The sequence below is a fragment of the Bradyrhizobium symbiodeficiens genome (assembly GCF_002266465.3).
GTDB lineage: Bacteria > Pseudomonadota > Alphaproteobacteria > Rhizobiales > Xanthobacteraceae > Bradyrhizobium > Bradyrhizobium symbiodeficiens.
Genome location: NZ_CP029427.2, coordinates 338,179 through 799,551, shown reverse-complemented (window position 1 = coordinate 799,551; position 461,373 = coordinate 338,179). Strand labels below are relative to the sequence as shown.

397 protein-coding genes, 4 tRNA genes and 10 pseudogenes (2 of these 411 cut by a window edge) are annotated in these 461,373 nt (G+C 63.8%); 202 read left to right on the top strand and 209 right to left on the bottom strand.

Translation table 11 applies throughout. The annotated features are described in order from the left end of the window. The 3 genes from CIT39_RS03665 to CIT39_RS03655 all read right to left on the bottom strand — a co-directional run. Positions 1 to 417, bottom strand: partial view of a PAN domain-containing protein gene (locus tag CIT39_RS03665; RefSeq protein WP_094973346.1) — the 5' portion only. Its footprint begins 162 nt before the window's first position; the window shows 417 of its 579 coding nt (coding positions 1-417); the start codon lies at positions 415 to 417; its stop codon lies off the left edge, out of view. A 111-nt stretch (positions 418 to 528) separates the two neighbouring features. Next, complete coding sequence (locus tag CIT39_RS03660; RefSeq protein WP_094973347.1) at positions 529 to 1,899, bottom strand: glutamate--cysteine ligase; 1,371 nt, start codon at positions 1,897 to 1,899, stop codon at positions 529 to 531. 99 nt (positions 1,900 to 1,998) lie between these two features. Continuing rightward, on the bottom strand, positions 1,999 to 2,496 hold the full coding sequence (locus tag CIT39_RS03655) for a MarR family winged helix-turn-helix transcriptional regulator (RefSeq protein ID WP_018316363.1): 498 nt from the start codon (positions 2,494 to 2,496) through the stop codon (positions 1,999 to 2,001). Between the two features lie 126 nt (positions 2,497 to 2,622). Between CIT39_RS03655 and gstA the strand changes: the two genes are divergently transcribed. Together gstA and CIT39_RS03645 are read left to right on the top strand one after the other, a co-directional pair. Beyond that, complete coding sequence (gstA, locus tag CIT39_RS03650; protein WP_094973348.1) at positions 2,623 to 3,237, top strand: glutathione transferase GstA; 615 nt, start codon at positions 2,623 to 2,625, stop codon at positions 3,235 to 3,237. A 243-nt stretch (positions 3,238 to 3,480) separates the two neighbouring features. Next, complete coding sequence (locus CIT39_RS03645; protein WP_094973349.1) at positions 3,481 to 3,786, top strand: hypothetical protein; 306 nt, start codon at positions 3,481 to 3,483, stop codon at positions 3,784 to 3,786. Between the two features lie 343 nt (positions 3,787 to 4,129). On the opposite strand, the gene CIT39_RS03640 is transcribed toward CIT39_RS03645, so the two are convergent. The 4 genes from CIT39_RS03640 to CIT39_RS03625 all read right to left on the bottom strand — a co-directional run bounded on the left by CIT39_RS03640 (position 4,130) and on the right by CIT39_RS03625 (position 10,043). Next, on the bottom strand, positions 4,130 to 6,343 hold the full coding sequence (locus CIT39_RS03640) for an FAD-dependent oxidoreductase (RefSeq protein WP_094973350.1): 2,214 nt from the start codon (positions 6,341 to 6,343) through the stop codon (positions 4,130 to 4,132). 158 nt (positions 6,344 to 6,501) lie between these two features. Beyond that, a complete protein-coding gene (locus tag CIT39_RS03635) occupies positions 6,502 to 7,710 on the bottom strand; it encodes an acetyl-CoA C-acetyltransferase (RefSeq protein WP_094973351.1) in 1,209 nt (402 codons plus the stop codon). Between the two features lie 55 nt (positions 7,711 to 7,765). Further along, positions 7,766 to 9,556 (bottom strand): acyl-CoA dehydrogenase C-terminal domain-containing protein, encoded by a 1,791-nt coding sequence (locus CIT39_RS03630; protein ID WP_094973352.1) that lies wholly within the window; start codon positions 9,554 to 9,556, stop codon positions 7,766 to 7,768. 103 nt (positions 9,557 to 9,659) lie between these two features. Further along, complete coding sequence (locus CIT39_RS03625; RefSeq protein WP_094973353.1) at positions 9,660 to 10,043, bottom strand: nuclear transport factor 2-like protein; 384 nt, start codon at positions 10,041 to 10,043, stop codon at positions 9,660 to 9,662. A gap of 197 nt (positions 10,044 to 10,240) precedes the next feature. Here CIT39_RS03625 and CIT39_RS03620 point away from each other — a divergent pair, with 197 nt between their 5' ends. The 6 genes and pseudogenes from CIT39_RS03620 to CIT39_RS03595 all read left to right on the top strand — a co-directional run bounded on the left by CIT39_RS03620 (position 10,241) and on the right by CIT39_RS03595 (position 17,634). Then, positions 10,241 to 10,831 (top strand): PadR family transcriptional regulator, encoded by a 591-nt coding sequence (locus tag CIT39_RS03620; RefSeq protein WP_094973523.1) that lies wholly within the window; start codon positions 10,241 to 10,243, stop codon positions 10,829 to 10,831. Between the two features lie 87 nt (positions 10,832 to 10,918). Then, positions 10,919 to 11,393, top strand: a pseudogene (parS, locus tag CIT39_RS03615) (type II RES/Xre toxin-antitoxin system antitoxin). Further along, complete coding sequence (locus CIT39_RS03610) at positions 11,390 to 11,893, top strand: RES family NAD+ phosphorylase (protein WP_094973355.1); 504 nt, start codon at positions 11,390 to 11,392, stop codon at positions 11,891 to 11,893. Before parS ends, CIT39_RS03610 begins: the two are co-directional and overlap by 4 nt. Positions 11,894 to 12,136: 243 nt before the next feature. Next, the gene (locus CIT39_RS03605; RefSeq protein ID WP_162308330.1) at positions 12,137 to 15,607 is read left to right on the top strand and encodes a tetratricopeptide repeat protein; all 3,471 of its coding nucleotides are present in this window, start codon (positions 12,137 to 12,139) and stop codon (positions 15,605 to 15,607) included. A gap of 342 nt (positions 15,608 to 15,949) precedes the next feature. Further along, positions 15,950 to 16,867 carry a sulfite exporter TauE/SafE family protein gene (locus CIT39_RS03600; protein WP_094973357.1) on the top strand — a complete coding sequence of 306 codons (918 nt, stop codon included), beginning with the start codon at positions 15,950 to 15,952 and terminating at the stop codon, positions 16,865 to 16,867. Beyond that, positions 16,867 to 17,634, top strand: a complete 768-nt coding sequence (locus CIT39_RS03595; protein ID WP_162308329.1) for a TIGR02186 family protein — start codon at positions 16,867 to 16,869, stop codon at positions 17,632 to 17,634. Before CIT39_RS03600 ends, CIT39_RS03595 begins: the two co-directional genes overlap by 1 nt. Before the next feature lie 118 nt (positions 17,635 to 17,752). Here the strand turns inward: CIT39_RS03595 and CIT39_RS03590 are convergent, their stop codons facing one another. Next, a complete protein-coding gene (locus tag CIT39_RS03590) occupies positions 17,753 to 18,661 on the bottom strand; it encodes a DMT family transporter (protein ID WP_094973359.1) in 909 nt (302 codons plus the stop codon). Between the two features lie 95 nt (positions 18,662 to 18,756). Here CIT39_RS03590 and CIT39_RS03585 point away from each other — a divergent pair, with 95 nt between their 5' ends. The 3 genes from CIT39_RS03585 (at position 18,757) to CIT39_RS03575 (ending at position 23,271) form a co-directional block, all read left to right on the top strand. Next, the gene (locus tag CIT39_RS03585; protein ID WP_162307341.1) at positions 18,757 to 19,620 is read left to right on the top strand and encodes a LysR family transcriptional regulator; all 864 of its coding nucleotides are present in this window, start codon (positions 18,757 to 18,759) and stop codon (positions 19,618 to 19,620) included. Between the two features lie 223 nt (positions 19,621 to 19,843). Then, positions 19,844 to 22,360 carry a glycogen/starch/alpha-glucan phosphorylase gene (locus CIT39_RS03580; RefSeq protein WP_162308328.1) on the top strand — a complete coding sequence of 839 codons (2,517 nt, stop codon included), beginning with the start codon at positions 19,844 to 19,846 and terminating at the stop codon, positions 22,358 to 22,360. A 95-nt stretch (positions 22,361 to 22,455) separates the two neighbouring features. Further along, entirely contained in the window at positions 22,456 to 23,271 is an 816-nt protein-coding gene (locus CIT39_RS03575) for an acyl-CoA thioesterase (RefSeq protein ID WP_094973360.1), read from the top strand. Between the two features lie 213 nt (positions 23,272 to 23,484). Here CIT39_RS03575 and CIT39_RS03570 read toward each other — a convergent pair whose 3' ends face one another. The 4 genes from CIT39_RS03570 to CIT39_RS03555 form a co-directional block, all read right to left on the bottom strand. Then, entirely contained in the window at positions 23,485 to 25,101 is a 1,617-nt protein-coding gene (locus CIT39_RS03570; RefSeq protein ID WP_094973361.1) for a phosphoenolpyruvate carboxykinase, read from the bottom strand. A 285-nt stretch (positions 25,102 to 25,386) separates the two neighbouring features. Beyond that, complete coding sequence (locus tag CIT39_RS03565; RefSeq protein ID WP_094973362.1) at positions 25,387 to 27,981, bottom strand: CHAT domain-containing tetratricopeptide repeat protein; 2,595 nt, start codon at positions 27,979 to 27,981, stop codon at positions 25,387 to 25,389. Between the two features lie 285 nt (positions 27,982 to 28,266). Further along, positions 28,267 to 29,055, bottom strand: coding sequence for an SDR family oxidoreductase (locus CIT39_RS03560; RefSeq protein WP_094973363.1), 789 nt, complete (start codon positions 29,053 to 29,055; stop codon positions 28,267 to 28,269). Beyond that, positions 29,052 to 29,381, bottom strand: coding sequence for a nuclear transport factor 2 family protein (locus tag CIT39_RS03555; protein WP_094973526.1), 330 nt, complete (start codon positions 29,379 to 29,381; stop codon positions 29,052 to 29,054). The genes CIT39_RS03560 and CIT39_RS03555 overlap by 4 nt, the downstream gene beginning before the upstream one ends. Before the next feature lie 129 nt (positions 29,382 to 29,510). On the opposite strand from CIT39_RS03555, the gene CIT39_RS03550 reads away from it, so the two are divergent. Continuing rightward, positions 29,511 to 30,467 (top strand): LysR family transcriptional regulator, encoded by a 957-nt coding sequence (locus tag CIT39_RS03550; protein ID WP_202975559.1) that lies wholly within the window; start codon positions 29,511 to 29,513, stop codon positions 30,465 to 30,467. Between the two features lie 86 nt (positions 30,468 to 30,553). Here the strand turns inward: CIT39_RS03550 and CIT39_RS03545 are convergent, their stop codons facing one another. Further along, entirely contained in the window at positions 30,554 to 31,291 is a 738-nt protein-coding gene (locus tag CIT39_RS03545; RefSeq protein WP_094973364.1) for a HugZ family pyridoxamine 5'-phosphate oxidase, read from the bottom strand. Positions 31,292 to 31,531: 240 nt separating this feature from the next. Between CIT39_RS03545 and CIT39_RS03540 the strand changes: the two genes are divergently transcribed. The 5 genes and pseudogenes from CIT39_RS03540 to CIT39_RS03520 all read left to right on the top strand — a co-directional run bounded on the left by CIT39_RS03540 (position 31,532) and on the right by CIT39_RS03520 (position 35,519). Continuing rightward, the gene (locus tag CIT39_RS03540; RefSeq protein WP_008542552.1) at positions 31,532 to 32,233 is read left to right on the top strand and encodes a response regulator transcription factor; all 702 of its coding nucleotides are present in this window, start codon (positions 31,532 to 31,534) and stop codon (positions 32,231 to 32,233) included. Between the two features lie 119 nt (positions 32,234 to 32,352). Next, positions 32,353 to 34,149 (top strand): sensor histidine kinase, encoded by a 1,797-nt coding sequence (locus CIT39_RS03535; RefSeq protein ID WP_162308327.1) that lies wholly within the window; start codon positions 32,353 to 32,355, stop codon positions 34,147 to 34,149. Beyond that, positions 34,146 to 34,613, top strand: a pseudogene (locus CIT39_RS03530) (HPr kinase/phosphorylase). Before CIT39_RS03535 ends, CIT39_RS03530 begins: the two are co-directional and overlap by 4 nt. A 190-nt stretch (positions 34,614 to 34,803) precedes the next feature. Further along, positions 34,804 to 35,205 (top strand): PTS sugar transporter subunit IIA, encoded by a 402-nt coding sequence (locus CIT39_RS03525; protein WP_007597752.1) that lies wholly within the window; start codon positions 34,804 to 34,806, stop codon positions 35,203 to 35,205. Beyond that, positions 35,202 to 35,519: an HPr family phosphocarrier protein gene (locus CIT39_RS03520; protein ID WP_094973366.1), complete on the top strand. Its 318-nt coding sequence runs from the start codon at positions 35,202 to 35,204 to the stop codon at positions 35,517 to 35,519. The genes CIT39_RS03525 and CIT39_RS03520 overlap by 4 nt, the downstream gene beginning before the upstream one ends. Before the next feature lie 125 nt (positions 35,520 to 35,644). Here the strand turns inward: CIT39_RS03520 and CIT39_RS03515 are convergent, their stop codons facing one another. Further along, on the bottom strand, positions 35,645 to 37,270 hold the full coding sequence (locus CIT39_RS03515) for a glycosyltransferase family 39 protein (RefSeq protein ID WP_094973367.1): 1,626 nt from the start codon (positions 37,268 to 37,270) through the stop codon (positions 35,645 to 35,647). Positions 37,271 to 37,384: 114 nt separating this feature from the next. Between CIT39_RS03515 and lepA the strand changes: the two genes are divergently transcribed. Then, entirely contained in the window at positions 37,385 to 39,196 is a 1,812-nt protein-coding gene (gene lepA, locus CIT39_RS03510) for a translation elongation factor 4 (protein ID WP_094973368.1), read from the top strand. A 320-nt stretch (positions 39,197 to 39,516) separates the two neighbouring features. On the opposite strand, the gene CIT39_RS03505 is transcribed toward lepA, so the two are convergent. Together CIT39_RS03505 and CIT39_RS03500 are read right to left on the bottom strand one after the other, a co-directional pair. Beyond that, positions 39,517 to 39,930 (bottom strand): SRPBCC family protein, encoded by a 414-nt coding sequence (locus CIT39_RS03505; RefSeq protein ID WP_094973369.1) that lies wholly within the window; start codon positions 39,928 to 39,930, stop codon positions 39,517 to 39,519. A gap of 146 nt (positions 39,931 to 40,076) precedes the next feature. Continuing rightward, positions 40,077 to 41,567, bottom strand: coding sequence for a serine hydrolase domain-containing protein (locus CIT39_RS03500; protein WP_244607512.1), 1,491 nt, complete (start codon positions 41,565 to 41,567; stop codon positions 40,077 to 40,079). Here CIT39_RS03500 and CIT39_RS03495 point away from each other — a divergent pair. Continuing rightward, on the top strand, positions 41,566 to 42,786 hold the full coding sequence (locus CIT39_RS03495) for an MFS transporter (RefSeq protein WP_094973371.1): 1,221 nt from the start codon (positions 41,566 to 41,568) through the stop codon (positions 42,784 to 42,786). The two genes, CIT39_RS03500 and CIT39_RS03495, sit on opposite strands and share 2 nt — an antisense overlap. Before the next feature lie 13 nt (positions 42,787 to 42,799). Here the strand turns inward: CIT39_RS03495 and CIT39_RS03490 are convergent, their stop codons facing one another. After that, positions 42,800 to 43,546, bottom strand: a complete 747-nt coding sequence (locus tag CIT39_RS03490) for a hypothetical protein (RefSeq protein WP_094973372.1) — start codon at positions 43,544 to 43,546, stop codon at positions 42,800 to 42,802. Between the two features lie 198 nt (positions 43,547 to 43,744). Here CIT39_RS03490 and CIT39_RS03485 point away from each other — a divergent pair, with 198 nt between their 5' ends. After that, entirely contained in the window at positions 43,745 to 44,899 is a 1,155-nt protein-coding gene (locus CIT39_RS03485; protein WP_094973373.1) for an acyl-CoA dehydrogenase family protein, read from the top strand. A gap of 298 nt (positions 44,900 to 45,197) precedes the next feature. Then, positions 45,198 to 47,161, top strand: a pseudogene (locus CIT39_RS03480) (methyl-accepting chemotaxis protein). Between the two features lie 202 nt (positions 47,162 to 47,363). Here the strand turns inward: CIT39_RS03480 and CIT39_RS03475 are convergent. Further along, positions 47,364 to 49,533 (bottom strand): annotated as a pseudogene (locus CIT39_RS03475) (EAL domain-containing protein). Between the two features lie 542 nt (positions 49,534 to 50,075). Between CIT39_RS03475 and mepA the strand changes: the two are divergent. From mepA to modC, 4 genes are all read left to right on the top strand, one after another. Next, positions 50,076 to 51,020, top strand: a complete 945-nt coding sequence (gene mepA, locus CIT39_RS03470; RefSeq protein ID WP_094973377.1) for a penicillin-insensitive murein endopeptidase — start codon at positions 50,076 to 50,078, stop codon at positions 51,018 to 51,020. Between the two features lie 275 nt (positions 51,021 to 51,295). Beyond that, positions 51,296 to 52,081, top strand: a complete 786-nt coding sequence (gene modA / locus CIT39_RS03465) for a molybdate ABC transporter substrate-binding protein (protein ID WP_094973378.1) — start codon at positions 51,296 to 51,298, stop codon at positions 52,079 to 52,081. 13 nt (positions 52,082 to 52,094) lie between these two features. After that, positions 52,095 to 52,790, top strand: a complete 696-nt coding sequence (modB, locus tag CIT39_RS03460) for a molybdate ABC transporter permease subunit (protein ID WP_094973379.1) — start codon at positions 52,095 to 52,097, stop codon at positions 52,788 to 52,790. Positions 52,791 to 52,792: 2 nt separating this feature from the next. Further along, on the top strand, positions 52,793 to 53,455 hold the full coding sequence (gene modC / locus CIT39_RS03455; RefSeq protein ID WP_094973380.1) for a molybdenum ABC transporter ATP-binding protein: 663 nt from the start codon (positions 52,793 to 52,795) through the stop codon (positions 53,453 to 53,455). 155 nt (positions 53,456 to 53,610) lie between these two features. On the opposite strand, the pseudogene CIT39_RS03450 reads toward modC, so the two are convergent. Further along, positions 53,611 to 55,405, bottom strand: a pseudogene (locus CIT39_RS03450) (potassium/proton antiporter). Positions 55,406 to 55,866: 461 nt separating this feature from the next. Between CIT39_RS03450 and CIT39_RS03445 the strand changes: the two are divergent. The 3 genes from CIT39_RS03445 (at position 55,867) to radC (ending at position 58,915) form a co-directional block, all read left to right on the top strand. Then, the gene (locus CIT39_RS03445) at positions 55,867 to 57,183 is read left to right on the top strand and encodes a mechanosensitive ion channel family protein (protein WP_094973382.1); all 1,317 of its coding nucleotides are present in this window, start codon (positions 55,867 to 55,869) and stop codon (positions 57,181 to 57,183) included. Between the two features lie 109 nt (positions 57,184 to 57,292). Continuing rightward, a complete protein-coding gene (gene map / locus CIT39_RS03440) occupies positions 57,293 to 58,111 on the top strand; it encodes a type I methionyl aminopeptidase (RefSeq protein WP_094973383.1) in 819 nt (272 codons plus the stop codon). Between the two features lie 90 nt (positions 58,112 to 58,201). Continuing rightward, the gene (gene radC, locus CIT39_RS03435; RefSeq protein ID WP_094973384.1) at positions 58,202 to 58,915 is read left to right on the top strand and encodes a RadC family protein; all 714 of its coding nucleotides are present in this window, start codon (positions 58,202 to 58,204) and stop codon (positions 58,913 to 58,915) included. A 6-nt stretch (positions 58,916 to 58,921) separates the two neighbouring features. Here the strand turns inward: radC and CIT39_RS03430 are convergent, their stop codons facing one another. The 6 genes from CIT39_RS03430 to CIT39_RS03405 all read right to left on the bottom strand — a co-directional run bounded on the left by CIT39_RS03430 (position 58,922) and on the right by CIT39_RS03405 (position 64,164). After that, the gene (locus CIT39_RS03430) at positions 58,922 to 59,674 is read right to left on the bottom strand and encodes a tetratricopeptide repeat protein (RefSeq protein WP_148667272.1); all 753 of its coding nucleotides are present in this window, start codon (positions 59,672 to 59,674) and stop codon (positions 58,922 to 58,924) included. A gap of 115 nt (positions 59,675 to 59,789) precedes the next feature. After that, positions 59,790 to 60,512, bottom strand: a complete 723-nt coding sequence (locus CIT39_RS03425; protein ID WP_094973386.1) for an AprI/Inh family metalloprotease inhibitor — start codon at positions 60,510 to 60,512, stop codon at positions 59,790 to 59,792. Beyond that, entirely contained in the window at positions 60,512 to 61,501 is a 990-nt protein-coding gene (locus CIT39_RS03420; protein ID WP_094973387.1) for a 2-hydroxyacid dehydrogenase, read from the bottom strand. Before CIT39_RS03420 ends, CIT39_RS03425 begins: the two co-directional genes overlap by 1 nt. Next, positions 61,501 to 62,319 (bottom strand): ABC transporter permease, encoded by an 819-nt coding sequence (locus CIT39_RS03415; RefSeq protein WP_094973388.1) that lies wholly within the window; start codon positions 62,317 to 62,319, stop codon positions 61,501 to 61,503. The genes CIT39_RS03420 and CIT39_RS03415 overlap by 1 nt, the downstream gene beginning before the upstream one ends. Next, on the bottom strand, positions 62,316 to 63,131 hold the full coding sequence (locus tag CIT39_RS03410) for an ABC transporter ATP-binding protein (protein WP_094973389.1): 816 nt from the start codon (positions 63,129 to 63,131) through the stop codon (positions 62,316 to 62,318). Before CIT39_RS03410 ends, CIT39_RS03415 begins: the two co-directional genes overlap by 4 nt. Positions 63,132 to 63,141: 10 nt before the next feature. Further along, on the bottom strand, positions 63,142 to 64,164 hold the full coding sequence (locus CIT39_RS03405) for an ABC transporter substrate-binding protein (RefSeq protein WP_094973390.1): 1,023 nt from the start codon (positions 64,162 to 64,164) through the stop codon (positions 63,142 to 63,144). 164 nt (positions 64,165 to 64,328) lie between these two features. Here CIT39_RS03405 and CIT39_RS03400 point away from each other — a divergent pair, with 164 nt between their 5' ends. The 3 genes from CIT39_RS03400 (at position 64,329) to CIT39_RS03390 (ending at position 67,902) form a co-directional block, all read left to right on the top strand. Next, on the top strand, positions 64,329 to 65,135 hold the full coding sequence (locus CIT39_RS03400) for a creatininase family protein (protein ID WP_094973391.1): 807 nt from the start codon (positions 64,329 to 64,331) through the stop codon (positions 65,133 to 65,135). A gap of 139 nt (positions 65,136 to 65,274) precedes the next feature. Then, the gene (locus tag CIT39_RS03395) at positions 65,275 to 65,538 is read left to right on the top strand and encodes a hypothetical protein (protein WP_162308326.1); all 264 of its coding nucleotides are present in this window, start codon (positions 65,275 to 65,277) and stop codon (positions 65,536 to 65,538) included. 336 nt (positions 65,539 to 65,874) lie between these two features. Beyond that, positions 65,875 to 67,902 carry a carbohydrate porin gene (locus CIT39_RS03390; protein ID WP_094973393.1) on the top strand — a complete coding sequence of 676 codons (2,028 nt, stop codon included), beginning with the start codon at positions 65,875 to 65,877 and terminating at the stop codon, positions 67,900 to 67,902. Between the two features lie 240 nt (positions 67,903 to 68,142). Here CIT39_RS03390 and CIT39_RS03385 read toward each other — a convergent pair whose 3' ends face one another. Then, a complete protein-coding gene (locus CIT39_RS03385) occupies positions 68,143 to 70,218 on the bottom strand; it encodes a methyl-accepting chemotaxis protein (RefSeq protein WP_094973394.1) in 2,076 nt (691 codons plus the stop codon). Positions 70,219 to 70,453: 235 nt separating this feature from the next. Here CIT39_RS03385 and CIT39_RS03380 point away from each other — a divergent pair, with 235 nt between their 5' ends. Next, positions 70,454 to 71,749, top strand: coding sequence for a hemolysin family protein (locus CIT39_RS03380; RefSeq protein ID WP_094973395.1), 1,296 nt, complete (start codon positions 70,454 to 70,456; stop codon positions 71,747 to 71,749). A gap of 33 nt (positions 71,750 to 71,782) precedes the next feature. Here the strand turns inward: CIT39_RS03380 and CIT39_RS03375 are convergent, their stop codons facing one another. The 3 genes from CIT39_RS03375 to CIT39_RS03365 all read right to left on the bottom strand — a co-directional run bounded on the left by CIT39_RS03375 (position 71,783) and on the right by CIT39_RS03365 (position 74,863). Beyond that, positions 71,783 to 72,022 carry a PilZ domain-containing protein gene (locus tag CIT39_RS03375; RefSeq protein ID WP_094973396.1) on the bottom strand — a complete coding sequence of 80 codons (240 nt, stop codon included), beginning with the start codon at positions 72,020 to 72,022 and terminating at the stop codon, positions 71,783 to 71,785. 105 nt (positions 72,023 to 72,127) lie between these two features. Continuing rightward, positions 72,128 to 73,840 (bottom strand): FMN-binding glutamate synthase family protein, encoded by a 1,713-nt coding sequence (locus tag CIT39_RS03370; protein ID WP_181955134.1) that lies wholly within the window; start codon positions 73,838 to 73,840, stop codon positions 72,128 to 72,130. A gap of 249 nt (positions 73,841 to 74,089) precedes the next feature. Then, entirely contained in the window at positions 74,090 to 74,863 is a 774-nt protein-coding gene (locus CIT39_RS03365; protein WP_094973397.1) for a ferredoxin--NADP reductase, read from the bottom strand. Between the two features lie 384 nt (positions 74,864 to 75,247). Between CIT39_RS03365 and CIT39_RS03360 the strand changes: the two genes are divergently transcribed. After that, positions 75,248 to 76,051, top strand: coding sequence for an ATP-grasp domain-containing protein (locus tag CIT39_RS03360; protein ID WP_094973398.1), 804 nt, complete (start codon positions 75,248 to 75,250; stop codon positions 76,049 to 76,051). A gap of 72 nt (positions 76,052 to 76,123) precedes the next feature. On the opposite strand, the gene CIT39_RS03355 is transcribed toward CIT39_RS03360, so the two are convergent. Both CIT39_RS03355 and CIT39_RS03350 read right to left on the bottom strand, forming a co-directional pair. Then, positions 76,124 to 77,065 carry an amino acid ABC transporter substrate-binding protein gene (locus CIT39_RS03355; RefSeq protein ID WP_094973399.1) on the bottom strand — a complete coding sequence of 314 codons (942 nt, stop codon included), beginning with the start codon at positions 77,063 to 77,065 and terminating at the stop codon, positions 76,124 to 76,126. 9 nt (positions 77,066 to 77,074) lie between these two features. Then, positions 77,075 to 78,373, bottom strand: coding sequence for a dicarboxylate/amino acid:cation symporter (locus CIT39_RS03350; protein WP_094973400.1), 1,299 nt, complete (start codon positions 78,371 to 78,373; stop codon positions 77,075 to 77,077). A gap of 212 nt (positions 78,374 to 78,585) precedes the next feature. Here CIT39_RS03350 and CIT39_RS03345 point away from each other — a divergent pair, with 212 nt between their 5' ends. From CIT39_RS03345 to CIT39_RS03325, 5 genes are all read left to right on the top strand, one after another. Beyond that, entirely contained in the window at positions 78,586 to 79,587 is a 1,002-nt protein-coding gene (locus CIT39_RS03345; RefSeq protein ID WP_094973401.1) for an NADP-dependent oxidoreductase, read from the top strand. Positions 79,588 to 79,731: 144 nt separating this feature from the next. Continuing rightward, positions 79,732 to 80,586, top strand: coding sequence for a cysteine rich repeat-containing protein (locus tag CIT39_RS03340; protein WP_094973402.1), 855 nt, complete (start codon positions 79,732 to 79,734; stop codon positions 80,584 to 80,586). Between the two features lie 123 nt (positions 80,587 to 80,709). Further along, the gene (locus CIT39_RS03335) at positions 80,710 to 80,925 is read left to right on the top strand and encodes a hypothetical protein (RefSeq protein ID WP_094973403.1); all 216 of its coding nucleotides are present in this window, start codon (positions 80,710 to 80,712) and stop codon (positions 80,923 to 80,925) included. A 191-nt stretch (positions 80,926 to 81,116) separates the two neighbouring features. Beyond that, entirely contained in the window at positions 81,117 to 82,256 is a 1,140-nt protein-coding gene (locus tag CIT39_RS03330; protein WP_162308325.1) for an FAD-dependent monooxygenase, read from the top strand. Then, on the top strand, positions 82,253 to 83,866 hold the full coding sequence (locus CIT39_RS03325; protein ID WP_094973404.1) for a benzoate-CoA ligase family protein: 1,614 nt from the start codon (positions 82,253 to 82,255) through the stop codon (positions 83,864 to 83,866). The genes CIT39_RS03330 and CIT39_RS03325 overlap by 4 nt, the downstream gene beginning before the upstream one ends. Positions 83,867 to 84,051: 185 nt before the next feature. Here CIT39_RS03325 and CIT39_RS03320 read toward each other — a convergent pair whose 3' ends face one another. Together CIT39_RS03320 and maiA are read right to left on the bottom strand one after the other, a co-directional pair. Continuing rightward, complete coding sequence (locus CIT39_RS03320) at positions 84,052 to 84,564, bottom strand: MarR family winged helix-turn-helix transcriptional regulator (protein ID WP_162308324.1); 513 nt, start codon at positions 84,562 to 84,564, stop codon at positions 84,052 to 84,054. After that, on the bottom strand, positions 84,554 to 85,186 hold the full coding sequence (maiA, locus tag CIT39_RS03315) for a maleylacetoacetate isomerase (RefSeq protein WP_094973406.1): 633 nt from the start codon (positions 85,184 to 85,186) through the stop codon (positions 84,554 to 84,556). The genes CIT39_RS03320 and maiA overlap by 11 nt, the downstream gene beginning before the upstream one ends. Before the next feature lie 90 nt (positions 85,187 to 85,276). On the opposite strand from maiA, the gene gtdA reads away from it, so the two are divergent. After that, on the top strand, positions 85,277 to 86,317 hold the full coding sequence (gene gtdA / locus CIT39_RS03310; RefSeq protein ID WP_094973407.1) for a gentisate 1,2-dioxygenase: 1,041 nt from the start codon (positions 85,277 to 85,279) through the stop codon (positions 86,315 to 86,317). A gap of 117 nt (positions 86,318 to 86,434) precedes the next feature. On the opposite strand, the gene CIT39_RS03305 is transcribed toward gtdA, so the two are convergent. From CIT39_RS03305 to CIT39_RS03290, 4 genes are read right to left on the bottom strand one after another with little or no spacing between them, the layout of a single operon-like run. After that, entirely contained in the window at positions 86,435 to 87,256 is an 822-nt protein-coding gene (locus tag CIT39_RS03305; RefSeq protein WP_162308323.1) for an ABC transporter permease, read from the bottom strand. Next, entirely contained in the window at positions 87,249 to 88,022 is a 774-nt protein-coding gene (locus tag CIT39_RS03300) for an ABC transporter ATP-binding protein (RefSeq protein WP_094973409.1), read from the bottom strand. The genes CIT39_RS03305 and CIT39_RS03300 overlap by 8 nt, the downstream gene beginning before the upstream one ends. Positions 88,023 to 88,038: 16 nt before the next feature. Further along, a complete protein-coding gene (locus CIT39_RS03295) occupies positions 88,039 to 89,043 on the bottom strand; it encodes an ABC transporter substrate-binding protein (protein ID WP_094973410.1) in 1,005 nt (334 codons plus the stop codon). 35 nt (positions 89,044 to 89,078) lie between these two features. Beyond that, a complete protein-coding gene (locus tag CIT39_RS03290; RefSeq protein WP_094973411.1) occupies positions 89,079 to 90,443 on the bottom strand; it encodes an FAD-dependent oxidoreductase in 1,365 nt (454 codons plus the stop codon). A gap of 111 nt (positions 90,444 to 90,554) precedes the next feature. Here CIT39_RS03290 and CIT39_RS03285 point away from each other — a divergent pair, with 111 nt between their 5' ends. Continuing rightward, positions 90,555 to 91,439: a LysR family transcriptional regulator gene (locus CIT39_RS03285; RefSeq protein ID WP_094973412.1), complete on the top strand. Its 885-nt coding sequence runs from the start codon at positions 90,555 to 90,557 to the stop codon at positions 91,437 to 91,439. Positions 91,440 to 91,579: 140 nt separating this feature from the next. Next, entirely contained in the window at positions 91,580 to 91,852 is a 273-nt protein-coding gene (locus CIT39_RS03280) for a hypothetical protein (protein WP_094973413.1), read from the top strand. 3 nt (positions 91,853 to 91,855) lie between these two features. On the opposite strand, the gene CIT39_RS03275 is transcribed toward CIT39_RS03280, so the two are convergent. Further along, a complete protein-coding gene (locus CIT39_RS03275) occupies positions 91,856 to 92,659 on the bottom strand; it encodes an enoyl-CoA hydratase-related protein (RefSeq protein ID WP_094973414.1) in 804 nt (267 codons plus the stop codon). Between the two features lie 150 nt (positions 92,660 to 92,809). On the opposite strand from CIT39_RS03275, the gene CIT39_RS03270 reads away from it, so the two are divergent. Then, positions 92,810 to 93,784, top strand: a complete 975-nt coding sequence (locus CIT39_RS03270) for a ketopantoate reductase family protein (RefSeq protein WP_094973415.1) — start codon at positions 92,810 to 92,812, stop codon at positions 93,782 to 93,784. A 4-nt stretch (positions 93,785 to 93,788) separates the two neighbouring features. On the opposite strand, the gene CIT39_RS03265 is transcribed toward CIT39_RS03270, so the two are convergent. The 3 genes from CIT39_RS03265 to CIT39_RS03255 all read right to left on the bottom strand — a co-directional run bounded on the left by CIT39_RS03265 (position 93,789) and on the right by CIT39_RS03255 (position 96,873). After that, positions 93,789 to 94,463 carry an alpha/beta hydrolase family protein gene (locus tag CIT39_RS03265; RefSeq protein WP_162308322.1) on the bottom strand — a complete coding sequence of 225 codons (675 nt, stop codon included), beginning with the start codon at positions 94,461 to 94,463 and terminating at the stop codon, positions 93,789 to 93,791. Between the two features lie 113 nt (positions 94,464 to 94,576). Next, a complete protein-coding gene (locus tag CIT39_RS03260; protein ID WP_094973416.1) occupies positions 94,577 to 96,133 on the bottom strand; it encodes an acyl-CoA synthetase in 1,557 nt (518 codons plus the stop codon). Continuing rightward, positions 96,130 to 96,873, bottom strand: a complete 744-nt coding sequence (locus CIT39_RS03255) for a TetR/AcrR family transcriptional regulator (RefSeq protein WP_094973417.1) — start codon at positions 96,871 to 96,873, stop codon at positions 96,130 to 96,132. Before CIT39_RS03255 ends, CIT39_RS03260 begins: the two co-directional genes overlap by 4 nt. Positions 96,874 to 96,960: 87 nt before the next feature. Between CIT39_RS03255 and CIT39_RS03250 the strand changes: the two genes are divergently transcribed. The 5 genes from CIT39_RS03250 to CIT39_RS03230 are packed head-to-tail and all read left to right on the top strand — an operon-like array spanning position 96,961 to position 101,021. Next, positions 96,961 to 98,142: a lipid-transfer protein gene (locus CIT39_RS03250; protein ID WP_094973418.1), complete on the top strand. Its 1,182-nt coding sequence runs from the start codon at positions 96,961 to 96,963 to the stop codon at positions 98,140 to 98,142. Positions 98,143 to 98,151: 9 nt separating this feature from the next. Then, positions 98,152 to 98,607, top strand: a complete 456-nt coding sequence (locus CIT39_RS03245) for a MaoC family dehydratase N-terminal domain-containing protein (protein WP_094973419.1) — start codon at positions 98,152 to 98,154, stop codon at positions 98,605 to 98,607. After that, positions 98,607 to 99,014: a MaoC family dehydratase gene (locus CIT39_RS03240; protein ID WP_094973420.1), complete on the top strand. Its 408-nt coding sequence runs from the start codon at positions 98,607 to 98,609 to the stop codon at positions 99,012 to 99,014. The genes CIT39_RS03245 and CIT39_RS03240 overlap by 1 nt, the downstream gene beginning before the upstream one ends. A gap of 20 nt (positions 99,015 to 99,034) precedes the next feature. Next, positions 99,035 to 99,862 carry an SDR family NAD(P)-dependent oxidoreductase gene (locus tag CIT39_RS03235; RefSeq protein WP_094973421.1) on the top strand — a complete coding sequence of 276 codons (828 nt, stop codon included), beginning with the start codon at positions 99,035 to 99,037 and terminating at the stop codon, positions 99,860 to 99,862. A gap of 13 nt (positions 99,863 to 99,875) precedes the next feature. Beyond that, a complete protein-coding gene (locus CIT39_RS03230; RefSeq protein WP_094973422.1) occupies positions 99,876 to 101,021 on the top strand; it encodes an acyl-CoA dehydrogenase family protein in 1,146 nt (381 codons plus the stop codon). Position 101,022: 1 nt separating this feature from the next. Here CIT39_RS03230 and CIT39_RS03225 read toward each other — a convergent pair whose 3' ends face one another. After that, positions 101,023 to 102,003, bottom strand: coding sequence for a helix-turn-helix domain-containing protein (locus CIT39_RS03225; protein ID WP_094973423.1), 981 nt, complete (start codon positions 102,001 to 102,003; stop codon positions 101,023 to 101,025). Between the two features lie 160 nt (positions 102,004 to 102,163). Here CIT39_RS03225 and CIT39_RS03220 point away from each other — a divergent pair, with 160 nt between their 5' ends. Further along, on the top strand, positions 102,164 to 102,886 hold the full coding sequence (locus CIT39_RS03220; protein WP_094973424.1) for an alpha/beta hydrolase: 723 nt from the start codon (positions 102,164 to 102,166) through the stop codon (positions 102,884 to 102,886). Positions 102,887 to 102,893: 7 nt separating this feature from the next. Here CIT39_RS03220 and CIT39_RS03215 read toward each other — a convergent pair whose 3' ends face one another. The 10 genes from CIT39_RS03215 to CIT39_RS03170 all read right to left on the bottom strand — a co-directional run bounded on the left by CIT39_RS03215 (position 102,894) and on the right by CIT39_RS03170 (position 112,084). After that, positions 102,894 to 104,033, bottom strand: coding sequence for an amidohydrolase/deacetylase family metallohydrolase (locus CIT39_RS03215; protein ID WP_094973425.1), 1,140 nt, complete (start codon positions 104,031 to 104,033; stop codon positions 102,894 to 102,896). 155 nt (positions 104,034 to 104,188) lie between these two features. Beyond that, positions 104,189 to 104,947: a maleate cis-trans isomerase family protein gene (locus CIT39_RS03210; protein WP_244607647.1), complete on the bottom strand. Its 759-nt coding sequence runs from the start codon at positions 104,945 to 104,947 to the stop codon at positions 104,189 to 104,191. Positions 104,948 to 104,952: 5 nt separating this feature from the next. After that, positions 104,953 to 105,864, bottom strand: coding sequence for an ABC transporter substrate-binding protein (locus CIT39_RS03205; RefSeq protein ID WP_094973532.1), 912 nt, complete (start codon positions 105,862 to 105,864; stop codon positions 104,953 to 104,955). A gap of 12 nt (positions 105,865 to 105,876) precedes the next feature. Next, positions 105,877 to 107,190 (bottom strand): MFS transporter, encoded by a 1,314-nt coding sequence (locus CIT39_RS03200; RefSeq protein ID WP_094973427.1) that lies wholly within the window; start codon positions 107,188 to 107,190, stop codon positions 105,877 to 105,879. A gap of 119 nt (positions 107,191 to 107,309) precedes the next feature. Further along, positions 107,310 to 108,173: a LysR family transcriptional regulator gene (locus CIT39_RS03195; protein WP_162308321.1), complete on the bottom strand. Its 864-nt coding sequence runs from the start codon at positions 108,171 to 108,173 to the stop codon at positions 107,310 to 107,312. A 146-nt stretch (positions 108,174 to 108,319) separates the two neighbouring features. Then, a tRNA-Arg gene (locus CIT39_RS03190) sits at positions 108,320 to 108,396 on the bottom strand. A 100-nt stretch (positions 108,397 to 108,496) separates the two neighbouring features. After that, the gene (locus tag CIT39_RS03185; RefSeq protein WP_094973429.1) at positions 108,497 to 109,453 is read right to left on the bottom strand and encodes a tripartite tricarboxylate transporter substrate-binding protein; all 957 of its coding nucleotides are present in this window, start codon (positions 109,451 to 109,453) and stop codon (positions 108,497 to 108,499) included. A gap of 50 nt (positions 109,454 to 109,503) precedes the next feature. Then, positions 109,504 to 109,875 (bottom strand): cupin domain-containing protein, encoded by a 372-nt coding sequence (locus tag CIT39_RS03180; RefSeq protein WP_094973430.1) that lies wholly within the window; start codon positions 109,873 to 109,875, stop codon positions 109,504 to 109,506. 27 nt (positions 109,876 to 109,902) lie between these two features. Continuing rightward, positions 109,903 to 110,541, bottom strand: coding sequence for an RraA family protein (locus CIT39_RS03175; RefSeq protein WP_094973431.1), 639 nt, complete (start codon positions 110,539 to 110,541; stop codon positions 109,903 to 109,905). Positions 110,542 to 110,566: 25 nt separating this feature from the next. Further along, positions 110,567 to 112,084 (bottom strand): AMP-binding protein, encoded by a 1,518-nt coding sequence (locus CIT39_RS03170; protein ID WP_094973432.1) that lies wholly within the window; start codon positions 112,082 to 112,084, stop codon positions 110,567 to 110,569. A gap of 232 nt (positions 112,085 to 112,316) precedes the next feature. On the opposite strand from CIT39_RS03170, the gene CIT39_RS03165 reads away from it, so the two are divergent. Beyond that, complete coding sequence (locus CIT39_RS03165) at positions 112,317 to 112,937, top strand: hypothetical protein (RefSeq protein ID WP_094973433.1); 621 nt, start codon at positions 112,317 to 112,319, stop codon at positions 112,935 to 112,937. A 103-nt stretch (positions 112,938 to 113,040) separates the two neighbouring features. On the opposite strand, the gene CIT39_RS03160 is transcribed toward CIT39_RS03165, so the two are convergent. Both CIT39_RS03160 and CIT39_RS03155 read right to left on the bottom strand, forming a co-directional pair. Then, the gene (locus tag CIT39_RS03160; RefSeq protein ID WP_094973533.1) at positions 113,041 to 113,256 is read right to left on the bottom strand and encodes a hypothetical protein; all 216 of its coding nucleotides are present in this window, start codon (positions 113,254 to 113,256) and stop codon (positions 113,041 to 113,043) included. Positions 113,257 to 113,273: 17 nt separating this feature from the next. Next, positions 113,274 to 114,281, bottom strand: coding sequence for a 2-dehydropantoate 2-reductase (locus CIT39_RS03155; protein WP_094973534.1), 1,008 nt, complete (start codon positions 114,279 to 114,281; stop codon positions 113,274 to 113,276). Between the two features lie 163 nt (positions 114,282 to 114,444). Here CIT39_RS03155 and CIT39_RS03150 point away from each other — a divergent pair, with 163 nt between their 5' ends. Both CIT39_RS03150 and CIT39_RS03145 read left to right on the top strand, forming a co-directional pair. Then, positions 114,445 to 115,020: a YidB family protein gene (locus CIT39_RS03150; protein ID WP_094973434.1), complete on the top strand. Its 576-nt coding sequence runs from the start codon at positions 114,445 to 114,447 to the stop codon at positions 115,018 to 115,020. Positions 115,021 to 115,062: 42 nt separating this feature from the next. Beyond that, on the top strand, positions 115,063 to 115,335 hold the full coding sequence (locus tag CIT39_RS03145) for a GlsB/YeaQ/YmgE family stress response membrane protein (protein ID WP_244607511.1): 273 nt from the start codon (positions 115,063 to 115,065) through the stop codon (positions 115,333 to 115,335). A 185-nt stretch (positions 115,336 to 115,520) separates the two neighbouring features. Here the strand turns inward: CIT39_RS03145 and CIT39_RS03140 are convergent, their stop codons facing one another. Beyond that, on the bottom strand, positions 115,521 to 116,306 hold the full coding sequence (locus CIT39_RS03140; RefSeq protein ID WP_094973435.1) for an SDR family NAD(P)-dependent oxidoreductase: 786 nt from the start codon (positions 116,304 to 116,306) through the stop codon (positions 115,521 to 115,523). A gap of 258 nt (positions 116,307 to 116,564) precedes the next feature. Here CIT39_RS03140 and CIT39_RS03135 point away from each other — a divergent pair, with 258 nt between their 5' ends. The 3 genes from CIT39_RS03135 to CIT39_RS03125 are packed head-to-tail and all read left to right on the top strand — an operon-like array spanning position 116,565 to position 119,659. Further along, a complete protein-coding gene (locus tag CIT39_RS03135; protein ID WP_094973436.1) occupies positions 116,565 to 117,629 on the top strand; it encodes an acyl-CoA dehydrogenase family protein in 1,065 nt (354 codons plus the stop codon). Positions 117,630 to 117,645: 16 nt separating this feature from the next. Then, positions 117,646 to 118,806, top strand: coding sequence for an acyl-CoA dehydrogenase family protein (locus CIT39_RS03130; RefSeq protein WP_008133127.1), 1,161 nt, complete (start codon positions 117,646 to 117,648; stop codon positions 118,804 to 118,806). Between the two features lie 40 nt (positions 118,807 to 118,846). Next, on the top strand, positions 118,847 to 119,659 hold the full coding sequence (locus CIT39_RS03125; protein WP_094973437.1) for an enoyl-CoA hydratase/isomerase family protein: 813 nt from the start codon (positions 118,847 to 118,849) through the stop codon (positions 119,657 to 119,659). 112 nt (positions 119,660 to 119,771) lie between these two features. Here the strand turns inward: CIT39_RS03125 and CIT39_RS03120 are convergent, their stop codons facing one another. The 3 genes from CIT39_RS03120 to CIT39_RS03110 all read right to left on the bottom strand — a co-directional run bounded on the left by CIT39_RS03120 (position 119,772) and on the right by CIT39_RS03110 (position 122,639). Then, positions 119,772 to 120,518 (bottom strand): VOC family protein, encoded by a 747-nt coding sequence (locus CIT39_RS03120; RefSeq protein ID WP_162308860.1) that lies wholly within the window; start codon positions 120,516 to 120,518, stop codon positions 119,772 to 119,774. 2 nt (positions 120,519 to 120,520) lie between these two features. Next, the gene (locus CIT39_RS03115; protein ID WP_094973439.1) at positions 120,521 to 121,309 is read right to left on the bottom strand and encodes an enoyl-CoA hydratase; all 789 of its coding nucleotides are present in this window, start codon (positions 121,307 to 121,309) and stop codon (positions 120,521 to 120,523) included. 124 nt (positions 121,310 to 121,433) lie between these two features. Next, positions 121,434 to 122,639, bottom strand: a complete 1,206-nt coding sequence (locus CIT39_RS03110) for an ABC transporter substrate-binding protein (RefSeq protein ID WP_094973440.1) — start codon at positions 122,637 to 122,639, stop codon at positions 121,434 to 121,436. Positions 122,640 to 122,965: 326 nt separating this feature from the next. Here CIT39_RS03110 and CIT39_RS03105 point away from each other — a divergent pair, with 326 nt between their 5' ends. Beyond that, the gene (locus CIT39_RS03105; protein WP_414645260.1) at positions 122,966 to 123,715 is read left to right on the top strand and encodes a thermonuclease family protein; all 750 of its coding nucleotides are present in this window, start codon (positions 122,966 to 122,968) and stop codon (positions 123,713 to 123,715) included. A 36-nt stretch (positions 123,716 to 123,751) separates the two neighbouring features. After that, complete coding sequence (locus CIT39_RS03100) at positions 123,752 to 125,242, top strand: M48 family metalloprotease (protein WP_101635023.1); 1,491 nt, start codon at positions 123,752 to 123,754, stop codon at positions 125,240 to 125,242. Between the two features lie 79 nt (positions 125,243 to 125,321). On the opposite strand, the gene CIT39_RS03095 is transcribed toward CIT39_RS03100, so the two are convergent. Continuing rightward, entirely contained in the window at positions 125,322 to 126,650 is a 1,329-nt protein-coding gene (locus CIT39_RS03095; protein WP_094973441.1) for an MFS transporter, read from the bottom strand. Between the two features lie 181 nt (positions 126,651 to 126,831). Between CIT39_RS03095 and cyoA the strand changes: the two genes are divergently transcribed. From cyoA to CIT39_RS03060, 7 genes are read left to right on the top strand one after another with little or no spacing between them, the layout of a single operon-like run. Beyond that, positions 126,832 to 127,992, top strand: a complete 1,161-nt coding sequence (gene cyoA, locus CIT39_RS03090) for a ubiquinol oxidase subunit II (RefSeq protein WP_094973442.1) — start codon at positions 126,832 to 126,834, stop codon at positions 127,990 to 127,992. 12 nt (positions 127,993 to 128,004) lie between these two features. Next, positions 128,005 to 130,002 (top strand): cytochrome o ubiquinol oxidase subunit I, encoded by a 1,998-nt coding sequence (gene cyoB, locus CIT39_RS03085; RefSeq protein WP_094973443.1) that lies wholly within the window; start codon positions 128,005 to 128,007, stop codon positions 130,000 to 130,002. Continuing rightward, on the top strand, positions 130,003 to 130,632 hold the full coding sequence (cyoC, locus tag CIT39_RS03080) for a cytochrome o ubiquinol oxidase subunit III (RefSeq protein ID WP_094973444.1): 630 nt from the start codon (positions 130,003 to 130,005) through the stop codon (positions 130,630 to 130,632). Beyond that, on the top strand, positions 130,629 to 131,009 hold the full coding sequence (cyoD, locus tag CIT39_RS03075) for a cytochrome o ubiquinol oxidase subunit IV (RefSeq protein ID WP_094973445.1): 381 nt from the start codon (positions 130,629 to 130,631) through the stop codon (positions 131,007 to 131,009). Before cyoC ends, cyoD begins: the two co-directional genes overlap by 4 nt. After that, a complete protein-coding gene (locus tag CIT39_RS03070; protein WP_094973446.1) occupies positions 131,006 to 131,854 on the top strand; it encodes an SURF1 family protein in 849 nt (282 codons plus the stop codon). The genes cyoD and CIT39_RS03070 overlap by 4 nt, the downstream gene beginning before the upstream one ends. Continuing rightward, positions 131,826 to 133,229, top strand: coding sequence for an ATP-binding protein (locus CIT39_RS03065; protein ID WP_162308320.1), 1,404 nt, complete (start codon positions 131,826 to 131,828; stop codon positions 133,227 to 133,229). The genes CIT39_RS03070 and CIT39_RS03065 overlap by 29 nt, the downstream gene beginning before the upstream one ends. Then, entirely contained in the window at positions 133,219 to 133,752 is a 534-nt protein-coding gene (locus CIT39_RS03060; RefSeq protein WP_094973447.1) for a response regulator transcription factor, read from the top strand. Before CIT39_RS03065 ends, CIT39_RS03060 begins: the two co-directional genes overlap by 11 nt. 96 nt (positions 133,753 to 133,848) lie before the next feature. Here the strand turns inward: CIT39_RS03060 and CIT39_RS03055 are convergent, their stop codons facing one another. The 5 genes from CIT39_RS03055 to CIT39_RS03035 all read right to left on the bottom strand — a co-directional run bounded on the left by CIT39_RS03055 (position 133,849) and on the right by CIT39_RS03035 (position 140,772). Then, positions 133,849 to 134,667 (bottom strand): CarD family transcriptional regulator, encoded by an 819-nt coding sequence (locus CIT39_RS03055; protein WP_162308319.1) that lies wholly within the window; start codon positions 134,665 to 134,667, stop codon positions 133,849 to 133,851. Positions 134,668 to 135,014: 347 nt separating this feature from the next. Beyond that, a complete protein-coding gene (gene fdxA, locus CIT39_RS03050) occupies positions 135,015 to 135,353 on the bottom strand; it encodes a ferredoxin FdxA (protein WP_094973449.1) in 339 nt (112 codons plus the stop codon). A 132-nt stretch (positions 135,354 to 135,485) separates the two neighbouring features. Continuing rightward, complete coding sequence (locus tag CIT39_RS03045; protein ID WP_244607510.1) at positions 135,486 to 135,710, bottom strand: S4 domain-containing protein; 225 nt, start codon at positions 135,708 to 135,710, stop codon at positions 135,486 to 135,488. A gap of 111 nt (positions 135,711 to 135,821) precedes the next feature. Beyond that, a complete protein-coding gene (locus tag CIT39_RS03040; protein ID WP_094973451.1) occupies positions 135,822 to 139,265 on the bottom strand; it encodes a helicase-related protein in 3,444 nt (1,147 codons plus the stop codon). Positions 139,266 to 139,962: 697 nt separating this feature from the next. Then, complete coding sequence (locus tag CIT39_RS03035; RefSeq protein ID WP_094973538.1) at positions 139,963 to 140,772, bottom strand: DUF3108 domain-containing protein; 810 nt, start codon at positions 140,770 to 140,772, stop codon at positions 139,963 to 139,965. Between the two features lie 546 nt (positions 140,773 to 141,318). Between CIT39_RS03035 and rpmB the strand changes: the two genes are divergently transcribed. Further along, positions 141,319 to 141,630, top strand: coding sequence for a 50S ribosomal protein L28 (rpmB, locus tag CIT39_RS03030; RefSeq protein WP_094973452.1), 312 nt, complete (start codon positions 141,319 to 141,321; stop codon positions 141,628 to 141,630). Positions 141,631 to 141,762: 132 nt separating this feature from the next. On the opposite strand, the gene CIT39_RS03025 is transcribed toward rpmB, so the two are convergent. The 5 genes from CIT39_RS03025 to CIT39_RS03005 all read right to left on the bottom strand — a co-directional run bounded on the left by CIT39_RS03025 (position 141,763) and on the right by CIT39_RS03005 (position 146,683). Next, the gene (locus tag CIT39_RS03025) at positions 141,763 to 143,895 is read right to left on the bottom strand and encodes a DEAD/DEAH box helicase (protein ID WP_094973453.1); all 2,133 of its coding nucleotides are present in this window, start codon (positions 143,893 to 143,895) and stop codon (positions 141,763 to 141,765) included. After that, the gene (locus CIT39_RS03020; protein ID WP_094973454.1) at positions 143,892 to 145,490 is read right to left on the bottom strand and encodes a HamA C-terminal domain-containing protein; all 1,599 of its coding nucleotides are present in this window, start codon (positions 145,488 to 145,490) and stop codon (positions 143,892 to 143,894) included. The genes CIT39_RS03025 and CIT39_RS03020 overlap by 4 nt, the downstream gene beginning before the upstream one ends. 237 nt (positions 145,491 to 145,727) lie before the next feature. Then, a complete protein-coding gene (locus CIT39_RS03015) occupies positions 145,728 to 146,006 on the bottom strand; it encodes a DUF1488 family protein (protein ID WP_094973455.1) in 279 nt (92 codons plus the stop codon). A 106-nt stretch (positions 146,007 to 146,112) separates the two neighbouring features. Then, positions 146,113 to 146,409, bottom strand: a complete 297-nt coding sequence (locus tag CIT39_RS03010) for a hypothetical protein (RefSeq protein WP_094973456.1) — start codon at positions 146,407 to 146,409, stop codon at positions 146,113 to 146,115. Next, positions 146,402 to 146,683, bottom strand: coding sequence for a hypothetical protein (locus CIT39_RS03005; RefSeq protein WP_094973457.1), 282 nt, complete (start codon positions 146,681 to 146,683; stop codon positions 146,402 to 146,404). Before CIT39_RS03005 ends, CIT39_RS03010 begins: the two co-directional genes overlap by 8 nt. A 426-nt stretch (positions 146,684 to 147,109) precedes the next feature. Between CIT39_RS03005 and CIT39_RS03000 the strand changes: the two genes are divergently transcribed. The 3 genes from CIT39_RS03000 to CIT39_RS02990 all read left to right on the top strand — a co-directional run bounded on the left by CIT39_RS03000 (position 147,110) and on the right by CIT39_RS02990 (position 149,454). Further along, the gene (locus CIT39_RS03000) at positions 147,110 to 147,244 is read left to right on the top strand and encodes a hypothetical protein (RefSeq protein ID WP_256471549.1); all 135 of its coding nucleotides are present in this window, start codon (positions 147,110 to 147,112) and stop codon (positions 147,242 to 147,244) included. A gap of 317 nt (positions 147,245 to 147,561) precedes the next feature. Continuing rightward, on the top strand, positions 147,562 to 148,902 hold the full coding sequence (locus CIT39_RS02995) for a DUF2235 domain-containing protein (protein WP_094973458.1): 1,341 nt from the start codon (positions 147,562 to 147,564) through the stop codon (positions 148,900 to 148,902). Between the two features lie 306 nt (positions 148,903 to 149,208). Then, the gene (locus CIT39_RS02990) at positions 149,209 to 149,454 is read left to right on the top strand and encodes a PilZ domain-containing protein (protein ID WP_162308859.1); all 246 of its coding nucleotides are present in this window, start codon (positions 149,209 to 149,211) and stop codon (positions 149,452 to 149,454) included. Positions 149,455 to 149,495: 41 nt separating this feature from the next. Here CIT39_RS02990 and CIT39_RS02985 read toward each other — a convergent pair whose 3' ends face one another. From CIT39_RS02985 to cobS, 5 genes are all read right to left on the bottom strand, one after another. Further along, on the bottom strand, positions 149,496 to 149,903 hold the full coding sequence (locus CIT39_RS02985; RefSeq protein WP_094973540.1) for a hypothetical protein: 408 nt from the start codon (positions 149,901 to 149,903) through the stop codon (positions 149,496 to 149,498). A gap of 143 nt (positions 149,904 to 150,046) precedes the next feature. Beyond that, a complete protein-coding gene (locus CIT39_RS02980) occupies positions 150,047 to 151,159 on the bottom strand; it encodes an NADH:flavin oxidoreductase/NADH oxidase (RefSeq protein WP_094973541.1) in 1,113 nt (370 codons plus the stop codon). A gap of 133 nt (positions 151,160 to 151,292) precedes the next feature. Beyond that, the gene (locus CIT39_RS02975; protein WP_094973542.1) at positions 151,293 to 152,375 is read right to left on the bottom strand and encodes an esterase-like activity of phytase family protein; all 1,083 of its coding nucleotides are present in this window, start codon (positions 152,373 to 152,375) and stop codon (positions 151,293 to 151,295) included. Then, complete coding sequence (gene cobT / locus CIT39_RS02970; protein ID WP_094973543.1) at positions 152,372 to 154,273, bottom strand: cobaltochelatase subunit CobT; 1,902 nt, start codon at positions 154,271 to 154,273, stop codon at positions 152,372 to 152,374. Before cobT ends, CIT39_RS02975 begins: the two co-directional genes overlap by 4 nt. Positions 154,274 to 154,411: 138 nt before the next feature. Next, the gene (gene cobS / locus CIT39_RS02965) at positions 154,412 to 155,410 is read right to left on the bottom strand and encodes a cobaltochelatase subunit CobS (RefSeq protein WP_094973544.1); all 999 of its coding nucleotides are present in this window, start codon (positions 155,408 to 155,410) and stop codon (positions 154,412 to 154,414) included. A 297-nt stretch (positions 155,411 to 155,707) separates the two neighbouring features. On the opposite strand from cobS, the gene CIT39_RS02960 reads away from it, so the two are divergent. Further along, positions 155,708 to 156,397, top strand: a complete 690-nt coding sequence (locus CIT39_RS02960; RefSeq protein WP_094973545.1) for a DedA family protein — start codon at positions 155,708 to 155,710, stop codon at positions 156,395 to 156,397. Positions 156,398 to 156,429: 32 nt separating this feature from the next. On the opposite strand, the gene CIT39_RS02955 is transcribed toward CIT39_RS02960, so the two are convergent. Together CIT39_RS02955 and CIT39_RS02950 are read right to left on the bottom strand one after the other, a co-directional pair. Next, entirely contained in the window at positions 156,430 to 156,801 is a 372-nt protein-coding gene (locus CIT39_RS02955) for a nuclear transport factor 2 family protein (RefSeq protein ID WP_094973546.1), read from the bottom strand. A 132-nt stretch (positions 156,802 to 156,933) separates the two neighbouring features. Next, positions 156,934 to 157,536: an NADPH-dependent F420 reductase gene (locus tag CIT39_RS02950; RefSeq protein ID WP_094973547.1), complete on the bottom strand. Its 603-nt coding sequence runs from the start codon at positions 157,534 to 157,536 to the stop codon at positions 156,934 to 156,936. A gap of 126 nt (positions 157,537 to 157,662) precedes the next feature. Here CIT39_RS02950 and CIT39_RS02945 point away from each other — a divergent pair, with 126 nt between their 5' ends. Next, positions 157,663 to 158,592 (top strand): LysR family transcriptional regulator, encoded by a 930-nt coding sequence (locus CIT39_RS02945; protein WP_094973548.1) that lies wholly within the window; start codon positions 157,663 to 157,665, stop codon positions 158,590 to 158,592. A gap of 25 nt (positions 158,593 to 158,617) precedes the next feature. Here CIT39_RS02945 and CIT39_RS02940 read toward each other — a convergent pair whose 3' ends face one another. Continuing rightward, a complete protein-coding gene (locus CIT39_RS02940) occupies positions 158,618 to 159,844 on the bottom strand; it encodes a citrate synthase family protein (protein WP_094973549.1) in 1,227 nt (408 codons plus the stop codon). 81 nt (positions 159,845 to 159,925) lie between these two features. Between CIT39_RS02940 and CIT39_RS02935 the strand changes: the two genes are divergently transcribed. After that, the gene (locus CIT39_RS02935) at positions 159,926 to 161,020 is read left to right on the top strand and encodes a citrate synthase/methylcitrate synthase (RefSeq protein WP_094973550.1); all 1,095 of its coding nucleotides are present in this window, start codon (positions 159,926 to 159,928) and stop codon (positions 161,018 to 161,020) included. Between the two features lie 436 nt (positions 161,021 to 161,456). Here CIT39_RS02935 and CIT39_RS02930 read toward each other — a convergent pair whose 3' ends face one another. After that, on the bottom strand, positions 161,457 to 162,092 hold the full coding sequence (locus tag CIT39_RS02930) for a J domain-containing protein (protein ID WP_094973551.1): 636 nt from the start codon (positions 162,090 to 162,092) through the stop codon (positions 161,457 to 161,459). A gap of 159 nt (positions 162,093 to 162,251) precedes the next feature. On the opposite strand from CIT39_RS02930, the gene CIT39_RS02925 reads away from it, so the two are divergent. Next, complete coding sequence (locus CIT39_RS02925) at positions 162,252 to 162,521, top strand: BolA family protein (RefSeq protein ID WP_094973552.1); 270 nt, start codon at positions 162,252 to 162,254, stop codon at positions 162,519 to 162,521. Between the two features lie 30 nt (positions 162,522 to 162,551). Here the strand turns inward: CIT39_RS02925 and CIT39_RS02920 are convergent. The 3 genes and pseudogenes from CIT39_RS02920 to CIT39_RS02910 all read right to left on the bottom strand — a co-directional run bounded on the left by CIT39_RS02920 (position 162,552) and on the right by CIT39_RS02910 (position 165,735). Continuing rightward, positions 162,552 to 163,905: pseudogene (locus CIT39_RS02920) on the bottom strand (hemolysin family protein). 67 nt (positions 163,906 to 163,972) lie between these two features. Next, positions 163,973 to 165,115, bottom strand: a complete 1,143-nt coding sequence (aroB, locus tag CIT39_RS02915) for a 3-dehydroquinate synthase (protein WP_094973554.1) — start codon at positions 165,113 to 165,115, stop codon at positions 163,973 to 163,975. Beyond that, entirely contained in the window at positions 165,112 to 165,735 is a 624-nt protein-coding gene (locus CIT39_RS02910; protein WP_162308857.1) for a shikimate kinase, read from the bottom strand. The genes aroB and CIT39_RS02910 overlap by 4 nt, the downstream gene beginning before the upstream one ends. Before the next feature lie 146 nt (positions 165,736 to 165,881). Here CIT39_RS02910 and CIT39_RS02905 point away from each other — a divergent pair, with 146 nt between their 5' ends. From CIT39_RS02905 to CIT39_RS02885, 5 genes are all read left to right on the top strand, one after another. Next, entirely contained in the window at positions 165,882 to 166,028 is a 147-nt protein-coding gene (locus CIT39_RS02905; protein WP_014439243.1) for a hypothetical protein, read from the top strand. 17 nt (positions 166,029 to 166,045) lie between these two features. Continuing rightward, positions 166,046 to 167,005, top strand: a complete 960-nt coding sequence (gene xerD / locus CIT39_RS02900) for a site-specific tyrosine recombinase XerD (protein ID WP_094973556.1) — start codon at positions 166,046 to 166,048, stop codon at positions 167,003 to 167,005. A gap of 273 nt (positions 167,006 to 167,278) precedes the next feature. Then, the gene (locus CIT39_RS02895) at positions 167,279 to 168,241 is read left to right on the top strand and encodes an acetyl-CoA carboxylase carboxyltransferase subunit alpha (protein ID WP_094973557.1); all 963 of its coding nucleotides are present in this window, start codon (positions 167,279 to 167,281) and stop codon (positions 168,239 to 168,241) included. 507 nt (positions 168,242 to 168,748) lie between these two features. Beyond that, positions 168,749 to 170,266, top strand: a complete 1,518-nt coding sequence (locus CIT39_RS02890) for a L,D-transpeptidase family protein (protein WP_162308856.1) — start codon at positions 168,749 to 168,751, stop codon at positions 170,264 to 170,266. A 338-nt stretch (positions 170,267 to 170,604) separates the two neighbouring features. After that, positions 170,605 to 171,702, top strand: coding sequence for a helix-turn-helix transcriptional regulator (locus tag CIT39_RS02885; protein WP_148667357.1), 1,098 nt, complete (start codon positions 170,605 to 170,607; stop codon positions 171,700 to 171,702). A 467-nt stretch (positions 171,703 to 172,169) separates the two neighbouring features. On the opposite strand, the gene CIT39_RS02880 is transcribed toward CIT39_RS02885, so the two are convergent. From CIT39_RS02880 to CIT39_RS02850, 7 genes are all read right to left on the bottom strand, one after another. Continuing rightward, positions 172,170 to 172,865 (bottom strand): branched-chain amino acid ABC transporter ATP-binding protein, encoded by a 696-nt coding sequence (locus CIT39_RS02880; protein WP_094973560.1) that lies wholly within the window; start codon positions 172,863 to 172,865, stop codon positions 172,170 to 172,172. Next, a complete protein-coding gene (locus CIT39_RS02875) occupies positions 172,858 to 173,589 on the bottom strand; it encodes an ABC transporter ATP-binding protein (protein ID WP_094973561.1) in 732 nt (243 codons plus the stop codon). Before CIT39_RS02875 ends, CIT39_RS02880 begins: the two co-directional genes overlap by 8 nt. Beyond that, positions 173,579 to 174,691, bottom strand: a complete 1,113-nt coding sequence (locus CIT39_RS02870) for a branched-chain amino acid ABC transporter permease (RefSeq protein WP_094973562.1) — start codon at positions 174,689 to 174,691, stop codon at positions 173,579 to 173,581. Before CIT39_RS02870 ends, CIT39_RS02875 begins: the two co-directional genes overlap by 11 nt. 6 nt (positions 174,692 to 174,697) lie before the next feature. Then, positions 174,698 to 175,915, bottom strand: coding sequence for a substrate-binding protein (locus tag CIT39_RS02865; RefSeq protein ID WP_094973563.1), 1,218 nt, complete (start codon positions 175,913 to 175,915; stop codon positions 174,698 to 174,700). Positions 175,916 to 175,919: 4 nt separating this feature from the next. Further along, entirely contained in the window at positions 175,920 to 176,777 is an 858-nt protein-coding gene (locus CIT39_RS02860; protein ID WP_094973564.1) for a branched-chain amino acid ABC transporter permease, read from the bottom strand. A 36-nt stretch (positions 176,778 to 176,813) separates the two neighbouring features. Continuing rightward, complete coding sequence (locus CIT39_RS02855) at positions 176,814 to 178,328, bottom strand: amidase (protein ID WP_094973639.1); 1,515 nt, start codon at positions 178,326 to 178,328, stop codon at positions 176,814 to 176,816. Positions 178,329 to 178,472: 144 nt separating this feature from the next. Beyond that, positions 178,473 to 179,657 (bottom strand): substrate-binding domain-containing protein, encoded by a 1,185-nt coding sequence (locus tag CIT39_RS02850; RefSeq protein ID WP_162308855.1) that lies wholly within the window; start codon positions 179,655 to 179,657, stop codon positions 178,473 to 178,475. Between the two features lie 179 nt (positions 179,658 to 179,836). On the opposite strand from CIT39_RS02850, the gene CIT39_RS02845 reads away from it, so the two are divergent. Then, a complete protein-coding gene (locus tag CIT39_RS02845; RefSeq protein ID WP_007599198.1) occupies positions 179,837 to 180,271 on the top strand; it encodes a MarR family winged helix-turn-helix transcriptional regulator in 435 nt (144 codons plus the stop codon). Between the two features lie 56 nt (positions 180,272 to 180,327). On the opposite strand, the gene CIT39_RS33140 is transcribed toward CIT39_RS02845, so the two are convergent. Together CIT39_RS33140 and secA are read right to left on the bottom strand one after the other, a co-directional pair. Continuing rightward, a complete protein-coding gene (locus CIT39_RS33140) occupies positions 180,328 to 180,732 on the bottom strand; it encodes a DUF6006 family protein (protein WP_414645233.1) in 405 nt (134 codons plus the stop codon). A gap of 295 nt (positions 180,733 to 181,027) precedes the next feature. Further along, positions 181,028 to 183,868 (bottom strand): preprotein translocase subunit SecA, encoded by a 2,841-nt coding sequence (gene secA / locus CIT39_RS02840; protein WP_094973566.1) that lies wholly within the window; start codon positions 183,866 to 183,868, stop codon positions 181,028 to 181,030. Between the two features lie 353 nt (positions 183,869 to 184,221). Between secA and CIT39_RS02835 the strand changes: the two genes are divergently transcribed. Further along, entirely contained in the window at positions 184,222 to 185,148 is a 927-nt protein-coding gene (locus CIT39_RS02835; protein ID WP_094973567.1) for a peptidylprolyl isomerase, read from the top strand. Between the two features lie 124 nt (positions 185,149 to 185,272). After that, on the top strand, positions 185,273 to 186,514 hold the full coding sequence (argJ, locus tag CIT39_RS02830; RefSeq protein WP_094973568.1) for a bifunctional glutamate N-acetyltransferase/amino-acid acetyltransferase ArgJ: 1,242 nt from the start codon (positions 185,273 to 185,275) through the stop codon (positions 186,512 to 186,514). 29 nt (positions 186,515 to 186,543) lie between these two features. Here argJ and CIT39_RS02825 read toward each other — a convergent pair whose 3' ends face one another. Next, positions 186,544 to 187,875 carry a TadE/TadG family type IV pilus assembly protein gene (locus tag CIT39_RS02825; RefSeq protein WP_094973569.1) on the bottom strand — a complete coding sequence of 444 codons (1,332 nt, stop codon included), beginning with the start codon at positions 187,873 to 187,875 and terminating at the stop codon, positions 186,544 to 186,546. A 135-nt stretch (positions 187,876 to 188,010) separates the two neighbouring features. Here CIT39_RS02825 and CIT39_RS02820 point away from each other — a divergent pair, with 135 nt between their 5' ends. After that, positions 188,011 to 188,421 (top strand): (deoxy)nucleoside triphosphate pyrophosphohydrolase, encoded by a 411-nt coding sequence (locus tag CIT39_RS02820; protein ID WP_094973570.1) that lies wholly within the window; start codon positions 188,011 to 188,013, stop codon positions 188,419 to 188,421. 115 nt (positions 188,422 to 188,536) lie between these two features. Here CIT39_RS02820 and CIT39_RS02815 read toward each other — a convergent pair whose 3' ends face one another. After that, the gene (locus CIT39_RS02815) at positions 188,537 to 189,385 is read right to left on the bottom strand and encodes a methyltransferase domain-containing protein (protein WP_094973571.1); all 849 of its coding nucleotides are present in this window, start codon (positions 189,383 to 189,385) and stop codon (positions 188,537 to 188,539) included. Positions 189,386 to 189,449: 64 nt separating this feature from the next. Here CIT39_RS02815 and CIT39_RS02810 point away from each other — a divergent pair, with 64 nt between their 5' ends. From CIT39_RS02810 to CIT39_RS02795, 4 genes are read left to right on the top strand one after another with little or no spacing between them, the layout of a single operon-like run. Further along, the gene (locus CIT39_RS02810) at positions 189,450 to 190,259 is read left to right on the top strand and encodes a ComF family protein (RefSeq protein WP_094973572.1); all 810 of its coding nucleotides are present in this window, start codon (positions 189,450 to 189,452) and stop codon (positions 190,257 to 190,259) included. Between the two features lie 35 nt (positions 190,260 to 190,294). Further along, complete coding sequence (gene grxC / locus CIT39_RS02805; RefSeq protein ID WP_094973573.1) at positions 190,295 to 190,570, top strand: glutaredoxin 3; 276 nt, start codon at positions 190,295 to 190,297, stop codon at positions 190,568 to 190,570. Then, positions 190,567 to 191,445, top strand: coding sequence for a carbon-nitrogen hydrolase family protein (locus CIT39_RS02800; protein ID WP_094973574.1), 879 nt, complete (start codon positions 190,567 to 190,569; stop codon positions 191,443 to 191,445). Before grxC ends, CIT39_RS02800 begins: the two co-directional genes overlap by 4 nt. After that, entirely contained in the window at positions 191,442 to 191,924 is a 483-nt protein-coding gene (locus CIT39_RS02795; protein WP_094973575.1) for a DUF1178 family protein, read from the top strand. The genes CIT39_RS02800 and CIT39_RS02795 overlap by 4 nt, the downstream gene beginning before the upstream one ends. Here the strand turns inward: CIT39_RS02795 and CIT39_RS02790 are convergent. From CIT39_RS02790 to CIT39_RS02780, 3 genes are all read right to left on the bottom strand, one after another. Then, positions 191,921 to 192,820 (bottom strand): EamA family transporter, encoded by a 900-nt coding sequence (locus tag CIT39_RS02790; RefSeq protein WP_094973576.1) that lies wholly within the window; start codon positions 192,818 to 192,820, stop codon positions 191,921 to 191,923. The genes CIT39_RS02795 and CIT39_RS02790 overlap by 4 nt on opposite strands. Before the next feature lie 104 nt (positions 192,821 to 192,924). After that, positions 192,925 to 193,704, bottom strand: coding sequence for a bifunctional 2-polyprenyl-6-hydroxyphenol methylase/3-demethylubiquinol 3-O-methyltransferase UbiG (gene ubiG, locus CIT39_RS02785; protein ID WP_162308854.1), 780 nt, complete (start codon positions 193,702 to 193,704; stop codon positions 192,925 to 192,927). 14 nt (positions 193,705 to 193,718) lie between these two features. After that, the gene (locus tag CIT39_RS02780; RefSeq protein ID WP_094973577.1) at positions 193,719 to 194,186 is read right to left on the bottom strand and encodes a PH domain-containing protein; all 468 of its coding nucleotides are present in this window, start codon (positions 194,184 to 194,186) and stop codon (positions 193,719 to 193,721) included. 149 nt (positions 194,187 to 194,335) lie between these two features. Between CIT39_RS02780 and CIT39_RS02775 the strand changes: the two genes are divergently transcribed. From CIT39_RS02775 to prfA, 3 genes are all read left to right on the top strand, one after another. Next, a complete protein-coding gene (locus tag CIT39_RS02775; protein ID WP_094973578.1) occupies positions 194,336 to 195,592 on the top strand; it encodes an aspartate kinase in 1,257 nt (418 codons plus the stop codon). A gap of 374 nt (positions 195,593 to 195,966) precedes the next feature. Continuing rightward, positions 195,967 to 198,234 (top strand): phosphoenolpyruvate--protein phosphotransferase, encoded by a 2,268-nt coding sequence (gene ptsP, locus CIT39_RS02770; protein ID WP_094973579.1) that lies wholly within the window; start codon positions 195,967 to 195,969, stop codon positions 198,232 to 198,234. A 58-nt stretch (positions 198,235 to 198,292) separates the two neighbouring features. Then, a complete protein-coding gene (gene prfA, locus CIT39_RS02765) occupies positions 198,293 to 199,378 on the top strand; it encodes a peptide chain release factor 1 (RefSeq protein ID WP_094973580.1) in 1,086 nt (361 codons plus the stop codon). 21 nt (positions 199,379 to 199,399) lie between these two features. On the opposite strand, the gene CIT39_RS02760 is transcribed toward prfA, so the two are convergent. Then, positions 199,400 to 199,813 carry a MarR family winged helix-turn-helix transcriptional regulator gene (locus tag CIT39_RS02760; protein WP_244607509.1) on the bottom strand — a complete coding sequence of 138 codons (414 nt, stop codon included), beginning with the start codon at positions 199,811 to 199,813 and terminating at the stop codon, positions 199,400 to 199,402. Between the two features lie 184 nt (positions 199,814 to 199,997). Then, entirely contained in the window at positions 199,998 to 200,396 is a 399-nt protein-coding gene (locus CIT39_RS02755; protein WP_244607508.1) for a hypothetical protein, read from the bottom strand. Positions 200,397 to 200,854: 458 nt separating this feature from the next. On the opposite strand from CIT39_RS02755, the gene CIT39_RS02750 reads away from it, so the two are divergent. The 4 genes and pseudogenes from CIT39_RS02750 to CIT39_RS02735 all read left to right on the top strand — a co-directional run bounded on the left by CIT39_RS02750 (position 200,855) and on the right by CIT39_RS02735 (position 205,707). Then, complete coding sequence (locus tag CIT39_RS02750; RefSeq protein WP_094973582.1) at positions 200,855 to 202,186, top strand: substrate-binding protein; 1,332 nt, start codon at positions 200,855 to 200,857, stop codon at positions 202,184 to 202,186. A gap of 99 nt (positions 202,187 to 202,285) precedes the next feature. Then, positions 202,286 to 203,161 (top strand): branched-chain amino acid ABC transporter permease, encoded by an 876-nt coding sequence (locus tag CIT39_RS02745; protein ID WP_094973583.1) that lies wholly within the window; start codon positions 202,286 to 202,288, stop codon positions 203,159 to 203,161. 11 nt (positions 203,162 to 203,172) lie between these two features. Continuing rightward, a pseudogene (locus CIT39_RS02740) lies at positions 203,173 to 205,012 on the top strand (branched-chain amino acid ABC transporter ATP-binding protein/permease). Beyond that, positions 205,009 to 205,707: an ABC transporter ATP-binding protein gene (locus CIT39_RS02735; RefSeq protein WP_094973585.1), complete on the top strand. Its 699-nt coding sequence runs from the start codon at positions 205,009 to 205,011 to the stop codon at positions 205,705 to 205,707. Before CIT39_RS02740 ends, CIT39_RS02735 begins: the two are co-directional and overlap by 4 nt. Positions 205,708 to 205,720: 13 nt before the next feature. On the opposite strand, the pseudogene CIT39_RS02730 reads toward CIT39_RS02735, so the two are convergent. After that, positions 205,721 to 206,138 (bottom strand): annotated as a pseudogene (locus CIT39_RS02730) (HIT domain-containing protein). A gap of 91 nt (positions 206,139 to 206,229) precedes the next feature. On the opposite strand from CIT39_RS02730, the gene prmC reads away from it, so the two are divergent. Together prmC and CIT39_RS02720 are read left to right on the top strand one after the other, a co-directional pair. Continuing rightward, the gene (prmC, locus tag CIT39_RS02725) at positions 206,230 to 207,126 is read left to right on the top strand and encodes a peptide chain release factor N(5)-glutamine methyltransferase (protein ID WP_094973586.1); all 897 of its coding nucleotides are present in this window, start codon (positions 206,230 to 206,232) and stop codon (positions 207,124 to 207,126) included. A 462-nt stretch (positions 207,127 to 207,588) separates the two neighbouring features. Then, entirely contained in the window at positions 207,589 to 208,380 is a 792-nt protein-coding gene (locus CIT39_RS02720) for a DUF4167 domain-containing protein (RefSeq protein WP_094973587.1), read from the top strand. A gap of 77 nt (positions 208,381 to 208,457) precedes the next feature. On the opposite strand, the gene CIT39_RS02715 is transcribed toward CIT39_RS02720, so the two are convergent. Then, positions 208,458 to 209,204, bottom strand: a complete 747-nt coding sequence (locus tag CIT39_RS02715; RefSeq protein WP_094973588.1) for a methyltransferase domain-containing protein — start codon at positions 209,202 to 209,204, stop codon at positions 208,458 to 208,460. A gap of 108 nt (positions 209,205 to 209,312) precedes the next feature. Here CIT39_RS02715 and gloB point away from each other — a divergent pair, with 108 nt between their 5' ends. Then, positions 209,313 to 210,080, top strand: a complete 768-nt coding sequence (gloB, locus tag CIT39_RS02710; RefSeq protein WP_094973589.1) for a hydroxyacylglutathione hydrolase — start codon at positions 209,313 to 209,315, stop codon at positions 210,078 to 210,080. 37 nt (positions 210,081 to 210,117) lie between these two features. Then, positions 210,118 to 210,540, top strand: coding sequence for a cupin domain-containing protein (locus tag CIT39_RS02705; RefSeq protein WP_094973590.1), 423 nt, complete (start codon positions 210,118 to 210,120; stop codon positions 210,538 to 210,540). Positions 210,541 to 210,563: 23 nt separating this feature from the next. Here the strand turns inward: CIT39_RS02705 and yddG are convergent, their stop codons facing one another. The 3 genes from yddG to CIT39_RS02690 form a co-directional block, all read right to left on the bottom strand. Next, on the bottom strand, positions 210,564 to 211,433 hold the full coding sequence (yddG, locus tag CIT39_RS02700; RefSeq protein ID WP_094973591.1) for an aromatic amino acid exporter YddG: 870 nt from the start codon (positions 211,431 to 211,433) through the stop codon (positions 210,564 to 210,566). Positions 211,434 to 211,547: 114 nt separating this feature from the next. Next, a complete protein-coding gene (gene phbB, locus CIT39_RS02695) occupies positions 211,548 to 212,273 on the bottom strand; it encodes an acetoacetyl-CoA reductase (protein ID WP_094973592.1) in 726 nt (241 codons plus the stop codon). A 253-nt stretch (positions 212,274 to 212,526) separates the two neighbouring features. After that, complete coding sequence (locus CIT39_RS02690; RefSeq protein ID WP_094973642.1) at positions 212,527 to 213,705, bottom strand: acetyl-CoA C-acetyltransferase; 1,179 nt, start codon at positions 213,703 to 213,705, stop codon at positions 212,527 to 212,529. 304 nt (positions 213,706 to 214,009) lie between these two features. Here CIT39_RS02690 and phaR point away from each other — a divergent pair, with 304 nt between their 5' ends. Further along, a complete protein-coding gene (gene phaR, locus CIT39_RS02685) occupies positions 214,010 to 214,606 on the top strand; it encodes a polyhydroxyalkanoate synthesis repressor PhaR (RefSeq protein ID WP_094973593.1) in 597 nt (198 codons plus the stop codon). Between the two features lie 41 nt (positions 214,607 to 214,647). Next, entirely contained in the window at positions 214,648 to 215,265 is a 618-nt protein-coding gene (locus tag CIT39_RS02680; protein ID WP_094973594.1) for a class I SAM-dependent methyltransferase, read from the top strand. A gap of 7 nt (positions 215,266 to 215,272) precedes the next feature. Here CIT39_RS02680 and CIT39_RS02675 read toward each other — a convergent pair whose 3' ends face one another. Then, positions 215,273 to 216,160, bottom strand: a complete 888-nt coding sequence (locus CIT39_RS02675; protein WP_094973595.1) for a branched-chain amino acid aminotransferase — start codon at positions 216,158 to 216,160, stop codon at positions 215,273 to 215,275. A 119-nt stretch (positions 216,161 to 216,279) separates the two neighbouring features. On the opposite strand from CIT39_RS02675, the gene CIT39_RS02670 reads away from it, so the two are divergent. Beyond that, a complete protein-coding gene (locus tag CIT39_RS02670; protein WP_094973596.1) occupies positions 216,280 to 217,215 on the top strand; it encodes an alpha/beta hydrolase in 936 nt (311 codons plus the stop codon). A 9-nt stretch (positions 217,216 to 217,224) separates the two neighbouring features. On the opposite strand, the gene CIT39_RS02665 is transcribed toward CIT39_RS02670, so the two are convergent. Further along, complete coding sequence (locus CIT39_RS02665; RefSeq protein WP_094973597.1) at positions 217,225 to 217,473, bottom strand: hypothetical protein; 249 nt, start codon at positions 217,471 to 217,473, stop codon at positions 217,225 to 217,227. Positions 217,474 to 217,690: 217 nt separating this feature from the next. Between CIT39_RS02665 and CIT39_RS02660 the strand changes: the two genes are divergently transcribed. Beyond that, positions 217,691 to 218,563 (top strand): hypothetical protein, encoded by an 873-nt coding sequence (locus CIT39_RS02660; RefSeq protein WP_094973598.1) that lies wholly within the window; start codon positions 217,691 to 217,693, stop codon positions 218,561 to 218,563. Here CIT39_RS02660 and CIT39_RS02655 read toward each other — a convergent pair. From CIT39_RS02655 to CIT39_RS02645, 3 genes are all read right to left on the bottom strand, one after another. Beyond that, positions 218,560 to 219,120: a carboxymuconolactone decarboxylase family protein gene (locus CIT39_RS02655; RefSeq protein WP_094973643.1), complete on the bottom strand. Its 561-nt coding sequence runs from the start codon at positions 219,118 to 219,120 to the stop codon at positions 218,560 to 218,562. The two genes, CIT39_RS02660 and CIT39_RS02655, sit on opposite strands and share 4 nt — an antisense overlap. A gap of 106 nt (positions 219,121 to 219,226) precedes the next feature. After that, positions 219,227 to 220,390 (bottom strand): PLP-dependent cysteine synthase family protein, encoded by a 1,164-nt coding sequence (locus CIT39_RS02650; protein WP_162308955.1) that lies wholly within the window; start codon positions 220,388 to 220,390, stop codon positions 219,227 to 219,229. 66 nt (positions 220,391 to 220,456) lie between these two features. Beyond that, the gene (locus tag CIT39_RS02645) at positions 220,457 to 220,921 is read right to left on the bottom strand and encodes an Lrp/AsnC family transcriptional regulator (protein ID WP_094973644.1); all 465 of its coding nucleotides are present in this window, start codon (positions 220,919 to 220,921) and stop codon (positions 220,457 to 220,459) included. A gap of 158 nt (positions 220,922 to 221,079) precedes the next feature. Between CIT39_RS02645 and CIT39_RS02640 the strand changes: the two genes are divergently transcribed. Further along, on the top strand, positions 221,080 to 222,096 hold the full coding sequence (locus CIT39_RS02640; RefSeq protein WP_094973600.1) for a 1-aminocyclopropane-1-carboxylate deaminase: 1,017 nt from the start codon (positions 221,080 to 221,082) through the stop codon (positions 222,094 to 222,096). Positions 222,097 to 222,238: 142 nt separating this feature from the next. Here the strand turns inward: CIT39_RS02640 and recQ are convergent, their stop codons facing one another. The 6 genes from recQ to CIT39_RS02610 all read right to left on the bottom strand — a co-directional run bounded on the left by recQ (position 222,239) and on the right by CIT39_RS02610 (position 230,640). Further along, the gene (recQ, locus tag CIT39_RS02635) at positions 222,239 to 224,104 is read right to left on the bottom strand and encodes a DNA helicase RecQ (protein ID WP_094973601.1); all 1,866 of its coding nucleotides are present in this window, start codon (positions 224,102 to 224,104) and stop codon (positions 222,239 to 222,241) included. Between the two features lie 170 nt (positions 224,105 to 224,274). Continuing rightward, positions 224,275 to 225,018: a polysaccharide deacetylase family protein gene (locus tag CIT39_RS02630; protein ID WP_094973602.1), complete on the bottom strand. Its 744-nt coding sequence runs from the start codon at positions 225,016 to 225,018 to the stop codon at positions 224,275 to 224,277. A gap of 81 nt (positions 225,019 to 225,099) precedes the next feature. Then, the gene (gene metA, locus CIT39_RS02625; RefSeq protein ID WP_094973603.1) at positions 225,100 to 226,122 is read right to left on the bottom strand and encodes a homoserine O-succinyltransferase MetA; all 1,023 of its coding nucleotides are present in this window, start codon (positions 226,120 to 226,122) and stop codon (positions 225,100 to 225,102) included. Between the two features lie 12 nt (positions 226,123 to 226,134). Then, on the bottom strand, positions 226,135 to 227,436 hold the full coding sequence (locus tag CIT39_RS02620; RefSeq protein ID WP_094973604.1) for an O-acetylhomoserine aminocarboxypropyltransferase/cysteine synthase family protein: 1,302 nt from the start codon (positions 227,434 to 227,436) through the stop codon (positions 226,135 to 226,137). 267 nt (positions 227,437 to 227,703) lie between these two features. Next, on the bottom strand, positions 227,704 to 229,296 hold the full coding sequence (locus CIT39_RS02615) for an amidase family protein (RefSeq protein WP_094973645.1): 1,593 nt from the start codon (positions 229,294 to 229,296) through the stop codon (positions 227,704 to 227,706). Between the two features lie 162 nt (positions 229,297 to 229,458). Next, a complete protein-coding gene (locus CIT39_RS02610; protein WP_094973605.1) occupies positions 229,459 to 230,640 on the bottom strand; it encodes an MFS transporter in 1,182 nt (393 codons plus the stop codon). 98 nt (positions 230,641 to 230,738) lie between these two features. Here CIT39_RS02610 and CIT39_RS02605 point away from each other — a divergent pair, with 98 nt between their 5' ends. Further along, complete coding sequence (locus tag CIT39_RS02605; protein ID WP_094973606.1) at positions 230,739 to 231,692, top strand: LysR family transcriptional regulator; 954 nt, start codon at positions 230,739 to 230,741, stop codon at positions 231,690 to 231,692. Between the two features lie 585 nt (positions 231,693 to 232,277). Here CIT39_RS02605 and CIT39_RS02600 read toward each other — a convergent pair. Continuing rightward, positions 232,278 to 233,147: a hypothetical protein gene (locus CIT39_RS02600; RefSeq protein WP_148667356.1), complete on the bottom strand. Its 870-nt coding sequence runs from the start codon at positions 233,145 to 233,147 to the stop codon at positions 232,278 to 232,280. A gap of 145 nt (positions 233,148 to 233,292) precedes the next feature. Next, positions 233,293 to 233,631 (bottom strand): hypothetical protein, encoded by a 339-nt coding sequence (locus tag CIT39_RS02595; protein ID WP_148667355.1) that lies wholly within the window; start codon positions 233,629 to 233,631, stop codon positions 233,293 to 233,295. 364 nt (positions 233,632 to 233,995) lie between these two features. Between CIT39_RS02595 and CIT39_RS02590 the strand changes: the two genes are divergently transcribed. Continuing rightward, positions 233,996 to 237,427, top strand: a complete 3,432-nt coding sequence (locus CIT39_RS02590; protein WP_094973609.1) for an adenylate/guanylate cyclase domain-containing protein — start codon at positions 233,996 to 233,998, stop codon at positions 237,425 to 237,427. 1,028 nt (positions 237,428 to 238,455) lie between these two features. Beyond that, positions 238,456 to 238,740, top strand: coding sequence for a hypothetical protein (locus CIT39_RS02585; protein WP_148667354.1), 285 nt, complete (start codon positions 238,456 to 238,458; stop codon positions 238,738 to 238,740). Positions 238,741 to 239,919: 1,179 nt separating this feature from the next. Here CIT39_RS02585 and CIT39_RS02580 read toward each other — a convergent pair. Continuing rightward, positions 239,920 to 240,108: a hypothetical protein gene (locus tag CIT39_RS02580; RefSeq protein ID WP_094973610.1), complete on the bottom strand. Its 189-nt coding sequence runs from the start codon at positions 240,106 to 240,108 to the stop codon at positions 239,920 to 239,922. A 67-nt stretch (positions 240,109 to 240,175) separates the two neighbouring features. Beyond that, positions 240,176 to 240,251 (bottom strand) — tRNA-Thr (locus CIT39_RS02575). A 1,559-nt stretch (positions 240,252 to 241,810) separates the two neighbouring features. Between CIT39_RS02575 and CIT39_RS02570 the strand changes: the two genes are divergently transcribed. The 3 genes from CIT39_RS02570 to CIT39_RS02560 all read left to right on the top strand — a co-directional run bounded on the left by CIT39_RS02570 (position 241,811) and on the right by CIT39_RS02560 (position 244,760). After that, positions 241,811 to 242,635 (top strand): DUF6345 domain-containing protein, encoded by an 825-nt coding sequence (locus CIT39_RS02570; protein ID WP_148667353.1) that lies wholly within the window; start codon positions 241,811 to 241,813, stop codon positions 242,633 to 242,635. Between the two features lie 12 nt (positions 242,636 to 242,647). After that, positions 242,648 to 243,751, top strand: coding sequence for a hypothetical protein (locus CIT39_RS02565; protein WP_094973612.1), 1,104 nt, complete (start codon positions 242,648 to 242,650; stop codon positions 243,749 to 243,751). Positions 243,752 to 244,511: 760 nt separating this feature from the next. After that, positions 244,512 to 244,760 carry a hypothetical protein gene (locus CIT39_RS02560; RefSeq protein ID WP_094973614.1) on the top strand — a complete coding sequence of 83 codons (249 nt, stop codon included), beginning with the start codon at positions 244,512 to 244,514 and terminating at the stop codon, positions 244,758 to 244,760. Positions 244,761 to 244,782: 22 nt separating this feature from the next. Here CIT39_RS02560 and CIT39_RS02555 read toward each other — a convergent pair whose 3' ends face one another. Then, positions 244,783 to 245,004, bottom strand: a complete 222-nt coding sequence (locus tag CIT39_RS02555; protein WP_094973615.1) for a hypothetical protein — start codon at positions 245,002 to 245,004, stop codon at positions 244,783 to 244,785. Positions 245,005 to 245,663: 659 nt separating this feature from the next. Here CIT39_RS02555 and CIT39_RS33135 point away from each other — a divergent pair. Next, complete coding sequence (locus CIT39_RS33135) at positions 245,664 to 245,819, top strand: helix-turn-helix domain-containing protein (protein WP_109853928.1); 156 nt, start codon at positions 245,664 to 245,666, stop codon at positions 245,817 to 245,819. A gap of 891 nt (positions 245,820 to 246,710) precedes the next feature. After that, positions 246,711 to 248,210 (top strand): adenylate/guanylate cyclase domain-containing protein, encoded by a 1,500-nt coding sequence (locus tag CIT39_RS02550; RefSeq protein ID WP_094973616.1) that lies wholly within the window; start codon positions 246,711 to 246,713, stop codon positions 248,208 to 248,210. Between the two features lie 672 nt (positions 248,211 to 248,882). Here the strand turns inward: CIT39_RS02550 and CIT39_RS02545 are convergent. Continuing rightward, entirely contained in the window at positions 248,883 to 249,644 is a 762-nt protein-coding gene (locus CIT39_RS02545) for a sterol desaturase family protein (protein WP_094973617.1), read from the bottom strand. 60 nt (positions 249,645 to 249,704) lie between these two features. On the opposite strand from CIT39_RS02545, the gene CIT39_RS02540 reads away from it, so the two are divergent. Further along, positions 249,705 to 249,992, top strand: coding sequence for a hypothetical protein (locus CIT39_RS02540; RefSeq protein WP_244607506.1), 288 nt, complete (start codon positions 249,705 to 249,707; stop codon positions 249,990 to 249,992). Between the two features lie 119 nt (positions 249,993 to 250,111). Here the strand turns inward: CIT39_RS02540 and CIT39_RS02535 are convergent, their stop codons facing one another. Beyond that, positions 250,112 to 253,510 (bottom strand): TM0106 family RecB-like putative nuclease, encoded by a 3,399-nt coding sequence (locus tag CIT39_RS02535; protein WP_094973618.1) that lies wholly within the window; start codon positions 253,508 to 253,510, stop codon positions 250,112 to 250,114. A gap of 352 nt (positions 253,511 to 253,862) precedes the next feature. Between CIT39_RS02535 and CIT39_RS02530 the strand changes: the two genes are divergently transcribed. Then, positions 253,863 to 254,726, top strand: coding sequence for an HNH endonuclease (locus CIT39_RS02530; protein ID WP_244607645.1), 864 nt, complete (start codon positions 253,863 to 253,865; stop codon positions 254,724 to 254,726). 118 nt (positions 254,727 to 254,844) lie between these two features. Here CIT39_RS02530 and CIT39_RS02525 read toward each other — a convergent pair whose 3' ends face one another. The 7 genes from CIT39_RS02525 to CIT39_RS02495 all read right to left on the bottom strand — a co-directional run bounded on the left by CIT39_RS02525 (position 254,845) and on the right by CIT39_RS02495 (position 263,598). Further along, the gene (locus tag CIT39_RS02525) at positions 254,845 to 255,690 is read right to left on the bottom strand and encodes a hypothetical protein (protein ID WP_334273067.1); all 846 of its coding nucleotides are present in this window, start codon (positions 255,688 to 255,690) and stop codon (positions 254,845 to 254,847) included. Positions 255,691 to 255,892: 202 nt separating this feature from the next. Next, a complete protein-coding gene (locus CIT39_RS02520) occupies positions 255,893 to 258,475 on the bottom strand; it encodes a DEAD/DEAH box helicase (RefSeq protein ID WP_094973621.1) in 2,583 nt (860 codons plus the stop codon). Further along, on the bottom strand, positions 258,472 to 259,488 hold the full coding sequence (locus CIT39_RS02515) for an ATP-binding protein (RefSeq protein WP_148667351.1): 1,017 nt from the start codon (positions 259,486 to 259,488) through the stop codon (positions 258,472 to 258,474). Before CIT39_RS02515 ends, CIT39_RS02520 begins: the two co-directional genes overlap by 4 nt. A 297-nt stretch (positions 259,489 to 259,785) precedes the next feature. Further along, complete coding sequence (locus CIT39_RS02510) at positions 259,786 to 260,601, bottom strand: DUF2182 domain-containing protein (protein ID WP_094973623.1); 816 nt, start codon at positions 260,599 to 260,601, stop codon at positions 259,786 to 259,788. After that, positions 260,601 to 261,227 (bottom strand): DUF1326 domain-containing protein, encoded by a 627-nt coding sequence (locus CIT39_RS02505; RefSeq protein ID WP_094973624.1) that lies wholly within the window; start codon positions 261,225 to 261,227, stop codon positions 260,601 to 260,603. The genes CIT39_RS02510 and CIT39_RS02505 overlap by 1 nt, the downstream gene beginning before the upstream one ends. A 736-nt stretch (positions 261,228 to 261,963) precedes the next feature. Then, positions 261,964 to 262,716 (bottom strand): helix-turn-helix domain-containing protein, encoded by a 753-nt coding sequence (locus CIT39_RS02500; RefSeq protein ID WP_094973625.1) that lies wholly within the window; start codon positions 262,714 to 262,716, stop codon positions 261,964 to 261,966. 87 nt (positions 262,717 to 262,803) lie between these two features. Beyond that, entirely contained in the window at positions 262,804 to 263,598 is a 795-nt protein-coding gene (locus CIT39_RS02495; RefSeq protein ID WP_094973626.1) for a hypothetical protein, read from the bottom strand. Positions 263,599 to 264,076: 478 nt separating this feature from the next. Between CIT39_RS02495 and CIT39_RS02490 the strand changes: the two genes are divergently transcribed. From CIT39_RS02490 to CIT39_RS02480, 3 genes are all read left to right on the top strand, one after another. Continuing rightward, a complete protein-coding gene (locus CIT39_RS02490) occupies positions 264,077 to 264,520 on the top strand; it encodes a DUF2924 domain-containing protein (protein WP_094973627.1) in 444 nt (147 codons plus the stop codon). Between the two features lie 134 nt (positions 264,521 to 264,654). Further along, complete coding sequence (locus CIT39_RS02485) at positions 264,655 to 265,896, top strand: recombinase family protein (protein WP_244607505.1); 1,242 nt, start codon at positions 264,655 to 264,657, stop codon at positions 265,894 to 265,896. Between the two features lie 65 nt (positions 265,897 to 265,961). Next, positions 265,962 to 266,354 (top strand): hypothetical protein, encoded by a 393-nt coding sequence (locus tag CIT39_RS02480; RefSeq protein ID WP_244607504.1) that lies wholly within the window; start codon positions 265,962 to 265,964, stop codon positions 266,352 to 266,354. An 83-nt stretch (positions 266,355 to 266,437) separates the two neighbouring features. On the opposite strand, the gene CIT39_RS02475 is transcribed toward CIT39_RS02480, so the two are convergent. The 5 genes from CIT39_RS02475 to CIT39_RS02455 all read right to left on the bottom strand — a co-directional run bounded on the left by CIT39_RS02475 (position 266,438) and on the right by CIT39_RS02455 (position 275,980). Beyond that, positions 266,438 to 269,101 (bottom strand): DEAD/DEAH box helicase, encoded by a 2,664-nt coding sequence (locus CIT39_RS02475; protein ID WP_094973629.1) that lies wholly within the window; start codon positions 269,099 to 269,101, stop codon positions 266,438 to 266,440. Next, the gene (locus CIT39_RS02470) at positions 269,098 to 270,786 is read right to left on the bottom strand and encodes a site-specific DNA-methyltransferase (RefSeq protein ID WP_094973630.1); all 1,689 of its coding nucleotides are present in this window, start codon (positions 270,784 to 270,786) and stop codon (positions 269,098 to 269,100) included. The genes CIT39_RS02475 and CIT39_RS02470 overlap by 4 nt, the downstream gene beginning before the upstream one ends. Further along, positions 270,783 to 272,597 (bottom strand): AIPR family protein, encoded by a 1,815-nt coding sequence (locus tag CIT39_RS02465; protein ID WP_094973631.1) that lies wholly within the window; start codon positions 272,595 to 272,597, stop codon positions 270,783 to 270,785. Before CIT39_RS02465 ends, CIT39_RS02470 begins: the two co-directional genes overlap by 4 nt. A 6-nt stretch (positions 272,598 to 272,603) precedes the next feature. Next, entirely contained in the window at positions 272,604 to 275,468 is a 2,865-nt protein-coding gene (locus tag CIT39_RS02460) for an SNF2-related protein (RefSeq protein ID WP_094973632.1), read from the bottom strand. A gap of 422 nt (positions 275,469 to 275,890) precedes the next feature. After that, a tRNA-Ser gene (locus CIT39_RS02455) sits at positions 275,891 to 275,980 on the bottom strand. Between the two features lie 194 nt (positions 275,981 to 276,174). Between CIT39_RS02455 and CIT39_RS02450 the strand changes: the two genes are divergently transcribed. After that, positions 276,175 to 276,516 carry a hypothetical protein gene (locus CIT39_RS02450; protein WP_094973633.1) on the top strand — a complete coding sequence of 114 codons (342 nt, stop codon included), beginning with the start codon at positions 276,175 to 276,177 and terminating at the stop codon, positions 276,514 to 276,516. A gap of 56 nt (positions 276,517 to 276,572) precedes the next feature. Here the strand turns inward: CIT39_RS02450 and CIT39_RS02445 are convergent, their stop codons facing one another. The 5 genes from CIT39_RS02445 to CIT39_RS02425 form a co-directional block, all read right to left on the bottom strand. Continuing rightward, positions 276,573 to 278,036 carry a trehalose-6-phosphate synthase gene (locus tag CIT39_RS02445; protein ID WP_094973634.1) on the bottom strand — a complete coding sequence of 488 codons (1,464 nt, stop codon included), beginning with the start codon at positions 278,034 to 278,036 and terminating at the stop codon, positions 276,573 to 276,575. A 241-nt stretch (positions 278,037 to 278,277) separates the two neighbouring features. Continuing rightward, a complete protein-coding gene (gene otsB, locus CIT39_RS02440; RefSeq protein ID WP_094973635.1) occupies positions 278,278 to 279,096 on the bottom strand; it encodes a trehalose-phosphatase in 819 nt (272 codons plus the stop codon). A 4-nt stretch (positions 279,097 to 279,100) separates the two neighbouring features. Next, on the bottom strand, positions 279,101 to 280,585 hold the full coding sequence (locus CIT39_RS02435) for an MFS transporter (RefSeq protein WP_162308852.1): 1,485 nt from the start codon (positions 280,583 to 280,585) through the stop codon (positions 279,101 to 279,103). 297 nt (positions 280,586 to 280,882) lie between these two features. After that, positions 280,883 to 282,928 carry a methyl-accepting chemotaxis protein gene (locus tag CIT39_RS02430; RefSeq protein WP_094972682.1) on the bottom strand — a complete coding sequence of 682 codons (2,046 nt, stop codon included), beginning with the start codon at positions 282,926 to 282,928 and terminating at the stop codon, positions 280,883 to 280,885. Between the two features lie 265 nt (positions 282,929 to 283,193). Next, on the bottom strand, positions 283,194 to 285,233 hold the full coding sequence (locus tag CIT39_RS02425; RefSeq protein WP_094973884.1) for a methyl-accepting chemotaxis protein: 2,040 nt from the start codon (positions 285,231 to 285,233) through the stop codon (positions 283,194 to 283,196). 348 nt (positions 285,234 to 285,581) lie between these two features. Here CIT39_RS02425 and CIT39_RS02420 point away from each other — a divergent pair, with 348 nt between their 5' ends. The 4 genes from CIT39_RS02420 to CIT39_RS02405 all read left to right on the top strand — a co-directional run bounded on the left by CIT39_RS02420 (position 285,582) and on the right by CIT39_RS02405 (position 290,630). Further along, the gene (locus CIT39_RS02420; RefSeq protein WP_094897155.1) at positions 285,582 to 286,067 is read left to right on the top strand and encodes a (2Fe-2S)-binding protein; all 486 of its coding nucleotides are present in this window, start codon (positions 285,582 to 285,584) and stop codon (positions 286,065 to 286,067) included. Positions 286,068 to 286,155: 88 nt separating this feature from the next. Then, on the top strand, positions 286,156 to 288,498 hold the full coding sequence (locus CIT39_RS02415; RefSeq protein WP_094973883.1) for a xanthine dehydrogenase family protein molybdopterin-binding subunit: 2,343 nt from the start codon (positions 286,156 to 286,158) through the stop codon (positions 288,496 to 288,498). A 14-nt stretch (positions 288,499 to 288,512) separates the two neighbouring features. After that, positions 288,513 to 289,313 (top strand): FAD binding domain-containing protein, encoded by an 801-nt coding sequence (locus CIT39_RS02410; protein ID WP_094973882.1) that lies wholly within the window; start codon positions 288,513 to 288,515, stop codon positions 289,311 to 289,313. A 210-nt stretch (positions 289,314 to 289,523) separates the two neighbouring features. After that, complete coding sequence (locus CIT39_RS02405) at positions 289,524 to 290,630, top strand: CaiB/BaiF CoA transferase family protein (protein WP_094973881.1); 1,107 nt, start codon at positions 289,524 to 289,526, stop codon at positions 290,628 to 290,630. Between the two features lie 138 nt (positions 290,631 to 290,768). Here CIT39_RS02405 and hppD read toward each other — a convergent pair whose 3' ends face one another. Continuing rightward, the gene (gene hppD / locus CIT39_RS02400) at positions 290,769 to 291,884 is read right to left on the bottom strand and encodes a 4-hydroxyphenylpyruvate dioxygenase (protein ID WP_094973880.1); all 1,116 of its coding nucleotides are present in this window, start codon (positions 291,882 to 291,884) and stop codon (positions 290,769 to 290,771) included. Positions 291,885 to 292,008: 124 nt separating this feature from the next. Between hppD and CIT39_RS02395 the strand changes: the two genes are divergently transcribed. Both CIT39_RS02395 and CIT39_RS02390 read left to right on the top strand, forming a co-directional pair. Then, positions 292,009 to 292,488, top strand: coding sequence for an Lrp/AsnC family transcriptional regulator (locus CIT39_RS02395; RefSeq protein WP_094973879.1), 480 nt, complete (start codon positions 292,009 to 292,011; stop codon positions 292,486 to 292,488). Positions 292,489 to 292,560: 72 nt separating this feature from the next. Beyond that, entirely contained in the window at positions 292,561 to 292,872 is a 312-nt protein-coding gene (locus tag CIT39_RS02390; RefSeq protein WP_094973878.1) for a DUF1272 domain-containing protein, read from the top strand. Between the two features lie 9 nt (positions 292,873 to 292,881). On the opposite strand, the gene fahA is transcribed toward CIT39_RS02390, so the two are convergent. From fahA to CIT39_RS02365, 5 genes are all read right to left on the bottom strand, one after another. Further along, positions 292,882 to 294,153, bottom strand: coding sequence for a fumarylacetoacetase (gene fahA / locus CIT39_RS02385; RefSeq protein WP_094973877.1), 1,272 nt, complete (start codon positions 294,151 to 294,153; stop codon positions 292,882 to 292,884). Between the two features lie 144 nt (positions 294,154 to 294,297). Then, entirely contained in the window at positions 294,298 to 295,644 is a 1,347-nt protein-coding gene (gene hmgA, locus CIT39_RS02380) for a homogentisate 1,2-dioxygenase (RefSeq protein ID WP_162308851.1), read from the bottom strand. A gap of 2 nt (positions 295,645 to 295,646) precedes the next feature. Beyond that, the gene (locus tag CIT39_RS02375; protein WP_094973875.1) at positions 295,647 to 296,603 is read right to left on the bottom strand and encodes an MBL fold metallo-hydrolase; all 957 of its coding nucleotides are present in this window, start codon (positions 296,601 to 296,603) and stop codon (positions 295,647 to 295,649) included. A 24-nt stretch (positions 296,604 to 296,627) separates the two neighbouring features. Continuing rightward, positions 296,628 to 296,852, bottom strand: a complete 225-nt coding sequence (locus CIT39_RS02370) for a DUF2783 domain-containing protein (RefSeq protein WP_094973874.1) — start codon at positions 296,850 to 296,852, stop codon at positions 296,628 to 296,630. Between the two features lie 8 nt (positions 296,853 to 296,860). Continuing rightward, on the bottom strand, positions 296,861 to 298,480 hold the full coding sequence (locus tag CIT39_RS02365; protein ID WP_334273066.1) for an FAD-dependent oxidoreductase: 1,620 nt from the start codon (positions 298,478 to 298,480) through the stop codon (positions 296,861 to 296,863). Between the two features lie 110 nt (positions 298,481 to 298,590). Here CIT39_RS02365 and CIT39_RS02360 point away from each other — a divergent pair, with 110 nt between their 5' ends. Further along, positions 298,591 to 299,133 (top strand): MarR family winged helix-turn-helix transcriptional regulator, encoded by a 543-nt coding sequence (locus tag CIT39_RS02360; protein ID WP_094973872.1) that lies wholly within the window; start codon positions 298,591 to 298,593, stop codon positions 299,131 to 299,133. 138 nt (positions 299,134 to 299,271) lie between these two features. On the opposite strand, the gene CIT39_RS02355 is transcribed toward CIT39_RS02360, so the two are convergent. Beyond that, positions 299,272 to 300,078 (bottom strand): N-acyl homoserine lactonase family protein, encoded by an 807-nt coding sequence (locus tag CIT39_RS02355; RefSeq protein WP_094973871.1) that lies wholly within the window; start codon positions 300,076 to 300,078, stop codon positions 299,272 to 299,274. A 379-nt stretch (positions 300,079 to 300,457) separates the two neighbouring features. On the opposite strand from CIT39_RS02355, the gene CIT39_RS02350 reads away from it, so the two are divergent. The 5 genes from CIT39_RS02350 to CIT39_RS02330 all read left to right on the top strand — a co-directional run bounded on the left by CIT39_RS02350 (position 300,458) and on the right by CIT39_RS02330 (position 307,365). After that, complete coding sequence (locus CIT39_RS02350; protein WP_094973870.1) at positions 300,458 to 301,990, top strand: caspase family protein; 1,533 nt, start codon at positions 300,458 to 300,460, stop codon at positions 301,988 to 301,990. Between the two features lie 148 nt (positions 301,991 to 302,138). Continuing rightward, positions 302,139 to 302,813, top strand: coding sequence for an OmpA family protein (locus CIT39_RS02345; protein WP_094973887.1), 675 nt, complete (start codon positions 302,139 to 302,141; stop codon positions 302,811 to 302,813). Positions 302,814 to 302,971: 158 nt separating this feature from the next. After that, positions 302,972 to 303,901 carry an RND family efflux transporter gene (locus CIT39_RS02340; RefSeq protein WP_094973869.1) on the top strand — a complete coding sequence of 310 codons (930 nt, stop codon included), beginning with the start codon at positions 302,972 to 302,974 and terminating at the stop codon, positions 303,899 to 303,901. Further along, positions 303,901 to 307,050, top strand: coding sequence for an efflux RND transporter permease subunit (locus tag CIT39_RS02335; protein WP_094973868.1), 3,150 nt, complete (start codon positions 303,901 to 303,903; stop codon positions 307,048 to 307,050). Before CIT39_RS02340 ends, CIT39_RS02335 begins: the two co-directional genes overlap by 1 nt. Before the next feature lie 87 nt (positions 307,051 to 307,137). Further along, positions 307,138 to 307,365 carry a DUF433 domain-containing protein gene (locus tag CIT39_RS02330; RefSeq protein WP_244607503.1) on the top strand — a complete coding sequence of 76 codons (228 nt, stop codon included), beginning with the start codon at positions 307,138 to 307,140 and terminating at the stop codon, positions 307,363 to 307,365. A gap of 2 nt (positions 307,366 to 307,367) precedes the next feature. Here the strand turns inward: CIT39_RS02330 and CIT39_RS02325 are convergent, their stop codons facing one another. Then, the gene (locus CIT39_RS02325; RefSeq protein ID WP_094973866.1) at positions 307,368 to 308,042 is read right to left on the bottom strand and encodes a Crp/Fnr family transcriptional regulator; all 675 of its coding nucleotides are present in this window, start codon (positions 308,040 to 308,042) and stop codon (positions 307,368 to 307,370) included. A gap of 234 nt (positions 308,043 to 308,276) precedes the next feature. Between CIT39_RS02325 and CIT39_RS02320 the strand changes: the two genes are divergently transcribed. From CIT39_RS02320 to CIT39_RS02270, 11 genes are all read left to right on the top strand, one after another. Then, entirely contained in the window at positions 308,277 to 310,349 is a 2,073-nt protein-coding gene (locus CIT39_RS02320) for an AsmA family protein (RefSeq protein ID WP_094973865.1), read from the top strand. A 219-nt stretch (positions 310,350 to 310,568) separates the two neighbouring features. Beyond that, positions 310,569 to 313,016: an adenylate/guanylate cyclase domain-containing protein gene (locus CIT39_RS02315; protein WP_094973864.1), complete on the top strand. Its 2,448-nt coding sequence runs from the start codon at positions 310,569 to 310,571 to the stop codon at positions 313,014 to 313,016. A gap of 263 nt (positions 313,017 to 313,279) precedes the next feature. After that, a complete protein-coding gene (locus CIT39_RS02310; RefSeq protein WP_244607502.1) occupies positions 313,280 to 314,107 on the top strand; it encodes a hypothetical protein in 828 nt (275 codons plus the stop codon). Positions 314,108 to 314,233: 126 nt separating this feature from the next. Continuing rightward, entirely contained in the window at positions 314,234 to 314,941 is a 708-nt protein-coding gene (locus CIT39_RS02305) for a GntR family transcriptional regulator (protein ID WP_244607501.1), read from the top strand. A 49-nt stretch (positions 314,942 to 314,990) separates the two neighbouring features. Further along, positions 314,991 to 315,956: an ABC transporter substrate-binding protein gene (locus tag CIT39_RS02300; RefSeq protein ID WP_094973861.1), complete on the top strand. Its 966-nt coding sequence runs from the start codon at positions 314,991 to 314,993 to the stop codon at positions 315,954 to 315,956. Between the two features lie 2 nt (positions 315,957 to 315,958). Further along, complete coding sequence (locus CIT39_RS02295; RefSeq protein WP_094973860.1) at positions 315,959 to 316,714, top strand: ABC transporter permease; 756 nt, start codon at positions 315,959 to 315,961, stop codon at positions 316,712 to 316,714. Beyond that, positions 316,693 to 317,499, top strand: a complete 807-nt coding sequence (locus CIT39_RS02290) for an ABC transporter ATP-binding protein (protein ID WP_244607500.1) — start codon at positions 316,693 to 316,695, stop codon at positions 317,497 to 317,499. Before CIT39_RS02295 ends, CIT39_RS02290 begins: the two co-directional genes overlap by 22 nt. A gap of 4 nt (positions 317,500 to 317,503) precedes the next feature. Then, on the top strand, positions 317,504 to 318,328 hold the full coding sequence (locus CIT39_RS02285) for an ABC transporter permease (protein WP_244607499.1): 825 nt from the start codon (positions 317,504 to 317,506) through the stop codon (positions 318,326 to 318,328). Positions 318,329 to 318,338: 10 nt separating this feature from the next. Further along, entirely contained in the window at positions 318,339 to 318,998 is a 660-nt protein-coding gene (locus CIT39_RS02280; RefSeq protein WP_094973858.1) for a polysaccharide deacetylase family protein, read from the top strand. 2 nt (positions 318,999 to 319,000) lie between these two features. Next, entirely contained in the window at positions 319,001 to 319,870 is an 870-nt protein-coding gene (locus CIT39_RS02275; protein ID WP_094973857.1) for a fumarylacetoacetate hydrolase family protein, read from the top strand. A 36-nt stretch (positions 319,871 to 319,906) separates the two neighbouring features. Beyond that, a complete protein-coding gene (locus CIT39_RS02270; RefSeq protein WP_202975547.1) occupies positions 319,907 to 320,950 on the top strand; it encodes a uroporphyrinogen decarboxylase family protein in 1,044 nt (347 codons plus the stop codon). Positions 320,951 to 320,984: 34 nt separating this feature from the next. Here CIT39_RS02270 and CIT39_RS02265 read toward each other — a convergent pair whose 3' ends face one another. Beyond that, positions 320,985 to 322,265, bottom strand: coding sequence for a Spy/CpxP family protein refolding chaperone (locus CIT39_RS02265; RefSeq protein WP_094973856.1), 1,281 nt, complete (start codon positions 322,263 to 322,265; stop codon positions 320,985 to 320,987). Positions 322,266 to 322,457: 192 nt separating this feature from the next. Continuing rightward, positions 322,458 to 323,516, bottom strand: a complete 1,059-nt coding sequence (locus tag CIT39_RS02260; RefSeq protein ID WP_094973855.1) for a LysM peptidoglycan-binding domain-containing protein — start codon at positions 323,514 to 323,516, stop codon at positions 322,458 to 322,460. A gap of 182 nt (positions 323,517 to 323,698) precedes the next feature. Between CIT39_RS02260 and CIT39_RS02255 the strand changes: the two genes are divergently transcribed. Beyond that, positions 323,699 to 324,391 (top strand): hypothetical protein, encoded by a 693-nt coding sequence (locus CIT39_RS02255; RefSeq protein ID WP_094973854.1) that lies wholly within the window; start codon positions 323,699 to 323,701, stop codon positions 324,389 to 324,391. 240 nt (positions 324,392 to 324,631) lie between these two features. After that, positions 324,632 to 327,295 (top strand): bifunctional diguanylate cyclase/phosphodiesterase, encoded by a 2,664-nt coding sequence (locus CIT39_RS02250; protein ID WP_094973853.1) that lies wholly within the window; start codon positions 324,632 to 324,634, stop codon positions 327,293 to 327,295. Positions 327,296 to 327,346: 51 nt separating this feature from the next. Here CIT39_RS02250 and CIT39_RS02245 read toward each other — a convergent pair whose 3' ends face one another. After that, entirely contained in the window at positions 327,347 to 327,865 is a 519-nt protein-coding gene (locus tag CIT39_RS02245; protein WP_244607498.1) for a helix-turn-helix domain-containing protein, read from the bottom strand. 721 nt (positions 327,866 to 328,586) lie between these two features. Continuing rightward, positions 328,587 to 328,763, bottom strand: a complete 177-nt coding sequence (locus CIT39_RS02240) for a hypothetical protein (RefSeq protein ID WP_155526039.1) — start codon at positions 328,761 to 328,763, stop codon at positions 328,587 to 328,589. Positions 328,764 to 329,054: 291 nt separating this feature from the next. Between CIT39_RS02240 and CIT39_RS02235 the strand changes: the two genes are divergently transcribed. Continuing rightward, positions 329,055 to 330,197, top strand: a complete 1,143-nt coding sequence (locus tag CIT39_RS02235) for a lactonase family protein (protein WP_094973852.1) — start codon at positions 329,055 to 329,057, stop codon at positions 330,195 to 330,197. A gap of 70 nt (positions 330,198 to 330,267) precedes the next feature. Continuing rightward, complete coding sequence (locus CIT39_RS02230; RefSeq protein WP_247771819.1) at positions 330,268 to 330,438, top strand: hypothetical protein; 171 nt, start codon at positions 330,268 to 330,270, stop codon at positions 330,436 to 330,438. 8 nt (positions 330,439 to 330,446) lie between these two features. On the opposite strand, the gene CIT39_RS02225 is transcribed toward CIT39_RS02230, so the two are convergent. Continuing rightward, entirely contained in the window at positions 330,447 to 331,058 is a 612-nt protein-coding gene (locus CIT39_RS02225; RefSeq protein ID WP_094973851.1) for a PAS domain-containing protein, read from the bottom strand. Positions 331,059 to 331,347: 289 nt separating this feature from the next. Between CIT39_RS02225 and CIT39_RS02220 the strand changes: the two genes are divergently transcribed. Then, the gene (locus CIT39_RS02220; protein ID WP_162308850.1) at positions 331,348 to 332,235 is read left to right on the top strand and encodes an efflux RND transporter periplasmic adaptor subunit; all 888 of its coding nucleotides are present in this window, start codon (positions 331,348 to 331,350) and stop codon (positions 332,233 to 332,235) included. Positions 332,236 to 332,398: 163 nt separating this feature from the next. Here the strand turns inward: CIT39_RS02220 and CIT39_RS02215 are convergent, their stop codons facing one another. Further along, on the bottom strand, positions 332,399 to 333,247 hold the full coding sequence (locus CIT39_RS02215) for a caspase family protein (protein WP_094973849.1): 849 nt from the start codon (positions 333,245 to 333,247) through the stop codon (positions 332,399 to 332,401). Positions 333,248 to 333,677: 430 nt separating this feature from the next. Here CIT39_RS02215 and CIT39_RS02210 point away from each other — a divergent pair, with 430 nt between their 5' ends. The 3 genes from CIT39_RS02210 (at position 333,678) to CIT39_RS02200 (ending at position 337,612) form a co-directional block, all read left to right on the top strand. Further along, positions 333,678 to 335,405: a hypothetical protein gene (locus CIT39_RS02210; protein WP_094973848.1), complete on the top strand. Its 1,728-nt coding sequence runs from the start codon at positions 333,678 to 333,680 to the stop codon at positions 335,403 to 335,405. 186 nt (positions 335,406 to 335,591) lie between these two features. After that, positions 335,592 to 336,317 carry a thermonuclease family protein gene (locus CIT39_RS02205; protein ID WP_094973847.1) on the top strand — a complete coding sequence of 242 codons (726 nt, stop codon included), beginning with the start codon at positions 335,592 to 335,594 and terminating at the stop codon, positions 336,315 to 336,317. 107 nt (positions 336,318 to 336,424) lie between these two features. Further along, positions 336,425 to 337,612 (top strand): pyridoxal-phosphate-dependent aminotransferase family protein, encoded by a 1,188-nt coding sequence (locus CIT39_RS02200; RefSeq protein ID WP_094973846.1) that lies wholly within the window; start codon positions 336,425 to 336,427, stop codon positions 337,610 to 337,612. A gap of 160 nt (positions 337,613 to 337,772) precedes the next feature. On the opposite strand, the gene CIT39_RS02195 is transcribed toward CIT39_RS02200, so the two are convergent. Both CIT39_RS02195 and CIT39_RS02190 read right to left on the bottom strand, forming a co-directional pair. Continuing rightward, positions 337,773 to 338,879 carry a hypothetical protein gene (locus CIT39_RS02195; protein WP_094973845.1) on the bottom strand — a complete coding sequence of 369 codons (1,107 nt, stop codon included), beginning with the start codon at positions 338,877 to 338,879 and terminating at the stop codon, positions 337,773 to 337,775. After that, positions 338,879 to 340,315: an MBOAT family O-acyltransferase gene (locus CIT39_RS02190; protein ID WP_094973844.1), complete on the bottom strand. Its 1,437-nt coding sequence runs from the start codon at positions 340,313 to 340,315 to the stop codon at positions 338,879 to 338,881. Before CIT39_RS02190 ends, CIT39_RS02195 begins: the two co-directional genes overlap by 1 nt. A 252-nt stretch (positions 340,316 to 340,567) precedes the next feature. Here CIT39_RS02190 and CIT39_RS02185 point away from each other — a divergent pair, with 252 nt between their 5' ends. Both CIT39_RS02185 and CIT39_RS02180 read left to right on the top strand, forming a co-directional pair. Beyond that, entirely contained in the window at positions 340,568 to 342,667 is a 2,100-nt protein-coding gene (locus CIT39_RS02185; protein WP_094973843.1) for a S9 family peptidase, read from the top strand. Between the two features lie 38 nt (positions 342,668 to 342,705). Further along, on the top strand, positions 342,706 to 343,266 hold the full coding sequence (locus CIT39_RS02180; RefSeq protein ID WP_094973842.1) for a flavin reductase family protein: 561 nt from the start codon (positions 342,706 to 342,708) through the stop codon (positions 343,264 to 343,266). Between the two features lie 20 nt (positions 343,267 to 343,286). Here the strand turns inward: CIT39_RS02180 and CIT39_RS02175 are convergent, their stop codons facing one another. After that, positions 343,287 to 344,006, bottom strand: coding sequence for a ribonuclease activity regulator RraA (locus CIT39_RS02175; protein WP_094973841.1), 720 nt, complete (start codon positions 344,004 to 344,006; stop codon positions 343,287 to 343,289). A 122-nt stretch (positions 344,007 to 344,128) separates the two neighbouring features. Beyond that, positions 344,129 to 345,865 carry an L-arabinonate dehydratase gene (gene araD / locus CIT39_RS02170; protein ID WP_094973840.1) on the bottom strand — a complete coding sequence of 579 codons (1,737 nt, stop codon included), beginning with the start codon at positions 345,863 to 345,865 and terminating at the stop codon, positions 344,129 to 344,131. 256 nt (positions 345,866 to 346,121) lie between these two features. Between araD and CIT39_RS02165 the strand changes: the two genes are divergently transcribed. Further along, positions 346,122 to 346,535 (top strand): response regulator, encoded by a 414-nt coding sequence (locus tag CIT39_RS02165; RefSeq protein WP_094973839.1) that lies wholly within the window; start codon positions 346,122 to 346,124, stop codon positions 346,533 to 346,535. Next, entirely contained in the window at positions 346,513 to 350,106 is a 3,594-nt protein-coding gene (locus tag CIT39_RS02160; protein WP_094973838.1) for a PAS domain S-box protein, read from the top strand. The genes CIT39_RS02165 and CIT39_RS02160 overlap by 23 nt, the downstream gene beginning before the upstream one ends. A gap of 118 nt (positions 350,107 to 350,224) precedes the next feature. On the opposite strand, the gene CIT39_RS02155 is transcribed toward CIT39_RS02160, so the two are convergent. Beyond that, positions 350,225 to 350,860 carry a response regulator transcription factor gene (locus CIT39_RS02155; protein WP_094973837.1) on the bottom strand — a complete coding sequence of 212 codons (636 nt, stop codon included), beginning with the start codon at positions 350,858 to 350,860 and terminating at the stop codon, positions 350,225 to 350,227. 149 nt (positions 350,861 to 351,009) lie between these two features. Between CIT39_RS02155 and CIT39_RS02150 the strand changes: the two genes are divergently transcribed. Next, positions 351,010 to 351,315 (top strand): hypothetical protein, encoded by a 306-nt coding sequence (locus CIT39_RS02150; protein ID WP_094973836.1) that lies wholly within the window; start codon positions 351,010 to 351,012, stop codon positions 351,313 to 351,315. Between the two features lie 56 nt (positions 351,316 to 351,371). Here the strand turns inward: CIT39_RS02150 and CIT39_RS02145 are convergent, their stop codons facing one another. The 7 genes from CIT39_RS02145 to CIT39_RS02115 all read right to left on the bottom strand — a co-directional run bounded on the left by CIT39_RS02145 (position 351,372) and on the right by CIT39_RS02115 (position 357,912). Continuing rightward, entirely contained in the window at positions 351,372 to 351,875 is a 504-nt protein-coding gene (locus tag CIT39_RS02145; RefSeq protein WP_018321616.1) for a response regulator, read from the bottom strand. Between the two features lie 131 nt (positions 351,876 to 352,006). Continuing rightward, positions 352,007 to 352,324, bottom strand: coding sequence for a hypothetical protein (locus tag CIT39_RS02140; RefSeq protein WP_018321617.1), 318 nt, complete (start codon positions 352,322 to 352,324; stop codon positions 352,007 to 352,009). Between the two features lie 2 nt (positions 352,325 to 352,326). Further along, complete coding sequence (locus CIT39_RS02135; protein WP_094973835.1) at positions 352,327 to 353,205, bottom strand: CheR family methyltransferase; 879 nt, start codon at positions 353,203 to 353,205, stop codon at positions 352,327 to 352,329. Between the two features lie 30 nt (positions 353,206 to 353,235). Then, on the bottom strand, positions 353,236 to 353,625 hold the full coding sequence (locus CIT39_RS02130) for a response regulator (protein ID WP_094973834.1): 390 nt from the start codon (positions 353,623 to 353,625) through the stop codon (positions 353,236 to 353,238). A gap of 36 nt (positions 353,626 to 353,661) precedes the next feature. Further along, positions 353,662 to 354,141: a chemotaxis protein CheW gene (locus CIT39_RS02125; protein WP_094973833.1), complete on the bottom strand. Its 480-nt coding sequence runs from the start codon at positions 354,139 to 354,141 to the stop codon at positions 353,662 to 353,664. Between the two features lie 25 nt (positions 354,142 to 354,166). Next, a complete protein-coding gene (locus CIT39_RS02120; RefSeq protein WP_109853923.1) occupies positions 354,167 to 357,004 on the bottom strand; it encodes a hybrid sensor histidine kinase/response regulator in 2,838 nt (945 codons plus the stop codon). Positions 357,005 to 357,429: 425 nt separating this feature from the next. Beyond that, positions 357,430 to 357,912 (bottom strand): response regulator, encoded by a 483-nt coding sequence (locus CIT39_RS02115; protein WP_094972786.1) that lies wholly within the window; start codon positions 357,910 to 357,912, stop codon positions 357,430 to 357,432. 778 nt (positions 357,913 to 358,690) lie between these two features. Between CIT39_RS02115 and CIT39_RS02110 the strand changes: the two genes are divergently transcribed. The 3 genes from CIT39_RS02110 (at position 358,691) to CIT39_RS02100 (ending at position 360,274) form a co-directional block, all read left to right on the top strand. After that, positions 358,691 to 359,389, top strand: a complete 699-nt coding sequence (locus tag CIT39_RS02110; RefSeq protein WP_181955184.1) for a Crp/Fnr family transcriptional regulator — start codon at positions 358,691 to 358,693, stop codon at positions 359,387 to 359,389. A gap of 158 nt (positions 359,390 to 359,547) precedes the next feature. After that, the gene (locus tag CIT39_RS02105; protein ID WP_162308849.1) at positions 359,548 to 359,925 is read left to right on the top strand and encodes an Hpt domain-containing protein; all 378 of its coding nucleotides are present in this window, start codon (positions 359,548 to 359,550) and stop codon (positions 359,923 to 359,925) included. A 100-nt stretch (positions 359,926 to 360,025) separates the two neighbouring features. After that, on the top strand, positions 360,026 to 360,274 hold the full coding sequence (locus CIT39_RS02100) for a hypothetical protein (protein ID WP_094890775.1): 249 nt from the start codon (positions 360,026 to 360,028) through the stop codon (positions 360,272 to 360,274). An 82-nt stretch (positions 360,275 to 360,356) separates the two neighbouring features. Here the strand turns inward: CIT39_RS02100 and CIT39_RS02095 are convergent, their stop codons facing one another. Then, a complete protein-coding gene (locus CIT39_RS02095) occupies positions 360,357 to 360,980 on the bottom strand; it encodes a helix-turn-helix domain-containing protein (RefSeq protein WP_094972784.1) in 624 nt (207 codons plus the stop codon). Positions 360,981 to 361,313: 333 nt separating this feature from the next. Here CIT39_RS02095 and CIT39_RS02090 point away from each other — a divergent pair, with 333 nt between their 5' ends. Beyond that, positions 361,314 to 362,477 (top strand): hypothetical protein, encoded by a 1,164-nt coding sequence (locus CIT39_RS02090; protein ID WP_094972783.1) that lies wholly within the window; start codon positions 361,314 to 361,316, stop codon positions 362,475 to 362,477. A 15-nt stretch (positions 362,478 to 362,492) separates the two neighbouring features. Here CIT39_RS02090 and CIT39_RS02085 read toward each other — a convergent pair whose 3' ends face one another. Then, positions 362,493 to 362,723, bottom strand: a complete 231-nt coding sequence (locus CIT39_RS02085) for a hypothetical protein (RefSeq protein ID WP_148667350.1) — start codon at positions 362,721 to 362,723, stop codon at positions 362,493 to 362,495. Positions 362,724 to 363,063: 340 nt separating this feature from the next. Between CIT39_RS02085 and CIT39_RS02080 the strand changes: the two genes are divergently transcribed. Next, positions 363,064 to 364,278, top strand: coding sequence for an EAL domain-containing response regulator (locus tag CIT39_RS02080; RefSeq protein ID WP_094972782.1), 1,215 nt, complete (start codon positions 363,064 to 363,066; stop codon positions 364,276 to 364,278). 10 nt (positions 364,279 to 364,288) lie between these two features. Here the strand turns inward: CIT39_RS02080 and CIT39_RS02075 are convergent, their stop codons facing one another. From CIT39_RS02075 to CIT39_RS02050, 6 genes are all read right to left on the bottom strand, one after another. Next, positions 364,289 to 365,149: a DMT family transporter gene (locus CIT39_RS02075; RefSeq protein ID WP_094972781.1), complete on the bottom strand. Its 861-nt coding sequence runs from the start codon at positions 365,147 to 365,149 to the stop codon at positions 364,289 to 364,291. A 360-nt stretch (positions 365,150 to 365,509) separates the two neighbouring features. Beyond that, a complete protein-coding gene (locus tag CIT39_RS02070) occupies positions 365,510 to 366,232 on the bottom strand; it encodes a hypothetical protein (protein ID WP_094972780.1) in 723 nt (240 codons plus the stop codon). Between the two features lie 3 nt (positions 366,233 to 366,235). Then, on the bottom strand, positions 366,236 to 368,743 hold the full coding sequence (locus tag CIT39_RS02065) for an N-6 DNA methylase (protein ID WP_094972779.1): 2,508 nt from the start codon (positions 368,741 to 368,743) through the stop codon (positions 366,236 to 366,238). A gap of 8 nt (positions 368,744 to 368,751) precedes the next feature. After that, positions 368,752 to 371,289, bottom strand: coding sequence for a DEAD/DEAH box helicase family protein (locus CIT39_RS02060; protein WP_094972778.1), 2,538 nt, complete (start codon positions 371,287 to 371,289; stop codon positions 368,752 to 368,754). A gap of 207 nt (positions 371,290 to 371,496) precedes the next feature. After that, positions 371,497 to 371,586 (bottom strand) — tRNA-Ser (locus CIT39_RS02055). A gap of 714 nt (positions 371,587 to 372,300) precedes the next feature. Next, a complete protein-coding gene (locus tag CIT39_RS02050) occupies positions 372,301 to 373,440 on the bottom strand; it encodes an ROK family protein (RefSeq protein WP_094972777.1) in 1,140 nt (379 codons plus the stop codon). Between the two features lie 334 nt (positions 373,441 to 373,774). On the opposite strand from CIT39_RS02050, the gene rplU reads away from it, so the two are divergent. The 3 genes from rplU (at position 373,775) to CIT39_RS02035 (ending at position 375,295) form a co-directional block, all read left to right on the top strand. Next, entirely contained in the window at positions 373,775 to 374,161 is a 387-nt protein-coding gene (rplU, locus tag CIT39_RS02045; protein WP_094972776.1) for a 50S ribosomal protein L21, read from the top strand. 115 nt (positions 374,162 to 374,276) lie between these two features. After that, on the top strand, positions 374,277 to 374,546 hold the full coding sequence (rpmA, locus tag CIT39_RS02040) for a 50S ribosomal protein L27 (protein ID WP_008137923.1): 270 nt from the start codon (positions 374,277 to 374,279) through the stop codon (positions 374,544 to 374,546). A gap of 155 nt (positions 374,547 to 374,701) precedes the next feature. Continuing rightward, complete coding sequence (locus CIT39_RS02035) at positions 374,702 to 375,295, top strand: GNAT family N-acetyltransferase (protein ID WP_162308848.1); 594 nt, start codon at positions 374,702 to 374,704, stop codon at positions 375,293 to 375,295. A 203-nt stretch (positions 375,296 to 375,498) separates the two neighbouring features. Here CIT39_RS02035 and CIT39_RS02030 read toward each other — a convergent pair whose 3' ends face one another. After that, positions 375,499 to 376,413 (bottom strand): DMT family transporter, encoded by a 915-nt coding sequence (locus tag CIT39_RS02030; RefSeq protein WP_094972774.1) that lies wholly within the window; start codon positions 376,411 to 376,413, stop codon positions 375,499 to 375,501. Between the two features lie 121 nt (positions 376,414 to 376,534). Between CIT39_RS02030 and CIT39_RS02025 the strand changes: the two genes are divergently transcribed. The 4 genes and pseudogenes from CIT39_RS02025 to CIT39_RS02010 all read left to right on the top strand — a co-directional run. Beyond that, positions 376,535 to 377,017, top strand: a complete 483-nt coding sequence (locus tag CIT39_RS02025) for a MaoC family dehydratase (protein WP_094972796.1) — start codon at positions 376,535 to 376,537, stop codon at positions 377,015 to 377,017. 85 nt (positions 377,018 to 377,102) lie between these two features. After that, positions 377,103 to 378,142 (top strand): annotated as a pseudogene (obgE, locus tag CIT39_RS02020) (GTPase ObgE). Positions 378,143 to 378,358: 216 nt separating this feature from the next. Next, entirely contained in the window at positions 378,359 to 379,993 is a 1,635-nt protein-coding gene (locus CIT39_RS02015; protein WP_094972772.1) for an alkaline phosphatase family protein, read from the top strand. A 153-nt stretch (positions 379,994 to 380,146) separates the two neighbouring features. Continuing rightward, positions 380,147 to 380,441: pseudogene (locus CIT39_RS02010) on the top strand (sulfatase/phosphatase domain-containing protein); the annotation flags it as partial. Positions 380,442 to 380,472: 31 nt separating this feature from the next. Here the strand turns inward: CIT39_RS02010 and CIT39_RS02005 are convergent. After that, a complete protein-coding gene (locus CIT39_RS02005) occupies positions 380,473 to 381,450 on the bottom strand; it encodes an AraC family transcriptional regulator (RefSeq protein WP_094972770.1) in 978 nt (325 codons plus the stop codon). Between the two features lie 156 nt (positions 381,451 to 381,606). Here CIT39_RS02005 and CIT39_RS02000 point away from each other — a divergent pair, with 156 nt between their 5' ends. Then, the gene (locus CIT39_RS02000; protein WP_244607497.1) at positions 381,607 to 382,680 is read left to right on the top strand and encodes a class I SAM-dependent methyltransferase; all 1,074 of its coding nucleotides are present in this window, start codon (positions 381,607 to 381,609) and stop codon (positions 382,678 to 382,680) included. A 270-nt stretch (positions 382,681 to 382,950) separates the two neighbouring features. On the opposite strand, the gene CIT39_RS01995 is transcribed toward CIT39_RS02000, so the two are convergent. Then, positions 382,951 to 383,916, bottom strand: coding sequence for a Bug family tripartite tricarboxylate transporter substrate binding protein (locus CIT39_RS01995; protein WP_162308847.1), 966 nt, complete (start codon positions 383,914 to 383,916; stop codon positions 382,951 to 382,953). A 206-nt stretch (positions 383,917 to 384,122) separates the two neighbouring features. Between CIT39_RS01995 and proB the strand changes: the two genes are divergently transcribed. The 10 genes from proB to CIT39_RS01945 all read left to right on the top strand — a co-directional run bounded on the left by proB (position 384,123) and on the right by CIT39_RS01945 (position 393,863). Then, positions 384,123 to 385,244 (top strand): glutamate 5-kinase, encoded by a 1,122-nt coding sequence (gene proB, locus CIT39_RS01990; protein WP_094972768.1) that lies wholly within the window; start codon positions 384,123 to 384,125, stop codon positions 385,242 to 385,244. Positions 385,245 to 385,458: 214 nt separating this feature from the next. Continuing rightward, positions 385,459 to 386,754: a glutamate-5-semialdehyde dehydrogenase gene (locus CIT39_RS01985; RefSeq protein WP_094972767.1), complete on the top strand. Its 1,296-nt coding sequence runs from the start codon at positions 385,459 to 385,461 to the stop codon at positions 386,752 to 386,754. A gap of 23 nt (positions 386,755 to 386,777) precedes the next feature. Next, on the top strand, positions 386,778 to 387,422 hold the full coding sequence (locus CIT39_RS01980) for a nicotinate-nucleotide adenylyltransferase (protein WP_094972766.1): 645 nt from the start codon (positions 386,778 to 386,780) through the stop codon (positions 387,420 to 387,422). A gap of 236 nt (positions 387,423 to 387,658) precedes the next feature. Beyond that, positions 387,659 to 388,030 (top strand): ribosome silencing factor, encoded by a 372-nt coding sequence (rsfS, locus tag CIT39_RS01975; protein WP_094972765.1) that lies wholly within the window; start codon positions 387,659 to 387,661, stop codon positions 388,028 to 388,030. Positions 388,031 to 388,125: 95 nt separating this feature from the next. Beyond that, entirely contained in the window at positions 388,126 to 388,608 is a 483-nt protein-coding gene (rlmH, locus tag CIT39_RS01970) for a 23S rRNA (pseudouridine(1915)-N(3))-methyltransferase RlmH (protein ID WP_094972764.1), read from the top strand. A 32-nt stretch (positions 388,609 to 388,640) separates the two neighbouring features. Beyond that, positions 388,641 to 389,975, top strand: coding sequence for a murein hydrolase activator EnvC family protein (locus CIT39_RS01965; protein WP_094972794.1), 1,335 nt, complete (start codon positions 388,641 to 388,643; stop codon positions 389,973 to 389,975). Continuing rightward, positions 389,972 to 391,330: a S41 family peptidase gene (locus CIT39_RS01960; protein ID WP_094972763.1), complete on the top strand. Its 1,359-nt coding sequence runs from the start codon at positions 389,972 to 389,974 to the stop codon at positions 391,328 to 391,330. The genes CIT39_RS01965 and CIT39_RS01960 overlap by 4 nt, the downstream gene beginning before the upstream one ends. A gap of 156 nt (positions 391,331 to 391,486) precedes the next feature. After that, positions 391,487 to 392,716 carry a divergent polysaccharide deacetylase family protein gene (locus CIT39_RS01955; RefSeq protein ID WP_094972762.1) on the top strand — a complete coding sequence of 410 codons (1,230 nt, stop codon included), beginning with the start codon at positions 391,487 to 391,489 and terminating at the stop codon, positions 392,714 to 392,716. A gap of 77 nt (positions 392,717 to 392,793) precedes the next feature. Next, positions 392,794 to 393,300 carry an RNA pyrophosphohydrolase gene (locus CIT39_RS01950; protein ID WP_094972761.1) on the top strand — a complete coding sequence of 169 codons (507 nt, stop codon included), beginning with the start codon at positions 392,794 to 392,796 and terminating at the stop codon, positions 393,298 to 393,300. Between the two features lie 62 nt (positions 393,301 to 393,362). Next, on the top strand, positions 393,363 to 393,863 hold the full coding sequence (locus CIT39_RS01945) for an RNA pyrophosphohydrolase (RefSeq protein ID WP_094972760.1): 501 nt from the start codon (positions 393,363 to 393,365) through the stop codon (positions 393,861 to 393,863). 32 nt (positions 393,864 to 393,895) lie between these two features. Here CIT39_RS01945 and CIT39_RS01940 read toward each other — a convergent pair whose 3' ends face one another. The 6 genes from CIT39_RS01940 to CIT39_RS01915 form a co-directional block, all read right to left on the bottom strand. Further along, complete coding sequence (locus CIT39_RS01940; RefSeq protein ID WP_148667349.1) at positions 393,896 to 395,749, bottom strand: caspase family protein; 1,854 nt, start codon at positions 395,747 to 395,749, stop codon at positions 393,896 to 393,898. Between the two features lie 237 nt (positions 395,750 to 395,986). Then, positions 395,987 to 396,394, bottom strand: a complete 408-nt coding sequence (locus CIT39_RS01935) for a F0F1 ATP synthase subunit epsilon (protein ID WP_094972758.1) — start codon at positions 396,392 to 396,394, stop codon at positions 395,987 to 395,989. Positions 396,395 to 396,481: 87 nt separating this feature from the next. Then, positions 396,482 to 397,927, bottom strand: coding sequence for a F0F1 ATP synthase subunit beta (gene atpD / locus CIT39_RS01930; protein WP_094972757.1), 1,446 nt, complete (start codon positions 397,925 to 397,927; stop codon positions 396,482 to 396,484). Positions 397,928 to 397,979: 52 nt separating this feature from the next. Beyond that, the gene (locus CIT39_RS01925) at positions 397,980 to 398,855 is read right to left on the bottom strand and encodes a F0F1 ATP synthase subunit gamma (RefSeq protein ID WP_094972756.1); all 876 of its coding nucleotides are present in this window, start codon (positions 398,853 to 398,855) and stop codon (positions 397,980 to 397,982) included. A 174-nt stretch (positions 398,856 to 399,029) separates the two neighbouring features. Continuing rightward, entirely contained in the window at positions 399,030 to 400,559 is a 1,530-nt protein-coding gene (atpA, locus tag CIT39_RS01920) for a F0F1 ATP synthase subunit alpha (protein ID WP_094972755.1), read from the bottom strand. After that, positions 400,559 to 401,119: a F0F1 ATP synthase subunit delta gene (locus CIT39_RS01915; protein ID WP_094972754.1), complete on the bottom strand. Its 561-nt coding sequence runs from the start codon at positions 401,117 to 401,119 to the stop codon at positions 400,559 to 400,561. Before CIT39_RS01915 ends, atpA begins: the two co-directional genes overlap by 1 nt. 680 nt (positions 401,120 to 401,799) lie before the next feature. On the opposite strand from CIT39_RS01915, the gene CIT39_RS01910 reads away from it, so the two are divergent. After that, positions 401,800 to 402,300 (top strand): septal ring lytic transglycosylase RlpA family protein, encoded by a 501-nt coding sequence (locus CIT39_RS01910; RefSeq protein WP_094972753.1) that lies wholly within the window; start codon positions 401,800 to 401,802, stop codon positions 402,298 to 402,300. Between the two features lie 235 nt (positions 402,301 to 402,535). Here the strand turns inward: CIT39_RS01910 and CIT39_RS01905 are convergent, their stop codons facing one another. Further along, positions 402,536 to 404,746, bottom strand: a complete 2,211-nt coding sequence (locus CIT39_RS01905; protein WP_094972752.1) for a primosomal protein N' — start codon at positions 404,744 to 404,746, stop codon at positions 402,536 to 402,538. 112 nt (positions 404,747 to 404,858) lie between these two features. Between CIT39_RS01905 and CIT39_RS01900 the strand changes: the two genes are divergently transcribed. Next, on the top strand, positions 404,859 to 405,824 hold the full coding sequence (locus CIT39_RS01900) for a tyrosine recombinase XerC (protein WP_094972751.1): 966 nt from the start codon (positions 404,859 to 404,861) through the stop codon (positions 405,822 to 405,824). 100 nt (positions 405,825 to 405,924) lie between these two features. Next, entirely contained in the window at positions 405,925 to 406,515 is a 591-nt protein-coding gene (locus tag CIT39_RS01895; protein ID WP_094972750.1) for a DUF4337 domain-containing protein, read from the top strand. A gap of 116 nt (positions 406,516 to 406,631) precedes the next feature. On the opposite strand, the gene CIT39_RS01890 is transcribed toward CIT39_RS01895, so the two are convergent. The 12 genes from CIT39_RS01890 to CIT39_RS01835 all read right to left on the bottom strand — a co-directional run bounded on the left by CIT39_RS01890 (position 406,632) and on the right by CIT39_RS01835 (position 420,690). Further along, positions 406,632 to 407,162, bottom strand: a complete 531-nt coding sequence (locus CIT39_RS01890) for a hypothetical protein (protein ID WP_094972749.1) — start codon at positions 407,160 to 407,162, stop codon at positions 406,632 to 406,634. 34 nt (positions 407,163 to 407,196) lie between these two features. After that, entirely contained in the window at positions 407,197 to 408,597 is a 1,401-nt protein-coding gene (lpdA, locus tag CIT39_RS01885) for a dihydrolipoyl dehydrogenase (RefSeq protein ID WP_094972748.1), read from the bottom strand. Positions 408,598 to 408,654: 57 nt separating this feature from the next. Continuing rightward, the gene (locus CIT39_RS01880; RefSeq protein ID WP_094972747.1) at positions 408,655 to 409,416 is read right to left on the bottom strand and encodes an SDR family oxidoreductase; all 762 of its coding nucleotides are present in this window, start codon (positions 409,414 to 409,416) and stop codon (positions 408,655 to 408,657) included. A 52-nt stretch (positions 409,417 to 409,468) separates the two neighbouring features. Then, positions 409,469 to 410,710 (bottom strand): 2-oxoglutarate dehydrogenase complex dihydrolipoyllysine-residue succinyltransferase, encoded by a 1,242-nt coding sequence (gene odhB / locus CIT39_RS01875; protein WP_094972746.1) that lies wholly within the window; start codon positions 410,708 to 410,710, stop codon positions 409,469 to 409,471. 177 nt (positions 410,711 to 410,887) lie between these two features. Then, positions 410,888 to 413,869 carry a 2-oxoglutarate dehydrogenase E1 component gene (locus CIT39_RS01870; protein ID WP_094972745.1) on the bottom strand — a complete coding sequence of 994 codons (2,982 nt, stop codon included), beginning with the start codon at positions 413,867 to 413,869 and terminating at the stop codon, positions 410,888 to 410,890. Positions 413,870 to 414,006: 137 nt separating this feature from the next. Further along, positions 414,007 to 414,891 (bottom strand): succinate--CoA ligase subunit alpha, encoded by an 885-nt coding sequence (sucD, locus tag CIT39_RS01865; protein WP_094972744.1) that lies wholly within the window; start codon positions 414,889 to 414,891, stop codon positions 414,007 to 414,009. Between the two features lie 33 nt (positions 414,892 to 414,924). Beyond that, positions 414,925 to 415,404 (bottom strand): DUF1579 family protein, encoded by a 480-nt coding sequence (locus CIT39_RS01860; RefSeq protein ID WP_094972743.1) that lies wholly within the window; start codon positions 415,402 to 415,404, stop codon positions 414,925 to 414,927. 4 nt (positions 415,405 to 415,408) lie between these two features. After that, entirely contained in the window at positions 415,409 to 416,608 is a 1,200-nt protein-coding gene (gene sucC, locus CIT39_RS01855; RefSeq protein WP_094972742.1) for an ADP-forming succinate--CoA ligase subunit beta, read from the bottom strand. Positions 416,609 to 416,811: 203 nt separating this feature from the next. Further along, on the bottom strand, positions 416,812 to 417,780 hold the full coding sequence (gene mdh / locus CIT39_RS01850) for a malate dehydrogenase (protein ID WP_094972741.1): 969 nt from the start codon (positions 417,778 to 417,780) through the stop codon (positions 416,812 to 416,814). A gap of 245 nt (positions 417,781 to 418,025) precedes the next feature. Then, on the bottom strand, positions 418,026 to 419,210 hold the full coding sequence (zapE, locus tag CIT39_RS01845; RefSeq protein WP_094972740.1) for a cell division protein ZapE: 1,185 nt from the start codon (positions 419,208 to 419,210) through the stop codon (positions 418,026 to 418,028). Between the two features lie 124 nt (positions 419,211 to 419,334). Next, positions 419,335 to 419,871 carry an RNA 2',3'-cyclic phosphodiesterase gene (thpR, locus tag CIT39_RS01840; protein WP_094972793.1) on the bottom strand — a complete coding sequence of 179 codons (537 nt, stop codon included), beginning with the start codon at positions 419,869 to 419,871 and terminating at the stop codon, positions 419,335 to 419,337. Positions 419,872 to 420,045: 174 nt separating this feature from the next. Further along, positions 420,046 to 420,690: an arylesterase gene (locus tag CIT39_RS01835; RefSeq protein ID WP_162308845.1), complete on the bottom strand. Its 645-nt coding sequence runs from the start codon at positions 420,688 to 420,690 to the stop codon at positions 420,046 to 420,048. Between the two features lie 55 nt (positions 420,691 to 420,745). On the opposite strand from CIT39_RS01835, the gene CIT39_RS01830 reads away from it, so the two are divergent. The 4 genes from CIT39_RS01830 to CIT39_RS01815 all read left to right on the top strand — a co-directional run bounded on the left by CIT39_RS01830 (position 420,746) and on the right by CIT39_RS01815 (position 425,794). Then, on the top strand, positions 420,746 to 421,465 hold the full coding sequence (locus CIT39_RS01830; protein ID WP_094972738.1) for an ABC transporter ATP-binding protein: 720 nt from the start codon (positions 420,746 to 420,748) through the stop codon (positions 421,463 to 421,465). Continuing rightward, positions 421,462 to 424,032 (top strand): ABC transporter permease, encoded by a 2,571-nt coding sequence (locus tag CIT39_RS01825; protein WP_094972737.1) that lies wholly within the window; start codon positions 421,462 to 421,464, stop codon positions 424,030 to 424,032. The genes CIT39_RS01830 and CIT39_RS01825 overlap by 4 nt, the downstream gene beginning before the upstream one ends. Before the next feature lie 282 nt (positions 424,033 to 424,314). Next, positions 424,315 to 425,106: a Bax inhibitor-1/YccA family protein gene (locus CIT39_RS01820; protein ID WP_094972736.1), complete on the top strand. Its 792-nt coding sequence runs from the start codon at positions 424,315 to 424,317 to the stop codon at positions 425,104 to 425,106. Between the two features lie 157 nt (positions 425,107 to 425,263). Further along, complete coding sequence (locus CIT39_RS01815; protein ID WP_094972735.1) at positions 425,264 to 425,794, top strand: GNAT family N-acetyltransferase; 531 nt, start codon at positions 425,264 to 425,266, stop codon at positions 425,792 to 425,794. A 111-nt stretch (positions 425,795 to 425,905) separates the two neighbouring features. On the opposite strand, the gene CIT39_RS01810 is transcribed toward CIT39_RS01815, so the two are convergent. From CIT39_RS01810 to acnA, 3 genes are all read right to left on the bottom strand, one after another. After that, positions 425,906 to 426,274, bottom strand: a complete 369-nt coding sequence (locus CIT39_RS01810; RefSeq protein ID WP_018318882.1) for a DUF2794 domain-containing protein — start codon at positions 426,272 to 426,274, stop codon at positions 425,906 to 425,908. Positions 426,275 to 426,894: 620 nt separating this feature from the next. Beyond that, complete coding sequence (locus tag CIT39_RS01805; RefSeq protein ID WP_094972734.1) at positions 426,895 to 427,671, bottom strand: DUF1223 domain-containing protein; 777 nt, start codon at positions 427,669 to 427,671, stop codon at positions 426,895 to 426,897. Positions 427,672 to 427,906: 235 nt separating this feature from the next. Then, positions 427,907 to 430,627: an aconitate hydratase AcnA gene (acnA, locus tag CIT39_RS01800; protein WP_094972733.1), complete on the bottom strand. Its 2,721-nt coding sequence runs from the start codon at positions 430,625 to 430,627 to the stop codon at positions 427,907 to 427,909. A gap of 239 nt (positions 430,628 to 430,866) precedes the next feature. On the opposite strand from acnA, the gene ccmA reads away from it, so the two are divergent. The 5 genes from ccmA (at position 430,867) to CIT39_RS01775 (ending at position 434,039) form a co-directional block, all read left to right on the top strand. After that, entirely contained in the window at positions 430,867 to 431,469 is a 603-nt protein-coding gene (gene ccmA, locus CIT39_RS01795) for a heme ABC exporter ATP-binding protein CcmA (RefSeq protein ID WP_094972732.1), read from the top strand. 232 nt (positions 431,470 to 431,701) lie between these two features. Then, complete coding sequence (ccmB, locus tag CIT39_RS01790; RefSeq protein ID WP_094972731.1) at positions 431,702 to 432,370, top strand: heme exporter protein CcmB; 669 nt, start codon at positions 431,702 to 431,704, stop codon at positions 432,368 to 432,370. 105 nt (positions 432,371 to 432,475) lie between these two features. Beyond that, on the top strand, positions 432,476 to 433,267 hold the full coding sequence (locus CIT39_RS01785; protein WP_094972730.1) for a heme ABC transporter permease: 792 nt from the start codon (positions 432,476 to 432,478) through the stop codon (positions 433,265 to 433,267). Beyond that, complete coding sequence (gene ccmD / locus CIT39_RS01780; RefSeq protein ID WP_094972792.1) at positions 433,264 to 433,449, top strand: heme exporter protein CcmD; 186 nt, start codon at positions 433,264 to 433,266, stop codon at positions 433,447 to 433,449. The genes CIT39_RS01785 and ccmD overlap by 4 nt, the downstream gene beginning before the upstream one ends. Next, a complete protein-coding gene (locus CIT39_RS01775; protein WP_094972729.1) occupies positions 433,446 to 434,039 on the top strand; it encodes a DsbE family thiol:disulfide interchange protein in 594 nt (197 codons plus the stop codon). The genes ccmD and CIT39_RS01775 overlap by 4 nt, the downstream gene beginning before the upstream one ends. 89 nt (positions 434,040 to 434,128) lie before the next feature. Here the strand turns inward: CIT39_RS01775 and CIT39_RS01770 are convergent, their stop codons facing one another. Together CIT39_RS01770 and ftsY are read right to left on the bottom strand one after the other, a co-directional pair. Then, positions 434,129 to 434,731 carry a septation protein A gene (locus tag CIT39_RS01770; protein WP_094972728.1) on the bottom strand — a complete coding sequence of 201 codons (603 nt, stop codon included), beginning with the start codon at positions 434,729 to 434,731 and terminating at the stop codon, positions 434,129 to 434,131. 3 nt (positions 434,732 to 434,734) lie between these two features. Then, the gene (gene ftsY, locus CIT39_RS01765) at positions 434,735 to 435,682 is read right to left on the bottom strand and encodes a signal recognition particle-docking protein FtsY (RefSeq protein ID WP_094972727.1); all 948 of its coding nucleotides are present in this window, start codon (positions 435,680 to 435,682) and stop codon (positions 434,735 to 434,737) included. 60 nt (positions 435,683 to 435,742) lie between these two features. On the opposite strand from ftsY, the gene CIT39_RS01760 reads away from it, so the two are divergent. Both CIT39_RS01760 and CIT39_RS01755 read left to right on the top strand, forming a co-directional pair. Continuing rightward, positions 435,743 to 436,444, top strand: a complete 702-nt coding sequence (locus CIT39_RS01760) for an RluA family pseudouridine synthase (RefSeq protein WP_162308844.1) — start codon at positions 435,743 to 435,745, stop codon at positions 436,442 to 436,444. Between the two features lie 114 nt (positions 436,445 to 436,558). Continuing rightward, complete coding sequence (locus CIT39_RS01755) at positions 436,559 to 437,668, top strand: DUF2336 domain-containing protein (protein ID WP_094972726.1); 1,110 nt, start codon at positions 436,559 to 436,561, stop codon at positions 437,666 to 437,668. Between the two features lie 42 nt (positions 437,669 to 437,710). Here the strand turns inward: CIT39_RS01755 and mtaB are convergent, their stop codons facing one another. Both mtaB and dapF read right to left on the bottom strand, forming a co-directional pair. Further along, on the bottom strand, positions 437,711 to 438,964 hold the full coding sequence (gene mtaB / locus CIT39_RS01750; protein WP_094972725.1) for a tRNA (N(6)-L-threonylcarbamoyladenosine(37)-C(2))-methylthiotransferase MtaB: 1,254 nt from the start codon (positions 438,962 to 438,964) through the stop codon (positions 437,711 to 437,713). Continuing rightward, on the bottom strand, positions 438,964 to 439,839 hold the full coding sequence (gene dapF, locus CIT39_RS01745) for a diaminopimelate epimerase (RefSeq protein WP_094972724.1): 876 nt from the start codon (positions 439,837 to 439,839) through the stop codon (positions 438,964 to 438,966). Before dapF ends, mtaB begins: the two co-directional genes overlap by 1 nt. Positions 439,840 to 440,060: 221 nt before the next feature. On the opposite strand from dapF, the gene CIT39_RS01740 reads away from it, so the two are divergent. Beyond that, positions 440,061 to 440,822: a GyrI-like domain-containing protein gene (locus CIT39_RS01740; RefSeq protein ID WP_094972723.1), complete on the top strand. Its 762-nt coding sequence runs from the start codon at positions 440,061 to 440,063 to the stop codon at positions 440,820 to 440,822. A 5-nt stretch (positions 440,823 to 440,827) separates the two neighbouring features. Beyond that, complete coding sequence (locus CIT39_RS01735) at positions 440,828 to 441,541, top strand: SIMPL domain-containing protein (protein ID WP_162308843.1); 714 nt, start codon at positions 440,828 to 440,830, stop codon at positions 441,539 to 441,541. Between the two features lie 80 nt (positions 441,542 to 441,621). On the opposite strand, the gene CIT39_RS01730 is transcribed toward CIT39_RS01735, so the two are convergent. Next, on the bottom strand, positions 441,622 to 442,686 hold the full coding sequence (locus CIT39_RS01730) for an MBL fold metallo-hydrolase (RefSeq protein ID WP_162308842.1): 1,065 nt from the start codon (positions 442,684 to 442,686) through the stop codon (positions 441,622 to 441,624). A 315-nt stretch (positions 442,687 to 443,001) separates the two neighbouring features. Here CIT39_RS01730 and ffh point away from each other — a divergent pair, with 315 nt between their 5' ends. The 7 genes from ffh to CIT39_RS01695 all read left to right on the top strand — a co-directional run bounded on the left by ffh (position 443,002) and on the right by CIT39_RS01695 (position 448,868). Next, complete coding sequence (gene ffh / locus CIT39_RS01725; protein WP_094972721.1) at positions 443,002 to 444,546, top strand: signal recognition particle protein; 1,545 nt, start codon at positions 443,002 to 443,004, stop codon at positions 444,544 to 444,546. Between the two features lie 85 nt (positions 444,547 to 444,631). Next, a complete protein-coding gene (rpsP, locus tag CIT39_RS01720) occupies positions 444,632 to 444,964 on the top strand; it encodes a 30S ribosomal protein S16 (RefSeq protein ID WP_014438992.1) in 333 nt (110 codons plus the stop codon). Positions 444,965 to 444,973: 9 nt separating this feature from the next. Further along, positions 444,974 to 445,549, top strand: coding sequence for a ribosome maturation factor RimM (gene rimM / locus CIT39_RS01715; protein WP_094972720.1), 576 nt, complete (start codon positions 444,974 to 444,976; stop codon positions 445,547 to 445,549). A gap of 33 nt (positions 445,550 to 445,582) precedes the next feature. Then, complete coding sequence (gene trmD, locus CIT39_RS01710) at positions 445,583 to 446,338, top strand: tRNA (guanosine(37)-N1)-methyltransferase TrmD (RefSeq protein ID WP_094972719.1); 756 nt, start codon at positions 445,583 to 445,585, stop codon at positions 446,336 to 446,338. A 110-nt stretch (positions 446,339 to 446,448) separates the two neighbouring features. Continuing rightward, positions 446,449 to 446,829 carry a 50S ribosomal protein L19 gene (gene rplS / locus CIT39_RS01705; RefSeq protein WP_094890672.1) on the top strand — a complete coding sequence of 127 codons (381 nt, stop codon included), beginning with the start codon at positions 446,449 to 446,451 and terminating at the stop codon, positions 446,827 to 446,829. A 327-nt stretch (positions 446,830 to 447,156) separates the two neighbouring features. Then, positions 447,157 to 448,563: a 3-isopropylmalate dehydratase large subunit gene (leuC, locus tag CIT39_RS01700; RefSeq protein ID WP_094972718.1), complete on the top strand. Its 1,407-nt coding sequence runs from the start codon at positions 447,157 to 447,159 to the stop codon at positions 448,561 to 448,563. A gap of 95 nt (positions 448,564 to 448,658) precedes the next feature. After that, the gene (locus CIT39_RS01695) at positions 448,659 to 448,868 is read left to right on the top strand and encodes a hypothetical protein (protein ID WP_094972717.1); all 210 of its coding nucleotides are present in this window, start codon (positions 448,659 to 448,661) and stop codon (positions 448,866 to 448,868) included. 56 nt (positions 448,869 to 448,924) lie between these two features. On the opposite strand, the gene CIT39_RS01690 is transcribed toward CIT39_RS01695, so the two are convergent. From CIT39_RS01690 to CIT39_RS01680, 3 genes are all read right to left on the bottom strand, one after another. Next, complete coding sequence (locus CIT39_RS01690; RefSeq protein WP_094972716.1) at positions 448,925 to 449,494, bottom strand: hypothetical protein; 570 nt, start codon at positions 449,492 to 449,494, stop codon at positions 448,925 to 448,927. A gap of 147 nt (positions 449,495 to 449,641) precedes the next feature. After that, positions 449,642 to 449,896, bottom strand: a complete 255-nt coding sequence (locus CIT39_RS01685) for a hypothetical protein (protein ID WP_094972715.1) — start codon at positions 449,894 to 449,896, stop codon at positions 449,642 to 449,644. A 47-nt stretch (positions 449,897 to 449,943) separates the two neighbouring features. Beyond that, positions 449,944 to 450,222 (bottom strand): hypothetical protein, encoded by a 279-nt coding sequence (locus tag CIT39_RS01680; protein WP_162308953.1) that lies wholly within the window; start codon positions 450,220 to 450,222, stop codon positions 449,944 to 449,946. A 156-nt stretch (positions 450,223 to 450,378) separates the two neighbouring features. Here CIT39_RS01680 and CIT39_RS01675 point away from each other — a divergent pair, with 156 nt between their 5' ends. The 4 genes from CIT39_RS01675 (at position 450,379) to CIT39_RS01660 (ending at position 453,030) form a co-directional block, all read left to right on the top strand. After that, on the top strand, positions 450,379 to 450,777 hold the full coding sequence (locus CIT39_RS01675; RefSeq protein WP_094972713.1) for a metallopeptidase family protein: 399 nt from the start codon (positions 450,379 to 450,381) through the stop codon (positions 450,775 to 450,777). Positions 450,778 to 450,858: 81 nt separating this feature from the next. After that, entirely contained in the window at positions 450,859 to 451,464 is a 606-nt protein-coding gene (gene leuD, locus CIT39_RS01670) for a 3-isopropylmalate dehydratase small subunit (protein WP_094972712.1), read from the top strand. A gap of 77 nt (positions 451,465 to 451,541) precedes the next feature. Beyond that, positions 451,542 to 452,327, top strand: coding sequence for a glycosyltransferase family 32 protein (locus CIT39_RS01665; RefSeq protein ID WP_094972711.1), 786 nt, complete (start codon positions 451,542 to 451,544; stop codon positions 452,325 to 452,327). Between the two features lie 283 nt (positions 452,328 to 452,610). Beyond that, on the top strand, positions 452,611 to 453,030 hold the full coding sequence (locus tag CIT39_RS01660; RefSeq protein ID WP_094972789.1) for a hypothetical protein: 420 nt from the start codon (positions 452,611 to 452,613) through the stop codon (positions 453,028 to 453,030). Positions 453,031 to 453,039: 9 nt separating this feature from the next. Here CIT39_RS01660 and CIT39_RS01655 read toward each other — a convergent pair whose 3' ends face one another. Next, positions 453,040 to 453,813 carry an N-acyl homoserine lactonase family protein gene (locus CIT39_RS01655; protein WP_094972710.1) on the bottom strand — a complete coding sequence of 258 codons (774 nt, stop codon included), beginning with the start codon at positions 453,811 to 453,813 and terminating at the stop codon, positions 453,040 to 453,042. Between the two features lie 11 nt (positions 453,814 to 453,824). Further along, positions 453,825 to 454,718, bottom strand: coding sequence for an AraC family transcriptional regulator (locus CIT39_RS01650; protein WP_094972709.1), 894 nt, complete (start codon positions 454,716 to 454,718; stop codon positions 453,825 to 453,827). A 191-nt stretch (positions 454,719 to 454,909) separates the two neighbouring features. On the opposite strand from CIT39_RS01650, the gene CIT39_RS01645 reads away from it, so the two are divergent. Next, a complete protein-coding gene (locus CIT39_RS01645) occupies positions 454,910 to 455,665 on the top strand; it encodes an SDR family NAD(P)-dependent oxidoreductase (RefSeq protein ID WP_094972708.1) in 756 nt (251 codons plus the stop codon). A 193-nt stretch (positions 455,666 to 455,858) separates the two neighbouring features. On the opposite strand, the gene CIT39_RS01640 is transcribed toward CIT39_RS01645, so the two are convergent. Beyond that, positions 455,859 to 457,535, bottom strand: a complete 1,677-nt coding sequence (locus CIT39_RS01640; RefSeq protein WP_094972707.1) for a methyl-accepting chemotaxis protein — start codon at positions 457,533 to 457,535, stop codon at positions 455,859 to 455,861. Positions 457,536 to 458,027: 492 nt separating this feature from the next. On the opposite strand from CIT39_RS01640, the gene CIT39_RS01635 reads away from it, so the two are divergent. Then, positions 458,028 to 458,999 carry an AraC family transcriptional regulator gene (locus tag CIT39_RS01635; RefSeq protein ID WP_094972706.1) on the top strand — a complete coding sequence of 324 codons (972 nt, stop codon included), beginning with the start codon at positions 458,028 to 458,030 and terminating at the stop codon, positions 458,997 to 458,999. 129 nt (positions 459,000 to 459,128) lie between these two features. Here the strand turns inward: CIT39_RS01635 and CIT39_RS01630 are convergent, their stop codons facing one another. Both CIT39_RS01630 and CIT39_RS01625 read right to left on the bottom strand, forming a co-directional pair. Then, the gene (locus CIT39_RS01630; RefSeq protein WP_162308841.1) at positions 459,129 to 460,796 is read right to left on the bottom strand and encodes a caspase family protein; all 1,668 of its coding nucleotides are present in this window, start codon (positions 460,794 to 460,796) and stop codon (positions 459,129 to 459,131) included. A 158-nt stretch (positions 460,797 to 460,954) separates the two neighbouring features. Next, positions 460,955 to 461,373, bottom strand: the 3' portion of a protein-coding gene (locus CIT39_RS01625; protein WP_094972704.1) for an HpcH/HpaI aldolase/citrate lyase family protein. Its footprint extends 463 nt past the window's final position; 419 of the gene's 882 nt are visible here — the last part of the coding sequence; its start codon lies off the right edge, out of view; it ends in the stop codon at positions 460,955 to 460,957.

Below are 461,373 nucleotides of genomic sequence, written 5' to 3'. Positions count from 1 at the left end.
CTCGCCGTTCTTGAGCTCGAAATTGCGCAGATCGCCACCGGGGCGGTCGATCGACGTCTCCACGCCCTCGACCCGCGGCTCGATCACGCCGGCGCCGCGCACACCCGAGATGCAGCAGCTACCGGGCACGCGCGCCGGCACGGTGTTCTTCAGCCAGCACACCGCCGAGCCGCCTTCGACGTCGGGATAGCTGAAGCTCCACGAGCGGCAGCGGCGGTCGCGCTCGCACAGCAGCGCGCAATCCTCAGGATCGCCCGACGCCACCGGTGTGCTGAAATAGTCGCCGCCGGGCCGGTCGAACGCAGTCTGGGCGCGCGCCGGCACGCTCGCGAAGGCGAGCGAAAGCAGCGTGACGCAAGCCACGGCGCAAGCCATGACCTTTGCCATGGAGGCCCGGGACAGGCGGCCCTTCCCCATCGGAACAGCTTTCGAGTTATTGACGACGCTCGGTTTTTTCGGCCGGTCATTTGATCGCCGCAAACCTGTATGGGCGATGAACGGCGGAAACCCTGGTCGTTGGCCTATGGTCTAGAACGCGTATTCCGCGTAGGCCGGTTCCACCGAGCCTTGCCAGGGCCCGTTGAACTTTTCGAGCATCTCCTCGGCCGGCGTGCGGCCGGAATCGATAATGCGGTCGAGCGGCTCCAGATGCCGCGTCTCGTCGCGGCCGAGCTGGTCGATCCGGCCGCGACGGCGCAGGCCGGCATGGGCCAGGACGAGGCATTCCTTGGCGATCTCGAACAGATAGCGGTCCTTGATCCGCGCCTTGAAGCCGAAGCGCGGCACGTCGTCGCGCAAGGCCTGGCGCTCGGGCGCGGTCCAGTGCTTCACCAGGTCCCAGGCGGCATCGAGCGACACGTCGTCGTAGAGCAGCCCGGCCCAGAATGCCGACAGCGCGGGCAGGCGCCCCCACGGGCCTCCGTCGGAACCGCGCATCTCGAGATAACGCTTGAGGCGCACCTCAGGGAAGATCGTCGAGAGATGGTTGGCCCAGTCCGACAACGTCGGACGCTCGCCGGGAAGATTGTTGTTGCGGCCCTCGAAGAAGGCGCGGAACGAGGAGCCCGATACGTCGATGTAGTCCTCGTCGCGCTTGACGAAGTACATGGGCACGTCGAGCGCATAGTCGACATAGCGCTCGAAGCCCATGCCGTCCTCGAACGCCCACGGCATCATGCCGGCGCGCGCATTGTCGGTGTCGCGCCAGATCTCGGAGCGGAACGAGAGGAAGCCGTTCGGCTTGCCTTCGGTGAACGGCGAATTGGCGAACAAGGCCGTCGCGACCGGTTGCAGCGCGAGCGAGACGCGCAGCTTCTTGACCATGTCGGCTTCGGAGGAGAAGTCGAGATTGGTCTGCACCGTGCAGGTCCGGTACATCATGTCGAGGCCGTACTGGCCGACCTTCGGCATGTAATTGGTCATGATCTTGTAGCGGCCCTTGGGCATCACCGGGATGTCGGCGCGCGACCAGGACGGCGTCATGCCGAGACCGAGGAAGCCGATGCCGAGCGGCGTTGCGATCTCACGCACCTGCGCCAGATGCGCCATCAGCTCGCTCTGGGTCTGGTGCACGTTCTCGACCGGCGCGCCGGAGAGCTCGAACTGTCCGCCGGGCTCGAGCGAGATCGCGCCGCCGCCGGTGACGTCGTAGAGGCCGATGATGTTGCCCTTCTCCATGATCGGCTCCCAGCCGAGCAGGAGCTTCATGCCTTCGAGCAGCGCGCCGATGCCGCGTGGGCCCTCATAGGGTACCGGGCGGTGGCCTTCGAGCGTGAACGGCGTCTTCTCGTGCTCGGTGCCCATTCGCCACTCGGACGGTGGCTTGCAGCCTGCCTCGAACCACGAAACGAGCTCGTCGCGCGATTGCAGCGGCGTCATATCGATCTGGTCTCGCGCCATATCAAACTCTAATCAAAAGGCGCTTCGATCGAACGCGCGCGGGTGGCGGGATGGTCCGCGAACCCATCGGGCGCACGGACGAGTTGGTGTGCCGCGCGATCATCGCGACGGCGAGGTTTCGTTGACGTTGGCGACTGGCGGCAGTTTCATCTCGCCGCATGAGCAGCCCAGGCGGTCGAGCAGACCACTGAGCTTGACGGCATCGGCATCGGACAGTTTCGAACCGACATATTTCTCGATCGCGGCCGAATAGGCGCTCCACATCCGCTTCTGCAACTCGCGGCCGGCTTCCGTGATCTCGACGAACTGACCGCGTTTGTCGATCTTGCATTCGCGCCGCGAAGCGAGGCCCTCGTCGACCAGGCGGTCGATCAGGCGCGAGGTGGAATATTGCGGGATCAGCATCTGCCGTTCGAGTTCCACCGGCCTCAACTCGCCCGACGGCGCCCGCGACAATTCGAGCAGCGCGTCATACCATGCCAGCGGCGGGAAGCCGGCCTTCTTCAGGTCCTGCTCGACGCAATCGAGCACGCGGCTCTGCACCCGCATCAGGCGGATCCAGGCGGAAGTCGCCTCGGTCGATGGTTTGCGTTTCATGGTCCCGCTCAAGCTCGTCGTCCGTCTCTTACCCCATTTGATGCAGCTGCATCAATCTTGACTATTACAAGCAGATGCATGTAGTCGTTCTTTCGGCCGAACCAAGCGCCAAGAGGAGGAAATTCCATGAAGCTGTACTATTCGCCCGGTGCCTGCTCGCTGTCCCCCCACATCGCGCTCCTGGAAGCCGGCTTGCCCTATGAGCTGGTCAAGGTCGATATCCGGGCCAAGAAGCTCGAAAATGGCGAGGATTATCTGAAGCTGAACCCCAAGGGCCAAGTCCCTGCGCTGGGCCTCGACAACGGTGAGATCGTGACCGAAGGCCCGGTGATTGTCCAGATGATCGCCGATCAGGCTGCCGCCAAGGCGCTGGCACCCGCCCATGGCAGTTCCGAGCGCTACAAGCTGCTGGAGTGGCTGAACTTCCTCACCTCCGAGGTGCACAAGAGCTTCGGGCCGATGTTCGCGCCGGCCCTGAACGACGAGGCCAAGGCCTTCTTCAGGGATCGCGTCATGGGCAAGCTCAGATACATCGACAGCCAGCTCGCCGGCCGCGACTACCTCATGGGCAAGCAGTTTACGGTGGCCGACGGCTATCTCTTCACGATGCTGACCTGGGGCGACCGGATGAAGTTCGACCTCTCGTCGATGCCGAACCTTGCTGCCTACAAGGACCGCGTGGCGGCGCGGCCGCAGGTGCAGGAAGCACTGAAAAAAGAAGGCCTCGCGCAGGCGAAGTGAGACCGAACCACACCAGATCAAACGACGAAGAGCCGGATCGATGATCCGGCTCTTTCTCTTCGTGCCCATCGTGCCCACGCATGGAACTCGGGATCGAAAACCCGCGGGCAAATTTTAGGAGCATTGTCAGAGTTAACAATAACCCCGCCTTGTCGCAGGAGGCCGTGCCACACTCCTTGTGAGAACAGTCCGGTTCGCGCAACCTGTCGACGGGCTGCGGGGCTGCAAAGTTGGAATACGAACGTGACGACGGCACTTGTTCTTCTGTTCGCGAGCACGCTCGCGGGATTGGCGACGGGACTGTTCTTCCGGGTCTGGTCGCTACTGCTGGTCTCGCCGGCGATCGCAGTCCTCGCCGCAATCGTCCTCCAGACCTACGACTTCGAATTTTGGACCGGCATTCCAATCGTCATAGGCTGCCTGACGGCGTGCCAGCTGGCCTACCTGGTCAGCGCATTCCAGCGACACAATGGCGTCCTAGCGCAGGACGACAGCGACGGCGCTCCAGGCCACGATCGCCAACATGGCATTGGCGACGAGAACGAGTAACGCCAGACCCGTCCACGAGGGGATTTTTCTGCGCAGGCGCAGGATTCTGGAGCGTAGCCGCCGCCGACCCGGCAGCACAGACGAGTATCCCACCGCGATACCGGCGACGTCATTTTGAAACAACAGGGAGGTCATTCCGGAACACCTTACAATGCCAATCATCGTTCTCTCGATTGGTCAGCAAGAGGGGTGCCAGTGCGGAGCTCCTGTGGTCCCGGCGGGGAGCCGAGGTGGCAGTGGTGTGGCATCGGAACGCGTGGAAGATCTGCCGTCTGCAATAAGGAAAGGCCGGATCGATGATCCGGCCTTCTTGTTCGAATGCGTGAAGTATTCCGAAGCAGGCTCAGGCCGCCGCCTTCTTCGGCGCAAAGCGGCCGTAGAAGGTCTCACCCTTCGCCGCCATCTCTTCCAGCAATTTCGGCGGCGTGAAGCGCGAGCCGTACTTCGCTTCCAGCTTGTGGCAGAGCTCGACGAACTTCTTGGGTCCCATGAAGTCGATATAGGACAGCGTGCCGCCGGTGAACGGCGCGAAGCCGAAGCCGAGGATGGAGCCGACATCGGCCTCGCGCGGATCGGTGATGACGTGGTCCTCGACGGTGCGCGCAGCTTCCACCGCCTGCACCACCAGGAAGCGCTGCTTCAGTTCCTCGATATCGAGCGTGTCGGGGTCGAGCTGCTTCGGCTGCAGCGCCGACAGGCCGGGCCAGAGGCTCTTCTGGCCTTTGCCCTTCTCGGGATAGTCGTAGAAGCCCTTGCTGTTCTTGCGCCCGAGGCGGCCCTGCTTCTCGACCATCTCGACCATCAGCTTCTTCTGATCGGGGTTGATGGCGTTGGGGCCTAGATCGGCTTCGGTGGCCTTCATGATCTTGAGGCCGAGATCGAGCGCGACTTCATCGGAGAGCGAGAGCGGGCCGACCGGCATGCCGGCCATCTTGGCGCAGTTCTCGATCATCGCCGGCGGCACGCCCTCGAGGAACATCTCGTTGCCCTCGGCGACGTAGCGGCCGACGCAGCGGTTGGCGAAGAAGCCCCTGGAGTCGTTGACGACGATCGGCGTCTTGCCGATCTGGCGGACGTAATCGAGCGCGGTCGCAAGTGCGACATCGCCGGTGTTCTTGCCCTTGATGATCTCGACCAGCATCATCTTCTCGACCGGCGAGAAGAAGTGGATGCCGACGAACTTGCCCTGGTCCTTGAAACCCTCGGCCAGCGAGGTGATCGGCAGCGTCGAGGTGTTCGACGCGAAGATCACGTCCGGCTTCATGTGCTCCTGCGCCTTGGCGAAGGTGTCGGCCTTGACCTTGCGGTCCTCGAACACGGCTTCGATGACGAGGTCGACGTCCTTCAGCGCCGCATAGTCCGCGGTCGGCGTGATGCGCGCGAGCAGCGCTTCGGCATCCGCGGGCTTGGCACGGCCCTTCTTGATCTGCTCCTCGATCACCTTTTGCGCATGCGCCTTGCCCTTGTCGGCGCTCTCCTGGTCGCGGTCGATCAGGACGACGTCGAGGCCGGCCCGGGCCGAGACGTAGCCGACGCTCGCACCCATGAAGCCGGCGCCGATCACGGCGATCTTCTTCACCTTGGTGGCGGGCACGTCCTTCGGACGGCGGGCGCCCTTGTTGAGCTCCTGCATCGACAGGAACAGGCTGCGGATCATTGCTGCGGCTTCCTTCGAGCGCAGCACCGAGGTGAAGTAGCGCGACTCCACGCGCAGCGCGGCGTCGATCGGTAGCTGCAGGCCTTCATAGACGCAGCTCATGATGGCACGCGCGGCCGGATAATTGTCGTAGGTTTCGCGGCGATAGATCGCGTTGCCGGCGGGGAACATCATCATGCCGGCCTTGGAGAACACCGGACCGCCGGGCAGCTTGAAGCCCTTCTCGTCCCAAGGCGCGACCGCCTTGCCGCCGCCCTTGATCCAGTCCTTTGCGGCCTTGATGAGATCGGCGGCGGGGACGATGGCGTGAATGAGGTTGAGCTGCTTGGCCTTCTCGACAGTGACGGGGTCGCCCTTGAGCAGGATCGTCATGGCGTCCTGCGGCGGCACCAGGCGCGGCACCCGCTGCGTGCCGCCGGCACCAGGGAACAGGCCGACCTTGACCTCGGGCAGGCCGAGCCGGGTCTTGGGATTCTCCGCGGCGACGCGATAGTGGCAGCACAGCGTGATCTCGAAACCGCCCCCGAGCGCGAGCCCGTTGATCGCGGCCGCCCACGGCTTGCCTGAGGTTTCGATCGAGCGCAGCACCAGCGAGAAGCGCCGGCTCTGGTCGAACAGCATCTGGTTCGCGGCGGTCTCGCCCTGCTCCTTGAAGACCTTGGCGTAGGCCTGGTTCATGCCCTCGAGCATCGACAGGTCGGCGCCGGCGCAAAACGCGTCCTTCGCGGAGGTGATGACGACGCCCTTCACGGCGGCATCCGCCGTGGTCTGCTTGACGATCGCGTCGAGCTCGTTGGTCGAGGTCTCGTCGAGCACGTTCATCGAACGGCCCGGGATGTCCCAGGTAACGAGTGCGATGCCGTCTGCGTCGGTCTCAACCCTGAAATTCTTGTACGACATGTTGGTTGCTCCTCGGTGCCAGCGGCCAGTGTTCGGCGCGGCGGTTGACTTGATATCTCGTAGGGTGGGCAAAGGCGCTCTTGCGCCGTGCCCACCATCATTCGCGAAAGACGGCAGTGGTGGGCACGCTTCGCTTTCCCCCACCCTACGGCAGCTCGTTACACCCGCTCGATGATGGTCGCCGTGCCCATGCCGCCGCCGATGCACAGCGTCACCAGGGCGGTCGACTTGTTGGTGCGCTCGAGCTCGTCGAGCACGGTACCGAGGATCATCGCGCCGGTCGCGCCGAGCGGATGGCCGAGCGCGATGGCGCCGCCATTGACGTTGATCTTGGCGTTGTCGATGTCGAAGGCCTGGATGTAGCGCAGCACGACCGAGGCGAAGGCCTCGTTGAGCTCGAACAGGTCGATGTCCGACTTCTTCATGCCGGAGCGCGCGAACAGTTTTTCGGTGACGTCGACCGGACCGGTCAGCATCATCGCCGGCTCCGAGCCGATGTTGGCGAACGCGCGGATTTTTGCGCGCGGCTTCAGGCCGAATTTGGCACCCGCGTCCTTGCTGCCGAGCAGCACGGCGCCGGCGCCGTCGACGATGCCCGACGAATTGCCGGCATGGTGCACGTAGTTGACCCGCTCGATCTCCGGGTGCGACTGGATCGCGACGCCGTCGAAGCCGCCCATCTGCGCCATCATCGTGAACGCGGGCTGCAGCTGCGCCAGCGACTGCATCGTCGTCGAAGGACGCATGTGCTCGTCCTTGGCGAGGATGGTGAGTCCGTTGATATCCTTCACCGGGACGATCGACTTGTCGAAGCGGCCTTCCTCCCAGGACTTCGCGGCGCGCTGCTGGCTCTGCACCGCATAGGCATCCACATCGTCGCGCGAGAAACCGTATTTGGTGGCGATCAGATCGGCCGAGACGCCCTGCGGCATGAAATAAGCGGGCACCGCCATCGAGGGATCCATCGGCCAGGCGCCGCCGGAGGCGCCGATGCCGACGCGGCTCATGGACTCGGCGCCGCCGCCGATCACGAGTTCGTGCTGGCCGCTCATCACCTGGGCTGCGGCGAAGTTCACGGCATCGAGGCCGGAGGCGCAGAAGCGGCTGATCTGCACGCCGGGCACGGCTTCGCCGAGACCTGCTTTCAGCGCCGCGAAGCGCGCGATGTCGGAGCCGGCTTCACCGACCGGATCGACCACGCCCAGGATGACGTCGTCGACGGAATCCTCGGGCAGATTGTTGCGGTCCTTCAGCGCCTTCAGCGGCACCGTCGCGAGCGCGAGCGCGGTGACTTCGTGCAGCGAACCGTCGGCCTTGCCGCGGCCACGGGGGGTGCGAACGTGGTCGTAGATGAATGCCTCAGGCATGACGCCCTCCTGATGTGATGTTCGATACGATTGGGAGCAGGCAGCGGAAGCAGGCTCAGAACGCTTCCGCCGGCAATTCCATGATGGTGGCGCAGCCGGCCTGGATGCACGCGAGATTGGCGGCGGTCTCCGGCAGCATCCGCTCCATGAAGAAACGGCCGGTGACGAGCTTGGTGGAGAGATAGGGCGTCGCCCCGCTCTCGGCAATCTTGGCATTCGTCACCTTGGCCATCTTGGCCCACATGTAGCCGAGCGCGACGAAGCCGAAGAGATGCAGGTAATCGGTTGCGGCAGCGCCGGCATTGTCGGGCTTCGCCATCGCGTTCTGCATCAGCCAGGTGGTCGCCTGCTGGAGATGGCCGAGCGAGGTCGAGAGCGGGGTGATGAACGGCTTCAGTGCCTCGTCGCCGCCGTTCTCCTTGGCGAAGGCCATGACCTCGCCGAAGAAGGCCATGATAGCGCGGCCGCCGTCGCGCGGCAGCTTGCGGCCGACGAGGTCGAGCGCCTGGATACCGTTGGCGCCTTCATAGATCATGGCGATGCGCGCATCGCGCACGAACTGCTCCATGCCGTGCTCGGCAATGTAGCCGTGGCCGCCATACATTTGCTGCGCCTGCACCGCGTTGGCGAAGCCGTAATCGGTGAGGAAGCCCTTCAGCACCGGCGTCATCAGGCCCATGTGGTCGTCGGCGGCCTGGCGGTCCTTCGGGTCTTCGGAGCGGTGGGCGACGTCGCTCTTCAGCGCGGTCCACATCACGAAGGCGCGCGCGGCCTCGTTGAAGGCGCGGATCGAGAGCAGCGTGCGGCGCACGTCGGGATGCACGATGATCGGGTCGGCCTGCTTGTCGGGCGCCTTCACGCCGGTGAGCGAGCGGCCCTGGATGCGCTCGCGGGCATAGGCGACCGCGTTCTGATAGGCGACCTCGGACTGCGCGAGACCCTGCACGGCGACGCCGAGCCTCGCCTCGTTCATCATCACGAACATGCCCTGCATGCCCTTGTTCTCTTCGCCGATCAGCCAGCCGGTGGCGCTGTCGTAGTTCATCACGCAGGTCGAATTGCCGTGGATGCCCATCTTGTGCTCGATCGAGCCGCAGACGACGCCGTTGCGGGCACCGACTGTGCCATCCGGATTCACAAGGAACTTGGGCACCACGAACAGCGACACGCCCTTGATGCCGGCGGGTGCGCCCTCGATGCGCGCGAGCACGAGGTGGATGATGTTGGGGGCGAGGTCATGCTCGCCGGCGGAGATGAAGATCTTGGTGCCCGTGATCTTGAAGCTGCCGTCGGCCTGCCGCACCGCCTTGGTGCGGAGCATGCCGAGATCGGTGCCGCAATGCGGCTCGGTCAGGTTCATGGTGCCGGTCCATTCGCCGGCGACCATCTTCGGCACGTAGGTCTGCTTCTGCTCGGGCGTGCCATGAACGATCAGCGCCGCGGTCGCGCCCATGGTGAGACCGCCATACATCGAGAACGCCATGTTGGCGGAGATCTGGAATTCGTTGACCGCCTGCGAGAGCGTCACCGGCAGGCCCTGGCCGCCGAACTCGGTCGGCGCCGACAGACCGAGCCAGCCGCCCTCCGCGACCTGCTTGAACGCTTCCTTGAAGCCCTTCGGCGTGGTGACGCTGCCGTCATCGGCGCGCTTGCAGCCTTCGAGATCGCCCACGCGATTGAGCGGCTGCAGCACCTCTTCGGCGAGCTTGGCAGCTTCGCCCAGAATGGCTTCGCGCACGTCGCTCGACGCGTCGGAGAAGCCGGCCAGATTGTCGTAGCGGTCGATCTGGAAGACGTCGTTGAGCAGGAAGTTCACGTCTTCGACGGGGGCTTTGTAGATCGGCATTGCGGTCTCCCGGCATGGGCTTGAAGTGGTGGAATTCTCTGAACGATCCCTGCGGCGCAGCTTCATCCGCGAGCTTAGCGGGTTCTACAACCTCGGGGCAGGGTCATGATTGGGCGGCCAGCTGCTCTGCCATCAGACGGTGCAGCATGTTGATCGCCTTGAGCGGACGCACCATCACCTTGAAATTCGTGATGTGTCCCTCGGCATCGAAGCTGATGATGTCGACGCCATTGATCTCGATACCGTCGATCATGGTCTTGAATTCGAGCACGGCGCCGCGCTCGCTGGTCCACTCACCGACATAGGTGAATCCGGGACCGCCGAGCACCTTCTCGGCGCTGGAGAGGTATTTGAAGGTGATGTCGCGCCCGCGCTGCGGCGAATGCACGACGGGACTTTCGAAGACGGCGTCGGGATGCAGGAGGTCCCAGAGCGCGGCGCGATCATGAGACTTCATGTAGCCGTACCAGGAGTCGAGACCGGTCATTCTCGGGTGCCTCCCTCAAGGCCTTATAAAAAATGCGAAAACAACCCCATGCACAGTAGCGAGCTGATTGATTTCGTTGAGCTTTCACAGGCCGGATTTTGAGGCCGCCCCGCATACTCCATATGCACATTGACGCATATGCGCCAATGCGCATAAAGTCAAGCGAGTTGGTCGAGGTCGAAGAAGGAGGGCCGGTCATGGCACTGGGCGACGCAATCCTCGCATGCCTGACGGAACGCCCGATGACGGGCTACGAACTCGCCAAGACATTCGACTCCTCGATCGGCTTCTTCTGGAAGGCCGACCACCAGCAGATCTACCGGGAACTCTCCAAGCTACGCGACCGCGGCCACATCCAGGGACGCGAGGTCGTGCAAACAGGCAAGCCCAACAAGCTGGTTTATACGCTTACTCCGGAGGGCAGAACAGCGCTGCGGCACTGGGCCGCGCGGCCAAGCACGCCGGCCTCGACCAAGGACGACCTCCTGGTCCGCCTCCATGCGCTCGACAGCATCGACATCGAGCCGCTGCGCACCGATTTGATGGCCCGCCTGGAACACCACCGCGACCGCCACGCCAATTACGAGCGCATCCTGAAGAAGCGCTTCCCGGAGGGAACGGCGGAGGGCCGGCTTGATCTCGGAAACCTGCTCCTGCTCCGCTTGGGCGCCCGGCATGAGCAGATGGTGGCCGACTTCTGCGAAGAGACGCTCGATGCGCTGTCGGCGATGAGCGGCAAGGCCACGGTGGTGCCGCTGGAAGACGGCAAGCGCGAGGGGAAGGGTTGAGTTCGGCCCGCGGCGGCCATCTGCCCGTGCCCTTGAAAGTCTGGGCGCCACCTGTCATCTTACAAACGACAAGTGGCGAGATTGCTTATGAACGAACTTGCTCAATCCCCCGACGTTGCCAGGTTGGCAGCGGTCGCCCGACTTCTTGGAGGGACCTCCACCTTTCGAAAGATGCCCCGGAGTCCGCTGGAGGCTCACGAACTTCTCCTGAATGGTCTTCCGTCCAAGGCGCTGGTGTATCTGGTCGCAAATTTCGCGTTTTCTCCGCTGGGACGATTCGTTCGCGCGAGCGATCGGAATGAGCCATCGAACTTACCAGCGCCATACGGCCGAAGACATTCGGCAGCTCAGCCCCGAGCAGAGCGGCCGCGCATGGAAGCTTGCAGAGATATTGGCGAAGGCGACTTCGATTTTCGGATCAAAGGAGGAGGCCGAGCAGTGGCTGGAGCGTCCGGCCATAGGCCTCGATCAACGCAAACCGATCGACCTGCTGGCGACGCCAGCCGGCGTTGAACTGGTCGAAGACTTTTTGGCACGGCTCGAATACGGCGTTTACGCGTGACACCGCTTCCCGCCGCGCTCGGAGGCTCCGAGCTGGTGGCCTGGCGTCTTGATCAATCCAAATTCTCAGCGACTTGGGACAGTGGCGAAGGCGCCTTTCTCGTCGGCGGTCGCTGGAACAGCAGAGGCGTTCGTGCGGTATATTGCTCGATCGATCCTGCAACAGCGATTCTGGAGGTCGCCGTCCATAAGGGCTTTCGGGCTCTGGACATAGTGCCCCATGTGATCACGTCGGCCACCATTGATCCGGCCGGTGTCTTCGTGGTTGCGCCCGACACGATTCCAAATCCCAATTGGCTGAGACTGGGCCTACCAAGTGCCGGCCAGCAGGCATTCGGGGATGGCTTGCTGGCGACACACAGGTTCGTTGTGATTCCGAGCGTGGTTTCGACGGCGAGCTGGAACCTGATCTTCACCGCGTCCAACGCTGCCGGTTCCTACAGCATGAGATCGCAGGAGCCGTTTGCCCTGGACACCCGCTTGCATCCGCCGGGGCGCTAGGTGCGCTGTCGGCAATGAGGGGGCAAGGTGTCGGCGCGGAGGAGATAGCGCACCTGTCCGGTGGTTTCCCCGCCCAACTTTAAGACACCGGCGACGCGTTCCTTAACCCGTTATTTACCGTAACGGACAAAAGTCGGTTTTCGAGGCAGACGACCCGCGCCAAATCCGATTGTCTTGCAACCGGCACGCGTGGGGAGACTGGAGGCGCCGGGTGGGGCGCCGGAGTCGGAACCGGACAGAGTCATGAATTCGCGCGTATCGTGGAGTGTTGACGGCATCGATCCATCCGTCAGGGAGCGGGCCGAAGCTGCTGCGCGTCGTGCCGGCATGTCACTCAACGATTGGCTGAACTCCACCCTCGGCGAGACTGCTCCCCCGAACTTTCGCGAACCTTACGACCAGCGTCCGCAAGCTCCGCCCGCTCCGAGCCAGGAGAGCCGCGAAGTCGCCGACATCCACCAGCGGCTCGACGCGATCACCCAGCAGATCGAACGGATCTCCAAGCCCGCGCAGCGCAGGGATACTTCACGACAAGATTCGTCGCGGCAGGACCCTTCGCGGCCAGACGTCGCGCGCGAGCAGGGCGTTGCGCGCCAGCTCAACGATGCGATCTCGCGGCTCGATGCACGGCTGTCGCAAATCTCGAGGCCGCAGCAGCCTCAACCGCAGCAACCTCCGGCTCCGCGCCCCGCGCCGGCCGATACGCGCCAGCGCCAGGCCGATGCGGTCGAGCGTGCGGCAGCGCAGGTCTATCGCAACGCCCCGCCCCTGAGCCCCGCTTCGTTCGACGTCGCCGTCGCCGAGATCACCGCGCGACAGAGCGAGCTCGACGGCTTCACGCCGCGGCAAATGCCGCCGCGTGCCGCGCCCTCGATTGCGCCCAATGCAACTCCCTGGGCCGCTCCTTTCGCACCCCCGATGGCGCCGCCCGCGCCTGCCTATGCTCCGCCGCCACCGCAGCCGGGGCCGGATTTTTCCGCACTCGAGCGCCATCTGCTCAAGATCACGAGCCAGATCGAGTCGCTGCAGCGTCCCGACAATACCGAGCAGGCGATCAACGCGTTCCGCAGCGAGCTTGCCGAGATCCGCAATGCCATCACCGAGGCGATGCCGCGGCGCGCGATCGAGTCGATCGAGAACGAGATCCGCTCGCTGCACCGGCGGATCGACGAGACACGTTCCAACGGCACCGACGGCCAGGTGCTGTCGGGCATCGAGCACGCGCTGTCCGACATCAAGCAGGTGCTGCGCACGCTGACGCCGGCGGAGCAGCTCACCGGCTATGACGAGGCGATCCGCAATCTCGGCGCCAAGCTCGACCTGATCCTGCGCGCCAATGACGATCCCTCGACGGTGCATCAGCTCGAAAGCGCGATCGCAGCGCTGCGGGGCATCGTCTCCAACGTCGCCTCCAACGAAGCGCTGGCACGCCTGTCCGAAGACGTGCAGCTGCTGTCGTCCAAGGTCGACCAGGTCACCCGCGCCTCCGGCCAGGGCGACAGCTTTGCGGTGCTGGAGCAGCGCATTGCGGCGCTCACCGCGGCGCTGGAAACGCGCGAGCGGCCGCAAGCCACCGAGAGCACCGAGCACCTGGAATCCGCGATCCGCGCGCTGTCGGACCGTTTCGACCGCATGCAGGTCGGCAACGATTCGGCCTCGACCTTTGCCCATCTCGAACAGCGCGTCTCGTATCTGCTGGAGCGGATCGAAGCCGCCGCCGATCCGCGCAACGGCAATTTGAGCCGCGTCGAGGACGGGCTGCACGACATCCTCAGGCACCTCGAGCGACAGCAGGCGACCTATTCTGCGCTGGCCGAGAGCCGCAGCTCCGCGGCCCCGGACGATTCCGGAATGGTCGATCTGGTCAGGCGCGAGCTGTCGGACATCCGCTTCAGCCAGACCGAGACCAACCGCAGCACCCAGGATTCGCTCGACGCCGTCCACAGCGCGCTCGGCCATGTCGTCGACCGCCTCTCGATGATCGAGGGCGATCTGCGCGCGGTGCGCACCGCGCCGCCGGCCCCTGCGCCGCAGCCGATGCCGATGGCCGCGCCCATGGAGCCCGCGCCGCCGATGGCGCGTGAGCCGCGGCCGCAAGCCCAGCAGCCGAAATACGATCCCAAGCCCGAGCTGCCGAACCCCGCCGCGCAGCAACAGGCCCAAAGCGCATTCGCTCAAGCCGCCTTTTCCGCCGCTCCGCGTGAATTCCATGCCGCTGCCCCCGCCTCGCCGCCGCCGGTGCCATCGGCACCACCGGTGCCGCCGCGCGCGATCAGCGAGATCCTGGAGCCGCACACGGTGCCCGCGCGCGCCGCGCTCGCGCCGGAATTGCCGCCGGATCATCCGCTCGAGCCGGGCACACGGCCGGGTGGGCGCGTTGCCACGCCGTCGGAACGCATCGCCGCCTCCGAAAGCGCGATCAGCGACATTCCCGCTGCTGCGAAAGAGCCGGTATCGTCGTCGAGCTTCATCGCGGCCGCCCGCCGCGCCGCTCAAGCCGCCGCCGCACAGCCGGAAGCGCCGGCGCGCGGTGCCAAGGGTGGTGCCAAGGCCGGCGCCGATCGCGCCAAGGACAAGGACGGCAGCTCGACCATCACCTCGAAGATCCGCTCGCTGCTGGTCGGCGCGAGCGTGGTCGTCATCGTGCTCGGCACCTTCAAGATGGCGATGAACCTGCTCGAGGGCAGCCCGCCGCCGACGCCGCAGGCCATGGACAATACGTTGAGCGAGCCGGCGCCGCAGGCTCCGCCGCCGCCGGTGATCGAGAACAAGCCCGCCACGCCCGAGCAGGTCACGCCATCGATGACCTCGCCGACGCCGATCGGACGGCAATCCCAGAACAACGCCGCGCCGGCTGCTCCTGCCGCCAGCTCAGCTTCGGTTGAGATTCCATCGGCGCCCGCCGCGGCCGTGCCGCCGCCTGCCGCGAGCAGCGACGTCACCGGCGCGCTGTCGGGCACGAGCCGCGCCAAGCTCGGCATGATCCAGGTGCCGCCGAGCGAAAAACTGCCTGACGGCATCGGCGGCCCGCTGCTGCGCACCGCCGCGATGAAGGGCGATGCGACCGCGGCCTACGAAATCGGCCTGCGCTTTGCCGAAGGCAAGGGTGTTGCCACGAATTACGACGAAGCTGCGAAATGGTATGACCGCGCGGCGCAGGCCGGCGTGATCCCCGCGACCTTCCGCCTCGGCACGCTCTACGAGAAGGGCCTCGGCGTGAAGAAGGACGCCGACATCGCCCGCCGCTACTACACCCAGGCTGCCGAGCGCGGCAACGCCAAGGCGATGCACAATCTCGCGGTACTCGACGCCGACGGCGGTGGACGCGGCGCCAACTACAAGAGCGCGGCGCAGTGGTTCCGCAAGGCCGCCGATCGCGGCGTCGCCGACAGCCAGTTCAACCTCGGCATCCTCTATGCCCGGGGCATCGGCGTGGAGCAGAACCTCGCCGAATCCTACAAATGGTTCAGCCTCGCCGCCGCGCTGGGCGACACCGACGCATCCGGCAAGCGCGACGACGTCGCCAAGCGCCTCGACCCGCAATCGCTCGCGGCCGCCAAGCTCGCGATCCAGACCTTCAGCGCCGAGCCGCAGCCCGCCGATGCCGTCAACGTCACGGCGCCCGCCGGCGGCTGGGACAGCGCACCGCAGGCAAGCGCAAAACCGGCACCGAAGGCGGTCGCAGCTAAGCGCTCGGCTTCGGCGGCGCATTAAGCTTTAGATCGAACGAAACGAGCCGCGCGCTCGGTGCACCTCTCCCGCTTGCGGGGGAGGTCGACGCGCGAAGCGCGGCGGGTGGGGATTCTCTCCTCTTGGGTGTCCCAATGCTGAGATACCCTTTCCCCAGCCCTCCCCCCGCAGGCGGGGGAGGGAGCGCACCGCCGGTGTCGCAAAGATCGAGTCTCCTTTTCCTCTCCGCTTAACGCATTCACCACGCCCGAAATTCCGGGTCCCTCCCCGCTCCAAATTCCGCTATTGAGAGGCGCGGCAAACGTCCCGACCGTCCGGCGGGCATTTTGCGCCAGTTGATCAGTCTCGCCGGAGCGTGGTCCTTCGATGCAGCTCTATCTTCCGATCGCCGATCTTCCCGTCAATGTCTTCCTGGTGCTGGCGATGGGCGCCGCGGTCGGCTTCGTCTCGGGCATGTTCGGGATCGGCGGCGGCTTCCTGATGACGCCGCTTCTGATCTTCATCGGCATCACGCCGGCGGTGGCGGTCGCCTCGGTCGCGAGCCATATCGCGGCTTCCTCGTTTTCCGGCGCGCTGTCTTATTGGCGGCGGCGCGCGATCGATCCGGCGCTGGCGGGCGTGTTGCTCTGCGGCGGCATCACCGGCACGGCGCTCGGGGTGTGGACCTTCACGCAGCTGCGCGCGCTCGGCCAGCTCGACCTGATGATCGCACTCTCTTACGTGGTGCTGCTCACCACGGTCGGCAGCCTGATGTTCTCGGAAGGCCTGCGCGCCCTGATGCGAACCCGGCGCGGCGCGCTGCCGCCGCGCCGCACGCACAACTGGATCCACGGCCTGCCGCTGAAGATGCGGTTCAAGCGCTCGAAGATCTATCTGTCGGTCATCCCCGTGGTGGTCGTCGGCATCATGATCGGCTTCATCGGCGCCATCATGGGCATCGGCGGCGGCTTCATTCTGGTGCCGATCATGATCTATCTCTTGCGGGTGCCGACCTCGACCGTGATCGGGACCTCGATGGTGCTGACGCTGGTCACGATGCTGTTCGCGACCATGCTGCATGCGGTGACCAATCACCTCGTCGACGCCGTGCTGGCGCTGATCCTGATGGTCGGCGGCGTCACCGGCGCGCAGTTCGGCGTCCGTGCCGGGCAGAAGATCCGCGGCGAACAGCTGCGGCTGCTGCTCGGCCTTCTGATCCTCTCGGTTGGAATTCGCTTCGCAATCGAGCTGGTGATCCAGCCCGCGGACCTCTTCACCATCCGCGAGGTAGGGGGCAGCAGCTGATGCGCACGCTCTTCGCAGCGCTTCTCATCCTCATGCTCGGCTCGGTGGCGCGGGCCGAGCGGCTGATCGTGTCGGTTTCCAACCACCGCGTCACGGTGACCCCGAACTATTCCGGCGAGGAGCTGGTGCTGTTCGGCTCGGTCGAGAAGGACAGCACGACGCCCGCCGATCGCACGGCCTACGATCTCGTCGTCACCGTGATGGGCCCGCGCGCCGACATGGTGACGCGGCGGAAGGAACGCACCTTCGGCATCTGGATCAACACCGATTATCGCCAATTCCTGCAGGTGCCGAGCTATCTGGCGCTGTTCGCCAACCGCTCCTTCGACGCGATCACCTCGCCCGAGATCGCGCGGCGCCAGCAGATCGGGCTGAACAACGTGCTGCTGACGCAGCGGGTCAGCGGCGACTTTGCCGACGTGGTGCCGAACGACGCATTCCGCTCGGCCTTCATCCGCCTGCGCACCCAGCGCGGGCTCTATCGCGAGGATCCGAGTGCCGTCACGTTCCTGACGCCGACCCTGTTCCGCACCGGCATCCCGCTGCCGGCGGAGGTGCCGATCGGGACCTACGAGGTCGAGATCAGACTGTTTGCGAACGGCGCGTTCATCGGCAAGACCGAGACCGCGTTCGAGATCGTCAAGGTCGGCTTCGAGCAGTTCGTCGCGACGACCGCGCGGCAGAACGGGCTGATCTACGGCCTCGTCACCGCCGCGATGGCGCTGATGACGGGATGGATGGCGTCGATCGTTTTCCGGAAGGATTGAGAGACGCGTACTGCCTTCCCACCGTCATGCCCGGGCTTGTCCCGGGCATCCACGTTCTTGCGCGCGGCGACGAAGACGTGGATGGCCGGGTCAAGCCCGGCCATGACGAACAGAAAACTTACGCCACCGCCTTCGCCGGCCGCGTCACCAGATAGATGCCGAGCGCGACCGGGATGATGCCGAGGAGGTCACGGGCCTCGACGTGCTCGCCAAGGACCAAGTACGCGAACAGCATGCCGAGCGGCGGCATCAGGAAATGGTAGGCGCTGGCGGCGGTGGCGCCGCACACTTTCAGGAGATGGAACCAGAGCCAGTAGGCGAGGATCGAGCCACCGAGCACGAGGAACGCGAAGGCACCGATCAGGCCCGGCGTGACGTCGATTGCGTGGATGTCGGCAAAGGTGAACGCGACCGGCGTCAGTACGATGCCGGCAGCCAAGTTCTGCACGCCATTGCCGATCCACAAGGAGCCTTTCGGCGCCAGCAGCTTGAACAGGATGGTGCCGGCGACGAGCGAGGCGAGCGAAGCCAGCGTGAAGACGATGCCGTGCAGGGAATCCGTGCCGACCGACAGCCGATGCCAGACGATCAGCGTCACGCCGGTGATGCCGAGCAGCAGGCCGCCGGCCTTGCGCCAGGTCATGCCCTCGCCGAGCAGCAGCGCGGCGAGCGCTGCGGTGAAGACCGGATTGGCCGAGACGATCAGGCCGCCGAGGCCGGCGGAGACCGATTGCAGGCCGGTGTAGCCGAGGCCGAGATAGAGCGCGTTGTTGGCAATCCCGAGCACCGCGAAGATCGCGGCGTCGCGCCACGACAACGACCAGCCGCCGCGGATCAGCGTGGCGCCCAGGATCAAGATGCCGGCGAGCGAGAAGCGCGCGGCGAGCAGGATCAGCGGCGGGCAATGGGTGACGCCGATCTTGCCGGCGACGAAGGCGTAGCTCCAGAGCAGGCAGAACAGGCCGATAGCGAGCGGCAACGTGCTGAAGCGGCTGTGGGGAACTGAAATCGAGGGGGCGAGCGACATGGGCATTCTCCTGAGCCTCGATCTAGGGACACCGCTTGTCATTTGGAAATTAAATGATTAACTCATCATCAGTTGATTTTCGAATGGAGGCCGCCATGCTCGATCTCGAGCTGCTGCGCAGCTTCGTCTCGGTGGTCGAGGCCGGCGGCTTCACCCGCGCCGGCGAGCGCGTCCACCGCACGCAGTCCACCGTCAGCCAGCAGATCAAGCGGCTGGAGGACGATATCGGCCAGGTGTTGCTGCATCGCGACGGCAAGAACGTGCGCCCGACCGAGGCCGGCGAGCGGCTGCTGTCTTATGCGCGGCGTCTGCTCTCGCTGGCCGAGGAGGCGCGCGACGTGCTGCGCCAGCCGGATGGCGAAGGCGCGATCCGGCTCGGCATCCCCGAGGATTTCGCGGCGTACCGGCTGACCAAATTACTGGGCGCGTTCTCGCGCTCGCATCCCGGCCTGCGGCTCGACGTGCGCGCCGACCAGAGCAAGCATCTGGCGCGCGATCTCGAACGCGGCGAGCTCGACCTTGCGCTGTTCAAGCGTGCGGCCGGCGAGAAGGGCGCGATCGCGGTGTGGCCGGAGCGCGTGCACTGGGTCACCAGCAAGAGCCATCCGGTCGACGTCCACGCCGCGTCGGTGCCGCTGATCGGCTTCCCGGCCGGCTGCCTCTACCGGGCCGGCGCGATCCACGCGCTGGAAAGCGTCGGCCGCGCCTGGCACATGGCCTATTCCTCGTCGAGCCTGTCAGGCATCCAGGCCGCGGTCGCCGCCGGCATGGGGCTGAGCATCCTGTCGGAGATGTCGATCCAGTCCGACCACCGCGTGCTGACGGCGAAGGACGGTTTTGCGCCGATCAACAAGACCGAGGTCGCGCTGATGGCCTCGCCGGATGCGAGCCCGGCAACGCTGCGGCTTGCGGATCGTCTCGCCGAATTTTGCGATGCGGTGCAGGCCAAGGCAGCGTGAAGCCGCTCAGCAGTTTCACAGACCATTCCTCCACACTGATGGCCGAATTGATCGGCAACCTAGCGCCGAATCCAGGTTTCTCCGTGCTCGCCCGGGTTCCCAAATCGGCCCGTTCCTTGCATAAATTTACGCCAGCGCAGTGCAAGGCCGCATCGGCGACAGTTCCGGTGCAGGGGCAAGACGCGTAAAGTTTAGTGGTGTGTTCGACCAGGAAGTGACGGCTTTGCAAGATCAATCGTTTCAGCCCAGTTTTCCCGCCCCCGGCCAGCCGATCGACGAACTCGCGCTGGCCGAGATCAAGGGCACGATCCTGGCGAAGCTGCGCCTTGCCATCGGCAAGGATGCGGGCATGGCGACCAAGCACGACTGGTACCAGGCCGCGGCACTGGCGCTGCGCGACCGTGTCGTGCATCGCTGGCTCACGGCCGAGAAGCACAGCTACGACGCGGGCCGCAAGCGCGTCTATTATCTCTCGCTCGAATTCCTGATCGGCCGTCTCTTCACCGACGCGCTCAACAACATGGGGCTGCTCAAGATCTTCGAGGTCGCGCTCGGCGATCTCGGCGTCTCGCTGCCGGAGCTGCGCAAATGCGAGCCGGATGCGGCGCTCGGCAATGGCGGCCTCGGGCGGCTTGCCGCCTGCTTCATGGAAAGCATGGCCACGCTGTCGATCCCAGCGATCGGCTATGGCATCCGCTATGATTACGGCCTGTTCCGTCAGATCATCAATCAGGGCTGGCAGCAGGAATATCCGGACGAATGGCTGAGCTTCGGCAATCCCTGGGAATTGCAGCGGCCCGAGGTGATCTACGACATCAATTTCGGCGGCGGCGTCGAGCATGTCGACGAAAAGGGCCGCGACCGCGCGATCTGGCATCCAGCCGAGACGGTGCAGGCGATCGCCTATGACACGCCGATCGTCGGCTGGCGCGGCCAGCACGTCAACGCGCTCCGCCTGTGGTCGGCGCGTTCGCCCGATCCGTTGAAGCTGGATGCCTTCAACAAGGGCGACTATGTCAGCGCCACCGCCGAGCAGTCGCGCGCGGAAGCGATCTGCAAATTCCTCTATCCGAATGACGAGAGCCCGGCGGGCCGCGAGCTGCGCCTGCGCCAGGAATATTTCTTCGTCTCGGCCTCGCTGCAGGATCTGATCAAGCGGCACCTTGCCTCCGACGGCCAGCTGCGCAGCCTGTCGAGCAAGGTCGCAGTGCAGCTCAACGACACCCATCCGAGCCTTGCCGTCACCGAGCTGATGCGCATCCTCGTCGATTTGCACAATTTCCGCTGGGACGAGGCCTGGAAGGTCACGGTCGCCACGCTCTCCTACACCAACCACACGCTGCTGCCCGAGGCGCTGGAGACCTGGCCGGTCGAGCTGTTCGAGCGGCTGCTGCCGCGGCACCTGGAGATCATCTACCGCATCAACGTGCAGCATCTGGCGCTGGCCGAAGCGCGCGCCCCCGGCGACATCGACTTCCGCGCCTCGGTTTCACTGATCGACGAGAAGAGCGGGCGCCGCGTGCGCATGGGCCAGCTCGCCTTCGTCGGCTCCCACCGCATCAACGGCGTCTCGGCAATGCATTCGGACCTGATGCGCGAGACCGTGTTCCACGACCTCAACCATCTCTATCCCGGCCGCATCACCAACAAGACCAACGGCATCACCTTCCGCCGCTGGCTGATGCTGGCGAACCCGAAGCTGACCGATCTGTTGCGCGAGACCTGCGGCGAGGCCGTGCTCGACGATCCCACCCAGCTCAGCCTGATCGAGGCGCGCGCCAGCGACGTCGAATTCCAGAAGAGGTTCCGCAGCGTCAAGCTTCACAACAAGACCGCGCTGGCGCGCCTGATCGGCGAACGGCTCGGCATCAAGGTCGACCCGACCGCGCTGTTCGACGTGCAGATCAAGCGCATCCACGAATACAAGCGCCAGCTTCTCAACATCATCGAGACCGTCGCGCTGTACCAGGCGATCAAGGACGATCCCAACGGCAATTGGGTGCCGCGGGTGAAGATCTTCGCGGGCAAGGCGGCGGCGAGCTATCGCTATGCCAAGCTGATCATCAAGCTGATCAACGACGTCGCGGAGGTCGTCAACAACGATCCCGCGATCGGCGGCAAGCTCAAGGTCGTATTCCTGCCGGACTACAATGTCAGCCTCGCCGAAGTGATCATTCCCGCGGCCGACCTGTCCGAGCAGATCTCGACCGCCGGCATGGAGGCGTCCGGCACCGGCAACATGAAGCTGTCACTGAACGGCGCCCTCACCATCGGCACGCTCGACGGCGCCAATATCGAGATTCGCGACCATGTCGGCGCGGAGAACATCGCGATCTTCGGGATGGAAGCCGGCGACGTGATGATCCGGCGCAAGCAGGGGCTGGACGCCTCCGACCTGATCCGCAACTCGCCGAAACTGCAGCGCGCCATCAACGCGATCGGCGCCGGCGAGTTCTCGCCCGGCGATCCCGGACGTTTCGAGTCGATCGCGCACGCGCTGCGCTATCTCGACCATTACATGGTCAGCGCCGATTTCGATTCCTATTACGAGGCGCAGCGCAGCGTCGATGCACGCTGGCTGGTCTCGCCCGCCTGGACCCGTGCCTCCATCCTCAACGTCGCGCGCATGGCCTGGTTCTCCTCGGACCGCACCATCCGCGAATATGCCGAGGAGATCTGGAACGTGCCGGTGAACCCCACCACGCCGCTGCTGCCCAATCTCCGCGACGCCGCCGGCTAATTTTTCCGCGGCGTGGAAGCGGCTACCCCCGAGGTAATTGCGCAAACCAGCGTCGAGCGTGATATGACGTCCGTCATTGGAAGCCGGATCAGACAATGCACGCCAAGCTTCCCCACCCCTTCGACGACGCCACCCGCGTCACCGCCGGCGACTCCAGCTGGCAGGGGCACACCAGCGACGATTACTGGGCCTTCGTCGGTCCGTTCGGCGGCGTCACCGCCGCGACGATCTTGCGCGCGCTGATCGAGCATCCGCAACGCGCCGGCGATCCGCTCGCGCTCACCGTCAATTATTGCGCGCCGATCGCCAAGGGGCCATTCGATCTCGACGTGCGGCTGGTGAAGGCCAACCGCTCCAGCCAGCACTGGAGCGTCGAGCTCAGCCAGGGCGGCGGCGAGGTCGCGACGCTCGCCACCGCCGTGTTCGCCGAGCGCCGGCCGTCCTGGGAGCACCGGGTGGCGCAATATCCCGATGCAAAGCCGTTCGAGGAGACGCTGCCGTTTCCGAACATCAAGGCGTCCTGGGCCAACCAATACGAATTCCGCTTCGTCGAGGGCGAGATGCGGATCGGCCCGCCGCAGGCCGAGCTCGCCAGCACCTATTCGAAGATCTGGATCAGCGATCGCGAGCCGCGCAAGCTCGACATGCCGTCGCTGATGTCGATGTCGGACGCCTTCTTCGGCCGCATCTTCCACGCGCGGCGCGAGCTGGTGCCGTTCGGCACGGTGTCGCTGACGACGTATTTCCACACCGACAGCGAAGCGCTCGCGACCGAGGACATCACGCGCGTGTTGGCGACGGCGGATTCAAAGATCATGCACAAGAGCTATGCCGATCAGAACGCCGAGCTGTGGTCACCGAACGGCCGGCTGCTCGCGACCACGACGCAGATCGCGTATTTCAAGGCATAGGCTCTTTCTTCCCCTCTCCCCTTGTGGGAGAGGGTGGCTCGCCGCGTAGCGGCGAGACGGGTGAGGGGTTCTCTCCGCGCGTCATTCTCCTTCGAACTTGCGGATAGAACCCCTCATCCGGCGCTTCGCGCCACCTTCTCCCACAAGGGGAGAAGGAAAACAAAAAGGGCGGCCTCACGGCCGCCCTTTTGTATTGAAGACAATGCGGAGAGCTTACTCCGCCGCGAGCTTCACGTCCGGAGCAGCAGCGCGAACCTCTGCGTCGACCTGGGCTTCGAACTTGGCAAAGTTCTTCTGGAACATGCCGACCAGCGCGCGGGCGGTCTTGTCGAATTCGTCCTTGTCCTTCCAGGTGTTGACCGGGTTGAGGATCTCGGACGGCACGCCGGGCAGCGCGGTCGGGACCGCGAAGCCGAAATATTTGTCAGTGCGGAATTCGACGTTGCGAAGCGAGCCGTCGAGCGCGGCGGTCAGCAGCGCGCGCGTCACCTTGATCGGCATGCGCGAGCCCGTGCCGTACTTGCCGCCGGTCCAGCCGGTGTTGACCAGCCAGCAGTCGACGTTGTGCTGGGCGATGAGGTCGCGCAGCATGTTGCCGTAGACGGAGGGATCGAGCGGCAGGAAGGGCGAGCCGAAGCAGGTCGAGAATTCCGGCTGCGGCTCGGAGCCCAAGCCGCGCTCGGTGCCGGCGACCTTGGCCGTGTAGCCGGACAGGAAGTGATACATCGCCTGCGCCGGCGAGAGCTTTGCGATCGGCGGCAGCACGCCGAAGGCGTCGGCGGCGAGCATCACCACGTTCTTCGGCTGCGGCGCGCGGCCGGTGCGCGAGGCGTTCGGGATGAAGTCGAGCGGATAGGCCGAACGCGTGTTCTCGGTCTTGGAGCCGTCGTCGAAATCCACCACGCGGGTATCCTCGTCGAGCACGCAATTCTCGAGCACCGCGCCGAAGCGCGTCGACGCTGCGTAGATCTCGGGCTCGGCTTCCTTCGATAGCTTGATGCACTTGGCGTAGCAGCCACCTTCGAAGTTGAAGACGCCGTTCGGGCCCCAGCCGTGCTCGTCGTCGCCGATCAGCGTGCGGTTGGGATCGGCCGACAGCGTGGTCTTGCCGGTGCCGGAGAGGCCGAAGAAGATCGCCGCGTCGCCCTTGGCGCCGACATTGGCCGAGCAATGCATCGGCATCACGCCGCGCTCGGGCAGATAATAGTTGAGCGTGGTGAAGACCGACTTCTTCATTTCGCCGGCGTAATAGGACCCGCCGATCAGAACGATCTTGCGGGCGAAATCGATCGCGACGACGTTCTCCGACTTGCAGCCGTGGCGCTTGGGATCGGCGCGGAAGCTCGGCATGTCGATGATGGTGAGCTCCGGGACGAAGGTCGACAGCTCGATCGCCTCGGGGCGGATCAGGAGCGTGCGGATGAACAGCGAGTGCCAGGCGAGTTCGGTGAAGACGCGCGTCTTGATCCGGTAGGCCGGGTCGGCGCCGCCGTAGAGATCCTGCGCGAACAGCTTCTTGCCTTCGGCGTGCTTGAGGAAGTCCTGATAGAGCGTCTCGAACTGCTCTGCGGTGATGGACTGGTTGCCGGCCCACCACATCTTCTTGTCGGTGGAGGCGTCACGCACCGTGAACTTGTCCTTCGGGCTGCGCCCGGTGAACTCGCCGGTGTCGGCGCAGAGCGCGCCGTCAGCGGACAGAACCGCCTCACCCGCAGCGAGCGAGTATTGATAGAGTTGCGGCGCACCGAGGTTCCAGTGAACCTGCTTGAGATTCTTTAAGCCGAATTTGTCGGCGCCGAAGGCACCGTTGCGCACGCCCGTCTCTTGCACGAAAAATCCTCCTAGAACCCGCGACATTCAGCGCGACCAAAACTTCGGCACCATCGCGGTCACCGTGATTTATAGGCCAACCGGCCTCGGTTGGACGACCTAATACTGATGAACGCTGGTGTTGCCAAGCCGATCCCGCAGGATTTGGTTTATTCAAGGACCGCGCCAAACGTCGCGCATGTCAGCTTTGAGCACCTGCACCAAAAAATCACGGATGATCGCGCAACCAAACACGAAATTCGGCGTTGATCAGGGTTTTTGCGACGCACAATTCCGGCTGCCGGCTTATCGTACCTCGCCTTCGCCAATCAGCGCGAACGGCCCCCACATCGCGGGATAGGCGTTGCGCGGTGACGAGGTGTCGTCGACAAACGTTAACATCGCGCGGCGCAAGGCTTCGGCACGACCGATTTTCGGGTCGTTCTTGAGCAACTCGAAAGTCGTTGTGGTGAGGCGGGTGGCGGCTTCCGAATCCACGGCCCAATGCGAGACCAGCAGCGCGCGGGCTCCTGCGTAGAAGAACGAGCGCGCCAATCCCGACAGCGCTTCGGCGCCGGGCTTGTCGCCGGCGATGGTGTTGCAGGCCGACAGCACCACCCAATCGGCGTTGAGCTTGAGCTGGGCCACCTCGCTTGCGGTCAGAAGACCGTCGTCGAGCTCCGACGGCCGATCGGGAATCGACAGCGCAAGCGAGGGCTCGCCCAGTCCCTTGACGTCGCCGGCAACGAGGCCATGGGTGGCAAAGTAGATGATGCCGTATTGAGCAAGCGCTGCACGCTTCAGCGTCGTTTCGCTGGCGTCGCGTCCGAGATGGATGTCGGCATCAGCAGCACCGACGTCTCTTGCCACCGCATTCAGCTCGTCGGCGGTGTCAGGCAGTTGCGGCAGCGCCTGCGCAAGCCGCGCGCGATCGACCCCGGCGCCGCGCCAGAAATCGGTATAGGCAATCGTCGCAATGCTGCGCGCCGCGACCCTGCCGCCAGCGGCGCGACGGTCGGCGGGTCCTTCGGCCGCGGGGTTGAAGACGGGATCGCCGAAGCCGGTCATCGGCTTCACGCCGTGATCCCTGCGGGCGAAGGCGCGCAGGGATTTCAGGCTGATCACCGAAGGCAGCACCGAGACGGCCTGACGCCGCAGCAGCCAGGCGGCGTCGCGATAACCTTCGAGCCGGTCCGGGATCGCAGCCTGCGGCCTCTCCGTCACCAGCAGATGAAACGGCAGGGCGGTCAGCGCCGCGGACGGCACGACCAGCAGACTGCGCTTGTTCTTCGTCAAGGCCTCGACCGGGCCGAGCAGCGCGACGTAGAGCTCGTTGGCGAGCGCGAGATCGAACAGCCCCGATTTGCCGGAGGCATCGCGCGCCTTGCCGACATCCAGCCCCCTGCGGAACGCCGACACCTTCCGCGCCATCGCGTCGGCGCCGAGCGGAATCTCCTTCCAGTCGGCGCCGTCGCGCGTGATCGCGATGACGTAGCTCTGCTTGTCGACGACGGAATAGATCACCATCGCCTCGTCGGCCGACAGCAGCGGCTGGATGTCCTTCACCGCCAGCGGCAGCGGATTGGAGAGCGAGGCGTAGTCGGGAAACTCCAGCGCGAGCGTCTTCTGCAGGCCCGCGCGCTCGTTCACAATCGTTGCAATCCGCGCGCGGCTGCGCTGCTCGGCCGCGACGTCGCGCTGCGCCGGCTGCTTCGACACCGCGGTGATGATTGCCTTGTCGAGCGCCTCGGCCTCGGCCGCGAGATCCTGATCCCGGCGCACCAGCTCGGCGAGCCGGTCGCTGCCGGCTGCCAATCGCACCGCGAGCTTGTTCACGGCAGAGGCGGCGGACGATTGCGTGCCGCGCTGGATCGCACCGAGCGCGTCGTCGAGCGCCTTGTCGTTCGCCAGCAGCGTTTGCTGCCGCGCGGCGAACAGAATCGGCAGCATGGTGCGCAGCTGCGCGCGGTTGGTGGCAAGCGTCTTCTGCGCAAACGGCAAGGCCTCGGCGGTGCGGCCCGACACCTGAAGGAAATATGCGAGATTGTTCGTCGAGGTCGCCACATCAGGGTGATCGGGTCCGAGCGCGTGTTCACGGATCGACAGGGCGCGGCGATAGAGCGGCTCGGCCTCGGCATAGCGCTGCTGGTGCTCGTAGAGCCCGGCGAGATTGTTGAGCGAGCGCGCCACGTCGGGATGATCCACCCCCAGCACCTTTTCGCGGATCGCGAGCGAGCGCTTGATCGGCGCTTCGGCATCGGCGTAGCGGTTGAGGTCGCGATCGACCTGGCCGATGTTGTTGAGAACGGTGGCAACCGCGGGATGCTCGGGCCCGGCGGCCTTCTGATAGATCGCGAGCGCACGCTGAAACAGCGGCTCGGCCTCGGCAAAATGCTCCTGCTTCACGTAGAGCGTGGCGAGATTGTTCAGAGCACGACCGACATCGGGATGCTCGCGCGACAGGCTCTTTTCGCTGACGGCCAGCGCGCGCTTGAACAGCGGCTCGGCTTCAGAGAAGCGGCTCTGCCGCTGATAGAGCGCCGCCAGATTGTTCAGGAGCGGCGCGATCTCGACGGTACCCTGACCGGTCCCCTTCTCCATCAACGCAATGGCCCGCTTGTAGAGTGGCTCGGCCTGATCGTCGTGGCCCTGGTCGGCTTTGATCTGCCCGAGATTGTTGAGCGCGGCGGCAAGATCGCGGTTGTTGCTGGTATTCTCGAGCGAGGTCACCATGGCCTGTGCCAGCGGCAGCGCCTCCGAATATTTGCCGGCGCTCCGCAACGCATTGATGCGCGCGCTCTGCGCTGACAGATCGCCCTTCTGAGCAAGGCCAGGCGCGGCAAGCGACGTAGTGATCGCGAGTGCCAGACCCGCGGCCAATGCCAAACGACGACGTGCCATGAATCCTCTCGCTGCGAGCCTCAATATCTTCCGTCTTGGGTCGCAGCGATGGGTCGTGACGTTCAAAACCTGGCGTTCCAGGGGGTACTCATAATCCGGTTGGGGCGCTCTCGGGCCTCCGCACCTCCTCAACAGCGGTACAAAACCGGCATCGCCTGACGTCGCTGATGGGCCAGAAGCGGACAGTCGCTCTGAAGCTGGAGAGCGGAGGTTGAGACAATCAGGCCATGGCATGCGGTTGTCCACGCCAGGCCAGCTCGGCCAAGCGTGAACGTGTCCCTTTGATCAGACAGTCGGTACGGTGCCGCCGTCGACAACGAACTCAGCGCCGTGAATTGAGGCGGCGCGATCCGAGGCCAAGTAGGCGATGACGTCGGCGACTTCATAAGGTTCGGCGCCACGACCAATGGCGATGCCGCCGAGGCCCTTCAGGACGAGCTGGCGCGCGTCCTCAAGCGTGCCGCCGTTAGAGTCCTGAATACGCTTCAGGAAGACATCGGTCCCCTCGGTCATGATCCATCCGGGAGAGACGACGTTGACCCGCACGCCCTTGGGACCGAGTTCCTTGGAGATGGACTTGCTGTAGGTCCGAAGCGCGGCCTTGGCGCTGGCGTAGGCGGTGGTCGCGTCGGGAAGCGGCAGGACCGACTGGATGGAGGTGACGTGCACCACCACGCCCGAGCCCCGTTCGATCATCTGAGGGATCAGCAGGCGGTCGAGGCGAACGGTCGCCAGAAGGTTCAGATTCAGTTCGGAGAGCCAATGGTCGTCCGTCAGGGCGACGAAGCCGCCGCCCGGAGTGGTGGAGCCGCCGAGCACGTGGGCGAGGATGTCGACGCCCCCCAGACGCTCTTGCGCCGCCTTGGCCAGGGCTTCGCCGCCCTCGGCCGTCGTCAGGTCCGCCTGGACGAACTCAACGCCATCGATGGGTTCCAAGGCTCCGCGGGCGGAGGTGATCACCCGGGCGCCGCCAGCCAGGAAGCGGTCGACGGTGGCACGCCCCAAGCCCTTGGTGCCCCCGCTGATGAGCACTCGCTTTCCTGCGAACTCGGTCGGATCGGCTTTGATAGTCATGCCGTGATCTCCAGGGCCTTGATGGCGTCGTCTTCGAGGGTGAAGCGGTATGTGAAGCGGATCGGGCTGCCCTTGAAGTCGCCATGGCCAGGGCCTTCGACGACGACCTGGCCGTCCTCGTGCCGGACGGTGTCCGGCGTGAAAATCGCCTTCGCCCCGACCACCGCTTCTTCAAGCAACGACCTGATTTCGGCGGCCCCCCGAAGAATGGCGCCGTTATCGCGGAGGACGGCCTCGGCGGCGAAGGGTGCCAGCATGCCGTCCACGTCCAGGCGGGCGTTGGCAGCTACATACGCAGCAATCGGGGATGGAAGTTCGAGCGTCATTGTTCTTGTCCTGTTTGCTCCGGTCGCAGCCGCGGCGGCTGCAAGTGTGGTTGCCAGCCGAAGATAGCGGTAGACAGATCGCGCGATAATCAGGACAATTCTGGATGTCTCATCACGAAAGGCGGGACAATCGTGCAAAGTGGCCTGACGGAATTAGACGCAGTTCTCATGGTCGCGCGCCGGGGCAAGTTTCGCACGGCTGCGCTTGAGCTCGGGGTTTCGACGACCGCGCTCAGCAATGCGGTGGGAAAGCTGGAACGCACGCTCGGCGTGCGGCTCTTCAACCGAACGACGCGAAGCGTCTCCTTGACGGAGGCAGGCCAACGGTTCGTCGCGCAGGTCGCTCCTGCCGTGCAGGACATTCATGAGGCGATGGAGGTTGCGCGCTCCCAACAGGCCACCCCTTCAGGCACGTTGCGCATCAACGCCTTTCCGACAGCGGCGCGGGAGATCTTCACTTCGCTCGTCCTACCGTTTCTGCGCGTGCATCCTCAGGTCCACATCGACATCGTCACAGAGGGTCGCCTGGTGGACATTGTCGCGGGCGGCTTCGACCTCGGCGTCCGTAGCTCAGACTTTGTGCCGGCCGACATGATCGCACTCCCATTGGGGGCCGCGCGGCGCAATGTGGTGGTGGGCACACCGAGCTATTTGAAAGCGCACGGGACGCCCCTGATCCCCCAGGATCTCGCTGAGCATTCCTGTCTCCGCGTCCGGCTTCCCGATGGTGCTATCTACCGCTGGCCGTTCGAGAAGGATGGACAATCGGTCCATATCGACGTTGAGGGCCCCATCACCCTCGACGAAGCGAGTCTCGCGCGCACCGCAGTCCTCGCGTCCGTAGGTCTGGTTTTAGCTATGGAGTCCGACGTGCGAGACGACATCGAGGCGGGCCGCCTTGTGCCCGTACTTGAAGATTGGACGCCCATTCTGGCGCCGTTGAGCCTCTACTATCCGAGCCGACGCAACCCGACCGCCGCGTTCAAGGCGTTCGTCGACTTCGCGCGGCTGCAAAGTGGAGCCGGCATTACCCTGACGCCGTCCATAGGTTCGGAAGCGCCGGTAACGGACATTCGACCGCAGTGAGTTCAACGTCGGTAGCAGTAATGCTCGGACCCACCAGAAACTTCCGCTCCGCGCTCAGTGCCACCGCAATTTCAGGAGCACACGCCCTAGTCGTCCACCTTCATGCGCGCTTCGCCGGCGAGACGGACCAGCATCTTGCGCAGCGACGTGCCGTCAGTGACCCGCTCCGGGAAATCCAGCCGCAGCGCGGTCTGGCCGTCCTGCATGTCGAGGCCTTCCGGATCGCAGCCGGTACAGCGCCAGTCACCCGCGGCAGCGCCAAGGAGCTTGGTCGCATAGAGGCCCATGGCGTCGCGATGATCGGCATTCATATGCGCGACAGCCCCCTCCTCCGCCGCCAGCAGATCCTCGGCGCCGGTGAGGTCGGTGAGAAACTGCGCGGGCTCGAGGTCGACGATCCGGCCGAAGCCGGCGACCAGATGGGTTGCCGTCGGGCGGATCCGGAAAAAGAAGAAATCCTTAAACGAAACAAAGCCTTCCGCCGACGGATGCGCATTGAGATACCGCCGCTGGAGCAAATCCTTGTCGGCATCAGCCCGCTCCGCCCGGCCGGACAGCATGATCCGGGCGCCCTCCAGCGGATCGCCCGCCGCCCGCTCGTCCAGCATCAGCGAGACCCTGCTATCGGCCAGGATGTTCCTCGTGTGCACGGCGAGGCCCGAGATCAGCAGGATGGGCGAGCCGTCGGGATGGCTGGCCAGATTGACCAGGGAACAATAAGGGTCGCCGCTGCCGGCCATAAGGGTTGCCAGCGCCCCCTGCCGCGATCGCCTCAGCAGGGATTTGGCGAGCGTTGCGGGGTCGAAATCAGGAGTCGGTTGCATCGGCTTTCTCGGATCAGGTGGTTGCAAGGGAGGCCTTTTTTCGGGTAAACGGGGGCCTGGTTATGGGTCGACATGCGGCGAATCTGCCGTGTTTCGTGGAACTTGGTCACACTTCAGCCCAGCTTGCATTGCTCGGTGACAAGGTTCGAACGCCAATTCGGCACCCATGTATGCGGCGCATCAGTGGATTGCTCGCCGTTTTAAGCCACGACCCAAACGGACAGCAGAAAGCAGAGGCTCATGCCCACAATCGCTTTGGTCGACGACGACCGCAACATTCTCACATCCGTCTCGATCGCGCTGGAAGCCGAAGGCTACCGCATCATGACCTACACCGACGGCGCTTCCGCGCTCGACGGTTTTCGCACCACCCAGCCCGATCTCGCCATCCTCGACATCAAGATGCCGCGCATGGACGGCATGGAGACGCTGCGCCGCCTCAGGCAGAAGTCCGACCTGCCGGTGATCTTCCTGACCTCCAAGGACGAGGAGATCGACGAGCTGTTCGGCCTCAAGATGGGCGCCGACGATTTCATCCGCAAACCGTTCTCGCAGCGCCTCCTGGTCGAGCGCGTCAAGGCGGTGCTGCGCCGCTCGGCGCCGAAGGATCCGACCGTCGCGCCCAAGGAGAACGACGCCAAGGCGCTCGACCGCGGCCTGCTCCGCATGGATCCGGAACGACATACCTGCACCTGGAAGAACGAGCCGGTGACGCTGACCGTCACCGAATTCCTGATCCTGCAGGCGCTGGCGACCCGGCCCGGCGTGGTGAAGAGCCGCAACGCCCTGATGGACGCCGCCTATGACGACCAGGTCTATGTCGACGACCGCACCATCGACAGCCACATCAAGCGGCTGCGCAAGAAGTTCAAGGTGGTCGACAACGAGTTCGAGATGATCGAGACGCTCTACGGCGTCGGCTACCGCTTCAAGGAAGCCTGAGGGCGCGAGGCGCCTTCACGAACGATTGAGAGCATCGCCGGTTCTGATTCCATCACGACCGGGATGGCTCTAGGATGCGGGGACCATTGCCACGAGCTGTCCTAACGCGGGCGTAAGCATTGCTGGACCGAACGCAGCCTGATGAGAACCAGAGCGCCGGGGATATCGCATCCGACGGCGTTTCTGAGCACGTCGTCGAAGACAAGCCGCACGGCTTCCGACCGCTGAACTGGCTCAAGCGCGCCGGGCAATTCTTCTTCGCGCTGTCCTTCTCCAGCCTGACCCGCCGCATCGTCTCGCTCAACCTCGCCGGCCTCGTCGCGCTGGTGGCGAGCATCCTGTATCTGTCGCAATTCCGCGCCGGCCTGATCGACGCGCGGGCGCAGAGCCTTTTGGTGCAGGCCGAGATCATCGCCGGCGCGATCGCGGCCTCCGCCACGGTGCAGACCAACGCCATCACCATCGATCCCGACCGGCTGCTCGACCTCAAGCCGGGCGAGACCTATGGCGGCCCGGACGAATATTCGCCGCTGGACTTCCCGATCAATCCGGAGCGCGTGGCGCCGGTGCTGCGCACGCTGATCTCGCCGACCAAGACGCGCGCCCGCATCTACGATCCGAACGGCAGCCTGCTGCTCGACAGCCGCAACCTCGAAAACGTGCTGCGCCTCGACCTGCCGCCGCCGGCCGAGAAGCCCGGCTTCGTCGAGCGCGGCATGGTCGCGGTGCGCACCTGGCTGAACCGCGGCGACCTGCCGCTCTATCGCGAGCTCGGCCCCGAGAACGGCAACGGCTATGCCGAAGTTAGTGATGCGCTCCAGGGCCAGAAGCGCTCGATGGTGCGGGTCAATGCCCGCGGCGAGGTGATCGTCTCGGTCGCGGTCCCCGTGCTGCGCTCGCGCGCGATCCACGGCGCGCTGATGCTGTCGACCCAGGGCGACGACATCGACCAGATGGTCACTGCCGAACGCCTCGCCATCCTGAAGGTCGGCGGCGTCGCGGCCGCCGTCATGATCATGCTGTCGCTGCTGCTCGCGAGCACGATCGCCGGGCCGGTGCGCCGGCTCGCCGACAGCGCCGAGAGCGTCCGCCGCCGCATCAAGGCCCGCATCGAGATTCCCGATTTCACCCGCCGCCGCGACGAGATCGGCCATCTCTCCGGCGCCCTGCGCGACATGACCAGCGCGCTCTACAGCCGCATCGAGGCGATCGAGATGTTCGCCGCCGACGTCGCCCACGAATTGAAGAACCCGTTGACCTCGCTGCGCTCGGCGGTCGAGACGCTGCCGCTGGCGCGCAACGAGAACAGCCGCGCGCGTCTGCTCGAGGTGATCGAGCACGACGTCAAGCGGCTCGACCGCCTGATCTCCGACATCTCCGATGCCAGCCGCCTCGATGCCGAATTGCAGCGCCAGGATGCGATCCCGGTCGATTTGCGCCGCCTGCTGACGACGCTGGTGTCCGTCGCCAACGAAACCAAGCTCGGCCACGACGTCGCGGTCGAGATCCGCTTCGAGGGCCGCAGCCCGACCGACGCCTTCGCCGTGACCGGCCACGATTCACGGCTCGGGCAAGTGGTCTCCAACCTGCTCTCCAACGCGCAGTCGTTCTCGGAAGCCGGCAGCAAGGTGCGCCTCACCTGCCGCCGCGCGCGCGGCGAGATCGAGATCGTGGTCGACGACGACGGCCCCGGCATTCGCGACGACGCGCTGGAGCGCATCTTCGAGCGCTTCTACACCGATCGTCCGCATCAGGGTTTTGGCCAGAACTCCGGCCTCGGCCTGTCGATCTCCAAGCAGATCGTCGACGCCCATGGCGGGCGCATCTGGGCCGAGAACCGCGCAGGCCCGCCGGATGACGAGGGCGCGCCGACGGTCGCAGGCGCGCGCTTCGTGGTGCGGCTGCCGGCGCTATGAGCGACGGAGCGCCCAGCGTTCACGCCTCCGCAGTCAAGGTCGGAGGTCTGGCGGTGCTGATCCGCGGTCCCTCAGGCTCCGGCAAGTCGCGCCTTGCCTTTGATTTAATCATGGCTGGACGCTCGGGCGTGATCGAAACGGCCGTTCTGGTCGGGGACGACCGTGTCCATCTGGCGACAGTCGGCGATGAAATTAAGGTCCGCCCCGCGCCGGTCTTGGCCGGCCTGATCGAGATCCGGGGACTCGGGATCCGCCGCTGCGACTTTGTGGAGCATGCGACCGTCGGTCTCGTGGTCGATCTGGATGCCGCCGACGCGGAGCGCCTGCCGTCGGTCAAATCCCTGAAAATCAGCATTTCCGGTGTCGAATTACCGCGAATCCCGGTTGGCCGCGACTATCCGCCCCTCCCACTGGTTGTCGCGGCGTTGACCACTACCAAGAGTTAACCTTCGACTAACCCTTGAGGCGATTGTTTGAAGGGAAATGGTAACCATATGAACCCCACTATCGCGACCGATTAGACCGGCGCAGCTCCCCTCATCCATCCGTCTAGATTCAGGGAGATACGCAACATCCCCCCTTGCGCGGGGGCTCTGGATGGTCAAAGTGGCGCGTTCGTGCGGTGCACCAAAAGCGCCCGCGAGGAGTTTTCCGATGATTGGTCTAGTACTTGTGACCCACGGGCGCCTTGCCGACGAGTTCAAGGCAGCGCTTGAACATGTCATGGGCCCACAAAAGCAAATCGAAGCGATCACGATCGGCGCCGAAGATGATTCCGATCTCTGCCGAAGCGACATCATCGAGGCGGTTAACCGCGTCGATTCCGGCGACGGCGTTGCGATCCTCACCGACATGTTCGGCGGCACGCCGTCGAACCTCGCAATATCCTGCATGAGCCGGCCGAAGGTCGAGGTGCTCGCGGGCATCAACCTGCCCATGCTGGTGAAGCTTGCCAAGGTCCGCGAAGAGCGTCCGCTGCCCGACGCGATCGCGATGGCCCAGGAAGCGGGCCGCAAATACGTCACCATCGCCAGCCGCGTGCTCGCCGGCAAATGAGCGAAGAGGCGCCACAAGCGGGGACAGGCGTGCCCGCGGGCGCGATCTCCAAGGACCTCCTGATCATCAACAAGCGCGGCCTGCATGCGCGGGCCTCCGCGAAATTCGTCCAGGCGGTCGAGCGCTTCGATGCGCAGGTCTGGGTGACGCGCGGCGGCGAGACCGTCGGCGGCACCTCGATCATGGGCCTGATGATGCTTGCCGCCGGACCGGGCACCACGATCACCGTGGCCGCCGCCGGTAGCGACGCAGCAGCCGCGCTCGCTGCGATCACCGAGCTCGTTGAAAGCAAGTTCAACGAGGAAGGGATTTAGGTCCCTCGCCAAGCGCTCAGTGCGGTAGGGTGGGCAAAGCGAGGCGTGCCCACGCGTATCACGATTGCCGAAAGATGGTTGGGCACGGCGCTAACGCGCCTTTGCCCACCCTACGCGACCGTCACTCACTTCCCCGGCGGCGCGATGAAGACGTCCCAGCTCATCGCCGGGCCGGGCTTGCCGTGGGTGAAGCGGCGCGTGGTCATGACGATGCGCTCGGCGTTCGGCGCGACCTCCGAAACCCATTTCTCGAACTTGGGCAGACGTTCGTCGGTCGCATCGAACACGCCGATGAAACCGTATCTCCTGGCGTCGTCGAGCGAGGTCAGACCGGACCCCCAGGCCTCGTTCGGCGTGAACGCGGCCGGATGATCCGGGCTGTAGAACACCATCGGCTGGATCGTCTCCATCGTCCCGGCAACGACCGCCCAGCGCGAGGCGAAGCGCGCGTGCCAGGCCTGGGTCAGCTCGCGTGCGAGCTCGGAGCGCGCGCCATAGGTCGCCGTGTTGCCGGCATTGGCCGTCATCTCGCGCGCGGCGATCCAGGGCGAGGCGGCGAGCGTGGCAACGCTGAGCACGAGCCAGATCGCGGCGATGTTGAACAGCGCCGCGCCCTGCACCCGCAGCGCCGGAATCGCGACCAGCGCGAGCGGCACCAGGAAGAACAGCGAGATGCCCCAATCGGTCTTCAGGTAGACGCTGAAGACCAGTGCGCCGAGCGGGGGGCCGAATGCGACGATGATCTGGATCATCCACACGTTCAGCGCCTGCGAGGCATTGACGCCCGGATTGGCGCCGCGCGCCCAGGCGCGCGTGACGATGCGCAAGGGCGCGCGCAGCAGCAATGTGAACCACGGCGGCACCAACGCCATCGCGAGCGCGGCGAGCGCCACCGGCAGCGCCAGCAGTCCGGCATTGTGCAGCATGTAGCCGGTGACGAGCTGATGCACCTGGCCGGTGTCCGCGAGGCTGTAGGTGTCGCCGGCATAGGTCAGCGGCACGAAATGCGCATCCGCCAGCCAGACCACGTGCGGGATCATCGCCACGACCATCGTCGCAATCGCAGCCCACGGCGCCGGCGAACCCAAAAATCGCATCCGCTCCGGATGGAGCAGCGCGGCAAGGCCGATGGCGCCGATCATGGTCAGCACCCAATATTTCGTCATCAGCGCCAGCGCGCCGGCAAGCCCGAGCAGGATTCCGGACTGCCAGCTGCGCTTCTCGAACGCGTTGAGATAAGCGAGCACCAGCAGCGGCAGCGTGACGAGCTGGAGCAGGTCCGGGTTGTACTTGAAGCCCTTGAAATTGAAGATCGGGTAGAGCGCGACCATCACCACGACCAGGAACGCGCGCCGCGCATCCACCACGCGCAAGGCAATCAGCCAGCAGATCACCATGCCGGCGCTGACCATCGCCATCGCCAGCGCATAGGTCGCCCAGTCCGCGGCAGGGAACACCGTGAACCAGAGCCCGGCCACCCAGCCCGACAGCGGCGGATGCTTGCCGTAGCCCCACAGGAATTTCTGGCCCCAGCCATAGGCTTCAGCGACGTCCATGTGAACGTCCTGCGCCGCCTTCAGATTGATCAGGATGAAGGTCCAGAGCACCGCGTGCAGGATGGCGAGCTGGATCACCAGCCACAATCTCGCCTCGGGGCGGACCGCGCAGGCAACCAGCCAGGCCCGGAAGCGGCCAAAGCTCAGGCGGGCCTTCGTGCGCGTTCTGGCGGTCGGTAAAGCAGTGGTCGACATGGGCGCTTGCCTAGCGCGTTTTGGGCACTCGTGGAATCAGCTTGGCGTGAAGAAAGGCCCTGAAATTACAGCAATATGGTTGCCGCACGGGGATGTGAGTGGTATCCCGCGCCCATGACGACCGTCCCCATTTCCAACATCCGCAATTTCTCCATCGTCGCCCATATCGACCATGGCAAATCGACGCTGGCCGACCGCCTGATCCAGATGACCGGCGGCCTCTCCGACCGCGAGATGGCGGGCAAGGAGCAGGTGCTCGATTCCATGGACATCGAGCGTGAGCGCGGCATCACCATCAAGGCGCAGACGGTGCGCCTCGCGTACAAGGCCAAGGACGGCAAGGACTACATCTTCAACCTGATGGACACGCCCGGCCATGTCGACTTCGCCTACGAAGTCTCGCGGTCGCTGGCGGCGTGCGAGGGTTCCCTGCTGGTGGTCGATGCCAGCCAGGGCGTCGAGGCGCAGACGCTCGCCAACGTCTACCAGGCGCTCGACAACAATCACGAGATCGTGCCGGTCCTGAACAAGGTCGACCTTCCCGCCGCCGAGCCCGAGAAGGTCAAGCAGCAGATCGAGGACGTCATCGGCATCGACGCCTCGGACGCGGTGATGATCTCGGCCAAGACCGGCCTCGGCGTCGCCGACGTGCTGGAAGCCATCGTCACCCGCCTGCCGCCGCCGAAGGGCGACCGCGACGCGACGCTGAAGGCGCTGCTGGTCGACAGCTGGTACGACGTCTATCTCGGCGTGGTCGTTCTGATCCGCGTCGTCGACGGCGTCATGAAGAAGGGCAGCCGCGTCCGCATGATGGGCACGGGTGCGGCCTATGACATCGAGCGCGTCGGCTTCTTCACGCCGAAGATGACACAGGTCGATGAGCTCGGCCCCGGCGAGATCGGCTTCATCACCGCCGCCATCAAGGAAGTCGCCGACACCCGCGTCGGCGACACCATCACCGACGACCGGAAGCCCGTGACGGAGATGCTGCCGGGCTTCAAGCCGGCGATCCCCGTGGTGTTCTGCGGCCTGTTTCCGGTCGATGCCGACGACTTCGAGACGCTGCGTGCCGCGATGGGCAAGCTGCGCCTCAACGACGCCAGCTTCTCCTTCGAGATGGAAACCTCCGCCGCGCTCGGCTTCGGCTTCCGCTGCGGCTTCCTCGGCCTGCTGCATCTGGAGATCATCCAGGAGCGGCTGTCGCGCGAGTTCGATCTCAATCTGATCGCGACCGCGCCGAGCGTCATCTACAAGATGAAGCTCAACGACGGCACCGAGATCGAGATCCACAATCCGATCGACATGCCCGACGTGGTCAAGATCGCCGAGATCCAGGAGCCCTGGATCGAGGCCACGATCCTCACCCCCGACGAATATCTCGGCAGCGTGCTGAAGCTGTGCCAGGACCGCCGCGGTTCGCAGAAGGAGCTGACCTATGTCGGCTCGCGCGCGATGGTGAAATACGACCTGCCGCTCAACGAAGTGGTGTTCGATTTCTACGACCGCCTCAAATCGGTTTCCAAGGGCTACGCCTCGTTCGACTATCATCTCACCGACTACAAGCCGGCCGATCTCGTCAAGATGCAGATCCTCGTCAACAACGAGCCGGTCGACGCGCTCTCGATGCTGGTCCACCGCACCCGTGCGGAGGGGCGCGGCCGCGCCATGGTCGAGAAGATGAAGGATTTGATCCCGCCGCACATGTTCCAGATCCCGATCCAGGCGGCGATCGGCGGCAAGGTGATCGCGCGCGAAACCGTCCGCGCGCTGCGCAAGGACGTCACCGCAAAATGCTATGGCGGCGACATCACGCGCAAGCGCAAGCTTCTGGAGAAGCAGAAGGAAGGCAAGAAAAAGATGCGGCAGTTCGGCAAGGTCGACATCCCGCAGGAGGCGTTCATTGCCGCGCTGAAGGTGGATAGCTGAGGCGGGGCTTTCCCGATCGCCAATGGCCGTCATGCCCGGGCACGTCCCGGGCATTTTCTTTTTTGAGGCTTGTCGGAGACGTGGATGGCCGGGTCAAGCCCGGCCATGACGATGGAGCTGGATAGGTCCTGTTCGAACTGCCAGCCACGGCCGAAGCAAAAATTGCGAAAACAACCCCATGCACAGTAGCCGACCCCTTGACGGCATTGGGCTTTTTCGATCGTGCGAAGCCGGTTTGCTCTGTCGGGCAAAACAGGGGGATGATGACATCGTCGCTGCGTCTCTGATGCAGGCCGCGTCGGGCTACCGGCTCGCTGAGATCACGCGCTCTGGTTCGCCTCAACGTATCGCTTGAAATTGTCGAGGATTGCCTGCCAGCCACCCCGCTGCTGCTCCTCCGGGTGCGTCGTTTCGCTATCGAAGACGACGCGGACGACCACGCCGCTCGGGCCGGGCACGAACTCGACCTCGGCCTTGCGATCGCCGAACGCGTATTCGATCCGCTTCCGGTCCATGATCTTCGTGTAGGTGCCAGCGAAGTCGAAACCCATGCTACCGTCCTTGGCTTCCATCCGTGATGAGAAGGCGCCGCCTTCCCGCAGATCGACCGTCGCCCTGGTCGTATGCCAATCGTCGGAGGCTGCGTTCCACTTCACGATGTCTGCGGGCGTCGTGTAAGCCTGCCAGACCTGATCGATCTGGGCTGCGACGCTGGTTTCGACGGTGATCCTCATGGGCATTGCTCCAGTTCAATCTTTTAGCGGTCGAGGCGACGGTCGGGGCCGTCATCGCCCCTGCCGAACGTGTCCACCCAAGGACGATCGAAAGCCGCCGGTGCCGACATGGTCCGTCGAAATTTCTGGCTTGGGGTACCGTCAGATCATTTCCCGAGTTGTTGAAGCACGGCGGACCACAACGCGAGCGGCTCCCTGAGGCTTCCCGGCTCGGACGGCTTTTGGCGAACGGCGGTGTGTACCATGACGAGCCTGGAGGCCGGATCGACCAGGATGACCTGACCGCGGATGCCGAGCAGGGCAAATCTGCGCTGCTCCCCCGGAAGGAGCCAAACCTGATAGCCGTAGCCAAAATAGGGGGTGGCCACGCGCGGCGCGAGATGATCGTCACCCGATCTGACGGTCGTGGCATCGAGCAGCCACTGCCGGGGGATCAATTGACGACCTTCCCAGGCACCATCGTTTGCAAGCAATCGGCCCAACCGCGCATAGTCGCGCAAGGTGGCGTTGAAGCAGCAGAATGCAATCTCCTGCCCGCTGCCGTCGATCGCCCACGACGCATCCGCTTCGGTACCGATGGCGCTCCAGATGCGATCGTGGAGATAGTCGGCGAGCGGCGTGCCGGTCGCCGCGCGCAGCACCAGGCCGAGGATCTCGGTCTCTACGCTGGCGTAGTGCCATTTGGTCCCCGGCGGCGTCGACCGCGTGTTGAATTGCGCGACGACGGATACGGGGTCTTTCGGCTCTCCGACGAACAGCGCGCGTCCAAGCCGCGCTATGTCGTCCTTGCCGTCATAGATTTCAGAGAATTCCACGCCCGACGACATGTTCAACAAGGCGCGGATGGACGTACTGCCATATTCCGTTCCTGCGAGGCCAGACACATAGGTGGAGACGGTTTCGTCGATCGACTTGATCCGCCCCTCGGAGACCGCGATTCCGACCAGCATGGCCACAAGCGTCTTGGCCATGGACTGCGACAGAAAGCGGTCGCGATCGGTCCGCGCATATTGATAGTGCTCGTAGAGGATCGTGTCGTCCTTAGCGATCAACAATCCCGTCACCGGGTTGCGCTTGAGATAGTCCGCGATGCTCAGCCGCTGGTTGTCGAAACTGTAGGCGATCGTCGGCTCCGGCGCGCGCTTGAACGACCAGGGCGTCGCGGCGCGGCCGACCCGGCGAGACGGATAGATGTCGCCGAAATGGCTGTAGGCGCCGACCAGCTTGTCGAGCTCGTTGGTCGCTCCCCGCGTGCCGGTCGGATAGCCGGACGCCTTGCCGTAGAGTTCGGCGTCCGGGCCACTGTCCGAAAACACCGGGCCGGGCTCGCGCGCAGGACTTTGGCCGTCCTCCGCACATGCCGGATCGGCAACGAGCGCGGCGGCGAAGATCACAGGCAACAGAAGCTTTTGGCTGCCGCGCAACCTGCGGAGCGCTCCCCATGTCATCGGGCTTGTCTCCTCACACGTTCTATCTGGCGCGTCTATGAGAGCAATTGTGCAGGCCGTCGGGAAAGACATGGTATCATCAGGGCCATGCAGTGTCAGCATACGCCAGCTGCCTTGCTCTCCGCAGGTGGATAGGTCACCATCCCCCCGCGCACCACCAACAAAACCAACAGCGCCGAGGAAACGCATGAGCAAGCCGTCACGCTTCGACTATGGCTGGGTCGTGGTCGCCGCGGGTGCGCTGATGACCTGTGTCGGGTTCGGCACGATGCTGTCGCTGGCGGTGTTCCTGCAGCCGATCTCGGAATCGATGGGCTGGTCGCGCGCCGGCGTCTCGGCGGCGGCCACGCTGGATTTTCTCTGCATGGGCGTTGCCGCGTTTTTCTGGGGCACGCTGTCGGACCGGTTTGGCACCCGCATCGTGGTCCTCGCGGGAAGCATCTTGCTGGGCCTTGGTCTCGTGGCCGCGAGCCAGGCGGCAAGCTTGTGGCAGTTCCAGCTTTTCTTTGGCACGCTGATCGGAATTGCCGCGGGCAGCTTCTATGCGCCGATGATGGCGCTCGCCAGCGCCTGGATCGAAAAGAACCGCAGCCTTGCGGTGGCGCTGGTCTCGGCCGGCATGGGCGTGTCGCCGGTGACGATCGCGCCGACCGCGAGCTGGCTGATCACGGCCTATGACTGGCGCACCGCGATGCTTGTCATCGGCATCGCCGCATGGGCGCTGCTGATCCCGGCCTGTTTCCTGGTGCGGCCGGCACCGGCCGTGGCGGCCCCGGCAAGCAGCGACGCGGCACCGGAGATCGAACTGACCGCAGCGCAGGCGCTGCGCACCCCGCAGTTCATCGCACTCGCCGCTGCACATTTCGCCTGTTGCGCGGCGCATTCCGGCCCGATCTTCCACATGGTGTCCTATGCCATGGTCTGCGGCATCGCCCCGCTCACGGCGGTGACGGTCTACAGCGTCGCCGGCGTCTCAGGCCTCGGCGGCCGCCTGCTGCTGGGTGCGGCGGCCGACCGCATCGGCGCAAAGCCCGTGCTGGTCGGCGGCCTCCTCGTGCAGGCGATGTGCATCGCGACCTATCTTGCAGTGGCGCAGCTCGGCGAGTTCTACGCGCTGTCGGTGGTGTTCGGCCTCGCCTATGGCGGGGTGATGCCGCTCTATGCGGTGCTGGTCCGCGAATTCTTCGGCGCGCGCATCATGGGCACCGTGTTCGGCGCGGTGTCCGCGTTTGCCAGCCTCGGCATGGCGCTCGGGCCCTGGGCCGGCGGGCTCGTGTTCGACAATTTCCAGCGCTACACATGGCTGCACGCCGGCTCCTTCGCGATCGGGCTCGCTGCCGTCGCGGTGGCACTGAGCTTCCCGACGAAACGCAGGCCGTCGCTCGACCTTGGCCGCGCTGCGGCCTGACGGGGAGCGCGAATCAATTCACCGCTCGCAGCGCGGCCGTGAAGGCGGCGAGATCGGTTCGCGCCGTCTCGTCCGGGGCCCATCTGGGAAGGTCGGCAAGCTGCTCGAGCACGCGGGCCCGGTCCTGCGGCAGCAGGAAGCTCGCCCAGACCTCGCGCGTGTCGCGGATGGCGGCGGCGACCAGGCGGGCGTTGGCGGATTTGCCCGCGCCCTGGATCGCCGCGCAGACAGTGGTCAGGATGAATTCGGCGGTGCTGCGGCGGAAGCCCGTAAATCCCTCCTCGCGGATGCGGGTGCGCTGCTCCGGCGCGAGGCTCGCCATGAACAACTGGCCCGCAACCGCCTCGCGCGCCATGCCGCGGATGACAAAGTTCATCGCCGCCGCGTACTGGTCGCCATAGTCGGTCATGTTGCGCTGGAGCGTGGCGAGATCGGGCTGCGCGCCCGGCTTCGGACCATAGAGCGCGAACAATTTGTAGGTCGCGTTGGCCGCGTCCATCCAGTCCATCAGCCAGCTCATGTCGCTCGCCGTCGCCGGCGGCAGCGCCTGCAGGGCTTCGACATCAAAGACGCGGCCGAGCAGCGCGGTGGTCTCCGGCCGGGTCAGGTCGGGTCGCTCCCCCTTTTTCGCCACGCCTGCGACATAGGCCCGGAACACCCGCGCGGCCTCGCCCGCGGCAGCGGCATCATGGGCGCCGTCCTGCGCCAACGCCGGCGAAGCAAGCGCGAGCAGGACGATGAAGATTCGGACGATCGACATGGGCAACCTCATGCGGCGCGATACGCGGTGCCGTTGGTGGTGACGGAGGTGGTTGGTCGCGCGCCGCGCCGCCGAGGTTCACGGGCGGGCTTTCAAGCGCCGCGCACGGGGGATGATGCCCGCACCTTGAACCACTCCGTCAAATAGACCACCATCCTCACCTCACCGCTCACGACAAAAGAAGGCGAGGACACGCGAATGTCGGAGCTTCCCGGATCTGGTCTCGTCGAACGTGCCCGCGCCATCGCGCCGCTGATCGCGCGCGAAGCGGACGAGATCGAGCGGACGCGGCGGCTGACGCCTTCCGTTGTCGCGGCGCTGATCGAGAACGGACTATATCGTGCGCTGCTGCCGCAGAGCCTCGGCGGTGCGGAAGCCGCGCCTGAAGCCTTCATGCAGATGCTGGAGGAGATCGCCAAGGCCGATGCGTCGACGGCCTGGTGTCTCGGCCAGTGCAGCGTCTGCGCGATGATCGCGGCCTCGCTCGATCGCGATACCGCGCGGGAGATCTTCAACACCGCGCCCGGCATCCTCGCCTGGGGCGCGATCGCGCACGAGGCGCGCGCGGTCGAGGGCGGCTATCGCGTCACGGCGCGCTGGGATTTTGCCTCGGGCTCGCGGCAGGCGAGCTGGCTGGGCGCGCATGTGCGCATCCTCGGGACTAACGGCACGCCGCGCGTGAATGCCGATGGCTCGCCGGAGGTGCGCACGATCCTGTTTCCCGCCGCCAGCGCGACATTGCACGACGTGTGGCAGGCGATCGGGCTCGCCGGCACCGGCACCGATTCCTACGAGGTGAACGACCTCTTCATCCCCGAGCGCTTCACCGCGTTCCGCGACGTGCCGTCCGGCTTGCGCGAGACCGGTCCGCTCTACAGGATCGGCACCGGCTCTGCCTTCAGCCTCGGCTTTGCCGCGGTGTCGCTCGGCGTCGCGCGCGCCACGCTGGATGCGGCCATCGCGCTGGCGCGCGGAAAGCATCCCTCGCTGGCGGCCGGCGCAATGCGCGACAACGGCGCGGTGCGGGGGCTGATCGGCCGCACCGAAGGCGATTTGCGCGCCGCGCGCGCCTATCTCTATGCGACCGCAGCGGCGATGTGGCGCGATTTGTCCGCGACGGGCGAGTTCAGCGCCGCGCACCGCAGCGCGGTACGGCTGGCCGCGACCTGGACCATCCATCAATCGGCGAAGGTGGTCGACACCGCCTATCACATGGCCGGCGCGACCGCGGTGTTCCGCAGCAACCCGTTCGAACGCCGGTTTCGCGACATGCACGCGATCGCCCAGCAGATCCAGGCGCGCGACACGCATTATGAGGATGTGGGGAAGGCGATCCTTGCCGAAACCCTCTAGAGCGTTTTCGAACGAAGTGGACACCGGTTCGCGTGAAGAAAACGGGTCAAAACAAGAATCTAGAGCTTCGGTTCTGATTCAATCAGAACCGAAAACCCTCTAGTCGCCGGCAGGGACGGCTGCGACGCACTGGCTCCGCCGCGACGACCAACCGGCCTTCCATGCGCCCACTGCATCGAGTCATGCAAAAGGATGGGGGCGAAACCGTTGAAACACGGAGGCGATCCCGCCCTAGTTGTTAAGCAATTTCTGGGACCTTTCCACCAAAGCAAGATTTGGAAATGCCTGGGAATTTTCGATGTTCAAACTCAAGTCGATTGCCGCCCGCCTGATTCTCGCGATTGCCCTCACCGTGGCAGTGGCATGCGCCATCGTCTCCGGCTTCTCGATCAGCCAGCAACGGGCGCTGACCCGGATGGCGCTCGATCAGCAGCTCAAGCTGCAATATGAGAGCGTGATCGCGGCGATCGACTATGAGGGGCGCTCGGCACTGGCCGTCTCCGCCGTGATCGCGGCGCTGCCGCCGGTCGGCGATGCCATCGCCAAGGGCGACCGCGACAGCCTGGCCGCACTGCTCGGCGAGGCCAACAAATCGCTGAAGGCGCAGGGTATCCCGCTCATCACCTTCCAGGTTCCGCCTGCGGTGGCGTTCTACCGCGTGCACGCTCCCAAAGTGTTCGGCGATGACGTCTCGGCGCGCCGCGAGACCGTCGTCGAGGCGATGAAGGGCGGCCGGCAGATCGTCGGCGTCGAGCCGGGCCGCGAGGCACTTGGTATCTTCGGCATGACCCCGATCATGCGCGACGGCAAAAGCGTCGCCAACGTCGATATCGGCGCCGCCTTCGGCAAGGAGTTCGTCGACCGTGCCAAGAAGCGCTTTGGCATCGACCTCGCGGTCTACTCGCTCGACGGCAAGAACCTGAACAAGCTGTCTTCGACCTTCGGCAGCACGGTCGTCACCACGATGGACCAATTGAAGAGCGCGATCGACGGTTCGGCGGTCCGGCACGAGGCCGAGCTCGACGGTCATCCGGTCGAGGTCTATGCCGGGCCGATCAAGAACTATGCGGGAGCGCCGGTCGGCGTGATCGAGATCATCAAGGACACGACCGAGTACGAGGCCGCGTTCGCCACGGCCGAGCGCCACCTGATCCTCGGCACGGTTGCCATCCTCGCCGTCGCAATCGTGCTGGCGCTGCTGCTCGGGCGCGGCCTGTCGCGGCCGCTCACCGCGATCACCGCGGTCATGAACCGGCTGTCGAGCGGCGATACCAGCGTCACCATTCCCGGCAGCGAGCGCCCGGACGAACTCGGCACCATGGCCAAGGCGGTGGACGTGTTCCGCCGCAACATGCTCGAATCAGGCACCATGCGCGAGGCGCAGGAGGCCGACAAGGCCAGGGCGGAGATCGAGAAGCAGGCCCTGCAGCGCCAGATGGCCGACCGCTTCGAAGCCGACGTCAAGGGCGTGGTAGCTGCCGTAGCCAAGGCGACCGAGGGCATGCAGAGCGTCGCCGGCGACATCACCACCAGCGTCAACGGCACCTCGCAGCGGGCCTCCGCCGCAGCGACGGCCTCCGAGGAGGCCTCGACCAGCGTGAACGCGGTCGCAGCGGCGACCGAGGAGCTGGCATCGTCGGTCAGCGAGATCGGCCGCCAGGTCACCCATTCCAGCAAGGTCGCGAGCGACGCCGTGGGCAAGGCCGCGGAGACGACCGAGATGGTCACGAGCCTTGCCACCGCCGCCGAGCGCATCGGCGACGTGCTGCGTCTGATCAGCGAAATCGCGAGCCAGACCAATCTGCTTGCGCTCAACGCCACGATCGAGGCGGCGCGCGCGGGCGAAGCCGGCCGCGGCTTTGCCGTGGTCGCCTCCGAGGTGAAGGAGCTGGCGAGCCAGACCGCGAAGGCGACCGACGAGATCGCGAGCCAGGTCACCGCAATCCAGGCCGCCACCGGCAATTGCGTCACCGCGATTTCCGGATCAGCGACACCATCCGGGAGATCAGCGGCATCGCCACCACGATCGCCGCCGCGGTCGAAGAGCAGGGCTCCGCGACGCGCGAGATCGCACGCAGCGTGCAGCAGGCCTCGGCGGGCACCACGGACGTCTCGGCCAATGTCGCCGGCGCCAGCCAGGCCGCGGATCAATCGCGGGCGCTCGCAGGCAATGTGATGGCGGCCTCCGGCGAGCTCGGGCAGCACGCCTCGGCGCTGATGAAGAGCGTGGATACGTTCCTGGCGGGGCTGCGGGCGGCGTAGTGTGAGTTGATTTCAAAGGTTGAGCCGCAAACTCGGTGCACCTCTCCCGCCTGCGGGAGAGGTCGGCGCGAAGCGCCGGGTGAGGGTTCTATCCTCTTGCGGGTTCTCGATTGTGGAGACACCCTCTCCCCAACCCTCTCCCCAACCCTCTCCCGCAAGCGGGAGAGGGAGCGCACCGCTTTTGCGGCCGGCTATCGCAAGCTCACGCAACCAGCGCGGCGTCTTCTTCATCCCCATCAATCCCGCGCTGCGCCGCCAGCAGGCCGATGATCTCGGCGTTGGGCCGGGCCTTGCTGAACAGGAAACCCTGGCCCTCGTCGCAGCCCTCGGCGCGCAGGCAGCTGAGCTCGGCTTCGGTCTCGACACCTTCGGCAGTGATGGTGACGCCTAAGCCTTTGCCGAGGCTGACTATGGAGCGGATGATCGCCTGGGCCTCGCGGTTGGCGCCGAGATCGCGCACGAAGGACTGGTCGATCTTGATCTTGTCGAACGGAAAACTGCGCAGATAGCTGAGGCTGGAATAGCCGGTGCCGAAATCGTCCATCGAGATGCGCACCCCGAGCGCGCGCAAGGCGTGCAGCGTCGCCAGCACCTGCGCGCTCTTCTCCAGCAGCAGCGTCTCGGTGATCTCGAGCTCGAGCCGCCGCGGCGGCAGGCCGGAATGTCTCAAGGCGTCCGTCACGATTGAAAGCAGATTGCCGCTGCGGAACTGAAGCGGCGACAGATTGACGGCAACGCGGACGTCGTCAGGCCAGTTCGCAGCGTCGAGGCACGCCCGCCGCAGCATCAACCCGCCGAGGCGGATTGATCAGGCCGGTGTCCTCGGCGACCGGAATGAACTCGGCCGGCGAGATCATGCCGCGGTCGGCATGGGGCCAGCGCACCAGCGCCTCGAAGCCGGTGATGCGGCCGCTCTGGAGGTCGATCAGCGGCTGGTAATAGGGGCGCAGCACGTCGTTCTGGATCGCGTCGCGCAGCTCGACCTCGATCTTGCGCCGGCTCTGCGCCTTGGCATCGAGCGCGGCCTCGAAGAAGGCGAAGGTGCCGCGCGCGTCCAGCTTGGCGCGCGACAGCGCCATGTCGGCGCTCTTGAGCAGCTTTTCGGAATCATCGCCATCGCCCGGCGCCATCGCGATTCCGATCGAGGCGCCGATCACCACGGAATGGCCGTCGAGCAGATAGGGATCGGCGATCGCCGCAAGCAGACGTTTTGCCAGCATCACCGCGTCCTCGGGACGCGCCAGGCCGCTCTGCACGATCGCGAACTCGTCGGAGTTGAGCCGCGCCAGCGCGTCTTCCTCGCGCAAGGTCGAGCGCAGCCGCTTGGCGACGCCGCGCAGCAGCTTGTCGCCGACCGTATGCCCGAGCGTGTCGTTGACCGACTTGAAACTGTCGAGCCCCAGCATCAGCAGCGCGACCTTGTCGGTGCTGCGCCGCGTGTGCAGCAGCATCTCGTCGACCTGCTGGCGCAGCAGGCTGCGGTTGGGCAGGCCGGTCAGGGTGTCGTGCTGGGCCATGAAGGCGAGCCGCGCCTCGGCGCGCTTGCGTTCGGTGATGTCCATCAGCGCGAGCAGCACCGCCGGCCGCTCGGCATAGGTCAATTCGCGGGAATAGATTGCAAGGTCGATCAGCGCGCCGTCGGCCTTGACATGCTTCCAGGTCCGGCCGGCCTGCTCCTCGCAAGTCGGGTCCGCCACCCAGGGCGGTTCACTCTCGAAGGCCTGCAGGGAGCGGATCGTCAACCGCTCGAACTCGGCGCGGGTGTAGCCGTAGTGCGCGACCGCGGCGTCGTTGACGCCGAGGATGCGCTCGTCGTCCAGCGCGCAGACGATCATGGGAACGGGATTGCCGTCGAACAGCAGGCGGAACGAGGCCTCGCGCTGCTTCAGCTCGGTGATGTCGACGCGCAGGCCGACCACGCCGCCATCGTCGGTCAGTCGCTCGTCGATCAGGATGACGCGGCCGTCCGACAGCTTCTGCTCGTGGCGGGCGCCGGGCTGATAGAGCCTTTGCAGGCGGTCGGCGATCCACTCGTCCTCGTGGCCGATGGCCTCGGGATAGTCGCCGCGGGCAACGCCGATGCGCAGCGTGTCTTCGAGACGCGCGCCCTCCTCGAACAGATCGGCGGTCTTGCTGTAGATCTCGGCGTATTTCTTGTTCCAGAGGACGTAGCGGCCTTCGGCGTCTAGAAACACGATGCCCTGCGGCAGGATGTCGATGGCCTGGCGCAGGCGCTCATGGGATTTGCGCGCGTCCGCGATCGCAGCTTCCGCCTCGGCGCGGCTGCGCAGGACTTCCTCGCGTTCCGAAAGGGCGCGCGGCGCGCGCGCGAAGCGCGGCTTGCGCGGCGATTGGCCAGCCCGGGCAAGCACGCTTTGCTTTCGTTTTCCTGTTTTTCGAAACCCCAAACCCAACTTCACTCGTCCCAGTCGCGCCCAACGGCGCAACTCTTGAGGCAAGTGTCTGAAAAAAAAGTAATCTTGGGTGGCCGCGCCAGCCAAGGCACCGCCTTGCGAGCATCGAGCGCCCGGCGCTGGTGCCTGTTTGCGAGGCGCAAGCGGGCCGTGTGGCGCATCAAACCTGCGGCTTCAGCTCAATCGAAGAGAAAGGTGCTGCAAAAACGCGCGCTCTACATGAACCATTTCCGGGCGCGGGTCCGATTGCATACGGTATGGAAACGAACCCGGCTCCGCGCACGAATTTTGGTCAGTGCAGGATACGGTTATCGCACCGTTAAGAATCCGGCTGGCTCCGCGAAAAAACCACGACTTTGGGACGACCTTGTTGAATACGGGGATCGTCATGCCGGGCGCCTTCGCGCGGGGGCAACGGCCGTCAAGACGCCGTGAGGTCGTCCGCCGCAGCACAGCCCAATTCTTAACCCCGACGCCGTGTTGGGCTATAAGGGCTGCGCATGAGTCTCCGCCACCTCACCCCTCTCCTGCTCGTCATGACGCTCCTGGCCGCCGGCGGCGCGCTGGCCCAGGACAAGGGCAGTGTCAACGCGAAGCCGCTGCCGCCGCTGGCCAATCCCAACGACCCCGATATCGCCGCCAAGGAGCTGTTCGCGCGCAAGCTGCTGCCGTCGAAGGGGGCGGCCCATGTCATCGGTTCCTACACCAGGGGCTGCATCGGCGGTGCCGAGCAGATCCCGGTCAACGGCGACCATTGGCAGGTGATGCGGCTGTCGCGCAATCGCAGCTATGGCCACCCCGAGATGATCGCGCTGATCAAGCGGCTCGCGGCCAGGGCGCACAAGGACGCGGGATGGCCCGGCATCCTGGTCGGCGACATCGCCCAGCCGCGCGGCGGCCCGGCGCTGTCGGGCCATGCCAGCCACCAGATCGGTCTCGACGCCGACATCTGGCTGACGCCGGCGCCGGACCGCCGCCTCTCGCGCGAGGAGCGCGAGGACATGTCGGCGGTGATGATGGTGCGCCAGGACCGGCTCGACGTCGATCCGAAGGTGTTCACCCCGAGCCATGTGCTGGTGCTGCGCGATGCGGCGCGGGAGCCGGCGGTGCAGCGCATCTTCGTCAATGCCGCGATCAAGAAGGCGCTGTGCCGCGAGGCCAAGGGCAACCGCGCCTGGCTGTCGAAGATCCGCCCCTGGTGGGGCCACGACTACCACTTCCACATCCGCATGCGCTGCCCCGCAGGGGCCGGCGAATGCGAGGGCCAGCCGTCACAGGCCGAGGACGAAGGCTGCAAGCCCGCCGATCTCGCCTATTGGTTCTCCGACGCGGTGCTGCACCCCAAGCCGCCGCCGGAGCCGCCGAAACCGAAGCCGCCGATGACGCTGGCGCAGATGCCGGCGGCCTGCAAGGCGGTGCTGCATGCGGCGGACGCGAAGCAGTAGCGTGTGTGGGGACCGCGCTGCCACCCCCCAATGCTGTCGTCCAGGACAAGGGCGCGCCGATCCGGGACGACAGTGGTGATTGGGCCACGCTTTTGGGATGACGACCCAGGTTTGACCTCGGGCGCCAGCCTGCTATCTTCGCGGTTGCGATATCCCTGCCGGCCGTAAGCCGCAGCCGGGCCCCGTGGACAGCGCTTCCACCCGTCGCGACCTGACCCACCAACGCCGGACCTGTGCGTGCATCCTGCGCGCGCGGACTCGCACGGAGCGCTCCCATGTTACGTATTTCAGGACTTTTCGCCGCCTTCGTGATCCTCGCGGGTGCAAGCCTCGCGCCGGCCGCCGCCGAGGACAAGACCATCACCGTGTTCGCCGCGGCCTCGATGAAGAACGCGCTCGACGAGATCGACGCCGCCTACACCGCCAAGACCGGCGTCAAGTTCTCGGTCAGTTATGCCGCGAGCTCGGTGCTGGCCAAACAGATCGAACAGGGCGCGCCGGCCGACGTGTTCGTCTCGGCCGACACGGACTGGATGGACTACGCGATCTCCAGGAAGACCGTCAACGAGCCTTCCAGAGTCAATCTGCTCGGCAACAGCATCGTACTGATCGCGCCGAAGGATTCCAAGATCGACAACGTCACCATCGCGCAAGGTTTCGACCTGGCCAAACTCGCCGGCGACGGCAGGATCGCAACCGGGGACGTCAAGTCGGTGCCGGTGGGCAAATACGCCAAGGCGGCGCTTACGAGCCTCGGGGCATGGCAGGCCGCCGAGCCGAAATTCGCCATGGCCGAGAGCGTGCGTGCGGCGCTGACGCTGGTGGCGCGCGGCGAGGCCAATCTCGGCATCGTCTATTCCACCGACGCCAAGGTCGAGCCCGGGGTCAAGATCGTCGGCACATTCCCGGCGGAGTCGCATCCCGCGATCATCTATCCGGTTGCCGCGACCACAATTGCGAAGGCCGGGACCAGCGACTATCTCGCCTTCCTGCGCTCCTCCGCCGCCAAGACCATTTTGGAGAAATACGGCTTCAAGTTCCTGGTCAGCCCGACAATCTGATATTCACCATTTGATGCCAGACATCTCTCCCGCCGAATGGACCGCGATCCTGCTCTCGCTCAGGGTCGCGATCATCGCAACGCTGGTGGCGACGCCATTCGGTATCGCGCTGGCGTGGCTGCTGGCGCGGCGCGATTTCTGGGGCAAGTCGATGCTCGACGCCATCGTGCATCTGCCGCTGGTGCTGCCGCCGGTCGTCACCGGCTATCTGCTCTTGCTGACGTTCGGCCGCCGCGGCCTCGTCGGCGGCTTCCTCGCCGACCATCTCGGAATCGTGTTCTCGTTTCGCTGGACCGGCGCGGCGCTGGCCTGCGGCGTCATGTCGTTCCCGCTGCTGGTGCGGCCGATGCGGCTGTCGATCGAGGCGATCGACCGCCGGCTCGAGCAGGCCGCCGAGACGCTCGGCGCCGCACCCTGGAAAGTGTTCTTCACGGTGACGCTGCCGCTGGCGCTGCCCGGCGTGCTCGCCGGCATGGTGCTCGGCTTTGCCAAGGCGATCGGCGAGTTCGGCGCGACCATCACCTTCGTCTCCAACATTCCCGGCGAGACCCAGACGATTTCCTCGGCGATCTATTCGCTGATCCAGACGCCCGACGGCGATGCCGCGGCCGGCCGGCTCGTGATCGTCTCGATCGTGCTGGCGCTGGGCACACTGATCGCCGCCGAATGGTTCGCCCGCCGCGCTACGCAGCGCCTGCACGGGAATTGACCATGCTGCGCGTCGACGTCGAGAAGCAACTCGGTGAATTCTCGCTTCAAGCATCCTTCACCGGCGAAGGCCGGGTCATCGGCCTGTTCGGCGCCTCCGGCGCCGGCAAGACGTCGCTGGTCAACATGATCGCGGGGCTGCTGCGGCCCGACCGCGGCACCATCGTGCTCGACGGCGAAACCGTCGACGACACCGCGGCCGGGATCCATGTCCCGGCCTGGCGTCGCCGCATCGGCTACGTGTTCCAGGACGCGCGGCTATTCCCGCATCTCAACGTCGCGCAGAATCTCGACTATGGACGAAAGATGAACCGCCTGGCGTCCGATCCCGCGCAGCACACACGCGTCATCGACCTGCTCGATATCGGCACCCTGCTCGGCCGCCGCCCCGGAAAGCTCTCCGGCGGCGAGCGCCAGCGCGTCGCGCTCGGACGCGCGCTGCTGGCAAAGCCGCGGCTGCTGTTGCTCGACGAGCCGCTCGGCGCGCTCGACGAGGGCCGCAAGCTCGAGATCCTGCCCTACCTGGTGCGGCTGCGCGACGAGGCCAATGTCCCCATGGTCTATGTCAGCCACGACGCCGCCGAGCTGCGCCAGCTGGCGACGCAGATCGTGATGCTGAAACAGGGGCGGGTAACGAGTCTTGGCGGGGTGAAGGTGCTGTCGTGAGGCTGTAGCAAGATGGAACGCAGTGCCTTTCGTGCCCCGGACGCGACACAGCACGCAGTGATGCGACGCAGAGCCGGGGCCCACATCCATCATGGATCCCGGCTGTGCGCAGCAACGCTTACGCGTTGCAACGCGTCCGGGACACGATAGCGTCCCTAAACCCCCGCCACCGACGTCCAGACCTCCGCGAGCTTCTTTCGCAGCGCCTGCACGCGCGTCGGCGTCGGCGGCGTCTCGTCTTCTTCCGGAAGGCGCAGGCCGACGACGTTGACGCGGCCGCCGGAGATGCTGCGCGCGACCAGCACGATCTCGTCCAGCGGCAGCTCGGCGCCCTCTTTCGGGGCGCGGTCGAGATGGACGTCGAAATAGTCGGCGAGCGTCAGCTTGCTCTCATCCTCGCCGACCTTGATGCCGTAGATCTCGGCAAGCTCGGCCAGCGTGTGCTCGCCGGAGACCAAGAAGTCGCCGAGCAGATGCGGATCGGGCGCCGAGCTCGGCTGCATGTCGACGAAGAAGCGGTCGAGCGACTCGGCCTTTTCCGGCGGGGCCAGCAGGTAGATGTAGTCGCCGGGCGCGATCGGGTCGGCCTCCAGCGGCGTCAGGATGTTCTCGTTGCGGATCACCAGCGTCGGCCTGGACCAGGACGGGATCAGGCCGCGGCGGAAATACAGGCTCTTGGGCCGCACCGGATAGCCGACCAGCTGCTGCTCGAGCTGGCCGGGCAGATCCAGCTCGACACGACGCGGGCCACGCTCGGCGCGCGGCAGCGCGACGTGCAGCTTGCGAGCCGCCGGCCCCAGCGTCCAGCCTTGCAGCAACAGCGAGATGATGACGACGACGAAGGCGACGTCGAAATAGAGATAGGCCTTGGACAGGCCGACCAGCATCGGGATCGAGGCCAGGAAGATCGCGACCCGCGCCGCGCAGGCCGGTCCAGGCGATGAAGATCCTTTCACGCCAGTTGAAGCGGAACGGCGCCAGGCACACGAACACCGCGATCGGCCGCGCCACCAGCATCAGCACGAAGGCGATCCCGACCGCCGGCAAGACGCTGGCGCCGAGCCGGCTCGGCGAGACCAGCAGGCCGAGCAGCACGAACATCACGATCTGCGCCAGCCAGGTCGCGGCATCGAGGAAGGTCACCACCGAATTATGTGCGCGGGTCGGTCGATTGCCGATGATGATGCCGGCCAGATAGACCGCGAGAAAGCCGGAGGCGTGCATGATCTGCGAGCCGCCGAAGATCACGAGCGCCGCGGTCGTGACGAACGGCGCGTGCAGTCCCTGCGGCAGCGCGACCTTGTTGAGCGCGAGCACGACCAGACGCCCGCCGATGACGCCGACGACGGCGCCCAGCACCGCCTCCTGGACGAACTCCATCAGCACGTGGCCTGCGGAGCTCGATCCCAGCGAGATGTATTCGACCAGCATCAGGGTCAGGAAGATCGCGAAAGGATCGTTGGTGCCGGATTCCGCCTCCAGCGTCGCACCGACGCGCGGGCGCAGGCGCAGGCCCTGGGTGTGCACCAGCAGGAACACCGCGGCGGCGTCGGTCGAGGCGACCACGGCGCCGACCAGCAACGACTCCGTCCAGTTGAGGTCGAGCGCGTATTTCGCGAACGGCGCCGTGATCAGCGCGGTCAAGAGCACGCCGACGGTCGCGAGCACCACGGACGGCGCGAGCACGGTGCGGATGCTGGCAAAGCGCGTCTTCAGGCCGCCGTCGAACAGGATCAGGGCCAGCGCGACGGAGCCGACCAGATAGGTGGTGCGGACGTCGTCGAACTGGAGCTGGCCGGGGCCGGAATCGCCGGCGAGCATGCCGATCAAAAGGAAGACGAGCAGCAAGGGCGCGCCGAAGCGCAGCGCAAGCAGGCTCGACAGGATACCGGCCATCACGAGGACGGCGCCGAGCAATATGGCGATGCTGACGGAGTCGAGGGAAGCCATGCGGTGTTGCGGGTTACTCCAGGTGGTCGGCGAGTTCGGTCAGGGGGCCACCGGCCGGGCACTCCCTCGCCCCGCCTGCGGGGTCGGGATGAGCATAGCTCACCCTGAGAGGGTAGGGTGAGGGAGAGTTTCCGCGAGGGCGGTGAGAGTAGGACTCGTGGAGAGTCCCCCTCACCCGAAATTCAAGCTGGGCTCGAATTTCGGCCTCTCCCCGCACGCGGGGAGAAGCGAAGTGCGCCGCCCTCGACGGAATGTCCCATCTCAAAAACATGTGCTTATGCATCCATATCGTCGCAGCCGCGGCTCGCCAACCCATTTTCGCTGCTCGCGGCAATCTGCCCGCGTTTTACGGCCTTAACGCCCATCACATGCCGGTGTATCGATGGCCCGGCCGCGGCCTTTGTGGGAATCTGCGGCTCCCTCGAATCAATTTCTCCCCCCCCGGTTTGCCGACGAGACCGATGGACATGGACCTCAAGGACTTCATGGAGTTCGTGCAAACCACGGCGCGCAGCGTCGGGGCGGAAATCTCCTCGCCCTGGTTCTACCTGCAATTCGGTCTCATCCTGGCCGCGGCCGGCATTGCCTATGCCGCGGACACCGCCATCCGCAACCGGGTCGACATGAGTTCGCTGGCGACGCGCTGGCCGCTGCCGCTCCGGCACTTCGCCCGGGTGATGGTCTCCAGCGCCTCGACGGCGATATTCACGCTGCTCGTGATCGTCTCCCGCGTGGTGATGTATCACGCGACCTGGCCGAGCCGCTCCTATCTGCTGATGGTCGCCGCCAAGCTCGGGCTGGCCTGGCTCGCGATCCGGCTCGTGACCTCGGTGCTGCGCAATGCCTTCATCGTCCGCCTGGTGTCGATCACGGCGTGGATCGTCGCCGCGCTGTCCATCCTCGGCCAGCTCGATACGACCGTCGACCTGCTCGATTCCTTCGCGATCGTGCTCGGTGGCCTCAGGCTGACCCCGTTGCTGGTGCTCAAGGCCGGCGCGCTCCTTCTCATTGCGCTGTGGCTGACCAACATCGCGAGCAATTTCGCCGAGAGCCGGATCAACGCAACCACCGATCTGACGCCGTCGGTGCAGGTCCTGCTGGTCAAGATCATCCGCATCGGGCTTCTTGCCATCGCGATCGTCATTGCGCTCGGCGCGGTCGGCATCGATTTGTCGGCGCTCGCGGTGTTCTCCGGCGCGGTCGGCGTCGGCATCGGTATCGGCCTGCAGAAGATCGTCGCCAACTTCATCTCGGGCATCATCCTGCTCGCCGACAAATCGGTGAAGCCCGGCGACCTCGTCACCATCGGCGACAATACCGGCCGCATCAGCGCGATGAAGACGCGTTATATTTCCGTCGCCGCCGGCGATGGCCGTGAGTTCCTGATCCCGAACGAGGATCTGGTGACGCAGAAGGTCGTCAACTGGACCTATACCGACAAGAACACGCTGGTGAAGATCGCCTTCGGCACCAATTACGACGCCGACCCCCGCCTGGTCACCAGGCTCGCCGCCGAGACTGCCGCCGCCCATCCGCGCGCGACCAAGGGCAAGCCGCCGAACGCCATCCTGACCGAGTTCGCCGAAGCCGGGATGAAGTTCTCGCTGACCTTCTGGATTGCGGAGCCCGACGGCATGGACAACGTCAAGAGCGACGTGATGCTGGCGCTGTGGGACGCCTTCAAGCGCGAGGGCATCCGGGTTCCCTACCCCGTCCGCGAAATCCGGGTCCGCGGCGGCGCGCTGCCGGTGGAAACCACCGTAGAAATCCCGAATTAGGGCCCGCTTTCGGGCGCAGGGCTGCCAACCTTGGCTTGCGCGAAAGCCCGCAATCATTAGATTGGGGCCTGAATTCAAGCCTTTCCGCCGACATCGAGACCAGCCCCGCATGAGCTACGTCGAAGCCTCCGATACCTCCCTGCGCAAGACCGGACAGATCAAGCTGCATGGGCCGAGCGCCTTTGCCGGCATGCGCAAGGCCGGCGCGCTGGTGGCGAAGTGCCTCGACGAGCTCACCGACATCGTCGGGCCCGGCGTGCCGACCGAGCGCATCGACCAGTTCGTCCGCGACTTCGCCTTCAGCCATGGCGCCTATCCGGCGACGCTGATGTATCGCGGCTATCGCTACTCGACCTGCACCTCGCTAAACCACGTGGTCTGCCACGGCATGCCCGGCGACCGCCCGCTGAAGGAGGGCGACATCGTCAACATCGACGTCACCTTCATCGTCGACGGCTGGTACGGCGATTCCAGCCGGATGTATGCGGTCGGCCCGATCGCACGCAAGGCCGAGCGGCTGATCGAGGTGACGTATGAGGCGATGATGCGTGGCATCGCGGCGGTGAAGCCCGGCGCCACCACCGGCGACATCGGTCACGCCATCCAGAGCTTCGTCGAACCGCAGGGCATGAGCGTGGTTCGCGATTTCTGCGGCCATGGTTTGGGACGCATGTTCCACGACGAGCCGAACATCATCCATATCGGCCGGCCCGGCGAAGGCGTGCAGCTCAAGCCCGGCATGTTCTTTACCATCGAGCCGATGATCAATCTCGGCAAGCCGCATGTGAAGATCCTCTCCGACGGCTGGACCGCCGTCACCCGCGACCGCTCGCTGTCGGCACAGTTCGAGCACTCGGTCGGCGTCACCGCGACGGGCGTCGAGATCTTCACGCTGTCGGAGCGGCACGGCGAGAAGCAGATCGGGTGATGCTTTTCCGCCGCGGCCCCGCATGAGCCACAGCAGTCGCCGCAATTGACGGTTGCAAAAGCGGAGTTCCCCGGCGATGCTTGGCGCGCGATGCCCGCCAAGCCGGACCACGACAAGAGCAAGCCTGCCGACGAGCCGCATTATCACGGCCATCGCGAGCGGCTGCGCGAGCGCTTCTACAATGCCGGCGCGGATGCGCTCAGCGATTACGAACTCCTGGAGATGGCGTTGTTTCCGGCGCTGCCGCGGCGCGACACCAAGCCGCTCGCGAAAACGCTGATCAAGACCTTCGGCTCGTTCGCCGAGGTCGTGCACGCGCCGGTGGCGCGCTTGCGCGAGGTCGACGGCGTCGGCGAAGCCGCGATCAACCAGCTCAAGCTGATCGCGGCCGCCGCGAGCCGCGTGGCCAAGGGCGAGGTCAACAGCCGCAACGCGCTGTCATCCTGGAACGAGGTGATCGACTATTGCCGCTCCAGCATGGCCTTTGCCGACAAGGAGCAGTTTCGCCTGCTCTTCCTCGACAAGCGCAACCAGTTGATCGCCGACGAGGTGCAGCAGACCGGGACGGTCGACCACACCCCGGTCTATCCGCGCGAAGTGATCAAGCGCGCGCTGGAATTATCGGCGACCGCCTTGATCCTCGTGCACAATCATCCTTCCGGCGATCCCTCGCCCTCGCAGGCCGACATCCAGATGACGAAGGCGATCATCGACATCGCAAAGCCGCTCGGGATCGCCGTGCACGACCACATCATCGTCGGCAAGAGCGGGCATGCGAGCCTGCGCGGGATGCGGCTGATCTAGCACAGATCAGATCGCCGGCTTCCTGGCGGCTTTCAGATGGTCTTCCGCAGCCGTGATGCCGGCGAATGCCTTGAGCGTCAGAGCAGTCGGCTGCGGCTTCCACCCGGAAACAATTTTCTCCGCATTCTCGCGTTCCGATTTGGACAACAGGCCGGCCATCTCGTTCACGTTCTTCGGCGGCGCAATTTGCGAGAGCTTGAAATAGGCATACGACAGAGACAGGTCCCTCGGCGTTCCCTTTCCTGCGGAATAGACCCGGGACAGGCTGAAGAGGGCGGAGGGAAGCCCCTGATCGCCGGCCATCTTCCACCATTTCAGCGCTTCTTCCGGATTGCCCTGCCGGTCGTACAGAAGGGCGACATCGTTCTGGGCACGCGCATAGCCAGCCCTGGCGGACACAAGCTTGTATTTCAAGGCTTGATCCGGGTCGGCGGCGACGACGCCCGCGCCTTGCCCGTCATAATAACAGCCGAGCTTGTAGGCGCCGAGCGGATCGTCGGCCGCAGCCGATTTCTGAAACCACGCGAATGCCTGGCTGCGATCCTGCTGCGTGCCGATGCCGTTATTGTACATCATGCCGACATGGTATTGCGCCTCGGCGTCTCCCTGATGAGCCAAGGTCACCATCGCATTGAAGGTGCCGGCATCATCGGCATGGGCGGGTATCGCGAGAAACAGCAGGCACGAAAAAGCCAGGGCAACGAATTTCATGTCAAAGCCCGATCGAGTTTGAGCCGTCCTGTCTTGGTCACTCGACACGCAAGAAAAGTTCGAAACTGGCAAAAGCTCCGAAATCAGCGAATCCTGGCCTATCCGATTTTGTCCTGTGCGGACTCGACCCAGCGTTGCACGCCCTCGGCGGTATCGGCGCCGCCTACTGACGCAGCATGATCAGGGGATCGGCGGTATCGGGGACACGCCGCCACTGCGCGTTGTCGTCGGCCTCGAACTGCCAGACGTCGCCCGATTTCGACATCAGGATGATCTGGCCGCGCTCCAGCCGCCATTGCGTCGGGTTGAACTGCGCGACGGCCGCGTCGCATTTCGGCTTGAGGAAGACCTGGAAATTGTCGGGGCTCGCTTCCGTGTTGGTCAGCGTCAGCCCGCAGACCGGCTGGCCGTTGCCCCGCACCATGGCCCAATCGCCGATCATCTGGTCCATCGATTTGGCCATCGAGCGCGCGGCGGCGAGATCCTGCAGGATGTAGACGCCCTCGCCCTGGCGCAGGCCTTCGAAGATGCCGGCCTCGACCTCGGTGAAGTCGATCACGGCTTCACCGGTCGCATCCTGCAAGCGAACGATGTCGAGGCCCTTGACGCTCCAGGCCACGATATCCTTGGTGAAGGGCAGCGCGGTCTTGCAGGCCGGCTCGAGTTCGAGCTTGAATCCTTGCGCGACCGGATCGCCCTTGATCGTGACGACGCAGGTCTTGCTGCGTTCGGTGGTCGAGAGCTCCCACTGCCCGAGCATCTCCTTCTTCAGGGTCGTCGCATCCTGCGCATGCGCAATGCCGATCACGGCCAAGGAGGCCGCGGTGGCGCCGATCGCGGCCAAGTGGGCCGCGACGGCGAATACGACGACCCGAAGTGCGATCATCAGCGCCCCTTGAACGGCGTTTCGGCAACCGGTGTCAGCGGCGCCTTGCCTGAGAACCATGATTTGAGGTTGTCGACCACGAGTTGGTCCATGGCGTTGCGCGTCACCACCGAGGCCGAGCCGATATGCGGCAGCAGCACCACGTTCTGCATCGCCTTGAGCTCGTCCGGCACGGTCGGCTCGGCCGCGAACACGTCGAGGCCGGCGGCGAGGATGGTGCCGGACTTCAGCGCCTGCACCAGCGCCGGCTCGTCGACCACGGAGCCGCGCGCGACGTTGATCAGCACGCCGCGCGGGCCGAGCGCCTTCAGCACCTCGGCATTGATCATCTTGTTCGTCGCCGCGCCGCCGGGCACGATTACCATCAGCGTATCCACCGCCTTCGCCATCTCGATCAGATCAGGATAATGCTTGTAGGAGACGTCCTTGGACGGATTGCGCGAGTGGTAGACCACCGGCACCAGCGAGGCGTCGAGCCGGCGCGCGATGGCCTGGCCGATCCGGCCCATGCCGACGATGCCGACCTTGCGGTCGCGCAGCGAGCCGACGCTGAGCGGATAGTTCTGGGTCTGCCAGAGGCCGGAGCGCACGTAGCGGTCGGCCTTGATGAATTCGCGCAAGGTGGAGATCAGCAGGCCCATCGCGACGTCGGCGACCTCCTCGGTCAGCACGTCGGGCGTGTTGGTGACGATGATGTTGTGCTCGGCCGCGTATTTCGCATCGACGTGGTCGTAACCGACGCCGAAGCTCGCCACCATCTCGATCTTGGGCAGCTTCGACAGCGAACCCTTGTCGGCGCGGACGGTGTGATAGGTCACCGCCACGCCGCGGATCTTCTCGCGAATTTCCGGCGTCAACCGTTCGAGGTCGCCATGCGTCTCGGCCTTATGCACGACAAAAGGATCGGAAAATCCGTTCTCGAGGATGGGCCGCACGGGCCCATAGATCAGAAGGTCGATCTTCTCGGACGAAATCGAACCGGCAGCCATCAGTTTTCCTTTCCAAGCGCGCTTTCGTGCCAGCGCCGTAAAACGAGGTGGGAAACTACCGCCAGCACCCCATAGATGACAATCCCGGCCAGCGACAACAAAAGCAGCGCTGCGAACATGCGGGGTATGTTCAATCGATAGCCGGACTCGGCGATCCTGTAGGCAAGCCCGGAGCCGGCGCCGGCCGTTCCGGCCGCGATCTCGGCCACGACCGCGCCGATCAGCGACAGGCCGCCGGCGATGCGCAGGCCGCCGAGGATATAGGGCAACGCCGCGGGCAGCTTGAGAAAGCGCAGCGTCTGCGGCTTTGAGGCGCCATAGAGCTGGAACAGGCCGGCGAGGTTGCGATCGACCGAATTCAGTCCGAGCGTGGTGTTGGACAGCACCGGGAAGAAGGCGACGATGAAGGCACAAGCCACCACCGCGGTCTGCTGCTCCAGATAGATCAGCAGCAGCGGCGCGATCGCGATCACAGGGGTCACCTGGAGGACGATGGCATAGGGGAATAGCGAATATTCCACCCATTTCGACTGGTTGAACAGCAGCGCCAGCGCAATGCCGCCGATGCTGGCCGCGGCAAAACCTTCGAGCGTGGTCAGAAGCGTGGTGGCGAGCGATTGTGACAGCACCGCCCAATCCTTGATCAGCGTCAGGACGATGACGGAGGGCGCCGGCAGCACGTAAGGCGGGATGCCCTTGATGCGGACCAGGAGTTCCCAGGCGAGAATGCCGGCCGCGAACACGATGACGGGAAGCACGAAGCGCATCGCGGCTTGGGCAGATCGCGGTTTCGCGGTGACGGGAGCCTGCGCGTTCATAGCGTCGACTGCCCCGAATAGGATGGCGCCAGCGCGGCCGATACCTTCCGGCAGTAATCGGAATAGGCCGCGGAAGTGCGAAACGCCTCGCCGCGCGGCTCGACCGTCTCGATGCGGATGTCGGCCTGGATGCGGCCGGGCCGCGCCGTCATCACCACCACGCGCTGCGACAGGTAGACGGATTCGAACACCGAATGGGTCACGAAGATCACGGTCTTGCCGAGGCTGCGCCACAGCGCGAGCAGATCGTTGTTGAGGCGGAAGCGCGTGATCTCGTCGAGCGCGGCGAACGGCTCGTCCATCAAAAGGATATCCGGCTCGGTGACCAGCGCGCGCGCCAGCGACACCCGCATCTTCATGCCGCCGGAGAGCTCCCGCGGAAAGGCATCGGCGAAATCGGCAAGGCCGACGCTGGCCAGCGCCACGTCGGCATGCCCGCACGCCTCCGCCTTCGGCACGCCGGCGAGCCTCAGCGGCAGCCGCACATTCTCGCGCACGCTGGTCCAGGGCATCAGGGTCGGCTCCTGAAACACGAAGCCGATCCCGTGACCTGGCTGCACCACGCCCTCGCGATGGGCCACCCGCACGATGCCTGAGGACGGCGCGCTGAGTTCCGCGATCAACCGCAACACCGTCGACTTGCCGCAACCGGACGGGCCCAGCAGCGAGATGAACTCGCCCTTGCGGACAGTGAGGTCGAACGGCCCGAGCGCCATGACGCCGTTGTCATAAATCTTCGTCACGCCGCGCAGGCTGACGGCGAGATGCGTCAGGCCGACGTCGGCCGCGGGCGAGGTTTTGCCTGATGACATCGACCTTGCGCTACGGCTTGTTCGGGCGCAGCTCGACGCCGACGCCCTTGTTGACGAAGCGCAACGTGTAGGATTTGCGGAAGTCGAGATCGGCCTTCACGACGCCGGCCTTGACCATCTTGTTGAAGAAGGAGGCGTAGCGCTCGTCGCTCATCGCGCCGATGCCGTTCTTCAGGGAGTCGCCGGAATCGACGATGCCATGCTCCTTCATCTTGGCGACGGAATAGGCCAGCAGATCGTCGGTCATTTCCGGATTGAGCTGCTTGATCATGGCGTTGCCGGCGGAATTGTCGCGGTAGATGTAGTTGTACCAGCCGATCATGGAGGCATCGACGAAACGCTGGACGAGGTCAGGCTTCTTCCCGACCAATTCGCGGCGCGTCTCGATCAGGGTCGAATAGGTGTTGAAGCCGTAATCGGCGAGCAACAGCACGTTCGGCTTGAAGCCGGCGGCCTTCTCGACCGCGAAGGGCTCGGAGGTGACATAGCCCTGCATCGCGCTCTTGGGGTTGGCGATGAAGGGTTGCGGATTGAAATTATAGGGGCGGACGTTCTTCTCGTTGAAGCCGTATTCGGACTTCAGCCACTGGAAATAGCTGCCCATGCCCTCCTTGGAAACGAACAGCGTCAGCGGTTTGAGATCCTCGATCTTGCCGACCTTGGCATCCGGCTGCGTCAGCATCACCTGCGGATCCTTCTGGAAGATCGCGGCGATGGTCACGACGGGAACGTTGTTGGCAACCGCGTCGAACGACATCAGCGTGTTCGCGGCCATGAAGAAATCGATCTTGCCGGCAATCAGCAGCATCCGGTTGTTCTCGTTGGGGCCGCCGGGGACGATGGTGACGTCGAGGCCGTATTTCTTGTAGGTGCCGTCGGCAACCGCCTGGAAGAAGCCGCCATGCTCGGCCTCGGCGACCCAATTGGTGCCGAAGGTCACTTTGTCCAGCGTCTCGGCATGCGCCTCGACGCTGCAGACGAAAGCCGCCATCAAGCCTGCAATGAGCGCTCGCCGCAGATGGAAGGGGGTCATAATGGCACTCCGTCGATCGCTTCCGGCCAATCGCGTCTGGCTCATGTGAGCGCAACGCGATAAAACCGCATGGCATCAGGGGACGCGAGCCGGCCGGGCCCGCATCCCCTGACACCCCAAATTACGTGACAAATTCGGGCAATGAAACCTCCAAAGAATACTCAATGATGCCATCCCGCGACTGGACCGAAATCCGCTGGGCCGATGTGCCCCCCGCGGACACGTCGCGCTGGATCGCGGTGCTGCCGCTGGCGGCAACCGAGCAGCACGGCCCGCATCTGCCGTTTGAGACCGATGTGCTGATCGCGGACGCCTATCTCGCACGTGTCCGCGAGCTGTTGCCTCGGAGTGTTCCGGCCAGTTTCCTCCCCGTTGAACCGGTCGGCATTTCCACCGAGCATATCGACTATCCGGGCACGCAGACTCTGGCGACTGAAACCGCCCTGAAGCGATGGACCGGGATCGGCGAGGAGGTCGCGCGTCGCGGCGTGAAGAAGCTCGTCATCATCACCAGCCATGGTGGCAACAGCGCGGCCATGATGCTGATCGCGCAGGATCTGCGCGCGCATCAAAAACTGTTCGTGGTGACGACGTCGTGGTCGCGACTGTCAGGCGCCGACAAACTGTTCCCGGCCGACGAAGTGCGCCACGGCATTCATGGCGGCGCGGTGGAGACCTCGATCATGCTGGCGCGTTATCCCGAGCAGGTGCGCAAGGATGCGATCGCGGATTTTCCCGCGAGCAGCGTCGCGCTGGAACGGCAATATCGCTGGCTGTCGACGCAACGGCCCGCGCCGTTTGCCTGGCAGGCGCAGGATCTCAACCCCAACGGCGCCGTCGGCAATGCGACATTGGCCGTGGCGGCGAAGGGCGAGCAGCTCATCGATCAGGGCGCCCATGCTTTTTGCGAGCTCCTCGGCGAAGTCGATAACTTCGACGTGAACAGGCTCGCCAAGGGACCTCTCGGTTAGCCCATATCCTATTGGAATCACTTTCGAAAACTCCTCGCTCCGGGAGCGGATTTGCCGCATTCGAACCGGACGCGGGGAGCCTCCGTCAAACTGGGCACGCGGGCCACAACGGACCGCCTCAACCCGGATGGAGTTTCACATGTCGATCAAGACCAAGATTGCCGCTCTCGCGCTCGCGACCCTCGCCGTCACCGGCAGCATCGTGTCCACCACCTCCTCGGCCGAAGCCAAGCCGCCCGGTTGGGTCTGGGGTGTCGGTGCCGGCATCGCCACCGCCGCCGTCGTCGGCTCCGCGATCGCCGCCAACAACGATCCCTATTACCACGGCTATCACCGCTGCGGCTGGGTCGCCCAGTACAACGCTTTCGGCCAGTACATTGGCCGCGTTCGTACCTGCTACTGATCTGAGTACCTGAGGCCGATCTTACGTGGATCCTGCGTCCGACACGGGCGCCTCATCCACCCCGTGTCGTGCCCCCGACCCCGCCCGGCTGTCCCCCCGGGCGGGGTCATTCCTTTGGGCCGCGGGAATTTGTTGCCGTCCCGTCACACAGAGGTGCGAACCATCCTGTGTCGCAAAGTGCACCAGTTGCTATTGCGAATTAGTCGCAATAAACTCCGCAGCGGGCTTAGGAACTTGGGACGAAATCGCGTCGAATCGGGATCATCTCGATTGATGACGCGAGCCACCAAGACCTGATGACAGGACCACCGCGAATCGGCAGGGATATCGCGGCGGATGGGATACATTCGTGTTTTGGGGGCGTGCGTTTTGACGTTGAGAGGTCACCGTTACCAGTACTTGCGGACGGCCGCGGCGATTGCCTCGGGCGTGCTGGCTTTTCCCGCCGCAGGCCGCGCGGCTGATCTGCCGCTGAAGGCGCCGGCGCTGAAGGCGGTCTATGACTGGACCGGCCTCTATATCGGCGGGCATGTCGGCGTCACCCGCGGCACCTCGTCGGCGACGTTGGCCGATCCCACGCTCGCAACCGACAACAACGTCTTCACCGGCGCGACTGGCGGCGTCCAGGCCGGCTACAATTGGCGTCTCAATTCGGGCCTGCTGCTCGGCGTCGAAGGCGACATCTCGTTTCCGAACTATATGCCTTCCAACCACGTCGTGTCGTCGGCGGCGACCGCGCTGTCGGGCGCGGAGGAACGCTGGGACTATGTCGCGAGCCTGCGCGCGCGGCTCGGTTACGCCACCGGCAACTGGCTGCTCTATGCCACAGGCGGCGCGGCCTTCACGGGCGAGCGCTTTCTGTCGACGCCGACGGGTGGCGCTGAAGAAAGGGTGCTGCACACGCGGTTCGGCTGGACCGCCGGCGGCGGCGTCGAATACGCCTTCGCGCCGCATTGGACCACACGGCTCGAATATCTCTACAGCAGGTTCGAGAACGCCAGCGTCACCTTTCCCTCCGGCGGGCAATATTCGTCGTCGATGGACTTTCACAGCTTGCGGATCGGCCTCAATCGCAAGATCGATTGGCCGGGCGTGCCGACTTACAATCCGAGGTCCGACGTCACGGACACCGAGTCGAGCCGCTGGGAGATCCACGGCCAGTCGACCGTGCTGGGGCAGGGCTACCCCGCGTTCCGCGCGCCCTATACCGGACCGAACAGCCTGCTCCCGTCGCCGGATTTCCAGCAGACCTGGAGCAATTCGCTCTATCTCAACGCGCGGCTTTGGGACGGCGGCGAGGTCTATTTCAATCCCGAGCTGTTGCAGGGTTTCGGCTTCAACAACACGACGGGCGCTGCAGGCTTTCCCAACGGCGAAGCGCAGAAGTCCGGCTTCCCCTATCCGCATTTCAATGCCTCCCGGCTGTTCGTACGCCACACCTTCGGCTTCGGCGGCGAGCAGGAAGAGCTTGCCAGCGGCCAGCTTCAGCTCGCGAGCAAGGTTGACGTCTCGCGCCTGACCTTGCAGGTCGGCAAATTCTCCGTGGTCGACGTGTTCGACGGCAATTCCTATGCGCACGATCCGCGCAAGGATTTCATGAACTGGTCGATCTGGGCGTCCGGCGCCTTCGACTATGCCGCCGACAAGCTCGGCCTCGGTTACGGGGCCACAGCCGAGTTGAACCAGAAGCAATGGGCGATACGCGGCGGCTACTTCCTGATGGACGCCGTATCCAACTCGAGCAATTTCGACATGAATATCGGCCGCCGCGGCGAATATGTCGCAGAGCTTGAGCTGCGCTATTCGCTGTTCGGTCAGCCCGGCAAGCTGCGCACGCTCGGGTTCGTCAACAGTGCGTTCTCCGGCAGCTATCGCGAGACGCTGGACAATCCCGCCTTCGGCGTCGACATCAGCCAGACCCGTCGCGGCCGGATCAAATACGGCTACGCCCTCAACCTCGAACAGGCCATCACCGACGATATCGGCGTGTTCGGCCGCTGGAGCTGGAACAACGGCCGAACCGAGATCATGGCGTTCACCGACATCGATCGCAGTCTGTCCGGCGGCGTCTCCGTCAAGGGAGCGAAATGGGGTCGGCCCGACGACGTCGTCGCCATCGCCGGCGCCATCAACGCGCTGTCGCAGGACCATCGCGACTTCATTGCAGCCGGCGGACTCGGTCCGCTGATCGGCGACGGCCAGCTCAACTACCGCCGCGAGCGCGTGCTGGAGACCTACTACGCCTATGCGCTGAACAAGGCGCTGACCTTCACCGCCGACTACCAGCTCATCGTCAACCCCGCCTACAACGCCGACCGCGGACCGGTGTCGGTGTTTTCGGGGCGTCTGCACGGCGAGTTCTGAGCGGCGGCGCGAGCCGCAAGGCTGCTTGGCGAGAGGATCTGCGCGCCTCGTCCTTCGAGACGACCGCTTCGCGGTCTCCTCAGGATGAGGCTAAGCCACGTCGGTGCTTGTCGAATTGCGACCGCGCACTCCGTCCTCATCCTGAGGAGCGCGCACTTGCGCGCGTCTCGAAGGATGGGCCGCGGGCACGTCCCGCTTCAAATGCGATTGCTTCTCCCGGCGGGGAGAAGCGCTGCAGCTCTACGCCGCCCGGATCGCGTCCAGGAACTTGCCGACCTCGACCTTGAGGCGGCTGCTCTCGCCGGACAGCGACCTGGCCGACGCCAGCACGTTGGAGGAGGCCGATCCGGTCTGGCTCGCGCCGCGCTGCACGTCCACGATGCTGGCGGAGACCTGCTGGGTGCCGCGTGCCGCCTGCTGCACGTTGCGGGAAATCTCCCGCGTCGCTGCGCCCTGCTCCTCGACCGCCGAGGCGATCGCGGACGCAATCTCGGACATCCGGGTGATGGTGTCGCCGATCGCCTTGATGGCGCCGACGGACTCTTCCGTCGCTGTCTGAATCCCCGTGATCTGCTGGCTGATCTCGCCGGTGGCCTTGGCGGTCTGCTCGGCCAGCGCCTTGACCTCGGAGGCGACCACCGCAAAGCCGCGCCCGGCCTCACCGGCGCGCGCGGCCTCGATCGTGGCGTTGAGAGCCAGAAGATTGGTCTGGCCCGCGATCTGGCTGATGAGCTCGACGACGTCGCCGATCCGCCCCGCGGCCTTGGCAAGCTCCCCGACATGGTCGTTGGTCCGCCCGGCCTGTTGCACCGCCTCGCCGGCGATGCGCGCGGAGTCCTGCACCTGCCGGCTGATCTCGTCGACCGACGAGGCCATCTCCTCGGCCGCCGAAGCGACGGTCTGCACGTTGGTGGAGGCCTGTTCGGACGCGGCCGCGACCGTTGCGGTGACCTTCTCCGATTGATCGGCCGTGCTCGTCAGCGTTCCCGCGGACACTTCCAGCTCCGAGGAAGCCGACGACACCGTGTTGATCACGTCGCCGATCATGGCTTCGAACTCGCGCGCGATCTGGTCCATGCGCTGGCTGCGCCGGAGCTTCGCGTCGGCTTCGACCGCGGCCGCCTGGTCGGCAGCCTTCTTGGCGAGCAGCGAATCCTTGAAGTGCTGCAGCGAGCCCGCCACCTGGCCGATCTCGTCCTTGCGGCCCGTCGCGGGGATCTCGACCTCGTGCTGTCCGGCGGCGAGTGTTCCGATCACGTCCGCGATCCGGCCGAGCGGTGCCACCACGCGCCTGCGCAGCATCAGGGTCACGCCACCGAGCGTCCCGAGCAGCGCCAGCACCACCACGCCCGCGAGCGCGAGCATCGCCAGTGCGCCATCGCGCGCGGCCGAGGCACGGTCGGCCGCTTCGGCCAATGCGGCATCGCGCACGCCGTAGAACATCTGGATGGCCGGCACGATGACCTTCGCCAGCTCGTCGGCGTCGACGCCGTACTTGCCGTCACCCCTCGCTGCGGGCATCTCCTTTTCGACGACCAGCGCTGCTTTGCCAAAATAGGACTCCGTCGCCGCCTTCAGCGCGGTGGCAATCCGGGGCGGATTGCCGAGCATCTCCATGCCGGCTTCGATACGCTCGCGGTCGGCTTCCACACGTCCCTGCATGCGATCCATGAGCGAGAATTCGGCCGCCACCAGCGGACGACGTGCCGACAGCGCCGGCGACAGCGTGGCGGCGCGGCTGCCAGCCGAGACGCGCAGATCCTGCGCCGTTCGCGCCAGGCCCAGAAACGCCGCGAGCGAGGAATCGGCATTGACGACCTGCCCTTCGAGCCGGTTCATGATGGGCTCGATCTTGCTGATGACCTCGGCAACAGCGGGCAGGAAGCCCTTGACCACGGCGCTGTCGCGCGCCGCCAGGGGCACGCTCATCGCGCGATCTGCCGCCGTATAAACGTCCTTGAGCCGCCGGGCGGCGCGATCCAGGGTTTCGACCATCGCTGCGCTGTCATCGAGTGCCATGATGGCGCGCCGGGCGGCCTCGAAGGCGGCATCTGCCGCTTTGGCAGCCTTCCCGGCAGCTTCGCTCTGGGCCTGCGTCGCAGCGCCCTCCTGGAAGATGGGAGAGATGTAGGGCGCACGAAGTCCGGCGACGTGCTGGCTGACCGTCAGCATGGCGCCAAAGGCATCGACGGTCCTGATCGCGTCGGAGCGGTTCGTGAAGATGCGCGTCTGAGGTATCAGCACCTCGGCGCCGAGGATGACTGCGAAAACCGTCACCGTCAGCATCGACAGCGCGAAAAGCTTCCCGATCCGCATCTTGCGGTCTCCCGAATAAATTTCTGCAATGTCGAAAACTAGCCGCTGGCCACTAAGAGCGCGTTAAACAACGGCCATCCCGTAGTTCCACGGGGCGCGCACGCCGGCCGGCCCGCGTTCTGTCGCGCTGTTCCCGGGACGCCGATGCGGAAAAATTGCCGGCAATCCCTCGCAAAATACCTATATCAAGGGATGTGCCGTTCATCCGGACACACTCCCTTACCTCGGAATGTCAATGCTCTCGGTCGAACTCGTCGTCGTCGTCGTCCTGATCGTCATCAACGGCCTCTTGTCCATGTCGGAGCTGGCTGTGGTTTCGTCCCGCCCGGCGCGGCTGTCGCTGCTCGCCGCCAAGGGCGTGCGCGGCGCCGAGCGGGCGCTGACGCTGGCCGCCGATCCCGGCAAATTCCTCTCGACGGTGCAGATCGGCATCACGCTGGTCGGCGTGCTCTCCGGCGCGTTCTCCGGCGCGACGCTCGGGCAGCGGCTGACGCAATGGCTGCTCGAGCTCGGCCTGTCGGCGGGCATTGCCGACATCGTCGGCGTCGGCATCGTCGTCACGCTCATCACCTACGCCACCCTGATCGTCGGTGAGCTGGTGCCGAAACAGGTGGCGCTGCGCGACCCCGAAAGCATCGCGGTCTGGGTCGCGCCCGCCATGCACGTGCTTTCGAAGGTCTCGCTGCCGCTGGTCTTTCTGCTCGATCTTTCGGGCAAGCTGATCCTCACCATGCTCGGCCGCGGCGGCAAGTCTGAGGAGAAAGTCTCGGAGGACGAGATCCATCACCTCGTCAACGAGGCCGAGAGCGCAGGCGTGCTCGAACCCGGTGAGAAGGAGATGATCGCCGGCGTGATGCGGCTCGGCGACCGGCCGGTCGGCGCGGTGATGACGCCGCGCACGGAGGTCGACGAGATCGACCTCAACGACGATCCCGCCGCCATCCAGGAGATCATCGCCAAGAGCCCGCATTCGCGCTTTCCCGTCTCCGACGGCGACCGCGACAAGCCGATCGGCGTGCTCCAGGCCAAGGACCTGCTGGTCGCCTATATGAGCGAACGGACGCCGGACCTGCGCGCGCTCGTGCGCGAGGCGCCCGGCATCCCGGCGTCGGCAGACGCGCGCGACGTGGTGACCATCCTGAAGGCCGCGCCGGTTCACGTCGGTTTCGTCTACGACGAATACGGCGGCTTTGAAGGCATGGTCACGGCCGCCGACATCCTCGAATCGATCGTCGGCGCCTTCCATTCGGAGGAGGGACCGCCGGAGCCGGCCTTCGTCAAGCGTGCCGACGATTCGCTTCTGATCGCCGGCTGGATGCCGGTCGACGAATTCGGCGAATTGCTCGGTCTCCAACTGCCGCCGCACCGCTACAACACGGTGGCGGGCCTGGTGCTGCAGCAGTTCAACGCGCTGCCCGACACCGGCGACGCCTTCGACTTCGGCGGCTGGCACATCGAGGTGGTCGATCTCGACGGGCGGCGGATCGACAAGATTTTGGCGAGCCGGTTGAGTGAGGTCGAGACGGGGTAGTTCGAGCGCGCTGATGCGAGCGCCAACTCATCCTCATCCGAACTTCACGCCGATCCGCTTCTCCTTGCGCCAGACCACGGTGCAGGCGAGATGTGTTCCGTCGGCCGGGATGAACAGGGTGAAACGTTCGGGAATTCCGACCGGGCTGGTGACGTCGAGCGCCGCGCCGGTGTCCGAGAAATTGCGGACGGTGCAGTCGATCGCGCCGCCGCCGAACTCGATCGTTCCGGCCTTCAGCACACGATGTCTGGCTTTGTCGCGTCGATCGTCCATAGCGACAATCTACACCCAAAGCTGACACAGACATTAATACACGGTGCATTCGCGATGATTTTGTGCCGCCGCAAAGCGCGGCGGTATCATGCGGTGGACGGCCCCTTACAGGGCCGGCTGGAACGTGTCGGTCTGCGCCATCCGCCAAGCCTCGCGGAAGCGCGGATCTTCGGTGCCTTCGAGCAGTTCACCGGGACGTAGCTCCGGATAAAGCCGCGCGAAGGATTGGACCTGCGTCGTGGACGTCCGCTGGCTGAAGTGAATCGGGCGCAGCTGCTGCGGATGCTCGAGGCCCGCGGCGGCGATCAGTTCGGTCAGCGAATGCAGCGTCGCGTGGTGATAATTGTGCACGCGGTCGATCTTGAGCGGCACGTAAAGCGCACGCGCACGCGTCGGGTCCTGCGTCGCCACCCCGGTCGGGCAGCGGTCGGTGTGGCAGCTCAGCGACTGGATGCAGCCGAGCGAGAACATGAAGCCGCGCGCCGAGTTGCAATAATCGGCACCGATCGCCATGGCGCGCGCCATGTCGAAGGCGGTGGCGATCTTGCCGGAGGCACCGATCCTGATGCGGTCGCGCGCATTGATGCCGATCAGCGCGTTGTGGACGAAATTGACGCCCTCGCGCATCGGCATGCCCAAATGATCCATGAATTCCAGCGGCGCCGCACCGGTGCCGCCTTCGTTGCCGTCGACCACGATGAAATCGGGATAGATGCCGGTCTGGAGCATCGCCTTGCAGATCGCCAGGAATTCCCAGGGATGGCCGATGCACAGCTTGAAGCCGGCCGGCTTGCCGCCGGACAGGCGCCGCATCTCGGCGATGAACTGCATCATGCCAACAGGGGTCGAGAATGCGCGGTGCGAGGCCGGCGAGATACAGTCCTCGCCCATCGCGACGCCGCGGATCTTGGATATCTCCTCGGAGACCTTCGCCGCCGGCAGCACGCCGCCGTGGCCGGGCTTGGCGCCCTGGCTGACCTTGAGCTCGACCATCTTGATCTGGTCGTCGCCCGCGACGCGCGCGAACGCCTCGGGATCGAAGCTGCCGTCGAGATGACGGCAGCCGAAATAGCCGGAGCCGATCTCCCAGATGATGTCGCCGCCCATCTCGCGGTGGTAGGGGCTGACGCCGCCCTCGCCGGTGTCGTGCGCGAAGCCGCCCTTCTTCGCGCCGGCGTTGAGCGCACGCACGGCATTGGGGCTGAGCGCGCCAAAGCTCATCGCGGAAATGTTGAACACCGAGGCCGAATAGGGCTTCTTGCAGTCGGGCCCGCCAATGCTGATGCGGAACTTCTCCTCGGCATGCGTCTTCGGCGAGACGGAGTGATGCATCCACTCATAGCCTTGGCGGTAGACGTCCTCCTGGGTGCCGAACGGACGCTTGTCGAGCTCCATCTTGGCGCGCTGATAGACCACCGCGCGGGTGTCGCGCGAGAACGGCATGCCGTCCTTCTCGCTCTCGAAGAAATATTGCCGCATCTCCGGGCGGATCTCTTCGAGCAGGAAGCGGATATGCGCCGAAATCGGATAGTTGCGCAGCACCGCGTGGCTCTTCTGCAGCAGATCGCGGACGCCGAGCAGCGTCAACGCGCCGAAGATCAGGATCGGAATCAGCAGGATGTCGAAGATCTTGCCGTCGGCGATGCCGATGCCGATCAGGAGCGCGGTGACGACCGCGCAGATCGTCAGCACGATGAAGCGCGGCGAGAATGGCAGAAGCAGGGTTTCCATGATCCCTTCCTCCGCCAGCGGCAGGCGCTTGTGGGATGAGTGTTGGGAGGAGTCCTGCGTCTTGGTGTCGTCGGCCACGATTCCCATCCTCTCGCCAGCATGAGGCGGTACGATACGCCCTCGCCTGTCATACGGATATGACGCGGCCCTTGTTTCAGGCTAGCGAATTCGGCCGAGATAAATCAATCGGCCCGATGGTCGGGTTTTGCAGTGCAGCAGAGACGGTCGCAGACCCAGAATGCCACAGCATCCGAGATGGCGAGATGGCCCCGGCTCTGCAGCGCATCGCCGAAAGGGCGCTGCACTGCGTCCGGGGCACGAGACCGCGGCCGGAGCTTACCGCTCGACGAACGCCTTCTCGATCACGAAATGGCCGGGCTTGTTGCCACTGCCTTCGATGAAGTCGCGGCCTTCGAACATCACCTTCAGCTCTTCCAGCATCCCCGGGCTGCCGCACATCATGATGCGGTCGGTTGCGATGTCGAGCGGCGATTGCCCGATATCGTTGAAGATCTGCTCGGAACTGATGAGGTCGGTGATACGGCCGCGATTCCTGAACGGCTCGCGGGTCACGGTCGGGTAATAGATCAGCTTATCGGCGAGCAGCTCGCCGAACAGCTCGTCTTCGCGCAAGGAGGCGACCAGCTTCTCGCCATAGGCAAGCTCCGAGACCTGGCGGCAGCCGTGCACAAGCACGATGGACTCGAACTGGTCATAGACCTCGGGATCCTTGATCAGGCTCGCGAACGGCGCGAGGCCCGTCCCGGTCGAGAGCAGCATCAGGCGCTTGCCAGGAAGCAGATTGTCGGTAATCAGCGTGCCGGTCGCCTTGCGGCCGACCAGGATGGTGTCGCCTTCCTTGATCTTCTGCAGGCGCGAGGTCAGCGGGCCGTCCTGCACCTTGATCGAGAAGAACTCGAGCTCTTCCTCGTGGTTGGCGCTCGCCATGCTGTAGGCGCGCAGCAGCGGACGGCCGTCGATCTCGAGGCCGATCATCGCGAACTGGCCGTTCTGGAAACGGAAGCCGGAATCGCGCGTGGCGCGGAAGCTGAACAGCGTGTCGGTCCAGTGCTGGACGGAAAGAACCTTCTCTCGGTAAAACGCGCTCATGATTTTCGATATTCCGAATAATTGCGGTTTTAGGGCAAAAGCGTTGCCCGGCCCTGAAACCGGGCGGACACCATTGCCATGGCGGAGGATTTCGCGTGTGTGATCTACGCCATTGAGACCAATAATCAACCTCGTTCCGGATGCAATTGATGCCGGTCAAATCGGCATTTGCGGCGGAATTGTCCGTATTGTTAATGAATATGCTGCCGGGCGCGCGCGGTGGGCAATTTCTTTTCCCTGCGGCGCTCGAATGCAGCACTTAATTTCCATCGCGCTCGCGATAATTTCATTAAGAATAGCTCTGACTTTCACCTCGGTTTGGCGCCGATCCCCGCATTTTTGCGGCTTTTGGCGCCAGGAACGCCTGAAACACGACAGAAGCACATGGCGGCAAGCGGCGAGCGAATTTTCGTCCAGGCGATCAGGCGTTATGGCGCGGAGCATGGCATCGCGGTCGACGTCCGCGCCGATGGCTGGCTGATCGCGATGCGCCGCGGCGATGAGCGGCGCTTCGCCTTCGGCTACGACATTGGCCTCAACAGCTCCATCGCGCATCGCCTCGCCAACGACAAATCGGCGACATCAGAAGCGCTGGCGCTTACGGGCGTGCCCAGCATTCCGCATCATCTCTTTCTCAACCCGAAGCTGGGCGAGAAGGTCGTTGGCGCTGGCTGGCGTCAGGCGATGCTCGAACTGCTTCACGACCATCCGCAAGGCGTGGTGGTCAAGCCGAACGAGGGAACGTCGGGGCGCTCGGTGTTCAAGGTGACGACGGAGACGGAGCTCGACCACGCGGCCGGCGAGGTGTTTTCGATGAGCACAGGGCTCGTGATCTCGCCCTACGTCGCGATCGAGAACGAGGTGCGCGTCGTGCTACTCGATGAGCGGCCCCTCGTCGTCTACAGCAAGCAGCGCGGCACGGATTGGCGACATAATCTCGATGCCGGCGCAAAGCCGGTGTTGCTGGAGGACGGCGAGGTTCGAACGGCCTGCGTCAAGCTCGCGATCGACGCCGCGCGCGCCGTCGGCATCACCTTTGCGTCGATCGACGTGGTGCGCGTGGATGGCGAGTGGCGCGCGCTCGAGATCAATTCCGGCGTGATGATGGAGGCGCTGGGGAAGCTGCATCCCGAGCTGGTGCAGGCGGCGTATGACGCGGCGCTGGACCGGGTGTTTGGAAAAGGCTGAAGCCTAGCGCTCAGTGCAAATCCTTCTCCCCTTGCGAGCCCACAAGGGGAGAAGGTGCAGCGAGCCCACCCTTCAATTATTCGCGCTCGCTGAATCGTCCATCGCCTTGAACGCCTCTTCCAGCTGCAGCGAGATCGGCACGTTCAGACGTTCTCCGGTCGGAAGCCGTGCGGTGAACCATTTGTTGTAGAGCGGGACGAGGTCGCGGTTGGAGCCGAGCTTGCGGAAGGCACGATCGACCACGGCCGCGAGCTGCGGCTCGCCCTTCTTGAACATGATGCCGTAGGGGTCGTAGGACAGATAATCGCCGGTGACGCGAAACTTGTCCTGCGCCTTGTGGCGCGCGATCAGGCCGGAGAGCAGGATGTCGTCGGTTGCGAACCCATCGGCCTTGCCGTCGACGAGCATCTGGTAGGATTGCTCGTGGTCGGGAGAGGTGACGATGGTGAGGCCCAGCGAGAATTTCTTGTCCGCCGCCTGGATCGCCTGCTCATTGGTGGTGCCCCTGGTCACCACGACGGTCTTGCCCTTCAGATCGGTCAGCGACTGAACGCTGGATGCTTTCGGCACCATCAGCTTGGTGCCGGCGACGAACATCAGCGGCGAGAACGCGACGCGCTTGCCGCGCTCCGCGTTCGCGGTGGTCGAGCCGCATTCCAGGTCGATCTTGTTCGCCAGCACGGCGTCGATGCGGTCGTCCGAGGTGACCTTGACGTAATCGATTTTCAGATTGGGATCGTCGACCTCGACGCCGATCTCCTCGACGATCGCCTCGCAGAGCTCGAGGCTGTAGCCGATCGGACGGCCCGACTGGTCGACGAAGGAGAACGGCGGCGAGCTCTCGCGATAGCCGAGCCGCACGGTATGCGCTTTCTTGACGGCCGCCAGCGTCGGGCTGAGCCCTTCGCCGCCGGTCTGCGCGAATGCCGAGGTCGCGAACAAGGAGGTCGCGAGCAACGATGCCGCAAGTAGCAAGCCGCCTGAGGTCAGTGACCTCGCCGATATCTGGCCCATGGTTCGCTCCTACCCATGGCCGGCCATCGCGGGCACTTCGCCGGGAATCATGTCATCAGGCACGGCATCATCAGGTCCCATCGCATGCTCGGGCCCGAGCTCGCCTTCCCATTTCGCCACGACCGAGGTCGCCAGCGTGTTGCCGATCACGTTGGTGGCGCTGCGGCCCATGTCGAGGAAGGTGTCGATGCCCATGATCATCAAGAGGCCCGCCTCGGGAATGTTGAATTGCGACAGCGTCGAGGCGATCACGACTAGGGAGGCGCGCGGCACGCCGGCGACGCCCTTCGAGGTGATCATCAGGGTCGCCAGCATCGCAAGCTGGGTGCCGAGCGGCATGTCGATGTGGTAGCTTTGGGCGATGAAGACTGCCGCGAACGTGCAATACATCATCGTGCCGTCGAGGTTGAAGGAATAACCCAGCGGCAGCACGAAGCTCGAGATCCGCGACGAGGCACCGAATCGATTGAGCGCCTCCAGCGTCTTCGGATACGCGGCTTCCGAGCTTGCGGTCGAGAACGCGATCATCAGCGGCTCGCGGACCAGCTTCAGAAGATGGCTGTAGCGCGGCCCGATCACGATGAAGCCGACGATGACCAGGATGGCCCACAGGATCATCAGCGAGAGATAGAAGCCGCCCATGAAGACGATGAGCTTCCAGAGCACGGCGAGGCCGTTCTTGGCCACCGTCGCGGTGATGGCGGCCCACACCGCGAGCGGCGCGAACAGCATCACGTAGCTCGTCACCTTCAGCATGATGTGGCCGATGTCGTCGATCATCGCCAGGATCGGCTTGGAGCGCTCGGGCATCGAGCCCATCGCCACCGAGAAGAACACCGCGAAGATCACGATCTGCAGGATCTCGTTCTGCGCCATCGCATCCGCGATCGAGGTAGGGATCAGATGGGTGAGGAATTTCTCGATCGAGAAGGCCGAGACCGGCAGGCCGGTCGATTGGCCCGCCGCAGGCAGCGTGCCGGGGAAATTCGCGCCGGGCTGCAGCAGATTGACCATGATGAGGCCCAGCAGCAGCGAGATGAAGGAGGCGCTGATGAACCAGCCCATGGTCTTGGCGAAGATGCGGCCGAGCTTGGAGCCCGAGCCCATATGGGCGATTCCGCCGACCAGGGTCGCGAACACCAGCGGCGCGATGATCATCTTGATCAGGCGCAGGAACATCATGGCGATCAGGTTGATGGCAGACGCCCACTCGCCGCGGGTATCCGGCAGGAAGTTGTAGATCGCCGCCCCCATGACGATGCCGAGCACCATCGCCGCCAGAATGTATTGCGTAAACCTGTTCGACATCGTTTACCCCTGCGTACACCGGCGCTTCATGATGTCGCAGTTATCACGACGACGCAACACGCTTTGCGTGTGACCGCGTTGGCCGGATGTTCCCGTTGTGAAATGGAACGCCGGGCTCTAGCCTTCATGCAGCGCACAACGCATGCGGCCTGCACGTTTTGTTTGCGGCGGCTGCTTCAATAATCGTCAAGACATTCAAAGAGGGAAACGCCATGAGCGGCAACGTCAATCGCCAGATTTTGCTGGTCGAAAAACCCAGCGGCAAGCTCGGCCCCGAACATTTCAAGATGGTGGAGAGCACAGTGCCGGAGCCGAAGGACGGCGAAGTCCTGCTCCGCGTGCGATACATTTCGCTCGACGCCGCCAACCGCGCCTGGATGCACGGCGCCACCTATCGCTCCGCCGTCGAAGCGAACAGCGTGATGGCCGGCGGGGCCATTGCCGAGGTCGTCAGCTCGAAGGCCGACGGGCTTGCGGCGGGCGACATCGTGTTCGGCGACACCGGCTGGCAGGAGTTTGCCACGGTGCCGGCAAAGCATCTCACCAAGATGCCGAAGCTCGAGCCGATGACGCATCTGCTCAGCGTGTTCGGCATCGCCGGCCTCACCGCCTATTTCGGCCTGCTGGAGATCGGCAACCCCCGGGAGGGCGAGACCGTCGTGGTCTCCGCGGCCGCGGGCTCGGTCGGATCGATCGTCGGGCAGATCGCCAAGATTAGGGGATGCCGCGTGATCGGCATCGCCGGCGGCGCCGACAAGTGCAACTGGCTGACCTCCGAGCTCGGCTTCGATGCCGCCGTCGACTACAAGGACGGCGCGGTCTTCAAGGCGCTGCGCGCGGCGGCGCCGAAAGGCATCGACGTCTATTTCGATAATGTCGGCGGCGACATTCTCGAAGCCTGCCTGCCGCAGATGAACAATTACGGCCGCATCGCCTGCTGCGGCGCGATCTCGCAATATGACGGCGTGCCTGCCGCTCACGGACCGCGCGGCGTGCCGGGCCTGATCGTGGTGAAGCGGCTCGTCATGCAGGGCTTCATCGTGATGGACTACATGAAGGAGAGCCAGCGCGCGCTCGCCGAGCTGCAGGGCTGGGTCAAATCCGGCAGACTGAAGGTACAGGAAGACATCATCGACGGCCTTGAGAACACGCCGAAGGCGCTGATCGGATTGCTTGCGGGCGAGAACCGCGGCAAACGGATGGTCAGGCTCTGACGACGTATTTACGTCGCAATCGCGCCCGCAATATCGACTTGCGGCAGAAGCAGAAGCGGCCAAAGATGCCGCTTCACGCGCCACGATTTTTTGCATCATTTTTGATAAGCTTCGGCGTTACCGACAGGGCAGGAATTCATTCAAATGTTCAACACGTTGAAACATGCGTCAACGCGCACGGCGGTGCTGGCGGCAACGCTCTTCGCAACTGCAACAGGCACGTTCGCACAAGCGCCGACCGACGCCCAGAAGAGCGCTATCCGCTCCGCATGCCGCTCGGACTTCATGGCCCATTGCGCGAGCGTGACGCCCGGCGGCGTGGAAGCATATCAATGCCTGAAGAAGAACATGTCGAGCCTGTCGGGCGGATGCCAGACCGCGGTTAGCGCGGTCGAGCCTGCTGCGCCTCCAAAGACAGAGGCCGCTCCGGCGGCGCCGAAGACCGAGGCTGCGCCCAAGGAAGCGACACCCAAAGCCGAGGCGGCGCCTGCCGCACCGAAGGCTGACTCCGCCCCCGCAGCAAAGCCCGCCGCCGCGCCGGCGCCGAAGGCGGCTGCGGCGAAGCAACCGAGCAGCGCGGAGATCGCAGCGGTCAAGAGTGCGTGCCGCACCGATTATCCCAAGGTGTGCGCCAGCGTGCCGCCGGGCGGCGCGGCGGCGCTCGAATGCCTGGAGAAGAACAAGGCCAGGGTGTCACCGGCCTGCGAGAAGGCCGTCAGCGCCGCAGCCGGCGGTAGCGCGGCGGCAACGGCAGTACCCGCGGGCGCGGCGCCTGCGGCGGCAGCTGCACCGGCGGCCGCGCCAACCGTGATCGTCCTGCGCCCGCTACTGCCGCGCGAGGAGCTGTTCATCGCCCGCTCCGCCTGCGGCGCCGATATCCGCACGGTCTGCGCCGGCGTGGCGCCAGGCGGCGGCCGCATCATACAGTGCCTTTCCAACAGGGCGGCATCGCTGTCGCCGGCCTGCAGGGACGTGCTCGCGCCCTTCGCGGCGAGATAAGGCAGCGCACGCGCCAAGGCGCGCAACAATGACGAACGGCGTGCGCATGAATTTCCGCACGCCTGCAACGACAAATCCTTTGCAGATATCCGATTTCATCGACGACAAGACCGGGAGGACAACATGCGTTCATTGCTGCTGGTTGCTTCTGCACTCTTCGCCTTCGCCGCAACCATGACGTTCGAGGCCACCGACGCCAATGCGGTGGTGTGCGCTCGCGGGGTCTATCGCGCCGGCTGTGCCGGACCGAACGCGGCCGTCGTGGTCCGCAAGCCGGTTCCGGTGGTCCGCTGCACCAGGGTCCTGGTGAACGGGGTCTACGTAAAGCGCTGCGTCTGACGGTACGATGGCCAACCCGGCGCGGTTTGGCTATGCTTCGGACCTGACGGTTTCGGGACACGCGCAAAAAGTGTGTCCAAAGATGCGCCCGGCGCGCCTGCGCTCGGCCGATAATTCCGCTGGCGCGGGCCGCTGGAGCACATTAGTCTACCCCTAGATAGTAAGTATACTGTCAATTAGGGAGGCAGAATTTGCGGATCGCCGTGATTGGCGGGGGGCCCGGTGGGCTCTACTTCGCCTATCTCTGGAAGAAGCGTCATCCCGAGGATCAGGTCGACCTGTTCGAACAGAACCCGGCCGACGCGACCTGGGGCTTTGGCGTCGTGTTCTCCGACCAGGCGCTGGAATTCCTGCGCGCCGACGACCCCGAGACGGTCGACGCGATCGCGCCGCACATGGAGAGCTGGGAGAACATCACGCTGAACCTCGGCGGCGACAGCGTCGCCATCGACGGGGTCGGCTTCTCCTCGATCGGGCGGCTCGAGCTGCTGCGGTTCCTGCAGCAGCACGCGATCGACGTCGGCGTCACGCCGCGCTTCGATACGCAGATTCAGGCCGTCGACCAGCTCAACGGATATGATCTGATCGTTGCCGCGGACGGGCTGAACTCGCTGGTCCGCCGCACCTTCGAAGGTGATTTCGGCACCTCGCTGTCCTACTCCTCCAACAAGTTCGTCTGGTACGGCACCTCGAAGCGGTTCGACACGCTGTCGCAGACCTTCGTGAAGACCGATCGCGGCGCCTTCAACGCCCATCACTACCGCTACTCGCCGGCCATGAGCACCTTCCTGGTCGAATGCGACCACGCGACCTGGCAGGCCTATGGTTTCGCCTACAAGGACGTCGAGCAGTCCAAGGGCGTCTGCGAAGAGGTGTTCGCGGACACGCTCGGCGGCCATTGCCTCGTCTCCAACAAATCGGTCTGGCGCAACTTCCCCTGGGTCTGGAACGAGCATTGGTCGTTCAAGAACATGGTGCTGATCGGCGATGCCCTGCATTCCGCGCATTTCTCGATCGGCTCGGGCACGCGGCTCGCGATCGAAGATGCCATCGCGCTGGTCAAGGCGCTGGAATCGGATGCGCATCTTGCGACCGCACTGCATCGCTACCAGGCCGCGCGCAAGCCCGTGGTGCAGAAGCTCGTCAACGCCGCGCGCACCAGCGCCTTCTGGTACGAGCAATTTGCCCAGCACATGCAGCAGGGCCTGATGGACTTCGCCTATAGCTACATCACCCGCTCCGGCCGCATCGACGATGCACGCCTGCGCCACATGTCGCCAGCCTTCATGGCGCGTTACGAGGCCGCCAGGAACGGCGGGGACGAGGCATGAGCAACGAGATTTTCGACCAGGTGCCCGCCGACAGCGAGGGCGCGCGCGAGATCGGCTTTGCCGTTCCGGAACTTTACAACGCCAGCCGCGTGCTGTTCGACAATCTCGCCAAGGGCCGTGGCGAAAGGGTCGCGCTCATTGGTGCGGCAGGCGCGCGGACCTATGCCGAGCTCTGCGACGAGGCTTGCCGCTGGGGCAACGGCTTTGCATCGCTCGGCCTGCAACGCGGCGACCGCGTGCTGCTGTTTCTCGACGACACGCCGGCCTACCCGGCCGCGTTCTTCGGCGCGGTGCGGGCCGGCTTCGTGCCGCTCCTGATCAACACACTGACGCCGCCGGACCTATTGCAATTCTACCTCGCCGATTCCGGAGCCAGTGTTGCGGTGGCGGAGGCCGAGTTCTGTGGCCACTTCAATGCAGAGGCTTGCAAGGACACGCGCCTGCGCACGCTGATCGTCGTCAACGGCAAGGCGGGCAATCACGCCGCGCCGAGCGCGCTTGCGGCGGCGGACTGGCTCGAGCAATTCCCGGCCGATCTGGAGGAAGCGGACACCCATCGCAACGAGATGGCGTTCTGGATGTACTCGTCCGGCTCGACCGGCCGGCCCAAGGGCATCGTGCATCTCCAGCACGACATGGCCTATAGCGAGCTCGCCTTTGCGCAGAACGTGCTGAAGCTGACGCCCGATGACATCTGCTTCTCGGTGCCGAAGATCTTCTTCGCCTATGGCTTCGGCAACTCCGTCACCTTCCCTTTCTCTGCGGGCGCCGCAACGCTGCTGCTGCCGGGCCAGCCGAAGCCCGCGTCGATCTTTGCAGCGATCGAACAGTACAAGCCGACGGTCTTCTTCGGCCTGCCGACGCTCTACACGTCCCTCACCAAGGCCGAAGGCGCGGACAAGACCAATTTCTCGTCGCTGCGCATGTCGCTTTCGGCGGCGGAGGTGCTGTCGGCGGAGGTCTTCAACGGCTGGAAGGCGATCACGGGCCTGGAGATCATCGAGGGCCTCGGCTCGACCGAGGTGCTGCACATCTATCTCTCCAACCGCCCCGAGCAGAAGAAGCTCGGCGCCGCCGGCCTGCGCGTGCCCGGCTATGAGGTGGCGCTGCGCGACAAAGATGGACGCGACGTCGGCGACAACGAGGAAGGCATCTTGTGGGTGCGCGGCGATTCCAACACGCCGCTCTACTGGAACAGGCCGGACAAATCCGCAGAGACGATTCGGCAGGGCGGCTGGATCTACACCGGCGACCGCTTCATCCGCGATGCCGATGGCTTCCACTTCTTCCGCGGCCGCGCCGACGATCTCATCAAGATTTCCGGACAGTGGGTCTACCCGCTGGAAGTCGAGCTGTGCCTCGCTGATCATCCCGACATCCGCGAATGCGCGGTGTTCGCCGCCGAGCTGCCGGACCGGCGCATGACGCTGAAGGCGGTGGTGGTGATGAACAATCGCACCGCCGACCGGAGTGAAGCGACGCGGCGGCTGCAGGATTACGTCAAGGGCAAGCTGCTTCCTTACAAATATCCGCGCGAGGTGATCTTCACCGACGAGCTGCCGAAGACGGGCACGGGGAAGATCGACCGGCAGGCGTTGCTGCGGATGTGAGGGCGGCCGCGGCGAGTAGCGCAGCTCACGCCGCCACACAACCGCGGTCCTCGCCCGCGAAGGCGGGCGATCCAGTACTCCGAGACAGTTGTGATTGAACTGATAGGCCGCAGCGTACTGGATTCCCCGCCTCCGCGGGGAATGACACCTCTATTCTTGCAACAGCGGCGCCTTCCTCACTTCCCTCACCCCGCCTTCCCCAGATGCTCCAGCGCGTCCTCCGCCCGCAGCGGCACGCGCGACGCCTCGTTGTTGAGATCGACGAGTTGCACCATAAGCCCCATCAGCGTCTTGCGATCGGCCGGCTTGAGCGGCTCCAGCATGCGCGCCTGGGCGCGTTCGACCGCGGGGATGATCTCGCGCAGAATCGCGGCGCCCGATCTGGTCAGATGGAGCAGCTTGATCCGCTTGTCCTCGGGGGCCGGCTTGCGTTCGACATAGTCCTTAGCCTGGAGACGTTCGATCACGCTGCCGAGCGTGGAGCGGTCGAAGGCGATCACCGCCGACAGCCGCGTGGCATCGATGCCGGGATGGGTGTGGATCGCGATCAGCGCCGCATATTGCACCGGGGTCAGATCGAACGCCTTGCACTCCTCCATGAAGATCGAGACAGCGATCTGCTGCATGCGCCGGAACAGATAGCCCGGCGCGGCATAGACCGCATCGATCGTGATGGGAGGAGAAGCCTTACTCGGCATCGGGCTGCTTCTCCGGTGCGGCATTAGCAAACGCGGCGAGCGCCTTTGCGGCAGCTTCCGCCGCGAGCAGGCGAGGATAGGCCGAGACATCGACGCCGAAACGGCGGGCATTGGCGAGCTGCGGCACCAGGCAGAGATCGGCGAGCGTCGGCGCATCGCCGAAGCAGAACGGCCCGGGCTCGTCCCGGATCAGCGTCTCGCAGGCCGACAGTCCCTCGCGGTTGACCCACGCCGCCCAGTCCTGGACCTTCTCTTCAGCCAGCCCGAGCTCGCGCAGCCGCGCCAGCACTTTCAGGTTCTGCACCGGATGGGTGTCGCAGGCGATCGCCAGCGCAAACGCCCTCACCTTGGCGCGGCGCAGCGGATCCTTCGGCAGCAGCGGCGGATTGGGATGGGTCTCGTCGAGCCATTCGATGATCGCGACCGATTGCGTCAGCACCGCGCCGCCATCGTTCTCCAGCGTCGGGACCAGCCCTTGCGGATTGATCGCGAGATAAGCGGGCGCGCATTGCTCGCCCTTGCGCAAATGGTGCGGCAGGTGCTCGGCCCCGAGGCCCTTCAGGTTCAGCGCGATCCGCACCCGATAGGCGGCGCTGGAGCGGAAATAGCCGTGCAGCTTCATCGAAACCTCCCTTACGTTCTTGTTCGTCGCATTGACGCTACCTAGACCGTCAGTATACTGTCAATCAACAAAACGAACGGGAGCGCCGCCATGGAAGCCGTGACCAAGACGCCGGAACGCGAGGCCTTCTACAAGAAGATCGATGGCGAAAACCTCACCGCGCTGTGGACGGTGATGAGCGATCTGATCACGCCGGAGCCGAAGAGCGCCTGCCGGCCGCACCTCTGGAAATTTGACGTCATCCGCGACTACATGACGGAGGCCGGTAAACTGATCACCGCCAAGGAAGCCGAGCGGCGCGTGCTGGTGCTGGAGAATCCCGGTCTGCGCGGCCAGTCCAAGATCACGACCTCGCTCTATGCCGGCGTGCAGATGGTGGTGCCCGGCGACGTCGCGCCGGCACACCGGCACAGCCAGTCCGCGCTGCGCTTCGTGCTCGAAGGCAAGGGTGCCCATACCGCGGTTGATGGCGAGCGCACCGCGATGGAGCCGGGCGACTTCATCATCACGCCGTCGATGACCTGGCACGATCATTCAAACGAGACCGATCAGCCGATGTTCTGGCTCGACGGCCTGGATATTCCCCTGGTGCAGTTCTTCGATTGCTCCTTTGCGGAAGGCTCGAAGGAAGATCAGCAGAAGATCACGAAGCCCGCCGGCGACAGCTTTGCGCGCTACGGCCACAATCTGCTGCCGGTCGACGTCAAGCGCAACTCGAAGACCTCGCCGATCTTCAGCTATCCCTATGCCTACACCCGCGAAGCCCTGGAGAAGGCGCGCACGAGCCAGGAGTGGGACGCCTGCCACGGGCTGAAGCTGAAGTTCAGCAACCCCGAGACCGGCGATTTCGCGATGCCGACCATCGGCACCTTCATCCAGCTGCTGCCCAAGGGTTTCAAGACCGCGCGCTATCGGTCAACTGACGCGACCGTGTTCTGCCCGATCGAGGGCAAGGGCCGCAGCCGCATCGGCGATGCGGTCTTCGAATGGGGTCCCCGCGATCTGTTCGTGGTGCCGAGCTGGCACTGGGTCACGCACGAGGCGGATGAGGACGCCGTGCTGTTCAGCTTCTCGGATCGGCCCGTGCAGCAGAAGCTGGATTTGTTCAGGGAAGATCGCGGCAATGCGTGAGGGTTTCGTAGGGGTGGATTAGTTAGCCGAAGGCGTAATCCACCGCTCTGCTTTCTGCGGAGTTAGAAGTGGTGGGTTACGCTTCGCTAACCCACCCTACGGGGCCAGTGATTGCCGCTACCGCCAGTGCAGCAACCGCGTCTCCAGCAGATTGATCACTTTCCCCACCGCCAGCCCGAACACCGACAGGATCACTACGCCCGCGAGCAGTTGATCCGTCTGCATCAGATTGCCGGCCTGCAACACGAAGGCGCCGATGCCGTACTGCGCGCCGATCATCTCGGCGCTGACGACGAGCAGCAGCGCCACCGAGGCGGTGATGCGGAAGCCGGCGAGGATCGCGGGCAGCGCGCCGGGCCAGATCACCTTGCGCACGATGGTGGCGAAGGGAACGTTGAAGCTCTGCGCCATGCGGATCAAATTGCGCGGCACGGCGTCGACGCCGCTATAGACCGAGATCGCGGTCGAGAAGAACACCCCCAGCGCGATGGTCGCGATCTTCGGCTCTTCGCCGATGCCGAGCCAGAGGATCAGGAGCGGCAGCAGCGCGATCTTCGGAATCGGGAACAGCGCCGAGATGAAGGTGATGCCGACGCTGCGCGCCAGTCGGGAGAGGCCGATGGCAAAGCCGACCACCACGCCGGCCGCGGTGCCGAGCAGCCAGCCGACGCCGATGCGCAGCAGCGACGCCGAGAGATGCTGCCAGAGCGCGCCGGAGACCGCGAGCTGATAGATCGCGCGCACGATTGCAGCGGGCGTCGGCAGAAATAGCGCATTGACGAGGCCGGTGCTGCCCGCCGCCTGCCAGATCGCGATGACCAGAGCGAGCGCGATCCAGCCGCCGAAACGGCTGCTGGCGGGAACAAAGCCGGCGCCGCGAAACCGCACGCGCCGCGTCGCTCCGTCCTTCGCAATGTCAGTCGCCGCGCGATCAAGCATGCTGGACCTCGCGCTCTGCATCAATGGCCTCGTTGCGGATCAGCGACCAGATCTGGTTCTGCAGCGCCAGCAATTTTTCGCGCGCCGCAGCTTCGCCGCGCTCGCTGCGCGTCATCGGCACGGTCACGACCTCGCGAATGCGCCCCGGCCGCCGCGACAGCACCACAATGCGGTCGGCCAGCCGCGCCGCCTCTTCGAGATTATGGGTGACATAGACCGCGCCCATGCCGCCGTCGGCGAGCAGGCGGACGAAATCCTCCACCAAGAGCTCGCGGGTCTGCGAATCCAGCGCCGACAGCGGCTCGTCCATCAGCAGAATGGCGGGCTTCACCGCGAGCGCGCGCGAGATGCCGACGCGCTGGCGCATGCCGCCGGAGAGTTGCTTGGGATAGGTGTTGCGGAAATCGGTCAGGCCCGTGCGACGCAACGCATCGTCGACAAGCGCGCGGCGCTGTGGGGCCGAGAGCTGAGTGTGCAGCAACGGGAATTCGACGTTGTCCTCGACGCTCGCCCAGGGCAGCAGCGCGAAATCCTGGAACACGAAGGTGAGCGGATTGAGGCTGCCCGCCGGCGGTGCGCCGCGCAGCTCCGGCGCGCCCGATGTCGGTTGCAGCAGGCCACCGAGGATCGACAGCAGCGTGCTCTTTCCGCAACCGGAGGGCCCGACAATCGCCACCACCTCGCCAGCGCCGACCGTGAAGGAGACGTCGTCGAGCACGGCGAGATCGCCGAAGCGATGAGTGATGCGGTTGGCGATCAGGTCCATAAGTTGCGTCCCGCTTTCAATCCGCCTTCACATAGTCCTTGGCGATGATCGCGTTCGCGTCAAAGCCCTTGTCGACGAAGCCCTGCTCCTGCAGCCATTTGATCTGGTTGTCGACGTTCTTCACGTCGAGCTTGCCGTCGGGATCGATATAGGCGCAATTGCCGACCACCTGCTCGACCGGGAGGTTGGTGTACTTTGCGATGATCTCCAGCAGCGGCTTTGTCTGGTCGTTGATCGGCGCAACACCGCCCTTCATCGCGGCGAGGATGACGTCGTGATATTCGCGGTCCGCCTTCGCCAAGGCGCCAAGCAGCTTCGTCACCAGCGCCTTGTTGGTCAGCATCTTCGGCGAGGCGAACACCGCACCCAGTTGCCACGGCGTTTCGTCGCCGACCCAGCCCAGGAATTTCGCTCCGCCTTCGTCCGTGAGCTTTCGCGCCGTCGAGATCGGCAGCAGCGCCGCATCGACGGTCTCGCCCTTCAGCGCGGCGGCGGCATTGGACAACGATTGCAGCGGCACGATCTTCACGTCCGCGAGCTTGAAGCCGTATTTGTCGGCGAGCAGGCCGAGCGAATAGTGGAAGGAGGAGCCGACCTGCGTCATCGCCACGCGTTTGCCCGCGAGGTCCTTCGGCGTCTTCAATCCAGCCGCGTAGGCGTTGTTGCTGGCGAAATAGCCGATCAGGGGATAGCCGGCCTTCTCGCGGCTCATGCCGCCGATCACCTTCAGCACGCCCTTGCCGGCGAGATTGTAGAGACCGGCGGTGAAGGCGGTGATGCCGAAATCGACGTCGCCCGACGTGGTGGCGACCGCGATCGGCTGTGCCGCGTCGAAGAATTTCAGCTCGACCTCGAGGCCGGCCTCGCGAAAATAGCCCTTGTCCTGCGCGATGAAGACCGGCGCGGAAGAGGACAGACGGAGCACGCCGATCCTGGCCTTCAGCGCATCCTCGGCATGGACTGTACCCATCGCCATGATCGCCAAAAGACTGGCTGCCGCGAGCCGCGCAATTCCGATCATCCTGCTTCCTCCGCCGCCGTTTATCTTGCAGTCCGTTACAGGCCCTCGGGCACCGGCTGGTCCCGTCCGATGAAGGCGCCCTGTTGTTTCAATGTTTCCTGCAACTTTTCAATGGGGATGTCGCGTGGAATCCGGTTTCCGGAGAGTGCCAATGCAGCGGCGGAACCGGCCGCCTCGCCCATCGCAAAACAGGCCCCCGAGACCCGCGCCGCGGACTGGCCCTCGTGGGTCATCGAGGCGCAACGGCCGGCGACCAGCAGATTGTCGACACCTTCGGGCACCAGCATCCGATACGGCAGCTCGTTGTAGCCGCGGGACTCCGGGATCGGTGGAAAAGTGAAGACGACGTCGCCGGGAACGTGAGCCTCGATCGGCCAGCCATTGACGCCAATCGAGTCCTCGAAGGAGGCGCAGCCGAGCACGTCCTCGCCGCTGAGCTGATAGCCGCCCTTGATACGCCGGGTCTCGCGGATGCCGAGTTGTGGCGGCAGGTCGACGATGTAGGACTTTTCGAAGCCGGGCACGGTGCGCAGGAATTCGAACGCGGCGAGCGCCTGTTTGCGGCCCTCGATCTCGCCGCGGGTGAGATCGTCGGGCTCGACGCCGTTGATGGCGTGGCCATCCTCGCGCGCCACTTGCGTGAAGTTCACACGCCACTCGATGCCGGATTTCTGCGGCCGTACGATGGCGCTCTTGCGCGGGAATGTGTGGGTGCCGGCGGCAAGCGCCTTTTCCATCAAATGCGGAATGGTGCGCCAGGCAGCGCCCGCCTTGTCAGGATCGATGCCGTTGAGACGGAGCATCATCGAGGGATACATCGGATGGCCGTGCGCATCGCCGATGTCGAATGGCGCACCGGCCCAGACGGCGAGGTCGCCGTCGCCGGAGCAATCGATGAAGATCTCTGATCGCACCGCCCGCCGTCCGGCCTTGGTCTCGACCATCAGCGCGTCGATGCGGCTGTTGTCGCCCATCACCACGCCGGCGCCGAGCGCGTGGAAGAGGATGTGCACCTTGTGGCTCGCCAGCAGTTGGTCCGCCGCGATCTTGTAGGCCGCGGTGTCATAGGCCTGGGCAAAGACCTTGCCGAGGATCAGATGCGGCGTGTTCAGGCCATTGAGCCGATCGATCCGCGCCAGCAGCTCGGACGCCATGCCCTGCACGAGGCGATGGGCCTGGCCGTAGACATTGCCATGCAGGCCGCAAAAATTGGTGACACCGGCAGCGGTGCCCATGCCGCCGAGGAACCCGTAGCGCTCGATCAGAAGCGTCTTTCGCTCTGCGCGCGCGGCTGAGGCCGCGGCGACGATGCCGGCCGGGCCGCCGCCGAGCACGACGACTTCATATTCGCCATAGAGCGGTACCTGTCGTGCCGGTTCTTCGATCATCGTGGCCCGCATGGCGCGTTCCTTCCCAAAATCTCTTGCTTGGGTTCGACTATGAATTAACGCAAGAGACGGTACAATCCACCAAAATACGCGATCAGTTTTCGCGAATCGAGAAAGGTCGAGATGGATATTCTCGTGAACCTCCAGGCCTTCCTTGCCACCGCGGATGCGGCCGGCTTCTCCGCCGCTGCGCGAAAGCTCAACGTTTCGACTTCGGTCGTCGCCAAGCGCGTCACACAGCTGGAGACGCGCATCGGCACACCGCTGTTTCATCGCTCGACCCGGCAGTTGCGGCTGACCGAGGCCGGACAGCGCTATGTGCATCGCGCACGAGGCGTGGTGACCGATGCCACCGACCTGCTCTCGCGCATGGGCGAGAAGGGCCACGATCTCGTCGATCACCTACGCATCAAGGCGCCGACCTCGCTGACCGTGGCTCGGCTCGCGGACGCTTTCAGCGCGTTCCAGACCCAGAACCCGAAGCTGAAGCTCGACATCGTGCTGATCGATCGCCCGGTCGATCCCGTCACCGAAGGATTCGACATCGCGATCGGCGCCTTTCCGCATTCGTTCGGCGGCGTGATCGACGAGCCGCTCTGCGCGCTGAAGCGGCTGCTCTGCGCCTCGCCCGCTTATTTGAAGAGGCACGGCACGCCAAAGCACCCGCGCGACCTCGTCGAGCATCGCTGCCTCAGCTTTCTGCCGACCGGCCCGGAATGGATCTTCGACGGACCGCGGGGCCGCATCAGCATCCAGGTCAGCCCGCTGCTCTCCTCCAACGAGGGCCATGTGCTGGCGAGCAGCGCCATCGCCGGCAACGGCATCGCACTGCTGTCGCATTATCTCGTGGCCGACGCCTTGCGCGACGGCACGCTCAAGCCGGTGCTGCGCGACTTTCCGATTCCGGAATTGTGGGTGAAGGCCGCGATCCCCGAGCGGCGGCGCAACGCCGCCGCGGTGCAGGCGCTGCTCACCCTGCTGAAAGCGTCACTCGCGCCGTCGCTGTAGGCCCGGTGGCGGTAGCCCGCATGAGCGAAGCGACATGCGGGACTTCTCGCGGCATTCCCGGATATCGGTTCGATCATCCGGACTACACGCCGTCAAGTTGGCAGTTGCCCTCGGTCAACGGACCTGAGAGAAGGACCGCCATGAATTCGACAGTCCTGAAATTCGCCCTGCCCGCCCTGGTCGCCGTCGCGATCTCAACCTCTTCCGCCGCAGCCGTGGAGCAAAGCTGCCGCTTCATCCAGGCCAAGCCCGAGCGCGAAGCCTGCTACAAGCGGCAGGAGGACGAGCTCGCCGCGAAGCGCAAGCCCGTTGCACCTGCCAATGACGGCCAATCACGCGACACGCTGCGCCAGATGCGACAGGATGACGATGCCGTCTATCGCAGCATCAACAACATCTGCCGCGGCTGCTGACGTTCAGCCTTTCCCGCCGCCCCAATTCCCCGCCCGCTTCTCCGCAAACGAGGCCAGCCCTTCCGCAGCTTCCGCGCTCTGGCGCTTGAGCGAATGCAGGTGGACGAGCCGCGCATACGCCGCATCGTCCACCGCCATGCCGCCGAACGAGCTCTCCAGCGCCAGCTTCTTGGTCTCGGCCATCGCCTCCGGCCCGTTGGCGAGCAGCTGCTCGACCACCTTGGCACCGGCGACTTCGAGATCGGCGAGCGGCACCACCTCGTGGACCAGACCGATGCGGCGGGCGTCCTCGGCACCGAAGCGCTCGCCGGTCAGTGCGTAGCGGCGGACCTGGCGCACGCCGATGGCATCGCAAAGCTGCGGGATGATGATCGCCGCCGTCAGGCCCCAGCGCACCTCGGTGATCGAGAACAGGGCATTGTCCGCGGCGATCACGACGTCGCAGCCTGCGATCACGCCGGTGCCGCCGCCGAAGCAGCCGCCCTGCACCAGCGCGACCGTCGGAATCGGCAGTGTGTTGAGCCGTTGCACGGCCTCGAAGGTCGCGCGCGAGGCCGCCTCGTTGGCCTCGGCCGATTGCGGCCGCACGCCGTTGATCCATTTGAGGTCGGCGCCGGCCTGGAAATGCTTGCCGTTTCCCCTGAGCACGACGACGCGCAAGTTGGGCTTCTTGCCGAGATCGTCCATCGCCGCGAGCACGCCCGCGATCAGCGCACCGTCATAGGCGTTGTTGACCTCCGGCCGGTTCAACGTGACGGTCGCAACCCCTCGCTCGTCAAGGGTCCACAGCACGGGGCTGGCAGTCATCGGCGATCCCTCCGGTCATTGTTTGCCCTGCACTATGGCCGAGGCAACGCATCCCGATCCATATCTTTCCAGCGTGGGGCGGTCGCGCCCATCGCATGGCGGCTTGTGTCATGGTGGCGCCGGGCGACAGTTTGGGACCAGGGAATCATCATGCGCATCTGCATTTTCGGCGCGGGCGCCGTCGGCAGCCACATCGCGGTCCGGCTGGCGCGCGCCGGTCATGATGTTTCATGCGTGATGCGGGGGGCGCATCTGGAGGCGGTCCGGGCCAATGGCCTCAAACTGCGCGTCGGCGATTCCGAGGTCTCCGCCAAGGTGAACGCCTCGGGCGATCCGGCCCAGCTCGGTCCGCAGGACGTCGTGATCTCCACGCTGAAGGCGACCGCGCTGACGGGACTGGTCGCCAGCCTCAAGCCGCTGCTTCAGGACGACACCGCCATCGTCTTTGCCCAGAACGGTATTCCCTGGTGGTACGGGATCGGCCTGCCGCCGCGGCACCCGACACCGCCGGACATGTCCTTCCTCGACCCCGGCGGACGCTTGCGCGCCTGCATCCCGAAAGAGCGGATCATCGGCGGCGTCGTCTTCTCCTCCAACGAGGTGACCGCGCCCGGCGTGGTGCAGAATCTCACCCCGGACCGCAACCGCCTGCTGATCGGGGAATGCGACGATCGCAATTGCAAACGGATCACCAAGCTGCGCAACGTCTTCAACGACGCGCGACTGGAATCGCCGCCGGTCGCCGAGATCCGCGAGGCGATCTGGTCGAAGCTGTTGATCAACATGTCGCTGTCGGTGCTGTGCCTGCTCACCGGCCAGACCGCGCGCGGCGTGCGCGACGACCCTGCCTTTGCAGACGTCATTCCGCGCATGTTGAACGAGGCCAACGACATCGCGCAGCACTTCATCCCCGAGGTCAAGCGCGTGACGCGCAGCGGCCCCGCCCCCAACCACAAACCCTCGCTGCTGCAGGATTACGAGCTTGGCCGCACCATGGAGATCGACGTGCTGGTGAAGGCGCCCGCCGCCTTCGCGCGCACCGCGGGCCTGTCGACACCGACGCTCGACCTGATCGCGGCGCTCGCGATTCAGAAGGCGCGAGACAAGGGGCTCTATTCCGCCTGAGCCGTCAGGCGAGATCGTCGATCCAGGCCGCGAGCGTGTCGAGCACCTCTGTGAGCGCCTCTTCGTTGCTGCGGCCGGACTTTTTCAGCACCGCGAAGGAGTGATCGCCGCCTTCGATCTCGTGCAGCGTCGCCTTCGCGCCGAGCTTCTGGACGACCGGCTTGAGGTAGCCGAGGTCGGCAAGCCCGTCGCGCGTGCCTTGCAGGAACAGCATAGGGATTGCGATGCTGGCGAGATGCTCGGCTCGCTCGGATGACGGCTTCTTGTCGGCATGCAGGGGAAAGCCCAGGAAGGCGAGCCCCCTCACATCGGGCAGCGGCTCCTTCGATTGCGCCTGCGAGGTCATGCGCCCGCCGAACGATTTTCCGCCGGCGACGAGCTTCAACCCGGGACAAAGCCGCGCCGCCTCCGCGACCGCCGCGCGGACGGCGGCGTGCGCGACGGCCGGCCGGTCGGGGCGCCCCTGCTTCTTCTCCATATAGGGGAAATTGAAACGGAGCGTCGCGATGCCGCGCTCGGCAAGGCCCACCGCGACTTTCTCCATGAACGCATGCCGCATATCGGCGCCGGCGCCATGCGCAAGAACGTAACAAGCGCGCGCATTCGCCGGCAGCTGCAGCAGTGCCGAGACCGGGTCTGCAGCTTCGATATCGAGTTTCAGCTCACGCGTCTCGATCAAGACCCGATGTCCCCGATGAATCCCGTCATTGGTAGCTGCGCGACCGCGATCTGGAAACACGAAACTTCGGGCGCCTGCCCCGAGGCCTGCACGCCGGACCGCGGACGGAAGAGTCAGCTCACCCGCCGGTCCCGGCCCTCCCAGAACGGCCTGCGCAGCTCGCGCTTCAGCACCTTGCCGGCGCCGGACAGCGGCAGCGGCGTCTCGGTGATATCGATGCTGCGCGGACATTTGTAGCCCGCGATCAACGTCTTCGTGAACTCGATCAGCTCGCCGGCCGAGACCTCGCTGCCACTGCGCCGCACCACCACGGCATGGACCTGCTCGCCCCATTGTTCATTGGGAATCCCGATGACGGCGCATTGCAGCACGGACGAATGCTGTGCCAGCGCGTTTTCGACCTCGACCGAGTAGACATTCTCGCCGCCCGAGATGATCATGTCCTTGACGCGGTCGACGACGTAGATGAACCCGTCCTCGTCCATGTAGCCGCCATCGCCGGTGTGCATCCAGCCATCGACGACGGCGCGCGCGGTCTCTTCCGGCCGTTCCCAATAGCCCATCATCACGGTGTCGCCGCGCACCACGATCTCGCCGACGCTTCCTGCCGGCGCCGGCTGATCGTTCTCGTCGACGATCCGGACCTCACATCCCAGCGTGGCACGGCCTGCGCCGCGGTGACGGCCCTTCCTGCGCCCTTCGCCGACGTGCTCGTCGGGGTGCAGCAGCGTCGCGATCGGCGACAATTCGGTCATGCCATAGGCCTGCGTGAAGCGCACATGCGGCAGTGCGCGCGCGGCGCGGTCGAGCACGGCCTCGCTGATCGGCGACGCCCCATAGATGATATGCTCCAGCGACGACAGGTCGTAGTTTGCGATCGCGGGGTGATCGACCAGCATCTGGATCATCGTCGGCACCAGCAGCACGTCGGTGACGCGCTCGTTCTGCATCGCAGCCATCACGCCTTCGGGCGTGAAGCCCTGAACGATCACGTTGGAGCCGCCGGAGAGCAGCAGGGAATACATCGCCGCCCCGTTGGCGAGGTGAAACATCGGCGCCGCGTGCAGATAGGTCGCACTCCCGGGAAACAATCCCTCACCGAGGGCATTGAGCGCGTTGGCCATCAGATTCCGGTGGCTGAGCATCACGCCCTTGGAACGCCCGGTGGTGCCGCCGGTGTAGAAGATGCCGGCGAGATCGTCGCCCTTGCGCATGGCGTCGGCAACCGGCGCGCTGCCTGCGACCACGTCCTCGTAGCTCTCCATCCCCGCCGGCACCTCGCCGTCGTCGGCATAGATCAGCTTCAGCCCCGGAATGGCGCCGGCGAGCTGCGCGCCGATTTGCGCGAAGGCCTTGTCCACCACCAGAACGGAAGCGCGGCAGTCGCGCAGCGCATCTTCGTTTTCCAGCGCGCTCCAGCGGATGTTGAGCGGCACGATCACGCCGCCGGCCCAGCCAGTCGCCAGATAGAGCTCGAGATAGCGGTCGGAGTTGAAGGACAGCATGGCGATGCGCTCGCCGTCCCTGATGCCGCGCGTGCGCAGCCCGCCGGCCAGCCTGGCGACGCGTTCACCGACGTCACCCCAGTTGCGACGCCGCTGGCCGTAGACGGTGGCGAGCCCGTTCGGATTGATCTGCAGCGCGCGCCGCAGGCCGTGCGTGATGTTCATCGCGTTCCTCCTCCTGTACGCTTCTTCCCTGTCGTCTTGTTTCCTGGGTTGCGCCGTTGCGGCGCCCCGGGCGTCTTCTTTATCGTGTGTTGCGGGCCGGCAGCCGCCAGGCCTTCGGTCAGCCGAGCCGTGAACTCGTCGGCGATCGCGGTCGGCGACAATCCGCCGTCCCGGCGATACCAGTGGCCGATCCAGTTGAGCGAGCCCGCGATCGCGAACGCCGCAAGCTTGGGATCGCAAGGATTGATCGACCCGTCGGCCATGCCTGCGGCGATATAGTCCCGGAACGTGGCGTCGATCCGCTTCTTGGCGGCGCGGGCGACAGCGGCGTTCCGCTCGGTCAGGTCGCGCAGGTCGAAGCGCACCAGGCTGGCACCGAAATCGGTCGCCATCAGCGCGGCATAGGCGTGCACCAGCTTGCGCAGCCTGGCGAGGCCCGAGCCGCTGCCGGCATTGATCTCGGTGATGACGCTGTCGACGAGCTCGGCGCCCATCGACCAGCATTCGAACAGGATCTCGTCCTTACCCCGGAAGTAATTGTACAGCGCGGGCTTGGTGATGTTCAGCCGCTCGGCGACCTCGTTCAACGTGACGCGATGATAGCCCTGCTCCAGGAACAGCTGCACGGCGGCGCGCAGCACCGCCTCGCGCTTCTCGTCCCGGGCGCGGCGCCGGCTCTCGAACGGCAGCCAGGGGGAGGATGGCGGGGATGACGGCGGAGTGGGCGGCGCTGAATCCATGCTCGACTGCGTTGACTCCGGAGGATATCGGCCGGTATATTACCCGCAGGTAAGAAGAAGTCCAACGGGTAAATTATCGGAGGAACGATGTCTGACGTCATCGTGGCAGGGGTCGGCATGATCCCGTTCGCCAAGCCGGGCGCCAGCGCGCCCTATCACGCGATGGGGACCGAGGCGACCAGGCTCGCGCTCGCCGACGCCGGCCTCGGTTACGACAAGGTCGAGCAGGCCTATGTCGGCTACGTCTACGGCGATTCCACGTGCGGGCAGCGCGCGCTCTACCATGTCGGGATGACCGGCATCCCCATCGTCAACGTCAACAACAATTGCTCGACCGGCTCGACCGCGCTGTTCATGGCCCGGCAGATGATCGCAAGCGGCGCGCTGGATTGCGTGCTGGCGGTCGGCTTCGAGCAGATGAAGCCCGGCGCGCTCGGCAGCGTCTACACCGACCGGCCGAGCGCGTTCGAGGAATTCGACGCGGCCGCGGACGAGCTGATCGACGCACCCGGCATTCCGCTGGCGCTGCGCTATTTCGGCGGCGCCGGGCTCAGCCACATGAAGAAGTACGGCACACCATTGGACGCCTTCGCCAAGGTGCGTGCCAAGGCGAGCCGCCACGCCAAGAACAATCCGCTCGCACTCTTCCGCAAGGAGGTCACGGCGGACGACGTCATGAACGACAAGGTGATCTGGCCCGGCGTGATGACGCGCCTGATGGCGTGCCCGCCGACCTGCGGCGGCGCCGCCGCGGTGCTGGTGTCCGAACGGTTTGCGGACCGGCATGGCATCGGCAAAGAGGTGCGGATCGCGGCGCAGGCCATGACCACCGACACGCCGTCGACCTTCAAGGCCGGCGACATGATGCAACTAGTCGGCTACGACATGGCAAAGGAGGCGGCCAGCCGGGTCTATGAAAGCGCCGGCGTCGGGCCCGGCGATCTCGACGTGGTCGAGCTGCACGACTGCTTCGCCCACAACGAGCTGATCACCTACGAGGCGCTCGGCCTCTGCGGCGAGGGCGAAGCCGGCAAGTTCATCAATGATGGCGACAACACCTATGGCGGCCGGATCGTGACCAATCCGTCCGGCGGATTGCTCTCGAAGGGGCATCCGCTCGGCGCCACCGGGCTTGCGCAGTGCTATGAGCTGACGCGGCAGTTGCGCGGCACGGCAGGCCCCACGCAGGTCGAGGGCGCGAAGGTCGCGCTCCAGCACAATCTGGGCCTCGGCGGCGCCTGCGTCGTCACCCTCTACAAGCGGCACTGATATCCCGCCATGGTCGATCAGTCCGCCGTAGGACGCTGCTTCACGCCCGTCACCGCGCGTGTGGAGCCGGGCCGTCTTCGCTACTTCCTCAACACGCTGGGTGAACAGAACCCGGTCTATCGCCACGCAGATGCCGCGCGCGCATCCGGATTCGCCGGCACGCCGGTGCCGCCGACCTATCTGTTCTGCCTGGAGATGATGGACCTCGACGATCCCTTTGAAATGTTCACCGCGCTCGACATCGATCTCGCCCGTGTGCTGCACGGCGAGCAGAGCTTCGTCTATCACGCGCCGGTTCTGGTCGGCGACACCCTGACGTTTCGTCCGAGCGTGACCAGCGTTACGGACAAGAAAGGCGGCGCGATGACGCTGATCGGCATCCGGTGCGAGGTGACCAACCAGCACGGCGTGCATGTCGCCGATACCGCGCGCACCATCGTCGTCCGCAACGAGGTGGCGTCGTGATGGCACCCGGGGACATCAAGACGGGCGACCGCATCGTCCACAAGGTCTTTCCGCCGATCACCCGCCACACGCTCGCGCTGTATTGCGGCGCATCTGGCGATCACAACCCGATCCATGTCGATATCGACTTCGCCAAGGCGGCGGGATTTCCGGACGTGTTCGCCCACGGCATGCTGGTGATGGCCTGCCTTGGCCAAGCGCTCACCGATGCGGTGCCGCCATCGAAGCTCCGCGCCTTTGCGACGCGCTTCGTCGCTATCACCCAACTCGGCGCCAGACTGACATGCGAGGGCACCGTGACCGAGCTCTTCGCCGAAGACGGCGAGCGGCGCGCAAGGCTCGCGCTCACCACCAGGGACGATTGCGGCGAGGTCAAGCTCGACGGCAGCGCCGTCATCGCGCTGTAACAGCAGGAGAACACATCCAAATGGCAAGGCTGCAGGGAAAGGTCGCACTCGTCACCGGCTCGGGCCGCGGCATCGGGCGGTCGATCGCACTCAAGCTTGCGCGCGAAGGCGCCAGGATCGTCGTCAACGACCTCGATGCCGGGCCCGGCGACGCCGTGGTCGGGGAGATCAAGGCGCTCGGCGGCGATGCCGTCGCCGTCAACGGCAGCGTCGCGGAAACGGGCTTCGCCGACCGCTTTGTCGGCGCCGCGCTGGACAAGTTCGGTGGGCTCGACATCATCGTCAACAATGCCGGCTACACTTGGGACTCCACCATCCAGAAGATGACGGACGAGCAGTTCCAGGCCATGCTCGACGTCCATCTCGTCGCGCCGTTCCGGCTCCTGCGCGCGGCGGCCGAGCCGATCCGCGTCTTCGCCAGGAAGGAAGCCGAGGAGGGCCGCGAGGTGTTCCGCAAGGTCGTGAACATCTCCTCGATCGCCGGCCTCTACGGCAATGCCGGACAGGCGAGCTATTCCTCGGCCAAGGCCTCCCTGATCGGATTGACCCGAACCATGTGCAAGGAGTGGGGCCGCTACAAGGTCAACGTCAATTGCGTCGCCTTCGGCCTGATCAACACCCGCCTGACCGAGCCGATCGAGGCGCAGCAGAAGACCATCGACGTCGCCGGCCGCGACATCAAGGTCGGCGTCCAGCCGCACATGCTGGAAGCGATGTCGCGGATGATTCCGCTCGGCCGCGGCGGGACGCCGGAAGAGGCGGCCGACGCCGTCTATCTGTTCTGTAGCCCGGAATCCAACTATATCAGCGGCCAGGTGGTCGTCGCCGGTGGCGGCCTGATTGTCTGAAAGCGAGGCGCCGATGCATTACCGATCATCGTGGATGACCGAAGAGCTGGACACGTTCCGCGACCAGTTCCGGAAATACCTCGCCAAGGATTTGGCGCCGCACGCCGAGAAATGGCGCGAGCAGAAAATGGTCGACCGCTTCGCCTGGCGCGGCCTCGGCGAGATGGGCGCGCTGCTGGCGAGCGTGCCGGAAGAGTATGGCGGCCTGGGTGCCAGCTTCGCCTATGACGCCGCGGTGCTGGACGACCTCGAAAGCACGGTGCCGGAGCTGACCACCGGCGTCTCCGTGCACAGCGCCATCGTCGCCCATTACATCCTCAATTACGGCTCGGAGGAGCAAAAGAAGCGCTGGTTGCCGAAGATGGCCTCAGGCGAGATGGTCGGCGCCATCGCCATGACCGAGCCCGGCACCGGCTCGGACCTGCAGGCGGTCAAGACCACAGCTAAAAAGCAGGGCAATTCCTACGTCATCAATGGCCAGAAGACCTTCATCACCAACGGCCAGGCCGCCGATCTCGTCATCGTGGTCGCGCGCACCGGCGACGTCGGCGCCAAGGGCATTTCGCTGATCGTGGTCGAGACCGCGGGCGCCGATGGCTACAAGCGCGGGCGCAACCTCGACAAGATCGGACTGCATGCCTCCGACACGTCGGAGCTGTTCTTCGACAACGTCACGGTTCCGCCCGAGAACCTGCTCGGCAAGGAGGAAGGCCAGGGCTTCGTCCAGCTGATGCAGCAATTGCCGCAGGAGCGCCTTGCGCTCGCGGTTGGCGCCGTCGCCGCGATGGAGCGCGCGATAAAACTCACCACCGACTACACCAAGGAGCGGAAAGCCTTCGGCAAGCCGCTGATGGATTTCCAGAACACCGCCTTCAAGCTCGCCGAACGCAAGACCGAAGCGATGATCGCGCGCGTCTTCGTCGACTGGTGCATCGAGCGCCTGGTCGCAGGCGACCTCGACACCGTCACCGCGTCGATGGCGAAATACTGGTGCTCGGAGAAGCAGGTCCAGACCGCAGACGAATGCCTCCAGCTGTTCGGCGGCTACGGCTACATGCAGGAATACCCGATCTCGCGCATCTTCATCGATTCCCGCATCCAGAAGATCTACGGCGGCACCAACGAGATCATGAAGCTGCTGATCGCGAGGTCGCTGTAGATCAACGCGCACGCCAGTCGCGCGGCCGGCAGCCGAAACGCTGCTTGAAGCGCCGGGTGAAGTGCGAGAGGTCCGAGAAGCCCCAATCGAAGGCGATGGCGCCGATCGCACGGGCCGCCATCTCGGGATCCCCGAGATCCCTGGCCGCTCCGTCGAGCCGATGGTCGATGACATAATCGGTGAAGCTGGAGCCCGATCGTGCCAGCAGCTTGTGCACGTACCGCTCGCTGATGCCGACGGCCTCGGCGACATCGGCGACCGCAAGGCCGGGCTCGCGGAGCCGCCGGTGAATGGCGCGCTTCAGCGCCAGGGTGGTTGCGTCGGCAAGACTCTCGGACGCCGCAGCGCCTGCCCGACTCCGCCGCGACAGGCTCACGGCGACCAGTTCGATCAGCGCCCGGAACAACCGCACGCCCTCCTGCTCGGTCATGCGCAGCGCGCCGTCGCTGAGCGTGCGCGCCGTCTCCACGATGAGATGGCCGACAAAGGGGTCGTCGGAGACTCGGGACGCGGCGACGTCGAACGACGCCGGCAAGCGTTCGCGCAGAACCTCCGCCGGCACCCAGAACGAGACGACCCGCAATTGCGGACCACGGTCGTGCAGAAGAGCGAACTGCCGATCGCTGTCGAAAATTCCGACCTGTCCTGACGACAGACTGATCTCGCGGCCGTCCTGCCGAATGCGGCAGCGGCCGGCCAGCTTCAGATTGAGATAGAAGCAACTGCGGTCGGACGCCGCGATGTCGGCCGCGGAACGACGCACCACGTGCTCGGGAAAGCTGACGCGATTGATCGCGGCATCGCCGAGCCTGACATTCTCGACACTGGCGCGGAAGCCCGCGGCCGCCATCGGCTCCGGGGTCAATTTCATAAAGGCCTGGCAGACTGCCTCGCGGTAGTAGGCAAATTGCTCGCTTGGCCTGATATCCGCGGTGTCCCAGGCCGATTGGCGTGACGGAACGGCGCGCTCGATCTCCTGCATCGGTTCACTCCGAGACCAATCCGGTTCACTTCCAGCCAAGCGGCAAATAACCAGCCGGTTCACACTTCGCACAACAAGAATTGTCCGCTGCGTGCCTCGCGCGAGCCGCAAGGGGGCCTACGTCTGTCGATCTAACCACACCCTCAGGAGGGGCCACAACATGTCGACCTACGTTCTCGTTCACGGGGCATGGCACACCGGTGCCGAGTTCGAGCCTGTCGCGGCACCGATCCGTGCCGCCGGGCACCAAGTCTACACGCCTACGATCAAGGGCAACCGCCCGGGCGATGCCAAGACGACGGGACTGAAGGAAGCGATTCAGTCGATCGCCGACTATCTTGCCGAAAATAATCTGAAGGACGTCATCCTGCTCGGCCATTCCTATGGCGGCATGATCATTACGGGCGTTGCCGACCTCGCGCCGGAGCGTATCCGCCGCCTGGTCTACTGGAATGCCTTCGTGCCCAACAATGGCGAATGCCTCAACGACATGGTGCCGCCGCACTATATCGGACTGTTCGACACCATCGCGGCCGAACGCGGCGACGGCTCAGTGGTGCTGCCGTTCCCGGTCTGGCGGGAAGCTTTCATCAACGATGCAGATCTGGAAACGGCGCAGCGCGCCTATAACGTCCTCAATCCGCATCCGCTGGCGACCTTTACCGACATCACGCTCAAGACCAATCCGGCCGAGATGCCGCTGGCAAAATCCTACATCAACTGCACCGAAGACACCGCGATGCCGCACGGCTATCCCTGGCATCCGCGGCTGTCGGAAAAGCTCGGCCTCTTTCGGCTGGTCCAGGTGCCCGGAAGCCACGAACTATGCTTCTCCGACCCGGCGCGGTTGGCCAAGGCCATCATGGAAGCGGGACGCGACTGACATACGCTCACTTCGGATGCCACCACCGGCCGCCGATGACGACGCCTTCGGACACGAACTTGCGGTCGCCGATCAAATGCTCGCCGACGACGTCCTCATAATCGAACTGGCCTTGCTTCACCGTAACAAGCGTGGCGTCGCCGACGCTGCCGGGCTTGAGGCTGCCGAGCTCGGGGCGGCGTAGCGCCATCGCCGCGTTCACCGTCGAGGCCGCAATCACGTCGGACAGCTCCATGCCCATGCAGAGGAATTTCGACATGGTCGTGACCTGGTCGAAGGCCGGGCCGTCGATGCAGAGCTGGTGGATGTCCGAGGAAATCGTGTCCGGATAGAAGCCGTTGGCGAGCATGGCGCGCGCGGTCTTGAAGGCGAACGAGCCCTTGCCGTGGCCGATGTCGAACAGCACGCCGCGTTCGCGCGCGTCCAGCACCGCCTTCTTTACCGTGCCTTGCGCAGTCGCCGGCGTGTTGGGAAAGGGACGGAACGCATGGGTGAGCACGTCGCCGGGACGCAGACGGGCCAGCACCTCCTCATAGCTCGGCGGCGGATGGTCGATATGCGCCATCAAGGGCATGCCGACCTCGTTGGCGACCTCGAGCGCGATGTCGAGCGGGACGGCCCCTGAGGTCCCCGACGAGTGCAGGCCGACGCGCACCTTGATGCCGACGATGAGATCGCGATTGGCGTCCGCCACCTTCGCGGCCTCGATCGGATTCATCAGCCGCAACTCCTCGCTTTCGCCGACCATGATCCGGTGCGAGAAACCGAAGATGCCGGCATGCGAGACGTGCAGATAGGCGAGGATGCGAACCTGGCTCGGCTCGATCACATGCTTGCGAAAGCCGGCGAAATTGCCGGGGCCCGCGCTGCCGGTGTCGACCGCCGTGGTGACGCCGGAGAGCCGGCAGAATTCCTCGGCGTCGATCCCGAGCGAAGTGCCGCCCCAATAGACATGGGTGTGGAGATCGATCAGCCCGGGCGTCACGATGAACTGCGAGACGTCGCGCACCTCGGTCCCCGGATCAGCCTTGAGCCCGGTCCCGACCGCGGCAACCTTGCCACCGGCGAAGGCGACGTCGGTTATGGCATCGAGCTTCTGGGATGGGTCGACGACGCGTCCGCCGCGCAGGATCAGGTCGAAAGGCATTCTGGTCTCCGAATGTCGCGATGAGGCAGCCGCCCCTCAATCGGCCGAAGGAAGGACCCCCTTCTAGCAATTTTCACGCCGTCACACCCGGCAAACGGCAGTCTTGTGCGCAAAAATCTCGCTGCGCTGTCCGGCAACAGGAGCCGGCGGCCAGGTCAGGCCTGCAGTACCGGCTGCCTCACGCCAGCGCCCGTCAAAAAGAGACTGCCGTAACTCTCCGGCAACTCGTCGATCCCGTTCGATGCCAGCAAATGCCACACCATACACTGGTTGCTGGTCAACACGGGGACGCCGACGTGCTGCTCGAGGTGAGCGATCATGGAAGCAGATTTGATCGCCGTGCAGCTGATGAGGCAGGCATCCGCACGCGGGCCGACCTTGTCCTTCGCCCATTCGAGAATCTCGTCCGGCGACAGCTTTGCCATATCGCCATTCGTATTGATTCCGAGATGCGCACTGCCATCGACGGCAAAGCCATTCTGCTTGAGAAACGCAATTTCGCGGTCGTGAACTTCCTCGATGTAGGGCGTGAGGAGCGTCACGCGCTTGGCGTCGAGCCGCTTCAAGGCCTCGACGATTGCGTCGGCTGTAGTGAAGCATCGGGTATTCGTCGCGGACAGGATCCGATCGCGAATACCCTCGGCGAGGTCCGGCGCAAAGGTCGACACGGCCGTACAGTGAAAGACGATGACATCGACGCCAGCATCCGCGAGCAGCCTGGAGGCCGGCTCGAGCTGTTCCAGCATCTGCATCAGCTCCGCTTTGGAACTGCCGCGCAGCGGCAATCTCGTCACGAGCGACGAGACTTCGGCCGGGAGCATGGCCCGGATCTCCGGCTCGGCGACCGAATTTCCGGAGGGAACGAGCAAGCCGACGCGAAGCCGGCTACCGTAATCGATGTCCGGCAGCTTCATGATCGTCACGCCGCCGCGACCTCGTGCTGTGCCGCGTGGAGATAGCTCCGGTTGATGTAGTCGGCCGCCGACGACTTGACCCGGTTCGGAACGGCGCGGATCAGCGAGCTGATTTCGATCAAAGCCTGAACCGCGTCGTTGTTCGCGTCACCGTCGCGAGGGAATATCTCGTCCTTGACGTATTCATCCCAAGCGCGCTCGGCGTAGCGCTGGGCGACACCGGTTTCCTGCATCGCGATCGCGGTTGTCCCCTCCCGATTGTCGAAAAACCATCGGTGCGCTCTGACGAAGGCGCGCATGAAGGGCGCCATGATGTCCGGGTTGGCCTTGGCCCAGCGGCCATCGACGTTCAGAGAAGTAAACTGGAAATACGGCACTTCCTGGCGCGGCTCGCAAAGGCTCGGAAAGCCCTGATCGACCGCCATATAGTTCAGCGGAGCGCCTTGCAGGCCCGCATCGATCTCGCCGGACTGCAGCATCTGCCACCGCGCCAGGATGGGACCCACGGCCTGCATCTTGTAGTCGCGCGGGTATTCGAGCCCCCTCGCCGACATCAGCTTCATCACCAGCGACGAGCTGCCTGCCTCGATCGAGGACACGCCGATCGTCCCGCCGCGCAGGCCCTCGAACCCCCTGACGTTCTTTCCGGCCACGAACGAGAAAGGAAGCCGATTGACGTTGCCGCCGATGATCTCGAGAAAGCCGCCGCTCTCGCTGTCGAGGACGACATGCTCGGTGATGCCGTAGCCGAGCTGGGCCCGGCCATCGCGGATGCGATTGGTGACCTCATCGACGCCCTCGTATAGCTCGATGGCGACGTCGAGACCCTCGTCGGCGAACATGCCGCTATGCTTGGCGATCCAGAGCGGCAGGTTGAAGTAGTTGCGCGAGACCGCGGTGAAAGTGATCTTCTTCATCGGCATAACCTCTCAAGCAATCGATGTTGCGCTGGCCCGCTTCACAGGAACCTGGGCATCGTCCGCCAGGGTGATCGGCTTGTGCGCCCCGAAGGTGATCACGACCGCGCCGCCAAGCAGCAGGACGCCCGCGATCAGAAATGCGCCGGAGAAGCCGCCGGTCGCGGCGACGACATAGCCGGTCACGATCGGCGCGGCGGTGCCGAACAGGTTTCCGCCCATGATCAGCAGGCTGGTGGCGACGCCGTTGTAGCGGCCATCGGTCATGAGATCGGCGGTCAGGGCGATGTTCATTGCCATGGCGGTCGCAACGCACGCCAGCGACACGCTGATCAACGTCTCGATCAGCCAGATCGATTCGACGAATGGAGCCGCCAGGATCACGGAAGACAGCAGCAGCATCGCCGCGATCAGCTTCCGCCGGTCGCTGTTGCTGGCGCCCGAGCGCTTCAGCAGCTTGTCGCTGAACCAACCCAGGCCAAGACCGAGCAACGCGGCGACGCCGTACGGGATCGCGGAGAACAGGCTGGATTTCAGGATGTCCATGCCGCGTGACGCGGCCAGATAGCTCGGCAGCCAGGTCATGAACAGATAGAGCGTGTAGCCGGCGCAGCCCTGCGTCAGGGCGAGCGCCCACATCGACGAACTGCCGAGCAGGCCCTTCAAGGCGCCCAGTTGGTTCAGCCTCGCTGCACCGCCCGGAGCGATCGCGCCACGATTGGCAACGATGAAGTCGCGCTCGTCGGCGCTCAGCCACGCCGCCTTTTCCGGCTGCCGGTACAGCAGGTACCAGAGCAGCGCGAGAGCGACACCGGCAGCGCCGGTGAGATAGAAGGATTCACGCCAGCCGAACTCGACGATCAATGAGCCGACCACCACGGAGCCGAAGCAAAGTCCCGCATGCGCGCCGGAATTGAGAAACGCAGCGGCAACGCCGCGCTCACTCTCGGGCGCCCATTCGCGGATGATCTTGCCGCCGGCGGGATAGCTCGCGGACTCGCCCACGCCGAGCACCAGGCGCGACGCGAAGAGCGATGAATAGGTCGTGGCGAGTCCGGTCCAGATTCCGGCCAGCGACCAGATGCCGAGCGTCGCATAGGTGACGGCGCGACCGCCGAACCGGTCGGCGACCAGACCCATGGGGATCAGGCAGATCAGGTAAGTCCAGAGAAAGGCAGAAAAGATGTAACCCATATCGATGGGCGATAAGCCATAACTCTCCGACAGAGGCTTGGCCGCGACCGACAGGTTCACCCGGTCCAGATAATTGATGAACATCAGCACGAACAGGCCGACGTAAACGCAGTAGCGCCGCTTGGAAATCATCGTATCCCTCCCGTTCCATTGCTTTGTTGTGGGGAACGTTGACCGACAATGTCACAGGACGGACTAAGAAATATAATTCATAATGTTCATATCGAACATGAGCTACATTCATTCGCGAGCTAGAACTGCCCGGCAACGAGCCTGCGAAACCAGTTATGGCCGGCGTCGCCGCTGAATCGCGGATGCCATTCCAGATCGATCGCGAAGGTCACGTCATCGAGGGGGAAGGGCCGCGTCGTGACCTGTTCCGCCGGCTGCTCCTGATCCCTGGTCCACCGTGCGGGGATCGCAGCGAGCAGATCGCTGTTGGCAACGATATGGATCGCGTCGCGCCAACTCGGAACGCTGAAGACGACATCCCGGCGAAGTCCGCGAATGCGTAGCGCATCGTCGATGATGTTGGAGCCGATCGTTCCCACCACCTTCACATGGGAAAGCGCCGCATAGGACGCGAGAGTCATCGGCTTGCGGCGCGCGGGGTGCGACTTTCGCATCAGGACGACGAACTTCTCGTCGACGACACGCAGCCGTTCGCGGCGACCGATCACCCCGCCAGAAGCGGCAAGACGCACATGGATTTCGTCGCCGACGATTTCGTCCTCACGGGGATCGCCGGTGAAATGGGTTGCAAGAATGCGGACCCCGGGCGCCTCCTGCCGTAGGATCGGACACAGGCGCCGAAGCAGATGGCTCGAGACATATTCGGACAGACGAAGGGAAAACGTCCGCTCCGCGGTCGCGGGATCAAAGGCCGCAGAACCATCGATGGTCTGCTCCAGTTGTTCCAGTGCGAGCCGCGTCGCGCTCGCAATCTCGAGCGCCCGTCGCGTCGGCTCCACTCCAGTCGGGGAGCGGACGAAGAGTTGGTCGCTGAACGCAGCGCGCAGCCGCCGCAGCGAATGGCTGACAGCCGACTGGGTCAGGCCCAGTCTCTGCGCCGTCCTGGACACGCTCTTCTCGGCGACGAGCGCCTCCAGCGTCACAAGCAGGTTGAGATCGATCTTTCGAGGCCGCATCCGTAAGGACTACGAAATTGGGCTCCAGGACGCCACGATTTCGTGACGCCTGCCGAATACCGTAAGCGCCTTGCGCGGATCTCGGACTTATCTCTCGCAAGAGAAGAGCAGGCTGGCGATCCCGGCATGACTCGAACATGCGACCTACGGTTTAGGAAACCGCCGCTCTATCCGGCTGAGCTACGGGACCGCGGAACCCGCTCGTCGCGGGTTGCCTGAGGTGTACATATCAAAGCGAGGGCCAAACCGGAAGCCCTCGCCGCGATCAATGCAGCCGTCGGCGGGCGGGTCTACGCCCTGATATTATTGTCCTTCACCACCTTGCCCCAAGTGGCGACCTGCTTGTCGAAGAAGGTCTTGAAGGCTGCGCCGTCCTGGAGCAGCAGCGTCATGTGCTGAGTGTCCTTGAGCTGGGCGGCGGTCGCGGGCTCGCTCAGGATTTCCTTGGAGGCCGCCGCGAAGGCTGCGACGACATCGGGCGGCGTGCCTGCGGGCGCGAAGATGCCCCACCAGGCCAGCGTCTCGAAATCCGGAAAGCCCGCCTCGATCGCGGTCTGCGTGCCAGGCAGGGCCGGCAGCCGCTCGCGGCCGAGCTGCAGGATCGGATGCAGCATGTTAGTGCCGAGCTGGGCGGCGACCAGCGCCGCCGATCCCGCGATGAGATCGACATGGCCGCCGAGCACGTCGTTCATCGCCGGCCCGCCGCCGCGATAGGGCACGTGCATGATCTCGACGCCGGCCTTGCTGCCGAGCACGGTCATGGCGAGATGGCCGAGCGTGCCGATGCCGACCGAGGCGTATTTCACCGCGCCCGGCGTCGCCTTGCAGGCCGCGACCACGTCGGCGAAGCTCTTGTAGGGACGGCCGGCGCCGGCGGCGATCACGTAGGGCGCGGTGCCGATCAGGAGCACCGGCATCAGCTCGCGCTCGACGTCGACCGGCGGCTTGTCGAGGATCGACGGGATCACCGCGTGGGAATCGAAGGTGACCAGGAACGAGGTGCCGTCCGCCGGGCTCTTGGCGACCTGCGCCGCGCCGAGCGCGCCGGCCGCGCCCGACTTGTTCTCGACCACGACGATGCGGCCGAGCTTGGTTTGCAGGCTGGCCTGCAACAGCCGCGCCATCGCGTCGGTCGAGCCGCCCGGCGGAAACGGCACCACCAGCGTGATCTTTCCGGCCTGCGCGCTTGCCGGCGTCAATGCGAGAATGGCCGGTGCGGCCAGCAGCGTGCGTCGTGTGATCGTCATGGTCCCCTCCCGTTTTATCTTGCGCTCGGCTTTGTGCCCTTTGGCGCTTGCTAGGTCGTGCCGAAGCCCGATCCTGCTTTCTTGTATTCTGGCCGAGGCGGACTGAAGATGTCCAGCACCCGGGCACCTTCGGGTCCGGCGCGCATGGTGTGCGGCACATTGCCCGGGGTGCGCCAGAAATCGCCCTTCTTCACCGCAATCTCCTCGTCGCCCTGGACGCGGATCGCGGAGCCATCGAGCAGCACGCCCCATTGCTCCTCGGGATGATGGTGCAGCGTGCCTTGCGCATGCGGGGCCAGCGTCACCACCGACAGCATCGCCTGCTCGCCGGAGAAGATGCGCGTGGTCACCCCCGCCGTGAGCTCGCGGAACAGCCCGTCGCTGGGATCGTCGATATTGTGGAATTCTTCCTTCTGACTCACGCCAACCTCCCCTTCGTTCTCGCCTGATCAGGATTTTCCATACGAGCCCTGATAGCGGCCCTCGCGGATCGCCTTCAGCGTCTCCTCCTCGCGCGCGACCTGGGCGCGGACTGCCTCCAGCAGCGCCGCCGCGCCCGCGGCGGGAAACGACACCACGCCATCCTCGTCGCCGACGACGATGTCGCCGGGCGAGATCACGCTGCCGCCGATCGTGACGGGCACGTTGATCTCGCCGGGACCGTTCTTGTAGGGACCGCGGTGGATCACGGCACGGGCGTAGCAGGGAAAATCGTCGGCCGCGAACGCCGCGACATCGCGGATCGCGCCGTCGATGACGTAGCCTTCGGCTTTGCGCCATTGCGCGATGTTCTTCATGATCTCGCCGACCAGCGCGCGCGTTTCGTCGCCGCCGCCGTCGACTACGATGACGTCGCCGGGGCCGACCAGTTCGAGCGCCCGGTGGATGGCGAGATTGTCGCCTGGGCGGGTGCGCACCGTGAAGGCCGTGCCCACCAGCTTGGCCCCGCGGTGATAAGGCTTCAGCCCGACCGCGCCGGGGAGGCGGGCGAGATTGTCTGAAATGACCGAGGTTGGCGCACCGCGAAAGCCCTCGATGATCCCGGCCGGCGGCTTCGGCACGCTGTTCGCTGCAATGGTGATCGTCATGTCCCAGAACCCTTCCGTGTTTCTCTTATTCAGCGTGCGCCCGTGCCTTCGCCGGCCATATCCGGAAGGCGCGCCCCTCCTTCATCCACGCTGCGCGCTCGTCGCGCAACAGGGTGCGGCGGACTTTTCCGGAATCATCGCGCGGCGGCGCGCCGACGAACTCGAAGCTTTCAGGGTGCTTGTAGCGGCTGAGCCTGTCCTTCAGGAACTCCGCCATGCCGTCGGCGATCGCCTGGCCATCGCTGTCCGGCTCCGGCTCGATGATGGCGTGCACGCGCTGGCCGAGCTCCGGATCGGGCAATCCCACCACCACGCAGGAGCGCACGCCCGGGCACTCGGAGACCGCAGCCTCGACCTCGGCCGGATAGATGTTGGCGCCGCCGCGCAGCACCATGTCGGCGAGGCGATCGCCGAGATAGAGATAGCCTTCGGCATCCAGCTGGCCGATATCGCCGAGCGATTCCCAGCCGTCGCTGCGCCGCTTCGGCTCGGCGCCGAGATAGTGATAGGTGGCGTCCCTGCCGTCATTGTTGAGGAAATAGATCTCGCCGGTCTCGCCGGGCGCGACGTCGCTGCCATCCTCGCCGATGATGCGCAGCTTCGCCATGTCGCCGATCTTGCCGACCGAGCCCTTGTGCGTCAGCCAGTCCGTGCCCGAGATGATGCAGGCGCCCTGCCGCTCGGTGCCGCCATAGAGCTCCCAGATCCGCTCCGGGCCGAGCCAGGCGATCCAGTTCTCCTTCAGCCAGGGCGGCATGGGCGCCGCCATGTGAAACACGGTCTGCAGGCTCGACAGATCATAGGCGTTGCGCACCTGCTCCGGCAGCGCCCAGATCCGGTGCATCATGGTCGGCACGAAATTGATCCATTGCACGTGCTCGCGTTCGATCTGCCGCAACGTCTCCTCGGCATCGAACTTGGTAAGACCGGTGAGCTTGCCGCCGGTGAACAGCGCGTAATGCGACACGATGAACGGCGCATTGTGATAGAGCGGCCCCGGGTTGAGCAGCGAAACCCCGAAGGGAATATTCAGCGGCGGCGCGGCGACCGTGTCGGTCACGGCCGGCTGATGATCGAGGATCACTTTCGGCCGGCCGGTCGAGCCGCCGGAGGTCATGGCCTTCCAGTAGCGCGCCACCGGCGGAGCGAGCGCCTCATCCGAAAATCCTTCCGGTACGAAATCCGCCGGCAGACGATTCGGCGCGTTCCAATCGGCCTCGCCGCCGACCACCAGCGCGGGCTTGAGAATGTCGAGCACGGCAGCGGCCTCGCCGCGCGGCAGCCGCCATGACAGCGAGGTCGGCGTCGCCCCACACTTCCACACTGCAAAGGATGTCTCGAAGAACGCATTGCCGTTGGGCAGTCCGATCGCAACGAAATCGCCGGGCCTGACGCCCTTGGCCGCGAACGCCCGCGCCCGCCGGTTGGCACCGCGCTCGAGCTGGTCCCATGTCAGCGTGTCCTGCCCATGGCGGATTGCGATCGTGCCTTGCGGTTTGCGTTCAGCGTACCAGCGCGGCACGTCGGACAGGGGCAGCAACATCAGGCGTTTCCATTTCGTCTTCTTGGCGTCGCCTCGGGAGTGAGGCGCTCGCAAGGCGAAGTGTAGCATCCAGCCGGAGCGACGCTGTGACTCCTGCGCCACGTCAAGCGCAAAATGTCAGCATTGCAGCCATGAAATTCCCAAGTTCCATGGGTGACAAGCCGGCGATAAAGGGGCAAAAATCCGACTCGACTCAGTTTGGGTTGAGTTTTGCAAGGAATGCTCTCGTAGAATGTCTCCCGTAATTGCATGGCCTCGTGCGGCGCTGCTTCCCGTCACCGCAGCAGGATTACTCCTGCTGGCGATGCCGCATGCCCAGGCGCAATGGTGGAAACGCGCGCCGGTCGACTTCGAGGAATGCGCCGACGCCGCCGAGAAGGCCGCGACCAAGGCCGAGAAGACATCCGCGCTCGCCGATTGCAACGCCAAGTTCGCCGGTCGCCGCAAGCCGGGGGGCGGCTACTCCTACTACGATTTCCTGCAGGATCGCACCTTCGACATCGCCGGCCCCAATCCGACGCCGGAGGAGCAGAAAAAGATCGACACAGCCTATACCGCCTATCTCGCCAAAGAGCGCCGCAACAACGAAGCGGCCGAGGCTGCCGCCCGTCAGCAGCGCGAGCAGCAGGAACTGCAGGCGCGGCAGCTCCAGCAGGTCGCGCTACGAACCGAGGTCGCGCGCGTGCCTGTCCCGGTCGAGCGGCCGAAAGTCCAGCAGACCGTCGGCCAACGAAAAGGCGCGCCCTGCGCCAAGAGCTCGTTCTCCTGCGAATGGCCGCGCCTGTCGGAAAGCCTGAACGATCTGAAGAAGCTGTTCAATCCGCCCCCGAGCAAGCCGGCGAAGAAGGGCTGAATTTCTAGCACTCGCTTGTAGGGTGAGCAAAGGCGCGCGCTTCGCGCACCGTGCCCACGACGCTGGCAAGACAGAGAAAGATGGTGGGCACGCTTTCGCTAACTCAATTGCCTTGCTTCTTCTTGCTGCGCTTCGGCTTGACCACCGGCGCCGTCACTGGCTCGGCGACAGTCGGCGAACTCCCCAACTGCGACCGGCTCTCCTGCAATCGCCTATCGTACCCGGGCGAGTTCATCACCGTCGGCGGCCTCGCATAGGCCAGCGTCGAGACGCCGCAGAGCGCGGCGAGCGCGAGCCCAATCCCTAGACAATACCTCATGGCATGCTCCATCGTCCCTAGGCCATGCCGCGGATCTGCTGCGGCGTCAGCCGCGGCGGACCGTTGCCGGCGGCTTCAGCTTCCCTGATCAGCGCAACAATGCGGCGCATCAGCGGCACGTCGACATGGTTTTTTTCGGCGAGCGCGATGACCGCTCCCTGCAGATAGTCGATCTCGGTCCTGCGGCCCTGTTTCAAATCCTGCCCCATCGAGGAGCGCGCCTCGGGATCGATCTTCATGGTCCGCCCCAGGATCGCGTTGAAGATCACGTCGGGCAGCCGCAGCAGCGTCGGCGTCCAGTTCATCGGAATCGGCGTCGCCGAGACCGGCGCGATGCCGGCGGCCTTCAGCGCGGCCAGCCCCTCGGCCATCTGATCGGCGAACAGCCTGCGCCAGTCGCGGTTTGCCAGTTGCGCGGCAAGCGGCAAGTCGGACAATGCGCTGAGCGCGTTGTTGAGATTGATGATCAGCTTGCCCCATTGCACGCCGGTGATGTCACTGCTCGCGCGCACCGTGAGACCGGCCGCCGAGAGCGCCGCGGCCGTGTTCCCCGCATCCTCTCCGACATGGATGTCGCCGGAGGTCGAGCGGTGGAAACGGCCCTCGCCCATCGCGATCACGTTGAACGGCACCATGCCGGCGAGCACGCGGCGGCTGCCGAGGCGCTCGCGCAGCACCGCGACATTGCCGATGCCGTTCTGGAGCGAGACGATGACGGCATCCTCAGGCGCGTGCTGCGCGATCTGATCCGCGACATCGGCGGTGTCGGCGCTCTTCACCGTGACCAGCACGATGCCGGCGCTGTGGAAGATCGCGGGATCCTCCGACAGCGCGAGCTGGCCCGCACCCAGCTTCTTCTCGGAACCGTCGAAGCCGGTGAGCCGCAGGCCGAACCGCTCGATCTCGGTCTTCACCCGCGGCCGCACCAGCAGCGCGACACGGCGGCCCGAGGCGGCCAGTTGGCCTCCGACGAAACAGCCGATGGCGCCCGCGCCGGCCACCACGATCGGTCGATCCGTCATCACCTCGCCTTGCTCCCTGAACGATCCGCCTTCGATAGCAGAGGCAAGGCCGGCAACCAATCGCGTCGCATCCGACTTGTAACGGTCATGAGAGCCCCATATGTTTTCGGCCTTGGGGCAAGTCAGCGGCGAGCGCTCGCCGAACGAGACGCCAAAGGAGAGCACCATGGGTCTACTCGACGTCCTCAACGGCATGCAGAACGGCCCGCGCGGCCCGAGCGCGCCGAGCTCCGAGAAATCCTCCGGTGGCATGTCGCCGATGACCATGGCGCTCATTGCCCTGCTCGGGTGGAAGGCCTTCAAGCATTTGACGGCCGGCCAGCCTAACGCGGCACCTGCCCCGCAGCAGCGCGCTCCGCTGCCGCCTCCAACGCCTGTGAATACAGGCGGGAGTGGCGGTCTTAGCGACCTGCTCAAGGGCGGCCTCGGCGGCTTGCTCGCAGGCGGCGCGGCCGGCTCCGTGCTTAGCGGGGGCCTCGGCGATCTGCTCAACCAGCTCCAACAGGGTGGCCACGGCGAAGCGGCGAATTCCTGGGTCGGCAAGGGCGAGAACAAGGCGATCGCGCCCGACGATCTCGCCAAGGCGCTCGGCGCCGACCAGATCGAGAGCCTGTCCGCCCAGAGCGGCCTGTCGCGCGACGAACTGCTGTCCGGCCTCAGCCAATATCTGCCGCAGGTGGTTGATCACCTGACGCCGGACGGGCGGCTGCCGACCGAGAACGAGCTATCGGGCAGAATTTAATCGAACCTTGATCTACGCGTTCTCGGGAAGGGGAGCACTCTCATGAGCATGGGCGGCCTGTTGTGGATCATCGTGGTCGGCTTCGTCGCCGGCCTTATCGCGCGCTGGCTGGCGCCGGGACCGAACAGCCCGAGCGGCTTCATCCTCACCACCATCCTCGGCATCGCCGGCGCGTTTCTGGCGACCTTCATCGGCCAGGCGATCGGCCATTACAGCCCCGACCAGGGGGCGGGATTCATCATGGCCACCATTGGCGCGGTGGTGGTGCTGTTCATCTGGAACAGGCTGGTGGCGAGGGGCGTGATCAAGGGTTAGCGCGTCAAATCAACGAGAGCGGCACACCGCCTTCTCATCGTCATGCCCGGGCTTGACCCGGGCATCCACGTCTTTCGAACTGCGCGGTGACGTGTGGATGGCCGGGGCATAGGCGGAGCGGAAGCGACGCCGTCCTTCGGACGGCTATGCCCGGCCATGACGCGGAGAGAGCTTGTCGAGCCCCCTCACGTAATCAAATGCATCCCCGCATCCATGCGCACGACTTCGCCGGTCATGTTGCTGGAGGCCGGCATCGCCAGGAAGCAGACCAGCTGCGCGATGTCCTCGGCGGTCGAGGCGACCTTGAGCGGCACCTTCGCCACCACGCTGTCGCGCACCTGCTTGGCGCCGGCCTCGCCGCGACCCTTGGTGAACCAGGGCGTGTCGATATAGCCGGGGCATACCGTGTTGACGCGGATCAGCGGCGCCAGCGCACGCGACAGCGACAGCGTCATGGTGTTGAGCGCGCCCTTGCTCGCGGCGTAGGCGATCGACGAACCGACACCGCTGATGCCGGCGACCGAGGACACGTTGACCACCGCGGAGGGGCGCCCCGCAGCCTTCGCACCGGCCTCGAGCAGGCTGCGCGCGGCGCGCACCATCTGGAACGGGCCGATGGTGTTGACTCCATATAGGCGCTGGAAGTCTTCCGCCGACAACCCGTCGAGGTCGGCGTGAGCAACATGCTTGGTGGTGCCGGCATTGTTGACGAGGATGTCAAGCCGGCCCCAGCCGCTGGCTGCCGCAACGATCTTGCGGCAATCGTCATCCTTCGAAACGTCGCCCTGCGCGACCAGAACTTCCGGAGAGCCCGCCTTGCGGCAAACCTCCGCGGTCGCCTCAGCCTCCTTCTGGCTCGACGAATAGTTGATGACGAGCCGCGCCCCGCTGCGCGCGAGAATTTCCGCGGTTGCCGCGCCAAGGCCGGATGCAGACCCCGTCACGATTGCGCACAGACTATCTTTGGCCATCCGGATTTCCTTCCCCTGGTTCTGATGCAAGCCTTAGGTTGCTGGCCTTGTTTAGCGAGTTTGCCGCGCCCTGCAAATCGAGCAAACTCCGCTAAGCGGAATTAGCCTCCTATTGATCCCAGCCCATGCCGGAGCCGCAGGTTGACCTGCGATCAACGCTTGTCAGGGCCATGGCTTTTTCGGATCATCGGGCGCAAGAAGACCTGCGCGGTTCGCTCACCAAGCGGGACGCGCCAACGGCAAAACACGGGGAACGCTGTGGCGGAGAGTGACAATATCGTCGTCGAGACCGCGGAGAAGATCTTCGCCGATCTCGCCGATCCGCAAACCATCAACAACGACAAGAAGAATGCCTGGCAGGCGCCGCTGTGGCGGGCGCTGAGCGAAGCCGGCCTGCCATTGTCCTGGGTACCCGATGATCTCGGCGGCTCCGGCGCGAGCCTTGCCGACGGCTTTGCCCTGCTGAACGCCGCCGGCCGTTTCGCGGTCGCGGTTCCGCTCGCCGAGACCATGCTGGCCGGCTGGCTGCTGGCGCAGGCGAAGATCGCATCGCCCGAGGGCGAAATGACGGTGCTGCCGGCGTCGCCGAAGGACCGCATCACCCTCGATGCCGACGGTTCGCTCTCCGGCCGCGCCCGCGGCGTACCCTATGCCAAGGCGGCGAAGCATTTTGCGGTGCTGGCGCACGGCAAGGAGGGCGTCTCGATCGCCCTGGTCGATGCCGGCAAGGTCCGGATCGAGTCCGGGCTCAATGTCGGCTACGACCACAGCGACACAGTGACGCTCGACAAGGTCCAGCCCGTCACTCGCAAATCCGCGCCGAAGGCGTTTGACCAGACCACGATGATGCTGATGGGCGGCGTTGCGCGCAGCCTGCAGATCGCGGGCGCGCTGGAGTCCATGCTCGACATCTCCGTGCGCTATTCCAACGAGCGCGTCGCCTTCGAGAAGAAGATCTCCAAGTTTCAGGCGGTGCAGCACAATCTGGCGCGGCTCGCCGGCGAATCCGCCGCGGCCCTTGCGGCCGCGACCTCAGCCGCCGACGCTATCGCCAATGCAACATCGTTCAACGACGAGGTCTATCTCGAAGCGGCCTCGGCAAAAATTCGTTGCGCGGAAGCGGCGGAAAAAGGCGGCGCCATCGCCCATCAGGTGCACGGCGCGATCGGCTTCACCCTCGAGCACATCCTTCACCGCTATTCGTTGCGAGCGCTGGCCTGGCGCGACGATTTCGGTTCGGAAAGCCACTGGGCCGTCGAGCTCGGCAAGCTGGTCGCAAACCGTGGCGCCGACGAATTGTGGCCGCTCGTGGCTTCGCGCTGATCAGGGAGAGAAACACATGACCGCTGCCCTCCGTTTCGACCCGATCCGCCTGCCCGAGAAGTGCGAGCAATTGCGCAAGGAAGTGCGCGCGTTCCTGGCCGAAGAGATCGCCGCCGGCACTTTCGACCCGCACAAGCCCAACCGCGAAGACACCGACGCACCGGAATTTTCCCGCCGCGTCGGCGCCAAGGGCTGGCTGGGGATGACCTGGCCGAAGAAATATGGTGGCCAGGAGCGCTCCTTCCTCGAACGCTACGTGGTGACCGAGGAGATGCGCGTCGCCAACGCGCCGACGCGGCGCTTCTTCGTCGCCGACCGCCAGAGCGGGCCGGTGCTGATCAAATACGCGCCTGAACATATCAAGATGGACATCCTGCCGCGCATTTGCCGCGGCGAGATCTGCTTCGCTATCGGCATGAGCGAGCCGAATTCCGGCTCCGACCTGTTCGCGGCGAAGACGCGTGCGACCAAGACCGACGGCGGCTATCTGATCAACGGCACCAAGATCTGGACCTCGTCGGCGCATATCGCCGACTACATGATCGCGATCTTCCGCACGTCACAGCCGACCAAGGAAAATCGTCGTCACGGCCTGACGCAGTTCCTGGTCAAGATGAAGCAGCCGGGTATCCAGGTGAACCCGATCGGCCAGATCACCGGCCAGTACGAGTTCAACGAAGTCGTCTTCACCGACTTCTTCGTCCCCGACGATCACGTGCTCGGCGAAGTCGATGGCGCCTGGAAGCAGGCAACCAGCGAGCTCGCCTATGAGCGTTCGGGCCCCGAGCGCTTCCTCGAGACTTATTACGTGCTGACCGAGCTGGTCCGCGCGGTCGGCCCCAATCCGGACACGCGCAGCGCCGAAGGCATCGGCCGTCTCGTGGCGCAGCTCCATACCATGCGGCGCATGTCGGTCTCTGTTGCCGGCATGCTGCAGGCCGGCAAGGAGCCGGTGGTGGAAGCGTCGATCGTCAAGGACATCGGCACGGTCTGGGAACAGCAGCTGCCGCATCGCGTGCGGGATCTCGCCGCCTTCGTCGAGGAGACCGCGACCAACCGCGAGACGCTGGAGCGGCAGCTCGACTTCGCCATCAAGACCGCACCGAAACTCACCATCCAGGGCGGCACCACCGAGGTGCTGCGCGGCATCATCGCCCGCGGACTTGGTTTGCGCTAGTCGCGCGGCCTGGCCTGCGCTAATTTAATCGAGGATCACCATGAGCACCTATAAAGACATCGGCGTCGAGAGGGTCGGACATGTCGGCACCATCGAGATCCGCCGCCCGCCGCTGAACTTCTTCGACATTTCGCTGATCAACCAGATCGCGGATGCGCTCGACGAGTTCGACCGCGACATCGAGATCCGCGCCTCGGTCCTGTCGGCGCAAGGCAAGGCTTTCTGCGCCGGCGCAAACTTTGGCGACCCGGCGCGGCAGGCGCAGGAAGCGCGTGAGGCCGAGAAGAAGGGTGACCCCGCCGACAATCTCGGCCCGATCAACCATCTCTACATCCAGGCCGTGCGCATCTTCCGCGCCAAGAAGCCGATCGTCGCCGCCGTGCAGGGCGCAGCCATCGGCGGTGGGCTCGGCCTTGCGGTGTCGGCAGACTTCCGGGTCACCTGTCCCGAAGCGCGCTTCTCCGCCAACTTCACCAAGCTCGGCTTCCATCCCGGCTTCGGCCTGACGACGACGCTGCCGGAGCTGATCGGCAAGAACAACGCCGAGCTGATGTTCTACACCAGCCGCCGCGTCACCGGCGAAGAGGCGTACAAATGGGGTCTCGCCAACGAGCTGGTGCCGCAGGACCAGGTCAAGGCCGCCGCGATGAAGCTCGCCGGCGAGATCGCCGAATGCTCGCCGCTCGGCCTGCTCTCGACCCGCGCCACGATGCGCGCGGGATTGGCCGACCGCGTCATGGCCGCGACCAACCACGAGCTGGGCGAGCAGACCCGGCTGCGCGCGACGGAAGATTTCAAGGAAGGCGTGAAGGCGACGGAAGAACGGCGCACCGCGAACTTCAAGGGGCGATAAGGCCACAATGCCGTAGGGTGGGCAAAGGCGCGCGAGCGCCGTGCCCACCATCGTGCCTCCAGTGAAAAGAGCGTGGGCACGCTACGCTTTGCCCACCCTACTCTTCGCTCACTCAGCTCAGGCGAAACGTTACGCCGCCCAGTGCAAACGCGTTGCCTTCCACCGCAACCCCTCGCGCCTTCGCAGTAGCCAGCACGCGCGCGACGTCGGCTACGCGAAACTCCAGCGCGCTCATGATCTCGCTGGCACCGTTGACGAAGCGGAAGGTCGCATTGGGCAATTTCAGTTCGGTGCCTACAGGCTCGACACCGATGATCTTGCCCCAATGCTTCGCCAGCCCCTGCGGATCCGGGCTCTGCATCTCCACCACCGTCAGCGCCTGCGTCACGTCCTTGCGGATGAATTTCTGCCAGTCCGGCCCGGCCGGCGGGTACGGCCCCAAAATATCGTCGCTGCCTGCGGTGTGGTTGAACTCGATGAAGGCGGCGCGGCAGTCGCGGGGGTGGAGCTGCACGCCGTGATAGGGCGCATGGTCGATCACATTGGCGGTGCGCACGCCAAGCGCGTTGGCGGTGCGCCCGCGCTCGTCGGGATCGTTGCAGCAGAAGATCGCCATATAGCCGCCATGGCCGCCGGTCTTTTCGATGAAGCGGCCGGCCGTGGTACCGTCCTGGAAGGGCGCGACCACCTCCAGCAAGATCGTGTCGACCGGCAGCAGCGCGTTCTCCAGACCGTATTTCGCGACGTTGCCGTCACTATAGCAGACGGCGAGGCCCATGATCTCCGCGATGTCGGAGATGACGGGCGCGAGTTGCGGCGCGACCAGGCAGATCTGCCGCAACCGCAGATAGGGCGCCATGGTCATGCGCCCTTGAAGCTCGGCTTGCGCTTCTCCACGAAGGCCTTGGCGGCCTCCTTATGGTCCTCGGTATCGCTGCAGCGGGTGTGGTGGATCGCCTCGCCGTCGAAGCAATCCTCCAGCGGCAGATGCTCGGCGTTGTTGATGTTGCGCTTGATGAAGCCGAGCGCGATCGACGGGCCCTGCGCCAGCGACAGCGCGAGTTCATGGGCCGCAGTCTCGATCTCCGCGTCGGGCACGACCTTGGTCACCATGCCGATCGCGTGCGCCTCCTTCGCCGTCAGCACCGGCGACATCAGATAGAGCTCGCGCGCCCGCGCGCTGCCCAGCAACTGGGTCAGGAAGTAGGTGCCGCCGTAATCGCCGGAGAAGCCGACCTTGGCGAAAGCGGTGGTGATCTTGCAGGATTCGGAGGCGATGCGCAGATCGCAGGACAGCGCCATCGAAAGACCGGCGCCGGCCGCGGCGCCGTCGAGCTGCGCCACGACGGGTTTCGGCATCTGGTGCAGGATGCGCGAGACCTCCATGCCGCGGCGCAGGTTCGCCATTTTCACCTCGAACGGCAGCGGCGCACGGCCTGCCGCCATCGACTTGACGTCGCCGCCGACACAGAACGAGCCGCCGGCCCCCTTGAACAGCACCGCGCGCACCTCCGGATCGTCGGCCGCCCGCCGCGCCGCCTCGACCAGCCCGGCCACCATCTCGGGGTTGAGCGCGTTCTTCCGCTCCGGGCGATTCATGGTGATGGTGAGCAGCCCGCCTTCGAGCTCTTGCAGAACCATGTCGTTCATGGGGCGTCTCCCTTGTTGTTGTTTTGCTCGGTCATTCCGGGGCGCGCCGCGTAGCGAGAGCTACGGGAGCCCCGGGATGACGACCTGTCGTGAGGCGCGCGCGTCGTCGCAACGACTCACGCCCTCATTTCTTCACGAGCGGACAGCGCGACTGCTCCAGCGGCTGGAACGCTTCGCTGCCGGGCACGGTGGCCAGCAGCTTGTAATCGTCCCACCGTCCCTTGGATTCCGACGGCTTCTTCACCTCGAACAGATACATGTCGTGGATCATGCGGCCGTCCTCGCGGATCTTGCCACCCTTTGCAAAGAAGTCGTTGATCGGCGTTTCCTTCATCACCTTCATCACGGCGGCGGCGTCGGTTGTGCCGGCTGCCTTCACCGCCTTCAGGTAATGCGTGACGGATGAATAGACGCCGGCCTGCGCCGAGGTCGGCACCCGCTTGGTTCGCTCCATGAAGCGCTTCGAGAACGCGCGCGTGTCGTCGTTGAGGTCCCAGTAGAACGCCTCGGCCAGCAGCAGGCCCTGCGCAGTCTCCAGCCCGATGGAGTCGATGTCGGAGACGAAGGCGAGCAGCGGCGAGACCTTCTGGCCGCCCTTGGTGATGCCGAACTCGGCCGCCTGCTTGATGGCGTTGACGGTGTCGCCGCCAGCGTTGGCAAGGCCGATCACCTTGGCCTTGGAGGCCTGGGCCTGAAGCAGGAACGACGAGAAATCCGACGTGTTGAGCGGATGACGCACGCTGCCGAGCACCTTGCCGCCGGTCTTGGTGACGACCGCGCTGGTGTCCTTCTCCAGATCCTGGCCGAAGGCGTAGTCGGCGGTGAGGAAGAACCAGCTGTCGAGGCCGGTTTTCACCGCTGCAAGGCCGGTCACGTTGGCCTGTCCGTAGGTGTCGAACACGTAGTGGATGGTGTAGGGACCGCAGGCTTCGTTGGTGAGACGGATCGAGCCCGGACCGTTGAACATGATGATCTTGTTGCGCGCCTTTGCGATCTCGCCGGCGGCAAGCGCGGTTGCGGAAGCCGCGACGTCGTAGATCATCTCGACGCCCTGGTTGTCGAGCATGTCGCGGGCGATGTTGGCGGAGAGATCGGCCTTGTTCTGATGGTCGGCCGCCAGCACCTGGATCTTGCGCCCCAGCACCTCGCCGCCGAAATCCTCCACCGCCATCTTGGCCGCGGTCTCGCTGCCGGGACCGGTGATGTCGGCATAGAGGCTCGACATGTCGAGGATGCCGCCGATCTTGAGAGGTGGCTTGTCCTGGGCCTGCACGGCGCTCGCACTGAGGGCGAACGCGGCGGCAAAAATGCCCGACAAAATTTGCTTCATGGAAAAAGACCTCCCTTATCGCGCCGTACTCTGATGGCGGCTTGGTTATTGCTCTTGGTATAGTTGATGGCAATTGCTGTTGCCGCAATCATGCCGCATGCGCAAGAGGGCAGCAAGCGCGCGGCGCGATGCGCGCAGGGAATGCCGCGCATGTTTTCCGCAAAGCGGAATGGTGGAATGACGCAAGATGTTTCCGCGTCATTGCCAGCGTGTGAGGCAACAGCGACGCTCCACATTCGAAGGCCCCTTCGTCGTTGGCATCGTTCGAGTTATGATCGAAGCACAACGCAACCTCTCCGGGTCACGTGGCACGACTGCTTCATCTTATCGTGGCAACTCTTCTCCTCGCGAACCACACCGCGCTCGCGACGCCGTGCCAGTTCGAATCGCAAGGCGAGGGCCGCGTCGTCGCGATCGTCGATGCCCGCAGTGTCCGTCTCGATGACGGCCGCGAAATCCGCCTCACCGGCATCGAGCCCACGGCGATGACGAAGCAGGCGCTGGCCTCGCTGCTCGCGAGCCGCGACATCACACTCCGGGGCACCGACGACACACCCGACCGCTACGGCCGGCAGGGCGCGCTGGTCTTCATCGGCGAGAGCGACACCCCGGTGCAGGCCATGCTGCTCGCCCAGGGCGACGCCATGGTCTCCGCCGAGATCAGCGACAAGGACTGCGCGGCTCTCCTGATGGCGTCGGAGGCCGCAGCACGGCGCCAAAAAATTGGCAGCTGGGCTGACCCGTCGGCCATAAAAAACACGGAAAGTCCGGACGATATTTTGGCGGGGATCGGGCGTTTTGTGGTGGTCGAGGGTAAAGTCCTTTCGGTCCGGCAAGCTGGGGCAACGACCTACCTCAACTTCGGACGGAACTGGACACGTGGCTTCGCCGTGACTATTTCAAAGCGCACCCTACCGGCGTTCGAAAGCGCCGGCATCACCCTTAAGTCCTTGGAAAATAAGCGTGTTCGAGTTCGGGGCTGGGTCGAGGGAAGTGTGGGGCCGCGGATCGATGTGCGGTTCGTGGGGCAGGTCGAGTTGCTGGGTGCAAACGAACCGACAGGGGTAAGGCCCTAAAGAGGGGCCAAGCACGGGTTAAACGACGTGAATGGGGTGCTAGAACGGCACGTACGGAACCAGCGCAGCCGCCTGCGGGCGGCGCCGGCCGCGCTATGCCTCGTGCTGGGCACGTCGCTCGCGGGCTGCGGCGACATGGCCCGGTTCCAGACCGCCGCCGTCCCCGCCACCGTCGCGATGCCAAAGCCGAAGCCGGCCGTAGCCCAAACCCCGGCCACCGAGAAGGAGCACGAGCGGATCCTGGCAAGCTATGGCGGCACCTATGACGATCCCAGGCTCGAATCGCTCGTCAGCAAGACCGTCGACCGGTTGGTCGCCGCCTCGGATCGTCCCGACCAGGGCTACAAGGTCACCATCCTCAATTCCGGCGCGGTGAACGCCTTCGCGCTGCCGAACGGCCAACTCTATGTCACGCGCGGACTTCTGGCGCTTGCCAGCGACACCTCGGAATTGTCGTCCGTGCTCAGCCACGAGATGGCGCATGTGCTGTCCAAGCACGCCGCGATGCGCGAGGATCAGGCGCGCCAGGCCGCGATCGTCACCCGTGTCGTTACCGACATGAGCAACGATCCGGATATCACCGCGCTGGCGCTGGCCAAGACCAAGCTCACCATGGCGAGCTTTTCGCGCAAGCAGGAGCTCGAGGCCGACGGCATCGGCGTCGGCATTTCCGCCAAGGCGCATTTCGATCCCTATGGTGCGGCACGCTTCCTCTCCGCGATGGAGCGCAATGCCGAGCTGAAAGCGGGCAAGAACTCGCTCGATCCGCGCGCGCAGGATTTCACCTCGTCGCATCCGGCGACCCCGGAGCGCGTGCAGAACGCGCAGACCATTGCGCGGCAATATACTGCGCCTGAAGGCGCCGAGCGCGACCGCGAGACCTATCTCGCGGCGATCGACAACCTCGTCTACGGCGAAGACCCCAGCGAAGGTTTCGTCCGCGGCCGCCGCTTCCTGCATCCGAAGCTGGGCTTCACCTTTCAGGCGCCGGACAATTTCACGCTCGACAACACCGCCCAGGCCGTGATCGGCGTGCGCGAGGGCGGCGCACAGGCGATGCGTTTCGACGTGGTGCGCGTCCCGGCCGAGCAGTCGCTCGGCGACTACCTCAACTCCGGCTGGATGGAGGGCGTCGAGAAGGCGTCCACCGAAGACATCACCATCAACGGCTTTCCGGCCGCCTCCGCCACCGCCAGGGGCGACCAGTGGCAGTTCAAGGTCTACGCGCTGCGCTTCGGCAGCGACGTCTACCGATTCATCTTCGCGACCCGGCAGAAGTCGACCGAGAGCGAGCGCAACGCGCGCGAGACCGTCAATTCATTCCGCCGCCTGACGCTGGACGAGATCCAGGCCGCCCGTCCGCTGCGCATCAAGGTCATCACCGTGCAGCCCGGCGACACCGTGGAATCGCTCTCCCACCGCATGGCCGGCGTCGATCATCCCGCCGAGCGCTTTCGTGTGCTGAACGGCCTCGAGCGCACCGCGCAGGTGAAGGTGCGCGATCGCGTGAAGATCGTGGCGGATTGACGTGCGCTAAGCGCACGTCATCCCGGGGCGCGCTTAGCGCGAACCCGGGATCTCGCTCCGCAAACTCCGCCGTTTGGATCTAACGCCCCGCGTCCATGTCGCCGGCCTCGCGCTGGCCGCTGAGCCAGAGCGCGAGCAGCGTCCAGAACGCGCCTGACAGCAGATAGGCGCCCGAGGCGATGACGCCGAGATTGGTGGCGAGCAGCAGCGCGACCAGCGGAGCGAAACCGGCGCCGAACAGCCAGGCCATGTCCGACGTCAGCGCGGACGCCGTGTAGCGATAGGTCTGCTTGAAGTTCGAGGCGATCGCGCCCGAGGACTGGCCAAAGGACAGGCCGAGCAGGATGAAGCCGATCACCATGTAGATGGTCTCGCCGAACGCGCCGGCGTCGAGCAGCTGCGGGGCAAAGCCGCTGTAGATCGCGATCGCGATCGCCGATCCCATCAGCAGCGATTTGCGCCCCACCCGGTCGGCGATGATGCCGGAGGCCACGATCGCGCCGACGCCGAACACGGCAGCGACGATCTCGATGATCAGGAAGCGCACCGGGCTTTCGCGGGTGAACAGGAACACCCAGGACAGCGGAAACACCGTGACCATGTGGAACAGCGCGAAGCTCGCGAGCGGCGCGAACGCGCCCAGCATGATGTTCTGACCTTCGCGTGCGACGGTCTCGGAAATGCGGGCGGGCTGCAATTCGCGGGTCTCGAACAACGAGGCATATTCCTCCGTCGTCACCATGCGCAGGCGGGCGAACAGCGCCACCACGTTGATGGCGAACGCGACGAAGAACGGATAGCGCCAGCCCCAGTCGAAGAAATCGTCGGCCGAGAGATTGCCGGCGAAATAGGCGAACAGCGCGCTCGCCACGATCAGCCCGAGCGGGGCCCCGAGCTGCGGCACCATCGCGTACCAGCCGCGCTTGGAAGGCGGCGCATTCAGCGCCAGCAGCGAAGCCATGCCGTCCCAGGCGCCGCCCCAGGCCAGACCCTGCGCGATGCGCGCCAGCGCCAGCAGCCAGATCGCGGCGGCGCCGATCTCGTGATAACCGGGCAGGAACGCGAGCGCGACCGTGGCGGTGCCGAGCAGGAACAGCGCCGAGATCAGCTTAGCGGTCTTGCCGTAGGCACGGTCGACCGTCATGAAAATCACGGTGCCGATCGGCCGGGCCATGAAGGCCAGTGCGAATACCATGAAAGAATAAAAGGTGCCGTTCAGCTCACTCGCGAACGGGAACACCAGCCGCGGGAACACGATCACCGAGGCGATCGCGAAGACGAAGAAGTCGAAGAATTCCGAGGTACGACCGATGATGACGCCGATGGCGATCTCGCCGGGACTGGCCTGGTCGTGGCCGTGCTCGCCCGAGTGGAGATCTGCCATTGCGGGGGTCTGTGCCGTCGCCATGCGTGCGCCCTTAACGTCCTGAAAACCAAAGCCGACCGCCCGGCGGGGCGCCAGGCAATCCGACTTTGTCTGACCCAACATTCCGCACTGCAACATTGGACAAATTGTCCAATGTCCGGATTGCTGCGCCGCAGCTACCCGTTGGCCCCGCAAAAGAAACTCATTCTCAAAGGCTCGGCCCGTGTCTCGTCTCAAGATCCTGGCGCTACTACCTCTGGCTGCCGCGCTCAGCGGCTGCGACTACGTCGTGCTGGCGCCAGCCGGCGATATCGCCGCGCAACAGCGCGACCTCGTCATCATCTCCACCGTCCTGATGCTGCTGATCGTCGTCCCGGTGATGGCGCTGACGGTGCTGTTCGCCTGGCGCTATCGCCAGTCCAACACGGCCGCTCGCTACGAGCCGGAATGGGATCACTCGACCGCGCTCGAGCTGGTGATCTGGTCGGCACCGCTGCTGATCATCGTCTGCCTGGGCGCGCTGACCTGGATGGGCACGCACCTGCTCGACCCCTATCGCACGCTCGGCCGCATCCATGCCGACCGCGCCGTGGACCAGTCCAAGGCTCCGCTCGAGGTCGACGTCGTCGCGCTCGACTGGAAGTGGCTCTTCATCTATCCGGACTACGGCATCGCCACCGTCAACGAGCTCGCCGCTCCGGTCGATCGTCCGATCAACTTCCGCATCACCGCGTCCTCGGTGATGAACTCGTTCTACATCCCCGCGCTCGCCGGCCAGATCTACGCGATGCCGGGCATGGAGACCAAGCTCCACGCGGTGGTGAACCACGCCGGCAGCTACAGGGGCTTCTCGGCCAATTACAGCGGTGCCGGCTTCTCCGGCATGCACTTCAACTTCCAGGGCCTCGACGACAAGGGTTTCGACGCCTGGGTCGCCAGCGCCAAGTCGGCCGGCGGCTCGCTCGGCCGCGCCGAATATCTCCAGCTCGAGAAGCCCAGCCAGAACGAGCCGGTGCGGCGCTGGGGCACCGTCGATGCCGATCTCTATCGCCTGATCCTCAACATGTGCGTCGAGACCGGCAAGATGTGCCAGAGCGAGATGATGGCGATCGACGCCAAGGGCGGCAACGGCCATGAGGGCCTGAACAACACGCTGCCGCTGGCCTACGACAAATACGCCCGCCGCGGCACGGCGCTCGGGCCGGAGCCGAGCTTCGTGGCCGGCACCTGCACGCCCGATGCGCCGCAAGGCAAGACCACGGCGTCGATCACGGCTCCCGTCGACACGGCGCCGCTGCTCGGCGCCGGCCTGAAGCGGCCGGGCTTCACGCCGCTCAAGTCCTCGTCCTTCTTCCTCGGACTGCGTCCGAAGTCAGATTCCTAAAGAGATCCCCGCATGTCTCCTGATCTTCTCAAGCTCATCTTCGGCCGTCTCAGCATCGATTCGCTGCCGCTGCACGAGCCGATCCTCGTCGGCACCTTCGTGGTGGTCGCGCTCGGCGGTGCCGCGTTGCTCGGCGGCATCACCTATTTCCGCCTCTGGGGTTATCTCTGGCGCGAATGGTTCACCAGCGTGGACCACAAGCGCATCGGCGTCATGTACATGATCCTCGGCATCGTGATGCTGCTGCGCGGCTTCGCCGACGCCCTCATGATGCGTGCGCAACAGGCGATGGCGTTCGGCGGTTCCGAGGGCTTCCTCCCCTCCCATCACTACGACCAGGTCTTCACCGCCCACGGCGTGATCATGATCTTCTTCGTGGCGATGCCGCTGGTGACCGGCTTGATGAACTATGTGGTGCCGCTCCAGATCGGCGCGCGCGACGTGTCGTTTCCGTTCCTGAACAATTTCAGCTTCTGGATGACGGTCGGCGGCGCGGTGCTGGTGATGGCCTCGCTGTTCATCGGCGAGTTCGCCCGCACCGGCTGGCTGGCCTATCCGCCGCTGTCCAACATCGGCTACAGTCCTGACGTCGGCGTCGACTATTACATATGGGGTTTGCAGGTCGCCGGCGTCGGAACGACGCTGTCCGGCATCAACCTGATCTGCACCATCGTCAAGCTGCGGTGCCCCGGCATGACCATGATGAAGATGCCGGTGTTCACCTGGACCTCGCTCTGCACCAACGTCCTGATCGTCGCCTCCTTCCCCGTCCTGACCGTCGTGCTCGCGCTGCTCACGCTCGACCGCTACGTCGGCACCAACTTCTTCACGAACGATTTCGGCGGCAGCCCGATGATGTACGTGAACCTGATCTGGATCTGGGGCCATCCCGAGGTCTACATCCTGGTTCTCCCGGCGTTCGGCATCTTCTCTGAGGTGACCTCGACCTTCTCCGGCAAGCGGTTGTTCGGCTACACCTCGATGGTCTACGCCACGGTGGTCATCACCATCCTGTCGTACCTGGTCTGGCTGCACCACTTCTTCACGATGGGCTCGGGCGCCAGCGTCAACTCGTTCTTCGGCATCACCACTATGATCATCTCGATCCCGACGGGCGCGAAGATGTTCAACTGGCTGTTCACGATGTATCGCGGCCGTATCCGCTACGAGCTGCCGATGCTGTGGACGATCGCGTTCATGCTGACCTTCGTGATCGGCGGCATGACCGGCGTGCTGCTGGCGGTGCCGCCGGCCGACTTCGTGCTGCACAACAGCCTGTTCCTGATCGCGCACTTCCACAACGTCATCATCGGCGGCGTGGTGTTCGGCGCGTTCGCCGGCATCAACTACTGGTTCCCGAAGGCGTTCGGCTTCAAGCTCGATCCGTTCTGGGGCAAGATGTCGTTCTGGTTCTGGGTCACCGGCTTCTACCTCGCCTTCATGCCGCTCTATGTGCTCGGCCTGATGGGCGTCACCCGCCGGCTGCGCGTGTTCGACGATCCGAGCCTGCAGATCTGGTTCGTCATCGCCGCGTTCGGCGCTTTCCTCGTCTTCCTCGGCATCCTCTCGATGCTGATGCAGTTCGCGGTCTCCTTCCTCAGGCGCGAGCAGCTCAAGGACGTCACCGGCGATCCCTGGGACGCGCGCACGCTGGAATGGGCGACCTCCTCGCCGCCGCCAGACTACAACTTCGCCTTCACCCCCGTCGTTCACGACAATGACGCTTGGTGGGACATGAAGAAGCGCGGCTACCAGCGTCCGCTGACCGGGTTCAAGCCGATCCACATGCCCAGCAGCACCGGCACCGGCATCATCCTGGCCGGCCTCGCGACCGCGATGGGATTCGGCCTGATCTGGTACATCTGGTGGCTGGCCGCATTGAGCTTCGCAGGGCTGCTCGTCGTCGGCATCGGCCACACCTTCAACTATCACCGCGACTTCGACATTCCGGCTGACGACGTCATCCGGGCCGAGGACGCGCGCACCAAACTGCTCGCCGGAGCCAAGTAAATGACTGTCGCTGTCCATCCCACCCAATCCGGCGAGCCGGTCTTCTACCTCGCCGACGAACATCCGCATCCGGAAGGCTACAGCACCTCGCTCGGCTTCTGGATCTACCTGATGAGCGACTGTCTCATCTTCGCGATCCTGTTCGCCACCTTCGGCGTGCTCGGCGGCAATTACGCCGCCGGCCCCGCGCCGAAGGACCTGTTCGAGCTGCCCCTGGTGGCGGTGAACACCTCGATGCTGCTGCTGTCGTCGATCACGTATGGTTTTGCCATGCTGACGATGCAGCAGAACAAGGTCGCGCAGACGCAAGTCTGGCTGGCCATCACCGGCCTGTTCGGTCTCGCCTTTATCGGCATCGAGCTCTCCGAATTCGCCCACATGATCCATGAGGGCGCCACGCCGCAGCGCAGCGCTTTCCTGTCGGCGTTCTTCACCCTGGTCGGCACCCACGGCCTGCACGTCTCCTGCGGCCTGATCTGGCTGGTGACGCTGATGGTGCAAGTCCAGAAGTTCGGCCTGATCGAGGCCAATCGCCGCCGCTTGATGTGCCTGTCGATGTTCTGGCACTTCCTCGACGTGGTCTGGATCGGCGTCTTCACCTTCGTCTATCTCCTGGGAGTTCTGCGATGAACACCGATACCCACGCCGCCCACGCCGACGATCATCACCACGAAGACGGCCACGCCCACGGCACGTTCTCGACCTACATGCTCGGCTTCGTGCTCTCGGTCGTGCTGACCGCGATTCCGTTCTGGCTGGTGATGAGCGGGGCGCTGCCGAGCAAGCAGATCACTGCGCTGGTCATCATGGCCTTCGCCGTCGTGCAGATCGTCGTGCACATGATCTACTTCCTGCACATGAACACGACGTCGGAGAACGGCTGGAGCATGATGGCGCTGATCTTCACCATCGTCATGGTGGTGATCGCGCTGTCGGGTTCGCTGTGGGTGATGAACCACCTCAACAGCAACATGATGCCGATGCACCAGATGAGTGGAATGAATTGAGCGAATTAGGGACCGTGACAAACATGGCAAGCGGGGCGCGCGGCAAGGCTGCACGTCCCTCCCTGTGGCTCACGGTCCTCTCGCTGACAGCCCTTGTTCTTCTCATCGCGCTCGGAATCTGGCAGATCGAGCGCCGCGCCTGGAAGCTGGCGCTGATCGACCGCGTCGAGCAGCGCGTCCACGCCCCAGCCCAGCCGATCCCCTCGTCCGCTTCATGGCCCGCGGTCAACGCCGCGAATGACGAATACAGGCATGTCAGCCTCAAAGGCCGCTTCCTGCACGACCGCGAGACCCTCGTGCAGGCCGTCACCGAGGAGGGCCCGGGCTTTTGGGTGCTGACACCGCTCCAGCGCGACGACGGCACGCAAGTCCTGATCAACCGCGGCTTCGTGCCATCGGAGCGGCGTGAGGCATCGACGCGCCTGGACGGCAATCCGGACGGCCGGATCGAGATCACCGGCCTGCTCCGCGTCACGGAGCCGAAAGGCGGCTTCCTCCGGAACAACGTGCCTCAGCACAACCGCTGGTATTCGCGCGATGTCGCCGCGATTGCGACGGCCCGCGGCCTCCATGACGTCGCGCCGTTTTTCGTCGATGCCGACGCCGGATCACAATCCGCTGGCGGCCCGATCGGCGGATTGACCGTGGTCCGCTTTCCCAATAACCACCTGATCTACGCGCTGACGTGGTTTGCCCTCGCTTTCATGCTGGCCGGCAGGCTTTTCGTCCAGTTCGGCGGCGGGCTGTTCCGCCGCGAGCGCTTCGTCCACGAATCGGATGGCGGTCCAGATGCCGCCACCCGCAGGACGGGATCAAATGCTGGAACGATCGTCGAGCCGACCTGACGACGGGAAGACGCTTTCCCACACACTTGCGCATGATGGACCGGCCGTCACGCTGCAATCGCAGGCGGACGCGCGCAGCGAGCTGATCGGCGCCGCGCCGACCGACGATGAGACCAACCGCAAAAACATGGCGCTGCTGATCCAGCTGCGCTGGACCGCGGTGATCGGCCAGATCGTGACCATCGGCGGCGTGCATTTTGGGCTCGGCATTCCGCTGCCGCTGGAGCGGATGGGCGCAGTGATCGGCGCGCTGGTGCTGCTCAACGTCTCCAGCCTGGTCTGGGTGCGCCATCGCGCCGCAATCACCAACAACGAGCTGCTGGTCGCCTTGATGCTGGACGTCGCCGCGCTGACCGCGCAGCTCTACCTCTCTGGCGGTGCCACCAATCCCTTCACCTCGCTGTTCCTGCTCCAGGTGACGCTCGGCGCGGTGCTGCTCGACGGCCGCTCGACCTGGTCGCTGGTCGCGCTGACCTGCGCGAGTTTTGTCTGGCTGACACTGGCATATCGCCCGCTGGAGCTGCCGCCCAACCCATTGAGCGAGACTTACACGCTCACGGTCGCCGGCATGCTGCTTGGGTTCGTGCTCAACGCCGTGCTGCTGGTCGTGTTCGTCACCCGCATCAACAGGAATTTGCGCGAGCGCGACGCGCATCTGGCAGCGCTCCGCCAGCATGCGGCCGAGCAGGACCACATCGTCCGCATGGGCCTGCTCGCCTCCGGTGCAGCCCATGAGCTCGGCACGCCGCTGGCCTCGCTCTCCGTCATCCTCAGCGATTGGCGCCGCATGCCGGATCTTGCCGCCGATCAGGAGCTCGCCGAGGACCTCGCGGAGATGGAAACCTCGCTGCAACGCTGCAAGTCGATCGTGACGGGCATCCTGGTCTCGGCGGGCGAAGCGCGCGGCGAAGGCTCGTCGCCGACGACGGTGACGGCGTTCGTCACCGCCCTGGTCGACGAGTGGCGCGACGCACGCTCGGCGCGGACTCTCTACTTCGTCAACACCTTTGGCGAAGACGTTGCGATCGTCTCGGATGTTGCTCTGAAACAGGTGATCTTCAACGTGCTCGACAATGCCTATGAGGTCTCGCGCGACTGGGTCGAGCTCGTGGCGGAGCGCGAGGGCGACAACCTCGTGCTGTCGATCAGCGACCGCGGCCCGGGCTTTGCGCCGGAGATGCTGGCGCAGCTCGGAAAGCCCTATCAATCGAGCAAGGGCCGCGCCGGCGGCGGGCTCGGCCTGTTCCTGGTGGTGAACGTGGTGCGCAAGCTGGGCGGCACCGTGACCGCCGAGAACCACAGGAAGCGCGGCGCCACCGTCCGCCTCACGCTGCCGCTCGCAACGCTCGCGATCGGAGGGAATTTTGACGCCTGACCGTTCGCTCATCGTCGTCGAGGACGACGCGGGTTTTGCACGCACGCTGAAGCGCTCGTTCGAGCGCCGCGGCTACGAGGTCGTGCTGGCGGCCTCGATCGAGGAGGTACGCACCGCTCTGGACGAGCGCTCCTTCGGCCATGCCGTGGTCGACCTCAAGCTCGGCGGCGCTTCGGGCCTTGCCTGCGTCGAGCTCTTGCACACGCATGACCCTGATATGCTGATCGTGGTGCTGACCGGCTTTGCCAGCATCTCGACCGCCGTGGAGGCGATCAAGCTCGGGGCTTGCCACTATCTCGCAAAGCCCTCGAACACGGACGACATCGAAGCCGCCTTCACCAAGGCCGCCGGGAACGCCGAGGTCGCACTCGACGCGCGCCCGACCTCGATCAAGACGCTGGAATGGGAGCGCATCCACCAGACCCTGATCGAGACCGATTTCAACATCTCGGAGGCGGCCCGGCGATTGGGCATGCACCGGCGCACGCTGGCACGGAAGCTCGAGAAGCGGCCGGTGAAGTGAACCGTCCGCAACTCTCACCGCCGTCTACCCCCCAAACAAAAAGCCCGGCCGAACGGCCGGGCTTTTGATCTATTGCGATCGACGCGACGAAAGCGCTTACGCGGCCTCGTCGGCAACGGTGGTGTCGTCGCCATCGGTGTCGTCGGTATCGCCCTCGGCATCCGCCTCGCCTTCGGCGGTTTCGGACTTGGCACCGCGGCGCGGGCTCTTGGCGAGCTGGGCCTCGATCTCCTTGACCGCTTCGGTCTCGGTCGAGTGCTGCACCACCGCGATCTCGCGGGACAGACGATCGAGCGCCGCTTCATAGAGCTGGCGTTCGCTGTAGGACTGCTCCGGCTGCGATTCCGAGCGGAAGAGATCGCGCACGACTTCCGCGATCGCGACGATGTCGCCCGAATTGATCTTGGCTTCGTATTCCTGGGCGCGGCGCGACCACATGGTGCGCTTGACGCGGGCGCGGCCCTTGAGCGTCTCCAGCGCCTTCTTCACCAGCGCCGGCTCGGACAGCTTGCGCATGCCGACGTTGGCGACCTTGGCGGTCGGCACGCGCAGCGTCATCTTGTCCTTGATGAAGTTGATGACGAACAGCTCGAGCTTCGCGCCGGCAATCTCCTGCTCCTCGATGGCCAGGATCTGGCCGACGCCGTGAGCGGGATAGACGACGAATTCATTGGCCTTGAAGCCCTGGCGCTGGGTCACGACCTTCTTTTCCTCGACCTTCGGCGCAGCGGCCGCCGGCTTCACAGCGGGCTTGGCGGCAGCGACGGGAGCCTTGGCAGGAGCAGCAACGGGAGCCTTCGACGCGACGGGCTTCGCAGCAGGAGCCTTGGCAGCAGGGGCCTTGGCAGCGACAGGCTTGGCGGCAGGCTTTGCAACGGTCGCTTTCGCGGCCGGTTTGGCAGTCTTGTTAGGCATTGCGCTTCTTTTGTTCTTCGAGGACTTTGCAGCCGGCGGCGCCTTGGCAGCGGCCCGACCCTTGGATGCGCTACGGCTGGCCGCGGCGACTTTTTTGGCCTCCTTATGGGAAGCCCTCGCTGAAGTACTCTTTTTACGCGTTTTCTGTGACACAGCCTGCGCGCGGAAACTGCCACGCCCCTGTTCGACATTTGGTTTCACGGGAACCCAGCGGGGCCAACGGGGCTGACAGGGTTCGGCTTAATGTGCCCAATATAGCACATTTCCCGCAAAAATCAATGATTTAGGGGTCTTCAGGGCTGGTTTTCAGCGGCAGCGACGCTATTAGGGTTAAGTTTGAGCCCGATTTAGTCGCCGGAGCCGGGGTTCGGGGAAAAATATTTCTCGAACTTGCCTTCCGCGCCGTCGAATTCCTTGGCGTCGGCAGGTGATTCTTTCTTCTGGGTGATGTTCGGCCAGCTCTTGGCGTACTGGGTGTTCACTTCCAGCCACTTTTCGAGGCCCGGTTCCGTGTCCGGCTTGATGGCGTCGGCGGGGCATTCCGGCTCGCACACGCCACAATCGATGCACTCGTCCGGGTGGATGACGAGCATGTTGTCACCCTCATAGAAACAGTCGACCGGGCAGACCTCGACGCAGTCGGTGTACTTGCACTTGATGCAGTTTTCAGTGACGACGTAAGTCATCCAACGCTCCGAAAAGCTCTTTTAAAAGTCGCGGCTTGCGTAGCGCGGATGGCCGGGCGCCGCAAGGTCGGGAAGGCCCGATCATGACGGCTTTGCGCGTTTGATCGACCAAGAAATGAATGCAAAGCGCAATTAATTGCGCATCCCGAGCTCTTCGTAGAGCACGCGCGCCGAGGCGGCATCGCCGCGGCGTTCGCTGAAGCCTGTCACCTTCAACACGCGCACGGTGCGATCGAGCGCGACGGTGATGACGTCGCCGAGCTTGATCGCATGGCCCGGCGCCTTTTCGCGCTCCCCGTTGACGCGGACATGACCGGATCCGATGAGTTCGGCCGCCGAGGTCCGCGCCTTCACCACCCGCGCGTGCCACAGCCATTTGTCGAGGCGCTGCCGCTCGGTCGTGGCTCTATTCCTTCCGACGCGTTTTCTTCACGCGCACCGCTCCGCACTTCGCTTGAAAACGCTATGCTACTCCTTGCGCCCGGAAAGCTGCTCCTTCAGCGCGGCGAGTTTTGCGAAGGGCGAGTTCGGATCGGCGGGACGGTCGCGTTCGCGCGGATTGGCGCTCGAGGCGTAGGGACGCAGCGACGGACCGCCCTGGCGGTCGCGGCCCTTGTCCCGGTCACGGCCGCGGTTGTCGCGGCCCTTGTCGCGATCTCCGCCGAACTTGCCCTTGTCGCGTCCCTTGTTGTCGCGATCCTTGTTGTCGCGATCCTTGCCTTCGAAGCGGCGGTTCTTGTCGTCGCGCCCCTCGGGACGCGGCGCGCCTTCGCCACCCTCGCGCGGCTTGCGGAAGTCTCTGCCACCGTCCCTCCGATGCCCACCACGATGACCCGGCTTCGCGCCGTCGGCGGCTTCGCCGGGCGCGGCGCTCGCTGCGCCGGGTGCAGCGCCAGCTTCAGCGCCGGCCTGCGGACGCTGGTTCTGGTGACGCTGGTGGCGATGGCGCTCGTGGCGCGGCTTGCGGTCGTCGTGACGGCCGCCGGGACGCCAGACCTCGATCAACTCGGGCTCGGCGGGCGTCGCCGCAGCTTCAGGCGCGGCAGCTTCGGGTGACGCGGCAGCTTCGGTTGCGGCCGTCTCGGCCGGAGCGGCTTCGAGGCTGGCCGCCTCGGTGGGCGCAGCGGGCTCTTCCGCCGGCGGTGCGATGCCGGGCGCGTCTTCGGGCGTGACGGGGGCCTCGGGAGAGGCTTCCAGCGCCGGCTCAGCCTCCTGAGCCGGCTCGTCCTGCGGCTCCATGCCGGGCGCGTCTTCGACGGTGACCGGCTCGGCGGCAGCTTCGGTGGAAGCCTCCGCCGGCAGGCCGGCAACGGCCTCGGCCGCAGTCTCTGTCGAGGTCTCGTTCGAGGTTTCCGCGGTGCCTTCAGCCGGGGGCGTCTCGGTCGCGACGGTTTCAGGCACGGATTGCTCGGCCACGGCCGGCTTTGCCGGCAGCGGCGGACGCTTCTCCATGCGATAGCCGAGGGCACGCAGCACCGAGGCGAAATCTTCGCCGGCGGAGCCCGTGAGCGAGGTCATCGCCTGCGTCACCACGAAACTGCGGCCGTCGAAGGCGCCGGCCGGCTTCTCACCGGATGCGTTCTCGCGCCAGGCCAGCGCCGGGCGGATCAGATCGGCCAAGCGCTCCAGGATGTCGACACGCACGGCGCGCTCGCCGGCCTGCTTGTAGCCGAGCACGCGATAGGCATCGCGCGGCAGAGCCTTGTCGACCGGGAACGAGGTGCGTCCCGAGGAGGCCAGATGCTGCGCGCCTGAGAGCGAGGACAGATCGACATTGTCCTGCTTCAGCGCCCACAGCAGCGCGGCCAGCGCACGCCCGGCGGGCTTGAGCAGGCCGGGGAAATAGATGTGATAGGCGCCGAAACGGACGCCGTATTTGCGCAGCACCGCGCGCGAGGGCTGGTCGAGATCCTTCAGCTCGTTGGCGATCTTGGGACGCTCGAGCACGCCGAGGGCCTCGACGAGCTGATAGGCGATGCCGCGGGCGATGCCGGTGACGTCCTCGGCCTTGGACAGCTCGAACATCGGCCCGAGCAGCTTCTCGACATGGGTCTTGAGCCAGAGCTCGAGCCGGGCCTGCACCTTGTCGCGGGGGGCGCCGGTCAGGCGCTCGTCGGAGATGATGCGGATGCGCGGATGCAGCGCGTCCTCTGCGGCAGACAGTCGCGCCACGGCATCGCCGGTCCAGCGGATGATGCCTTCCGAGGTCAGCACGAACTGATCGTCGGGCGCATTGCCGAGCTTTTCGGCGCGCGTGTTGATCTCGCCGGCGAGCACCGCTTGCGCTGCAGCCTGCAAGGCTTTCGCATCGGAGCCGGCTTCCGCCGCATCCGGTGCAAAGGTGAAGCCATCGAGACGGCCGATGACATGGCCTTCGACGATGACTTCGCCGGTCTTGCCGATTTCAGTATTCAAGCTCGTGTTCTCCCGCAGGCGGCGCATCAATACACTGGTCCGGCGATCAACGAAACGCTCAGTCAAGCGTTCATGGAGCGCATCCGATAATTTATTTTCGACCTCGCGGGCAATTCCCTGCCAGCGTTCGGGGTCTTTCAGCCAGTCCGGACGGTTGGCGACGAAGGTCCAGGTGCGGATCTGCGCGATTCGGGCCGACAGCGTGTCGATGTCGCCGTCGACGCGGTCGGCCTGGGTGATCTGGGCCTCGAACCAGGCATCGGGGATGCAGCCCTTCCGCATCAGGAAGCCGTACAGCGTGGTCACCAGCTCGGCATGGGCGGCCGGCGACAATTTTCGATAGTCGGGGACCTGGCAGGCCTCCCACAGCCGCTCCACGGCCTCCTTGCCATGCGCGACATCGCGCACTTCGGCGTCGCGGGCGGCGTGCTCGAGCACGCGCATGTCCTCGGCAACAGGCGCGCGCGTCAGGGCCTCGTGGCCGGGGCCGAGGTTCAGGGAGACCTGGAGAGCGCCGAGCGAGGAGAAATCCAGCCTGGCGTTGCGCCATTGCAGCATCTTCACGGGTTCGAAAGTGTGGTTCTGCAGCGCGTTGACGAGCTCGGGCTCGAACGGCGCGCAGCGGCCGGTGGTACCGAAGGTGCCGTTGCGCGTGGCGCGCCCCGCACGCCCCGCGATCTGCGCGAATTCGGACGGCGTCAGCCGGCGGAACTGGTAGCCGTCGTATTTGCGGTCGGAGGCAAACGCGACGTGGTCGACGTCGAGATTGAGGCCCATGCCGACGGCGTCGGTGGCGACGAGATAATCGACGTCGCCGTTCTGGAACATCGCCACCTGCGCATTGCGCGTGCGGGGCGAGAGCGAGCCCAGCACCACGGCGGCGCCGCCGTGCTGGCGGCGGATCAGCTCGGCGATCGCGTAGACCTCGTCGGCCGAGAACGCGACAATCGCAGTTCGGCGCGGCTGGCGCGTGATCTTGCGGTCGCCGGCGAATTCCAGCTGCGACAGCCTTGGACGCGTGATCATGGAGACGCCCGGCAGCAGCCGCTCGATGATCGGGCGCATGGTCGCAGCGCCCAGCAGCAACGTCTCGTCGCGGCCGCGGCGGTTGAGGATGCGGTCGGTGAAGACGTGGCCGCGCTCGAGATCGCTGGCGATCTGGACCTCGTCGACGGCGAGGAAGGAGACGTCGAGGTCGCGCGGCATCGCCTCGACGGTCGACACCCAATAGCGCGGGCTCTTCGGCTTGATCTTCTCCTCGCCGGTGACGAGCGCGACCGCGTCGCTGCCGACCCGCGCGGCAATCTTGTTGTAGACCTCGCGCGCGAGCAGGCGCAGCGGCAGGCCGATCAGCCCTGAGGGATGCGCCAGCATCCGCTCGATGGCGAGATGGGTCTTGCCGGTGTTGGTCGGCCCGAGCACCGCGGTGACGCCGGCGCCAGGCACGCGATCGGAAAGCGCGCGCTCGGAAGCGAAGGGGGAGGAGGAAAAGGGCATCTGGGGGATTAGGTAGTGCCTGTTAGGGCGAATGTCAGTGCTGTCTGGGGCGGGGCGGCACTCCTCATCCTGAGGAGCGCGTCAGCGCGTCTCGAAGGATGAAGGCGCGGCGGGTGCCATTGAGCAAGCCAGGCCCCTCGCCCTTCGAGACGGCCGCTTCGCGGCCTCCTCAGGGTGAGGGGCACACCAAGCGCGTGGGCACTCGCTCCCCAAATCCCGCGCAACTGTCTCACTTTGCGACGCTTTTCCCGTTGGTCTTAAGCTTCGGAACGACTCTAGAACGAATCGCGGCCGAATCGCTGACTCCCCCTGGAGTCCTGTTCCGTTCACCGCAACATCTCGCGGGAGTCTCTTCAGCTGCGACTAGATGGAGTTTTGGGCCGCCGTACAAGTGACGTTTCGATGGCGCAAACCGTTAAGTTGGGGACGGCGCGGAGTCGAATCAGAATCGGGGAGGAGTCAAATGGATTCCCGGATCGGAGCCGCCGGGGACCATTTTTTGCGAAAACAACCCCATGCACAGTAGGCAAGTGGTTGATTTTGCGAACCATTTATGAGGCCAAAATCTCCGCTCGTCATTCCGGGGCGCGACGCAGTCGCGAACCCGGAATCCATCGAGCAGCAGAGTCTGTCTCACGATGGATTCCGGGCTCGCGCCGAGAGGCGCGCCCCGGAATGACGGCCGAGAGAGCGAACCTTACTGCGTCTTCGCCACGCGCGGCGGCTGGGCGGTGGTGATGAAGCTGGTGGCTTCCAGCATGGCCGGGCCGAGCGGCGTCGGCACTTTCAGCCAGAACGGGACCAGGATGCGCGTGCCCGCCACCGGCGCAAACGCGATCTCGATGTTGCGCTGGGCGGCGAGGTATTTGATCACGGGGCGATCGGGGATGTAGCCCGCGACCGGCACGAAATACAGCGAGCAGACCACCACCGGGCCCTTGTAGCCCTTCTCGGCTTTCACGGTCTCCATGCGCTTGAAATCGAGCTTGAGGTCGTAGCGCATGCGGCCGTCGAACACCGGGGCCGAGCTGTGGCAGGCCTCCGGCGAGACGGGGTCGCCAGTGCCGGGCACGCGCAGGAGCGAGGCCGTCATGGGGTCCCAGACGCCGCGGCGATGCGCGTCGGTGACGACGATACGATCAGGGTCGACCGGCGGCTCCGGCAGGATGGCAAAATCCTTCACATTGCCCTTGTCGAGCGTGATGCGGATCTCTTCGGTCTTCTTCGAGGTGGTGGTGGAGGCCTGGTAGCCGGTCGCAACCAGCGCGCCGTTGACGACGCGCCCCTGGCTCGCGCCGGTGCCGGACCCGCCCGTGAACGATTTCAGCAGCCCCGAGGTGCCGCCGGACGCGGCCGCCGCGAACACGTCGTCGCCGACCTCGATATTCCAGGCGCCCTTGCCGACGGGAATGCCGGCCAGCGAGGCCTCGTATTGCGCCTCGAGCTTGCCCTGCGCCGCCGCCGGCACTGCGCCCCACGCCACCGTCAGGCCGCAAAGCACCGCCAGCCAGCCGGCAAAACCCGGGCGGACTGAGCGCTGTTCGGGCGCAAAAGGTAGCGTTGTGAGCACGAAACAATCCAATCGGAGCGCGACGGTCGTTACTTAAGCCAAAAACCGCGGCAAACAATGTGTCGGAACGTGTCGATCCCGGAACTCCACCGGACTCTTCGGCGGCGAATACGCCCTTTATGTGATGGTAAGGCGCGATAAACACTGCCGTTTTGGTGATTGGGGGGTAGCCGCGGGGGGAGTAACCTCTCCCGCGTGCGGGAGAGGTCGCGCGCAGCGCGGGTGAGGGCTCTTTCCTCTGGGGGGCACCATCCGTAATGATGTCTGCCCCCCAGAGGAGAGAGCCCTCACCCCAACCCTCTCCCGCAGGCGGGAGAGGGAGCGCACCTCCCGCGGCTTCGAAAGACCGCCCAAAACCTTGACGTCCCGGCCCTTCCCCCCTATACGTCCGCCCGCTCCCTGCAAGGACAAAAGAATTCGCCCCCGTGGCGCCCAGAATGGCGGCCGCAAATCGTTGGGGGTTTCAGGATAAGGATTGATGCCATGTCTCGCCGCTGCGAACTGACGGCCAAGGGCCCCCTCGTCGGCCACAAGGTCAGCCACTCCAACATCAAGACCAAGCGCCGCTTCCTGCCGAACCTGGTCAACGTGACCTTCATCAGCGAAGCCCTGGAGCGCAACGTGCGCCTGCGCGTCTCCACCAACGCGCTGAAGAGCGTCGACCACAATGGCGGCCTCGACGCCTACCTGCTCAAGGCCAAGGCCGACGTCCTGTCGCCGCGCGCCCTCGATCTGAAGCGCGCCATCCAGAAGAAGGTCGGCCCGACGCCGGCGCCGGAGAAGAAGGCCAGCTGAGTTCTTCAGAATTGGGCGGGGGCTAGGTTGCGTCGCGTGGCGTAGGCTTAGCCAAGTAAGAGTTTGCGTTGCGGCCGGATCGGAAGATCCGGCCGTTTTTGTTTTGCATGCAACTCTAACACAATCTTCCGTTCAAATCGCGCTCTGAACCGATCCAACAAGTGTGTGCTCGAAAGCCGATAGATTCTCGACCTTACCGAGATCAAGCGCCCTCAGATCGTCCAAGGTTCTGTCGAGATCATACTCGTGTAGGTAAGCAGACAACTTCTTCGCGGTCTGCACCGGAATTCCATATTCCTCTAATGCTGCAATCGCAGGCGGAAGAAATAGATTCTCGGTCGCCTCGGCATAAACGCTGTAATTCGGTCCAGCCATCTCCAGACGACTAGCGACCTCTGAAATAACTCTATCCAGCACCATCAAGTCACGCGGAAATTGAAATGTGATGACGTTGCGAATGACCTTTAGCGCCTCATCGATCCTTTCGGATACAACTTGATGAGCTAACGTTCCGCGTGCGATCTCGGCAAGATAACCAGGAATCCCATCTGCTTGACTGAGCGTACTCAGATGCCAAGCGAGTTGCCTTCCGGAGCTGATACCAAGATCGTTTAAGCGCGGCCCAGACAATTCATCGACTATAATTTCGCAAACGGCTATCAGTTGAAAGTGCTTGGGAAATCCGCTCCAGATTAGAGAAACGTCCCCGGACTTGAATTTTTGATAAACAATGCCCGCAATTCGATTTTGGATATCTGGCAGCACAGAGCCGTTCAGACGAAGCGTGTCAGCCGACAAGAAGCTATTCTTTATTGCATCCTCAACCCTTGATCTCGAGAAATCAGAGAGTTCATCATCATCCAACTGAAGCAGAAGAGTTAGGGGCGTTTCTTCGGATTGCTCTCCAATCGGGTACTCGACAACAACATCGTCATCTATCGGCGGCTTTTCCAACATGTACACTTTGCCGACAAAGTATGTGCCCATTCGCCCAGCGCGACCTTGAATGTTCTTATAAGTGAAAAAGTCCAGCACGTTCTTATTCCGCCGGCGATCATAAACAATTACGTTCTTCGCCGCCGTATTCACCCCCTCGATGAGGGTCGAGGTGCAGACTAGAAACTTAAGTGAACCATCATTGAACATGCGCACCATATGCTGCTGAAGGGCGCGCGGGATGCCCCCGTGGTGAAGACCTATCCCATGTTGTACGGCTGCAACCGCCGCCCACTCTGGATGGTAGTTCTCAGCCATCCAATGCGCAGTAGCTGCGCAAGATTCAGGATTATTTGGTTCAACGCTGCGCATAAGTCGCCGAGCAACTTTTACCGCGCTGCCGGGACCCTGACAGTAAACTAGGGTAGAACCCTCGATCTCCTGCGCCAGTTCCGCCAGCTTGTTTGGGCGGTCATCTCCACGACTGGGCAGATCGAATTGCACCACATCTACCGCTACAGTCGAATAGTCTGACGGAATGAAATGAAATTCGTACTTGTCCAGTCCTTTGATCGATTGGACATTTGGGCCGAGCAGATAAAACTGCGCTCCGGTAGATGCCAATTGATGGAACGCGAGATTAAGTTCTATCGCCCTTTGCTTGTCGTCGTCTCGCCTGAAATCAAGCTTGTAGAACTCGTCTACCACGAAGAAATCTATGTTAGACAAATCAATTCGATGCCGGACCCGTTCTTGAGTCAGCACATACACATTGATCTTGTCCGAACGAGCGACTTGAGTCGGGTGCGTAATTAAGTGACACAGCTCGCGAAACTTAGAAGCCAGTCTCTTTCGAGTTTCGTCGATCAGAGCAAGCGTGGGCAAGACCACAACGACCTTCTTGAACTTGCCAAGAGCCACCATGGCGTCGATCAACAAGCTCTTGCCAACGCTGGTCGATGCGCTCAAGACAACGTTAGAGCCTGATCGCAGCTGGTAATAAATGCGGGCCTGCAAGCTATGAAACACCGCATCTAATCCATCAGGCCGATGCAACTCATAGGCCAGAAAGTCATCATCCTCAACGGACTCAAGCATCGGGGATAAGTAAGGGTAGAGCCCGACGTTACGAACAAGAGACGCCAAAACGCGAGTTTCAAACTCGCCGCAAAGATCTCGTCGAGCGAGTGCACGAATTACGAGATCACGCCCTTGGTCATGCGTCTCTTTGTTGTTTACGTGACCCGCAATCTGGCCCAAGACCTCGAACATCTTTGAAGATGGAAGATCTTCTTGGCCAAGTTGGTCCCTCAGCTGCCTGTAGTTCATGCCAAGCCAATTTCCTTCTCGAATTGACTAACCAGGAGACAGAGATTCTCCACGGGCACGAAAATAACGTGCACCTGAACTTCAACCGTCTGCGCTGGAAGACTTGAAACAAATCTGTCTCCAAACTTCGCGATCTCTGACTTCAACTTCTGCTGATAGTCGTCTGAATGGCCGACTCCGAGTACCGCGCTGTCGTACGCAATCAATACCGGGATACATAGCATCTCAAGTATGCGGTCGATCGGCGCTCCCGGTCCAAAGGCGTCCCAGAGGGACCGTGAGGTCAGGTGCTGCGGTTCTCGCAACTGGATTATTACCTGCCGTTCTTCCTGGAGAACTTCCGTCGCGAGAGACTCGCACAAATCATCCGCGATCCGAGCCAAGAGCTCACGCTCGCCATCACCCTCTAGAAAGTAAGTGCGCCCCAACCAAAGTTGATCACCTTGTTGACGCGAGACAATGTGCGCGTTTCGTGTAATTCGATCTCCCAAACGAGAGCGATGAAATAGCTTACATGCAACAGGCTCGCTACCGAAGTAGTGACGTAAGATGGCATGAAGCAAAGCCTCTCCCAGTAACTCCCGAGAATTCAGCGTCCGTTGCGCCCGGATGGTAGCAAGTCCAGCATCAAGCTTTTGCTTAAGATTTAGTTGGTCGATCTCCGCAAGCTCACTCGCCTTCAATGACAGCTCGGCGAGCCAACTGACCAAGTATTGCGACAGCTGCAGAGAACGCCATACTTTGCGTTCATACTGAGCGTCGTAGCCAAGAGCTTGCCGTTTCTCGAGTGGATATGGAACGTTGTGAACTTCTATGAAGAAGCTGGTGCCGCGTATTCTATACGGCTTTGCGCTCGCAGCAGCCGTCGCTCGGACCTCCGCCAAGCGAGCACTCCACCAATCTACGATCATGGTGCGCGTGACGACCTTCTTAATCTTATTCCGCCGGGTCGCCGCAGCGGCCGCCTCCACTAACAGAAGCAAGTCAGAATAGATTTTCTTCGCTTGCGAGTAGGTCGGGTTCGCTCCAAACTCTTCCGCAATCCTATTTAAGAGCTGCAGATTTTGCGATTCGATATGCTCCAGTCCGGATCGAACATCCCAAAGTGCATTTTGGGCCCAATAGGCCAGATCGTGTCCATTAGATGAAAACGTTTTTGGATACTTCGCCTTCAGCTTCGCGGCCAACACGGAAATCTGTCCCGTGGTCTCTCGTCGCTCAATAGGATCCAGCAGCGCGGCCAGACTAGCATTCACAGATCGCCTCGTAACGATCCTAAAACGAGCGCTAGGTTGATGCCTATCAGCCAGGAGCGACTTTTCTACAAGCGAGGTCGGGTTATCCTTCGTAACGCGCGCTGTTAGCTCAGTGGACGTCCACTTTTTGTCCCGATCTGTAGTTTTGACTTGGATATACTCGACAATCTCAAGATCGTCTTGATGGAGTACCCTTGTAATATCGTCGCTTGTCTCGCATTCGACCTGAACGACCCTTCGATCGTCTAGCATGTCGAGCACGAACGAGGCTGCTACGTGGTCTTGGTACTTAAATCCGATCCGAGCAGCGACGCCACCAGCGTCCGAAATGTCGTCCACGGAATATATATCCTGTACGCGCCAGAGGACTCACGGGACAGAATGATTTGCAATCAATCGTTGAAAGCGATTCTACGCAAGAACTTAACAGTGCAGTTGGAAAAAATACACGCAAGAGCTTAGACTTAGGGCCTATGGGAGATTCCGTACTTTTACGGCGTCGCGCCGCCGATCACGTCGCCCTCGTACTCCCGTCGCAATATCGACTTGCGTCGCACTAACGTTTGGCACCAAGCCCTACCCCCGAAAATCAATGCTCCGCAGCACGATCCCCGGCGGGGTCCCCTCGAACTCCGTGGCCTGATACTTCCGCTCCACGCAGGCTTCGATGCGCTCGCGCAGGCGGGTGAACTGGGCTTCGCGTTCGGCGGGTCTGGCGCGCGGGCCGCGCTCGAGGTCGTCCATGGCGGAGGTCGAGATCGCGCAGGCGAATTCCTTCGGCCCGTCCTGCATCGAGAACTGGACGATGCCGCGGTCCTGGTCGTGGGCGATGAAGCGGCTGGCGGTGAGTGTCATGGGGGACTCCTGTCATACGATGGGTGCGCACCCGCATCCGCCTTCGCCGAAGCTTCGGCGAGACAGGAGCGGGAGAGGTGCAGCGAGACCGCCGCCGGGACCGGCTTCAGTTGTCGCCGCTGAGCTTGGCGAAATCGTCGAACAGGGCGGCGACCAGCGCGCGGTGGCGGGTGTCTTCGGTGGGCAGGCTGGCGGCATAGAGGTTGAGCAAATAGCGCGCCTTCACCGCGGCCTCCGCCCAGGAGGTGGCGGGCGCCGACATCATGCGGTTTTCGAGGTCGGCCTCGCGCTCGCGCAGTTCCCTGACATTGTTCTCGACCTCGGCCAGCGCGCGGCGCAGATCGGTCGCCTTCTGGGCGGCCATGCCGCGATGCTTGTCGAGATCCACCGGGACGTCAGTCATGGGCAACGCTTGCCTCCGAAGCCTGCGCATCGGACGCCTGCGCATCGGCGAGATCGACCGAGCCGATCGACAGCATCTCGGTTGCGCCCTGCACGCCTTCGGACGGCACATTGATCATGGTGGCGATGCGGCGCCAGGAGGCGAAGGACAGGCCCTCGATCATCTCCTCGTCGGTGACGACCTCATAGGCGCCGGCCGGCAATTCGCGCGCAATGCCGCGGATGTGGACCGGATGCTTGAATGTGATGGTTTCGCGCCGCGAGCGAATGGTCATGAAAGCCTCCCTTTCGCTGGTCAGGCCCCAACCGACGCCACTGGGGCGAGCATGCGCCCAATGCACGGCAATAGCCAGCACTATCGTGCGCGCGACGCGTGCATTGTGGCCGCAGCGCGGCCTCGCGTGCGCGACGTTTTAGGCCTCGCTATCGGTTTGGCGCGGGCGTAGGCTCGGCTGCATCAGCGCATGCTTCTGCTTCGCAACGGGTGGGAGCCGAAAGTTACATGCGCCAGGGCCGGTGCCCTGTTCCGTGAGTGCGACCGGCGAACAGGCCGGCGCGAAAATGTCTCGTGCGGCCGACTTCGACGCAAAGGCCTGCAAGGCCGACGAGCCCGCCCTTCGCGCGGGTGCTGCAATCGGACGAATTCGAACCCCCAAGACTCGAACTCAAACACTCGAACCCCCAAAGAGGAGACTGACGTCATGGCCAAGGGACAGCAAAAGGGCAATCGCGAAACCAAGAAGCCGAAGAAGGAAAAAGCCAAGGTGATCGCCGCCGCGCCGAACCGCAAGGACGCCGCCTGGCAGCCGGATTTCGGGCCGGGGAAGAAGAAGTAGGGCGCTTCTTTCGCCATTCTGCGCCTCACGCAGGACGAATTTCGATCGCGCGATCTCGCTTGCGGCCATCCTTCGAGACGCCCGCCTTCGGCGGGCCCTCAGGATGAGGAGCGGAGCGCGTGGCGACAGCATCAACGAGCGACAATGCTGTTCAGCCTCATCCTGAGGAGGCGCGTCAGCGCCGTCTCGAAGGACGAGGCGTGCGCTCCGGCCGCGCAAAGCGTCGTTTGGCGCCGCGAAGGCAGAAGCGCCGTCTCCTCCCCGTCGCGCTTTTCGGCTATGCTCGCCCGGGTAGCATCACCGGGAGGGGTTGACCTGTGGAGCGCGAGCGCAAATCCGAGTCGAAGAATCTCGTCATCTGCTGTGACGGCACCGGCAACGAGATCTCGGAGAACATCTCCAACGTCCTGAAGCTGTATCGCTGCCTGCGCAAGACCGACCGGACACAGCCGCGGCAGATGGTGTTCTACGATCCCGGCGTCGGCACGGTGACGGAGCCGACGACGTGGCACCGCCTGAAAGCCAATATCAATCTGGTGCTGGGGCTCGCCACCGGCTACGGGCTCGATGACAACGTGCTCAGCGCCTATTGCTTCCTGGTCGAGCATTACGCGCCGGGCGACAGGATCTATCTGTTCGGCTTCTCGCGCGGGGCCTACACGGTTCGCGTGCTGGCGGGGCTGATCCACAAGGTCGGGCTGGTCAGGCCGGAGCAGGCCAACCTCGCGGGCTCGGGCCTCGTCGCCTACAAGCAATATTCCGGCACCGGGCGCGGCAACGACGTCGAAGACCTCAGCGATGTCGATTTCGACGAGCAGGGGCCGCTGCCGAAGGACCAGTTCGACCTCGCCGCCCAGTTCGCGCGCATCACCTCGACGCGCTGGCCGACCATCCATTTCATCGGCGTCTGGGACACCGTGGCCAGCGTGATCGTGCCGCGGCGCGACAATCTGTTCTTCCTGTTCAGCCTGGAGGAGCTCGCCTTCACGCGGCGCAATCCGAGCGTCAGGACCTTCCGGCAGGCGATCGCGATCGACGAGCGGCGTCGCATGTTCCGCCTGAACAAATATGAGGAGCCGCAGGAGTTCTGGAGCAACCGCTATGTGCCCGACGAAAAGAAGGTGCCGCAGGACATCCTGCAGGTGTGGTTCGCCGGCGTGCATAGCGACGTCGGCGGCGGCTATCCGGAGGCTAGAAGCGGCGACTCCAAATATCCGCTGATCTGGATGATCGCGGAGGCGGAGAAGGCGGGGCTGAACTTCAACCACGCGACCATCAGGCAGCTCGCCTGGGGCATCCAGCGCAAGAACTCGCCGTTCCAGTATGTCGCGCCTGATTACACCGGGCAGACCGGCGTGCTGCACGATTCCATGACGGCGGGCTGGCGGCTGCTGGAGTTCTTTCCGAAGCGCGCGAAGTTTCGGGAGTGGCCGGAGCGGAAGGTGTTTCTCGGCCTGTACATCCCCGATTGCGAGCCGCGCCTGATCCCCGAAGGCGCCCATGTGCATGAGAGCGTGCTGAAGCGGATCGCGGTGGAGCCGGACTACCGGCCGGTGAATTTGCCGAAGGACTATTTGACGGTGCCGATGCCGGTGGAGCTTGCTCCGCCTCTCCCGCTGGCGGGAGAGGCCGACGCGCTCGCAGGGCGCGGCGGGTGAGGGTTCTCACCACTCGGGGGCGCCCTCCACAATTCTCGACAATCCCGATGCGGAGACAGCCCCCACCCCAGCCCTCCCCCGCAAGCGGGAGAGGGAGCCGACCGCCGATGCGGCCGCATCTTGCACGCCAGATGCGATAGCCCTGCCTGGAGGCGGGAGGGCCCCACCCTGTTACCTTCGCTTTCTGCCCTCGCCGCTACTTTTCATTAAAATTCTCCCGCCCGCTTTAGCCGGATCGCATCGATTCATCCGCATCATTCTGCACAGGATCCGCCGCTACGCCTGCGGAATTGGAGGAGAGTGCCAATGTATCCGCGTAAATATGCCCGCGTGAAGCCTGCAGGGCTGGTGTCGCGCCAGGCCAAGATCATCACCGACCCGCGCGCGCCGGTGATCACCTGCACGCTGATCGACTATTCGCCCGGCGGCGCCTGCGTCGATCTCGGCGGCCAGGTGAAGATTCCCGACAGATTCGAGCTGCTGCACGTCAACACCAAAAAACGCTGCCGCATCGCCTGGAAGCGCGGCACGCGGGTGGGCGTGGTGTTCTAGCGGGACGTCTTGCTTACCTCCCTGGGAGGGAGAACAGAAAGCTACTTCCGCATCCTCGCTTTCGCGCCGCCGACGATCTGCATGGCGACGCCGGCGATCCAGCCGAGCAGGGCAAGCCAGGTCCATGCCAGATGCGGCTCGAGGCGGAGCACGATGACGGCGACGGAGGCGAGCGCGGTGAGCGTGGCGCAGAGCGTGCCGGCGGCGCTGAGGAATTCGGCGGCGTCGATCTCGCTATGCGCCTCGTCGAACGGCAGTTGCGGCGTGTCGATGCCGAGATAGAAGCCGACGAAGCCCAGCACCATCATCAGCAGCAGAAAGCCCTGCGTGGTGAGCGCCGATATCGCCGCTCCCACATAGGCGCCGACGAACAGCCCGCACGCCGCGCCGGCCATCGCAAGCCCGACGCGCTCGAACACATGGGCGGTTTTGCGAACACGAAAACGCATGGCAGGCCTCCGCGAGGAGTTGGGCGGGGGCAAGGTTAGGCCAGTTTTGCGCGAGGTGGAAGCTGAGGAGATTTACGGAGGGGGGGGTGAGTCGGCACCCTCTCCCCGTCTTTACGACGTTCTTGCGGGGAGAGGTCAAGACGCTACCGCGCCCCGAAATTGGTCTTGCCGAACAGCGCCTTCTGCGTCGAGGGCTGCGAGCGCCAATATTGCGGCGGGGCTTCGACCTCGCCGCCGACTTCGGCGGCCGCGTGCCAGCCCCAGCGCGGGTCGTAGAGCATGCCGCGGGCGAGCGCGACCATATCGGCCTTGCCGGATGCGACGATCTCCTCGGCCTGCTTGCCCTCCGTGATCAAGCCGACGGCGATGGTCGGCAATCCGGTCTCGCGCTTGATGGCCTCTGCGAACTGCACCTGATAGCCGGGGCCGAGCGGAATCTTCTGCAGCGGCGAGACGCCGCCGGAGGAGGCATCGATCCAGTCGACGCCGCGCGCCTTCAGCGCTTTTGAAAATTCGATGGTCTGCGCCAGATCCCAGCCGCCCTCGACCCAGTCGGTCGACGACACCCGCATGCCCACGGGCTTGTCGTGCGGAAACACCGCACGCACCGCGTCGTAGATTTCGAGCGGGAAGCGCATGCGGTTTTCGATCGAGCCGCCATATTCGTCGGTGCGCCTGTTGGAGATCGGCGACAGGAACTGATGCAGGAGATAGCCGTGCGCGCCGTGCAGCTCGATCGCGTCGATGCCGATGCGCTCCGCTCGCTTCGCGCTGTCGACGAAGGCCTCGCGGATGCGCTTGAGGCCCGCTGCGTCCAGCGCCAGCGGCGCGGCCTCGCCCTCCTTGTGCGGCAGCGCCGACGGCGCCACCGTCTGCCAGCCGCCCTGCTCCACCGGAATCAGCTGGCCGCCGTCCCAGGGCCGCGCGCTGGAGGCCTTGCGGCCGGCATGCGCAAGCTGCATCGCGATCGCGGTGGTGGAATGCTTGCGCACCGAATTGAGGATCTGCTTCAGCGCGGCCTCGGCGGCATCGCTGTAGAGCCCGAGGCAGCCCGGCGTGATGCGGCCGATCGCCTCGACATGGGTCGCCTCGATGCAGAACATCGCCGCGCCCGACAGGCTGAGATTGTTGATGTGGGTGAAGTGCCAGTCGGTGGCGACGCCGTCGTCGGCCGAATATTGGCACATCGGCGATACCACGACACGGTTCTTCAACGTCAGGCCGCGCAGCTTGATCGGGGAAAACAGGACGCTCATGCGGGGAGTTCCGGTAAGAGGGGCAATGCGAGGAGTGTAGTGAGCGACGCGCGGATTGCCAGCCGTGCGGGGGAATGGCGGCTAGCCCCGGCGTGCATTTCGGCAATCATTCGTCGCGAGACGGCGCCGCCGCCTATTCCACCAGCGTGAATTGCAGCAACAGGGTTCGCTGCAGCATCGAGAAATTGTCGTCGGAGATCAGCGTCAGCACGGTCTCGCCCTCGCTCGTGACGTGGGCATCGATGCCTTCCATGTTGTCGACCTCGTGGCCGAGATCGGCGGCGAACAGCGCGGGGCCGTCGACCAGCGCACCCGGCGCGATCGACTTCAGCGGAATCGAGCGGATGCGGATGTTGACGCCGGTGAACCAGGAGAATTTGCGCTCGAGGATCAGAAGCTCGCCGGAGGGCAGCAGCACGGCATCGCTGATGTCGTATTTCTCGGTGCGCCGCACGCTGAACTGGCCGGGCGTGGGACCGCCGATCAGGAAGGCTGTGAGGTTGCCGTCGGCGTCCAGCCCGCGCTCGGAGAAGGCGATCAGCGTGCCCGCCAACGGCATGTTCCGGTCTTTGCCTTTGGGCACGACGACCAGCGCCTCCAGCCCCTTGTTGAAGGGCAGCTTGCGGATTCCCGCCGGCACCGGCACCACTTCGCCGCGCGCGCGCGTGCCGCCTTTGGAGAAATCATAGCGCAGGATCTGGTTGACGCGCTCGAGCCCGACATAGACGACGTCACCCTCGCGCGCGATCGATTCCGAATCCCACCACAGCCGCTTTTCCGTGATCGGCCGCCCCTCGGCGCCGAGCAGCGGCGCGGCCTCGACGTCGTCGAGCCCGGCCATCTTGCCGCCGGAATAGCGGATGCGACCGGTGAACCAGCCGCCCTGGTCGGAGACCGCGAGGAAGCCCTCGCCCTTGGCGTCCAAGCGGATGCCGGACAAGCCGCCAAAGCCGCGATAGGGCGAGGTCAGCACCAGGCCGCTGCGATAGTCCAGCGAGCCGAAGCGGGTGCGCGTGCGGTCACGCGGCTCGAAATTGGGAATAGCGCGTGCGTTGACCTCGACGCTGACAGGCTCGACGACGGCGTTCTCGACCTGCAGCGCGCGCGGCGGCGGCTCGGCCGCCGCCTGCGCCCGCGCCAGGCGGGAGACTGCGAGAGTGGAAAATCCGGCCGCCGCATAGCCAATAAAGCTGCGGCGGGACGATTGCGTGCTCACGAATGCAATTTGCGTCGCGGGCGGCCGGGTGCTTGCGTCGGCGCGGTGTTGGTCTCGCTGAAGAGCTCCGCGAGCTTCTCGGTGATGGCGCCGCCGAGCTCCTCTGCGTCCACGATCGTCACCGCGCGGCGATAGTAGCGCGTCACGTCATGGCCGATGCCGATCGCGATCAGCTCGACCGGCGAGCGGGTCTCGATCTCCTCGATGATGTGGCGCAGATGCCGCTCGAGATAATTGCCGGGATTGACCGACAGCGTGGAATCGTCGACCGGCGCACCGTCCGAGATCATCATCAGGATCTTGCGCTGCTCGGGCCGGCCCAAGAGGCGCTTGTGCGCCCAATCCAGCGCCTCGCCGTCGATGTTCTCCTTCAGCAGCCCCTCGCGCATCATCAGGCCGAGATTCTTTCGCGCACGGCGCCAGGGGGCGTCGGCGGATTTGTAGATGATGTGGCGGAGGTCGTTGAGACGGCCGGGATTGGCCGGCTTGCCGGCGGCAAGCCACGCCTCGCGCGATTGCCCGCCCTTCCAGGCGCGCGTGGTGAAGCCGAGAATTTCAACCTTGACGCCGCAACGCTCCAGCGTGCGCGCGAGAATGTCGGCACAGGTCGCCGCGACCGTGATCGGGCGCCCGCGCATCGAGCCGGAATTGTCGAGCAGCAGCGTCACGACGGTGTCGCGGAACGTCGCCTCCTTCTCGTGCATGAAGGACAGCGGCTGGTAGGGGTCGATCACCACGCGCGACAGCCGCGCGGGGTCGAGGATGCCCTCTTCGAGGTCGAACTCCCAGGCGCGGTTCTGCTGCGCCATCAGCTTGCGCTGCAGCCGGTTGGCGAGGCGGGCGACGATGCCCTGCAGATGCGCGAGCTGCTTGTCGAGATAGGCGCGCAGCCGCTCCAGCTCGTCGTGGTCGCAGAGGTCTTCGGCGGCGATGACCTCGTCGAACTTGGGCGCGAAGGCATGGTATTCCGGCCCGCGGGGCTCGTTCTTGCCGCTCGAGTTCGGACGCGTCGCCTCGCCCGGCGTCTCGTCGTCGCCGAGCTCGCCGTCGTCGAACGTGTCGGAGGTCGAGGCCTGCGCGCTTTCCATCGCGCTCTCGCTCATCTCTTCCGAACTCGCCTGCGCCTGGTCGGCGCTCATCTCCTGCGCGGCGTCGGAATCGGGCGAGCCTTCGGCGCCGGACTGATCGTTGTCGCCGTCCTGGTTCTCGTCGTTCTCGTCATCGTCTTCGCTGTCGGCGGAGCGCTCGTCGCCGATATCGAGCGCCGTCAGCAGATCGTGCACGGCGTCGCCGAACCGGGTCTGATCCTCGACCAGGGTATCGAGCCGGTCGAGCCGCTTGCCGATCTTGTCTTCGAGAATGGGACGCCAGAGATCGACCATCTTCTTCGCGGCGGTCGGCGGCGCCAGGCCGGTCAGGCGCTCGCGCACCAGCATCGCCAGCGCGTCCGCCAAGGGCGCGTCGGCGCGGTCGGTGATCTCGTCGAACTTGCCGCGATGGAAATGGTCGTCGAGCATCGCGGTGAGGTTCTTGGCAACGCCCGCCATACGGCGCGCGCCGATCGCCTCGACGCGAGCCTGCTCCACCGCCTCGAACACGCCGCGCGCCTGCGGATTGCCGGGCATCAGCTTGCGATGCAGCTTGGCGTCGTGACAGGCGAGCTTGAGCGCGATGGAATCGGCGTGTCCCCGCACGATCGCGGCGTCGCGCTTCGTCATCTTGCGCGCGGGCTCGGGCAGCCGGGCCTTGCCGGGCGCGAGGCCCGGCCGCTCAGCGGCGAAGCTGACATCGAGCTCGGGCGACTTCGCGATCGCCTTCAGGCAGGCCGCAACCGATCGCTTGAACGGCTCGGTCGGGGCTTCCTTGGTGTTACGGAACTTGCTGTTGGAGGTGGTCATTTCACCCTATCCGTCGTCCCGGCGAAAGCCGGGACCCATAACCACCGGCCGTTGTCGGCCAGGAAACCATCGGCGTCGCATCATCGAGAGACCTCGCGGTAATCGCCCCGGCCTCGGCCGGGACGATACCGAGAGAGATCAGGACAGCGCCACATTCACCGAGGATTCCGGCAGTTCGGCGTTGAAGCAGCGCTGGTAGAACTCGGCGACCAGCGGACGCTCGAGCTCGTCGCATTTGTTGAGGAAGGTGACCCGGAACGCAAAGCCGATATCGCTGAAGATGTCGGCGTTCTCCGCCCAGGTGATCACCGTGCGCGGGCTCATCACCGTCGACAGATCGCCATTGGCGAAGGCGTTGCGGGTGAGGTCGGCGAGGCGCACCATCTTGTTGACGATGTCGCGGCCTTCCTGGGTGCGATAGTGCTTGGCCTTCGCCAGCACGATCTCCACTTCCTCGTCGTGGCTGAGATAGTTCAGCGTGGTGACGATCGACCAGCGGTCCATCTGGCCCTGATTGATCTGCTGGGTGCCATGATAGAGGCCCGAGGTGTCGCCGAGGCCGACGGTGTTCGCGGTGGCGAACAGCCGGAACGACGGATGCGGCTTGATCACCTTGTTCTGGTCGAGCAGCGTCAGGCGTCCCGAGACTTCGAGCACGCGCTGGATCACGAACATCACGTCCGGGCGGCCGGCGTCGTATTCGTCGAACACCAGCGCGACGTTGTGCTGGAGTGCCCACGGCAAAATGCCGTCGCGGAATTCAGTGACCTGCTTGCCGTCGCGGACCACGATGGAGTCCTTGCCGACGAGATCGATACGGCTGATGTGGCTGTCGAGGTTGACGCGCACGCAGGGCCAGTTCAGGCGGGCCGCGACCTGCTCGATATGGGTGGATTTGCCGGTGCCGTGATAGCCGGTCACCATCACGCGGCGGTTGCGGGCAAAGCCGGCGAGAATGGCGAGCGTGGTGGCGCGGTCGAAGCGGTAGTCGGAATCGACTTCGGGCACATGAGGATCGACTTCGGAATAGGCGGGGACTTCGAGATCGCTGTCGATCCCGAACACCTGACGCACCGACACCTTCATGTCGGGCAGACCGGAAACTTCCTCAACTTTGGACATGGCGGCGGTCGTCATCAATCCTCCGAGGTCCCGGGCGGTCCCGAAACCGGTTATTCGCACGTTGGCTGCGGCTGGGTGCTGAATATCAACTTATCAGAGACAGCTGGCCGGCAGAAGCCCGCCCTCCAATCAAAGTTCCACTGTCTTTTCATTTAGATAGGCAAGGAACGCAGTTTTTGGAGGGCTGCCTTGCGAATCACGCTCGAATTTCGGGCGGGAGGGCGGCCCTGCCTGCGCGAATGGCACTTTCGCCGGCTCCGCTTACTTATGTAGGGTCCAAGCCCCAGTGCTCCAACCCTCCACAGAGACGACGTGACGTCCTTCCTCGATCCCCTCATCTCGTTCGTCTCGGCCCATCCGTGGCTGGCCTATCTGACCCTGTTCCTGGCGGCCCTGCTCGAAGCGGTCCCGGTGGTGGGATCGGTCATCCCCGGCTCGACCATCATCCTGGCGCTGAGCGCCCTGATCCCGGGCGGCGAGCTGAAGCTGCAATGGGTGTTGCTGGCGGCAGCGGTCGGCGCCGTGCTCGGCGACGGCTCGGCCTACTGGATCGGGCACCGGCAGCAGCGCGAGATCCTCAACACCTGGCCGCTGACCAATTATCCCCGCGTGGTCGCCGAGAGCGAAAGCTTCTTCCACCGCTTCGGCACCTGGGCGGTGTTCTTCGCCCGCTTCGTGCCGCCAATCCGCGCCTTCGTGCCGGTCACGGCCGGCGCGCTGGCGATGCCGCCGGCGAAATTCTACGCCGTGAACATCCCGGCCATCCTGGTCTGGGCGCCGGCCCACGTGCTGCCGGGCGTGCTGGCGGTGTCGGCCCTGCATGAGTATGCCGGGCTGCATCACGATGGGCATGTCGGCAAGCATATCTGGATCCTGACGGTGGTGGCGGTGGCGATCGCGGGCGGCGTTGGCGTGTGGATCTATCGCCGGCGGAATGGCGGCGGTGTCGCGGAAGCGAAGCCGCGGGCCCAGGGCACAAGCTTAGAGAGCGAGGGTCGCTGACCAATTATCCGCGCCGAAGCCGCGGCCTCCTCTCACGGCGCATTCAGTAACACCCAGAGCCGCGAGATCTTGCCGCTTTCGATTTCGGCCACGTCGGTCCCCGTGACCGCGACCGGCCCATGTTCGGGCCCGGCGTGCCAGGCCAAATGCCCCAAGCCGTGATGCCCGACGGCAGCACCATCGGGCACGAACCTGAACGTTGACCCAAACTGCTTCAGAAGATCTCCCGCAACGCGCGATATGTCCTCCCGTCCCCTGACGATATTCGTCGGCTCGTACATGATCGGCTCTTCAACGAAGAGCTCGGCTATAGCTGCTCTGCGCTTGTCATCGTCCCGTTCGTTGAAGACGCGCTCCAGATTCGAGCGAAGCAGGTGGTCGAAATCGATATCATCGGTTTTCATCGTATGGCCTTTCTGATCTTGCCGAAGCGCCCGGCATCACGGCTGAGCCTGTTTGCAGCCTGTTGCTCGAGGGAATGTGCATGATTGGCGATGCGTCACGGATCCGTTCGGCGACCGTCCGCAACGGAGCCATCAACCGAACCTGACCAGGTTCAGCGCGGGCAGCGGACCACCGGGGAACTGGACCAACCTGCCGCCGATGGCGAGCGAACCCAGATCGATGCCGAAGAATCCGAGCCGCTCGATCAACGTGCCGACGGCCGCCTTCGCGCCGGCATCGTCTCCGGAGTAGAACAAGACGCGCCGGCCGCCCTCGCTCGCCGGGTCGGCTGTCAGGAGTTGCGGCAGCAGGTGATTGAATGCCTTCACCACCCGCGCACCGGGAACCAGATCGGCGAAGATTTCCGATGAGGCGCGCCCACCGAGTTCGGCCGGCTTGAACAGCGGCGCCTCGATCGGATTGTTGGCATCGACGACGGTGCGCCCGCCAAATGCCGGCAGACCGGCAAGCGCAGCAGGCAGCTTCGACCAGTTGACCGCGACGAACACGATGTCCTTGGCAGCCGCCTGCTCGCGGGTGCCGGCGGTGACCGGGGCACCGATCTCGGCCACGATCGCTGCGAGGCTCTCCGGGCCGCGGCTGTTGGACAAGGTCACTGCAATGCCCTTGCGCGCGAAGGCCTGAGCAAGGGCGCGGCCGATATTGCCCGCGCCGATGATGCCGATGGTGGACATTCAAATACTCCGAGTTGTTTGAGGATCAGCCGCGCCGATCGATGACCTGACGATGACCTAAACATTCCCCTTTGATTAGGGTGATATCGCTCGTAATATTTTCAACGATTGCTTGTGAAAGAGTTCATGGAAACACTGGCGAACCTGGAATCCTTTATCCGCAGTGCCGAGTGCGGCAGCTTTTCAGAAGCTGGCCGAAGACTCTCGCTGACTCCTGCCGCCGTCAGCCGCAACGTCGCCATGCTGGAGCGCAATCTCGGCGTCCGGCTGTTTCATCGGTCGACACGGAAGCTGACGCTGACTGAGGCCGGCGAGACGTTTCGCTCCGCAATCTCCGACAAGCTCGACGGCCTTCAGGCAGCCATTGCCGGGATATCGACCGGCAGCAAGGAGCCGGCCGGCCTTCTCAAGGTGAGCCTGCCGCCGACATTCGGCGCAGCCCATATCCTTCCTCTGCTTCCCGCCTTCCTGGCCCGCTATCCACGGGTGCGTCCTGAGTGGCACTTCGAGAACCGCCAAGTCGATCTGGTCGGCGAAGGCTACGATGCGGCCATCGGAGGTGGGTTCGAGTTGTCACCGGGTCTTGTGAGCCGAACCCTTGCACCGGCACATATCGTCGCGGTGGCATCTCCAGCCTACATGTCCGGGCGCATACCGCCGACCAGGCCGGATGAGTTGGCGGGGCTCAATGGCATCGTGATGCGCTCACTGCAAACCGGACGCATCCGGCACTGGTCGATGCGCGATGTTTCAGGGCGCGAAATTCAGGCCTCGCTGTCCGAGTCCATCGTGCTCAACGATCCCGCCGCGATGCGCGAGGCGGCGCTGTTGGGCCTCGGAGTTGCCATGCTCGCGACCGCCGACATCCTGCCCGCGCTCGAAGACGGCTCGCTGCTCCGCCTGGTGCCGCGCTGGTATTGTGACGCCGGTGCGATCTCGATCTACCATGCATCGCGCAAATTGGTGCCCGCCAAGACAAGAGCCTTCGTGGATTGGGTTGCGGAGGCATTCAAGAAGAACCGGCTCGCCGAGCGCTCCGCTGGAAGTCTGAGCTGACAAACACCTCCGCGGAGCACGTCTCCTAAGTCCTGGAGTCCGTCACCACCCTCCGCCCCGGCGCCGGCCCGACATACCGCGCCCGCGGCCTGATCAGCTTGCCGAACTGCAATTGCTCGCTGGCATGCGCGATCCAGCCGACGCTGCGGGCCATCGCGAACAGAGCGAGCTCGCTGCCGGCGGGCAGGCGCAGCGCATGCACGAGCACGGCGAGCGCATAGTCGATGTTCACGAATTCGCCGGTTGCCTCCGCGATCCGCTCCGGCACTTCGCGCGTGAACTTTCGCGGCGCGCCGGCGCGCGAGAGCGCGTTCAGCAGCGACTGCGCGCGGGGGTCGCCGCGCTTGTAGACGCCGTGGCCGAAGCCGGCGAAGCGCTCGCCGAGCGCGACGCGCTCACGCACCATCGGGGCGACGTCGCGGTCGACCAGCGTCTTGACGAGCTGCGAGGCCAGCACGCCGGCGCCGCCATGCTTGGGGCCTTTCAGCGCGGCGAGACCGGCGATCACGGCGTCATAGAGATTGAGGCCGGTCGAGGCCGCGCAGCGCGCGGTGAAGGTCGAGGCGTTCAGTTCGTGATCGGCCAGCAGCACGAGCGCGCGACGGATCAGATCAGGGGCGTGCTTGTTGTCGGCGGCCCAGGCCTTTGCGATCTGCTGATGCAGCGGCTCGGATGACGGCTCTGAATTGAGCATGGTGGCGACGAGAAGACGGACGATACGTCCGCCGACCATGGCGCGGCCATCCGGTGCACGCGTAAACGCGCGGGGATCGACGCTCGCGGCCAGCGCGAGCACGGCGATGGCACGGTCGATCGGCGCGGCCCGGCGCGCGGCTTGCCCGATCATGCGCATCTCCTCGGAGAGCGCAGGCTGATTGTCGGAAGCGAACGGATCGACCTCGGAGACGTCCCAGAGCAGCGTCGCGGTGTGCTCCAGCGTGTCGTTCTCGGCGAGATCGACGCAGTTGACGCCGCGATAGATCGCGCCCTCCTCGGTGATGGTCGAGATCTCGGTGTCCATGACGGGCAGGTCGGCGTCGAAGCTGCGCAGGCCGCGCGGCTCGGGCGATGGCACGCGGCGCTCCTTCAGGGCGCGGACGTCCTCGGCACGGTAGCGGTTCTTGCGCGAATCCGGCGTCGGCTCGGAGCGGATCAGGCCGCGGCTGACATAGGCGTAGAGCGTGGCTGGCGAGATCGCGAGCTCGGCCGCGGCCTCGCGGGCGGAGAGGTAGAGCTCCGAAGAATTTTTCATATTGATTTATGTAATCAAGATTGATCAATCTGTCGAGAGGCCCGAATTTTCTTGGTGCAACGCAAAAAGGAGATTTGTGCCATGAACATCCACCTCACCAAGAGCCAGATCGGGCTGGACGGCGTTCCGGCGGCGGAGACCGTGTTGAGCCATGTCGACGGCGAGCGCGGCGAACTGATCATCGCCGGCGAGCAGGTCGGCCGCCTGGCCGCTATCTCGAGTTTTGAGGGCGTCACTGCCCGGCTCTGGAACGGCGCCAGCAAGACCACCCTCACCGAAGCCGAAGTGCGCTCACACTTGGGCGCGGCACGCGAGCGCGCCTTCGCGCGGCTGCCGGACCTGCTGCCGGCGACGCGCGGCATGAGCATCGTCGACGGGTTTCGCGCGGCGGTCGCAGGCCTTCGCGCTGAGAACGGGCTGGAGCACGAGGCGACGATCGTCGGCGCATTTCCCGTGATCGCGGGCGCGCTGGTCCGGCGCGCCGGGGGGCTCGAGCCGGTCGCGCCCGATCCGAATGCGAGTCATGCCGCCGACACCTTGCGGATGCTGCGCGGCGCCACGCCTGAGACGCGCGAGGTCGCCGCGCTCGATGCCTATCTCGTCACCGCCAGCGACCACGGCATGAACGCCTCGACCTTTACCGCGCGTGTGGTGGCCTCGACGCAAGCCGATCTGTTCGCCGCGGTGACGGCGGGCTATTGCGCGCTCACGGGCCCGCTGCATGGCGGCGCGCCGGAGCCGGTGCTGGAAATGCTCGACGCGATCGGCTCGCGCGAGCGCATTCAGCCGTGGGTCGATGCGGCGCTGGCCCGTGGCGAGCGGATGATGGGCTTTGGCCATCGCGTCTATCGCGTGCGCGATCCGCGTGCCGATGTGTTGAAGACCGCGGTCGAGGCGCTGGCCTCCAACGGCACCGATTTGCCCTTTGCCGGCGAGGTCGAGGCCTATATCCGCAGCGCGCTGCGCAAGAAGAATCCGGAGCGGCCGTTGGAGACGAATGTCGAGTTCTTCACCGCGATCCTGCTCGATGCGCTGGCGATTCCACGACAGGCGTTCACGCCGATCTTCGCAGTGGCGCGCGCCGCAGGCTGGACCGCCCATGCGCGCGAGCAGCAGCGGACCGGGCGGTTGATCCGGCCTAGTTCGTCCTATGTCGGCGCGATGCCGGCCGCCTAGTGCGGGAGCACATCGCTGCCGCGCGAAACCGGGCGTCACGCGCATGCGACGGAACGACTCAGCGGCGACCGGGAACAAAAGCGCGCTCGGCGCATTCATGCTCGCCCCAATAAAACTCTTCAGGGGCGAACAAGAAAAGGAATGATAATGAAGAAGCTCACTTGCGCCCTCGCTGCGGGAACGCTGCTCGCTCTCTCGTCACTCGCAGCACCAGCCAATGCGCTGCCGGCTCACCCTATCCCCAGCGCATCGGTTTCCGGGGACGTCGTGAACGCACGCTATCATTACGCTCCGCGAAGAGTCTGTACCGTACGCACCGTCGTCACGCGCGGCTATCATGGACGCCGCATCGTCAAGCGCGTTCGCGTTTGCCGGAGCAGGTGACATTGAAGGTGCCGTCCGCTCACCAGCGGGCGGCATCCGGCGCGGTGAGGCCTTACGCCTCCCGCACCACGGTCTTCAGATAATTATACGCCTTGATGATTTCGATCAGGCGATCCTCGGTGGAGCGGTCGCCGCCATTGGCGTCGGGGTGGTGCTGCTTCACCAGCGCCTTGTACTTGGTCTTGACGTCGGCGAGCGTGGCGCTTGGGCCGAGGCCCATGACATGGAGCGCCTTGCGCTCGGCGTTCATGACCTTGCGCGTCTCGGCCTTGGGCGGAGCGTCCGGACCCTTCCGCCAGCCGGTGCGGCCGTTGAGCTCCTGGAACATACTGAAGGGATCGAAGGCGCCATCGATCTCGGCTTCCGCGCCCTTTTTGACGCCGCCATTGGCGCCCATCTTCCAGGTCGGACGATGGCCGGTCAGCGCGTCCTTCTGGTAGCGCGCGACGGCGTCGGCATTCATGCCGGAGAAGAAATTGTAGTTCTGGTTGTACTCGCGCACATGGTTCAGGCAGAAGTGCCAGTACTCGCGCTGGTTCTCGCGGCCCTTCGGCGCACGATGCGCGCCCTTGTTCTGGCATCCGGCCCATTCGCAACCGACCGCGGTGTCGCGCGGCTTCACTTCCGGCTGCTTGCCCCGCGGCTTGACGCGGATGGAGTCGAAGAACTTTGATGAATCGATCGGCATGGCTGACTTTGACTACGCAATGCAAAAACCTTCAAGTCTTGACATTGCAATTAGCTGACCACGGGTCGCCGAAGTTTCACTTCGGCCGTCTTTGAAGTACGGCCGCCAAAGGCCGCCTGCGCAATTGACGGGGCGCTTGCGCAGGTTTTAATGGCACTCATGGTTATGAAAGACACTATCAGCAACAAGTTGCAGGAAGCTTTCACGCCGGAAAGCCTGCAAGTCGTCGACGAGTCACATTTGCATGAGGGCCATTCCGGCCATCGGCCGGGCGGTGAGACGCACTTCCGCGTCTATATTGTATCCGATGCCTTCAAAGGGAAGAGCCGGGTCGAGCGCCATCGCCTGATAAATTCGGCGCTGGCCGCGGAACTGGCAGGCAGCGTGCACGCGCTGGCGATTCAGGCCAAGGCGCCGGGGGAAGGTTGATCCGCCTACCCTCCTGGGGAGGGCAAGGAGTCAAAACGACGTCCCCGCCCGTCGCGGCTTGGCCCCTTCCAGCTCCGCCTCGCGCGGCACCGGTGAAATACGGAGCGCGGTGATGCGGTTGCGCTCGCGGCGCAGGACGCGGAAGCGGAAGCCGTGGAAGGTGAAGCTCTGGCCGCGGTCGGGGATCGAGCGCGCCTCGTGGATGACGAGGCCGGCGACGGTGGTTGCCTCTTCATCGGGCAGATGCCAGTCCAGGGCGCGGTTGAGGTCGCGGATCGGCACCGAGCCGTCGACCACGACCGAGCCGTCCGGCTGGGCCCGCACGCCGGCAACCACGACGTCGTGCTCGTCGGAGATGTCGCCGACGATCTCCTCGAGGATGTCTTCCAGCGTCACCAGGCCTTCGACCTCACCGTACTCGTCGACGACGAGCGCGAAATGGGTCTTGCGCCGGCGGAACGCCTTGAGCTGCTGGGATATCGGCCGCATTTCCGGTACGAACCAGGGCGGCAGCATGATGGTGGTGACGTCGATGCGCGAGGTATCGCCGTCGGATGCACGGATCGCCCGCAGGAGATCCTTGGCATGCAGAATGCCGATGATGTTCTCCGACTTGTCGCGCCACAGCGGAATGCGGGTGTATTCGGTGGCCAGCACCTCCCGCACCAGCTCCTCGGGCGGCAGATCGGCATTGATCATCACCATGGCGGTGCGGTGAACCATCACATCGGACACCGTCAGTTCGCCAAGACGGAAGACATTGTGAATGTACTCGGCCTCACCGCTCTCGATCTTGCCGTGCACGGCCGATTCCTCGACCAGGCCCTCGATCTCGGAATCCGTCAGGATTTCGTGCTGCGAAAACTCCTGGACCCCGATCAGACGCAGGATCGTGCTCGAGGCCGCGTTGAGGCACCAGCTCAGCGGATAAAACACGAGGTAGGAGACATGCAGCGGATACACGATCCACTGCGACACCGGCATCGGCTCCCTGATCGCAAGCGTCTTCGGTACCTGTTCGCCGATGACGATGTGCAGCGAGGAGAAAACCAAAAAAACCCGCCACGAACGAGGTGAAGTGCAGCGTGGCCTCCGACAATCCGAACGGACGGAGGACCGGGCTCAGCAGGGCGGAAACGGTCGGCTCGCCGATCCAGCCAAGCCCAAGGGAGGCCATGGTGATGCCGAGCTGACAGCAGGCGAGATAGGATTCGATGTTTCCCATCATGGTCTGCAGCAGGCGCGCGCCGAAGCGGTTCTGCTCGACCATGGCCTTGACGCGAAAGCCGCGGCTCTTCACCAGCGCAAATTCCGCTGCCACGTAAAACGCGTTGGCGGCGAGCAACAGGACCGCAAGCAGCAGATTGATCGAGATCGAACTCATGTTTGCCTCGCGGCCGCCTTGACCTTCCGCGCGTCTTCGCGGGCGGCCGATCCAAACGGTCCCGCCATCACTGCGCCAATTTCGACTGCAGAAAATCGCGCACCAGCGTCGGCTCGACATCCTTTGCTATCACGGCGCGCCCGACGGCCTCCAGCAGGATGAAGGTGAGCTTGCCGCGCGTGACCTTCTTGTCCTGCGCCATCAGCGCCATCAGCGCGTCGGCGTCGGCAAGCCCCTCCTGCGCGAAGCCCGCGATATCCTGCAGGCGCGTCGGCAGGCCGGCCTCGATCAGATGCCGTTCGACGCGCGACGCCTCGGCTTCGCCGATCATGCCGAGCCTGGCCGAGAACTGCGCGGCCAGCGTCATGCCGATGGCAACGCCCTCGCCGTGGAACAGACGGTCGGAGAACCCGGTCGCGGCTTCCAGCGCGTGGCCGAAGGTGTGGCCGAGATTGAGCAGCGCGCGCTCGCCGGTCTCGCGCTCGTCGCGCGAGACGACGCCGGCCTTGGCGCGGCAGGAGGTCGCGATCGCATGCTCGCGCGCCGAACCGCCCTTGACGATGTCGGAATGGTTTGTCTCCAGCCAGGTGAAGAACGCCTCATCCCCGAGCACGCCGTATTTGGCGACCTCGGCATAGCCGGCGCGAAACTGCCGCGGCGACAGCGTGTCGAGCACGGCGGTATCGGCAATGACCAGCACCGGCTGGTGGAAGGACCCCAGCAGGTTCTTGCCCTGCGGCGAGTTGATGCCGGTCTTGCCGCCGACGGATGAATCGACCTGCGCCAGCAGCGAGGTCGGCACCTGCACGAAATCGACGCCGCGGCGCAGGATCGCAGCCGCAAAGCCGGCGAGATCGCCGACCACGCCGCCGCCGAGCGCGATGACGAGATCGTTGCGTTCGATCCTGGCGGCGATCAGGGCTTCGCTGACCTTCTCCAGGCCGGCATAGGTCTTGGAGATCTCGCCTTCCTCGACCACGATGCGCGAGGTCGGGATGCCGCTCGCGGCGAGCGAGGCCTCAGCGGGCTCGAGCCAGTGCTTTGCCACGGTGCGATCCGTCACGATCGCCGTGCGCACGCCGGGGCGCAAGGCCGCGACCCGTTCGCCGAGCGAGGCCAGCACGCCGCGGCCGATGACGATGTCATAAGCGCGATTGCCCAGCGCGACCTCGACATTGACGGGATCGGAATGTTTCAACGGCGCAGTCATCTTGACGCACTCACAACGTCGGCAGGTGGTTGGGCGGCTTGGTCACCACAGAGATGCGCGCGCAGCGCCTCGATGGTCTCATCGACGATTTTGTCGTGCGGCACGTCGCGCGAGGCGATGGTGAGGTCGGCGTTGGCGTAGACCGGCTCGCGCTCGGTGAGGAGGCGCGTCACGGTTCCCTCGGGGTCGGCGGTCTGGAGCAGCGGGCGGTCGGCGCGGCGCCGCACACGGCGCATGATGACGTCGTGGTCCGCCTTGAGCCAGACCGACACCGCCTTCGCGGCGATGCGCGCGCGCGTCTCCTCGCGCATGAAGGCGCCGCCGCCGGTCGCCAGCACCACCGGCCCGCCGTCGAGCAGCCGCGCGATCACCCGCGCCTCGCCGTCGCGGAAATACGCCTCGCCGTGGCGCTCGAAGATCTCCGGGATGGTCATCTGGGCCGAGGTCTCGATCTCGGTGTCGGCATCAACGAAGGGCAGCCTGAGCCTGACAGCCAAACGGCGGCCGATGGTGGATTTGCCTACCCCCATCATACCGACGAGCACGATCGAGCGCGCCCCGAGCGCCGACAGGATGTCGGTCTCTAGCGAAGCTGGTATCGGCAAGGCGGCGTCGGACATGAATCTCGCTCGATCTGCCGCCAAAGGCGGCACGCTTTGGCCACCTATACGACCCCCTTGGGGCCCTCGCCAGAGGACTCTTGCCACGAAACGGCGAACATGTTGGATGATTTCATTGGTTAATTTGTCAGCCGGACCCCAGATCGATGCCCAGCCTGTTCCGCTTCCTGACGGTCGTCGCCGTGATCGCAGGCATCGTCTATGGCGTGGTCTTCGCACTGGCCAATTTCGTCAGTCCCAAGTCGCGGGAAATGACGGTGACGATTCCGCCGGACAAGTTTCTCAAGAAATAGGAGCTAGCTTCCAGGGCATGCGCAACCCGCCCTCAGATGCCAAGCTTACCGGCCTGTTCCTCGACATGCTCGCGGCGGAACAGGGCGCCGGGCCCAATACGCTCGACGCTTATCGCCGCGACCTCACCGATTTCTCGGAATTTCTGGGCCGCATCGGGCACAGCTTTGCCGACGCCGAGACGCAGACGCTGCGCGACTACCTCGCCGATCTCGACAGTCGCGGCTTCAAATCCACCAGCGTCGCGCGGCGGCTGTCGGCGATGCGGCATCTCTACCGCTTCCTCCTCAACGAGCGCATCCGAGCCGAGGATCCCGCCGCGATCCTGTCCGGCCCCAAGCGCGGCCGCGGCCTGCCGAAGGTGCTGTCGATCGCCGATGTCGACCGCATGCTGACACGCGCCAAGGAATTGAGCGAGGCGGAGGATGCTTCGCCGTCGAAGCGGCTGCGGTCTTTAAGGCTCTACTGCCTGCTCGAGGTGCTCTACGCCACGGGCCTGCGCGTCTCCGAGCTGGTGGCGCTGCCGCGCTCGGCGGCCAAGCGCGATGCGCGCATGATCGTGGTGCGCGGCAAGGGCAACAAGGAGCGGCTGGTGCCGCTCAACGAGGCCTCGCGGCAGGCGATGGCGGATTATCTCGCCGCGACGGAGGCCGCGAAGACGGAGAAGAAAAAGGACAGCCTCGCCGCTTCCAAGTGGCTGTTCCCCTCGTTCGGCGAGAGCGGGCATCTGACGCGGCAGCATTTTGCCCGCGACCTCAAGGAGCTCGCGGTCGCCTCGGGGCTGCAGGCGCGGCTGGTCTCCCCGCACGTGCTGCGCCACGCCTTTGCCAGCCACCTCCTGCACAATGGTGCAGACTTGCGCATCGTGCAGACCCTGCTCGGCCACACTGATATTTCCACGACGCAAATCTACACCCATGTGGTGGAGGAGCGGCTGAAGAGCCTCGTGCGCGACCTGCACCCGCTGGCGGAGAAGTGAGACTGTAGCCCGGATGAGCGCAGCGACATCCGGGTCCGGTCGTGCCTTACGCGCCATCCCGGATATCGCTGCGCTCATCCGGGCTACAGGCCAAGGGTAACACCCGAAACCGCCTTGACTTCGGCCACATCTCCGCAGAAAGAGCCGGTGCCTCCGCATGATTTGATGGACTGGCTCACGAGCACACAGGTCAACTCATTGAAGAAGCTACAGTTCTTTCCGCCGATCTAAATCCGCTTCGCTCGCCAGCCCCGTCCTCCCTATATTGAGTTGATGCAAGACCAGATGCGCAGCTATCTCGACTTCGAAAAGCCCGTCGCCGAGCTCGATTCCAAGCTCGATGAGCTCAGGGTCATGGCGGCCGCCGGCACCGACATCGCCGACGAGATCGGGCGGATCGAGGACAAGGCGGCGCAGGCGCTGGCCGACCTCTATCAGAACCTGACACCGTGGCAGAAGACGCTGGTCGCGCGGCATCCGCAGCGGCCGCATTTCAACGACTTCATCAAGGGGCTGATCACCGAGTTCACCCCGCTCGCCGGCGACCGCAAGTTCGGCGAGGACGAGGCGCTGGTCGCAGGCTTCGGCCGCTTCCGCGGCGAAGCGATCTGCGTGATGGGCCAGGAAAAGGGCGATTCCACCGAGAGCCGCATCAAGCACAATTTTGGCATGGCGCGGCCGGAAGGTTATCGCAAATGCGTGCGGCTGATGGAGATGGCCGAGCGGTTCGGCCTGCCCGTGCTGTCGCTGGCCGATTCCGCCGGCGCCTATCCCGGCATCGGCGCCGAGGAGCGGGGCCAGGCCGAAGCCATCGCGCGCTCGACCGATGCCTGCATGGCGCTGACCGTGCCGAACGTCGCCATCATCACCGGCGAGGGTATGTCGGGCGGCGCCATCGCCATCACCACCGCCAACAAGGTCTTGATGCTGGAGCACGCGATCTACAGCGTGATCTCGCCGGAAGCGGCGTCCTCGATCCTCTGGCGCGACGGCACCAAGGCCCAGGAAGCCGCCAACAACATGAAGATCACCGCCCAGGACATGCTGCGTTTCGGGGTGATCGACAGCATCCTCAAGGAGCCGGTCGGCGGCGCCCACCGCGACCCCGCCGCCATGATCGCCACCACGGGCGACGCCATCGCCAAGGCCTTCGACGAGCTCCGGGGAATGGACGGAACCGCCATCCGCCAGCAGCGGCGGCAGAAATTCCTCGATATCGGCCGCAAACTGGGTTGATTCGGGCTGGTTTAGCGCCGCAACGGCGGTGCGCTCCCTCCCCCGCCTGCGGGGGAGGGTCGGGGAGAGGGTGTCTCCACTCGCGACACTCCCAATGCCGAGCGAGCCCTCTCCCGGCCTCTCCCGCAAGCGGGAGAGGTGAAGAGCTCCCCCGGTAACCCCGCGTTAACCCTTTTTCTGCCCAAATCAGCGATCTCAGTGAGGGTTCGGCCGCAAGGCCCAAGTTCCGGCCTGATTTAAGTCTCTGTTGACCACACCATTGGGCCAACGGCCTCGTGATCCCCGCTCGGGTTGCGACCACATGACCCAGCGGTTAGAATTTTAATCAATGGCTTCAGGGCATAGCGCTGGGGCGTGAGCTGACAAAGCCCGTCACGACGGGTCCGGTTCGCCGGTCGGATCATGCGCCAAACGAATTGGGGTTAGCGCATCAATGCCCGGCACGCTGTGGGGTACGTCTTGATTTCTCGTTCGCTTGCTCGCGCGCTTTTGGCTTCGGTTGCGCTGATGACCGCCAGCGTGCTGCTGGCCGGCTGCGACACCGACCAGGTCTCGCTCGCGAACAACGCCAAGGCCAACCAGCCGGTGCCGCCGAAGCTACTCGCCGCGATGGTCGAGAAGGACATGGATCTGCAATCGCCGATCCTGGTGCGCCTGTTCAAGCAGGAGGCCGAGCTCGAGGTCTGGAAGCAGACCCGCAACGGCCAGTTCGCGCTGCTCAAGACCTATCCGATCTGCCGCTGGTCGGGCGATCTCGGCCCCAAGGTGCGCGAAGGCGACCGCCAGGCGCCGGAGGGATTCTACTCGATCAACCCGAGCCAGATGAATCCGCAATCGGCCTATTACCTCTCCTTCAACACCGGCTATCCGAACGCCTTCGACAAGGCGCTGGGCCGCACCGGCTCGCAGCTGATGGTGCACGGCGACTGCTCCTCGCGCGGCTGCTACGCGATGACGGACGAGCAGATCGCCGAGATCTATTCGTTGGGGCGCGAGTCCTTCTTCGGCGGCCAGAAGGCGTTCCAGCTGCAGGCCTATCCGTTCAGGATGACGCCGGTAAACATGGCCAGGCACCGCAACAATCCGAACATGCCGTTCTGGAAGATGATCAAGGAAGGCTATGATCATTTCGAGGTGACGCGGCAGGAGCCGAAGGTCGATTTCTGCGAGAAGAAATACGTCTTCGACGCGACCCGCGCGCCCGATGCGAAGCGCGATCCGGTGTTCGACGCCTCGGCAAAGTGCCCGGCCTATGTCATCCCCGAGGACGTCGTCGCCGCCGTGCGCGGCAAGCAAGCCAGGGACGAGGCGGAATACGCCAAGCTGGTCGCCAAGGGCACGCCGGTGGCGCGCATGAACACCGGCATCGACGGCGGCATGAACAAGATCTTTGCCGCAAAAATTCCGGAAGGCTCGACCGGCCTGTCCGAAGGCGCCGAAGGCACGACGCTGCAGATGCTGGCCATGGCCAAGGCGCCGGGCACGATCCCCGGCCACGTCAATCCGCCCAAGCCGAACCTCGACAGCGTGGCGTCCGCGCCTGCGCCGCAGGAAGAGCCGGTCGTCGCCGTCAGCGCGCCCGCAACCAGCACCCGCGTCGCCACGGCCCAGCCTGCCGAGAAGCCCCAGGAAAAGTCCGGCGGCTTCTTCTCGAATCTCGGCCGCAAGATGGGCATGGGCTCGTCCGAGACGACCGCCACCACCCCGCCGCCGCAAGCGACCGCGTCCGTGGCCCCGGCCACGACGACGCCGACCACCGCGGCGTCGCGGCTCAAGGCCGCCGTGACCCGGTTCGTGCCGGGGCATGACAAGTCCAAGGAAGCGGCGAAGGAAGCTGCGAAGCCGGCCGCGACCGTGGCCGCCAAGCCCGCCGAGCCGGCAAAGCCCGACACCCGCCTCGCCCAGACGCGGCCCACGCTGAAGCCGTCGGTGAGCGATGGCGCGAGCGAGGCGACCCAGATCATGGGCGCCGCGCCGGTGGTGTCGTCGAACTCGTTCGAGAGCAGGTTTGGCGCGGTGAAGTAGGCGGGCAAGCGATGCTGCCCCTTCCAAAGTGAGCCAAGCACAACGTGCTCATTTTCCTTCCCTGCGGATGGGCTCACCGCTGGAATAGCCGCATGCGATCCGCCACCCTGTCGGGACGTTTGATCGCGCAAAGCGGAACGCAAGAAATCGCGACTTGAGAACAGCAGGAGAAAAGTTCGTTGTAGAGTACGAACGCATCCGCCTCCGACGACGCCGCCCTGGTGAGGATTGAGAAAACAATTGGTTCCCTACAAGGAACCGGCACGCCTCTCGATGTGCCGGATTGCATCGCGCGGTCACCCAACTATAGTTACGCTGTTGGCTCTTTCGCGCTGCACATGAGTGGATTTGGGCATCTCGATCATCTGATTGACCGCATCTACGAGGCCGGGCTCATACCGTCATTGTGGCCCGATGTCCTCAACGAAATCGCCAACGCTATCGGCGGCAATGGCGGACTGCTTTTCGCGGTACGCGACGGCTATGTCAGCGGGGTCAATTCCGTCAATCACGACCATACCATGCCCCGTTTCTTGCAAGAGGGATGGAGTGAGCGCGACCCGCTGCTGCCGCGCGCCGCCGCTCTCAACTACGCCGGCTTCCTCAATGACGGCGACCTTCTATCGGAGGAGGAGATCGCGACCAATGACGTGTACTGCAATTTCTATCGCAGGCACGGAATCGGCTACAGGGCCGGGACCATCATTTCAATACCGAGCGGGGATTCGATTGCGATCGTCATGCCGCGACACCAGGACAACGGACCGGTCCCGCGCGACGTCGTCGCGTTCCTTGATGGCTTGAGGCCTCATCTGGCTCGGGCGTCCTTGACTGCAAACCGCCTTGGCTTCGAGCGTGCGCGCGCGCAAGCCGATGCATTGCAGGCCATTGGGCTGCCTGGAGCGATATTGCGCGAACGAGGCAAGTTGCTCGCGGCGAACGGCCTGTTCGAAGCGCTGATGCCGTCGCTGTTCCAAGATCGCGCAGAGCGGTTGACCCTGGCCGATGGCACTGCAGACGGATTGTTCTTGGCGGCGCTGGGGACCTCGTTCGGTGGCAACAGCCCGGCCGTCAAGTCTCTCGCCATCGCAGCGGCGATGGATCGCGTACCGATGGTCCTGCATGTCGTGCCGGTGCGCGGATCCGCACGCGATATCTTCACGCAAGCCACCTTCATGCTCATCGTAACGCCCGTCGATCGCGGCGCGGTACCGAGTGCGGAAGTCCTGCAAGGTCTGTTTGACCTGACGCCGGCAGAGGCCCAGGTTGCACGTGGCGTTGCACAGGCGGGATCGATCGATGCACTCGCAGCAAAAATGGGCGTGACGCGGGAGACGGTGCGCACGCAGCTCAAAGCTGTGTTTTCGAAGACCGGCCTTTCCCGTCAGCAGGAGCTCGTCAGCTTGCTCGCTGGCAAGGCATTGCGCGGCGGTTAGACTGTTCCGTCCGCAGACACATCCCTCATTGCCTTTGCGCCCGGCGCCCCAATCGGGCTTTGCCTTGGTCTGTGCAAACCCCTTTCACCCAAATGGGTGAAGACAGGGGTCAGACCTCCGGGTTCAAGTTTGTCGGGTTGGATGCATGGCGAGAAGCGGCAACAATGGTCAGGCCGGAGTTTCCGACATTCGAAGTGACTTTGGTGCCGCGCAGGCGAAAAAGATGGGCTTGGAGCATCTGCAACAGCCAGGGAGCAGTTGTGGCGCAGGGGCGAGAATCAACTCGATCTGCCGCAAAGTACCAAGCCGAACGAGCGCTTTTCATGCTGCTTCTGACCGCGCCCTATCGGTCGCGACTTCCCGTATAGCAAGCAGGCTCCCGGCGCGGTGCTGCGCATCGCCCCACTCGCACCTCAGGATGACGGAACACCCAGGGGCCCAAGACAGATGGTGTCGGCAGCCTTTGCTTACGGCGCCAGATACCGCACCAGCTCCGGATTGTCCCTCACCTCGCCCGCCTGCCCCTGCAGCGCGACGCGACCGCGGTCGAGCACATAGGCGTAATCGGCGACGCGGAGCGCGAGGTCGAGGTGCTGCTCGACGATGATGACGGAGATGCTCTTGGCGAGCTCGATCAGGCGCTCGGTGATCTCCTCGATGACGCCGATCCAGACGCCCTCGGTCGGCTCGTCCAGCAGCAGCAGTTTGGGATCGCCGAGCAGGGCGCGGCCAATCGCGAGCATCTTGCGTTCGCCGCCGGAGAGCGTGCCGGCGGGCTGGTCGAGGCGCTGGCCGAGCTTGGGGAAGATCGTCAGCACGTGGTCGACGGCGTCGGCCTTGCTGCTCGCGAGCGAGCCGACCGCGAGATTGTCGCGCACCGACAGGCGCGCGAACACCGAATGCTCCTGCGGCACATAACCGATGCCGGCGCGGACGCGCTCCTGGGTGGCGCGGCGGCTGATGTCGCGGCCGTCGAAGGCGACCTCGCCCTTCCACGCCGGCAGCTCGCCGACGATGGTCTTCATCAGCGTGGTCTTGCCGGCACCGTTGCGCCCGAGCACGGCGACACCGCCGCGCCAGGGGATGCCGAGGGTGACGTCGAACAGGACCTGGCTGCGGCCATAGCCGGCGTCGAGATGCTTGATGTCCAAAAATTCAGGCACGGCGCAGATAAATCTCCTGGACGGCCTTGTTGGCCTGGATCTCCGACACCGTGCCCGACGCCAGCACCTTGCCCTGGTCGAGCACTGTGAGGCGATCGCAGATGTCGCGGATGAAATCGAGGTCGTGCTCGACGATGACGAGCGAGCAATGCTGCTTGATCGGCTGCAGCAACTCGCCGGTGACGCGGCGCTCCTCGAGGCTCATGCCGCCGGTCGGCTCGTCGAGCAGCAGCAGCTTCGGCTTGCCGGCAAGCGCCATCGCGATCTCCAGCCATTGCTGCTGGCCGTGCGACAGCGCCGCTGCGGGCTCGAAGGCGCGATCAGCGAGGCGGAACTGCGTCAGCATGGTCATGACCTGCTCGTGCAGCGCATCCCGCGTGCGCGAGAACAGGAGGTCGATCAGCGAGGACTGCGCCTGCAATGCGAGCAGGATGTTGTCGTACAGCGTCAGCGACGGCAGCACGGATGTGATCTGGAATTTCAGGCTCATGCCGGCGCGCGCCCGCTCGGTCGGCGTGAACGCGGTGATGTCGGTGTTGACGAACGACACCTTACCTTGCGTCGGCACCTCGGCTCCCGCGATGCACTTCATCAGCGTGCTCTTGCCGGAGCCGTTCGGACCGATCAGGCCGTGGAACTCGTTCTCTCCGACGCTGAGCGCGGCGCCGTCGAGCGCGGTGAGCTTGCCGAAGATCTTCGTGATGCCGGCGGCTTCAAGGAGCATTGCGCTTCTCCTTGACGTTTTCCTTGACGTTTTCCTTGGGTTTCGCACCGAAGCTGCCGACCCGCTCGCGCTCGCCGAGCACGAAGCTGATCAGGCCGAGCGGCCGGAACAGGATGACGAGCAGCAGCAGCACGCCGAGAATGATCGGCCAGACGTCACGGTAATTGTCCGAGAGCCAGAAGCTGACGCCCTCGACGATGACGGCCCCGATGACGGCGCCGATCAGCGTGCCGGAGCCGCCGAACAGCACATAGAGCACGACTTGCGTCGAGACCACGACGCCGACCATGTTGGGCCAGACGAAGCCTTCGTGGAAGGCATAGAGGCTGCCCGCCATCCCCGCAACGGCGCCGCCGATCGCGAAGATGATCGCTTTCAGGTGCTGCGCCTTGTAGCCGAAGAAGGCGATGCGCTGTTCGTTCTCGCGGAGCCCTGCGAGCGCGAGGCCGAATTGCGATCGCACCAGGAAGCGGCAGAGCAGGTAGACCACGACGAGAATGCCGAGCACGAGATAGTAGAACGCCGGCCCTTCGGTGAACTCGTAGCCGCCGAGCGTCATCGGCGCGATCGAGGGGATGCCGTTCTGGCCGCCGAGATAATACCAGCCGCGCGCGAGGCGATCGGCGGCGTAGGAGCCGGTCAGCGTGCCCAGCGACACGAAGATCACGCTGGAGGGATGCCGACCCAGCAGCAGGAAGCCGCCGAGCAGCAGCGCGAAGGTGAGGCCGATGATGGTGCCCGCGGGCAGCACCAGGAAGATGTTGGTGATGTCGAGGTCGCGCGCAAGCAGCGCGACGCCATAACCGGCCGAGCCGAAGAACAGGGCCTGGCCGAAGCTCATGATGCCGGCATAGCCCCAGACCAGATCGAACGACAGCGCAAACAGCGCCAGGATGATCACGCGGGTGGCGAACACCGTGAGATAGTCCTGCAGCAGCAGCGGCGCGAGCAGCGCCGCGACCAGCACGACGCCCTCGACGATCGGCAGGATTTTCCGCGTCGGTTTTTGCTTCGCCGCCCTGCTGCTATCCATGGCGACGTCCGTCTCCCCGCCGATTGCGGCGGGGATCGCCTGTTTCACTGCGCCCATCGACTTCGGCATTCCGCTTTAGCATTCCTTGGGATCGACGAGCCCGTTGCTGCGGCCGACGATCTCGTAATTCCCGGCCTTGGCAACCGCAGTGTACATCTTCATCTTGCAGTGCCGCTTGCCGGGGACCATCTCGGCAGGTCCGCCCGGACCTTCGGCGATCTTGGCATGGTCGAGCGCAGCGGCCACCGAATCGCGGTCGACCTTGCCGGCCTCCTTCACCGCGGCTTCCCACAGCTTGAGGCCGCGATAGGTGCCAGTCGCGGCGCTGCCGGCGGCGAATAGGAAGTTGCCGGGGAAATCCTTCTCGTAGGCCGCCTGGATCTTGGCGTCGAACGGGTTCTCCTTGGTCAACACCTTAAAATAGTCGAGACAGCTGGCGAGGCCCTCGATCTCGGCGGCCTGATTGATGTTGAGCGTGTTCTCGTCATAGTAGACGCAGGCGAGACGGCCGCCGTTCTTGAGGAAGCCTGCTTCATAGAGCTGCTTGAAGAACGGGCCGACGCCCGGCGGAATGACCGTGTTGAAGACGACGTCGACCTTGTTGGAGATGATGCGGTTGACGGTCGAGGAGAAATCGACCTGGTCGAGCGGGTAGTATTCCTCGAATACGACCTCGCCGCCGTTGGCTTCGATGACCTTGCGGGCATAGACGTTGAGCGTGTGCGGCCAGACGTAATTGGCGCTCGGCAGCGCGAACTTCTTGCCGCCGTTCTTGATCAGCCAGGGAATGAATTCGTCGCACTGCTGCGCCGGCGTCGGCCCGGTGCAGAACAGATAGGGCGTGCACTCCTTGCCCTCGTAGAGCTGCGGATAGATGTAGAGCGTCTTGCCCCGCGCCACGATCGGGTCCTTGATCGCGTTGCGCATCGAGGAGGTGATGCCGCCGAGCACCATGTCGACCTTGTCGCGCTGGATCAGTTTTCGCACGTTGCCGACGGCGACCGATTCGTTCGAGGCGGTGTCCTCGATGTAGAGCTCCAGTGGTCGGCCGAGCAGGCCGCCGGCGGCGTTGATCTCCTTGATCACCATTTTCGCGACGTTGGCGTCGGCGTTGCCGGCATAGGCGATCGGGCCGGTGAGGTCGGTGGCGATACCGACCTTGATCGGAGCTTCGGCCGCATTGGCCCAGGGCGCCGGGATCACCCAGCTGCCGACCCCGGTCGCGACCGCGCCGGAGGCAAAGGCAAAATTGGAGAGAAAGCGGCGGCGGGAGAGCTGAGTACGATCGAACATGTGGTTAAACCCCTTTTCCAGCGATGAGGCCCTGCGGGCGGAATTTGATGAAGGCAATGGCGAGAACGAAGACGAGGACGTCGGCGACGACGGGGGCCATGATCCACGGCAGCGCGGCGCTCAGCGTGCCGATGACGCCGGCGCCCGCGACCGGCCCGATGAAGGAGCCGACGCCGCCGACCATCACCGCGACGAACCCCTGGATCAGGAAGCGCAGGCCGAGATCGGCATAGAGGCTGAACACCGGCACGATCAGCGCACCGGCAAGGCCGGCGAGCGCAGAGCCGAATGCGAAGGTGGCGCCGTACATCAGGGGCGTGGAAATGCCCGAGGCCCGCGCCAGCGATGGATTTTCGAGCGTGGCGCGCATGCGCAGGCCAAAGTTGGTGCGCGACAGCAGGAGATAGCAACCGGCCATCACCAGCAGCGTGATGACGATGATGGTGAAGCGCCAGGCCGAGATGTGCATGGCGCCGATGTCGATCGAGCCGCCGATCGGCTCGGGCACGGTGAGATAGAAGCCGCCGATCAGGCCGCGGACGGATTCGCGGATGATCAGGCCGAGCGCATAGGTGCCGAGCATGGCGACGATCGGCGCGGCATAGAATCGCCGGATGATCAGCGCCTCCAGCACGAAACCGAGCGCGCCGACCACGAAGGGCGCCGCGACCATTCCGGCCCAGATCGGCAGGCCCTTGGCGTAGGCGAGATAGGTGATGTAGGCCCCGAGCAGGACGAACTCGCCCTGCGCGAAGTTGAAGATGCCCATCATGCTGGCAATGATCCCGAGCCCCAGCACGATCAGGACGATGATCGCGCCGAAGCTCAGGATCTCGAACGCCGCGACGAACGCGTTAGCCATACCTTGCTGCCCCGTCCCCCTGCATCAATGCCGCGCTCACATCTTCTTCCAGTCGCCGATCTGCTCGAATGCATGCGCGGCGCGATAGATGGTGGATTCCTCGAACATCCGGCCGACCAGCATCAGGCCGACCGGCAGGCCGTCGACCATGCCGCAAGGCAGCGACATCGCCGGATGATGGGTGATGTCGAACGGCGCGGTGTTGGAGATCATCTCCAGCGCGCGGGCGACATAGTCCTCGCGACTGGCTGTCGGCTCCGGCAGCTTGGTCGCCTTCATCGGCGTCGTCGGCAGCAGCAGCAGGTCGTAGTCCTTGAAGGCCTTGTCGTAGGCCGCGGTCAGGCGTCGCGAGATGTTGAGCGCCTTGCCGTAATAGCGCGGACCAAAATTGTTGTTGATGTAGGTGCCGAGCAGCAGGAACAGTTTTGTCGTTTCCGACAGCGAATCCGCCTGGCGCCGCCAGCCGCGATGGAAATCCATCAGCGTGGTGGAATAGAGGTCGGACCGGCTCAGGCCGTAGCCGTCACCATACATCATGGTCTGGGTCATGCCCTCGGTGCCGATCGGGGTCCAGATCGCGGGGCCGGCGAGGTGCATCGGGATCGAAACGGTCTCGACCGTCGCCCCGAGATCCTTGAAGCGCTTGGCGGCCTCGCGGACGCTCTCGTTGACGGCGGCCTCGGCGGTCGCCTGCTCGAAGCCCTCCTTCAAGATGCCGATCTTCATGCCCTTGACGCCCTGGCCGAGCGCCTTGGTGTATTCCTCGACCTTCGGCGCCTTGATGCGGGGATCGTAGCCGTCGTCGCCGGCGAGCACTTCGAGCATCAGCGCGTTGTCGGCGACGGTGGCCGTCATTGGGCCGGTGTGGTCGACGAAGATCTCGATCGGCATGATGCCGGTATACGGCACGAGGCCCCAGGTCGGCTTCATGCCGTAGGTACCGCAGAACGACGACGGCATGCGGATCGAGCCACCCTGGTCGCCGCCCATCGCCATGTCGGCTTCGCCCAGCGCGACGACGACGCCGCTGCCCGAGGACGAGCCGCCGGCCGAATAGCCCATCTTGTAGGGATTATGCACCGCACCGACCGCGCCGGTGTGGCTGCCGCCGGACATGCAGAAGGATTCGCAATGGGTCTTGCCGAGGATTTCCCCACCGGCGTCCAGGATGCGCGTGACGACCGTGGCGTCGAAATCGGGGATGTAGCCCTCGAGCGTCGCCGAGCCGTTCATCATGGGAACGCCGGCGAGCATGATATTGTCTTTCAGCGCAACCGTCTTGCCCTTGAGCTTGCCCGAACTGGCGCCCTTCACCGTCGACTTGCGATACCAGGCGTTGCGCGGATTCTCCTCCGCCGACGGCCGGTAGCCCGGCGTGCGCGGGTATTTCACCTCCGGCACCTCGTCCGGCATCGCCCCCACGAGATTGTAGGCCTCGATCGAACCCTGCATCAGGCCGCGGAACGAGGTAACGTCGTCGTCGGTCAGCGAAAGGCCGCACTGCTTGGCGACATCGAGAAGCTGGGCTGGTGTGGGAAGGACAACTGTCACGGGCGCTCTCCTGAAGTTTCTTGAACGGCGCGCGGCCACGATTTGCGCGACATGCGCATCGGCCGGCCGAAACATTCAAGGCGGAAATATTTTCCTTTTCAAGTATTATTTTGCGAAGGGCGAGAGCGGATTGCCGCGCCGGCGTCAGACCGGCTTGATCAGCTTGAAGTCGAGGCCGTCGGCCTCAGCGAGATACATCTGCATCCGGGCGTGGCCGTTGCGCACCGTAACCGGGCCGCGCGCCCCGCCGTAAACGATGTTGCGACCCGCGGCGAGCATCGGCGCCATCGACAGCGAACCGGCCTTGTTCGCGACGGCTTCGAGGAAGCGCAAGCCTTCATAGCTGGACTGGCCAAGCGAGCCGATCGGCGGCGCGTTCGCGCCGAACATCGCGCGATAGCGGCTTTGGAAATCATCATTGGCGCGCGAGCCGACGCCGGGGAAGTAGCCGGAGGCACAGAACATGTTCTCGCTGTTGTCGGCGCCGATCCCGAGCAGCACGGTCTCGTCCATCGCACCGGCGAGCCGCAGCGCGGTTGCACCGAGGCCGCTTTCGCCAAAGGCGCGGTTGAAGGTGATGCTGTCGGTGCCGATCAGCGAGATCAGGACCACATCCGGTCTCGCGGCGCGGATACGCTCCAGATGAGCTTCGTGGTTATCCTCACCGAGAGGAACGAACTCCTCACCGACGACGCATCCGCCGGTTTCCTTGATGTAGCGCTTCACCGCGCGATGCGACTGCCAGGGCCAGACATAGTCGCTGCCGATCAGGTACCAGCGCTGCGCCTTCTTGACGTCGGCGAGCCAGTGGATCGACGGCCTGCTCTGCCAGCGCGGCGTCTCGCCGATCGCCATCACACCGGGCGTACGCTCGCCGCCTTCATAGACAGGCGTGTAGATGTAGGGGATCCGGTTCGCCGTGGTGATCTTGCGCAGCGCGACGCGGACCGCGCTGGTGTGCATGCCGACGATGAGATCGATCTCATCGTCGACGACAGCCTGCTGGGCGCGGTTCAGAACGGCGTCGAGCGGGCCGCCCGCGTCGTAGATCGACAGCTCGATCTCACGTCCCAGAATGCCGCCACGCTTGTTGATCTCGGCGACCGCGAGCTGCGCGGTGTTGGTCGCGCATGGCCCCCAGATGCCGGGCGGACCGCTGCAGCAGATGAAGCAGCCGACGCGCAGCTTGTTGACGCCGCGCCGTCGAAGGAAAGCGTGATCGCTCGGCGACACCGCACCGTTGGCCGCCGGTGACGACAGATTCCTGAGCAGCATGGACGGCGGCAACGCCGGACCGCCGTGAGCCGGGAAGTTTACCGTCGCGCGCACGCCAACTCCTGTCTGGCAACAGACCTGAAAGCACATTGTTCGGGCGGCCGCGGCCTCCGCCCTTTTGTTAGGCAAACATCCTATTTTGAAAATATTGAATGTTCAACAATTGAAGTGCATATAGATGCAGCATTGATTGCAAGACATTCACTCATTCGGGTCAAGACGAAGTCTTAGCCGTGGCAAAACCAAACACTCCAATCACCGAACACCTCGCTTATCTGCTCGCGCAAGCCAACCGGGAGATCAACCGGCAGCTGGAACTGCGTTTGAGCAAGGAAGGCGTTCCCGTCGAACAATGGCGCATCCTTAAGGTGCTGTCGGACGGTAATGGCCACTCGATGGGCGAGCTTGCGGATGCCGTGCTGCTCAACCATCCGACGCTGACCAAGATGATCGACCGCATGGTCTCCGACACGCTGGTCTATCGCGTGCAGGACCCGAACGACCGCCGCAAGGTGCTGATGTTCATCTCCGACCGCGGCAAGGTGCTGAGCAAGAAGCTCAACTCGCTCGCGGTCGATCAGGAAGAGCACATCCTGGAAAGCTATGGCGACAAGTCGACGAGCGAGCTCAAGCGGCTGCTGGAGAGCTTGATCGACAGCTCGAACTAGGCCTCGTGATTGGAGCGTGGGGGCCTTGCGAAGCCGCCACGCTCATCCGCCATTCATCATCGCCAGCACGAGAGGCGATAGCGTTGGCCGTTCCATGTCGTCCAGCCCGCGGCCTTGTTGCTGACCGGTTTGGCTAAATACCATTTATTGCCGTCGGCATGGTTGAAGTATACGCCGCCCTGCGTTCCGCTGCGTGGATTTGTCAACTTCACCCATCGCGAGCCATTATCCGAGAAGCTGCCTGCCCAGCGTGCTCCCGAGCTGGTGGTGCAAGTGTCGCCGTCGCAGCTTGTCTGACTGTCATCAACGGCGGCCCATTTCATCCGGGCCGGCCGGCCGTCTATGTTGCACGACCATGTTCCGCCCCACCATCCGCCCACTTGGCTCGCAGGGGCGGAATCGCAAGCGTAGAAACTCAGGACAAGAACACACAAGGTGGTTGGCAGCGCGCGTCTGGACATTGTCTGGCTCCCAATTTTCGGCCCCCCTGCAATTCAATCAAAACACGGATTGAGCGCAGGTGAGGTGAACCAGATCACAATGAGCAGTAGCAAAAGATTGAACGATCTACCCGCAGGCGTTCTCCGAGACACGATGCTGCGCTTTGACCATCGGCTTTCCGGGCTTCAGCTGCGTGCGCCTGCCATTCGAGATGCCCCTGAAGATCAGCAGGCACAGATCGGAAGCATTTCAATCCATCGCGAACTCGCAATGCCAATACAGCACCGCGAGTTCGCCGGGTATCGAGATCATCGATCAGGCATACCGCCCGTGGCAGTGCTTGTACTTCTTGCCTGAGCCGCAGGGGCAATCCTCGTTGCGGCCGACCTTGCCCCAACTGGCGGGGTTGTTGGGATCGCGCAGCGCGGCATCGGAGGTCTGGGCTCCGAGCGTGACGCTGGCGAGCGCCATTTCGTCCTCGCCGGTATTGGGGTCGAACTTGTGCGCCTCCATCGGCGGCAGCACGGGCGCTTCCTGCTCCGGCGGGACGATCTCGACCCGCATCAGCTGCGCCGTGACCGCCTCGCGCAGATGCGCACTCATCTCCTGGAAGAGATTGAAGGCTTCGGTCTTGTACTCCTGCAGGGGATCGCGCTGGCCGTAACCGCGCAGGCCGATGACCTGGCGCAGATGGTCGAGCATGATCAGATGCTCGCGCCAGAGATGGTCGAGCGTCTGAAGCAGGATGGTCTTCTCGACGTAACGCATCACGTCGGGGCCCCATTGCGCCACCTTGGCCGCCATGTGCTCGTCGGCGCGGTTCTCGATGCGGGTGAGCAGCTCCTCGTCGGCGATGCCCTCTTCCTTGGCCCATTCGTCGACCGGGAGGTCGAGATCGAGCACGCGCTTCAGCTCTTCCTTCAGGCCGGCGACGTCCCACTGCTCGGCATAGGCATGCTCCGGCACGTGCTTGGCGACGAGATCGTCGATGAAGGCGTGGCGCATGTCGTTGACGGTCTCGGCGACGCTCTCGTCCTTCATCAGGTCGATGCGCTGGTCGAAGATCACCTTGCGCTGGTCGTTCTGGACGTTGTCGAACTTCAGGAGGTTCTTGCGGATGTCGAAGTTGCGCGCCTCGACCTTCTGCTGCGCCTTCTCCAGCGCCTTGTTGATCCAGGGATGGATGATGGCCTCGCCCTCTTGCAGGCCGAGACGCTGCAGCATGCTGTCGAGGCGATCCGAGCCGAAGATGCGCATCAGATCGTCTTCCAGCGACAGGAAGAATTTCGAACGGCCGGGATCGCCCTGACGGCCGGAACGGCCGCGCAGCTGGTTGTCGATACGGCGGGATTCGTGGCGCTCGGAGCCCATGATGTAGAGGCCGCCGGGCTTGGTCACGGTCTTGGCGGGCTTGTTGCCCTTCGCCGGCTCGATCTCGACGGTCTCCTCGGCCTTCAGCACGATGTCGCGGAAGCGCTCGACGTCGGCCTTGATCTGCTCGATCTTCCTGGCCTTCTCGGCCTCGTCCTCGATGCCCGCGGTCTCCTTCGGGACGCGCATCTCGAGCGAGCCGCCGAGCTTGATGTCGGTACCGCGTCCGGCCATGTTGGTCGCGATCGTGATCGCGCCGGGCACGCCGGCCTCCGCGACGATATAGGCTTCCTGCTCGTGGAAGCGCGCATTCAGCACCGCGAACAGTTTCGCCGGCTTGCCGGCGCGGGCGGCAGCGTAGAGCTTGTCGAGCGCGTTCTCCTTGCCGAAATCGATCTGCTTGTAGCCGTTCTGCTTCAGAAACTCGGCCAGCACTTCCGACTTCTCGATCGACGCCGTGCCGACGAGCACCGGCTGTAGCCGCGAATTGGCCCGCTCGATCTCGGCGAGGATGGCCGTGTATTTCTCCTTGTGGGTGCGGTAAACCTCGTCGTCCTCGTCGAGACGGCCGATCGGCACGTTGGTCGGGATCTCCACGACCTCGAGCTTGTAGATGTCGAAGAGCTCGTCGGCTTCCGTCAGCGCCGTGCCCGTCATGCCGGCGAGCTTCTCGTACATCCGGAAATAGTTCTGGAAGGTGATCGAGGCGAGCGTCTGGTTTTCCGGCTGGACCTGCACGTGCTCCTTTGCTTCCAGCGCCTGGTGCAGGCCTTCGGAATAGCGGCGGCCGGCCATCATGCGTCCGGTGAACTCGTCGATGATGATGACCTCGTCGTCGCGCACGATGTAGTCCTTGTCGCGCGTGAACAGCGTGTGCGCGCGAAGCGCCTGGTTGATGTGGTGCACGACGGAGACGTTCTCGACGTCGTAGAGCGACTCGCCCTTGAGCTGGCCGGCATCGCGAAGCAGGGTCTCGATCTTCTCCATGCCGGCTTCGGTCAGCGTCACCGTGCGTTGCTTCTCGTCGACGTCGTAGTCGGTCTTGTCGAGCTTGGGCAGGAAGCCGTCGATGGTGTTGTAGAAATCGGAGCGGTCGTCGAGCGGGCCGGAGATGATCAGCGGCGTGCGCGCCTCGTCGATCAGGATGGAGTCGACCTCGTCGACGATGGCGTAGAAGTGCGGGCGCTGGACCATGTCCTCGAGCCGGTACTTCATGTTGTCGCGCAGATAGTCGAAGCCGTATTCGTTGTTGGTGCCGTAGGTGATGTCGCAGGCATAGGCGGCCTTGCGCTCGGCATCGTCGAGACCGTGGACGATCACGCCGGTGGTCATGCCGAGGAAGCCGTAGATCTGGCCCATCCAGCCGGAGTCGCGGCGGGCGAGGTAGTCGTTGACGGTGACGACGTGGACGCCCTTGCCGGCGAGCGCGTTGAGGTAGACCGCAAGGGTCGCCACCAGCGTCTTGCCTTCGCCGGTCTTCATCTCGGCGATGTCGCCCTCGTGCAGCACCATGCCGCCGATCAGCTGGACGTCGAAATGGCGCTGGCCGAGCGTGCGCTTGGCGGCCTCGCGCACGGTGGCGAAGGCGGGGACCAGCAGGTCATCCAGCGTCTTGCCCTCGGCGAGCTGTTTCTTGAAGTCGGCGGTGCGGGCCTTGAGCGCCTCGTCGGAGAGCTTCGAGACCTCTGCCTCCAGCGCGTTGATCGCGGTGACGCGGGACTGATATCCCTTCACCCGCCGGTCGTTGGCGGAGCCGAAAAACTTGCGGGCGAGCGCGCCGATCATGCCTGGTTCCTGTGTTCGCGATACAACCGCGTTGGGCCTAAGAAGTTGTCACCCGCCTGCCCATCAACTCACCGTGACGCCTCGCGGAGTCAGAGCCCGGACTGCGGGTTCATCCGCCATATGGGTGGGAATTGGACAAGTCTGGGTTCAACGGCCAAAAACGCAGCAAAATAAACGCCATCGCCATGGTCGCGACCGGGCAGAGATATGGCCCGGTCAGGGCCTTGTCAACGGCGGGCACATTGCGGCTAATTCATCATTTTGACAGACTTTTCGCGTTGCCAAGCCCCCCTGAATTGGGCGAGTGTCCGCCCCGCTTCGAGCAGCCCCCTGCTTCAACATAAGGATTTTCCATGACCACCTCGTTCCCGGCAACCACCGGCCAGCGTTTCCGCCATGCGTCCGCCCTGGCTGGCTGCCTCGCTTTGGCGCTGTCCCTGGCGATCGCGGGCCCGCTCCGGGCCGCCGACGATCCGGTGCTGGCGAAGGTCAACGGCGCGGAAATCAAGAAGAGCGACGTTGCCATGGCCGAGGAGGAACTCGGAGCGAGCCTCGCCCAGATGGACCCGGCAACCAAGGACGAGAACGTCCTGTCCTTCCTGATCGACATGAAGATCGTCGGCAAAGCCGCCGAGGACAAGAAGATCGCCGACAGCGAGGAGTTCAAGAAGCGCCTGGCATTCGCCCGCACCCGCCTGCTGATGGACAGCCTGCTGGCTCAGGAAGGCAAGGCCGCCACCACCCCCGACGCCATGAAGAAGGTGTATGAGGAGGCCTCCAAGCAGATCACCGGCGAGCAGGAAGTGCGCGCCCGCCACATCCTGGTCGAGACCGAGGACGAGGCCAAGGCGGTGAAGGCCGAGCTCGACAAGGGCGCCGATTTCGCCGAGCTGGCCAAGAAGAAGTCCAAGGATCCGGGCTCGGCCGACGGCGGCGATCTCGGCTTCTTCACCAAGGAGCAGATGGTGCCGGAATTCTCGGCTGTCGCCTTCGCGCTGGAGCCGGGCAAGATCTCCGACCCCGTCAAGTCGCAGTTCGGCTGGCACGTCATCAAGGTCGAGGAAAAGCGCAACCGCAAGGCGCCTGATTTCGAGCAGGTCAAGGCCCAGATCGAGCAGTACGTCACCCGCAAGGCCCAGGCCGACTACGTCGCCAAGCTGCGGACGGAAGCCAAGGTCGAGCGGCTGGACAAGCCGGCGGCGGACGCCAAGCCAGACGCCAAGCCGGCGGACGCAGCCAAGCCGTCCGACAGCAAGATGGCGCCGCCTGCAAAGAAGTAAGCCCGCGAAGACGTAAGAATTCGCTGTCACTTCACGGACGCCAAGAGTATCTAACGTCGCAATGGCCGGGCCACTTGATGGTCCGGCCATCTGCATATCCAGACCCCACCAAGGCGCCCCCGCGATGTCCTCCTCCGTCTCTCCCCTCGCCCCGAAAAACGTTCCCGATATGCCCGTGATCGCGGGCATTCGTCTTGCGACGGCCGAGGCCGGCATCCGCTACAAGAACCGCACCGACGTGCTGCTGGCGGTGATGGACAAGGGCACCGCGGTTGCCGGCGTCTTCACCAAATCGAAGTGCCCCTCCGCACCGGTGGAATGGTGCCGCGCCAAGCTGAAGGGCGGCAAGGCGCGCGCGCTCGTCGTCAATTCCGGCAACGCCAATGCCTTCACCGGCAAGACCGGCCGCGCCTCCACCGCGCTGACTGCGAAGATCGCGGCTAAGGCGGTCGGATGCAGCGAGGGCGAGATCTTCCTGGCCTCGACCGGCGTGATCGGCGAGCCGCTGGACGCGACCAAGTTCGACGGCGTGCTGGGCCGGTTGGCCGAAACCGCCGAGCCCGGCGATTATCTCAATGCTGCCAAGGCGATCATGACCACCGATACCTTCCCGAAGGTCGCGACCGCGACCGTCAAGCTCGGCAAGGCCAGGGTCACCATCAACGGCATGGCCAAGGGTGCCGGCATGATCGCCCCCGACATGGCGACGATGCTGTCCTTCGTCTTCACCGACGCACCGATCGCGCCCGCGGCCTTGCAGGCGCTGCTCAAGGCCGGCGTCGAAGACACCTTCAACGCGGTGACGATCGATGGCGACACGTCCACGTCGGACACGCTGCTGGCCTTCGCCACCGGCGCTGCCGCCGAGCACGGCGCCCCGAAGATCAGCCGCGCCAGTGATCCGCGCCTGAAAGCGTTCGTCAAAGCCTTCAATCAGGTGCTCGCCAATCTTTCCGAGCAAGTGGCCCGCGACGGCGAAGGCGCGCGCAAGCTGGTCGAGATCACGGTCGAGGGCGCCAAGACCAAGGCCTCGGCGCGCAAGATCGCGATGTCGATCGCCAACTCGCCGCTGGTCAAGACCGCGATCGCCGGCGAAGACGCCAATTGGGGCCGCGTCGTGATGGCAGTCGGCAAGGCCGGCGAGCCGGCCGATCGCGACAGGCTCTCGATCTCCTTCAACGGCATCCGCGTCGCCAGGAGCGGCGCGCGCGATCCTGATTATGACGAGGCGCAGGTGTCGGAAGCGATGAAGGCGCCGGAGATCGCGATCAAGGTCTCGCTCGGCCTCGGCAAGGGCCGCGACCGCGTGCTGACCTGCGACCTCACCAAGGAGTATGTCGCGATCAACGGCGATTACAGGTCGTAGCTCCCCGCTTACGGGGAGAGGTGAGCAACTCACCCCGAGATGCGCGCGTCCGCAACCGCCTTCTTGAACAGCGCGTTCATGGCATCCGCGATGCCCTGGGTCGGGCTGACCTCGAAATAGAACCCGGGTGAGGCGCAGCTCTGCATGTTCTGCGCGACTTGGCTGTTCGGCGATGGGCCGAACGGGCCCTGGTTGAATGGGTCGATCCAGTACATGTACCACTTGTTGGTCGGCAGTTTCAGATACGTGGTGTACAGCACTGCAATCTTGACCCCACGATCTTTCATCGCCTTGCAAAGCGAGGCATTGAGCGGCGACTGACATCGCGAGCTTCCCGAGAGCGGCTTCAGGCAGCCCGCGTTGCTTTCGTCGGCAACGCCATCGGAAACGAAGAATAGATATTTCAGGGGCGAGTTGGACGTGCCGCTTCCGGGATTCGGGATCTCGTTGCTGATCGCCGGAAAGAGCGTACTGAACTGCGTATCCTGGTCCTTGGTATAGCTGTCGTTGTTGCCGTAGACTCCCATCAGGTCAATGTTGCCGGCCGCCGTCTTGGCGCTCGACAGACTCGACGAGAGCGAGAACAACGCGCGCAAGCCGATCGTCTTGGACGAGGCGCCGAAATCGTAGATCGCCATGCGAAACTGATTGGAATAGGTCTGCGTGGCAGCGGCCGTGTCCATCAGCGACTGCGTCGCGCTGCGGAGCACGTCGATCCGGGTCGTCACGCCGAGCGTCTTGGCGAGATTGTAGTAGTTTTTGGAGTCGTTGTAGTCGTGGCAGGCGAAGGCACATTTATCGGACGTGTTGTTGACCATCTTGGTCACGTCGTCCGGCGTCGCCGCGACGCCCATCGACGGCGAATTGTCCAGCAGCAGGTAGAAGTCGATATAGAGCGGCATGCTGGCCGTCGCTTTCGACGTACCTGTCAGCGCCAGTGCGGTCTTGCCGATCAGGCCGAGAAACATGGTGTTGATGGTGGCGTTGAACGCGACGGTCGAGGTGACCGTCGAGCCGGTCTTGACCACGGTCGGCGTGACGCTGTTGAGGGTATAGCCGGTCAGATTGGCGCGATTGGCGTTGAAGATGTTGTTGGCGTCGGTGACGCCGACGGAAATCGAGCCATCCGACGTCATGGTGCCGGCGGCCTTGAAGGCCGGCGACGCCTTGGCGATCGAGCCGACGCTGGCGGCGTCGGCCGCGGCCTGAAGCTTGGCCCGGGTCTGCGTCGCGCGCGAATAGTCGACCGCGCAGCCGACCGCGGTGATCAGTGGGACGCAGCCAAGCGCGAAGATCACCGCGATATTGCCGCGCCGGTCGTGAACGAACCGGCGGATGATGGTGGAAAGCGCAGCGCGCATGGTTCGGGCCCGGAGTGGTTAAGCGTTTCCACTCTAGGAACCCCGGATTAAATATGACTTATGGAACTTGGAAACCCCGGCCGCAACTGGGTTAACTAACCGTTGCGGGTGATCTTCAGCGAGCGACATTCACGTATGGCCGATCTGAAACTGACATTGGTTGTGGCCTGCGCGCTGATCGACGCCGACAAGCGCGTCCTGATCGCGCAGCGCCCCGAGGGCAAGACGCTGGCCGGCCTCTGGGAGTTTCCCGGCGGTAAGTGTGAACCGGGCGAACGGCCGGAGCAGAGCCTGATCCGCGAGTTGCACGAGGAGCTCGGCATCACCGTCGCCGAGCCGTGCCTGGCGCCGCTGACCTTTGCGAGCTACGGCTACGAGACCTTCCACCTGCTGATGCCGCTCTATGTCTGCCGGCGCTGGGAGGGACAAATGGCGCCGCGCGAAGGCCAGACCCTGGCCTGGGTCCGCGCCAACAAGCTGCGCGACTACCCGATGCCGCCCGCGGACATTCCGCTGATCCCGCATTTGATTGATCTGTTGATGTGAGCACGGGCCTCATCCTGAGGAGACCGCGAAGCGGTCGTCTCGAAGGATGGCCACACGGCAAGAGCCGGGCCTGCATGGTTCGAGACGGCGCTTACGCGCCTCCTCACCATGAGGATCACACCTTCCCCGCCTTCTTCACCGCGTCTGCCAGGCTCGCCTTCGCCGATCCCGGCTTCAGCGGCTGTTGCTGGCTCGCATGCGGGGACCAGCCGGAGAGCCAGATGATGTCGAAGGTCGCACGGATCCTGCCGTCGGCATCGGCAAAGCGCTCGGCATAAATCTCCGCCATCCGCAACAGCGTCGCGCGCCGGCTCGGCGTGCGCCGCCGCTCGATCAGCACATTGGCCGCGCCCATGCGGCGGAGATCCTGCATCAGCGCGAACGCGCTGGAATAACGCACCACGACACGGTCGACGTCGGTCACCGGCAGGGCAAATCCCGCCCGCTGCAACAGCGCGCCGATGTCGCGCAAATCGGCGAACGGCGCCACGCGCGGCGAGACGCCGCCCTCGCATTCGGCCTCCGCCGTGGCAAAGGCCTGTCGCAGCTCGGTCAGGCTGTCCCCGCCGAGCATCGCGGCGAGCAGTAAGCCATCGGGCTTCAGCGCGCGCCGAACTTGCGCGAGCACGCCAGGCAAATCGTTGACAAATTGCAGTGCCAGCGCGGAGACGACGAGATCGAGGCTTTCCGGCGCGAAGGGCAGTTTCTCAGCACCGGCCGCATCGAGAGCGATGTGCGCGATAGACGGAAGCCGCGTACGCAGGTCCGCAAGACCTTCGCCGGGCGTCCAGAGATCGGCCGCCGCGTGGAAATCCCGCATCACCGCGGCCAGCCGGTCAGACATGTCCTCGGCGACTCGATCGAGCAGGAAGCCCACGGCACCTTGCGCCTGCGCTCGCCGTTGCCGCGCATGCAGCAAGGCACGATCGAATAAAGCGGGCGGGGTTTGGGGTGTCTGGGCCATGCCGCTGGTTATGCCGATCTCGACGGTTCTGGCAATCCGGCCTGTGCGGCGCTAGCCTTCCCCTATGGAAGCCGAGACCGCCCCCACCCGTTCCATCGCCGCCCCGCTGCGTGCCGCATGGACGGCCGGCCGCCACATCCTGTCGCGCGCGGCACGGCTGGCGCTCGACATCGCGCTGCCGACGCTGTGCGTGTCGTGCCGCGAGCCGGTCGACGGCGAGGGCGTCTGCGCGGCCTGCTGGGCCCGGCTGTCGTTCATCGAGCGGCCCTATTGCCCGCGGCTCGGCATTCCCTTCGTCTATGATCCCGGCCCCGACATGCTGTCGATGGAGGCAATCGCGAGCCCGCCGGCCTACCAGCGCGCCCGCGCGGCCGTCCGTTACGACGACGTCGCGCGTACGCTGGTGCATGCGCTGAAGTACCAGGACCGCACCGATCTGGCGCCCGCGATGGGCCGCTGGATGGCGCGGGCGGGCGGCGAACTGCTTGATGGCGCCGACATGCTGGTGCCGGTGCCCCTGCATTGGCGGCGGGCCTGGCGCCGCCGCTACAACCAGTCCGGAGCGCTGGCGCAGGTCATCGAACGGCAGAGCGGGGTCAAGGCGAGGACTGAGGTGCTGCGCCGGGTGCGCGCCACCGAGCAGCAGATCGGCCTGTCGCGGGCCCAGCGCGCCACCAATGTGCAAGGCGCGTTCCAGGTATCCCCCGACCGTCAGGCGGAAATCCAGGGCCGCCGCATTGTCCTGATCGACGACGTCCTGACCTCGGGGGCGACGCTGGATGCCTGTGCGCGGGCCCTGCTCCGGGCCAAAGCCGCCCAGGTCGACGTGCTGGTCTTCGCCCGGGTTGTCGAGAGCGGCCCTCGTCCCATATAATTCAATGACTTCATGACATGAGAGCGCCGGACGCCATGACTGCTGCTGTCGAGATCTACACCAGGCCGGGCTGCGGTTATTGTTCCGCAGCGAGGTCCCTGCTGACCCGCAAGAAGGCGACTTTTACCGAATTCGACGTCGCCAAGAACCCCTCCTGGCGGGACGAGATGTACGACCGCGCCGGCGAGGGCTCGACCTTTCCGCAGATCTGGATCGGCGGAACCCATATCGGCGGCTGCGACGATCTCTACGCGCTCGATCGCGAGGGCAAGCTCGACGGCATGCTCGAAGGTGTGAAGGCCACGTCATGAGCGAGAACCGCACGTTCACCGCCGCCATGGTGCAGATGCGCACCGGCCTGATGCCCGAGCCGAGCTTGGCCCAAGCGACGAAGCTGATCCGGCAGGCGGCCGCCAACGGCGCCGATTACGTGCAGACGCCCGAAGTCAGCAACATGATGCAGCTGAACCGCAAGGCGCTGTTCGAGCATCTGCAGAGCGAAGAGGACGACACTTCGCTGAAGGCCTACCGGGCGCTCGCGGCGGAACTAAAAATCCATCTCCATGTCGGCTCGCTGGCGCTGCGCTTTTCGCCGGAGAAGGCGGTCAACCGCTCCTTCCTGATCGGGCCCGAGGGCAATGTGCTCGCGAGCTACGACAAGATCCACATGTTCGACATCGAGCTGCCGGACGGCGAGAGCTATCGCGAATCCGCCAATTACCAGCCGGGCGAGACCGCGGTGATCTCCGATCTGCCCTGGGGCCGCGTCGGATTGACGATCTGCTACGATGTGCGCTTCCCGGCGCTTTACCGCGCGCTGGCCGAGAGCGGCGCATACTTCATCACCGTGCCCTCTGCCTTCACCCGCAAGACCGGTGAAGCGCACTGGCACGTGCTGCTGCGTGCGCGCGCGATCGAGACCGGCTGCTTCATCTTCGCCGCGGCTCAGGCCGGCACCCACGAGAACAAGCGCGAGACTTACGGCCATTCGCTGATCATCGATCCCTGGGGCGAGATCCTCGCCGAGGGCGATGTCGAGCCCGGCATCATCATGGCCAGGATCGACCCGGCCAAGGTCGAGACCGCGCGCCGCGCGATCCCCTCGCTCCAGCACGGCCGTCGTTTCGGCGTCGCCGATCCCAAGGCGGGGCCGGATCATTTGCACCTGGTGCGAGGATCGGCATGATCCGCTACGCGCTCCACTGCGACAAGAGCCACGAATTCGAAAGCTGGTTCCAGAGTTCGTCGGCGTATGATTCGCAGGTCAAGCGCAAGCTCGTGACCTGCCCGATCTGCGGCTCGGCCAAGGTCGAGAAGGCGATCATGGCCCCGCGCATCGTCGGCAAGAAGGGCCGCGGCCGTGCAACGCCGCCGCCTGAGCCCGCGGCTGCTCCCGCGCCCGAGGCTGCACCGTCAGGACCGACCTCGCTGTTGATGGCGCAGGAGAAAGAGCTGCGCAGCAAGCTGAAGGAGTTGCGCGATCACATCGTGAAGAACGCCGACAATGTCGGCGAGCGCTTTGCCAACGAAGCCCGCGCGATGCATTACGGCGACAAGGAGCACCGTCCGATCTACGGCGAGGCCTCGCCCGAGGAGGCGAAATCGCTGATCGACGAGGGCATCGAGGTATCGCCGCTGCCGACATTGCCGGAAGACAGGAACTAGGCTCCCACCAGCACCGCCACGCCGATGATGATCAACGCGATGCCTGCAAGCTCGCGTGGCGCGATCGGCTGCTTGAACGAGTAATACGCCACGGCTTGCGCGAACAGCACCTCGATCAGAGCGAGCGTGCGGACATTGGCGGCGGCCGTCAGCGCGAACGCCAGGAACCAGAACTGCGAGGCGAAGGCGCCCATGAAGCCCGCCAGCATCGACGGCTTCCACAAGCCCAAAATCGCCTGCAGCACCTTTGGCGCGCGCCAGAGCAGATAGATGGTCAGGATCAGCGTCTGCACGAACAGGCCAAGCACCAGCGTGAGCGAGGCCGCGGTCACGAAAGAGACGCCGGGAACATTGATAATGGCGCCGCGAAAGCCGACAGCGGACAACGCGAAGGCCGCCGCGGCAACGAGCCCGGTAATGGTCGGCTTCAGCTCCGCAAAACTCTTCTCGCCGCCGGACCTGAGCGCGGTGATGACGACGCCGATTGTCGCGACGACGATCGCCAGCACCTTTAGCCAGGTCAGCTGGTCGCCGAGGAAGACGAAGCCGAAGATCGCGGTCTGGATCGCCTCGGTCTTCAGATACGCCGTCGTCACCACGAAGGAACGGTCGTTCATCGCGAGCAGCATCAGGCCGGTGGCGACGATCTGGCTGAGCGCACCCAGCAGCAGCCACGGCCAGAACACGGAGGGCGGCGGGCCGAGATGATCGCCGGTCGCGATCAGCACCACGCCCAGAAACAATAGCGAGAACGGAAAGCCGAACAGGAAGCGGATATTGGTCGCTCCCCAGGTCCCCAACGGCTTCGTCAGCGACCGCTGCATCGCATTGCGCGCGACCTGGCCCAGCGCGGCGACGACGGTGAAGGGAATCCAGAGGCTGGCGACGGTGAACATGAGGGGGCTATGCAGGGAAGGGACCGCAGCCAACCTGCCGCTAGCGCTCAAGCCCGTCAATCACGCCCACGTCATAGGAGCGATGCTTGAGCCTGCTTGCGCCCTCACACCATCCCTTCCGCCACCACCATGTAGTTCACGTCCATGTCCGACGAGAGCGACCATTTGTCGGCGAAGGGCGAGTAGACCACGCCGGTCTGCTCGGTGATAACGAGGCGGTTGTCGAGCAGGTATTTGGCCAGCTCGTCGGGGGTGACGAACTTGTTCCATTCGTGGGTGCCGCGCGGCAGCCAGCGCAGGACGTATTCGGCGCCGACGATGGCGAGCGCAAAGCTCTTCCAGTTGCGGTTCAGCGTTGAGACCACCATGAGGCCGTTCGGCTTCAGCATCGCGGCGCAGCGCTTCAGGAAGACGCCGACATCGACGACGTGCTCGACCACTTCCATCGCCAGCACGATGTCGAAGCGCTCGCGCGGGTCGATCTCCTCGACCGTGGTGCAGCGGTAGTCGATCGCAAGATGGCCCTTGTCGGCATGCAGCTTCGCCGCGGCGATGTTGCTCTGGGAGGGATCGACGCCGATGACCTGCGCCCCGAGCCGCGACAGCGGCTCGCACAACAGGCCGGCGCCGCAGCCGATGTCGAGCACGCGCAAGCCGCCGAGGCAGTTGAGGCTGCGTAAATTGCGCTCGAACTTGCGGCAGGCGGCATCGCGGATATAGCCGAGCCGCAGCGGGTTGATCCGGTGCAGAGGCGCCATCTTGCCGTTGGGGTCCCACCACTCCGCCGAGAGCTTTGAGAACTTCGCGATCTCGGCGGCGTCGACGGTCGAGCCGGGCTGAGGGCTTGCGGTTGTGGTTGCGGAAGTATCTTGCTGCATGCTCATGGTTACGCGCGGTCCTACCGCGTGGTGATCGAACTACGGAAGGCGAGCGGCGAGGCGATGGTCTTGATCGTCTCGATCCCCTCGCCGACGCCGCGAATCGTCACGTCGCCGTAGTTGAGAATACGTCCAAGGATGGTCTGATCGACGTCGACGCTTTCGACCTTGTCCAGCGCCATCTCGAAGGTGCGGCGCTTGATGAAGCCGGTCTTGTGCACGACCCTGAGATTGGTGACGTCGGTCTCGGTGGTGAAGCGGTGGAACCAGCCCTTCAGGGTCCAATAAAGCGCGGCAAGCGCAACGAGGCCGGAGGCGACCAGACAGAGCAGGACGAGCCAATCGGCGATCGGCTGCCGGGACGCCACGAAGAGCGCGCCGGCCACGATCCAGGCCACGATGGCCGGGAAATAGAAGATCCAGTGCGCATTGGTCGAATACAGCACCCGTTCGCCGGGCTGCAGAATCTCGTCGATGTAACGCGCCATGACCTCGGTTAACCCATTGCCGCACCCGGTCCCGCAGGAACCCGCTTGCCCCCGGCCCCGCCGCTATGTATACGCGCGGTCGGTGTCCACAGGCACCCGTCCGGTGCGGGTCACCATACTGATCCCTTTGAAGGAATGCACGCGTCGTCATGAGCCGCCTCGTGATGAAATTCGGCGGCACATCCGTCGCCAACATCGAACGTATCCGCAACGTCGCACGCCATGTGAAGCGTGAGGTCGACGCCGGCCACGAAGTGGCCGTGGTCGTCTCGGCGATGTCCGGGAAAACCAACGAGCTGGTGGCCTGGTGCACCGAGGCCTCGCCGATGCACGACGCGCGCGAATACGACGCCGTCGTCGCCTCCGGCGAACAGGTGACATCCGGCCTGCTCGCCATTGCGCTCCAGGGCATGGGCATTCAGGCCCGCTCCTGGCAGGGCTGGCAGATCCCGATCAAGACCAGCGACGCCCACGCCTCGGCCCGGATCGAGGACATCGACGGCACCGAGATCATCAAGCGCTTCAGGGAGCGCAAGGAGGTCGCGGTCATCGCCGGCTTCCAGGGCATCGAGCCCAAGACGGGCCGCATCACCACGCTCGGCCGCGGCGGCTCCGACACCTCGGCCGTGGCGATCGCCGCCGCCGTCAAGGCCGACCGCTGCGACATCTACACCGATGTCGACGGCGTCTACACCACCGACCCGCGAATCGTTCCGAAGGCCAAGAGGCTCGACAAGATCGCATTCGAAGACATGCTGGAACTGGCCTCCCAGGGCGCAAAAGTGCTCCAGGTTCGCTCGGTGGAACTCGGCATGGTCCACAACATGCCGATCTTCGTCCGTTCGAGCTTCGACAAGCCCGAGGATATCGACCCGCATGCCAACCAGCCGCCCGGCACGCTGATCTGCAGCGAGGAGGAGATCATGGAAAGCCACGTCGTCACCGGCATCGCCTTTTCGAAGGACGAGGCCCAGATCTCGGTGCGCCAGATCGAGGACAAGCCGGGCGTTGCCGCCTCGATCTTCGGCCCGCTGGCGGATGCCAACATCAACGTCGACATGATCGTGCAGAACGTCTCGGAGGACGGCAAGACAACCGACCTCACCTTCACGGTGCCGGCAGCCGATTATACCCGCGCCAAGGACACGATTACCGCCGCCAAGGCCAAGATCGGTTATGCACGGCTGGATACCGCTACCGACGTCGCAAAAATCTCGGTGATCGGCAGCGGCATGCGCAGCCATGCCGGCGTCGCCGCCCAGGCGTTCTCGGCCCTTGCGGGGCGGAATATCAACATCCGGGCCATTACAACCTCCGAGATCAAGTTCTCGGTTTTGATCGACACCGCCTATACCGAGCTTGCGGTGCGCACCCTGCATACGCTCTACGGTCTCGATCAGGCCTGAAGCGCGACCATCGTCACGCTTCAGGTTGTTGTTTGAGCATGGTCTTTCCGGAAAACCGCTTCGCACCTTTCCGGACCATGGCTGGACTAATTTTCTCTTAGCGGTCGCAGCAAACGCTGAGGTCTCCACACATTCGCGTTTGGCAGGCGTTTTGCTTGGCAAAACAAGCCTCAATTCGCTATACGGCGAACAGGGTGGGCTGCCGCAGACTGTGTCCCAGTTCAGGGCGGCGCTGATTCGGTACAAGCGCTGATCTCAAGTAGATTTTGGGTTTGTGCCTGCGCCGGACGAACAATTTGGTTGTTTTTCTGGATTATTGGGCCAGCCGCCGGCCGATACCGCCGGGCCGGGCAGACGGAGGAGATTGAGGGGACATGCGGAGCGCGTCGGGAGGTCCCCGCGTCTTGTTGAGACGGCTCCGCGAAACCATGGCGGAGCAGGTCTCGGCCCAGGAGCGGCTGGACAAGATCGTGGTGCTGATCGCCGCCAACATGGTGGCCGAGGTGTGCTCGGTCTATGTGCTGCGCGTCGACAACACGCTGGAGCTCTACGCCACCGAAGGCCTCAACCGCGAGGCCGTGCATCACACTGTGCTGAGCGCCCATGAGGGCCTGGTCGGCCTCGTCGCCAGCGAAGCGACGCCGCTCAACCTCAGCGATGCGCAGAGCCACCCGGCCTTCTCGTTCCGCCCCGAGACTGGCGAAGAAATCTACCACTCCTTCCTCGGCGTGCCGATCCTGCGTGCCGGCAACACGCTCGGCGTGCTGGTGGTGCAGAATCGCGCCAAGCGCAATTATGTCGAGGAGGAACTCGAGGCGCTGCAGACCACCGCGATGGTGCTGGCCGAGCTGATCGCCTCCGGCGAGCTGTCCGCGCTGGCGCAGCCAGGCCAGGAGCCGGCCGCGCGCCATTCCGCGCAGAAGGTCGGCGCCATCCTGTCGGAGGGCATTGCGCTCGGCCATGTCGTGCTGCACGAGCCACGTGTCGTCATCAAGGACTACATCGCCGAGGACCTGCCCAAGGAGATCAAGCGGCTCGACACCGCGCTGGCCAAGCTCCGCGCCGATCTCGACCGCATGCTCGAGCGCGGCGACGTCGCCGAGGGCGGCGAGCATCGCGAGGTGCTGGAAGCCTACCGCATGTTCGCCAACGACCAGGGCTGGTCGCACAAGCTGCATGAGGCGGTCGCCACCGGCCTCACCGCGGAAGCCGCGGTCGAGCGCGTGCAGTCCGACACCCGCGCGCGCATGCTGCGCTCCACCGATCCCTATTTGCGCGACCGGCTGCACGATCTCGAAGATCTCGGCTACCGCCTGATGCGTCAGCTGGTCGGTCAGGACCACGCGCCGTCACGCGAGCAGCTGCCCGACAACGCCATCGTCATCGCCCGCGCGATGGGGCCGGCTGCGCTGCTCGACTACGACCGCAAGCGCCTGCGCGGCATCATATTGGAGGAAGGCACCGCCAATTCCCACGTCTCGATCGTGGCGCGCGCACTCGGCATTCCCGCGGTCGGCGAGGTGCCGAACGCGCCTGGTATCGCCGATCCCGGCGACGCCGTCATCGTCGACGGCACCTCCGGCATGATCTATGTGCGCCCGTCGCAGGAGGTCGAGGCGGCCTTCGCCGAGCGTGTGCGCTTCCGCGCCCGCCGCCAGGCGCAATATCTGGCGCTGCGCGACCGGCCCTGCGTCACCAGGGATGGCCAGAAGGTCGAGCTGATGATCAATGCAGGTCTCGCCATCGACCTGCCGCATATCGAGGACACCGGCAGCGCCGGCATCGGCCTGTTCCGCACCGAGCTGCAGTTCATGGTGGGCCAGAGCCTGCCGCGGACCAGCGACCAGCTGGCGCTGTATCGCACCGTGCTGGATGCCGCCGGCACCAAGCCCGTCACCTTCCGCACCCTCGACATCGGCGGCGACAAGGCGCTGCCCTATATGGAAGCGGTGATCGAGGAAAATCCCGCGCTCGGCTGGCGCGCGATCCGGCTTGGGCTCGATCGTCCCGGCCTGTTGCGCGGCCAGATTCGTGCGCTCTTACGCGCCGGCGGCGGCCGCGCGCTGCGCATCATGTTCCCGATGATCTCGGAGGTCGCCGAATTCGATTCGGCGAAGGCGCTGGTCGAGCGCGAACTCACTTACCTGCGCCAGCACGGCCACACGCTGCCTGAGCGAATCGACATCGGCACCATGGTCGAGGTCCCCGCGCTGCTCTATCAGCTCGACGAGCTCCTGAAGAAGGTCGACTTCATCTCGGTCGGCTCCAACGATCTGTTCCAGTTCCTGTTCGCGGTCGACCGCGGCAATGCAAAAGTCTCTGAGCGCTTCGACACATTGTCGGCGCCGATCCTGCGCGCGCTGCGCGACATCGCGCGCAAGTCGCAGGCGGCGAAGAAGTCGCTCTCGCTCTGCGGCGAGATGGCATCCAAGCCGATCGGCGCACTGGCCCTGATTGCGCTCGGCTACCACTCACTGTCGTTGTCGGCTACCGCACTCGGCCCGGTCAAGGCGATGGTCATCGATCTCGATGCCAAGAAGGCCGAAGCCATGCTCGGCCCGCTGCTGGACGCGCCGGCGGGCAGCGTCTCGATCCGGCAGAAACTGACGGAATTTGCCGAAGCCGAAGGCCTGGCGTTGTAGCGGGCCTCGTCGCCGCTCCTTGCCGCCTCGTCGCCTTCCGCCATTTGAGACTGAACCGATGTCGTCACTCCCCGAAGCCAAACTGGATATGCTCCTTGCACATCATGCCTCGCTCGAGGCCGAATCGCTGGGGCAGCTCGCCTCCGAGCGCTATGTGCAGATCACGCGCGAGCTCGCCGAGATCACCCCGCTGATCGACGCCGTGAAGGCCTATCGCGCGGCGGTCAAGGAGCTCGCCGACACCGAGGCGCTGATCGCCGATCCCGCGACCGATGCCGAGATGCGCGCCATGGCGGAAGCCGAGCGCAACGAGCTCACGCCGAAAATCGAGGAGCTGGTCCAGAAGATCCGCGTCGCGCTCTTGCCCAAGGACGCCATGGACGACCGCAACGTGGTGCTGGAAATCCGCGCCGGCACCGGCGGCGACGAGGCCTCGCTGTTTGCCGGCGACCTGTTCCGGATGTACGAGCGTTTCGCTGCCTTGCAGGGCTGGAAGGTCGAGGTGATCTCGGCCAGCGAAGGCACCGTTGGCGGTTACAAGGAAATCATCGCCGAGGTGCAGGGCCGCGGCGCGTTCTCCAAGCTGAAGTTCGAATCCGGCGTGCACCGCGTGCAGCGCGTGCCCGACACCGAGACGCAGGGACGTATTCATACATCTGCCGCGACTGTCGCCGTGATGCCGGAGGTCGAGGAAGTCGACGTCGACATCAAGAACGACGATCTCAGGATCGAGACCATGCGCGCGCAAGGCGCCGGCGGCCAGCACGTCAACAAGACCGAATCGGCGATCCGCATCACCCACATCCCGACCGGCATCGTGGTGATGATGCAGGACTCGCGTTCGCAGCACAAGAATCGCGCCTCCGCCATGAACATCCTGCGCTCGCGCATCTATGACGCCGAGCAGCAGCGCCTCGACGCCGCGCGGTCGGCCGAGCGCAAGGAGAAGGTCGGCTCGGGCGACCGCTCCGAGCGCATCCGCACCTACAATTTTCCGCAAGGGCGCGTCACCGACCACCGCATCAATTTGACGCTCTACAAGCTGCCGCAGGTGATCGCAGGCGAAGCGCTTGGCGAGTTGACCGACGCGCTGACCACGGAGCATCAGGCCGCCCAGCTCGCCGCCCAAGGCGCGGCGGCCTGACCGGCGCGATCGGCCGCGAAGTCAGCTTTCGCTGAAGACCCGGAACGACTTCAACAGACGACTCAAGGCCGGGCTCGCGGCACGGCGAAGCTCTTCGAGGTTCTTCCGCGAGAGCGCCCGAAGCTTCTGCTCGCCCTTCTTGGTGAGCTTGAGGTGCACGCGCCGGGCGTCGTCGGGGTCGGCAAGCCTGCTGACCAGCCCGAGCTTGGCCAGACGGTCGACCAGTTCGACTGCGGAATGATGCCGGATCAGCAGGAAGCGCGCGACGTCGCCGACGCTCGCGGGCCCCGGACGGACAAAGCCCTTGATGCCGAGCAGCGCCTGGTGCTGCGTCGGCGTCAATCCCTCCTTCGCCGCAGCCTTCTCGCTGAAGGCGAGGAAGCTCCGGATCTGATAGCGGAACTGCGCCAGCGCCGCGTAATCGGCATCATGCATCGTGCGGCTATTCGAGCGCGAAGGGGTGACCGTTGCCTTGGATCGCTTGGCTTGCATCCTGGACCGTGTCGAGTCTCCCTACCTCGGGCTTCCAGCTCGAGAAGGCGGGCGACTTAGACAAAAGTAGCAAGACGCCGCCCCGAAACCAACCGGACGAGGCCGTGGATGCACAGCTATCCGGTCGCTATTCGAAGCTCGACAGCAGGATCTTCACCAGGATGACCTGAAAGGCGATCGGAATTCGGACGCTCTTGCGCCTGATCGAGCGCTGCAGCGCTCCGGCGATCTGGGCGCTGGTCAGGCTGCCGGCCGACGCTTTGGCGATCAACTCGCCCCACATCTGCGACAGCGAGCCGCCCGGCGAGAGCACCGGGCCGATGGTCACGCCACAGCCCTGCGCCCAGTCCACGATCTCCCGCATGGTATGAGGACCGCAGTTGCGCGCCGTCGCGAGGCGTTCGGCCGTCAGCGCGCGAAGCAATTTCTGTGAGGGCGACCAAGTCCCTTTCGGCGGCTCTTCGCCGGTGAGTTCGACCGCAAGCTCCTTCAACACGTTCTGGGCGCGCACGCTGAGCTTCTGCATCGGGCCGGGCTCGCGCTTCGAATGAACGCTGCCGACGACGAGCCCGTGTCGGCCGGTGGGCCGATTGCGCGGTTCGGCAGTGCGGGCGGCATCGCCAGGCTGCGGCGCCGCATGCCGATCGCTCCCCTCCGTTGCCTGTCGCTCCGCCGCTTGCGGCCATGCCTGCTGCTTCCGGGCACCCGCCACTGGTGTCTGCCGCGCCATTTTCCTCCGCCGAACCCGCCAGCCTCGTACTCACAAAGACTAATGTATATCGTGATCCGATATGTTTTCACGCGATAATTTTCACCGTTCGACCAAAGGCGAAATTGACAGAAGGTGTTCACAAGCAATGTTTACGTCTGGGAGCCACACGCGGATGTGACGCGCCCGGTGCAGGCAGGCCCCTTTGAGGCCGGTTGCCGCCGGACGGGTCGTGTTTTGCCTGCAAACAAGAACGATATCCGGAGGAAACGATCATGACTGACCATCTCATTCGCCGTGGCCTCTCGCGCCGTGGCCTGCTCCAGACCACGGCGGGCCTCATCGGCGGCTCGGTGCTGCCGGCAATGCCGGCCTTTGCCGAGGACAAGCCGATCGGCTCGTATCCCGCGGGCGTCTCGGGTTCCACCGCCTTCATCGGCATCTCGGTTCCGCGCACCGGCACCTATGCCGTGCAGGGCGAGGACGAGCTCAAGGGCTATCAGCTCGCGATCGAGCACATCAACAGCGGTCACGACCTGATCAAGAAGATCTCGCCGAAGACCAGCAAGGGCGTGCTCGGCAAGGAGCTGAAATTCGGCGTCGCGGATTCCGCGGCCAAGCCGAACGAGGCGGTGCAGGCGCAGCAGCGCTTCATCAGCGAGAACAAGGCGATCATGATCACCGGCGGCACCTCGAGCGCCGTTGCGGTCGCACTCAACAAGCTCGCCCAGCGCGAGAAGGTGATCTTCGTGTGCGGCATCTCCGGCTCGAACGACACGACCGGAAAGGACTGCGTCCGCTACGGCTTCCGCCAGAACTTCTTCGGCCAGACCGCCGCGGCGGCGATCGGCCCCGTGATGGTCAAGGAATTCGGCAAGGGCAAGAAGGCCGCCTATCTCACGCCGGACTACACCTACGGCCACACCGTCACCAAATCGATGCAGGACTTCCTCGCGACCGCCGGCTGGACCACCGTCACCAACCAGGTCGCGCCGCTGGGCGCGCCCGATTATTCCTCCTATCTGCTGAACGTCGCGAATTCCGGCGCCGACGTGCTGATCAACGTCAATTGGGGCCACGACGCGGTGCTGTCGACCCAGCAGGCCAAGCAGTTCGGCGTGCTCGACAAGATGAAGCTGGTCGTCCCCTACCAGGTGCCCTTCATCGCGCGCGAGACCGGCGGGCTGATGCAGGGCGTCTTCGCCGCCACCGACTATTGGTGGACCCTCGAGGACAAGTTCCCGCTCGCCAAGATGTTCAACGAGGCTTTCGAGAAGAAGTACGGCTACAAGCCGGAATGGGGCGCGGAGAACGCCTATGTCAGCTTCGCGCACTGGGCGCGCATGTGCGAGCAGGCCGGCAGCTTCAACCCGCCCGACGTGATCAAGGCCTATGAAAAGGGCGAGACGCTGCCGTCACTGGTCGGCGACGTACATTACCGTCCCGAGGACCATCAGTGCGTCCGTCCCGTGATCATCGTCAAGGGCAAGCAGCAGAAGGACATGAAGAACAAGGAAGACTGGTACGATGTGGTTGAGATCGTCCCGGGCGAAGGCTTGATGCAGAAGCCGGACGCCTTCGGCTGCCATCTCGGCGATTACAGCTGAGCTCGCGCTAACCCCTGTGACGCCGTAGGTCGCCTCCGGCTCCTGCGGCGTCACCCTTTTTTGCGCACCGCCGGAACGCGCCACAACCGTGACCATTGCATGATTAGTTGGCCCAACCTCGTCTCGCAGCTCTTCAACGGGCTCGCGCTCGGCGCGCTGCTCGCGCTGATCAGCTCCGGCCTGACCATCATCTACGGCACGCTCGGCGTGCTCAACCTCGCGCATGGCGCGATGTTCATGATCGGCGGCTATGCCGGCTTCGTCGCCTACCAGTATACGGAATCGTTCATCATCGCCGTGATCGCCGGCTCCCTGTTCGTGATGCTGCTGGGCGTCGCGATGGAACGCGTCATCATTCGCCATTTCTATCATCGGCCGCACGAGGATCAGCTGCTCGTGACGTTCGGGCTCGGCATCTGCTTCGTCGAAATCATCCGGTTGATCTTCTCCAGCCAGTCGCAGCTGGTCCCGCCGCCGGCGATATTCCAGGGCATCACCAATCTCGGCTTCATGTTCTATCCGACCTACCGCCTCGCCGTGGTCGGCATCGTCGCGATCGCGCTCGGGGCGCTGTTCATCATCCTCTACCGGACCCGGCTCGGCATGATCGTGCGGGCCGGCATCGAGGATTCGGTGATGGTGGATTCGCTCGGCATCAACGTCTATCGCGTCTTCATGGTGGTGTTCGGCATCGGCGCGATGGCCGCCGGCTTTGCCGGCATCGTCAACGCGCCGGTGGTGTCGCTGACACCGGGCATCGGTGACGACATCCTGGTCCAGACCTTCGTGGTGGTCGTGATCGGCGGCGTCGGCTCGTTTCCAGGCGCCATCCTCGGCGGCCTGATCGCCGGCGAGATCATCAGCGTCACCTCCATGTTCAACCCCGGCTATGCCTATGTGATGCTGTTTGCGGTCATGACGCTCGTGCTCGTGGTGCGACCGCATGGCCTGCTCGGCGTCCAGGGCCGCGAGTAAGCGATTTTCCCATGTTCAAGCAACGCCCGTTCCTGATCGAGACACTGACGGCCGTCGGCCTGATCGTGGCTCCCTTCGTGCTGCCCCATCTCGGCTTCGCGCCCAACACCGTCAACCGGATCCTGGTCTGGGGCCTGTTCGGGCTCGGCTTCGACATCCTGTTCGGCTTCACCGGACTGTTGTCGTTCGGCCAGTCGGCCTTCTACGGCACCGGCGGCTTCGTCGCGGCCTACCTCCTGACGCGCGCCGGCTTCGGCAACGTGCTGGGTGCGCTGATCATCGGCATGATCGCGGCCGCCGCGACCGGATACCTGGTCGGCCTGATTGCACTGCGCCGGACCGGCATCTATTTCGCCATGATCACCGTGGCGATCGCGCAGGTGTTCTTCTTCGTCGAGTTCAATCCGCTGTCGGACTTCACCGGCGGCGAGAACGGTCTGCCGGGGGTGCCGACGCCGAGCTTCAATCTCGGCTTCACCACGCTCCACTTCACCAATGGCTGGTCGCTCTATCAGTTCATCGCGCTGTGCTACTTCGTCGGCGTCATCATCGCGCTCAGGATCGTGCGCTCGCCGGTCGGCGCTATCTTCAGCGCGATCCGGGACAATCCGCTGCGCGCCACCGCGGTCGGGCACAACATCCACGGCTACAAGCTGACAGCCTTCGTGATCGCCGCCGCTTACGCCGGTTTCGCCGGCGGCCTGCTCGGCGTGCTCCAGGCCTTCATGCCGCCCGATGCCTTCACCTTCGACACCTCCGGCCAACTGGTGATGCAGACCGCCATCGGCGGCCGCGGCACGCTGTTCGGGCCGCTGGTCGGCGCGACCGTCTGGCTGTTCCTGCAGGATTTCCTCCAATCCGCGCTGGGCCTGGGCGCCGCCTGGAAGCTGGTGCTGGGCGTCGTGTTCGTGCTGCTGGTGTGTTTCCTGCGCGGCGGCATCATCGGCGGTCTTGCGGACCTTTATCGCCTCGTCTCCGGCAGGCGTCAGCGGAGCGATACGGAGTCCGAGCCGGACGCTGAGGCGACACTGCAACCTCCGCCGGCGCCGATGCAGGCCAAGGAGGTCGCGCACCCCGTCTATTCCGGGCCGATCCTGAAAGCCACCGGCCTCACCAAGCGCTATGGCGGCCTCGTCGCCAACAGCGACATCGATTTCAGCGTCAATCAGGGCGAGCTGCGCGGCATCATCGGCCCCAACGGCGCCGGCAAATCGACCTTCTTCAAGATGCTGACCTGCGAGATCGCGCCGACCTCGGGCCAGATCGTGTTCGAGGGGCGTGATATCACGGGATTGAAGGTCACCGAGGTTTGCCAGCTCGGGCTCACCAAGAGCTACCAGGTCAACCAGCTCTTCACCGGCCTCACCGTACGCGAGAATCTGACGATCGCCGCGCTCGCCGAGCTGCGCGGCAAGTTCCGGCTCGACCTGTTCCGTAAGCTTTCCAGCGTCAAGGGCCTGGACGAGCAGGTGGAGCATACGCTCGCTTTGGTCAACTTGACCCGCCGCGCGGACACGCCGGTCGCCGAGCTCGCCTATGGCGAGAAGCGCAGGCTCGAGATCGGGCTCGCGCTCGCGACCTCGCCGCGTCTGCTGCTGCTCGACGAGCCGCTCGCGGGCATGAGCCCGCGCGAGCGGGTCGAGACCGTCAAGCTGCTCAAATCGATCGCGCGCGGGGCGCACCATGATCATCATCGACCACGACATGGATTCGCTGTTCGAGCTGGTGGAGCGCGTCACGGTGCTTCAGGAGGGCAAAGTGCTGGTCTCCGGCACACCCGAGGAAATCAAGACCAACGCCGCGGTGCAGGAGGCCTATCTCGGCGGCGTGCATGGGGAGATCGCCGCATGAGCCTGATCGAGGTCAACGGCCTGAACAGCTATTACGGCGATTCCCACATCCTGTTCGACGTCGCCATGCACGTCGAACGTCACGAGGTGGTGGCGCTGCTCGGCCGCAACGGCGCCGGCAAGAGCACGACGCTGAAGAGCCTGATGGGCGTCGTGACGCCGCGCAGCGGCAGCGTGAAGTTCGACGGCATCGACATCGCCGGACGCAGGAGCCACAGGATCGCGCAGGCGGGAATGCAGCTCGTGCACGAGGAGCGCCGCGTCTTCGGCAGCCTGTCGGTGGAGGAGAACATCGTCCTTGCCGGGATCACCGCCCCGAAGCGCTGGCCGCTCGGCCGCATCTACGAGATGTTTCCGCGGCTGAAGGAGCGGCGCAGCAACCGCGGCACCGAGCTCTCCGGCGGCGAGCAGCAGATGCTCGCGATCGCGCGGGCGCTGGTGCGCGATCCCAAGATCGTGCTGCTGGACGAGCCGTTCGAGGGACTTGCGCCCGTCATCGTCCACGATCTCGTCAAGGCCTGCCGCGAGCTGGCGGCGGCCGGCCAGACCATCGTGCTGGTCGAGCAAAATCTGGCCGCGACGCTGGCGCTGGCGAGCCGGATCTACATCATCAACAACGGCCACATCGTTCACGAGGGCCCGGCTCAGGAGCTCAAGGCCCAGCCGGAGCTGCTGCAGCGCTATCTCGGCGTCTAATCAGTCGCCGCAATCAATTGCCAAGCGCCGCGATCATGCGCTTGGCGTGATCGGCGAGCACGGCCATATCTTCCTTGCGCGTCTGCGCCGGCAACAGTTCGACGCCGGCCCTGACGGGCATGACGTGCATGTGCAGGTGAAGCACCACCTGCCCGCTGGCGGGCTCGCTGAAGGATGATCCCCTCCGCGTCAAACGCCTTCATCGCCGCAAGCGCGATTCGCTTGGCCGTCCGGGCGACGGCGGCGAGATCGTCCTCCGCGATATCCAGAATGCCGCGCGCCGGCGCCCGCGGAATCACCAGCGTGTGTCCGGGTGCGCGCGGCATGATGTCGAGGAAGGCCAGGCTGCGGTCGTCCCTGAAAACCTCGAAGCAGGGAATCTCGCCGCGCAGGATCTTTGCGAAGACGTTCTGGTCGTCATAGGCCGTCATGGACCCCCTCCTCGCTTGCGAGGCGCGATCAAACGCGCTCCTTTCCGTTGACGCAAGCAAGCCTGCCGATCTATCCACGATGCCAGGCAGGATGGTTCCATTGACGACAGGCTTCGGTCCCGGACATGACGTCGAGAGTGCGCGGCGCGCGCTCGCGGCACGGCTGCAATCGGCCGGCATCGAGGACGCCGCCCTCGATGCGCGCCTGCTCGTCGGGGCAGCGCTGGAGCTCGATCTGACCGGCATGGTGACGCAGGCATCGCGACGACTCACGCCTGACGAGGCCACGCGGCTCGAACGATACGCGCAGCGCCGGCTCGCGCATGAGCCGGTCGCCCGCATTCTCGGCGCGCGGGAGTTCTGGGGCATGCCGTTGCGGCTGTCCGAGGCGACGCTGGTACCGCGGCCGGACACCGAGACCGTCGTCGAGTTGGCGCTCGAGATGTTTCGTGGGCTGGCGATATCGGGGCGGCGCCCGCTCATCGCAGATATCGGCGTCGGATCGGGCGCCATCCTGCTCGCATTGCTGCGCGAGATTCCCGACGCGTTTGCGGTCGGCACCGATGTCAGCCTGACGGCGCTCGATACGGCGCGCGACAACGCGGTCGCCCTCGGCCTCGCCGGCCGCGCCGGCTTCGTCGCCTGCTCCTATCTGGCGGCGCTGCGCGGCCCGTTTGACCTGATCGTCTCGAACCCGCCCTATATTCCCTCCGCCGAAATCCCGATACTGAGCATCGAGGTACGCGACCACGATCCGCATCTGGCGCTCGACGGCGGCAATGACGGATATGACGCCTATCGCGCCCTGATCCCGCAGGCCGCCGAGCGTCTCGCCCCTGGCGGAGCGCTGATCGTCGAGGCCGGACAGGGGCAGGCCCGGACTATTGAAACCTTGATGGCGGCCGGCGCGTTAACGGTGGACAGGCCACCCAAGGCCGATCTGGCGGGCATTCCGCGGGCCGTTTCAGCCCGAAAAATGCCTCCATAAAAGCCGGATTGGCCTGCAAAAAGCTCTTGGAATATCCCTTGGGAACGACTACCTTCCGATCAACAGATCGGTGCCGGCCCCGTAGACCTACGGGTGAAAGCCGGGCTCTCGGGCGAGAGCTTTACTGATTAACGGTTCCAAGCCGCAGGTCCTGTTGAGCGCGATGGCCATTGGAGCTGCGCCGCTCTCCGACCGCAAAGTGAACGAAAGCCTGATATTGCGCTTGAAGACTTACGCAACACAGCTGGGCTTGTTTCGACAAGCAAAATGAATGGGTTCGCTGGCGTTCAGTGCTGGCGGGTGGGGAACGCGTCCTTGTTGAACGCGACGGTCGACGTACATCGGCAGGGTTCGATCCGCTCTTGCGCGCGGTGCGCGCGAGCGATGTGAACCGCTGTCACCAGGTCACTCCTAGCAATCAGTAACGCGTGCAACGTTTAGGGCTGGAATTAAAGGCAGGACATGAGAAACGGTCAGAACAAGCAGCGGATGCGCAACCGCAATAATAACAATAATAACAACAACAATAACCGGCGCAGCCAGAACCCGATGACCCGGGTCTACGAGTCCAACGGACCCGACATCAAGATCCGCGGCACCGCCTCGCACATCGCCGAAAAGTATCTCCAGCTCGCACGCGACGCGCGCTCCTCCGGCGACCCCGTTGCGGCCGAGAACTACTACCAGCACGCCGAGCATTATTTTCGCCTGATCGCCGCGGCCCAGGAGCAGTTCCGCCAGAACCAGCAGCCGCGCGGTGACGAGCCGATCAGCAGCAATAGCGACGACGGCGACGACGACGGCGAGAATTTCTCGAATTTCGGCCAGGAGCCGGGCTTCGTCCCGCAGCCGCAACAGCAGCAGCCCTTCGCGCGCGACCGCGACGGCCAGCGCGATCACCAGCGTGATCATCAGCAGCGCGAAAACCAGCCCTATCAGCGCGAGAACCAGCAGCCGCGCGAGCACCGCGAGCGCGAGCACCGTCCGCAGCCGCAATATCAGCCCCAGCCTCAGCCGCTGCCGCTGAACCAGCCGCAGCCCGTCGTTGCCGACGCCGGCAGCGTCGATCGCCTGCCCTCTTTCATCACCGGCCCGCAGCCGCAAGTGAATGGTGGCGCGAATGTCCCGGGCGCCTTCGAAGGCGGTGGCGCCGGTGAGCGTTTTCCGCGGCGGCGCCGCCGGCCGCATGGCCCGCGCCCCGAGCGCGAAGCTGCTCCGGCCGCCTCGAGCGACGAAGTGGCCCCCGGCGAGTAGGCTGCAAAGGCGTCGCCAGACGTCCTGAACCAGATTTCCTGAACTGAATCGTCCCGGCCTCGCCGGGACGATTTGTTTCAGCCGCGCGTCGCCGTCGTCGAGGACGGCACCAGCACCGGCTTGGCCAGCGACGGAATCAACCGCGCCCGCTCGCGCTTGGCGGGAATGGCGCGGTAGACCTGCTTGGTGGCCTCGACGATGTGCACGCCGGCGAAGGGCAGCGACAGCGCCGCACCGGCGCGCTCCCACATCTGCGCGGATTTCAGCACCCAGCCGCCGGCATAGGGCGGCATGAAAAGCGCCTCGCCCCAAGCGGTCGGGGTGAACCAGGTCTGGCGCAAAAGGTCGGTGATCTGCGAGCGCGAATACGGTCGGCCGTGACCGAACGGCGTGCTGTCCGTGCGGGTCCACACCCCGCGCCGGTTCGGGATGACCGCGATCACGCGGCCGGATGGTGACAGCACGCGCCACGCCTCGCGCAGCAGCGCGGCCGGATCGTCCGACATCTCCAGCGCATGAACCAGCAGGATGCGGTCGACCGCGGCGTCGGGAAGCGGCAGCGAGAATTCGTCGACCAGCGAGGCCAGCGCCGGCCGCCCCGTCGGCCATTTCAAGACACCCTGGGCCGCCGGCATGAAGGCGAGGCAGCGCTCGGCATCTTCGCGGAACAACCCCAGATAGGGCGTGGGATAGCCGAGGCCGAGAACGCGCTGGCCCTCCGCGCTCGGCCAGCGTTCCCTGATGCCGCGATTGATCATTTGCCGCGCCACGATCCCGAGGCGGCGGGAATAGAACTCGCGGAGGTCGACGACGTCGATGGTCATGACGGCAATGTAACATGCACGAGAGCGCCGCCGCGTGCGGAATATTGCATTGCCTGCGCAACGTTAACGCCATATTTGTCTGGTGGGGCTGAGCCCGATGGAGATGACATGGCCGCCGAAATTCGTACTTTCAGCTGTTTAAACGACAATTTCGGCTATCTGATCCACGATGTGGAAACCAAGGCGACGGCGTCGATCGACGCGCCCGAGGCTGGCCCCATCCTGGCGGCGCTGGAGCGCGAGGGCTGGCAGCTCACCGATATCCTGATCACCCATCATCACGGCGATCATGTCGGCGGGGTCGCCGAACTCAAGCGGAAATACAATTGCCGCGTCGTCGCGCCGCACGACAAGACCACTGAAATCGCCAATGTCGATCTGCGTGTCGCCAATGCCGACGTGGTCAAGATCGGCAATTTGCTGGCGCGCGTTCTGGAGACGCCGGGCCACACGCTCGACCACGTCTCCTACGTGTTCGACACCGAGAAGACGGTGTTCGCTGCCGACACGCTGTTTTCGATCGGCTGCGGCCGCGTGTTCGAGGGCACCTATCCGATGATGTGGGATTCGCTTCTGAAGCTGCGTGCCCTGCCCGACGACTTCAACCTCTATTGCGGCCACGAATACACGGCCTCCAACGTCAAGTTCGCGCTCACCATCGACCCCGACAATGCGGCGCTCCAGGCGCGCGCCGCCGAGGTGACGAGGTTGCGGGCCGAGAACAAGCCCACCATTCCCTCACTGCTTGGTGACGAGAAGCGAGCAAACGTGTTCCTGCGCGCTGATGCGCCCGAGGTCGCAGCCAGGCTACACATGAAGGGCGCGGATGCCGCCGCCGTGTTCGGCGAATTGCGCGAGCGCAAGAACAAGTCCTGAAGCATAAGTCGCGAAGAACAAGTCCTGACGGGGATCGATGTCGACCGCAGCCGAGATCATCGCGCGCCTCGAATTGCGGCCGCATCCCGAAGGCGGCCATTACCGCGAGACGTTCCGCGACCAGGCCACGGACGCCAACGGGCGTTCGCGCTCGACCCTCATTTACTTCCTGCTGGCGCGCGGCGAGTGTTCGCACTGGCATCGCGTCGATGCGGTCGAGACATGGCACTATTACGTCGGCAGCCCCTTGATGCTGCGCATCGCGCATGAAGGGTGTTCGCAGCACGAAGTGCGGCTCGGTACCGACCTCGTCGGCGGCGAGCGGCCGCAGGCCATCGTGCCGGCGGACGCTTGGCAGATGGCGGAGACGACCGGCGATTGGACGTTGGTCGGCTGCACCGTCGCACCCGCCTTTGAGTTCGCGAAATTCGAGCTCGCACCGAAGGGCTGGCAGCCGTAGGTCCACTCGCCCCGGAATGACGATCATCGCTTCCGCAGCACCATGTCCTTCGCCGCAATCAGGCCGCCGCCGGCAATCAGGATGGCGGCAAGGGCGATGTTGGCGCTGGCCTTGGCAAAACCGGCCGCGATGAGGAAGCCGGTCGAGAGCAGCGGCGTCGCGTAGGAGGCGGCGCCGAGCACGCGGATGTCACCGCGCTTCATGCCGATGTCCCAGGCATAGAAGGCGGCACCGACGGGACCGATGCCGAGCGCGATCACAGAGAGCCATTGCAGCGTGGTCTCCGGCCAGACGGTGGTCTCGAGCAGGCCGTGCATCAGCGCGGCAAGCACGGCGGTGGCCAGGCAGAATCCGGCGACCGCATCGGTCGGAACGGCTTTGAGCCGGCGCGACAGCACCGAATAGGCGGCCCAGACGAATGCAGCGATGAAGGCCGCTGCCAATCCCGGCACCTGCCCCGCCGCGAAGCCGGAGGTGTTGCCGGCGAACAGCAGCACCGTGCCGACGAGGCCGAGCATCGCGCCGACGATGTGATGCAAGGCGAGCCGCTCGCCCGGCAGGAAGGACGAGAACAGCACGATCAGCAGCGGCCACAGATAATTCAGCAGGCCGGCTTCGGCCGGCGGTGCAAAGCGCAACGCGAGAAAATACAGCGCGTGGTAGCCGAACAGGCCGCCCACGCCGACCGCCCAGACGACCAGCGGCTGACGCAGGCTCTTCGCCGCCTCGCCGCGGCCGATCCAGGTGAGCAGGCCGACCAGGCCGCCGATCGCGAAGGTCATCGCGGCAAGCTGGAATGCCGGGATCCTTCCGGTCGCCACCGTCATCACGGACAGCAGCGACCACATCAGGATCGCGGTCAATCCGATCAGCGTGGCTGTGCGCGGGGTCATTGACGAAGGCTCTGAGGACAACGATGCCCGGCACGAGGCCGGGCATTTTCGTCTTCACTATCGCCTTGTCGCGCCTGAGGCTACAGGCTTTTGACCTGAGGGCCTGGCGCCATATCAGGCCTGATATTGGCCGCCGTTGATGGTCATCGTCGAGCCCGTGATGAAACCGGCCTCGTCGGCTGCGAGGAACACCACCGCGCGGGCGATCTCCTCGGGCTCGCCGAGCCGGTTGACCGGGATCTGCGGGATCACGTTCTTCTCCAGAACGTCTTTCGGCACCGCCTGCACCATTTCGGTGTTGATGTAGCCGGGGCAGATCGCGTTGACGGTGATGCCGCCCTTGGCGTTCTCGAGCGCGAGCGCCTTGGTGAAGCCGATGTCACCCGCCTTCGCCGCGGAATAATTGACCTGACCGAACTGCCCCTTCTGGCCATTGATCGACGAGATCGAGATGATGCGGCCGAATTTGCGCGAACGCATGCCCTCGATGACCTGGCGCGTCATGTTGAACAGCGAACCGAGATTGGTGTTGATGACCGCGTTCCACTGCTCCAGCGTCATCTTGTGGAAAGCGGTGTCGCGGGTGATGCCCGCATTGTTGACGAGCACCTCGATCGGCCCGAGGTCGGCCTCGACCTTCTTCACGCCCTCGGCGCAGGCATCGAAACTGCTGACGTCCCATTTGTAGACGGCGATGCCGGTCTCGGCCTTGAACTTCTCCGCCGCCGTATCATTGCCGGCATAGCTCGCCGCAACCTTGTATCCCGCCGCCTTCAGTGCCTTGCTGATCGCAGCACCGATGCCCCGCGTACCACCCGTCACCAACGCAACTCGTGCCATGTCGTATTCCTTCCCTTGGACTCTTCGGACGTTTCTGACGTGATTGCTTTTTAGCGTTGGATTATGCGGTTGGTTTGACGGACATCAAGAACAAAACGCCCGGCGTTGAGCCGGGCGTTTGTATTTAATCGAGGCCTGCGCGGTTGCGAAGAATATTTGATTTGCAACCGCTGCCTTTTTAGTCGCGTGCAACGCACTCACTGACGTGTGCAGCGCACGCGCAAACTGCGCGTCAGCTACGTGTCAGCAATCTTCAGTCGCGCGCGATGCACATCGCGATACCCATGCCGCCGCCGATGCACAGCGTGGCGAGGCCTTTCTTCGAATCACGCTTCTGCATTTCGTGCAGCAGCGTCACCAGCACGCGTGCGCCGGACGCGCCGACGGGATGACCGATCGCGATCGCGCCGCCGTTGACGTTGACCTTGGAGGTGTCCCAGCCGAGGTCCTTGTTGACGGCGCAGGCCTGCGCCGCGAAGGCCTCGTTGGCTTCGATCAGGTCGAGATCGCCGACATTCCAGCCGGCTTTCTTCAGCGCGGCACGCGAGGCAGGGATCGGGCCAGAGCCCATGATCTTCGGATCGACGCCGGCCTGTGCCCACGACACGATCCGCGCGAGCGGCTTCTTGCCTTCCTTGGCGGCCTGCTTGGCGGTCATCAGCACCACGGCGGCCGCGCCGTCATTGATGCCGGATGCCGAGCCAGCGGTGACCGTGCCGTCCTTCTCGAAGGCGGGCTTGAGCTTGGCCATGCCATCGAGCGTGGCGCCATGACGCGGATATTCGTCGGCGCTGACGACGATGTCGCCCTTGCGGCTCTTGATGGTGACGGGGACGATCTCGTCGTTGAACTTGCCCGCCTTCTGCGCCGCCTCGGCCTTCTGCTGCGAGGCGACCGCGAACTCGTCCTGCTGGGTGCGGGTAATCTGCCACTGCCGTGCGACGTTCTCGGCGGTGTTGCCCATGTGGTAGCCGTTGAAGGCATCCCACAGGCCGTCCTTGATCATGGTATCGACGAACTCGACCGGGCCCATCTTGACGCCGCCACGCAGATATTGGGCGTGCGGAGCCATGCTCATGGATTCCTGGCCGCCGGCGACCACGATCTCGGAATCGCCGTTGAGCAGCGCCTGGTAACCGAGCGCAACCGTGCGCAGGCCAGAGCCGCAAAGCTGGTTGACGCCCCAGGCCGGGCTCTCCACCGGGATCCCGGCGGCGATCGAAGCCTGACGGGCCGGGTTCTGGCCCTGGGCGGCGGTCAGGATCTGACCCATGATGACTTCCGAGACCCGGCCGGGCTCGATGCCCCCGCGCTCCAGCGCGGCCTTGATGGCGATGGCGCCAAGGTCATGGGCGGGAAGGGTCGCGAACGCTCCGTTGAAGCTTCCGACCGGGGTGCGGGCGGCGCTGACGATGACGACATCGTCTGACATGGGCATCTCCTGGGTTTGAAAGGGGGCAGGCGTGGCTGTGGAAACGGCTCGCCAGTCTCGAATGGCATCCTGTTAACGTCGTTGAGGCATGTCAATCGAACCTTCACCGAATTCATGCCGCAGCGCATTCAAAATAGCGTTCTTGGCGCTTTCGCAAGCAGGATTTTGCTGTGCGATTAACCGTGCCGCACAAAACGGTAGCGTGAGCCCTTTGAAAATGCTTATTTTGTTGCGTTGCGTACTCTTCCCGCCCTGCGGCATAGCCCGCTCGGTTCCCGTTCTCCGCGTTTGCAAGTGAGAGCCCATGGCGAAATCAGACCAACCCACGACCATCAAGAAATACGCGAACCGCCGGCTCTACAACACCGGAACGAGTACCTATGTGACGCTGGAAGACCTCGCCTCGATGGTCAAGGACGGCGAAGATTTCCTGGTCTATGACGCCAAGACCGGCGACGACATCACCCGCTCCGTGCTCGCCCAGATCATCTTCGAGCAGGAGAACAAGGCCGGCCAGAACCTGCTCCCGACCACCTTCCTGCGCCAGCTGATCCGTTTCTACGGCGACAGCATGCAGATGGTGGTTCCGAAATATCTGGAACAGTCGATCGCGACCCTGACCCAGGAGCAAGAGAAGTTCCGCAAGCAGATCGCCAACAGCCTGTCCGGCACTCCTTTTGCTCCCCTGGAAGAACAAGTCCGACGGAACATGGAGCTGTTCCAGCAGACTTTCTCGATGTTCAAGCCGTTCGTTCCCAATGCGGCCCGCCCGGCGACCGCCGCCGAGCCGGAGGCCGATGCGACTGTCGAGACGCCGAAGGACAGCAACATCGACGATCTGCGCCAGCAGATGAAGGACATGCAGGAGCGCCTGGAGCGCATGTCGAAGAAGGAGGAGTAGTTCCTCCTTCGCCGCCGGGCAGCTGAGCCGGAGGACGCGCGATGTGCGACCGAAACGCCCATTGGGAGAACGTGTACGCCACCAAGGGCGAGGCGGAAGTCAGCTGGTTTCAGGACAGCCCGGCGATTTCGCTCGGAATGATCCGCGCGGCCAGGCCCGATCAGCGCGCTGCGATCATCGACATCGGCGGCGGCGCTTCGCGGCTGGTCGACGCTCTCTTGCAGGGCGGATATCGCGATCTCGCCGTGCTGGACCTCTCCGCCAACGCGCTTGACGCCGCCAAGCGCCGTATCGGCCAAGCCGCTTCGACCATCGACTGGATCGTCGCCGACGCCACGACATGGCGGCCGGCGAGGATCTACGATGTATGGCACGATCGCGCGGCGTTTCACTTCCTGACCGATCTCCGCGACAGGGCGGCTTATGTCGAGCGCCTGCAGTCTGCGGTTGCGCCCGGTGGCCACGTCATCATCGCGACGTTTGCGCCCGACGGTCCGGAGAAATGCAGCGGCCTGCCGGTGCAGCGCCATGACAGCGCCAGCCTCGCAGCGGAGCTCGGGCCGGAGTTTGAGCTGGTCGAGACGCAAAGCGAGATACATCATACGCCGTGGAATTCGACACAGGCGTTTCAGTTCAGCCGGTTTCGGCGCAGCAGCTGACTGGCCCTCAAGCCGCCAGCTTCACCGCATGCGCAAAGTCCCAATAGAGCTTGCGCGCTTTGGCGTAGAACGGGCCCGGCTTCAGCTCGCGCTCGTCGATACGGATCACTGGCGCGACTTTCGCAAAATTGCCTGTTGAGAAGATCTCGTCCGCGGCCACGAAATCCGCATAGCGCAACGTCTTCTCGACCACGGTGACGCCGTCGCCGCGAAGCAGGTCGATAACGCGCTGGCGCGTGATGCCGGTGAGGAACGTGCCGTTCGGCACCGGCGTATAGACCACGCCGTCCTTGGCCATGAACACGTTGGAATTGCCGAACTCCGCGACGTTGCCGAGCATGTCGAGCATCAGCGCGTTCTGGAAGCCGCGGGACGCGGCCTCCGCAAGCGCGCGCGAATTGTTCGGATAGAGGCAGGCCGCCTTCGCCTCGACCGGCGCGCATTCGGCCGTGGGCCTGCGGAACGGCGACAGCGTGATCGCGTTGCCGACAGGTTTGGGCATCGGCGCCTCGTAGATGCACAGGCACCAATTGGTGGTCTCGGGGTCGAACAGCACGCCGCCGCCCGAGCCGTTCTGCGCCCAGTACATCGGACGGACGTAGAGCTCGGCATTGGCCGCAAAGCGCGCGATGCCTTCGGTTGCGAGCGTCAGCCAGGTGCCGGTATCGACTACCGGCTTCAGGCCGAAATTGATCGCGGATTGATTGGCGCGGGCAACGTGACGGTCGAGATCTGGCGCGACACCCTCGAACGCGCGTGCACCGTCGAACACCACCGAGCCGAGCCAGGCCGCATGCGTGCGCGGACCCATGATCGGGACATTGCCGTCGTGCCATTTGCCCTCGAAGAAGGTCCAGCTCGGCGAATATTCGATCGGCTTCCTGATTTCGGCCATGACCGGCCTCCCCTTGGCGTGATGCCGCAATATCGCGCCACTATTGGACGCAACATCTAAATGATTCCCTGCGGTCAAGGGGTGGGTTACCCTCGCTGCCGGGGGAGAAAGGAAGCAGCATGTCGCTCGATCCGCTCGCAAAGCGCTTGTTGACCATGATGGCGGCGGCCGCTCCGCAGGCGAGGGGCCGGCCGAGCGTGGAGGCGCGGCGGCAATCGCTGGCGAAGCTGATGCAGTTCGCACGCGTAGATGCCCCGGATGTGACCTCGCGCGACAGCATGCTGCCCGGCCGCGCCGGCGAACTGCCTTATCGGCTCTACACGCCCGCAAATGCCGATGAGCGAGCGCCCGGCTTCGTATTCTTCCATGGCGGCGGGCTGGTCGCAGGCGGTATCGCCACCCATGATCGTATCGCGGCGGCGCTGGCGCATGCCACCGGTTGCCGCCTCGTGTCGGTCGACTACCGGCTCGCGCCGGAGCACAAATTCCCGGCTGCGATCGACGACGCGATCACCGCCACCGAATGGGTCGCGCGCGAGGCCGCATCGCTCGGCATCGACGCGGACCGTCTGGTGGTCGGCGGCGATTCCGCCGGTGCAACGCTCGCAGCCATCGTGTGCCAGGAGGCGGCGCAGACCGCGGGCCTCGCCATCGCCGCGCAATGCCTGATCTGCCCGGTGCTGGATTTCGAGGAAACCTCGCCCTCGCGCGAGGCCTTTGCCGAGGGCCATCTGATCGACCGCGTCACGATCGAGGCCGATCTCTCAGACTATCTGCCCGACGGCATCGACACCGCCGACCCCCGCGTTTCTCCCTTACGGGCAACGCGGCTCACGGGCCTGCCGACCGCGATCATCCACACGGCCGAGTACGACCCGATGCGCGATGAAGGCAATGCCTATGCCCGCAAGCTGCTCGCCGCGGGCGTCGCCGTCGAGCACGTCTGCCACGACGGCATGGTTCATAATTTCCACGCCATGGGCGCGATCCTGCCGCAGGCTCAGCTGGTGCTGTCGCAGATCGGCGAGCAGGTGCGGCGAGCGGTTGCGAGGTAAGTGCGCGAATCAGACGCGCGCATCGATCACGGCCCTGGCTGCCATGACATAGTCAGGCCAATGCGCGTCCGCATAGCGCGCCGCCTGCCGGGCGCAGGTGACATCCGGCGCATGCGCGGCTGCGATCGTGCGTGCAAAGCGTTCTTCGGCCACCGTCACTTCGCCAGGCTCGCGAGACGACACGGCGGCAGCCACCGCCGTCGGAGCGACAGCGAGCCCCGCCAGACCGGTGAGCAGGATGCGGCGTGACGTATTCATGGCTGTCGTCCTTCCAATGTCCGGCCTGCACTCGGGCCGGCGCGTGTGTCAGTGCGATTCCCCGCAGAGTAACCGCGCACGTCCGTGCCGTCCATCGCTTGCGGATAGCGCTTGACCGCGGCAACGATCACGTTCCATCTAGCACACGATCCCGCCACCGCAGCCCTACGCGTCGGATTATCACTTGTCCCAGCACAGCCCATCGCACCATCAGGCTTTGCGCGCTACCGCGATGGGGCTGGCCTGTCTGGCGATTTCGACCGGCACCGCCTTCTCCTCCGAAGCGGATGAGGACGCACCGGCAAAACCAGCGGTTCCAAACATCTACCTCGATCTGCGCACGACCTATGCGACGATTCCGGCGGGCACGCTCGGGCTCGGCTTCGGCAGCACGTCTTTGTCGGCCGCGTTCGAAGCTCTGGCGGTACGAAGAGGCACAACGCTGCCGAACGGCTTGCCTGCCGCGAAATCGATTGCGATCGACCTGCCGCTGACCGTCGACGTCAACGACCGCGTCTCGCTCTACGGCGGCGTGTCGGGCTCGACGACCGACATCGGCGGCGGCTGGTCGACGTTCGACATTACGAGCTGGAACATCGGCTTGCAGGCCGACCTTTATCAGCAGAATGGCGGAAACGTTCCGACCATCACGCTGCAATCGACCCTGACGCAGTCGGTGCCCAACGAGCAGGGCATGACCAATTCGTTCAACAACATCCTGGAATTCGACTACGCGCTCGACGAGGATGAAACGCGGGGCTGGCTCGCGGGCATGCAATATACTTACACCACCATCGCCAGCCCGTTCGCAAGCATCCGGCCGAACACGATCCTCTATGCCGGCGGCTACTACCAATGGCCGAGCAACTGGAAGTTCACGGGACGCCTCGGCGTGCAGTCGTTCGGCGGCGCAGAGCTCGCGGGCCGGACGATCGCGGAGTCATTCACCCAGCCGGTCCTGCGGCTCGACCTCGACCGCATGGACGACAATGACAACCGCCTGTTCGGCATCACCGCGCAAATCGCGTGGATGCCGAAGCCGTCATATCAGGTGACGCTGCGCACGCCGCTCTACGCCGTGCGCAACTAGTCCGGCACCGGCACGTCGAACGTGTTGAGCGTGACCGAGACCATGCAATAGACGCCGACGAGATAGGACAGCTCGGCCGCGCCGTGCTCGCCGAACTCCTTCACCGCAGCCCGATAAGTCAGCTCCGGCAGCACGCCGCCGCTCACCAGTGCCGAGGCCATGTCGTAAGCGACGGCCTCCTGCTTGGTGAGATCGACCGGCCGCTGGCCGGCGACGATGGTCGCAAGCTTTTCGTCGGAGAGGCCACGCTGCTCGGCGACCAGCACGTGGGCATAGAGCTCGTAGCCGGATCGGAAATGCGAGCCGGTGACGAGGATCGCGACCTCGCGCACCGGGGCCGGCAGCAGCGGGTTCGACGCGATCGCCTTGACCAGCTCCCACACCGGCCCGCCGAAGCGCGGCTCGCGGATCCAGGGGTTCCAGGGCCCGAGCAATGCGCCATCGTCGCGCATGTTCACGAAGCCCTTGAAATGATCCTTGATGCCGGCTTGCATGTCCTCATAGAGCGGCTTCTGTTCAGCACTCAGGTCTTTCGGATCGAGAATGGGAAGGCGCACGGTGGAGATCTCCTCGTTGAGAAGACGAGGCTTGCCCGCATGTGCGCGCAAGGCAAGTGAAGTTGCCGTGACATCGCAGTCCCGTCGGGCGTTCCGACAAATTCGACTATGTCGTCCCGGGGATTTGAGCGCTCTGGGGATTTGCGACGTCGTCGACGGCGAGCGTCATCGGCTCACCGGTGGCGAGGAACGACGACAAGGTCGCCTCGAACGGCGCCGGATCGAGGCCGCGCGCCTTCAGCCATTCGGGCTCATAGTAGGTTTGCCGATAGCGCTCGCCGGAATCGCAGATCAGCGTCACCAGCGACCCCGTCGCGTTCGCCTGCCGCATCTCCGAGGCGAGCCGGCACAGCGCCAGGAAATTTGTGCCGGTTGACCCGCCTACCGGGCGGCGCAGCCGGCGCGATAGCACGTTCATCGCCGCGATCGTGGCCGCGTCCGGGATCTTCATCATGCGGTCGACCACGCCAGCCACGAAGGAGGGCTCGCAACGCGGCCGGCCGACGCCCTCGATCAGCGACGGGCGGTCGCAAACATGGGAGCGGTCCTGCGAGCGGAAGCAATCGAAGAAGGCGGAATGCTCGACATCGGCGACACACAGCCGCGTCGGATATTGGCGATAGCGCAAATAGCGTCCGATGGTGGCCGACGTGCCGCCGGTGCCCGCGCCCATTACGATCCAGTCCGGCAGCGGGCGCGGCTCGCCCTGCAATTGCGTGAAGATCGATTCGGCGATGTTGTTGTTGCCGCGCCAATCCGTTGCGCGCTCGGCGAAAGTGAACTGGTCCATGTAGTGACCGTTCAGGCGCGCGGAGAGCGCGGCCGCTTCCGCATAGAGAGCGCGGCCGTCGTCGATCAGGTGGCAATTGCCGCCATAATGCTCGATCGCGGCGATCTTCTCCGCCGAGGTCGTGCGCGGCATCACGGCGTAGAATGGTACGCCGATCATTTGCGCGAAATAGGCTTCCGACACCGCCGTCGACCCGGACGAGGCCTCGACGACAGGTGTGCCTTTACGGATGTGGCCGTTACAGAGCGCATACAGGAACAACGAGCGCGCGAGCCTGTGCTTCAAGCTGCCGGTCGGATGGGTGGACTCATCCTTTAGATAAATGTCGATGCCTGACAGCGCCGGCACGATCAGCCGGATCAGATGCGTGTCGGCGGTACGGCACTGGTCGGCCTCGATCGCCGCCACGGCCTCGTCGACCCAGCCGCGCCGATAGGCCGGCCCGGCCGGATTGGGGTGGCGGAAGGGAAGCGGCTCCATCGGCATGACCAGGCGATTCCTTGAAAAGCGACGTCCATCTAGCATGAGGACGCTTGTGCACCCCGCTCAAAATTCGAGCGGCGCGTTGTCGACGACCTCCTTCATCACGAAGAAGGTGCGGGTCTGGCGCACGCCGGGCAGCGCGATCAGCTGCTCGCCGTGGATGCGGTTGAAATCCTCCATGTCGCCGACGCGGATCTTGAGGAAGTAGTCGAAGTCGCCGGCGACGAGGTGGCAGTCGAGCACGAATTTCAGTTTGGCGATCGCCTGCTCGAAGATCGCAAAGCTCTCCGGGGTCGAGCGGTCGAGCACGACCCCGACCATGACCAGGGTGCCCTTTGCCACCTTCTTCGGCGCGACCATGGCGCGCACAGCCGCGATGAACCCGTCCTCGAACAGGCGCTGGGTGCGGCGATGGCACGTCGCGGGGCTGATCGCGACTGATCCGGCCAGCTCGGCATTGCTGAGCCGACCGTTGTTCTGCAGCAATCTCAATATCTTAAGGTCGATGCGATCAAGCCGGGAGGCCATGAAAGAAACTTCCATGAAAGGATGATAACTCAGAAGAAATATCAGTATTATTCGTTGCGAATGCAAGAAACAGCGCAATATCAGCGCAACATTCGAGAGCACCTTCTTCCGACGCGATGCTAGGCAAATGCCAGCACCAACGCCAATCGGGATGACCCATGAAGCTCGACAAATTTCCGCGCTACCCACTGACCTTCGGCCCGACCCCCATCGAAAAGCTGGAGCGGCTGTCAAAACATCTCGGCGGCAATGTCGAGGTCTATGCCAAGCGCGAGGACTGCAATTCCGGCCTCGCCTATGGCGGCAACAAGCTGCGCAAGCTCGAATACATCATCCCCGATGCGATCGCTTCGAATGCCGACACGCTGGTCTCGATCGGCGGCGTGCAATCGAACCACACCCGCATGATCGCGGCGGTCGCCGCCAAGATCGGCATGAAGTGCCGGCTGGTGCAGGAAGCCTGGGTGCCGCACGAGGACGCCGTCTATGACCGCGTCGGCAACATCATGCTGTCGCGCATCATGGGCGCCGACGTCCGCCTGGTCGATGACGGCTTCGACATCGGCATCCGCAAGAGCTGGGAGCAGGCGATCGACGAAGTGAAGGCCGCGGGCGGCAAGCCCTACCCGATTCCCGCCGGCGCCTCGGTGCACAAGTTCGGCGGCCTCGGCTATGTCGGCTTCGCCGAAGAGGTCCGCAAGCAGGAGGCCGAGCTCGGCTTCAAGTTCGACTACATCATCGTCTGCACCGTGACCGGCTCGACCCATGCCGGCATGCTGGTCGGCTTCGCCGCCGACGGCCGCGCCCGCAAGGTGATCGGCATCGATGCGTCTTTCACGCCGGCGCAGACGAAATCGCAGGTGCTCGAGATCGCGCAGAACACGGCTGAGCTCGTCGAGCTCGGCAAGGATCTCGTCGCTGACGACGTCGTGCTGATCGAGGACTACGCCTATCCCGCCTATGGCGTGCCGTCGGAAGAGACCAAGGAAGCGATCCGCCTCACCGCGCGTCTCGAAGGCATGATCACCGACCCCGTCTACGAGGGCAAGTCGATGCAGGGCCTGATCGATCTCGCGCAGAAAGGCTATTTCGAGAAGGGCGCGAAGATCCTGTACGCCCATCTCGGCGGTGCGCCCGCGCTGAACGGGTATGCATATGCGTTCCGGAACGGCTGAAGCAACGGAGGCGGTGCAATAGCCGCCTTCTCTACCTTCGTAGCCCGGATGGAGCGCAGCGTAATCCGATACCGCGCCGTTGACGCGCGAGAACCCCGGATTGCGCTTCGCTCCATCCGGGCTACGGCGATCTGCGATCGCCCTACCGCGTCCTGACGATCTGCAGCAGCTCGTCGCCGTAATGCTCGAGCTTCTTGTCGCCGATGCCGGGCACGTTGCGGAGCTCGTCGAGGGTCGTGGGCCAGGCCCGGACGATGCCGTCGATGGTGGCATCGTGCAGCACCACATAGGCCGGTACGCTGCGCTCGCGCGCAATGTCTGAACGCCAAGACCGCAGCCGCGCGCGCAGTTCGGGATCGACATCGCCTTGCGGCGCGTTCGCCGCCGGCGCGAGATCGCCGCGGCGGGATTTGCCGCGGCTCGCGCGAAGGCGCGTGCCGGGCGCCTCCTCGCGCAGCCACACTTCGGTTTCGCCGCGCAGCACGCCGCGCGCGGTCTCGGTCAGCTTCAGCGCCCCATAGGCTTCGCTGTCGCTCTGCAAATGCCCCATCGCCACCAATTGACGCAGCACGGTGCGCCACTGCTTCTCGTTGAGCTCGCGGCCAATGCCGAACACGGACAATTTGTCGTGGCCGAACTGCGTGACCTTCTCGGTCAGGCGTCCGATCAGCACGTCGATCAGGTGCATCGCACCGAAACGCTGCCCGGTGCGATAGACGCAGGACAACAGCTTCTGCGCCAGCACCTTGCCGTCGCGCATCTTCGGCGGCGTCAGGCAATTGTCGCAATTGCCGCAGGTCTCGCCCATCGCGATCTCGCCGAAATAGGCGAGCAGCCGCCGGCGCCGACACTGCGCGGTCTCGGCAAGGCCGACCAGCGCATCGAGCTTGCCGATCGAGACCCGCTTGAATTCGTCGGAGGCGCTGGATTCGTCGATCATGCGGCGCTGCTGCACGATGTCGGAGAGGCCGTAGGCCATCCAGGCCGCCGACGGCTTGCCGTCGCGGCCGGCGCGGCCGGTCTCCTGGTAATAGGCCTCGATGCTCTTGGGCAGGTCGAGATGGGCGACGAAGCGCACGTCGGGCTTGTCGATTCCCATGCCGAACGCGACGGTCGCGACGATGACGATGCCGTCCTCGTTGAGAAAGCGATCCTGGTTGCGCGAGCGCACCTGGCTGTCGAGCCCGGCGTGGTAGGGCAGCGCCGCAATGCCGGCCTCGTCGAGCGCGGCGGCGACCTCCTCGACCCGGTTGCGGGACAGGCAATAAACCACGCCGGCATCGCCCGCATGCCGCTCCCGGATGAACTCCTTGAGCTGCGACACCGCGCTGCGCTTGTCGACGATCTCGTAGCGGATGTTCGGCCGGTCGAAGCTGGAGACGAACTGCGGCGAATCCGCGAGCTGAAGCCGCGCCACGATCTCCTTGCGCGTCAACTCGTCGGCGGTTGCCGTCAGCGCGATGCGCGGCACATCGGGGAAGCGCTCGGCGATGATGGAGAGGCCGACATATTCGGGGCGGAAGTCATGGCCCCATTGCGAGACGCAATGCGCCTCGTCGATCGCAAACAGCGCCACCTTCGCCTGCGCCAGCAGCGACAGGCAGCGCGGCGTCACCAGGCGTTCAGGCGCGACATAGAGCAGATCGAGATCGCCTGCGAGCAGGCGCCGCTCGATGTCGGAGGCCTCCTGGAAGCTCAGCGACGAGTTCAACGCGGCGGCGTTGACGCCGGCCTCGAGCAGGCCCGCGACCTGGTCGCGCATCAAGGCGATCAACGGCGACACCACGATGCCGCAGCCTTCGCGTAGCAGTGACGGGAGCTGGTAGCACAGCGACTTGCCGCCGCCGGTCGGCATCAGCACCAGGCAATTGCCGCCGTCGGTGACGTGCCGGATGATCTCGCCCTGCGAACCGCGAAAACCCGGCAGGCCGAACACCGAATGCAGCACCGACAGCGCGTCGCGGCCGTTGGCCGGCGCAGGTCGCGGGACGGTGGAAGGGGCGGACATGAGAGAGCTGGAACCAGAGCCGTGAGATTCGTCACAAGGCCAGTCGCATGGCGCTGCGGCCGTGGCAAGACTGTTTGAGGGGCGGGCGCGACTCTTCCCCTCTCCCCTTGTGGGTGCTCATCCGGCGCTTCGCGCCACCTTCTCCCACAACGGGGGAAGGGAAAAAGAAACTACGCCCCGATCCTGCGCAGCGCCTCTGCGACCGTCACGATCGGCATGTTGCGCTGTCCGGCAGCTTCCAGCGCATGACGCATCAGGTCCGGGGTGCAGCCATAGGGGCTCGGCGCCTTCGCAACGTCATGGCCGTAGAAGATCAGCCATCCGCCGCTCGCGATCGCTTGGTCGAAATAGCGGTCGACGCCCGCCTTGTCGATCTCGCAATCGACCAAGGGCGACGCACGCAGGAACTGGAGATCGATGACGTCGCTGTTGACGCCGGGAAGGATGCCGCGCGCCGAACGGAAGGCCTTGGCGAGCTGCGGCTTGCGCCAGACCGAGGCGATCCCGTAGGGATAGGCGAAATTCTCCAGATTGATCGAGGAATCGATATTGCGGAAATAAGCCCGGTTCCGCTCGATCTCGCGCGCCATCGCGGCCTCGTCGAGATTGGCCGAGCTCTGGTGCGAGAAGGTGTGGCAGGCGATCTCGTGACCGGCGCGGTGAAGCCGCACGATCGCGTCATCCGACAGGCCATGCCAATGGTCGGAGGGCTGATCGATCAGGCTGCCGGCGAGATAGAACGTACCTCGGCCGCCATGATCTTCCAGAAGCGCGGCGCCCTCGCCTGCAGCGCTATCCGGGGCATCGTCGAAGGTGAAGCTCACGATCGGCGCATGCGCGGGCAGCCGATGCGGCGCGGCGCGGAAATGCCGGGCCAGCCGATTGCTCACGCGTCCCTGGAGTGCCGACCACACGACTGCATTTCCCGTGATTGACGTATCTCTGTACTGAAACATTCGCGCGCCGGTTGAGGCAAGCTTAACGCCTGAGTAATCCTAACGCGGAACCAACACCTTGGGCTGACGCGCAAGGACCGGCGCTTCGACCTCCATACTGAGGTATTGCAACCAATTGCGGAAAAGCACCGCCGCCGCGCTGCCGGCGTCGATATCGGCGCGCAAATTCAACCCGGGCAGCTCGTTGGTGAGCGCCGGGTGGCGCTGGTGAACCGCCTTCTTCTCGAAGCGAGCCAGTTTGTCTTCCGTCGCTGCGTCAAAATAGCTCACGGGCAGTCGCGGATAAGTCTCGCGCTCCCGCGCAAGGTAGCGGCCGATGTCGCGAAGATATTCGCGCTGGAGTGACAGCGCGTCGTATTCCGGATGCCCCTGGAAGAACACGAAGCGGCTGGCATACTGGCGAACGAAAACGTCGACGCCTGCGTGGGCCGAGCGTGTCAGCACCTGATAACCGGCCTGCGCCAAGTCCCTCTCCGCGAGTTCGTTCAGGCGCGAATGCGACACTTTCAACGGCGCCGGCGCGGCGAGCGTCAGGGCATCGCTCGTCACGGCGTCGCAATCGAAGATGCCATGGCATTTGGCCGGCAGCCGCCGCCGTGCGATGCCGTCGAGGTGCAGCACCGCCGCATGCGCGGCAAGACACGACCAGATCGTCGAGCGCGTGTTGGCCTTGGCCCAGTCGATGAGGTCGGTGAGGTCGCGCCAGTACGGCTCTTGGTCGAGCTCGGGCGCAACCGGCTCGGCGCCCGTCACGATCAGCCCGTCGAATTTCTGGCGCTTCAGGTCGGAAAGGTCGGAATATTCGCTCTCGACATGCCACTTCGCTTCCGGTGAGCGCTTCACGCTGGGAAGCGAAAAGCAGTGGAGGCGGATGCGGCGCGGACCGGCCGCAGCCTGAAGCAGCTTCAAGAACTGCCGCTCGGTCGCCTTCAGCGCCGGATCCGGCATGTTGTTGACGAGCCCGATCGTGAGCTCGCCGCCGCCATCGCGCGCGAGATCGCGTTCGGCCGGCACCAGCGCCGGGCTCGAGATGACTTGATCCCCGTCGATCAGGATCGTCATGGGCGCCGCCGCCTACTCCGCGGCCTCGAGGCGCGCTGACCGGCAGGCCTTGTCCAGCGCCTGGTCAATGTCCTCGATGATGTCGGAGACGTGCTCGATGCCGATCGACAGCCGGATCGTCTCCGGCAGGACGCCGGCAACGCGCTGCTGCTCTGCCGACATCTGGCGGTGGGTGGTCGAGGCCGGATGGCAGGCCAGCGACTTGGCATCGCCGATATTGACGAGGCGCGTGATCAGCTTCAGCGCGTCATAGAAGGACTTGCCCGCCTCCATCCCGCCCTTGATGCCGAAGGTGAACAGGGAGGAGGCGTTGCCGTCGAGATATTTCTGCACCAGCGGATAATAGGGGCTGTCGGGGAAGCCGGTGTAATTGACCCAGGCGACGCGCGGATCCTTGCGGAGGAATTCGGCGACCTTGCGGGCGTTCTCGACATGACGCTCCATGCGCAGCGCGACGGTCTCGATGCCCTGGAGCAGCAGGAACGCGTTGAACGGCGACAGCACCGAGCCCATGGTGCGCTGATAGACGCTGCGCGCCCGCTCGATATAGGCGGTCTTGCCGAAGCGCTCGGCATAGACGAGGCCGTGATAGGAGGCATCCGGCTTGTTGTAGGCAGGGAAGCGGTCGGCGTATTTCGCCCAGGGGAAGTTTCCGGAATCGACGATGGCGCCGCCGAGCGTGGTGCCGTGACCGCCCAGGAACTTGGTCAGCGAGTGCACGGCGATATCGGCGCCGTAGTCGAACGGCTTGAGCAGAATCGGGGTTGCGACGGTGTTGTCGACGATCAGCGGCACGCCATGCGCATGCGCGATCCTGGCCAGCGCCTCGATGTCGCAGACATTGCCGGCAGGATTTCCGATGGTCTCGGCGAACACCGCGCGGGTGTTCTCGTCGATCAGCTTCTCGACCGCCTCCGGCTTGTCGCTCTCGGCGAAGCGGCCGGTGATGCCCTGGCGCGGCAGGATGTGCGAGAGCAGCGTGTGCGTGGTGCCGTAGAGCTGCGGCATGGAAACGATGTTGCCGCCGTGATCGGCGACGTTGACGAAGGCGAAATGCAGCGCCGCCTGACCGGTCGCGACCGCGAGTGCGCCGACGCCGCCTTCGAGCTCAGCGATACGCTTCTCCAGCACCGCGCTGGTGGGATTGGCGATGCGGCTGTAGCGAAAGCCTTCGGCCTCGAGATTGAAGAGCGCCGCACCGTGATCGGCGCTGTCGAAGGCGTAAGCCGCGGTCTGGTAGATCGGCACGGCGACCGCGTGCGTGGTGGCTTCGGGCTCGTAGCCGGCGTGAATAGCGATCGTCTCGTTGCGCATCGTGCCACCTCCGCGTGGTGCGGGCCGCACTTATTGGCCTAGAATGAGGCATGTGCGTTGTCCGCCGCCCTCCTGTTAGAGGCGGGTGGTAAAGCGGACAATAATTCGCATAGAGATCGAGGAAGTAACCCTAACGCTTGTCGGCGAATTGGCCGGGATTCGGGTTAAAGCGCATTAACGAAGTTCGACCCGCATGGCAGTGACGGCGCCATGCCTTCTCCTTGCGGGGAAAGATGGCGCCGCAATTGCGGCAACGAAGAGCTTGGACTATAGGCTCTCCCACAGCCGATGCGCGAGCACGCCGGCGCGCTTCTCGATCGCGGCCGCCGCATCGAGCGCGAGGTCCTCGCGATAGCGCCCGGCAATGAGCTGCACGCCGATCGGCTTGCCGTCGTGAAGCGCCACCGGCACCACGGCGCCGGGCAGACCCAGCACGTTGATCGCGGAGATGAAGCGGATCTCACCCCAGAAGATCTCGCGCACGCGCTCGGCGCTGACGGTGTCGTCGCGCGGCCCCGGCGTCGGCTTCACCGTGGTCGGCGCCAGCACCACCGGATATTCCTCGAAGAACAGCTGCCAGGCGCGGATGTGGCCGCTGCGCGCCGCGGTCGCCCGCATCCAGGCCTTGAGGTCGAGCACGTTCGCCTTGTCCTTCATGCCGTCCCACGCCTTGTGGAAGTCCTCCGAGGTGACCTTCAGCATGCCCGCTTCCTGCATCACTACGGTCTCGTTGGTGATGATGTCGCACCAGGTCTGCCAGACGCCGTTGATGTCGGGCACCTCGACCTCGCTGACGCGATAGCCGGAGCGTTCGAGATGGTCCGCGGCCTGGCGCAGCGCCGCCCGCACGGATGGGTCGACCTCCATATCCTCGGGGATCTTGGCCAGCGCCACCTTGATCGGCCCCTTCGGCCTCTCGCCGACCAGCGGCGCCGGCACCCACCAGGGATCGCGCGGATCGCGCCGGCTCATCACCTCGAGTGCAAGGCGAACGTCCGCGACGTGGCGGGCGAGCGGCCCCTGCGCCGACATCAGATGCGCCAGCATCGGCCGTTCGGCCGTTGCGCTCGCATTGAACGCGGGGATGCGTCCCTGCGTCGGCTTGATGGTGGCGACGCCGTTGCAATGCGCCGGCCAGCGCAGCGAACCGCCGATGTCGTTGCCATGGGCGATGGTGCCGATGCCGGCGGCGACCGCCGAGCCTGCGCCGCCCGACGAGCCGCCGCAGGTGATGTCGGGATCCCAGGGATTGAGCGTCAGTCCGTGCAGGGGATTGTCCGTAAAGCCGCGAAAGGAGAATTCCGGCGTGTTGGTGAGCCCGATGACGATCGCACCTGATTTCTTCAGGTTGCGCACCACTGGCGCGTCCGACGGCGCGATGAGGTCCTTGTTGGCGGGCACGCCGTTGAAGTTCGGCCGCCCCTCGTAATCGACGTTTTCCTTGATGGTGACAGGGACGCCGTGCAGGAGGCCGAGCTCGCCGCCCTTGGCGCGCTGCTTGTCCGCGGCATGCGCAGCCTTCAATGCCTCTTCCGAGAGATCGACGACGACCGCGTTCAGCTTCGGATTGACGGCGCGCATCCGGTCGAGATGTGCTTCGACGGTCTCGACCGCGGAGATTGCGCCGGAGCGGATCGCAGCCGCGGTCTCGACCGCGGACCATTGCCAGGCCGGTCCCTTGGGACGGCGCGGTGAAGCCGGTTTGCGCGGGATGGCCTTCTTGGCAGAAGCCTTCTTCGCCCCAGACTTCGCAGCAACGCCCTTCGGGGTGGAGGATGTCTTGCTCGATGCTTTCGTCGCCGGCTTCCTGGAAGCAATTGTCTTGCCCGAAACCTTCTTGCCTGAAATCTTCTTGGCCAAAACCTTCTTGGCCGCCGCCTTCTTCGCCACCTGGTATCTCCTAAAATTACGCGGCGCGAGGTTACGGAGGCGGATCGGGCATGTACAGGTGCGTTTCTGCATGGCGCGTTGGCGCGGGCGCCAATGCGAACAATCCTCAGGAATGGTCGCTGCGACTTCGCTTCATTCGGCAGGACACGCCGCGATCGCATCCCGCGCGCGGTCGAGCCGGAGGCTCCACAGCGCCAGCACGAGCCCGACAGCGGTAATACCGGCTGCAACCAGCGGCAGCGCCGGGAGGCCGAGCCCGCGATCGATGGTGGCGCCGCCAACCCAGGCGCCGAGCGCGTTGCCGAGATTGAACGCGGCGATGTTGAGGCTCGAGGCGAGCGTGCGCCCGCTGGGGCCGGCCGCCTCCAGCACGCGAAGCTGGAGTGGAGCGACGGTCGCAAAAGCGGCGATGCCGAGCAGCAGGATCAGCACGATCGCCCCGACTTTGATCGACAGCACGGCGGCGAGGCCAAGGAGCACGATAGCGAGCGCGGCAAGCGTGCCGATCAGCGCGCCGGCGAGGCCGCGGTCGGCCAGCTTGCCGCCAGCGACGTTGCCGATCGCGAGTCCGACGCCGAATACCAGCAGGATCGGCGAGACCGCCGCCTCCGAGAATCCGGTGAAGCGCGTCAGAATCGGCTGGATGTAGGTGAAGACGACGAACAGGCCGGCAAAGCCGAACACGGTCATGGCTAGGCCGAGCAGCACCTGCGGCTGTCGCAGCACCGAGATTTCCTCAGCGAGCGAGATCGGCTTGTCGCCGCTGCCGACATGGCCGGGCACGAACACTGCCACCACCGCGAACGCCATCACGCCGATGACCGTCACCGCCCAGAACGCCGCGCGCCAGCCGAGCATCAGCCCGAACCAGGCCCCGAAGGGCACGCCCAGCAACGTCGCGACCGTGAGGCCGATGAACATGGTGGCGATCGCGGAGGCGCGCTTGTTCTCAGCGACCAGGCTGGTCGCCACCACCGATCCGACACCGAAGAAGGTGCCGTGGGCCAACGAAGTCAGCACCCGCGCCGCCATCAGCAATTCGTAGTTCGGCGCGACCGCGCAGGCCGCATTGCCCACTGTGAAAATCGCCATCAGCGCCAGCAGCACGGTTTTGCGCGGCATCCGCCGTGTGGCGAGCGTCAGCACCGGCGCTCCGACGAACACGCCGAGCGCATAACCGGAGATCAGCAGGCCCGCGATCGGTATCGAGACGTGCATGTCGGCGGCGACCTGGAGCAGGAGCCCCATGATGATGAATTCGGTGGTGCCGATGCCGAAGGCACCGGCGGTGAGAGCGAGGACGGCGGGAGGCATGAGTGGCTCCAATGGATGAGACGAGCCACGCAGATAGCCGTGCCGCGGCGAAACCGATAGGATGTCCGCAATCCAATCATTTGTGACGTGAATTCACCATGGCCCGTTTCGACACCAACCGCTCCGCCGAGATGGAAGTTTTCCTCCGCGTCGTCGATCTCGGCGGGTTCACCCCGGCCGCGCGAAAACTGCGCCTGACGCCGTCGGGCGTGAGCAAGCTGATCTCGCGGCTCGAAGCTCGGCTCGGCTCGCGGCTCGTCAACCGCACCACGCGCAAGCTGACGCTGACCGAAGAAGGCCAGGCGTTCTACCAGCGGGCTGTTCGGATCCTCGCGGAGATGGAGGAAGCCGAACGCGAGGCAGCCTCCGGCGCAGCCCCGCGCGGCCGCCTAACGGTGAACAGCAACATTCCATTCGGCATGCTGCATGTGATGCCGCTGATCCCGCGCTTCCTGAAAGAGCATCCCGACGTCACGCTCGATCTCATGCTCACGGACACCCTGATCGACCTGATGCAGGAACGGGCCGACGTTGCAATCCGTGTCGGCCCATTGCGTGCGTCACGTCTCATCGCACGAAAACTCGGCACCAGCCGCATGGTCGTGGTCGGCGCGCCGGATTATCTCGCCCGCTGCGGCACGCCGAAGACCCCGGCCGATCTCGCCGATCACCGCGGCATCGGCTGGACCTTTCCGCGCGCGATCCGCGGCTGGCCATTCAATCGCGGCGATCACACCGAGGAAGCCGTGCCGCCGCCCGTGGCGCGCGCCAGCGACGGCGAAGTCGCCCGACGCCTCGCACTGGGCGGCGTGGGCCTTGCCCGCCTCGCCCTCTTCCACATCGGCCCCGACATCGAATCCGGCCGTCTCGTGCCAGTGCTACAAAGCAACAATCCGGGCGACCGCGAAGACATCCACGCGGTCTATGTCGGCCATAGCGCGCCCCTGCCCGCGCGCGTGCGCGCGTTCATCGATTTCCTCGCCGAGCATGTGCGTGTGAGTGACCCCACGCTGAAGCGGACGGGGGATGGGAAGTGGAAATTGGTGGGATGAGGCCTATGGCGGAGGGAGAGAAACTAGAAAAAAACTTGCTCAACCGCTGCGTCTCAGGTGCTCTCGATAGGAAAGATAAGTGCGCGTCAGGCTTCTCCGCATTCCGATACCGTGGCTCCGCTGGCCAAGAATGGCGCCGCCAACGGCGCTTTTGCAGCTACGCCCCCTATTTAGGGAATGGCCGAGCGGTAGCGAGGAAGCCAAGCGCGCGGTCTAAGGCCTCGCAAGCCAACCCCCAGGCCTCAGCGCCCTCGGCCCATGAGCGAATGGACGCTCCTGGATGGTCTCTCCTGACTTGGTGCCATTAAGCACGTCCGCGCGATGCACACACCATCAGCTGCTCGAACGCGATACGACCAAGCTCTGCAAATTGCCCGCAGTTGGCCAGTTGGCCTGACCTTGGCTACACGACGCACTGGACGCGGTCGACGCCACCTTTCGAAATCTGAAACGCGATTTCTGCGTGCTTGCTAAAAACAAACAAAAACTTCACAGCTGCAACTACGGCTGGGTATCTTCGAGCCAAAGAGAAGCGCCCGCATTTCATGCTCAGTCATTCAAACAAAGAGAATCTGCACTCTAACTCTACTCAACCTCAGCTCCTTTCGGCAGATGCAGCTTCCGCCCTGCTCTCAACTCAAGCTCTTTCCAAATCTCAGCTTCGGACTTGATGCTCTCAAGACGACGTCTTTCCGCCATGAGTACTGCGGATCGATAAGTCGCTTGAACGACCTGTATTCGATCGGTTGCTGGAAGCTCTGCTACGAATTCTATGGTCTCCTCAACGTGCGAGACTTCGCTTCCTAAGCTGCTGTGACTTCTAAGAAATCGTGTAGCATCAACCCCACAAGGAAGGAGCGACTTCACCGCCTCGATTTCGGCCTTGGGCTTTACGGCGGCAATGCGTTCCGAACAGTACGAAAATCCGATGGTGTCCATGGGATAATCTTGAATGCAATAATCATCAAAAAGTGCGCACAGTGGCTGGACACTGGCCGGCTGGCAGTTTGCCACAATCTGCTTGGCGGGCAGTCCCAAAGCATAAAGATCCTTGAGGGCCAGCCGTTCGTGACCTGCTTCTTCCTGAGCACGAATTTCGAGATAGTGGCCGACCTCTGCTCTTCCAATTTCCTTGAAGCGCTTGGCAGCGCGCAAGAGATTTCGAGGCGTATCTTTCGATGTATAGTATGCGCCTACCAAACTGTATATGTAACGAACTAGACTAGGATCAGGCTTTGCAGGTTGGTCATCCGTCCTTTCGAAGGCGAGCCTGATTGCGCCATCGAGCAATCCGACTGTGCTGTGGAGTGTACCTTTGCAGGTCATGGGTTTGGCGAAGGGAAGAGCAGCCTCCTCCAGTCCACGGGAGGCGTAAAACCAAACCTCTCCCGCATCGCGGGCAATGATAACCGTATTGCCTGCAACTTCTGCCCATTCTGTTTCTAGATGAGTCATGGCGTCCTTCCAAAGGATAGGCGCACCCATCGCCACATGCCGAAAAGACGGGCGTGCGTGATGCGTTCGGCTTTGCTTGTCAGCCAGGAACCATTTACGCTAGCGGATCGAGGTCGCTACGAGCACCTGACCAACCCATCGAGCCTCAAATTCCGCAGCATGTGAAAGCCATCTTAACGCGCGCCGTATCGATCAAATTGCCTTGTATGGCCGACTTGTCAAAATGCTTCTCTGAAGGCGCATCAGGCAGCACAAAGACCTTATGCTTGTCTTTATCGAATTTTTGACTTTTGAAATCAGCCTCAGTCACCACAATCGGATCTTCTACAAAAATACCCGCCTGTTTAAAAACGTTGGCCGTGTCCTTCAGTAGTCGATCCCTGTACTCCGAACTGCTCCAAGCTTGGGCGATTATCTCGGCCAATTTGTCGTTGGGATGATAGACTATGCAGGTTTCAGTGCCGGCACCATCAAGTAGGGGCATAATGGCCTCCATATTGGTCAAGTGAGTGCGACAACTGGGGCAGCTTATGGTTGCTCCGCGTCGAAATCAAGAGCGAGTTAATGTGCTCAAAATTGATATCAGAGACCTTGGCGGCGCAGGGAATGAGTTTCTTGTCGCGGAACTTCAGCAAAGCGCGGTTGCCTAACGCTCAGCTTGCAGTCCCGAGCGAGCTTCATTTCTAGCCATTTCGGCCGCAAAACGAGCGACTAACTGCGCGAGAAAAGTAGGACGGCGCGCCCGCGGGAAGGCCACAACGACCATTTCAACACGTTTCAGCGCTGAAAATGTGTGATAACTTAAGGATGCAAACCCCATCTCCCCTATCAGGATAGGGAGTTCGTCTGTGACGAGAACAACCACAGAATTGACGGAGTGGTTGGCCAAGTGCGGGCTAGGCAGATACGCTGAAACCTTTGTCGAAAACCACGTCGACTACTCCGTTTTGCCTGATCTGACCGAGAATGATCTCATAAACCTTGGAGTTTCTATCGGACATCGCAAGACGCTACTGAGGGCGATCGAAGCACTGACAACAGCGCGCCAGGTTAGCGGAAGCCTAATTGCCCCTAGTCCTCCCACAGAGGCAACTGCTTCCACGCAGCACGGCGTACCGGAACGACAGGACCATGAGACTGAAAGAGAGCATCGCCAGGCTGAACGCCGCCAAATAACGGTGATGTTCTGCGACTTGGTCGGGTCGACACAACTCTCGGAGAAGCTGGACCCTGAGGATCTTCAGGTACTTATTGATGCCTATCGCGAAGCATGCATCACAGCGATCAAGCGCTACCAAGGACATGTGGCCAGATACTTCGGCGATGGTGTGATGGCCTTCTTCGGCTGGCCCTCCGCACACGAACACGACGCTATCCGTGCCGTGCACGCAGGTCTTGAGATCGTTGCTGCAGTCCCGAAGATTTCAGGACAAGTCATTCTGGCTTCTAGGGCCGGCATCAGTTCGGGCCCCGTCGTCGTCGGCGAAATCACGGGCGCTAGCAGCGCGATGTTAACCGATTGGATGGATGCAGTCGGCGAACCGCCAAATATTGCGGCGCGCTTGCAGACACTCGCCGCGCCCAACACCCTAGTCATCTCGGAATCGACAAAACGGCTAGTGTCGGCAGCATTTGAACTTCATGACCTTGAGCTCCAAAGACTCAAAGGCGTAACTAAGCCTCTTCACGTCTACCGAGTTATCGCTCCAACGCACGCGGGAAGTCGTTTTGAAGCTGCACATGTGGGGGCTCTTACTCCACTTATCGGACGTTCGACCGAACTGAACCTGCTCCTTGACAGATGGCAAAAGGCCAAAGAAGGCGACGGGCAGATTGTGTTGCTCTCGGGTATCCCGGGGGTCGGAAAGTCGCGCCTCATCCACGAATTGAAGTCGAACATCCAGCACGAACCGTGCTGTGTTTTACAGTATCAATGCTCACCTTTTCACAGCCAGAGCGCGTTCTATCCAATCATCGAACATATAGAACAGGCAGCCAGCCTGATAACGAACGATTCGGATTCAGATAAACTAGAAAAAATAAAGGAGTACCTGCCGAGTTCGACTGATGACACGATCGAAGCAACTCTTCTGATCGCCAACTTGCTGTCAATTACCAGCGCAAATCAACATGAAGTGGCGACACTCACGCCACAACAGATAAAGAATAGGACCATAAGCAAGCTAGTTGACATAGTCCTCGCGTTTTCCGCTCAACGACCCACGCTATGCATTTTCGAAGATGTGCACTGGATAGATCCGTCCACGCTTGAGTTGCTGGAGCTTACCATAAATCGGATCAATCGCGCCCGCGTCCTGCTTATTGTCTCACACCGGCCCGAGTTCCGGCCGGCATGGTTTACTGATGCGAACGTGACGGTTCACTCCCTCACTCGATTGTCGCGTGCCGAAGTAGCCGGAATGATCAGAGACCTCGTGATGGGCCAGCGCATTCCTCAAGACATTCTCGACCAGATTGTCGAAAAGGCTGATGGCATACCGCTGTTCATCGAAGAACTAACAAACAGCATCGTGAGAACGCTGACAGGAACTGGATCAGAAGACGACCGTCTTAAACAAACCGTACAACCGGTGACAAGTGTACCGGACACGCTCCACGATGCATTGATGGAACGCCTGGATCGTGTCGACCAAGGTCGGAGATTGGCGCAAATCGCTGCCGTGATCGGTCGGGAGTTCTCTTATGATCTTTTATCAGTTGCACTGCAAATCGATGAGAGCGACCTGCGTCGGTCCCTCGCACGTCTCGAGCAGGCTGACATCATCTATCGGGTCGGCGTTTCGCCTTTTATCCGTTTCGCGTTCAAACATGCCTTGCTACGAGATGCAATCTACAACTCCTTGCTTAGGAGTACGAGACGGCAGAGTCATGCGAATATCGCTGCGGTTCTGGTGAACCACTTTTGTGAGCTGGTCGAAAACCGACCAGAAATTCTGGCCTATCACTATTCTGAAGCCGGCAACTACGAGCTCGCTATGCGCTGTTGGTACAAGTCGGGACAGCGCGCACTCGCCCACTCCGCCAACGTCGAAGCGATTTCTCATTTTCGAAAGGCCTTGGAGGCTCTTAGCGGTTTGCCGGATACGACCGAACGTTGCAAGCAAGAAATCGAGATTCAGCTGGCGCTCGGTATCCCGCTCATCGCCGTACGGGGATATCCGGCCGAAGAAACGCTGGAGGCGTTTGCACGGGCCCGGGCTCTGTGCCTGAAGCTTGACGGGCCGCCTGAATATTTTCAGGCCCTATTCGGAATGTGGGGACATTCTTGGATGGGGGGCAAACTTGATGATGCGCTAAATATGGCCAATGAGTTTCTATCGCGAGCGCGGATGTCTGCCGATGCCGTTCCGCTGATGGTGGCGCATCGTGTAATGGGAAGTACGCTTTTGTGTAGGGGAGAATTTCAGTCCTCCAGGCAGCACTTTGAGGAGTCGATTGCGCTCTCAAAGCGCAAAGGCAAGCGATCACTGTACAACCTCTATATGGTGGACCCCCAGGCGGCCTCACTACTCCTCTTGTCTTGGGATTTGTGGTTCCTTGGTTATCGAGATCAGTCCTTATCGCGCGTTCTCGAGGCTCTCCAGCTGGGGCAAGAGCTTGCACACCCCTACACCATCGCATTTGCCCACTACATGACGTCTGCCGTGCACCTCTTTCGCGGAGAACCCGATCAATCCCTTGCGCACGCTGAGAAAAGCCTCGAAATATCAAGTGAACAGAGGTTCTCCCTGTATGCCCTTCTGTCCCAGATTTCGCGAGGTTGCGCACTTGGTCGCCTCGGAAAAGTCGAGGAAGCTAAGATCGATATCGGACTGGGACTCGCCAAAGCTCGTGAACAAGGCGTCGGTTATATGCTCCCAATGATGAATAGCTGGTTGGCCGAAATGCATGCTCGAGGTGGCGAGCACACCGCGGCGCTAGCTATTATCGATCAACTATTGGCAGAGTCGAGCGATGCGAGAGGCAGAGCGTGGGATGCCGAATTGCATCGTCAAAAGGCCGACATACTTTTAGCGCTCGACGCGTCAGACGTTGGCGGCGCCGAGTCGAATTTAAAGCAGGCAATTGAGGTGGCGCGACGTCAAAGCGCAAAATCTTTCGAATTGCGAGCGACTGTTAACCTGGCGGAGCTATGGCGAGCGCAAGGTCGGCTTGAAGAGGCACGGTACCTGATTGAAACTAACCACCAATGGCTCAATGAAGGCTTGAATACCGAGGACGTCAGGCGCGCACACAATATTCTATTTGGTCTCTCTTGAGTTCGTATAGCGGAAGTAAAGCTACGATTCGCGTATGCGTTGTTATGGAATGGCGGGCCGGTCCAGCCAGACCTTGCCCCGAGCCCAGTCGCAGTGGTTGCATACTACAGCAGGAGCCGACAAGCCGCAGCCCCTCAAGAAACATCCGCCTGGCAGAGGTTTTGCGATGCGCCGCGGGAGCACTACGATAAACCTGCTTTCTACGATACAATACAGACTCAAACACTAGTGCTATTGCGAGCAGCAAGAGCGCTGCCATGATCTGGATGCTGTTGCTGTTTAACGGCGGAACGATCCCGAAAAACATCTAGTCAGACAGAATGTCCATCGCATAGCCCAACGGGATAACGCGAGAAAGCCAATACAAAACTCGCTCACTGGCTTGGATCTTCGCGATCATTCCCGACAATAGAACTAGCAGGATCAAATAGCCGGAAGCAATCAGGTATCCGCTGTAGTTGACCAGAACGCTGTCCACCCAGGCGAGTAAACGTGGATGTCCGCACTTTACAGGAAAATTAGGCCGCGCTTTAAGGCGGCGACAACGGCAGTTATTCGGTTCGTAGCGCCAATTTTGTCACTTGCCATGCTTTGGGAGTGCGCATGGGTTCAGGGGAACGGCGGAGCAATCTCACCCCGTAAGCTGACCGAGCTCGACCCGGATGATGTTCGGGCTCGTTGCATCGACGTTACGTTCTTGCCGTCGCTTACCTTCGACAAGGTTGAGGACGAGCTGAAATAGGTCCTCAGAGTGAAACGCAGATTGCTTGGGTTCGAAGGCCCTGCAACTTGCCGAACGCGACTAATGCCGCTGGTCGCGTTCGACCAATGTGATGCCGTGATCTTAGTGCAGAGCGCTCAAAGTTCATCCTGGGCTGTGGAAACATGGGCATCATGAGAAGTCAGAGGAAGAGCTTCACAAGATCTTGCCTTACATTGACCTAGACTATCGCAGTTCAGAAGTGCCGAAGCGCTGGTCGTGGCAGCAGAGGCCATGAATCAAAGCTCCTCGACGCGTCGCCGCAGCAATGCTGATCAAGGCTGTCGCCACCTTACGAGGCCGCAACGTCGAGGAGCATCAGGATTGGCTGGTCGAGCGGAGCCGCGAAGGTAAGGCTTTGGAAGAGCTTCAAGACCATTCCGGCTGGGAACACATTGATGCTTTGCTTTACACCAATCAACAACGCTGCCAGCAATCAACAACGCTGCCAGCCGTTCCAGTTACGAAGACGGCGTCCTCCGGCTCGATCATTGCAGTGCCCGATGTGTTTAGCCAGCAAGGTGGCGGCAATAGTTACCGCGGCCACGATTAGCAGCAGACGAACCAAAGTCATTCTCGCTAATGCTTACCGGCCCAGCGGAGCTGGCGGATCGCTCGGCTTGCCTGTGTTTGCAGGCACGCACATGAAAAGGCCCGGATAGGTCATGTCAGGCTTTGGACCGACTTGAACTCTCTGGATCGCCTCGGTGCAGCTTTTGATGTCTGGAAAATTTCCGACATGGAGCGGATCTGCCGTGACGACGTTCGATGCCCCAATACTAACGAAAATCAACCAGACTACGGGATGAAGCTCCATGTACCTTGTCCTTTTGAACGATCTGATCACCGGGACGCGTCGCGACCATTCAAGGCGACCTCCAAGCCGCTTGCCGATCATCCTCGCCGCAATGCGGCAACGGCGGGCGGCTGCTCGGTAAACTGCCGGTCGCGCTTGGTTTCAAGAAAGCTGCGTCAGCAAAAGGGCCGAAACGTTATCGAAATTTGGCGAAGCTCTTTGTAGGTGCGCTGCACAGCCCTGTTGAATGGGGACCTTTAGCGAGTCGTTGACATTGTGTTGCCAGAGTCGAAGCCCACTCAAGCGGTCTTGACGAGGGTCTATGGCCAAAACAATACAGATCAACATTGCGCTGCGGGGAATGATCATCTACACGGCAGTCAAAGTAGCGTAGATTTGATTTTGAGGCCGGCCCCATCCGGTGACCGCGCGTAGCATGTTCCACAGGAACTACACGAGCGCGCTTACCCAGCCCAGCATTGCTACAACGCATGAAACGACCCACGCGATGCCGGTTGGCGAAAGGCGGAGACCACCTCGCTTTTGATCGCCCGATGCATCCACTTGGCTCAGTTCGTCCTCGCGCCTTCGAGTACTCTCATTTGTCTCGGGTAGGCCCGAAAGGTTCATTGAATGTCCCCAGCATAGCCGGTTGAATGAAGCGGAGGTCCAAAACTCCTCAGACCATTCTCACGGATGACGGCTATATTTTGGAGCAGTCGTCTTGTTAAACCACTTGCGTGGCAATCCTAAATGGTAGCCCCGCGCACGGAGTTGCTCCGCCGTTTTCATTAATGACTTAGCTATATCGTCGATTTCGGCGCCTGATTCAACTAACGACCGAAATTGCTCATCCTCAGATCTTGACCAGCGCATGGACTTTATCTTTTTTCCTAATTGAGAGAAGGCAAACCGTGAAACGCCTCGGTGCTCGCGCTACGGCCAATCGATTGGCAGCGCATGCAGTTGCCGGCGATCAATCTCCTCGCGTAGATCCTCGGCTCGCCGTTTGGCCGTTTCACCCAAGAAGTGGTAGCGACCATTGCTGATGTCGGTGGCTACCTGCTGCCTGATATTCTCATAAAGACGAAGAACGCTGGCATCGCTCAGTTTTTCAAAACTCATACTGACAAACCGTCTCGAACACTCGACGAACTGAATCGACCCGCGCCGGCGTCAAAGGGAAAATAAGTGGTGCCGGTTGAGAGGAATTGAACCTCCGACCTCCGCCATACAGGGACGGCGCTCTACCACTGAGCTAAACCGGCGCTGAAAGATCAGAGGAGCCAGCTATGCTTGCGCGCTGGTCTAATCCGAGCAATCTCTCTTTCAAGACGGCGTTGCCTATTAGCGATGATCGTGAGGCGTTTCTTGATCGCCTCAATGGAATTCCACTGGCAATCACTGTGCGTCTGAGCCGAGTCGCTCATGATGTCCTCGCAATCGGATTAAAAATAGGCCGCAATGCAAATGACGCTTGTCGGGCCGGCCGGTAAAAATCCTGAAATTAATCTAGGCTGCCGGCTCCGTATCTCCACCGTGCGCGAACGAACCGGGAGAAGCAACCTAGCCCTTAGATTAACGTACGTTATGGGGTAGCGTTAGCATGTGCATATTTCGAGCATAGCGCTCGACCTCACTGTGACGCGATCGGAGAGAATACAGCACGTCTGTGAGTTCTCTATGTTCCAGTAATTTTCTGGCTAGCGAGCGAAACTTGCCTGATCATGGTGCGTCTAATGAGAGAGAGGCTAGATTTATGAAGCTGCCCTTTTTCTCGCATCGTCCGAAGTTGTCGGATGACGAACTAAAGAAAACGATGGATGAGCTACGGAGACTGCGCGCTGAAGTCGCCGTGATGGAGCTTGAGTCCGAGCTTCATCGGTCCAATGTGCGAGTGCTGCGGCCCAGAGGGATTGTCGGCCCCCGAATTGATCGGCCCGGAAAATTGTCCGGACAAGATCAGTGAAATCGTTCGCTTCCGGTTTAGTTCCGAGGATACGAAGGCCGCAGCGGGGGAACCGCTGCGGCCTCATTGTCAAAAAACTCCGGGTGAAAAAGATCTAAGTGAAATATGCAGCCAGCCCCGGTGAGCAGCAACCTACAGCAGCTCTGCCGCAGAGCAATGTCATCTAGGCCACACTTGCAAACGTATCTAATTCGGAACCAGTGAGGGAAGGCCCGCCGGGAATGGCTGCGTTGCGGGCCATCCCCAAGCACAGAGCCGCGTATGTCCCCACGGCACCGTCCCGAGAAAATAATATTTTGAAACAACACGAATTGACCTGCTCCGTCGGTGGGAACTGACGGAGAGACATTCCGGCCCTCCCGCCCGACCGAAGAGCGCGTCGCGCCCCAACGACGTAAACAGTGTCTGAGTAGATCTCTCCAACGCGCCGCCGCTCGCCTCGCCTTTCCGCTTATGCGGCTAAATGCGGCGCCGACAGTTGGGTCAGCCGCGGGCATCGCGGGCGCCGATGCTTTGCGTTTTGCGTATCGGTACGTAAGCACTTTTTGCAGGGAGCCAGGTTCGGCAATTCTCGTCCCCACGCGCAGATTGATGACCGGCTTCGGCACGGCGCCGAAGAGGCGCGGCGGGTCTGATATTCCGTCCATCGATACGTAAGACTGGCTTACAGGAATTCGCAATCAAGATTGTCTAGCCATTTACGATTCCTCTACAGTGTGAACTCAGTCACTAGCCTGCTTTTGGACAGAGGATAGGCTTCAGCCTAACCGCCAGGCGATCCCAGTGTCATCGAAGGGATGATCCGACAGATAGACTCCACCATCATTTTTTCGCTTACGGAAGCTCCAGGAGGGTTCGATGCAAACCAGCATTTCGGTTCAGCCGATGCTAAATCGATGTTCTCTAATTGTAATACTGATTTCAATGATTCTTATCCCGGGCTCTACCGCCTCAGCGCGTCCTTTTCACCCCGCGACAGAAGTGGGCGTCCGGTGCCAACAGGAATATCAGAACAATTGGCAGACTGACGTTGGAAACAGCGACGTGTGGCGACGCTGCGGTAATTTCATGAGCCAAATAGGCCAGACGGACAACGTCAGATTCTACTTCAATCTGCATGGCGCCAAACAACCTCTGGAGAAAGCCAATGATGGTTGCGGTCAGAGCTGCGGTGGCGCGGATTCAGTTGACATTCTCTACATGAACACTCATTCGGGCGTTAATAGCTCCACCGCCTTTTGGGCGATGTGGGATCAAGGTAGCAATGCAGTCACCTCGAACATGCGGCTGGGCGATAGCAGTCGACAGCTAATGGTGCTTGCCACCTTTTCCTGCTCGACGCTGCAAACCAGCGATGGAGCAGCCGCTGTCCTTTCTCGCTGGCTCGGCACCTTCGCTGGTGGCTTGGTGATGACAGTCGGCGCGCACAACCTTCTCTACTCCGGCAATGACCAATCCGCCACCGAGTTCGCCAGTCGCATGCAGGATGGAGAGCCCATCTCCCAAGCTTGGCTCGAATCAACTTGGTACGCCGATAATGACAATGCCCCGACCGCGATGGCCACTGGCGCCAACGCTAACGACTGTTGGAACAGGATGAGGGTGTCTCTGCCCACCCTTTTTGGCACCCCCGTGCTTCGCGATTCGCAAATCGGATTTGTTTGCTGGAGCAGCTGGAATTGAGGAGAACAGGCAATGCGCTATCAATTCGCATCGGCGGCCCTTGTGCTCAACATTCTCCTTGCAGTCTCCGGCGCTTCACCGGCAAGCGCTGAGGCCACAGGCCGCGCACAGGAGAATGCTCGGCGCTCCCTCGCCACGGCGCTCGGAGAGCGGACTGTTCCGATTCTTTCAAGGCAAAGTGTTCGGACGCCCGAGAGCGCGCTATCGATACTGACCGAGTCCCTCAAGAAGGTCGACCAGTCCTTTTCCGTCGATCGAGCGAGCAGAGAGCGGCAGCGAGGCCGCCTTCTAGTTTCGACAAACGACTGGAGGCTGACTATCTTTGGCGACGGAAGTGCCGCTGAGTTCGTCAATCTCACCGCGACGAGCAAGGCGCATGAGAACAGGCTTGAGCCGGGCCGCAAGATGTCGACCGAAACTTTACAAGCCATGGGACGCGACTTCATAGCCCGGTACCTGGCGGATACGATCGTGTTGGGGCCTGCGGAGAGACTGGAGGCTGAGCTGGTTTCGGCGCGCATGGAAGGCGGCGTGGCGGCGGACGGCACTTCCTCCTATTCGGCTGTCGTTGCCAACAGAATCGTTTTCACCAGGGAGATCGATGGAATACCGGTGGTCGGGGCGGGCTCAAAGGTAACGATTACGTTTCTCAATGATGGAGGCGTCGAGTCGTTTCGCTATGATTGGCCGCAATATGTCGCCACTAGTAGGATGCAAGCTACCGTCGACGCCTCTGAAATTCTGAACAGGGTGAGCCGAACAATTGGCCTGCGCGCTCAGACCCTGCAGAGAGAAGGTGAACAGTCGACTTTGTCACCTGAACAGTCTAGACGCGGCAAGACCACGCTGCAGCGGCTTGCCTGCGGCTACTATGACGCAGGCATAATGGCTCGTGACCCCGACGCACCGGTCCAAACTGGCTGTTACTATCATCTAGTTGAAACGCGCGGTGAAGGCGAGTTCGTCACCAAAGCGGCGCGATCCGGGGCTGTCCCGGCGGGACAGCGCGTCGAAATCGATCCTCGATGGCCCGAGGTTGCACGGATGCTCGGAGTAGATGGCTCCGCTGCACCAGACGCCACCGAACGTCCCGTACCCCCGCGAGAGCGTCAATAGATCACGCCAAGTCACCAACCACAGGGGGCTTGCACGTCACTCTTTGGCTGGCCCGTGTCGAGTGTGGCTCGTCGTTCTGACATATGTGCCTGTACTAACGACCAAGGCCCCCGACCGAGAGGGTGGCTCCTCCTCCCTTGCTGCGAAGGCACCGCTACGCACAACGAGGACGACTTCGCGACGGCATCAAGCACCACCACGCGCGCGGGCGAAAGTAGTCCCGCGCTAGTGTGACTTGGGTCGCTTCACGACGCTTGACGGCTTCGTTGAGTGGCCGCGCGCGAGGATTGCTTCAACGCTTTGCAGCGTTCGACCGAATTCAAACCGCAAACGTTGCATATGCGCGGCATCTCTCGGCTCCGATAGAAATGAGATTTTCACGAGGAAGCGGTTCAGGATTGCTGTGAGAGGAAGATTGTCGGAGTGCTTCGATCGCAATACCCTGATCTGTTCTCGTATCTCCATAAGATCCAGCGGATCATCGGTCGGTTCATTCGTCACGACGAAGCTCTTACTATCCGCAGTAGAAAACGCGCCGGCGCACCATGTCGAACTCGCACTCGCAAAGCCGGACGCGGACAATGTCAGACGCCAAGCTACGATATTAGATGCCGACGGCAATCAAACTCGGGAGTTAAGCTTGATCCTAACTCTGGAAGTTAATTCTGGAACCCGGCAGGGCATTGCTTGGCACTCCGTTTGCTTAGTCAAGACCAAAGGCCACTTCCCGTGGAGTGGCTGTTTCAGGTTGAGGCAAACGATGCAAGAAGTGTCCCGTTCCGGTATCACCGGGGAACTGCAGCTCAGCGCGCTCATCGCCGATCTGTGGTGGCGCGTTGATCTAATGAACTCCGATATCCTCGAAGAGGAAGCCAAGGCAGGCGTGTTCGACGTGCAGAAGCCAATCTATCCGCTTCTTGCGCTAAATCTTCGCGCCCGGCGCGACAACCTCCTGTCGACCATCTATGCTCTTGAGCGGCGTGCGAAGCTTGGGCAGGTGGCGGCGTAACACCTCACCGAGGGCGGCACTCCTACCGTTGAGGATCGCCAATGTCGAATGCGCCTAGACGATATTCTTCGCCTATCGACTGCTCGTCCGCCATCTGGGTGATCAGCGTGAACGTCGCGTTGGGATAGCGCGTCCATACTTCGATGTCTTCTGACGTGACGGTTAGATAGCCAAAGAAGTACCTGTATCGTCCGGGCTCCGTCACGCGATCGACCTTGTCCCAATTGATCTTGTTGACGCGCATCTCTCTCAATCAACGGAAGCGCGCTCACCGACGGGCGAGCGGGACTCCACATGCCTAGCGCGCTTGATCAGTCACGAGCGCAATCACAAGCTTATTTGCGAATGATTTCCACCGGGTTACTGCTACGCAATCGGCGAGCGAGGTCGCTTAGCTTATGGTTCTCTGTGAATCGGGCGCCGGCTTGAGCTCTTGGTGGCCGCTTCAATCAGCGCTCGTTCCTCTCGGACGGTTAGGACCACTTTTTTGCATCGAGCCCGAAACCGTTTGCAGGTCGGCGACCACCCTGCGGCGATGCGCCAGCAAATCTGTCAGAGCGCAGCTTCGTGCTGCATTATTGTAGTAAGTACGAATGCTAGCAATCTTTCTTAAATGGATGCGAGGCATTCTTAGGTGGCATGGACCACGAGGATGTATCGGCCTGGTTGCTGCCTGCTCTTAGACGAAGTTACGCGCGTCGAGCAGCATGGATGACGCGCGGAAATCGCGCGCCGGAGCCCACCCGGTTGCCGGCGCCGCCACGCATATAGTCGCCCGCGCGATTTCCGGACCCGCCGCGCCGGCCGGCGCTGCCACGCGTTTAAGCATTGGTAGGGCTTCGCGGATGACGAACAGGCGCTCCTTGACGCGTCCATGGTTGTCGGAAGGAAGAGGCGAGACTACTGGCGCTTCTTGACGGGGGCGCCACGGCTGACGAGATCGGAGAAGAGCTGGGCCGCACGCGTCAGGCGGTCTATGCCCGGCTGCAGCGCTTTCAGAAACAGCGGGAGCGAACGAGCAGGACGAGCGGAGAGTTCTTTGCTCAGTTGCCGGAGTGATCGAGTGCGGCTCTTGGCGGAAGCACCATCAGACAACGAGCAAGCTTATGGAGTGGCATAGAGCTTTCTTTGCCACCTCGGTGATGCTCCTCCGCCAATGTTCGTCTCGTATTCTATTCTTCCTCAGCTGCTTGACTCAGACACCGTAAGCGCGACCGATCTGCTTTGTCATCAAGATCGCAGCTGCGGTATAGCGGCCATTTGACCAATAGTGATCGCATATCGTCAAGCAGAGGAGTGCCAAAAGCCCGATCAGTATTCCCTTGCACATAGCGGACTTCCCCGATGAGGAGACTGCTAACCGAGCAGGTGAGATCGAAATGAAAACGGGTCTGGGGACCCGCGGCGGTGCGACTGAAATGAATTCAGCATCGGCGAGAACCTGTAATTTCCGGTTAACTCGTTTCAGACCTACGCATCCCCAGGGCTGCGCTTGCCGTCAGACTGTCGATTAGCTGCAAAGTTGACCCCTCATCGGCGTCCAATTTCTGCAGGCCCAATGATACGCGGTTTTCTTCCGCGCCCTTCAAACGGCTTTGTTGACCAATTGACGAATGTCCCTCCGAGCCAAGCTAATAGGGATCCAGCTGATCTGGCGATCAACGCTGACGGAATGGGTGACCCCGTTTCATAGCGTAGCGCGGACAGCCCGCTCTAGACCCAACTCTAGGACCGCGCTGCACCGCTCACATGGACATGATGGACGAAGACCGGGCACTACTTATTCGATGAAAGTGCCGCATTGCTGGATGATACAGGCCAATAGAGCTGACTTTTCTTATCCGGCTCGGTTCGACTAAAATCAGTTGGACAGACCGCGTCGATTGTCGCGTGGCTAGTCGAATGGCCGACTAACAGCATTGCCGGCATGGAGCGAGGTATCATACTGGAATGCAAGGGTCATCCCCAGTCAACGAAGGCCTCCTGAATCAGCGTCTCTTAGAACTCGGGTCGATAGCGAGCTGGGCCCCTCAGACCCTTTCGGATCTCGAAGGTTTTATTCGCACCTCCGGCGACTATGATCTCTTTCGCGTCAATCCTATCCAATACGCGACTGCCAACCGCCTAAGTGACGCTGAAGGAATCGAGCTGTTCGTCCACGCCGCTAAGGTTGGCCTATTCGAGATGCAGTGGCTGCTCATCTGCGCCTATTGCCCGCAGGTTGCCGGCACTTTTCGTGAGCTAGACCAGGTTCATCCACGTTTCCAATGCGAGTTCTGCAACGCCCTCAATGAGGCGGCGCTTGATGACTACATCCAAGTCACCTTTACCGTCTCGAATTTGGTTCGGGACATCCTATATCGTCATCCGGAGTTGCTGGCCGTCCAAGACTACTATCTCCGTTACAACTTCTCCAAGGACTTCAAGCCCCCGCACGGAATGACACACGAGCAACTCGTTGCGGCACTCTCGCGGGGATTTGCCGATCTCGAGGCAGGTCAGCGGTTGGACTTTGAATTCGACGTAACAGCCGGCCGTTTCGAGGTGCTCGATCTTAGCCACAAGCTTCTTCTGGTTTTCTTCGCGAACGGTGAACCGGCGGAACGCCAAGAAACGCTGGTCCAGCTCGAATCGGGCCGGTTCGTAGTTGCTGATCGCCCCACTCGGCCGAGAAATATGATCCTTGGCGACGGACGCTTTGCGTTTCGACAGACGGCCGATCTTAGCCCAGGCAAACACATCATCCACATTGAGAACCGTACCAACGATCGAGGCCGCTTCTGGTTTCTCCAGTATCCTTCCCAGTTCCAGCCCCATCTGGTCGAGTATGAGCCTTTTCTTTCCGGCAAGCGATTATTGCTCACCCCCTGCTTCGGCGAACTCTATAAGACCCAACTGGTGGATGAGCGCGATAGTCTAGCCGTTTCCGACATCACTTATCTATTCACTGATCTAAAGGATTCGACTCCGCTATATGAAAGCATCGGCGATGTGAACGCCTACTTTCTCGTTCGTCAGCACTTCGACATCTTGAATAAGATCATTAAGAAGCGGTCTGGCACGATCGTGAAGACGATCGGTGATGCAGTCATGGCTGGCTTCGAGCGTCCACAGGATGCCGTTCTTGCATCCGTCGAGATGATCGAAGAGCTGTCGCGATTCAACAAAACCGCTTCGCAGCCGCTCGGCCTCAAGATCGGCGTGCACAGAGGCAGGGCCATAGCCGTAAGACTCAACGATCGGATCGACTATTTCGGACAGGACGTGAATATCGCCGCCCGTGTGCAAGGGCTAGCCGGTGTCGACGAAATATGCCTGACAGAAACGGTGATGGAGGCTCCCGGAGTCATGGACATCGTCAAAGGATACTCGGCATCGCGCGACTACCAAAACTTGAAAGGCATCGGCCAAAAAATGGAAATATACCGGATCAAAATTCCTTCGGCGTAGAGAAAACGGCCGCACGCGTCCCGCCCAGCGCCAGACCGTCTGTCGACTGGCGGCTTAGGCGCTCAATTCGCGCTGGCGCAGTGCTTTCCTGTGTACTCCGGCGGACGACGCCAGCAGGCATCAGCGCGTCCGCGCCCCCAACGTGCGCTCGCTGGCGCGTCGATATCAAGGCGTAATTTCCTTGGTCGCATCGCTCGAAGATGCCCTGCTCTAAGCCTGTATCGCGCTCACACCCGACAGCCGATACCTGAGTGCACACCGCTTGGGCAACTCGCACCAGGGCTACCGTCGAACCAACGGGAGCTGCTGTTTCTCGTGTCGTGGTAACGTGTGAACGGTGAGCGGAGTTTTCAGGCCACGATCTCGAGGTCTTGCTTTTGGTATACCCACGGCAACAATTGGTCGATATCGCGATTGGGATGACCGCTGGCGATCAAGGATCGTCGGTCAGGTCGCCGAGGGGATCGACGTCGTTCAATTTACAAGTTTCGGTCCGTGAGGCGATGGTGCCCAATGCTCGGCATCACCGTCCGATCTCACGCGCCACCGATGTTTGATCCTCGGCTTCCCCGAACCGAAACCTGCGCGTTTGATGCTGTACGGGTAGCGCCCAGCTGTTCGCCAGCCTCGACTAAATAACACATGGTGCCACCACCGCGCGGCGCGGCAGGGTCAAATACCAATGAAAAGTCGGATCGGCGGTACAGATTCCCCAATGCCAAAACGTAAAGGCTTTTGGACCGTGTCGGGGTCAACATAAGTTCCGAACAGGTGATCCCAGATCGGAAATAGTGCGGCTAAATTGCTGTTATAATGGTCCGGATTATCACTGTGATGAATATGATGGTAACGAGGCGTTACGATGAACCATTCAAGCCATCGGTTGCCCCACCATCGGTTGAAGTGCATGAAATCATTCTGCGCAGTGTTCTTTAAGATAATGGCCCAAAAAATCCACCACGGGGAGAACGCGAGAAACGCTCCAGCCGCGATGTATGGTAGATTGACCAACGTCACCTGCGTGACCGAAGCGCGGACGCCGGCTAACCAATACATGTATGTAGGCGCGTGATGCCACTTGTGAGTACGCCAGAAGTGACGTGTGTGCATGAGTCTGTGCACCCAGTAATGCCCAAGATCGCCGATCAGGAGGTAGAGCACCACGCGGATCGCCAGCGGCAATTCCATGACTAAGCGCGGGAGCTCTGGCTCATACGCAATCCAGCGATTTAAAAAATTTGAAATTGGAAAAACGCCGAAACCAATCACGAAAGTAACGAGGATATCTCTCGGTAGCACCTCGCGATAAGACACAACATGAGCTGGGTTGCGTTTCTCCAATAACGTCAACACGACCAGCCTAAACGCAAACAGTGCTAAGGCGACCAGAACTACTTTCGGGAAAAATACACGGACTATGTCCCAAAAAACCATCGCCGCACCTTCAAAGCAATTTTCAAAAATATTTCTAGATGGTAGCCAGCCTTGGTGAGGATGACAACCAAGGAAATTCGCCGGCGTAAGTGCAATTTTCCCGTTAAGAAAAGAAGCTCAGGCTTGCAGTCAGCAGAGTTTATTATCGAGGCCCGCGGACTTACCGCTTCATCAGATGTAACTGACTCTCCGCTTTCCCTCTTCCACCCAATACTAGTTATCTCCGACGCCGACCTGATGCAGTCAGCGGGTATGATGACTCTGCGCAATGCCTTCGAGCTGACTGCCGCAGAATCTCAGCTCGCAGACTTCCTGCAGCAGCCGAAAGGCAATGACCCGTTGATGTAGTGACTTTCATGGCGGGACTCTTCCGATGTGTTCGCATACCCATTGTTATGGAAGAAGTCGGCCGGTGGCCGATCCGGCCCGGCTCGCTAACCTGCCCGGGGGCGGTCGCAAGCTCGCAGCTAAAGCGGACGAGCCAACTCAAGATACCGGCAGAACGCGTTCGCCAATTGCATCTGGCGGGGCGTTCGGCATTCGACCTCGAACAGACGAGGACTGGCCACCAAAACACAGATGCATCTCGCCCGCGAAGTCGCCACGTTCAGCCGGTTGGCGCTGTAGAGAAACTCCATTCCCCGCGGGGCGTCGGCATGAGACGAGGTCGTCATCGAATAAATCACGAGAGGCGCCTCCTGTCCCTGAAACTTGTCGACGGTACCGATACGCGCGCCCGGCAACCGCTCCTGAAGCTCAAAGACCTGCGCGTTGTAGGGGGCGATGATCAGAATGTCTTCTAGCCGAATTGCCGCTTCTGTCCCTGAAGCGTCAACCCAACTCGCGTTGCTACTCAAAATCTCATCAACGAGTCTCTTGATCTCGTCTGCTTCTTCTGGCGACGAATTCTGGTTGCCGACATGCTGGACGGCAAGATGCCGAAGGCCCACCCCGTTCACTCGGCTCGTCGACCTAACCTCCTGCCGCTCCAGTCCCGTACGTGAGCGAAGTCGACCTTCATAAAAGAGCTCCGACGTGAAAGCGCAGATGTCGGGGTGTAAACGCCAGGTTTCTCCGAGAAAGAGTCCGCGGTCAGCCTCGATCGTTGCGTGTTCGCCCAGGACATGGTCAAGCGTGGACGTAGCGACGCCGTCCGGATGGCTGCCCTGTATCGGCTGCTCAAGCTGTCTAGGGTCGCCCAGGAGGACAATGCTCTCGGCCGCCTGCGATACGGCCAAGACGCTCGCCAATGACATTTGCGCGGCTTCGTCAACGAACAGAACATCCAAAATGCCCGTCGCATCCGGCCGGGCCCAAAACCAGCTGGTAGCACCGCCAACCTGGCAACCATTGCTAAGCCCGTCGATGAAGTCCGGGTTGTTCGTCGTTTGTTGAAATCCAGGCACAGAGACCGGCTGATCCTTGACCTTCTGAATGCACTGAATTGGAAGACTTTGCTCGGCAGCGGCCTCCAGGGATTTATCGAGTAAGTGGCGAATGACCTTATGGCTGTTGGCTGTAATGCCGACCGTCCGCCCATCACGCACAAGCGCGCAGATCATGCGCGCACCGGCGTGAGTTTTACCGGCGCCCGGCGGGCCCTGCACTGGCAAAACGCTCTGATCAAGCGAGACAGCGGCACGCATTGCGGTCGCTAGCGGTGGCTCGCCAGGTTGCTCTAACATCTGCCCGGAAAGACGTGGAGCCACTTTGAGCAGCAAGTCGCGAGCAGCCCGATATACACCCGGCCCGACGATCCCGTTGTCTGCGACATACTCGCCAATGCGGAACACCGATTCTGCGAGAACCTGATTGTCAATGAACTTATGAGCGAAGACTGCTTCGGGATGAAAATCTTCTGTGTTTTGGCGCTTCTTGATGTCGATGGTTCTGTCGTCATCCGACATGGCCACGACGCTGCCAAGCTTGTCGCCGCCTACGCTCCTCAAATCGTCGTCGGGGCGAACATCAGTCTCCTGAACCGTGAAGCCGTACCGGTGAATGGGTGCCTTCGCTGTGCCTCCAACGAGACCGAGAAAGGTCAGCCCTCCCAGTCCTGCGCGCTCATATAGGAGATCCTCGGCCGATAAATCGCTCAGCCGGAAATACTCCCACCACACCGCCTTGTTCTCGCGGCCGAAGAAGTCGATCAAGTGAGCAAGCAACCAGCGCGCCTGCTGCTCATCGCTGCGTTCGGCAACATCGTCCGGAACGTCGCCGGTCAACCGCGCTACAAGTCCAGCAACCCGGCGCTTCCAGCCGCTGAGGCCCTCGCTTATCTCGGCAGCCTTCGGCTGCGGCCGATCGATCCTCTCCCCCTGCGCGATCAGCCCGCCCCGTACCCCTTCAAGCCAGTCCCGCAAGGCGCGCGTCGAGGCACAATCGTCGCGGTTGTATCCGACGATGGCCGCCTGATCGCCGGCATCAATTGCATTGGCATCGGCCAGTTCGAGGCAGGCCTGCACCCGTGCCATGGCGCCGCCGACATCAATCAGCGGGACGGCGCGGTCAAACCGGTACAACGGCTCGAGCTTCTTGATCGAATAACTTTCGACGCTGGCTCGAATGCCCTGTCGGACGACGGCGTACAGGTCGACAAACACGCCCGCCCGAAGGAGATTGTCGACCTCGTCCTCTCGCGTAGCGTATCGCCCCATCAATCGTTTCAGCGCGGCCGGCTCATAAGGCGCGTAGTGATAGACGTGCAAGCCGGGATGGGTGGTCAGCCGCTCCGTCACGAAGTCAATGAAACGCTCGAACGCCACCCGTTCTTGCTGCCGTGTCGTCACCCAGTCGCCGACATAAACGTCTGTGCCGTCGTCCTTGGCATAGAGGTAGCCGAACAGGAACTCGAGCCCGCCGCCGTCCACGAATGGATCGCCTTCGAAATCGAAAAAGATGTCGCCGGGGGAAGGCTCGGGCAGCCGGAATAGGCCAAATTCCGGTACCAGCGGCAACGGCTCGTAAAGCACCTCGCCCGCAACACGCCCCTCCACCTGGAGCCTCGCCTGCTCGCGAACCTTCTCGTAGCTTGACGAAGTGCCTCGATCGGGTCGCCACTGCAGCGGGATCGGCAGGGTCGCAAGTGCGGCCATTGTACCCGCACCTTGCCGCACCAGCTCTTCAATCTGAGTCTTGGCTATCCCCGCGACGAGCGACAGGTGATCGTCGGCCCGCCGCTTGGAAGCACAGGGCTCGCGCCATCGGCAGACCTCGCAGTGCTCGATCGGGTCGGGATAGAGTCCATCATGCAGGGGTGACGCCGCAAAGGTCTCCAGGCTTTGCTTGATCCGGCGGTAGAACGCCGCAAAATCAGCCACGCGGTAGGCCTCAGGCAGATACTCCGTGCCGGGCGTCACAACGTGGGCCGCCTCCGGGACCTTCTGCTGTGTGATCGCCAATAGATCCGAGTAGAGGCTCAGCTGCAGAACCGTGTTGCCCTTGGTCTCGCGGGCCAACTTGGTGTCGGTGACCTCGTAGGACCAGGCGCCCAAACCGCTTGGTGCCTCGACCCGCCGCAGCACGTCGGCGCGACCGCTCCAATGCCCATTCCGTAACGCCGCCTGAACAATTGCCGCATCGCCGCGCACCATCGCTTGCCGCGTTTGGTCAACCGAGACATCATCGACGCCGACGCCGGCGATAACTGTGACGGCCCCACCCTCCTTGGCCAGGTAATCGACGAAACTCTGCTCATGAGCCTTGCCGCGCTGCACCAGGGCATCGAGGGTCGGGTCATCGCGGATTTTTGGCTTGGCCAGTTCGCCCCGGGCAACCTTAAGGTCGAGGTGTGTGAGGTATCGACAATTCAGGTGTCCAACGAGGTCGCCAGCGCTGAAGACGATCACCGCACCGTTCTTTTGCATCTATCCCCCCGAGACTGCTGCCGGGACGCAATGGCCACGGCGGAGCAACGATACCGGCCTTCCGACGGGCGCAAAAGGCCTCCGGAAGTACAACACACATAGCGCGAATCGACAGCGTCGAGGTTACGCTCGTTCCCAAGGCGGAAGAGAACGCACCGCATCAATCGGTCAACAAGCTCTACTACAAGCGCCAAGACTCAATCGGAATGATGTGGAGGGCAATGAGAGCCGGGACAGAGCCGCGTGCACCGTGAAGTTTGGCTTGCGAGTAACCTTGGCAGTAGCGGTTGAATCTTGGCATAAGGGGTGTGACTACATAACGCTTTATTCCAAGGATGTTCTCGTGATCGCCATGACTGACCTTGCCGCCCTTAGACCGATAGCGAAACCCCTGGTGATCGACTTGGTCAAGGAGGCAGGCGTCGATGTGAGCGAATGGAGCGACTTCAAGGGCTCCAATCCGGCTATGAATCCAAAGTACTGCTATAATTGGTCCTTTCGTCAGCCCGACAAGGTGGTCGTTGCGCTATTCTTCCACGAAGACCTGACGATTGCCGGAGAGGACATCGTACATGACCAAAATATTCGCCTGCGCGATGGGCGATTTGGCGGCAGGGGGGCTGCACAATGGAAGAAGCGCGCGAATGAGCTCGATGATAATCTGCGGATTGCATATCGTGATGGGCTGCCAGTACGCGCGATCATCTTAGAAGGTGAGAAGCGCGATCATTTGGACGCTGAAGCGGAGTCATCCGCGGTGGAGAAACGGCGTCTTGATCCGGTACCTTGGGCTGTCACTTCATACGACGCGGCAAGTGGCCATTGCATTGTGACCCGTGGTGCTCTGCCGGCTAGATCAACCGATGCGGACGATCCAGAAATTCAAGGTTTCGAGGGCGAGGAGCGCAGGAGGTACATTCTTCACCGCAGACGCGAAGCATCTGTACGCGCAAAAAAGATCCAGGCAGCTCTCTGGGAAAACAAGGGCTTCTTGAAATGTGAGGTACCCCGCTGCGGCTTCGACTTCAAGGCAACTTACGGGGAACTTGGCAAGGAGTTTGCGCATGTCCACCACTTAAAGCCACTGAGCGAAGCTCCTGCTGAAGGACGGCCGATCAAATTGAACGAGCTTGCAATCGTTTGTGCGAACTGCCATGCGATGATCCACCGCGGTGGAGAGTGCAGACCAATGGACGCTCTGATACCAGCCCGTTGAATGCATTAAGCGCAAAGATGGCTGCTCTCGCCAAGGTCCAAGGCGCTTAGCCACTAGCTCCCACTCACGACGAGCGCTCGCCTATCAGCTGTTATGGAAGAAGTCGGCCGGTGACCGATCATTTCCCGCCTTGCGCTTCGGTAAGGCTCAAGATTGTCGCGGCGGCATCTTTAAGGGAGATAATTCGACCTGATGAATCGCCGCTCGCTCGCTTCCACAATTTGTTCGCCGCAGCTCTCAGGACTGCTCGATCCTTAAGGCCGATTGAGTAGGGGAATGCATGCCGCGCCGGTTGAGCGAATGTCAGCCGATCCGTCTCTCCATTTGCGAAACGAACTGGCCACGTGCGTTTTGTGTCGAACGTCTTTAGTATCCCATGTACGTGCCATGCTCGGCGGTACGACTCGAGATCGATTAGGTAGGCGCTTGAAGGAAGCGTTGGCCAATTGAAATAGAAATCTAATCCGCGGAATTGTAAATCAGACATCTTGTATGTGTTCGCGATAGCTTCCTTGTCTTTTTTTACGGTCGCTCTTGCTTTGGCGAGCTGTGTGCTGGTGGGCCGCTCCCTATAAAGAACAAAAAAGATACGCTGCTTGTCGAATTCAAGACTCCCGCCATCCTGCATCGCCTCGATGAGCGACTGCTTCTTATCTGACGACAGCTTTGAATTTTGTTTCCAAATTCGCTTATTTCGCGCCGCGCGCGCGGCTTCGAGATCTTGCTTCTTAATGACCCTCGACTTTCGATATAATTCGTCAAACCACTCCTTGATCGCGAGCAATTCCTTATCGTCAGAAATCAAGGTCCCCGCTTCGATTAGGCCGGCTGAGGCGGCCTCCTCTTCCGGCAACCCATTTGAGGACGCGTTTGCGGAGCTCACTATTGCGGCAGCGTTGGTCCATATTACCTTCGCATGCAGCCGGTCGTTCTGTTTCGCTCGCCGTCCAAACTGCTCGATCAAGTCCGGATCAGACTTTCCGCCCTTCAAGCAGCAGATTAAGGCCACATCCTTTCGCCTCGGATCCAGGCCCATTAAATCCAAGCCGGCAGCCCCCAGTACGAGACGGCGATTTTCAAACTTTTCTTTTGAACCAGCGCTCTGATTGCTCTTGATAGAGTCGCCCCTTCCAAAAACCTCATTGCCCCCCCTTTTGAGTACGTCTCTAGAACACGCCGTCGCTCGACTCAGCGTCCCTGATCTCGCCAGTCTCGGGGTTCCAGTATGCGTAGTGCCAGTTTTGCCCCGTTGCCTGAATTTGATCGTGCGGGATCCAGGCTCCACCCCGGTTTCCATTCTCGTAACTGTACATAAGCATAATCGCGTCTCCCAAGGGCATTAGCTGGGGCGCGATGAGAACGCGGTCTACCAAAACGCCCTGATGAAGTAGAGCAACCTCACTTCCAGGAGCGTAGATCAGGTACTCTCCATCCGCAGCTATCGGAGCACCGGTAATCGAGGGCGCTCCCGGCGCTAGCGACCCAAACCAGCTTCGAAGCCTAGATACCGTATCTGTATCGATGAAAGCGTTTGAGCCAGCGAGCTGGGCACCCTTCTCGAGCATCGCGAGGTAATCTGAAAACTCAGCATAGAGCGGCTCAGTCAACCGGAGACCGCCATATATGCTGTCGTAAATAACAATTGTGTCCGTCGCCCTCCGGGGTGCACCGTCGACATAGAACGCGATGTTGGTATATGCACAGTCGATATCATTGGGCGAGATGCTCTTCTCTCTCAGCAATAGCTGCTTAAGGCCTTCTGCCACGCTCGAGCGCGTATTTGACTGAGGCCCTGTACCCCCAAACCATGGTTCAGATATCTTGATAAGTACGCCAGTCGAGCGAAACTCCCTCTGCTTACGGGTCATACGCGGGTCTTGCGCTCTTAGATCACGATACAGAAAGCTCTTTCCTCCAATAGAAAACCCCTCGACCGACTCGTTCACCTGAACGTTTATCTCTGCGATCCCGCCGGCGGCTCCCGTAAGTAGTCGCCCCGCTACAATTTCGTCAGAGTTGAAGCTAACGTTCACAGTCTTCTTAAGGATCGGACGCGTGGGAGCCATGTTTCGCGCGGTCTCGATGCGAATCGTCCGATCGAAGGAGGATGATCGCCACTCGACAACCTTGGTCGGCCGACGAAGGTGCAGATATAGCGCTCCCGGATATGCCTCGCGAATAGCTTGGTTGAGGGCGATGTCGCCAATCAACTCGCTAAAGTCCTTGCTACCTTCCCTGATTTTGTAGCTGGCTTCTCCGACTTGACGCAGAGGATAGTTGTAGTGAGGCGAGTCAGCACCCAGCTGAGCTATATAGTCAAACTCCCTTGGACGACGCGCACCTGGACGAGCTATCTCGTACACTTTCTCGAAACTCTCAGGCCAGGATACGCCCGGCGGCAAACCCTTCGTATCGTTCCCAAGCGATTCCGATTCATCTATCAGACAACGCGCGTGAGCGAACTGAATGAAGCGATTGCTAAGATAGAGGTGCGATGGCTCTACCGAGCCCTCGTAATATTCCTGAAACGTCGTTCCGTACCGCGCGAACGCGAGTCGCGGAGCTATGACGGCGAAGCAGCCATGGGCGGCCCGCCCCACGCGTCCAAGCCGCTGCCGGAAAGCCTTTTTGGACTGAGGAACGCCGAGGTTGAGCCCAAGCCTAAATTGCGCAACATCGATGCCCAATTCCAGCGCCGAGGTAGAGATGACGCCTCTCAGCTCACCATGTCGCAGAGCGCGCTCAATTTTGGCTCGATCTTCTAGCTCGTAACCGCTGCGATACGGCAATACGTCGTCCTGATTGACGGTTCTTGCGATCCGCTCAACGCCTTGACGAGAGTTGTGAAAGGCTATGAAAGATCCTTCGGGGGTTTGTCCGTCGATCACCCGCGAGATAAGATCAGACAGAAATGACTCCGCTGGTGCGGCAGTGTCGGGGCCTTCAATGTGATATAGCGTACGCCCGAACGTTGGCGCGCCATCGTCTTCTTCACCAATCCCAACAAAAGGCCATCCGGTCAACCTTTCAAGGTGTTCGCATGGATCTGCAATCGTCGCTGTAGCCGCGATAATTTGAAGATGCCTATTTATGCCTGTTTCCTTTGAAGCGCGCCTTCTTGCCGCGAGAAATCGTCTAAGAAGGTACGCAACGTTGCTGCCAAAGACAGATTCATAAACATGCGCCTCATCCAACACGACGTATTTCGTCAAACACAGGAGACTTCTAAATGCCGGCGCCGCCACTTGTCGCATAAACCAAGCTTGCAGTACGTCTGGGGTGGCGACCAACAAGCGCGCCGATTTGACTGCGTCCGCCCGCTCGTCAGGCAGGACTTGGCCGTGCAGTTCAGCGACCGTACCCTCGGGGAGTCCAAGCTCGCGAGCGAGCTTTTTCCAACGCGCCAGCTGATCAGCTAGCAGAGCCTTGAGGGGATAAAGAACAATAGCCTTGCCATCTCCCTCTGTCAGCTCTTTCGCGATCGCGGCCTGGAATACGAGCGACTTTCCCGAAGCCGTGCCTGTTGACACAACTACATTGAGGCCATCGGCGATCGAGCCGAGAGCTAAACTCTGATGACGCCACAGTGCACCGTCAGGTCCACCGAGCTTGGCCAACCACTGCCCGATCGACCCTATACTGAAGTCCGGCGGAATGGGCAGTAGCCGTTCAGAACGAGGGGGAATTTCGATCTTCTCAACGACGCTAAACAATCCGGAAGCGATCACTTCTTCAAATCGCGACTTCATAGAAAATCCGTCTTAGCTGTAGGTCTCAAAACTTGAGAGGCAAGGGAGGGACCAAGCCTATTGGCGCCTCCAACAGCCTTCGCAAGCCTCGCGCCTTCTTGATGAAATTCGGCCAATCGTTTGGTTAGACTTGCGACTCGACCGGCGTCGATCCGCAAGATGACGGTCGTTCCGGGAACTATGCATTGAACGGTAGGGGCCTCTGATCCAACGATCCTCATACCGGCTCGTCCACTTAAGAGCGTGAACTCCCCGCCGAGAGAGCATAATCGTTGGGTCATAAACAGCCCGTAGCCACTATTCGCCCAAACATCGCTCGCCTTGCGACGACGCCAGGCTTTCGATGATATTCCAGGCAACAGAGAAAGCTTCAGGGCATCTAGGTCTGTTTCGGCGCGGAGCCTTGGATTTTCTTTCAAAGACGCAAGTATGCCGCAGCCGGAATCCGAAACTGCCAGCTCCGCACACCTATTTGCCGGCCAATACTGCGCTGAAATCGCGTAAGTTGTTGAGCCGCTGTGCTCGACGACGTTTCGCACGATCTCCCGAATCGAATAGGTCAGCGTTTTAACAACCTCTCCATCTTGCGTCTGGGTCAAGATTTGCGCGAGCTGCTGGGCGTCCTCCTCGATCAATTCCCCTACTTGCAAGAACTTATCCGAGGCGCTTGCCCGCAACTGAGAAACGTCGACCTCGCTAATAGGAACATAGGTGTTGCTACCAGCGGCCTCTGACGGCGCCTGACCGTACTCCATTCCAAAGTATTGGAAAAAGCCAACATGGGCGGCATAACCGAGGTGACGATAATTGATGGCCTGTCGTTTCGCGTCGGGGCGAGCACCGCGAAACTCACGTAGTGCATCGCCAATAACCAGCATCCATCCGGGGGTAGCGAAGGCGACTTTGCCAAAATCGAACTTGTAAATGCTCGCCTGCTCTACTGATCGAAGGTGAGCTCCAAACTCTAATGCCTTGAGGGGATCATTTTGCCACTCAGGAATTTCTATTAACAATTCATCCTCCTACCCCGACCAGAATCTGGAGCAGAAGTTCAGAAAATGGTCAATTACAAAAAAGTTTAGAGGCAGCGCAACGCAACCAGAAGGCGGCGACGTAAGTCATTTGAAATGAGCGGTTTGCCTGCAGTCCATCGTCCTCAACGTCATTCGCAAATGAGATGTTATGGAAGAAGTCGGCCATTGAGCGACGATCCAGCAACTCCCCCTGGATCGCGCTCGATTGGTCCCAGAAGCTAGGGCTCCGGCGGCTTTCGACAAGAACCGACAATCTCTCAGCGATTTTTGCGCCTCTTAACTCGGCTGCAATAGCATCCACACGCCCCCGGCGAAGAATGCGATGCCCGCCATCCGCGCGATCAGCCGGCCTGACGGGATGACCTTCTCAAGCAAAACTAGGATGGCGAGCGCGACAATCCAGAAAAGGTTCATCACGCCAAGAGCGAAGAGGAGGGCCATCAGGGCCCAGCAGCATCCGAGGCAGTAGATGCCGTGGCGAAGGCCCAGAATCAATGAGCCGGTCGCAGTTGCGCGGAAGCCGCCGCGGCTCAGGATGAATCCGAGCGGCGCCTGGCATCGGGACAAGCAAACATCCTTCAGCGGTGTCCATTGATAGAGCCCGGCCAGCATCAGCAGGATGCCGGCGACGATCTTGCTTGCGCTGGCCATCATGGGCGTGAGCAAAGCTGGGCGCTCAAGCGCCCATTGCGCCAAGGTTGCCGCGAGTGAAAAGCCGAACCACGCCAGCAAATAGCCGCTCGTAAACCATGCGGCTGGGGCAAGCGCCCGGCCTTCCGCTGCCTGGCGCCCAATACGTGCATAAACGAGGATTATCGGCGCCGCCGAGGGCGTCATCATGCCGATCATCATCGCGACCCACATGACGAATACATACGCAAATTCGATCGGCTGCCAGGGCGAAGTTGCCGGCATCATCAAGGCCTGACCGGCGGGGATCATGCGGTAGCCGGTCATATCCATTCCGCCCATCGCCATATCGTCGGCGAGCCAGACCAGGTCAGACCAGGCCAGTGCGGTAAGCACCCCGAGCGCCGCGATGATGACGGCGCGGTCGCGCTGCAAAACGGCTTCGAGAGCCGATGTGCTCATCAGGAGGTGCTTGACCAGCTTATCGGCGCGTAATGACCGTTCTTGCCGGAGTTGTCCCAACGCATGCCGTGATCAGTGAATGTGTTTCCAGGCGCGCCCACCGCAAGGGCGAGCTTGTCGGGACTAACCGGATGGCCGACGTTTGCCCACATCTCGCCACTCGGATGTGCCGTCGGCAGCGGATCAACGCTCATGTGCAGGATGCCCGGAATTTCCGCGGAGCGTGTCTTGCCTTTGATGCCATAGGTGATCGGGACCTTCTTCACGCCGATCGTCTTCGCAATCAGTGGCGCGAAATGCGCCATGGGTCCCCCCACCGCTCCGGTGAAAATGGCGCCCAATGCCTCTGTCTGCTTTTCGTTGGCTCGCTCGTCAATGTAGGCGGCGACAGACCAGTTGCCGTCCGCCATCGGGCCGGGGGTATGGACTGCGAGCGCCACGTTCAGGCCGTCCAGCGCAGTGCTCTCATAGCTTCCCTTGTCGATATGAAAGAGCAGCGCGACGTCGCATACGCCTTCGGTCGGCTTCGACGTCAGCGGGGCGGATTTCGATACAAGGCAGGGACAGACCACGGTGCAGTTGCAGTTCTCGAAATAATCTCCGGATAACTGCCAGGTAGGTGCCATTATCGCCTCCTTTGAAAGGATACTGGCTGGGCTATTCGCGGATGAACACAAAATAGGTATTGCAAGCTGACGGATCGTAATCGGCCAGCATTATAGCGGTCGAGAGACCGGCTGTGAAACGTTGAATCGCGACGCAGCAAGCGCGATGAACGCTTTTACTGTGAGCCTTGCACCAGGATCATCCCGCCGCTTTTTGGTCCGAGCGGACTGACCTCCCCCTCCCCAATTTCGCGACAATTTTTCAATCGCGGCGCGCGCCACGTCGATTGGCAGGAAATAAATAGTCAAATTTGGCTGCGCCGACGGCGCCAATTGCAGGCATTCGAATATGGGTCTGCTAAGGGTCTGAACGAAAGGGCTTTTCGCAATTGACATTGCCTCGGTTCGCACACCGCCGAACGGCGCGCTACGAAACTGCGCACCACCACGGAAAAAAATCCCTGAATGAGAGTGGGGCCGGTCCGTGAGCGGGAGGGCTCGCAGGATCTCACCACCCCCCTCCCCCTGCCAAGCCAAGTGGGCTTTTTGCTTTTATTTCTGAACTTTTTGCGCGTGAACCAGGAAGACCGGTCTCCGCAGCATCGCCGGCAGACTTTTGACCACCCCCCACGCTGTCAACCCGACTGTCAACCGTGTCAACCTTGTCAACCTAACTTTTCGGTCCCTTCGGCTAGCGCAGTGGCGCGGTGCGAATTACCCGCGCCGGTCTCATCCACCAGAAGGACCCGTCAAATACTTAGCGGTCGCGTGGGGTACGAACAATAACGACTAGGCGAACCAAGTTTGGATGTTCCGGGCGAAAGCACTCCAAAACCTGCGGCTCGAACTGCTCCACGATCTTTGCCGCGACAAATTTCATATCGGCAGACAATACAATTTCGTCCTTTCGCAGTTCCTCCAATCTCACCGACTGAAACCATGATTTATACCTTGCACTGCCAAGCCTCCGCTCGATCCGCGGCGCAAAGATTTCGATGTAGTTCTGCGTCTCCTCACGCGCAGGCGGGCTGGTCCACCCCTGATAGGCAGCGTTTTGTTGAGGATCGGAAGAGGTTAGTGGAAAGATGTTGGTAGGATAGGTTTGTGAGGTGATCTCGCGGCCAGTTGTGAGGCAAACCTGCCTCACTGACGGGGACATTTCTGGCGCATCAAAGCGGCTCCTGTGTTTCTGACGGTCAGCACTCCACTTCTCTTCGTCGGCTCGAAATCGATGCCAACACGGTTGGTAGGAATTACAATGCCGATTTCCTCGATGTCGTAACGAATTGAAGTAGCCCAACCTGACGATCTTCCTGATCGCTCGATTGACCGTTTTTCGGTCTACCCCGAGGAGCGCAGCTATCGTTTGCTGAGAAGGGTCGCATCGGGCTGTTTTACGATTAAAATGGTCTAGCAATGCGACAGCAACACGTTTCTCGGTCTTGTTCAGTTGATCGCTTAGGCCAATCGCCTTCAGAGCGAGCGTCGTGTCATATTTTTCCGGTAGCATAGCTCGACCAAGTCATATCGCTGCCTACCAGCGATCACCCTGGTCAATCTACAAGAGGTCGGAAACTCGATCAGGCAAACTACTCGGCTAATTCTGCGAGGCTTTTTTGCTCAGCTTAGTTTGACGGATTCGGTTATTTAGGATTTCTCGTTTGTCGGCAGCTTCCATCATAGCGAGAGCCAGCTTTTGCCTTGTTAGCGGATTAGGATCAGGGTCCGACCCTAGCATTTGATAGAGCATCTCTGCAGAGAGATATCTTTCGGAGGCATCGTCTCGCTGTCGGAGCAGGCTCGCAAGAGCCTTCACCCATGAACCAATGCTCGAGTGCCGTTCAGAGCTGCGGCCAGTGGCATACTTGAACACGTGCTTGAGAAAGCCGTGAAATGCCCCGTGCTCCGTGCCTTTAGCCTGCTTGTACTGAAATGTTTCAAACACACTCCAGCCCGAAATGACGAGATTGCGGTCAGGGGTTCCAAGCCCTTCCTTGAACAGGTTCGTGCGCCCTCCCTTATCAATCGGTGCGCTCTGTTCAGCACCACGGCTTTTTCTAAATTCGGCTGCGACAAGTCTTGCGCCCTGACGCAACTCTAGCAAATTCTGTATCCACAAACTCTCGCTGTCGGAGTCGGCAGGATCAGGATAATCCTCATCGTCCTCAACATGGTCGAAATAGCCAGAATATACTGGAAGATCCTGAACGGAGTTATATCTACCATATTCCACTAAGGCTTTCCGAGTGTAGTCGTCAGTACTCTTGATGGCATTCAGTAGCTGATCAGCGCATTCGGCGATGAGGTTCACTCGATCGACTACGTGCTTGGCGCGCGGCGCGTCTCGCTCAAGTAATTTGTTTTGGTTGAATTCGATGGCCAGACGCTGCACTTCATTGCCAGCGCAAGATACGCAGGCGCAATGTTGTCGCTCACCGAACTCGCTTAGCCGGTGCATTGTAGAAATAGGTCGCAGCGATTGCACCGCCTGCTCGAAACTCTCGAAGGGCCCGCCCGGCAGCGCCGCTTCTGCCCGGGGCAATTTGAAGGACCACCGTCTTGGTCTTGAGGAATCCATTGGGCACCAACTAGTGGCCTGCGGGTAAAATACCCTGACTTGGTGAACGGGCTTGATTGCCTGACATCAAGAAAGGTCGAGCTCATCCTGCCGAGACAATGTCTCATCCTCTCTCTGATTCGCCATCGCCGCAGGACGCAATCAACGAGTTGGCCACCATTTTGGCCACCGGCCTTCTGCGTGTTCTCGACCGAAAGTCCAGTCGAAATTTGCCCAATCCCGCAAATTCTCCACTCGACTGTGCCGGGTTGTCTGGGGGTGATGAGGCTCACAGAGCCCAGGAAATTACCCAGTGAAAGACACCGTTTTGACCCAGTTGGCCGCCCTTAAAGGCGCCTCCGCCCCCGTCCTCAAGGCCCGCTGGCGCGAGCTTTTCGATACTGAGCCACCAGCTTATAACCGCCGCTTCCTGGAGAGCCGGCTGGCTTACCGCATTCAGGAATTGGCCTATGGCGGCCTGAGCCGGGAAACCACCGAGCGGCTCAAGGCCATGGCCAAGCAGTACGCCGACCAGAAGCCCGCCGACCGCAAGACCCGGCCGCTTCTGCGGCCGGTCGCCGGGACGAAGCTGATCCGCGAATGGGAGGGCGTCGAGCACTGCGTCACCGTTCGCCACGACGATTTCGAATATCTCGGCCGCCCCTACAAATCCCTGTCCTCGGTCGCCCGCCAGATCACGGGCACTCAGTGGAACGGCTGGGTCTTCTTTGGCTTGAAAAACTCCGTCGGCAAATGACGCCCCGCCCATCACAGAAACGGCGAGCCTCCCTGTTCGCCAACTCCTTCGAGGGAGCAGCCCCAGGCAGCCCAGGCGTCCGTAAAATCCGCTGTGCGGTGTATACCCGCAAGTCCAGCGAAGAAGGCCTCGACATGGACTTCAACTCACTCGATGCGCAGCGCGAGTCGTGTGAGGCTTACATCGTGAGCCAGCGGGCCGAGGGGTGGACGCCGGTTTCCGACCGCTACGATGATGGCGGCTTCTCGGGTGGCACTCTCGAACGGCCTGCCCTGAAACGCCTCCTCGCTGCTGTGCAAGCCGGCAAGATCGACGTCATCGTTGTTTACAAGATCGACCGCCTTTCGCGGTCGATGCTGGACTTCCTCAACCTTGTGGAGCTGTTCGAATGCCACGGGGTGACTTTCGTGTCCGTCACCCAATCCTTCAACACCAAGGATGCCATGGGCCGCATGGCGCTGAACATCCTGGTGACCTTCGCCCAGTTCGAGCGCGAGCTGATCGGGGAGCGCATTCGCGACAAGGTCGCGGCCTCTCGCAAGCGCGGCAAATGGATGGGCGGCTGGACGCCGCTCGGCTATGAAGTCCGCGACCGCAAATTGCTCATTCATGAGGCCGATGCGGAGCGGGTCCGGTCCATTTTTCGGCGCTTCGTACAGCTCAAGTCCGCGACCCTGCTGGCTCGCGAGCTCGTCACGGCCGACCAACGTACGCGATACGGACACCTCCTGGACAAGGGGGTGCTGTACAAGATCCTCCACAACCGGGTCTATCTTGGCGAGGCCGTTCATAAGGGCACCTCATATCCGGGCGAGCACGAAGCGATCGTCGATCGCAAGCTCTGGGATCAGGTTCACGCTATTCTCAAAGAGAGCCCGCGCAAGCGCGCCAACAACAGCCGGGCGCAGACCCCCGCCCTGCTGAGGGGTCTGTTGTTCGGGCCCGATGGCGCGGCGATGTCGCCGACCCACACGCGTAAATCGGGCCGGCTTTATCGCTATTACATCAGCCAGACCGCTATGAAGCAGGGCAGATCAGACTGTCCCGTCAAGCTGGTGCCTGCGGCCGAGTTAGAGCGAATCATCATCGATCAAGTTCGTCTGCTCCTGCAGACCCCAGAAGTGATCGTTCAGACCTGGCGCGCTCTGCGCAAACAATCCGCTGATGTCAGCGAGGCCGAAGTCCGAAGCGCGCTCCTCGGCTTCGACGAGCTCTGGGACGAACTGTTTCCCGCCGAACAGGCCCGCATCGTTCAGCTGCTGGTTGACCGCATCGATATGCATGCCGAGCGGATGGACATAACATTGAAGATCCAGGGCTTGACCTCGCTCTCCTCGGAATTGCAGCCCCAGCCCTTGCCGCAGGCCGCCGAATGAACAGGCCAACCACTCTCACTCTCGGCCCTATCGGTCGACCGAAGCTCAGCCGCGATGGCAGCACAATGGTTGTGAGCATCTCGATTTCATTGCGGCGATCGGGTGGGCGCAAGCGCGTGGTCACGCCTGCAAACGTCGAAGCTTGGGCGCCTGCGGAGCCGCAGGTCGACAACACGCTGATCAAAGCCGTGGTGCGGGCCCATCGCTGGCGCAACATGCTCGAATCCAACCTGTTTGGCTCGGTGCGAGACCTCGCCAAAGCTGAGAAGATCAACGAGTCCTATCTTTGCCGCATACTTCGGCTGACGTTGCTATCGCCGGCCATCACCGAAGCCATCCTGAACGGCCTGCAGCCTGGCGGGCTTGAGCTGGCGCAGCTGTTGAAAGCCATCCCCGCTGACTGGGATGAGCAGCAAGTTCTGATCAGCTCAACGGCCCGGAAAGCCGAAAGCCGCTAACGCTCCCATCCGAACTAGGCGCGGGGCGAGTGCGGATTCGCACATCGAGAATTATGGAACGAAAATAAACCAGCGGTTGGTAGTCAACGGAGCTTAGCCAGACCTTCAAGCGTCATATTTTCCGCAATGGTATCGTGAGGGATTAGGAGGTAAACCCAAGGCTTACCTCCATGGCGACGAGCATGATCTGATGCATGCCTACACCAATTGTTGGCAGCCTCCCGCTTCGACAACACTTCCGGATCGGTCATCTGATTCGACGCCTTTGGCTCGAGCATGAGAATCTCATCTTCTGTTTCGGCCACGAAGTCCGGCTGATACTCCGGATGGTCAGCACCGCTCTTATAGTAGATCTGGAACTGGCCTTTTGCTGGTTTGAACCATTTCCTTGCCTCGCGCTCCAGGATAACGGCAAGTTTTCGTTCAGCGTCGGACTGAAATTTCTGAATCGCGTAAAGACACCGGCTAAATCCGCCGAACAGATATTTGGACATATTACTCTTATCAGCAGGAGAGCATTTGTAGTCCAGGGGCGCTTCCCCCTCAATTGCCGTGTACGCACTTGGACGCAGACCTGTGAAGCCGCGAGTGACGACAACATCGTATTCAACTTCGACGTCTTGCCAGAAATGGCTCTGCATCTGTGCATGAACGAAGCGGGCGATTTCCCTCTGGTGAAGTCGCAGGATCTTGCGAGCGCCGTCTTCCGGATGGGTCGCCAACAAATGCATCACTACCTGAGCAGCAAGTTCGTAAAGCAGATCGGCATGATCATCGTAGGCAACGTCGTCGAAGTCGATCAGACCGCTGACGACGTAATCCTCCAACCGCTGCTCATCGATGTTGCCCACTCCAAGGCCGATCCGATCGACCTGCCCGGTCCGCAAATGTGCGGCCCACAGCGTCTCGTTCGGCACTTCATATTGCATCCGCGACAGATCAAGTGTGAAGCGATGGAAGCCAGATTTCACTTCGCCTTTTGGCGTGACGAGGATGCGTGGAATATCGATCGTCTGCTGAACCACCAGATCGACGGTCTTCGCAACGATGGCAGTGAGATCAGGTTGTTCGGCGATACCATCCAGCTCTAATTGCGCCGGACGATATTGACTTTTGACCTCCCGCAGAATAGCCGCCTGCACCTCCGGGTTTTGCAGATGCACGACACTGGGCAAGCGCGATGGCTCGGTCTCCAACTTGCGGATTACGTCATATGCGATCCGAACGACCTGCTGCTCTTCTTGAGTAAATTCAGTCGAAGCTTCTTGAAAATCGGGCGCCCCTCTAATCGGAACATCGGAGTGCAGGCCGAGCTTAGCGGCGAGCTGAGGTCGCGATTCAACTGTGACGGTCTTCCGGTGCAGTTGCTCTTCGGTGAGAATCACCTGCTGAAGGCGGATAGCTGAATCCGGTTTGCGCGCCTCATCAACGATCTCCTGGAAGCGATCGTGAGCTACGATATTCAGCCGATCGACAGCCGTGACACCGGTCCGCCGGCCATAGGGCAGACGCAAGCCGCGCCCGATCGATTGCTCGATTAGCGTGCGGGCATTGGCGGCGCGCAACGGCACTATCGTATATAGGTTGGTGACGTCCCATCCTTCCTTTAGCATGTTGACGTGTATGACAATTTCGGTCGGCTCGTCGGAACTTTCAACCCTGAGAAGCCTTTCAATCGTCTCCTCCTCCTTTACGCTGGAATCGACCTGTATCACCTTGTCCGCATACCGGCCCTCGAAGAATGCGTTGGACTTAATCAGCGTGATCAGCTCCGCGGCGTGCGTGGTGTCGCGCGCAATCACGAGCATGAAGGGCTTGACGATACGCTCACCAGCCTGACGCGCGTAGGTCTCCAGTTCGACCTTGACGCTTTCATGCAGGCGCACGCCGTCTTCTAATTTGATCTGCTGCAACTGCTCGGGCGACTTGCCGGTCGCGACGAAGTTCTCGCGGGTGACTACAGCCGGCTCCTTGACGAAGCCGTCGGCCATGGCGCGGCCGAGCGGATAATCAAAAATCACATTTAAGAAAGGCGCCGGCCCTCGCGTCGTCTCGACAAAGGGGGTCGCCGTTAGCTCCAGACCTATGACCGGCTTCAGCTCGTTGATGGCGCGAACGCCCGCCGTCGCGCGGTAGCGGTGCGACTCGTCCATGATCAAGACGAGGTCCCTTTGCGCCGCAAGATAGTCGAAATAACTGTCCCCGATCTCTTCCTTAAAGCTGCGGATGCGCGGGCTACGGCCGCCCCTTACCTCGGAGTTAATCTTCGAGATATTGAAGATGTTGATAGTAACCGGGAACAGATTGCCGCCGCTGGCGATCTGCCGCTCGAAATTGTCACCCGTTGTGATGACGGGCGGCGAGATCGCGAATTCAGCAATACCATTTAAGACGTATTTCGGCGTGTTGGGTGTGAAGTCGGCAATGAGCTTGTTGTAGATCGTCAGGTTTGGCGCGAGCACAAAAAAATTGTTCAGGCCGTGCGCCAGGTGTAAATATGCGATGAACGCGCCCATGAGCCGGGTTTTGCCAACGCCGGTCGCCAACGCGAAACACAAGGATGGGAAGTTACGTTCGAAATCCGTCATGCCAGAGAATTCAGCTCGAATCGTCGCAAGCGCCGCCTCCAGATCGGCGCCCTTTCGCGGTGGCACTAGTTCGGTGACGCGATCCAGAACTTCGAGAGATTGCCGCTGCGGCGCGCGGAGACTGAGACGGCCGGCGATGGCGTTGACGTGACGGTTCATTGGTCGTCTCCCGCGGAATCGAATAGGCCCGGCTGGGAAGCGGAGCGGGATAGCGCACTGTCTGCCACTTTCGGTGTCGGTGGCCAAGCTTCTCGGGCTGGCGGCGCTTTGGGCAAATTCTCGACGTTGAGGCTGTAGTCGTCATGGCCCCATTCGCAGCGTTCACGAATGTGGTTCGGGATCTTCTTCACCGTCAAGTTGGGCCAGGCAGACGTGTTGCCCCGGAACGCCGCGCATAGCACAAGCAACGTGCGTTGCTCGCCGACCTCCTCGCTCAAGGCGTCAAGCTGAGCCGGCGAAAGCGTCTGCGTCGTCACAAAGATGAAGTCACGCTCGGTCGACTTGCCTTGCTGCCAATACACGCTGTCGCTCGGCGCATAGGTGAAGCCCTCGATCTTGCACAGCGCCTCGGCCAGCATCTCGGCATTGTAGGCCTTGCTGATGACCTCACGGCCCCACCTGTCCTTTTCGAGAAGCGACGGAGCGAGCTTGAAATAGCGGAAGCCGCCGCCGCCTTGCCACTGGCAATCCTCTGTTACGCCTCCCTTGTCTTCGCCGTCGATGACCTTCTTTAGCCGGGGAATGATGTGCGTGTGGCAGTGCTCGCCCAGCTCCACCATGATCCAGCGGCGCGCCATCTTGTGGGCGACTGCCCCCGTCGTGCCGGAGCCAGCAAAGGAGTCGAGGACAAGGTCGCCCGGGTTGGTCGCAATGTGGATGATCCGTTTGATCAGACGTTCAGGTTTGGGAGTGTCGAACAGTTCGATCTTTGGGAAAAGGTTGATCATCTCCTTCTTCGACTCATCTGTGTTCCCAACTTCCGTATGGGGCCACCAAGTCCACGGCACAGCACCAGGTACCTCAGACAGGTAACGGATCGTGGTAGGTTGGCTGTTTCCGTCTTTTCCAAAATAAATGCGGCCCTCAGCCAGCATCCTGTCGAAAACATCCTTTGAATATCGCCAACAGTTTCCAGCAGGAGGATCAAATGACTTACCCGTTGGACCAACAATTGTATAAAATTGAGACTTGGTTGCGTGGCCAGCCTGCGCCGTAATTGGTATTGTACGCCACGGCCCCTTAGGATCGTTCGTAGGGTTCTTATATACCTTCTTCTGCTCAGCAGTAAGTTCGAGCATGTTGCGATTTCTCTTAAAGAAGTCGGGCGATTTTGCATAAACAACTATGTATTCGTGCACGTCGCCGATCGCTTCACGGTTTTCGCGTGAATAGCGCTTTTGCCAAACGTTCGTCGCAATGTGATTTGCGCGTCCGAAAATTTCGTCCATTACGACGCGTAAATAAGGCATCTCGTAGTCGTCTATTGAAATCCAAAATGACCCTTCTGGAGACAATAATCGCCACAAAATCTGCAGTCTTACGCTAATTAGTGACAACCACGTAGAGTGCTCTAGACCATCATCATAATGCTCGAAGGCGCTTCCCGTGTTGTAGGGAGGATCGATATAAATGCACTTCACCTTGCCGGCGAATTCCTGCTCCAGCGCCTTCAGCGCGAGCAGGTTATCGCCGAAGATCAGCCGGTTGTCGAAAATGTCATCGTCACTCACTCGATGTTTCGCGTGATAGGATTTCTCCGGGTTCTCCAGCAGAATTCGCGGCTCCAATCTCGGCCGGTTCTCTTTGCCTACCCAGGTCAATTCGAGTTTCTGTTTTTTTGTCATACTTGGTCCGTTGCGGCTGTGGCGATCGCCGGCGCAGCGGCGCTGGCAGCTCCCGGTGGGTTCTGAGCGGCATCCAGCTCGGCTAGCCGCAGGAGAACATTTTCGGCAAGCGGCTGCACGTCGGTGAGATTGCGGAAAATGGCCAGAAAGCCACGATCGATCTGCATAGCCTTGGAGGTCGCAAAGATCACCTCAGAAAGCTGATTGGTCTCCTGCGAAATCTCACGCTCCTCCTCGGTTGTGAGGCCAGGAGCAGCTTTCGCGATAAGCCCCGGTAGACGATGTGCGACCAAGCCCATGATGAAATAACGGCCATGCCGGAAAAACATCCGCCGGTCGTAGGCAGTCTCTGCCCGTTCATTCCCGGCTAGAATACGGTCGATGAATTGGTAGATGCGGACGAGCCTGCAAATCCGAACGCCAGATATCGACGCTGGAAAGAGCTGGGAATAGATCGCACCTTCCTGTTCCCATAGGCGACCAATCTCGCGCTTAGCTATAACGACAAAGTCTATTGCGGTCGGTCCCCGATGGCCTCTTCGCTGCCCGTCCGTAACGGCGAATGCAAGACAAGCCAGCGCGAGAGCCGCTTCTTCGAGCGTGAAAGCATCGTCCTGTCGAACACGCGACTCCGCAGACGGCCTATAATGGTAGCGAATGCCAACCGCTGCGAGTTCCTGCCGTAATCGCTCCTGGTTAGGATCGAGCGCTGCGAAATCGACGCCGCGCACCTGATTCTGGTAGTTGCGTGCTCGTGTGACTCGTACGGCGAAATCATCGGCCGGGTCGGGCACTTCAATGACCGTGATGTGGAGCTTTGCGCGCTCAGATATTGCCGCGGCGATCGAGGCCGTCGTGATGGAGCCCGCTGTCTGGGCGCCATTGACGATGGAGAAAGCCGTAAGCCCGAACACACAGCGATCGGGCGAGCCCGGCGCCTGAGTAATGGCCCTCGTGACAGCCGTAATGCCGTTGTTCAGATAAAAAAAGTCCTCCGGCTTTCGCCGTACCGTCTCCTCAATCGCGACATTGACACCAACCGAGCCGAGATAATGCCGAATGTTGCGCTCGAAGAGTGCGGTTCCATGCTCGGTCACCAACGCCGCGAGGTCTTGGCCCTTCACCAGCCCGTAGACCGCTTTCCGCGGCGCGGTCACGCTGGACCACTTCTCAAGGGTGAGACGGACATCGACGGCGGGATTTGCCTGCTCCGCAACCATCCAGTCGTAAGTTTGACTGATGCCGACGACGATGGCGATCATGCAGTCTGAAAGGCTGTTGCACTGAGCGACGAAAGCGTCGATGTCGGCTTTCGCGTGAGCGTCAAGCGTTTCCCCCAGGAATGGCAGCAAGAGGAAAATCTTTACTCCTGGCGTATCAAGCGCTTCCTCGATTTCGTCTAAGTGATTCCTAACAGCTGCATTGAACCCGTCGAAGCGCCGCTCCATGAGAGCTTTCGTGCCATTGATGAACTTGAGTGTCTCTCCCTGATTGGGGCCGGCGCCCTGCGGATTGTCCGGATTGCTCGGCCGTTTGAATTTGGATTGGACGACGAGCAGTCGCTGCCCCGCGCGATCGAAATAAAGCGCGTCAATCCCGCCGTCATCGCCGCCATCGACCAGTGCTGCCGTGGCAGCGGCATCGCTCAATCCACACATCCCGCACAACGCGTAAGCCGCGAGCGAACGTGAACAACGATCGACGTCATGCTGAACCAGGGTCCAATTCTGCGCACGCTCCGGCACTAACGGAAAGAACCGACGCCGGAGCGCAGCTTCGATGTGGGCAATTTTCTCCGCAGCGTTGGGCATCGCTTCTCACACCAACTTCCAGCGGATCGCAAAAAGCGGAACAACGTCGGCTTTCTGTTCCAACTTCGTCTCGATCTCTAAAATGAGGTCTGACCGCTGCTTATCGATTTGATCCTGCGAATCAAAAAGTGCCCGACGCTTCTGATTTCTTAGCGCTTCCAAGGATCTTATTTGCTTCTGTCCCGCTAGCTTTTCTTCCAGCGTTAATGCGGTCGTCGCGGCGCGCCGCGCATCCTTGATTTGCCTGTCAATCTCTTTGATTTCCCGCTCGAGGCCGACTTTGAGGTCATCCGCCCAGCCGTCAAGCTTGTCCGCTTCGGCTTCGAAGAAGCGTGCATTGCGCTCCGAGATCGAACGTTGGATGCCTTGCTGCTGGACCCGAAGAGCGCCATTCAGCCGGTCCATCGTATGGGCTGGGAGGGGCACCTGCGGTCCGACCTGTCCTGCCAGAGTTAACAAGCGTAAAGCGACGTCATTATTCAATAACTCGCCAGCATCTGACAAACCGGACATCAGAAGATGATCTTCGGCTTGATCGAGTGCTTCGATGGAAAGCACGGACGCCGCTAGCCATCCGGACTGACCTTTGTGAGGCTCTAGCGCACTCACCTTCCCGGTATAATTGGTGTAGTCCAAGATCACCTCCGCCGGGGGAAGCTCTCGCGCTTTAGCACGTTCGACGATCGCTTCGCCCAAAGGATGGCTCAGCCGGTAAAGATGTGCCTCTCCCGAACGCCGCGGCAATTCGTAAAGTCCGAGAGGAATTTCCCGGCCATCGAGCCAATCTAGCTTTGACTTTAAGCGGAACGACGAAGCGTTCAGGAATTCCGCGCAGCCGTTCAGCTCGTGCCGAGTGACACGCATGAGCAGCTGCTCAAAGCGGTCGAGGTATGCCTTCGCATCTTCGTCGCGAATCTTAAGTTTCTCGCGAACCTCGTCGTCGAAATTCTCAAGCAACTTCTGTCGAGTTTGGCTCATTGCCTCATTGATTTCGAGACTGAGCTCAAATTGCAGCTGGTCAAAAGCCGTCTTGATCTCTTCCGTTTGCCGACACTGCTGATAGATGGCACTGATGCGCTTCTCGAAGTCTACGCCAGACTCGATCGCACCCAGCACCTCATCGCTCGCTCCGAACACGCCTTCGAACAATTTGAATTTCTCGGACAAAAGCTGGTACACGCGTTGATCGGCTTCGTTCTTGCGATTGAGGAAGTTGACCACGACAACGTCGTGCTTCTGGCCGTAGCGATGGCACCGGCCAATTCGCTGTTCAATCCGCTGTGGATTCCAGGGCAGGTCGTAGTTCACGACGAGCGAGCAGAATTGAAGATTAATGCCCTCTGCGCCCGCTTCGGTCGCGATCATAATATGGCCTTCTTCGCGAAAATAATCGACCAAGGCGGATCGCATATCTGCGGTCTTCGACCCGCTAACGCGATCTGAACCTTGATGACGCTCAATCCATTTGGCGTAAATCTGCTTCGAGCGATCGTCAGTATTCGTGCCGTTAAACAACACGATACCATCGGCATATGGACTGTCGGCTAAGATCCGCAGGAGATAGGCCTGAGTCTTTCGTGACTCGGTGAAGATAATTGCTTTTGGCGCAGCACCGAGCTCCTCGGCCTTAGCAAAGCCCACGTCGAGCGCCTCCAGGAGAGACTTTCCCTTCGCATTGTGTTCGATCGAGGTGGCGAGTCGAGCGAATTCATTTAGGTCGGCGATTTCGGACTCGATCGCCCTTCGATCGGTGTCGGTGAGAGGTTCGAGTTCCTCGTCCTCCGGCCACTCTTCAGCCGTGGTATCAAGGCTCTCGTAATCCCGCGCGAGATCATCTTCGAGCGTCGGTTGAACCTCATGCTTTTTTAGCTTAGCCTGCATCCGCCGCGACATTGAAGATAGCGCGCCAGCAATGGCAAAGGTCGAAGACGCGAGCAGCTTCCGCAAGACAAGTGTCATCAGGGAACGCTGACTGGCCGGCAGGGCTTGGAGATTATCTCGTCGCAGGTACTCAGACACAAGCTCATAAAGCCGATCCTCCCCATCGGTCGGCGTGAACTCTTCAACTAGTGCCAAGCGACGCGTATAGGGGACGTAGGCTGTCACCTGCCGACGCAACGTGCGGTGGCAGAGAGGCTTTAGGCGCTCTTTGAGAACATGAAAGACGCGATCCTGCGTCAGATTGGCAAATTGTTCACGGAAACTCTTGATATCTCCGAATGCATGTTCGTCGATAAAACTGACCAGGCCAAAAAGCTCAAGTAGAGAATTCTGAAGCGGAGTTGCTGTCAGCAGTAACTTCTGCTTCTGCCCAAGCGCATGCTTCAGTGTATTCGCAATGACATTGGACGGCTTGTAGACATTCCGAAGCCTGTGGGCTTCGTCGATTACAACTAAGTCCCACGGCATGGCATGAACATCTGACGCTTTGTTTCGAGCGAACTGAAACGAGCAGATGACAACGGTATCTTTGACATCAAAGGGACGGTAACAACCTGACTTGATTGACTCGTTGTAAGAGCGTGACTCTAGGATCGTAGATGGAAGAAAAAATTTCTCGCTTAGTTCCTGATGCCACTGCTTTCGTAGGTTTGACGGGGTGATGATGAGTACGCAGCGCTTTCCCTCCGCCCAGCGCTGCGAAATGACAAGCCCGGCTTCAATAGTTTTTCCAAGGCCCACTTCGTCGGCCAGAAGCGCGCCTTTCGAGAGGGGCGATGAAAATGCGAAGAGCGCCGCATCGACTTGATGCGGATTGAGATCCACCTGCGCCCCCGCAACCGCGCCAGCTAGTTTGTCAGCACTGTCAGGTGCGCGTCTTCGTGTGATGTCGTAGGCGAAGTATTTTGCTTGATAGTCAGTGATCTGCATTGAGGCGTTTCTTGTCCTCGGATTACTTGCCGCTCGTGGAGGATGGGAACTGCTCAGACCAGCATTGGGCTCAATCGCCATTATGCAGCAATGGTCACAATGCCTAATAGATCCGTTCAGATTGGAGGTATTACTTCTCAACTATGGCGCGAATCGTGTCACGGGAACATATCGCTTCGGCGTTGATCTTGTCGATTGCGCGAGAGAGATTCAAACCGCGAGCCAATAAGCCCACGATTTTTCCAGGAAATGCCGTACTGGACCGATTCTGCTTGTTCTAAGATTCGGAGAAAATTCGGTTCTCCAGACCTAGCCGGCTTTAGGTCGGACGCGTGAGCGGACCTCTCTGTTAGCAAAAAGCAGGAAAAAGGCTGCATTTTTGATCTGTCTTCGGGCCGAAGTACGAGATCATCTCGGTGGGATGGCGGAGAGAGTGGGATTCGAACCCACGGTACGGTTTCCCGCACACACGCTTTCCAAGCGTGCGCCTTAAGCCACTCGGCCATCTCTCCGGAGCGCCCTCTCTTGAAGGGGCGCCGATGATTTTGCAAGGGATCGCAGGGAAATCGGGCGAATTTTCCGTAAGATATTGTATTTACGAGATAATATCTGGCGTTGCGGATGTCCTGACCCGCCTACCGGCTGAACCCTTGACGGGTTTGGCGCGACGATTCACGTGAGAACAGCAAACCCGACTGGGGACGCCATGACCCTCCGCAGCACCATCGCCGCCCTCAGCCTGATTTCGGCCCTCGGCCTCGCCTTCGCCGTGCCGGCCGCCGCCCAGATCTGCAACCGGCAAGGCGTCGACGTGAGCTGCGACGACGGGCGGCGCGGGGTGCTGTCCGGCGATGCTATCCTCTGGCCGGACGGCACGCGCTCGAGTTCGACGCCGCATCAGAGCGTGATCATCGGCAACAAGAGCTCGGTGCATGTCGGGCCCGGCGTGTTCGTCGGCCAGGGCAAGGGCGTGGTGCCGATGGACGATCCCAATGCGCCGAACAAGCGGCAATGCGCGATTCTGGATGGAGTGTCTTATTGCTATTGACGTCATTCCTTCGCCCCTTGCGGGAGAAGGGAAGAACATCGAGCGGCTCTCGAGAGCTAAATCAACCGCACGCCTGAGATCGCCGACTTCAGCCAGCGCAATGCCTGGGGCGGCTGCGCGGCGAGCGGGGCGACCGCAGCCTTCTCGGTCCGGCACTTCTCCAGCTCCTCGACGAAATCGGCCGACCATTGCTGGATGGTGTGGCCGCGCAGCTTCTTCATCATCGCGTCCCAGCGCATCTTGCGCTCGGTGAGCGGCATCGCTGCGGCGACCGCAATCGCGCGCGCCATGCCGTCGATGTCGTGCGGATTGACGAGCAGCGCGGCATCAAGCTCGTTGGCCGCGCCGGCGAACTTCGACAGCACCAGCACGCCGGGGTCGGCCGGATTTTGGGCTGCGACATATTCCTTGGCGACGAGGTTCATGCCGTCATGCAGCGGCGTCACCACGCCGATCTGCGCGGTCCGGTACAGGCCCGCCAGCACGGCCTGGCTGAAGCCCTTGTTCAAATAACGTATCGGCGTCCAGTCGACCTCACCGTGGCGACCGTTGACGTCGCTGACGAGGCGAGCGACGTCTTGCTGCAGATTGCCATAGGCTTCGATGCCGCCGCGCGAGGGGTTGGCGATCTGGAGCAGCGAGATGCTGCGCGAAAACTGCGGCTGCTCGGTCCAGAGCCGATCGAACGCGCTGATGCGGTTGACGAGGCCCTTCGAATAGTCGAGCCGGTCGACACCGATCGCAAGGCGCTCGCCATTGAGGCTGCGCCGCAGCCGCGACACGTCGGGATGCGTGGCTGATTTTGCCGCGTATTGCGCGAACTTCTCCGCATCGATCCCGATCGGGAAGACCTCGCAGCGGGTGCGGCCGTGCTGCGAGATCGCAACGCCGTCCTCGACAGCGAGGCCGAGCTCGCTTGCGACATAGCCGAGAAAATTCTGGCAATCCTCCGCGGTCTGGAAGCCGAGCAGATCGTAGGCCAGCATTGCCGTGACCAGCTCGCGATGATTGGGCACGCCCTGCATCACCGCGGCGACCGGCCACGGCGTATGCAGGAAGAAGCCGATGGGGTCGTCGACGCCGAGATCGCGCAGTTCGGCGCCAAGCGCGAGGAAATGATAATCCTGCACCCAGAACGCGGTTTTGTCCTTTCGGAAGCGCATCAAGGCGCGCGCCATGAAGGCGTTGACCTCGCGATAGCTCACGTAATCGTCGCGCGAGACGCGGATCAGATCGCTGCGCGAATGCAGCGCGGGCCACAGCGCCGAATTGGCAAAGCCTTCGTAATAGCCACCGTAATGCGCCGCCGGCAGATCCAACGTCGCAATCGCGCCCGATCCGAGCGCCTCGATCTCAGCGAACGGTTCCTTCTGATGGCCGTCACGCACGCGGCCCGAAGAACCCACCCAAATCGCGCCCGAATGTTCCACCACCGGCAACAAGGCCGCCGCGAGGCCGCCCGTCATGGGCTCGTTAGGCTTGCCGCGCGCGACGCGATTTGAAACGACGACTAAGTTCACAGGTCGTCCCCTCCTGTTTCATTCCACCCCATTTAACTGCCGTTCATCAATATGGTTCCTGTCATCGTTTCAACCAATTGAAACCAAAATCAGGCACGCGCGTTGGAACGGGTTTCCCTTTTTGGAACCCGGGATTCCACTGCAAAGTCAGCTTATGCCGCCAGGTTACGCAGCACGCATCGCTGCGCGCGACGGCCCCGTTCCCAAAACATCATGTCTGCGGCGTGGCGTTGCCTTTGTTTCACCTTGGATCGAGCAGGCGGGCAAGAAAGGCACGCACGTCGTTCGGTGCGTCGAAATGGCCATTCACGCCCATCGCACGGCGACCGACCGAGAAGGCAAGCCCGTTCATGTCGGGCATGATCGCGAACACGGTTTCGTCGGTGACGTCGTCGCCGATGAAGATCGGACGCCGTCCCTTGAACGGCTCACGCGTCATCAACTCACGCACGCCAGTCGCCTTGGTGAAGCCGGAATGCTTGATCTCGCAGACGAACTTGCCGGGCAGCACCTCGATCGGCGCGTTGGGCAGATCCGCACGGATCACCGAAACCGCTTCGTAGATCGCCTTCTCCGCATGCGGCGCGAGGCGGTAATGCAGAGCGAGCGAATAGCCCTTGTCCTCGAGCAGGATGCCTGGACTGAGCTTGGCGATGGCTGCAAGCCGCCGCTTCAGCTCCTTGTCCAACGGGGGCGCGGGTACGTCTTCGGCATCATCACCCACGGACAACCGCAACTCGGCGCCGTGACCGCCGACGGCGCTGAACACTTCGGGAGCGAAGATCAGATCGATGTCGTTGAGCGAGCGGCCGCTGACCAGCGCCAGCGCCCCGGAGGTGCGCTCGGTCAGCCGGTTCAGCGTGTCCGACAGGCCCGGCGGCACCCACACTTCGCGCGGCGTCGGCATCAGGTCCAACAGCGTGCCGTCGATGTCGAGCAGGATCGCGATCTCGTCGAGATGCGGCACCAGCGCGTGCGGCACCGGCACCGCGTCGGGCGCTTCGTCAACCAGCATGGTGCGGTTCTGGTCCGATGCCATTTCTGCAAGTTCCGATTTCATCAGTCTACTCCATAAAGGCGAGCGGCCGGGCGATTTGTTCGAGCGATTTGCGTTCGGCGGAGACGGCGTAGCGCCACGCCACGATCGCGGCGGCGATCATCAGGGCCGACCCCAGCAGATAGCCGGCGAACACGCTGGTGCGAGAGCCGGTATCGATCAGCACGCCGAACAGCGCGGGGCCGGCCACGCCGCCGATCCCGGTGCCGACCGCATAGAACACCGCGATCGCCAGCGCGCGAACTTCAAGTGGAAAGGTCTCGCTGACGGTGAGATAGGCCGCGCTGGCGGCCGGCGAGGCGAAGAAGAAGATCACCATCCAGGCGATGGTCTGCCCCTGCGCCGTGAGCACGCCGATCGAGAACAGATAGCCCGAAAGCGCCAGCAACAGGCCCGATGCGCCATAGGTGAACATGATCATGACGCGGCGTCCGAGCGTATCGAACAGCCGGCCGAGCAGCAGGGGCCCAAGAAAATTGCCGGCGGCGAAGGGGAGCAGGTACCAGCCGACGTGATCGGCCTTGATGCCGTAAAAGTCGGTCAGCACCAGCGCGAAGGTGAAGAAGATGGCATTGTAGAAGAACGCCTGCGCGCTCATCAGAACGAGGCCGACCACCGCGCGCTGCCGGTATGCCGAGAACAGCGTGTGAACGACCTCGCGGATCGGCGTGTGATCGCGCATCTTCAGCCGCATCTTGGCAAAGCGTCCATCGCTCGCGTCCTGGTCGTGTCCGATCACGGAGCGTTCGATCTCGTCGACGATGGCGTGGGCCTGCTCGGGGCGACCATGAATCATCAGCCAGCGCGGACTTTCCGGAATCCACATTCGCATCAGGAGTACGAAGAGACCGATGACGGCACCGATCAGATAGGCGAGACGCCAGCCGTAATCGGGCGCGATCACGGCGGGATCAAGCAGCACGATGGACGCGACCGCGCCCATGGCGGCGCCGATCCAGAAACTGCCGTTGATGACGAGATCAGTCCAGCCGCGATAGCGCGCCGGCACCAGCTCCTGGATGGTCGAGTTGATCGCGGTGTATTCGCCGCCGATGCCGGCGCCGGTGAGGAAACGAAACAGCGCGTAGCTCGCGACATCCCAAGACAGCGCGGTCGCGGCCGTCGCCGAGAGATAGAGCGCCAGCGTGATGAAGAACAGCTTCTTGCGGCCGATGCGGTCGGTGAGCCAGCCGAAGCCGAGCGCGCCGAGCACCGCGCCGGCGAGATAGGCGGAATTGGCAATACCGAGATCGAAATTCGAGAAGTGCAGCGACGGACTTTGTTTCAGTGCGCCGGAAAGCGCGCCGGCCAGAGTCACCTCGAGCCCGTCGAGGATCCAGGTGATGCCGAGCGCCACCACGACTCGGGTGTGAAAGCCGCTCCAGGGCAATGCGTCGAGCCGCGCGGGAATATCGGTCTCGACGATGCGACCGGTCACGGCTGCCGCAGCCAGAGGAACATCATTCGGCGCTGGGCTTCGCTGCAATTCCATCGGGCCATTGCGTTCGATCAATGGAAACGACCCCGGTTCACATGGTGCGAAACGGGGACGATCCGATCATTGGGGGTGCGGCATTCCGCCTGCCACCTGCGACAACGTCTGCGGCAAGGCCGGGTTCCCCGCGCAAGGGCGCTTGTGGTTGCCCGTTTCGGCTGACGCCGCAGGGAGTTGACGCATGACCGGTGTCGGAAAGATGACACAATCGTGCTGGTCAACGCACGAAGGCGCAAGCGCCCTGCTAAGGCGCGCTTGCTCAAAGACGATACCGAATTGACGGCGCGGCGAGCCTTACGCCGCCCGGATATTTCCCATGAACCGATCGAGCTCGGCGCGCAGGCGGGTGCTTTCGGACGACAGCGTCTTGGCCGAGTGCAGCACTTCCTCCGAGGCCGAGCCGGTCTCGGCGGCGCCGCGGTTGACCTGACCGATATCGGTGGCCGCGGTCTGGGTCCCCTGGGCGACGGTCTGGACGCTGCGCGCGATTTCCTGCGTCGCGGCGCCCTGCTGCTCGACCGCGCTCGCGATCGAGGTCGAGATCGACGAGATCTGGCCGATGGTCGCGCCGATCTCCTTGATCGCGGCGACCGATTCGGCCGTGGCGCCCTGCATGCCCGTGATGTGCGAGGAGATCTCGTCCGTCGCCTTCGCGGTCTGGCTCGCCAGCGACTTCACTTCGCTGGCAACCACCGCGAAGCCGCGGCCGGCTTCACCGGCGCGCGCCGCCTCGATGGTGGCGTTGAGCGCCAGAAGATTGGTCTGCTCGGCAATCGCGGTGATCAGCTTGACCACTTCGCCGATCTGCTGGGCGGCATGCGAGAGCTTGCCGATGCGTCCGTCGGTCTCCTTGGCCTGAACCACGGCAGCCTCCGCAATGCGGCTGGAGTCGCGGACCTGACGGCCGATCTCCTCGACCGAGGCGGACAGCTCTTCCGTCGCGGTGGCGACCGACTGCATGTTGGAGGAGGCCTGCTCGGAGACGCCCGCGACCTGGCTCGACAGGCTCTGGGTGGTCTCGGCGGTGCGGGTCAGCGTGGAGGCCGCCGATTCCAGCTGCACGGCCGAGGCCGAGACGTTGGAGACGATGGCGCCGACCGCGCTCTCGAAATCGTCGGCGAAGCGAATCAATTCGGAGCGGCGGGCAGCGCTCGCCTCCCTGTTCTGGGCTTCGCTGGCGGCGGCATCGCGCTCGGCTTTTGCCACGGCTTGAACCTTGAACTCTTCGACGGCGCCGGCCATCTCGCCGATCTCGTCCTTGCGGCCGAGACCCGGCAGCACCACGTCGAAATTGCCTGAAGCCAGCTCGCGCATCGCCTTGCACATCGCGATCATCGGACGCGAGATGCCGTTGCCGAGCCACAACGCCAGCACGGCCCCGACGGCAAGGCCGCCGAGCGCCAACATCAGCATCAGCTGCTCGGTTTCTCCAATGGTCGCGTTGGCGTTCGCCTCGATGCGCTGCTGGTCGGCGGTCAGGTCCGAACGCAGCTCGGCCGAGAGCTTGAGAATGGTCGCCGCCGTCTTGGTCATCTCGCCGTTCGACTTGGCGATGATCTTCACGTTCTCGGTCAGCTTCGCGAACGAGGTGCGGTACTGCTTCAGCAGAGTGCCGATCTCGGTGACGCGGTCGGTGATCTTCTGGTCGTTGGCATAGATCGAGACCAGCAGGGTCTCCAGGAACTTGATGCGGGCGATCACGCCATCGGCGGTCTTCGGCTCCGGCTTGGCCACGAAGGCACCGACGGAGGTGGAAACCGCCAGATATTGCGAGGTGATGTCCTTGGCCGTGGTCTGGACCGATGCCAGCCCCCCCAGCGCGGCAGTGTCGGCGAGATCGTCGAACTTGAAGCGGATCTTGTTGCCGACGCTGTTGAGCTCATCGGCCGCGATCTTGTTGTTCTCGCGCGTCAGGACGATGATCTCCCCGAACACCTTCGTGAAGCGCTGGAACTCCGCCTCGAGCTTGCCGACCTGCTCACGGCGGGCGGCGCCGGTCGTGGCCGACACCGACTTGGCGATCGCGCTCTTCAGATTGTTTTCGGCGGCCTTGGCTGCGGTCTCGTCATCTGCCGCCCCCGTCAGGGTATAGGCCCGAGCCAGTCCCTGATAGGCAACCAGCTCGCGATCGACCGTCCGCGCGAGGTCGGCTTCCGACACGCTGGCGCGGTAGGAAGCCACAGCGGCCTGGATCCGCTCGAAGCCGAAATAGGCGAAGGCCATGCTGACGGCGAGGATGGCTAGCACCGCCACGAAGCCGAGGATGATTTTTGCGCGAAAGCGCAAGGTTGGCAGCTTCGATTGGTTCGATTTCGACGTCGACTTGGACTTGACCGACATTTCCCCCACCCCATTCCATTCGCGGAAAACCAGGCGCAGCCCGGAAGCAGCCCGCTTCCTGACTCGCCTGCACGGTAATTGGCAAAGGATAAGCTGTGGTAAATTTGTGGCGCCGCAACTCGCGGTTAGGTGACGCGGGAAATTGTTAAGGTGCGCTTTCTCGCGCCGTTACAAATCGACCGTCGCGCCAATCTCCGCGGTCGTCCCGAACAAGCGGAGTGTGGGGCGACAGCGGAGCGCCTAACGCGCAACGAAGCCAGGCAACTTACGCCGCCCGGATATTTCCCATGAACCGATCGAGCTCGGCGCGCAGGCGGGTGCTTTCGGACGACAGCGTCTTGGCCGAGTGCAGCACTTCCTCCGAGGCCGAGCCGGTTTCAGCGGCGCCGCGGTTGACCTGACCGATATCGGTGGCCGCGGTCTGGGTCCCCTGGGCGACGGTCTGGACGCTGCGCGCGATTTCCTGCGTCGCGGCGCCCTGCTGCTCGACCGCGCTCGCGATCGAGGTCGAGATCGAGGAGATCTGGCCGATGGTCGCGCCGATCTCCTTGATCGCGGCGACCGATTCGGCCGTGGCGCCCTGCATGCCCGTGATGTGCGAGGAGATCTCGTCCGTCGCCTTCGCGGTCTGGCTCGCCAGCGACTTCACTTCGCTGGCAACCACCGCGAAGCCGCGGCCGGCTTCACCGGCGCGCGCCGCCTCGATGGTGGCGTTGAGCGCCAGAAGATTGGTCTGCTCGGCAATCGCGGTGATCAGCTTGACCACTTCGCCGATCTGCTGGGCGGCATGCGAGAGCTTGCCGATGCGTCCGTCGGTCTCCTTGGCCTGAACCACGGCAGCCTCCGCAATGCGGCTGGAGTCGCGGACCTGACGGCCGATCTCCTCGACCGAGGCGGACAGCTCTTCCGTCGCGGTGGCGACCGACTGCATGTTGGAGGAGGCCTGCTCGGAGACGCCCGCGACCTGGCTCGACAGGCTCTGGGTGGTCTCGGCGGTGCGGGTCAGCGTGGAGGCCGCCGATTCCAGCTGCACGGCCGAGGCCGAGACGTTGGAGACGATGGCGCCGACCGCGCTCTCGAAATCGTCGGCGAAGCGAATCAATTCGGAGCGGCGGGCAGCGCTCGCCTCCCTGTTCTGGGCTTCGCTGGCGGCGGCATCGCGCTCGGCTTTTGCCACGGCTTGAACCTTGAACTCTTCGACGGCGCCGGCCATCTCGCCGATCTCGTCCTTGCGGCCGAGACCCGGCAGCACCACGTCGAAATTGCCTGAAGCCAGCTCGCGCATCGCCTTGCACATCGCGATCATCGGACGCGAGATGCCGGTGCCGAGCAGGAAGGCGAGGACCACACCAAGCAACGTACCGCCGATGGCGAGCATCAGAACCAGTTGCTCGGTCTTCCCGATGGTCGCTTCCGACTCCCTGTCCAGCCGTTGCTGTTCGGCGACGAGGTCCGCCTTCATGGCGGTCGCTCCTTGCAGGATCGCACCGGCTGAACCGTTCATTTCGGTGACGAGCTGGTCGACCAGCTTGGCGTTGGCAATCAGCTTCTCCAGCGCCTCGCGATAGGCGGTTAGGATGGCCTTGGCGTCCTTCAGGCCGGCGACGATCTTCTCGTCCATGGAATAGATCGCGCCGAGCGAGTTCTCGACGAATTTCAGCCGCGCCAGCGCGCTGGTCGCGATCGCCTGATCGGACGTCAGCACGAAATTGGTGGCGGCAGCGCTCGCGGTCTGGAATTGGGCGTTGACCTGCTTGGTGCCGAACTCGATCGCCTGAGCCTCGGAATCGGAAGCGTTGTTGCCGACGTCGTCGAGCTTGTACTTCAGGAGATTGGCCTGGCGCTGCAACTGGTTCTGCACCAGCAACGTGCTGTCACGCTTGGCCTGGAGGACCTTGCCGAAGGTCGCTGAGAAATTCGCGAACTCCTTGGCGAGCTTGTCGAGCCCTTCCTTTCGCGCCGGGGTCTTGGCGCTCTTGACGGCCTGGTCGATGGCATTTTTCAGGCTGGCCTCGGCATCGAGCGCCGCCTTGGCATCGTCTTCCTTGCCGGTCACGACGAAATATTTGGCGGCCGAACGGTAGCCGAGCAGCTCGCGGTCGATGTTACGGGCGAAATCGGCCTCCGACACGCTGCTGCGGTACGACCCGACTTCGGCCGAGACCCGCTCGAAACCGAAATAGGAGAAGGCCATGCTGCCGGCGGAGATCGCCAGCACGACCGCAAAACCCAGGATGATCTTGGCGCGGAACCTGAGAGTCGGAAATATTGTGCGCTTAGACGGCGACGCGATACGTCCGGTCATTCCCACCCCCAAAAGATCGGTTCTTGCACGTGCAGCACGGTCCGGGAGCAGCCCTCCCCGATCCGGATGCGCAAAACTAGGGCAGAATCAATAAAGGGCGGTAAATTCGGCTGACCCACGCAATTTCGGTCTCATCGGCCAAAGGCCGGTCCATCCCAGGGCGGAAAACGGTTGGCCTCCCAGATTGGCCAGACCGCTGGTTTCGGGCCCGCGCACCATGCAAATCCTCACGCGCCCGGGGCATCAATGACTTTTCCATGACGCAGGCGACCAAAATCCTAGTTGCAAAGTTCCGGGCCGCTGTCTCTAATTAGAAGCAATCAAAATCAATCCCGGGAGGACTACACCGTGTCTACAGTCAAAATGACAGTGAACGGCAAAGCCGTTGCTGTCGACGTCGAGGACCGCACGCTGCTGGTCCAGCTGCTGCGCGATCACCTCAACCTCACGGGGACCCATGTCGGCTGCGACACCAGCCAGTGCGGCGCCTGCGTCGTGCACATGGACGGCCGCGCGGTGAAATCCTGCACCATGCTGGCGGGCCAGGCCGACGGCGCCAGCATCACCACCATCGAAGGCATCGCCAAGGGCGACGAGCTGCACCCGATGCAGGCCGCCTTCCGCGACAATCACGGCCTGCAATGCGGCTATTGCACGCCGGGCATGATCATGTCGGCGATCGACATCGTGCACCGTCACGGCGGCCAGCTCGACGAAGCCACCGTCCGCACCGAGCTCGAAGGCAACATCTGCCGCTGCACCGGCTACCACAACATCGTCAAAGCCGTGCTGGATGCAGCCGGGCGCATGAAGGTCTCGCAGGCAGCCGAGTAAAGCGGCGCGCCTCGAACGAACACAAAATCACCGCTGCCGCTCTCGAAGGAAAGCGCAGCCATAAAATTTCCGGTCGGGAGGACCAGACATGGGTGTTGAAGGCATTGGCGCACGCGTCGTGCGCAAGGAAGACAAGCGTTTCATTACCGGCAAGGGCCGCTACGTCGACGACATCAAGCTGCTGGGCATGACCCATGCCCATTTCGTCCGCAGCCCGCACGCACACGCCAAGGTGAAGGGGATCGATTCCTCCGCCGCGCTGAAGATGCCGGGCGTGGTCGCCGTGCTCACCGGCCAGCAGATCGTCGATGACAAGGTCGGCAACCTCATTTGCGGCTGGGCCATCACCTCCAAGGACGGCAGCCCGATGAAGATGGGCGCATGGCCGGCAATGGCACCGGAGACGGTGCGTTTCGTCGGTCAGGCCGTCGCGGTCGTGATCGCCGAGACCAAGAATCTGGCGCGCGATGCGGCGGAGGCCGTCGTCGTCAGTTACGAGGAACTTCCCGCGGTCGCCGACGTCCACGCCGCGATCAAATCAGGCGCGCCGCAGCTTCATCCCGAGGCTCCCGGCAACCAGGTCTATGACTGGGTGATCGGGGACGAAGGCGCGACTGATGCCGCGTTCTCGAAGGCCGCCAATGTCGTGAAGCTCGACGTCACCAACAACCGCCTCGCGCCGAATGCCATGGAACCGCGCGCGGCGATCGCCGATTACGACGCGGCGGAAGAGCATTTCACGCTCTATACGACCTCGCAGAACCCGCACGTCGCCCGCCTCGTGCTGTCGGCGTTCTACAACATCGCCCCCGAGCACAAGCTGCGGGTGATCGCGCCCGACGTCGGCGGCGGCTTCGGCTCCAAAATCTTCATCTATCCCGAGGAGATGGTGGCGCTGTGGGCTTCGAAGAAGGTCGGCCGTCCCGTGAAATGGACCGGCGATCGCACCGAAGCCTTCCTCACCGACGCGCATGGCCGCGACCACGTGACCCATGCCGAGATGGCGTTCGACGCCCAGAATAAGATTTTGGGCCTGAAGGTGAAGACCTACGCCAATTTCGGCGCCTACATGTCGCTGTTCTCGTCGTCGGTCCCAACTTACCTCTACGCGACGCTGCTGTCGGGCCAATACAACATCCCGGCGATCCATGCCGAGGTGGTCGGCGTCTACACCAATACCACGCCGGTCGACGCCTATCGCGGCGCGGGCCGTCCCGAGGCGAGTTATCTGATCGAGCGGCTGATGGAAACGGCGGCGCGGCAGCTGAAGGTCGATCCGGCCCAGCTACGGCGGAGCAACTTCATCACCCAGTTCCCGCATCAGACGCCCGTCATCATGGCCTACGATATCGGCGACTTTAACGCCTCGCTCGATGCCGCGATGAAGGCGATCGACTATGCCGGCTTCCCCGCCCGCAAGGCCAAGGCAAAAGCCGACGGCAAGCTGCGCGGCATCGGCTTGTCCTGCTACATCGAGGCCTGCGGCATCGCGCCGTCGAAGGCGGTCGGCAGTCTGGGCGCCGGCGTCGGCCTGTGGGAATCGGCCGAGGTACGCGTCAACCCGGTCGGCACCATCGAGATCCTCACGGGCTCGCACAGCCACGGCCAGGGTCACGAGACCACCTTCTGTCAGCTGGTCTCCGAGCGGCTCGGCATTCCCATCAGCCAGGTCTCGATCGTCCACGGCGACACCGACAAGGTGCAGTTCGGCATGGGCACCTACGGCTCCCGCTCGGCCGCCGTCGGCCTCACCGCGATCCTGAAGGCGATGGAGAAGATGGAATCGAAGGCCAAGAAGATTGCAGCGCATGCGCTGGAAGCTTCCGAGGCCGACATCGTCATCGAGAACGGCGAGTTCAAGGTGACAGGCACCGACAAGGCGATTGCGCTGCCGATGGTCGCACTCGCGGCCTATACCGCGCACAATCTGCCTGACGGGATGGAGCCGGGTCTGAAGGAAAGCGCCTTCTACGATCCGACCAACTTCACCTTCCCGGCCGGCACCTATATCTGCGAGCTTGAGGTCGACTCCGGCACCGGCAAGACCTCCTTCGTGAACTTCGTCGCGGCCGACGATTTCGGCCGGCTGATCAACCCGATGATCGTCGAAGGCCAGGTCCATGGCGGCCTCGTTCAAGGCATCGGGCAGGCGCTGCTGGAACATGCGATCTACGACGCCAGCGGCCAGCCGGTCACGGCCTCGTTCATGGACTACGCCATGCCGCGCGCCGACGACGTGCCCTCCTTCAACCTCTCCCACACCACGACGCTGTGTCCGGGCAATCCCCTGGGCATCAAGGGTTGCGGTGAGGCCGGCGCGATCGGCGCCTCTGCGGCCGTGATCAACGCGATCACGGATGCGATCGGGACGAACAATCTGGAAATGCCCGCAACCCCTGACCGGGTGTGGCGCACGATCCACGCGGCTTGAGAGGAGCATCGAAGATGTACCAGACCACTTATCATCGCGCATCCTCTGTCGACGAAGCGGTAAGCCTGTTTGCCAAGGGCAGCGAAGCAAAATTCCTCGCCGGCGGCCAGACGCTGCTGCCTGTGATGAAGCAGCGCCTCGCCAGCCCGTCGGACGTGATTGACCTCGGCAAGATCAAGGAGCTGCAGGGCGTCGAATTGTCCGGCGATACGCTGACCATCAAGGCCGGCACGATCTATTACGACATCATGACGAATGCAGATGTGAAGAAGGCGATTCCCGCAATCGCCCATCTCACCTCGGTGCTCGGCGATCCCGCGGTGCGCTATCGCGGCACGATCGGCGGCTCGATCGCCAACAACGATCCCGCGGCGGACTTCCCCGCCGCGCTGCTCGCACTCGGTGCCACCGTGAAGACCAACAAGCGGTCGATCTCCGCCGAGGACTTCTTCCAGGGCCTGTTCACCACGGCGCTCGAAGATGGCGAGATCATCACCGCCGTGTCGTTCCCGGTGCCGGCGAAAGCGGGCTACGAGAAGATGCGGCATCCGGCCTCGCGCTTTGCGCTGACCGGCGTGTTCGTCGCGCAGACCAAATCGGGCGAGGTTCGGGTGGCCGCTACCGGTGCCTCACAGAGCGGCGTGATGCGGGTACCCGCGATCGAAGCCGCGCTGAAGGCGAACTGGTCGCCGGCGGCGATCGACAGCGTCAGCATTTCGGCGAGCGGATTGCTGGCCGATATCCACGGCACCGCGGAGTACCGCGCCAACCTCGTCAAGGTAATGGCACAGCGCGCGGTCGCGGCTGCCGGCTGACGCTCACGCGCTAGCGTCTCAACGCAAATTTTCCGCGGCGCGCACTTCGGTGCGCGCCGTTTTATTTTGACCGTGCGGCATGAAAACCGCTTGCCTCGCTGGCATGAAGGCGAGAAAAGTTAATCAGACGATTAACTCGCTCCAAAGAAGAACGTCAGCGGCGATTGCCGAACCAGCGGCATCGGCTCCGCGACCCGAGGAAACAACAACGTGCTCGATAAATCAGCCCCCTCCGCATCCGTCCGCGCCTCCGGGCCGCTCTCGGGCTTCCGCATCGTCGAATTCGCCGGCATCGGCCCCGGCCCCTTCGCCTGCATGATGCTGGCCGACATGGGTGCCGACGTCGTCACGCTCGACCGTGTCGGTGCGAAGAAGAGCATGAAGTCGGTGGCGGGGCGCGGCCGCAAGGTGATCGAGCTCGACCTCAAGGATAAGGCGGCGATCGCGCAAGTGCTGGATCTGCTCGCCAGCGCCGATGCGCTGGTCGAAGGCTTCCGCCCCGGCGTGATGGAACGGCTCGGTCTCGGGCCGGACGTCGTGCTCGCGCGCAACCCCAAACTGGTCTATGGCCGCATGACCGGCTGGGGCCAGGAAGGCCCGCTCGCCAATGCGGCCGGCCACGACATCAATTACATTTCCATCACCGGTGCGCTTGCCGCCATCGGCACCAAGGAAGCGCCGGTGCCGCCACTCAACCTCGTCGGTGATTTCGGCGGCGGCGCGCTCTATCTCGTCGTCGGCGTGCTCGCCGCGGTGCTGGAAGCCTCGCGCTCCGGCAAGGGCCAGGTGGTCGATGCCGCGATGTGCGACGGCGCGGCATCGCTGATGTCGTTCTTCTTCGACATGACGACGCTCGGCCGCTGGACCGAAGGGCGCAACCAGAACTTCCTCGACGGCGGCGCGCATTTCTACGGAGTCTATGAATGCGCCTGCGGCCACTTCGTCTCGATCGGGTCGATCGAACCGCAGTTTTACGCGCTGCTGCGCGAGCATGCGGGCCTGACGGACGCCGATTTCGACGCGCAGATGAATCCCAAGGCCTGGCCGGCGCTGAAGGAGAAGCTGAAGGCGGTGTTCAAGAGCAAGACGCGCGAGGACTGGTGCAAGATCATGGAAGGCACCGACATCTGCTTCGCACCGGTGCTGACCATGTCGGAAGCAACCCAGCATCCGCACATGATCGCCCGCAACGTCTTCGTCGAGCGCCACGGCGTGAAACAGCCCGCGCCGGCGCCGCGCTTCTCGCGGACACCATCGGCGGTGCGCGAACCGGAAGGCGCCGAGATCGGCGCTGTAATGGCTGCGTGGAAGCGATAGATCTAGCCGCGGCAAAGATCGCGCAGGGTGGGCAAAGGCGCGAAGCGCCGTGCCCACCATCTATCCTCGATAATAGCGAAATTGGTGGGCACGCTTCCGCTTGCCCACCCTACGGCACTGTGCCCGAGAGCAGCGTCCTTACGCCGCATCCACCTTCAACACGCCGCGCCGGATCTGATCCTCCTCGATCGATTCGAACAGGGCCTTGAAATTGCCCTCGCCGAACCCGTCGTCGCCCTTGCGCTGGATGAACTCGAAGAAGATCGGGCCAATCGCGTTGGCCGAGAAGATCTGCAGCAGCACCTTGGTCTGGCCGCCTTCCACCACGCCTTCGCCGTCGATCAGGATGCCGTTCTTCTGGAGGCGTGCGATGTCCTCGCCATGCCTGGGCAGGCGCGTGTCGACCTTCTCGAAATAGGTCGCGGGCGGCGAGGGCATGAAGGGCAGGCCGGCATCGCGCAGGCCCTCGATGGTGCGGTAGATTTCGCGGCAGCCGCAGGCGATGTGCTGGATGCCCTCACCGCGATAGGTCTTCAGATATTCCTCGATCTGGCCGGCATCGCCGGCGTCCTCGTTGATTGGAATCCGGATCTTGCCGTCGGGGCTGGTCAGCGCGCGCGAGAACAGGCCGGAGGCACGGCCCTCGATGTCGAAGAAGCGGATCTGGCGGAAGTTGAAGATCCTCTCGTAGAAGCCGGTCCAGACATCCATGCGGCCGCGATGGACGTTGTGGGTGAGATGGTCAAGATAGAACAGGCCGGCGCCGGCAGGCCGCGGATCGTGCGCGCCGAGCCATTCGAACTCGGCATCATAGGCAGAGCCCTTGGCGCCATAGCGATCGACGAGATAGAGCAGGCTGCCGCCGATGCCCTTGATCGCGGGCGCGTCGAGCGTCTTCTGCGCCGATGGCACATCGGCAGGTTCGGCGCCGAGCGAAATGGCGCGGTCATAGGCCGCCTTCGCATCGACGACGCGGAACGCCATCGAGGGCGCGCAAGGCCCGTGCGCGGCGACGAACTCGTAACCGTGGGTGCCGGGCTGCTCGTTGACGAGGTAGTTGATGTCGCCCTGACGGTAGACCGTGATCTTCTTCGTCTTGTGGCGCGCGACGGGCGCGTAGCCCATCAGCTTGAACAGCGCATGCAGCTCTTGCGGATCGGGATGCGCATATTCGACGAACTCGAAACCGTCGGTGCCCATCGGATTGTCGGCGCTGACGGTGGCCGGCGGTGCATCGTGCGGAAACGGTCCCATTGGCGGCTCTCCCAGATTGCTGCTGGGGAGGAACTATCCTTCATGGGGCCTGCAATGAGCGTGCAAACGGGGTGGCTCTTGGCTATCGTATGCACGATCCGTGCATGGAATGGACAAATGACGCATGATTTCGGTTGACGCCTTCGACCTCAAGATCCTCCGTGCGCTCCAGGACGATGGTCGCCTCACCAATCAGGAGCTCGCCGACCTCGCGGGACTTTCGGCCTCGCAGTGCTCGCGCCGGCGGATGCGGCTGGAAGAGGAGAAGGTCATCGCGGGCTATCATGCCGACCTCTCCAGCGAGGCGCTCGGCTTCGGCGTGATCGCCTTCATCCAGGTGACGCTTGCGACGCACTCGCCGGATAATTCGAAGCGGTTTCGCGCGCTGGTTGGCCGTATCGACGAGATCCAGGAGGCCTATTCGCTCACCGGTGACGCCGACTACGTGTTGAAGGCGGTGCTGCGCGATCTCAAGGGCCTCTCCAACCTCGTCAACGACGTCCTGATGCCGCACCAGAGCGTGGCCCATGTGCGCTCCTCGATCGTGCTCGACCGGCTGAAGGAGAGCACGCGGCTGCCGCTGAGGGAGATCAAGGCCGGCTGAAATCGAGGGAACTACGTCATTCGCGCTCCACGCAGGATCTGCGATGATCGCAGCCAATCCGGAGATTCAGCCATGGCGCTCCAGCTTCGACCGAACTGCGAATATTGCGACCGCGACCTGCCGCCGAACGCAGTGGAGGCGCGAATCTGCTCCTATGAATGCACCTTCTGCGCGGATTGCGTCGAGACCAAACTGTCCAACGTCTGCCCGAACTGCGGCGGCGGCTTTGCCCCGCGCCCGATCAGGCCCGCGCAGGAATGGCGGCCGGGCGTCTGCGCTGTGAAACAGGCGCCGTCGGACAAACGGGTGCACTTGAAGTACACCCTCGAGGAGGTTGCCGCGCATTGCGCGCGGATACGCGATGTGCCGCCGGAGAGACGGTGATCGAGCCGGTCACTCCGCCGGCAAAATCGTCCCCTCCACCTCCCCAAAACCGACGCGGTAGCCGTCGGCCTGGCACCAGCCGTGCATCACGAGGCTGTCGCCGTCTTCCAGGAACGAGCGCTTGACGCCGCCGGGCAATTCGACCGGCTCGGTGCCGTTCCAGCTGATCTCCAGGAGGCTGCCGCGCTGGTTCTTCTCCGGGCCGGAGATGGTGCCGCTGCCGAGGAGATCGCCAACGTTCATGGCGCAGCCGGAGGAAGCGTGGTGCATCAGCTGCTGCACCGAGGACCAGTACATGTATTTGAAATTGGTGCGGCTGATGCCGGCGGGCGCGTTGGCGCTCGCCGCGCGCAAGGAGACATCGAGCGCGACGTCGTAGTTCTGCGGCTTGTTCTGCCTGAGATAATCGAGCGGCACCGGCTCCTGCTCGGGCCCCTTCAGGCGGAACGGCTCCAGCGCCTCGCGCGTCACCACCCAGGGACTGATCGAGGTCGCGAACGCCTTGGCCAGGAACGGCCCGAGCGGCACATATTCCCATTGCTGGATGTCGCGTGCGCTCCAGTCGTTGAGCAGCACGAAGCCGAAGATCATCTCTTCGGCCTGTTGCTCGGTGAGCATCCCGCCCATCGGCGAGGGCTGGCCAATCACGACGCCCATCTCCAGCTCGAAATCGAGCCGCTTGCACGGGCCGAAGCTCGGCGCGTCCACATTCGGCGGCTTCAGCTGCCCGCGCGGGCGCTTCACCTTGGTGCCCGACACGACGACGGTCGAGGCGCGGCCATTATAGGCGATCGGCATGTGCAGCCAGTTCGGCTGCAGCGCGTTGTCCTTGCCGCGGAACATCACGCCGACATTGGTGGCGTGCTCCTTGGAGGAGTAGAAATCGGTATAGCCGGAGACCGCGAGCGGCAGGTGCAGCCTTGCGTCGCGCATCGGCACCAGCGCGCGGCTGCGCAGCTCCTCGTTGTCGCGCAGCTCCGGATGATCCTGGCGCAACAGCTCACTGATGCGCGCGCGCGTCTTGGCCCAGACTTTCGGCCCCAGCGCCATAAAGGGATTGAGCGAAGCCCCCGAGAATACGCCGAGCGGGCCGACATCGAGCCGGCAATCCTGCTCGAGCTCCCAGAGATCGAGCACGTAGTCGCCGATCGCGACGCCGACCCGCGGCGTCGGATTCGCCGCGGTGGAGAACACGCCGTAGGGCAGGTTCTGGATCGGGAAGTCGGAAGAAGGATCGACGTCGATGAAGGAGCGGAGGGTGGGGTCGTTGGGATGGAGCATGGGTTTCCTGCCGGATGTTTCTTGACGGTTTTTCCGCCATCATTCCGGGGCGCGCGGAGCGCGAGCCCGGAATCCATACTCACGATCGTGGTTATGGATTCCGGGCCTGCGCCTTCGGCGCATCCCGGAATGACGAACAACGAACTACGGCTTGCTCGGATCGAACCGCTTCTCCAGGCCCTTCCAGCAATCCGCGTAATCGTCCTGCAGCGTGGACGCGTTCGCGGCATGGGCGGTGACGCGCTGCGGGTAGCGGGTCTCGAACATAAAGGCCATGGTCCCCGTCAGCTTCACCGGCTTCAATTCGCCGTTGCTGGCGTGCTCGAAGGCGTCGCGGTCGGGGCCATGCGGCAGCATGCAATTGTGCAGGCTCATGCCGCCGGGGACGAAGCCTTGCGGCTTGGCGTCGTAGACGCCGTAGATCAGGCCCATGAACTCGCTCATGATGTTCATGTGATACCAGGGCGGACGGAAGGTGTTGTCGGCGACCATCCAGCGCTCCGGGAAGATCACGAAGTCAATATTCGCGGTGCCCGCGGTCTCTGACGGCGAGGTCAGCACCGTGAAGATCGAGGGATCGGGATGGTCGAAGCCAATCGCGCCTACGGGAGAGAAGGTGCGCAGATCGTATTTGTAGGGCGCGTAATTGCCGTGCCAGGCGACCACGTCGATCGGCGAATGCGGCAAATTAGTCTTGAACAGCGCCCCGCCCCATTTCACGTAGAGCTCGGTCGGCGTGTCCTTGTCCTCATAGAACGCAACCGGCGTGAGGAAGTCGCGCGCGTTGGCCAGGCAATTGGCGCCGATCGGCCCGCGCTCCGGCAGCGTGAACGCGCCGCCGTAATTCTCGCAGAGATAGCCGCGCGCCGGCCCGTTCGGAATCTCGACGCGGAACTTGACGCCGCGCGGGATCACCACGATCTCGCCCGGTTCGGCATCGATGCGGCCGAACTCGGTGACGAGACGCAAGTTTCCCTGCTGCAGCACGAACATCAGCTCGCCATCGGCATTGTAGAAATGCTGGTTCACCATCGATTTGGTGATGAGATAGACATGCGCGGCCATGCCGGCTTGCGTGTTCACATCGCCCGCCGTCGTCATGGTCTGCACGCCCTCGACGAAGGTCACCTCGTCCTTCGGGAGCGGCGTCGGATCCCAGCGCATCTGCGCGATCGGCAAATCGTATTCATGGCACGGCGCCGAGCGCCACAGGCCGGCATCGGCCTTCTCGAAACGTCCCGAGTGTTTCACCGAGGGGCGGATGCGGTAGAGCCAGGAGCGCTCGTTGCTGCCGCGCGGCGCCGTGAAGGGCGAGCCGGACAATTGCTCGGCATAGAGCCCATAGGCGCAGCGCTGCGGCGAGTTGCGCCCGATCGGCAGTGCGCCGGGCAGCGCCTCGGTCTCGAAGCTGTTGCCGAAGCCGGACATGTAGCCCGGCGTCACCTGCGCCGAGCTGCGGATGATCTGATCAGGCGAGGTGTTGATGTTCATGTCTATCCTCCTCCTTGCAGGGCCGCCCACATCTCCTGGTCGCGGTTGTCGGTCCAGATCACGGGATCGTCGATCCCCGATGCTTCGTCATAGGCGCGCGACACGTTGAACGGCAGGCAGTGCTCGTAAATGGCGAAGCTATGGAATTTCGGGTCCATCACCTCGCGCGTCGCGGCCATCGATTCCTTCAGCGTGCGCCCCTTGGCGACCGAGATTTCGGCGGCGCCATAGAGCGAGGTGACGAAGTCGCGCGTCATCGCGATGGCTTCGCGCACGGTGGCCGTGCCCTTGAGCGCATCGCCACGCCCCGGCGCGATCGCCTTGGGATTGAAGTTGCGGATCTCGTTCAGCGTCATCGGCCACTCGCGCAAATGCGCGTCGCCGCAATAGCAGGCCGAGTGATATTCGATGAGGTCGCCGGAAAACATCACTTCCGCATCGGGCACCCAGGCGACGATATCGCCGGAGGTGTGGCCTGCGCCAAGCTGCATCAGCCGCACTTCGCGCTTGCCGAGATAGATCGACATCTCGCCTTCGAAGGTCAGCGTCGGCCAGGTCAGGCCGGGGATGCTCGAAGCGTCCTGGAACAGGCGAGGGAAGCGGCCGTATTCCGAATCCCAATCCTGTTGGCCGCGCTCCTCGATCAGACGATAGGTCTCCTGCGAGGCGACGATGCCTTGAGCCTTGTAGGCGGAAGCGCCGAGCACGCGCACGGCGTGATAATGCGACAGCACGACATATTTGATCGGCTTGTCGGTGACGGTGCGGACGCGCTCGATCACCTTGTTGGCCATCGCGGGCGTCGCCTGCGCGTCGAACACCAGGCAGCCGTCGTCGCCGACGATCACGGCCGTGTTCGGATCGCCCTCGGCGGTGAAGGCGTAGAGATCGGTGCCGATCTCGGAGAAGGTGATCTTCTTCTCGGAGAGATCGCCGGTGGATGCGAAGTTCTTCGCCATCAATTCGTCCTTTGGGTCGCTGGGTTATTGTTGTTGCTGTTGCTGTTGCTGGCCGTCGATCATGCGGCGCTTGGCGAGCCCGATCGCCTCACGCAGCACATCGATGTCGCCGATATGGTTGGCGAGGATCAGCACCAGCGCCGAATCGAAATCGGCGCTCTGCTCCTCGGTGAACCCGCGATGCGCTTCGACGATGGCACGGAAGGCATCATCAGGTCGCGCGAAGTTGGAGCTGGTGGACAGCGGCATGCGAAACCTCAATTGAGACCTTGGGCCTGCGACAACGCCGCCGCGATCGCAGCACGCGTCGGATGGCGGAAACGCGCGGCGACATAGCCATCGGGCCTGAGCAGATAGGCCGTATCAGGCGCGGCGTCGTAGCGCTTTGCGGCAAGACCCGAGGAATCGGCAAGTCCACCCTCGCCGCCGATGCGGATATTCCTGACGCCGTCGGGCACATCGATCGCCGTGCCATTGCTGAACGAGAGCAGGGTGAAGTCCGTTCCACCCTTGCGGAACGCGTCCGTCAGATAGGCCTGCCCGGCGATTGGCGCGTCGAGCATGGAACAGCCGGGCGGCGGTCCGCCGCCCCACACATCCGCATCAGGCGACGACAGCGGCGATTCGTAGCTGCAAGGCACCGACAGCCGCCCACCATTGACCATACGCTTGCCGAACTCGGTCTCCTTGGCCAGCGACAGCACCGCCTTGCGCAGCCGCGCTTCCTGATGCGAGTTCGGCGCCATGAAATCGGTCGAGCGGGTGGATTCGCGGATGTTCTCGTCGGCCGCGAGGCTCCGCTCGGCATGATAGCTCTCGAGCAGGCTTGCGGGCGAAGTGCCGCGCAGCACACGGTCGAGCTTCCACGAAAGGTTTTCCGCGTCCTCCAGGCCGGAATTTGCGCCCCGCGCGCCGAACGGCGAGACCTGATGGGCGGAATCGCCGGCAAAAATCACGCGGCCATGGATGAAGCGATCCATCCGCCGGCACTGGAATTTGTAGAGCGAGATCCACTCGAACTCGAACGCGTCGTGGCCGAGCATGCGCGCGATCCGCGGCCGCACGTTCTCCGGCTTCTTCTCGACGAGGGGATCGGCGTAGCGGTTGAGCTGGAGGTCGATGCGCCAGACGTCGTCGGGCTGCCGGTGCAGCAGCGCCGAGCGTCCCGCATGGAACGGCGGATCGAACCAGAACCAGCGCTCGGTCGGGAATTCCGCGGTCATCTTGACGTCGGCGATCAGGAACTGGTCCTCGAACACCTGCCCCGCGAAGTCGGCGCCGACCATCTGCCGCAGCGAGGAGCGCGCGCCGTCGCAGGCGATCACATATTGCGCATGCAGGCGATAGGCGCCTTCGGGTGTCTCGATCGTCAACGCGACGGAATCGTTGCGGCTCTCCAGCGCCGTCACCTTGTTGCGCCAGCGCAGGTCGATCTCGGGCAGATCCTGGATGCGATCGACCAGATAGGCTTCGGCATAGTATTGCTGGAGGTTGATGAAGGCGGGCCGCTTGTGGCCGTCCTCAGGCAGCAGGTTGAACTGGTAGAGCAGGGACTCCCCGTGGAAGATCCGGCCGACGCTCCACACCACCACGCCCTTGGCGACCATGCGGTCGCCGACGCCGAGCCGGTCCCAATATTCCAGCGAGCGCTTCGAGAAGCAGATCGCGCGCGAACCCTCGCCGATGCGATCGGCGTCGTCCAGCAGTACGACCCGCTGGCCGCGCTGGGCGAGATCGATCGCGAGCGACAGCCCGACCGGGCCGGCGCCGACAACCACGACTGGATGCTCGGCCGGATTCTGACCGGGACGATCCTGATCGGAGTGGCGGCGATAGCCGAATTGGATTTTGGCCTGATGCGTATTGGCCTGCGCCATGCGCTAACCTCAGCTCTGGTCAGGAGAAGGCTGATCTGCTAGATAGTCTCACGTGCAACTATTTTGGACCGGAGCCGGCCGGCCGTCAACTGGAATTCGGAGCGCGCTCCTTGGCGAGGACATCTGGCGATATCGCACTGAAGGCACGCGAGGCCGATGAGGCCTCAACGCGGCCAAAGGCACGGCTCGACCTGTTCAAGTTCGTGCCGTTCCGCCTCAACCGGCTCGCAGCGGAAGTCAGTTCCGCGCTCTCGGTCGAATATCAGGAACGGCATGGTCTCGATATTCCGGCCTGGCGCGTGATCGCCACGCTCGGGTTCCGCAACGATGCCTGCAGCGCGCAATACATCGCGCAATGCACCCGCACGCACAAATCCACCATCAGCCGCGCGGTGACGACGCTGCTCGGCGAGGACATGATCGAGCGGGTCGAGAACGAAGCCGACCGCCGCGAATTCCGCCTGCAACTGACGAAGAAGGGCCGCGCGCTCTATGAAGAGCTGTTCCCGCAATTGCTGCGGCGAGAGGACGAAATCCTCGCCTGCCTCTCCGCGCAGGAGCGCAAGCAGCTCTCGGCTCTGCTCGGCAAGATCGAGGACAGTCTCGATCTGATCCAGACCAGCAAAGAGGCGGACGCCAAGCAGGCGTATTAGCTCGTTCTGTCATTCCGGGGCGCCGCGCCAGCGGCGAACTATGGTGCGCGATTGCGCACCTGAGAATCCATCCCGCCACCGGTTACGATGATCAATGGATTCCGGGCTCGCGCTTCGCGCGCCCCGGAATGACAACTTCTATTTCGCAAACGACCGCGACGGCGGCAGATGCAGCGCCCAGGCGTCGACCTTGTCGCTGGCGCGCGGATAGATCTCCGTCACGATCGGATCGTGGCCGGGGATGAAGCGATCGGGATGGCCGGCGAGGCGCTCGATCGTCTCCCAGCCGACCGCCATGTCGCCGACATTGTAGACGATCGGGAACGGGCTCTTGCGCTGCAGATTGGCGTAGTAATGCGCGGCATCGGATGCGAGCACCACCGGCCCGCGCGCGGTTTCGACCCTGACCACCTGCAGGCCGTCGGAATGGCCGCCGACACGATGCACGGTGACGCCGGGCGCGACCTCGCCGTCGCCGGAATAGAAAGTGACGCGCTCGCCATAGACGTGGCGCACCATCTGCGTGACGTGCTCGACCGAGAACGGATGTCGCAGCAGGCCGTTGCACATGCAGCGTCCCGTCGCATAAGCCATCTCACGCTCCTGGAGGTGGAAGCGCGCATTGTGGAAGCGGTCGAGATTGCCGGCATGATCGTAATGCAGATGCGTCACGATGACGTCGCGAATGCTCGAGGCCGCGACGCCAAAACGCTCCAGCGCATCGACCGGATTGAGTGTCAGCTTGCGCGCCCGCGCGCTCGCCTCCTCGGCATTGAAGCCGGTGTCGACCAGGATGTCGCGGCCGTGCCCTCGGATCAGCCAGACGAAATAGTCGAGATCCTGCGCCGCACTGTCATGCGGATCGGGCTGAAGGAAGTTCATGCTGGGGGTGCGCGGCGACATCGTCGCGTAGCGCAGGGCGTAGATTTCGTAGGCGTTTCCCATGATTCTTGCTTTTGCTTTGCTTTTCTGAGTGGACCTTCCGGGACGACCCTGCGCACCAAGCCATTGTCCGCTGCAAAGGTCAAACGCCTCGCGGCGCGACGGAGCTACGCTCTCAATGTGAGACCAATCACATTTTTATCGCCATGGAGGCCCTAACGTGCCGCCGGTAAGATCGAGCCGGACCACGTCGAGCACAAGCATGACATCCCCTTTATTCCCCTTGCGGCACGCCCGGGCGTTGCGGTCAATCGTCGCGATAACGCCGAATCTCCAAGCGGTTGACGCGATCCGTCCCCGGTTTGATAATGCAGGAAGCGTAAGTTAAGGTCGCCGCGGCGCAAGCTGGTAACGGCGCCTTTTTGGCTGGACCGCGCTGATTATGAAAATTCGCTTCTTTTTTCTTCTGCCCTTGCTCGTCTTGCTCGTTCCGACTGCCCCGTCGCTTGCGGCCGGTGATCGCTTCGCGCTGGTCATCGGCAACGCCAAATATCCGGACGCGGATGCCCCGCTGAAGGAACCGATCAACGATGCCCGTGACGTCGCCGACGAGCTCAAGCGCGATGGCTTTTCGGTCGAGATCGCCGAGAATCTGACCGGCGACGGAATGCGCCGTGCCTTCGACAAGCTCTACGGCAAGATCAAGCCGGGATCCGTGGCGCTGGTGTTCTTCAGCGGCTTCGGCATCCAGTCGGCGCGCCAGAGCTACATGCTGCCGATCGATGCGCAGATCTGGACCGAGTCCGACGTGCGCCGCGACGGTTTCAGCCTCGAGACCGTCCTCGGCGAGCTCAACACCCGCGGCGCCGGCGTCAAGATCGCGCTGATCGACGCCTCCAGGCGCAACCCGTTCGAACGCCGGTTCCGCAGCTTCTCGGCCGGCCTGACCCCGGTGATCGCGCCGAACGGCACGCTGGTGATGTATTCGGCAGCGCTGGCCTCGGTGGTCTCCGACGCCGGCGGCGAACACAGCCTGTTCGTCCAGGAGCTCTTGAAGGAAATCCGGGTCCCCGACCTGATGGCCGAGGAGACGCTGAACCGGACCAAGATGGGCGTCACCCGCGCTTCGCGTGGCGAGCAGGTGCCGTGGATATCCTCTTCATTGGCCGAAGATTTCTCCTTCAGTCCGGGAGGTGGCGGATCACGTCCGGCACCTGGCGCGACGCCTGCGCCTCCCGCCCCGCCGCCGGTCGTCGCCAAGAACCCGCCGCCGGCACCGCCCGCCCCGCCGACACCGCCGCCGCCGTCAAAGCCGGTCGACACCGCCGCGGCGCCTGCGCCACCACCTGCGCCCGCACCGGCTCCTGCGCCGAAGCCGCAGGTCGAGGCTGCTCTGCCCCCGCCGTCACCGCCGGTAATACCGGCTGATCCCGCTCCGGCGCCGAGCATGGACAGCGGTCCGAGCGCGGCCGCGCTGGCTGACGATCCCACAATCAAGAGCCTGACCACCAAGATCGCCGCCAATCCGGACGACGTGAACGCGCTGTACCGGCGCGGCCAGGTCTATGCCAGCAAGGGCGCCTACAGCCTCGCCATCAAGGATTTCGACGACACGCTCCGAATCAACACCAAGGATGTCGAGGCGCTGAACAACCGCTGCTGGACCCGCACCGTGGTCGGCGACCTCCAGGGCGCGCTGAAGGATTGCAACGAGGCGCTGCGGCTGCGGCCGAACTTCGTAGATGCGCTGGATAGCCGGGGCCTCGTCAACCTCAAATCGGGCGCGGTCAAGAATGCCATCGCCGATTTCGATGCGGCCCTGAAGATCAACCCGCGCCTGACCTCCTCGCTCTACGGACGCGGCCTCGCCAAGCAGCGCAACGGCTCCGCCCAGGAAGGCGCGCTCGATATCGCCAATGCCAAGGCGATGGATCCGAACATCGTTCAGGAATTCGCAAGCTACGGAGTGCGCTAGTATTTTTTTGAATTGAGGCAGGCGGAGCCTCGAACCCTTGGTGGCCCCGGGAAGACTAACGAACGGATGCCGCAGGCGGCCTTCCCCGGGGGGCTCATTGCAGGAATTTTGGAACCGCGCGAAGCTGGCTGCGCAGGAGGGACTGGCTATGAAATCGGCTGCAAGAGGACTTATCGCGATCCTGTCCATCATCACCCTTGGCACCGCCCTGTCGCTGCCGCCCTCGTCCGCATTCGCCGGCGATGACGGCAACAGCAAGAACCTCACCGAGGACGACATCGTCCGCGCACTGGCGCCGGCGCCGAAGAAGCCCCTGACCCGCGGCCTGTCGATCGGCGCCCCGCAGGCCGACCTCGCGCCGAACGCGGCGGAGACCAAGCTGATCCAGTCCGTGCGCGGCCGCTCGACGCGTTCGCTGTCGTCGACCGAGCGTGAGGAGATCGCGTCCGTCGCCAAGGACAAGCCGAACATCGATCTCGAGATCACGTTCGACTACAACTCCTCCAATATCAGCGCCAAGTCGCTTGCTTCAGTGCAGGCGCTCGGCCGCGCGCTGACCAGTCCCGACCTGAAGGGCTCCACCTTCGTGGTCGCCGGTCATACCGATGCGGCCGGCGGCGAAGCCTACAACCAGGACCTGTCGGAGCGCCGCGCGGATTCGATCAAGCGCTACCTCGTCGAGAAGTACAGCATCTCCGCGAGCGATCTCGTCACCGTCGGCTACGGCAAGAGCAAGCTGAAGGACCCGAGCCAGCCGATGGCGGAGGCCAACCGCCGCGTCCAGGTCGTCAACATGGAAAACAAGACCACCGCATCGAAGTGAACACGACGTAATCCTTTGAAGTGACAAGTCGTGATGTGGTGTAAAGTCTCGCTTCCAGAGCGCGTCCCGCAGCCTTGCGGGACGCCGCTTTGTTTCAGGGAAACGCTTTCCATGGGCCTCGCGCGGCCGGCCGTGAGCCAGGCCAGGATGATCCGGCGATGAACCTCTCCGAATATCTCAAGCCCGCCGGAACCGTGGTGTTCGTCGTCGCGCTCGGCGTCGGCTATTACCTGTTCGAGCATCGCAAGCGTCCCGAGCCGAAGGAGACGCAGAGCGAGGCGCTGGTCATCGTGACGAAGTCGACCAATGCCTGCTTCTCCGATCTCGTGCGCGTGACCGGCTTCTTCGTGCCGCGCCGCGAGGCCGTGGTCATCGCCGACCAGGAGGGATCCAGGGTCACCGATCTCTTCGTCACCGAGGGCGCCGTCGTCACCGACAACCAGGAGCTGGCGCGCCTGACCGCGCCGCCGCAAATCCCGGGCCAGCCGCAGCGACCCGGTCCGCAAGGCCCGATCTCGCTGAAGGCACCTGCACCGGGCCTCGTCACCGAGATCCGCACCATCGTCGGCGCGCCCGCTTCGCCGCAGGCCGGCCCGATGTTCCGCATCGCCGTCAACAACGAGATCGAGCTCGATGCCCAGGTGCCGGCGGTGCACATGCCAAAGCTCAGCGCCGGCGCCACCGTGCGCATCAGCCGCGACGACGCGCCCGATCTGATCGGCCGGGTCCGGCTGGTTGCGCCCGAGATCGACCGCGCCACGCAGCTCGGCCGCGTCCGCATCAGCGTCACCAACAATCCGTCGCTGAAGATCGGCGTGTTCGCCCGCGCCTCGATCGACGCCAAGCGAAGCTGCGGCGTCTCGATTCCCAAGACAGCCATCGACCATCTCACCATTCAGGTCGTCAAGGACAACACGATCGAGACGCGCAAGGTGCGGGTCGGACTGTCGTCCGACAGTGCCACGGAAATCCTGGAAGGGCTCGAGGTCGGCGAAATCGTCGTAGCCGATGCCGGCTCTTCGCTCCATGACGGCGACCACATCAAAACCATGTTCGCCGATGAACTCGATCGCACGCGGGTACGCTGATGGCACTCAATATCTCGGCATGGTCGATCCGTAATCCGCTGCCGTCGGTCGTCTTCTCGATCATCCTCCTGGTTCTCGGCTGGGTGTCCTTCACCAAGCTCGCCGTGACGCGGCTGCCGTCGGCCGACATTCCCGTGATCTCGGTCGTGGTCTCGCAATTCGGCGCTGCGCCCGCCGAACTCGAATCGCAGGTCACCAAGACGGTCGAAGACGCCGTCTCCGGCGTCGAGGGCGTGCGGCACATCACCTCACAGATCACCGACGGCGTGTCGGTGACCACGATCCAGTTCGCGCTGGAGACCAACACCGACCGCGCCCTCAACGACGTCAAGGACGCGGTGACGCGCGTGCGCTCCAACCTGCCGCAGAACGTCACCGAGCCGCTGATCCAGCGCGTCGACGTCATCGGCCTGCCGATCGTCACCTATGCCGCGATCTCGCCCGGCAAGACGCCGGAGCAGCTCTCCTATTTCGTCGACGACGTGGTCAAGCGCGCCCTGCAAGGCGTCCGCGGCGTTGCCCAGGTCGAGCGCATCGGCGGTGTCGAGCGCGAGATCCTGGTCTCGCTCGATCCCGATCGCCTGCAGGCGATGGGCCTGACTGCCGTCAATGTCAGCCAGAGCCTGCGCGGCACCAATGTCGACGTCGCCGGCGGCCGCGCCGAGATCGGCAAGAACGACCAGGCGATCCGCACGCTCGCCGGCGCCAAGACGCTCAGCGACCTCGCCGGCACCATGATCCCGCTGTTCGGCGGCGGCGAGGTCCGGCTCGACGATCTCGGCACCGTCACCGACACCATCGCCGACCGCCGCACCTTCGCCCGCTTCAACGGCGAGCCCATCGTCGCGCTCGGCATCAAGCGCTCCAAGGGCGCCAGCGACGTGAAGGTGGCCGAGGCCGTGCAGAAGCGCGTCGACGCGCTCAAGGCCGCCTATCCCGACGTCGACCTCAAGGTGATCGACACCTCGGTCGAATACACCAACGGCAATTACCACGCGGCGATCTCGACCCTGTTCGAGGGCGCCATCCTCGCCGTCATCATCGTGCTGCTGTTCCTGCGCGACCTGCGCGCGACCATCATTGCCGCGATCTCGCTGCCCCTGTCGATCTTCCCGGCGTTCTGGGCGATGGACCTGCTCGGCTTCTCGCTCAACCTCGTCAGCTTCCTCGCCATCACGCTGTCGACAGGTATTCTCGTCGACGACGCCATCGTCGAGATCGAGAACATCGTCCGGCACATGAACATGGGCAAATCGCCCTATCGCGCCGCCCTCGAAGCCGCCGACGAGATCGGCCTCGCGGTGATCGCGATCTCGCTGACGATCATCGCGATCTTCGCACCCGCAAGTTTCATGTCGGGCATCGCCGGACAGTTCTTCAAGCAGTTCGGCATCACCGTCTCGGTGCAGGTGTTCTTCTCGCTGCTCGCCGCGCGCTTCGTCACGCCGGTGCTGGCGGCCTACTTCCTCAAACACCATACGCACGAGGAGCCGCCGCCCGGCCGCATATTGCGGTCCTATCACCGGCTCGTGGCCTGGTCGGTGAAGCATTATTTCATCACGGTGCTGATCGGCTTCGGCGTGTTCGCCGCCTCGATCTGGAGCATCACGCTGCTGCCGCAGGGATTCCTGCCGGCGCAGGACAGCGCACGCTCGCTGCTGGCGCTCGAGCTGCCTCCGGGCACTCAGCTCGCCTACACCGAAAAAGTCACCGAGGACATCGTCGCACGCCTGCGCAAGCGGCCCGAGGTGAAGAGCATCTTCGTCGACGGCGGACGTGTCCCGCCGGGCACGCAGGAGGTCCGGCGCGCCGCGCTGATCATCAACTACACGCCCAAGGATGCCCGCGACATCACCCAGCGCGAGCTCGAATTCTCGATCAGCCAGGAATTGGAGAACATCCCCGACATCCGCTTCTGGTTCCTGGACGAGAACGGCCTGCGCGCCATCTCGCTGGTCGTGACAGGTGTCGACGCCAACATCGTCAACAATTTCGCGAGCGAGCTCGCGACGCAGATGAAGCGCATTCCCACCATCTCCAACGTGATCTCGGAAACCACGCTGGAGCGGCCGGAGCTGCGCGTCGAACCGCGCGCCGATCTCGCCGCGCGGCTCGGCGTCTCGACCGAAAGCCTGTCGCAGACCATCCGCGTCGCCACCATCGGCGACGTCGGACCCGCGCTCGCCAAGTTCGACGTCGGCGACCGTCTGGTGCCGATCCGCGTGCAGCTCGAGGATGCCGCGCGCGGCAATCTGAAGACGCTGGAACAGTTGCGCGTGCCGCTCGGCGAGCACGGCGAGAAGGGCGGCGTGCCGCTCTCGGTCATCGCCGACGTCAAGCTCGACCAGGGTCCGACCAGCATCAACCGGTATGATCGCGAGCGGCAGGCGACCGTCGCCGCCGACCTCGTCGGTTCCGCTGCGCTCGGCGACGCCACCAAGAAGATCTACGACCTGCCGGTGATGAAGAGCCGGCCGAAGGGCGTGAAGGTCTCTCCCTCCGGCGACGCCGAAAGCCTCAACGAGCTGTCCGACGGCTTCGCCACCGCGATCACGGCGGGCCTGATGATGGTCTACGCCGTGCTGGTGCTGCTGTTCGGCACCTTCCTGCAGCCGATCACCATCCTGTTCTCGCTACCGCTCTCGATCGGCGGCGCCATCGCGGCCCTGCTCCTCACCGGCAAGCAGCTGACCACGCCGGTGTGGATCGGCATCCTGATGCTGATGGGCATCGTCACCAAGAACGCGATTATGCTGGTGGAATTCGCGATTGAAGCGATTCACGCCGGCAAGCCCCGCGAAGAGGCCATGATCGACGCCGGCATGAAGCGCGCCCGCCCGATCGTGATGACCACCATCGCAATGGCCGCGGGCATGATGCCGAGCGCGCTCGCGGTCGGCGCCGGCGGCGAGTTCCGCTCGCCGATGGCGCTCGCAGTGATCGGCGGCCTGATCTTCTCGACCATCCTGTCACTGGTGTTCGTGCCCGCGATGTTCATGGTGATGGACGATCTCGGCGCCCTGATCTGGCGCTTCGCCAAGCGGCTGATCGTGCACAGCGAGGATGCGGAGGCGGACGCTCATCACGGATCGGCACCGGCGGAAGCAGGGCCAGCGCCGAAGAATATCATCCACCCCGCTGCGGAGTGAGGCTCCGAACGAGCGAGCTTAGAGTCACACGCTGGCGCAAGTCGTTCGTTCGCGCTAGCCTATGCCATGGCTTTTTTGCGTATCACGATGGACCCTGCCGTCTGCGCTGGCAAAGCCTGCATTCGCGGGCTGCGGTTTCCAGTCGCGCGATTGCTCAGCCTGCTGGCGGCCGGCGAGACGCGCGAAGCCATCCTTAATGACTACCCGTATCTCGAGCGCGAAGACTTTGGCGAGGCATTGCGATACGCGGCCTTCCTCGCAGAGGACATAGCCGTCGATCTGCCTCGCCCGTCCAAGCGAAGTGAAATTCGCTAGACTCACTCGTTCCGCGCGATCGCGGTCAGCTTGGTCATGTTTCGCAGCAATATCCGCCCGCGCTGGAGATCGAGGATCGCTTCCTTGCGCCAGGCCTGCAGCTGGCGGTTGACGCTCTCGCGCGCGGCGCCGACGAAGACGCCGAGCTGCTCCTGCGAGATGTGCACCTCGGAACCGAAATCGGCAGCGAGCGCGCAGAGCCGCCGCGCCAGCCGCACCGGCAGCGGCTGCAGCATGGATTCCTCCATACGCTCGCTCTGCCAGCGGATGCGCTGGCACAGCAGCGCGATGATCTTGATCGCCACCTTCGGCTCGCGCTCGAGGAAGGCGAGAAAATCTTCGCGCCGCAGCACGAACAATTCGCTGGCCTCGCCCGCGGTCGCATCCGCGGTGCGATTCTGGCCGTCCAGCACCGCGACTTCACCGAACAGATCGCCCGGTCCCATGAAATTCAGCGTCAGCCGGCTGCCGTCGGACGAGCCGGTCTCGATGCGGACCTGGCCGCGGCGCACGCCGAACAGCGCGTCGCCGGCATCGCCCTTCTGGAACAGCACCTCGCCGTTCCCCAGATGCTGGGTGTGGCAGAGATTGGACAACCGCTGGAGCTCGTCTGTACCGAGATCAGCGAACATGGCGTTCATCTTCAGAATGACCGCAAATTCGGCCTGCTTGCTCATTTCAATGTCCTTGTGAACGTCCTGGTCAGTCTTGTTGGCAATCGCTTGAAACCATCAACATCAGCATCGCGTAAAACCGCGCCGGCGAAGTGTGTCATAAGTCACATAACTTTGCAGCACCTCCTGATTATTTTTACGTGCTTGGAGCCGCTTCCCGTCCGGGGATAAACTCGGGCGCGAAGGATGGTCAGCCGGCGGGATTCGACGCCGATTGTCCGTCAGTGGAAAGTCGATATGAGAGCAGTGAAATTCGCCGGCGCGGCTTTGGCCGCCGTCATCATCGTGATCGCAATCCTGCTGGTGATCGGGATCCCCTCGGGCTTCCTGACCTCGACGATCGCCTCGCGCGTCGAGAGCGCGACCGGCTATCGCCTGTCGATCGACGGCACCACCAGGATCAGCCTGTGGCCGACGCTGAACGTCACGCTGAACGACCTCTCGCTTGCCGACCCCCGGGATCGCAGCGGCATCACGCGCTTGACGGTCGACAGCGTGCAGGCCGACATGTCGCTCTCCAGCGTGTGGTCGGGCCGCCCCGAGATCAAGGAGCTGATCGTTACCCATCCCGTGCTCTACCAGCCGCTGCTGCGTGAGCGCCTGCCGAATACCGGAGGCTCGTCGAAGCCGCTGGCGATCGACGTCGACGGCGCGTCCATCGGCCGCGTCAAGGTCACCGACGGCGAAGTCGCATTCGCGCGCATGCGCGATCGTGTCGAGGGCCGCATCAGCGCCATCAACGCCGACGCGACCATCGGCCGCGACCGCAAGGTCAGCATCACCGGCACCGCGCGTGTCGGCGACCACCCGACCAAGTTCGACATCAAGGCGACCACGCCAGCGCCGCCGGCCGACCGGCCGACGATCCCGGTGGATTTCGCCATCGACATGCCCGACGTGCTGAAGTCTCAGCTCACCGGTCGTGCCGAGATGCGGATGAACGGCGATATCGTGATGATCAACGGCGTGAATGGCCGGCTCGGCGACGGCGCCTTCAACGGCTGGGCTTCGGTCGACATCGCCAGCAAGCCGCTGGTCAAGCTCGACCTCGACTTCCAGCGGCTGGCTGTACCGCTGGCGAAATCGCCGCAGGGCACGGCCGGGCAGCCCTGGAGCGATGCGCCGATCAACGTGGCTGGGCTCAACTATGTCGATGCGCAAGTGAGGATCTCCGCGAACGAAGCCGTGATCGGCGATACCCGCATCGCGCCGCTGGCGCTGGATGCCAAGCTTGCCGGCGGCGTGCTGAAGGCCGGCACCGCCAATCTCGGCGCCTATGGCGGCCAGGTTTCGGGCGAGGTGATCCTGGACGCGACCACTGGCGCGCCGAGCTTTGCCATGCATTCCGACCTCGTCGGCGTGCGCGCATTGCCGCTGCTGCAGGGCCTCGCCGAATTCGACCGCATTGACGGCAAGCTGCAGGCCAAGCTCGCTTTGCGCAGCGCCGGCACCAGCCAGCGCGCGCTGATGGCGAACATGCAGGGCACGGCGTTCGTCAATTTCCAGGACGGCGCCATCCGCGGCATCAACGTCGCGCAGATGATCCGCTCGCTGACATCGGGCACGCTGTCCGGCTGGCAGGACAGCCAGAATGCCGGCCAGGAGCAGAGCACGGATCTGTCGCAGCTCTCGGCCTCCTTCCGCATCGACAAGGGCCAGGCGGTGACGACCGATCTCAATCTGATCGGACCGCTGGTGCGCGTCACCGGCGCCGGCACCATCGCCCTCGACACCAAGATGATGGGTTTTCGCGTCGAGCCGAAGCTGGTGATGACGACCGAAGGTCAGGGCCGCGCCAACGAGCCGGTCGGCTTCGGCATTCCCGTGATGATCCAGGGCCCCTGGTCGCAGCCGAAGATCTACCCCGACATGGCCGGCATGCTGGACAATCCGGATGCCGCCTATGCCAAGCTGCGCGAGATGGGCAAGGGCCTGTTCGGCCCCGACGGCGCCGGGCTCGGCAACATCCTGGGCAGTCTGGGCAATCTCGGCCTCGGCGGCACGACCGCACCCGGCGGCAACGCAGCCGGCAATGCCAATCCGCAAGCGCAGCAGCCGGGGCAGAACAATCTGCTCGGCGGCCCCTTGGGCGAGGCGATCGGCAATTTGCTTCAGCAGGGACTGTCCAATGGCGCGGGAAGCAGCACCGGCGCCGCGCCAGGCAGCGGCCGCAGCCGCAGCCTGCCGGCGACGCCTTCCACACCGGCGCCGCAGGCCTCGCCCGCAGCTCCGGCCCTCGACGACCCGCCGGTCGCGCAGCAGGACAGTCAGCCAATGAACGACGTGCTGCGGCAACTTTTCAACCGGTAATGGGCGGATTCGCAGGCCTGGCTCCAAGGCCATCCGCTTACACCAGCCGCCCCGCTTCCGGCTTCCTCCGAACGGATGAGGCCGCGTCAATCCCTCCCTTCTTACCGGTCACGGCGTCCCACGCGAGTAACCACGCCGGCTGCTCTGCGGCCCTTTGGCCCGAATTGTGATAGAAGGACCCCGCAGCGCCGGCGTCGATGGCGGCGCAAGAGGATCGGGATGGCAGGAGCGAACGACAAGACACGGTTTCTGCGTGAGGGCCTGTTCGCCAAATACGTCGTCTCCCTCGTCGGCCTCGTCGTGTTCGTGCTCGCCGTCAACGGTGCGATGGAGACCTGGATCTCCTACCGCGCCACGAGGACCCAGCTGACCGACGGCCTCGAGGACAAGGCGCAAGCCGCCGCCCGGCGGATCGAGCAGTCGATCTCGGAGCTCGACCGCCAGATCAGCTGGGTGACGCGGGCGAGCCAGGACACGCTCGAAAAGCGCCGCGCCGATTACGCGTCGCTGCTGCACCAGGTCTCGGTCGTCAACCAGCTGTTCCAGCTCAACGGCGAAGGCCGCGAGGTGCTGCGCGTCTCGCGTCAGTCGACCACGACCGGCAGCAACGCCGACCTCTCCCGCGACATGCGCTTCACCGATACGGTCGCCCGCGGCGTCAGCTATGCGCCGGCCTGGTTCGCCGACAAGACGCCGCTGATGTCGATCTCGGTGGCGCATTCCGGCTTCAATGCCGGCGTCACCGTGGCCGAGATCGATCTCAGCTTCCTCTCCGAGTATTTGTCCGACGCGCAAGTCGGCAAGGCCGCCTTTGCCTATGTCGTCGATCCCCGCGGCCGCGTGCTGGCGACGTCGTCGAAGGGGCCCGAGATCGGCAAGGATCTGTCGAAGCTGCCGCAGGTCGCAGCCGCGATCGCGCCCGGCCATGAGGGCGACAGTTCGGGCACCGACTTCAACGGCCAATCGGTGATGAGCGCCGCCAGCACCGTGCCGAAGCTCGGCTGGAGCGTGCTGTTCGAGCAGCCGACCACGCAGGCCCTGATGCCGATCCGCGACCAGCTGGTGCGCATCGCGCTGCTGATCGGCATGGGCCTGATGGTCGCGATCCTTGCCGGCACGCTGCTCGCGCGCCGCATGATCATCCCGATCACGGCGCTGCGCGACGGCGCGCACAGGCTCGGCGAAGGCGATTTCAGCCACCGCATCGACGTGAAGACATCGGACGAGCTGGAAGATCTCGCCAGCCAGTTCAACCGCATGGCCGGCCAGCTCCAGGAGACCTATTCGGACCTGGAGACCAAGGTCGAGGAGCGCACGCGCGATCTGGCGCAGTCGATCAACGAGCTGAAGGTGCTGGAGGAAGTCGGCCGCGCCGTCGCCTCCTCGCTCGATCTCAACGCCGTGCTGCCGACGATCGCCGCGCGCGCGATCGAAATCACCCATGCCGACGCCGTGCTGATCTACGGCTTCGATGCCGAGACGCGCCGCTTCAACCTGGTCGAGGCCGGCGGCATCGACAGATCTGTCGACGCCGCCCACGTCACCATCGACGAAGGCGAGAACATCCTGAGCGATGCCGCGAGATGCGGCGAGCCGATCGCGCTTGCCGACATCGACCACGCCCCCGAGCAGCCGCTGCGCGAGGTCGCGATCGCGGCCGGCTTCCACTCGGTGCTGGTCGTGCCGCTGGTCGACCAGCAGGGCACGCTCGGCGCGCTGGTGGTGCTGCGTCGCGCGAGCGGCGAGTTCGCCGCCAGCATCATCGGCCTGATGCGCACCTTCGCCAACCAGGCGGTGCTGGCGATGCGCAATGCGCGGCTGTTCACCGAGGTCGATCACAAGGGCCGCGAGCTTGCCGCTGCGCACGAGACCGTGCAACAGCAGGCGGCGAAGCTGAAGGAGCAGACCGAGCAGCTCAAGGACTGGAACAAGTCGCTGGAGGAGCGCGTCAAGACCCAGCTCGGCGAGATCGAGCGCATCCGCAAGCTGGAGCGCTTCCTGGCGCCGCAGGTGGCGCAGCTGATCGCATCCTCCGACAGCCCGGAAGGCCTGCTCACCAGCCAGCGCCGCGAGGTGACCGTGGTGTTCTGCGATCTGCGCGGCTTCACCGCGTTCACGGAAGCGACCGAGCCGGAAGAGGCGATGAACGTGCTGCGCGAATATCACGCAGCGCTCGGCAAGCTGATCTTCAAATACGAGGGCACGCTCGACAAATATGCCGGCGACGGCGTGATGATCCTGTTCAACGCGCCGATCCAGTTCGAGGATCACACCCAGCGCGCCGTGAAGATGGCGGTGGAGATGCGCGAGACGATCGGCCCGCTGACCGAACGCTGGCGCAACCGCGGGCACAGCCTCGGCTTCGGCATCGGCATCGCGGTCGGCTATGCCACGCTCGGCCAGGTCGGCTTCGAGCAGCGGCTGGAATATGCCGCGATCGGCAGCGTCACCAACCTCGCCTCGCGACTCTGCGGCGAAGCCAAGCCCAACCAGATCGTGGTCAGCCGCCGCGTCTACGGCATCGTCGAGCAATGGGTCGAAGCGCAGCCGCTCGACGATCTCCAGCTCAAGGGGTTCAATCACCCCGTGCTGGCGATGGAGATCCTGAACTGGCGCGAGGAAGTCGAGAACGTGGTGGATGCGTCGGTGGCGCGACGGCGCGGGTAGTCGCTGGCGAAAAACGCGAAAACAACCCCATGCACAGTAGACGGGGCCTGCAAGATCAACGAGTTACAAAGGGCGATTGGACGCTCGCTTGCACGGCTGTTTGACACGTCGGGCAAAACACCGAGGGAGCGCTTTACCTCGCCTCCCCTCACGAACCCCATCCCCGCTCCCCGCGACTAACCCTCGCCTCAACGGCGAGGCAACCATCCGGATGGAGACCACCCGTGGCGCTTGCCTTGCCTTCGCGTGCTTATGATCTGCAGATGCTGGGGCGTCCCGTCGACCGGGCGCGCGACCAGGGCTGGGTGTATGGGCTGCCGCCGGGCATCACGAGCGCGCAATGGCCGCTCGATCCCGTCACCGGCTTTCCGCTCATGCACGGCTTCACGCTGCTGCTGCCCGAGGATTATCGCGTGCATGGCGAGGACATCGTCGCGTTGTCGTTCTTTGCCACCGCGCCCGATCACAATGACGGCGGCGCGCCCGACGACCCTGAAGTGCGCGAGGCGGTGATGGCGCGCACTCCGCATCCGCGGCTGTCACGCATGACGGACATTCTCGACTACGGATATGCCGCGCTGCTGCTGACGCGTGCCGAATATGACGGTCCGTTCGCGACGCCGCCAGCGCCGCTTGCGCTGGCGACGGCGGAGCGGCCGCGCTGGCTCGATGTCGGCGGCGCCTGCGCCTTCTGCGAGGCGGCGCCGCCTTTTGCCAGGAAGATGCTGGGCGGATCGCCGCGCGCCGATCTCGCTGAGACCCGCGCCATCGCGCTCGCGCCGCGCGCTGATGATCCCAACGCCGGCAAGGGTCCGCAAGACGAGCACGTTCGCAGCAATCCGCCGACCGGCTATCAGCCCTATTACTATTATGCCGGCGGCAAGCCGGGCCGCGACAATTTCCGCCTGCACGATTGGAGCAAGGACCACGCGCCCAACCATCTCGGCGGCACCATGCGGCCGTGCCAGGCGGTGCCGGAGATGAGCCCGTTCTACGTCGAGTTCGAGGAATATTTCGGCGGCTACAATTTCGGCGGCGGCAATGCGCAGCTCGATTTCAATCAGATGAAGTTCGACTGGGCCTGCGGGTGATCGCTTCGAGCGTGCGGCTTGTGCCCGCGCTCAACCAGGAGGCTACAAAAAATCGATTTTCGATTTTCTGTTGACCGATCGGCGCGTGCTTGCGATCATCGCCGGATGGGTCCGCTTCAGTTCGATATGTCCGGGAGCCCGGGCGACGGTCCGCGCAGCCTGACCTCGGCGCTGCATGAGCGGCTGCGCGCCGATATCCTGGCCGCGCGGCTGCTGCCGGCGCAGAAGCTGCATATCGCAGGCATCGCCAAGCAGTTTTCGGTGAGCCTTGCCGCGGTCCGCGAAGCGCTGTCGCGCCTGGTCGCCGACGGCCTGGTGCAGGCTTCGGACCAGCGCGGCTTTCGCGTCAGCCCGGTGTCGCTCGCCGATCTCGCCGACGTGACGCAGACGCGGATCGATATCGAGGGGCTCGCGCTGCGACGCTCGATCGAGCGCGGCGACGATGCCTGGCTCACGTCGGTGAAATCGACCTGGTCGGCCCTGAAGGCCGTCCCCTATCACTATCCCGACGATCCCACGGTGCATTACGAGGAATGGGTGATCCGTCACCGCATTTTCCACCGTGCGCTGGTCAACGCCTGCGGCTCGCCATGGCTGCTCGGCTTCCGCGACGTGCTGCACGAGCAGAGCGAGCGATATCGCCGCCTCTCGATCCGCCGCGAGCCCGGCGTCAAGCCGCGCGACGTCGAGGCCGAGCACGCGGCGATCGTCGCCGCCGTGACGAAGCGCGATGCCGATGCGGCAGTTCGCGCCTTGTCAAAGCATTTCGGCACCACCAAGGAGTTCGTCGAGCTCGCCGCCTCGCGCATCGCGGAGGTGAGCCGCACGATTTGACGATCCGGACAAATCCGGCACGTAAAAAAACAGAAACCGGGAGAAAACAATGAAGATCAATCGACGCCACGCGTTCATGTCGCTGGTTGCCGCCACCATGCTGGCCGGCCCTGCGAACGCCGCCGACACCATCCGCGTCGGCCTGCCCACCAAGACCTACTGGCCGACGACGATCGCCGAGACCGCGGTGCGGCAAAAGCTGTTCGAGAAGGAAGGCATCCAGGCCGAGCTGACGATCTATCGCAGCGGCGCCGAAACCTTCGAGGGCATGGCCGCGGGCGCGGCCGACATCATTCTCGATCCGCCGTCGCTGGTCTCCGCGGGACGCAAGAAAGGCGTGATGTCGCGCATCGTCGCCAACGCCGCGATGGGCAATTTCGGCTGGCAGCTGATGGTGCCGACCAAATCGACGCTCGAGGTCAAGGATCTCAACGGCAAGAAGGTGGCGATCACCGCGGCCGGCTCGGGCTCGGACCTGCTCGCGCTGTGGACCATCCAGGACAAGAAGATCGACTTCACGCGCGTTCCCGTCGGCGGCGGCGGCCTGGTGCCCAACCTGCTCGCCGGCAATGTCGAGGCCGCCGTGGTCTATTCGCCGCTGAGCTTCCAGATCTCGAAATCCGGCGAAGCCAAGTCCATCCTCGACTATTCGACCGCGGTGCCGCCGAACCTCACCGCGGGCTGGATCGTGCTCGACAAGCTCGCGGAGGCGAAGCCCCAGCTGGTGCAGAAGGCCGTGAACGCGCTCTACGGCGCGGTCGCCTTCATGCGCGCCAACCGCGACGTCACCGTCAAGCTGATCGCCGAGCTCTACGAAATGCCGCCGGAGATCGCCGCCCTCGAATACGACAACACCATCATGAAGCTCGAGACCAGCGGCGACATGGGCGCGGCCAATGTGAGCGCCGCCGTGCAGCTGTCGCTCGATCTCGCCAAGCTCGGCGGGCTCAAGGACATCGTGCCGGCCGAGGACGTGATCTCGACCAAGTTCAAGCCCGTCCCGACCAAGCCGTAACGATGCAGGGCTCGCTTGCCATCAACCTCGCTCGGATCGCGATCATCCTCGCGGTCCTGGCGCTGTGGGAGGCGCTGTCGCGCACCGGCATCGTCAATCCCCGCCTGCTGCCGTCGGCGTCCGACACGTTCGCGACGCTCGGCGATCTCTTGCAGCGCGCCGCGGTGCAGAAAGATCTGATGGTCACCGCGACCGAGGTGCTGACGGCGTTCGCGCTGGCCGTGCCGTTCGGCGCGCTGATCGGCTTTTTGGTCGCGGAGAACCGCTACTTCGCCGACGTCGCCAAGCCGCTGCTGTTCTTCGCCTTCAGCATCCCGAAATCGATCTTCCTGCCGATGTTCATCCTGGTGTTCGGCGTCGGCTTCGCCCAGAAGGTCGGCTTCGGCTTCTTCTCGACGATCTTCATCGTGATCATGTCGACCACGACGGCGGTGGAGTCGGTCAAGGTCGAGCATCTCACGGTGGCGCGCTCCTATGGCGCCACGCGGATGCAGACCGCGTTCCGGGTCTATCTGCCGAGCATGCTGCCGGTGCTGCTGGAGGCGTTGCGGATCTCCATGATCTTCAACCTCACCGGCGTGATCCTTGCCGAAATGTACGCCTCGCGCGACGGCATCGGCCACCAGATCGCGACCTGGGGCGAGAATTTCCAGATGAAACAGCTCCTCGCCGGCGTCGTGATGGTCGCCGCGATCGCCATGACCTTCAACGAACTTGTCAGATGGGTGGAAACGCGATGCAGCCATTGGCGAACGTGACCCAATTGAAGCCGGCAGCGCGCGCCGGCGCGATCGAGGTGACGAATGTCGGCCAGGTGTTCAAGACCCGGTCGCAGGACGTTGTCGCGCTGGAGGACGTCTCGCTCGAGGTCAAGCCCGGCCGCTTCGTCGTGCTGGTCGGCCCCAGCGGCTGCGGCAAGTCCACGCTTCTGATGATGATGGCGGGCCTGCGCCAGCAGACCGCGGGCACCATCACCATCAGCGGTGCGCCGATCCTGCAGCCTGACCCTGATAGAGTCGGCGTGGTGTTCCAGGAGGCGAGCCTGTTCCCGTGGCTGACCGCCGAGGACAATGTCGAGTTTCCGCTGGCGTTGCGCGGCGTGCCGAAGGCCGAGCGGCGCGCCAAGGCGCAGGATGCGCTCAAGCTGGTCGGGCTGGACGGTTTCGGCCGGCGCCATCCGCACGAGCTCTCCGGCGGCATGAAGCAGCGCGTCTCGATCGCGCGCGGCCTTGTGCAGGATCCGCCCGTGCTGCTGATGGACGAGCCGTTCGCCGCGCTCGACGAGCAGACCCGCATGACCATGGGCGACGAGCTGCTGCGCATTTGGGCTGCCACCGGCAAGACCGTCGTGTTCGTCACGCACAGCCTGACCGAAGCGGTCTATCTCGCCGACGAGGTGATCGTGATGTCGGCGCGGCCCGGCCGCATCGTCGACCATCTCCAGGTCCAGCTGCCGCGGCCTCGCACCTACGAGATGCTGAGCGGCGATGCGTTCGGGAGCCTGCGCGACCGCATCTGGCGGCATATCCGCAAATCGGCGTGACACGATGATGAGCGCCAGAACCAGAATCAGAATCAGTGCGAAGTCGCTGCGATATCTGATCGTGATCGGGTTGATCGCGTTGTGGGAGCTGCTGCCACGCACCGGACTCATTGCCGAGCTGTTCCTGCCTTCGCTGTCGTCCACGCTGATCGCCGGATGGACCGACGCGGGCGAATACGGCCATGCGCTCGCGGTCACGCTCTACGAGGTCGTGGTCTCCATGGCGTTCGCCTGCGGCGGCGGCATCCTGCTCGGCGCCATCGTCGGCAGCCTGCCGCGGCCGCGCATCCTGATCATGCCGATGGTGTCGAGCCTCTATGCGGTGCCATTGGTGATCCTCTATCCCGTCTTCACCGTGTGGCTCGGCATCGGCTCGGAGTCCAAGATCGCGTTCGCCTCGATCTACGGCTTCCTGCCGACGATGCTCGCAACCGCCGCCGGCATCCAGACCATCGATCCGCAGCTTCTGCTCGCCGCCCGCAGCATGGGCGCCACGCTGAGCCAGCGGCTGGTCCGCGTCATCATCCCGGCAGCGATCCCGACGGTGCTGTCGGGCCTGCGCGTCGGCGGCGCGCTGGTGATCGTCGGCGTGGTGGTCTCGGAGATGCTGATCTCCTCGGCCGGCATCGGCTATCTGATCTCGCGCTACCGCACCATCCTCGACAGCCCGCACGTGTTCGCGGGCGTGCTGCTGGTGCTGTTCCTCGCCATCGGCTTCAACGCCGTGATCCGCTGGATCGAGCGCAAGGCGGCGATCTGGCAGACCGGCACCCGCGCCGGCCAGGCCAACGACGACGCCGCCGTGGGCGCGTTGCAGCCGGCGACGTGAGGCGAGCCACGTGTACGATCTGACCCTGACATTCGACAACGGCCCCGATCCCGACGTGACGCCGCGCGTGCTCGATATTCTGGGCGCACGCGGAATCACGACCACCTTCTTCGTCATCGGCGAGAAGCTGGCCGACCCCGCGCGGCGCGCGCTTGCGGAGCGCGCGCATGGCGAGGGACACTGGATCGGCAACCACACTTTTACGCACAGCATTCCGCTCGGCGAGCAATCCGGGCGCGACACCGCGGAGAACGAGATCGGCCGCACGCAAACTGCGATCGGCGACCTCGCGCATCCCAATCGCTGGTTCCGGCCGTTCGGTGGCGGCGGCAATCTGGACCAGCGGCTGCTCAAGCCGTCAGTGGTCGACTATCTCACCCGCAACAGACACAGCTGCGTGCTCTGGAATTCCATTCCACGCGACTGGGCCGATCCTGACGGCTGGACCGAGCGCGCACTTGATCAGTGCAGCCGGCAACCCTGGACGCTGATGGTGCTGCACGATCTGCCGACCGGCGCGATGGCTCATCTGGAGCGCTTCCTCGACCGCGCCGAAGCGGCCGGCGCCCGCTTCCGCCAGGACTTCCCGCCATCATGCGTTCCAATCCGCAATGGCGAGATCGCGCTTCCCATCAACGACTTTGTTTCCTCCATCGAAGAGAGTGTTTGACCATGAAAGTCGCAAGCTTCACCATCTCAGGCACCGCGAGCTACGGCATCGTCACCGACAAGGGTGTCATCGACGCCGGCAAGCGCCTGAAGGCCACTCCGACACTGAAGGCGCTGCTGACGAAGGGCTCGCTCGACGCGTTGAGGAAGCTTGCCGGCGAGACACCCGACTACGCGCTTGCGGACGTCGCCCTGCTGCCGACAGTGCCCGATCCCGACAAGATCTTCTGCATCGGCGTCAATTACGCCACGCATCTGGCCGAGAGCGGCCATCCGACGCCGGCGCATCCGATGATCTTCACCCGCTTCGCCAACAGTCAGGTCGGCCATGGCCAGCCGATGATCCGGCCGCTGGAATCCGAGCGTTTCGACTACGAAGGCGAGATGGCCGTGATCATCGGCAAGGCCGGCCGCCGCATCTCGCGGGAAGCCGCGCTCGGCCATGTCGCCGGCTATGCCTGCTACAATGACGGCAGCATCCGCGACTGGCAGCGCCACACCTCGCAATTCGCGCCGGGCAAGAATTTTGCCGGCACCGGCGGCTTCGGGCCATGGATGGTCACGACCGACGAATTGACCGACGTCACCAAGCAGACGCTGATCACACGGCTCAACGGCGTCGAGGTGCAGAAGGCGCCGATCTCCGATCTCGTCTTCGACGTACAGGCTTTGATCGCCTATTGCTCGACCTTCACCGAGCTCGTGCCCGGCGACGTGATCGTGACAGGCACGACCGGCGGCGTCGGCGCCTATCGCACGCCGCCACTGTGGATGAAGGGCGGCGACACCGTCGAGATCGAGATCTCCGGCATCGGCATCCTCAGTAATCCCGTCAAGGACGAGGGTTCAGTCGCGGCAACGCGGGCGGCCTGAACTCACGCGTTCAACAACAATAAGAAGGAGAACCCCATGCCCATGCCAACGCACATCCTGCCGACCACCGTGGTCGGCAGCTATCCGCAGCCGGAATGGCTGGTGAATCGCGCCATGCTGTCGAAGGTGGTGCCGCGCACCCGCCTGCACGACATGTGGCGGTTGCCGGCGGAGCATCTGGAGGAAGCTCAGGACGATGCCACCATCGTCGCGATCCGCGACATGGAACGCGCCGGCATCGACATCGTGACCGACGGCGAAATCCGCCGCGAGAGCTATTCCAATCGCTTCGCCACCGCGCTCGAAGGAATCGACGGCGACAATCCCGCGATGATCGTGGCGCGCACCGGCAACACCCAGACGCCGGTGCCGCGCGTCGTCGGCCCCATCAAGCGCAAGGGACCGGTCGAGCTGCACGACATGCAGTTCCTGCGCAAGAACACCGACCGCGCGGCGAAGATCACCCTGCCCGGCCCGTTCACGATGAGCCAGCAGGCCAAAAACGAGTTCTACAAGGACGAGGAAGAGCTCGCGATGGCGCTCGCCGAGGCCGTCAATGCCGAGGCGCTCGATCTGCAAAAGGCCGGCGCCGACGTGATCCAGCTCGACGAGCCCTGGGTGCGCAACAATCCCGAGCTCGCCAAGCGCTATGCGGTCAAGGCGATCAACCGCGCGCTGCAAGGCATCACGGTGCCGACCGTGGTGCATCTCTGCTTCGGCTACGCCGCCGTCGTTCCCGGCTCGAACAAGCCGGCCGGCTATTCTTTCCTGGCCGAGCTCGACGACACCATTGCCGACCAGATCTCGATCGAGGCGGCGCAGCCGAAGCTCGACCTCGGCGTGCTAAAGGATTTGTCATCGAAGAAGATCATGCTCGGAGTGCTCGACCTCGCGGACCCCGCGATCGAGAGCGTCGACACAGTCGCCGAGCGCATCCGCAACGGGCTCAAGCATGTCTCGCCCGATCGCCTGATCGCAGCGCCCGATTGCGGCATGAAATACATGCCGCGCGCGACGGCGTTCGGAAAGCTGAAAGCGATGTGCGATGCGGCCGCGAAGATCAGGCGGGAGATCGGCTGACGGTTTTCAGGTGAGGCGCCGTTGCCGTCGCGCCTCACGCTCCCCGCTTCGGTCCGATCGCCTCGAAGCCGGCCTTCTGCTCGTCACTCAGGTCGGCCTCGAAATCGTCGAGCGCATCAGCGACGCCGTTCACGGCCTGCAGCATCGTCTCCAGCCGCGCTTTCACGGCGGTGAGGCGGGCCTGCGGGGTCTCCGGCGTCTGTGACGGACAGGCGCTGAGCGTTTGCATGGTGCGTAGGGCGGTGTCCTGGAGCACTTCGAAGCGAGCGCGGGCGGTGTCGTCGAGGCGGAGCGTGGTGGCGATGTCGTTCGCCGGCCATTGCTGCTGCACCAGCTGCTCGTATTGACGCTGCAGCTTTTCGTCATAGCGGGGATCGCTGTCGGGGTCGCAGGCGCTCGACGCCTTGGCGTCCTTGCTCACATCCTTGCGCTGCATGGCCGCGAGAGCGACGCGGCGGCCCTTGCCGAGCGCTTCGAACTTTGCCTTCTGATCGTCGTCGAGCAGGTCGGTGAATTTGGCCAGCGGCGGCGCGACCGCGTCGATGGCCTTGATCATGGCCTCGAGCCGCTCGCGCATCAGGCCGAGGCGGTCCGCGGCCGTAGTGGGGACCTGTGCCGGGCAGGCCGCGCGAATGGTGTCGCGCGCGGCATTCCAGGCCGATGCGAGCTCGTCGAGCGCGGTGCGCTGCAGTTCGTTCGGCTGCACCGCCTCTGCGATGCGTTCGACGGGCAGGCCGCCGGTGTCGCTGGCGTCGCAGAGTGTCTCCGCGGTCGGGACGCGCCGGCCGCGCCGGCCTTGCGATGCCGTGTAGGCCGCGAGCTCGGTCGCAGCATAGGGCGCGAAGATCGCGGCATAGATGTCGCCATAGCCGTAGAGCGAGAGGCTGGTCGCATCGCCGAGGACGACGGCATTGGTGAGGTCGTCATGCGCGAACGGCCAGAACACCGGGCCGACCCAGCCATAGTTGCCATCCGGATGACGCCACCAGCCTTGCGTGCGGCGGCCGCCGTGCCAGCCCGCAAGTGCAGCTTGCGCCGTGAGCGCAGCGCGCAGAACGTAAGGATTGGCAGGCTGCCCGCGCTCTGCGCCGCGCGGATCTTGTGACCTCAGCGCGGCGGAGCGGTATCGGCTGCTTCGCACCGCCATGCGGGAATGGCGCAGGCGCGACAGGCCCATCATGTGGCCGACGGCGAAGCGCGCGACGCCGAGCGGGCCGCCGCGCAGTCCGAATTGCGCCTCGGCTCTCGCAGGCAACAGCACCGCCGCGATCAGGACGGTCGCGCCCGCCAGCGCCAGTCCCATGCGTCCCGACATGACCGCTGACCTGACCAATTCGGCCTCCTCCCAGCTGCCCACGCGCGCACTGCGCCGTATCGGGATGACTCGCGAGGGAACCGATCGTTCCGAAAGGACACAGGGCAAAGCGTCGCGGGCGTCTGGAAAGATCGCCGCGGCGAAGCTCTCTCAAACGCGGCCGCCCCCAGTAAGACGGGAAGGAAGACGCCCTCACTCCGCCTTTTGCGGCATCACGAAGGTCTGGCCGGGGTAGATCAGATTGGGATTGTGGATCTTGTCGCGGTTGGCCTTGAAGATCACGGCATAGCGGGCGCCGTCGCCATAGGCGAGCCGGCTGAGTGCCCACAGGCTGTCACCGCGGGAGATCACCCGGCTGCCTGTCTCCGCCGGGGCGGCATTGAGGATTTCCGCGGGCGAGGCGGATGCAACCGTCGTCGCCGCCGGCGCCCGCGCCATCACCCGGGGTTTCGGCGCGCCGACTGGCCTCGGCCGCGCCGCGGGCCTGTCGGAGGCCGAGGCGAGATGCGACGAGGCCGACGGCAGGGACGCCACGACATCCGATTTGTCGTCCGGCTTCTCGGCCTGCTTCGGCTCTTGCCTTGCAACGGGTGCCGGGCGCGCGGGCGGCGGCGCCGCCTCGGCGATGGTGACCGGCATGGTCCGGCCCGACTGCGTGACCGTGCCATCCGGCGCCCTGGCCCGCAGCGTCAATTCATAGGAACCGGCGGGAAGCTGCGGCGGGGTCATCACGAACTGACCCGAGGCGTCGGCAGTCACGGTATCGAGTGGCTTGCCGTCGCGCAGCAGCTCGACCTTGGCACCCGGCACGGCACGGCCCGCAATGACAGCCGCCTCGCCGTGATCGTCGACGCGGGCGACGTCGAAACGGGGGCCGGTGTCCGCGACCGCTGCCGGCGGCTTGGCCGGTGCGAGGTCGGGCAGCGCCGTGACCTGTTTCTGGATCTCGGCCAGCGCACCTGGCTCGGGCTTGGGCTCGGGCGCAGGGACCGCCGCCGGCGCGGATACAGGCGCAGACGGCGTAACGGCGGCCAGCTTCGGCTGGTCCGGCTTCAGGTCAGCCTTGAGGTCAGGCTTGAGGTCAGCCTTGGCCTCAGCCTTGGCCTCGACCTTGGCTTCTGGCTTGGCGGCAACAGCGGTCTTGGTCCCGTCCGACAGCAGGCGTCGCAGCTCGGTCGGACCGATCACCAGAACCGTGCCGGCCATCGCGAGCAGGCAGAAAGCAATGAAGGCCTTGGATGCGGTCATCATCGGAAAAGAACCTTGGGTGGCAAATCAACCGAGGGCGGCAAGGTGCGCCGAATTGGCTGCGGCATCAAGACGGTCGATGGGATGATAGCCCGCCCTGGCGCCTATCAAGGATGAACCGGCACCACGGCGCCGGCGTCAAATCATGCGAGGCCGCATCGCGGCATTCTTTAAGGAATTTTCCTGTGACCGCATTTCGCCGTCCTGACTGGTGGCTGGCGCTTGCCCTGACGCTCGCCGCCGCCCCTGCCCTTGCGGCCTCCGGCCCGCCGTCCGGCTTCGTCCTCTCCGATGATGCCGAGCTCGCCTTCACCTCGCCGGACAAGACCGTCAGGCTCGAGCAATACATGAAGGATAGCGGGGATTTCGACATCAAATGGCAGGCCTGGGCGCGGCACGGCGAGCAGATGACGGAGCTGAAGCCCGAGCAGGGGTATCCCTCGGGCTTCCGCTTCACCAGCGACTCGCAATGGCTGGTGCGGATGCAGAAGACCGGCTCCGGCGAGCAGGATCTGTTTCTCTATCACGTCGAAAACGGCGCCTTCGTCAGCGCGACCAAGAAATCACTCGGCGATCTCGCCTGGGCCTATTTCCACAGCCGTCCCGACACCAGGAAGATGAAGCTCGACTACCACATCTCGGCCAATCTGATGAAAGGCACCGAAACCGCCTATCGCTGGCTCGGCGTCGACTGGCCCGACAACCGCTATTTGCTGATCTCGCTGTCGGGCGAAATGGACAAGCATCCGAAGAACGTCGCCGTGAAGGGGCTGGCCGACTGGAAATGCCGCTATGACCTCAAGACCGGCCAGTTCGATGTCCCCGAGATGTTCGCCAAGGGCAATGCGGAAGCGCAGAACTGGGAGATCAAGCGGTGAAAACTGCACCGCGATCGTCATGCCCGGGCTTGTCCCGGGCATCCACGTTCTTTGTGCCGCGACAAAAGACGTGGATGGCCGGGACGAAGCCCGGCCATGACGCTGCGGAGGCTTTGGTGCCCAACAAAACTCCGCGCCGGAACCAACCCACTGATTCCACTCCGATTCATAGTTCCTTAACCTTCGCTGGTAACGGGGTCTTGTCGGTTTTGCTGCACCTTGCGTCCACGGGAGGGCTGCATGGGCACATCGATCCGATGGACCGCACGCATGCGCGCGTTGCTCCGTCGCTGGCGGGGAGCGCCACTGACATGGCTGATCGCGGGCGGCTTCGTGCTGATGGTCGCAATGGCCATCGGCACCGCGCTGACCGTCGACCGCTTCAGGCAGAACGCGATCGAGAGCGGCCGCGACAGCCTTGAAAGCTCCGTGCGCCTGCTGGCCCGGCATTTCGACCGCGAGTTCGAGGATTTCGCGGTGCTGCAGAAGAGCATCCTCGCCGAACTTGAGAGTCACGGCATCGAATCCGCCGACATATTTCGCAGCGAGATGGGCACGCTGGCGATGCACGAGGTGATGCGTGCAAAAGCCAGCGGCTGGTCCGACGTCGCCGGCGCAAATCTGTTCGATTCCAGCGGCATGCTGATCAACTCGTCGCGCCGCTGGCCGGTCGCCGATATCTCGGTCGCCGACCGTGGCTACTTCAACCGCCTCAGGAACGATCCTGCCGCGCAGGAAGAGGTCGAGGTCGTCCCCGGCCGGCTCGGCAACGGACCGGCGATCGTGTTCGCCCGGCGCGTGTCCGGCCCGCATGGCGAATTTCTCGGGGTGATCTCGCGCGCGATCACGCCCGACCAACTCGAATCCTTTTTCGCCTCGACCGGGCTCGGCGAGGACTCCTCCATCGCGATGCACCACCAGAACGGCCAATTGCTGGCGCGCGTTCCGCGTGTCGATGCGATGATCGGCCAGAACTTTCGCAAGGGCACGCCGGAGCAGATGGCGGTGTTCGAGCGCACCTTCGTCACGATGCAGCTCGCCAGCCCGATGGACGGCAAGGACCGCATCGTCGCCTCGCGCATGTTGACCGGCGAGCCGCTGGTCGTGGTCGCGACCAAGTCGCTCGATGCGACGCTCGCCACATGGCATACGCAGACGAAATTCTTCGTCACCATCGCCGTGCTCTCGATCGGCCTGCTGGTGCTGACGCTGTTCCTGATCTTCCGCCAGGTCACACACCGGCTCTCGCTGGAAAAGCAGCGGCTCGACACCGCGATGAACACGATGACGCAAGGGCTGCTGATGTTCGATCAGGACCAACGACTGATCGTCTGCAATAGCCGCTACATCGAGATGTACGGCCTGTCCCCCGCAGTGGTGAAGTCCGGCGCCGATTTCCGCGACGTGATCCGGCACCGCCATGACACCGGCTCGTTCCACGGCGACGTCGAGGTCTATTGCGACGACATTCTGAGCCATGTCGGACGCACCCAGAGCTCCATCGTCGAGACCGCGGACGGCCGCCTGATCGAGATCAAGAACCAGCCCGGCGCCGCCGGCGGCTGGCTTGCGACCCATGACGACGTCACGGCGCGCATCCGCGCCGACGAGCGCATCGCGCATATGGCGCATTACGACGCGCTGACCGACCTGCCCAACCGCGTGCTGCTACGCGGCCATCTGGAGCGGCGCGTCGCCGAGCTCAGCCAGGGCAAGCCGTTCGCCATCCTCTATATCGACGTCGACGAGTTCAAGGGCGTCAACGACTCGCTGGGACATGAGGTCGGCGACGAATTGCTGCGGCAGGTGGCGAACCGCCTGCGCGCCTGCGTTTCCGGCAACGACCTCGTCGCGCGGCTCGGCGGCGACGAGTTCGCCATCGTCAAGGCCGCGACCTGCGATCCGGCCGAGCTGTCGGCACTGGCGGAAGAAATCCTCAAGGCGTTGCGTACGCCGGTGGATTGCAAGGGCCTGGACATCCCGACCGATGCCAGCATCGGCATCGCGATCGCGCCCGATCACGGCGACAATCTCGACGATTTGCTCAAGCGCGCCGATCTCGCGATGTATGCGGCGAAGTCGGAGGGGCGCCGCACCTACCGCATCTTCACGCCCGAATACGACGCCAAGGCGCGGCTGCGCCGTCAGCTCGAGCTCGATCTGCGCCAGGCGCTGGCTCGCGGCGAGTTCGAGGTGCACTACCAGCCGCTGGTCGATCTCGCGGCCAATGTCGTCACCGGCTGCGAAGCGCTGCTGCGCTGGCGCCATCCCGAGCGCGGCATGGTCTCGCCCGCGGACTTCATTCCCGTCGCCGAAGACACCGGGCTGATCGGCGAGATCGGCGAATGGGTGCTGAAGCAGGCCTGCCATGAAGCCGCCTCCTGGCCCGACCAGATTCACATCGCCGTCAACGTTTCGCCGGTGCAGTTCCGCTCGCGGACGCTGGCGCTCAAGGTCGCCGCCGCGCTCGCGGAGTCGGGACTCGCGCCCGGACGGCTCGAGCTCGAGATCACCGAGACCGTGCTGATCCGCGACGACGAGGAGGCGCTGACGATCCTGCAGCAATTGCGTGAGCTCGGCGTGCGCATCGCGCTCGACGATTTCGGCACCGGCTATTCGTCGCTGAGCTATCTGCACCGCTTCCCGTTCGACAAGATCAAGATCGACCGCAGCTTCATCAGTGACATCGGTCAGTCCGAAGATTCATCGCCGATCGTGCAGGCGGTGGTGCACATGGCCGCCGCGCGCCACATGGCGACGACCGCCGAGGGCGTCGAGACCGAAGCCCAGCGCGAGGTGCTGCGCCAGCTCGGATGCAGCCAGATGCAGGGCTGGCTGTTCAGCCCGGCCGTGCCGGCGGCGAAGCTGAAGCAGTTGCTGGCCGCGCAGGCGGCGGCGGCTTAACGCGGCGACGCTCCCTCGTCGGCCAGGTGTCCAGGCCTTCGCGTGCAGACTCTAGGAGTCGTATCGGCTAAGTTCCTCACGATTCAGCAGCGAGAGCCGCCGTTGTGTCGTCCCAACGAAGCGCAAGAGCCCGGCGTCGCGAAGGATAGAGATCTCGCGCGACACGGTTTCGAGCGTCAGTCCAAGGTAGTCGCCAATGTCACGACGACTCATTGGCAACTCCATCACATCGGGGCGGAACTGGCGCTCGTCCATTTCGAGAAGGAAGGCAGCAACTTTCTCTAGCGCTGTCTTCCGCCTCAGAAGCAACATGTGGCTTTCAGCATCCTGCAAATTCTGGGTGACCAGCCGGATAAGCTTGGTCGTGCCGCCTGCCTGATCAGCCATGCTGCAAAGCAAGGCACGCTGTCTGACAATCCGCACTTTGGTTTCGACGAGAGCTTCTGCGGAAAAGCGGTGGGATTTGCCGTTCTCGAAACCGAACATGTCGCCGGGCAAATGGAACGAGTTGATCTGGCGGCGACCGTCCGAGAGCAGCCGGTAGGTTCGCACCGCTCCGGAGACGATCATAGACGTACTCCGGCTCGTCTCCTTCGCCAAACACCTCGGTACCCCTGCGATACTTGAACTCGCTGGATGAGACGCGGTCTCCTGCCAAAGCCGCCAAATGCCCATCGTTCAAGCGACGCCCTGTTTCGTTAGTCCTGATGAGCATCGCAACGCCACCCGGAAATGTTAACGTAGGGAGACGGCGGCGGCCGGAATTGAGCCAGCGCAAATCGAGCCGAACCTCCCTAGTCGCCCCGGGGGCACGCGCGAAAGAGCTTTGCGGCGCACAAAGAGTAAGCCGCCAGTCTTGGGGAAGTTGACGGCTCAGCTTAGGAAACGGCGCAGCTGGGCTACGCGCTGTCCTCGTGCTCGCTTCCCGAAGCCGGAGGGAAACGCTAACTCACCATACCGATCCTCACCCTCGCTGCCCGCTGCCTGGCTCCGAAAATTTAGGATCGAACCTTTGATGCCCGGCAGCATGACGTAAACCGAGACCTCACTGCGAAGTCGGGACGTTCACACCTACCGCCTGTCGGCCTGCACTTCGACAAACTCGGAATCGGGGTGGCTCACGATGGTGGCGACCATGATGCCGCTGATGATCAGCGACCAGGCGGTGTTCCAATAAATCCAAAACACGAGCCAGCCTCCGTTTCCATCTGTCACGCCTGCGGGGACGGGTAACGACACGGCAATGCCGCCGTTCCCAACACGAGGCGCGGCACGACCGCGCGGCAAGACGCTATTTTGGTTTGGTCGGCGGCGAGGCGCGATCGGTTTGGCCGGTGTGGCGCTTTGCCACGACGTCCTCATCGCGCTCGCCTTCGCGCGGCCGAGGCGGCGGCTCGGGCTGGCCGGCTTGACCGCCATGCTTGCCGCCCATGTCGGGCTTGCCTTCGAGATCGTTTTCACTGGGCATGCCGGTTCAATGCGCTCGCGCACCATTGGTTCACAGCCGCATCGGCTGTTTTCGCCCTGTGTACGGACTCATGGGATCGCCGTCCTTTGCAGTGCGGGATGACTGGCGCGCGCCAGCGCGGCGCAATGCATCTGTCCTCCTGCTCGGCAGCAGTGCGGCAGCCCATCCCGGCGCGACCGATACAATTTCGGCATCGATTGATCCCAATTGGAATTTGGTGCGACGGCGCGCCGCCCGCTAACCTCCTGGGCAAAACGACAAGGCCGCGACCGGCCCGCGAGGAGGAGCCCCATGTTGAGACCGACCCGACGACGCATAGCATCCAAAGCGCCACGCGCTGCGATCGCCACCACCCTCACCTTCCTCGCCCTCGTTTCTGGAGTCCGCGCCGGCATGGCCGAGACCTTCGCCTATGTCGGCAACGCCGACAGCAACGACATCAGCGTGTTCAAGATGGATGACAGCGGCGAGATGATTCCGGTGCAGACCGCCGCCTTCAAGGGCGTCGACAAGCCCGGCTCCTCGACGCCGCTCGCGATCACGCCCGACCACCGCGTGCTGATTGCCGGTGTCCGCTCACAGCCGTATCTCGCGGTGAGCTTTGCGATCGATCCCGGGACGGGTCAGCTCAGCCCCATCGGCAACGGACCGCTCGCCGACAGCATGGCGAACATCGCCGTCGACCGCGGCGGAAAATTCCTGTTCAGCGCCTCCTATGGCGGCAACAAGGTCGCGCTGAATCCGCTTGCCGGAAATGGCGTCGCCGGCGAGCCGAAGCAGGTGATCCCGACCGGGCTGAACGCCCACGCCTTCCTGCCCTCGCCCGACAACCGCTTCGTATTCGCGACCAATCTCGGCTCGGACCAGGTGCTGGCCTTCGCGTTCGATGCCACAGCCGGCACGCTGACGCCGAACGATCCGCCGGCTCACAAGGTGCCGGAAAAATCCGGGCCGCGGCACTTTGTATTCCACCCCAATGGCAAATTCGTCTATCTCGTCCACGAGCTGAACGGCGACGTCGCTGCATTCAGCTATGAAGCCAAGAGCGGCGCCTGGGACGAGATCCAGCGCACCACCGCGCTGCCGGACGGCTTCAATGAGAAAGAGGCTGGCAAGAAGCCTTGGGCCGCCGACATCCACATCACCCCGGACGGCCGCTTCCTGTACGCCTCCGAGCGCACCACCAACACGCTCACCGCCTACAAGGTCGATGCCGCCAGCGGCAAGCTGACCACGATCGGCAGCGTGCCGACCGAGAAGCAGCCGCGCGGCTTCCAGATCGATCCGACGGGGCGCTACCTCGCCGCGGTCGGCGAGCTCTCCGACAGCATGACGGTGTATGCGATCGACCAGGGCAGCGGCGCGCTGGCCAGGCTGAAATCCTACCCCACCGGCAAGAAGCCGAACTGGGTGGAGTTCCTGAAACTGCCGTGACGGGCACCGCCGCCGACCTACGTAAACATCCGTAATTTCGTTGGCCGCACCTTGGCTTCATATCTCGCCGATGGACCGTCAGATCGTCTTCAAATGCCCGCAGACCGGGATGAACGTGCAGCATCGGCTCGGCGAGGAGCCGGCCGACCACACCCATGTGTCGGTGTCCTGTCCGGCCTGCACGCGCCTGCATTTGATCGACCGGGCCACCGGCAAGCTGCTGGGCGAGCGCCGCGGCTGACGAGGCGTTTACGGCCGCGCTGCGACCTGCGCGGTGACGTCCTCGACGTGGTGCAGCAGATAAACCAGATGGCCCGTGGTATCGTGGATCGGCGAGTTGATCGGCTGCCAATGACGCTCGACGAAGGTGCCGGCGGGATCCCGGATGTCGTAGCGCTGGATCGCCATGGCATGCGCCCGCCCGGTTTCGCCGACGATCCTCAAGCTGCTGTAGAGATTGCTGACGCCGTCGGCGAGCGGCTCGTCGGGATTATCAGGGAATATCTCGAACAGCGAGCGGCCGACGATGTCGGCGCGGCCGGTCAAGGTCGCGGCTGCATAAGCATCATTGATGTCGACGATCAGCAGGCCCGGCCCGGGGTCCAGCAGCAGGTAAGGATGCGGTGAGGCATCGAATTTCGGCTGGAATTGTTGTCGGATCGTGTCGGCGTCGCCGTGCTGCCGCCGACGCTGTTCGAGCGGCGTCGTATCGGCCCCTGATGCCGCCGAGTTCAGCAGCGCCAACTGGCGCCTGGCCGACGCCAGCAGCGCGCGCACGGTGCTCTGCACCGTCGGGTCGGCCGTTTCGTTGAGCAACCGCTCGAAATGAACGATGTTCTGCTCGCAAACGAACCGCTGCATCCCACCACGACCAAAAGTTGTGCGACCGCGATGCCGCGTCATCTTGATCCTAGTTCAATACAGGCGGCCCGGGCAGATGAGAAGACCGTGAGCCACGGCACTTTGGGAGTAGTGCCGACCACAGCGCGCCGCCCGGGAAAAGCGAACCTGTTCTCCAATCGCGCGACTAATCAAAGACTTGCTGCGACGGCCAGCGGCGGTGTGGCCTTCCTTTTTGAGGCAACGCTGCCATAGTCCGCCGCCCTGCCATCTGCTATCGATTGGAGGCATAGCCCCCGTGGAATTTCCGATGCGTCATTTGCCCCGCGCCGTTGCTCGAAGCCTGTGTCCCGCAGCCATCGCCGGTATGGTCATCCTCGGTCCCTCTCCGGCCGGAGCCGATGACGACGCGCCCAAGGGGCCGGCGGTCACGGTGCTGAAAGTCGCAAAATCCTGCTTCTCCGACATCGTCGAGGCCACCGGCACGATCATCGCGCGGGCGGAGACGTCGGTGCGGCCCGAACGTCCGGGCTTGAAGGTCACCGACGTGCTGGCGGAAGCCGGCGACACCACCACCGCCGGCCAGGTGCTGGCGCGGCTGGCGCTTCCCGAGGGCGGCACGTTGCAGGTCGCCGCGCCGGTGGCGGGCGTGATCGCGACGTCGACCGCCCAGATCGGCAATTTCGCGTCGGCCAAGGGCGAGGCCCTGTTCACCATCGTGGCGCGCAGCGAATACGATCTCGTCGCTCTGGTGGCGACCACCGATATGCGCAAGCTCGCGGTCAATCAGCCGGCGACCGTGCGGATCGCAGGCGCCGGCGACATCGACGGCAAGGTGCGCCGCATCGGCCCGACCGTCGAGCCGAACATCCAGCAGGGCATGGTCTATATCGGCATCTCCTCGCAGAAGCGGCTGCTGCTGAAGGCGAGCGGGCGTGCGCTGATCAAGACCGGGCAGAGCTGCAACGTCGCGGTGCCGCTGACATCAGTGCAATATTCATCCGCCGGCACCGTGGTGCAGGTGATCCGCCGCAACCGCGTCGAGACCAAGCGTGTCGAGGTCGGCTTGATGTCGGGCGGCAATATCGAGGTCCGCGACGGCCTCAATGAGGGCGATGTCGTCGTCGCCCGCGCCGGTGCGTTGCTGCGCGAAGGCGACCCGGTGCGTCCGGTGATGGCCGCGGAAGCGGCGAAGTAGGCTTCCTCGTGTCCCGGACGCGTGCAGCGTGTAACGCTGCTGCGCTGAGCCGAGACCGTTCTCGTCACACAGCGACAGTCAAAAAAACTGGGCCCCGGCTCAGCGTCGCATCATTGCATGATGCGCCGCGTCCGGGGCACGAGAGATCGTTGATTTGAAAAAACTAGCCGCCGGCTGCGTCGAAATGGACGTCTTCGAGCAGCGAGGAGGAGACTGTCGGGACCTGATCGCCTTCGCTGGCGCGGGAGATGGCGACGCGGGTCTTGTTGAAGACGCTCTCGGCGCTGCCCTTCGCACTGAGGTTGTTCAGGAACTCGCTGACCAGCACGCTGTGCTCGCCCTTGCCGTCGTCGACGACCTTGCCGGGCGAGGCCGAGGTGAGGATCAGCGCGTTGTCGGACGCGCTGATCGGCGCGAGGCCGTGGCTGTAGGAGCGGAAGCGGCGCTCGTATGGGTTACGGCGGGAGGCGTCGACGACGACGAGCTTGGCCTTGGCGCCCTGCTCCTTCATCATGTCGATCACGCTATCGATCGAGACGCCCTGGCGGCGGACGTCGCTTTCCTTCCAGATCACGGCATCGACCGGCAGCATGTAGCTCTCGCGTCCGGCCTGCACGCCGTAGCCGCCGAAGAACAGCATGACGACAGTGTCGCGCTTGATCCGGGACTTCAGGCGGTTGACGGCGCGGACCATGTCGTCCTTGGTCGCGTCCTCCACCATGTCGACGTCGAAGCCGTTCTTGCGCAGCGACGAGGACAGCGCGCGGGCGTCGTTGATCGACTGCGTCAGCGGCGCGCTGGCGTCGGGATAATGTCCATTGCCGATGACCAGCGCGAGGCGCGAGGTCTGGCCGATCGAGCCGGTGATCTGGTCGGTCGAGACGGCCTTGGCAGCATCGATCGCACGCATGTTCAGAGCAGCATGGGCGCCGATCACCAGCGAGGCCGTGCCGATCAGGGCGGCGGCCAACGCGATGGTGCGTCGGGAAAGGTCGAGCTGCTTTACATTCATCTCGGTTCGTTTCCTGTGCCAAAGACCAGCCAAGCGCGCGCACACTGTTTGAGTAGCGCGATAGCGTCTTTAGGTTTGAGGGATTGGCCGGGGATGTGCCCCCGAATTGCGCGCAATTTGCGGCGCCGCACCAAACAAACCTTTAACCGCATATAGGGTGGCGGGCAATAGATTGCCCAAAATTTGAGCTAAGCGATTGAACCCGTTGGTTAATTCCCCGCCGCAAATCGTTCCTTTTTTCGCGTCCCCGTAGCCTTCCGGGGGCTCATCATGCAGCCCTCGTGCCGGCTTTTTCTGTGACTTTCATCACATTTGTATTTCCTGCGAATCCGGGTAGCTTTTTCAACGACTTGCTGGGGGTGGCGCGTGGCTGGAGCGCGCTTGGGGCCCCCGGCCAGAACCCGCCCAAGTGCCCGCGACCAGGTATTTCATGAACTTTCATTATTTTGCCGGCGCCGCCTGCCGGGCGCTGCTGGCGCCGAAGGACGGCCCCTCGCTTTACGATGTGTGCGATCCCGTATTGTCGGGGCCAGCCAGCGGCGATCCGCATCTGGCCAAATTCTACAAGACCGCGCTCGGCAATCCCGCGCTGCGGATGCTGCTGCGGCGGGCCGGACTGCCCGAGCTGCGCGACGAGGCCAGGCTGACGGCGCTGCGCCAGGCGCTGGTGCGCGCCCGCGACGAGGCCGAGCCCGATTGGGCAGCGGTCGGCCAGCCGGTCGCCGACCTCGTCGACAGCATTGCGCTCGACCATCCCAAGCCGCCGCCGGCGATGTTCACGGGCTCGGCGCCGCCGGCGGCGCAGATCGACGGCGTCATCCGCGACTGCGCGCAGCATCTGCTCGGCTCCTACCGCAAGAACGGTTTCCTGCCGACCTATGCCGCCTTCAACCTGATCGGCGATCCGGATTTCCGCGGCCGCGAGCTGATCATGGCGCTCACGGGGCTGAACGCCCGCGGCTACAAGAATTCCTCGCTGCTGTTCAACCTCGCCCGTGTCTTCATCGCGCGCTCGCCCGCGCATGCCGTGGTCAATCCGCCCTGGCGAGGGATCGCCGAGCCGATGTGGGAGCCGGTGCAGATCCGGCACCGCTCGGCCTATTACGATGCGTTCTTCATCGAGGCGCTGCTGAGCTATGGCGAGTCCGGGCTCGCCTCGCCGGCCGACAAGATCGCGGCCGAGCGGGCCATCGCCGACATGGTGGATTTCTGCGTCAACATCAGCCGCGAGGAGGTCGAGGGCATCGACGGCGCGCGCTTCAACGTCGTCACCGCGCTGGCGCCGCCGCCGCATCCGCGCTTTTCGCGCTACTTCGCGCAGATCAAGCAGGACCTCGGCTTCGGCATCTACGTGCCGGATTGCGACACCACTGCCTGCTCGATCTCGGCGGCGACGCAGGCCGGCTGCACCGATCCGATCATCGATCAGCCGCTGCTGGATTTCTACGCCGGCTACCAGGTGCGCGCCGGCGTCAATGAACCGCGCGTGACCGTGCCGCTCAACGAGAATATCGACTACGAGGGCGGCGTCGCGACCTGGATCGACAACCTCCGGGGCGAGCGTCCCTACGGCAACGATCTCGATCCGACGCTCAATCTCGACATTCTCGAAGTGAGCTTCCGCAACCTGGCGCGCTGGAAAATCCTGGAGACGCCGGCGCGGCTCGCCACGGTGCACCGCATCATCGGCTTCCAGAAGCGGCTGGCGGCGAGCGGCGCCTTCGCCAATCCGCGCTCGCACATCTATTACCTGCCGGAGCTCTACAGCGCCTATTTCGGCCGCTGCTATGCGGCCTTCCTGGCGCTGCCGCTGGCGGCGCAGGCCGCGATCGACCCGAACGGCGATTTCGACTTCATCCGCCATCGCGTTCTGTCCTACGTCAAGGGCGAGCTGATGGCCGCCGAGATGAACGTGTTCGACGCGGCGCTGGCGCTGATCGCGCTCGGCCATCTCGGCGCCGACCCGCGCGCTTTTGCACCGGCGCTGAACGTGATCGTCGGCGCCATCGGCGAGGGCGGCCGCCGCGGCCCGTTCCGCGCCTATGAGTGGAACAAGATGAAGACGCCGACGCGGATCTTGGTGGGTGGTCCGGAGGTGACGTCCGCTTTCGTCCTGATGGGGCTGGCATTGGCGAAGCGGGCGATGGCGCGGGGGTGAGGCGCTCTCGTGCCCCGGCTCAGCGGAGCGGCGTTGCACGCCGCACCGCGTCCGGGACACGAACCGAGTGACCGCCGCAATGACGGTAAGTTGAAAGCCTCTCTGTTAGGCATAAGCTGGCCCGACGGCCAAAAGCCGACCACAATTGCGCGATCTATCGAAATTGTCCTGAACACGCGGGCCGGCATGTTGCGAAAAGTCCTGATTGCGCTGTCTCTCCTCGCTCTCCCCTCGCTGGCTGAGGCCGCCGACATCACCGGCACGGCAAAGGTCCGCGCCGGCGATGCCGTCGTGATCGGCAACACGCGGATCCGGCTCGGCGGCATCGACGCGCCCGCGGTCGATCAGCTCTGCCTCAACACCAAGGCCGAACGCTGGACCTGCGGCGTCGCGGCGCGCGACGAGCTCGCCAAACACGCTGACGGCAAGAGCTGGGCCTGCCATGCCCGTTCGATCGACCGGCGCGGCCGCACCGTGGCGCGCTGCGAGGTCGGCGGCGAGGACATCCAGAAATGGCTGGTGCGCAGCGGCTGGGCGCTGGCCTACACCCGCCTCTCCAGGGACTACGAGCTCGACGAGGCGGCTGCGCGCGAGGCAAAAGCCGGAATGTGGCAGGGCGCCTTCATCGCGCCCTGGGACTGGCGCGTCCGCAACAAGAAGACTCACATCCTGGGTGCGACCAAGCCACCCGACGGGGCGCATGCGGTGCTGCTCGCCTCGGCGTCGGGACCGGTGGCGCCCTCCCCGGACTGCACCATCAAGGGCAACGTCAACAGCGCCGGAGAGTGCATATTTCACCAGCCGACCAGCCGCTGGTACACCCAGATCAAGATGAAGATCGCCAAGGGCACCCGCTGGTTCTGCTCGGTCGAAGAGGCGGAAGCCGCCGGCTGCCGCGAGACGAAGCGTTAGCCCACCTCAGACCCGCGTTTTGCGTGCTTTTCTTGCACTGCAGCGCAGCGTAAAGATAAAACTCAGCGATCCACCAGCCTGTTCTCAAGAAACAAGGACCAACAGCAATGACCGTTCGCGCGGGCCGGGAATTTCTGGCCATCCCCGGGCCCACCACGATGCCCGACGAGGTGCTGCGGGCAATGCATCGTCCGGCGATCGACATCTATTCCAAGCAGATGACCGATCTGACCGAGAGCCTGCTCAGCGACATCTCGAAACTGTTTGCGACCAAGGGCAAGTCCTACATCTACATCGCCAACGGTCACGGCGCCTGGGAAGCGGCGCTCAGCAACGTGCTGTCGCGCGGCGACAAGGTGCTGGTGCTGGAGAGCGGGCGCTTTGCGATCGGCTGGGGCAATGCGGCAGCGCTGATGGGCGCCGAGGTCGAGGTGCTCAAGGGCGACTGGCGCCGCGCGGTCCGGCCGAGCGAAGTCGAGGAGCGCCTGCGCCGCGACAAGGAGCACACCATCAAGGCCGTCGTCGTGGTCCAGGTCGACACCGCCTCGGGCGTGCAGAACGACATCGAGGCGATCGGCAAGGCGATCAAGGCAGCCGGCCATCCGGCACTGTACATGGTCGATACCGTTGCCTCGCTCGGCTGCATGACATTCGAAATGGACAAATGGGGCATCGACGTCGCGATGTCCGGCTCGCAAAAGGGCCTGATGACGCCGCCCGGCCTCGGCTTCGTCGCCGCCAATGCGCGTGCGCTCGAGGTGCACAAGAAGGCGAACATGTCGACGCCCTATTGGAGCTGGAGCGAGCGCGAGGGCAGCGAGCACTATCGCAAATATGCCGGCACCGCGCCGGTGCATCTGTTGTTCGCGCTGCGCCAGGCGATCGACCTGCTGCACGAGGAAGGGCTGGAGAACGCCTTCCGCCGCCACAGCCTGCTCGGCGAAGCCACGCGCCGCGCGGTCGGCGCATGGTCGGAGGGCCAGGTGCTCGGCTTCAACGTCGCGGAGGCCAGCGAGCGCTCCAACACCGTGACCACGGTGACCATGAGCAACGGCCACGATCCGGCAATCCTGCAGCGCTATTGCAAGGAGAAGTGCGGCGTCGTGCTCGGCACCGGCATCGGCGACCTCTCGGGCCAGGCCTTCCGCATCGCCCATATGGGTCATATCAACGCACCGATGCTGCTCGGCACGCTCGGGGTGATCGAGATCGGCCTCAACGCGCTGAAGATCCCGCACGGCAAGGGCGGGCTCGAAGCCGCAGTGGCGTATCTCGGTGACGAGGTGGCGGCGTAGGAAAGCGGCGCTCGTGCCCCGGCTCTGCGGAGCGGCACTTCGCGCCGCACCGCGTCCGGGACACGAGACCGGGAGTCGATCGCAGTCTCGTAGCCCGGGTGAGCGAAGCGACACCCGGGACTCTAATGCGAGGCCCCGCATGTCGCTTCGCTCATGCGGGCTACGGCAGCCCCGGCACCCGATATACCTCGACCTGCGCCTTCAGCTCATCCAGCGACCTCAGAGGCGCTTTCGGATCGACGCGATACTCCCCGCTCGCCAGCCATTTCAGCACCATCGCGTCCACCACCGGAGAATGGTGGATGACGTCGCCGTAATTGCCGAGCTCGTGCGTCACCGCCTTGATCGCGCGGAAATCGTGGAGGCGGACGTTGGGAAGCTGCGTCAGGCGGGTCGCGATGACGGCCGTGAGATCGGTGACGATCTTCAGCGTCGCCGGCGAGGCATCGCGCATCGCGACGAATTGCAGGATCGAATAGGGCGGGAAGTAGACGTCGAAGATCACGTCGGGGTGGCGCTCGACCAGGGCGACGGCATCGCGCTCGAAATGCCTGACCATGGCGTCATAGCCGTAGCCTTCGCCGAGAAAGCGGCTGCGTACGGGGCTCGTGATGTAGGCGAAGGCGGCGAGCGCCTTCTTCGCATTGTACTCGCGCGCAATGTCGAAATCCCGCGGCAGCGCGTAGATGTCGTCGACATCAGCCAGCGCGAACTTGACGGGAAGAAACGGCGCCGCGCGGGTCAGCGGCCCCTGTAGCGGCGGGACCGAGCGCAGCAGCGCGAACAGGGACTCTTTCGCCATCGCGGCGCTGAACAGATAGGACGCGATGCCCTTCGCTGTTCCGCGGTAGAGATCGACCGAGAGATAAGGATCGGCCTCGATATCGGCGGCATCGACGAAGATGAAATCGTCCATCTCCCAGATCACGCGCCTTGCGCCGCGCGCGATCGCCTGCTCCAGCACGAAGGCCTGCTGGCGCGAGTTGGAGCCGGTCATCGCCAGCTTGAGCGAGCGAACGCCGAGCGCTCGGTCGATATCGCTCTGGCGGAAATGGATCGCGAGCGAGGTGCCCATGAAGGCGGTGTCGAACGACTGGCTGCGGATCAGCCCGGCATTCTGCACGCGCGTGTCGTCGGAATAGAAGGCGGAGCCCGAGGGGCGGAACAACTGCAGGGGATCGACGAAAAGAGTGAGCCCGGCCGCACCGAGCACGAACGCGATGCTCGCGAGCAGAAGGCGCTTGAGACTGGTGAACGTAGCGCGCATCAGAACCGGAAATAGATGAATTCGCTGTGGCTCTGGATGCCCAGGATTCCGAACGCAAGCACCAGCGATGCACCATAGAGAAACAGCGGCCGCATGCGCCCTGCCCGCAAGTTCTCGCCGACCCTGCGGTTAGCGTGATCGTATCCCAGGATGCCTTGCGTGTTCGGCGCCAGCCAGACCAATGCGGCGTAGACGGCGATCATCACCAGCGCCGCGATCTCTTCTCGGCCGAACACGACATTCGAAGGATCCGCCATGGCGTGGAGAACCCGCAACGCCCACGCAACGCTCTCGGCGCGGAAAAAGACCCAGGCGACGACGACGGCGAGGAACGTCAGCACGGCCCCGCCGATGCGAGCCGGGCGCGCAAGAGCCGAGGGGATGGTCGGCACCACCGCATTGAAGGCGTGATTGACGCAGAGATAGGCCCCGTGCAACGCGCCCCAAACGACAAAAGTCCAGGCCGCGCCGTGCCAGAGCCCGCCGAGCAGCATCGTGATCAGCAGGTTGACGTAGCGCAGCACGCGGCCATGGCGGTTGCCGCCGAGCGGAATGTAGAGATAGTCGCGCAGGAATTGCGACAGCGTCACGTGCCAGCGGCGCCAGAACTCGACGATGCTGGTCGCCTTGTAAGGCGAATTGAAGTTCACCGGCAGGAAGATGCCGAACATCAGCGAGATCCCGATCGCCATGTCGGAATAGCCGGAGAAATCGAAATAGAGCTGGAAGGTGTAGGCGAGTGCACCACACCAGGCCTGGTCGAAGCTCGGCGAGCGCGTCTCGAAGGCGAGCGCGACCAGCGGCTGGATTCCGTCGGCAAGGCAGGTCTTCTTGAACAGGCCGATGGCGAAGATGATGACACCGCACAAGATGAGATGTCCGTCCGGACGCTTGGTCTCCTCCCGCTCGAATTGCGGGATCATGTCCTTGTGGTGGAGGATGGGCCCCGCAATCAGATGCGGAAAATAGGTCACGAACAGCGCGTAATGCGGCAGCGCGTAGGCCGCGACCTGGCCGCGATAGGCGTCCACCAGGAACGCGATCTGCGTGAAAGTGTAGAAGGAGATGCCGACCGGCAGCAGGATGTGGACCGCAAAATGCATACCGAGCAGCGCGTTGACGTTCTCGACGGCGAAGCCGGCATATTTGAAGATGCCGAGCACGAGGAGATCGCCGGCGACGCCGAGCGCGAGCGCCGCCTTGCGTCGTGACGGGCCGAGCTTCGCCACGATCAGGAGATGCCCGATGCCGTAATTGAACGCGATCGACAGCACCAGCAGCGCCACGAACTGCCAGCTGCCGATGGCGTAGAAGGCGAGCGAGGCCAGCGCCAGCCAGATCACTGGGGTGAGATTGCTGCGCCGCCCGAGCCAGAAATATCCGGCCAGCACGACCGGGAGGAACAGCAGGATGAACGGGTAGGAATTGAACAGCATCAGGCTGGACCGGCGGCGGGGATTTTGGTCCGTAAAGCATAGAAGCGGCGCATCAACAACCCGGCGACTTGGCGTAGTCCCGCTGGCAATTCGTGCGCTTGTCGCCATATTATGAACGACCCGCCGTCTTCTACGGCCGTCATTGCCGGGCTTGACCCGGCAATCCATCGTTCCGGGAATCGTCTTTGATGGATGCGCGGGTCAAGCCCTCGCATGACGAGATGGGGTTCGGTGAGACGCAACGAGGATCGAGTGACACAAGCCAAAACCCCTTCCCAGCCCCCCGTCGCCCCGCGCCGGCCGCATTCCTTCACGCGGCATGGGATCACCGTGACCGACGACTATGCCTGGTTGAAGGACGCGAAATGGCAGGAGGTGCTGCGCGATCCCAAAGTGCTGGATCCCGACATCCGCAAGTATCTCGACGAGGAGAACGTCTACACCGAGAGCCTGCTCGGCCATACTGCGCCGCTCCAGAAGACGCTGGTGCGCGAGATGCGCGGGCGGATCAAGGAGGACGATTCCAGCGTGCCGTCGCCGGACGGGCCGTACGCCTACTTCCGCAGATTCCGCGAGGGCGGACAGCACGAGCTTTTCGGCCGCATGCCGCGCGAGGGCGGCGACGGCGAGATCGTGCTCGACGGCGACGCGCTTGCCAAGGACCACAAATATTTCAAGTTCGGCGGCAGCCGCCATTCGCACGATCACAAGCTGCAGGCCTGGAGCGCCGACACCAAGGGCTCCGAATATTTCTCGATCCGCGTGCGCGACTGGGCGAGCGGTAAGGATTTCGACGACCTCGTCGAGGAGACCGACGGCGGCGTGGTCTGGGCCGCGGATTGCAAGAGCTTCTTCTATGTCCGGCTCGACGACAACCATCGGCCGATGCAGGTGTGGCGGCACCGGCTCGGCACCAGGCAGGCCGACGACTCGCTCGTCTTTGAAGAGCAGGATGCCGGCTGGTTCACCCATCTGCACGAGAGCACCAGCGGCCGCTTCTGCGTGATCGCGGGCGGCGATCACGAGACTTCGGAGCAGCGGCTGATCGATCTCGCCAACCCCGAGGCGCCGCCGCGGCTGGTCGCGGCGCGCGAGGAAGGCGTGCAATATTCACTCGCCGATCGCGGCGATCAGCTCTTCATCCTCACCAATGCCGATGATGCCATCGATTTCAAGATCGTCACCGCGCCGCTCTCTTCGCCCGAGCGTAACAACTGGCGCGATCTGATCCCGTATCGTCCCGGCATCTACATCATCGACCTCGATCTCTACGCCGGCCATCTGGTGCGGCTGGAGCGCGCCAATGCGCTGCCGTCGATCGTGATCCGCGATCTCGCCTCGAACGAGGAACATGCCATCGCCTTCGACGAGGCCGCCTATTCGCTGGACGCGATGGGCTCCTACGAATTCGAGACGACGAATCTGCGCTTTGCCTATTCGTCGATGACGACGCCGTCGGAAGTCTACGATTACGACATGGTCAAGCGCACCCGCACCTTGCGCAAGCGCCAGGAAATCCCGTCCGGCCATAACGCGGCCGATTACGTCACCACGCGCATCATGGCCAAGGCGCAGGACGGCGCCGAGGTGCCGGTGTCGATCCTCCATCGCCGCGGGCTCAAGCTGGACGGCTCGGCGCCGCTGCTGCTTTACGGCTACGGCTCCTACGGAATGGCGATGCCGGCCTCGTTCAACGCCAACCGCCTCTCGCTGGTCGATCGCGGCTTCGTCTACGCCATCGCGCATATCCGCGGCGGCGCCGACAAGGGCTGGGGCTGGTATCTCGACGGCAAGCGCGAGAAGAAGACGAATTCGTTCGATGATTTCTCAGCCAGCGCCCGCGCGCTGATCGATGCGAACTACACCAGCGCCAGGCGCATCGTCGGCCATGGCGGCTCGGCCGGCGGCATGCTGATGGGCGCGGTGGCGAACCGCGCCGGCGAGTTGTTCGCCGGCATCGTCGCGGAAGTGCCGTTCGTCGACGTGCTCAACACCATGCTCGACGACACGCTGCCGCTGACGCCGCCGGAATGGCCGGAATGGGGCAACCCGATCGAGAGCGAAAAGGATTTTCGTACCATCCTGTCCTACTCGCCCTACGACAACGTCGCCGCGAAGGACTATCCCGCGATCCTGGCGATGGGCGGCCTGACCGATCCGCGCGTCACCTATTGGGAGCCGGCCAAATGGATCGCGCGCCTGCGTGCCACCATGACAGGCGGCGGCCCGGTCCTGCTCCGCACCAACATGGGCGCCGGCCACGGTGGCGCCTCGGGGCGGTTCGACCGGCTGGATGAAGTCGCGATCGTCTATGCGTTCGCGCTGTGGGCGGCGGGCATGGCGGAGGCCTAGCCCCGCCGGCTTTCCTTCGTAGGTGGGATGGAGCGAGCATGCGACGTTACATCAAGCGGGATTTTCCGACCTCGAACGTCCGCCGCTTGCTCGAGCCGGGCCCCATCGTCCTTGTGAGCTCGGCCCACAAGAACGAGACCAACATCATGACGATGGGCTGGCACATGATGATGGAATTCTCGCCGGCGCTGGTGGCCTGCATTATTTCAAGCGCGAACCACAGTTTCGATCTGATCCGCAGGAGTCGCCAATGCGTGATCAATATCCCGACCGCCGACCTCGCGACGACGGTCGTGAAGATCGGCAACAGCTCCGGGCGCGATATCGAGAAGTTCAGCGAATTCGGCCTGACGTCCAAGCCGGGCACGCATGTCCGGGCGCCGCTGATCGATGAGTGCTACGCCAGTTTCGAATGCCAGCTTGCCGACGCCAGCCAGGTGAAAAAGTACAACATGTTCGTCTTCGAGGTGATCAAGGCGCACGTGGCGACGGCACCGAAGCTGCCGAAGACCATCCACTATCGCGGGGACGGCGAATTCATGATCTCCGGCGCCGAGACAGGCAAATACCGCAAGCTGTTCCGGCCCGGAATGCTGTGACCACTCGCGACCGGCGGCTGCTACCGCCCGTTCTTCTTCCGCCATTCCGCGAAGTCGGTGAGCGTCTGCGGATCGGTGGCGGGGTAGAGACCGAAGATGCCGCGGCCCTTGCCGACTTCCTCGGTGACAAAATCCTCGAACGCAGTCATCTCGATGGTCTCGTTGGCGATCTCATCGGCGAGATGCGCGGGGATCACGATGACGCCGTCGCTGTCGCCGAGAACCACGTCGCCGGGAAACACCGGCGCATCGCCGCAGCCGATGGGAACGTTGATCTCGATGGCTTGATGCAGTGTCAGGTTGGTCGGCGCGCTCGGGCGATGGTGATAGGCGGGAATGCCAAGCCTGGCGATCTCGGCGGAATCGCGAAAGCCGCCGTCGGTGACGACACCTGCGACGCCGCGCTTCATCAATCGCGTCACCAGGATCGCGCCAGCCGACGCCGCGCGCGCGTCCTTGCGGCTGTCCATCACCAGCACCGCGCCCGGCGGGCAGTCCTCGACCGCCTTGCGCTGCGGATGGGCGCGGTCCTTGAAGACGTCGATGGTGTTGAGATCCTCGCGCGCCGGCATGTAGCGCAGCGTGAAGGCTTCGCCGACCATGGTCGGCTGGTCGGCGCCGAGCGGGTGCACATCCTGGATCATCTGGATGCGCAGGCCGCGTTTGAACAGAGCGGTGGCGACGGTCGCGGTGGAGACGGATTTGAGCTTGGTGCGGGTGGCTTCGCTGAGTTTTGTCATCTGATACTCTCTCTTTCGTCATTCCGGGGCATCGCGAAGCGATGAGCCCGGAATCCATAACCACGATCGTGAGTATGGATTCCGGGCTCGCGCCAATTGGCGCGCCCCGGAATGACGGGTGGCTAGTAAATCGACGGCTCGCCGATCGGCGCGCCGAAATCGGTCTCGAGGAAGTCGAAGTCGCAGCCGTCATTGGCCTGCTTGATGTGCTTGGTGAACATCCAGCCATAGCCGCGCTCGAAGCGGCGTTCGGGCTGCTTCCAGGCGGCGCGGCGTTTTTCCAGCTCGGCTTCGCTCACGTCGAGATTGATGGTGCGGGCGGCGACGTCGAGCGTGATGCGGTCGCCGTTCCGCACCAGCGCCAGCGGGCCGCCGATGTAGGATTCCGGCGAGACGTGCAGGATGCAGGCGCCGTAGCTGGTGCCGCTCATGCGAGCGTCCGAGATCCGCACCATGTCGCGCACGCCCTGCTTGACGAGCTTGGTCGGGATCGGCAGCATGCCCCATTCCGGCATGCCCGGGCCACCTTGCGGCCCCGCATTGCGCAGGATGAGGATGTGGTCCTCGGTGACATCAAGGTTGGGATCGTCGACGGCCTTCTTCATCGAGGGATAGTCGTCGAACACCAGCGCAGGCCCGGTGTGCTTGAGGAAGCGCGGCGCGCAGGCTGACGGTTTGATGACGCAGCCGTCGGGCGCGAGATTGCCCTTGAGCACGGCGAGCGCGCCTTCCTTGTAGATGGGATTGTCGATGCCGCGGATCACATCGCCGTTGTGAACTTCGGCACCCTCGATATTCTCACCGATGGTCTTTCCGGTGACCGTGATGCAGTCGAGATGCAGATGCGGCTTGATCTGGCCCATCAGCGCCGGCAGGCCGCCGGCATAGAAAAAGTCCTCCATCAGATACGCATCGCCGCTGGGCCGCACGTTGGCGATCACGGGCACCTTGCGGCTCGCGATCTCGAAATCGTCGAGGCCGATGTCCTGGCCGGCGCGGCGGGCCTGTGCGATCAGATGGATGATGGCGTTGGTCGAGCAGCCCATCGCCATCGCGACCGCGATCGCGTTCTCGAAAGCCTTCCGGGTCTGGATCACCTTCGGCGTCAGATCCTCCCACACCATCTCGACGATGCGGCGGCCGCATTCGGAGGCCATGCGGATGTGGTTGGCATCAGCCGCCGGGATCGAGGAGGCGCCCGGCAGCGTCATGCCGATCGCCTCGGCGATCGCGGTCATGGTCGAGGCCGTGCCCATGGTCATGCAGGTGCCATAGCTGCGGGCAATGCCGGCCTCGATGTCGAGCCAGTCCTTGTCGGAGATTTTTCCGGCGCGGCGCTCGTCCCAGTATTTCCAGCCGTCGGAGCCGGAGCCGAGCGTCTTGCCCTTCCAGTTGCCGCGCAGCATCGGGCCCGCCGGCAGATAGATCGCTGGAATGTTCATCGAGGTCGCGCCCAACAGCAGCGCCGGCGTGGTCTTGTCGCAGCCGCCCATCAGCACCACGCCGTCGACGGGATGGCTGCGCAGCAATTCTTCCGCGTCCATCGCCAGCAAATTGCGATAGAGCATGGTGGTCGGCTTCAACAGCGATTCCGACAGCGACAGCGCCGGCAGCTCGATCGGCAGGCCGCCGGCCATCAGGATGCCGCGCTTGACGTCGTCGACGCGCGACTTGAAATGCATGTGGCAGGGCTGCGCGTCCGACCAGGTGTTGAGGATCGCGATGATCGGGCGGTCCTTCCACTCCTCAGGCGCGTAGCCCATCTGCATGGCGCGGGAGCGATGGCCGAACGAGCGGAGATCGTCGGGCGCGAACCAGCGCGCGCTGCGGAGCTGGTCGGGCGTTTTCTTCTTTGTCATTGCTTTTTCCTCTGCGAATCCGTCCGCTCTTCTCACACGCCGTCCACCCGTCGCAAGTCGCCGGATGTGCCGAACTCAGCCTTCCGCTATGCACGCAAACGTGCATATATTGGGATACGAAGCAACAGCGACCGACCGGCCCCCGTATTCGCGCGAAGTGCTTGCAGGCTGAGCGGAATCCGCGCAACAATTTCATTTTTGATAGTTTGATTTGCGGCCGGCGGGGAGGCCCCATCCGGCCCGGAGGAATTCAGACGTGGCCAACATCCTGATCGTGGATGACGACCCGGCCGTTCAAATCACGATCCGGCTGCTCCTGGAGAGGGCCGGTCATTACGTCACCGTCGCCGGCGATGGCCGCAAGGGGCTTGCGCTGTTCGAGGCCAGCCGGTTCGACCTGCTGTTTCTCGATATCTTCATGCCCGGCATGGACGGGCTGGAGACGATGCGTCACATCCGGGTGCTGGCTCCGGCCATTCCGATCATCGTCATGTCCGGCCGCTCGGTCACGCCGGATGCCTATGCGGAGCCTGACTTCCTGAAGATGGCGACTAAGCTCGGCGCGGCGGCAAGTTTGCAGAAGCCATTCCCACCCGACGCCCTGCTCGCCGCGGTCGATGGCTGCCTGAAAGCAGGCGAGGGGTCCAATGTCAGCTCCGGCCGCCGATGACGGAGGTGCCTCGGCTCCAGGCCAGACCAGCCGCGGTCGTCCGGGAAGCCCTGCGAACATCCGCATGACGCTCGCAACGCGGTTGGCGATTGCGATGATCCTGCTGGTGACGGTCACCGTGGCCGCTGTCGGATGGCTGGGTTTCCGCAACACCACGCAAGCGGTGATTCCGCGCGTCCTGGAACGGGTCGAGGCCCAATCACGCCTGCTCGCGACCGGTCTGGAATCCTATGTTGCCGGCGCTCGCGGCGATCTGGTCGGCTATCGCTCCGCTGCGGCCATCAACGGCCTGATCCGCGCTCACCTCGCCGGCGGTGTTGACCCCGCAGACGGCGTCTCCGAGCAGACCTGGCGCGAGCGCATCGCGACGCGGCTCGCGGCCGAGATCGAGGCCAAGCCCAGCTACGCGCAGTTTCGAATCATCGGCATCGACGACGACCAGCGCGAGCTGGTTCGGGTCGACCGCTCCGGCCCGAACGGGTCGGTGCGGATCGCCCCCAACAGCGAGCTCGAGCGCAAGGGCGACCGAGCCTACTTTCGTGACACGATACGACTGGCACCCGGCGATATCTATGTTTCGGCCGTCGATCTCGCCACGCGTCAGGGAGGGACCACCGAACCGCACGTTCCGACGCTGCGGGTCGCGACGCCGCTGTTCACGCCGGATGGCAAGCCGTTCGGCATCATCATCGCCAATATCGACATGCGCCCGGCCCTGGACCACGTGCGCGGGACGGCAAACTCTGGTGGCGAGATCTACGTCGTGAATGCGCGCGGCGATTATCTCGTTCATCCGGATCGCACGCGAGAATTCGGCTCCTCGCACGGCCGCCCCACCAACTGGCGCGATGATTTTCCGTTCTTCGCAGGCTTGGCCGGCACGTCGGACCTATCCACGCGGCTCATGACCGACGGGGCGGGCCGGCCGAGCGGCGCGGCGATCGCGCCGGCACTGCTGGCCGGCAAGGAATGGACCGCAATCATCGTGACCATTCCGCCGGCCGTGTTCGGCCGGGTGCCGGCCGCCATTCAAAAGACTTCCCTGCTGGTCGGCGTGCTGGCCATCCTCGCTGCGGCATCACTCGCAGTGCTGTTGGCGCGCTCGCTGACCCGCCCGATCGGCCGCCTGACCGCGGCCGTGGAGGCGATCGGCCGCGGACAGCAAGCGGACATCCCCGTCGACGCCGGCGGCGAGACGGGCGTGCTGGCGCGGGCATTCGCCCGGATGGTCGAAGAGACGCGGGCGAAGACAGCCGCTCTCGAGCAGGAGGTCCGGGAGCACCGCCGCACCGAGGCGGCGCGAAGCCATCATGCGGCACGCGAGCACTTGTTCAGCGCCGCCGTCGAATCATCCGACGACGCGATCGTGATGCAGACGCTCGACGCCATCATCACAGGCTGGAATCCGGCCGCCGAGCGGCTCTATGGCTATGCGGCGAGTGAGGCGATCGGGAAATCCACCGCGATCATCGTCCCACCCGACCGCCGCGCGCAAGGCAAGGAAATCCTGCGGCGGATCGCGCGAGGCGAGCCGATCGAACGGTTCGAGACGGTGCGCCTGCGCAAGGACGGCACGCCGATCGAGATCTCACTCAGCCTCTCGCCGATCAGGGGATCGTCGAGCGAGATCGTAGGCGTCTCCGGGACCGCGCACAGCCTCACCGAGGCGCGGCGGGCCGAGCGGCAGGTGCAGCAACAGCTCGAAGAGCGCCGGCAGATCTTCGACACTTCGCAAGACCTGATCATGGTCATGAACTCGCGAGGCAACATCGCGCAGATCAGCCCGAGCAGCGAGGCCATTCTCGGTTATCGGCCGGATGAGATGATCGGCCGCAGCGGCGCCGACTTCATTCACCTGGATCATCTCGAGCACGCCCGCGACGAGATGCGCGCGCTACGCCGCGGCGAGCGCATCAAGCTCGCCGACACGCGCTGCTTCGACCGCAATGGACACGGGGTCTGGCTGTCCTGGCTCGGCAGCTGGTCCGAGCAGGCGCAGCGCTACTTCTTCGTCGGGCGCGACATGACGGAGGCGCGGCTCGCGCAGGAATCGCTGCGCGAGAGCGAGCGGCTCGCCCGCAAGATCGTCGAGACCTCGCTCGACGCCTTCATCCAGACCGACGAGACCAGCAGCATCCTGAACTGGAACTCGCAGGCCGAGCAGCTGTTCGGCTGGCGGCGCGACGAAGTGCTCGGCAAGAGTACGATCGACCTCATCGTGGCCGAGAGCGAACGCGAGAGGGTCAAGGCAGGCCTGAAAGATTTCCTGGAGAACGAGGACGACAGGACACTGAACCGCCGCCGCGAGCTGATGTGCCGTCGCCGCGACGGCAAGGAATTCAGGGCCGAGGTCAGCCTGACCGCGCTGAAGCGCCGCGAGGGCCTGCTGTTCAACGTATTCTACCGCGACCTCACCGACAAGATCGCCGCCGAGGAGCGCATCCGCCATGCCGAGAAGATGGAGGCGGTCGGCCAGCTCACCGGCGGCGTGGCGCACGATTTCAACAACATCCTCACCGTCATCACCGGCACGATCGAGATCCTCGCGGAGGCCGTCGAGAAGGAGCCGCAGCTTGCGGCCATCACGAGGATGATCGACGAGGCCGCCGCGCGCGGCGCCGAGCTGACCCAGCATTTGCTCGCCTTCGCGCGCAAGCAGCCGCTCCAGCCGCGCGAGATCGACATCAACTCGCTGATCGTCGACACCACGAAGCTGTTGCGACCGACGCTGGGCGAGCAGATCCAGATCGAATCGGTGTTCGAGGAGGAGAGTTGCGTCGCGATCGTCGATCCCAACCAGCTCACCACCGCGATCCTCAACCTCGCGCTCAACGCCCGCGACGCCATGCCCGGCGGCGGCAAGCTGATCGTGGAGACCGGCGCCGCCTATCTCGACGAGGTCTATGCCAGCGGCAACGACATCCGCCCCGGCCGTTACGTGCTGATCGCCGTGAGCGACACCGGCAGCGGGATCCCCGCGAACCTGCTGACCCGGGTGTTCGACCCCTTCTTCACCTCGAAGGGACCGGGCAAGGGCACCGGACTCGGGCTGTCGATGGTCTACGGCTTCATCAAGCAGTCGGCGGGCCATATCAAGATCTACAGCGAGGAAGGCCACGGCAGCACGATCAAGATGTACCTGCCGCCCGGCAAGACGCCGACATCCGTCAGCGAGGGCGTGACGCCGGCGACGATCGAGGGCGGACACGAGACGATCCTGGTGGTCGAGGACGACCGGCTGGTGCGCGACTACGTGCTGACGCAGCTGCACTCGCTGGGTTACGTCACCCTGCAGGCCGCGAACGCGGCGGAGGCGCTCGCGATCGTTGCCGCCGGCAAGCCGTTCGACCTGCTGTTCACCGACGTCATCATGCCCGGCAAGATGAACGGACGGCAGCTCGCCGACGAGTTGATGAAGACGCGGCCCGATCTCAGGGTGGTCTACACGTCAGGCTATACCGAGAATGCGATCATCCATCACGGCCGGCTGGATTCCGGCGTGACGCTGCTGGCCAAGCCCTACCGCAAATCGGATCTGGCGCGGATCATCCGCAAGGCGCTGAGCGCTTGAAACTGAGTAGCGCCGTAGCCCGGATGGAGCGAAGCGCAATCCGGGACAGTCTTTCAGCATGCGCGAGCCCCGGATTACGCTGCGCTCCATCCGGGCTACGAAACATCACTGACAGGCCTTACGATGCGCGCTGCGCCGCGGTCATCACGATGCGGATCAGATCGGCGGCGTTGCGCGCACCGAGCTTCTTCATGATGTTGGCGCGGTGATCCTCGATGGTGCGCGGGCTGATGCCGAGGGTGCGGCCAGCTTCCTTGTTGGACGCACCGGAGGCGAACTGCTCGAGCACCTCGCGCTCCCTGCGCGTCAGCGGCTCACGTCCGGGGAAATGCAGCGAGCTGAATTTCGGCGAGGCGTTCTCCGCCTGCCTGCGTGCATAGGCGCCGATCGCCTCGTCGAGCCGGCCGACGATCTCGCTGCCGCGGAACGGCTTCTCGATGAAGTCGAGCGCGCCGCTCTTGATCGCGCCAACCGCCATCGCGATGTCGCCCTGTCCGGAGATCATGAAAATCGGCGCCGGATAGTCCTCGCCCTGGAGCTCCTCCAGAATGTCGAGGCCCGACTTTCCGGGAATGTGCACGTCGAGCAGGATCGCAGCCGGTGTGCGGTTTCGCGCGACGGCGAGCAGCGCTGCGCCGTCGGCAAAACAGATCACCTCATAGCCCGCCGCTTTCAACACCATCGACAGGGTGTCGCGAACGGCAGGGTCGTCGTCGACCACGAAGATTTCACCGCGAGAGCTTTGTTCGGCCATGTGCCACATCCAGTTGGCATGAAGGACTCGCGTCCGCGCCTCCCGTTATGGCGTTCGGCGCGGATTCGGCCCACCCGTATTTGTACGGGACATGGACTTAACGCACAAGTAGCGACGAGGTGCCTTATTGCGGGGGACGGAGAATATCCATGCTAAATTACGCAGGCACACCCCCGCTCGCCGCGATGGCCGACGCCGACAGCCGTCAGTTGATCGCAGCCGAACTTCGCTCGCTGATCGCGCGCATCGACATCAGTGTGCGTCTGATCGACGCGGCGATGAAACCGGAAGAGGTCGAGCCCGTATCCGATAGCGCTATCGCGGGTTCCACCGAAATTTTCGTGCTGGACGACGTCACGCCGCGTTATGCGACGGCGAGCGCCGCCCTCAATGCCTGCCGGGCGGGCCTTGGCCACGCCTTGCAATCGCTATCGGAATCCGGCAACGCGGCATAGAGTGCGATCGGCGCGGCGCAGCAGCCGCGCCCGATCGCATGGCGGCTCCGCAAGTCTCAAGCGCGATGCCGTTCCACGATCGCGTCGGTGGCGACGCCGCCCCACGTGTGAATCGCAGGAAGCCCCATCGCGGTCTTGCCGAGATTGGCAAGGCTGATGCGCAGGGCCGCTAGGTCGAGCGGCTTCGGCAGGCTCTGGAGCTCGATCCCGACGGACCGGGCGAAGCTGCGTGCTGCGCTGCGGCGCTTGCCGTCCATGCCGCTGATGACGATCACGGCGCCACCGAACTTCGCCGCCGCCATCTCGCGCAGCACGTCGATGCCGTCGCCATCCTCCAGCACGAGATCGAGCGTCACGCAGTCGAAGCGCGCGGCGCGTAGCTTCTCGATCGCATCCGCCACGGACGGCGCCACGGTGACTTCGTGGCCGGCCTGCTTGGCGGCGACCGTGATCAGGCTGCGCTGCGTAGCGTCGTCATCGACCACGAGGAGCTGAAGCGCGCGCCGCTCGGCGCCGTCGGGCAGGTTCGAGGAGATGGGGGAAAGAGAACTTCTGGGCATTTCAGTATCCTGAGATTGGGATCGTCAACGGATACACGGTTCGCGCTTAGGCCACGTAAAGCCGCTGTCGCGAATTCATTCGGATGTTTTCAGAAAATATGAAGCAATGGACCGGAAAGGACGTGGGCGGATCACGCCGCTTCGTCACGGCCGCCGGCTGCGCCGCGCTTCTTCCGGTTCTTGCCGCGCAGGAACTGGATGTCCATTTCGGCGCCGTTGACGCGGACCAACTCGCAGCGGCGGTAGGCGAGGCCCGTGGACGACAACAGCAGGAAGAACTCCTTCAGGTTCAGCCCCTGGATCGAGCCTTCCACCGTGAGGATGGCGTCGGTATCGGAGATCGCGTTGAGCTTGCAGTCGCGGCGCCAGGTGCCGTCGATGGCCATGATGCAGACATCGTAGCCGCGACTGAAAGTCACGCGTTCCGTACCCTTGCCATCCTCGGCCATCTCTATCGTCCTGCCATGACCGCCAGTCGCGGCGCCGCGCCGGCGAGTGCCGGCTTGGCGGCTGCGGCACGCGGATCGTTCGGCTTGTAGAGGCCGCGCCGATCCGGAATCGGGCGGAACGTATCGGTCAGGCCGACCACGGTTTCGGCCGCGCCCAGCACCAGGAAGCCGTCGGGCTCGATCTGGCGCGCCAGCCGGTTGAAGATATTGATCTTGGTGTCCTGGTCGAAATAGATCAGCACGTTGCGGCAGAAGATGACGTCGAAGGTGCCGAGCTGCGCGAAATCGTGCAGCAGGTTGAGCTGCCGGTGCTGGATCATCGCCCGCAATTCGGGATTGACCTGCCAGGTCTCGCCCGTCTGCTTGAAATATTTCATCAGCATCTGGATCGGCAGGCCGCGCTGCACCTCGAACTGGCTGTAGATTCCGGCCTTGGCCTTCTCCAGCACCTCCTGCGACAGATCGGTCGCGATGATCTCGATGCGCCAGCCGGTGAGGGCCGCACTCATGTCCTTCAGGCACATCGCCAGCGAATAGGGCTCCTGCCCGGTCGAGCCGGCGGCGCACCAGATCCGGACGCTGCGCTTGGCTGCCCGTGCCTTGATGATCTCCGGCATGATGTGGTCGCGGAAATGATCGAACGGGACCTTGTCGCGAAAAAAGAACGTCTCGTTGGTGGTCATGGCTTCGACCACGTCGGTGATCACCGTGCGCGCGCCGCCTTGCAGCTTCTGCACGAGTTCGCCGATGCCGGAGAGCCCGGCCTTGCGGGCCAGCGGCAGCAGGCGGCTTTCGATCAGATATTGCTTGTCTGCGGACAGGTCGAGACCGGAATTGTCCTTCAAGAACTTACGCAGATACTCATACTCGGTCGGATTCACGGAAGACCTCTTGAAGTTAACGAAGGCGTCTCAGGCGGCGGTTTGTTCGTCCAGCGCGATCAGACCGACTTCCTGGAATTTCGCCAGCACGATGTCCTTGTCGAACGGCTTCATGATGTACTCGTTGGCACCACCGCCCATTGCCTTCGTGATGTGATCGATGCCGGTTTCCGTAGTGCAGAACACGACCATGGGCTCGTCACCGCCGGGCATGCGGCGCAGCGTGCCCAGAAACTGGAAGCCGTCCATGACGGGCATGTTCCAGTCGAGCAGGATGGCCTCCGGCATCGCCTTCTTGCAGTGAACCAGAGCCTCGACGCCATCTTCAGCTTCGATCACCTGAAAGCCCAGCGCCTCGACGATCCGGCGGGCAACTTTTCGGACGATGCTGGAATCGTCAACAACCAAACAAGTCTTCATTTTTCTTCTCCGACTTCGGTGTTCTCTGGTGTCAGTTTACGCAGCCATTTGCACTCTGGTTTCGAGATCGAGGACGCGGTCGATGTCGAGGACGACCATGAGCTGGCCGTCGAGACGGTGGACGCCGCCGGCGAGCTTGGCCATGCGCGGGTCGAGGTTGACGGGATTTTCCTCCATGCCGGCCTCGGGCAGGCGCAGCACTTCGCCGATCTGGTCGATCAGCAGGCCGTAGGATTCGCCGCGCAAATCGACGCCGACCGCCATCGGCACCTTGCCGTCCTCGGGCTGCGGCAGGCCGAGACGGGCGCGCATGTCGACCACGGTGACGATGCGGCCGCGCAGGTTCAGCACGCCCGCGATCTCGCGCGAGGACAGGGGCACGCGGGTGACGCGTTCGGGCATGAACACGTCCTGGACGCGGGAGATCGGCAGGCCGAACAGCTGGCCGCCGATCATCGCGGTGACGTATTCGACCATGGCGCCTTCGGCGGATTGGGTCTTGCTCTTGCTGGTCATGTTGGCTGTCTCCTGATCCTGTCCGTTACGCCGCCGCCCGGCTCAGATCGGAGGCGCCGGCGGCGCTCGCGGTCTGTTCCTTCAGCGCCGCGATCAGACCGGGACGGTCGAACTTGGCGACATAGTCGTGGAAGCCGGCCTGACGGCCGCGCTCGATCGCCGCCGGCGACATCAGCGCCGACAGGCCGATGATCGGCATCGAGCCCAGATTGTTGTCCGAGCGGATGGTCTCGGCGAACTCGAACCCGTTCATGTCGGGCATCTCGATGTCGGTCAGCACCACGTCGAAGGTCTGCGCGCGCAGTGCCGCGAGGCCCTCCTGAGCGGTCGGGGCGGTGCGGACGCGGTAGCCGGCCGCCTTGAGGACGGGCGCCAGCATGTTACGGAAGAACGCGCTATCGTCGACCAGCAGCACCGACTGCGAGTGCAGCGACGGCTTCATCTCCTTGCGGGTGAACCAGTCGGAGAACGCCATCGGCAGGAAGTGGCCGACGTCGATCACCTCGGTGGCCTGGCCCTTGATCACGGCCGAGCCCAGGATGCCGGAAGCGGAGCCGCCGACCTCGATGTTGAGCCGTTCCTCGACGATGTCGATGATCTCGTCGACGACGAGACCCATGGAGCGGCCGTCGTCGGCGAACACCAGGATCGGCTGGGCGCCCTGGCTGGCGATGGTGACGCCCTCCATGGCAATGAGCGGCATCAGCTGCTCGCGATACTGCACCATGTAGCGGCCGTTGGAGAACTCGATCTTGTCGGCCGGGAGCTCTTCCAGGCGCGTGACGAGGCCGAGCGGGACCGCCTTGGGCTGCGACGAGCCGGCGCGGAACACCAGCAGCGAAGTGGTCTGCTCGCCCGAGCCGATGTGATGGGCGCCGTTCTCGTCGCCCATGTCGTGGGCCGAGGAGCCGGCGGCGCCGAGCGCTTTCGCAATGCCGTTGGGGTCGATGATCATGATGACCGCGCCATCGCCCAGGATGGTGTTGCCGGAGAACATGTCGATGTGACGCAGCTTGGTCGACATCGGCTTGACCACGATCTCTTCGGTGTGGAACACGCCGTCGACGACGATGCCGAAGGTCTGGCTGCCGACCTGGGTCACCACGATGAAGCCGTTCTCGGGATCGGAGGCCGCGCCGTCGTCGATCTTGAGGAGCTTCTTGAGGTGGATCAGCGGCAAGAGCTTGTTGCGCAGGCGCAGCACCGCGGTGTCCTTGATGCGCTCGATGCGGTGTTCGCTGTTGGCGCGGGCACGGACCAGCTCGACCACCGAGAGCTGCGGGATCGCGAAGCGATCACCGGCGGCTTCGACGATCAGGGCCGAGACAATCGCCAGCGTCAGCGGGATCTTGATAGTGACGGAGGAGCCCTCGCCGGCCACCGACTTGATGTCGATGGTGCCGCCGATCTGGTCGATATTGGTACGCACCACGTCCATGCCGACGCCGCGGCCGGAGACCGAGGTGATGGCGGCGGCGGTCGAGAAGCCCGGCGCGAAGATGAACTTGTGGATCTGGGCTTCGCTCATCTTCTCGAGCTCGGCCTCGGTGACGAGGCCTGAGGAGATCGCCTTGGCCTTGATCTTGTCGGTGTTGAGGCCGCGGCCGTTGTCGGCGATGCAGATGATGATGTGGCCGCCCTCGTGATAGGCGGACAGGCGGATGGTGCCCTGCTCGCCCTTGCCGGAGGCGAGGCGCTCGGCGGGGGTCTCCAGGCCATGATCGGCGGAGTTGCGCACCATGTGGGTGAGCGGGTCCTTGATCAGATCGAGCACCTGGCGGTCGAGCTCGGTGTCGGCGCCGTGCATCTCCAGTTCGATCTGCTTGCCGAGCTCGCTCGAGAGGTCGCGGACGATGCGGGGCAGCTTCTGCCAGGCATTGCCGATCGGCTGCATGCGCGTCTTCATGACGCCTTCCTGCAGCTCGGCGGTGACGTTGGAGAGGCGCTGCAGCGGCACCTTGAACTCGGTGTCCTCGTTGCGGCGGGAGATCTCCAGCAGCTGGTTGCGGGTCAGCACCAGCTCGGAGACCATGGTCATCAGATGCTCCAGCGTGTCCACGTTGACGCGGATCGACTGGTTGGCGATGCTGGCGCCTTCGCCGCCGGCCTCATCTGCCACCGACTTCTTGGCGACGGCCTTTTCCTTGGAGGCCTTGGCGTCCTTGACGACCGCCCTGGCAACCGGCGCCGGTGCTTCAGCGACAGGCTCGGCCTTGACCTCGGCGACGGGCTCCGCCGCTTCGATCGGGGTCTCGCGGAAGGCGCGCTCGAGCTCGTCGAGCGAGACTTCGCCCGGACGCAGCGGACGCTCCAGGGTCTGGTCGATCAGCGTGCCCGTTGTCATCTCCTTTGCGGGCGCAGGCGCAGCGGCGGGCGCTTCCGGCACCAGCGGCGGGGCCTCGGCCACGGGAGCAGCGGCTGCAGCGGCCGGCATCGGCTGCGCCGAGCCTGACGCGATCGGCTGCGCCGACGCTGACATAGCCGCCATGCCCCGCTCGACCATCGCTTCCAGCTGGTCGATGAGATCGCGGTCGTTGCCCTCGGGCTCGGCTTCGGTCGCCTCGAGACCGGCCAGGATCTCCTTGATCCGGTCGATCGAAGCCAGAATCAACGACACCGCGTCCGCCGTCACCGGCATGCCGTCGCGGAATTTGCTCATCAGGGTCTCGCCGGCATGCGCCAGCGCTTCCAGCCGCGGCAATCCGAGGAAGCCGCAAGTGCCCTTGATGGTGTGGACCAGGCGGAAGATGTTATCCAGGATCTTGGCGTTGTTCGGCTCCTGCTCGAACTTCACCAGCTGATTGTCCACGGTGTCCAGGCTCTCGCTGGTCTCCGTCAAAAACTCCCGCAACAGATCATCCATGAGCTACGCCTTACTGACCTGACCCTGGACCTCGACGCCCGCGCCACCTTTGGCATGGACGGAAGCCCTCCTCTCGATCGTTAGACATCCCCTTTCACAGTCCCGTTAATTTCATCCTCCGTGCTAATACGGATATTGAAGAGAAGTTTGCGGTTCGACGGCATGCGGCAGCGCTTTTCGGCAAAACCAACTCAACGCCGCAGCGGCGGCGACGCGTGAGGTAAACGGGCCGATAACAGCGAGCGAGGCGCGCTGGAAAGTCCCGCTCGCGAAGGACGATAGAGCGGCCTGCGGGACATCGAACCGAGCCGCCCGCAACCGGAGCGCAGTCGCGCCGCTCCGTTCGTGTTGGCGCAGCGACCTGCGTGGTCCCGTACGCGCGGTAAACGAACGGTTACCCCGTGGCCATAGCGGCCCGCGCCGCGCTAACCCAATCGCGCGACCGAGGCGAGGTCGCCGTCGGGACGATGCTCCGCCAGGCAATCGTTGATGGCGGCGAGCAGCGCATGCGGCGTGAACGGCTTGCGCAGACAGCGTGCGGCGCCGAGCTCGAGCGCGATCCGGAGGAAATCGGGTGCAGGCGAATTCAGATCCGCAAAGGCGTAGCCAGACATCGCGATCAGCGGAATGACCGGCGCCCGCTCGTGGAAGATCCGGATCGATTCGAACCCGCGCATGTGCGGCATGAAAATGTCGATGATCATCAGATCGAATTGCTGGTGTTCGAGCGCGCGCAGTCCGGCTTCACCTCTTTCGGCAATCGCTACCCAAAAATCGTTGCGCTGGAGATAGACCTCGATGGCCATGCAGACCATCGGGTCGTCGTCGACGACGAGAATATGGCGCAGACCTTCCGTCCCCGTTTGAGCTTCCCGTTTCGGCGATTCAATAATTGAACCGTGGGGCACGCCTTTCTCCTTTGCTTGCAGTCGAAAGAATGACGATCGCGAACCTCATTGGCGGCGCGGGGAGGATCGACGCGACATCCGCGGCCGCGCGACGCCAGGCTTCATGGCAATATTGGATGACAGTCATTGCTGGTCCAACGGACGAGACTGCACGGGTCGGGCAGCGTCTGGCCGCAGCGCGGATGCAATGCTCCCGGTTCACGAAGAGTCCCCTTGCCGCATTTTCCTGCACAACCCTGCAGGACCGGCGCAATGGCTCATGAGCGAATCAGCGCGCCGTTCTTATTTCCGCCGCAAATGCTGCAGCCGGTCCGCCTCCCAAAGGTTATATGGACAGCACCACAACCTTTATTATATGCTTTTATTTCCGCGCAACTGGATGACGAACGGGCCTCGCACCCGATCGTGCATCGAAAATGCCCGATTGACCTTCGATGATCGCGAGCGGCTGCCCGTCCAACCAGGCGCTGCAAATGCTCGTCGCGGCAGATCTCGATCTGCTGCGTCCGCATCTCGCGACGGTCGAAATGGTCAGATCATCTGTCTTGAGCGAGGCGGGTGCTGCGCTGAATTACGTCTATTTCCCGCATGGCGGATCCGTTTCGATCACGGTGGGCCTGTCCGAGGGACAGATGATCGAGGTTGCGGTGCTCGGGCAACTTGTCCCAATTGCCAATATATCCCGACGCGAACATGATGGACCCTGCGACGGACGCATGACGGGATGTCGTCGATCGCGATTCGGTGGTGCGGGAACGGAGGGCAGCTCTTGGAAACGATGGTGCGCTCGGCCAACGGATTTCTGTCCGCACTGTCGGCAGACGACTATGAATTGATCCGTCCGCACCTGCGAACAGTCGATCTGCCCCATGACGCGGTGCTGGTCGAGACCGGCGAGGTGCTGAAGCGCGCCTATTTTCCCCACCGCGGCGTCATCTCGCTGGTGGTGAAACTCGCCAAGGGCGAGCATGTGCAAGTCGCCATGATCGGTCGCGACAGCCTGCTCGGGACGCTCTCGACGATGGGCGATGCGTGCGCGCTGAACACCGCCGTCGTGCTGGTTCCCGGCGTCGCGTCAGTGATGGATCTCGACCGGCTGCGGATCGCCGCCGACCAGAGCGGCACCCTGCGCACGTTGCTGACGCGTCACGGGCTGGCGGTCTACGTCCAGGTCCAGCAGGCCGCGGGCTGCAATGCCGCGCATCCCGTGGAGTCGCGGCTGTCACGCTGCCTGTTGCACACCCATGACCTCTCCGGCGACACCCGGCTGCTGCTGACCCAGGAGACCATGGCGCAGATGATCGGGGCGCGGCGCAACAGCGTGTCGCTGGTCGCCAACACCCTGCAACAGGCCAATTTCATCCATTACAGCCGCGGACACATCCAGATCACCAACCTCGACGGCCTGCGCCAGACGGCGTGCGAATGCTACGCCACCGTGAAGGCCCAGTACGACCGGCTGCTCGGCGCGCGCTGACCGCCGCGCGCATGGTAAACCGCCGGCTAATGCCGGCCTGCAAACACCTTGTGTCCTGCTACCGGAACGGAAATTCGAATGCCGTAGACACGGGCAGCCCTCGCGCCGGGACTGTGCCGCGCGACAGACGAATGATGCGTGATCGAGGCAGCAGGCCCATGTTTGAAGTCACCGTCGCGCCCGCGCACGAGCCGATCGAGACCGAGCCTGCGCGCGAGCCGCACGCTTACGAAGCGCTGGTGCGCGAGATCGGCGAGGACGGTGCCTGCGAAGTGCGCGATGTGTTCTGGAGCGAGACCTGCGCGCGCCTGCAATTGTTCCGCACGCTCTCGCTGGCGCAGCACCACGCCAGGATCGCGCGCGAAGCGCATTCGCTGAAGAGCGCGGCCGGGACCTTCGGCTATGTCAGGCTCGCGGCGCTGGCGCTGCGACTGGAGCAGTCCGCAGAGAAGCTCGGCGACGGCGGATTCCGCGATCTCCTGGACCTGATGGACGCCGCCTACGCCGCCGCGCGCGCACAGGAGCCGCAGGGCTAGTACGGCCCGCGTGCATCCCCGCCGTACTTCTACGGCTTGGGATTTTCACAGATGGCTAATCATAGGCGGCGATAGTCCCGGAAAACCAGGAGGGTTTTCCATGTTCACCTACGAGACCGCGGACCAGAAAGAAGTTCGCCGCTTCCGCATCGCACAGTTCAACGGCCGGATGGCGACGGTGAAGGCCGGCGAGTCCACGGTGACAGGCTTCGTGCGTTCGGTGCTGGAGCAGGAATCGAGCATGCCGCCTCGCTGGACCATCACGATCATCCCGAACGGGCCGAAGGAAGAGATCAAGCCGCTGCGTCCCGCCTCGCGCGCGCGTCCCTTCGCCGAAGACTATTTCTGAGCGCGATCGGGGTCTCAGGACGTCCCGGGAGATCTCTCGGGGCGTTGTCCGCACCGCCTGCCGGCGATGCAACACACCAGCCTCAGTCGATCGAGTGCAGCAGCGCCGCGCGGACGAGGTCCGCGGTGTTGCGCGCACCGAGCTTGCGCATCGCCTCGGCGCGATGGCTCTCGAACGTGCGCGGACTGATCTGCATCCGAAGCGCGCCCTGCTTGTTCGAGTAGCCTTCGCTGATCAGTCTCAGCACCTCGCGCTCGCGCTTGGTCAGCCGCTTCTGACCCGACAGGCTGACGAGTTCGGCGCTCGGCACGCGCTGGGGCTGCTGTGCGCGGACGGTTTTCGATTCTGCGTCCTCGGCGCTGGACGGGATCGACAAGCCGGCCTTATGAGGACCGGCCAGCTGCTTGACCAGTCCGCAGACGCGCTCGGTTTGTGCCAGGGCATTCTCGACCACCCGCCGCAAATAGGCGCGGTCGCCGGTCACGGGCGCGAGTTGATCGCTGTGATGCTTGATCTCGCCCATGTAGAGCAGCAGGGCAGTCAGGGGGCCGTTGAGCTCGCGGGCGATGGCAGCGGCCATTTCGTCGCCGGCCTTGGCCCGGGCAGCGCTCAGGCGGACGAAATCGGGCTCTTCAGCTGGAGCAGCGCTGCCTTCGTACCATTCCGACGGCCGCGAATCGGTGGCCGTATCATTCTGTGACCCCATGTCACTCGTTTAGCGGAACCCGGGGCGGTCTGTGGTTAACTTTTTGCTCCGTAAGACTACGGTGATTTTGTCGGTTTTGCGCGGAAATGGCGGCGTCGGCACAATTTGTGCTTGCGCCGGGTCGCGTGGAACCATGCAGGGGTTGCGTTTCCCACTGAAGTCTTGAGCAAACGAGCGAAAACCCCTTAACCGCCGCCTTCGCGCGGACGTCGTCCCCCGGTTTTTACGGAATAATTAACGGCGGCTTGCTTCTCTTAGGGAAGTTGAGAGCGCGCAAATGCCTCCACGCATTGGGCCCGCACGCGCGGGAAATGCTGCGAAAGACTGCGTGCCATGGACGAGATCGATCGGCTGTCGGAATTCCTGCAGAGGCTGACGCCGCTGTCGCGCAGCTGTCTGCTCAGTGAACTCGAGCGGCTCGAGTTGTGCGGCATCGACATGCCCGGCTCGTCCGAGATCCAGTCGCGCCTGCGCGCCGAGTTTCGCAAGGACGGATCGACCCAGGCGCGCGCCACCAACCCGTCGCGCTATTTCTTCGCGCCGCTCGAGCTGTTCCTGATCGACGGCGCGCCCGAGCACCCCAACATGGGGCGGATCTCGCGCAACACCCTCACGCCGATCTGGGAATGGATCTGCCGCGACCTGCTGCCGACCATGGCGCGCGACTACATCAAGGCGATCAACGACCAGGTTGCCGCCAACAACCCGAAGGAGGTCCTGAAGGTCGCCTCGACGTTCCAGACCAAGGTCGTCAAGGTCCTGGAGAGCACCTTTGCATCGGCGGAGAGCACCGAATTCGCGCGCGGCAAGCTCGCGCAATACACGGCATCGCGCACCGCATTCGACGACGTCAGGAAGATGCAGCACGTGCTGCGCGCCGGCAATGTGCTGACGAAATTCAACGAAAAGCTGCCTGAGAAGATCGCCAAGTTCGACGACGGCCGGGTTGCCCAGATCACCGCGCAGCTCGACGCCTTCGGGAAGGCGCATGCCGAGGCCCTTCCCTTCGCGCTGACGCTGGTGGCGCGGCGCCTGGCGACGCCCTGGCAATTGACGCGTCTCGCCACCAAGGCGGCCGCGAGCAAGAGCGCCACCGATGTCGCCGCCACACCCTATGCCTGCGTCGTTCACATGGTGCTCGACCGGCTCGACGACAAGCGCCTCGCGCTTCGGATCGCGCTCCGGAACAACCGGGTGCTGGTCGCCCGCGACCTGCTCGCCGATATCTACGACACCGAATATTCCCTCAAGGTGCGCATCGACGGCATCGAGGGTTCCGAATGGGGAATCCGGCTCCAGCAATTGATGGACGCGATCGCGGCGCTGGTGTCCGCCGAGGTGGCCCGCTTCCCGTCCAATGTCGGCCACATCCTCGGCTCTCGCCGGCTGCGCAGCCACGACACGCTCGGCGGCAAGCTGACCTATCTGGCCTGGAAGGGCCGCGACGTGGTGCAGGACGGCGCGGCGGCGTTTCGCAAATTGATCGGGCAGACCTGAGCTCTGCGCCTCAGTTTATTGTTTGAGCATGATCTTTTCGGAGAACCGCCGCACACTTTCCGGATCATGCTCTAATGCGCGCGCGGCAGGCACAGGAAGCGATCGAGAAATCGCCCCGACATCACCACCCTGAACCACCAGACCATCATTCGCCGCATCGTCATTGTCGTAATCCTCGATACAGCCCACCACCGGCTGTGCCGAGCAATAGCGCAGATGCAGCAAACCGTGTGTGATGCGTTTCACACTTTGTGTGATCGCGTTCGACGGCCGCAATCCGGACAAACCAGCGACTGCGATTAATCTTGCGACGGCTTCCCGGGTGCTTCGAAAAGGCACACCGCGTCATCGCTTGCCCGCTTTCGTCCGCGAGCCGGGAGCTCGATGTCACACGACGGAAATTTGCGCAGCGACTGCAATCGTCATGTTTGCCGTTGCGCCGACTTTGGAGAGAGTTTGTCGAAAGCTTAGCTCGAATTGAGGGGTTTAAGGTTACCCAGATAATCCAGTGAAGATCTGAAGCTCTCCTTATTTGAACCCACGCTCGCCGTTTAGAAAACCGTCACGGAACGGGAGTGGTGTAGCGATGAACGATGGGATGATTGAGCTCGTCGGACGAAGGCCTGTGACCTTCGGACGGCGAAAGGTGACGCCGCGCGCCTGCGTGGCCGACAGCAAGCGGCATCTGCGCGCCTTCCTCAGCGAGGTGCTGGAGGATCTCGGCTTCGTCACCAGCGAATGCGCCAGCTCGGACGAGCTGCAGGCGGTGCTCACCACCGAATTGCCGGACCTGATCCTGCTCGGCGTCGCCGCCGACGGCATCGAGCCGGGGCGATTCCTGGAGATCCTGGTGCGCGAGGCGTTCGCCGGCAAGGTTCTCGCCGTCGGCGCGCGCGAGTCGATCATCGTCAAGGCGGTGCGGCAGGTCGGCGAGGAATACGGCCTTGCCATGCTGCCGCCGCTGACCACGCCCTTTGCGGCGGAAACGCTGCGCGAGCGCATCTCCATGCTGCTGCCGGAGGAGCCGGCGCCGAGCCCGGCCGTGCATGTCGGCGAGGCCCTGCATGCCGGCTGGCTCGAGCTCTGGTACCAGCCCAAGATCGACGCGCGCACGCTGGTCCGCAGCGGCGCCGAGGCGCTGGTGCGGATGCGGCATCCGACCTGGGGCGTGGTGCCGCCGGCCTATTTCATTCCCGAGGAGAGCGACCCGCATCTGCGCGCGCTCTCCGAATTCGTGATCGATCGCGCCATGCAGGACTGGCACTATCTTCTGGAGCAGCAAAGCGCTGTCGATCTCTCGATCAATCTGCCCGCGTCCTATCTCAGGGAGCCGCAGGCGGTGCGCGATCTCTGCCGCCGCGTGCCGACGCATCCGGCCTTCGGCGGGCTGACGGTCGAGATCGACAGCGAGGAGGCGATCCGCGATCTCGATCACCTGACCGAGGTCGCGCGCGAGGTCGGCCTGCACAATATCGGCCTGTCGATCGACAATCTCGGCGCCAACTGGCCGGCGCTGATGGAGCTGGACAGGATTCCGTTCGTCAAGCTGAAGGCCGACCGGCAATTCGTCACCGGCAGCGGCAGCGACCGGTTGAAGCGCACGGTGTGCCGTCACATCGTCGAGCTGGCGCAGGGCTTTGGCGCGCGCAGCGTGGCGCAGGGGGTGGAAAGCCGCGCCGATCTCGTCGCCGCCAACGAGCTCGGCTTCGACTTCGTGCAGGGCTTCCTGTTCGGCAAGCCGATGCCGCTGAAGAAGTTCGCCAAGGGCGCGCTGACGAGGACGGTGATGGGGCAGGCGTGAGGCACAAGCCTCAAGCAAACCGTCGCGCGAAGAACACGCAGGCGACCACGAGGCCGGTTGCGACGATCATGCTCCACGCCACGGGCTCGTGCAGCAGCAGGCCGGCGAGCGCGAGACCGAAGAACGGCTGGAGCTGCTGCAGCTGGCCGACGCGCGCGATGCCGCCGAGCGCAAGCCCGCGGTACCAGAAGATGAAGCCGACGAACATGCTGAAGATCGAGACGTAAGCGAGCCCGATCCAGGCGGGTACGCCGATGCCGCTCCAATCAGCCGGCCAGGTGAGCATCGCGAGCGGCACCATCAGCGGCAGCGCGAGCAGCAGCGCCCAGGAGATCACCTGCCAGCCGCCGAGCCGGCGCGACAGCGCGGCGCCTTCGGCATAGCCGAGGCCGCACAGCACGATCGCGGCGACCATCAGGAGATCGCCTGTGAGCGAGGCCGCACCACCGTTCGACAGGGCGAAGCCGGCCACCGTGGCGCTGCCGAGACCGGCGAACAGCCAGAACAGCGGCTTCGGCCGCTCGCCGCCGCGCAGCACGGCGAAGATCGCGGTCGACAGCGGCAACAGGCCGATGAAGACGATCGACCGGGCCGAGGTGATGTGCTGCAGCGCCAGCGCCGTCAGCAGCGGAAAGCCGACCACGACGCCAATCGCGACGATGGCAAGCGAGGCGAGATCGCTGCGCTGCGGCCGCGCCTGCCTGAGCAGGCCGAGCACGGCCAGCCCGATCAGCGCCGCGATGACCGCGCGCGCCGAGGTCAGGAACAGCGCCGAGAAGCCGCCGACCGCAACCCGCGTCGCCGGCAGCGAGCCGCTGAAGATGATGACGCCGAGCAGCCCGTTGCCCCAGCCGGTGGCGGAAGAGTGCATGGTGGTCTCGCTTGGTGGGGGGACGACGCCGCCGGGAGAAAGGCGGTTGCCGTGACGTTACGCTCGCGGGCTTGTGCCATACGATAGCAAAATATGCGAAAACAACCCCATGCACAGTAGAAGGGGGCAGGAAGATCAAGGGGTTACGGGGGCGGCGTCGGGCGGCGCGTCGGGCGAACTTTGGAGAGCGATGCGCGCCGAGTGATGGAGGGTCTGAATCGGCATGCAGCAGGTTCGATGATGCCATGTGTGGTTTGAGACGTCGCAGAAAACAGGGCAGGATGCCACGTGCGATGTGCTGAACCGAGAGCTTTTTTCAGCGGCAATCTGCGGATCTTTGCCAGAGGTACATAGTCTGCCTCAAGCATCACCATAGGCAGCATGAAGCTCGTGATGGAGCACTTCAATGCTTGGGAATTCATCGCGCCCGCGAAGATCACCAAGGTCGCACGTAAGACAAATGCCTACATCCCGTCGGGACATATAATTTGCGTGGATTAGCGCTTCACGTATTTGATCGCTGGCCTCGGAATACTCGCGTTCATCCGGGTCGTGACTCTTCAGCAGAAACTCCCGGTAACATCTTTCTATAACTGGCTTTGAATGCGCCTGAATTTCGCCCACGACACGGAGAATTTCGGTGATCTTGATGTTCACTGCTGCTTCGGTGCTGAAATAGATGTTACCATTTGGATGAGCCGAATTGTTGCGGTCATCCACTAGTTTCGCGTAAGTGCCAATCTTTCCGTTGTCGCACGCGATAAGCTTTAAGAAGCGCAACATCGTACGTTCGGGGACAATGCTGAATGCAAATGGTGAGGTCGCCTCAATCAAGGCCTTCTCATCGCGCCCAAATCCGATGAGTCCCTTCTCGAAATCGCCCGGGTCAGTCTGCTTAATCTGCCAGATGTTGAAATAAACGAAGCTCATGGTGAGCATATGGTAAGCGAGGAAGGCGAACTGATATTTGCCGCTCGCATAGTTCATTTCGAAGGCATCCCAGAGGAACTCAATGTATTCTTGCTCCTTCGGAGTCTTAAACGAGAGCGGTAAATAGTTAGAGAGCTCGGTGGCGTCCTCCATGACTTAAGCTTCCCGTCTCGCTGGCTCTTCCTCGCCCCAGAGGCGAGATAGCGTCGCTAAGGTCTTTTTCTTGAATCTGTCGATCAGTGTTTTGTTAGCGGCCACCAATACCTTTTCGGCTTCGATATCGGCGACAATAGCTTGTTGTACAGCGAGGGGCGGGAGCGGAATTCGTCGCTCTCGGACAAAGGAGAGATTCGCCATGCGAAATTTTCCTTCGCCTAGTCTCAGAAATTCTGGGTAAAGCCGCTGCGCTGCATAAAATAAGTAGGTGGGATCTAATGCCTGCAGAGATTTTGGATACAGTCCCGCAATGTTCTGATTTGTCGTGGATTCAAATTTCAGCAGGCCAGTCTTTCCAATCGTCGCCCCGACCAACGCTATCAATGTAGTGTCTTTAGGGAAGAGTTTTGCGGCCGAATTGTTCATGCCCTTCTCCGTGATGAACTCCTCCGCACTCACAACCTCGCCATCTTTACAAACAGTCGAGCCCACCCACGGAATGGACCCGTGCCAATAAGAGGCCTCCGACCGACTTGGCGTACCTCCTGACTTTATTTCACAAACGTCACCAAGTTCGACCATCGGCCAGTCTGGTTTCACCGGCAACTGGGGACGGTAGTGATCAAGGACAACAAGGGCGCCATCAATTACTTTCTGATGGCCGTCGATCTCTGCCACTATCTCCCTTTGTACGTCCAGCGGAGGAACCGGGATTTTGTACTCTTTGAGCTTTGAATAGTGTCTTTGATAACCATCGCTCTCCAGCGGCCGTGCTCGAAGGACGTGGAAAAGAAAGCGCGGATCGAGCGCTTCTCCTGTTTGAAGAATCTTGATGCCATCTGCGCCCTGCGCGAACGGTGTTTCAACTAGCTTAATTGCACAAGTGTGGTCGCCAAAAATCACTAGTGGTTTGCCCGGATGGACCAAAATCGATTCATCGTCAGTCCATCCCGCGATTGCTTCCTGCGATTGATCTATAATTGGAAATCGTCCGGTAGCTCCAAAAGATGTCTTCTGAACCTTGAATGGTGGAGTGACTGTCTCGACCAGTGAATCTATGGACATCCAAGGAAAAGCCGTCGAGCGCTCAGCGCTCTCCCGATATCGTTCGCCGCTTAGGTTGAAATCACCATTCGCGCGGATCTTTTCTTTTGTCACGATCAAGCCACGGGTCGGGCGGACGTCTGTGGTGGCTTGTTGCGATCGGATCGCGCCAAGGTAGGCCGCGAGCTCGGCTTTGATTTGCGGAAGGTCGCTTCCGCCAACGGCGCGCCGCTGGGCACCGAGGCCAAAGCCATCATTCTCAACTTTGAAAAAGGCGATCGTATCGCTTCGCTGGGCTACGGATTTGTCAAGAATGAGGATGCTGGTTTTCACTCCTGAATAAGGATTGAAACAACCGGCCGGAAGTGAGACGACGGCAACCAGCGAGTTCTCTACAAGTATCCGCCGCAACTCGGTATAGGCGGTCTGGCTCTGGAAAATGATGCCCTCGGGGACGATAATGCCGGCACGCCCATTGGGTGTGAGGTGCTCGGCCATGTAATCCACGAACAGGACCTCGCTGCGTTTGGCCTGAATGGAGAAACGGCGGTGGGGCTTAATTCCGCCTTTGGGGGACATGAAGGGTGGGTTCGCAAGAATAACGTCTGCAAATTCGTTCCAGCGCTCTTCCGATGTGAGGGTATCGTATTCGTATATATGCGGATCGGTGAATCCGTGAAGATACAGGTTCACCAGCGAGAGGCGCACCATATCCGGCGATATGTCGTAGCCCTTGAAGTTTGTCGCCAGCTTGCCGCGCTCGTCCGGCGTGAGCAAGTCGCCCCGGGAGAGAGGGATTCTGGAGGAATCCAGCGCCGCCTTGTCGGTTTCGTCGATCGTGCTCGAACCGACCGCCTCGGTTGAGCTATTCGTTTTCAGGATATGTTTGTAGGCCGAGATCAAAAACCCGGCTGTGCCACAGGCTGGATCAAGGATGCTTTCGTTCTTCTTCGGATCGAGTATCTCAACAATGAAATCAATGATGTGGCGTGGCGTACGGAATTGTCCCGCGTCGCCCTGCGAGCCAAGGACGGAGAGGAGGTATTCGAAAGCATCACCAAGGCGTTCGCTATGGTCGTAAATGAACTCGTCAATAATCTTTAGGAATGCTTTGAGCGTCTCGGGGTCGCGGTAAGGCAGATAGGCATTCTTGAAAATGTCCCGGAAAAGCGGCGGGATGCCGGGATTCTCCAGAATTTTGGTAATGCCCTCAGCATAGAGCCCCAGCATTTCGTGGCCTCCGATGCCAGCTCGCATTAACTGGGCCCAACCGTAGCGAGCAAAATTGCCGGCGAAAAACTTGCGCTTGCCACCCAGCTCCTCGGCTTCAGCGTCCATGTCGTCCATGAACTTGTAGATGAGAGCGATAGTAATCTGTTCGACTTGAGATTTGGGGTCGGGGACCTTGCCCACGAGGATGTCGCGGGCGGTGTCGATGCGCCGTTTAGTGTCGGTGTCGAGCATTGGGATTCCTAGGTGACGAACTGGTTCAAGGAGACATAGTCCTTGACGTATTCGGGGATGAGCTTCCGGTATTTCGCGGGCACGGCCTTAAACTCTCTCGTCGAAAAAATAGGGTTCGTAGCCAAGTCGGTCAGCTGGCCGGACTCAATGATGTAACGAATCTGATCGCTTGCAGCATAGGCCTTGAAATAGTTCTTGATCGCCGGAATGGCCGTGGCTTCGTCAGGCTTATAGTCAGCCACAAACTTCGAGAACTCCTCCTCCAGAAGATCATCCCTGGATTTGAAACGCGGAATAAGACCAAAGATTTTTTCGAGAATCTCGCGAAGTGTAAGGCGCCGATCCACGCCGGCCGCTTTACGTAATTTTTCGAGAGAGTAGTATTCACTCGGCTTATCAAAAATTTCTCTATTCAGATAATCGATAACACGATCCCACTCACCGGCCTCCACACTGGCCGCAACGAAGAAATTCTCACGTACGACATCCTCGAACTTGGCGTAAAACTCCCGATCAATCCTCATGCCACCGTGGCCGATGTCCTCCTCTTTGAGCGTCAGGAGAATGTCATCGTCAAGGTGTTCGTAAATCCCCACGGTAGAGCTGCCGCCTCCAGGTTCTCCGCCTGTTTCGTCGGTCCCGGATATCGCTCTGGGAAGCTTGATAATCTGATCGTAGTCGAACTTTTCTTCGAAATATTCACAGTTGGCGAAGAAGTCGAACAGCTTAAACCCCGCCTTATGCGGCTCCTTCACACTTTCCCTGATCGTCTCGTCGAAAAGCTGCTCCCTGAAGTCGTGCTTGCGAGTCCCCCGCCCCTTGATTTGAATAAAGTCCGTTGGAGAAAAAACCGGACGAAAAAGACCCAAGTTGAGGATATCCGGACAGTCGTAACCGGTGGTCATCATACCGACGGTGATGCAGACGCGAGCTTTGCTGGTCTTATAACTTGGAATGAAATTGGCTGATCCAAGAAGGTTGTTGTTGGCAAAGTTGACGGTGTATTGCTGCGCGTCGCCGACATGCGACGTGACTTGAACGGCGAAGTCCGATTGGTATTTGCCGGGGAATATTCGGTCTGCCATTCCGTTGAGGATCTGCGCCAGCTTCGCTGCATGATTCTGACTCACTGCAAAGATGATCGACTTGCCAATCTCGCCGCTGACGGGATCGCGCAGAGCGTTTTCAAGAAAGGCTCTGCAGAAGAGCTGGTTGGTAGTCACCGAAAAAAAACGCTTCTCAAATTCTCGTTGCTTATATGCTTCCTTCTGGTCCTCTCCCTCCTCGTCCTTGAACTCGACGACAAAACCGCCGTCCGACAGGAGCTGGGTGGTTACCTCGCTGCGCGCATCTACAACAGTTGGATTGACGAGGTAACCATCTTTCACGCCATCAAGTAGGGAGTACCGGAAAGTGGGCTGGCCGTCCTCGCAGCCGAAAGTTCGGTAAGTATCGAGCAGCACACGGCGCTCAAACTCGCGAGGATCCTTGCTCGTGGGCTTGTCTTTGGCGAATTTCTTGAGATAGTCGCGCGGCGTGGCCGTAAGGCCGAGTTTGTAGCCAATGAAGTAATCGAAGACAGCGCGAGCATTACCACCAATGGAGCGGTGCGCTTCGTCGGAGATGACGAGATCAAAGTCGGTAGGTGAAAAAAGTTGGTTGTACTTGTTGTTGAAGAGGAGCGATTGGACCGTGGAGACAACGACCTCGGCATGACGCCAGTCATCGCGGCTCTCTTTGTAAATGACGCTCTTGTAGTCGTTAGCGAGAATCTTCCTGAAAGCCTTTAGCGCTTGGTCTTCGAGCTCGAGCCTGTCTACCAGGAACAGTACACGGCGAGCATTGCCGGTCCGTAGAAAGAGCTTAATGATTGCAGCCGAAGTGAGCGTCTTTCCGGTTCCGGTAGCCATCTCCAAAAGAAAGCGGTCACCGCCCTTCATGACTGTCTGCTGGATAGCAACGATGGCTCGTTGCTGGTACGGCCGAAGAAATCGAAGCCCGTTCAGCTCGATGTAACGAGGCCGCTCTGCTTCGCTCTTCCAGGCGGCCTCGGTAGCATAGTTGGGCCGCTGCGTGAGCACGACATAGTCGTTTCCGACCACTTCCTCGATCAGACGCTTTGGATCGGGCACGCTCTTCTGATAGCCGACAACGGATGCCGGCGTCGGAAAGCTCGTGATGACATAGGGATTTCCGCGTTCGAGATCCCAAAAATAGTGAAGGTTGCCGTTGGATAGTATGACGAAGCGACAATTTTGCGACTTCGCATATTTCCGCGCTTGCTCCTTGCCAACGAGCGGATTTTTGTCTTCGGCCTTCGCTTCCAGAACTATGAACGGAAAGCCCTTCTCATTGAGAAGCAGAAAATCAATGAAGCCTTTGGAGGCTTTCTCGAAATTCTCGCCGAGATCATCGAGCGCATGTTTTGTGAGCGCGACACTGGGTTCAAGTTGGATATTGGCTGGACCGCTTGAGTCGGCAAAAAAGCGCCACTGCGCTGCTTCGAGCAGCTTGTTAATTTTAATGCGGGCGGTAGCCTCTTTCATTGCGATTTCTCGACGGTCGACAGTCGGACAACAACTATCGGACGAGTCGCTACCCAATTGATCGTCTATAGATTTAGGCCAGTAAGGCCAACAGCGATTCGTCGGACCTAGACGAAGGTTCGCCCGTGGAACGACGCGCCCACCGATCCGCCCCTAGAGGGGCATCCCCCTGTTCGAATATGAACTGTTGAAGTTGGAGCGTCTGTATGGCGGAGAGGGAGGGATTCGAACCCCCGATAGGCTTGCACCTATGCCGCATTTCGAGTGCGGTGCATTCAACCACTCTGCCACCTCTCCTGAAGGCGCCATGGAAGGAGCAGGGCCCCTGTGGTTGGGGGCGTTAATAGGCGAGGATGGCGGGCCAGACAAGGCGGGCAAGCGAAAATCCGCTGGGTGTTTCGTCCCCTGCCCGGGATTTCCGTCATGAACGTAGGGAATGCTGCCCCCAGCTGCGGTTTTGGCGCGTTTTTCTTGGGGGGCGCTTGTGGGAGAGGCCGACGTATCCCGGGCCAACCATGGTCCCGCGCGCGGCGGGTGAGGGCTCTCGGCGCGCTGGGATATCCGGCAAAGCGCGACAATCCCAATGTGGAGAGACCCTCTCCCCAACCCTCTCCCGCAAGCGGGCGAGGGGGCGCACCGGCGTTGAGGCGGGCGCCTGAGGCTTATCGCTTGTTCTGAAAAACGGGGTGGGACCGCCAGACGCGGTAAACACTGGCGGTCCCGGTGCCGCTCATTGAAATACTGGCTGGGAAGGGCGGCTTCGCCGGCCAGGTGAGACGACGATTCGACCCTAGCGTGCGGGAGGCGTGCCGCAATGCAATCCGGTCCTTAACCTAACCGGTCAAGGTTACTCGGGGGGTGGTTCGGGGGTGGCGCCGGCGGTGGCGCGGGGTTTCCTGTCGGAGAGGGTCCCGTTGCGGAGGCACCCTCTCCCCGGCCCTCTCCCGCAGGCGGGAGAGGGGGTGGACCTCCGTCGTGGCGGCGATCATCACACTCAGCGAGAAGGAGTGGCTAGTCGCCCTTCTTGCTGTCCTTGTCCTTTTTCTTGCCGGTCTCCGCGGAGTCCTTGTCCTTCCCGTTGCCACCCTCCTTGCGGCGGTTGGTGAAGCGGGCGTTGCCGAGGCCGGTGCCGATGGTGAGCACGCCCCAGCGATCGACGTCCTGCATGAACGGCACTTCGGAGAGGCCCTGAACCACGCCGTCATTGTGCATCAGGATCGCGGTGTCGTGCTCGCCGATCTGCGGGATGCCCTCGATCAGGCTCGCCGGCAGGTTGAACTTGCTGCTCTCCCAATTGCCCGGCAGGTTCTGCGCACCCTTCTCGATCGAGCCGTCGGCGTTGATGACGCCGGGGCAGGCGATGCCGATGAAGGGCGCGAGCTTGTAGCCTTCCTTCTCGGCTTCCGTGATCAGCCCCTTCAGCATCTTGGTGAGCCGCTTCACCGCGCCTTCGCGCGTCGGCTCGTCGTCGGCATGGCGCCACAGCTCGGAGTGCACGACCTTGGCCTTCGAGAGGTCCTTGGCCTTTTTCCAGGCGGTTTCGACCAGGCCGCAGCGGATATTGGTGCCGCCGATGTCGACGGCGAGGATGCTGTCATGGGCCTCGAAAATCCACGACGGCGCCAGATGCAGCGCGCCGATCAGGCCGGCTTCGTCCGGATGATGCCGGATCGGCACCATCTCGATCTTGAGATCCTCGTGCCTGAGGATGATCTCGGTGCGCGCGATCGCGAGCTCGCCAAGCTTGGAGTCGCGAAAGCCGCCGCCGACGACGATACGCTCGGTCTTGGCCCAGGCCTTTGTCTTGAGGAAACGCCGTGTGACATAGGCGAGCTCCTGGGCGAACTCCTCGATCGCGCTGTGGACCAGGGCGGTCGCCTTGATGTCGTCACCGGCCAGGATGGCATCCAGAGTCTTCTTGCTGATGTCCTCCGAGGGCTCGTCGCCGAACGGGTCCTCGCCGGATTTGCGCAGCGGCTTGCGCCAGCGGTCGAGCATGTCCCGGAACGCGCCCCTGCTGGCGCGGTCGCCGAGGAAACCGTCCTCGTCCTTCATCTCGATGTTGAAGCTGTCGATCTCCACCGACGGCAGCCGCTCGGCGCCGTGATGGGCGATGCCCGTCGTCGTCTTGACCAGTTCGTCCGTTGCCATGAGAGCCCTTGCCCGCTTGCCTGTGTTCCGGCCGGGACAACTGCGGGGGAACCGGTTTGTTGCAATGCCGGTCGAGATTCGGCTAAAGGCCGCAAGCGGGGCCAAATCCTTCAAATCCGGGCGCTTTTCGCCGGCTTTTCCTTGACTCTGCGCTGCCGGCGGCTATAAGTCCCACAATCGGCGCGGGGCGTTTCTCGCGCCGCTTGTTTTTGCGTGGTTTTTCAAAGGGATAACTCCCGCCCGCACAAAACTCGCAATAAACCCATAGCGACTGACAAAAAGCCGGCCCCTGACAATCCGTCACGAGGCCGGGATTGAACACGGAGAAAAAACGATGTTCGCAGTCATCAAAACCGGCGGCAAGCAATACCGCGTCGTGCCGGATGATGTTCTCGAAGTAGGCAAGATCGAAGGCGAAGTCGGCTCGATCATCCAGCTGAATGAAGTCCTGGTGGTCGGCGGCGACACGCCGGTGCTGGGCATTCCGACGGTGGCCGGCGCGTCCGTTGCGGTCGAGGTGCTCGACCACAAGCGCGGCCCCAAGATCATCGCGTTCAAGAAGCGCCGCCGCAAGAATTCGCGCCGCAAGCGCGGCTATCGCGACGAGATCACGGTGCTCCGCATCTCCGAGATCCTGACCGACGGCGCCAAGCCCACCAAGGGCCCGCGTCCGAAGCGGGAGAAGGTGGCGAAGGAGCCGGCAGCGGAAGCCGCCGAGTAACGCGAAATCGATCACGCCAATTCACGAATTGATGCGTGAGAAATTTTGAAATGATTCCGTCAAGGAATTGATCTAGACAAGCGCATTATCTTGCGCAGGATTTCGGAGACGAACCATGGCTCACAAAAAAGCAGGCGGTTCATCGCGCAACGGACGCGATTCCAAGGGCAAGCGCCTCGGCATCAAGGCGTTCGGCGGCGAAGTCGTGATTCCCGGCAACATCATCGCACGTCAGCGCGGCACCACCTGGCATCCCGGCCTTAATGTCGGCATGGGCACGGACCACACTCTGTTCGCCAAGATCGAGGGTCGCGTCACGTTCCAGGCCAAAGCCAACGGCCGCACTTTCGTATCGGTGCTCCCGCTCGCAGAGGCGGCTGAATAGACGGCGGATCACATGGGAGTCCGCCGGGTCCTACCGAACCGGCGGAGTCCTTGAGATCACAAGAGATCGAAGGCTCCAAAGGGGAGGCGGGAAACCGGCCTCCCCTTTTCTTTTGACTTGCTCACTTTGACTTAGTGACTTTCACGGAGCCGGACATGTTGCAGGATTTCTCGAGCGCGACCCTGGCCGAGGCGAGACCAAGCGTCGTCGCCACCGAACGGCTGACCTTGCGGCGGCCGACGCTGGCCGACGTCAAGACCATCGCCCGGCTCGCCAACGACCGCCGCGTCGCCGAAAACACCCGCCGCCTGCCGCATCCCTATTCGCAGGACGACGCCGTCGCCTTCATCCGCGCCACCGCCTCGCTCGGTAGCGAGACCGTGTTCCTGATCGAGCACGACTCAGGGCCGGTCGGCATGGTCGGCATCGACTGCTCCACTCCTGGCAATGCCGAGCTCGGCTATTGGCTCGGCGTCGAGCATTGGGGCCGGGGCATTGCCACCGAGGCCGCACGCGGGGCGATCGACTTCTTCTTCGAGGAGTTCGAGGACGAGCACCTCTATGCCGGCGCGCGCGTCACCAACCCGGCCTCGCGCAACGTGCTGGAGAAGTGCGGCTTCCAGTGGAGCGGCGTGCAGCTGCACCGATTTTTGGCGCTGGGCTCCTCGACGCCGGTCGATTGCTTCCGCCTCTCGCGCGGGGTGTGGTCGTCGCTGAAGAGCTGGAGCAGTGCAAGACGGGTGAGGTAGGCGGATGCGCGGCTGCATTCACAACTGTCATCCCGGGGCGCGACGAAGTCGCGAGCTATGATGCGCAATTGCGCATCTGAGGATCCATAATCCCGGAGCGGAGTGTGGGGTAAAGCGCCCACTCCGGGTCGTCGTCCAACTTCTCCCTGTGGGTATGGATCCCGGGCTCGCGCTACGCGCGCCCCGGGATGGCGTGGGTGTTGTCACACCGGCGGATTTACATCCGCACTCGGGCGTCCCAGATCGCGCTCGCGCAAGTAGATGTAGAACCCGGCGCCGATGATGATGGCGGCGCCGACGAGCGTGGCCATTGACGGCACGTCGCCGAACACGACGAAGCCGAAGAGCACGGCCCAGACGATCATCGAATATTGATAGGGCACCACGACGCTGGCCGGCGCCAGCTTCAGCGAACGGTTGACGCAGAACAGCGCCGTCACCGAGATCAGCCCGGCCGTCGCGAAGATCACGAGGCTGCCCGGCGTCGGCGGCACCCAGTTGAAGGCCGACAACACCGCGCCGAGCGAGAAGGTGCCGACGAATTGCGAGGACGCCATCACGATGTCGGGCGTCTTGCGCAGGCTGCGCGTGATCAGCATCAGGGTCGCGAACGACAGACTGCCGCCGAGCGCGATCAGCGCCGGCAGGCTGACGGTCTGCGCCGACGGCCGCAGCGCGATCAGCACGCCGCAGAACCCGATGAGGATCGCAGTCCAGCGCCGCCAGCCGACCTTCTCGCCCAAGAAGATCGCCGACATCGCGGTGACGAAGATGGGTCCGGCGAGATAATAGGTGATGACGTCGGCGAGCGGCAGATAGACGGTGGCGAGGAAGAAGGCGGCGACCTCCAGCGTCGAGAGCACGACGCGAAACAGCTGCAGGCCCGGCCGCTCCAGCTGCAGGAACTGGTGCCGCTGCGTCCAGATCAGCGGCGACAGCAACAGCAGCGCCGCGCAGGCGCGCAGGAACAAGAGCTGCCCCACCGAATAGGTGCCCACCAGGAACTTGCCCATGGCGTCGCCGAACGAGAACATGAAGATCGACAGCACCATCAGCCCGATGCCGGCAAGGCGCGCGGAGCGATCGTCATAGGCGGAGAGGTTCTTGAACAGGGGCATCGAGGCGTTTTAATCGGGTCGACGCACGGGACAAGCCCATCTCCGACGAATTGAACGCATTGTCGCACTGCGCCTCACGCGGTACGGATCAGTTTCCGAACGCGTCCTGATGGTGCAGCGCATGAGCGACTTCGATCCGACCCAGCATCGCATGATCCCGGCGCAACGCTGGTTCGAGGATTTCGTCCTCGGTGAACGTTTCGTGCTGCCGAGCCGGACCCAGACCTCTGCGATATTCGCCGCGTTCCAGACCGCGAGCGGCGACACCCATCCCGTGCACTACGATCTGGAATATTGCCGCAGCCGCGGCATGCCGCATCTGCTCGCCCACGGCTTCCAGACCCTGATCCACACCGCGCCCGGCGCCGGCCTGTTTCCGTTCATGGTCGAGGAGTCCCTGGTCGGCTTTCTCGAACAGTCGAGCCGGTTCCTCAAGCCTGTCTACGCCGACGACACCATCTATCCCGCGCTCGAGGTCACCGAGCTGGTGCCGGGCCGCACCACCGGCGCGGTGACGCTCCGCAGCACCGTGTTCAACCAGCGCAAGGAGCTGGTGCTGGAGGGAATGCAGAAATTCCTGATCCGGCGCCGGCCGGCTGGTTAAGCAAGGGCCGCAATTCGCGGAAATTCGGCCGATTTGCGGGTCTCTCCGGGTTGCCGCGGGAGACCTGCTGGCCTACCTATGGCCCATGAAATTCCTCGACGAAGCAAAGGTCTATATCCGCTCCGGTGACGGCGGGAACGGCTGCGTGGCGTTCCGCCGCGAGAAGTTCATCGAATTCGGCGGTCCCTCCGGCGGCAATGGCGGCCGCGGCGGCAACGTCATCATCGAGGTCGCCGACGGCCTCAATACGCTGATCGACTACCGCTACCAGCAGCATTTCAAGGCCCAGAAGGGCGAGAACGGCTCGGGTTCGGACCGCCACGGCGCCAACGGCAAGAACATCGTGCTGAAGGTGCCTGTTGGCACGCAGATCTTCGACGAGGACCGCGAGACGCTGATCCACGACTTCACCAATGTCGGCGAAAAGTTCGTGCTGGCCGAGGGCGGCAATGGCGGCTTCGGCAACGCGCATTTCAAGACCTCGACCAACCGCGCACCGCGCAACGCCAATCCCGGCCAGGTGGGCGAGGAGCGCTGGATCTGGCTGCGGCTGAAACTCATTGCCGATGCCGGCCTCGTCGGCATGCCCAATGCCGGCAAGTCGACCTTCCTGTCCAAGGTCAGCGCGGCACGGCCGAAGATCGCCGACTATCCCTTCACCACGCTGCATCCGCAGCTCGGCGTCGTGAACGCCGATGGCCGCGAATTCGTGCTGGCCGACATTCCCGGCCTGATCGAAGGCGCCCATGAAGGCACCGGCCTCGGCGACCGCTTCCTCGGCCATGTCGAGCGCTGCCGCGTGCTGCTGCACCTGATCGACGCCACCTGCGAGCATGCCGGCAAGGCCTACAAGACCGTGCGCAAGGAGCTCGACGCCTATGGCGGCCTCTTGACCGACAAGATCGAGATCGTCGCGCTGAACAAGATCGACGCGGTCGAACCGGACGAGCTCAAGAAGCAGAAAGAGCGCCTGAAGCGCGCCGCCAAGAAGACGCCGCTGCTGATGTCCGGCATCACCGGCGACGGCGTCAAGGAGGCACTGCGCGCGCTCGTCGAGGTGATCGGCGAGGCCCCGTGTCGGCCAAGGCCAAGAGCGCGGCCGAAGCGGAGCCGTGGTCGGCGTGAGCAATCACCCTTAGTCCCTCATGGTGAGGAGCGCGGAACGCGCGTCTCGAACCATGAAGGCCCGGCTCTCGCCCGCAGCCATCCTTCGAGACGCCCGCGGCGCGGGCTCCTCAGGATGAGGGGCGGTGGTCTTGACGGGAGCAAATTGAGCACTGGCTTGTCTTCGCCGCTCCGATATCGCAGCATCGCACCATCAAGAAAATGCAGGGATGACGCATGGCGCGCGCGAAGAACGTTCTCTGGATCATGTGCGACCAGCTTCGCTATGATTATCTCGGCTGCACCGGCCATCCCACGCTTAAGACACCGAACATCGACGCCATGGCCAAGCGCGGCGTGCTGTTCAGCAAGGCCTATGTGCAATCGCCGATCTGCGGCCCGTCGCGGATGTCGTTCTACACCGGGCGTTACATGCGCTCGCACGGCTCGCACTGGAACGGCTGGCCGCTGCGCGTCGGCGAGCCCACGCTCGGCGATCACCTGAAGAAGATCGGCGTGCGCAACGTGCTGGTCGGCAAGACCCACATGGCGCCCGACCTCGAAGGCATGAAGGCGCTCGGCATTCCGCCGGAATCCGTCATCGGCGTGCATGTCGCCGAATGCGGCTTCGAACCCTATGAACGCGACGACGGCCTGCATCCGACCGGCCGGCCGCGGCCGAAATACGACGAATATCTGCGCAGCCAGGGATTCGAGGCAACCAATCCCTGGGAGCACTGGGCCAATTCAGGCGCGGCGGAAGATGGCTCGTTGCAGAACGGCTGGCTGCTGGTGCACGCCGACAAGGCCGCGCGGGTGCCGGACGAACATTCCGAGACGCCCTACATGACGCGGCGCGCGATGGACTTCATCAGCGAGGCCGAGACTCTGGGCAAGCCGTGGTGCCTGCATCTGTCCTACATCAAGCCGCACTGGCCCTATATCGCGCCCGAGCCCTACGCCAGCATGTATGCGACCGGTGACATGACCCCGGTGATCCGCTCCGAGCGCGAGCGGCAAAATCCGCATCCGGTGTTCGGGGCGTATATGGATATGCGCTATTCCCGCAACATGGCGCGCGATGATGCCCGCGAGAAGGTGATCCCGACCTATATGGGTCTGATCACCCAGATCGACGACCAGATGGGCGTGCTGATGAAGTTCTTAGGTGAACGCGGCCTGCTGGACACCACCATGATCGTGTTCACCTCCGATCACGGCGATTATCTCGGCGATCACTGGATGGGCGAGAAGGATCTGTTTCACGAGCAGTCGGCAAAAATCCCGCTGATCGTCATCGATCCCTCGCAAGAGGCCGACGCCACGCGCGGCACGCGCAGCGACGCGCTGGTCGAGGCGATCGATCTCGCGCCGACCTTCGTCGACTATTTCGGCGGCAAGGTGCCGGGCCACATCCTCGAGGGTCGCTCGCTGCTGCCGCTGCTACGCGGGCCGACGCCGCCGGACTGGCGTAAGGTCGCGTTCTCCGAATACGACTACGCCATGCAGGACGTGCGGCTGAAGCTGAACCAGCCGATCGAGCGCTGCCGCCTGTTCATGGTGTTCGACGGCCGCTGGAAATACATCCACGCCTCCGGCTTCCGCCCGATGCTGTACGACCTCGAAATCGATCCGGAAGAGTTTCTGGATCGCGGCGACGACCCTGATTGCGCCGGCATCATCGCGCGCCTTCAGGCGGAGCTGTTCGACTGGGCGCTGCATCCGAACGACCACATCACCACGCCGCGCGAGAAGATCGCGGCCTATGCCGACAACCAGCTCCAGGTGAAGGGAGGGATTCTGATCGGCATCTGGGACGAGACGGAGCTTGCTGCGATCAAGGACGGGATAGCCGAGCGCGGCAAACTATAAGACCCTCATGGTGAGGAGGCGCGAAGCGCCGTCTCGAACCATGCAGGCCCTGCTGGCAGACGGGCTTTCATCCTTCGAGACGCTTGCTTCGCAAGCTCCTCAGGATGAGGTTAAAGAGCGAGCGCGCAGCTCTCTCGGTTCGTCATGCCCCGGGGCGACCACTGGATGGGTGAGAAGGATCTGTTTCACGAGCGGTCGGCAAAAAATCCCGCTGATCGTCATCGATCCCTCGCAAGAGGCCGAAGCCACGCGCGGCACGCGCAGGGATGCGCTGGTCGAGGCCATCAATCTCGCGCCGACTTTCGTGGATTATTTCGGCGGCAAGGCGCAGGGCCCCATCCTCGAAGGCCGCTCGCTGCTGCCGCTGTTGCGCGGGCCGACGCCGCCGGACTGGCGCAAGGTGGCGTTCTCCGAATACGACTACGCCATGCAGGACGTGCGGCTGAAACCGGCCTGAGGCGGCCCCACGATCCGGTGCCTCACTCCGTTGCGATCTGCGCCTGCCGCCAAGCCGCCGGGGGCGTTCCAACCGTCCGACGAAAGGCGCGGTTGAAGGCCGCCTCGGAATCGTATCCCACCGCCTCGGCGATCCGCGAGATCGGTTCACGCCCGGACGCCAGCAAGCCCGCGGCAAGTTGCATGCGCCAACGCGTCAGGTACTGCATCGGCGGTTGGCCGATCAAATGGGTAAACCGCTGCGCGAGTGTCGAGCGCGACAGGCCGACCGATTTCGCGAGTTCGTCCAATGTCCAGTCCGCAGCCGGGCTGCCGTGCAGCAGGTTCAACGCCTGGCCAACATGCCGGTCGCCAAGCCCGGCCAGCCAACCGGTCTGTTCAGGATCGAGGCCTTCGACGTGGCAGCGTATCGCTTCGACGAACAGTAATTCGCCGAGCCGGGCAAGCACCCCCTCTCCTCCTGACCGGCGGCCCTCGGTTTCGTTGCGCGCGGCATTGATGAGAAACACCAGGCTGGAACGGTCGCGATACGCTTGGCCCCGCAGATGCAGGACCGGCGGCAACGCCTCCAGCAGCGGATTGAAGGGACGCGCGTCGCAACCGAGAAACCCGCACAGGATGCGCGCGTCGGCGGGGCCGTTGTCGCCGAGGCTGATGCGGTGCGGCAGCTGGTCGGCGGTCGGCTGGCGGTAATAACTCAGGTCGGGGATCGCCTGCATGCCTGGCCCGCTGGAGAGCACGTGCGGCGCGCCTTGCGGAAACGCGATGATGTCGCCGGCGACGAGTTGCACCGGCGGTTCATCGATCAACCCGCCCCAGCAGCAACCATCGAGCACGACATGATACTCGATGACGTGCTGGGCACCGGGCAGGACAGCCGAGGCACAGGCAGACGAGGCCGGCGCCGCGGCCACCCAGGGGGCGCGGACATCGAGATGAAAGAACATCGCACTGCTGAGCCGTACTGCGCGCAACACGTCAGACAGGGCATCCGCGCCCATGATTGGCTGCTCCAATCGCCAGACGCTCGGTCATGCGAGCCGGACGAACGGCAAAAAATAGAGATGAATCAGACGCTCAGTCAAGCCATCCGGCGGTCTGGTCATTTGTCGCAGCCTCGCAAAGACGTAGGTCTTGTCGCGTCAAAGGAGGCAGCAATGAACATCATGGTTAGAGAGTTGAACGAGCAGAAGCTCGGGACATTCGTTACGCGGATCCTGGACGATCTCGGAGCCGCCATGACCGCACCGCTGGTGCGCATCGGCGACGAACTCGGCTTCTATGACGTGCTTGCGCAGTCGGGACCGACCACGCCGCAGGAACTGGCGCACCGCACGGGGACGGTCGAGCGCATGGTACGCGAATGGCTGAGCGCCCATGCCGCCGCCGGCTATCTGGACTATGACGCTGCGAGCGGGCGCTTCTCCATGAACCCCGAGCAGGCCATGGTGTTTGGCAATCCCGATAGCCCGGTCTACATGCTCGGTTCATTCGAGGTCTGTCAGGCGGTGATGGTCGACCAGCCGAAGGTGACCAAAGCGTTCCGCAAGAACGGCGCCGCCGGCTACCACGAGCGGTGCAATTGCCTGTTCAGCGGCATGGCGCGCTTCTTCGGCGTGAGCTACAAGGCGCATCTCGTACAGGAATGGCTTCCCGGGCTGGACGGCGTGGTGGAAAAGCTGGAACGCGGCGCGCATGTCGCGGATATCGGCTGCGGCCACGGCATCTCGACCACGCTGATGGCGACGGCGTTCCCCCGCTCGAAATTCTGGGGGTTCGACAACCACGAAGGCTCGATTGCCTGCGCAAAGGACACGGCAACGCGCGACGGGGTTGGGGCAAGGACGACGTTTGAAGTCGCCACCGCCAAGAATTTTCCGGGCGACAACTTCGACCTGGTCTGTTGTTTCGATGCACTCCACGACCTCGGCGATCCCGTCGGCGCGGCGCGCCGCGTCCTGCAGGCGCTCGCAGCCGACGGCACATTCATGGCCGTGGAGCCTCGCGCAGGCGACGCATTGCAGGACAACCTCAATCCTGTCGGCCGTCTTTACTATGCCGGCTCCACCATGATCTGCACGCCGGTCTCGCTGGCGCAAGAGGTCGGGCTTGCGCTTGGCGGACAGGCGGGGCCGAGACGCCTGGAGGCGGTGCTGCGCGAAGCCGGATTTCGGAGCGTAAGGATCGCCGCCGAAACGCCTTTCAACATCGTCATCGAGGCACGGCGCTGAATTCAGGCGACGCTGTACTTCTTCTGAGTCGGGAGCGGCAGATGCTCAGCTTTTTTGGCAGGGATGTTCTTTTCATGAAGCGGACATTACGGGCAAAACAATTCAGTCAGACGCCCAGTCGAGCTAGCTGGATTCTGGATCGTTGGGTCGCCGCCCTGATCGCCGCGATGGCGCGCGCGATACGGCATGGACGCGCAGATCACCGCCGCGATGCACATCGCCAACAGGGTCGGCGCTGCAACTACGCATCATGTTGCGACGCAGGCGGCGTCAATTCGTGATCTTGTATCCCGTCGCCTTCACGATCGGCTGCCACAGCGCGATGTTCGCGGCGAGCTCCTTCGTCAATCCTTCCGGCGTCGAGCCGACCGGGATCAGCCCGATCGCGGTGAGCTTCTCCTTCACCTCGGGCTTGGCGAGTGCGGCACTCGCGGCGGCTCCCAGCTTGCTGGCAAACTCCGGCGGGCTGCCGGCCGGAAGCCACATGCCGTACCAGGCGTCCGCGACGAGATCGATGCCGCTCTCCTTCAGCGTCGGGACATCGGGCGCGAATGGCGAACGCTCCGCGCTCGATGCCGCGATGATCTTCACGCCCTTGGCGCGATGCTGCGGCAGCGCATCCGCCAACGTGACGATCCCGAACGAGATGTGGCCACCGATGATGTCGTTGAGGATCGGCGCGCTGCCGCGATAGGGCACGCGGGTCAGGGGCATGCCGAGATCCTTCTCGAGCTTGGAGCCCATGAAGTGCGGAATGGTGCCGTTGCTCGGCACGCCGAACGAGGCCTTGTCCGGATGCGCCTTCAGCCACGCCACGAAGCTCTTGAAATCGGCGGCATCGATTCCCGGACCTATCACGACCGCAAACTCGAACCGCGCCAACAGCGACACCGGCATGAAGTCCTTTGCCGTGTCGAAGCTCGGTGTCGTCTCCACCATCGGCAGCAGGTACATCGTGGGCCCCGTCGTCACCAGCACCATGCTGCCGTCGGGGCTGCCGCCCTTCACCGCCTTGATGCCGATCAGACCGTCGCCCCCGGTGCGGTTCTCGACCACCATGGTCCGCTGAAGCACCGGCGCCATCTCCTGCGCCATCAGCCGGCACAGCGTGTCGCCGCCCGCGCCTGCCGCGAACGGGAAGATGATCTTGCTCAGCCCGGCCTGCGCTTGCGCCCCACCTGCCTGCGCCAGCAGCGGCAGGCTAATACACCCGGCCATGAATTTGCGGCGATCCATGCGTTTCCCCTCCGACCCTTTATTGGTTGCCGGCATTAGAACCGGACCGGCGCCCAAGACAAGGCCGACCTTGGTTTGTTTACCATGTCGCCCGCCTTGCGCCGGCCATCGTCCTGCTGCAAAAGCGGGCCTATCGGCGCCGCTCTCTCGCTCCGCCGTTTCCGATGCAGAGCAGACCGTCAAAGCGCGCCAACACACATACCCACATGGCCAGTCCCGAACTCAGTCAATTCCGCCGCATCGTCGTCAAGGTCGGCTCCGCGCTGCTGGTCGATTCCGACAAGGGCGAGGTGCGGGCATCCTGGCTCGCCGCGCTCGCCGACGACATGGCCAAGCTGCACAAGGAGGGGCGCGACGTCCTCGTCGTCTCCTCCGGCTCGATCGCGCTCGGCCGCAGCCGCCTCAAGCTGCCGCGCGGCCCGCTCAAGCTGGAAGAGAGCCAGGCCGCCGCCGCGGTCGGCCAGATCGCGCTGGCGCGGATCTGGTCCGAGGTGCTCGGGGCCCACGGCATCGGCGCCGGCCAGATCCTGGTCACGCCCGGGGATACCGAGGAGCGCCGCCGCTATCTCAATGCGCGCTCCACCATCGGCAAGCTGCTGGAGTGGCGCGCGATCCCGGTGATCAACGAGAACGACACGGTGGCGACCAACGAGATCCGCTACGGCGACAACGACCGTCTCGCCGCGCGCGTCGCCACCATGGCGAGCGCGGACCTGCTGGTGCTGCTGTCCGACATCGACGGGCTCTACGATGCCCCGCCGAAGAACAATCCGAACGCAAAGCTCATTCCGGTGGTCGAGAGCATCTCCTCGGAAATCGAAGCGGTGGCGGGCGACGCCGAATCCGAACTGTCGCGCGGCGGCATGCGCACCAAGGTCGAGGCCGCCAAGATCGCCACCACCGGCGGCACTCATATGCTGATCGCCTCCGGCAAGATCGAGCATCCGCTGCAGGCGATCGCCGATGGCGGCCGGTGCACCTGGTTCCTGACGCCCGCCAACCCCATCACCTCGCGAAAACGCTGGATCGCGGGCACGCTGGAGCCGAAGGGCACCCTGACGATCGACGCCGGAGCCGTGACGGCGCTGCGCGCCGGCGCCAGCCTGCTGCCGGCCGGCGTGATCAAGGTCGAGGGCCAGTTCGCCCGCGGCGATGCCGTGATCGTGCGCGGCCCCGACACCAGCGAGATCGGCCGCGGCCTGATCGCCTACGACGCCGAGGTCGCCGAGCGGATCAAGGGCCGCTCCTCCCCTGATGTGATGACCATCCTGGGTATCAGCGGAAGATCGGAGATGATCCACCGCGACGATCTGGTGGTGGGCGGGTAAGGGCATAGAGCCGTCATTCCGGGATGGTCCGAAGGACCAGACACGGAATCTCGAGATTCCGGGTTCGGTGCTGACACACCGCCCCGGGATGACGTGTGATCAGGCCACTGACCCAACCGGCCCACCGAAGGGAGGTCAGCCATACCCTCCCCGCCCTTCGCAAAAGCGGGATTTCCGTGCTAGGACACTGCCTTAGCAGAAGGTTGAAACTCCAATGGCCGCCCCCCTCAAAGCCGTTGACGGCAACGCCGATCTCCAGGCCCTGATGACCGATCTCGGTACCCGCGCCCGCGCTGCCGCGCGCGTGCTGGCGCTGGCGCCGCCGGAGCAGAAGAACCGGGCGATGGAAGCCATGGAGCGGGCGATCCGCCAAAACGCTGCGGCGATCCTTGCCGCCAATGCCGAGGACGTCGCCGAAGCCCGCGCCTCCGGCAATGCCACCTCCTCTTTCATCGATCGCCTGACGCTGACGCCGGCGCGGGTCGAGAGCATGGCCGAAGGCATCGGCATCGTGCGCAGCATCGCCGATCCCGTCGGCATCGTCACCGAGAGCTGGCAGCGGCCGAACGGCATGACCATCGAGCGCGTGCGTGTGCCGCTCGGCGTCGTCGGCGTGATCTTCGAGAGCCGGCCGAACGTCGCGGCGGATGCCGGCGTGCTGTGCCTGAAGTCCGGCAATGCCGTGATCCTGCGCGGCGGCTCGGACAGTTTTCGCTCCTGCCGCGCGATCCATGAATGCCTTGTGCAGGGCCTGCGCGAAGCCGGTCTGCCTGAAGCTGCGATCACGCTGGTGCCGACGCGCGACCGCGCCGCGGTCGGCATGATGCTGTCAGGCCTCGACGGCGCCGTCGACGTGATCGTGCCCCGCGGCGGAAAGAGCCTCGTCGCGCGCGTCGAGCAGGAAGCGCGCGTGCCTGTGTTCGCGCATCTCGAAGGCGTCAACCACGTCTATGTCGATGCCAGCGCCGACCTCGCCATGGCGAAGTCGATCGTGCTCAACGCGAAGATGCGCCGTACCGGCGTCTGCGGCGCGGCCGAGACGCTGCTGGTCGACCGCGCCGCGGCCGGCAAGAACCTTAAGCCGCTGGTCGAGATGCTGATCGAGGCCGGCTGCGAAGTGCGCGGCGACGAAACGGTGCAAGCAACGGATGCGCGCGTAAAGCCTGCGAGCAAGGACGATTGGGACACCGAATATCTCGACGCGATCATCGCGGCGAAGGTCGTGGACGGCGTCGACGGCGCAATCGCGCACATCCAGAACCATGGGTCGCATCACACCGATGCGATCGTGAGCGCGGATGAGGCTGCCGCGAAGAAATTCCTGAGCGAGGTCGATTCCGCGATCGTGCTGCACAACGCCTCGACACAGTTCGCCGATGGCGGCGAGTTCGGCTTCGGCGCCGAGATCGGGATTGCGACCGGCCGCTTCCACGCCCGTGGCCCTGTCGGCGCCGAGCAGCTGACCAGCTTCAAATATCGCGTTCACGGCACCGGACAGACGCGGCCGTAAGTGATGGCGCGAGGCGCGGGGCATTGAGCAACAATTTCGTCGCGCCACGGTTCTTCGCGCAAGCCATACCGCCCTATACGAAGGGCATGCGCGTCGGCCTGCTCGGCGGCTCGTTCAATCCGCCGCACGAGGCCCATCGCGCGATCAGCCAGTTCGCCCTGAAGCGCCTTCAGCTCGATCGCGTCTGGTGGCTGGTGACCCCCGGCAATCCGTTGAAGGAGAACGGTACGCTGCACGAGCTCGGGGAGCGCATGCAGGCGGCACGCGACGTCGCCGACGACCCGCGGATCGAGGTGAGCTGTCTCGAATCCGTCATTCGCACCCGCTATACTATCGACACGATCAACACCTTGCGCCGCCGTCTCAGTGGCTTGCGCTTTGTCTGGATCATGGGCGCTGACAACCTCGCTCAATTCCATCGTTGGCAGCACTGGCGGCGCATCGCCGACCAGGTGCCCATTGCGGTCATCGATCGCCCGCCGCAGAGTTTCCGTGCTCTCGCCTCGCCCGCCGCCCAGGCGCTGGCGCGCTACCGCGTGCCCGAGAATGAGGCAGCATTGCTGGCAGACCGGCCGGCCCCGGCCTGGATCTTCCTGACCGGATTGAAGCTTAATCTCTCCTCGACCGGCTTACGGAACCCGGACGGGAGCTGGAAAGGTACGAAGTGAGACGGAGTGGCGGCGTCGTGGGGACGTCGGGCTCTCTGGCATATTGAAACCCTTAACCCCACATGATGTAGTGTAACCGGTGAGCGCCGGATTCGGCGTTCGCGATACAGTGAAAGGAATGGTCCCTGGCCACATCTGTATTGTCCAAGTCAGCTTCCACGAAGTCAGCTTCGACGAAGTCTGTTTTACCCAAGGTTGCCAAGCCGGCGCGTAAAACATCGGCCAAAGCTGCGGCCTTGAAGGCGCAACCCGACGCCGACAAGACGCTGAGCCTGATCCTCTCCCGCCTCGAGGACATGAAGGCGGAAGAGACTGTCACCATCGACCTTCGCGGCAAATCGGCGTACTCCGACTACATGATCGTCACCACCGGCCGCGTGAACCGGCATGTTGGCGCGATCGCGGAAAACGTCGCCAAGGGCCTCAAGGAAAACGGCATCAAGAACATCCATGTCGAAGGCTTGCCCAATTGCGACTGGGTGCTGATCGATTCCGGCGACGTGATCGTGCACGTGTTCCGACCCGAGGTCCGCGAGTTCTACAATCTCGAGCGATTGTACACGCAGGGTCCAGGGGCGGCGAAAGCGATCGCGGCGAAGGCGATCTAGGCTCGCTGAGCCGATTTCGAATCGGCTGACGCGCATGCTAGCGTCGTGCGCGCGCCATTTGCGCGCGGCCTTGAAAACACGACCCTGAAGATATCATGCGCGTTGCTGTCATTGCGGTGGGCCGGCTAAAGCAGGGCCCCGAACGGGAACTTGCCGACCGCTATTTCGAGCGGTTCGACGAGGCCGGCCGCAAGCTCGGATTCCGCGAGCTGCTAGTCCACGAAATCCCCGAGAGCCGCGCGCGCGACACCGCGACGCGGATGACCGAAGAGGCCGCCGCGATCTCCGCGCATATCCCGGACAAATCGATCCTGGTGGCGCTGGACGAGCGCGGGCAGAATCTCGACTCCACCGTATTCGCACGGCATCTCGGACGCTGGCGGGACGAAGGTGCCGGACATACTGTCTTCGTAATCGGAGGGGCGGACGGACTTTCGCCCGAATTGCGCCGTAAGGCCAAGCTCGCGATTGCGTTCGGCTCTGCGACCTGGCCGCACCAAATGGTCCGCGTCATGCTTCTGGAACAGCTTTATCGGGCCGCCACCATTCTGGCCGGTCACCCCTATCACCGCGCGTGATGCGCGCCACAACGAGCACCTTTGCCGACACGATGCGAGCGCCGCTCCTCAACCTGCTGCTGATCACAAGCGTCGCCGGCGCAAGCCTCGCGCAAGCCCAGACGGCAGCGCCGGCGCCGCAGACCGCCGCGGTTTCGCCCGACGCCATCAAGCAGCGCGAGCAGGAGCTGGAAGCCGCGCGCGCCAGGCAGAAGAGCGCCGAAGAAGCCCAGGCCAAGCTCAAGGCCGAGATCACCTCGCTCGGCCAGGACCGCACCCAGCTCAATCAGCAGCTGATCGACACCGCCGCCAATGTGCGCAGCGTCGAGACCAAGATCGACGAGACCGAAGCACGGCTGCGCGCGCTCAACGGACGCGAGCAGGCGATGCGCAGCTCGCTCGATTCGCGCCGCGCCGACATCGTCGAGGTGCTGGCGGCGCTGCAGCGGGCCGGACGGCGCACGCCGCCGGCGCTGCTGGTGCGGCCCGAAGATGCGCTGCAATCGCTGCGCACGGCGATGCTGCTCGGCGCCGTAGTACCGGAGTTGCGCGGCCGCGCCGAAAAGATCGCAAGCGAGCTCGGCGAGCTCGTGGCCTTGCGCAAGAATATCGCCACCGAGCGCGACCAGCTCGCCTCCGACCGCGACAAGGTCCGCAACGACCAGACCCGGCTCACCGCCCTCGTCGACGAGCGGCAGCGCCAGCAGGCGGCGCGCGAAAAGGATCTCGACGCCGAGAATTCGCGCGCGATCATGCTTTCGAAGCAGGTCGGCGATCTCCAGGGCCTAATCACCAAGATGGAGCAGGATCTGCAGAGCGCCGCCAGGGCCGCCGAGAAGGCGGCCGAGGCCGCAAGGCAGGCCGAGGCCAAGGCGGCGGCCGCCAGCGCCAGCGCCAAACCCGGCCCGGGCGTGTTCAAGGACCGGTCCCGGACCACCCCCGCGATCGTCTTTGCTTCCGCCAAGGGCCTTCTGCCCCTTCCGGTTAACGGTAACAAGATCAGGGATTTCGGCGGTTCCGACGGGGTCGGCGGGGTCCAGAAGGGCATTTCGCTGGCGACCAAGCCCGGCTCCCAGGTCACAACGCCGTGTGACGGCTGGGTGGTCTATTCAGGTCCGTTCCGCAGCTATGGACAACTCTTGATCCTCAATGCCGGGGGCGGGTATCATGTCCTGATCGCCGGGATGGAGCGCATTTCGGTCAACATCGGACAGTTTGTGCTCACGGGGGAGCCGGTTGCGACGATGGGATCGACCTCTCAGGTCGCCTCCATTCTCGCGACGAACGCGAGTCAACCTGTGCTGTATGTCGAGTTCCGTAAGGACGGCACTCCAATCGATCCAGGCCCATGGTGGGCCGCAAATGAAGGCGAGAAGGTTCGCGGATGATGCGCAAGACTTCAGTAATCCTCCTCAGCGCGGCCACCGGTGCGGCGCTGATGCTGTTCGTGACCCAGCCGCGCGCAGTGTTCATGGGCTCCAGCGCGCGAGCCGCCACCGCGGACACCTATCGCCAGCTCAATCTGTTCGGCGACGTCTTCGAGCGCGTGCGCTCCGACTATGTCGAGAAGCCCGACGACACCAAGCTGATCGAATCCGCCATCAGCGGCATGCTCACCGGCCTCGATCCGCATTCGAGCTACATGGACGCCAAGAGCTTCCGCGACATGCAGGTGCAGACCCGCGGTGAGTTCGGCGGCCTCGGCATCGAGGTGACGATGGAAGACGGCCTGATCAAGGTGGTCTCGCCGATCGACGACACCCCGGCTTCGCGCGCCGGCGTCATGGCCAACGACATCATCACCAATCTCGACGACGAGGCGGTGCAGGGCCTGACCCTGAACCAGGCGGTCGAGAAGATGCGCGGCCCGGTCAACACCAAGATCAAGCTCAAGATCATCCGCAAGGGCCAGGACAATCCGATCGATGTCACCCTGGTGCGCGACAACATCCGCGTCCGCTCGGTGCGCGCGCGCGTCGAGGCCGACGACATCGCCTATATCCGCATCACCACCTTCAACGAGCAGACCACCGAGGGCCTGAAGCGCGAGGTTGCCAACCTCTCGAATCAGATCGGCGACAAGCTGAAGGGCTACGTCATCGACCTCCGCAACAATCCGGGCGGCCTGCTCGAGGAAGCGGTCACCGTTTCCGACTCGTTCCTGGAGAAGGGCGAGATCGTGTCGACGCGCGGCCGCAATGCCGAGGAGACCCAGCGTCGCACCGCGCATTCGGGCGATCTGACCAAGGGCAAACCCATCATCGTGCTGGTCAATGGCGGCTCGGCCTCGGCGTCGGAGATCGTCGCCGGCGCGCTGCAGGACCACAAGCGCGCGACCATCGTCGGCACGCGCTCGTTCGGCAAGGGCTCGGTGCAGACCATCATTCCGCTCGGAAGCGGCAATGGCGCGCTGCGGCTGACCACGGCGCGCTATTACACGCCGTCGGGCAAGTCGATCCAGGCCAAGGGCATCGTGCCCGACATCGAAGTGCTGCAGGACGTGCCGGACGAGCTGAAGTCGCGCACCGACACCAAGGGCGAGGCTTCGCTGCGCGGCCATCTCAAGAACGACGGTGACGAGAAGACCGGCTCGCAGTCCTACGTCCCGCCGGACGCCAAGGACGACAAGGCGCTCAAGCTCGCCGACGACCTGCTCCACGGCATCAAGAACAGCGCCTCCGCCGCACCCACCCCCGGCGGCGACAACAAGGCCGCGACCGACAAGCCCAAGGCGGCGAACTAAGGCTTCAAGCCAATCCTGCCATCACGCGATCTGAGGAAAAGGGCGGCTCCTGGAGCCGCCCTTTTTGCTTGGAACTCCTGGTCCCCCGGCCTATCCCGGCCTGCCGCCGCTTGACCCCGGCGTGGTATCGTCATTGGCAGTGATTCGGGATCGCGCATGACTGAAACGGCCGATGATCTGAGCGCCCCGCTCGGACAGGACAAGCCGCGCCGGAAACGCCGGCTGCGGCTGCCGTTCACGGCCATGCAGGCGCTTGCCGTGCTGCTCGGCCTGTTCCTCCTCACCTTTGCCGGCTTCGCCATCTTCAACAAGGATCCGCTCGGCGGCGAGCCGATGACCCGGATCGCGATCCGCGAGAACGGCGCCAACAAGGCGACCGATGAGAGGCCCGCCGCCGGCCACGGCCAGAATAGCAAGCAAGACAGCAAGCACGACAGCCAGGAGGCGCCGAAGCAGGCCGCGCCCGGCGAGCAGAAGACCGTCACCATGATCGACGGCTCCACCGGCGCCCGCCACGACGTGGTGATCGGCGCCGGCGAGGACGCCGGCGACAAGGCCGGAGCGGCGTCTGCCCCGCCCGTCATGGCCGGGATCAATCCAAAACTGCTGGAGAAGTCACGCTACGGCATGATCCCGGTGGTCGCCGACGGGCTGAAGCCGTTCAACGTCTATGCGGCGGACGCCGATCGCGCCAAGGCCGCCAAGATGCCGGTGGTCGCCATCGTGATCGGCGGCCTTGGCGTCGGCGCCGCCAAGACCACCGATGCGATCATGAAGCTACCGGCGGCGGTGACGCTGGCCTTCACGCCTTATGGCACCGATCCCGGCAAGCTCGCCGAACGGGCCCGCGCTCAGCGCCACGAGATCTTCCTCCAGATCCCGATGGAGCCCTACGACTTCCCCGACAATGATCCGGGACCGCAGACGCTGCTGACCTCGCTCAGCGCCGACCAGAACATGGACCGCCTGTACTGGCATTTTAGCCGGATGCAGGGCTATGCCGGCATCACCAATTTCATGGGCGCCCGCTTCATCGCGACGGAGGCGGCGATGCAGCCGATCATTCGGGAGGCGGCCAAGCGCGGCCTCGGCTTCTTCGACGACGGCTCCTCGCCCCGCAGCATCGCACCCCAGGCCGCGGCCAGCGCGGCGATGCCGTTCGGCAGGGGCGACATCGCGATCGACGTGGTGCCGACGCCGACCGAGATCGACCGCGCTCTGAACAAGCTCGAATCGGCGGCGCGCGAGCGCGGCGCGGCTGTCGGCACAGCTAGCGCCCTTCCCGTCTCGATCGAGCGCATCGGCGCCTGGACCAAAACCTTGGGCGACCGTGGTATCCTTTTGGTGCCATTGACAACCGCGATGCTGAAATCAAAATCCAGCTAAATCAACGGATTGGTACGGCACGGGTCCCCCCGGAACCGGTCAAGCCGCAACCAGCAGCATGCGAGAGGTCTGGCGGAATGGCGCGTTACGAGGATCTGCCCTACCGGACCTGCGTCGGCGTGATGCTGATCAACGCAGAGGGACTGGTGTTCATCGGCCGCCGCGCCGGCGGCATCGAGCACGTCGACGACACCCATGTCTGGCAGATGCCGCAAGGCGGCGTCGATCCCGGCGAGGACACCTGGGACGCCGCCAGGCGCGAGCTCTATGAGGAGACCAGCGTGCGCTCGATCGAGCGGCTCGGCGAGGTCCCGGACTGGCTCACTTACGACATTCCGCGCACGGTCGCCGGGCGCGCCTGGAAGGGCCGCTACCGCGGCCAGCGCCAGAAATGGTACGCGGTACGCTTCACCGGCAAGGACAGCGAGATCAATGTGGAGAAGCCCGGCGGCGGCGGCCACAAGGCCGAATTCGTGAGCTGGCGCTGGGAGCCGATGAAGAACCTGACCGGGCTGATCATTCCCTTCAAGCGCCCGGTCTATGAGCGCGTGGTACAGGAATTTTCCCCGCTGGCCGATCAATAAATCGAATTGTCGTCCCGGCTTCGGTGCTAATGCATCGCCGGACGACGATGAGAGATTGACGCGTGACGAATGAAAAACCCTACCGCCCCAACGTGGGGATCGCCCTCTTCAATGCCGATGGCCGCGTTCTGATCGGTCACCGCTTCAAGGGCGACGGGCCAGAGATCATTTTGCCGGGGCTCGACTGGCAGATGCCGCAGGGCGGCGTCGACGAGGGCGAGGTCTTGCGCGATGCCGCGATGCGCGAGCTATGGGAGGAGACCAGCGTCAAAAGCGCAACCTATCTCGGCGAGACTGACTGGCTCACCTACGAATTCCCGCCTTACGACGGACCGCAGACGCATCGCCTCGCGAAATTCCGCGGCCAGCGCCAGAAATGGTTCGCGCTGCGCTTCACCGGCAAGGATGACGAGATCGACCCGCTGACGCCGCGCAACGGCCAGCCCGCGGAGTTCGACGCCTGGCGCTGGGAACGCCTCGAGCGCGTCGCCGACCTTGTCGTGCCGTTCCGCCGCGAGGTTTACCGAGCGGTCGCGCAGCAGTTCGCGCCTTTGGCAGGATAGGGCGCGTCGCGGGCTGTCGCTGACAGCGCGTCTTACTTGGCGGCGAAGAAGAAGTCCTCCCGTCCCGGCAAGGAGCCATAGGTATAAGGCTCTTGCCGTCCGGCCGTCGCCTCCATCACGTCGTCGCGGACGAGGCGGAAGATCTTGTTGATCTCGACGCCAGGCGTGGCGATACGCTGGACCAGCGCTATCGTGAACGGCGAGTTTTCACCCTCGCCATCCAGTGCGGTCTGCCCGTGCTTGGCCGCAAACACGACCAGCGAAGCGCCCTTCACCTTGACTTCGCCCAGGCCGCGGCCGATGGACCGCGTGCCAATGCTGCCGCCCTCCGTGTCCATCGCGACGGTGTCGCGCGTCCCGGTCTTTTGAATCTTGGCTGCGAAGGGATTGTTCCGGCAAGCGTCCAGGATAATGAGCTTCAGCTTCCTTGCACCGTCGATCGACGCCATGATCTGGTCCACTGGCACCGCTTCGAATTGAACATCCCTGTCGGTCTTGAGTGTTGCATCTACGGGGATGATGTAATTCTGACCGTTCACTTCAATGCCGTGTCCGGAGTAATAGACCATCGCCCAATCTGCTTGATCGGCGTCGGCCGAAAAGGCTCTCAGCCTTGCAATGACTTTCTCTCTCGGTTCATCGATCGTCACCGTAACCACCTCAAAGCCCAGGTTGCGCAGAGAGGAGGCGACTGCCGCGGCATCTCGTCTCGGATTGCGTAATTCGCCGGCCTTTTGATATGCGCCATTGCCGATTACCAACGCGACCCGGCGGCCCTGTTTGCTCGTGGCCTGCGCATTGGCGGGTGCCAGGGGCGTCGTCAGAATGGGAGCGACGATCGCAGGTGTCGGGACCGAGGTTTCCGTGGTCACCTTGGTGGGCGCCGGCAGAATGACGGGTTGCGGCGCACCGGAGTCATAAGCGGCCAGCCGCGCTCGCGCTGTTTCCTTGGCGCGGCCGGAAACGTCGCTCGCGCCAAGCGAGTCGAGTTTCAAAACGGCGTCTTGAAAATCTGCGCGCGCTTTCTGCAGGTCTCCCATTTTCTCGTAGGCCAGGCCTCGGTTCAGTAAGGCCGGAGAATAGTTCGGCTCGCTCGCGAGCGCCGTGTTGTAATCCGCGATCGCGGCATCCAATTCGCCGCGGAACCTGAGCGTGTCTCCACGCGTGACGTGGGCCAGCGCATTCGAAGGTGCGGCCTTGATCGCCGCGTTTGCATCCTGCAATGCCGCATCGAGGTCGCCCCGGAGCCGCCATGCCTCGCTGCGAGAGGCATACGCCTTGTGTACGTTGGGATAAGGGCGAATGGAGATCGCCTTGGTAAGGAACGGGATAGCGTCAGCGTATTGCTGGGTACGGTTGAGGGTGTCACCCAGATTTGCCAGGGTGTTGCTGTCGACCTTGAATGACAGCGATTTACGAAAGTCCTGGATCGCCTTGCCGTACTCGGCCCTGTTGAAATAGACGATGCCCCTCTGCTGATACGTGACCCACCCCGGTGCAAGGGCGACCTTACGGTCGGCATCGGCCAAGGCCCTTGGATCCAGAGGGTCGCATTTCAGATAGACCGATGAGCGATTGGTCAGGAGTTGCAGATAGTTGAAGTCGCGGTTCGGCCACAGATCCAGCGCCTGTGTCAGATCCTCGGCTGCAGCGGCACACCCTTCGTTGGAAGCGGGATAGGCATCAGCACGGAGCGACAGGAGTATGGCCCGCTTGATACGGCTGAGCGCGGGATTTTCCAGTGCATCTGAACACGCGCGCACTTTTTCTTGCCCGCGCGTTTCCCGACAGGCCTTTTCGCCGCGAACAAACTGAGCAGAAGCTTCCGTCGACAACAACGCCAGGAGTGCGGCCAGCAAGAACGCGCGGCATTCCGAAGCTGTCATGTCCTTGCCCAAGATCTATACAGCAGCAATGATGCCTATCTATCTTCGAGGCTCTCTCCTGTAAACCTTCGGCGCCGGGAGCTGCCGCGCCTCTCCCACGTGCGACCACTGCGACCACTGTCGCGACCGCGGTAGAATCGACAGGGCGCAATAAAAATTCAGCGCCCGTCATGGAAATGACGAGCGCTGAACTAAACAGAAGTTTCCGATTCGAGCCCCGAAGCGGTGCCCCGGGGCTTAGTGCATAGCCGTGCTGTTGAGCTGCTGCTGAATGCTCTTGAAGTGGTCGAGCCGCTCGATCGCGTTATCGAGCTCGCCGTCTTCGTGCTCCTTCAGCCCCTCTTCCATCTCCGAGATGGTCGCGGCGAACTGGGCACGGTCGAGTTCGGCCAGCGACGTCGCGACGTCGGCGAGCACGGTCAGGCCCTTTTCGGAGACTTCGGCGAGACCGCCGAGCACGATGATCTTCTCATGCTTGCCGCCGGCGGTGATGGTGAGAATGCCGGGCCGGATCGCAGCCACGACCGGCGCATGTCCTGCCAGCACGCCGAAATCACCCTCGACGCCGGGGATGTCGACCTGATCGACCTCGCCCGAGAATGCGAGCTTTTCCGGAGAGACGAGATCGAAGTGGAAGGTAGCCATGATGTACCTGCGAATGGTGAGTAGCGAATCGCGAGTGGCGGTCGGGAGCAGCGGACTATTCGCTACTCCCCATTCGCCATTCGCTTCTTAGGCCGCTTCGGCCGCCAGCTTCTTGCCCTTCTCGACGGCTTCCTCGATCGTGCCGACCATGTAGAAGGCGGCTTCGGGCAGGTGGTCGTACTTGCCTTCCACCAGGCCCTTGAAGCCCTTGATGGTGTCGGCGAGCTCGACGAACTTGCCCGGCGATCCCGTGAAGATTTCGGCGACGTGGAACGGCTGCGACATGAAGCGCTCGACCTTGCGGGCGCGCGCCACCGTCAGCTTGTCCTCTTCCGAAAGCTCGTCCATGCCGAGAATCGCGATGATGTCCTGAAGCGCCTTGTAGCGCTGCAGCACCTGCTGGACCTGACGGGCCACAGCGTAGTGCTCCTCGCCGACGACCAGCGGAGAGAGCATGCGCGAGGTCGAGTCGAGCGGATCCACCGCCGGATAGATGCCCTTTTCGGCGATCGAGCGCGACAGCGTGGTGGTCGCGTCAAGATGCGCGAACGAGGTCGCGGGCGCCGGGTCGGTCAAGTCGTCGGCCGGAACGTAGATGGCCTGCACCGAGGTGATCGAACCCTTCTGCGTGGTAGTGATGCGCTCCTGCAGCGCGCCCATGTCGGTGGCGAGCGTCGGCTGATAACCCACGGCCGAAGGAATACGACCCAACAGCGCGGACACTTCCGAGCCGGCCTGGGTGAAGCGGAAGATGTTGTCGACGAAGAACAGCACGTCCTGGCCCTTGTCGCGGAAGTCTTCCGCGATGGTGAGACCCGTGAGCGCGACGCGGGCGCGGGCGCCGGGCGGCTCGTTCATCTGGCCGAACACCAGCGCGCACTTCGACTTCACGCTCGGATCCGGATTCTTCGGATCGGCGTTGACCTTGGATTCGATGAACTCGTGATAGAGGTCGTTGCCCTCGCGGGTACGCTCGCCGACGCCGGCGAACACGGAGTAACCACCGTGCGCCTTCGCGACGTTGTTGATCAGCTCCTGAATCAGCACGGTCTTGCCGACGCCGGCGCCGCCGAACAGGCCGATCTTGCCGCCCTTCGCATACGGAGCCAGGAGATCGACGACCTTGATGCCGGTCACCAGAATTTCGGCTTCGGTCGACTGGTCGGTGTAGCTCGGCGCATCCTGATGGATCGGGCGCAGGCCTTCGGACTTGACGGGACCGGCTTCGTCGATCGGCTCGCCGATGACGTTGATGATGCGGCCGAGCGTGCCTTCGCCGACGGGAACGCGGATCGGCTGGCCGGTGTCGGTCACTTCCTGGCCGCGCACCAGACCCTCGGTCACGTCCATCGCGATCGTGCGCACGGTGGACTCACCGAGATGCTGCGCAACTTCCAGCACGAGGCGGATGTTGCCGTTCCTGGTTTCCAGCGAATTCAGAATGGCCGGCAGGTGGCCGCCCTCGAACTTGACGTCGACGACGGCGCCCATGACCTGGGTGACGCGACCGACCTGGTTAGCTGCTGTAGCCATGAAGCTCTCCTTCGAAATTCTGTACTTGAACGACCGTCGTTGAGTTCTTGCGTCAGACCGCCTCGGCGCCGGAGATGATCTCGATCAGCTCTTTGGTGATCTGGGCTTGACGGGTTCGGTTGTAGATCTGGGTTTGCTTGCGGATCATTTCGCCGGCGTTGCGGGTGGCGTTGTCCATCGAGCTCATCTGCGCGCCGTAGAACGAAGCGTTGTTCTCCAGCAGCGCGCGGAAGATCTGCACCGCGATGTTGCGCGGCAGCAGGCCCGAAAGGAGTTCGTCCTCCTCCGGCTCGTATTCGTAGGACGTCACCGGCGTGTTCGCCGCCTTCGCTTCCACGACCAGCGGAATGATCTGCTGCGCGGTCGGGATCTGGGCGATCACCGACTTGAACTGCGCGTAGAACAGCGTGCAGACGTCGAACTCGCCGTTCTCGAAACGGGCCAGCACCTTCCTGGCGATGTCCTCGGCGTTGACGAAACCGAGCTGACGAACGCTGCGCAAATCGAGATGCTCGACAATCTGCTTGTCGAACAGGCGGCGGAGCTGCTCATAGCCCTTGCGGCCGACGCAGAAGAATTTGACTTCCTTGCCCTGCGCCATGAGCGCCTGGGCGCGATCGCGGGCGAGGCGAACGATCGAGGAGTTGAAGGCACCCGACAGGCCGCGTTCGCCGGTGCAGACCAGCAGCAGGTGAACCTGGTCCTTGCCGGTGCCGGCAAGCAGCGCCGGCGCGCCGGGCGAACCGGCGGCAGCGCCGGCGATGTTGGAGATCACCGCGCTCATCTTGTCGGCATAGGGGCGTGCGGCTTCGGCCGCCTGCTGGGCACGGCGCAACCTGGACGCAGCGACCATCTGCATGGCCTTGGTGATCTTTTGCGTCGCCTTGGTGGAGGCGATGCGCACGCGCATGTCTTTAAGTGACGCCATTCTTCGTTCACCCCGGCGATCAGCCTGTGGCTGGACCGCGACCCTATCCTGTCGTCATGCCCGGGCGTGTCCCGGGCATCCACGTCTTCGTCTCCACGCAGCAACACGTGGATGGCCGGGACTTCAATTGCGAAGACGCACTTCGCGCTTTAGCCTGGCCCTGACGCTTCTCGATTACGCGAAGCTCTTCGCAAAACCTTCGACCACCGACTTCAGCTTGGCGGCAGTGTCGTCGGTGAGGTCGCGGGTGTCGCGGATCGAATTGAGGATGTCGGCATTCTTGCCGCGCAGCAGCGACAGCAGACCGTCCTCGAAAGCGCGCACCTTGTTGACCGGCAGCGGATCGAGATAGCCGTTGGTGCCGGCCCAGATGACGCAGACCTGCTCTTCCATCTTCAGCGGCGAGAACTGCGGCTGCTTCAGGAGCTCGGTCAGGCGCGAGCCGCGGTTCAGCAGGCGCTGGGTCGAGGCGTCGAGGTCGGAGCCGAACTGCGCGAACGCCGCCATTTCGCGGTACTGCGCCAGCTCGCCCTTGATCTTGCCGGCGACCTTCTTGGTGGCCTTGGTCTGCGCCGAGGAGCCGACGCGCGACACCGAGAGACCGACGTTCACCGCGGGACGGATGCCCTGGAAGAACAGGTCGGTTTCCAGGAAGATCTGACCGTCGGTGATCGAGATGACGTTGGTCGGAATGTAGGCCGACACGTCGTTGGCCTGGGTTTCGATGACCGGCAGCGCCGTCAGCGAGCCCGAGCCCTGCTCCGCGTTCAGCTTGGCCGCGCGCTCGAGCAGGCGGGAGTGCAGATAGAACACGTCGCCGGGATAGGCTTCGCGGCCCGGCGGGCGGCGCAGCAGCAGCGACATCTGGCGGTAGGCGACGGCCTGCTTGGACAGATCGTCATAGATGATGACGGCGTGCATGCCGTTGTCGCGGAAATACTCGCCCATGGTGCAGCCGGTGAACGGCGCGATGTACTGCATCGGCGCCGGATCCGACGCGGTGGCGGCGACGACGATCGAATATTCGAGCGCGCCCTGCTCTTCCAGCACCTTGACGAACTGGGCGACGGTCGAACGCTTCTGGCCGACTGCGACGTAGACGCAGTACAGCTTGATGTTCTCGTCGGGCTGCGCGTTGAGCGGCTTCTGGTTCAGGATGGTGTCGAGCGCGATCGCGGTCTTGCCGGTCTGACGATCGCCGATGATCAACTCGCGCTGGCCACGGCCGATCGGGATCAGGGCGTCGATCGCCTTGAGGCCGGTCGCCATCGGCTCGTTCACCGACTTGCGCGGAATGATGCCGGGTGCCTTGACGTCGACGCGCATGCGCTTGTCGGCCTGGATCGGGCCCTTGCCGTCGATCGGGTTACCGAGACCGTCGACGACGCGGCCGAGCAGGCCCTTGCCGACCGGCGCGTCCACGATGGCGCGGGTGCGCTTGACGGTCTGGCCTTCCTTGATCTCACGGTCGCCGCCGAAGATCACGACGCCGACATTGTCGGTTTCGAGGTTCAGCGCCATGCCGCGGGTGCCGTTCTCGAACTCGACCATTTCGCCGGCCTGGACGTTGTCCAGACCGTAGACGCGGGCGATACCGTCGCCGACGGACAGCACCTGTCCGACTTCGGAGACTTCAGCTTCCTGGCCGAAATTCTTGATCTGGTCCTTGAGGATCGCGGAAATTTCCGCGGCGCGGATGTCCATCAGCCTGCCTCTTTCATCGCGTGCTTGATCGAATTGAGTTTGGTGCGAAGCGAACTATCGACCATGCGGCTGCCGAGCTTGACGACGAGGCCACCGATGATCGAGGGATCGACATTCACGTTGAGCGCGACGTCCTTGCCGGTCACCGACTTCAGGGCAACCTTGAGGGCGTCGAGATTCTTGTCCGAAAGCGCTTCCGCCACGGTGACGTCGGCTGTCACCTCACCCTTGAACCTGGCGACCAGGGCGCGGTAGGCGCGAATGACGTCGACCACCACGAACAGACGGCGATTGGCGGTCAGGACTTTCAGGAAATTGGCGGAGATGCCGGCGATGCCGGCCTTGGCCAGCACGGCCGAAAGGGCCCTGGACTGGGCCTCGGCCGCGAAAACCGGGCTGCGGACGAGGCGCCTCAGGTCGGCGCTCTCGTTCAGCAGGGCCTCGAATTTCTCGAGATCTGCCTTGACCTCGTCGACCACTTTCTGGTCGCGGGCCAGATCAAACAAGGCCGTTGCATAACGGCCGGACACACCGGAAACGGACGTATCTTCTGCAGCCACAGACGCGCTCTTTTTGCTGTCAAACTCGCAAGGGAAAAACCGTCGCCACAAAGCGGCGCCAAGCGATCCAAGCCCTTGGAATTCAAGCGGGACTTCGATTTCCGGCCGACACGGGACGTGCCGGGTCCGTTAAAATCGCGGCTTTGCTAACATAGCAGGCGCGCAGGTGCAACATGACGCCAAATTAAAGGCACGAGGTTCTGTCGCCAGTTCGTCGCACGCTGGAGGCTCCGGCCACCTGATCCGACGACCGCATTGGGGACTCGAGCAAGAACCTGGTGACGACCTACCGCGTCACGGAATTGTCGCGGGCTCCACCCTGGTCTCCCCCTTTTGGTTCCTGCCCTCAGCGCATAGCGGCCATGAACACGGATCGCTGAGGCGTGACCCCAGTGCCGTCAACTCCACTCGCCGAATACTTACCGAATTCTAAACGCAGCAAGCGAGGACTTCGCTTTACAGTATTGATAAGTAATTAGCAGATTAAATAATCGTTAAAGCCGAAGAATTCAAAACATCAGCTGCAATATCGGTGCCAGTAACAAGATGTTTCGTGATGACACAGAACAGATTTACTGCCCAATTCACGCCGCATTGGGAATCGAAACGCCAACCCGCTCACAAACTGATGGGGGCTCCACTAGCCACACATGTGGCAATACTAGCTTAGGGACCACTAAATGCTGTCTTTGAAGACGCTGGGCTCCGTGACCCGGCCGCGTACGGCGATCGCTTTCGTTGCCGCAACTCTCCTCATCGGTGGCACCGCCACCGAAGCTTCCGCCAAATCCCGGCATCACCGGCATCATCATCACCGCCACCATGCTCAGACCGATACCAACGCGACCTCCGATTGGCGCAACGCCAATGCGTCGATGACGCCGTCACAGGGCTCGGGCCGCAGCTTCTCCGGCATGGCCTCCTTTTACGGCAACGAGTCCGGCAGCCGCACGGCCTCGGGCCAGCGCTTCAACCAGAACGCCCTGACCGCGGCGCACCGCTCGCTGCCGTTCGGCACCAAGCTGCGTGTCACCCATGGCGGCCAGAGTGTCATCGTCACCATCAATGACCGCGGCCCCTTCATTCGCGGCCGCGTGCTCGACCTCTCCACGGGCGCAGCTCGCGCCATCGGCCTCACGAGCCGCGGCGTCGGCCGCGTCACCGCGGAAGTCGTCTCCTGAGGCGCTTCACACGCCCTCACAATACGCGCAGATTTCCATCAGTTTGATGCGCGTCTGAAACAAGCCCGCGGTCTTGGGGGACCGCGGGCTTTTTTGCGTCCTGTCATTCCGGGGCGATGCGCAGCATCGAGCCCGGAATCCATCGGGCGTCAGGGACCGCGGTGAAATGGATTCCGGGCTCGCGACTTCGTCGCGCCCCGGAATGACGACGGAGGGTATGGACGCGGCGGTGGTCTTACAAAAAGCTCTGCGGATCGACGTCGACTTCGAGCTTCTGATTGCCCGTCGGCTTCGGGCAGACCGCGAGCCAGTTGCGCAAATAGTCCGACAGGTCGAAGCCGCGCGCCGATTTCACCAGGATGCGGAAGCGGTAGCGGCCCTTGATCACGGCGAGCGGTGCTTCGGCCGGTCCCAGCACCACGACGCGCTCGTCGCGCGGGGCGAGCGCCACGATACGACGGCCGAGGCCTTCGGCGCTCGGGCGGTCGCCGGCGGAGATGATCAGGCTGGCGAGCCGGCCGAACGGCGGATACAGCGTGCGCTCACGCAGATCGATCTCGCTGTCGTAGAAGGCCTCGCGGTCGCAGGCGATCAGCGCCTTCATCACGGGGTGATCGGGTTGGTGGGTCTGAAGATAGCCGATGCCGCGGCCCTGCTCGCGCCCGGCGCGGCCGATCACCTGGTTGAGCAATTGCCAGGTGCGCTCCGCCGCGCGCGGATCGCCGTTGGAGAGGCCGAGATCCGCATCGATCACGCCGACCAGATTGAGCCGCGGGAAATTGTGGCCCTTGGCCACCAGCTGCGTGCCGATGATGATGTCGACGCGGCCCTCGGCGATCTCGGCAAGCTCGCTGCGCATGGTCTCGATCGAGGTGATGAGATCGCTCGACAGCACCATTGTGCGCGCGTCCGGAAACAGCGCCGCGGCTTCCTCCTGCAAACGCTCGACGCCGGGCCCGACCGCAACCAGCGATTCTTCCGCCGAACAGTTCGGGCAGAGATGCGGACGCGGCATCGAGAAGCCGCAATGATGGCAGACCAGGCGCTGGCGGAAGCGGTGATCGACCAGCCAGGCATCGCAGATGGTGCAGGCGAAGCGGTGGCCGCAGCCGCGGCACAGCGTCAGCGGCGCATAGCCGCGGCGATTGAGAAACAGCAGCGCCTGCTCGTGCTTCTCGATCGCCTTTCTGATTTCGCCGGCAAGCCGCGGCGAGATATAGCGGCCGCGCGCCGGCGGCTCGCGGCGCAGGTCGATGGCCTCGATATGCGGCATGTGCTGGCCGCCGAAGCGCGAGGGCAGCGCGACGCGCTGATAGCGGTTCTTGCGCGCATTGACCTCGGACTCGACCGACGGCGTCGCCGAGGCCAGCACGACCGGGATCCTGGCGATATGCCCGCGCACCACCGCCATGTCGCGGGCATGATAATGCACGCCCTCGTCCTGCTTGTAGGCCTGGTCGTGCTCTTCATCGACGACGATCAGCCCGAGATTGGCGTAGGGCAAAAACAGCGCCGAGCGCGCGCCGACCACGACCGGAGCGGTGCCTGCGGAGATCGCCGCCCAATTGCGGGCGCGGGTGCGCGGGGTCAGCTCGGAATGCCATTCGATCGGCCGCGCGCCAAAACGATGCGCGAAGCGGTCGAGGAACTGGCCGGTGAGCGCGATCTCCGGCATCAGGATCAACGATTGCCCGCCGCGACGGATGGTTTCAGCAACGGCCTCGAAATACACCTCGGTCTTGCCCGAACCGGTGACGCCGTCGAGCAACGCGACGTGAAAGGTACCATTGGCCGCAAGCGCGCGCATCGCGTCCACTCCGGCGCGCTGCAGCGGCGAAAAATCCGGCCGGCCGAAATCGGGATCGGGGCTAGGTGGCGGCGCGGGCGGCGGCATCGGCTCGACCGTGAGCGTGCCTTCGTCGACGAGGCCGTCGATCACGCCTGCAGATACGCCCGCCTCTTTCGCAGCCTCCGACTTGCCGTGCAGCAGCCGGTCCGACAGCACCTCGATCAGTCGCTGGCGTGCAGGGGTCAGCCTCTTCGGGGGATCGCCGACCAGGCGCACGCCGGGACGCACCCGCTCGGGCCCGAGATTCTCGCCCATGCGCAGGCACATGCGCAGCACCATGCCGCGCGGGCTCAGCGTGTAATTGGCGACCCAGTCGACCACCGCCCGCAGCTCGGGCTTGAGCGGCGGAATGTCGAGCTTTTCGCTGACCTCCTTGAGACGGTTATGCAGGCGGGGATCGGGATTGGCGTTCTCTCCCCAGACCACGGCCAGCACCTCGCGCGCGCCGAGCGGCACGCCGACGAGATCGCCCGCTTTAAGCTCCATCCCGCGCGGCACCTTGTAGGAATAGGTCTGGTCGAGCGCGACCGGCACCAGCACGTCGACCATGCCGGTCGCGTGGGTGGGGGCGGTGGTGCTGCGCGGCGTGTGATCCATGAACGGAGAATCGGAACCCGGGGGCTTGAAGGCTAGCGCCCAGGGGCCGCCTTAGCGAACGATAAACGAGTGTGATGCGATATACTGGGTGGAATCATTACGTCCAGTGCGCATGAGCAAAGCCGCCGCCCCACCACTCGAACTCGCCAGCGCCGATCCCTCGATCGCGCAGGAGATGGCGCGCTGGCTGTTGCATCTCGGCGCCGAGCGGCGGTTGTCGCCGAAGACGCTGGAGGCCTATGGCCGCGACTTGCGGCAGTGCCTGGATTTCCTCTGCAGCCATTGGGGCGAGCGCGTGACGCTCGAGCGCTTCGCGGCGCTGGAGGCCACCGACGTCCGTGCCTTCATGGCGATGCGCCGCGCCGACGACATTGCCGGCCGCTCGCTGATGCGCGCGCTGGCCGGCCTGCGCTCCTTCGGCCGCTTCCTCGAGCGCGAAGGCAAGGGCAAGGTCGGCGCACTCTCGGCGATCCGTGCACCGAAGGTGGCCAAGACTTTGCCGAAGCCGCTGCCGATGGCATCGGCCAAGCGCCTTGCCGATGCCGACGAGCGGGCCGGCGAGGATCGCGAGACCTGGATCCTTGCGCGCGATGCCGCGGTGATGGCGCTGTTGTACGGCTCCGGCCTGCGCATCTCCGAGGCGCTCGGCCTGAAGCGCCGCGAGGTGCCGCGTCCCGGCGAGGGCGACGTCTTGATCGTGACCGGCAAAGGCAACAAGACCCGCATGGTGCCGGTGCTGCAGAACGTGCTGAGGCTCGTGCAGGACTACGTCGCGATGTGCCCCTATCCGCTGCCCGCCGAAGGCCCGATCTTCGTCGGCGCGCGCGGCGGCCCCTTGAGCCCGCGTATCATCCAGCTCGCGATGGAGCGACTGCGCGGCGCACTCGGCCTGCCCGACAGCGCGACGCCGCACGCGCTCCGGCATTCCTTCGCTACACATCTGCTGTCACGCGGCGGGGATTTGCGCGCAATCCAGGAATTGCTCGGCCATTCCTCGCTCTCGACCACGCAGATCTACACCGGCATCGATTCCGAGCGCCTGCTGGAAGTCTATGCCAGCGCGCATCCGCGGCGGTGAACGCCACTGATTCCTGACATGAAGCTGTCACAGCGCGCGTGCCTCTTGCGCTGGCCTCGCGGTTCGGTCAATCGTTGCGGAACCGAGGCAGGAGACCCTTATGAGCGCACATGAAAGCATGGAGCATGCCGAGCACGCCGAACACGCGTCCGGCTCGAACAAGAAGATCGCGCTCCTGATCGCCGTGCTGGCGCTGTTCCTGGCGATCTCCGAAACGCTCGGCAAGGGCGCCCAGACCGAATCGATCAGCAAGAACGTCGAGGCCTCCAACCTCTGGGCGTTCTTCCAGGCCAAGAGCATCCGACGAACCGTGGTGCAGACCGCGGCCGACCAGGGCAAGCTCATCCTCGGCGCGGCGAGCGACGAGGCTAACAAGGCGGCGGTGCAGAAGCAGATCGAGGACTGGCAGAAGACCGCGGCGCGCTATCGCTCCGAGCCCGAGACTGGCGAAGGCACCGAACAGCTCGCCGAAAAGGCCAAGCACGCCGAGCACGAACGCGACGAGGCGACCGCGAAGTACCATCATTTCGAGCTGGCGTCGGCCGCCTTCCAGATCGGCATCGTGCTGGCGTCAGCCACCATCATCACGGGCATGATCGCGCTCGCCTATGTCGCCGGTGCTTTGACGCTGGCCGGCATCTTCATGACCGCACTCGGCCTGTGGATGCCGCATATGTTGCATTTGCATTGAGAGGTTGAAGGGCACTTGTAGCCCGGATGAGCGAAGCGGTATCCGGGAAGCCGCGACAAAGAATCCCGGATATCGCTTCGCTCATCCGGGCTACGGCACCGTGATTGCGGAGACGCTCACCGCGCTTCGTGCACGCTCTTGCGAAAACGCTGGATCAGACGCAGCGTGCGGGACGACCAGCCTTCGCCGTTGCCGGCGATCAGCTCGCGGATGCGGCGCTTGATCGGGTCGACCAGCTCGGACGCCTTGGCGCGCAGCTTGAGCACCAGATCGTAGATCCGCTCGAACCAGTGCATCTCCAGGAGCTTGTCGCGCGTCACGTCGAACACGAAGGCGGTGACGCCGACGCCGAGCATTTTCGCGAAGACGATCGTGAAGACCGCGCTGGTCCAGTATTCATGGGTCAGCAGCCACAGGCCGACCAGCTTGAGCGGAAACAGCGGGACGATGGGGACCGCGAACACGATCAGTGTCATGGCCGGCGACAGCGCATCGACGCGCTCCGACAGCCATTGCTTGAATCGGGCGAGCGGGACGATTGCGACAACCCGCGCGACAATGGGCTCGAGATGGTCCCACAGCCAGGCTTCGATCAGGAAGACGATCGCAAGCAGGACCCAGACCGGTTGAAGAAGGCGGCGCAACATGTGTTTCCCGCCCGATTCGGCGCTGGGCGCGCTGCTACATATGGATGGCCCGCTTGCCGACTGCAAGCGCAGCCTCCTTGATGGCCTCGGAGCGGGTCGGATGCGCGTGGCAGGTGCGTGCGAGATCTTCCGCACTGCCGCCAAATTCCATGAGAACGCACGCTTCATGGATCATTTCGCCGGCTTCGCGGCCGATAATGTGCACGCCGAGCACGCGATCGGTCTTCGCATCTGCGAGAATCTTCACGAAGCCGTCGGTGGTCTGGTTGACCTTGGAGCGGCCATTGGCGGTGAACGGAAATTTTCCGACCGTATAGGCCACGCCCGCCTGTTTCAGCTCCTCCTCGGTCTTGCCGACCGAGGATACTTCGGGCGTGGTATACACGACGCCCGGGATCACATCGTAATTCACGTGGCCGGCTTGCCCTGCGATGATCTCGGCGACCGCAACGCCTTCGTCCTCCGCCTTGTGCGCGAGCATCGGGCCTGCGACGACGTCGCCGATGGCATAGACGCCCTTCACGCTGGTGGCGAAATGCGGATCGATCTGCACGCGGCCACGATTGTCCAGCGCGACGCCGGCCTCCTTCAGGCCGAGCGCGTCGGTGTAGGGGACGCGGCCGATGCAGACTAGCACGACGTCGGCTTCGAGCGTCTCGGCGGCGCCCCCGGCGGCGGGCTCGATCGTCGCCTTCAGCGTCTTGCCTGACGTGTCGACGGCGGTGACCTTGGCGCCTAGCTTGAACGCAAAGCCCTGCTTCTCGAGGATGCGCTGGAATTGCTTGGCGATCTCGCCGTCCATGCCGGGCAGGATACGATCGAGGAATTCGACGACGACGACTTCGGCGCCGAGACGATGCCAGACCGAGCCGAGCTCGAGGCCAATCACGCCGGCGCCGACGATCAGGAGCTTGCCGGGGACCTTGTCGAGCGACAGCGCGCCGGTCGAGGACACGATGCGCTTCTCGTCGATCTCGATGCCTTTGAGGCGCGCGATGTCGGACCCGGTGGCGATCACGATGTTCTTGGTCTCGATGATCTGCGACTTGCCGTCGGCGGAGACTTCGACCTTGCCGTTCCCCAGGATCTTGCCGGTGCCCTTGAGCACGTCGACCTTGTTCTTCTTCATCAGGAACTCGACGCCCTTGACGTTGCCGTCGATGCCCTGCTGCTTGAAGTTCATCATCGCGGGCAGGTCGAGCTTCGGCGAGGAAACGCTGACGCCCATCTTGGCGAAGGAGTGTCCCGCTTCCTCGAACATCTCGGACGCATGCAACAGCGCCTTCGAGGGCATGCAGCCGACATTGAGGCAGGTGCCGCCGAGGGTGGCGTTCTTTTCGACCACGGCGACCTTCATGCCGAGCTGGCTGGCGCGCACCGCGCAGACATAACCGCCAGGTCCGGTGCCGATGACGACGAGATCGTAGGGTGCCATGAGAGAAAGTCCCGTGAGTTTAGCGTGATGAGGATGTGTCAGCGTCCGCGCGGCGCGTCAGCGTCCGCCGGACACATCGAGAGTGGCTGCGGTGACGTAAGAGGCCTCGTCCGACATCAGCCAGACGATGGCATTGGCGATTTCATCCGCGGTGCCGACGCGCTTCATCGGCACCATGTGGGCCAGACGATGGTGACGGTCGGGCTCGCCGCCGGAAGCATGAATTTCCGTATCGATCAGGCCGGGGCGGATGCCCGCGACGCGAATGCCTTCGCCTGCGACCTCATAGCCGAGGCCGGTGGTGAAGGAATCGATCGCGCCCTTGGACGCTGCGTAGTCGACATAGGTGTTGGGCGCGCCGAGCTTGGCAGCGACCGACGACAGATTGACGATGACGCCGCCCTTGCCACCGTGCCTGGTGGACATGCGCTTGACGGCCTCGCGCGCGCAGAGGATGGAGCCGGTGACGTTGACTGCCATCACGCGCTGGATGCGCTCGGCCGACATTTCGTCGACGCGCACGCCGCTCGTGCCGACGATACCGCCGTTGTTGACGAGTGCGCCGAGGGTGCCGAACTTGTCGGCTTCCTTGAACAGGTCGACGATGTCGCGCTCCTCGGCGACGTCGCACTTTACCGCGATCGCCTTGCCGTTGCTGGCCTCGATCAGCGCGACGACCTCGTCTGCGGCTCTCTTGTTGCTGGCATAGCCGACCACGACTCGGTAGCCGCGCGCAGCCGCCGCAATCGCAGTCGCCCGCCCGATGCCGCGGCTGCCGCCGGTGATGACAACGACTTTATCCGTCACGCGCGCCTCCATGGTTCGACATGCGCCGTCGCAAAGAGCGACGGCGCTCGCAGAGCATCAGGGATCAGAGATCGAGCACCAGGCGAGCCGGATCTTCCAGGCTCTCCTTGACGCGCACCAGGAAGGTGACGGCTTCCTTGCCGTCGATGACGCGGTGATCGTAGGACAGCGCCAGATACATCATCGGGCGGACCTCGATCTTGCCGCCGACGACCATCGGCCGCTCCTGGATCTTGTGCATACCGAGGATGCCGGACTGCGGCGCGTTCAGGATCGGGGTCGACATCAGCGAGCCGTAGATGCCGCCGTTGGTGATGGTGAAGGTGCCGCCCTGCATTTCGTCGATCTTGAGCTGACCGTCACGGGCGCGGCGGCCGAAATCGGCGATGCCCTTCTCGATGTCGGCGATCGACTTGTTATCGCAGTCGCGCACCACGGGCACGACGAGACCCTTGTCGGTGCCGACGGCGACGCCGATGTGATAGTAGTTCTTGTAGATCAGATCGGTGCCGTCGATTTCGGCGTTGACGGCCGGGATGTCCTTCAGCGCCTGCACGACGGCCTTGGTGAAGAAGCCCATGAAGCCGAGCTTGGAGCCGTGCTTCTTCTCGAACGCGTCCTTGTAGTGAGCACGCAGCGCCATCACGTTGGTCATGTCGACCTCGTTGAAGGTCGTCAGCATGGCCGCGGTGTTCTGCACGTCCTTGAGACGGCGCGCGATGGTCTGGCGCAGGCGGGTCATCTTGACGCGCTCTTCGCGGGCGGCGTCATCGGCCGGCGAGGGTGCGCGCACCTGCACGGCGGCGGCGGGCTGGTTGACCGGGGTCGGCGCCGAGGCCGCACGCTCGATCGCAGCCAGCATGTCGCCCTTGGTGACGCGGCCGTCCTTGCCGGAGCCCGGAACGGTGGAGGCATCGACGCCGGTCTCGGCCGAGAGCTTGCGCACGGAGGGGGCGAGCGGTGCGTCGGCCGGCGGCGCCTTCGCGACCGGAGCCGGTGCGGAAGCAGCAGCGGCGGCAGGAGCGGCAGCGGCGGGCTTGGCGGGCGCAGCAGCGGGCTTGGCAGCGCCGGCGCCATCGGTGATCTGGCCGAGCAGCGCGCCGACCGCGACGGTCGTGCCGTCGGCGGCGACGATCTCGCTCAGCGTGCCCGCCGAGGGCGCCGGGACCTCGATGGTGACCTTGTCGGTCTCGAGCTCCACCAGGGGCTCGTCGACGGCGACGGGGTCGCCGGCCTTCTTGAACCAGCGGCCGATGGTGGCCTCGGTGACGGATTCGCCGAGCGTCGGCACACGAATTTCAGTCATGGTCTTTTCCTTAAGGGATCGCCGGTGCGGTCATGAATTCCGATGTCATCGCTCGCGTAAGGCAAGCCATCCAGCAAGCCGGGCGTTCGTACTCTGCACGGACGTCGCGGCGTACTGGATGCCCCGCTCCAGTGCGTAGTTGCGCACGAGGCGGGGCATGACGCAGTTCGAAAAAATTCAGCTCAGTGCTTCGTCCAGGAACGCCTTCAACTGCGCCTGATGCTTGGACATCAGACCCGTGGCGGTCGCGGCGGAAGCGGCGCGGCCGACATAACGCGGACGCCGGCTCGCGCCGTTCACCTGGTTCAGCACCCATTCCAGATAGGGCTCGATGAAGTGCCAGGCACCCATGTTGCGGGGCTCTTCCTGGCACCACACCACTTCGGCCTTCTTGAAGCGCGACAGCTCGGCCACCAGCGCCTTCAACGGCACCGGATAGAGCTGCTCGACGCGCATCAAGTAGATGTCGTCGATGCCGCGCTTCTCGCGCTCCTCGTAGAGGTCGTAATAGACCTTGCCGGTGCACAGCACGACGCGGCGGATCTTCTCGTCCGGAACGAGCTTGATCGCCTCGCTCGGCAGCATCTGGGCGTCATCATAGAGGATGCGGTGGAACGTCGTTCCCTTCGCGAGCTCCTCGATGCGCGACACCGCCCGCTTGTGACGCAGCAGCGACTTCGGCGTCATCAGGATCAGCGGCTTGCGGATCTCCCGATGGAGCTGCCGGCGCAGCACGTGGAAGTAGTTCGCCGGCGTGGTCGGGTAGACCACCTGCATGTTGTCTTCGGCGCACATCTGCAGGAAACGCTCCAGACGCGCCGAGGAATGCTCCGGTCCCTGGCCCTCATAGCCGTGCGGCAAGAGGCAGACGAGGCCGGACATGCGCAGCCATTTGCGCTCGCCCGAGGAGATGAACTGGTCGAACACGACCTGCGCGCCGTTGGCGAAGTCGCCGAACTGGGCTTCCCAGAGGGTCAGCGTGTTCGGCTCAGCGAGCGAGTAGCCGTATTCGAAGCCGAGCACGGCTTCTTCAGACAGCAGCGAGTTGATGACCTCGTAATGGCCCTGCTCGTTGCCGAGATGGTTGAACGGCGTGTAGCGGCTCTCGTCTTCCTGGTCGATCAGGACCGAGTGACGCTGCGAGAAGGTGCCGCGCTCGGAATCCTGGCCGGACAGGCGGACATGGTGGTTCTCGTTGAGCAGCGTGCAGAACGCCAGCGCCTCGCCGGTCGCCCAGTCGATGCCTGCGTTGCCGTCGATCGCCTTGGCGCGGTTTTCCAGGAAGCGCTGGATGGTGCGGTGGACGCGGAAACCATCCGGCACCTTGGTGATCTTGCGGCCGATGTCCTTCAGCGTGGCGATGTCGACGCCGGTGACACCGCGTCGCGCGTCCTCTTCCTGATCGGCGATCTTGAAGCCCGCCCACTTGCCGTCGAGCCAGTCGGCCTTGTTCGGCTTGTAGCCGGAGCCGGCTTCGAGTTCGGCATCGAGCCGCGCGCGCCAGTCCGCCTTGGCTTTCTCGACCTCGCCCTCGGTCAGCACGCCTTCGCTGATGAGGCGGCGGGCATAGAGTTCGAGCGTGGACGGATGGGCCGCGATCTTCTTGTACATCACCGGCTGGGTGAAAGCCGGCTCGTCGCCTTCGTTGTGGCCATGCCTGCGATAGCAGAACATGTCGATGACGACGGGCTTGTGGAATTTCTGCCGGAACTCGGTCGCGACCTTGGCCGCGAACACGACGGCTTCCGGATCGTCGCCGTTGACGTGGAAGATCGGCGCGTCGATCATCTTCGCCACATCCGACGGATAGGGCGAGGAGCGCGAGTAACGCGGATAGGTGGTGAAGCCGATCTGGTTGTTGACGATGAAGTGCACGGAGCCGCCGGTGCGGTAGCCCTTCAGGTCGGACAGACCGAAGCACTCGGCGACCACGCCCTGGCCGGCGAACGCGGCGTCGCCGTGCATCAAGAGCGGCATCACGGAGATGCGCATGTCCGGGGGATCGCCGTGCTGGTCCTGCTTCGCGCGCACCTTGCCGAGCACGACGGGATCGACGATCTCGAGATGCGAGGGGTTGGCGGTCAGCGACAGATGGATGCGGTTGCCGTCGAACTCGCGGTCCGAGGACGCGCCAAGGTGATATTTGACGTCGCCGGAGCCTTCGACCGCGTCGGGATTGGCCGAGCCGCCCTTGAACTCGTGGAACAGGGCGCGATGCGCCTTTCCCATCACCTGCGTGAGCACGTTGAGGCGGCCGCGATGCGGCATGCCCAGCACGATCTCCTTCACGCCGAGATTGCCGCCGCGCTTGATGATCTGCTCAAGCGCGGGGATCAGCGATTCGGCGCCGTCGAGACCGAAGCGCTTGGTACCGGTGAACTTGGTGTCGCAGAATTTTTCAAAACCCTCGGCCTCGACCAGCTTCATCAGGATGGCGCGGCGGCCTTCGCGGGTGAAGGAGATCTCCTTGTCCGGACCCTCGATGCGCTCCTGGATCCAGGCCTTCTGCGCGGCGTTGCTGATGTGCATGAACTCGACGCCGAGCGTCTGGCAGTAGGTGCGCTCGCAGATCGCGGTGATCTCGCGCAGGCTGCCGTATTCGAGACCGAGCACGTGGTCGAGGAATATCTTGCGGTCGAAATCGGCTTCGCTGAAGCCGTAGGTACGCGGATCGAGCTCTTCGCGGTTGCGGGGAGCTTCGATGCCGAGCGGGTCGAGCTTGGCGTGGAAGTGACCTCGCATGCGGTAGGCGCGGATCAGCATCAGGGCGCGGACGGAATCGCGCGTCGCCTGGAGCAGGTCGGCGGAGGAGAGGCCGGCGCCCTTGTCGCCACCCTTATCGCCTCCCTTGGCCTGCGCCTTGGCGGCAATCTTGGCACCGATTGCCTTCTCGACTTCAGCCCAATTGCCGTCGAGGGCGGAGGTGAGATCGTCCTGCGGGGTCAGCGGCCAGTTGGCGCGCTCCCAGGACGGGCCCGCGGCGTTCTTCCGGACGTCGGCCGGCTGGTCGTTCAGGCTCTTGAAGAACTCCTGCCACTCGGCGTCGACCGAGGACGGGTCCTTCTCGTAGCGGGCGTAGATTTCGTCGATGTAGGTGGCGTTGGTGCCCTGCAAAAAGGAGGACAAGGCAAAGGCTGCGTTCGCGTCCTGGCGAGACATACTGGAGTTCCTGGCGATTTCGGTTCGCGCATAACAAACGGCGCTGGCACCGAGCTCCCCGGCAGAGGCTCGGCGCGACAGGCACCCTTTACCCTATTTGCTGCGAAACTTCGCCCGGAAAAGTACGAAGAAGTGAATTAGCCTTTCAACTTTTCGGCAAGCGTATGGCCGAGGCGGGCGGGCGACGGCGACACTGTAATCCCTGCCGATTTCATCGCGTCGGTCTTGGAACCGGCGTCGCCTTTGCCGCCCGAAATGATCGCGCCGGCATGGCCCATGCGGCGGCCGGGAGGGGCGGTCACGCCGGCGATGAAGCCGACCATCGGCTTCTTGCGGCCGCGCTTGGCCTCGTCCTTGAGGAACTGGGCGGCGTCCTCCTCTGCGGAACCGCCGATCTCGCCGATCATGATGATCGACTCGGTCTTGGGGTCGCCGAGCAGCATCTCGAGCACGTCGATGAACTCGGTGCCCTTGACCGGGTCGCCGCCGATGCCGACCGCGGTGGTCTGGCCGAGGCCTTCCTGGGAGGTCTGGAACACGGCCTCATAGGTCAGCGTGCCCGAGCGGGAGACGATGCCGACCGAGCCGGTCTTGAAGATGTTGGCCGGCATGATGCCGATCTTGCACTCGCCGGCGGTCATGACGCCCGGGCAGTTCGGCCCGATCAGGCGCGACCTGGAGCCGGCCAGCGAACGCTTCACGCGCACCATGTCGATGACCGGAATGCCTTCGGTGATGCAGACGATCAGCGGGATCTCGGCGTCGATGGCTTCGCAGATCGCATCGGCCGCGCCCGGCGGCGGCACGTAGATCACCGACGCATCCGCGCCGGTCTTCTCACGCGCCTCGCGCACGGTGTCGAACACCGGCAGACCCAGATGCGTCGCACCGCCTTTGCCCGGCGAGGTGCCGCCGACCATCTTGGTGCCATAGGCGATCGCGGCCTCCGAATGGAAGGTGCCGTTCTTGCCGGTAAAGCCCTGGCAGATGACCTTGGTGTTCTTGTCGATGAGGATGGACATGAGGTCTGCTTTCGCGAACTAACGAGTGAGAGGTCAGTGGATGCGGCGGTAGACGCCGGTGAGCACGTCGGCCCAGCCTTCCGCGTCCGGCGAGAACTGGATCTTCAACGCATAGGAATTGTCGTCGATGATTTCGTAGACGTGGCGCGCATTGCCGCGGAGCGAGCCGCGCACCAGCGTCAGGGTCTTGCCGACCCACCCGCCGGAGGCGGGCGAGGGCGGCGTGTAGCCGAGCGAATCGTACCAGAACAATTTGTAGGTCCGGTCCTCGCGGTCGTAGGTGAATAGGCCGTGGGTGGCGAAGGCCTGCTTGCCGCCGCGCATCTGCACCGCGTCCTGGATCAAATAGAATCCGTTCAGGTCCATGCGCGCAACGACGCGCGAGGTAGCCGGCCCGCCCTCCGTCCAGCGTGACGGGAAGACCACCTCTTCACCATCCCATTCGCCGGCGAACGCGGCGAGACGCGTGTGCTCGGGGAGCGGAGATGACGCGGCGAGATGGTCCTGGGCCATGGCCTTAGCCTCCCTTGACGGCCTTCACGATCTTCTGCGCGGCGTCGTCGAGATTGTCGGCCGGCACCACGTTCAGGCCGGATTCGCGGATGATCTTCTTGCCGAGCTCGACATTGGTGCCTTCGAGGCGGACCACCAGCGGCACGCTCAGGCCGACTTCGCGAACCGCAGCCGTGACGCCCTCGGCGATCACGTCGCACTTCATGATGCCGCCGAAGATGTTGACCAGGATGCCCTTCACGTTGGGATCGGCGGTGATGATCTTGAAGGCGGCCGCGACCTTTTCCTTGCTGGCGCTGCCGCCGACGTCGAGGAAGTTCGCCGGCGCCATGCCGTAGAGCTTGATGATGTCCATCGTCGCCATGGCGAGACCGGCGCCGTTGACCATGCAACCGATATTGCCGTCGAGGGTGACGTAGTTGAGGTCGTACTTGGACGCCTCGATTTCCTTGGCGTCTTCCTCAGTCAGATCACGCAACGACACCGCGATCTCGGGATGGCGGAACAGGGCGTTGTCATCGAACGACACCTTGGCGTCGAGCACGCGGAGCTCGCCCTCCTTGGTGACGACGAGCGGATTGATCTCCAGCATCGACATGTCCTTGGCGACGAAGGCGGCGTAGAGCTGCGCGGTGAGCTTCTCGGCCTGCTTGGCGAGGTCGCCCGACAGGTTCAGCGCCTTCGCAACGGTGCGGCCGTGATGGCCCATGATGCCGGTGGCGGGATCGACCGAGAAGGTGACGATCTTCTCGGGCGTGTTGTGTGCGACGTCCTCGATGTTGACGCCGCCTTCGGTCGACACCACGAAGGCGACGCGCGAGGTCTCGCGGTCGACCAGGATCGAGAGGTAGAATTCCTTGTCGATGTTCGATCCGTCCTCGATGTAAAGACGGTTGACCTGCTTGCCGGCGGGACCGGTCTGCACGGTCACCAGCGTGGCGCCCAGCATCTGCTTGGCGAATTCGTTGACCTCTTCGACCGACTTGGCAATCCGGACACCGCCCTTGTCCCCCGCGGACGCCTCCTTGAACTTGCCCTTGCCGCGCCCGCCGGCATGGATCTGGCTCTTCACCACCCAGACCGGGCCGGGAAGCTGTCTTGCGGCGGCGTCGGAGTCCGAGGCCTTGAGAACCGCTACACCGCGCGAAATCGGAACGCCGAATTCATGCAGCAGCGCTTTGGCCTGATATTCATGGATATTCATATGGTCGCTCCCTGAACCCGCGGGCGGTGACCGCTTGGGCCCACCTCAGTCTTGTGGCTGGCATACCATATACCACAGGAACTACAACCCGGATTCTCTGACATCGATCTCTGGACTTCCGGACCCAAGGCCCGCCCGACGCGGACCCCGGAAATGAAACCGCCGAAGACCGGTTTTCGATCTTCGGCGGGGATATTTGCGCCTTAGCGGCCGAGAAGATCGGGAGCGATCTTCTTGCAGGCGTCGACCAGGCCCTGCACCGCGCCGACCGACTTGTCGAAGGCCTCGCGGTCCTTGCCGGCGAGCTCGATCTCGACGACGCGCTCGACGCCCTTGGAACCGATCACGACGGGCACGCCGACATACATATCCTTCACGCCGTATTCGCCGTTCAGGTATGCGGCCGAGGGCAGCACGCGCTTCTTGTCACGCAGATAGCTCTCGGCCATCGCGATCGCCGAGGCCGCCGGCGCGTAGAAGGCCGAGCCGGTCTTGAGCAGATTGACGATCTCGGCGCCGCCGTTGCGCGTGCGGTCGACGATCTCGTCGAGGCGCGCCTGCGAGGTCCAGCCCATCTTGACGAGATCGGGCAGCGGGATGCCGGCGACGGTGGAGTACTTCACCAGCGGCACCATGGTGTCGCCATGGCCGCCGAGCACGAAGGCGGTGACGTCCTCGACCGAGACATTGAACTCGTCGGCCAGGAAGTAGCGGAAGCGCGAGGAATCCAGCACGCCGGCCATGCCGACGACTTTCTTGTGCGGCAGGCCCGAGGCCTTCTGCAGCGCCCAGACCATCGCGTCGAGCGGGTTGGTGATGCAGATGACGAAGGCGTCGGGGGCGTACTTCTTGATGCCGGCGCCGACCTGCTCCATGACCTTGAGGTTGATGGAGAGAAGATCGTCGCGGCTCATGCCGGGCTTGCGCGGCACGCCGGCGGTGACGATGCAGACCTTGGCATTGTCGAGCGCTTCGTAGGAATTGGCGCCGGTGTAGTGGGCGTCGAAACCGTCGACCGGCGAGGACTGCGCGATGTCGAGCGCCTTGCCCTGCGGCACGCCTTCGGCGATGTCGAACATCACCACGTCGCCCAGCTCTTTCAGGCCGATGAGATGAGCCAGCGTTCCGCCGATCTGACCGGAGCCAATCAAAGCAATCTTGTCGCGCGCCATGTGAGCCTGTCCTTTAGACACGTAAGGAGGGAAAACTGAAACGGGTGGTTATCCCTTTCGCCTCCCCCGTTCAAGTCGCCGGATGCCCAATTGTCGGGCTTGGCGCGATAGCAGCCATACAAGTCCGTCATCCCGGGGGCGCGAGGCGCGAACCCGGGATCCATACTCCTCTCCCGATGGTCGTTATGGATTCCGGGCCTGCGCCTGTCGGTGCATCCCGGAATGACAGCGCTGGCAAATAGGACTTAAGTCTCGACCAGACCCTTGGTGGAGCCGCTGGCGGTGGAATCCTTGCGGCCGTGAGCCAGCGCCAGATAGGATTCCGAGCTCATCTCGATCAGGCGCGATGCCGTCCGCTTGAACTCCATGGCCTCGGTGCCCTCATGGGAGAGGTAAAGCGAGATCGGGTTGGCGTCGGCAGAGGCCATCAGCTTCACCGCATTGTCATAGAGCGCGTCGATCAGCGTGATGAAGCGCTTGGCCGCATTGCGCTGGGACAGGTCCATCACTGGAATATGGTCGACCAGGATGGTGTGATAGTCGTGCGCCAGCCTGAGGTAGTCGGATGCCCCCAGCGGCTTCTCGCAGAGATCGGCAAACGAGAACCGCGCCACGCCGTGGGCCGAGCACGGCACGTGCAGGATGCGGCCCTTGATCGAAATGTCGCGCGAACGACATTTGGCGCTGCCCGACATCCGCGACCAGGCGCGGTCGAGCGCAGCGTCCGCATCAGCGTCCGCCGGCGTCAGCCACATCGGCACGCCCTGAAGTTTCTCCAGCCGGAAATCGGTGCGCGCATCGAGCCGCGCGACGTCCATGTGGTCGGTGATCTGCTTGATGAAGGGCAGGAACAGCGACCGGTTCAGGCCACCCTTGTAGAGATCGTCGGGCGCGACGTTGGAGGTCGCGACCACGACGGTGCCGAGCTCGAACAATTTGGCGAACAGGCGGCCCAGGATCATCGCATCCGCGATGTCGGTGACGTGGAATTCGTCGAAGCAGAGCAGCCAGCTCTCCTCGAAGATCGCATTCGCGGTCAGCGCGATGACGTCGCCGTCGGCGATCTCGCCGCGCGCGATGCCCTGGCGATAATCGTAGATGCGCTCATGCACGTCCGCCATGAATTCGTGGAAATGCGCCCGCCGCTTGTGCTCGACCGAGGCGTGCTGGAAGAACAGATCCATCAGCATGGTCTTGCCGCGGCCGACCTCGCCATGAATGTAGAGCCCGTGCGGCGCCTCGTCCTTGTCGCTGCTGAACAGGCGGGCGAGCAGGCCCTGCTTGCGCGCGGGCTTGTAGCTTGCGAGCCGCTGGTCGAGCGCGGCATAGGCCGCCGCGACCTCGGCTTGCGCGGCATCCGGTTCGATTGCGCCGGAGGCGATCTGGGCCTGATAGGCTTCGCTGAAGGAGGAACTAGGAGTGGAGAGCATGGCCCTTTACCGCCAGAGACGGACGGAAATTGCAAGCCGGGAATTGGTGCAGGGCGCTATGCGTTCCGTGTCCCGGACGCGGCGCGAAGTGCCGCTGCGCAGCGTCCGGGGCACGAGAGCTACATCACTCACACAGCTCGTAGGCGTCCTCGACCACGTACGGGCCGCCGCCGGTCGATGCACGCGACGAGAACAGCACAAAACGTTCGGCCGTGAATGCCTTGCTGGGGAAGTAGCCGCGCATCGAGAGATAGTCGGCGACGTCGCGATCAGTGGCGTCGTGCAGCCGGGCGAGCGTGACATGCGGGATGAACTTGCGTCCCTCGGGATCGAGACCGATCCGCTGCATCAAGCGTTCGAGCTCGGCCTGCAATTCCATCAGCGGCCTGCTCGGCGCGATGGTCGCGACCACAGCGCGCGGCTTGCGTCCGCCAAAGCTCTGCAAGCCCTGCACCTTCACCTCGAACGGCTTGCGATCGACGCGAAACAGCATCGAGGCGATCTCGTTGGCGGACATGCCGTCGATATCGCCGATGAACCGCAGGGTGACGTGATAATTTTCGGGATCGATCCAGCGGGCGCCGGGAAGGCCACCCCGCAAATGGGAAAGCGTCTGGCTGACTTCAGCCGGGATTTCCAGACCAGTGAACAAACGCGGCATCGTTTCGCACTCCCGATGCTTGGGCATGATCCCCGGGAAGGATCATATCCAAATTTTAGAGCCGGCGACGAATCACCGGTACCCTGATTCCTATCGCGTTTGTGTGACTCTGCGAAGCATCGCGCGCCTCACCCCGGTAAAACCCTGGGAATTAGGGTTAGCGTTGCCTGCTTTTCAACGCCGTTGCTCAGTGATCGTGCCAATGAATGCCTCTACCGTGGGCATGATGTTGCCGACGATGATGTCGACGCCTTCAGCGGTCGGATGAATGCCGTCGGCCTGGTTGAGCTTGGCGTCCGCCGCAACGCCGTCGAGAAAGAACGGATAGAGCGGCACGTCGAATTTTTTCGCGAGGTCCGGATAAATCGAATTGAAGCGCGCGGCATAATCGGCGCCGTAATTCGGCGGCGCCAGCATGCCGCACAGCATCACCGCGATCTTGCGCGCCTTCAGCCGCTGGACGATGGCGGTCAACGCGGCGCGCGTCAAATCGGGATCGACGCCGCGCAGGGCGTCGTTGGCGCCGAGCTCGACGATGACGCCATCGGTTCCGTCGGGGACCGACCAATCGAGCCGGTCGCGGCCGCCCGAGGAGGTATCGCCGGACACGCCAGCATTGGTCATATCGACCTCTATACCCTTGTTCTGTAACGATTTTTTTAGCTTGGCCGGAAATGCGTCCTGGGCCGAAAGGCCGAGGCCCGCGCTCAAGGAATCGCCGAGGACCACGAGCTTCACCGGCTTGGCCGCCGGCTGGGCCTGCAACGACGGCGTTGTCGCGATCGTCATCAAACCGAGCATCAACACGGCTATGTGCATGAACAATCCGTAACGCCTCTCGACCGCGCTAGCGGAGTTGCCATATGACCGGACCATGGACACTCGCATCAATTCCTCTTCGCTCGCCGCTGCCGCGGACACCATCTCCATTTCCAACGTCAATCTCTCATTGGGAACGGGGGCGGCACGCGTTCACATCCTCAAGGATATCAGCTTGCGCGTCGGCCGTAGCGAGGCGATCGGCCTGATCGGCCCGTCAGGCTCGGGCAAATCCACGCTGCTGATGGTGATGGCGGGGCTGGAGCGTCCTGATAGCGGAGAGGTGGTGGTGTCAGGCACGCCTTTCAATGCCCTCGACGAGGACGCGCTCGCCCGCTTCCGCGGCCGCCAGGTCGGTATCGTCTTCCAGTCCTTTCATCTGATCCCGACCATGACGGCGCTGGAGAACGTCGCGGTGCCACTGGAGCTCGCCGGCAATCCCGACGCCGCCAAGCGCGCGGCGCAGGAGCTGCAATCGGTCGGGCTCGGCGACCGCCTGCATCATTATCCGACGCAATTGTCCGGCGGCGAGCAGCAGCGCGTCGCGCTCGCCCGCGCGCTGGCGCCCGATCCGGCCATCCTGGTCGCGGACGAGCCGACCGGCAATCTAGACGAGACGACCGGAAAGCAGATCGTCGATCTCCTGTTCAGCAAGCATGCCGAACGCGGCATGACGCTGGTTCTGGTCACGCACGATTCCTCGCTCGCGCATCGCTGCGACCGCGTGATCCGCCTGCGCTCGGGCCGCATCGACACCCAGTCTGCACCGGCATGAGCATCGCGGCCGAACCTTTCGCGAGGCCAAACGGCATCGCGCTGTCGCTGCGTTACGCACTGCGCGAATTGCGCGGCGGCCTGCGGGGTTTCTATGTCTTCATCGCCTGCATCGCGCTCGGCGTGATGGCCATCGCCGGCGTCGGTTCGGTGTCGGCGAGCCTCTCCGACGGTCTTGCCCGCGAGGGCCGCACGCTGCTCGGCGGCGACGTCTCTTTCGTGCTGTTCCAGCGCGAAGCCAAACCGGAAGAGGTCGCCTTCCTGCGCTCGCGCGGCACGGTCTCGACCGCGGCAACCCTGCGCGGCATGGCGCGCGCGGCCGATGGCCAGCTCGCACTGGTCGAGATGAAGGCGGTCGACGATACCTATCCGATGCTGGGCCAGCTGACGCTGGCACCGGCTCTGCCGATGTCCGACATCCTGGCCGAACGCGACGGCGCATTCGGTGCCGCCGCCGATCCGACGCTGCTGGCGCGGTTGTCGCTGAAGACCGGCGACCGCGTCACCATCGGGTCCGCGACCTTCCAGATCCGCTCGACCGTCGAGGCCGAGCCTGACAAGCTCGCCGGCGGCATCGGCTTCGGCCCACGCTTCCTGATCAGCGAGGCGGGCCTGCGCGCCACCGGCCTGATCCAGCCCGGCAGTCTGGTGCGCTGGGTCTACCGGGTGAAGCTGCCTGAGGCCGCCAACAGCGAGCGCGCCACCGAAGCCTTCATCGCGGACGCGCGGAACGCCGCGCCGCAGGCGGGATGGGAGATCCGCAGCCGCTCCAACGCGTCGCCGCAGCTCGAACGCAACATCAACCGCTTCACGCAGTTCCTGACACTGGTCGGCCTTGCCGCGCTGCTGGTCGGCGGTGTCGGCGTCGCCAATGCCGTGAAGAGCCATATCGACCGCCGGCTCGAAGTGATCGCCGCCCTCAAGGCCGTCGGCGCCACCGGGCGCGACGTGTTCGGCATCTATCTGGCGCAGGTTCTCCTGCTCGCCGCGATCGGCTCGGTGATCGGCCTCGCACTCGGCGCCGCCATGCCGTTCGCCATCGTCGGCCTGTTCGGCAAGCTCTTGCCGCTGCCGGTGGTGCCGGCCGTGCATGCCGACGAGCTCGCGCTGTCCTTCCTCTACGGCCTGCTCACCGCGCTTGCCTTCGGCCTGTGGCCGCTCGGTCGCGTCCACGACGTGCCGGTGGCGGCGCTGTTCCGCGACACCATCAGCTCCGAATGGCACCGGCCACGTTTGGGCTATCTCGTGTTCATGGCCGTCGTGGTGGCGCTGCTGATCGCGGTCGTGATCGGGCTGTCGTTCGACAAGCGCATCGCGGCGGTGTTCGTGGCCTCCTCGGTCGTCGTGTTCGCCCTGCTGCGCGGCATCGCCGCCCTCTTGATGGCGATCGCGCGGCGGCTGCCGCGCTCGCGGCTGCCGATGCTGCGGCTCGCGATTGCCAATATCCACCGGCCGGGCGCGCTGACGCCCTCGGTCGTGCTGTCACTGGGGCTTGGGTTGGCCGTGCTCGTCACCATCACCCAGATCGACGGCAATCTGCGCCGCCAGTTCCTTGCAGCCCTGCCCGATCGCGCGCCGTCGTTCTTCTTCATCGACATTCCGAGCACGCAGGCCGCACCGTTCGACGACTATCTCCACAAGATCGCGCCGGGCGCGACCGTCGAGGACGTCCCGATGCTGCGCGGGCGCATCGTCGGAGCGCGCGGCGTGCGCGCCGAGGAGCTCAAGCCGACCACCGATTCCGAATGGGTGCTGCAGAGCGACCGCGGCCTGACCTATACGGCGGAGCTGCCGAAGGGTTCCAAGGTGGTCGAGGGCGAGTGGTGGCGCGCCGACTATTCCGGGCCGCCGCTGGTCTCGATGGAGAAGAAGATCGCCGACGGGCTCGGCCTCAAGCTCGGCGACGAGATCGTGGTCAACGTGCTCGGCCGCGACATCCCGGCCAGGATCGGCAATCTGCGCACCATCGACTGGCAGGGGATGGGCATCAACTTCGTGCTGGTGTTCTCCCCTAACGCGTTCAAGGGCGCCCCGCATACCCATATCGCAACGCTGACGGAAACGGGCGGAACTGCCGCAGGCGACGGCAAGATCATCAAGCAGGTCGCCGACGCCTATCCGATGGTGACGAGCGTGCGCGTGCGCGAGGTGATGGAGACGGTCGGCTCGGTCGTGACCAATCTGGCGCTGGCGATTCGCGGTGCCAGCGCCGTGACCCTGATCTCGGCGATCCTGGTGCTCGGCGGCGCGCTCGCCGCCGGCCACCGCCACCGGGTCTATGATGCGGTGATCCTGAAGACGCTGGGCGCGACGCGGCTGCGGCTGCTCGGTGCCTATGCGCTCGAATACCTCCTGATCGGGCTCGCGACCGCGGTGTTCGGCGTGATCTCAGGCAGCGTCGCGGCCTGGATGATCGTGACGCGGCTGATGACGCTGAGCTTCGTCTGGCAGGCCGGCAGCGCGGCCGGCGTGGTCGCAGCCGCGCTGGTCGTCACCGTCGGGCTCGGGCTTGCCGGCACGCTGCTGGCATTGAACAAAAAGCCCGCCACGGTGTTGCGGAATTTGTGACAAAATGTAGCGGATGGCCGCACGAGAGCGAAATCGCACGATTCCTGCGATTTACCACGACTGCTCGTCAGGTTCGCGTCAGGATTGCCGCCAAGGGCGACATTCAGCCGCGCGTGGAAGGTTGCAGCGGATGTGTTAGTTTCCCACATATCCAATGGGTTCGGAGTCCCGATTGTTAGCCAGAATTTAGTCGGCAGGCATCGGTATCCGAGATAGAATTTGACGAACCGGGCGGCATGGCGACCCTCATGCCGGACCGGACCAACCAACGGGAATTCGACCATGTCGGACCTAGACCGTAACTACGCTTCTCCTTTCGGCAGGGCCGCCGGGCGTGTTGACGCCGCGACGGTCGATGCCGGCCTGCGCGCCTACATGCTGCGCATCTACAACTACATGAGCATCGGCCTCGCCATCACCGGCCTTGCCGCGCTCGGCGTCTACATGGCTGCCGTGACCGACGTCCCGACCGCGGACGCCGTCCGCGTCGGCAAGCTGTTCCTGACGCCGTTCGGCTACGCGATGTTCGTCAGCCCGCTGAAATGGCTGTTCATGCTGGCGCCGCTCGCCATGGTGTTCGTGATCTCGGCGGGCATCAACCGTCTGGCTCCCTCGACTGCCCAGATCCTGTTCTGGGTGTTCGCGGCGCTGATGGGCATCTCGCTGTCGTCGATCTTCCTGGTGTTCACGCACACCTCGATCGTGCGGGTGTTCTTCATCACCGCGGCCACGTTCGGTGCGCTGAGCCTCTACGGCTACACCACCAAGCGTGACCTCACCGCGATGGGCTCGTTCCTGTTCATGGGCCTGATCGGCATCATCATCGCGAGCCTGGTGAACCTGTTCCTGGCCAGCTCGATGCTGCAGTTCATCGTGTCGGTGGTCGGCGTGCTGGTCTTCTCGGGCCTCACCGCCTGGGATACGCAGCGGCTGAAGAACGACTACATCTACGGCTACGCTTCGGCCGGCGGTGACATCGCAGAGCGCGCGGCCATCACCGGCGCACTGTCGCTGTACCTGAACTTCATCAACCTGTTCACGCTGCTGCTGCAGCTTCTCGGCCAGCGAGAGTAAGCGACGACCAGGACGAACGGACACGAACCCCGGCCGAAAGGCCGGGGTTTTTGTTTTGGGCGAGCGGAAGCGACGCCGTCCTTCGTACGGCTATGCCCGGCCATGACGTATGCGGGAACAGCGTTGCTCATCGCAGCGCCCCTGCTATCTTTGCGGCATGTCCGCACCCGAAATCAGGCCTGCAACCGAGGCCGACCTTCCCGCCATCACCGCCATCTATCAGCAGGCCGTCCGCGAGGGGACCGCGACGTTCGAGCTGGAGCCGCCGGACCTCCCCGAGATGACGCGGCGCTATCGCACGCTGGTCGACGGCGGCTATCCCTATTTCGTCGCCATGCTCGACGGTCGCGTGGCCGGCTATGCCTATGCCGGCGCCTACCGCCCGCGCCCGGCCTACCGCTTCACGGTCGAGAATTCGATCTATCTCGATCCCTCCTTCCACCGCCGCGGCATCGGCTCGTTGCTGCTGGACCGGCTGGTTGCCGAATGCGAGGCGCGCGGCTTCCGTCAGATGATCGCGGTGATCGGAGATTCCGCCAATGCCGGCTCGATCGGCGTCCACACCAAGGGCGGATTCAAGATGATCGGCACGCATCCCAATGTCGGGCTGAAATTCGGCCGCTGGCTGGACACCGTGATGATGCAGCGCGACCTCGGCGAGGGCGCGAAGACGGTGCCGGGGAAGTAGGGCTTGTAGGGTGGGCAAAGCGTAAGCGTGCCCACCATCTCCCCGCGATAGAGAAAGAACGTGGGCACGGCGCTGCGCGCCTTTGCCCACCCTACGGCACCGTTCGTGCGGCTACACCACCGCCAGCTTGCGGTCGATCACCAGGAGCACGCGCTCCAGTTCGTGGCCGCGGCGCAAGATCAGGCCCGTCGCCGAGATCACGCTGTACATGCCCTGCTTGCGCGCCAGCCGCGGGTCCTTCTCGATGCGGTAGATCGGCACTTCCGAGGCACGGCGATAGACCGAGAACACGGCGCGATCCCTGAGGAAGTCGATGGCGTAGTCGCGCCATTCGCCATCGGCGACCATGCGGCCGTAGAGATTGAGAATACGATGCAGCTCGAGCCGATTGAACGTCACCCGGCTCAGTTGCGTGGCCGCAGCAGCGGGGCGCGCCGCCGCGCGCTGCTCGCTCGGATCGGCATCCTCCGACAGACTCATGGAGCGCTTCCTCATCGCACGGCATGACCCCGTCCGCGAAGACCGTCCCCGGAACCCGGATCATGACAGCTCCATGATTGCGCCAACCGGTCAGCGCCGCAAGAGGCTCCTGATTCAACCTGTCGAATCGGGTGCGAATCCGTGCACACGCAATGGTGGAACTCCGTCGCGGCAAACCGTCACGGGATCGTTAGCAGGAATCATAGTCTCGCCGCTTTTCCGCCTAGCGACTGCCGCCCTGCATTGCGAAAAGATTCGTGTGCGTTGACCCGGTCCTTTCGGTTCCGGATTCCTCAGCCCCCAGCCCCCCGGGGTCGAACAGGATCGGGTCTGTACGCACACAAGGAGGGCCAACGCAAGTTGGTCCTTTTTGTTTGTGTCGGGATGTTTCCGGCGGGGCGCAGACCTCCTCTCAAAAATCCGCGTAAAACTTTCTGTCCTCATCCTGAGGAGCGCGCTCCTGCGCGCGTCTCGAAGGATGAAAGGCCACGCTGCATCAGTGCGGGCCTGCATGGTTCTCGCGGCGATGCGCAGCATCGTCCGCCTCGCGCGCAAGGGCGCGCGCCTCACCATAAGGGTTAAGACTGTGTTCGAGTCGGAAGACTCGAAGCGCGTGCGCTTCAGTGCAGCGACGTGTACGCTGCACCCAGCATCGTGCCGGGCTTGTCGCGGCTGCCGTCCTGGACATAGACCACCGCGCCGTCGACGCCGTCGCGCGTGAGGTTCTCGATCGGCACCGTCCAGCTTTCCGAACGGCCGGTCCAGTCGCCGACCTTGAGCAGGTTGCGCACCACGTTGTGATAGGTGACCTGCTGTCCGCGATTCTCGCCGCGGGTGATCGCGATCGGGACCGACTTGGCAATCGAACAGATCCAGACCTCGCCGTGCGAGACGGCCGGCTCGTTGCTCGCGGCCACCGACACGTTGATCTGCTTTCCCTCGAGCGACATCGTCACCGGCACGCTCATGACGCCCGTACCCTTGTCGCTCTTGCCGATCGCGCTCTCGATGCCGGCACGATCGCTGCCGACGACATGGGTGGAGCCGTTGACCACGACTTGCGGCGTGTAGACCTCGCGGTCGCCGCGCATGCGCGAATAGGCACGCTGCCGTGCAGAGAAGCGCGAATCCGCCAGCGTGTCTTTCCAACCGAGATAGTCCCAATAGTCGATCGGCATGCTCAGCGCGATGATCGAGGGGTCTTTGGAGAGATCACCGATGATCTGGTCGGCGGGCGGACAGGACGAGCAGCCCTGCGAGGTAAACAATTCGACAACGGCACGGGGGTCGGCCTCGGCAGGACGGATGACGGCGACGATCGCACAGATGCCGAGAGCTCCCGACCAGAGCACACCGGACCAACGTGAAATCAGATGAGAAGCCGTCATTGCTGTCATGTTGAACGCCGCACGCCATTGCTCGTGGGAAGAGAGATCTTAAAGCCGGATGGTCACCGTAATCTTACGGGGCGCGACACACTCAACCGTCCAGGCGAACCACCCGAAAGGGGGTTTTCCGCCGGGCGGGCCCATCTGGAGCATGCCGCAAACGCTCGAAGGCGGCCTTGTGATAGGCCGCCTTCGTTTAACCTTCTACTCACGTCGCGGTGAGCCACCGTTCACAAGTTCGCGCTCAGGCCGCGAGCTTGCGCAACACGTAGTGCAGGATCCCGCCGTTGCGGTAGTAGTCGAGCTCGTCCAGCGTATCGATGCGGCAAAGCAGCGAAACGCGCTGCAGCGAGCCGTCGCCGGAGACGATTTCCGCGGTCAGCTTCTGGCGCGGCTTGAGGTCGCCCTGCAGGCCACGCAGCGTGACCTTCTCGTCGCCCTTGAGGCCGAGCGACGACCACGAGGTGCCATCCTCGAAGGTGAGCGGCAGCACGCCCATGCCGACCAGGTTGGAGCGATGGATGCGCTCGAAGCTCTGGCAGATCACGGCGCGCACACCGAGCAGGCGGGTGCCCTTGGCCGCCCAGTCGCGCGAGGAGCCGTTGCCGTATTCGGCACCGGCGAACACCACCAGCGGCACCTGCTCCTGCTGGTACTTCATCGCGGCATCGTAGATCGACATCTGCTCGCCGTCGGGCCAGTGCTTGGTCAGACCGCCTTCGGGGATATTTCCATCCGCGCCCTTCAGCATGAAGTTTTTGATACGGATGTTGGCGAAGGTGCCGCGCATCATCACTTCATGGTTGCCGCGGCGCGTGCCGTACTGGTTGAAGTCGGCGGGGCGCACCTGGTGCTCGCTGAGGTATTTTCCGGCGGGCGAGGTGAGCTTGATCGAACCTGCCGGCGAGATGTGGTCGGTGGTGATCTTGTCGCCGAACATGGCGAGGACGCGCGCCTCGACGATGTCGGTGACCGGCTCCGGCTCCTTCTTCATTCCTTCGAAATAGGGCGGGTTCTGCACGTAGGTCGAAGACATGTTCCAGCGATAGGTCTCGCTCTCGACGGTCTTGATCTTGCGCCAGTTGGTGTCGCCCTTGAACACGTCGGCATATTTCTTCTTGAAGATCGCCGCGGTCACGAACTTCTTCATGAAGGCGTTGATCTCCTTGGTCGTCGGCCAGATGTCCTTGAGGTACACCGGCTTGCCGTCCTTGCCTTCGCCGAGCGGCTCGACCGCGAGGTTCTTGGTGACGCTGCCGGCGAGCGCGTGCGCAACGACCAGCGGCGGCGAGGCCAGATAGTTCGCCTGCACGTCCGGCGAGACGCGGCCTTCGAAGTTGCGGTTACCGGAGAGCACGGCGGCTGCGACGATGCCGTTGTCGTTGATCGACTTCGAGATCTCCTCAGGCAGCGGACCGGAATTGCCGATGCAGGTGGTGCAGCCGAAGCCGACCAGGTTGAAGCCGACCTTGTCGAGATCCTTCTGCAGACCGGAATCAGCAAGATAGGCCGCGACCACCTGGCTGCCCGGCGCGAGCGAGGTTTTGACCCACGGCTTCGCCTTGAGGCCCTTCGCGGCTGCATTCCGGGCCAGCAGGCCGGCGCCGATCAGCACGCTCGGATTTGAGGTGTTGGTGCAGGACGTGATCGCGGCAATCACGACGTCGCCATGGCCGAGGTCGAAATTCTTTCCTTCGACGGCAAAACGCTTCGCCGGCTCTTCGCCCTTCTTGTACTCATTGCTGAGCGCAAGCGAGAATCCTTCGGCCACCGACGGCAGCGCGATGCGACCTTCGGGGCGCTTCGGACCGGCCATCGACGGCACGACGTCGCCGAGATCGAGCGTCAGCGTCTCCGTGAACACCGGATCGGCCGACTTGGCGGTGCGGAACAGGCCCTGTGCCTTGGCATAGGCTTGCACCAGCGCGACGCGCGGCGCCGCGCGGCCGGAGGTCTTGAGATAGTCGATCGCGGCAGCGTCGACCGGGAAGAAACCGCAGGTCGCGCCATATTCGGGTGCCATGTTGGCGATGGTCGCCTTGTCGGCGACGGAAAGATGGTCGAGGCCCGGGCCGAAGAACTCGACGAACTTGCCGACCACGCCGAGCTTGCGCAGCATCTGCGTCACTGTCAGCACGAGGTCGGTCGCGGTGACGCCTTCCTTCATCGCGCCCTTCAGCTTGAAGCCGACGACGGTGGGCAGCAGCATCGACAGCGGCTGGCCGAGCATGCAGGCTTCCGCCTCGATGCCGCCGACGCCCCAGCCGAGCACGGCGAGACCGTTGACCATGGTGGTGTGGGAGTCGGTGCCGACCAGCGAGTCGGGATAGGCGACCTCGAAGGTGCCGGTCTTCTTGCCGACCGTCATCTTCTCCTTCTTGGTCCAGACCGTCTGCGAGAGGTATTCGAGATTGACCTGATGGCAGATGCCGGTGCCTGGCGGCACGACGGAGAAGTTCGAGAACGCCTTCTGGCCCCACTTCAGGAACTCGTAGCGCTCCTGGTTCTGCTTGTATTCCTCCGTGACGTTCTTGCCGAAAGCCTTGTTGTCGCCGAAGAAGTTCACGATCACGGAATGGTCGATGACGAGGTCGACCGGCACCAGCGGGTTGATCTTCTCGGCATCGCCGCCGAGCTTCTGCATCGCGTTGCGCATCGCGGCGAGGTCGACCACCGCGGGCACGCCGGTGAAGTCCTGCATCAGCACGCGCGCCGGGCGGAAGGCGATCTCATGCTCCAGCGACTTCTTCCGCAGCCACTTCGAGACCGCGACGATGTCTTCCTTCTTGACCGTGCGGCCATCCTCATTGCGGAGGAGATTTTCGAGCAGGACCTTCATCGAATAGGGAAGTTTCGAAATTCCCTTCAGACCATTCTTCTCGGCCGTGGGCAGGCTGTAATAGACATAGGTCTTGGCGCCGACCTTGAGGGTCTTTTTGCATTTGAAGCTGTCGAGCGAGGTCATGTAGGAATCCCAATTGTTAGCTATACCCGGCAGGGTATCTTAACACCGTCAGCGTATCAGGCTGGGCCGCTTGCAGGGGCAGGTTGAGTTGCTGCATCAAGTAGTTCCGGGCTTATAGAAGCTTTCTAACCGCGCCGCCACAGCCACAATCGTACCGCAGCATTCGCGAGCCAAAAATTCCCATGCGCTACCCCAAGTTTTCCTGAGGCCCGGCTTTGAGCGGGGTGGACCGAGACAAGATGCAGCTTTCCGGACGCGACGTCACCTGCGTGCGCGGCGGCCGCGAGGTGTTTGCCGGGCTCGATTTCGCGGCCGTCGCCGGCGAAGCGGTGGCGGTCGTCGGCCGCAACGGGTCGGGCAAGACCTCGTTGCTGCGGCTGATCGCGGGCCTTCTCGTTCCGGCGGGCGGGACGATCGTACTGGGCGGCGGCGATGCCGAGCTGACGCTGCCGGAGCAGTGCCATTATCTCGGCCATCGCGATGCCCTGAAGCCGGCGCTCAGCGTAGCGGAGAACCTGTCATTCTGGGCCGATTTCCTTGGCGGGGAGCGTTTCGACTTCGCCGAGAGCCTCGCCACGGTAGGGCTCGAGCATACCATCCACCTGCCCGCCGGCTTCCTGTCGGCCGGCCAGCGCCGCCGGCTGTCGCTGGCCCGGCTGCTGACCGTCCGCCGCCCGGTCTGGCTGCTGGACGAGCCGACCAACGCGCTGGACGTGACCGGCCAGGACATGTTCGGCGGCCTGATGCGCGAACACCTCGCGCGCGGCGGCCTGATTGTCGCGGCCACCCATGCGCCGCTGGGGATCGAGACGCGGGAGCTGCGGATCGGGGGTCTGGGGTGATGCGGCCCGACCCTCAGCTTTTCGAGCGGCAAGGTGCCGCGCTCGCACCCGGCACGCAGCGGTCGCCGCGGGCTCCCTCGCCTCTCCCGCTCGCGGGAGAGGTCGGCGCGCAGCGCCGGGTGAGGGTTCTCTCCTCTGGGGGAGTCTTCGTTGTCGAGATACCCTCTCCCCAACCCTCCCCCGCAAGCGGGGGAGGGAGCGCACCGCCCTTGCGGCACAAGGGGAGCCCCCCATGACTGCCCTGTCCGCCCTCATCCGCCGGGACGTCCGGATCGCGCTGCGCGTCGGCGGCGGGGCGCTGATTGGCGTGCTGTTCTTCCTCACCGTCGTCGTCCTGATGCCGTTCGCGGTCGGGCCGGATCTGGCGCTGCTGTCGCGGCTGGGGCCGGCCATCCTCTGGCTCGGCGCGCTGCTGGCGAGCCTGCTGACGCTGGACCGGCTGTTCATGGCCGACCACGAGGACGGCTCGCTCGACCTGATCACGATGAGCCGGACCCCGCTCGAACTCGCCTGCGCCGCCAAGGCACTGGCGCATTGGCTGGCCGCCGGACTGCCGCTGATTGTCGCAACCCCGGTGCTCGGCCTGCTGCTGAACCTCGACATGGTCGCGACCGGTGCGGTGGCACTGACGCTGCTGGCGGGCACTCCGGCGCTGACGTTTACCGGCATGATCGGCGCGGCGCTGGCGGTGACGCTGCACCGCGGCGGGCTGCTGATGGCGGTGCTGGTGCTGCCGCTGTCGATTCCCGTGCTGATTTTCGGCGTTGCGGCCTCGCAAGCCGTGATCGTCGGCCCCATGACCTTCGGTGCGCCGTTCTCGATCCTGTGCGCGCTGTCGCTGGTCAGCCTCGTGATCGGCCCCTTCGCAGCCGCAGCGAGCCTGCGGCATGGACTTGATTGAAATGGGCTCGACTGAGATGCGCGCGACTGACTTGACCCCGATCAACTTTCGCTGCGGGCTTTCGTGCTGATTGCCTGAGCGGCCACCGATGATTATCAGGGTACCATGACACTGATCGACCTCGCCAACCCCACGCGGTTCCTCGCGCTGACAGCGCGGGTCCTGCCGTGGCTTGCGGCCGCCACCGTGCTCCTGCTCGCGATCGGTCTTTATCAAGCCGCGCTGGCGCCCGACGACTACCAGCAGGGCGCGACGGTGAAGATCATGTTCATCCACGTGCCCAATGCGTGGCTGTCGATGTTCGTGTGGGGCGTCATGAGCATTGCTTCGCTGGGCACGCTGGTATGGCGGCATCCGCTCGCCGACGTCGCCGCAAAAGCCGCAGCGCCGATCGGCGCCGCCTTCACCTTCCTCGCGCTGCTCACAGGTTCGCTGTGGGGCCGGCCGATGTGGGGCACCTATTGGGAGTGGGATGCGCGGCTGACCTCGGTGCTGATCCTGTTCCTGATGTATCTGGGCCTGATGGCGCTGTGGCGCGCGGTCGACGATCCCTCGCGCGCGGCGCGCGCCGCCGCCGTGCTGACCCTGGTCGGCGCGATCAACCTTCCCATCATCAAGTTCTCGGTCGATTGGTGGAACACGCTGCACCAGCCGGCCTCGGTGATGCGCATGGGCGGCTCCGCCCTCGACAAGTCGTTCCTGATTCCGCTGCTGGTGATGGCGATCGCCTTCACGCTGCTGTTCGTCACGCTGCATCTGGCGGCGATGCGCAACGAGATCCTGCGCCGCCGCGTCCGCTCCCTGCAGATGATGCAGGCGAGCCGTGTGGCGTTCTCGAGCGAAATAGGCGCCGGCGCGCGCGGACAAAACGTGTCGAACGAAGTTGGGGCCGCCTGATCATGTCGCTCGGTCCCTATGCATCCTTCATCGTGACGTCCTATGCCGCAGCGGCCGTCGTGGTCGTCATCCTGATCGGCTGGATCGTGCTCGACTATCGCAGCCAGACGCAGCGCCTGCGCGAGCTGGAGGAGCGCGGCATCACCCGCCGCTCCGGGCGCAGCGCGATGGACGCGTCATGAGCGAACAATCGACTTCCGCACCGCCGCACCGTCGCACCTTCCTGATGGTGCTGCCGCTGATCGCCTTCATCGGCCTGGCGCTGCTGTTCTGGTTCCGGCTCGGCAGCGGCGATCCCTCGCGGATTCCGTCCGCGCTGATCGGTCGTCCGGCGCCGCAGACGGCGCTGCCGCCGCTGGAGGGATTGCAGATCGAAAACGCGCAGGTGCCGGGCCTCGACCCCGCCGCGTTCAAGGGCAAGGTCAGCCTGGTCAATGTCTGGGCGTCCTGGTGCGTGCCGTGCCACGACGAGGCGCCGCTTTTGACCGAGCTCGCCAAGGACAAGCGCTTCCAGCTGGTCGGCATCAATTACAAGGACGCGTCCGACAATGCGCGCCGCTTCCTCGGGCGCTACGGCAACCCGTTCGGCCGCGTCGGCGTGGATGCCAACGGCCGCGCCTCAATCGAATGGGGCGTCTACGGCGTGCCCGAAACCTTCGTCGTGGGACGCGAGGGCACCATCGTCTACAAGCTGGTCGGCCCGATCACGCCGGACAATCTGCGGACGGTGCTGTTGCCGCAGATGGAGAAGGCGCTGAAGGCGGGGTCTTAACGCCGCTCTGCCCCGGATCTCCACAACGGCACTCTTGGGAAAGTTCTGGGTCCCGGCTCGCGCTACGCACGTCCCGGACACGAACCTGCTCACCCCTTCCGCACATCCCCTGCCTCGGCCTCGCTCGCCTCCAGCGACGCCGGCTCGAGGTGGTAGCGCTTGGTCAGCGGCATCTGGGCGATGGCGAAGATCATCGTGATCGGGGTCACGCCGAACACCTTGAAGTTCACCCAGAAATCCGTGCTCTGGGTGCGCCAGACGATCTCGTTCAGCACCGCCATGCCGGCGAAGAACAGCGCCCAGCGCAGCGTGAGGATGCGCCAGCCCTGCGGGGTCAAATTGAACATCTGGTCGAACATCACGGCAATGAAGGAGCGGCCGAACAACAGGCCGCCGCCGAGGATCGCGGCGAACAGGCCGTAGATGATGGTCGGCTTGAGCTTGATGAAGGTCTCATCATGCAGCACCAGGGTCAGCGTGCCGAACACCAGCACGATCACGCCTGTGACAATCGCCATGATCGGGATGTGACGCGTCACCACGTAGGACGCAACCATCGCCGCGACGATCGCGACCATGAAGGCGCCGGTGGCGGCAAACAGATTGAACTTCGCATTGACGAAGAAGAACACGAGCAGCGGCCCGAGCTCGGTCGCCAGCTTGAACAGCGGATGCGGCTGGGTCTTGTCCATTCTCTAGCTTTCGATTCCGGCGATAGCGCGGGCGAAGTCGCGCGCGGTGAACGGCGCGAGATCGTCGACACCCTCGCCGACGCCGATGAAGTGCACCGGCAGTTTGAATTTCTCCGCGAGCGCGACCAGAATGCCGCCGCGCGCGGTGCCGTCGAGTTTCGTCATCACGAGGCCGGTGACCCCCGCCGTGCGATGGAAGGCCTCGACCTGCGACAGCGCATTCTGGCCGACGGTGGCGTCCAGCACCAGCAGCACGGCGTGCGGCGCAGTGTCATCCACCTTGCGGATCACGCGCACGACCTTTTCGAGCTCGTTCATCAGCTCGGCCTTGTTCTGCAGGCGGCCGGCAGTATCGATCAGCAGGACGTCGATGGCCTGCTCCTTCGCCGCCGTCAGCGCGTTGAAGGCGAGGCTCGCCGAGTCCGAGCCCTGCGCGCCCGCGATGACCGGCGTCTTGGTGCGCTCACCCCAGACCTTGAGCTGCTCGATGGCCGCCGCACGAAACGTATCGCCGGCGGCGAGCATCACCTTGCGGCCCTCGGAGGCGAATTTCTGCGAGAGCTTTCCGATGGTGGTGGTCTTGCCGGAGCCGTTGACGCCGACCACGAGGATGACGAACGGCTTCTTGCCCGCATCGATCACGAGCGGCTTCGCAACCGCCGTCAGCACCTTCTCGACCTCGGTGGCGACGACGTCCTTGACCTCGTCGGCCGAGATCGCCTTGTCGTAGCGGCCGGTGCCGACGGCTTCCGCGATCCGGACCGCGACCGACGTGCCGAGGTCGGCACGCAGCAGCACGTCCTCGATGTCGTCGAGCATGGCGCGGTCGAGCTTGCGCTTGGTGACGAGGTCGGCGACCGCGGTCCCGAGCGAGGACGAGGTGCGCTTCAGCCCGTTGGACAGGCGGCGCCACCAGCTCAGCTTGGGGGTCTCTGGGGTGGTATCGTTCATGGTGGCGGTGTGTTAGCCGTTCCGGCTCCCAAACGAAAGTCTTGACCGAAAGTCCTGCAATTGCTCGATGTTCCCCAATTGACCGCCGACGAGATTTTGGCGCGCGTGCTCCATCGCGACGGGCTGATGCTGATTATCGACAAGCCGGCCGGGCTTCCCGTGCATCGCGGCCCCAAGGGCGGCGCCAATCTGGAGGCCTCGTTCGACGCGCTCTGTTTCGGCCTGCCGCGGCCGCCGGTGTTGGCTCACCGGCTGGACAAGGACACCTCCGGCTGCCTCGTGCTCGGCCGCCACCTCAAGGCAACGGCCTCGCTCGGCCTCCTGTTCAAGCACGGCAAGATCGGCAAGACCTATTGGACCGTGGTCGAGGGTGGCCCCACCGAGAACGAGGGCACCATCGACATGCCGCTCGGCCGGCTCAACGCCGAACGCGGCTGGTGGCAGAAGCCCGATCCCGAGGGACAGAAGGCGATCACCAACTGGAAAGTGATGGGCCGGGGCGACGGCCTCACCTGGCTTGCCATGGAACCGGTGACCGGGCGGACCCATCAATTGCGGGTGCATTCGTCGGCGACCGGCTGGCCGATCTTCGGCGATAACATTTACGGCAACGGCCCCCGTTTCGGCGAGCCGAAGCTGCATCTGCATTCCCGCGAGATCGTGGTGCCGATCTCCCGGAACAAGGAGCCGGTCCGCGTCGTGGCGCCGGCCCCGCCCCACATGCACCAGAAGCTTCGCGCCTGCGGGTGGAATGGGGAATAGCCGCATCCGTATTCGCCCGTGGCCTTGGTTTACGAAACGTTCAGTGCTCGTCGCTAATGATAGCGGTTGCTTAGAACAAGCTTCCGTCAATCTGCTCAGGACGAGCTGCGCGTCATGTCCACGGCCGGGCTATCGATCATCGACGAAGTCGAATCCGCGATTCGGCTCGGCTCGGCGGAAAAGGGGCTGGAAACGGCCCGGCGCGTCACCGACCTGTTCCTGTCCTCCGCCGGCAGTTTTGACGACGAGCAGATCGCGCTGTTCGACGACGTGCTCGAGCGCCTGATCGGCACGATCGAGCTGCGGGCGCTTGCCGACATGGGCGCACGCATTGCGCTCGCCGAGATCAGCGCGCAGCTGGCGCCGATCGCGCAGGCGCCGCCCTCCGTGATCCGCCGCCTCGCCGGCAATGACGAGATCCGCATCGCAGGTCCCGTGCTGCAGGAATCCGCCCGCCTCGACGACGGCGATCTGGTCAAGATTGCAGCATCCAAGGGCGAACCGCATCTGCTCGCGATCGCCGGCCGCTGGTGGCTGAAGGAGATCGTCACCGACGCACTTCTGGCACGCCGCTATCCCAGCGTCAGCCGCCGGCTCGCCGCAAATCCCGGCGCGCGCGTCTCCGGAAACGGATTCGCGGCCATGGTCGGGCAGGCCGAGGCGGATCCTGAACTTGCCGTCAGCGTCGGCGTCCGCGTCGACCTGCCGTCGGAGTTGCGCCGCCGGTTGCTGCGCTCGGCCAGCGATGCCGTGCGCGCCCGCCTGCTGTCGCGCGCACCGCCGCATCTGTTCGAAGAAATCCAGGGCGCGATCGCGGCCGTCACCGTCGGTGTCGATCGCGAGATGTCGGGTGTCCGCGATTTCGAAGGGGCAAAACGCGCGATTGCAATGCTCAAGGCGACCGGCCAGCTCAGCGAAGCGACGCTGCTCGGTTTCGCCACGCAGCGGCGCTATGAAGAGACCGCCGCGGCGCTGGCCGCGCTGTCCGGATCGACCGTCGAGGTGATTCGCCCGCTGATGCAGAGCCTGCGCGACGACGGCTTGTTGGTACCGTGCAAGGCGGCGCAGCTCAGCTGGGAAACCACCACCGCCGTGCTCGAATGCCGTTTTGCGACGGGTGCGATGAAGCCTGCGGACCTTGCAAGAGCGCAGGGGAATTACGCCCGGATGACGGCGGAGAATGCCAGGCGGACGCTGCGGTTCTGGCAGGTCAGGGCGTCGTAGCTTCTTCCCCTCTCTCGCAAGGGGAGAAGGAAGAGCCGCGAGTTATACGATGAGCCGCTCGCCATCACTGCCGTTGATCGTCAGCGAAACGACGCTGCCGACACGCTCGCCCGCGATCGCCACCGGCAGATAATGCTCCGTGCGACCCTGTCCGTCGCTCTCGATCAGCACCTCGCGCGTCGCGCCGATCTCGGCTTGCAGCCGCTTCCGCAGCGCGGCTTCGCCCGCCGTACGCAGCCGCTTCGCACGCTCCTTGATCGCACCGCCTGCCACCTGCGGCATCCGCGCGGCCGGCGTGCCGGGGCGGGGTGAATAGGGGAAGACGTGCAGGAATGTCAGGCCGCATTGCTCGACCAGATCGAGCGAGCGTGAAAACATCTCATCCGTCTCGGTCGGGAAGCCCGCGATGATGTCGGCACCGAAGACGATGTCCGGGCGCAGGCGGCGGACCTGCTCGCAGAACGCGATCGCATCCTGCCGCGAATGCCGCCGTTTCATGCGCTTCAGGATCATGTCGTCGCCGGACTGCAGCGACAGATGCAGATGCGGCATCAGCCGCGCATCATCAGCGATGGCATCGAGCAAATCGGCATCCGCCTCGATCGAATCGATCGAGGAGATGCGCAGACGCCTCAGCTCCGGCACGTGACGCAGGATCTGCTTGGTCAACATGCCGAGCTTCGGCGCGCCCGGCAGGTCAGTGCCGTAGCTGGTGAGGTCGACGCCGGTCAGCACGATCTCGGCATGGCCGCGTTCCGCCAGTGTTCGCACCTGATCGACCACCGCGCCCATCGGCACCGAGCGCGAATTGCCGCGGCCGAACGGGATGATGCAGAAGGTGCAGCGATGGTCGCAGCCGTTCTGCACCTGCACGAACACGCGCGGCAGGCCGCTCGCAAAGCCGTCGATCAGATGCGGCGCCATCTCCTTGACGGCCATGATGTCGCTGACGGCGATCTTCTCGCCGGCGCCGAGATCGAAGGCATTGCGTGTCTCGCGCCACGCGGATGACCGCATCTTGTCGTCATTGCCGACGACGCGGTCGACCTCGCTCATGTCGGCGAACATGCCGCTTTGCGTCTGCGCCGCGCAACCGGTGACGACGATGCGCGCCTCGGGCCGCTCGCGCTTCAATTTTCGGATCGATTGCCGCGCCTGCGCCACCGCCTCGTTGGTGACGGCGCAGCTGTTGATGACGATGGTGTCTTTGAGCCCCGCAGCTTCCGCCTCGCGGCGGATCACCTCGGCCTCGAACGCATTGAGGCGGCAGCCGAAGGTGACGATGTCGATCGCCATCAGGCGGCCGGCGCGAACAGCGCCGGATCGAATCGGCCCTCATATTCGAAGGTCGCCGTGCCCGTCATCAGCACGTGGTCGTCGCGCTCGCGCCATTCGATGCCGAGCTTGCCGCCGGGTAGCGTGATCTCGACTTTGCGTTCGGTGCGCTTCAGCCGCGCGGCGGCAACCGCGGTCGCGCAGGCCGCCGAACCGCAGGCCCTGGTCAGCCCGGCGCCGCGCTCCCAGGTGCGGATCGTGACGTGGTCGCGATCGACGATGTGGGCGAGCGTGATATTGGCGCGCTCCGGGAAGATCGGGTGGTTTTCGAGCAAGGGACCGAAACGCTCGAGATCATAGGCGTTGACGTCCTCGACCCAGAAGATCGCATGCGGATTGCCCATGCTCACCACCGAGGGCGAATGCAGGATCGGATTGTCGATCGGCCCGATCTGCAATTCGATGTAGCGGGTGTCGCGAAACTCCTCGGCCAGCGGAATCTCCTGCCAGCCGAACTTCGGCGCACCCATGTCGACGGTGTAGAGATCCGGAGCCGGGCCCTGCCAGGCATTGAGCAAGCCGGCCGCGGTCTCGAACGTCGCGGCGGTCTGCCCGGTCTTCTCGAAGATGCGCCGCACCACACAGCGCATCCCGTTGCCGCAGGCGCCGGCCTCCGAGCCGTCATTATTGTAGATGCTGATAAAGGCCTCGGTGCCGTCGAACCGCGGCCTCGAGAGCACCATGAGCTGGTCGTAGGCCACGCCGCCATGTGCCGACGCCACCGCGCGGGCGTCGTCCGGCGTCACCCCGCCTGCGGAATCGCGCATGTCGACGACGACGATCTCGTTGCCGATGCCGTTCATCTTGGCAAATGCGTGGTTGGCCAGCGCGCTCATGAAAATTCCCGAATTTCGCCTGCCTTATATGGCGATCCTTGGCGGCTTGGCCAGTGATTTGGGGCGATGGCCAGGTCTTCTGCCATGACGCATCTGTCATGGGACGAATTCGACGCTCGCGTGTTAGAACGGCGCGGTTCGCGCGGATCCGGGACGCGCGGCCGGGTTAAGGCCTTTTGGGGGCGTAAGGCCTTGCCGGGTAAGGTTTTGGGGAGAATAGAATGAACCGTTTTCGTCGTATCGCTCTGGCCGCGCTGATCCCGGCAGCGGCCTTGTCGTTTGGCCTGTCCGCCACGCTGGCGCAAACCCCGAGCCCGGCGCCGGCTGCATCGGCAAGTCCTTCTTCGACAAGTCCTTCTTCGACAAATCCCTCGCCGGCCCCGTCGGCTTCGCCCGCTCCGGCCGCGAGCGTCTCGCCGGCACCTGCGGCAACGCCCTCACCTGCGCCAGCCGCCAGCGCCTCACCGTCACCCAGCCCGGCCGCTCCGGCTGCGGCCGCAACGCCGGCTCCCGTGCAGACCGCCGATCCCTTCGGCCAGGAGACCACGCTCGAGCCCAGGAAGGTCGTGATGGTCAAGGGCACCGCCAATTGGGATTCGGCCTTCGACACGCTGGTCGACGCCTTCAAGGCGCTGAACACGCTGCTGGACAAGCAGGGCATCAAGCACGCCGGCAATTCGATGATCGTCTACACCTCGACCGACGATACCGGCTTCACCTTCCTCGCCGAGATCCCGGTCGATCAGGATCCGCAGAAGCTGCCCAAGGACATGAGCATCGGCAAATCGCCGGAGGGCAAGGCGCTGAAATTCGTCCATCGCGGTTCCTACGACAACATGGATAACACCTATGAGGCGATCACCAATCACCTTGACGACAAGAGGCTGGAAGCCAAGGACACCTTCATCGAGGAATATCTCACCGATCCCCTGAAGACCGCAGAAGACAAGCTCGTGATCAATGTTTTCGTGCCGCTGAAGTGAGACCAATGAAAAAGCCTGCCGTACTCGTTACGTCCCTTGCCGCCGTTTTCGCCGCCACGCTGCTGACAACGCCTGCGCTTGCCGATGATTTTCCATCCGCCATTACGGTGAGCGGCGAAGCCAACATTTCCGCGGCGCCCGATCTCGCGCAGATCGACGCCGGCATCGCCAACGACGCCAAGACGGCGAAGGAAGCCTCCGACGCCAACAACGCCGCGATGGGCAAGGTGCTGCTGGCGCTGAAGGGCGCCGGCATCCCCGAGAAGGATTACCAGACCTCGCGGCTGTCGCTGCAGCCGCAATACGGCCAGAACAAATCCACCGGCGCCTCGCCCGTGGTGGGTTTCCGCGCCTCCAATCGCGTCACGGTAAAAATTCGTGACGTGACCAAGGTCGCCGGCATCATCGACGCGCTGGTCGGTGCCGGCGCGAACGATATCGGCAACATCTCCTTCGAGGTGACGCAGGCATCAAAGCTGCTCGACGATGCCCGTGAGCAGGCGGTCGCCGATGCGCGCCGCAAGGCCGAGATCTACGCCAAGGCCACCGGCGTGACGCTGGGCGCTCCGCTCAGCGTGTCCGAAGGCGGCGCTCCCGTGCCGCTGTTCAAGGCGCGGATGGCGACGCCGCAAATGGCGCCAGCCGCAGTTGCGCCGGGCGAGGAAACGCTGTCGGTGACGGTGAATGTGAGCTGGGCGATCAAGGCGAAAGAGCAATAAGTCCCGTGCCCCGGCTCTGCGCAGCGGCACGCAGTGACGCTGCGCAGAGCCGGGGCACGAGCGGCGTGTGCAGCGAGACCCTAAATCTCCACCACCTGCCCGGGCTTCATCGCCACGAACCGCTCCTGCGAAATCTCCGCCGCGTCGAGCGCTTCCGACAGTGCCTTGGCCGGCGCGTCGATCGCTTCGTCGGTGAGCTGGAACGTGCCGTGATGATGCCCGAGCGCGGCCTCGGCGCCGCAATCGGCCAGCGCCTTCACCGCGTCTTCCGGATTCATGTGCTGGTCGCGCATGAACCAGCGCGGCTCGTAGGCGCCGATGGGAAGGATGGCGAGGCGCAGCTTGCCGTGCCGCTCGGCGACGCGGCGGAAATGCCGGCCGTCGCCGTAGCCGGAATCGCAGACGACGTAGATTTTCCCCGCAGGGGTCTCCAGCACAAAACTCGCCCACAGCGCCTTGTTGCGGTCGAACATGCCGCGCGCCGTCCAGTGCCGCGTCGGCACCAGATGCACGGCGATGCCGCCGCCGAGCTCGATGCGATCATGCCAGTCGAACGCTTCCGCCTTGATCGTGGAATCCCAGCTGCGCATCGTCACGTCGTTGCCGAGCGGGGTGACCACGCGCGGGGCAAAATTCTTGGTGAGCCGCGACAGCGTTGCGATGTCGAGATGATCGTAATGGCCGTGCGAGACCAGCACGACGTCGATCTGCGGCAGTTTCTCGAAGACGATGCCGGGATCATTGTGCCGCTTCGGCCCGGCAAAGCTGACCGGCGAAACCCGCTCCGACCAGACGGGGTCGACCAGGATGTTGAGGCCCCCGGCCTGGATCAGCCAGCTGGCGTGGCCGACGAAGGAGAGCCGCACCTTGTCGCCATCGACGCGGGCGGGCGGGGTGTCGGCATGCGGGCTGGGCGCCCAGTCGGGCCATTTCGCCCGCTGCCGCCTGCCGCCGAGCTGCCAGCGCAGCACCTCGCGGAGCGATTTCGGCGGCGCGCCGTCCGGATCGAAGAAGTTCAGGCCGTCGAAATGGTCGGAGGCGGGGCCGTCATAGGTTTTCATGCGGGACATCCAGAGGGACGGGATACCGGCCAGCGCGCCCGCCCCGGCCAGCAGCCCGAAAACGCGGCGGCGGGTGACCGGCACAGGCTGGCTTCAGGGCTGGCGGGAAAGGTAAGTCATCACCTTCTATATGGGCGGGACCCACGGAAAAAGAACCAGCCGGCAAAAGAGGCCTGTTTTCAGGACCTTACCTTGGCAAAGCCGCCCCGGCGCCCTAACTTTCCTTGACTTTTGGGCGGGAGCGGCGTTTAACCCCGCCACTTTCTCGGAAAGGCTTTCTTTTCGACCCGCCGACTGGCCCTGGAGGCCGGAGGTCAACGCCCGACAGCGCGATGCGCCCTCGGGCGTAAAGGTGTTTGGAAGATCGCCATTCTGGCGAGCAGGAAAAGGACGACTTCATTGTTCGACAATCTGTCGGAACGGCTTGGTGGCATTCTCGATCGTCTGACGGGGCGCGGTGCGCTGACCGAAAAGGACGTCGACGCCGCGATGCGCGAAGTGCGCCGCGCGCTGCTGGAAGCCGACGTCGCGCTCGAAGTGGTCCGCAGCTTCACCGAGCGCGTCCGCGAGCAGGCGATCGGCGCCACCGTCGTCAAGTCGGTGACCCCCGGCCAGATGGTGGTCAAGATCGTCCATGACGAGCTGATCAACACGCTCGGCGCCGAGGGCCAGACCATCGACGTCAATTCCGTGCCGCCGGTGCCGATCATGATGGTCGGCCTGCAAGGCTCGGGCAAGACCACCACCACCGCAAAGCTCGCCCGCCGCCTGGTCCAGCGCGACAAGCGCAAGGTGCTGATGGCCTCGCTCGACGTCTACCGTCCGGCGGCAATGGAGCAGCTGGCCGTGCTCGGCCGCGATCTCGACATTCCGACGCTGCCGATCGTCGCCGGCCAGCAGCCGCCGCAGATCGCCAAGCGCGCGATGGAAGCCGGCAAGCTCGGCGGCTACGACGTCGTGCTGCTCGACACCGCCGGCCGCACCACGCTCGACGAAGACATGATGGCGGAGGCAGCCGCGATCAAAGCGGCTGCGAATCCGCATGAAGTGCTGCTGGTTGCAGACTCGCTCACCGGTCAGGACGCCGTGAACCTCGCGCGCGCCTTCGACGAGCGCGTCGGCCTCACCGGCATCGTGCTGACCCGCGTCGACGGTGACGGCCGCGGCGGTGCTGCGCTGTCGATGCGCGCGGTCACCGGCAAGCCGATCAAGCTGCTCGGCACCGGTGAAAAGACCGACGCACTGGAAGATTTCCATCCCGACCGTATCGCCGGCCGCATCCTCGGCATGGGCGACGTGGTCTCGCTGGTCGAGCGCGCCGCCGCCAATATCGACGCCGAGAAGGCCGCGCGCACCGCCGAGCGCATGCGCAAGGGTCAGTTCGACCTCAACGACATGCGCGAGCAATTGCTGCAGATGGCCAGCATGGGCGGCATCAGCGGGCTGATGGGCATGATGCCCGGCATCTCCAAGATGAAGAACCAGATCGCAGCCGCCGGCATCGACGACAAGATCCTGAAGCGCCAGGTCGCGGTGATCGATTCCATGACGCGCGACGAGCGCCGTCATCCCGATCTGCTCAAGGCCAGCCGCAAGAAACGTATCGCCGCGGGTTCCGGCCAGAGCGTCGAGCAGGTCAACAAGCTGCTGAAGATGCACCGGAACATGGCCGACGTGATGAAGGCGATGGGCTCGGGCAAGCGTGGCCCGCTCGCCGGCATCGCACAGGCGATGGGCTTTGGCGGCGGCATGAAGCCGCCCTCGCCGGAAGAGATGAAGGCGCTGCAGGAAAAGATGCAGAGCGGCGGCGGTGGCCTTCCGAATCTGCCGAAGGATTTGCCGGCCGGGCTACGCCAGGGCCTGCCGAACGTTCCGGGACTCACCGGGCTGAGCGGCAAGCCGATGCTGCCGGGCCTCGGCGGTTTCCCGGGCAAGAAGAAATGAGGAATTCGTCGCACGGGTCGCAAGTGCCCCGCGCGCCGCGAAAATACCAATCAACCGAACAAAGCGTACTTTGAAGGAGAACTAAATGTCCGTCGTCATCCGCCTCGCCCGCGCAGGCACCAAGAAGCGTCCCGTCTATCACGTCGTCGTCGCCGATTCGCGCTTTCCCCGCGATGGCCGCTTCATCGAGCGTCTCGGCTATTTCAACCCGCTGCTGCCGAAGGACAACGAGACCCGACTGAAGCTGGATATGGACAAGGTGAAGGCCTGGCTCGCCAAGGGCGCGCAGCCGTCCGACCGCGTGTCGCGTTTCCTCGATGCCGCCGGCGTCAAGAAGCGCGAAGCGCGCAACAACCCCGAGAAGGCCGTGCCGCGCAAGGAGCGCAAGGCGCAGGCTGAAGCCGCCGCGAAGGGTTAAGGCCAGATCATGTCGGCGCTGGTCTGCGTCGCGCGGATCGGCGCCGCGCATGGTGTGCGCGGTGCGGTCAAATTGTGGACCTTCACCGAAGATCCCTTTGCCGTGAAGCGGTACGGTCCGCTGCTGTCCAAGGACGGCAAGCGCCAGTTCGAGGTCGCAACGGCGCGCGAGGCCAGGGATCATCTGGTCGCGACGTTCAAGGGCGTCACGACCCGCGAGGAGGCCGAGCGCCTCAACGGCATCGAGCTCTACGTCGCGCGCGAAAAACTGCCCGCAACTGACGACGACGAATATTACCACACCGATCTGATCGGGCTCGCCGCCGTCACCACGGACGGCGACGCGCTCGGCCGCGTGCTCGCGATCCATAATTTCGGCGCCGGCGACATCATCGAGATCGCGCCGCCCAAAGGCACGACGCTGCTGCTGCCGTTTACCAACGCGGTGGTGCCGGAGGTCGATCTCAAGGGCGGTCGCGTCGTGATCGCGCTGCCGCAGGAGATCGAGGGCGAGGATCGTGGCGAAGTTCCCTCCGAGAGTCGTCCCCGCCTAGTGCGCAAAGCGCACGGGCGCGGGGATCCATAACCACAGGCCGTGGTTTTGGCTAAGCTGGCTGCAATGACCAATCCCTCACCCTGGCGCGCGACCGTGCTGACGCTGTTTCCGGAGATGTTTCCGGGGCCGCTCGGCGTGAGCCTGGCCGGCCGGGCGCTGGCGTCCGGGCTCTGGGAGATCGAGGCGCGGGACATCAGGGCGTCCGCTACCGACCGCCATCGCAGCGTCGACGACACTCCGGCCGGCGGCGGACCGGGCATGGTGCTGCGGGCGGATGTTCTGGCGGCGGCCATCGATGCCGCCGAGATCGCCCCTGAGCGGCCGCGGCTGCTGATGAGCCCCCGGGGTCGGCCATTGACCCAGGCTCGCGTCACAGAGCTCGCCCAGGGCCCAGGCCCCCTGATCGTCTGCGGCCGGTTCGAGGGGATCGACCAGCGGGTGATCGACGCTCGGGGCCTCGAGGAGGTCTCGATCGGCGATTACGTGCTGTCCGGGGGCGAAATCGCAGCCCTGGCCCTGATCGACGCCTGCGTACGGCTGTTGCCGGGGGTGATGGGCAAGGAAGCCTCTGGAACCGAGGAAAGCTTCTCTGACGGCCTGCTCGAATACCCCCAATACACCCGCCCGCAGCTGTTCGAGGGGGCGGCGATCCCGGAGGTCCTGACCTCGGGCGACCACGCCAAGGTCGCGGCTTGGCGGCGGGTGCAATCCGAGGCGCTGACGGCAGCCCGGCGGCCCGATTTGTGGGCCCGAATCCCGGCAAAGGCCCCGAATCGGACCGGACGCCAAAAAACGCCAAAAAACAAGACAGACGGGTGACAAACGCTCCGGCTTGCCTTATAGGAGCGGCCACATCCGCAATAGCTGGATCAACGAATTTCGCGCAGCCCCCGTGTCTCGCGGCTGGGCGCGCCGATGGAGATTACCCCATGAACCTGATCCAACAGCTCGAAAAAGAGCAGTTCGACAAGCTGTCCGCCGGCAAGGACATTCCGGAATTCGGTCCCGGCGACACCGTGATCGTCAACGTGAAGGTCGTCGAAGGCGACCGTACCCGTGTGCAGGCCTATGAAGGCGTCTGCATCGGCCGTTCCGGCGGTGGCCTCAACGAGAGCTTCACCGTCCGCAAGATCTCCTACGGCGAAGGCGTCGAGCGCGTGTTTCCGGTGATGTCGCCGATGATCGACTCGATCAAGGTGGTACGCCGCGGCAAGGTGCGTCGCGCCAAGCTCTATTACCTGCGCCAGCTGCGCGGCAAGTCGGCTCGTATCGTCGAGAAGACCGAGCACGCCAAGGCCGTCAACGAGTAAGCTCTCGCTCAGAGTCGTGTTTTTCGAAAGCGCGGGGCAAAACCCCGCGCTTTTTTGTTGCGTCAGCCGTGCGTGTCAAACCGCTCGCGATTCCAATTCGGCCTGCTATATATTCCTGGAATGTTTCCAGATCCGACCAGCCTCGCCCCCGTCCAGCGCATCGTCATCGACGATCGTTCGCGGCTGCCTGGCCGGTTCTTCGGACGCTTCGCGACCTCGGCAACGTCAGAGCTTAGCCGCGCAGCCTGAAAGCTGCGCTGACGATTTGTTGCCCGCGCGCCGCGCGCGCCTATCCGCTGACTCAACATTCTTTCGGAGCTCAAGCTCATGTCCAAGCCGACCACATTGTACGACAAGATCTGGAACGACCATCTGGTGCACGAGGCCGAGGACGGCACCTGCCTGCTCTATATCGACCGCCATCTGGTGCACGAGGTGACCTCGCCGCAGGCGTTCGAAGGCCTGCGCGCCACCGGCCGCAAGGTCCACGCACCCGAGAAGACGCTCGCCGTCGTCGATCACAACGTGCCGACCACCGATCGCACCAAGCCGAATCCCGATCCTGAAAGCATCGAGCAGATCAAGGCGCTGGCCGAGAACGCCAAGGAATTCGGCATCGAATATTACAACGAGTTCGACAAGCGCCAGGGCGTCGTCCACGTCATCGGCCCCGAGCAGGGTTTCACCCTGCCCGGCACCACCATCGTCTGCGGTGACAGCCACACCTCGACGCATGGCGCGTTCGGCGCGCTCGCGCACGGCATCGGCACCTCCGAGGTCGAGCACGTGCTGGCGACGCAGACGCTGATCCAGAAAAAAGCAAAGAACATGCGCGTTACCGTCGACGGCAAGCTGCCTGACGGCGTGACGGGCAAGGACATCATCCTCGCCATCATCGGCGAGATCGGCACCGCGGGCGGTACCGGCTATGTCCTGGAATACGCCGGCGATGCGATCCAGGCGCTGTCGATGGAAGGCCGCATGACGGTCTGCAACATGTCGATCGAAGGCGGCGCCCGCGCCGGCCTCGTTGCACCGGACCAGAAGGCTTACGACTTCCTGCGCGGCCGCCCGAAGGCGCCGAAGGGTGCGGACTGGGATGCGGCGATGCGCTACTGGGAAAAGCTGCGGTCCGACGAAGGCGCGCATTTCGATCACGAGCTGCGCCTCGACGCCGCAAAACTGCCGCCGATCGTGACCTGGGGCACTTCGCCTGAGGACGTCATCTCGGTGACGGGCATCGTGCCCGATCCCGACCAGATCGCGGACGAGGCCAAGCGCCTCTCCAAGCATCGCGCGCTGAAGTACATGGGCCTGACGGCGGGAACGAAGATCACCGACATCAAGCTCGACCGCATCTTCATCGGCTCCTGCACCAACGGCCGCATCGAGGATCTGCGCGCTGCTGCGAAAATCGCCGAAGGCAAGACCGTCTCGGCGCATGTCAACGCCATGGTCGTGCCGGGCTCCGGCCTCGTGAAGGAGCAGGCGGAAGCCGAGGGTCTCGACAAGATCTTCCTCAAGGCCGGCTTCGAATGGCGCGAGCCGGGCTGCTCGATGTGCCTCGCGATGAACCCGGACAAGCTGGCCCCGGGAGAGCGCTGCGCCTCGACCTCGAACCGCAACTTCGAAGGACGCCAGGGCTTCAAGGGCCGCACCCATCTGGTGTCGCCGGCAATGGCGGCGGCGGCGGCGATCGCGGGTCACTTCGTCGACGTCAGGGACTGGCGCTAAGCCGATCCTTGCAATTGTAGCGATCGCGGAAAACCGCCGTTAAACGATCGCCCGACACTCTCGTCCTCGCGAGGTTTTCGCGAGGACGCGCGCCAATGGCCAACAAGCCCGAATATGTCGACCTGATCGGTGAAGCCACGCGGCAGCACCGCCGGCGCGCGCCACGATTGCGCATCGTCGCCAAGCCGGAGGTCGAGGAGACCTCGAAGCTCAGCCGCTGGCCGCCCGCGATGTTCAAGCAGTGGAAGGTCGAGAATTTGATGCCGTGGAAAGCTTTGTCGTGGAAGCTGAAGGATTGGCTTTAGTCGCCGGATAGACAAAGGGCGCCGCTGAGGCGCCCTTTGTACTTTCATCGTGCCTATCAATAGTACCTGTACGGATGGTGCCAGCGATGCCAGCGGCAGATGCGGCGCGGGCCGTAATAGGTCCAGATCACCCGGCAGCGGCGCGCGTGATGGTAAGCGGGATAATAGCCGCCGTAATAATAGCGCCGGTGGAAGTGGCGGTGGCCGTAATGAGGCCGATAGATCCCGTAGCGATGGAATCCGCCGTAGCGGTGAACGCCACCATAGCGGTGAAGCCCGCCGTAGCGATAGCCGCCGCCGTGGAAGGCCGGCGCGGCGCGGAAGCCGCCGATATGGCCGCCATGGAATCCACCGCCGCGAAAACCGCCGACGTGTCCGCCGCCACCGCGGAAGCCGCCGCCGTGAAAATGTCCGCCGCCATGACCACCGCCGCCGTGGCGAACCTGGGTGACGAGGCCGTCGCTCGCAGCCTCACTCGCGCCCTTGGCCGCTTGTGACGACGCCGGATTGATCAAGCTCAGCGCTTCGGCACGACGCGCGGTTCCGGCCGATAGCATCAGCGTCGCGGCGGCCGCAATCCCGAGCAGGTGCACCGGGCCTGCCCTGAGACCCAAACTCTTCAGCATGGACTTCTCCCTGGATATTGGACAGCGGAGTGGCGATGCTCGTTCCCGGCACGCGTCATCCCTGTTCATTTGCAGTCGCACCCGAGGGCACGCTAGGGACGCCGACGTGAATGCCTCATGAATGAACGGCGTCGCGCTGCGACGTCATCAGAAGGGGCCGTAGCCGAACACGAACGGCGCGGGAACTCCGTAGGGATAGGGACGATAGAAGACCGGCCGTGCGTAATAGCGTGGATCACGGCGCACGACAGGCCGCACCATGCCGCGGGTTCGCGCGTGTCGCACATCGAAAACCGCGATGCCGGCCGAGGCCTCTGGAATCGTCACCCTTTGCGCAGCGAAAGCACGAGGCAGACTAGCGGCAAGCGCGATGGCAACGGCCAATGCAAACCATTTCGCCATGACGCCTCCTTGAGGCTCCTGTGCTGCGCGCCGGCGTCGTATCAACGCTAACCGGGGCGCCAAAAGCAGCTCACACGCGGCACGATCACCGTGCCGCTCGGCCGAAATTCCTGGACATAGGTCGCGTTGCATTCGCGGACGGCATTGGGGCCCGGATTGTAGCGCGGATAGACGCCGTCAGGGCTGTAATAGGGCGTGACGCGCAAGCGCGGCGGGGGCCGCTTTCGCGGCCGGGCATCAGGCGGGGCCGCCTGGGCGAGGCGGATCTCGGGGCCCCCCGCCGTCTGGGCCTCGGCGCCACCCCAAAATTGCGAAAACAACCCCATGCACAGTAGCGTCAGCGCTGTTTTTGCTCGCATTTTATTGCCCACCCGAAACCCTCAATCGAGGCCCACGCTCCCCGTTTTGGCGGCGCCCGTCAACCTCGCCGCGCTTTATAAAGCGGGATGCATCAGCGGGAAACCCGCGCTAAGAGAAACCCCATGTGGACGGAATTGAAAGCGCCCTCGCTGGCCGAGATGGAAGCGACGGCGCATGAGATCTTCGATCGCCTGCCGGCGGAGTTTCGCGCTCTCTGCGAGGGCGTGATCCTCCGCGTCGACGACTTCCCGACCGAGGAGGTCATGGACGAGATGGAGTGCGAGAGCGAGTTCGACCTGCTCGGCCTGTTCCAGGGCGTCGGCCTGCCGCAGCAGAGTTTCGGCGATGTGGCGCGGCTGCCCAACATGGTCTGGCTCTACCGCCGGCCGATCCTGGATTACTGGGCCGAGCACGACGAGAGCCTCGGCCACATCGTCCGCCACGTCCTGATTCACGAGATCGGCCACCATTTCGGCCTGTCCGACGACGATATGGAAGCGATTGAGGCTCAGGCAGAGTAGATCTGCCGAATTCGGCCTAGGATTCAGGCCCCGATCGCGATAGATACAAGTTCCCCAAGAACCACCCGGGAAATCGCAACCATGGACAAGTTCACCACGCTGGAAGGCGTCGCGGCGCCGCTGAAGATCATCAATGTCGACACCGACATGATCATTCCGAAGCAGTACCTCAAGACGATCAAGCGCACCGGCCTTGGCAAGGGGCTCTTCTCCGAGCAGCGCTACAAGGACGACGGCAGCGAGAACCCGGATTTCGTGCTGAACCAGCCCGCCTATCGCAATTCGAAGGTGCTGGTGGCCGGCGACAATTTCGGCTGCGGCTCGAGCCGCGAGCACGCGCCCTGGGCGCTGCTCGACTTCGGCATCCGCTGCGTGATCTCGACCTCGTTCGGCGACATCTTCTACAACAACTGCTTCAAGAACGGCATTCTGCCGATCCGTGTCAGCCAGGAAGACCTCGACAAGCTGTTCGACGACGCCGAGCGCGGCGCCAACGCGACGCTGACGATCGACCTGCCGAACCAGGAGATCCGCGGCCCCGACGGCGGCAAGGTCAAGTTCGAGATCGATCCGTTCCGCAAGCACTGCCTGATCAACGGCCTCGACGACATCGGTCTCACCATGGAGAAGAAGTCCTCGATCGACACCTATGAGGACAAGCTCAAGCGCGAACGCGCCTGGGCCTGAGCTCGCGTCTTCATTCGAGCCCCGGTGCTGTCGGCGCCGGGGCTTTTTCTTTGCTCTGAATATTATAGCTTCCGCATATGCTGCCCGAGATCGTCACCTTCTGGCACGGCCCGATGGATGCGCTGCGCCAGACCTGTCTGCGCTCGCAGCTGGCGGCCGGTCACAAGGTTACGGTCTACAGCTTCGACACCATTCCCGGCCTGCCCGCCGGCATCGCCAACGCGGACGCCGAAGCGATCCTGCCGCACGCGTTCTCGGAGCGCTTGCGGCCGCCGCAAGCGGATGGAAGCTGGCGCGACTGGACCACGCTGCAGTTCAGCGATTTCTTCCGCATGAAGCTGATGGCGAAAGGCCTCGGCCTCTGGCTCGACGCCGACGTGCTGCTGCTCAAACCCGTCGAGATCGATCCGGCGAAGCCCTACTTTGCCTGGGAACGGCCGCGCCAGCTCGGCAATTCCGTGATCTACCTGCCGCCTGGGCACGGCATCGTCGCTGCCTTCGAGGAACTGATGGAGCAGGAGGAGCTGACGCCGAACTGGCTGTCGGTCCGCCATCGCATCACCTTCATGATGCGCCGTCTGCGCGGCGGCTCGAGCCGTCTTGCGGATATCCGCGTCGCGATCTTCGGGCCCGCGGCCCTCACCGCACTCGCGCGCCGCACCGGCGAACTCGCCTGCGCGCTGCCGAAGCAATCGTTCTACGCGGTGCATGCCGAGCCAAAACTGTTCTTCGATCCCTCGAGCTATCTCGGCCTCGTCACCAACCCCGAGATCATCGGCCTGCACATCTCGCCCAAGGGCCGCGGCGGCGAGAAGCCGATACCGGGCAGCCTGTATGCCTGGGCGTCGGAGAGGTTCGCGTAGCTGCCTGGGGCAATCGCATGGAAGCGTCGTAAGAGGTCGTCATGCCCGGGCTTGTCCCGCGCATCCACGTTCTTCGCGCTGCCCGGTAAGGCGTGGATGGCCGGGTCAAGCCCGGCCATGACGATGTGGAAGGATTTGCTCCTCACAGGCGATCACGTTGCACCCGTCACCGACACGCTGCAGCGCGTCCGGGACACAGGATTCCAATTTGATCCAGCGCAACGCGCACCTGCACCATTGTGCCTAATCTTGCTTCAATTCCGCCGTTCCAATGGAGCTTCGCATGAGCACCGCAAGCAGGCCTTATCCCATCGTCCAGGACCTCATCGACTCCTTTGCGAGCTGGCTGAAGCATCGCCGCGAGCTGAACGAGATCCGGCGGCTCGATCGCGGCGATTTCGACCGGATCGCGAACGACCTGCGGATCGCGCCTGACGATCTCGAGGAGCTGGTCCGTCACGGCAAGCATTCTGCCGACGAGCTGCCGATGATGCTCGAACAGCTCGGCATCAACGCGGACGGACTCGGTCGCGCGCAGCCGCTGTTGCTCCGCGACATGGAGCGGGTTTGTTCGCTTTGCGCTCACAAGGCACGGTGCGACCGCGATCTCGCCGACGGCACCGCCGCGGAGAACTATCACGGCTATTGCGGCAACGCGTCGACGCTGGAGTCGCTCGATCGCGCCGACGTCGCGCCGCGGTAACGCGCGCGCTTACACGATCCATTCTGGCGCGTGAGGCAGCTTGTCGCTCTGTGCCGTATCGTGATTGATCCAGATTTCGGCATTCTCGGAACGAAGCAGGTCGACAACTTTGGTCATGGAAGCGACCGTTGCCTGCGGATCGGCATTGAAGGACGGCACGCGCATGTGCCGGAGGTTCTCACGATTGTGCGCGACGTCGCCGCTCAGCAGCACGGCGCCGCGCCGCGGTAGCCTCACCATCAGCGAGCAATGCCCGAGGGTGTGGCCCGGCGTGAAGATCATGCGCACGGCGCCGTCGCCAAATACGTCGTGGTCGCCATCGACGATCTCGTAAGGCCGCTCCTTCAACGCCTTGTAGTGCTGTAGCGAATAGCCGAATTCTTCAGGCTCCGGTCCGAACATGGCCTCGAATTCGGCCCGCTGAGCAATCCATCTTGCATTTTCGAACAGATCGACATTTCCGATATGATCGAAATGCGCATGGGAAAGCAGGATCGTGCTGATGTCGCGGGGCCGCACTCCGATCTCGTCCAGTTGGTCAGCGATGGGACGACGCACGATGCCGCGTATGCCATGCGCGATGATGCGTCCTTGCGGATGCTTCGATAGCTCATCCTCGATTCCCGTATCCCAGATCAGCCATTCGCCACGATGACTGACGAGGTAGGCATTGCAGCTCAGCGTCATGGGGACGCCGACATTGATGCCCGGAGAATAGATCGAACCGTCCATGACCTCTGCAATGCCGCCGTCGAGGATGTAGAGTCTGTCAACGGTCGCCATTGGAGAACTCTTCAAGCCGCCGGCTCAATACGCCGCTTCGCCTCGCGCATGTCGCGCCCAGGCGGCATACCGAACAACCGGGAATATTCCCGCGTGAACTGCGTGACGCTTTCGTAGCCGACTTGATGAGCTGCGGTCGCGATCTGCGTACCGTCGGCCAGCATCGCGCGGCGGGCTTCGATCAGGCGAAGCTGTTTCTGAAACTGTAGCGGGGTCAGCGAAGTGACGCTCCGGAAGTGCGCGTGAAATGCCGACGGGCTCATCGCCGCGGCCTTGGCCAATCGATCGACGCGCAACGGCTTGGCATAGCCGGCACGGATGATCGCAACCGCGCGGCCGATCCGCTGTGCATGGCTATCGGCAATTCCGAGCGCCCTGATGGCCCCGCCGTGGCGGCCGGCCAGCAGCCAATAATGCAGCTCTCGCATCAGCTGGCTGTGCAGGATCGGCAAGGCCGAGGGACGGTCGATCAGGCGCAACAGCCGGAGCGCCGCGTCCGCGAGTTCCTGCTCCGTCGGCTCGACCCGCAGCGGCCGGGACGGAATGAACGGGAGCGAACCCATCTCGACCACCAGCCCCTCGATGATTGTGGGGTCGAGCTCGACGACGAGCGAAAGATAGGGCGCGGCCGCCGTCGCGCGCATGATCTGGCTGACCGTCGGCACATCACTCGCAATCAATAAGGAATCGCCTGCACCGAAGTCGAAGGACGTCCGGCCGGTCGCCACACGTTTGGCGCCTTGCAGGACGATTGCGACCAGAGGCCTGGAGATCGCGTACAGGAGCGCACTCGGCGCGGTCTCGCGGATGATCGAGACGCCGGCGAAGGGCGTGGAGGCGACGCCCTTGTCGTCGGCGTGAGCCACGGAATAACGACTGGCGATCTGGAGCAGCGTTTCAGTCACGCGCCAATTTTAGGCCGAACCCGGCGCCCAAGCAATCGGCACCGGCCGTTCAGGCAGAAAATCAGGAGTTTTGGGCAAGTCTGCCGTCGCCGCATTCTGGAATGTTGGGCAAGACACTCCGAGGATCCGGCAACACCGGACGATCGATCGCGGGCAAACGGAGATCACCGCAACGCTTCGAGGAATTTCCGATGCCCACCATTTCTCTCGTCACCGGCGCCAGCCGCGGCCTTGGCCGCAACACCGCCATCGCCATCGCACGTCACGGCGGCGATGTGATCGTGACCTATCGCAGCGCGGTCGCCGCAGCACGCGACGTCGTCGCAGAGATCGAAGCGCTCGGTCGAAAGGCCGTCGCGATCGAGCTTGACGTCACCTCCATCTCGACCTTTCCCGACTTCGTCGCCAAGGTCCGGTCGGCGCTGACGAACCATTGGGGCGCCGAGACGTTCGATCACCTCGTCAACAATGCGGGCCAGGGAGAAATGGCTGCCTTCGCCGAGACGACAGAGCAGCAGTTCGACGCCCTCTTCGACACCCATGTCAAAGGGCCGTTCTTCCTGACGCAGGCCTTGTTGCCGCTGTTGGCCGACAAGGGCCGGATCATCAATTTCTCAAGCGGGCTGACGCGCGTGTCTTTCCCCGGTTTCTCGGCCTATGCGGCCGCGAAGGGCGCCGTCGAGGTTCTGACCGTCTACCTGGCCAAGGAATTTGGTGGACGCGGCATCACGGCCAACGTCGTCGCGCCGGGTGCGATCGAAACCGATTTTCTCGGCGGCGCGGTTCGGGACATGCCGGACTTGAACAACCAATTTGCGCAGATGACCGCACTGGGCCGCGTCGGTCTGCCCGACGATATCGGACCGATGGTTGCGAGTCTGCTCGGTCCCGACAATCGTTGGATCACGGCGCAGCGGATCGAGGTGTCTGGCGGCCAGACAATCTGAGCGAGGCGCGATTGGGTTACTAAGCGGGCGCGTCCCCGGCGCGCCCGCTGCATCGCCTTTTGATTCCCGCACGGCTACTGCGCAATGCGTCAATGCTGGAGTCGCTCGATCGCGCGGACCATGCGCATCGCTGACGGGAGCGGATTTCTGCGACAGCGGGCGAAACGGACAGCTCTCCAGGTCCGCGCAAAGATCAGGCACTAGCGGCCATCGCGGCGGCTTCCGCTGCGGCGCGCTGCATGCTGGTCGACATCTCGTTGGTCACGGTGCTTTGCTCCTCGATTGCCGCGGCCGTCGACGTCACATATTCGCTGACGTTGTTGATGGCCGTCTTGATCGAAGCCAGGGCGGTGACGACGTCGCCGGAGATGCCGTTGAGACTGCCGATCTCGGCGCCGATCTTGTCGGTGGCCTGCTTGGCCTGGTTAGCGAGGCTCTTGACCTCCGAGGCCACCACCGCGAAGCCACGACCCGCTTCGCCCGCGCGCGCCGATTCGATCGTGGCATTGAGCGCGAGCAGGTTGATCTGCCCGGTGATGTTGTTGATGAGCTCGACGATCCCGCTCATCGCCAGCGCCGCTTCAGTGAGGCGCTGCGCCTGGGCGTCGGCGGCGGCGACCTGATCGACCGCACTGCTGGCAGTTTGGCGCGATTTGGTCATGGCCTCGGAGATCTCTCGCACCGAGGCGTTCAGCTCTTCCGAGCCGGCAGCGACGGATTCCATCATGGCGCGGACGCGCTCATTGCCCATGCGGACCAGCACCTGTTGCGTGGTGTCGGTCGCATATTTCACGACCTTGAATGGCTTGCTGTTGAGATCGAGGATCGGATTGTAGGAGGCCTGGATGTAGACCTCCTTGCCGCTCTTGCCGATGCGCTTGTATTCGGCCGCCTGGTATTCACCGCGGTTGAGCGCGGCCCAGAACTCGCGATAGGCGACGCCGTCGCGTTCCGCAGGATCGACGAACATGCTGTGATGATGGCCCTTGATCTCAGCCAGCGAATAGCCGAGCGCACCGAGAAAATTGGCGTTGGCAGTGATGATCGTGCCGTCCATGTTGAACTCGATCACGGCCTGGGCCTTGTCGATCGCCGCGATCTGGCCGGCGAGGTCTGCGGTCTTCAGTTTCTCCGCTGTGACGTCGGTGGCGAACTTGACCACGCCGAAGGGCTTTCCGGTATCGTCCATCACGGGGTTGTAGCTCGCAAGGATCCACACCTCCTTGCCGCCCTTGCCGATGCGCTTGAATTCGCCGGCTTGGTACTCACCCCGATTGAGCTTCGCCCAGAATTCACGATACGCCGCGCTGTCACGGTCTGCCTGGGGGATGAAAAGGCTGTGATGCTTACCTTCGATCTCGGCCAGCGAATAACCGAGCGCGTCGCAGAAATTCTGGTTGGCGGTGACGATGGTGCCATCCAGCTTGAACTCGATGACGGCCTGGGCGCGGTTGATGGCGGCAAGCTTGGACGCATCGGCCATGCTGCGAAGCTTCTTCGCCGTGATCTCGGTCGCGATCTTGATCACCTTGACCGGCTTGCCGTCGTTGCCGAGCACCGGGTTGTAGGACGCTTCGATCCAGACCTCACCGCCGCCACTCGCGATGCGCTTGAACTCGGCCGCCTGGAATTCGCCGCGGCGCAGGGCAGCCCAGAACGCCTGGTACTCGGCGCCGTCACGCTGATCGACCGGCACGAACATGGAGTGGTGCTTGCCCTGGATCTGCTCCAGGCGGTATCCAAGTGCGTCCAGGAAGTTCTTGTTGGCTGTGATGATCGAGCCGTCCATGTTGAACTCGATCATTGCCTGCGAGCGGCCGATCGCATCGATCTGCGCCTGAGCATCGCCGTGGGATTTGCGACCGAACATTTCTTTTGCTCCAAAATTGACATTACGCTCGCGGCGTAATCGCCCGGAGCGGCTTCAGCATTCATCGTCTCGCCCGGATGCCGTGCGGTCCGAATCTCATCCGGCACGCATCCACGCGTAGGAGCAGGTATCTGAAGCGAATTATCAGAGTATTTGTCCGATCGAAGACACAACAGCCGGATTTTGCCAGCGCGATTAACCTGACAACGACGCGCGGCCACCTCCGCAGGGCCGCAGGCCTTGAACTGCGAAGGCAACGCTAAAATCGCTATCGGTATTCGGCAAAGCGCCGGGGCGCGGCCAATCTGCAGGCCAATAGGATGGATCTCGCACCCGCGCGAAGTGCTCAGGCATTTTGTCGCAGTGACCAATAATTCGGTGCAGTTGCACGCTTCGGCGGAGATCGCCCACGCCACTGGTCGTTCCGTGCAATCTCCAATTGGTAGCGCCGAGATTCGGATTCAGTAATTTTGAGCCTTTGAGGATTCTGATTTGGGCGCCGTCTCCTACCTCGACCGCTATTCCCTGCTTCGGTCGCGCGACAGCGAGTTCGCGCGCGACCGCTTGTTCGCAGCGTATGGCGCCGATCGGTTCGAGACGCATGACCGCGAGTTCGGTATCCAGGCCAATCTTGTCCGCTTGAGTTCGATCGGCCTCGCCTTCTGCGCCTACGATGGTGCAGCGTCACTGTCCTTTCCGAAATCACAGATCCTCCGCCAGTTCTTCTCCATTCAGGGAGCCGCGGGCTTCAGGACCAACGGACATAGCCGGCCGATCGGGGCCTGGAGCCCGATGATCTGCGGCGACGCCAGGCTCGATCTCGACTTTGCGCCGGGCTACCGGCAACTGGTGCTGAGGATGGATGCCGCCGCACTGGAGCGTCTGGCGAAGAGCCTGGTCGGCGACGACGGCAGCACGAAGCTGCATTTCGTCGACGGCAAGGCCGATCCGGCGATGATGGCGCATGTGCGCCAGGACGTCTTCAGATTTGCCGAGGAGCTGGAACGGTTCGGGCAGGATTACGCGCCCATAGCCATCGCCGAGCTCGAGCGGGCGCTGATGGTGCGAATTCTTCTGGCGCATCCGCACAGCTTCACGGACCGGCTTCACCGCGCGCCGCCCGGCGCCAATCGGAGTGTGGTCGATCTCGTGGAGTCCTATGTCGCGGCGCATTGGGACGAACCGCTCGATCTGGAAAAGATCGCCGAGATCGCCAATGTGAGCGTGCGGACGATTTTCCGCGAATTCTCCGATGCCGGACGGGGATCGCCCGGCCAGTTCGCGCGGCGCATTCGGCTCGATCGCGCGGCGGAGCTGTTGCGACGACCCGACGACCAAACCAGCGTGCTGGCCGTGGCGTTCAAATGCGGCTTCCAGAACCTTGGCCGCTTTGCAGCCGAATATCGGCGGGTCATCGGTGAGCTGCCATCCGAGACGTTGAAGAATGCGAGACGCAGGCAGTAATGCGCCATCTCTGAGATCACACAGGTCGCGTTTAATTCCAGAAACCTCTCGACGATCCGGGCCGGCGACGGCAAGCACGCCGAAGATGCTGGAGCAACGTGGCATCGAGAGCTCGATTTATTGAAATCGCTAGATCACGCCAGTTCGCGCGCAGGCCTCTCGCTGCGCAAATCCTTTCACGAGTTTTTTGCAGGCACGATAGCGCTCTTCCATATTGGCACCGCCCGCACCAGCTGGAGCGTGCGACTTGGCGTTGTTTCCCTCTTTCGCGGCATGAGGCTGCGAAGCTTTCTCGCGTTTTGTTGAAGGCTGAACATCCTCAGGCACCCGCGCAAGCTGCCAAGTCGGTCGAAGTTCTATACTCGCCGTCTCAGATGGATTGCCCTTTTTGAAGGAAGAGAGAACAAGGGTGTTCTTCTCCAGTCTGACAGCGACTGGCGTCCCGCCAATGGAGAACTTCTTGTCTATAATATACTCAGAGAACGGCCGGTATCCCGCCTCATCTTTCGCCCATGATGACTTCGTGGGCGGTCCCCAAAGGTAGTATCCTCTCGCCAAGCTGGTAGCGGAAACGTCCGTGATGATCAGCATGGCGTACCGTCCCCTGCCGTTCGTCCACCCGCGCTTGTTGGACCACACACCGACAAACTTGGAATCATTATTGAGCGGAACATCAGGTGAGATGGTGAAGCTGGGCAAAACCAGTTGCTGCGCTGTTGCGATGGCAGCAACTTTTTGCCGATCCCCGGACATAAACAGGTTTCGATCGACGGGCTTGGAATCTGCCCCTTGGCGCTCGCTCGCGTCCGATCTCGGCGAGCCAACCGGAGCCGATAGTGCTGCCACTTCACTGGCCTTGAAAGCTTTGATCCGCTGGTAAGCTTCCGCAGCATGGCTGCTCAGGGGATATCTGGCCAGAAAGTCCTCATAGAGACCTGCCACCGTCGAAGTTTCGATTGCGAGCCAAAACTTCTCGTCTTCGGCGGGAGCTGCCAGCGCGGGTCTTGATGCGGCAGTTGCCTCAACGCTAGCAACCGGCGGCTTGAGGTAAATCTCTTCCTTCGACAAGGAGCCATACACGAAAGGCTGCTGTTCGCGCTTGGTCGCGGCCATCACGTCGTCTCGGACTCGACGGAACAGAAACGATATTTCGAGGCCGGGCGTTTCAATGTGGCGAAGAAGCGACGCCGTAAAAGGGCTATTCCGGCCATCGCCGTCGCTGGCCGTAGTACCGTCGCGGGCCGCATATGCTATCAGGACGTTATCAGAGGGTTCGGTCGGCGCGAGCCCGCGAACAACGGCTCTGGTGCTGATCGAGCGCTTCATCTTCGCCGCAAACGGGTTGTTGCGGCACGCATCGAGTATGACCAGACCTAGCTTCCGCGCCTTCGAAACCTGAAGGCTCACCGAACGCAGGCTGATCGCCTCGCTCTCGATGTCCGTGTCGCTGCGCAGCTCTGCGCTGATTGGGATCAACCAGTTCTCGCCGCCGACTTCCATGCCGTGTCCAGCGTAAAACACTACAGCAAGATCGGCCCCCTCGGCAGACCGGCCGAATTCGACGATGGCCTTCCTCATCCCTTGCGCGGTCGCGTTCCTGACCTGCGTGACTTTGAAATCGAGTCGTTCAAGCGCGCGGCCAATGTCGGCCGCGTCGCCCGTCGGATTGGGCAGTTCGGGCGCCTTCTCATAGGCGCCGTTGCCGATGACAAGTGCAACTCGGGTCTGCTGCGCAAGTGCTGACTGGTTGAACCAAAGTGACGTGACGAGAAGGATCGCCGCCCCAAAGATGCGCATTAAGTGCTGCCCCGAACCAAACATCGGCGGAGGGTAGCACTCCCTTTCACTACCGCAACGGGAAAAGCCGCGGATTGCGAACATCGAGAGAACCGCAGTATCCGTGCAGTCGCCTATTGGCTCGGTACACTTCCGAATCAAGCGCGTGACTGCCGCCCTCAACCCTTCCCCATCGCCGCGATGGCGTCCGCGATCTCGATTGTGCGCCGTGCCATGTCGGCGTGCAGGCGCTCCACCATCGCCCCATCCAACCGGATCGCGCCGCGCGAGACGTTCTCGGGCAGTTCGAACGCCGCGATGATTTTTCGCGCGCGGGCGACCTCCTCTTCGGGCGGGGTGAAGATCGCGTTGCAGGCGTCGATCTGCGAGGGGTGGATCAGCGTCTTGCCGTCGAAACCGAGATCGCGGCCTTGCGCGCATTCGGTGGCAAAACCGTCGGGATTGGCGATGTCGCTGTAGGGGCCGTCGAGGATTTCGAGGCCATGGGCGCGCGTCGCCAGGATGCAGTGAGTGATCATCGGAATCATCGCGGCGCGGCCCGGCAGCATCCTGATGCGCGTCTCGCGCGAGATGTCGT

Bases quoted from the DNA above. Each gene is read 5' to 3' on its own strand.
- CIT39_RS03660 (WP_094973347.1), bottom strand. From the start codon at position 1,899: ATGGCGCGAGACCAGATCGATATGACGCCGCTGCAATCGCGCGACGAG.
- CIT39_RS03655 (WP_018316363.1), bottom strand. From the start codon at position 2,496: ATGAAACGCAAACCATCGACCGAGGCGACTTCCGCCTGGATCCGCCTG.
- gstA (WP_094973348.1), top strand. From the start codon at position 2,623: ATGAAGCTGTACTATTCGCCCGGTGCCTGCTCGCTGTCCCCCCACATC.
- CIT39_RS03640 (WP_094973350.1), bottom strand. From the start codon at position 6,343: ATGTCGTACAAGAATTTCAGGGTTGAGACCGACGCAGACGGCATCGCA.
- CIT39_RS03635 (WP_094973351.1), bottom strand. From the start codon at position 7,710: ATGCCTGAGGCATTCATCTACGACCACGTTCGCACCCCCCGTGGCCGC.
- CIT39_RS03630 (WP_094973352.1), bottom strand. From the start codon at position 9,556: ATGCCGATCTACAAAGCCCCCGTCGAAGACGTGAACTTCCTGCTCAAC.
- CIT39_RS03625 (WP_094973353.1), bottom strand. From the start codon at position 10,043: ATGACCGGTCTCGACTCCTGGTACGGCTACATGAAGTCTCATGATCGC.
- CIT39_RS03620 (WP_094973523.1), top strand. From the start codon at position 10,241: ATGGCACTGGGCGACGCAATCCTCGCATGCCTGACGGAACGCCCGATG.
- CIT39_RS03605 (WP_162308330.1), top strand. From the start codon at position 12,137: ATGAATTCGCGCGTATCGTGGAGTGTTGACGGCATCGATCCATCCGTC.
- CIT39_RS03600 (WP_094973357.1), top strand. From the start codon at position 15,950: ATGCAGCTCTATCTTCCGATCGCCGATCTTCCCGTCAATGTCTTCCTG.
- CIT39_RS03595 (WP_162308329.1), top strand. From the start codon at position 16,867: ATGCGCACGCTCTTCGCAGCGCTTCTCATCCTCATGCTCGGCTCGGTG.
- CIT39_RS03590 (WP_094973359.1), bottom strand. From the start codon at position 18,661: ATGTCGCTCGCCCCCTCGATTTCAGTTCCCCACAGCCGCTTCAGCACG.
- CIT39_RS03585 (WP_162307341.1), top strand. From the start codon at position 18,757: ATGCTCGATCTCGAGCTGCTGCGCAGCTTCGTCTCGGTGGTCGAGGCC.
- CIT39_RS03575 (WP_094973360.1), top strand. From the start codon at position 22,456: ATGCACGCCAAGCTTCCCCACCCCTTCGACGACGCCACCCGCGTCACC.
- CIT39_RS03565 (WP_094973362.1), bottom strand. From the start codon at position 27,981: ATGGCACGTCGTCGTTTGGCATTGGCCGCGGGTCTGGCACTCGCGATC.
- CIT39_RS03560 (WP_094973363.1), bottom strand. From the start codon at position 29,055: ATGACTATCAAAGCCGATCCGACCGAGTTCGCAGGAAAGCGAGTGCTC.
- CIT39_RS03555 (WP_094973526.1), bottom strand. From the start codon at position 29,381: ATGACGCTCGAACTTCCATCCCCGATTGCTGCGTATGTAGCTGCCAAC.
- CIT39_RS03545 (WP_094973364.1), bottom strand. From the start codon at position 31,291: ATGCAACCGACTCCTGATTTCGACCCCGCAACGCTCGCCAAATCCCTG.
- CIT39_RS03540 (WP_008542552.1), top strand. From the start codon at position 31,532: ATGCCCACAATCGCTTTGGTCGACGACGACCGCAACATTCTCACATCC.
- CIT39_RS03525 (WP_007597752.1), top strand. From the start codon at position 34,804: ATGATTGGTCTAGTACTTGTGACCCACGGGCGCCTTGCCGACGAGTTC.
- CIT39_RS03520 (WP_094973366.1), top strand. From the start codon at position 35,202: ATGAGCGAAGAGGCGCCACAAGCGGGGACAGGCGTGCCCGCGGGCGCG.
- CIT39_RS03515 (WP_094973367.1), bottom strand. From the start codon at position 37,270: ATGTCGACCACTGCTTTACCGACCGCCAGAACGCGCACGAAGGCCCGC.
- lepA (WP_094973368.1), top strand. From the start codon at position 37,385: ATGACGACCGTCCCCATTTCCAACATCCGCAATTTCTCCATCGTCGCC.
- CIT39_RS03505 (WP_094973369.1), bottom strand. From the start codon at position 39,930: ATGAGGATCACCGTCGAAACCAGCGTCGCAGCCCAGATCGATCAGGTC.
- CIT39_RS03495 (WP_094973371.1), top strand. From the start codon at position 41,566: ATGAGCAAGCCGTCACGCTTCGACTATGGCTGGGTCGTGGTCGCCGCG.
- CIT39_RS03500 (WP_244607512.1), bottom strand. From the start codon at position 41,567: ATGCGTTTCCTCGGCGCTGTTGGTTTTGTTGGTGGTGCGCGGGGGGAT.
- CIT39_RS03490 (WP_094973372.1), bottom strand. From the start codon at position 43,546: ATGTCGATCGTCCGAATCTTCATCGTCCTGCTCGCGCTTGCTTCGCCG.
- CIT39_RS03485 (WP_094973373.1), top strand. From the start codon at position 43,745: ATGTCGGAGCTTCCCGGATCTGGTCTCGTCGAACGTGCCCGCGCCATC.
- mepA (WP_094973377.1), top strand. From the start codon at position 50,076: ATGAGTCTCCGCCACCTCACCCCTCTCCTGCTCGTCATGACGCTCCTG.
- modA (WP_094973378.1), top strand. From the start codon at position 51,296: ATGTTACGTATTTCAGGACTTTTCGCCGCCTTCGTGATCCTCGCGGGT.
- modB (WP_094973379.1), top strand. From the start codon at position 52,095: ATGCCAGACATCTCTCCCGCCGAATGGACCGCGATCCTGCTCTCGCTC.
- modC (WP_094973380.1), top strand. From the start codon at position 52,793: ATGCTGCGCGTCGACGTCGAGAAGCAACTCGGTGAATTCTCGCTTCAA.
- CIT39_RS03445 (WP_094973382.1), top strand. From the start codon at position 55,867: ATGGACATGGACCTCAAGGACTTCATGGAGTTCGTGCAAACCACGGCG.
- map (WP_094973383.1), top strand. From the start codon at position 57,293: ATGAGCTACGTCGAAGCCTCCGATACCTCCCTGCGCAAGACCGGACAG.
- radC (WP_094973384.1), top strand. From the start codon at position 58,202: ATGCCCGCCAAGCCGGACCACGACAAGAGCAAGCCTGCCGACGAGCCG.
- CIT39_RS03425 (WP_094973386.1), bottom strand. From the start codon at position 60,512: ATGATCGCACTTCGGGTCGTCGTATTCGCCGTCGCGGCCCACTTGGCC.
- CIT39_RS03420 (WP_094973387.1), bottom strand. From the start codon at position 61,501: ATGGCTGCCGGTTCGATTTCGTCCGAGAAGATCGACCTTCTGATCTAT.
- CIT39_RS03415 (WP_094973388.1), bottom strand. From the start codon at position 62,319: ATGAACGCGCAGGCTCCCGTCACCGCGAAACCGCGATCTGCCCAAGCC.
- CIT39_RS03410 (WP_094973389.1), bottom strand. From the start codon at position 63,131: ATGTCATCAGGCAAAACCTCGCCCGCGGCCGACGTCGGCCTGACGCAT.
- CIT39_RS03405 (WP_094973390.1), bottom strand. From the start codon at position 64,164: ATGACCCCCTTCCATCTGCGGCGAGCGCTCATTGCAGGCTTGATGGCG.
- CIT39_RS03400 (WP_094973391.1), top strand. From the start codon at position 64,329: ATGATGCCATCCCGCGACTGGACCGAAATCCGCTGGGCCGATGTGCCC.
- CIT39_RS03395 (WP_162308326.1), top strand. From the start codon at position 65,275: ATGTCGATCAAGACCAAGATTGCCGCTCTCGCGCTCGCGACCCTCGCC.
- CIT39_RS03390 (WP_094973393.1), top strand. From the start codon at position 65,875: ATGGGATACATTCGTGTTTTGGGGGCGTGCGTTTTGACGTTGAGAGGT.
- CIT39_RS03385 (WP_094973394.1), bottom strand. From the start codon at position 70,218: ATGCGGATCGGGAAGCTTTTCGCGCTGTCGATGCTGACGGTGACGGTT.
- CIT39_RS03380 (WP_094973395.1), top strand. From the start codon at position 70,454: ATGCTCTCGGTCGAACTCGTCGTCGTCGTCGTCCTGATCGTCATCAAC.
- CIT39_RS03375 (WP_094973396.1), bottom strand. From the start codon at position 72,022: ATGGACGATCGACGCGACAAAGCCAGACATCGTGTGCTGAAGGCCGGA.
- CIT39_RS03370 (WP_181955134.1), bottom strand. From the start codon at position 73,840: ATGGGAATCGTGGCCGACGACACCAAGACGCAGGACTCCTCCCAACAC.
- CIT39_RS03365 (WP_094973397.1), bottom strand. From the start codon at position 74,863: ATGAGCGCGTTTTACCGAGAGAAGGTTCTTTCCGTCCAGCACTGGACC.
- CIT39_RS03360 (WP_094973398.1), top strand. From the start codon at position 75,248: ATGGCGGCAAGCGGCGAGCGAATTTTCGTCCAGGCGATCAGGCGTTAT.
- CIT39_RS03355 (WP_094973399.1), bottom strand. From the start codon at position 77,065: ATGGGCCAGATATCGGCGAGGTCACTGACCTCAGGCGGCTTGCTACTT.
- CIT39_RS03350 (WP_094973400.1), bottom strand. From the start codon at position 78,373: ATGTCGAACAGGTTTACGCAATACATTCTGGCGGCGATGGTGCTCGGC.
- CIT39_RS03345 (WP_094973401.1), top strand. From the start codon at position 78,586: ATGAGCGGCAACGTCAATCGCCAGATTTTGCTGGTCGAAAAACCCAGC.
- CIT39_RS03340 (WP_094973402.1), top strand. From the start codon at position 79,732: ATGTTCAACACGTTGAAACATGCGTCAACGCGCACGGCGGTGCTGGCG.
- CIT39_RS03335 (WP_094973403.1), top strand. From the start codon at position 80,710: ATGCGTTCATTGCTGCTGGTTGCTTCTGCACTCTTCGCCTTCGCCGCA.
- CIT39_RS03325 (WP_094973404.1), top strand. From the start codon at position 82,253: ATGAGCAACGAGATTTTCGACCAGGTGCCCGCCGACAGCGAGGGCGCG.
- CIT39_RS03320 (WP_162308324.1), bottom strand. From the start codon at position 84,564: ATGCCGAGTAAGGCTTCTCCTCCCATCACGATCGATGCGGTCTATGCC.
- maiA (WP_094973406.1), bottom strand. From the start codon at position 85,186: ATGAAGCTGCACGGCTATTTCCGCTCCAGCGCCGCCTATCGGGTGCGG.
- gtdA (WP_094973407.1), top strand. From the start codon at position 85,277: ATGGAAGCCGTGACCAAGACGCCGGAACGCGAGGCCTTCTACAAGAAG.
- CIT39_RS03305 (WP_162308323.1), bottom strand. From the start codon at position 87,256: ATGCTTGATCGCGCGGCGACTGACATTGCGAAGGACGGAGCGACGCGG.
- CIT39_RS03300 (WP_094973409.1), bottom strand. From the start codon at position 88,022: ATGGACCTGATCGCCAACCGCATCACTCATCGCTTCGGCGATCTCGCC.
- CIT39_RS03295 (WP_094973410.1), bottom strand. From the start codon at position 89,043: ATGATCGGAATTGCGCGGCTCGCGGCAGCCAGTCTTTTGGCGATCATG.
- CIT39_RS03290 (WP_094973411.1), bottom strand. From the start codon at position 90,443: ATGCGGGCCACGATGATCGAAGAACCGGCACGACAGGTACCGCTCTAT.
- CIT39_RS03285 (WP_094973412.1), top strand. From the start codon at position 90,555: ATGGATATTCTCGTGAACCTCCAGGCCTTCCTTGCCACCGCGGATGCG.
- CIT39_RS03280 (WP_094973413.1), top strand. From the start codon at position 91,580: ATGAATTCGACAGTCCTGAAATTCGCCCTGCCCGCCCTGGTCGCCGTC.
- CIT39_RS03275 (WP_094973414.1), bottom strand. From the start codon at position 92,659: ATGACTGCCAGCCCCGTGCTGTGGACCCTTGACGAGCGAGGGGTTGCG.
- CIT39_RS03270 (WP_094973415.1), top strand. From the start codon at position 92,810: ATGCGCATCTGCATTTTCGGCGCGGGCGCCGTCGGCAGCCACATCGCG.
- CIT39_RS03260 (WP_094973416.1), bottom strand. From the start codon at position 96,133: ATGAACATCACGCACGGCCTGCGGCGCGCGCTGCAGATCAATCCGAAC.
- CIT39_RS03255 (WP_094973417.1), bottom strand. From the start codon at position 96,873: ATGGATTCAGCGCCGCCCACTCCGCCGTCATCCCCGCCATCCTCCCCC.
- CIT39_RS03250 (WP_094973418.1), top strand. From the start codon at position 96,961: ATGTCTGACGTCATCGTGGCAGGGGTCGGCATGATCCCGTTCGCCAAG.
- CIT39_RS03245 (WP_094973419.1), top strand. From the start codon at position 98,152: ATGGTCGATCAGTCCGCCGTAGGACGCTGCTTCACGCCCGTCACCGCG.
- CIT39_RS03240 (WP_094973420.1), top strand. From the start codon at position 98,607: ATGGCACCCGGGGACATCAAGACGGGCGACCGCATCGTCCACAAGGTC.
- CIT39_RS03235 (WP_094973421.1), top strand. From the start codon at position 99,035: ATGGCAAGGCTGCAGGGAAAGGTCGCACTCGTCACCGGCTCGGGCCGC.
- CIT39_RS03230 (WP_094973422.1), top strand. From the start codon at position 99,876: ATGCATTACCGATCATCGTGGATGACCGAAGAGCTGGACACGTTCCGC.
- CIT39_RS03225 (WP_094973423.1), bottom strand. From the start codon at position 102,003: ATGCAGGAGATCGAGCGCGCCGTTCCGTCACGCCAATCGGCCTGGGAC.
- CIT39_RS03220 (WP_094973424.1), top strand. From the start codon at position 102,164: ATGTCGACCTACGTTCTCGTTCACGGGGCATGGCACACCGGTGCCGAG.
- CIT39_RS03215 (WP_094973425.1), bottom strand. From the start codon at position 104,033: ATGCCTTTCGACCTGATCCTGCGCGGCGGACGCGTCGTCGACCCATCC.
- CIT39_RS03210 (WP_244607647.1), bottom strand. From the start codon at position 104,947: ATGAAGCTGCCGGACATCGATTACGGTAGCCGGCTTCGCGTCGGCTTG.
- CIT39_RS03205 (WP_094973532.1), bottom strand. From the start codon at position 105,864: ATGAAGAAGATCACTTTCACCGCGGTCTCGCGCAACTACTTCAACCTG.
- CIT39_RS03200 (WP_094973427.1), bottom strand. From the start codon at position 107,190: ATGATTTCCAAGCGGCGCTACTGCGTTTACGTCGGCCTGTTCGTGCTG.
- CIT39_RS03185 (WP_094973429.1), bottom strand. From the start codon at position 109,453: ATGACGATCACACGACGCACGCTGCTGGCCGCACCGGCCATTCTCGCA.
- CIT39_RS03175 (WP_094973431.1), bottom strand. From the start codon at position 110,541: ATGACGATCACCATTGCAGCGAACAGCGTGCCGAAGCCGCCGGCCGGG.
- CIT39_RS03170 (WP_094973432.1), bottom strand. From the start codon at position 112,084: ATGTTGCTGCCCCTGTCCGACGTGCCGCGCTGGTACGCTGAACGCAAA.
- CIT39_RS03165 (WP_094973433.1), top strand. From the start codon at position 112,317: ATGTCTCCCGTAATTGCATGGCCTCGTGCGGCGCTGCTTCCCGTCACC.
- CIT39_RS03160 (WP_094973533.1), bottom strand. From the start codon at position 113,256: ATGAGGTATTGTCTAGGGATTGGGCTCGCGCTCGCCGCGCTCTGCGGC.
- CIT39_RS03150 (WP_094973434.1), top strand. From the start codon at position 114,445: ATGGGTCTACTCGACGTCCTCAACGGCATGCAGAACGGCCCGCGCGGC.
- CIT39_RS03145 (WP_244607511.1), top strand. From the start codon at position 115,063: ATGAGCATGGGCGGCCTGTTGTGGATCATCGTGGTCGGCTTCGTCGCC.
- CIT39_RS03140 (WP_094973435.1), bottom strand. From the start codon at position 116,306: ATGGCCAAAGATAGTCTGTGCGCAATCGTGACGGGGTCTGCATCCGGC.
- CIT39_RS03130 (WP_008133127.1), top strand. From the start codon at position 117,646: ATGACCGCTGCCCTCCGTTTCGACCCGATCCGCCTGCCCGAGAAGTGC.
- CIT39_RS03125 (WP_094973437.1), top strand. From the start codon at position 118,847: ATGAGCACCTATAAAGACATCGGCGTCGAGAGGGTCGGACATGTCGGC.
- CIT39_RS03120 (WP_162308860.1), bottom strand. From the start codon at position 120,518: ATGGCGCCCTATCTGCGGTTGCGGCAGATCTGCCTGGTCGCGCCGCAA.
- CIT39_RS03115 (WP_094973439.1), bottom strand. From the start codon at position 121,309: ATGAACGACATGGTTCTGCAAGAGCTCGAAGGCGGGCTGCTCACCATC.
- CIT39_RS03110 (WP_094973440.1), bottom strand. From the start codon at position 122,639: ATGAAGCAAATTTTGTCGGGCATTTTTGCCGCCGCGTTCGCCCTCAGT.
- CIT39_RS03095 (WP_094973441.1), bottom strand. From the start codon at position 126,650: ATGGCGACGGCACAGACCCCCGCAATGGCAGATCTCCACTCGGGCGAG.
- cyoB (WP_094973443.1), top strand. From the start codon at position 128,005: ATGTCTCCTGATCTTCTCAAGCTCATCTTCGGCCGTCTCAGCATCGAT.
- cyoC (WP_094973444.1), top strand. From the start codon at position 130,003: ATGACTGTCGCTGTCCATCCCACCCAATCCGGCGAGCCGGTCTTCTAC.
- cyoD (WP_094973445.1), top strand. From the start codon at position 130,629: ATGAACACCGATACCCACGCCGCCCACGCCGACGATCATCACCACGAA.
- CIT39_RS03065 (WP_162308320.1), top strand. From the start codon at position 131,826: ATGCTGGAACGATCGTCGAGCCGACCTGACGACGGGAAGACGCTTTCC.
- CIT39_RS03055 (WP_162308319.1), bottom strand. From the start codon at position 134,667: ATGCCTAACAAGACTGCCAAACCGGCCGCGAAAGCGACCGTTGCAAAG.
- fdxA (WP_094973449.1), bottom strand. From the start codon at position 135,353: ATGACTTACGTCGTCACTGAAAACTGCATCAAGTGCAAGTACACCGAC.
- CIT39_RS03040 (WP_094973451.1), bottom strand. From the start codon at position 139,265: ATGCCCTTTTCCTCCTCCCCCTTCGCTTCCGAGCGCGCGCTTTCCGAT.
- rpmB (WP_094973452.1), top strand. From the start codon at position 141,319: ATGTCTCGCCGCTGCGAACTGACGGCCAAGGGCCCCCTCGTCGGCCAC.
- CIT39_RS03025 (WP_094973453.1), bottom strand. From the start codon at position 143,895: ATGAACTACAGGCAGCTGAGGGACCAACTTGGCCAAGAAGATCTTCCA.
- CIT39_RS03015 (WP_094973455.1), bottom strand. From the start codon at position 146,006: ATGACACTCACCGCCAGCCGCTTCATCGCCCACGACCAGGACCGCGGC.
- CIT39_RS03010 (WP_094973456.1), bottom strand. From the start codon at position 146,409: ATGACTGACGTCCCGGTGGATCTCGACAAGCATCGCGGCATGGCCGCC.
- CIT39_RS03005 (WP_094973457.1), bottom strand. From the start codon at position 146,683: ATGACCATTCGCTCGCGGCGCGAAACCATCACATTCAAGCATCCGGTC.
- CIT39_RS03000 (WP_256471549.1), top strand. From the start codon at position 147,110: ATGGCCAAGGGACAGCAAAAGGGCAATCGCGAAACCAAGAAGCCGAAG.
- CIT39_RS02990 (WP_162308859.1), top strand. From the start codon at position 149,209: ATGTATCCGCGTAAATATGCCCGCGTGAAGCCTGCAGGGCTGGTGTCG.
- CIT39_RS02985 (WP_094973540.1), bottom strand. From the start codon at position 149,903: ATGCGTTTTCGTGTTCGCAAAACCGCCCATGTGTTCGAGCGCGTCGGG.
- CIT39_RS02980 (WP_094973541.1), bottom strand. From the start codon at position 151,159: ATGAGCGTCCTGTTTTCCCCGATCAAGCTGCGCGGCCTGACGTTGAAG.
- cobT (WP_094973543.1), bottom strand. From the start codon at position 154,273: ATGACCACCTCCAACAGCAAGTTCCGTAACACCAAGGAAGCCCCGACC.
- cobS (WP_094973544.1), bottom strand. From the start codon at position 155,410: ATGACGACCGCCGCCATGTCCAAAGTTGAGGAAGTTTCCGGTCTGCCC.
- CIT39_RS02955 (WP_094973546.1), bottom strand. From the start codon at position 156,801: ATGAAAACCGATGATATCGATTTCGACCACCTGCTTCGCTCGAATCTG.
- CIT39_RS02950 (WP_094973547.1), bottom strand. From the start codon at position 157,536: ATGTCCACCATCGGCATCATCGGCGCGGGCAATATCGGCCGCGCCCTT.
- CIT39_RS02945 (WP_094973548.1), top strand. From the start codon at position 157,663: ATGGAAACACTGGCGAACCTGGAATCCTTTATCCGCAGTGCCGAGTGC.
- CIT39_RS02940 (WP_094973549.1), bottom strand. From the start codon at position 159,844: ATGAAAAATTCTTCGGAGCTCTACCTCTCCGCCCGCGAGGCCGCGGCC.
- CIT39_RS02935 (WP_094973550.1), top strand. From the start codon at position 159,926: ATGAACATCCACCTCACCAAGAGCCAGATCGGGCTGGACGGCGTTCCG.
- CIT39_RS02930 (WP_094973551.1), bottom strand. From the start codon at position 162,092: ATGCCGATCGATTCATCAAAGTTCTTCGACTCCATCCGCGTCAAGCCG.
- CIT39_RS02925 (WP_094973552.1), top strand. From the start codon at position 162,252: ATGGTTATGAAAGACACTATCAGCAACAAGTTGCAGGAAGCTTTCACG.
- aroB (WP_094973554.1), bottom strand. From the start codon at position 165,115: ATGACTGCGCCGTTGAAACATTCCGATCCCGTCAATGTCGAGGTCGCG.
- CIT39_RS02910 (WP_162308857.1), bottom strand. From the start codon at position 165,735: ATGTCCGACGCCGCCTTGCCGATACCAGCTTCGCTAGAGACCGACATC.
- CIT39_RS02905 (WP_014439243.1), top strand. From the start codon at position 165,882: ATGCCCAGCCTGTTCCGCTTCCTGACGGTCGTCGCCGTGATCGCAGGC.
- xerD (WP_094973556.1), top strand. From the start codon at position 166,046: ATGCGCAACCCGCCCTCAGATGCCAAGCTTACCGGCCTGTTCCTCGAC.
- CIT39_RS02895 (WP_094973557.1), top strand. From the start codon at position 167,279: ATGCAAGACCAGATGCGCAGCTATCTCGACTTCGAAAAGCCCGTCGCC.
- CIT39_RS02890 (WP_162308856.1), top strand. From the start codon at position 168,749: ATGACCGCCAGCGTGCTGCTGGCCGGCTGCGACACCGACCAGGTCTCG.
- CIT39_RS02885 (WP_148667357.1), top strand. From the start codon at position 170,605: ATGAGTGGATTTGGGCATCTCGATCATCTGATTGACCGCATCTACGAG.
- CIT39_RS02875 (WP_094973561.1), bottom strand. From the start codon at position 173,589: ATGCTCCTTGAAGCCGCCGGCATCACGAAGATCTTCGGCAAGCTCACC.
- CIT39_RS02870 (WP_094973562.1), bottom strand. From the start codon at position 174,691: ATGCCGAAGTCGATGGGCGCAGTGAAACAGGCGATCCCCGCCGCAATC.
- CIT39_RS02865 (WP_094973563.1), bottom strand. From the start codon at position 175,915: ATGTTCGATCGTACTCAGCTCTCCCGCCGCCGCTTTCTCTCCAATTTT.
- CIT39_RS02860 (WP_094973564.1), bottom strand. From the start codon at position 176,777: ATGGCTAACGCGTTCGTCGCGGCGTTCGAGATCCTGAGCTTCGGCGCG.
- CIT39_RS33140 (WP_414645233.1), bottom strand. From the start codon at position 180,732: ATGTCCAGACGCGCGCTGCCAACCACCTTGTGTGTTCTTGTCCTGAGT.
- secA (WP_094973566.1), bottom strand. From the start codon at position 183,868: ATGATCGGCGCGCTCGCCCGCAAGTTTTTCGGCTCCGCCAACGACCGG.
- CIT39_RS02835 (WP_094973567.1), top strand. From the start codon at position 184,222: ATGACCACCTCGTTCCCGGCAACCACCGGCCAGCGTTTCCGCCATGCG.
- argJ (WP_094973568.1), top strand. From the start codon at position 185,273: ATGTCCTCCTCCGTCTCTCCCCTCGCCCCGAAAAACGTTCCCGATATG.
- CIT39_RS02825 (WP_094973569.1), bottom strand. From the start codon at position 187,875: ATGCGCGCTGCGCTTTCCACCATCATCCGCCGGTTCGTTCACGACCGG.
- CIT39_RS02820 (WP_094973570.1), top strand. From the start codon at position 188,011: ATGGCCGATCTGAAACTGACATTGGTTGTGGCCTGCGCGCTGATCGAC.
- CIT39_RS02815 (WP_094973571.1), bottom strand. From the start codon at position 189,385: ATGGCCCAGACACCCCAAACCCCGCCCGCTTTATTCGATCGTGCCTTG.
- CIT39_RS02810 (WP_094973572.1), top strand. From the start codon at position 189,450: ATGGAAGCCGAGACCGCCCCCACCCGTTCCATCGCCGCCCCGCTGCGT.
- grxC (WP_094973573.1), top strand. From the start codon at position 190,295: ATGACTGCTGCTGTCGAGATCTACACCAGGCCGGGCTGCGGTTATTGT.
- CIT39_RS02800 (WP_094973574.1), top strand. From the start codon at position 190,567: ATGAGCGAGAACCGCACGTTCACCGCCGCCATGGTGCAGATGCGCACC.
- CIT39_RS02795 (WP_094973575.1), top strand. From the start codon at position 191,442: ATGATCCGCTACGCGCTCCACTGCGACAAGAGCCACGAATTCGAAAGC.
- CIT39_RS02790 (WP_094973576.1), bottom strand. From the start codon at position 192,820: ATGTTCACCGTCGCCAGCCTCTGGATTCCCTTCACCGTCGTCGCCGCG.
- ubiG (WP_162308854.1), bottom strand. From the start codon at position 193,704: ATGAGCATGCAGCAAGATACTTCCGCAACCACAACCGCAAGCCCTCAG.
- CIT39_RS02780 (WP_094973577.1), bottom strand. From the start codon at position 194,186: ATGGCGCGTTACATCGACGAGATTCTGCAGCCCGGCGAACGGGTGCTG.
- CIT39_RS02775 (WP_094973578.1), top strand. From the start codon at position 194,336: ATGAGCCGCCTCGTGATGAAATTCGGCGGCACATCCGTCGCCAACATC.
- ptsP (WP_094973579.1), top strand. From the start codon at position 195,967: ATGCGGAGCGCGTCGGGAGGTCCCCGCGTCTTGTTGAGACGGCTCCGC.
- prfA (WP_094973580.1), top strand. From the start codon at position 198,293: ATGTCGTCACTCCCCGAAGCCAAACTGGATATGCTCCTTGCACATCAT.
- CIT39_RS02760 (WP_244607509.1), bottom strand. From the start codon at position 199,813: ATGCATGATGCCGATTACGCGGCGCTGGCGCAGTTCCGCTATCAGATC.
- CIT39_RS02755 (WP_244607508.1), bottom strand. From the start codon at position 200,396: ATGCAGAAGCTCAGCGTGCGCGCCCAGAACGTGTTGAAGGAGCTTGCG.
- CIT39_RS02750 (WP_094973582.1), top strand. From the start codon at position 200,855: ATGACTGACCATCTCATTCGCCGTGGCCTCTCGCGCCGTGGCCTGCTC.
- CIT39_RS02745 (WP_094973583.1), top strand. From the start codon at position 202,286: ATGATTAGTTGGCCCAACCTCGTCTCGCAGCTCTTCAACGGGCTCGCG.
- CIT39_RS02735 (WP_094973585.1), top strand. From the start codon at position 205,009: ATGAGCCTGATCGAGGTCAACGGCCTGAACAGCTATTACGGCGATTCC.
- prmC (WP_094973586.1), top strand. From the start codon at position 206,230: ATGGTTCCATTGACGACAGGCTTCGGTCCCGGACATGACGTCGAGAGT.
- CIT39_RS02720 (WP_094973587.1), top strand. From the start codon at position 207,589: ATGAGAAACGGTCAGAACAAGCAGCGGATGCGCAACCGCAATAATAAC.
- CIT39_RS02715 (WP_094973588.1), bottom strand. From the start codon at position 209,204: ATGACCATCGACGTCGTCGACCTCCGCGAGTTCTATTCCCGCCGCCTC.
- gloB (WP_094973589.1), top strand. From the start codon at position 209,313: ATGGCCGCCGAAATTCGTACTTTCAGCTGTTTAAACGACAATTTCGGC.
- CIT39_RS02705 (WP_094973590.1), top strand. From the start codon at position 210,118: ATGTCGACCGCAGCCGAGATCATCGCGCGCCTCGAATTGCGGCCGCAT.
- yddG (WP_094973591.1), bottom strand. From the start codon at position 211,433: ATGACCCCGCGCACAGCCACGCTGATCGGATTGACCGCGATCCTGATG.
- phbB (WP_094973592.1), bottom strand. From the start codon at position 212,273: ATGGCACGAGTTGCGTTGGTGACGGGTGGTACGCGGGGCATCGGTGCT.
- CIT39_RS02690 (WP_094973642.1), bottom strand. From the start codon at position 213,705: ATGTCAGACGATGTCGTCATCGTCAGCGCCGCCCGCACCCCGGTCGGA.
- phaR (WP_094973593.1), top strand. From the start codon at position 214,010: ATGGCGAAATCAGACCAACCCACGACCATCAAGAAATACGCGAACCGC.
- CIT39_RS02680 (WP_094973594.1), top strand. From the start codon at position 214,648: ATGTGCGACCGAAACGCCCATTGGGAGAACGTGTACGCCACCAAGGGC.
- CIT39_RS02675 (WP_094973595.1), bottom strand. From the start codon at position 216,160: ATGGCCGAAATCAGGAAGCCGATCGAATATTCGCCGAGCTGGACCTTC.
- CIT39_RS02670 (WP_094973596.1), top strand. From the start codon at position 216,280: ATGTCGCTCGATCCGCTCGCAAAGCGCTTGTTGACCATGATGGCGGCG.
- CIT39_RS02665 (WP_094973597.1), bottom strand. From the start codon at position 217,473: ATGAATACGTCACGCCGCATCCTGCTCACCGGTCTGGCGGGGCTCGCT.
- CIT39_RS02650 (WP_162308955.1), bottom strand. From the start codon at position 220,390: ATGGAGCCGCTTCCCTTCCGCCACCCCAATCCGGCCGGGCCGGCCTAT.
- CIT39_RS02645 (WP_094973644.1), bottom strand. From the start codon at position 220,921: ATGGCCTCCCGGCTTGATCGCATCGACCTTAAGATATTGAGATTGCTG.
- CIT39_RS02640 (WP_094973600.1), top strand. From the start codon at position 221,080: ATGAAGCTCGACAAATTTCCGCGCTACCCACTGACCTTCGGCCCGACC.
- recQ (WP_094973601.1), bottom strand. From the start codon at position 224,104: ATGTCCGCCCCTTCCACCGTCCCGCGACCTGCGCCGGCCAACGGCCGC.
- metA (WP_094973603.1), bottom strand. From the start codon at position 226,122: ATGACGATCCTGATCGACGGGGATCAAGTCATCTCGAGCCCGGCGCTG.
- CIT39_RS02620 (WP_094973604.1), bottom strand. From the start codon at position 227,436: ATGCGCAACGAGACGATCGCTATTCACGCCGGCTACGAGCCCGAAGCC.
- CIT39_RS02610 (WP_094973605.1), bottom strand. From the start codon at position 230,640: ATGCCTCCCGCCGTCCTCGCTCTCACCGCCGGTGCCTTCGGCATCGGC.
- CIT39_RS02605 (WP_094973606.1), top strand. From the start codon at position 230,739: ATGGCCCGTTTCGACACCAACCGCTCCGCCGAGATGGAAGTTTTCCTC.
- CIT39_RS02600 (WP_148667356.1), bottom strand. From the start codon at position 233,147: ATGACTCATCTAGAAACAGAATGGGCAGAAGTTGCAGGCAATACGGTT.
- CIT39_RS02595 (WP_148667355.1), bottom strand. From the start codon at position 233,631: ATGCCCCTACTTGATGGTGCCGGCACTGAAACCTGCATAGTCTATCAT.
- CIT39_RS02585 (WP_148667354.1), top strand. From the start codon at position 238,456: ATGCTGATCAAGGCTGTCGCCACCTTACGAGGCCGCAACGTCGAGGAG.
- CIT39_RS02580 (WP_094973610.1), bottom strand. From the start codon at position 240,108: ATGAGTTTTGAAAAACTGAGCGATGCCAGCGTTCTTCGTCTTTATGAG.
- CIT39_RS02570 (WP_148667353.1), top strand. From the start codon at position 241,811: ATGCAAACCAGCATTTCGGTTCAGCCGATGCTAAATCGATGTTCTCTA.
- CIT39_RS02565 (WP_094973612.1), top strand. From the start codon at position 242,648: ATGCGCTATCAATTCGCATCGGCGGCCCTTGTGCTCAACATTCTCCTT.
- CIT39_RS02560 (WP_094973614.1), top strand. From the start codon at position 244,512: ATGCAAGAAGTGTCCCGTTCCGGTATCACCGGGGAACTGCAGCTCAGC.
- CIT39_RS02555 (WP_094973615.1), bottom strand. From the start codon at position 245,004: ATGCGCGTCAACAAGATCAATTGGGACAAGGTCGATCGCGTGACGGAG.
- CIT39_RS02550 (WP_094973616.1), top strand. From the start codon at position 246,711: ATGCAAGGGTCATCCCCAGTCAACGAAGGCCTCCTGAATCAGCGTCTC.
- CIT39_RS02545 (WP_094973617.1), bottom strand. From the start codon at position 249,644: ATGGTTTTTTGGGACATAGTCCGTGTATTTTTCCCGAAAGTAGTTCTG.
- CIT39_RS02540 (WP_244607506.1), top strand. From the start codon at position 249,705: ATGACAACCAAGGAAATTCGCCGGCGTAAGTGCAATTTTCCCGTTAAG.
- CIT39_RS02535 (WP_094973618.1), bottom strand. From the start codon at position 253,510: ATGCAAAAGAACGGTGCGGTGATCGTCTTCAGCGCTGGCGACCTCGTT.
- CIT39_RS02530 (WP_244607645.1), top strand. From the start codon at position 253,863: ATGACTGACCTTGCCGCCCTTAGACCGATAGCGAAACCCCTGGTGATC.
- CIT39_RS02520 (WP_094973621.1), bottom strand. From the start codon at position 258,475: ATGAAGTCGCGATTTGAAGAAGTGATCGCTTCCGGATTGTTTAGCGTC.
- CIT39_RS02510 (WP_094973623.1), bottom strand. From the start codon at position 260,601: ATGAGCACATCGGCTCTCGAAGCCGTTTTGCAGCGCGACCGCGCCGTC.
- CIT39_RS02505 (WP_094973624.1), bottom strand. From the start codon at position 261,227: ATGGCACCTACCTGGCAGTTATCCGGAGATTATTTCGAGAACTGCAAC.
- CIT39_RS02500 (WP_094973625.1), bottom strand. From the start codon at position 262,716: ATGCTACCGGAAAAATATGACACGACGCTCGCTCTGAAGGCGATTGGC.
- CIT39_RS02485 (WP_244607505.1), top strand. From the start codon at position 264,655: ATGGACTTCAACTCACTCGATGCGCAGCGCGAGTCGTGTGAGGCTTAC.
- CIT39_RS02480 (WP_244607504.1), top strand. From the start codon at position 265,962: ATGGTTGTGAGCATCTCGATTTCATTGCGGCGATCGGGTGGGCGCAAG.
- CIT39_RS02475 (WP_094973629.1), bottom strand. From the start codon at position 269,101: ATGAACCGTCACGTCAACGCCATCGCCGGCCGTCTCAGTCTCCGCGCG.
- CIT39_RS02470 (WP_094973630.1), bottom strand. From the start codon at position 270,786: ATGACAAAAAAACAGAAACTCGAATTGACCTGGGTAGGCAAAGAGAAC.
- CIT39_RS02465 (WP_094973631.1), bottom strand. From the start codon at position 272,597: ATGCCCAACGCTGCGGAGAAAATTGCCCACATCGAAGCTGCGCTCCGG.
- CIT39_RS02460 (WP_094973632.1), bottom strand. From the start codon at position 275,468: ATGCAGATCACTGACTATCAAGCAAAATACTTCGCCTACGACATCACA.
- CIT39_RS02450 (WP_094973633.1), top strand. From the start codon at position 276,175: ATGACCCTCCGCAGCACCATCGCCGCCCTCAGCCTGATTTCGGCCCTC.
- otsB (WP_094973635.1), bottom strand. From the start codon at position 279,096: ATGAAATCGGAACTTGCAGAAATGGCATCGGACCAGAACCGCACCATG.
- CIT39_RS02435 (WP_162308852.1), bottom strand. From the start codon at position 280,585: ATGGAATTGCAGCGAAGCCCAGCGCCGAATGATGTTCCTCTGGCTGCG.
- CIT39_RS02430 (WP_094972682.1), bottom strand. From the start codon at position 282,928: ATGTCGGTCAAGTCCAAGTCGACGTCGAAATCGAACCAATCGAAGCTG.
- CIT39_RS02425 (WP_094973884.1), bottom strand. From the start codon at position 285,233: ATGACCGGACGTATCGCGTCGCCGTCTAAGCGCACAATATTTCCGACT.
- CIT39_RS02415 (WP_094973883.1), top strand. From the start codon at position 286,156: ATGGGTGTTGAAGGCATTGGCGCACGCGTCGTGCGCAAGGAAGACAAG.
- CIT39_RS02410 (WP_094973882.1), top strand. From the start codon at position 288,513: ATGTACCAGACCACTTATCATCGCGCATCCTCTGTCGACGAAGCGGTA.
- hppD (WP_094973880.1), bottom strand. From the start codon at position 291,884: ATGGGACCGTTTCCGCACGATGCACCGCCGGCCACCGTCAGCGCCGAC.
- CIT39_RS02395 (WP_094973879.1), top strand. From the start codon at position 292,009: ATGATTTCGGTTGACGCCTTCGACCTCAAGATCCTCCGTGCGCTCCAG.
- CIT39_RS02390 (WP_094973878.1), top strand. From the start codon at position 292,561: ATGGCGCTCCAGCTTCGACCGAACTGCGAATATTGCGACCGCGACCTG.
- fahA (WP_094973877.1), bottom strand. From the start codon at position 294,153: ATGCTCCATCCCAACGACCCCACCCTCCGCTCCTTCATCGACGTCGAT.
- hmgA (WP_162308851.1), bottom strand. From the start codon at position 295,644: ATGAACATCAACACCTCGCCTGATCAGATCATCCGCAGCTCGGCGCAG.
- CIT39_RS02375 (WP_094973875.1), bottom strand. From the start codon at position 296,603: ATGGCGAAGAACTTCGCATCCACCGGCGATCTCTCCGAGAAGAAGATC.
- CIT39_RS02370 (WP_094973874.1), bottom strand. From the start codon at position 296,852: ATGCCGCTGTCCACCAGCTCCAACTTCGCGCGACCTGATGATGCCTTC.
- CIT39_RS02365 (WP_334273066.1), bottom strand. From the start codon at position 298,480: ATGGCGCAGGCCAATACGCATCAGGCCAAAATCCAATTCGGCTATCGC.
- CIT39_RS02355 (WP_094973871.1), bottom strand. From the start codon at position 300,078: ATGGGAAACGCCTACGAAATCTACGCCCTGCGCTACGCGACGATGTCG.
- CIT39_RS02350 (WP_094973870.1), top strand. From the start codon at position 300,458: ATGAAAATTCGCTTCTTTTTTCTTCTGCCCTTGCTCGTCTTGCTCGTT.
- CIT39_RS02345 (WP_094973887.1), top strand. From the start codon at position 302,139: ATGAAATCGGCTGCAAGAGGACTTATCGCGATCCTGTCCATCATCACC.
- CIT39_RS02340 (WP_094973869.1), top strand. From the start codon at position 302,972: ATGAACCTCTCCGAATATCTCAAGCCCGCCGGAACCGTGGTGTTCGTC.
- CIT39_RS02335 (WP_094973868.1), top strand. From the start codon at position 303,901: ATGGCACTCAATATCTCGGCATGGTCGATCCGTAATCCGCTGCCGTCG.
- CIT39_RS02330 (WP_244607503.1), top strand. From the start codon at position 307,138: ATGGACCCTGCCGTCTGCGCTGGCAAAGCCTGCATTCGCGGGCTGCGG.
- CIT39_RS02325 (WP_094973866.1), bottom strand. From the start codon at position 308,042: ATGAGCAAGCAGGCCGAATTTGCGGTCATTCTGAAGATGAACGCCATG.
- CIT39_RS02320 (WP_094973865.1), top strand. From the start codon at position 308,277: ATGAGAGCAGTGAAATTCGCCGGCGCGGCTTTGGCCGCCGTCATCATC.
- CIT39_RS02315 (WP_094973864.1), top strand. From the start codon at position 310,569: ATGGCAGGAGCGAACGACAAGACACGGTTTCTGCGTGAGGGCCTGTTC.
- CIT39_RS02310 (WP_244607502.1), top strand. From the start codon at position 313,280: ATGCTGGGGCGTCCCGTCGACCGGGCGCGCGACCAGGGCTGGGTGTAT.
- CIT39_RS02305 (WP_244607501.1), top strand. From the start codon at position 314,234: ATGTCCGGGAGCCCGGGCGACGGTCCGCGCAGCCTGACCTCGGCGCTG.
- CIT39_RS02300 (WP_094973861.1), top strand. From the start codon at position 314,991: ATGAAGATCAATCGACGCCACGCGTTCATGTCGCTGGTTGCCGCCACC.
- CIT39_RS02295 (WP_094973860.1), top strand. From the start codon at position 315,959: ATGCAGGGCTCGCTTGCCATCAACCTCGCTCGGATCGCGATCATCCTC.
- CIT39_RS02290 (WP_244607500.1), top strand. From the start codon at position 316,693: ATGCAGCCATTGGCGAACGTGACCCAATTGAAGCCGGCAGCGCGCGCC.
- CIT39_RS02285 (WP_244607499.1), top strand. From the start codon at position 317,504: ATGATGAGCGCCAGAACCAGAATCAGAATCAGTGCGAAGTCGCTGCGA.
- CIT39_RS02275 (WP_094973857.1), top strand. From the start codon at position 319,001: ATGAAAGTCGCAAGCTTCACCATCTCAGGCACCGCGAGCTACGGCATC.
- CIT39_RS02270 (WP_202975547.1), top strand. From the start codon at position 319,907: ATGCCCATGCCAACGCACATCCTGCCGACCACCGTGGTCGGCAGCTAT.
- CIT39_RS02265 (WP_094973856.1), bottom strand. From the start codon at position 322,265: ATGTCGGGACGCATGGGACTGGCGCTGGCGGGCGCGACCGTCCTGATC.
- CIT39_RS02260 (WP_094973855.1), bottom strand. From the start codon at position 323,516: ATGATGACCGCATCCAAGGCCTTCATTGCTTTCTGCCTGCTCGCGATG.
- CIT39_RS02250 (WP_094973853.1), top strand. From the start codon at position 324,632: ATGGGCACATCGATCCGATGGACCGCACGCATGCGCGCGTTGCTCCGT.
- CIT39_RS02245 (WP_244607498.1), bottom strand. From the start codon at position 327,865: ATGATCGTCTCCGGAGCGGTGCGAACCTACCGGCTGCTCTCGGACGGT.
- CIT39_RS02240 (WP_155526039.1), bottom strand. From the start codon at position 328,763: ATGCCCAGTGAAAACGATCTCGAAGGCAAGCCCGACATGGGCGGCAAG.
- CIT39_RS02235 (WP_094973852.1), top strand. From the start codon at position 329,055: ATGTTGAGACCGACCCGACGACGCATAGCATCCAAAGCGCCACGCGCT.
- CIT39_RS02230 (WP_247771819.1), top strand. From the start codon at position 330,268: ATGGACCGTCAGATCGTCTTCAAATGCCCGCAGACCGGGATGAACGTG.
- CIT39_RS02225 (WP_094973851.1), bottom strand. From the start codon at position 331,058: ATGCAGCGGTTCGTTTGCGAGCAGAACATCGTTCATTTCGAGCGGTTG.
- CIT39_RS02220 (WP_162308850.1), top strand. From the start codon at position 331,348: ATGCGTCATTTGCCCCGCGCCGTTGCTCGAAGCCTGTGTCCCGCAGCC.
- CIT39_RS02215 (WP_094973849.1), bottom strand. From the start codon at position 333,247: ATGAATGTAAAGCAGCTCGACCTTTCCCGACGCACCATCGCGTTGGCC.
- CIT39_RS02210 (WP_094973848.1), top strand. From the start codon at position 333,678: ATGAACTTTCATTATTTTGCCGGCGCCGCCTGCCGGGCGCTGCTGGCG.
- CIT39_RS02205 (WP_094973847.1), top strand. From the start codon at position 335,592: ATGTTGCGAAAAGTCCTGATTGCGCTGTCTCTCCTCGCTCTCCCCTCG.
- CIT39_RS02200 (WP_094973846.1), top strand. From the start codon at position 336,425: ATGACCGTTCGCGCGGGCCGGGAATTTCTGGCCATCCCCGGGCCCACC.
- CIT39_RS02195 (WP_094973845.1), bottom strand. From the start codon at position 338,879: ATGCGCGCTACGTTCACCAGTCTCAAGCGCCTTCTGCTCGCGAGCATC.
- CIT39_RS02190 (WP_094973844.1), bottom strand. From the start codon at position 340,315: ATGCTGTTCAATTCCTACCCGTTCATCCTGCTGTTCCTCCCGGTCGTG.
- CIT39_RS02180 (WP_094973842.1), top strand. From the start codon at position 342,706: ATGCGACGTTACATCAAGCGGGATTTTCCGACCTCGAACGTCCGCCGC.
- CIT39_RS02175 (WP_094973841.1), bottom strand. From the start codon at position 344,006: ATGACAAAACTCAGCGAAGCCACCCGCACCAAGCTCAAATCCGTCTCC.
- araD (WP_094973840.1), bottom strand. From the start codon at position 345,865: ATGACAAAGAAGAAAACGCCCGACCAGCTCCGCAGCGCGCGCTGGTTC.
- CIT39_RS02160 (WP_094973838.1), top strand. From the start codon at position 346,513: ATGTCAGCTCCGGCCGCCGATGACGGAGGTGCCTCGGCTCCAGGCCAG.
- CIT39_RS02155 (WP_094973837.1), bottom strand. From the start codon at position 350,860: ATGGCCGAACAAAGCTCTCGCGGTGAAATCTTCGTGGTCGACGACGAC.
- CIT39_RS02150 (WP_094973836.1), top strand. From the start codon at position 351,010: ATGCTAAATTACGCAGGCACACCCCCGCTCGCCGCGATGGCCGACGCC.
- CIT39_RS02145 (WP_018321616.1), bottom strand. From the start codon at position 351,875: ATGCCCAGAAGTTCTCTTTCCCCCATCTCCTCGAACCTGCCCGACGGC.
- CIT39_RS02140 (WP_018321617.1), bottom strand. From the start codon at position 352,324: ATGGCCGAGGATGGCAAGGGTACGGAACGCGTGACTTTCAGTCGCGGC.
- CIT39_RS02130 (WP_094973834.1), bottom strand. From the start codon at position 353,625: ATGAAGACTTGTTTGGTTGTTGACGATTCCAGCATCGTCCGAAAAGTT.
- CIT39_RS02125 (WP_094973833.1), bottom strand. From the start codon at position 354,141: ATGACCAGCAAGAGCAAGACCCAATCCGCCGAAGGCGCCATGGTCGAA.
- CIT39_RS02120 (WP_109853923.1), bottom strand. From the start codon at position 357,004: ATGGATGATCTGTTGCGGGAGTTTTTGACGGAGACCAGCGAGAGCCTG.
- CIT39_RS02110 (WP_181955184.1), top strand. From the start codon at position 358,691: ATGGTGCGCTCGGCCAACGGATTTCTGTCCGCACTGTCGGCAGACGAC.
- CIT39_RS02105 (WP_162308849.1), top strand. From the start codon at position 359,548: ATGTTTGAAGTCACCGTCGCGCCCGCGCACGAGCCGATCGAGACCGAG.
- CIT39_RS02100 (WP_094890775.1), top strand. From the start codon at position 360,026: ATGTTCACCTACGAGACCGCGGACCAGAAAGAAGTTCGCCGCTTCCGC.
- CIT39_RS02095 (WP_094972784.1), bottom strand. From the start codon at position 360,980: ATGGGGTCACAGAATGATACGGCCACCGATTCGCGGCCGTCGGAATGG.
- CIT39_RS02090 (WP_094972783.1), top strand. From the start codon at position 361,314: ATGGACGAGATCGATCGGCTGTCGGAATTCCTGCAGAGGCTGACGCCG.
- CIT39_RS02080 (WP_094972782.1), top strand. From the start codon at position 363,064: ATGAACGATGGGATGATTGAGCTCGTCGGACGAAGGCCTGTGACCTTC.
- CIT39_RS02075 (WP_094972781.1), bottom strand. From the start codon at position 365,149: ATGCACTCTTCCGCCACCGGCTGGGGCAACGGGCTGCTCGGCGTCATC.
- CIT39_RS02070 (WP_094972780.1), bottom strand. From the start codon at position 366,232: ATGGAGGACGCCACCGAGCTCTCTAACTATTTACCGCTCTCGTTTAAG.
- CIT39_RS02065 (WP_094972779.1), bottom strand. From the start codon at position 368,743: ATGCTCGACACCGACACTAAACGGCGCATCGACACCGCCCGCGACATC.
- CIT39_RS02060 (WP_094972778.1), bottom strand. From the start codon at position 371,289: ATGAAAGAGGCTACCGCCCGCATTAAAATTAACAAGCTGCTCGAAGCA.
- CIT39_RS02050 (WP_094972777.1), bottom strand. From the start codon at position 373,440: ATGGCAACGGACGAACTGGTCAAGACGACGACGGGCATCGCCCATCAC.
- rplU (WP_094972776.1), top strand. From the start codon at position 373,775: ATGTTCGCAGTCATCAAAACCGGCGGCAAGCAATACCGCGTCGTGCCG.
- rpmA (WP_008137923.1), top strand. From the start codon at position 374,277: ATGGCTCACAAAAAAGCAGGCGGTTCATCGCGCAACGGACGCGATTCC.
- CIT39_RS02035 (WP_162308848.1), top strand. From the start codon at position 374,702: ATGTTGCAGGATTTCTCGAGCGCGACCCTGGCCGAGGCGAGACCAAGC.
- CIT39_RS02030 (WP_094972774.1), bottom strand. From the start codon at position 376,413: ATGCCCCTGTTCAAGAACCTCTCCGCCTATGACGATCGCTCCGCGCGC.
- CIT39_RS02025 (WP_094972796.1), top strand. From the start codon at position 376,535: ATGAGCGACTTCGATCCGACCCAGCATCGCATGATCCCGGCGCAACGC.
- CIT39_RS02015 (WP_094972772.1), top strand. From the start codon at position 378,359: ATGGCGCGCGCGAAGAACGTTCTCTGGATCATGTGCGACCAGCTTCGC.
- CIT39_RS02005 (WP_094972770.1), bottom strand. From the start codon at position 381,450: ATGGGCGCGGATGCCCTGTCTGACGTGTTGCGCGCAGTACGGCTCAGC.
- CIT39_RS02000 (WP_244607497.1), top strand. From the start codon at position 381,607: ATGAACATCATGGTTAGAGAGTTGAACGAGCAGAAGCTCGGGACATTC.
- CIT39_RS01995 (WP_162308847.1), bottom strand. From the start codon at position 383,916: ATGGATCGCCGCAAATTCATGGCCGGGTGTATTAGCCTGCCGCTGCTG.
- proB (WP_094972768.1), top strand. From the start codon at position 384,123: ATGGCCAGTCCCGAACTCAGTCAATTCCGCCGCATCGTCGTCAAGGTC.
- CIT39_RS01985 (WP_094972767.1), top strand. From the start codon at position 385,459: ATGGCCGCCCCCCTCAAAGCCGTTGACGGCAACGCCGATCTCCAGGCC.
- rlmH (WP_094972764.1), top strand. From the start codon at position 388,126: ATGCGCGTTGCTGTCATTGCGGTGGGCCGGCTAAAGCAGGGCCCCGAA.
- CIT39_RS01965 (WP_094972794.1), top strand. From the start codon at position 388,641: ATGCGAGCGCCGCTCCTCAACCTGCTGCTGATCACAAGCGTCGCCGGC.
- CIT39_RS01960 (WP_094972763.1), top strand. From the start codon at position 389,972: ATGATGCGCAAGACTTCAGTAATCCTCCTCAGCGCGGCCACCGGTGCG.
- CIT39_RS01955 (WP_094972762.1), top strand. From the start codon at position 391,487: ATGACTGAAACGGCCGATGATCTGAGCGCCCCGCTCGGACAGGACAAG.
- CIT39_RS01950 (WP_094972761.1), top strand. From the start codon at position 392,794: ATGGCGCGTTACGAGGATCTGCCCTACCGGACCTGCGTCGGCGTGATG.
- CIT39_RS01940 (WP_148667349.1), bottom strand. From the start codon at position 395,749: ATGACAGCTTCGGAATGCCGCGCGTTCTTGCTGGCCGCACTCCTGGCG.
- CIT39_RS01935 (WP_094972758.1), bottom strand. From the start codon at position 396,394: ATGGCTACCTTCCACTTCGATCTCGTCTCTCCGGAAAAGCTCGCATTC.
- atpD (WP_094972757.1), bottom strand. From the start codon at position 397,927: ATGGCTACAGCAGCTAACCAGGTCGGTCGCGTCACCCAGGTCATGGGC.
- CIT39_RS01925 (WP_094972756.1), bottom strand. From the start codon at position 398,855: ATGGCGTCACTTAAAGACATGCGCGTGCGCATCGCCTCCACCAAGGCG.
- atpA (WP_094972755.1), bottom strand. From the start codon at position 400,559: ATGGACATCCGCGCCGCGGAAATTTCCGCGATCCTCAAGGACCAGATC.
- CIT39_RS01910 (WP_094972753.1), top strand. From the start codon at position 401,800: ATGCTGTCTTTGAAGACGCTGGGCTCCGTGACCCGGCCGCGTACGGCG.
- CIT39_RS01905 (WP_094972752.1), bottom strand. From the start codon at position 404,746: ATGGATCACACGCCGCGCAGCACCACCGCCCCCACCCACGCGACCGGC.
- CIT39_RS01900 (WP_094972751.1), top strand. From the start codon at position 404,859: ATGAGCAAAGCCGCCGCCCCACCACTCGAACTCGCCAGCGCCGATCCC.
- CIT39_RS01895 (WP_094972750.1), top strand. From the start codon at position 405,925: ATGAGCGCACATGAAAGCATGGAGCATGCCGAGCACGCCGAACACGCG.
- CIT39_RS01890 (WP_094972749.1), bottom strand. From the start codon at position 407,162: ATGTTGCGCCGCCTTCTTCAACCGGTCTGGGTCCTGCTTGCGATCGTC.
- lpdA (WP_094972748.1), bottom strand. From the start codon at position 408,597: ATGGCACCCTACGATCTCGTCGTCATCGGCACCGGACCTGGCGGTTAT.
- CIT39_RS01880 (WP_094972747.1), bottom strand. From the start codon at position 409,416: ATGGAGGCGCGCGTGACGGATAAAGTCGTTGTCATCACCGGCGGCAGC.
- odhB (WP_094972746.1), bottom strand. From the start codon at position 410,710: ATGACTGAAATTCGTGTGCCGACGCTCGGCGAATCCGTCACCGAGGCC.
- CIT39_RS01870 (WP_094972745.1), bottom strand. From the start codon at position 413,869: ATGTCTCGCCAGGACGCGAACGCAGCCTTTGCCTTGTCCTCCTTTTTG.
- sucD (WP_094972744.1), bottom strand. From the start codon at position 414,891: ATGTCCATCCTCATCGACAAGAACACCAAGGTCATCTGCCAGGGCTTT.
- CIT39_RS01860 (WP_094972743.1), bottom strand. From the start codon at position 415,404: ATGGCCCAGGACCATCTCGCCGCGTCATCTCCGCTCCCCGAGCACACG.
- sucC (WP_094972742.1), bottom strand. From the start codon at position 416,608: ATGAATATCCATGAATATCAGGCCAAAGCGCTGCTGCATGAATTCGGC.
- mdh (WP_094972741.1), bottom strand. From the start codon at position 417,780: ATGGCGCGCGACAAGATTGCTTTGATTGGCTCCGGTCAGATCGGCGGA.
- zapE (WP_094972740.1), bottom strand. From the start codon at position 419,210: ATGCTCTCCACTCCTAGTTCCTCCTTCAGCGAAGCCTATCAGGCCCAG.
- thpR (WP_094972793.1), bottom strand. From the start codon at position 419,871: ATGCCGCGTTTGTTCACTGGTCTGGAAATCCCGGCTGAAGTCAGCCAG.
- CIT39_RS01835 (WP_162308845.1), bottom strand. From the start codon at position 420,690: ATGCACATAGCCGTGTTGATGCTCGGTTTGATGACGATCGCGACAACG.
- CIT39_RS01830 (WP_094972738.1), top strand. From the start codon at position 420,746: ATGGACACTCGCATCAATTCCTCTTCGCTCGCCGCTGCCGCGGACACC.
- CIT39_RS01825 (WP_094972737.1), top strand. From the start codon at position 421,462: ATGAGCATCGCGGCCGAACCTTTCGCGAGGCCAAACGGCATCGCGCTG.
- CIT39_RS01820 (WP_094972736.1), top strand. From the start codon at position 424,315: ATGTCGGACCTAGACCGTAACTACGCTTCTCCTTTCGGCAGGGCCGCC.
- CIT39_RS01815 (WP_094972735.1), top strand. From the start codon at position 425,264: ATGTCCGCACCCGAAATCAGGCCTGCAACCGAGGCCGACCTTCCCGCC.
- CIT39_RS01810 (WP_018318882.1), bottom strand. From the start codon at position 426,274: ATGAGTCTGTCGGAGGATGCCGATCCGAGCGAGCAGCGCGCGGCGGCG.
- CIT39_RS01805 (WP_094972734.1), bottom strand. From the start codon at position 427,671: ATGACAGCAATGACGGCTTCTCATCTGATTTCACGTTGGTCCGGTGTG.
- acnA (WP_094972733.1), bottom strand. From the start codon at position 430,627: ATGACCTCGCTCGACAGCTTCAAATGCAAAAAGACCCTCAAGGTCGGC.
- ccmA (WP_094972732.1), top strand. From the start codon at position 430,867: ATGCAGCTTTCCGGACGCGACGTCACCTGCGTGCGCGGCGGCCGCGAG.
- ccmB (WP_094972731.1), top strand. From the start codon at position 431,702: ATGACTGCCCTGTCCGCCCTCATCCGCCGGGACGTCCGGATCGCGCTG.
- CIT39_RS01785 (WP_094972730.1), top strand. From the start codon at position 432,476: ATGACACTGATCGACCTCGCCAACCCCACGCGGTTCCTCGCGCTGACA.
- CIT39_RS01775 (WP_094972729.1), top strand. From the start codon at position 433,446: ATGAGCGAACAATCGACTTCCGCACCGCCGCACCGTCGCACCTTCCTG.
- CIT39_RS01770 (WP_094972728.1), bottom strand. From the start codon at position 434,731: ATGGACAAGACCCAGCCGCATCCGCTGTTCAAGCTGGCGACCGAGCTC.
- ftsY (WP_094972727.1), bottom strand. From the start codon at position 435,682: ATGAACGATACCACCCCAGAGACCCCCAAGCTGAGCTGGTGGCGCCGC.
- CIT39_RS01755 (WP_094972726.1), top strand. From the start codon at position 436,559: ATGTCCACGGCCGGGCTATCGATCATCGACGAAGTCGAATCCGCGATT.
- mtaB (WP_094972725.1), bottom strand. From the start codon at position 438,964: ATGGCGATCGACATCGTCACCTTCGGCTGCCGCCTCAATGCGTTCGAG.
- dapF (WP_094972724.1), bottom strand. From the start codon at position 439,839: ATGAGCGCGCTGGCCAACCACGCATTTGCCAAGATGAACGGCATCGGC.
- CIT39_RS01740 (WP_094972723.1), top strand. From the start codon at position 440,061: ATGAACCGTTTTCGTCGTATCGCTCTGGCCGCGCTGATCCCGGCAGCG.
- CIT39_RS01735 (WP_162308843.1), top strand. From the start codon at position 440,828: ATGAAAAAGCCTGCCGTACTCGTTACGTCCCTTGCCGCCGTTTTCGCC.
- rpsP (WP_014438992.1), top strand. From the start codon at position 444,632: ATGTCCGTCGTCATCCGCCTCGCCCGCGCAGGCACCAAGAAGCGTCCC.
- rimM (WP_094972720.1), top strand. From the start codon at position 444,974: ATGTCGGCGCTGGTCTGCGTCGCGCGGATCGGCGCCGCGCATGGTGTG.
- trmD (WP_094972719.1), top strand. From the start codon at position 445,583: ATGACCAATCCCTCACCCTGGCGCGCGACCGTGCTGACGCTGTTTCCG.
- rplS (WP_094890672.1), top strand. From the start codon at position 446,449: ATGAACCTGATCCAACAGCTCGAAAAAGAGCAGTTCGACAAGCTGTCC.
- leuC (WP_094972718.1), top strand. From the start codon at position 447,157: ATGTCCAAGCCGACCACATTGTACGACAAGATCTGGAACGACCATCTG.
- CIT39_RS01695 (WP_094972717.1), top strand. From the start codon at position 448,659: ATGGCCAACAAGCCCGAATATGTCGACCTGATCGGTGAAGCCACGCGG.
- CIT39_RS01690 (WP_094972716.1), bottom strand. From the start codon at position 449,494: ATGCTGAAGAGTTTGGGTCTCAGGGCAGGCCCGGTGCACCTGCTCGGG.
- CIT39_RS01685 (WP_094972715.1), bottom strand. From the start codon at position 449,896: ATGGCGAAATGGTTTGCATTGGCCGTTGCCATCGCGCTTGCCGCTAGT.
- CIT39_RS01680 (WP_162308953.1), bottom strand. From the start codon at position 450,222: ATGGGGTTGTTTTCGCAATTTTGGGGTGGCGCCGAGGCCCAGACGGCG.
- CIT39_RS01675 (WP_094972713.1), top strand. From the start codon at position 450,379: ATGTGGACGGAATTGAAAGCGCCCTCGCTGGCCGAGATGGAAGCGACG.
- leuD (WP_094972712.1), top strand. From the start codon at position 450,859: ATGGACAAGTTCACCACGCTGGAAGGCGTCGCGGCGCCGCTGAAGATC.
- CIT39_RS01665 (WP_094972711.1), top strand. From the start codon at position 451,542: ATGCTGCCCGAGATCGTCACCTTCTGGCACGGCCCGATGGATGCGCTG.
- CIT39_RS01660 (WP_094972789.1), top strand. From the start codon at position 452,611: ATGAGCACCGCAAGCAGGCCTTATCCCATCGTCCAGGACCTCATCGAC.
- CIT39_RS01655 (WP_094972710.1), bottom strand. From the start codon at position 453,813: ATGGCGACCGTTGACAGACTCTACATCCTCGACGGCGGCATTGCAGAG.
- CIT39_RS01645 (WP_094972708.1), top strand. From the start codon at position 454,910: ATGCCCACCATTTCTCTCGTCACCGGCGCCAGCCGCGGCCTTGGCCGC.
- CIT39_RS01640 (WP_094972707.1), bottom strand. From the start codon at position 457,535: ATGTTCGGTCGCAAATCCCACGGCGATGCTCAGGCGCAGATCGATGCG.
- CIT39_RS01630 (WP_162308841.1), bottom strand. From the start codon at position 460,796: ATGCGCATCTTTGGGGCGGCGATCCTTCTCGTCACGTCACTTTGGTTC.